General features: G+C 71.8%; 417 protein-coding genes, 2 tRNA genes and 2 riboswitches (2 of these 421 cut by a window edge). Of the genes, 164 read left to right on the forward strand and 255 right to left on the reverse strand.

Annotation, left to right across the window (positions count from 1 at the left end):
- The 13 genes from ACH35V_RS09295 to ACH35V_RS09355 all read right to left on the reverse strand — a co-directional run.
- Positions 1–33, reverse strand: the start of a protein-coding gene (locus tag ACH35V_RS09295) for an SDR family oxidoreductase (RefSeq protein ID WP_395971264.1). Its footprint begins 645 nt before the window's first position; the window shows 33 of its 678 coding nt (coding positions 1–33); the start codon lies at positions 31–33; its stop codon lies off the left edge, out of view.
- Positions 34–182: 149 nt separating this feature from the next.
- On the reverse strand, positions 183–1,385 hold the full coding sequence (locus ACH35V_RS09300) for a DUF1996 domain-containing protein (protein ID WP_395971266.1): 1,203 nt from the start codon (positions 1,383–1,385) through the stop codon (positions 183–185).
- 34 nt (positions 1,386–1,419) lie between these two features.
- Positions 1,420–2,052, reverse strand: a complete 633-nt coding sequence (locus ACH35V_RS09305; protein ID WP_395971268.1) for a DUF4142 domain-containing protein — start codon at positions 2,050–2,052, stop codon at positions 1,420–1,422.
- Between the two features lie 145 nt (positions 2,053–2,197).
- Positions 2,198–3,712, reverse strand: a complete 1,515-nt coding sequence (locus ACH35V_RS09310; RefSeq protein WP_395971270.1) for a ferredoxin — start codon at positions 3,710–3,712, stop codon at positions 2,198–2,200.
- Complete coding sequence (locus ACH35V_RS09315; protein WP_395971272.1) at positions 3,709–4,497, reverse strand: hypothetical protein; 789 nt, start codon at positions 4,495–4,497, stop codon at positions 3,709–3,711. Before ACH35V_RS09315 ends, ACH35V_RS09310 begins: the two co-directional genes overlap by 4 nt.
- 10 nt (positions 4,498–4,507) lie before the next feature.
- Positions 4,508–6,424, reverse strand: coding sequence for a hypothetical protein (locus tag ACH35V_RS09320; RefSeq protein ID WP_395971274.1), 1,917 nt, complete (start codon positions 6,422–6,424; stop codon positions 4,508–4,510).
- Positions 6,425–6,994: 570 nt separating this feature from the next.
- A complete protein-coding gene (locus ACH35V_RS09325; protein ID WP_395971276.1) occupies positions 6,995–8,536 on the reverse strand; it encodes a penicillin-binding transpeptidase domain-containing protein in 1,542 nt (513 codons plus the stop codon).
- 445 nt (positions 8,537–8,981) lie between these two features.
- The gene (locus ACH35V_RS09330; protein WP_395971278.1) at positions 8,982–9,782 is read right to left on the reverse strand and encodes a hypothetical protein; all 801 of its coding nucleotides are present in this window, start codon (positions 9,780–9,782) and stop codon (positions 8,982–8,984) included.
- A gap of 17 nt (positions 9,783–9,799) precedes the next feature.
- Complete coding sequence (locus ACH35V_RS09335) at positions 9,800–10,924, reverse strand: glycosyltransferase family 4 protein (protein ID WP_395971280.1); 1,125 nt, start codon at positions 10,922–10,924, stop codon at positions 9,800–9,802.
- 68 nt (positions 10,925–10,992) lie between these two features.
- On the reverse strand, positions 10,993–12,633 hold the full coding sequence (locus ACH35V_RS09340; RefSeq protein ID WP_395971282.1) for a cytochrome bc complex cytochrome b subunit: 1,641 nt from the start codon (positions 12,631–12,633) through the stop codon (positions 10,993–10,995).
- Positions 12,630–13,772, reverse strand: a complete 1,143-nt coding sequence (locus ACH35V_RS09345) for a Rieske 2Fe-2S domain-containing protein (protein ID WP_395971283.1) — start codon at positions 13,770–13,772, stop codon at positions 12,630–12,632. The genes ACH35V_RS09340 and ACH35V_RS09345 overlap by 4 nt, the downstream gene beginning before the upstream one ends.
- The gene (locus ACH35V_RS09350; RefSeq protein ID WP_395971285.1) at positions 13,769–14,680 is read right to left on the reverse strand and encodes a c-type cytochrome; all 912 of its coding nucleotides are present in this window, start codon (positions 14,678–14,680) and stop codon (positions 13,769–13,771) included. The genes ACH35V_RS09345 and ACH35V_RS09350 overlap by 4 nt, the downstream gene beginning before the upstream one ends.
- Positions 14,681–14,735: 55 nt before the next feature.
- Positions 14,736–15,392, reverse strand: coding sequence for a heme-copper oxidase subunit III (locus tag ACH35V_RS09355; RefSeq protein ID WP_205717891.1), 657 nt, complete (start codon positions 15,390–15,392; stop codon positions 14,736–14,738).
- 94 nt (positions 15,393–15,486) lie between these two features.
- On the opposite strand from ACH35V_RS09355, the gene ACH35V_RS09360 reads away from it, so the two are divergent.
- Together ACH35V_RS09360 and trpD are read left to right on the forward strand one after the other, a co-directional pair.
- Positions 15,487–15,909: a hypothetical protein gene (locus ACH35V_RS09360; protein ID WP_131967967.1), complete on the forward strand. Its 423-nt coding sequence runs from the start codon at positions 15,487–15,489 to the stop codon at positions 15,907–15,909.
- Between the two features lie 44 nt (positions 15,910–15,953).
- Complete coding sequence (gene trpD / locus ACH35V_RS09365; protein ID WP_395971287.1) at positions 15,954–17,012, forward strand: anthranilate phosphoribosyltransferase; 1,059 nt, start codon at positions 15,954–15,956, stop codon at positions 17,010–17,012.
- Positions 17,013–17,056: 44 nt separating this feature from the next.
- Here trpD and ACH35V_RS09370 read toward each other — a convergent pair whose 3' ends face one another.
- From ACH35V_RS09370 to ACH35V_RS09380, 3 genes are read right to left on the reverse strand one after another with little or no spacing between them, the layout of a single operon-like run.
- Positions 17,057–17,344, reverse strand: a complete 288-nt coding sequence (locus ACH35V_RS09370; protein ID WP_131967969.1) for an Lrp/AsnC family transcriptional regulator — start codon at positions 17,342–17,344, stop codon at positions 17,057–17,059.
- A 54-nt stretch (positions 17,345–17,398) separates the two neighbouring features.
- On the reverse strand, positions 17,399–18,148 hold the full coding sequence (locus ACH35V_RS09375) for a rhomboid family intramembrane serine protease (protein ID WP_395971290.1): 750 nt from the start codon (positions 18,146–18,148) through the stop codon (positions 17,399–17,401).
- Positions 18,149–18,157: 9 nt separating this feature from the next.
- The gene (locus ACH35V_RS09380; RefSeq protein ID WP_395971291.1) at positions 18,158–19,975 is read right to left on the reverse strand and encodes a DEDD exonuclease domain-containing protein; all 1,818 of its coding nucleotides are present in this window, start codon (positions 19,973–19,975) and stop codon (positions 18,158–18,160) included.
- A 146-nt stretch (positions 19,976–20,121) separates the two neighbouring features.
- On the opposite strand from ACH35V_RS09380, the gene ACH35V_RS09385 reads away from it, so the two are divergent.
- The 5 genes from ACH35V_RS09385 (at position 20,122) to ACH35V_RS09405 (ending at position 27,374) form a co-directional block, all read left to right on the forward strand.
- A complete protein-coding gene (locus ACH35V_RS09385; protein ID WP_395971293.1) occupies positions 20,122–21,606 on the forward strand; it encodes an NYN domain-containing protein in 1,485 nt (494 codons plus the stop codon).
- 319 nt (positions 21,607–21,925) lie between these two features.
- On the forward strand, positions 21,926–22,834 hold the full coding sequence (locus tag ACH35V_RS09390) for an NlpC/P60 family protein (RefSeq protein WP_395971294.1): 909 nt from the start codon (positions 21,926–21,928) through the stop codon (positions 22,832–22,834).
- A 497-nt stretch (positions 22,835–23,331) separates the two neighbouring features.
- Positions 23,332–23,533, forward strand: a riboswitch (cyclic di-AMP (ydaO/yuaA leader).
- A gap of 157 nt (positions 23,534–23,690) precedes the next feature.
- Positions 23,691–23,829, forward strand: a riboswitch (cyclic di-AMP (ydaO/yuaA leader).
- Positions 23,830–23,838: 9 nt separating this feature from the next.
- Positions 23,839–24,669 (forward strand): CHAP domain-containing protein, encoded by an 831-nt coding sequence (locus ACH35V_RS09395; protein ID WP_395971296.1) that lies wholly within the window; start codon positions 23,839–23,841, stop codon positions 24,667–24,669.
- Positions 24,670–24,711: 42 nt separating this feature from the next.
- Positions 24,712–25,998, forward strand: coding sequence for a hypothetical protein (locus ACH35V_RS09400; RefSeq protein WP_395971298.1), 1,287 nt, complete (start codon positions 24,712–24,714; stop codon positions 25,996–25,998).
- Positions 25,995–27,374, forward strand: coding sequence for a M48 family metallopeptidase (locus ACH35V_RS09405; protein WP_395971299.1), 1,380 nt, complete (start codon positions 25,995–25,997; stop codon positions 27,372–27,374). Before ACH35V_RS09400 ends, ACH35V_RS09405 begins: the two co-directional genes overlap by 4 nt.
- Before the next feature lie 14 nt (positions 27,375–27,388).
- Here ACH35V_RS09405 and ACH35V_RS09410 read toward each other — a convergent pair whose 3' ends face one another.
- The 4 genes from ACH35V_RS09410 to coxB all read right to left on the reverse strand — a co-directional run bounded on the left by ACH35V_RS09410 (position 27,389) and on the right by coxB (position 31,741).
- Entirely contained in the window at positions 27,389–28,618 is a 1,230-nt protein-coding gene (locus ACH35V_RS09410) for an Ig-like domain-containing protein (protein ID WP_395971301.1), read from the reverse strand.
- Positions 28,619–28,871: 253 nt separating this feature from the next.
- Positions 28,872–29,282: a cytochrome c oxidase subunit 4 gene (locus ACH35V_RS09415; protein ID WP_395971302.1), complete on the reverse strand. Its 411-nt coding sequence runs from the start codon at positions 29,280–29,282 to the stop codon at positions 28,872–28,874.
- 3 nt (positions 29,283–29,285) lie between these two features.
- Complete coding sequence (gene ctaD, locus ACH35V_RS09420) at positions 29,286–30,953, reverse strand: cytochrome c oxidase subunit I (RefSeq protein ID WP_395971303.1); 1,668 nt, start codon at positions 30,951–30,953, stop codon at positions 29,286–29,288.
- A complete protein-coding gene (coxB, locus tag ACH35V_RS09425) occupies positions 30,950–31,741 on the reverse strand; it encodes a cytochrome c oxidase subunit II (RefSeq protein ID WP_395971304.1) in 792 nt (263 codons plus the stop codon). Before coxB ends, ctaD begins: the two co-directional genes overlap by 4 nt.
- Before the next feature lie 163 nt (positions 31,742–31,904).
- Between coxB and ACH35V_RS09430 the strand changes: the two genes are divergently transcribed.
- Both ACH35V_RS09430 and ACH35V_RS09435 read left to right on the forward strand, forming a co-directional pair.
- Positions 31,905–33,104 carry a cysteine desulfurase family protein gene (locus tag ACH35V_RS09430; RefSeq protein WP_395971305.1) on the forward strand — a complete coding sequence of 400 codons (1,200 nt, stop codon included), beginning with the start codon at positions 31,905–31,907 and terminating at the stop codon, positions 33,102–33,104.
- Entirely contained in the window at positions 33,101–33,412 is a 312-nt protein-coding gene (locus ACH35V_RS09435; protein WP_395971306.1) for a sulfurtransferase TusA family protein, read from the forward strand. The genes ACH35V_RS09430 and ACH35V_RS09435 overlap by 4 nt, the downstream gene beginning before the upstream one ends.
- Before the next feature lie 57 nt (positions 33,413–33,469).
- Here ACH35V_RS09435 and ACH35V_RS09440 read toward each other — a convergent pair whose 3' ends face one another.
- On the reverse strand, positions 33,470–34,456 hold the full coding sequence (locus ACH35V_RS09440; RefSeq protein ID WP_395971308.1) for a carbohydrate kinase family protein: 987 nt from the start codon (positions 34,454–34,456) through the stop codon (positions 33,470–33,472).
- Positions 34,457–34,686: 230 nt separating this feature from the next.
- Positions 34,687–35,049 carry a HesB/IscA family protein gene (locus ACH35V_RS09445; RefSeq protein WP_395971310.1) on the reverse strand — a complete coding sequence of 121 codons (363 nt, stop codon included), beginning with the start codon at positions 35,047–35,049 and terminating at the stop codon, positions 34,687–34,689.
- 237 nt (positions 35,050–35,286) lie between these two features.
- On the opposite strand from ACH35V_RS09445, the gene nadA reads away from it, so the two are divergent.
- Positions 35,287–36,441, forward strand: a complete 1,155-nt coding sequence (gene nadA / locus ACH35V_RS09450; RefSeq protein WP_395971311.1) for a quinolinate synthase NadA — start codon at positions 35,287–35,289, stop codon at positions 36,439–36,441.
- Positions 36,442–36,448: 7 nt separating this feature from the next.
- Here the strand turns inward: nadA and ACH35V_RS09455 are convergent, their stop codons facing one another.
- The 6 genes from ACH35V_RS09455 to ACH35V_RS09480 all read right to left on the reverse strand — a co-directional run bounded on the left by ACH35V_RS09455 (position 36,449) and on the right by ACH35V_RS09480 (position 40,742).
- On the reverse strand, positions 36,449–37,054 hold the full coding sequence (locus ACH35V_RS09455; protein ID WP_395971312.1) for a hypothetical protein: 606 nt from the start codon (positions 37,052–37,054) through the stop codon (positions 36,449–36,451).
- Position 37,055: 1 nt separating this feature from the next.
- Positions 37,056–37,973, reverse strand: a complete 918-nt coding sequence (locus ACH35V_RS09460) for a M48 family metalloprotease (RefSeq protein ID WP_395971313.1) — start codon at positions 37,971–37,973, stop codon at positions 37,056–37,058.
- 68 nt (positions 37,974–38,041) lie between these two features.
- The gene (locus tag ACH35V_RS09465) at positions 38,042–38,611 is read right to left on the reverse strand and encodes a hypothetical protein (protein WP_395971314.1); all 570 of its coding nucleotides are present in this window, start codon (positions 38,609–38,611) and stop codon (positions 38,042–38,044) included.
- Positions 38,612–38,614: 3 nt separating this feature from the next.
- Entirely contained in the window at positions 38,615–39,532 is a 918-nt protein-coding gene (gene htpX / locus ACH35V_RS09470) for a zinc metalloprotease HtpX (RefSeq protein WP_395971316.1), read from the reverse strand.
- 122 nt (positions 39,533–39,654) lie between these two features.
- Positions 39,655–39,933 (reverse strand): hypothetical protein, encoded by a 279-nt coding sequence (locus ACH35V_RS09475; protein WP_395971318.1) that lies wholly within the window; start codon positions 39,931–39,933, stop codon positions 39,655–39,657.
- The gene (locus ACH35V_RS09480; protein ID WP_395971320.1) at positions 39,930–40,742 is read right to left on the reverse strand and encodes a PspA/IM30 family protein; all 813 of its coding nucleotides are present in this window, start codon (positions 40,740–40,742) and stop codon (positions 39,930–39,932) included. The genes ACH35V_RS09475 and ACH35V_RS09480 overlap by 4 nt, the downstream gene beginning before the upstream one ends.
- A 132-nt stretch (positions 40,743–40,874) precedes the next feature.
- On the opposite strand from ACH35V_RS09480, the gene ACH35V_RS09485 reads away from it, so the two are divergent.
- The gene (locus tag ACH35V_RS09485) at positions 40,875–41,450 is read left to right on the forward strand and encodes a DUF3043 domain-containing protein (RefSeq protein WP_395971322.1); all 576 of its coding nucleotides are present in this window, start codon (positions 40,875–40,877) and stop codon (positions 41,448–41,450) included.
- 30 nt (positions 41,451–41,480) lie between these two features.
- Positions 41,481–42,482 carry an aldo/keto reductase family protein gene (locus ACH35V_RS09490; RefSeq protein ID WP_395971324.1) on the forward strand — a complete coding sequence of 334 codons (1,002 nt, stop codon included), beginning with the start codon at positions 41,481–41,483 and terminating at the stop codon, positions 42,480–42,482.
- Between the two features lie 77 nt (positions 42,483–42,559).
- On the opposite strand, the gene ACH35V_RS09495 is transcribed toward ACH35V_RS09490, so the two are convergent.
- Complete coding sequence (locus ACH35V_RS09495; RefSeq protein ID WP_131970834.1) at positions 42,560–42,757, reverse strand: hypothetical protein; 198 nt, start codon at positions 42,755–42,757, stop codon at positions 42,560–42,562.
- A gap of 54 nt (positions 42,758–42,811) precedes the next feature.
- The gene (locus tag ACH35V_RS09500; protein WP_395971326.1) at positions 42,812–43,726 is read right to left on the reverse strand and encodes a DsbA family protein; all 915 of its coding nucleotides are present in this window, start codon (positions 43,724–43,726) and stop codon (positions 42,812–42,814) included.
- Between the two features lie 65 nt (positions 43,727–43,791).
- Between ACH35V_RS09500 and ACH35V_RS09505 the strand changes: the two genes are divergently transcribed.
- On the forward strand, positions 43,792–44,736 hold the full coding sequence (locus ACH35V_RS09505; RefSeq protein WP_395971328.1) for a bifunctional adenosylcobinamide kinase/adenosylcobinamide-phosphate guanylyltransferase: 945 nt from the start codon (positions 43,792–43,794) through the stop codon (positions 44,734–44,736).
- Positions 44,733–45,491 carry an adenosylcobinamide-GDP ribazoletransferase gene (locus ACH35V_RS09510; protein WP_395971330.1) on the forward strand — a complete coding sequence of 253 codons (759 nt, stop codon included), beginning with the start codon at positions 44,733–44,735 and terminating at the stop codon, positions 45,489–45,491. Before ACH35V_RS09505 ends, ACH35V_RS09510 begins: the two co-directional genes overlap by 4 nt.
- Here ACH35V_RS09510 and ACH35V_RS09515 read toward each other — a convergent pair.
- From ACH35V_RS09515 to ACH35V_RS09540, 6 genes are read right to left on the reverse strand one after another with little or no spacing between them, the layout of a single operon-like run.
- Positions 45,475–48,174: a fumarate reductase/succinate dehydrogenase flavoprotein subunit gene (locus ACH35V_RS09515; protein WP_395971332.1), complete on the reverse strand. Its 2,700-nt coding sequence runs from the start codon at positions 48,172–48,174 to the stop codon at positions 45,475–45,477. The two genes, ACH35V_RS09510 and ACH35V_RS09515, sit on opposite strands and share 17 nt — an antisense overlap.
- Complete coding sequence (locus tag ACH35V_RS09520; RefSeq protein ID WP_395971334.1) at positions 48,174–48,890, reverse strand: ABC transporter ATP-binding protein; 717 nt, start codon at positions 48,888–48,890, stop codon at positions 48,174–48,176. Before ACH35V_RS09520 ends, ACH35V_RS09515 begins: the two co-directional genes overlap by 1 nt.
- On the reverse strand, positions 48,887–49,663 hold the full coding sequence (locus tag ACH35V_RS09525; protein WP_395971336.1) for an ABC transporter permease: 777 nt from the start codon (positions 49,661–49,663) through the stop codon (positions 48,887–48,889). The genes ACH35V_RS09520 and ACH35V_RS09525 overlap by 4 nt, the downstream gene beginning before the upstream one ends.
- Entirely contained in the window at positions 49,660–51,084 is a 1,425-nt protein-coding gene (locus ACH35V_RS09530) for an ABC transporter substrate-binding protein (protein WP_395971337.1), read from the reverse strand. The genes ACH35V_RS09525 and ACH35V_RS09530 overlap by 4 nt, the downstream gene beginning before the upstream one ends.
- Before the next feature lie 10 nt (positions 51,085–51,094).
- Positions 51,095–51,322: a ferredoxin family protein gene (locus ACH35V_RS09535; protein ID WP_067884863.1), complete on the reverse strand. Its 228-nt coding sequence runs from the start codon at positions 51,320–51,322 to the stop codon at positions 51,095–51,097.
- Positions 51,323–51,373: 51 nt separating this feature from the next.
- On the reverse strand, positions 51,374–52,156 hold the full coding sequence (locus ACH35V_RS09540; protein WP_395971339.1) for a GntR family transcriptional regulator: 783 nt from the start codon (positions 52,154–52,156) through the stop codon (positions 51,374–51,376).
- 245 nt (positions 52,157–52,401) lie between these two features.
- On the opposite strand from ACH35V_RS09540, the gene ACH35V_RS09545 reads away from it, so the two are divergent.
- The 6 genes from ACH35V_RS09545 to lipB all read left to right on the forward strand — a co-directional run bounded on the left by ACH35V_RS09545 (position 52,402) and on the right by lipB (position 59,710).
- Positions 52,402–53,886, forward strand: a complete 1,485-nt coding sequence (locus tag ACH35V_RS09545; RefSeq protein ID WP_395971341.1) for a leucyl aminopeptidase — start codon at positions 52,402–52,404, stop codon at positions 53,884–53,886.
- Between the two features lie 180 nt (positions 53,887–54,066).
- Entirely contained in the window at positions 54,067–55,458 is a 1,392-nt protein-coding gene (lpdA, locus tag ACH35V_RS09550) for a dihydrolipoyl dehydrogenase (RefSeq protein WP_395971343.1), read from the forward strand.
- A 37-nt stretch (positions 55,459–55,495) separates the two neighbouring features.
- Positions 55,496–57,031, forward strand: coding sequence for a 2-oxoglutarate dehydrogenase, E2 component, dihydrolipoamide succinyltransferase (sucB, locus tag ACH35V_RS09555; protein WP_395971345.1), 1,536 nt, complete (start codon positions 55,496–55,498; stop codon positions 57,029–57,031).
- Between the two features lie 171 nt (positions 57,032–57,202).
- Positions 57,203–58,090, forward strand: a complete 888-nt coding sequence (locus ACH35V_RS09560) for a TIGR01777 family oxidoreductase (RefSeq protein WP_395971347.1) — start codon at positions 57,203–57,205, stop codon at positions 58,088–58,090.
- Positions 58,091–58,208: 118 nt separating this feature from the next.
- Entirely contained in the window at positions 58,209–58,946 is a 738-nt protein-coding gene (locus ACH35V_RS09565; protein ID WP_395971349.1) for a Type 1 glutamine amidotransferase-like domain-containing protein, read from the forward strand.
- A gap of 35 nt (positions 58,947–58,981) precedes the next feature.
- The gene (gene lipB, locus ACH35V_RS09570; RefSeq protein WP_395971351.1) at positions 58,982–59,710 is read left to right on the forward strand and encodes a lipoyl(octanoyl) transferase LipB; all 729 of its coding nucleotides are present in this window, start codon (positions 58,982–58,984) and stop codon (positions 59,708–59,710) included.
- Here the strand turns inward: lipB and ACH35V_RS09575 are convergent.
- Complete coding sequence (locus tag ACH35V_RS09575; RefSeq protein WP_395971353.1) at positions 59,683–60,192, reverse strand: DUF1877 family protein; 510 nt, start codon at positions 60,190–60,192, stop codon at positions 59,683–59,685. The two genes, lipB and ACH35V_RS09575, sit on opposite strands and share 28 nt — an antisense overlap.
- A 261-nt stretch (positions 60,193–60,453) precedes the next feature.
- On the opposite strand from ACH35V_RS09575, the gene lipA reads away from it, so the two are divergent.
- Positions 60,454–61,380: a lipoyl synthase gene (gene lipA, locus ACH35V_RS09580; RefSeq protein WP_395971355.1), complete on the forward strand. Its 927-nt coding sequence runs from the start codon at positions 60,454–60,456 to the stop codon at positions 61,378–61,380.
- Positions 61,381–61,448: 68 nt separating this feature from the next.
- Positions 61,449–62,144, forward strand: a complete 696-nt coding sequence (locus ACH35V_RS09585) for a DUF4191 domain-containing protein (RefSeq protein WP_395971357.1) — start codon at positions 61,449–61,451, stop codon at positions 62,142–62,144.
- Between the two features lie 53 nt (positions 62,145–62,197).
- On the opposite strand, the gene ACH35V_RS09590 is transcribed toward ACH35V_RS09585, so the two are convergent.
- On the reverse strand, positions 62,198–62,671 hold the full coding sequence (locus ACH35V_RS09590) for an RDD family protein (protein WP_395971359.1): 474 nt from the start codon (positions 62,669–62,671) through the stop codon (positions 62,198–62,200).
- A gap of 163 nt (positions 62,672–62,834) precedes the next feature.
- Here ACH35V_RS09590 and glnA (ACH35V_RS09595) point away from each other — a divergent pair, with 163 nt between their 5' ends.
- Together glnA (ACH35V_RS09595) and ACH35V_RS09600 are read left to right on the forward strand one after the other, a co-directional pair.
- Positions 62,835–64,259: a type I glutamate--ammonia ligase gene (gene glnA, locus ACH35V_RS09595; RefSeq protein ID WP_395971361.1), complete on the forward strand. Its 1,425-nt coding sequence runs from the start codon at positions 62,835–62,837 to the stop codon at positions 64,257–64,259.
- A 104-nt stretch (positions 64,260–64,363) separates the two neighbouring features.
- Complete coding sequence (locus ACH35V_RS09600; RefSeq protein WP_395971363.1) at positions 64,364–64,855, forward strand: GNAT family N-acetyltransferase; 492 nt, start codon at positions 64,364–64,366, stop codon at positions 64,853–64,855.
- Here the strand turns inward: ACH35V_RS09600 and ACH35V_RS09605 are convergent.
- Together ACH35V_RS09605 and ACH35V_RS09610 are read right to left on the reverse strand one after the other, a co-directional pair.
- On the reverse strand, positions 64,845–65,705 hold the full coding sequence (locus ACH35V_RS09605; protein ID WP_395971365.1) for an NmrA family NAD(P)-binding protein: 861 nt from the start codon (positions 65,703–65,705) through the stop codon (positions 64,845–64,847). The two genes, ACH35V_RS09600 and ACH35V_RS09605, sit on opposite strands and share 11 nt — an antisense overlap.
- On the reverse strand, positions 65,702–66,124 hold the full coding sequence (locus ACH35V_RS09610; protein WP_395971367.1) for a nuclear transport factor 2 family protein: 423 nt from the start codon (positions 66,122–66,124) through the stop codon (positions 65,702–65,704). The genes ACH35V_RS09605 and ACH35V_RS09610 overlap by 4 nt, the downstream gene beginning before the upstream one ends.
- 87 nt (positions 66,125–66,211) lie before the next feature.
- Between ACH35V_RS09610 and ACH35V_RS09615 the strand changes: the two genes are divergently transcribed.
- Positions 66,212–66,796, forward strand: a complete 585-nt coding sequence (locus tag ACH35V_RS09615; RefSeq protein ID WP_395971369.1) for a TetR/AcrR family transcriptional regulator — start codon at positions 66,212–66,214, stop codon at positions 66,794–66,796.
- A 28-nt stretch (positions 66,797–66,824) separates the two neighbouring features.
- Here the strand turns inward: ACH35V_RS09615 and ACH35V_RS09620 are convergent, their stop codons facing one another.
- The 5 genes from ACH35V_RS09620 to ACH35V_RS09640 all read right to left on the reverse strand — a co-directional run bounded on the left by ACH35V_RS09620 (position 66,825) and on the right by ACH35V_RS09640 (position 70,176).
- Complete coding sequence (locus tag ACH35V_RS09620; RefSeq protein ID WP_395971371.1) at positions 66,825–67,175, reverse strand: hypothetical protein; 351 nt, start codon at positions 67,173–67,175, stop codon at positions 66,825–66,827.
- Entirely contained in the window at positions 67,172–67,318 is a 147-nt protein-coding gene (locus tag ACH35V_RS09625) for a hypothetical protein (RefSeq protein ID WP_395971373.1), read from the reverse strand. The genes ACH35V_RS09620 and ACH35V_RS09625 overlap by 4 nt, the downstream gene beginning before the upstream one ends.
- A 195-nt stretch (positions 67,319–67,513) precedes the next feature.
- Positions 67,514–68,749: a helix-turn-helix domain-containing protein gene (locus tag ACH35V_RS09630; protein WP_395971375.1), complete on the reverse strand. Its 1,236-nt coding sequence runs from the start codon at positions 68,747–68,749 to the stop codon at positions 67,514–67,516.
- A gap of 91 nt (positions 68,750–68,840) precedes the next feature.
- Entirely contained in the window at positions 68,841–69,824 is a 984-nt protein-coding gene (locus ACH35V_RS09635; protein WP_395971377.1) for a DUF1648 domain-containing protein, read from the reverse strand.
- A 22-nt stretch (positions 69,825–69,846) separates the two neighbouring features.
- Positions 69,847–70,176: a GntR family transcriptional regulator gene (locus tag ACH35V_RS09640; protein WP_395971379.1), complete on the reverse strand. Its 330-nt coding sequence runs from the start codon at positions 70,174–70,176 to the stop codon at positions 69,847–69,849.
- A gap of 122 nt (positions 70,177–70,298) precedes the next feature.
- On the opposite strand from ACH35V_RS09640, the gene ACH35V_RS09645 reads away from it, so the two are divergent.
- Complete coding sequence (locus ACH35V_RS09645; protein WP_395971381.1) at positions 70,299–72,434, forward strand: DEAD/DEAH box helicase; 2,136 nt, start codon at positions 70,299–70,301, stop codon at positions 72,432–72,434.
- 90 nt (positions 72,435–72,524) lie between these two features.
- Entirely contained in the window at positions 72,525–72,917 is a 393-nt protein-coding gene (locus ACH35V_RS09650) for an OsmC family protein (RefSeq protein ID WP_395971383.1), read from the forward strand.
- A gap of 82 nt (positions 72,918–72,999) precedes the next feature.
- Here ACH35V_RS09650 and ACH35V_RS09655 read toward each other — a convergent pair whose 3' ends face one another.
- Positions 73,000–74,745: a glycoside hydrolase family 3 protein gene (locus ACH35V_RS09655; protein WP_395971385.1), complete on the reverse strand. Its 1,746-nt coding sequence runs from the start codon at positions 74,743–74,745 to the stop codon at positions 73,000–73,002.
- Positions 74,746–74,834: 89 nt separating this feature from the next.
- Entirely contained in the window at positions 74,835–76,277 is a 1,443-nt protein-coding gene (locus ACH35V_RS09660; protein ID WP_395971387.1) for an alpha/beta hydrolase, read from the reverse strand.
- 363 nt (positions 76,278–76,640) lie between these two features.
- Here ACH35V_RS09660 and ACH35V_RS09665 point away from each other — a divergent pair, with 363 nt between their 5' ends.
- Entirely contained in the window at positions 76,641–77,564 is a 924-nt protein-coding gene (locus ACH35V_RS09665; RefSeq protein ID WP_395971389.1) for a phosphatase PAP2 family protein, read from the forward strand.
- A gap of 25 nt (positions 77,565–77,589) precedes the next feature.
- Here ACH35V_RS09665 and ACH35V_RS09670 read toward each other — a convergent pair whose 3' ends face one another.
- The 5 genes from ACH35V_RS09670 to ACH35V_RS09690 form a co-directional block, all read right to left on the reverse strand.
- Positions 77,590–80,685, reverse strand: coding sequence for a bifunctional [glutamine synthetase] adenylyltransferase/[glutamine synthetase]-adenylyl-L-tyrosine phosphorylase (locus ACH35V_RS09670; RefSeq protein ID WP_395971391.1), 3,096 nt, complete (start codon positions 80,683–80,685; stop codon positions 77,590–77,592).
- A gap of 28 nt (positions 80,686–80,713) precedes the next feature.
- Positions 80,714–82,075, reverse strand: coding sequence for a type I glutamate--ammonia ligase (gene glnA / locus ACH35V_RS09675; protein WP_131965620.1), 1,362 nt, complete (start codon positions 82,073–82,075; stop codon positions 80,714–80,716).
- Positions 82,076–82,199: 124 nt separating this feature from the next.
- The gene (locus ACH35V_RS09680; RefSeq protein ID WP_395971394.1) at positions 82,200–83,003 is read right to left on the reverse strand and encodes an amino acid ABC transporter ATP-binding protein; all 804 of its coding nucleotides are present in this window, start codon (positions 83,001–83,003) and stop codon (positions 82,200–82,202) included.
- Positions 83,000–83,869, reverse strand: a complete 870-nt coding sequence (locus ACH35V_RS09685) for an amino acid ABC transporter permease (protein WP_395971396.1) — start codon at positions 83,867–83,869, stop codon at positions 83,000–83,002. Before ACH35V_RS09685 ends, ACH35V_RS09680 begins: the two co-directional genes overlap by 4 nt.
- Positions 83,824–84,651, reverse strand: coding sequence for a substrate-binding periplasmic protein (locus ACH35V_RS09690; RefSeq protein ID WP_395971398.1), 828 nt, complete (start codon positions 84,649–84,651; stop codon positions 83,824–83,826). Before ACH35V_RS09690 ends, ACH35V_RS09685 begins: the two co-directional genes overlap by 46 nt.
- Before the next feature lie 177 nt (positions 84,652–84,828).
- On the opposite strand from ACH35V_RS09690, the gene ACH35V_RS09695 reads away from it, so the two are divergent.
- Positions 84,829–85,866: a terpene synthase family protein gene (locus ACH35V_RS09695; RefSeq protein ID WP_395971400.1), complete on the forward strand. Its 1,038-nt coding sequence runs from the start codon at positions 84,829–84,831 to the stop codon at positions 85,864–85,866.
- Between the two features lie 39 nt (positions 85,867–85,905).
- Here ACH35V_RS09695 and ACH35V_RS09700 read toward each other — a convergent pair whose 3' ends face one another.
- Positions 85,906–86,874, reverse strand: a complete 969-nt coding sequence (locus ACH35V_RS09700; protein WP_395971402.1) for a DUF5937 family protein — start codon at positions 86,872–86,874, stop codon at positions 85,906–85,908.
- A gap of 55 nt (positions 86,875–86,929) precedes the next feature.
- Here ACH35V_RS09700 and ACH35V_RS09705 point away from each other — a divergent pair, with 55 nt between their 5' ends.
- Entirely contained in the window at positions 86,930–88,192 is a 1,263-nt protein-coding gene (locus tag ACH35V_RS09705; protein ID WP_395971404.1) for an MDR family MFS transporter, read from the forward strand.
- A 32-nt stretch (positions 88,193–88,224) separates the two neighbouring features.
- Positions 88,225–90,012, forward strand: a complete 1,788-nt coding sequence (locus ACH35V_RS09710; protein WP_395971406.1) for an NAD+ synthase — start codon at positions 88,225–88,227, stop codon at positions 90,010–90,012.
- A 10-nt stretch (positions 90,013–90,022) separates the two neighbouring features.
- Here the strand turns inward: ACH35V_RS09710 and ACH35V_RS09715 are convergent, their stop codons facing one another.
- Positions 90,023–92,152, reverse strand: coding sequence for a SpoIIE family protein phosphatase (locus tag ACH35V_RS09715; RefSeq protein ID WP_395971408.1), 2,130 nt, complete (start codon positions 92,150–92,152; stop codon positions 90,023–90,025).
- 318 nt (positions 92,153–92,470) lie between these two features.
- On the opposite strand from ACH35V_RS09715, the gene panB reads away from it, so the two are divergent.
- Positions 92,471–93,322: a 3-methyl-2-oxobutanoate hydroxymethyltransferase gene (gene panB, locus ACH35V_RS09720; protein WP_395971410.1), complete on the forward strand. Its 852-nt coding sequence runs from the start codon at positions 92,471–92,473 to the stop codon at positions 93,320–93,322.
- A gap of 30 nt (positions 93,323–93,352) precedes the next feature.
- On the opposite strand, the gene ACH35V_RS09725 is transcribed toward panB, so the two are convergent.
- The 4 genes from ACH35V_RS09725 to npdG form a co-directional block, all read right to left on the reverse strand.
- Complete coding sequence (locus ACH35V_RS09725; RefSeq protein ID WP_395971412.1) at positions 93,353–94,099, reverse strand: hypothetical protein; 747 nt, start codon at positions 94,097–94,099, stop codon at positions 93,353–93,355.
- Between the two features lie 21 nt (positions 94,100–94,120).
- On the reverse strand, positions 94,121–94,468 hold the full coding sequence (locus ACH35V_RS09730) for a hypothetical protein (protein WP_395971414.1): 348 nt from the start codon (positions 94,466–94,468) through the stop codon (positions 94,121–94,123).
- Between the two features lie 77 nt (positions 94,469–94,545).
- Positions 94,546–95,619: a potassium channel family protein gene (locus ACH35V_RS09735; protein WP_395971416.1), complete on the reverse strand. Its 1,074-nt coding sequence runs from the start codon at positions 95,617–95,619 to the stop codon at positions 94,546–94,548.
- Between the two features lie 10 nt (positions 95,620–95,629).
- Positions 95,630–96,337 carry an NADPH-dependent F420 reductase gene (gene npdG, locus ACH35V_RS09740; protein WP_395971418.1) on the reverse strand — a complete coding sequence of 236 codons (708 nt, stop codon included), beginning with the start codon at positions 96,335–96,337 and terminating at the stop codon, positions 95,630–95,632.
- Positions 96,338–96,430: 93 nt separating this feature from the next.
- Between npdG and ACH35V_RS09745 the strand changes: the two genes are divergently transcribed.
- Positions 96,431–97,027 carry a hypothetical protein gene (locus ACH35V_RS09745; protein ID WP_395971420.1) on the forward strand — a complete coding sequence of 199 codons (597 nt, stop codon included), beginning with the start codon at positions 96,431–96,433 and terminating at the stop codon, positions 97,025–97,027.
- 20 nt (positions 97,028–97,047) lie between these two features.
- Here ACH35V_RS09745 and ACH35V_RS09750 read toward each other — a convergent pair whose 3' ends face one another.
- From ACH35V_RS09750 to ACH35V_RS09765, 4 genes are all read right to left on the reverse strand, one after another.
- A complete protein-coding gene (locus tag ACH35V_RS09750; protein ID WP_395971422.1) occupies positions 97,048–99,210 on the reverse strand; it encodes a hypothetical protein in 2,163 nt (720 codons plus the stop codon).
- On the reverse strand, positions 99,207–99,938 hold the full coding sequence (locus ACH35V_RS09755) for an ABC transporter ATP-binding protein (protein ID WP_395971424.1): 732 nt from the start codon (positions 99,936–99,938) through the stop codon (positions 99,207–99,209). The genes ACH35V_RS09750 and ACH35V_RS09755 overlap by 4 nt, the downstream gene beginning before the upstream one ends.
- 95 nt (positions 99,939–100,033) lie before the next feature.
- A complete protein-coding gene (locus ACH35V_RS09760) occupies positions 100,034–100,384 on the reverse strand; it encodes a hypothetical protein (RefSeq protein ID WP_395971426.1) in 351 nt (116 codons plus the stop codon).
- 263 nt (positions 100,385–100,647) lie between these two features.
- Positions 100,648–100,827 (reverse strand): hypothetical protein, encoded by a 180-nt coding sequence (locus ACH35V_RS09765; protein ID WP_395971428.1) that lies wholly within the window; start codon positions 100,825–100,827, stop codon positions 100,648–100,650.
- A gap of 69 nt (positions 100,828–100,896) precedes the next feature.
- Between ACH35V_RS09765 and map the strand changes: the two genes are divergently transcribed.
- The 4 genes from map (at position 100,897) to ACH35V_RS09785 (ending at position 104,454) form a co-directional block, all read left to right on the forward strand.
- Positions 100,897–101,748 (forward strand): type I methionyl aminopeptidase, encoded by an 852-nt coding sequence (gene map / locus ACH35V_RS09770; protein ID WP_395971430.1) that lies wholly within the window; start codon positions 100,897–100,899, stop codon positions 101,746–101,748.
- A gap of 59 nt (positions 101,749–101,807) precedes the next feature.
- Positions 101,808–102,497, forward strand: coding sequence for a ComEA family DNA-binding protein (locus ACH35V_RS09775; protein WP_395971432.1), 690 nt, complete (start codon positions 101,808–101,810; stop codon positions 102,495–102,497).
- Positions 102,498–102,533: 36 nt separating this feature from the next.
- Positions 102,534–103,574, forward strand: coding sequence for a DNA polymerase ligase N-terminal domain-containing protein (locus ACH35V_RS09780; RefSeq protein WP_395971433.1), 1,041 nt, complete (start codon positions 102,534–102,536; stop codon positions 103,572–103,574).
- 163 nt (positions 103,575–103,737) lie between these two features.
- Positions 103,738–104,454, forward strand: a complete 717-nt coding sequence (locus ACH35V_RS09785) for a metal-dependent hydrolase (protein WP_395971435.1) — start codon at positions 103,738–103,740, stop codon at positions 104,452–104,454.
- Positions 104,455–104,497: 43 nt separating this feature from the next.
- On the opposite strand, the gene ACH35V_RS09790 is transcribed toward ACH35V_RS09785, so the two are convergent.
- The 3 genes from ACH35V_RS09790 to ACH35V_RS09800 are packed head-to-tail and all read right to left on the reverse strand — an operon-like array spanning position 104,498 to position 107,198.
- Positions 104,498–105,061, reverse strand: coding sequence for a hypothetical protein (locus ACH35V_RS09790; protein ID WP_395971437.1), 564 nt, complete (start codon positions 105,059–105,061; stop codon positions 104,498–104,500).
- Entirely contained in the window at positions 105,058–106,527 is a 1,470-nt protein-coding gene (locus ACH35V_RS09795) for an ATP-binding protein (protein ID WP_395971439.1), read from the reverse strand. The genes ACH35V_RS09790 and ACH35V_RS09795 overlap by 4 nt, the downstream gene beginning before the upstream one ends.
- On the reverse strand, positions 106,524–107,198 hold the full coding sequence (locus ACH35V_RS09800; protein ID WP_395971441.1) for a response regulator: 675 nt from the start codon (positions 107,196–107,198) through the stop codon (positions 106,524–106,526). The genes ACH35V_RS09795 and ACH35V_RS09800 overlap by 4 nt, the downstream gene beginning before the upstream one ends.
- Before the next feature lie 101 nt (positions 107,199–107,299).
- Here ACH35V_RS09800 and ACH35V_RS09805 point away from each other — a divergent pair, with 101 nt between their 5' ends.
- A complete protein-coding gene (locus ACH35V_RS09805) occupies positions 107,300–109,066 on the forward strand; it encodes a hypothetical protein (protein WP_395971443.1) in 1,767 nt (588 codons plus the stop codon).
- Positions 109,067–109,073: 7 nt separating this feature from the next.
- On the opposite strand, the gene ACH35V_RS09810 is transcribed toward ACH35V_RS09805, so the two are convergent.
- From ACH35V_RS09810 to ACH35V_RS09835, 6 genes are all read right to left on the reverse strand, one after another.
- Positions 109,074–110,171, reverse strand: a complete 1,098-nt coding sequence (locus ACH35V_RS09810; RefSeq protein WP_395971445.1) for a hypothetical protein — start codon at positions 110,169–110,171, stop codon at positions 109,074–109,076.
- 84 nt (positions 110,172–110,255) lie between these two features.
- Positions 110,256–110,927, reverse strand: a complete 672-nt coding sequence (locus ACH35V_RS09815) for a response regulator (protein WP_395971447.1) — start codon at positions 110,925–110,927, stop codon at positions 110,256–110,258.
- Positions 110,924–112,156, reverse strand: a complete 1,233-nt coding sequence (locus ACH35V_RS09820; protein WP_395971449.1) for a sensor histidine kinase — start codon at positions 112,154–112,156, stop codon at positions 110,924–110,926. Before ACH35V_RS09820 ends, ACH35V_RS09815 begins: the two co-directional genes overlap by 4 nt.
- Before the next feature lie 64 nt (positions 112,157–112,220).
- Entirely contained in the window at positions 112,221–114,302 is a 2,082-nt protein-coding gene (locus tag ACH35V_RS09825) for a cytochrome c oxidase assembly protein (protein WP_395971451.1), read from the reverse strand.
- 90 nt (positions 114,303–114,392) lie between these two features.
- Positions 114,393–115,691 carry a helix-turn-helix domain-containing protein gene (locus ACH35V_RS09830; RefSeq protein WP_395971453.1) on the reverse strand — a complete coding sequence of 433 codons (1,299 nt, stop codon included), beginning with the start codon at positions 115,689–115,691 and terminating at the stop codon, positions 114,393–114,395.
- Positions 115,692–115,705: 14 nt separating this feature from the next.
- The gene (locus ACH35V_RS09835) at positions 115,706–115,834 is read right to left on the reverse strand and encodes a hypothetical protein (RefSeq protein ID WP_395971454.1); all 129 of its coding nucleotides are present in this window, start codon (positions 115,832–115,834) and stop codon (positions 115,706–115,708) included.
- A 70-nt stretch (positions 115,835–115,904) separates the two neighbouring features.
- Between ACH35V_RS09835 and ACH35V_RS09840 the strand changes: the two genes are divergently transcribed.
- The 7 genes from ACH35V_RS09840 to ACH35V_RS09870 all read left to right on the forward strand — a co-directional run bounded on the left by ACH35V_RS09840 (position 115,905) and on the right by ACH35V_RS09870 (position 123,479).
- Positions 115,905–117,350: an NCS2 family permease gene (locus ACH35V_RS09840; RefSeq protein ID WP_395971456.1), complete on the forward strand. Its 1,446-nt coding sequence runs from the start codon at positions 115,905–115,907 to the stop codon at positions 117,348–117,350.
- A gap of 149 nt (positions 117,351–117,499) precedes the next feature.
- Positions 117,500–118,663, forward strand: coding sequence for a glycerate kinase (locus ACH35V_RS09845; RefSeq protein ID WP_395971458.1), 1,164 nt, complete (start codon positions 117,500–117,502; stop codon positions 118,661–118,663).
- A gap of 214 nt (positions 118,664–118,877) precedes the next feature.
- Positions 118,878–119,396 (forward strand): hypothetical protein, encoded by a 519-nt coding sequence (locus tag ACH35V_RS09850; RefSeq protein ID WP_395971460.1) that lies wholly within the window; start codon positions 118,878–118,880, stop codon positions 119,394–119,396.
- Positions 119,397–119,564: 168 nt separating this feature from the next.
- Positions 119,565–119,768: a hypothetical protein gene (locus tag ACH35V_RS09855; protein ID WP_395971462.1), complete on the forward strand. Its 204-nt coding sequence runs from the start codon at positions 119,565–119,567 to the stop codon at positions 119,766–119,768.
- A 1,541-nt stretch (positions 119,769–121,309) separates the two neighbouring features.
- The gene (gene ald / locus ACH35V_RS09860; RefSeq protein WP_395971464.1) at positions 121,310–122,425 is read left to right on the forward strand and encodes an alanine dehydrogenase; all 1,116 of its coding nucleotides are present in this window, start codon (positions 121,310–121,312) and stop codon (positions 122,423–122,425) included.
- A gap of 37 nt (positions 122,426–122,462) precedes the next feature.
- On the forward strand, positions 122,463–123,092 hold the full coding sequence (locus ACH35V_RS09865; protein ID WP_395971466.1) for a histidine phosphatase family protein: 630 nt from the start codon (positions 122,463–122,465) through the stop codon (positions 123,090–123,092).
- Positions 123,093–123,179: 87 nt separating this feature from the next.
- Entirely contained in the window at positions 123,180–123,479 is a 300-nt protein-coding gene (locus ACH35V_RS09870) for a metal-sensitive transcriptional regulator (RefSeq protein WP_089312530.1), read from the forward strand.
- A gap of 3 nt (positions 123,480–123,482) precedes the next feature.
- Here ACH35V_RS09870 and ACH35V_RS09875 read toward each other — a convergent pair whose 3' ends face one another.
- Complete coding sequence (locus tag ACH35V_RS09875; RefSeq protein ID WP_395971468.1) at positions 123,483–124,073, reverse strand: MarR family winged helix-turn-helix transcriptional regulator; 591 nt, start codon at positions 124,071–124,073, stop codon at positions 123,483–123,485.
- A gap of 94 nt (positions 124,074–124,167) precedes the next feature.
- Between ACH35V_RS09875 and ACH35V_RS09880 the strand changes: the two genes are divergently transcribed.
- On the forward strand, positions 124,168–125,712 hold the full coding sequence (locus ACH35V_RS09880; protein WP_395971470.1) for a DHA2 family efflux MFS transporter permease subunit: 1,545 nt from the start codon (positions 124,168–124,170) through the stop codon (positions 125,710–125,712).
- Positions 125,713–125,755: 43 nt separating this feature from the next.
- Here ACH35V_RS09880 and ACH35V_RS09885 read toward each other — a convergent pair whose 3' ends face one another.
- From ACH35V_RS09885 to ggt, 3 genes are all read right to left on the reverse strand, one after another.
- Positions 125,756–126,652 carry an oxygenase MpaB family protein gene (locus ACH35V_RS09885; protein ID WP_395971472.1) on the reverse strand — a complete coding sequence of 299 codons (897 nt, stop codon included), beginning with the start codon at positions 126,650–126,652 and terminating at the stop codon, positions 125,756–125,758.
- A gap of 139 nt (positions 126,653–126,791) precedes the next feature.
- The gene (gene cutA / locus ACH35V_RS09890) at positions 126,792–127,151 is read right to left on the reverse strand and encodes a divalent-cation tolerance protein CutA (RefSeq protein ID WP_395971474.1); all 360 of its coding nucleotides are present in this window, start codon (positions 127,149–127,151) and stop codon (positions 126,792–126,794) included.
- Positions 127,152–127,221: 70 nt separating this feature from the next.
- Complete coding sequence (gene ggt, locus ACH35V_RS09895) at positions 127,222–129,039, reverse strand: gamma-glutamyltransferase (RefSeq protein ID WP_395971476.1); 1,818 nt, start codon at positions 129,037–129,039, stop codon at positions 127,222–127,224.
- A gap of 504 nt (positions 129,040–129,543) precedes the next feature.
- Between ggt and ACH35V_RS09900 the strand changes: the two genes are divergently transcribed.
- From ACH35V_RS09900 to ACH35V_RS09930, 7 genes are all read left to right on the forward strand, one after another.
- Positions 129,544–131,715: an amino acid permease gene (locus tag ACH35V_RS09900; protein ID WP_395971478.1), complete on the forward strand. Its 2,172-nt coding sequence runs from the start codon at positions 129,544–129,546 to the stop codon at positions 131,713–131,715.
- Positions 131,716–131,930: 215 nt separating this feature from the next.
- Complete coding sequence (locus tag ACH35V_RS09905) at positions 131,931–132,764, forward strand: NUDIX domain-containing protein (protein ID WP_395971480.1); 834 nt, start codon at positions 131,931–131,933, stop codon at positions 132,762–132,764.
- Complete coding sequence (locus ACH35V_RS09910) at positions 132,761–133,816, forward strand: molecular chaperone DnaJ (protein ID WP_395971482.1); 1,056 nt, start codon at positions 132,761–132,763, stop codon at positions 133,814–133,816. The genes ACH35V_RS09905 and ACH35V_RS09910 overlap by 4 nt, the downstream gene beginning before the upstream one ends.
- A gap of 11 nt (positions 133,817–133,827) precedes the next feature.
- A complete protein-coding gene (locus ACH35V_RS09915) occupies positions 133,828–134,799 on the forward strand; it encodes a hypothetical protein (RefSeq protein WP_395971484.1) in 972 nt (323 codons plus the stop codon).
- A gap of 3 nt (positions 134,800–134,802) precedes the next feature.
- Positions 134,803–136,080 carry an adenylosuccinate synthetase gene (locus ACH35V_RS09920; RefSeq protein ID WP_395971486.1) on the forward strand — a complete coding sequence of 426 codons (1,278 nt, stop codon included), beginning with the start codon at positions 134,803–134,805 and terminating at the stop codon, positions 136,078–136,080.
- 45 nt (positions 136,081–136,125) lie between these two features.
- Positions 136,126–138,108 (forward strand): hypothetical protein, encoded by a 1,983-nt coding sequence (locus ACH35V_RS09925; protein ID WP_395971488.1) that lies wholly within the window; start codon positions 136,126–136,128, stop codon positions 138,106–138,108.
- Between the two features lie 24 nt (positions 138,109–138,132).
- Positions 138,133–138,837, forward strand: a complete 705-nt coding sequence (locus ACH35V_RS09930) for a 3-keto-5-aminohexanoate cleavage protein (RefSeq protein ID WP_395971490.1) — start codon at positions 138,133–138,135, stop codon at positions 138,835–138,837.
- Positions 138,838–138,850: 13 nt separating this feature from the next.
- Here ACH35V_RS09930 and ACH35V_RS09935 read toward each other — a convergent pair whose 3' ends face one another.
- Genes ACH35V_RS09935 through ACH35V_RS09945 form a run of 3 tightly spaced genes read right to left on the reverse strand, consistent with a single transcriptional unit; the run spans position 138,851 to position 141,876 of the window.
- Positions 138,851–139,465 carry a hypothetical protein gene (locus ACH35V_RS09935; protein ID WP_395971492.1) on the reverse strand — a complete coding sequence of 205 codons (615 nt, stop codon included), beginning with the start codon at positions 139,463–139,465 and terminating at the stop codon, positions 138,851–138,853.
- A 52-nt stretch (positions 139,466–139,517) separates the two neighbouring features.
- Positions 139,518–141,149 (reverse strand): MFS transporter, encoded by a 1,632-nt coding sequence (locus ACH35V_RS09940; protein ID WP_395971494.1) that lies wholly within the window; start codon positions 141,147–141,149, stop codon positions 139,518–139,520.
- Between the two features lie 40 nt (positions 141,150–141,189).
- Positions 141,190–141,876: an LppX_LprAFG lipoprotein gene (locus ACH35V_RS09945; RefSeq protein WP_395971496.1), complete on the reverse strand. Its 687-nt coding sequence runs from the start codon at positions 141,874–141,876 to the stop codon at positions 141,190–141,192.
- A gap of 161 nt (positions 141,877–142,037) precedes the next feature.
- On the opposite strand from ACH35V_RS09945, the gene ACH35V_RS09950 reads away from it, so the two are divergent.
- Positions 142,038–142,111, forward strand: a tRNA-Ile gene (locus tag ACH35V_RS09950).
- Positions 142,112–142,365: 254 nt separating this feature from the next.
- Here the strand turns inward: ACH35V_RS09950 and ACH35V_RS09955 are convergent.
- Positions 142,366–143,139: an enoyl-CoA hydratase-related protein gene (locus ACH35V_RS09955; RefSeq protein ID WP_395971498.1), complete on the reverse strand. Its 774-nt coding sequence runs from the start codon at positions 143,137–143,139 to the stop codon at positions 142,366–142,368.
- A gap of 64 nt (positions 143,140–143,203) precedes the next feature.
- On the opposite strand from ACH35V_RS09955, the gene ACH35V_RS09960 reads away from it, so the two are divergent.
- Positions 143,204–143,596, forward strand: coding sequence for a hypothetical protein (locus tag ACH35V_RS09960; RefSeq protein ID WP_395971500.1), 393 nt, complete (start codon positions 143,204–143,206; stop codon positions 143,594–143,596).
- A gap of 12 nt (positions 143,597–143,608) precedes the next feature.
- Positions 143,609–143,914 (forward strand): MTH1187 family thiamine-binding protein, encoded by a 306-nt coding sequence (locus ACH35V_RS09965; RefSeq protein ID WP_395971502.1) that lies wholly within the window; start codon positions 143,609–143,611, stop codon positions 143,912–143,914.
- Here ACH35V_RS09965 and ACH35V_RS09970 read toward each other — a convergent pair.
- The 6 genes from ACH35V_RS09970 to ACH35V_RS09995 form a co-directional block, all read right to left on the reverse strand.
- Positions 143,892–144,266: an STAS domain-containing protein gene (locus tag ACH35V_RS09970; protein WP_395971504.1), complete on the reverse strand. Its 375-nt coding sequence runs from the start codon at positions 144,264–144,266 to the stop codon at positions 143,892–143,894. The two genes, ACH35V_RS09965 and ACH35V_RS09970, sit on opposite strands and share 23 nt — an antisense overlap.
- 107 nt (positions 144,267–144,373) lie before the next feature.
- Complete coding sequence (locus ACH35V_RS09975) at positions 144,374–144,829, reverse strand: MarR family winged helix-turn-helix transcriptional regulator (protein WP_395971506.1); 456 nt, start codon at positions 144,827–144,829, stop codon at positions 144,374–144,376.
- On the reverse strand, positions 144,826–146,280 hold the full coding sequence (locus ACH35V_RS09980) for an MFS transporter (RefSeq protein ID WP_395971508.1): 1,455 nt from the start codon (positions 146,278–146,280) through the stop codon (positions 144,826–144,828). Before ACH35V_RS09980 ends, ACH35V_RS09975 begins: the two co-directional genes overlap by 4 nt.
- 33 nt (positions 146,281–146,313) lie before the next feature.
- Positions 146,314–147,183 carry an ABC transporter ATP-binding protein gene (locus tag ACH35V_RS09985; protein ID WP_395971510.1) on the reverse strand — a complete coding sequence of 290 codons (870 nt, stop codon included), beginning with the start codon at positions 147,181–147,183 and terminating at the stop codon, positions 146,314–146,316.
- A complete protein-coding gene (locus ACH35V_RS09990) occupies positions 147,183–148,214 on the reverse strand; it encodes a FecCD family ABC transporter permease (protein WP_395971512.1) in 1,032 nt (343 codons plus the stop codon). The genes ACH35V_RS09985 and ACH35V_RS09990 overlap by 1 nt, the downstream gene beginning before the upstream one ends.
- The gene (locus ACH35V_RS09995) at positions 148,211–149,260 is read right to left on the reverse strand and encodes a FecCD family ABC transporter permease (RefSeq protein WP_395971514.1); all 1,050 of its coding nucleotides are present in this window, start codon (positions 149,258–149,260) and stop codon (positions 148,211–148,213) included. The genes ACH35V_RS09990 and ACH35V_RS09995 overlap by 4 nt, the downstream gene beginning before the upstream one ends.
- 152 nt (positions 149,261–149,412) lie before the next feature.
- On the opposite strand from ACH35V_RS09995, the gene ACH35V_RS10000 reads away from it, so the two are divergent.
- Together ACH35V_RS10000 and ACH35V_RS10005 are read left to right on the forward strand one after the other, a co-directional pair.
- Positions 149,413–150,516: an ABC transporter substrate-binding protein gene (locus ACH35V_RS10000; protein WP_395971516.1), complete on the forward strand. Its 1,104-nt coding sequence runs from the start codon at positions 149,413–149,415 to the stop codon at positions 150,514–150,516.
- Positions 150,517–150,527: 11 nt separating this feature from the next.
- Positions 150,528–151,427: a siderophore-interacting protein gene (locus ACH35V_RS10005; protein ID WP_395971518.1), complete on the forward strand. Its 900-nt coding sequence runs from the start codon at positions 150,528–150,530 to the stop codon at positions 151,425–151,427.
- Between the two features lies 1 nt (position 151,428).
- Here the strand turns inward: ACH35V_RS10005 and mnhG are convergent, their stop codons facing one another.
- The 6 genes from mnhG to ACH35V_RS10035 are packed head-to-tail and all read right to left on the reverse strand — an operon-like array spanning position 151,429 to position 157,540.
- Positions 151,429–151,767, reverse strand: coding sequence for a monovalent cation/H(+) antiporter subunit G (gene mnhG / locus ACH35V_RS10010; protein ID WP_395971520.1), 339 nt, complete (start codon positions 151,765–151,767; stop codon positions 151,429–151,431).
- A complete protein-coding gene (locus ACH35V_RS10015) occupies positions 151,764–152,045 on the reverse strand; it encodes a monovalent cation/H+ antiporter complex subunit F (protein ID WP_395971522.1) in 282 nt (93 codons plus the stop codon). The genes mnhG and ACH35V_RS10015 overlap by 4 nt, the downstream gene beginning before the upstream one ends.
- Entirely contained in the window at positions 152,042–152,584 is a 543-nt protein-coding gene (locus ACH35V_RS10020; protein WP_395971524.1) for a Na+/H+ antiporter subunit E, read from the reverse strand. The genes ACH35V_RS10015 and ACH35V_RS10020 overlap by 4 nt, the downstream gene beginning before the upstream one ends.
- Positions 152,581–154,101, reverse strand: a complete 1,521-nt coding sequence (locus ACH35V_RS10025) for a Na+/H+ antiporter subunit D (RefSeq protein ID WP_395971526.1) — start codon at positions 154,099–154,101, stop codon at positions 152,581–152,583. Before ACH35V_RS10025 ends, ACH35V_RS10020 begins: the two co-directional genes overlap by 4 nt.
- The gene (locus ACH35V_RS10030; RefSeq protein ID WP_395971528.1) at positions 154,098–154,643 is read right to left on the reverse strand and encodes a Na(+)/H(+) antiporter subunit C; all 546 of its coding nucleotides are present in this window, start codon (positions 154,641–154,643) and stop codon (positions 154,098–154,100) included. The genes ACH35V_RS10025 and ACH35V_RS10030 overlap by 4 nt, the downstream gene beginning before the upstream one ends.
- Positions 154,640–157,540 carry a Na+/H+ antiporter subunit A gene (locus tag ACH35V_RS10035; RefSeq protein ID WP_395971530.1) on the reverse strand — a complete coding sequence of 967 codons (2,901 nt, stop codon included), beginning with the start codon at positions 157,538–157,540 and terminating at the stop codon, positions 154,640–154,642. The genes ACH35V_RS10030 and ACH35V_RS10035 overlap by 4 nt, the downstream gene beginning before the upstream one ends.
- A 213-nt stretch (positions 157,541–157,753) precedes the next feature.
- Between ACH35V_RS10035 and ACH35V_RS10040 the strand changes: the two genes are divergently transcribed.
- Positions 157,754–158,152, forward strand: coding sequence for a peptidase inhibitor family I36 protein (locus ACH35V_RS10040; protein WP_395971532.1), 399 nt, complete (start codon positions 157,754–157,756; stop codon positions 158,150–158,152).
- An 8-nt stretch (positions 158,153–158,160) separates the two neighbouring features.
- Positions 158,161–158,562: a peptidase inhibitor family I36 protein gene (locus tag ACH35V_RS10045; RefSeq protein WP_395971534.1), complete on the forward strand. Its 402-nt coding sequence runs from the start codon at positions 158,161–158,163 to the stop codon at positions 158,560–158,562.
- Between the two features lie 74 nt (positions 158,563–158,636).
- Here ACH35V_RS10045 and ACH35V_RS10050 read toward each other — a convergent pair whose 3' ends face one another.
- The 4 genes from ACH35V_RS10050 to ACH35V_RS10065 all read right to left on the reverse strand — a co-directional run bounded on the left by ACH35V_RS10050 (position 158,637) and on the right by ACH35V_RS10065 (position 163,117).
- A complete protein-coding gene (locus tag ACH35V_RS10050) occupies positions 158,637–159,527 on the reverse strand; it encodes a BTAD domain-containing putative transcriptional regulator (protein WP_395971536.1) in 891 nt (296 codons plus the stop codon).
- Positions 159,528–159,696: 169 nt separating this feature from the next.
- A complete protein-coding gene (locus tag ACH35V_RS10055) occupies positions 159,697–160,527 on the reverse strand; it encodes a hypothetical protein (RefSeq protein WP_395971538.1) in 831 nt (276 codons plus the stop codon).
- Between the two features lie 83 nt (positions 160,528–160,610).
- Positions 160,611–162,575, reverse strand: a complete 1,965-nt coding sequence (locus ACH35V_RS10060; protein WP_395971540.1) for a WD40 repeat domain-containing serine/threonine protein kinase — start codon at positions 162,573–162,575, stop codon at positions 160,611–160,613.
- A 469-nt stretch (positions 162,576–163,044) separates the two neighbouring features.
- Positions 163,045–163,117 (reverse strand) — tRNA-Asn (locus tag ACH35V_RS10065).
- Positions 163,118–163,272: 155 nt separating this feature from the next.
- Between ACH35V_RS10065 and ACH35V_RS10070 the strand changes: the two genes are divergently transcribed.
- Positions 163,273–163,548 carry a YtxH domain-containing protein gene (locus ACH35V_RS10070; protein ID WP_138646831.1) on the forward strand — a complete coding sequence of 92 codons (276 nt, stop codon included), beginning with the start codon at positions 163,273–163,275 and terminating at the stop codon, positions 163,546–163,548.
- Here the strand turns inward: ACH35V_RS10070 and ACH35V_RS10075 are convergent.
- The 10 genes from ACH35V_RS10075 to ACH35V_RS10120 all read right to left on the reverse strand — a co-directional run bounded on the left by ACH35V_RS10075 (position 163,545) and on the right by ACH35V_RS10120 (position 173,156).
- Positions 163,545–164,033, reverse strand: coding sequence for a hypothetical protein (locus ACH35V_RS10075; protein WP_395971542.1), 489 nt, complete (start codon positions 164,031–164,033; stop codon positions 163,545–163,547). The two genes, ACH35V_RS10070 and ACH35V_RS10075, sit on opposite strands and share 4 nt — an antisense overlap.
- A gap of 17 nt (positions 164,034–164,050) precedes the next feature.
- On the reverse strand, positions 164,051–165,370 hold the full coding sequence (locus tag ACH35V_RS10080) for an MGH1-like glycoside hydrolase domain-containing protein (protein ID WP_395971544.1): 1,320 nt from the start codon (positions 165,368–165,370) through the stop codon (positions 164,051–164,053).
- A 140-nt stretch (positions 165,371–165,510) separates the two neighbouring features.
- Positions 165,511–166,317: an HAD family hydrolase gene (locus tag ACH35V_RS10085; protein WP_395971546.1), complete on the reverse strand. Its 807-nt coding sequence runs from the start codon at positions 166,315–166,317 to the stop codon at positions 165,511–165,513.
- Positions 166,314–167,426, reverse strand: a complete 1,113-nt coding sequence (locus ACH35V_RS10090) for a cysteine protease StiP family protein (protein WP_395971548.1) — start codon at positions 167,424–167,426, stop codon at positions 166,314–166,316. Before ACH35V_RS10090 ends, ACH35V_RS10085 begins: the two co-directional genes overlap by 4 nt.
- Entirely contained in the window at positions 167,423–168,823 is a 1,401-nt protein-coding gene (locus tag ACH35V_RS10095) for a phosphoribosyltransferase family protein (protein WP_395971550.1), read from the reverse strand. The genes ACH35V_RS10090 and ACH35V_RS10095 overlap by 4 nt, the downstream gene beginning before the upstream one ends.
- Entirely contained in the window at positions 168,820–169,989 is a 1,170-nt protein-coding gene (locus ACH35V_RS10100) for an HpcH/HpaI aldolase/citrate lyase family protein (protein ID WP_395971551.1), read from the reverse strand. The genes ACH35V_RS10095 and ACH35V_RS10100 overlap by 4 nt, the downstream gene beginning before the upstream one ends.
- A 21-nt stretch (positions 169,990–170,010) precedes the next feature.
- Positions 170,011–170,589 (reverse strand): TerD family protein, encoded by a 579-nt coding sequence (locus ACH35V_RS10105; RefSeq protein ID WP_395971552.1) that lies wholly within the window; start codon positions 170,587–170,589, stop codon positions 170,011–170,013.
- Positions 170,590–170,704: 115 nt separating this feature from the next.
- Complete coding sequence (locus tag ACH35V_RS10110) at positions 170,705–171,829, reverse strand: DUF475 domain-containing protein (RefSeq protein ID WP_395971554.1); 1,125 nt, start codon at positions 171,827–171,829, stop codon at positions 170,705–170,707.
- 116 nt (positions 171,830–171,945) lie between these two features.
- Entirely contained in the window at positions 171,946–172,524 is a 579-nt protein-coding gene (locus ACH35V_RS10115; protein ID WP_138649109.1) for a TerD family protein, read from the reverse strand.
- A 56-nt stretch (positions 172,525–172,580) separates the two neighbouring features.
- Complete coding sequence (locus ACH35V_RS10120; RefSeq protein ID WP_131968926.1) at positions 172,581–173,156, reverse strand: TerD family protein; 576 nt, start codon at positions 173,154–173,156, stop codon at positions 172,581–172,583.
- Between the two features lie 293 nt (positions 173,157–173,449).
- Between ACH35V_RS10120 and ACH35V_RS10125 the strand changes: the two genes are divergently transcribed.
- The gene (locus ACH35V_RS10125; protein ID WP_395971557.1) at positions 173,450–174,697 is read left to right on the forward strand and encodes a molecular chaperone DnaJ; all 1,248 of its coding nucleotides are present in this window, start codon (positions 173,450–173,452) and stop codon (positions 174,695–174,697) included.
- Between the two features lie 84 nt (positions 174,698–174,781).
- On the opposite strand, the gene ACH35V_RS10130 is transcribed toward ACH35V_RS10125, so the two are convergent.
- The 3 genes from ACH35V_RS10130 to dnaG form a co-directional block, all read right to left on the reverse strand.
- On the reverse strand, positions 174,782–175,249 hold the full coding sequence (locus tag ACH35V_RS10130) for a YbjQ family protein (protein WP_395971559.1): 468 nt from the start codon (positions 175,247–175,249) through the stop codon (positions 174,782–174,784).
- A 272-nt stretch (positions 175,250–175,521) separates the two neighbouring features.
- The gene (gene rpoD, locus ACH35V_RS10135; RefSeq protein ID WP_395972034.1) at positions 175,522–176,667 is read right to left on the reverse strand and encodes an RNA polymerase sigma factor RpoD; all 1,146 of its coding nucleotides are present in this window, start codon (positions 176,665–176,667) and stop codon (positions 175,522–175,524) included.
- Between the two features lie 71 nt (positions 176,668–176,738).
- Entirely contained in the window at positions 176,739–178,775 is a 2,037-nt protein-coding gene (gene dnaG / locus ACH35V_RS10140; protein WP_395971561.1) for a DNA primase, read from the reverse strand.
- 446 nt (positions 178,776–179,221) lie between these two features.
- Here dnaG and ACH35V_RS10145 point away from each other — a divergent pair, with 446 nt between their 5' ends.
- A complete protein-coding gene (locus ACH35V_RS10145) occupies positions 179,222–180,562 on the forward strand; it encodes an ABC transporter ATP-binding protein (protein WP_395971563.1) in 1,341 nt (446 codons plus the stop codon).
- On the opposite strand, the gene ACH35V_RS10150 is transcribed toward ACH35V_RS10145, so the two are convergent.
- Positions 180,549–181,982, reverse strand: a complete 1,434-nt coding sequence (locus tag ACH35V_RS10150; protein WP_395971564.1) for a PLP-dependent aminotransferase family protein — start codon at positions 181,980–181,982, stop codon at positions 180,549–180,551. The genes ACH35V_RS10145 and ACH35V_RS10150 overlap by 14 nt on opposite strands.
- A gap of 86 nt (positions 181,983–182,068) precedes the next feature.
- Between ACH35V_RS10150 and ACH35V_RS10155 the strand changes: the two genes are divergently transcribed.
- Together ACH35V_RS10155 and ACH35V_RS10160 are read left to right on the forward strand one after the other, a co-directional pair.
- Positions 182,069–182,674, forward strand: coding sequence for a TIGR03086 family metal-binding protein (locus ACH35V_RS10155; RefSeq protein ID WP_395971565.1), 606 nt, complete (start codon positions 182,069–182,071; stop codon positions 182,672–182,674).
- Positions 182,665–183,075, forward strand: a complete 411-nt coding sequence (locus ACH35V_RS10160) for a hypothetical protein (protein WP_395971567.1) — start codon at positions 182,665–182,667, stop codon at positions 183,073–183,075. The genes ACH35V_RS10155 and ACH35V_RS10160 overlap by 10 nt, the downstream gene beginning before the upstream one ends.
- Here ACH35V_RS10160 and ACH35V_RS10165 read toward each other — a convergent pair.
- Positions 183,039–183,416 carry a MerR family transcriptional regulator gene (locus ACH35V_RS10165; protein WP_395971569.1) on the reverse strand — a complete coding sequence of 126 codons (378 nt, stop codon included), beginning with the start codon at positions 183,414–183,416 and terminating at the stop codon, positions 183,039–183,041. The genes ACH35V_RS10160 and ACH35V_RS10165 overlap by 37 nt on opposite strands.
- A gap of 1,694 nt (positions 183,417–185,110) precedes the next feature.
- On the reverse strand, positions 185,111–186,565 hold the full coding sequence (locus tag ACH35V_RS10170) for a DUF222 domain-containing protein (RefSeq protein ID WP_395971571.1): 1,455 nt from the start codon (positions 186,563–186,565) through the stop codon (positions 185,111–185,113).
- 704 nt (positions 186,566–187,269) lie between these two features.
- On the opposite strand from ACH35V_RS10170, the gene ACH35V_RS10175 reads away from it, so the two are divergent.
- On the forward strand, positions 187,270–188,139 hold the full coding sequence (locus ACH35V_RS10175) for an LLM class F420-dependent oxidoreductase (protein ID WP_395971573.1): 870 nt from the start codon (positions 187,270–187,272) through the stop codon (positions 188,137–188,139).
- A 666-nt stretch (positions 188,140–188,805) separates the two neighbouring features.
- Here ACH35V_RS10175 and ACH35V_RS10180 read toward each other — a convergent pair.
- From ACH35V_RS10180 to ppdK, 8 genes are all read right to left on the reverse strand, one after another.
- The gene (locus ACH35V_RS10180) at positions 188,806–189,204 is read right to left on the reverse strand and encodes a hypothetical protein (protein ID WP_395971575.1); all 399 of its coding nucleotides are present in this window, start codon (positions 189,202–189,204) and stop codon (positions 188,806–188,808) included.
- Between the two features lie 266 nt (positions 189,205–189,470).
- Positions 189,471–190,373, reverse strand: coding sequence for a sigma-70 family RNA polymerase sigma factor (locus tag ACH35V_RS10185; RefSeq protein WP_395971577.1), 903 nt, complete (start codon positions 190,371–190,373; stop codon positions 189,471–189,473).
- A gap of 108 nt (positions 190,374–190,481) precedes the next feature.
- Entirely contained in the window at positions 190,482–190,967 is a 486-nt protein-coding gene (locus tag ACH35V_RS10190; protein WP_395972035.1) for a GtrA family protein, read from the reverse strand.
- Positions 190,968–191,047: 80 nt separating this feature from the next.
- A complete protein-coding gene (locus tag ACH35V_RS10195; RefSeq protein ID WP_395971579.1) occupies positions 191,048–192,367 on the reverse strand; it encodes an MFS transporter in 1,320 nt (439 codons plus the stop codon).
- 107 nt (positions 192,368–192,474) lie between these two features.
- A complete protein-coding gene (locus ACH35V_RS10200) occupies positions 192,475–193,701 on the reverse strand; it encodes an NAD(P)/FAD-dependent oxidoreductase (RefSeq protein ID WP_395971580.1) in 1,227 nt (408 codons plus the stop codon).
- A 186-nt stretch (positions 193,702–193,887) separates the two neighbouring features.
- Positions 193,888–195,186 (reverse strand): deoxyguanosinetriphosphate triphosphohydrolase, encoded by a 1,299-nt coding sequence (locus ACH35V_RS10205; protein ID WP_395971582.1) that lies wholly within the window; start codon positions 195,184–195,186, stop codon positions 193,888–193,890.
- 162 nt (positions 195,187–195,348) lie between these two features.
- Positions 195,349–196,209, reverse strand: a complete 861-nt coding sequence (locus ACH35V_RS10210; protein WP_395971584.1) for a YdcF family protein — start codon at positions 196,207–196,209, stop codon at positions 195,349–195,351.
- A 141-nt stretch (positions 196,210–196,350) separates the two neighbouring features.
- The gene (ppdK, locus tag ACH35V_RS10215; RefSeq protein ID WP_395971586.1) at positions 196,351–199,062 is read right to left on the reverse strand and encodes a pyruvate, phosphate dikinase; all 2,712 of its coding nucleotides are present in this window, start codon (positions 199,060–199,062) and stop codon (positions 196,351–196,353) included.
- Positions 199,063–199,419: 357 nt separating this feature from the next.
- On the opposite strand from ppdK, the gene ACH35V_RS10220 reads away from it, so the two are divergent.
- From ACH35V_RS10220 to ACH35V_RS10230, 3 genes are all read left to right on the forward strand, one after another.
- Positions 199,420–201,306: a glycoside hydrolase family 15 protein gene (locus ACH35V_RS10220; protein ID WP_395971588.1), complete on the forward strand. Its 1,887-nt coding sequence runs from the start codon at positions 199,420–199,422 to the stop codon at positions 201,304–201,306.
- Positions 201,307–201,513: 207 nt separating this feature from the next.
- Entirely contained in the window at positions 201,514–202,638 is a 1,125-nt protein-coding gene (locus ACH35V_RS10225; RefSeq protein WP_395971590.1) for a septum formation family protein, read from the forward strand.
- A 313-nt stretch (positions 202,639–202,951) separates the two neighbouring features.
- Positions 202,952–203,983: a septum formation family protein gene (locus ACH35V_RS10230; RefSeq protein WP_395971592.1), complete on the forward strand. Its 1,032-nt coding sequence runs from the start codon at positions 202,952–202,954 to the stop codon at positions 203,981–203,983.
- A gap of 40 nt (positions 203,984–204,023) precedes the next feature.
- On the opposite strand, the gene secD is transcribed toward ACH35V_RS10230, so the two are convergent.
- The 5 genes from secD to ACH35V_RS10255 all read right to left on the reverse strand — a co-directional run bounded on the left by secD (position 204,024) and on the right by ACH35V_RS10255 (position 210,677).
- Positions 204,024–206,294: a protein translocase subunit SecD gene (gene secD / locus ACH35V_RS10235; RefSeq protein WP_395971594.1), complete on the reverse strand. Its 2,271-nt coding sequence runs from the start codon at positions 206,292–206,294 to the stop codon at positions 204,024–204,026.
- 59 nt (positions 206,295–206,353) lie between these two features.
- Complete coding sequence (locus tag ACH35V_RS10240; RefSeq protein ID WP_395971596.1) at positions 206,354–206,770, reverse strand: hypothetical protein; 417 nt, start codon at positions 206,768–206,770, stop codon at positions 206,354–206,356.
- Between the two features lie 267 nt (positions 206,771–207,037).
- A complete protein-coding gene (locus ACH35V_RS10245) occupies positions 207,038–208,426 on the reverse strand; it encodes a glycine--tRNA ligase (RefSeq protein ID WP_395971597.1) in 1,389 nt (462 codons plus the stop codon).
- A 219-nt stretch (positions 208,427–208,645) separates the two neighbouring features.
- Positions 208,646–210,223, reverse strand: coding sequence for a glycoside hydrolase domain-containing protein (locus ACH35V_RS10250; RefSeq protein ID WP_395971598.1), 1,578 nt, complete (start codon positions 210,221–210,223; stop codon positions 208,646–208,648).
- Positions 210,224–210,392: 169 nt separating this feature from the next.
- A complete protein-coding gene (locus ACH35V_RS10255; RefSeq protein ID WP_395971599.1) occupies positions 210,393–210,677 on the reverse strand; it encodes an antibiotic biosynthesis monooxygenase family protein in 285 nt (94 codons plus the stop codon).
- Between the two features lie 28 nt (positions 210,678–210,705).
- On the opposite strand from ACH35V_RS10255, the gene ACH35V_RS10260 reads away from it, so the two are divergent.
- The 7 genes from ACH35V_RS10260 to ACH35V_RS10290 all read left to right on the forward strand — a co-directional run bounded on the left by ACH35V_RS10260 (position 210,706) and on the right by ACH35V_RS10290 (position 216,528).
- Positions 210,706–211,014, forward strand: coding sequence for a DUF6703 family protein (locus ACH35V_RS10260; RefSeq protein WP_395971600.1), 309 nt, complete (start codon positions 210,706–210,708; stop codon positions 211,012–211,014).
- Between the two features lie 72 nt (positions 211,015–211,086).
- The gene (locus tag ACH35V_RS10265) at positions 211,087–212,040 is read left to right on the forward strand and encodes a metal ABC transporter substrate-binding protein (protein ID WP_395971601.1); all 954 of its coding nucleotides are present in this window, start codon (positions 211,087–211,089) and stop codon (positions 212,038–212,040) included.
- 113 nt (positions 212,041–212,153) lie between these two features.
- Complete coding sequence (locus ACH35V_RS10270; RefSeq protein ID WP_395972036.1) at positions 212,154–212,861, forward strand: metal ABC transporter ATP-binding protein; 708 nt, start codon at positions 212,154–212,156, stop codon at positions 212,859–212,861.
- The gene (locus tag ACH35V_RS10275; protein ID WP_395971602.1) at positions 212,858–213,757 is read left to right on the forward strand and encodes a metal ABC transporter permease; all 900 of its coding nucleotides are present in this window, start codon (positions 212,858–212,860) and stop codon (positions 213,755–213,757) included. The genes ACH35V_RS10270 and ACH35V_RS10275 overlap by 4 nt, the downstream gene beginning before the upstream one ends.
- Before the next feature lie 18 nt (positions 213,758–213,775).
- Positions 213,776–214,162, forward strand: a complete 387-nt coding sequence (locus ACH35V_RS10280) for a Fur family transcriptional regulator (RefSeq protein ID WP_395955832.1) — start codon at positions 213,776–213,778, stop codon at positions 214,160–214,162.
- A gap of 216 nt (positions 214,163–214,378) precedes the next feature.
- On the forward strand, positions 214,379–216,016 hold the full coding sequence (locus tag ACH35V_RS10285) for a M4 family metallopeptidase (RefSeq protein ID WP_395971603.1): 1,638 nt from the start codon (positions 214,379–214,381) through the stop codon (positions 216,014–216,016).
- Positions 216,017–216,102: 86 nt separating this feature from the next.
- Entirely contained in the window at positions 216,103–216,528 is a 426-nt protein-coding gene (locus tag ACH35V_RS10290) for an OsmC family protein (RefSeq protein ID WP_395971604.1), read from the forward strand.
- A gap of 10 nt (positions 216,529–216,538) precedes the next feature.
- On the opposite strand, the gene ACH35V_RS10295 is transcribed toward ACH35V_RS10290, so the two are convergent.
- Positions 216,539–217,339 carry an isoprenyl transferase gene (locus tag ACH35V_RS10295; protein ID WP_395971605.1) on the reverse strand — a complete coding sequence of 267 codons (801 nt, stop codon included), beginning with the start codon at positions 217,337–217,339 and terminating at the stop codon, positions 216,539–216,541.
- Positions 217,336–218,100: a DNA repair protein RecO gene (gene recO, locus ACH35V_RS10300; RefSeq protein ID WP_395971606.1), complete on the reverse strand. Its 765-nt coding sequence runs from the start codon at positions 218,098–218,100 to the stop codon at positions 217,336–217,338. Before recO ends, ACH35V_RS10295 begins: the two co-directional genes overlap by 4 nt.
- 186 nt (positions 218,101–218,286) lie before the next feature.
- Between recO and ACH35V_RS10305 the strand changes: the two genes are divergently transcribed.
- Both ACH35V_RS10305 and ACH35V_RS10310 read left to right on the forward strand, forming a co-directional pair.
- Positions 218,287–219,327 (forward strand): M4 family metallopeptidase, encoded by a 1,041-nt coding sequence (locus tag ACH35V_RS10305; protein ID WP_395971607.1) that lies wholly within the window; start codon positions 218,287–218,289, stop codon positions 219,325–219,327.
- A gap of 4 nt (positions 219,328–219,331) precedes the next feature.
- The gene (locus ACH35V_RS10310; RefSeq protein WP_395971608.1) at positions 219,332–219,583 is read left to right on the forward strand and encodes a protealysin inhibitor emfourin; all 252 of its coding nucleotides are present in this window, start codon (positions 219,332–219,334) and stop codon (positions 219,581–219,583) included.
- Between the two features lie 127 nt (positions 219,584–219,710).
- Here ACH35V_RS10310 and leuA read toward each other — a convergent pair whose 3' ends face one another.
- The 3 genes from leuA to ACH35V_RS10325 form a co-directional block, all read right to left on the reverse strand.
- A complete protein-coding gene (gene leuA / locus ACH35V_RS10315; protein WP_395971609.1) occupies positions 219,711–221,438 on the reverse strand; it encodes a 2-isopropylmalate synthase in 1,728 nt (575 codons plus the stop codon).
- 189 nt (positions 221,439–221,627) lie between these two features.
- On the reverse strand, positions 221,628–222,386 hold the full coding sequence (ddaH, locus tag ACH35V_RS10320; protein WP_395972037.1) for a dimethylargininase: 759 nt from the start codon (positions 222,384–222,386) through the stop codon (positions 221,628–221,630).
- A 55-nt stretch (positions 222,387–222,441) separates the two neighbouring features.
- Positions 222,442–223,053 carry a hypothetical protein gene (locus ACH35V_RS10325; protein ID WP_395971610.1) on the reverse strand — a complete coding sequence of 204 codons (612 nt, stop codon included), beginning with the start codon at positions 223,051–223,053 and terminating at the stop codon, positions 222,442–222,444.
- Between the two features lie 102 nt (positions 223,054–223,155).
- Here ACH35V_RS10325 and ACH35V_RS10330 point away from each other — a divergent pair, with 102 nt between their 5' ends.
- Positions 223,156–224,043 carry a hypothetical protein gene (locus tag ACH35V_RS10330; RefSeq protein WP_395971611.1) on the forward strand — a complete coding sequence of 296 codons (888 nt, stop codon included), beginning with the start codon at positions 223,156–223,158 and terminating at the stop codon, positions 224,041–224,043.
- On the opposite strand, the gene era is transcribed toward ACH35V_RS10330, so the two are convergent.
- The 3 genes from era to ACH35V_RS10345 all read right to left on the reverse strand — a co-directional run bounded on the left by era (position 224,034) and on the right by ACH35V_RS10345 (position 230,653).
- On the reverse strand, positions 224,034–224,957 hold the full coding sequence (gene era, locus ACH35V_RS10335; protein ID WP_395971612.1) for a GTPase Era: 924 nt from the start codon (positions 224,955–224,957) through the stop codon (positions 224,034–224,036). The two genes, ACH35V_RS10330 and era, sit on opposite strands and share 10 nt — an antisense overlap.
- Before the next feature lie 64 nt (positions 224,958–225,021).
- Positions 225,022–228,417: a BTAD domain-containing putative transcriptional regulator gene (locus tag ACH35V_RS10340; RefSeq protein WP_395971613.1), complete on the reverse strand. Its 3,396-nt coding sequence runs from the start codon at positions 228,415–228,417 to the stop codon at positions 225,022–225,024.
- A 103-nt stretch (positions 228,418–228,520) separates the two neighbouring features.
- Positions 228,521–230,653, reverse strand: coding sequence for an MMPL family transporter (locus tag ACH35V_RS10345; protein WP_395971614.1), 2,133 nt, complete (start codon positions 230,651–230,653; stop codon positions 228,521–228,523).
- Between the two features lie 127 nt (positions 230,654–230,780).
- Between ACH35V_RS10345 and ACH35V_RS10350 the strand changes: the two genes are divergently transcribed.
- Entirely contained in the window at positions 230,781–231,116 is a 336-nt protein-coding gene (locus ACH35V_RS10350; RefSeq protein ID WP_395971615.1) for a cytidine deaminase, read from the forward strand.
- Between the two features lie 9 nt (positions 231,117–231,125).
- Here ACH35V_RS10350 and ACH35V_RS10355 read toward each other — a convergent pair whose 3' ends face one another.
- From ACH35V_RS10355 to ACH35V_RS10370, 4 genes are all read right to left on the reverse strand, one after another.
- Positions 231,126–232,427 (reverse strand): hemolysin family protein, encoded by a 1,302-nt coding sequence (locus tag ACH35V_RS10355; protein ID WP_395971616.1) that lies wholly within the window; start codon positions 232,425–232,427, stop codon positions 231,126–231,128.
- Complete coding sequence (gene ybeY, locus ACH35V_RS10360) at positions 232,427–232,912, reverse strand: rRNA maturation RNase YbeY (protein WP_395971617.1); 486 nt, start codon at positions 232,910–232,912, stop codon at positions 232,427–232,429. The genes ACH35V_RS10355 and ybeY overlap by 1 nt, the downstream gene beginning before the upstream one ends.
- The gene (locus tag ACH35V_RS10365) at positions 232,912–234,000 is read right to left on the reverse strand and encodes a PhoH family protein (RefSeq protein ID WP_395971618.1); all 1,089 of its coding nucleotides are present in this window, start codon (positions 233,998–234,000) and stop codon (positions 232,912–232,914) included. The genes ybeY and ACH35V_RS10365 overlap by 1 nt, the downstream gene beginning before the upstream one ends.
- 204 nt (positions 234,001–234,204) lie before the next feature.
- A complete protein-coding gene (locus tag ACH35V_RS10370; protein ID WP_395971619.1) occupies positions 234,205–234,549 on the reverse strand; it encodes a histidine triad nucleotide-binding protein in 345 nt (114 codons plus the stop codon).
- A gap of 389 nt (positions 234,550–234,938) precedes the next feature.
- Here ACH35V_RS10370 and ACH35V_RS10375 point away from each other — a divergent pair, with 389 nt between their 5' ends.
- A complete protein-coding gene (locus tag ACH35V_RS10375) occupies positions 234,939–235,526 on the forward strand; it encodes a SigE family RNA polymerase sigma factor (protein WP_131966996.1) in 588 nt (195 codons plus the stop codon).
- Positions 235,523–236,212, forward strand: a complete 690-nt coding sequence (locus ACH35V_RS10380) for a hypothetical protein (RefSeq protein WP_395971620.1) — start codon at positions 235,523–235,525, stop codon at positions 236,210–236,212. Before ACH35V_RS10375 ends, ACH35V_RS10380 begins: the two co-directional genes overlap by 4 nt.
- Positions 236,213–236,221: 9 nt before the next feature.
- On the opposite strand, the gene ACH35V_RS10385 is transcribed toward ACH35V_RS10380, so the two are convergent.
- From ACH35V_RS10385 to hrcA, 3 genes are all read right to left on the reverse strand, one after another.
- Positions 236,222–236,953 carry a 16S rRNA (uracil(1498)-N(3))-methyltransferase gene (locus ACH35V_RS10385; protein WP_395971621.1) on the reverse strand — a complete coding sequence of 244 codons (732 nt, stop codon included), beginning with the start codon at positions 236,951–236,953 and terminating at the stop codon, positions 236,222–236,224.
- Between the two features lie 148 nt (positions 236,954–237,101).
- Positions 237,102–238,238: a molecular chaperone DnaJ gene (gene dnaJ / locus ACH35V_RS10390; protein WP_395971622.1), complete on the reverse strand. Its 1,137-nt coding sequence runs from the start codon at positions 238,236–238,238 to the stop codon at positions 237,102–237,104.
- Positions 238,239–239,252 (reverse strand): heat-inducible transcriptional repressor HrcA, encoded by a 1,014-nt coding sequence (gene hrcA / locus ACH35V_RS10395; protein ID WP_395971623.1) that lies wholly within the window; start codon positions 239,250–239,252, stop codon positions 238,239–238,241.
- Between the two features lie 336 nt (positions 239,253–239,588).
- On the opposite strand from hrcA, the gene ACH35V_RS10400 reads away from it, so the two are divergent.
- Positions 239,589–240,419 carry a DUF3097 domain-containing protein gene (locus ACH35V_RS10400; protein WP_395971624.1) on the forward strand — a complete coding sequence of 277 codons (831 nt, stop codon included), beginning with the start codon at positions 239,589–239,591 and terminating at the stop codon, positions 240,417–240,419.
- Between the two features lie 42 nt (positions 240,420–240,461).
- On the opposite strand, the gene hemW is transcribed toward ACH35V_RS10400, so the two are convergent.
- Both hemW and ACH35V_RS10410 read right to left on the reverse strand, forming a co-directional pair.
- Positions 240,462–241,670 (reverse strand): radical SAM family heme chaperone HemW, encoded by a 1,209-nt coding sequence (hemW, locus tag ACH35V_RS10405; protein ID WP_395971625.1) that lies wholly within the window; start codon positions 241,668–241,670, stop codon positions 240,462–240,464.
- 83 nt (positions 241,671–241,753) lie between these two features.
- Positions 241,754–242,194 (reverse strand): hypothetical protein, encoded by a 441-nt coding sequence (locus ACH35V_RS10410; RefSeq protein WP_395971626.1) that lies wholly within the window; start codon positions 242,192–242,194, stop codon positions 241,754–241,756.
- Positions 242,195–242,541: 347 nt separating this feature from the next.
- Between ACH35V_RS10410 and ACH35V_RS10415 the strand changes: the two genes are divergently transcribed.
- Positions 242,542–243,945 (forward strand): hypothetical protein, encoded by a 1,404-nt coding sequence (locus ACH35V_RS10415; RefSeq protein WP_395971627.1) that lies wholly within the window; start codon positions 242,542–242,544, stop codon positions 243,943–243,945.
- A 153-nt stretch (positions 243,946–244,098) separates the two neighbouring features.
- Positions 244,099–244,665, forward strand: a complete 567-nt coding sequence (locus ACH35V_RS10420) for a DUF4870 domain-containing protein (RefSeq protein WP_395971628.1) — start codon at positions 244,099–244,101, stop codon at positions 244,663–244,665.
- Positions 244,666–244,671: 6 nt separating this feature from the next.
- On the opposite strand, the gene lepA is transcribed toward ACH35V_RS10420, so the two are convergent.
- A complete protein-coding gene (gene lepA / locus ACH35V_RS10425; protein WP_395971629.1) occupies positions 244,672–246,516 on the reverse strand; it encodes a translation elongation factor 4 in 1,845 nt (614 codons plus the stop codon).
- 234 nt (positions 246,517–246,750) lie between these two features.
- On the opposite strand from lepA, the gene rpsT reads away from it, so the two are divergent.
- Both rpsT and ACH35V_RS10435 read left to right on the forward strand, forming a co-directional pair.
- Positions 246,751–247,020: a 30S ribosomal protein S20 gene (rpsT, locus tag ACH35V_RS10430; RefSeq protein ID WP_395971630.1), complete on the forward strand. Its 270-nt coding sequence runs from the start codon at positions 246,751–246,753 to the stop codon at positions 247,018–247,020.
- A gap of 190 nt (positions 247,021–247,210) precedes the next feature.
- Entirely contained in the window at positions 247,211–247,747 is a 537-nt protein-coding gene (locus ACH35V_RS10435) for an RNA 2'-phosphotransferase (protein WP_395971631.1), read from the forward strand.
- On the opposite strand, the gene ACH35V_RS10440 is transcribed toward ACH35V_RS10435, so the two are convergent.
- Positions 247,689–248,216: a hypothetical protein gene (locus tag ACH35V_RS10440; protein WP_395971632.1), complete on the reverse strand. Its 528-nt coding sequence runs from the start codon at positions 248,214–248,216 to the stop codon at positions 247,689–247,691. The two genes, ACH35V_RS10435 and ACH35V_RS10440, sit on opposite strands and share 59 nt — an antisense overlap.
- 69 nt (positions 248,217–248,285) lie before the next feature.
- Between ACH35V_RS10440 and ACH35V_RS10445 the strand changes: the two genes are divergently transcribed.
- Positions 248,286–249,206, forward strand: coding sequence for a LysR family transcriptional regulator (locus ACH35V_RS10445; RefSeq protein WP_395971633.1), 921 nt, complete (start codon positions 248,286–248,288; stop codon positions 249,204–249,206).
- Complete coding sequence (locus tag ACH35V_RS10450; RefSeq protein ID WP_395971634.1) at positions 249,146–249,565, forward strand: SRPBCC family protein; 420 nt, start codon at positions 249,146–249,148, stop codon at positions 249,563–249,565. The genes ACH35V_RS10445 and ACH35V_RS10450 overlap by 61 nt, the downstream gene beginning before the upstream one ends.
- 183 nt (positions 249,566–249,748) lie before the next feature.
- On the opposite strand, the gene holA is transcribed toward ACH35V_RS10450, so the two are convergent.
- From holA to hflX, 6 genes are all read right to left on the reverse strand, one after another.
- A complete protein-coding gene (holA, locus tag ACH35V_RS10455; RefSeq protein WP_395971635.1) occupies positions 249,749–250,717 on the reverse strand; it encodes a DNA polymerase III subunit delta in 969 nt (322 codons plus the stop codon).
- 329 nt (positions 250,718–251,046) lie between these two features.
- Positions 251,047–252,984, reverse strand: coding sequence for a ComEC/Rec2 family competence protein (locus tag ACH35V_RS10460; protein WP_395971636.1), 1,938 nt, complete (start codon positions 252,982–252,984; stop codon positions 251,047–251,049).
- Positions 252,985–253,397: 413 nt separating this feature from the next.
- Positions 253,398–254,093 (reverse strand): helix-hairpin-helix domain-containing protein, encoded by a 696-nt coding sequence (locus ACH35V_RS10465; protein WP_395971637.1) that lies wholly within the window; start codon positions 254,091–254,093, stop codon positions 253,398–253,400.
- Positions 254,094–254,181: 88 nt separating this feature from the next.
- Entirely contained in the window at positions 254,182–255,006 is an 825-nt protein-coding gene (locus ACH35V_RS10470; protein WP_395971638.1) for a DegV family protein, read from the reverse strand.
- Positions 255,007–255,034: 28 nt separating this feature from the next.
- Positions 255,035–256,249 (reverse strand): imidazolonepropionase, encoded by a 1,215-nt coding sequence (gene hutI, locus ACH35V_RS10475; RefSeq protein WP_131967882.1) that lies wholly within the window; start codon positions 256,247–256,249, stop codon positions 255,035–255,037.
- Between the two features lie 544 nt (positions 256,250–256,793).
- Complete coding sequence (hflX, locus tag ACH35V_RS10480) at positions 256,794–258,251, reverse strand: GTPase HflX (protein WP_395971639.1); 1,458 nt, start codon at positions 258,249–258,251, stop codon at positions 256,794–256,796.
- Between the two features lie 193 nt (positions 258,252–258,444).
- Here hflX and aceB point away from each other — a divergent pair, with 193 nt between their 5' ends.
- The 5 genes from aceB to ACH35V_RS10505 all read left to right on the forward strand — a co-directional run bounded on the left by aceB (position 258,445) and on the right by ACH35V_RS10505 (position 264,868).
- Positions 258,445–260,052 (forward strand): malate synthase A, encoded by a 1,608-nt coding sequence (gene aceB, locus ACH35V_RS10485; RefSeq protein WP_395971640.1) that lies wholly within the window; start codon positions 258,445–258,447, stop codon positions 260,050–260,052.
- Positions 260,053–260,105: 53 nt separating this feature from the next.
- On the forward strand, positions 260,106–261,554 hold the full coding sequence (locus ACH35V_RS10490) for an FAD-linked oxidase C-terminal domain-containing protein (protein ID WP_395971641.1): 1,449 nt from the start codon (positions 260,106–260,108) through the stop codon (positions 261,552–261,554).
- On the forward strand, positions 261,554–262,750 hold the full coding sequence (locus tag ACH35V_RS10495) for an FAD-binding oxidoreductase (RefSeq protein WP_395971642.1): 1,197 nt from the start codon (positions 261,554–261,556) through the stop codon (positions 262,748–262,750). The genes ACH35V_RS10490 and ACH35V_RS10495 overlap by 1 nt, the downstream gene beginning before the upstream one ends.
- Positions 262,750–264,036 carry a (Fe-S)-binding protein gene (locus ACH35V_RS10500; protein ID WP_395971643.1) on the forward strand — a complete coding sequence of 429 codons (1,287 nt, stop codon included), beginning with the start codon at positions 262,750–262,752 and terminating at the stop codon, positions 264,034–264,036. Before ACH35V_RS10495 ends, ACH35V_RS10500 begins: the two co-directional genes overlap by 1 nt.
- Positions 264,037–264,145: 109 nt before the next feature.
- Positions 264,146–264,868 (forward strand): hypothetical protein, encoded by a 723-nt coding sequence (locus ACH35V_RS10505; RefSeq protein ID WP_395971644.1) that lies wholly within the window; start codon positions 264,146–264,148, stop codon positions 264,866–264,868.
- Positions 264,869–264,877: 9 nt separating this feature from the next.
- On the opposite strand, the gene ACH35V_RS10510 is transcribed toward ACH35V_RS10505, so the two are convergent.
- From ACH35V_RS10510 to ACH35V_RS10530, 5 genes are all read right to left on the reverse strand, one after another.
- Positions 264,878–266,545, reverse strand: coding sequence for an ABC transporter family substrate-binding protein (locus tag ACH35V_RS10510; protein ID WP_395971645.1), 1,668 nt, complete (start codon positions 266,543–266,545; stop codon positions 264,878–264,880).
- Positions 266,542–268,374 carry a dipeptide ABC transporter ATP-binding protein gene (locus tag ACH35V_RS10515; protein ID WP_395971646.1) on the reverse strand — a complete coding sequence of 611 codons (1,833 nt, stop codon included), beginning with the start codon at positions 268,372–268,374 and terminating at the stop codon, positions 266,542–266,544. The genes ACH35V_RS10510 and ACH35V_RS10515 overlap by 4 nt, the downstream gene beginning before the upstream one ends.
- Positions 268,371–269,192, reverse strand: coding sequence for an ABC transporter permease (locus ACH35V_RS10520; RefSeq protein WP_395971647.1), 822 nt, complete (start codon positions 269,190–269,192; stop codon positions 268,371–268,373). Before ACH35V_RS10520 ends, ACH35V_RS10515 begins: the two co-directional genes overlap by 4 nt.
- Entirely contained in the window at positions 269,189–270,175 is a 987-nt protein-coding gene (locus ACH35V_RS10525) for an ABC transporter permease (RefSeq protein ID WP_395971648.1), read from the reverse strand. Before ACH35V_RS10525 ends, ACH35V_RS10520 begins: the two co-directional genes overlap by 4 nt.
- A 76-nt stretch (positions 270,176–270,251) precedes the next feature.
- On the reverse strand, positions 270,252–271,265 hold the full coding sequence (locus ACH35V_RS10530; RefSeq protein ID WP_395971649.1) for a hypothetical protein: 1,014 nt from the start codon (positions 271,263–271,265) through the stop codon (positions 270,252–270,254).
- 101 nt (positions 271,266–271,366) lie between these two features.
- On the opposite strand from ACH35V_RS10530, the gene ACH35V_RS10535 reads away from it, so the two are divergent.
- Together ACH35V_RS10535 and ACH35V_RS10540 are read left to right on the forward strand one after the other, a co-directional pair.
- Positions 271,367–271,978 carry a TetR/AcrR family transcriptional regulator gene (locus ACH35V_RS10535; RefSeq protein ID WP_395971650.1) on the forward strand — a complete coding sequence of 204 codons (612 nt, stop codon included), beginning with the start codon at positions 271,367–271,369 and terminating at the stop codon, positions 271,976–271,978.
- A gap of 387 nt (positions 271,979–272,365) precedes the next feature.
- Entirely contained in the window at positions 272,366–274,330 is a 1,965-nt protein-coding gene (locus ACH35V_RS10540) for a histidine kinase (RefSeq protein WP_395971651.1), read from the forward strand.
- Positions 274,331–274,627: 297 nt separating this feature from the next.
- Here ACH35V_RS10540 and dapF read toward each other — a convergent pair whose 3' ends face one another.
- Both dapF and miaA read right to left on the reverse strand, forming a co-directional pair.
- Positions 274,628–275,491 carry a diaminopimelate epimerase gene (dapF, locus tag ACH35V_RS10545; RefSeq protein ID WP_395971652.1) on the reverse strand — a complete coding sequence of 288 codons (864 nt, stop codon included), beginning with the start codon at positions 275,489–275,491 and terminating at the stop codon, positions 274,628–274,630.
- 53 nt (positions 275,492–275,544) lie between these two features.
- Positions 275,545–276,435 carry a tRNA (adenosine(37)-N6)-dimethylallyltransferase MiaA gene (miaA, locus tag ACH35V_RS10550; protein WP_395972039.1) on the reverse strand — a complete coding sequence of 297 codons (891 nt, stop codon included), beginning with the start codon at positions 276,433–276,435 and terminating at the stop codon, positions 275,545–275,547.
- Positions 276,436–276,553: 118 nt separating this feature from the next.
- On the opposite strand from miaA, the gene ACH35V_RS10555 reads away from it, so the two are divergent.
- Positions 276,554–276,772, forward strand: coding sequence for an antitoxin (locus tag ACH35V_RS10555; RefSeq protein WP_395971653.1), 219 nt, complete (start codon positions 276,554–276,556; stop codon positions 276,770–276,772).
- 11 nt (positions 276,773–276,783) lie between these two features.
- On the opposite strand, the gene ACH35V_RS10560 is transcribed toward ACH35V_RS10555, so the two are convergent.
- On the reverse strand, positions 276,784–277,587 hold the full coding sequence (locus ACH35V_RS10560) for a hypothetical protein (RefSeq protein ID WP_395971654.1): 804 nt from the start codon (positions 277,585–277,587) through the stop codon (positions 276,784–276,786).
- Between the two features lie 53 nt (positions 277,588–277,640).
- Positions 277,641–279,182, reverse strand: coding sequence for a tRNA (N6-isopentenyl adenosine(37)-C2)-methylthiotransferase MiaB (miaB, locus tag ACH35V_RS10565; RefSeq protein ID WP_395971655.1), 1,542 nt, complete (start codon positions 279,180–279,182; stop codon positions 277,641–277,643).
- A gap of 293 nt (positions 279,183–279,475) precedes the next feature.
- On the opposite strand from miaB, the gene ACH35V_RS10570 reads away from it, so the two are divergent.
- The 5 genes from ACH35V_RS10570 to ACH35V_RS10590 all read left to right on the forward strand — a co-directional run bounded on the left by ACH35V_RS10570 (position 279,476) and on the right by ACH35V_RS10590 (position 285,327).
- The gene (locus ACH35V_RS10570) at positions 279,476–280,198 is read left to right on the forward strand and encodes an amino acid ABC transporter ATP-binding protein (RefSeq protein WP_243719467.1); all 723 of its coding nucleotides are present in this window, start codon (positions 279,476–279,478) and stop codon (positions 280,196–280,198) included.
- Positions 280,199–280,304: 106 nt separating this feature from the next.
- A complete protein-coding gene (locus ACH35V_RS10575) occupies positions 280,305–281,174 on the forward strand; it encodes a glutamate ABC transporter substrate-binding protein (protein ID WP_395971656.1) in 870 nt (289 codons plus the stop codon).
- Positions 281,175–281,311: 137 nt separating this feature from the next.
- Positions 281,312–281,995 carry an amino acid ABC transporter permease gene (locus ACH35V_RS10580; RefSeq protein WP_395971657.1) on the forward strand — a complete coding sequence of 228 codons (684 nt, stop codon included), beginning with the start codon at positions 281,312–281,314 and terminating at the stop codon, positions 281,993–281,995.
- A complete protein-coding gene (locus ACH35V_RS10585; protein ID WP_395971658.1) occupies positions 281,992–282,993 on the forward strand; it encodes an amino acid ABC transporter permease in 1,002 nt (333 codons plus the stop codon). Before ACH35V_RS10580 ends, ACH35V_RS10585 begins: the two co-directional genes overlap by 4 nt.
- A gap of 222 nt (positions 282,994–283,215) precedes the next feature.
- Positions 283,216–285,327, forward strand: a complete 2,112-nt coding sequence (locus ACH35V_RS10590; protein ID WP_395971659.1) for a prolyl oligopeptidase family serine peptidase — start codon at positions 283,216–283,218, stop codon at positions 285,325–285,327.
- 7 nt (positions 285,328–285,334) lie between these two features.
- On the opposite strand, the gene ACH35V_RS10595 is transcribed toward ACH35V_RS10590, so the two are convergent.
- The 4 genes from ACH35V_RS10595 to recA all read right to left on the reverse strand — a co-directional run bounded on the left by ACH35V_RS10595 (position 285,335) and on the right by recA (position 291,057).
- Positions 285,335–286,570, reverse strand: coding sequence for a glycerophosphodiester phosphodiesterase family protein (locus ACH35V_RS10595; RefSeq protein ID WP_395971660.1), 1,236 nt, complete (start codon positions 286,568–286,570; stop codon positions 285,335–285,337).
- 204 nt (positions 286,571–286,774) lie between these two features.
- Entirely contained in the window at positions 286,775–288,346 is a 1,572-nt protein-coding gene (gene rny / locus ACH35V_RS10600; protein WP_395971661.1) for a ribonuclease Y, read from the reverse strand.
- Between the two features lie 352 nt (positions 288,347–288,698).
- On the reverse strand, positions 288,699–289,295 hold the full coding sequence (locus ACH35V_RS10605) for a regulatory protein RecX (protein ID WP_395971662.1): 597 nt from the start codon (positions 289,293–289,295) through the stop codon (positions 288,699–288,701).
- 637 nt (positions 289,296–289,932) lie between these two features.
- Entirely contained in the window at positions 289,933–291,057 is a 1,125-nt protein-coding gene (gene recA / locus ACH35V_RS10610) for a recombinase RecA (RefSeq protein WP_395971663.1), read from the reverse strand.
- A gap of 243 nt (positions 291,058–291,300) precedes the next feature.
- Here recA and ACH35V_RS10615 point away from each other — a divergent pair, with 243 nt between their 5' ends.
- Positions 291,301–292,170, forward strand: coding sequence for an ATP-grasp domain-containing protein (locus tag ACH35V_RS10615; protein ID WP_395971664.1), 870 nt, complete (start codon positions 291,301–291,303; stop codon positions 292,168–292,170).
- Between the two features lie 18 nt (positions 292,171–292,188).
- Here the strand turns inward: ACH35V_RS10615 and ACH35V_RS10620 are convergent, their stop codons facing one another.
- A complete protein-coding gene (locus ACH35V_RS10620; protein ID WP_395971665.1) occupies positions 292,189–292,383 on the reverse strand; it encodes a DUF3046 domain-containing protein in 195 nt (64 codons plus the stop codon).
- A gap of 9 nt (positions 292,384–292,392) precedes the next feature.
- Complete coding sequence (locus tag ACH35V_RS10625) at positions 292,393–293,664, reverse strand: alpha/beta hydrolase fold domain-containing protein (protein ID WP_395971666.1); 1,272 nt, start codon at positions 293,662–293,664, stop codon at positions 292,393–292,395.
- 120 nt (positions 293,665–293,784) lie between these two features.
- Between ACH35V_RS10625 and ACH35V_RS10630 the strand changes: the two genes are divergently transcribed.
- Positions 293,785–298,374, forward strand: coding sequence for an ATP-dependent helicase (locus ACH35V_RS10630; protein ID WP_395971667.1), 4,590 nt, complete (start codon positions 293,785–293,787; stop codon positions 298,372–298,374).
- A gap of 38 nt (positions 298,375–298,412) precedes the next feature.
- On the opposite strand, the gene ACH35V_RS10635 is transcribed toward ACH35V_RS10630, so the two are convergent.
- Positions 298,413–299,363 (reverse strand): DMT family transporter, encoded by a 951-nt coding sequence (locus tag ACH35V_RS10635; protein WP_395971668.1) that lies wholly within the window; start codon positions 299,361–299,363, stop codon positions 298,413–298,415.
- A gap of 57 nt (positions 299,364–299,420) precedes the next feature.
- On the opposite strand from ACH35V_RS10635, the gene ACH35V_RS10640 reads away from it, so the two are divergent.
- Positions 299,421–300,017, forward strand: a complete 597-nt coding sequence (locus ACH35V_RS10640; protein ID WP_395971669.1) for a TetR/AcrR family transcriptional regulator — start codon at positions 299,421–299,423, stop codon at positions 300,015–300,017.
- Positions 300,018–300,130: 113 nt separating this feature from the next.
- Here ACH35V_RS10640 and secA2 read toward each other — a convergent pair whose 3' ends face one another.
- Positions 300,131–302,458: an accessory Sec system translocase SecA2 gene (gene secA2, locus ACH35V_RS10645; protein WP_395971670.1), complete on the reverse strand. Its 2,328-nt coding sequence runs from the start codon at positions 302,456–302,458 to the stop codon at positions 300,131–300,133.
- 230 nt (positions 302,459–302,688) lie between these two features.
- Between secA2 and ACH35V_RS10650 the strand changes: the two genes are divergently transcribed.
- Positions 302,689–302,820, forward strand: coding sequence for a hypothetical protein (locus ACH35V_RS10650; RefSeq protein ID WP_395971671.1), 132 nt, complete (start codon positions 302,689–302,691; stop codon positions 302,818–302,820).
- A 101-nt stretch (positions 302,821–302,921) separates the two neighbouring features.
- Here the strand turns inward: ACH35V_RS10650 and ACH35V_RS10655 are convergent, their stop codons facing one another.
- On the reverse strand, positions 302,922–304,148 hold the full coding sequence (locus ACH35V_RS10655) for an ROK family protein (RefSeq protein WP_395971672.1): 1,227 nt from the start codon (positions 304,146–304,148) through the stop codon (positions 302,922–302,924).
- A 269-nt stretch (positions 304,149–304,417) separates the two neighbouring features.
- Between ACH35V_RS10655 and ACH35V_RS10660 the strand changes: the two genes are divergently transcribed.
- From ACH35V_RS10660 to ACH35V_RS10685, 6 genes are all read left to right on the forward strand, one after another.
- Positions 304,418–305,686 (forward strand): extracellular solute-binding protein, encoded by a 1,269-nt coding sequence (locus ACH35V_RS10660; RefSeq protein ID WP_395972040.1) that lies wholly within the window; start codon positions 304,418–304,420, stop codon positions 305,684–305,686.
- Between the two features lie 22 nt (positions 305,687–305,708).
- On the forward strand, positions 305,709–306,680 hold the full coding sequence (locus tag ACH35V_RS10665; RefSeq protein WP_131963708.1) for a carbohydrate ABC transporter permease: 972 nt from the start codon (positions 305,709–305,711) through the stop codon (positions 306,678–306,680).
- On the forward strand, positions 306,677–307,567 hold the full coding sequence (locus ACH35V_RS10670; RefSeq protein ID WP_395971673.1) for a carbohydrate ABC transporter permease: 891 nt from the start codon (positions 306,677–306,679) through the stop codon (positions 307,565–307,567). The genes ACH35V_RS10665 and ACH35V_RS10670 overlap by 4 nt, the downstream gene beginning before the upstream one ends.
- Complete coding sequence (locus ACH35V_RS10675; RefSeq protein ID WP_395971674.1) at positions 307,564–309,030, forward strand: glycoside hydrolase family 3 protein; 1,467 nt, start codon at positions 307,564–307,566, stop codon at positions 309,028–309,030. Before ACH35V_RS10670 ends, ACH35V_RS10675 begins: the two co-directional genes overlap by 4 nt.
- A 319-nt stretch (positions 309,031–309,349) precedes the next feature.
- On the forward strand, positions 309,350–309,814 hold the full coding sequence (locus ACH35V_RS10680) for an RrF2 family transcriptional regulator (RefSeq protein ID WP_395971675.1): 465 nt from the start codon (positions 309,350–309,352) through the stop codon (positions 309,812–309,814).
- A 9-nt stretch (positions 309,815–309,823) separates the two neighbouring features.
- Positions 309,824–310,615: a DNA-formamidopyrimidine glycosylase family protein gene (locus ACH35V_RS10685; protein ID WP_395971676.1), complete on the forward strand. Its 792-nt coding sequence runs from the start codon at positions 309,824–309,826 to the stop codon at positions 310,613–310,615.
- Positions 310,616–311,021: 406 nt separating this feature from the next.
- Here the strand turns inward: ACH35V_RS10685 and ACH35V_RS10690 are convergent, their stop codons facing one another.
- The 4 genes from ACH35V_RS10690 to ACH35V_RS10705 all read right to left on the reverse strand — a co-directional run bounded on the left by ACH35V_RS10690 (position 311,022) and on the right by ACH35V_RS10705 (position 314,402).
- Positions 311,022–311,489, reverse strand: coding sequence for a DNA starvation/stationary phase protection protein (locus ACH35V_RS10690; protein ID WP_395971677.1), 468 nt, complete (start codon positions 311,487–311,489; stop codon positions 311,022–311,024).
- Between the two features lie 157 nt (positions 311,490–311,646).
- Positions 311,647–312,003, reverse strand: a complete 357-nt coding sequence (locus tag ACH35V_RS10695; RefSeq protein ID WP_132172850.1) for a helix-turn-helix domain-containing protein — start codon at positions 312,001–312,003, stop codon at positions 311,647–311,649.
- A gap of 111 nt (positions 312,004–312,114) precedes the next feature.
- The gene (locus ACH35V_RS10700; RefSeq protein ID WP_395971678.1) at positions 312,115–313,410 is read right to left on the reverse strand and encodes a CinA family nicotinamide mononucleotide deamidase-related protein; all 1,296 of its coding nucleotides are present in this window, start codon (positions 313,408–313,410) and stop codon (positions 312,115–312,117) included.
- Between the two features lie 479 nt (positions 313,411–313,889).
- The gene (locus tag ACH35V_RS10705) at positions 313,890–314,402 is read right to left on the reverse strand and encodes a DUF1990 family protein (protein WP_395971679.1); all 513 of its coding nucleotides are present in this window, start codon (positions 314,400–314,402) and stop codon (positions 313,890–313,892) included.
- A gap of 90 nt (positions 314,403–314,492) precedes the next feature.
- Between ACH35V_RS10705 and ACH35V_RS10710 the strand changes: the two genes are divergently transcribed.
- The gene (locus ACH35V_RS10710; RefSeq protein ID WP_395971680.1) at positions 314,493–315,278 is read left to right on the forward strand and encodes an MOSC domain-containing protein; all 786 of its coding nucleotides are present in this window, start codon (positions 314,493–314,495) and stop codon (positions 315,276–315,278) included.
- Positions 315,279–315,297: 19 nt separating this feature from the next.
- Here the strand turns inward: ACH35V_RS10710 and pgsA are convergent, their stop codons facing one another.
- The 9 genes from pgsA to ACH35V_RS10755 all read right to left on the reverse strand — a co-directional run bounded on the left by pgsA (position 315,298) and on the right by ACH35V_RS10755 (position 327,509).
- Entirely contained in the window at positions 315,298–315,897 is a 600-nt protein-coding gene (gene pgsA, locus ACH35V_RS10715) for a CDP-diacylglycerol--glycerol-3-phosphate 3-phosphatidyltransferase (RefSeq protein WP_395971681.1), read from the reverse strand.
- Positions 315,894–317,339 carry a 30S ribosomal protein S12 methylthiotransferase RimO gene (gene rimO / locus ACH35V_RS10720; RefSeq protein WP_395971683.1) on the reverse strand — a complete coding sequence of 482 codons (1,446 nt, stop codon included), beginning with the start codon at positions 317,337–317,339 and terminating at the stop codon, positions 315,894–315,896. The genes pgsA and rimO overlap by 4 nt, the downstream gene beginning before the upstream one ends.
- A 71-nt stretch (positions 317,340–317,410) precedes the next feature.
- Complete coding sequence (locus tag ACH35V_RS10725) at positions 317,411–318,163, reverse strand: helix-turn-helix domain-containing protein (RefSeq protein WP_395971684.1); 753 nt, start codon at positions 318,161–318,163, stop codon at positions 317,411–317,413.
- A gap of 184 nt (positions 318,164–318,347) precedes the next feature.
- Positions 318,348–320,972, reverse strand: coding sequence for a DNA translocase FtsK (locus ACH35V_RS10730; protein ID WP_395971685.1), 2,625 nt, complete (start codon positions 320,970–320,972; stop codon positions 318,348–318,350).
- Between the two features lie 93 nt (positions 320,973–321,065).
- Positions 321,066–322,751: a ribonuclease J gene (locus tag ACH35V_RS10735; RefSeq protein ID WP_395971687.1), complete on the reverse strand. Its 1,686-nt coding sequence runs from the start codon at positions 322,749–322,751 to the stop codon at positions 321,066–321,068.
- Positions 322,748–323,686: a 4-hydroxy-tetrahydrodipicolinate synthase gene (gene dapA / locus ACH35V_RS10740; protein WP_395971688.1), complete on the reverse strand. Its 939-nt coding sequence runs from the start codon at positions 323,684–323,686 to the stop codon at positions 322,748–322,750. The genes ACH35V_RS10735 and dapA overlap by 4 nt, the downstream gene beginning before the upstream one ends.
- A gap of 315 nt (positions 323,687–324,001) precedes the next feature.
- Positions 324,002–325,057 (reverse strand): hypothetical protein, encoded by a 1,056-nt coding sequence (locus tag ACH35V_RS10745; RefSeq protein WP_395971690.1) that lies wholly within the window; start codon positions 325,055–325,057, stop codon positions 324,002–324,004.
- Positions 325,058–325,474: 417 nt separating this feature from the next.
- A complete protein-coding gene (locus ACH35V_RS10750) occupies positions 325,475–326,500 on the reverse strand; it encodes a hypothetical protein (protein ID WP_395971692.1) in 1,026 nt (341 codons plus the stop codon).
- Between the two features lie 16 nt (positions 326,501–326,516).
- Positions 326,517–327,509, reverse strand: coding sequence for a DMT family transporter (locus ACH35V_RS10755; protein WP_395971693.1), 993 nt, complete (start codon positions 327,507–327,509; stop codon positions 326,517–326,519).
- Between ACH35V_RS10755 and ACH35V_RS10760 the strand changes: the two genes are divergently transcribed.
- A complete protein-coding gene (locus tag ACH35V_RS10760) occupies positions 327,508–328,899 on the forward strand; it encodes a PLP-dependent aminotransferase family protein (protein ID WP_395971694.1) in 1,392 nt (463 codons plus the stop codon). The genes ACH35V_RS10755 and ACH35V_RS10760 overlap by 2 nt on opposite strands.
- On the opposite strand, the gene ACH35V_RS10765 is transcribed toward ACH35V_RS10760, so the two are convergent.
- Both ACH35V_RS10765 and ACH35V_RS10770 read right to left on the reverse strand, forming a co-directional pair.
- On the reverse strand, positions 328,888–329,256 hold the full coding sequence (locus tag ACH35V_RS10765) for a VOC family protein (protein WP_395971695.1): 369 nt from the start codon (positions 329,254–329,256) through the stop codon (positions 328,888–328,890). The genes ACH35V_RS10760 and ACH35V_RS10765 overlap by 12 nt on opposite strands.
- Positions 329,253–329,564: a hypothetical protein gene (locus tag ACH35V_RS10770; RefSeq protein ID WP_395971697.1), complete on the reverse strand. Its 312-nt coding sequence runs from the start codon at positions 329,562–329,564 to the stop codon at positions 329,253–329,255. Before ACH35V_RS10770 ends, ACH35V_RS10765 begins: the two co-directional genes overlap by 4 nt.
- Positions 329,565–329,664: 100 nt before the next feature.
- On the opposite strand from ACH35V_RS10770, the gene ACH35V_RS10775 reads away from it, so the two are divergent.
- From ACH35V_RS10775 to ACH35V_RS10790, 4 genes are read left to right on the forward strand one after another with little or no spacing between them, the layout of a single operon-like run.
- Positions 329,665–330,207: a CGNR zinc finger domain-containing protein gene (locus tag ACH35V_RS10775; protein WP_395971699.1), complete on the forward strand. Its 543-nt coding sequence runs from the start codon at positions 329,665–329,667 to the stop codon at positions 330,205–330,207.
- Positions 330,208–330,266: 59 nt separating this feature from the next.
- Complete coding sequence (locus tag ACH35V_RS10780; protein WP_395971701.1) at positions 330,267–330,806, forward strand: GNAT family N-acetyltransferase; 540 nt, start codon at positions 330,267–330,269, stop codon at positions 330,804–330,806.
- A 56-nt stretch (positions 330,807–330,862) separates the two neighbouring features.
- Positions 330,863–332,536: an MFS transporter gene (locus tag ACH35V_RS10785; RefSeq protein WP_395971703.1), complete on the forward strand. Its 1,674-nt coding sequence runs from the start codon at positions 330,863–330,865 to the stop codon at positions 332,534–332,536.
- A gap of 34 nt (positions 332,537–332,570) precedes the next feature.
- Positions 332,571–333,452 carry a 1,4-dihydroxy-2-naphthoate polyprenyltransferase gene (locus ACH35V_RS10790; RefSeq protein ID WP_395971705.1) on the forward strand — a complete coding sequence of 294 codons (882 nt, stop codon included), beginning with the start codon at positions 332,571–332,573 and terminating at the stop codon, positions 333,450–333,452.
- On the opposite strand, the gene ACH35V_RS10795 is transcribed toward ACH35V_RS10790, so the two are convergent.
- Together ACH35V_RS10795 and ACH35V_RS10800 are read right to left on the reverse strand one after the other, a co-directional pair.
- Positions 333,416–334,459: a hypothetical protein gene (locus ACH35V_RS10795; RefSeq protein ID WP_395971706.1), complete on the reverse strand. Its 1,044-nt coding sequence runs from the start codon at positions 334,457–334,459 to the stop codon at positions 333,416–333,418. The two genes, ACH35V_RS10790 and ACH35V_RS10795, sit on opposite strands and share 37 nt — an antisense overlap.
- An 89-nt stretch (positions 334,460–334,548) precedes the next feature.
- Entirely contained in the window at positions 334,549–335,241 is a 693-nt protein-coding gene (locus ACH35V_RS10800) for a uracil-DNA glycosylase (protein ID WP_395971708.1), read from the reverse strand.
- Between the two features lie 112 nt (positions 335,242–335,353).
- Between ACH35V_RS10800 and modA the strand changes: the two genes are divergently transcribed.
- Entirely contained in the window at positions 335,354–336,133 is a 780-nt protein-coding gene (gene modA / locus ACH35V_RS10805) for a molybdate ABC transporter substrate-binding protein (protein WP_395971709.1), read from the forward strand.
- Positions 336,134–336,140: 7 nt separating this feature from the next.
- On the opposite strand, the gene ACH35V_RS10810 is transcribed toward modA, so the two are convergent.
- The gene (locus ACH35V_RS10810) at positions 336,141–336,650 is read right to left on the reverse strand and encodes an SRPBCC family protein (protein ID WP_395971710.1); all 510 of its coding nucleotides are present in this window, start codon (positions 336,648–336,650) and stop codon (positions 336,141–336,143) included.
- Positions 336,651–336,784: 134 nt separating this feature from the next.
- On the opposite strand from ACH35V_RS10810, the gene sigJ reads away from it, so the two are divergent.
- Positions 336,785–337,660 carry an RNA polymerase sigma factor SigJ gene (gene sigJ / locus ACH35V_RS10815; RefSeq protein WP_395971711.1) on the forward strand — a complete coding sequence of 292 codons (876 nt, stop codon included), beginning with the start codon at positions 336,785–336,787 and terminating at the stop codon, positions 337,658–337,660.
- 17 nt (positions 337,661–337,677) lie between these two features.
- Here sigJ and ACH35V_RS10820 read toward each other — a convergent pair whose 3' ends face one another.
- The 17 genes from ACH35V_RS10820 to rimP all read right to left on the reverse strand — a co-directional run bounded on the left by ACH35V_RS10820 (position 337,678) and on the right by rimP (position 355,341).
- Positions 337,678–338,130: a GNAT family N-acetyltransferase gene (locus ACH35V_RS10820; RefSeq protein WP_395971712.1), complete on the reverse strand. Its 453-nt coding sequence runs from the start codon at positions 338,128–338,130 to the stop codon at positions 337,678–337,680.
- Entirely contained in the window at positions 338,127–338,876 is a 750-nt protein-coding gene (gene dapB / locus ACH35V_RS10825) for a 4-hydroxy-tetrahydrodipicolinate reductase (protein ID WP_395971713.1), read from the reverse strand. Before dapB ends, ACH35V_RS10820 begins: the two co-directional genes overlap by 4 nt.
- A gap of 35 nt (positions 338,877–338,911) precedes the next feature.
- Positions 338,912–339,553: an FMN-dependent NADH-azoreductase gene (locus tag ACH35V_RS10830; RefSeq protein WP_395971714.1), complete on the reverse strand. Its 642-nt coding sequence runs from the start codon at positions 339,551–339,553 to the stop codon at positions 338,912–338,914.
- A gap of 80 nt (positions 339,554–339,633) precedes the next feature.
- Positions 339,634–340,005: a phage holin family protein gene (locus tag ACH35V_RS10835; protein WP_395971716.1), complete on the reverse strand. Its 372-nt coding sequence runs from the start codon at positions 340,003–340,005 to the stop codon at positions 339,634–339,636.
- An 81-nt stretch (positions 340,006–340,086) separates the two neighbouring features.
- Complete coding sequence (locus tag ACH35V_RS10840; protein WP_395971717.1) at positions 340,087–341,409, reverse strand: M16 family metallopeptidase; 1,323 nt, start codon at positions 341,407–341,409, stop codon at positions 340,087–340,089.
- Positions 341,410–341,488: 79 nt separating this feature from the next.
- Positions 341,489–343,828 carry a polyribonucleotide nucleotidyltransferase gene (locus ACH35V_RS10845; RefSeq protein ID WP_395972041.1) on the reverse strand — a complete coding sequence of 780 codons (2,340 nt, stop codon included), beginning with the start codon at positions 343,826–343,828 and terminating at the stop codon, positions 341,489–341,491.
- Positions 343,829–344,227: 399 nt separating this feature from the next.
- Positions 344,228–344,497 (reverse strand): 30S ribosomal protein S15, encoded by a 270-nt coding sequence (gene rpsO, locus ACH35V_RS10850; protein ID WP_117399522.1) that lies wholly within the window; start codon positions 344,495–344,497, stop codon positions 344,228–344,230.
- 213 nt (positions 344,498–344,710) lie between these two features.
- Positions 344,711–345,655, reverse strand: coding sequence for a bifunctional riboflavin kinase/FAD synthetase (locus ACH35V_RS10855; RefSeq protein ID WP_395971719.1), 945 nt, complete (start codon positions 345,653–345,655; stop codon positions 344,711–344,713).
- Positions 345,656–345,759: 104 nt separating this feature from the next.
- Positions 345,760–346,428 (reverse strand): hemolysin III family protein, encoded by a 669-nt coding sequence (locus ACH35V_RS10860; protein WP_395971721.1) that lies wholly within the window; start codon positions 346,426–346,428, stop codon positions 345,760–345,762.
- Between the two features lie 121 nt (positions 346,429–346,549).
- Positions 346,550–347,422, reverse strand: a complete 873-nt coding sequence (gene truB / locus ACH35V_RS10865) for a tRNA pseudouridine(55) synthase TruB (protein WP_395971723.1) — start codon at positions 347,420–347,422, stop codon at positions 346,550–346,552.
- A gap of 34 nt (positions 347,423–347,456) precedes the next feature.
- Positions 347,457–348,791 (reverse strand): bifunctional oligoribonuclease/PAP phosphatase NrnA, encoded by a 1,335-nt coding sequence (locus ACH35V_RS10870; RefSeq protein ID WP_395971725.1) that lies wholly within the window; start codon positions 348,789–348,791, stop codon positions 347,457–347,459.
- Complete coding sequence (gene rbfA / locus ACH35V_RS10875) at positions 348,788–349,321, reverse strand: 30S ribosome-binding factor RbfA (RefSeq protein WP_395971726.1); 534 nt, start codon at positions 349,319–349,321, stop codon at positions 348,788–348,790. The genes ACH35V_RS10870 and rbfA overlap by 4 nt, the downstream gene beginning before the upstream one ends.
- 79 nt (positions 349,322–349,400) lie before the next feature.
- The gene (locus tag ACH35V_RS10880; RefSeq protein WP_395971727.1) at positions 349,401–349,709 is read right to left on the reverse strand and encodes a DUF503 domain-containing protein; all 309 of its coding nucleotides are present in this window, start codon (positions 349,707–349,709) and stop codon (positions 349,401–349,403) included.
- A gap of 380 nt (positions 349,710–350,089) precedes the next feature.
- Positions 350,090–353,140, reverse strand: a complete 3,051-nt coding sequence (gene infB / locus ACH35V_RS10885; protein ID WP_395971728.1) for a translation initiation factor IF-2 — start codon at positions 353,138–353,140, stop codon at positions 350,090–350,092.
- A 150-nt stretch (positions 353,141–353,290) separates the two neighbouring features.
- Entirely contained in the window at positions 353,291–353,614 is a 324-nt protein-coding gene (locus tag ACH35V_RS10890) for a YlxR family protein (RefSeq protein ID WP_395971729.1), read from the reverse strand.
- A complete protein-coding gene (gene nusA, locus ACH35V_RS10895) occupies positions 353,580–354,665 on the reverse strand; it encodes a transcription termination factor NusA (protein WP_395972042.1) in 1,086 nt (361 codons plus the stop codon). The genes ACH35V_RS10890 and nusA overlap by 35 nt, the downstream gene beginning before the upstream one ends.
- A gap of 25 nt (positions 354,666–354,690) precedes the next feature.
- Positions 354,691–355,341 carry a ribosome maturation factor RimP gene (rimP, locus tag ACH35V_RS10900; protein WP_395972043.1) on the reverse strand — a complete coding sequence of 217 codons (651 nt, stop codon included), beginning with the start codon at positions 355,339–355,341 and terminating at the stop codon, positions 354,691–354,693.
- A gap of 317 nt (positions 355,342–355,658) precedes the next feature.
- Between rimP and ACH35V_RS10905 the strand changes: the two genes are divergently transcribed.
- The 3 genes from ACH35V_RS10905 (at position 355,659) to ACH35V_RS10915 (ending at position 358,267) form a co-directional block, all read left to right on the forward strand.
- Entirely contained in the window at positions 355,659–356,708 is a 1,050-nt protein-coding gene (locus ACH35V_RS10905; RefSeq protein ID WP_395971730.1) for a ferritin-like domain-containing protein, read from the forward strand.
- 86 nt (positions 356,709–356,794) lie between these two features.
- Positions 356,795–357,103 (forward strand): hypothetical protein, encoded by a 309-nt coding sequence (locus ACH35V_RS10910; protein ID WP_395971731.1) that lies wholly within the window; start codon positions 356,795–356,797, stop codon positions 357,101–357,103.
- A gap of 99 nt (positions 357,104–357,202) precedes the next feature.
- Complete coding sequence (locus ACH35V_RS10915; protein WP_395971733.1) at positions 357,203–358,267, forward strand: TRM11 family SAM-dependent methyltransferase; 1,065 nt, start codon at positions 357,203–357,205, stop codon at positions 358,265–358,267.
- A 36-nt stretch (positions 358,268–358,303) separates the two neighbouring features.
- Here ACH35V_RS10915 and ACH35V_RS10920 read toward each other — a convergent pair whose 3' ends face one another.
- Positions 358,304–359,005 carry an HAD family hydrolase gene (locus ACH35V_RS10920; RefSeq protein WP_395971735.1) on the reverse strand — a complete coding sequence of 234 codons (702 nt, stop codon included), beginning with the start codon at positions 359,003–359,005 and terminating at the stop codon, positions 358,304–358,306.
- Positions 359,006–359,099: 94 nt separating this feature from the next.
- On the opposite strand from ACH35V_RS10920, the gene ACH35V_RS10925 reads away from it, so the two are divergent.
- Positions 359,100–359,369, forward strand: coding sequence for a hypothetical protein (locus ACH35V_RS10925; protein WP_395971737.1), 270 nt, complete (start codon positions 359,100–359,102; stop codon positions 359,367–359,369).
- 51 nt (positions 359,370–359,420) lie between these two features.
- Here the strand turns inward: ACH35V_RS10925 and ACH35V_RS10930 are convergent, their stop codons facing one another.
- Positions 359,421–360,827, reverse strand: a complete 1,407-nt coding sequence (locus ACH35V_RS10930; protein WP_395971738.1) for a hypothetical protein — start codon at positions 360,825–360,827, stop codon at positions 359,421–359,423.
- A gap of 222 nt (positions 360,828–361,049) precedes the next feature.
- Between ACH35V_RS10930 and ACH35V_RS10935 the strand changes: the two genes are divergently transcribed.
- Entirely contained in the window at positions 361,050–362,141 is a 1,092-nt protein-coding gene (locus ACH35V_RS10935) for a YbhN family protein (RefSeq protein WP_395971739.1), read from the forward strand.
- A 134-nt stretch (positions 362,142–362,275) separates the two neighbouring features.
- On the forward strand, positions 362,276–362,794 hold the full coding sequence (locus tag ACH35V_RS10940; RefSeq protein WP_395971740.1) for a flavin reductase family protein: 519 nt from the start codon (positions 362,276–362,278) through the stop codon (positions 362,792–362,794).
- A gap of 9 nt (positions 362,795–362,803) precedes the next feature.
- On the opposite strand, the gene ACH35V_RS10945 is transcribed toward ACH35V_RS10940, so the two are convergent.
- The 6 genes from ACH35V_RS10945 to ACH35V_RS10970 form a co-directional block, all read right to left on the reverse strand.
- Positions 362,804–364,030, reverse strand: a complete 1,227-nt coding sequence (locus ACH35V_RS10945; RefSeq protein WP_395972044.1) for an ROK family protein — start codon at positions 364,028–364,030, stop codon at positions 362,804–362,806.
- Positions 364,030–364,803: an ATP-binding cassette domain-containing protein gene (locus ACH35V_RS10950; protein WP_395971741.1), complete on the reverse strand. Its 774-nt coding sequence runs from the start codon at positions 364,801–364,803 to the stop codon at positions 364,030–364,032. The genes ACH35V_RS10945 and ACH35V_RS10950 overlap by 1 nt, the downstream gene beginning before the upstream one ends.
- Positions 364,804–364,983: 180 nt before the next feature.
- Complete coding sequence (locus tag ACH35V_RS10955) at positions 364,984–366,303, reverse strand: sugar ABC transporter permease (protein ID WP_395971742.1); 1,320 nt, start codon at positions 366,301–366,303, stop codon at positions 364,984–364,986.
- A gap of 13 nt (positions 366,304–366,316) precedes the next feature.
- Entirely contained in the window at positions 366,317–367,102 is a 786-nt protein-coding gene (locus tag ACH35V_RS10960) for an ATP-binding cassette domain-containing protein (protein ID WP_395971743.1), read from the reverse strand.
- Positions 367,103–367,276: 174 nt separating this feature from the next.
- Complete coding sequence (locus ACH35V_RS10965) at positions 367,277–368,356, reverse strand: sugar ABC transporter substrate-binding protein (protein WP_395971744.1); 1,080 nt, start codon at positions 368,354–368,356, stop codon at positions 367,277–367,279.
- A gap of 394 nt (positions 368,357–368,750) precedes the next feature.
- Entirely contained in the window at positions 368,751–369,047 is a 297-nt protein-coding gene (locus ACH35V_RS10970) for a hypothetical protein (RefSeq protein WP_395971745.1), read from the reverse strand.
- A gap of 258 nt (positions 369,048–369,305) precedes the next feature.
- Between ACH35V_RS10970 and ACH35V_RS10975 the strand changes: the two genes are divergently transcribed.
- Entirely contained in the window at positions 369,306–370,055 is a 750-nt protein-coding gene (locus ACH35V_RS10975) for a hypothetical protein (RefSeq protein WP_395971747.1), read from the forward strand.
- A 128-nt stretch (positions 370,056–370,183) separates the two neighbouring features.
- Positions 370,184–372,703 carry a M14 family zinc carboxypeptidase gene (locus ACH35V_RS10980; RefSeq protein WP_395971748.1) on the forward strand — a complete coding sequence of 840 codons (2,520 nt, stop codon included), beginning with the start codon at positions 370,184–370,186 and terminating at the stop codon, positions 372,701–372,703.
- Positions 372,704–372,754: 51 nt separating this feature from the next.
- Here the strand turns inward: ACH35V_RS10980 and ACH35V_RS10985 are convergent, their stop codons facing one another.
- Complete coding sequence (locus tag ACH35V_RS10985) at positions 372,755–373,429, reverse strand: peptidyl-tRNA hydrolase (RefSeq protein ID WP_395971749.1); 675 nt, start codon at positions 373,427–373,429, stop codon at positions 372,755–372,757.
- 153 nt (positions 373,430–373,582) lie between these two features.
- On the opposite strand from ACH35V_RS10985, the gene ACH35V_RS10990 reads away from it, so the two are divergent.
- Positions 373,583–374,653, forward strand: a complete 1,071-nt coding sequence (locus tag ACH35V_RS10990) for a hypothetical protein (RefSeq protein WP_395971750.1) — start codon at positions 373,583–373,585, stop codon at positions 374,651–374,653.
- A 26-nt stretch (positions 374,654–374,679) separates the two neighbouring features.
- Here the strand turns inward: ACH35V_RS10990 and ACH35V_RS10995 are convergent, their stop codons facing one another.
- Entirely contained in the window at positions 374,680–375,264 is a 585-nt protein-coding gene (locus ACH35V_RS10995) for an HAD family hydrolase (RefSeq protein ID WP_395971751.1), read from the reverse strand.
- 115 nt (positions 375,265–375,379) lie between these two features.
- On the opposite strand from ACH35V_RS10995, the gene ACH35V_RS11000 reads away from it, so the two are divergent.
- Positions 375,380–376,048, forward strand: a complete 669-nt coding sequence (locus ACH35V_RS11000; RefSeq protein WP_395971753.1) for a TetR/AcrR family transcriptional regulator — start codon at positions 375,380–375,382, stop codon at positions 376,046–376,048.
- Here the strand turns inward: ACH35V_RS11000 and ACH35V_RS11005 are convergent.
- Positions 376,045–378,177, reverse strand: a complete 2,133-nt coding sequence (locus tag ACH35V_RS11005; protein WP_395971755.1) for an MMPL family transporter — start codon at positions 378,175–378,177, stop codon at positions 376,045–376,047. The two genes, ACH35V_RS11000 and ACH35V_RS11005, sit on opposite strands and share 4 nt — an antisense overlap.
- A 277-nt stretch (positions 378,178–378,454) precedes the next feature.
- Between ACH35V_RS11005 and ACH35V_RS11010 the strand changes: the two genes are divergently transcribed.
- Complete coding sequence (locus ACH35V_RS11010; protein ID WP_395971757.1) at positions 378,455–378,685, forward strand: hypothetical protein; 231 nt, start codon at positions 378,455–378,457, stop codon at positions 378,683–378,685.
- On the opposite strand, the gene ACH35V_RS11015 is transcribed toward ACH35V_RS11010, so the two are convergent.
- The 4 genes from ACH35V_RS11015 to ACH35V_RS11030 all read right to left on the reverse strand — a co-directional run bounded on the left by ACH35V_RS11015 (position 378,660) and on the right by ACH35V_RS11030 (position 380,465).
- A complete protein-coding gene (locus tag ACH35V_RS11015; RefSeq protein ID WP_395971759.1) occupies positions 378,660–379,331 on the reverse strand; it encodes a response regulator in 672 nt (223 codons plus the stop codon). The genes ACH35V_RS11010 and ACH35V_RS11015 overlap by 26 nt on opposite strands.
- On the reverse strand, positions 379,328–379,456 hold the full coding sequence (locus ACH35V_RS11020; protein WP_395971761.1) for a hypothetical protein: 129 nt from the start codon (positions 379,454–379,456) through the stop codon (positions 379,328–379,330). Before ACH35V_RS11020 ends, ACH35V_RS11015 begins: the two co-directional genes overlap by 4 nt.
- Before the next feature lie 195 nt (positions 379,457–379,651).
- A complete protein-coding gene (locus ACH35V_RS11025) occupies positions 379,652–379,951 on the reverse strand; it encodes a Dabb family protein (protein ID WP_395971762.1) in 300 nt (99 codons plus the stop codon).
- A gap of 58 nt (positions 379,952–380,009) precedes the next feature.
- Positions 380,010–380,465, reverse strand: a complete 456-nt coding sequence (locus tag ACH35V_RS11030) for a flavodoxin family protein (RefSeq protein WP_395971763.1) — start codon at positions 380,463–380,465, stop codon at positions 380,010–380,012.
- A 111-nt stretch (positions 380,466–380,576) separates the two neighbouring features.
- Here ACH35V_RS11030 and ACH35V_RS11035 point away from each other — a divergent pair, with 111 nt between their 5' ends.
- Both ACH35V_RS11035 and ACH35V_RS11040 read left to right on the forward strand, forming a co-directional pair.
- The gene (locus ACH35V_RS11035) at positions 380,577–382,262 is read left to right on the forward strand and encodes a bifunctional lysylphosphatidylglycerol flippase/synthetase MprF (RefSeq protein ID WP_395971764.1); all 1,686 of its coding nucleotides are present in this window, start codon (positions 380,577–380,579) and stop codon (positions 382,260–382,262) included.
- 53 nt (positions 382,263–382,315) lie between these two features.
- On the forward strand, positions 382,316–383,584 hold the full coding sequence (locus tag ACH35V_RS11040) for a serine hydrolase domain-containing protein (RefSeq protein WP_395971766.1): 1,269 nt from the start codon (positions 382,316–382,318) through the stop codon (positions 383,582–383,584).
- Between the two features lie 2 nt (positions 383,585–383,586).
- On the opposite strand, the gene ACH35V_RS11045 is transcribed toward ACH35V_RS11040, so the two are convergent.
- On the reverse strand, positions 383,587–384,333 hold the full coding sequence (locus ACH35V_RS11045; RefSeq protein ID WP_395971767.1) for an SDR family NAD(P)-dependent oxidoreductase: 747 nt from the start codon (positions 384,331–384,333) through the stop codon (positions 383,587–383,589).
- A 61-nt stretch (positions 384,334–384,394) separates the two neighbouring features.
- Between ACH35V_RS11045 and nfi the strand changes: the two genes are divergently transcribed.
- The 3 genes from nfi to ACH35V_RS11060 all read left to right on the forward strand — a co-directional run bounded on the left by nfi (position 384,395) and on the right by ACH35V_RS11060 (position 386,640).
- Entirely contained in the window at positions 384,395–385,099 is a 705-nt protein-coding gene (gene nfi / locus ACH35V_RS11050) for a deoxyribonuclease V (RefSeq protein WP_395971768.1), read from the forward strand.
- A gap of 82 nt (positions 385,100–385,181) precedes the next feature.
- A complete protein-coding gene (locus ACH35V_RS11055) occupies positions 385,182–385,778 on the forward strand; it encodes a TetR/AcrR family transcriptional regulator (protein WP_395971769.1) in 597 nt (198 codons plus the stop codon).
- A gap of 100 nt (positions 385,779–385,878) precedes the next feature.
- A complete protein-coding gene (locus tag ACH35V_RS11060) occupies positions 385,879–386,640 on the forward strand; it encodes a glucose 1-dehydrogenase (RefSeq protein WP_395971771.1) in 762 nt (253 codons plus the stop codon).
- Here the strand turns inward: ACH35V_RS11060 and ACH35V_RS11065 are convergent.
- Together ACH35V_RS11065 and ACH35V_RS11070 are read right to left on the reverse strand one after the other, a co-directional pair.
- Positions 386,637–386,777 carry a hypothetical protein gene (locus tag ACH35V_RS11065; protein WP_395971772.1) on the reverse strand — a complete coding sequence of 47 codons (141 nt, stop codon included), beginning with the start codon at positions 386,775–386,777 and terminating at the stop codon, positions 386,637–386,639. The genes ACH35V_RS11060 and ACH35V_RS11065 overlap by 4 nt on opposite strands.
- Complete coding sequence (locus ACH35V_RS11070) at positions 386,713–388,008, reverse strand: amidase (protein WP_395971773.1); 1,296 nt, start codon at positions 388,006–388,008, stop codon at positions 386,713–386,715. The genes ACH35V_RS11065 and ACH35V_RS11070 overlap by 65 nt, the downstream gene beginning before the upstream one ends.
- A 52-nt stretch (positions 388,009–388,060) precedes the next feature.
- On the opposite strand from ACH35V_RS11070, the gene ACH35V_RS11075 reads away from it, so the two are divergent.
- The 3 genes from ACH35V_RS11075 (at position 388,061) to ACH35V_RS11085 (ending at position 390,911) form a co-directional block, all read left to right on the forward strand.
- The gene (locus ACH35V_RS11075; RefSeq protein ID WP_395971774.1) at positions 388,061–388,612 is read left to right on the forward strand and encodes a TetR/AcrR family transcriptional regulator; all 552 of its coding nucleotides are present in this window, start codon (positions 388,061–388,063) and stop codon (positions 388,610–388,612) included.
- A gap of 334 nt (positions 388,613–388,946) precedes the next feature.
- Positions 388,947–389,426 (forward strand): SH3 domain-containing protein, encoded by a 480-nt coding sequence (locus ACH35V_RS11080; protein ID WP_395971775.1) that lies wholly within the window; start codon positions 388,947–388,949, stop codon positions 389,424–389,426.
- Positions 389,427–389,543: 117 nt separating this feature from the next.
- A complete protein-coding gene (locus ACH35V_RS11085; protein WP_395971776.1) occupies positions 389,544–390,911 on the forward strand; it encodes an MFS transporter in 1,368 nt (455 codons plus the stop codon).
- Positions 390,912–390,962: 51 nt separating this feature from the next.
- Here ACH35V_RS11085 and ACH35V_RS11090 read toward each other — a convergent pair whose 3' ends face one another.
- Both ACH35V_RS11090 and ACH35V_RS11095 read right to left on the reverse strand, forming a co-directional pair.
- A complete protein-coding gene (locus ACH35V_RS11090) occupies positions 390,963–392,306 on the reverse strand; it encodes a sensor histidine kinase (RefSeq protein ID WP_395971778.1) in 1,344 nt (447 codons plus the stop codon).
- Entirely contained in the window at positions 392,303–392,989 is a 687-nt protein-coding gene (locus ACH35V_RS11095; protein ID WP_207934518.1) for a response regulator transcription factor, read from the reverse strand. Before ACH35V_RS11095 ends, ACH35V_RS11090 begins: the two co-directional genes overlap by 4 nt.
- Positions 392,990–393,028: 39 nt before the next feature.
- Between ACH35V_RS11095 and ACH35V_RS11100 the strand changes: the two genes are divergently transcribed.
- Positions 393,029–393,535, forward strand: coding sequence for a hypothetical protein (locus ACH35V_RS11100; protein ID WP_395971779.1), 507 nt, complete (start codon positions 393,029–393,031; stop codon positions 393,533–393,535).
- Positions 393,536–393,573: 38 nt separating this feature from the next.
- On the opposite strand, the gene ACH35V_RS11105 is transcribed toward ACH35V_RS11100, so the two are convergent.
- Together ACH35V_RS11105 and ACH35V_RS11110 are read right to left on the reverse strand one after the other, a co-directional pair.
- Positions 393,574–394,227, reverse strand: coding sequence for a PaaI family thioesterase (locus ACH35V_RS11105; RefSeq protein WP_395971781.1), 654 nt, complete (start codon positions 394,225–394,227; stop codon positions 393,574–393,576).
- Positions 394,228–394,349: 122 nt separating this feature from the next.
- Positions 394,350–395,267, reverse strand: coding sequence for a hypothetical protein (locus tag ACH35V_RS11110; RefSeq protein ID WP_395971782.1), 918 nt, complete (start codon positions 395,265–395,267; stop codon positions 394,350–394,352).
- Positions 395,268–395,365: 98 nt separating this feature from the next.
- On the opposite strand from ACH35V_RS11110, the gene ACH35V_RS11115 reads away from it, so the two are divergent.
- Positions 395,366–395,932: a DUF4870 domain-containing protein gene (locus ACH35V_RS11115; protein WP_395971783.1), complete on the forward strand. Its 567-nt coding sequence runs from the start codon at positions 395,366–395,368 to the stop codon at positions 395,930–395,932.
- 31 nt (positions 395,933–395,963) lie between these two features.
- On the opposite strand, the gene ACH35V_RS11120 is transcribed toward ACH35V_RS11115, so the two are convergent.
- Both ACH35V_RS11120 and ACH35V_RS11125 read right to left on the reverse strand, forming a co-directional pair.
- Positions 395,964–396,788, reverse strand: a complete 825-nt coding sequence (locus ACH35V_RS11120) for a TIGR03619 family F420-dependent LLM class oxidoreductase (RefSeq protein WP_395971784.1) — start codon at positions 396,786–396,788, stop codon at positions 395,964–395,966.
- Between the two features lie 82 nt (positions 396,789–396,870).
- Positions 396,871–397,620, reverse strand: a complete 750-nt coding sequence (locus tag ACH35V_RS11125) for a hypothetical protein (RefSeq protein ID WP_395971786.1) — start codon at positions 397,618–397,620, stop codon at positions 396,871–396,873.
- 118 nt (positions 397,621–397,738) lie between these two features.
- Here ACH35V_RS11125 and ACH35V_RS11130 point away from each other — a divergent pair, with 118 nt between their 5' ends.
- Entirely contained in the window at positions 397,739–398,482 is a 744-nt protein-coding gene (locus ACH35V_RS11130) for a trimeric intracellular cation channel family protein (protein ID WP_395971787.1), read from the forward strand.
- A complete protein-coding gene (locus ACH35V_RS11135; protein WP_395971789.1) occupies positions 398,479–399,729 on the forward strand; it encodes an amidohydrolase in 1,251 nt (416 codons plus the stop codon). The genes ACH35V_RS11130 and ACH35V_RS11135 overlap by 4 nt, the downstream gene beginning before the upstream one ends.
- Before the next feature lie 55 nt (positions 399,730–399,784).
- On the opposite strand, the gene ACH35V_RS11140 is transcribed toward ACH35V_RS11135, so the two are convergent.
- On the reverse strand, positions 399,785–400,468 hold the full coding sequence (locus tag ACH35V_RS11140; RefSeq protein WP_395971791.1) for a cyclase family protein: 684 nt from the start codon (positions 400,466–400,468) through the stop codon (positions 399,785–399,787).
- Between the two features lie 46 nt (positions 400,469–400,514).
- Here ACH35V_RS11140 and ACH35V_RS11145 point away from each other — a divergent pair, with 46 nt between their 5' ends.
- On the forward strand, positions 400,515–401,294 hold the full coding sequence (locus ACH35V_RS11145) for a HipA family kinase (protein WP_395972045.1): 780 nt from the start codon (positions 400,515–400,517) through the stop codon (positions 401,292–401,294).
- Complete coding sequence (locus ACH35V_RS11150) at positions 401,291–401,692, forward strand: DUF3037 domain-containing protein (RefSeq protein WP_395971793.1); 402 nt, start codon at positions 401,291–401,293, stop codon at positions 401,690–401,692. The genes ACH35V_RS11145 and ACH35V_RS11150 overlap by 4 nt, the downstream gene beginning before the upstream one ends.
- Before the next feature lie 61 nt (positions 401,693–401,753).
- Here the strand turns inward: ACH35V_RS11150 and ACH35V_RS11155 are convergent, their stop codons facing one another.
- The 14 genes from ACH35V_RS11155 to ACH35V_RS11220 form a co-directional block, all read right to left on the reverse strand.
- Positions 401,754–402,662, reverse strand: a complete 909-nt coding sequence (locus ACH35V_RS11155; protein WP_395971794.1) for a hypothetical protein — start codon at positions 402,660–402,662, stop codon at positions 401,754–401,756.
- 249 nt (positions 402,663–402,911) lie between these two features.
- The gene (locus tag ACH35V_RS11160) at positions 402,912–404,015 is read right to left on the reverse strand and encodes a helix-turn-helix domain-containing protein (RefSeq protein ID WP_395971796.1); all 1,104 of its coding nucleotides are present in this window, start codon (positions 404,013–404,015) and stop codon (positions 402,912–402,914) included.
- 90 nt (positions 404,016–404,105) lie between these two features.
- The gene (locus ACH35V_RS11165) at positions 404,106–404,948 is read right to left on the reverse strand and encodes a GNAT family N-acetyltransferase (protein ID WP_395971797.1); all 843 of its coding nucleotides are present in this window, start codon (positions 404,946–404,948) and stop codon (positions 404,106–404,108) included.
- Between the two features lie 159 nt (positions 404,949–405,107).
- Positions 405,108–406,709: an alpha/beta hydrolase gene (locus ACH35V_RS11170; RefSeq protein WP_395971799.1), complete on the reverse strand. Its 1,602-nt coding sequence runs from the start codon at positions 406,707–406,709 to the stop codon at positions 405,108–405,110.
- A 156-nt stretch (positions 406,710–406,865) separates the two neighbouring features.
- Positions 406,866–408,467, reverse strand: a complete 1,602-nt coding sequence (locus tag ACH35V_RS11175; protein ID WP_395971801.1) for an alpha/beta hydrolase — start codon at positions 408,465–408,467, stop codon at positions 406,866–406,868.
- A 322-nt stretch (positions 408,468–408,789) separates the two neighbouring features.
- On the reverse strand, positions 408,790–410,451 hold the full coding sequence (locus ACH35V_RS11180; RefSeq protein WP_395971802.1) for an alpha/beta fold hydrolase: 1,662 nt from the start codon (positions 410,449–410,451) through the stop codon (positions 408,790–408,792).
- A gap of 312 nt (positions 410,452–410,763) precedes the next feature.
- Positions 410,764–411,954, reverse strand: coding sequence for a flavodoxin-dependent (E)-4-hydroxy-3-methylbut-2-enyl-diphosphate synthase (ispG, locus tag ACH35V_RS11185; RefSeq protein WP_395971804.1), 1,191 nt, complete (start codon positions 411,952–411,954; stop codon positions 410,764–410,766).
- A gap of 116 nt (positions 411,955–412,070) precedes the next feature.
- A complete protein-coding gene (locus ACH35V_RS11190; RefSeq protein ID WP_395971805.1) occupies positions 412,071–413,273 on the reverse strand; it encodes a M50 family metallopeptidase in 1,203 nt (400 codons plus the stop codon).
- A 50-nt stretch (positions 413,274–413,323) separates the two neighbouring features.
- On the reverse strand, positions 413,324–414,586 hold the full coding sequence (dxr, locus tag ACH35V_RS11195) for a 1-deoxy-D-xylulose-5-phosphate reductoisomerase (protein WP_395972047.1): 1,263 nt from the start codon (positions 414,584–414,586) through the stop codon (positions 413,324–413,326).
- Positions 414,587–414,667: 81 nt separating this feature from the next.
- Entirely contained in the window at positions 414,668–415,807 is a 1,140-nt protein-coding gene (locus tag ACH35V_RS11200; RefSeq protein ID WP_395971806.1) for a sensor histidine kinase, read from the reverse strand.
- A 556-nt stretch (positions 415,808–416,363) separates the two neighbouring features.
- The gene (locus tag ACH35V_RS11205; RefSeq protein WP_395971807.1) at positions 416,364–417,587 is read right to left on the reverse strand and encodes an ABC transporter substrate-binding protein; all 1,224 of its coding nucleotides are present in this window, start codon (positions 417,585–417,587) and stop codon (positions 416,364–416,366) included.
- Positions 417,588–418,105: 518 nt separating this feature from the next.
- Positions 418,106–418,459, reverse strand: a complete 354-nt coding sequence (locus ACH35V_RS11210) for a hypothetical protein (protein ID WP_395971808.1) — start codon at positions 418,457–418,459, stop codon at positions 418,106–418,108.
- 170 nt (positions 418,460–418,629) lie between these two features.
- The gene (locus tag ACH35V_RS11215) at positions 418,630–420,129 is read right to left on the reverse strand and encodes a CoA-acylating methylmalonate-semialdehyde dehydrogenase (RefSeq protein ID WP_395971809.1); all 1,500 of its coding nucleotides are present in this window, start codon (positions 420,127–420,129) and stop codon (positions 418,630–418,632) included.
- Positions 420,126–421,433 (reverse strand): aspartate aminotransferase family protein, encoded by a 1,308-nt coding sequence (locus tag ACH35V_RS11220; protein WP_395971810.1) that lies wholly within the window; start codon positions 421,431–421,433, stop codon positions 420,126–420,128. The genes ACH35V_RS11215 and ACH35V_RS11220 overlap by 4 nt, the downstream gene beginning before the upstream one ends.
- 146 nt (positions 421,434–421,579) lie before the next feature.
- Between ACH35V_RS11220 and ACH35V_RS11225 the strand changes: the two genes are divergently transcribed.
- A complete protein-coding gene (locus ACH35V_RS11225; RefSeq protein WP_395971812.1) occupies positions 421,580–423,196 on the forward strand; it encodes a PucR family transcriptional regulator in 1,617 nt (538 codons plus the stop codon).
- Between the two features lie 61 nt (positions 423,197–423,257).
- Positions 423,258–424,052: an alpha/beta fold hydrolase gene (locus tag ACH35V_RS11230; RefSeq protein WP_395971814.1), complete on the forward strand. Its 795-nt coding sequence runs from the start codon at positions 423,258–423,260 to the stop codon at positions 424,050–424,052.
- Here the strand turns inward: ACH35V_RS11230 and ACH35V_RS11235 are convergent.
- Positions 424,015–425,058 (reverse strand): hypothetical protein, encoded by a 1,044-nt coding sequence (locus ACH35V_RS11235; protein ID WP_395971816.1) that lies wholly within the window; start codon positions 425,056–425,058, stop codon positions 424,015–424,017. The two genes, ACH35V_RS11230 and ACH35V_RS11235, sit on opposite strands and share 38 nt — an antisense overlap.
- Before the next feature lie 117 nt (positions 425,059–425,175).
- Between ACH35V_RS11235 and ACH35V_RS11240 the strand changes: the two genes are divergently transcribed.
- Together ACH35V_RS11240 and ACH35V_RS11245 are read left to right on the forward strand one after the other, a co-directional pair.
- Positions 425,176–426,306 (forward strand): glutamate--cysteine ligase, encoded by a 1,131-nt coding sequence (locus ACH35V_RS11240; RefSeq protein ID WP_395971817.1) that lies wholly within the window; start codon positions 425,176–425,178, stop codon positions 426,304–426,306.
- 21 nt (positions 426,307–426,327) lie between these two features.
- Positions 426,328–426,960, forward strand: coding sequence for a class I SAM-dependent methyltransferase (locus ACH35V_RS11245; RefSeq protein WP_395971818.1), 633 nt, complete (start codon positions 426,328–426,330; stop codon positions 426,958–426,960).
- A 223-nt stretch (positions 426,961–427,183) separates the two neighbouring features.
- Here ACH35V_RS11245 and ACH35V_RS11250 read toward each other — a convergent pair whose 3' ends face one another.
- On the reverse strand, positions 427,184–427,684 hold the full coding sequence (locus ACH35V_RS11250; protein ID WP_395971819.1) for a helix-turn-helix transcriptional regulator: 501 nt from the start codon (positions 427,682–427,684) through the stop codon (positions 427,184–427,186).
- 230 nt (positions 427,685–427,914) lie between these two features.
- Between ACH35V_RS11250 and ACH35V_RS11255 the strand changes: the two genes are divergently transcribed.
- The 8 genes from ACH35V_RS11255 (at position 427,915) to ACH35V_RS11290 (ending at position 438,893) form a co-directional block, all read left to right on the forward strand.
- The gene (locus tag ACH35V_RS11255; RefSeq protein WP_395971820.1) at positions 427,915–429,120 is read left to right on the forward strand and encodes a hypothetical protein; all 1,206 of its coding nucleotides are present in this window, start codon (positions 427,915–427,917) and stop codon (positions 429,118–429,120) included.
- Entirely contained in the window at positions 429,117–431,630 is a 2,514-nt protein-coding gene (locus ACH35V_RS11260; protein WP_395971822.1) for a tetratricopeptide repeat protein, read from the forward strand. The genes ACH35V_RS11255 and ACH35V_RS11260 overlap by 4 nt, the downstream gene beginning before the upstream one ends.
- A complete protein-coding gene (locus tag ACH35V_RS11265; protein WP_395971824.1) occupies positions 431,627–432,895 on the forward strand; it encodes a protein phosphatase 2C domain-containing protein in 1,269 nt (422 codons plus the stop codon). Before ACH35V_RS11260 ends, ACH35V_RS11265 begins: the two co-directional genes overlap by 4 nt.
- A complete protein-coding gene (locus tag ACH35V_RS11270) occupies positions 432,892–434,229 on the forward strand; it encodes a VWA domain-containing protein (RefSeq protein ID WP_395971825.1) in 1,338 nt (445 codons plus the stop codon). Before ACH35V_RS11265 ends, ACH35V_RS11270 begins: the two co-directional genes overlap by 4 nt.
- A 2-nt stretch (positions 434,230–434,231) precedes the next feature.
- Positions 434,232–435,155, forward strand: a complete 924-nt coding sequence (locus tag ACH35V_RS11275; RefSeq protein WP_395971826.1) for an FHA domain-containing protein — start codon at positions 434,232–434,234, stop codon at positions 435,153–435,155.
- Entirely contained in the window at positions 435,152–436,675 is a 1,524-nt protein-coding gene (locus ACH35V_RS11280; RefSeq protein WP_395971827.1) for a hypothetical protein, read from the forward strand. Before ACH35V_RS11275 ends, ACH35V_RS11280 begins: the two co-directional genes overlap by 4 nt.
- Positions 436,663–437,520 carry a glutamate ABC transporter substrate-binding protein gene (locus tag ACH35V_RS11285; protein WP_395971828.1) on the forward strand — a complete coding sequence of 286 codons (858 nt, stop codon included), beginning with the start codon at positions 436,663–436,665 and terminating at the stop codon, positions 437,518–437,520. Before ACH35V_RS11280 ends, ACH35V_RS11285 begins: the two co-directional genes overlap by 13 nt.
- A 173-nt stretch (positions 437,521–437,693) precedes the next feature.
- Positions 437,694–438,893: a hypothetical protein gene (locus ACH35V_RS11290; protein WP_395971829.1), complete on the forward strand. Its 1,200-nt coding sequence runs from the start codon at positions 437,694–437,696 to the stop codon at positions 438,891–438,893.
- Positions 438,894–439,139: 246 nt separating this feature from the next.
- Here the strand turns inward: ACH35V_RS11290 and ACH35V_RS11295 are convergent, their stop codons facing one another.
- Positions 439,140–439,757 (reverse strand): hypothetical protein, encoded by a 618-nt coding sequence (locus tag ACH35V_RS11295; protein ID WP_395971830.1) that lies wholly within the window; start codon positions 439,755–439,757, stop codon positions 439,140–439,142.
- Positions 439,758–439,998: 241 nt separating this feature from the next.
- On the opposite strand from ACH35V_RS11295, the gene ACH35V_RS11300 reads away from it, so the two are divergent.
- The 3 genes from ACH35V_RS11300 (at position 439,999) to ACH35V_RS11310 (ending at position 442,055) form a co-directional block, all read left to right on the forward strand.
- Positions 439,999–440,517: a PH domain-containing protein gene (locus ACH35V_RS11300; RefSeq protein WP_395971831.1), complete on the forward strand. Its 519-nt coding sequence runs from the start codon at positions 439,999–440,001 to the stop codon at positions 440,515–440,517.
- A 793-nt stretch (positions 440,518–441,310) separates the two neighbouring features.
- Positions 441,311–441,565, forward strand: coding sequence for a DUF1778 domain-containing protein (locus ACH35V_RS11305; protein ID WP_395971832.1), 255 nt, complete (start codon positions 441,311–441,313; stop codon positions 441,563–441,565).
- A gap of 34 nt (positions 441,566–441,599) precedes the next feature.
- Positions 441,600–442,055 (forward strand): NUDIX domain-containing protein, encoded by a 456-nt coding sequence (locus ACH35V_RS11310; protein WP_395971834.1) that lies wholly within the window; start codon positions 441,600–441,602, stop codon positions 442,053–442,055.
- Here the strand turns inward: ACH35V_RS11310 and ACH35V_RS11315 are convergent.
- Entirely contained in the window at positions 442,022–442,441 is a 420-nt protein-coding gene (locus tag ACH35V_RS11315) for an HIT family protein (RefSeq protein ID WP_395971835.1), read from the reverse strand. The two genes, ACH35V_RS11310 and ACH35V_RS11315, sit on opposite strands and share 34 nt — an antisense overlap.
- Positions 442,442–443,110: 669 nt before the next feature.
- On the opposite strand from ACH35V_RS11315, the gene ACH35V_RS11320 reads away from it, so the two are divergent.
- Positions 443,111–443,824 (forward strand): ATP-binding cassette domain-containing protein, encoded by a 714-nt coding sequence (locus ACH35V_RS11320; protein ID WP_395971837.1) that lies wholly within the window; start codon positions 443,111–443,113, stop codon positions 443,822–443,824.
- Positions 443,821–444,510 (forward strand): hypothetical protein, encoded by a 690-nt coding sequence (locus ACH35V_RS11325; RefSeq protein WP_395971838.1) that lies wholly within the window; start codon positions 443,821–443,823, stop codon positions 444,508–444,510. Before ACH35V_RS11320 ends, ACH35V_RS11325 begins: the two co-directional genes overlap by 4 nt.
- A gap of 210 nt (positions 444,511–444,720) precedes the next feature.
- Here the strand turns inward: ACH35V_RS11325 and ACH35V_RS11330 are convergent, their stop codons facing one another.
- From ACH35V_RS11330 to rlmN, 3 genes are all read right to left on the reverse strand, one after another.
- Positions 444,721–445,548, reverse strand: coding sequence for a YwqG family protein (locus ACH35V_RS11330; protein ID WP_395971840.1), 828 nt, complete (start codon positions 445,546–445,548; stop codon positions 444,721–444,723).
- 63 nt (positions 445,549–445,611) lie between these two features.
- Positions 445,612–446,118, reverse strand: coding sequence for a DivIVA domain-containing protein (locus ACH35V_RS11335; protein ID WP_395971842.1), 507 nt, complete (start codon positions 446,116–446,118; stop codon positions 445,612–445,614).
- 66 nt (positions 446,119–446,184) lie between these two features.
- Positions 446,185–447,324, reverse strand: a complete 1,140-nt coding sequence (gene rlmN, locus ACH35V_RS11340) for a 23S rRNA (adenine(2503)-C(2))-methyltransferase RlmN (protein ID WP_395972049.1) — start codon at positions 447,322–447,324, stop codon at positions 446,185–446,187.
- A gap of 112 nt (positions 447,325–447,436) precedes the next feature.
- Here rlmN and ACH35V_RS11345 point away from each other — a divergent pair, with 112 nt between their 5' ends.
- On the forward strand, positions 447,437–448,582 hold the full coding sequence (locus tag ACH35V_RS11345; RefSeq protein ID WP_395971844.1) for a suppressor of fused domain protein: 1,146 nt from the start codon (positions 447,437–447,439) through the stop codon (positions 448,580–448,582).
- Between the two features lie 41 nt (positions 448,583–448,623).
- Here the strand turns inward: ACH35V_RS11345 and ACH35V_RS11350 are convergent, their stop codons facing one another.
- From ACH35V_RS11350 to rpsB, 5 genes are all read right to left on the reverse strand, one after another.
- Complete coding sequence (locus tag ACH35V_RS11350; RefSeq protein WP_395972051.1) at positions 448,624–449,403, reverse strand: phosphatidate cytidylyltransferase; 780 nt, start codon at positions 449,401–449,403, stop codon at positions 448,624–448,626.
- Positions 449,404–449,798: 395 nt separating this feature from the next.
- The gene (gene frr / locus ACH35V_RS11355; RefSeq protein WP_395971846.1) at positions 449,799–450,356 is read right to left on the reverse strand and encodes a ribosome recycling factor; all 558 of its coding nucleotides are present in this window, start codon (positions 450,354–450,356) and stop codon (positions 449,799–449,801) included.
- Between the two features lie 90 nt (positions 450,357–450,446).
- Positions 450,447–451,187 (reverse strand): UMP kinase, encoded by a 741-nt coding sequence (gene pyrH / locus ACH35V_RS11360; RefSeq protein WP_131970185.1) that lies wholly within the window; start codon positions 451,185–451,187, stop codon positions 450,447–450,449.
- 326 nt (positions 451,188–451,513) lie between these two features.
- Positions 451,514–452,350, reverse strand: coding sequence for a translation elongation factor Ts (tsf, locus tag ACH35V_RS11365; RefSeq protein ID WP_395971848.1), 837 nt, complete (start codon positions 452,348–452,350; stop codon positions 451,514–451,516).
- Positions 452,351–452,434: 84 nt separating this feature from the next.
- Complete coding sequence (gene rpsB, locus ACH35V_RS11370; protein ID WP_395971850.1) at positions 452,435–453,511, reverse strand: 30S ribosomal protein S2; 1,077 nt, start codon at positions 453,509–453,511, stop codon at positions 452,435–452,437.
- A 385-nt stretch (positions 453,512–453,896) separates the two neighbouring features.
- Between rpsB and ACH35V_RS11375 the strand changes: the two genes are divergently transcribed.
- Positions 453,897–454,610 (forward strand): murein hydrolase activator EnvC family protein, encoded by a 714-nt coding sequence (locus ACH35V_RS11375; RefSeq protein ID WP_395971852.1) that lies wholly within the window; start codon positions 453,897–453,899, stop codon positions 454,608–454,610.
- A 452-nt stretch (positions 454,611–455,062) separates the two neighbouring features.
- Here the strand turns inward: ACH35V_RS11375 and ACH35V_RS11380 are convergent, their stop codons facing one another.
- Positions 455,063–456,139 carry an LLM class flavin-dependent oxidoreductase gene (locus tag ACH35V_RS11380; protein ID WP_395971853.1) on the reverse strand — a complete coding sequence of 359 codons (1,077 nt, stop codon included), beginning with the start codon at positions 456,137–456,139 and terminating at the stop codon, positions 455,063–455,065.
- A gap of 572 nt (positions 456,140–456,711) precedes the next feature.
- Positions 456,712–457,541, reverse strand: partial view of a tyrosine recombinase XerC gene (locus ACH35V_RS11385; protein ID WP_395971855.1) — the 3' portion only. Its footprint extends 82 nt past the window's final position; the window shows 830 of its 912 coding nt (coding positions 83–912); the start codon falls outside the window, past its right edge; it ends in the stop codon at positions 456,712–456,714.

Raw genomic sequence — 457,541 nt, forward strand, 5'->3', positions numbered from 1 at the left:
CTTCCCGTGCCCGCCCGCGATCACGATGTTCATAGCGAGATCGTACGGTCGAGCGCCCGGATGGGCGCGGAGGCGGCCGGTGAGGCGCGCCGCCTGTGGTGGCGGGCGGGCGCGTCGTCCTCACCGGCCGCGCGTCCGGGGTCACCCCAGGGCGGTCCGGTTCTCCCGGACGCGGGCTCCGGTCAGCGGCGCCGGCCGGAGTTGATGGCGGTGACCGCCTGCCGCATCAGCCGGTCTCCCATCACGTTGATGAAGTCGCCGTGGTCGGTCACCGGGTCGTGCCCCTGCTCGGGGAACGAGTCGAGCGCGAACGCCAGCGCCCTGGCGGGCACCCGGTAGGACAGCGTCATCCGCAGCTGCGGGATGGCCCTCGTGCCCTGCGGGCACTGGCCCGTCCGCTTGTCGGCGAAGGAGACGTGGGACCGGTGGTTGGCGCTGTCGGTGTTCTGCCCGTCCCAGCAGCCCGCGAAGTTCAGGATGCGCAGCACCTGGCTGCCCCGCGGGCAGAGCGGGTACTTGTTCGTGAAGCCGCGCTCCTGGAACCCGCTGCACGACCAGAGCGCGTTCGCGTTGGCCAGGCCGTTCGTCGAGGACTTGGCGTCGCCGGTGGCCATCCGCAGGAACGCGGGCATCGCCGTCACCCGGCTGCGCGCGTTGCCGAGGAACTGCAGGCGCACCGAGGAGGGCTCGACGATGCTGCCGACGTTGCCGTCCAGGCGGCTCTGCTCGGCGCGCTCCGAGCCGTCCTCGCCGTTGCGCAGCCGCAGCACCGGCCAGAAGTAGGTGGACTTGTCGCCGTTGGTGCAGGTCGTCCCGGCCGCGGCGAGGGTCTCGTCGGTCGAGAACGCGTCGGTGTCGAGGTTGCCGACGTAGTCGTGGATGTGGTGCGCGCCGTTCTGGACGCCGGGCGCCGCGACGACGTTGTCGGGGTTGCTGTGCGCCTGGCCCTCGTTCGTGCCGCAGTTGACGGAGAACACGCCGCGCGAGCCGCCGCGGGACGTGCGCGGCACCTGGACGCGCGGGGCCCGGCGGATGTCGACGAACTGGTCCCGGCGCGGCCCCGGCTTCACCGCGCTCGGCGGCGGGGGCGCGGGCGCGGACGGCTCGGCGGACGGGTCCGCCGGCGGCTCCCCTGGCGGTTCCGCCGACGGGTCGGCGGACGGATCTGCGGGCGGCTCGGCCGACGGCTCCGCGGACGGGTCGGCGGGGGGCTCCGCGGGCGGCTCCGCCGACGGGTCGGCGGGCGGCTCGGCGGTCGGGTCGCCGGGGGCCTGGAGGCTCAGGCCCGGCTGCGCGGACGCGGTCCCGGCGACCGCCTGGCTCACCGACGTGGCAAGGGCGAGCGCCGGGATCATCACGGCGAATGCTTTCTTCTTGCGTCCCATGGAAAGGTGCTCCCTTTTGCGGGTGGGATGTACGTCAATGCAGGGCGCGCCTGGGGACCAGGCCCGTGCTCTCCAGCAGCGACATATGCGTGTTGACGAATTTCATCGACCGTTCGGCGAACGCGCGGATCTCGGTGTTCTCGCTCTGCGCGCGCACCTTGGCGATGACGGTGAAGACACTTCCGTGCGCGGCGCGCAGCCGCAGCACGAACGTCTTGTCATAGTCGATCCCGTACTTGCCCGACATCTCTCTCAGCCAGCTTTTCTGGCTCCCGTTGGGCTCGTTGGGAAGGAGCACGCCGAGCCGCTGCGCCGTGGCGCGGGCGTCGGCGTCCAGCTGCATGTGCTGCTGCATGATGATCTCGCCGACCTCCCGCACCCGAGGCCGGGACGCGCGCTGCTGTGCCTGCTGGCCTGCGGGAATCTCCCACAGGCCGGCCTGCCTGACCGCGACGAGCAGCTTCCTGTCGTCGGTGCTCAGCCGTCCCCAGCGGGTGTTGACCGTGCCGCCGAGATTCGCCGCGCCGCTGGCGGGGACGCCGACCGGGTTCATGACGACCGCGAAGGCGCCCGCCACGGCGGCCAGGGCCGCCAGGACCAGCAGCACGCGGCCCCGGCGGAAGCGCGGCCGCCGTCGCGTCTCGGCGATTCCGTAGGATTTCCTCAAGGAACTTCTTCCTCCTTTCGAGGATCTCTCGACGGACCCGGGGCGGGTTCGGTGTGAGATACGCACCAGACCGGGTCCGGGGTTCAACGTTGTCCATGTTTTTTTGGTTTTCTCAATGTCCGGAATGATCTCCGGCGGACGGCACTCAGCCTCGTCTGGACGGGATGTCGGGGACGCCCGCGACGACCCGCAGCGCTAACGCCGGGCACATCGCGACCGCCTTCTGTGCGTCCTTCTCCATCCACGGCGGGATCTCGGTGCCGAGCACGACCGGGAAGCCGTACCGGTCGAGCTGGATCAGTTCGGGGACGAGGTACGCGCACAGCCCGTGCCCGTCGCAGCGGCTCCAGTCGATCGCGACCCGTCCCTCCGTGCCGTCCGGTACCGGCAGCGGCAGCACCCCGTAGGTCGAGAGGCCGCAGCCGCCGCCCCACCGGTGCGCGTCGATGTCGGGGCCGAACGCCTCCATCGCCGACAGGACGAAGCGGGCCGTCCCGTCCGGGTGGGTGCAGGCGCCGCGGCCCCGGCCGACGCCGGCGGCGCGGCGGACGTCCTCCACCGTCCCGCCCCCCTCGGTGAGGGAGTTCAGCGACCGGACGACGTCCGGCAGCCCCAGCCGGCACGGCCCGCACTGCCCGGCCGACTGCGCCGCCAGGTAGGACGCGATCCGCATGACCTCGCCGAGCGGGCAGGTGCCCTGCGTGAGCGGCAGGATGATCCCGGCGCCGACCGTCCCGCCGACCCGGCGCATCCCGGCGCGCGACAGCACGGCCCGGGACACGCCTGCCGGGTCGAGCCACATCCCGTGGTAGCCGCCGACGAGCACGCCCGGCGACGGCGGCACCTGGCAGTGGTCGAGGACGGCCTGCAGCGGCGTGCCGAGCGGCGCCTCCACGACCTGGGTGCCGCCGACGGTGAGCAGCGTGGTGCCCGGCTCCTCCTCCGTCCCGGTGGACGCGTACAGATCGGGGCCGAGCGAGACCAGAACGGCGAGCTGCGCGAACGTCTCGGCGTTGGACAGCAGCGTCGGGTACCCGTCCACGCCGGACTCCGACGCGCGGACCTTGACGCCCGGCGGGATCGGCGCCTCCCCGTTGATCGCGCGGACCACCGCGCCGCTCTCCCCGGAGATGAACCGCTCCGTCAGCCGGACGATCCGCGCGGGCATCCGCCGCTCGACGATCGCGGCGCGGACGGAGCGGGCGGCCGCGTCGTCCTCGACGGCGACCACGATCCGCTGCGTGCCGAGCGCGGACGCGGCGATCTGCGCCCCGTCCAGGACGAGGTGCGGCGCCCGGCCGAGCAGGACCTTGTCCTTCGCGCTGCCGGGCTCGCCCTCGGCGCCGTTCACCACGATGACGACGTCCTCGCTTGAGCCGCGCGCGTCGCGCTTCTCGCCGGGCAGCAGCGGCGGCGGGTCGGTGGTCGGGTACTTCACCCGCGCCGCCACCGCCATCAGCTTGCGGGCCAGCGGGAAGCCAGCGCCGCCGCGTCCCCGCAGGTCGACCTGCTCGGCCGCGCGGACCAGCTCGTCCAGCGACGGCGCGCGGAGCTTGCCGTGCACGGCGAGGTGCCGGTCGAGGTCCAGCCGGTCGAACCGGTCGAACCCGAGCGTCAGCCTGGGCCCGCCGATGCCGGAGACGGTGACGGTCGAGGTCATCGCAGGGCCTCGGTGTCACGTCCGTAGCCGTCGTGTTCGCCGTAGTCGCCGTAGCCGTCGCGGGCCGCGGCGGCGGCGCGGGCCTCCTCGTGCTCCCGCTCCGCCATGGCGCGCCGGTCGCGGCGGCGTCCGGCGCCGTCCGGCCGGGCGAACGCGTCGATCTCGTCTCCGGCGCGGGCGAGCTCCCGCGGCTTGATCACGACGATGATGCGGGTGATCAGCGCGAGGACGACGAACACCACGCTCATCACGTACGCGAGCACGATCCACGGCGCCGCGGACCGCCCGGTGATCAGGCCGTGCACGATCGCCATCGGCCACGACACGTACGCCAGGACGTGCATCGTCCGCCACAGCCACGCCTTGCCGGCGAACGCGAACCGCGCCCGCAGCATCCCGGTGACCACGATGATGATCATCAAGTCGGCCGCGATCGTGCCGATCCCGACCGGCCCGGCGGACGGAACGACGATCTGCGCGGGCAGCGCCAGCCCCGCCATCACCTTCACCGCCACGTGCGCGACCAGCATCGCCGTCGCCACGACGGCGGACGCGCGGTGCAGGGCCTGCGCCAGCACCCGGTGCCGGATCTGCAGGATCAGCCGCTCGGTCGCCAGCAGGCCGCTCATCACCGCCGTGGTGTAGGCGACGAGCGCGAACGTGCCGGCGTAGAAGTTGAGGAAGTACTGCACGTTCGCGACCGCGACGGCGCCCTGCGGGGTCGCCGCGCCGACGAGCACGAGCACCGCGCCGACGAGCACCACGCGCAGCACCCAGCTGGGCACCGCGGGATCATCACTGTTGCGAGTTCGCACCGATCGGACTCCTCTTCTGGATTGCGGCCGGCGCCGGAGCGGCGACCGGCCCTGAGCCGTCCAGCGGCGGGACGTCGGGGAGCGGCGCGCCCGGCGGCGCGTCGTCCGCCGGGGGGACCGGGCCGAGGTTGGCCAGCAAGCCCCCGGGAAGCACTTGCAGGACGCCGCGTTCGGCGAAGCCGACCAGGGGCTCGGCGCGCTCCCGGAACGTCCAGCCGCCGATCCGCGCGCCTTCGAGCGGGACCGTTCCGCCGCCGCGGCGCACGCCGAACGCGACCTCGGCGCGGGGCGCCGCGGCCCCGCCGCAGGGCCGGTCGGCGCCGGTGCGGCCGAGCGGGTCGCCCTGCTCGACGACGGCGCCGTCGCGCACCTTCGCCGGGACGCCCCGCACCCGGTAGTAGGTGGTGGCGACGCCGCTCGGATGGATCACCATGATCATCGCGCGGCCGGCCGAGTCGGCGCAGAAGCGGTAGAGCCGCCCGTCGCCGGACGCGAGGACCCGGCCGTCGCCGCCCGAGAACGCCAGCGACGCCAGCGGGCGCGCGGAACCGTCCGCGGTCGCCATCGCCCAGGCCTCTCCGACCTTCCACGGCAGCATCAGCTTGTCGCCCGCGCGCGTGCCGTTGACGAGCGAGGCGGCCCGCTCCTCGGTGACGGCCGCGTATCTGCGCAGCGCCGTCGCCTCCGCCGCGGGCATCACGTCCGTGGGGACGGCGCCGAGCAGGTCGTTGAACAGCCGTCCGCCGGAGAGCCCGACCTGCCATTCCCGTCCCGTCCAGCGGGCGGCGTAGAAGGCGACCTCGGGGTTGGCGGCGCTGGACTCCGGGACGGGGATCGCGGTGGTGCCGAACACCCAGGTCTTGTCGGGGCTCGTCCGGGTGGCGCCGACGACCGGCGCCCGCGACGGCGCCGCGCCGTAGACCCGCCGGGCGGCGGCGCCGCGCTGCGCCAGGGTCAGCCTCCGCACCTGCGCGGCGAGGGTCCGCAGGTCCGGGCCGTCCGGCGACGCGGGCCCGCCGCTCTGGCCTGGCTGCGGCGACTGCTGCGGCGACTGCCCGGGGACGCCGCCGCGGTCCGGCGGCGTGATCGCGCGCTGCGACCCGATGGGACCGGACGACCCGCCGATGGGCCCGCCCTCGAGCAGCGCCCGCTCGGCGATGCCCAGGAGGGACAGGCCGACCGCGGTCGACAGCACGATCGCGCCGATGCCGAGCCGGTCGCTGGGCCCCCGCCCGCCGCGCGGCTTCGCCCTCGGCCCCGGCCGCGACGGAATGCCGTGCCGCGCCTGGGCGCCCGGCTGCCGCATCCGGGACGTCCGCCGCTCCGGACGCCGCGGCTCCGACCGCGACCGCTCGGGGCGCCGCGCCCTCGTCCGGCGCGGCTGGAAGTCCCGCGACCGGTCACGCCGCGGCCCGGGCCCTCCGACCCGCGCGTCGAACTGCTCGGGCATACCGCCGAACGCCTCGCCGCCAGAGTTGAACGGCTTGGACGCGCCGCCGCCCTGCTCACCCCGCGCCTCCGCTCCCCCGGCACCCGACGCGGGACGCCCAGCACCCGGCCCGGAAGGCTCATTGCGCGCGACGAACGGAGTGTGGGGATCGAACTGCTGAGTGCGGGGGTCGGGACGCTGGTTGCGGGCGTCGAACTGCCCAGCACCCGGGGCGGCCCCTCCGGTGCGTGCGTCGAACTGCTGAGTGCGCGCGTCCGGCTGCTGGGGGCCCGGGGCGGGACGTTCGGGTTGCGTGTCGAACTGCCTCGTCCCGGGGGCGGGACGGGCGTCGCGGGGGTTGGGCGGCCTGTTCCGCGCGCCGAACTGGTCGGGAGGCGGTTGCGCCGAGGATTGCGGCTGCTCGCGCTCGGGGGACCGCTCCTCCGCGTCCCGCTCGCGCCGTTTCATCTCGCGGCGGCTCGGGCCGCGGCGGGACGATCGCCGTCCGCGCTCGGACCGGTCCGGCTGCTGCGACCACCAGGACCCTTCGGGCCACTGCGGCTCCTCGGACCTCGGCCCCGACCGGGGCTCAGGTCTCGATGAGGGGCGCGCGGGCGTGTCCGCCCACGGTGCAGCATGCGTAGTGCTCCGGGACGCATGCCCGTTATCGCGTCGCGCCATGCCCTCTCCTGTGGAGGAGACGGAGGGCTCGGCGAACGCCGGTGGCTCCGGACCGTCGGGCTCGTCGCCCGGCGGCCTTCCCGCTGAGACATCGGGGACCGCGGTTCAGGAGCCCGCTCGCTCCAACCGCGTTCCCAGAGCGGATTCTCGACGAATCCGCTCGATCACTCCGGGAGCATACGCCCCATGAGCCACTCAGATGCGGGTTGGTGCCAAAAACGTGCTGAGCCTTACTCCGCGGTCGTTCTGTTCTCCAGGGCAGTACGTACGAAATCCGTGACACGTTCATGCGTTCGCGTGCCGATTCCAGCGAATCCGGCGGATCCGCGGAAGCGCCGGGTGATCAGCGCCCGGTGATCAGCGCATGGCCTTCAGGAAGCGGGCGGCCAGGGGCGCGGCGACCTTCGGGCCCGAGCCACCCGCCTCGACGAAGACCGAGAACGCGACGTCGTCCCGGTAGCCGATGAACCAGGCGTGGGACTGGCCGCCGCCGATCTCGGCGGTCCCCGTCTTGCCCGCCGTCGCGCCCGGGAGCCCGGCGCCCGCCGCCGTCCCGCCGGTGACCACCGCCCGCATCATCGTGCGGAGCGCGGACGTCCCGGGCACCGGCCGGGGGTCGGGCGTCGCTCCCCCGCCCTCGCGAATCAGCTTCGGCGCGAGCAGCCGGGGCGAGCGCCACGAGCCGTCCGCCGCGGCCGCGGCGACCGACGCCATCAGCAGCGGGCTCGCCTGGACGCGGCCCTGCCCGATCGCCGCCTCCGCCAGTTCCGCGCCGCTCTCCGGGCCGGGGAAGCTCCCGTCCGCGGCGTCCACGCCAGGGGTGAGCCGCGCGCCGAAGCCGAACCGGCGGGCGCTCGCCGCCAGCTTCTCCGCGCCGAGCCGCTCGACCGCCAGCCGCGCGAACGTGGTGTTGCAGGACGCGGCGAACGCGCCGCGCAGCGTCGTCCGGCCGAGCGCGTGGTCGTCGTCGTTGCGGATCGTGCGCTGCGCGGTGACCACGGACGCCGGGCAGTCCGCCCCGGTCCCGGCGCCGGACCCGGCCGCGAGGAGCGCGCCCGCCGTCACCACCTTGAACGTCGAGCCGGGCGGGTAGCGGCCGACGAACGCGCCGAGCCCGCCGAGGCCGTCCGCCACCGCGAGGACCTCGCCGCCGCCCGGCCGGACGGCCACGATCGCCGCGCGGCCCGGCGCGGACGCCATCGCCTTCTCCGCCGCCGCCTGCACGCGCCGGTCCAGCGTCGTCCGGATCTCACGGCCCTTCTCGGCGCCGAACAGCTTCACGCGCTGCGGCGGCCCGCCGCCGTCGCGCAGCTCGATCGCCCACACGGACTGGTCCTCCTCCTCGTCCAGCCGGCTGGTGATCGAGGCGAGGTACGGCTCCAGCGGGCCGCCGTCCGGGAGCGCCCGGCCGTCCCGCGCGACCAGCGTCGCGGCGGGGACGGTCACCTGCCGCATCGCCCACGCTCCCCCGCCCTTCAGCCCGGGGTACAGCGTCGCGGGCGACCACCGGACGCGCCACCGTCCGTCCACCCGGCCGAGGCGCAGCTCCGACGCGAACGACCAGGACCCGTGCGCGGCCAGCGACCGGGTCACGGTGAACGCGGCGCGGGCGGCGTCCGGACCGGACCGGACGACGGGACGCGGCTCCAGCGCGATCGTGTTCACCGCGAGCCCGCGCGTCAGCGCCTGGTGCTGCGCGGCGAAGTCCGCGGGCGGGCCCGCGACCAGCTCGCCCATCCCTTCCAGGTCGCCCTTGCTCCAGGCGGCGAAGTAGCGGGCCGCGACCTGTTCGGGCGTGCCGCCGTCCCGGTCGCGGCGCAGCGCCCAGCCCGCCGCGAGCCCCGCCACCAGCACCACCGCCAGGACCGCCGCCAGCACCAGCACACCCCGAGATCGCACCGGATCCTCCTCCGCCCGCCCGGAAGTTGATCATCTCAGCGTCCGATCGCCCCGTACATGCGGTGGAGCGCGCCATTCGTGGCCGCATCTGGAAGGCGGCTTAGCGACGGGTGATCCGCCCCTTAAGCGGCCGTTAACGGCGACGCCGGGCACCGCGGGCGGCTCTACCTTCGGAAACGTCAGCGACCGCGGACGCGGAACGGCAGGAGGTGCCCCGGATGACGCGATCATCGCGACAGGGATCATTCCCGGGGCGCGCCCACCCCCTCCTGCGCCGTCCGCGGCCGGGCACCGTCGCGGGGCCGGGCCCCACGGTGCCGGACGCCGGGACCGTGCCCCGCACTCCCGTCCACGCGGACCCGATCACCCGCCCCACCTCGGCAGGGGCGTCCGCGCGGAACTGGTCTCCGGGCGCGGGGCACGGTCCTGTGTTCGTCGCGAGCGGTCAGCGGGTCCAGGGGAGGCGGAGAGACTCCAGGTCCGGGTCGTCCAGGACGGCCTCGATGAGCGTCGTGGGGCCGACCACCTTCGTGCCCCACAGGTCCCAGTCGCAGTAGACGACCCAGGAGCGGTCTTCGGCCCAGAGGTCGGACGGGCAGCTCGTCATGGCCGGATGGTCGTACAGGCCGGCCGCGTCGCCCAGCCGTCCCGCGAGGACGGTCTCGTCGTCCCAGTCGGCGGTGACGAGCGGGCAGTAGTAGGCCAAGCAGCGGGTGCTCGCGCCGGACGGGCTGTGCCGCAGCAGCACCCCGATCAGCCGGTACCAGCTCTCCCGGTCGAGGCAGCCCTCGGCGGGCGGCTGGATGGCCGCCGACCAGCTTCCGGCGGGATGCGCCTGGCGCAGGCAGCGGCTGCCGGGCAGCTCCCCGTCCGGGACGACCGGCTCGCCGAACCCGCGCGCCAGCTCCCGCCACCGCATCCGCCGCCAGCCCGCGCCCGGGTCGCCGCTGCGGCCGAGGCCGGTGCCGGTCACGATGGCGCCTTCGAGGAGGTCGCCGACGTCGCCGGGCGTCTCAGCGCCCGGGTCCGCCGGCTCGCCCAGGCCGGCCGCCGTCACCGACTGGTGAACATCGTCGTGGGTCGTGGTGACCAGCCCTTCCTCCCACGAGTACATCGCGTGCAGGAGCCAGGCGGAGTCGGGGCGGCGCGGCGGCTCGAACCCCGAGTAGCAGTGGTCGGGATCCAGCTCGTGCAGCCACCGGGCGGCCTCCCCGGGAACGCGGGCCCATGCGTCCTCGATGTCCATGGACGCATACTGTCATCTCAGGACGTCAGCAGGCGTCCCAGCCGGGTCGCCTGGATCTCCCAGCGCCATTCCCGTTCGACCCAGGCGCGGCCCTTCTCGCCCATCCGGCGGGCCCCGTCCGGGTCGGAGAGCAGGGTCGCGAGGGCCTCGGCGACGGCCGCCACGGAGCGGCCGGGCACGACCGCGCCGGTCTCGCCGTCCAGGACGGCGTCGGGCGCGCCGCCGGAGTCGCCCGCCACGACCGGCAGGCCGGTGGCCGACGCCTCCAGGTAGACGATCCCGAGGCCCTCCACGTCCAGGCCGCGGCGGCGGGTGCGGCACGGCATCGCGAAGACGTTGCCCGCGTCGTAGTGGGCGGGCAGCTCGTCCCACGGGACGCTGCCGGTGAACACGACCGATCCGTCCACGCCGCGGGAGACGGCCAGGCGTTGCAGGTCGGCGCGGTAGGGGCCGTCCCCGACGAGCAGGAGCGCCGCGTCCGGGACTATGCGCAGGACGCGCGGCCAGGCGTGGATCAGGGCGTCCTGTCCTTTGCGCGGTACAAGGCGAGAGACGCATACCGCCACCGGACGGTCTGCCAGGCCGTGGCGTGTCCGGATCTCATCGCCGCCCGCGCCGGGGTGGAACGCCTTCTCGTCAACGCCGGGGGCCAGGTGGGCCATGCGGGCTGCGGCTGCCGGGGAGAGGGCGCGTTCCATGCGGGATCGCGTGTATTCGCCGAGGTAGGTGAGGGCGTCCACGTCGTCTCCGATGCGGCGGAGCAAGGTCCGGGCCACCGGCAGGGACGCCCAGCCTGCCTCGTGGCCGTGCGTGATCCCGACCAGGCGATCGGCGCCGCGCCGCCGCAGCGCCGGGGCCAGCAGGCCGAGCGGGGCCGCGGCCCCGAACACCACCGAGTCGCAGCCTTCCGCGCGCAGCACGTCCCCAGCCCGGCGCAGCACGCCCGGTTCCGGCAGCATCAGCGAGCCCGGATGCCGGACGACCGGGAACGGCTGCTCCGCGTCGAACTCGGCGGCGCCCTTCCAGGAAGGCGCGTACACGACCACCGAGCCGGGCGGACGCCGCAACGCGAGGCCGTGCACGAACGCCTGGATGCCGCCCGGACGGGGCGGGAAGTCGTTGGTGACGAACAAGGTCTTCATCGTCGGCCCAGCATATGAAGGGGCCCGGCACCGGATGGCGGTGCCGGGCCCCTTGCGGAGATCTCGGATCAGTGCTTGAGCTGCTCGGAGTCCGAGCCGCTCTCGATCGCCTCGTGCTCGCCGTGCCCGTGCCCGTGCCCGTGCTCCTCGACGGGGACGTCGTCGAACGTCCACGCGCGGTTCAGCCGCGAGCGCAGGTGCCCGATCGGGCCCTTGGCGCCGGGCGCGGGGATGCCCCTGGCGTCCCGCGCGGGCGCCTCCGGCCTGGCGTTCTCCTTGGACAGCAGGACGATCTTCTCCTCCTCGCGCGGCGCCTCGTGCCGCTCGGAGAACTTGCCGTCCGGCGACATCATGATGACGCCGCTCTCCACGCCGTGCCCGATGACGTCGGCGTCCTTGCGCTGCAGCCCCAGGCAGATCCGCTTGGTGACGATGAACGCCACGATCGGCCCGAGGATGACCGTCACGCGGAAGAACCAGGTCGTGGCGAACAGCGACACGTGGAACCGCTCGGCGAGGACGTCGTTCGCGCCGGCGAGCCACAGCAGCCCGTAGAACGTCACCGCCGCCATGCCGGTCGCGGTGCGGACCGGGGCGTTGCGCGGACGCGTGTTGACGTGGTGCTGGCGTTTGTCGCCCGTCACCCACGCCTCGATGAACGGCCACGCCATCGCGCCGCCGAAGATGATGCCGAGCGGCACCGCCGCCGGGATCAGCACGTTGAAGCTGACCGTGTGGCCCCAGGCGGAGATCTCCCAGTTCGGCATGATCCGCAGCGCCCCTTCGAGCGCCCCCATGTACCAGTCCGGCTGGGACCCGGACGAGATCGCGCCCGGATCGTAAGGGCCGAACAGCCAGATCGGGTTGATCTGCGCGAACGCCCCCAGCAGCGCCACGACGCCGAACACGAACAGGAAGTACGCGCCCGTCTTGGCCATGAACACCGGGTAGAAGGGGTAGCCGTACACCTTCTTCTCGGTCTGGTTCTTGACCGGCATCGCGGTGTGCTTCTGATGCCACATGATCATCATGTGCGCGGTGACCAGGCCGAGGATCAGGCCCGGTATCAGCAGGATGTGCAGCATGTAGAGCCGCGGGATGATGTCCTGCCCGGGGAACTCGCCGCCGAACAGGAACATGTAGCCGTAGGTGCCGACCAGCGGGATCGACTCCAGCACGCCCTGGGTGATGCGCAGGCCGGTGCCGGACAGCAGGTCGTCCGGCAGCGAGTAGCCGAACAGGCCCTCCAGCATGCCGAGCATGAACATGTTGATGCCGATGATCCAGTTCAGCTCGCGCGGCTTGCGGTACGCGCCGGTGAAGAACACGCGCAGCATGTGCGCCAGGATCGACGCCATGAACAGGATCGCGGCCCAGTGGTGGATCTGCCGCATCAGCAGGCCGCCGCGCACGTCGAAGCTGATCTTCAGCGTGGAGGCGTAGGCCTCCGACATCTTCACGCCCTGCAGCTTCGTGTACGAGCCCTCGTACACGACCTCCTTCATGCTCGGGTTGAACCAGAGCGTCAGGAACGTCCCGGTCAGCAGCAGGATGATGAAGGAGTACAGGGCGATCTCGCCCAGCATGAACGACCAGTGGTCCGGGAAGACCTTCTTGACGTTGCGCCGGAAGAAGCTCGTGGAGCCGAGGCGCTCGTCGATGAACCCGAGCGTGCCCTGGATCGCCTTCGGTGCGGTCGTGTCGCTCATCCGCGCTCCCAGAAGCTCGGTCCGACCGGCTCGTGATAGTCGCTGGTCGCGATGATGTAGCCGTCCTCGACGGACAGCGGCAGCTGCGGCAGCGCCCGCGCCGCCGGGCCGAAGATGACCTTCGCGGCGTCGGTGGCGTCGAACGTGGACTGGTGGCACGGGCACAGGATGTGGTGCGTCGTCTGCTCGTACAGCGCCGCCGGGCAGCCGACGTGCGTGCAGACCTTGGAGTACGCCACGATCCCGTTGATGTGCCAGTTCTCGCGTCCCTTGGCGGGCTTGAACTGGTCCTCGGGGACGTTGATGAGGATCGTGACGGCCTTGGCGTTCTGGGTGAGCACCTCGTCCTCGGGGACGTGCTCCTCGACCCCCTCCGGCAGGACGGTGATCATGCTGCCGGGGCTGGCGAAGTCGCTGACCCGCAGCGGGCGGTGGGTGCCGTCCACGACGAGCCGGACGCCCTTCTTGCCCTCGCTCTTCGCCCGCTTGACGGCCTCGCCCCAGTAGGTGTGGCGGAGCCGCTTCTCCGGCAGCGGGCCGAGGTCGCGCAGCAGCACCAGCGGCGCCAGGCCGAGCGGCGCGGCGGCCAGCAGCAGCGTGCGGCGCAGCAGCGGCCGCTTGGTGATGCCGCTGTCCTCGGCGCCCTCCATGAAGTCCCGCGCGAACGCGGCCTGCGACTCCTCGTCGGCGCCGAGCTCGTGCCGCTCCTGGACGATCGGCTTGCTGGTCATCAGCCGCCGCACCCAGATCGTCACGCCGGCGGCCATCGCGAGGAACGACAGCGCCATCGTCCCGCCGAGCCAGAAGTTGGACTCGCGGGCGCGCACCACGCCGTGCATGCCGCCGTCGCGGCCGCTCCAGCCGATGAAGTAGGCGATGAACGCCACGCTGGCCGCGAACGCGACCATGAAGAGCGTCGCGACGATCCGCTCGGCCCGCTTCATGGACGCCTCGTCGAGCTGCTCGCCCACGCCGGCGGGCGCCGAGATGTCGTCCTCGGCGAGCAGCGCCTTCTCCCTCGCCGGGGACGGCGTGCCGACGACGCGCTCGCGCCGCGGCGGGGCGCCCTCGCCCTCGCGTGGTTCGCCGCTCTCGCCCGAGCCCTCCGGGCCCGGGGTCTCCTTGTTGTCGTCGCTCATGACTTCTTCAGCTTCTTCGGCTTCTTCGCGGTGATCCACATGGCCGCCAGCACCAGCAGGCCGATGCCGATCAGCCAGCCTGCCAGGCCCTCGCTCACCGGGCCGATGCGGCCGAGGCCGTTGCCGCCCGGGTTCGGTTCCTCACGCGTCTGCACCAGGTAGGCGATGATCGCCTGCTTCTCCTTGGGCGTGAGCGTGGTGTCGTTGAACACCGGCATCGCCTGCGGGCCGGTCAGCATCGCCTCGTACATCTGGGTGGGCGTGACGTCGTCGCCCGACAGCGGCGGCGCGTACTTGCCGCCGGTCAGCGCGCCGCCCTGGCCGGTGAAGTTGTGGCACTGGGCGCAGTTGGTGCGGAACAGCTTGCCGCCGAGCGCGACGTCGCCGTCCTTCGGGTCGACGGCGGACGCGGGTGGGACCTCGGGGCCGCCGCCCAGCGACTGGACGTAGGCCCGCAGATCGCGCAGGTTCTTCTCGGCCTGCGCCTTCTGCTTCTCGGCGTGCTCGCGCTCCTTCGGGTCCTCGTAGTCGGTCTTGATCGAGGTGTCGAAGGCGGGGATCGGCCTCTTGCGCGGCACCTGGGCGCCGGGGTTCATCGCGGGCATGCGGCCCGTGCTGACCTGGAAGTCGACCGACGCGGCGCCCACGCCGATGAGGCTGGGGGCGAGCGGCTTGCCGTTGGCGTCCTTGGTGCCCTCGGCGTTCAGGCCGTGGCAGCTCGCGCAGTTCTTGTTGAACAGCTCCTGGCCGTTCTTGAGGTCCTGAGCGAGCTGGGCGCTGCTCTTCGCCTCGGCGCGCTCGGTCTGCGGCGAGAATCCGGCGTAGACGACGCCGATCGCCGCCAGGGCCGCCAGCACGACGGCGTAGCCCGCCCACGGGCGCCGTCGCCATGCGGTGATCCTTTTCACGGAAATCCCCGTTCGGGTCATGTCTTCTGGTGGGTCGGGTTCGTCTCGGCGGCGGTCACATGTCGAGCAGGTAGACGGCCGCGAACAGGCCGATCCACACCACGTCGACGAAGTGCCAGTAATAGGACACGACGATCGCGCTCGTCGCCTGCTCGTGCGTCCAGCGTTTCGCGGCGTAGGTGCGCCCGAGGATGAAGAGGAAGGCGATGAGGCCGCCGGTGACGTGCAGGCCGTGGAAGCCGGTCGCCAGGTAGAAGATCGAGCCGTAGGCCGAGGACGAGAAGGTCAGCCCGTCGTGGGTGACCAGGTTGTAGTACTCGTACCCCTGGCCCGCGATGAAGTAGGCGCCCATGAGGAACGACAGGACGTACCACTCGCGCAGGCCCCAGCTCCGGAAGTTCAGCAGGCTCCCGTCACGCCCGACCTTGCCCGCCTCGGCCTTGAACACGCCCATCTGGCAGGTCACGGATGACAGCACCAGGACGGTCGTGTTGACCGACGACAGCGGCAGGTCCAGCGGGGCGCCAGGCCACGCGTCTTCCCCGGACTGGCCGATCGTCACGGAGCGGATCGTGAAGAACATCGCGAACAGGGCCGCGAAGAACATCAGCTCGGACGACAGCCAGACGATCGTCCCCACGCTGACCAGATTGGGACGGTTCGCCCGTGCGTGAGGTGTTGTTTCAATCGCGGATGCTGTCACGGGCAGCATTATTGCGCCCCTGTCGCGTGGGTGACGCATGACCCCCCTTCTACGGTTCCCCGCGCGTGTCCCCGCCGGCCCGGACCGGGTACCCTTCACGTCCATGAGCACCGCCCCTGAGGGCCCGATGAAGGTCCTCGTCTACAGCGACGACGCGAACACCCGCGCGCAGATCCGGATGGCGATCGGGCGCCGCCCCGCCGCCGATCTCCCGAAGGTCGAGTTCGTCGAGATCGCCACCCAGCCCGCCGTGGTGGCGCGGCTCGACCAGGGCGACGTCGACGTCCTGGTGGTGGACGGCGAGGCGCAGCCCGCGGGCGGCCTCGGCGTGTGCCGGCAGGCCAAGGACGAGGTGTACGACTGCCCGCCCGTCCTCGCGATCATCGGCCGCCGCGACGACGGCTGGCTGGCGACCTGGTCCCGCGCCGACGCCGTGGTGAGCCTGCCGCTCGACCCGATGGCCGTCGCGAACGCGCTCGCCGGGCTGATGCGCAAGCGCCTCGGCGACCGCCTGCCCGCCCTGTAGACCGTCCCCCAAGGCCCTGTGAGACCTGAGACCCGGTAGGCGACATGGACGCGCGCACCACCTGGCCCGCACTGCTGAACGCCCTGCTCTCGGGCGACTCGCTGACCAGCGAGGAGACCGAGTGGGCCATGAACAGCATCATGGCGGGGGACGCCACCGACGTGCAGATCGCGGGCTTCGCGGTCGCGCTGCGCGCCAAGGGCGAGACGGTCGAGGAGGTCACCGGCCTCGCCGAGGGCATGATGGACAACGCCAGGCCCATCCACGTGCCCGGCCCCATCGCCGACCTCGTCGGGACGGGCGGCGACCGGGCCCACACCGTCAACGTGTCCACGATGGCCGCCGTGGTCGCGGCCGCGGCGGGCGTCCGGGTGGTCAAGCACGGCAACCGGGCCGCGTCGTCGTCCTGCGGCGCCGCCGACCTGCTGGAGCACCTCGGCGTCGCGATCGACCTGCCGCCCGAGGCCACCGCCCGGGTCGCCGAGGAGATCGGCATCACGTTCTGCTTCGCGCCGCTCTACCACCCGGCGCTGAAGCACGCGGCGCGGACGCGCAGCGAGCTCGGCACCCCGACGGTGTTCAACTTCCTCGGGCCGCTGACGAACCCGGCGCGTCCGGGCGCGCAGGCGGTCGGCGTGTTCCATCCGCGGATGGCGGGCGTCGTCGCGGGCGTGTTCGCCGCGCGCGGCTGCTCGTCGCTGGTGTTCCGCGGCGACGACGGCCTGGACGAGCTGACGACGACCGGCACCTCGACGGTGTGGGTCGTCCGCGACGGGGCGGCGACGGAGACCACGTTCGACCCGTCCGACCTGGGCATCCCGCCCGCCAAGCCGGAAGACCTGCGGGGCGCCGACGCCGCGTTCAACGGTCGGGTGGCGCGCGAGACGTTCGCCGGACGCCAGGGCCCGGTCCGTGACATGGTCCTGCTGAACGCCGCCGCGCTCATCACCGCCTACGACGGCACGCCCGCCCCCGCGGCCCTGACCGGGACGCTCCGCGGCGCCTACGAGCGCGCCGCGGCGGCCGTCGACTCCGGCGACGCGAACACGCTCCTCGACCGCTGGATCGAGACCTCAAGGGGCCTCCGCCAGTCGGTGGACTAGCCGGCCGCCGACCGCTGGACCCGGCCGCTGGACCAAGTCGGCGACTAGTCGGCGTCGGGGAGGCCGAGGGCGAAGGCCTGCTCCAGGTCGTGCTGGGAGTAGGTCCGGAACGCGATGTGCGTCTCGGTGCCGACGATGCCGGGGACCTTGTTGATGCGGCCCGGGATGACGTCGTTCAGCTCCTCGTGGCGGCGCACCCGGACCATCGCCATGAGGTCGTGGTCGCCGGTGATGGAGAAGACCTCGCTGACGCCGTCGAAGGCCGCGATCGTCTCGGCCACCTCGTGGATGCGCGCGACGTCGGCCTTGACGAACACGATCGCAGTGACCACTTCATCCTCCCCTGAGTCCGGACGGTCCGACCCTATCGGGACGGCTCCGGGCGCTCAGCCGCGGCTCAGGGCGGCGAGGCGGCGGGCCGGGCCCGCACGGCGCGCCAGGAGCGCGAACCCCACCCCGGCGACGAAGCCGTAGATGTGCGCGGCGTAGGCGACGTTGCTCTTGTCGTCGCCCAGCGACAGCCACTGCAGGACGAACCAGTACCCGAGCACCACCCACACCGGCAGCCGCATCACGATGACCGGCGGCACCCAGCTGACGACCCGGCCCCGCGGGTTGAGGATCACGTAGGCGCCCATCACGCCCGCGATGGCGCCGGAAGCCCCGACGAGCGGGACGGTGGAGTCGGGCGACGTCCACGCGTACCCGTAGACGGCCACGAGCCCGAAGAACAGGTAGCTGAGCAGGTAGCGCCATCGGCCGAGCCGGTCTTCGACGCCCATCCCGACGACGAACAGCGCGACCAGGTTGCTGAGCAGGTGCAGCGCGCCGGAGTGCAGGAACATCGAGGTGAACGCCGACGTCCAGGGGGCCTTGCCGAAGGTGGAGGGGCCGCATTCGTCGACGACGTCCGGCGGCAGCGGCTTCTGGTCGCCGGTGGTCAGCTCCTTGGGGACGGCGCCGTACTCGAAGGTGAAGTGCGCCGTCCTGCACTCGCGGACGTGGCCCTCGCCGTACCAGGTGGCGAAGTTCGACATCGGGGTGATCAGGAACACCACCACGTTGGCCGCGACGAGCAGGTACGTCACCCACGGGACGCGCCGCGCCGGCTGGCTGTCATAGAGGGGCAGGGCCACCCCGACACCTTAGTGGCGGCCGCGCCTGGGACGGGACGCCTCGGTCGCCCCCTCGTAGGACCTGTCGTAGGCGCGGTCGATCCACTCGCGCAGGCCCTCGGCGCCGTGCGCGGGGCACGTCCAGGCGCCGGCGACCTCGACGAGGCGGACGCCGGGCAGGTCGAGCCAGCGCAGGACGCACTCCATCTCCTCCGCCGTGGCGCCCGCGGACGGCGGCGCGCCGAGCGCGACTCCGCCGGGCGCCTCGCCGGAGGGCGGGAACACCGTCTCGGCGGTGGCGATGAGCGCGTCGACGTAGGGGCGCGGGGCGGCGCGCGGGGGAACGTTCCCTGCGGCGGCGAGCCGCCCGTAGCGGACCACCGACAGCTCCCAGCCGCCGTCGAACGCGGGACGGGCCGCGACCAGCTCGGGAAGGCGCGCGAACGCGGCGAGGCGCTGCCCGCGCGCGGCGGCGCGGACGAACGCGGCGATCCGGTCGCGCTGCGCGCCCGCCTCCTCGTAGCGCAGCTCGGACGCGAGCCGGTCGATGCGTACCTGCGCGGCGGCGACCACCGGACGCACGTCGCCCTCCATGACCGAGCGGGCCGTCCCGACGTGGACGGCGTAGGCGTCGGCGGACTCGCGGCCGTCGCAGGGCGCGCCGCAGCGTCCGATCTCGGCGAGCGCGCACGCGCGCGCCTTGCCGTGCTCGATGATCCGGAGCGTCAGCCGCTGGGTGCACTGGCGCAGCGGGACGGCCTCGTGCAGCGCCGCGCGTGCTTCTTCGGCCTGCCTGCGGGACGAGATCGGCCCGAGGTAGCGGGCCCCGTCGGCGCGGCACTCGCGGACGATCGACAGCCGCGGGAACGGCTCAACGGTCAGCTTCAGCCAGATCGCCCGCTCGGGGAACTTGGAGCGCCGGTTGTAGCGGGGCTTGTGCTCGGCGATCAGCCGCAGCTCGCGGACCTCGGCCTCCAGCCCGGTGGCGCACTCGATCGTCCGGACGCTCTCGGCGATGCCGACCATCTCCCGGACGCGCCACCGCGTCTCGGAGCCGGTGAAGTAGCTGCGCACGCGGGACCGCAGGTCGCCGCTCTTGCCGACGTACAGGACCTCGCCGGCGGCGTCCTCGAACAGGTAGACGCCGGGCGCGCTCGGGACGTCGTCGGCGAGGTGCCGCTTGCGGCGCTGCTCCGGCGTCGGCGCCTTGGCGAAGCTCCGCATCTCCTCCAGCGAGGTGACGTTGAACGACCCGAGCCGCTCGATCAGGCCGTGCAGGACCTCGACGGTGGCGCGGGCGTCGGCGAGGGCGCGGTGCGTCGGCTCGTTCGCCGTGCGGAAGAAGCGGGACAGGGTGCTGAGCTTGCAGTTGGGCACCTCGTCCTTCGACAGGACGCGGCGCGCGAGGTCGACGGTGTCGACGACGGGGAACGCGGGCCAGGCGTAGCCGTTCTCGGCGCACGCGGCCTTGAGGAAGCCGATGTCGAACCCGGCGTTGTGCGCGACGAGGACGCAGCCGCGTGCGAACTCCAGGAACGCGGGCAGCACCGACTCGATCTTCGGCGCGGCCGTCACCATCGCGGTGGTGATCCCGGTCAGGGCGGTGATGAACGGCGGGACGGGCCCGCCGGGGTCGACGAGCGTGCCGAGCTCGCCGAGCTCCTCTCCCCCGCGCACCTTCACCGCGCCGATCTCGGTGATGGCCGAGTCGGCGGCCGAGCCGCCCGTCGTCTCCAGGTCGACCACCACGAAGGTCACCCCGGACAGCGGTGTGCCGAGGTCGTCCAGGGTTCCCTGGACGCCGGCCGTCTGGACACTGCCCGTCTGAACACCGTGCGCAGCCGTCATGTGCGCGACCGTAGAGGACCCCACCGACAGAAGCCGGGCCCGCTAGGGTTGAGGGGCGCCGGCACGTCCCGCCGGTCGGGGACGGCGGGGACGGTTCGGGGAGCCGGGCGCGATCCGTCCGAGCCTGCGTTCGCCCTGGTTAAGGCGTGGACTGCTCGGGAAGACACAGCCCACCGGCGGCGCAGCCCGGAAGGAGCGGGATCATCGACAGCGGCCCCGAAGCGACCCCCGGCGGCGAGCAGTCCGCGGCGAAGGCGCGCCCCGCCGAGGCCGGCTGCGCCGGCGCCCGCACCGGGCCGCACCGGGAGGGCGAGGCGCACGGGGAGAAGCTGGGCAGGCCGCTGCCGGAGGCCGTGCGGCAGGCGGTCGTGGAGGCCGCCGCCGAGGTGATCGGGGGCCTGCCGCTGGACGACGTCCCACCGCCGCTGCGCCGGTTCGCGCGGTTCGAGCGCCGCAAGCGCGCCAAGCTCGCCGGGCAGCACATCGCCGCGGCCCTGGAGAAGGACGACGCCTTCCGGCGGCGCGTCGCCGAGCCGCTGCGGGACGGGCAGGCCGACCTCGTCGAGGCGGTCGAGGGCCGGGACGTCCCGCCCGCCGCCGACCCGGTCCGCGTCGCAGTGCTGGCCTACCTGCTGCGCCCCGAGGGCTGGACGGAGCTGGTCGAATCCGCCCGCGCGGAGCTGGAACGCTCCGCCACCGCCTCGGAGGAGGAGGCGGCCGAGCGGCGCGTCGCGGCGCTGAAGGCGGAGCTGGCCGCCGCCCGCACCGCCCGCGCCGCGGAGGTGGACCGGCTGCGCGCCGAGCTGCGCGACAGCAAGGCCGAGGTCGCGGATCTGCGCCGCAAGCTGCACGAGGCGCGCACCCGGTTCCGGGCGGCGGAGGAACGCGCGGGCGCGGCCGCGCGCGAGGCGGAGCGGGCGCTCGCCGAGGCGCGGGAGTCGACCGCCGCGTCCGAGAAGGAGCTGCGCAAGCTGCGCGCCCGCGCCGCCCAGGCCGAGGCCGCCGCGGAGGCCGCCAAGCGGGCCGCGCGCGAGGGCCGCAACGTCGAGGACGTCCGGCTGCGGATGCTGCTCGACACGCTCGTGGACGCGGCGCAGGGCGTCCGGCGGGAGCTGGCGCTGCCGTCCACGATCGAGCGTCCCGCGGACGCGGTCGGCGGGCTGGAGCCCGACCGGCAGGCGCACCGCGCGCTCCCGGGACGGGCGCTGTCCGACAGCGACCCGCAGCTGCTCGACAGGCTGCTGACGCTGCCGCGCGTGCACCTCGTCGTGGACGGCTACAACGTGACCAAGACCGGGTACGGGGAGCTGCCGCTGTCGGACCAGCGCACCCGGCTGCTGTCGGGGCTCGGCGGGCTCGCCGCGCAGACCCGCGCCGAGGTGACGTGCGTGTTCGACGGCGCGGAGCTGGACGCGCCGGTCGCCATCGCGGCGCCGCGCGGCGTCCGGGTGCTGTTCAGCCGCCCGGGGCAGACCGCGGACGAGCTGATCGGCGAGCTGGTGCGGGCGGAGCCGCAGGGCCGCGCGGTCGTGGTGGTGTCGTCGGACCGCGAGGTGGCCGACGCGGCGCGGCGCGCGAACGCCCGGCCGTGCCCGTCGACGCTCCTGCTCCGGCGACTCGGCAGGTCATGAGGCGGCCAGGCCATAAGGCGGCCATAAGGTCCCGATAAGGGAAGTTTCGCACTCAGTGAGGTCGAAGTAACAGAAGGTGGACAATGTCCAACGATGTCGATCAAAGAGTGACGTATCGGTTGTGACGGTTGTTGACCCTCGCTAATGTCGTCCGCTGACGTCGTGGACGAGAGGGGCGAAACCGACCGTGGCCAAAGAACTCATCGGGGCACCGGAGCAGCGGCGTGACCGTAGAGGCGGCTCGGCGAACAGCGGCATCTCCCGTCGCCTGGCGGCTTTGACCTGCCTGACCGTGACCGCCTCCCTCGCGTCTCCCCTGGTGGCGCCCGCAAGCGCCGATCCCAGACCGACCAGGGCGCAGGCGCAGAAGAAGCTGACCCAGCTCAACGAGGAGATGGACAAGAAGGTCGAGCAGTACAACCAGCTCAACGAGAAGCTCAAGATCGCCAAGAAGAAGCTCGACGCCGCGTCGAAGGCGAGCAAGCAGGAGGAGGCGACCTTCGAGCAGCAGCGCTCCAAGATCGCCCAGATGGCCGCGGACGCGTACAAGAACGGCGAGTCGACCGACGTCACCGGCTTCGTCGGCAGCGGCGACCCGCAGGCCGTCCTCGACCAGGCGGCGGTCTTCTCGCACCTGTCGCAGGAGCGCAGCTCCCAGCTCACCCAGTTCCTGGCCACCGCGCAGCGGCTGCGCCGCGAGCAGGCCGTGTCCAAGGCCGCCTACGACGAGGTGAAGGCCAAGACCGACGAGCTGAAGAAGCAGAAGAAGGAGCTGGACGCGAAGGTCGGGAAGCAGGAGGCGCTGGTCCGGCGGCTCGGCGGCGGCACGTCGTCCGGCGGGGGTGTCGGCGGCACCTACAACGGCCCCGCCAGCGGCCCGGCCCGCGAGGCGCTCAACTTCGCCTACGCGCAGAAGGGCAAGCCGTACTCGTACGGCGCCGAGGGCCCCGGCTCCTACGACTGCTCGGGCCTGACCATGAAGGCGTGGGCGGCGGCGGGCGTCAACATCACCCGCACCACCAACTCCCAGTACGCCGCCACGAAGCGGGTGGCCAAGAGCAACCTGCAGCCCGGCGACCTGGTGTTCTTCAGCGGGCTCGGCCACGTCGGCCTGTACGTGGGCGGCGGCCAGATGATCCACGCCCCCAGCACGGGCAAGACCGTCCAGGTCGTGAACATCACCTCGGGCTACTACCTGAGCAACTACTACGGCGCCGGGCGTCCCTGACGCCCCGCCCGTCCGGCGCCCGCACGCGGCCGGACGGACCGCCTTCGGCAACGGACCAGGCTTTGACCTGGTCCGTTGTTGATTTTGTGGGGGTTTGCCTTCTGTTGGGGCTTTGGTACCTTGTACCACTCACGGCGCCGTCCAGACGCCGTGTCCCCGCGGCGCTCACCAAGCGCCACGGCCCACGCGGCACGTTCATCGGCCGCGTGCCGGCGGCGCGAGCCACGCGCCGTCTCCCCCCGGCGGCGCGCTCCACGCGTCGTCCCGCGGTGCCGCGACGGCGCCGCGACGGTCTCACGCAGACCTCGCCCGACCCCGCCCACCGTGCGCACGCCCGCAGCGTGCATGGCGCTGAGAGCGCTGCCACGGCGATCCCGGAGGTCAGGCCGCCGGACGGTCCCCGGTGACGGGCCGCCGTCCGCACACAACATCACGCGCCGCTCTTTCGCACGCGGGAGACAGGTCCCGCGCACGGGCCCCATATCGCCCCCAGGATCGCAGCGGCAGCGCCGAATCCGCCGACGCGCGGAACCGGGGACCCATAACGCCGGAGTCCAGGGACCGTCCCTGGACGGGCAATGTCCGGCGCCCGGGGTGAATCGGCGCGCCTCTCCCGGACGACCCGGTGAGAGTCCGCCGTAGGGCCACTTCCTCGCCCGAACCCGTCAGCTAACCCGGTAGGCGTCTGGAAGAACGAAGGAGTGAAACCGCAGCGTTACCTGGGCGTGGTCGCCCCAGTGCGGCCACGCCCGCATAACCTCTGCGCTCCGCGCCGGCGTTTCCGCTCGCCGGAGTATCCCCCCAACCGACCGGCGCGCCCGCCCCCGGGCCGCCACCGCCGAGTCCGCGGACCGCCCTGCAAAGCGCGGCGGGACGCGAAGCCGGGGACCCACCTGTCCTCTCGGGGTGAATCGGCCTGCCCGCGTGCGGGCCGTAGGGCGGCTTCCACGCCCGAACCCGTCAGCTAACCCGGTAGGCGGCATGGAAGTCGAGGAGATCCCCCCGTGCCAGGCATCCACCGCAAGAAGACCCCGGGCAGGCACCGCAAGCCGAGCGCCCGGACCATCACATGGCGGACGACCGGCGGCGTCGTCGTCGGCGCCGCCGTCCTCGGCACCGCCGCGGCCACCGCGCAGGCGTCGGTCCTGCCGTTCGGCTCGCCGCCCGCCACGAACGCGTCCTCCGAGCTGGCGACCGCCGGGAAGGACGCGCGCGGAACCGCGTCCAAGGACCGCAAGAAGGACGAGCTCAAACGCAAGAGCCCCAACGCCGCCAAGGGCAAGGGCGACGCCGTGAAGCGCGGCGGCGCGCCCGCGAAACCGTCCGGTGCGCCATCCGAGGAGTCGCGGCCCACCGCCGCTGAGGCCATCAAGCTCGCCAGGTCGCAGGTGGGGATCGAGGAGGACGGCGGCGGCGAGACCAAGTTCCAGAAGTGGTACATGGGCACGTCCCGCGCCCAGGAGACGCTCGCCCGCGACGGCGGCTCCCTCGGCGGCTACAGCGACGCGAACTGGTGCGACATGTTCATCTCCTGGATCGGCGAGCAGATCGGCTTCACCGACCAGATCGGCAGCGACGCCTGGACCGTCGCCCACGCCCGCTGGTTCCAGGCCAACGGCCGCTGGGGCACCGAGCCGAGGCCGGGCGCGATCGTCTTCTACGCGTGGGACGGCGGCAAGTCCAGCGGCGACATCCGGCACGTCGGCATGGTGATCAAGAAGGTGGACGACGGCACGATCGAGGCCGTCGAGGGCAACACCGGCAACGCCGTCCAGGTCAAGGAGCGCTCGACCAGCGACATCGTCGGCTACGGATACCCCGACTACAAGTCGTGACGTCCGTCTCCCCACTCCTGTGGGCTGCATAGGATCGCGCGCATGAAAGACGGCTCCGGCGAAGGCGACGCGCACGGACGCGCCCTCACGCGGCGCGGGGCGCTCGCTCTCGGCGCGGGCGGGGCCGGGGCGCTGCTCGCCGGAGTCACGGGGCTGCTCGCCGCGCGTTCCGGCGACGACGCGGCGCCGCGCCCCCGCGAGACCAGGGCGGCTGGCCGGTTCGACGCCGGCGACGCAGAGACCGTCCTCGGCAACCGCGCGCGGGCCGTCCGGTCCGGCGACCGGACGGCCTTCCTCGCGACGGTCGGCTCCGCGCCCGCCGCGTTCCAGGACGCCCAGTCCCGCCTCTACGCCAACCTCCGCAGGCTCCCGCTGGCCGGATGGCGCGAACAGGTCGTCACCACCCAGGCCGTGGACGGCGAGGACGGCGTCACCGTCGTCCGCGTCAAAGTGCGCTACAAGCTGCGCGGTTTCGACCGCGGCGACGTGGTCCGCACCCAGTACCTGGCCCTGGCGCAGCGCTCCGGCGCCTGGACGATCGTCGGCGACGGCTCGTCCCACGGCTTCCATGACGACGCCGAGATCTGGGACGGTGGCCCCCTGTCGGTGGTGAAGGGCCACGCGAGCCTGGTCATCGGGGACGCCCCCGGCCTCGGCGAGATCGCGCGACGCCTGGACGAAGCCGTGCCGGTCGTCAGCGACGTCGTCGGCGCGGGATGGGCGCGGCGGGCCGTCGCGCTGGTGCCCGCCGACGCGGGCCTGGCGTCCACGCTCGCCGGCTCGGGCACGGGGCCGGGCCTCGGTGAGATCGCCGCGGTCGCGACCGCCGTCCCGTCCGCGGGCCCGGCCCGGGGCGCCGACCGCGTCGTCATCTCCCCCGGCACCTTCGGCCGCCTCAACGAGATCGGGCGCGACGTCGTCCTCGCCCACGAGCTGACGCACGTCGCCACCGGCGCCGCCCACGACCGCACCACGCCGGAGTGGCTCATCGAGGGCTTCGCCGACTACGTCGGCTACCGCGGGTCGGCGATCGGCGTCCGGGCGGCGGCGGGCGAGCTGCGCCGGGAGGTCGCGGCGGGACGGGTCCCGTCCGCGCTGCCCGCCGCCTCCGCGTTCGCCGGCGGCTCGCCGCGCCTCTCGCAGTCCTACCAGGAGGCCTGGCTGGCCTGCCGGATGATCGCCGACCGGTACGGTGAGGCGACGCTCGTGCGGCTCTACCGGACCGCCGGGCGCGTCCCTGAGGCGGCCGCGCTGCGCGACGTGCTGCGCCTCACCCGGGACGGCTTCACCGCCCAATGGCGCGACTACGTGAAGAGGGAGCTGAGATGAGCGCGGAGGCGGACGAGGGACGGGCCGAGCCCGCGACCGCCCGGATCGAGGAGGCCGGCGGCATGCGGACGCCGCGGATCGCCGCCGCCGTGGCCGCCGCGGTTCTCTTCGCCGCCGTCGCGGTCGTCCTCGCCCTGACGACGCCCTGGAACCCGCTGCCCGGCGCCGTCCCCGGCGGACGCGTGGAGCCCGATCCGGCGCTCGACTACTCCCCGTCCGAGATCGCCCGGTCCAAGGCGTTCGACTCGGCCCTCAACCCGCCCGCCTACGCGGGCCTCGTCGTCGGACTCGTCCTGGTCTTCGCGCTGGGCTTCACGCCGCTCGGCGCGCGGTTCATCGGCTGGGTCACCGCCCGCGCCCGCCGCCGTTTCCTCCGGATCATCGTCGCGATCGTCGCGCTGACGACGCTGCTGCGCGTCGCCGGGCTCCCGTTCGACATCTGGAGCGAGTCGGTGCTCCGCCGGTACGGTCTGTCGACGCAGACCTGGCCGGCGTGGCTCGTGGACCAGCTCAAGTCCCTCGCCGTCACCTGGGTCATCTACACGATCGCCCTGCTGCTCCTCTATGCGGTCGTGCGCCGCTTCCCGCGCTACTGGTGGACGGGCGCCGCCGCCGGAGGCTTCCTGCTCGTCGTGCTGGTGTCGTTCATCTACCCGATCGCCGTCGAGCCGGTGTTCAACAAGTTCCATTCGCTTCAGCAGGGGCCGCTGCGCACCGACCTGCTCGCGATGGCCGAGCGGGACGGCGTGCCCGTCGAGGACGTGCTCGTCGCGGACGCGTCCCGCCGGACGACGTCGCTGAACGCCTACGTGTCCGGGTTCGGGTCCACGCGCCGCATCGTCCTTTACGACACGCTGCTGAAGTCGCCGCCCGCCCGGGTGAAGTCGATCGTCGCGCACGAGCTGGGCCACGCCAAGCGCGACGACGTCCTGTACGGGACGCTCGTGGGCGCGCTCGGCATCGCCGGGGCCATGTGCCTGCTGTACCTCCTGACGACCTCCCCGCGCCTCCTGCGCCGCGCGGGAGTCGCCTCCACCGGCCCCCCACGGCGGGAGACCGGGGCGGCGGACCCGCGGTCCGTCGCGCTCGTCCTCGCGCTGGTGGCGGCCGGGACGCAGCTCGGCGCCCCGGTCCAGAACCTCGTCAGCCGCCGCATCGAGGCCCGCGCGGACGCGCACGCGCTGAACCTCACCCGCGACCCGTCGACGTTCGTGTCGATGCAGCACGAGCTGTCGGTGCGCAACATCTCCGACCTGGACCCCGACGGCATGGAGTACCTGCTCTGGCTGACGCACCCGTCAGGCCCCGACCGGATCGCCATGGCGCGCACCTGGGCGCGCATGCACCACGTCCCAGAGCCGCCGCCGCTGCGCTAGCCCCCCAGCGAGGGTCAGTCCCCGCCGGCGCGCGGCTTTTCGGGCGGCTGCGCGCCCTGCTGCTGCGCGGAGAGCGTCGCGGCGTCCGCGCGCGGCGCCGTCGTCACCGACCTTTGCAGCGCGCTGCCCTTCACCCAGTCGTTCCAGTTCATCTGCCAGTAGCCCCAGCCGTTGTCCGGTTCGAGTTCCCGGTCCGACCCGGTCACCGTCACGACGTCGCCGCGCTGCGCCAGTCCGTAGAACCACTTCGCGTTGGACGGGCTGATGTTGATGCAGCCGTGGCTGACGTTCGCGCTGCCCTGGCTGCCCACCGACCACGGCGCGCTGTGGACGTACTCGCCGCTCTCGGAGATGCGCACGGACTTGTAGACGGTGAGGCTGTAGCCGCCGGGGCTTCCGGGGCTGACCCCCATCCAGTCGGACGTCATGACGGTGGGGTCTTCCTTGGCCATCGTCAGGTGGACGCCGTTGGTGGTGGTGTACTTCTCCGACCCGCCCTTGCCCATGCTGGTCGGAATGGTGCGGGCCTTCTTCCCGTTGACCTTCACCACCATCTTGTGGCTGTCCTCGCCGGCCGTGGAGATGTGCGAGTCGCCCACCTTGAAGTCGACGGCGTAGTTCTTGCCGCCGTACACGTCCCCGCCGGTGCGCACACCGCTGAGGTGGGCCTGGAACGTCACCTTGGTCTGGGCGGGCCAGTACTGCTTCGTCCGGAAGACGACCTCCTTGTCACTGAACCAGTGCCAGGCGCCTTCCACGGTCTTGTCGGCCCGCACCTCCAGCGCCTGCTCGACCGCCTTCCTGTCCTGCACCGCGCGGTCGAACTGCATGATGATGGGGATGCCGACGCCGACGGTCTCCTTGTCGTACGGCGCCTCGATCGTCATCTTGTTCGTCTTCGTGACCTTGGCGGTGGTGAAGCGGCTGCCGACCGTCTCGGTCCTGCCGTCCTCGCCGACCGCCGTCGCGCCGACCGTGTACGTCGCGCCCGGCTCGAGCGTCCAGCGCGACCTCCACCGCGTCCGGTCGGCGTTCAGGTCGCCCTCGACCCGGCCGCCGCCCGACGACACGGTCACGTTCGCCACGGTGCCCCTGTACGCCTGGACGGTGATGGGGCTGTCCGGCCTGAGCTGCCCCCCGCCGCCCGCCGGCGACACCGTGAGCTCCACCGCGTCCTTGCCGTCCGCCTCGCCGCCGCCCGTGCACGCCGCGGCGCCCGCGACCATGCCGGCGCCGATGAGCACGGCCGCCGTCCGCCGTCCCCGGTCTCCCGGTCCTGAGCCACCCACCCGCATGTGGTCCCCCCGGTCGTCCTACTGGGCGATCGGTCCGCCTCCCCAGCCACGTCGCTGGAACGGCGCCCAGTATGTGAAAGGGCCGGTACCCGAAAAAATCGGACACCGGCCCCACATGGGGTTCTTTTACTGATCAGTGAATATCTTTCATCCGGCCCCTCACGAAACCGGACACACGCGGGCCAACCGCAGATGAAAGTGATCAGTGGGCGAAATGGCCCCGGTAGTACTCGAAGACCAGGCCGATCGTGGAGAGCAGCGTGGCGGCGGCGCCGAGGATGACCAGCCACCAGCCGAACACGACGCCGAGCGCGACGGCCGCGGCCGACAGCCCGAGGAACAGCGGCCACCAGCTGTGCGGGCTGAAGAAGCCCAGCTCGCCGGCCGCGTCCGCGATGTCGCCCTCGGGGTCGTCCTCGTACAGCGGGCCGCCGTTGGCGGCCTCAAGCCGCCGGACGGTGAAGTGGATGTAGAACCCGATGAGCCCGGCGAGCCCGACCGAGATCCCCAGCGCCGTCGTGCCCGTCCAGTCACCGGACCAGAGCCAGTACACGATGTCCGTCGCCAGGAAGAACAGCGCGGAGCCGTAGAACATGAACGCCTGGACGCGCATCGGCTACTCCCCCTTCGTCCCGGCCAGCTCGCCCTTGGCGCCCACATGCGGGTGGTGCAGGTCGAACGCCGGCCGCTCGGAACGGATCTTCGGAATCGAGTTGAAGTTGTGCCGCGGCGGCGGGCACGACGTCGCCCACTCCAGCGACGCGCCGTAGCCCCACGGGTCGTCGACCTCGACGCGCTTGCCCCGCTTCCACGTGATGTACACGTTGTAGAAGAACGGCAGCATGGACGCGCCGAGGACGAGCGAGAAGATGCTGGAGATCTCGTTCAGCCCGTGGAACTCGTCCGGGTAGTCGGCGTACCGGCGGGGCATGCCCGCGGCGCCCAGCCAGTGCTGGACGAGGAACGTGCCGTGGAAGCCGATGAACAGCAGCCAGAAGTGGACCTTGCCGAGGAAGTCGTTCAGCATCTTGCCGGTCCACTTCGGCCACCAGAAGTAGAAGCCCGCGAACATCGCGAACACCACGGTGCCGAACACGACGTAGTGGAAGTGCGCCACCACGAAGTAGGAGTCGGACAGCTGGAAGTCCATCGGCGGCGACGCCAGGATGACGCCGGTGAGGCCGCCGAACAGGAACGTCACGAGGAAGCCGAGCGACCATAGCATCGGCGACTCGAACGTCAGTTGTCCTCGCCAGATCGTCCCGACCCAGTTGAAGAACTTCACCCCCGTGGGCACGGCGATGAGGAACGACATGAACGAGAAGAACGGCAGCAGCACCTGGCCGGTGACGAACATGTGGTGCGCCCACACGGTGATGGACAGGCCGGTGATGCTGATGGTCGCGAACACCAGTCCGATGTAGCCGAAGACCGGCTTCCGGCTGAACACCGGGAGGATCTCCGTCACGATGCCGAAGAAGGGCAACGCGATGATATAGACCTCCGGATGCCCGAAGAACCAGAACAGGTGTTGCCATAGCAGCGCGCCGCCGTGCGACGCGTCGAAGATGTGTGCGCCGAGCTTGCGGTCGGCCTCCAGCGCCAGCAGCGCCGCGGCGAGGACCGGGAACGCGATCAGCACCAGGATGGACGTCAGCAGGACGTTCCACGTGAAGATCGGCATCCGGAACATCGTCATGCCGGGCGCGCGCATGCACAGGATCGTGGTGACGAAGTTGACGGCGCCCATGATGGTGCCGAACCCGGACATCGCCAGGCCCATCACCCACATGTCGCCGCCGATGCCCGGCGAGCGGACCGCGTCCGACAGCGGGGCGTAGGCGAACCAGCCGAAGCTGGCCGCGCCGCCCGGGGTCAGGAAGCCCGCGATGACGATGAGGCTGCCGAACAGGAACAGCCAGTACGCCAGCATGTTCATGCGCGGGAACGCCACGTCGGGCGCGCCGATCTGCAGCGGCATGATGACGTTGGTGAAGCCCGCGAACAGCGGCGTCGCGAACATCAGCAGCATGATCGTGCCGTGCATGGTGAACAGCTGGTTGAACTGCTCGTTGCTGACGACCTGCATGCCCGGCTCGAACAGCTCCGCGCGCATCACCAGCGCGAGGACGCCACCGAACAGGAACATGAAGAACGACGTGATCAGGTAGAGGTAGCCGATCACCTTGTGGTCGGTGGACGACAGCCACGAGGCGAGGATGCGGCCCTTGCTCGTCCGCGGGCCGATGGGCGTCGCGGTGGGCGCGTGACTGGTCGCGGTCACTGAGCACCCCCGGCGGCGAGCGCGGCCTTCGAGTCGGCGATGTACTTGGTGTACTCCTGGGGCGTCACGACCTTGAGCTGGAACAGCATCCGGCTGTGGTCGACACCGCAGAGCTCGGCGCAGCGGCCCTCGTACACGCCGGTCTTGTTCGCCGTGAACTCGAACTCGTTGTCGTAGCCGGGCATGACGTCCTTCTTGTAGATCAGCGCCGGGACCCAGAACGAGTGGATGACGTCGTTGGAGTGCAGGCGGACACGAATCTTCTGGCCCGTGGGGATCGTCATCACCGGCTTGGCGGGCGCGGGCCCGTTCGGCGCGACGGGCTGGCCGACGACGCGCGCGACGAGCTGCTCCTTGCCCGTGGCGTCCTTCTGCTTGTAGTCGAACTGCCAGCTCCACTGGAACCCGGTCACGTCGACGACGACCGCGGGGTTGGCGGTGGTCTTCTCGACGTAGTTCTCGTCCCGGGCCGTGAAGTAGAACAGGACCGCGATGATGACGAACGGGACCGCCGTGTAGAGGATCTCGATCGGCATGTTGTAGCGGACCTGCGGCGGCAGGTCGTCGGAGCGCTTGCGGTGGAACAGGATCGCCCAGATGATCAGGCCCCAGACGACGGCCCCGACCGCGAACGCCGCGATCCAGGAGCCCTGCCACAGGTGCAGCATGCGCTCGCCCTGCTCGCTGATCGGCTCGGGCATGCCCAGGCGGCTGCCGCTGCACGCGGTGGCTGACAGCGCCAGCAGACCCAGCGCGCCGGCGCTTTTCAATGCGCGGCGACTGCGCACAGGCGTACGCCGCTCCCTAGAGCGGGTCGGACTCACGGAATGCCTTCCCCACGGATGAAAGCCCGGTCGGCCGGGCGGAGAGATCAGTTGTCACATGTGCGATGGACACACTAGCGCGAGGGTCGCGCGAACCCCCGATCGGGTGCCCGGTTAGTGTTTCCGCGTGGCCGATCCAAGCGCGCCGGGCGTCTATCTCGATGCCGCGTCCACCGAGCCGCCGCATCCCGCGGCCCGGTCGGCCCTCCTTGAGGCCCTCGACGCCGGATGGGCCGACCCCGCCCGGCTGTACGGGACGGCCCGCGGCACCCGGGTGCTCCTCGACCGGGCCCGCGCCCGGGTGGCCGAGGTCCTGGGCGCCCGTGCGGACGAGGTGTCGTTCACGTCGTCGGGCACGCAGGCGGTGCACCTGGCCGTGCTCGGCGGGCTCCGGGCGCGCCGGCGGGTCGGGCGGCACCTGGTGGTGAGCGCGGTGGAGCACTCCAGCGTCCTGCACGCCGCCGAGGCGCACGAGCGCGACGGCGGCGAGGTGACCGTCGTCGGCGTCGACCGGGCGGGCCGCGTCGACCCCGGCGAGTTCGCGGCGGCGCTGCGTCCGGACACCGCGCTCGCGTGCCTGCAATCGGCCAACCATGAGGTCGGGACGGTCCAGCCCGTCGCGGAGGTCGCCGAGGCGTGTCGCGCCGCGCGCGTGCCTCTCTTCGTCGACGCCGCGCAGTCCCTGGGACGGACGGACGTCCCCGGCGGTTGGTCCTTCCTCGCCGGCAGCGCCCACAAGTGGGGCGGGCCCGCGGGTGTCGGGGTGTTCGCCGTCCGCAAGGGCACTCGGTGGCGTTCTCCGCTGCCGGACGACGAGCGGGAGCAGCGCCGCGTGCCCGGGTTCGAGAACGTCCCGGGAATCGTGGCGGCCGCCGCCGCGCTGGAGGCGTTCCGCGCGGACATGGCTGCGGACGCGGCGCGCCTCTCGTCCCTCGTGGACCGCATCCGCGCGGAGGTGCCGCGTGCCGTCGCCGACGTGGAGGTCGTCGGCGACCCCGTCCGGCGGCTGCCGCACCTGGTGACGTTCTCGTGCCTGTACGTGGAGGGCGAGGCGCTGCTGACCGAACTGGACAGGCTGGGTTTCGCCGTTTCCTCCGGAAGTTCATGCACGGCGGATACGCTGCGTCCCAGTCATGTGCTGGAGGCGATGGGCGTGATTACCCACGGGAACGTGCGGGTATCGCTGCCGCGTGGCGTCCGTTCGGCGGACGTCGACCGGTTCCTGACCGTGCTGCCCGGCGCCGTCGGCCGCCTCCGCCGGACAGCGCTGGACGACTTCGAGACGGGGTCGGGCAACGTCGACACAGGGAGGCGGTCGCGCCCATGAGGTTCCGAGGCCGCGCCAAGAGCGGGGCGTCCGCGGGCGGCGCCGCGCCGCCCGCCGCCGCCGAGCCGGCCGCGCCGCCGCCCGTCCTGGTCATCGACGCGCTCGGCCGCAAATGCCCGATCCCGATCATCATGCTGGCCGAGCGGATCCGCGAGGTCCCGGTCGGCCAGATCGTCGCCGTCCTCGCCGACGACGCCGCCGCCCGCACCGACGTCCCCGCCTGGTGCCGCATGAAGTCGCAGGACTTCGTCTGGGAGGAGACCCTCCAGCAGGGCGGCTGGGGATTCCACATCCGCCGGACGTACTGAGCCGCAACGTAGAAGGGCCGCGCCGTGAAGGCGCGGCCCTTCTACGTTGGCTTCCCCTTACGGGTTCGGGCAGGTGAGGTGGGGAGCGACGTCGGCGGCGGCGTCGGAGCCGTACGCGGCGGCGAAGCGGTCGAGGAACGACTGGCGGGCCAGGGAGTACTCCTGCGGGCCCGCGGCCTCCAGGGCGTGCGCGGCGATGGTGTGGCCGACCTGCGCGGCGCGTTCGAGCGGAAGCTCCCAGGCGAGCGCGGACAGGAAACCGCCGCGGAACGCGTCGCCGACGCCGGTCGGGTCTACGACCTTCTCGACGGGGACGCCGGGCACGTGCAGGCCCTCCACGCCCTTGCGGTCGATGACGGCGCCCTTGGCGCCGAGGGTGGTTATCCGGATGCCGACGCGGTCCAGGATCTCCTCGCCGGACCAGCCGGTCTTCTCCTCCGCGAGCGCCTTCTCGTACTCGTTGCTGAACAGGTACGCGGCGCCGTCGATGAGGCGGCGGACGTCGGCGCCGTCCATGCGGGCGAGCTGCTGGGACGGGTCGGCGGCGAACGGGATGCCGCGGCTGCGGCACTCGTCGGTGTGCCGCAGCATCGCCTCGGGGTCGTTCGGGCTGACGATCACGAGGTCGAGGCCGCCGACGCGGTCGGCGACGGGCCGCAGCTCGATGGAGCGGGCCTCGCTCATCGCGCCGGCGTAGAACGTCGCGATCTGGTTCTGGTCCTGGTCCGTGGTGCACAGGAACCGGGCCGTGTGGTGCAGCTCGGACACGTGCACGGACGCGGTGTCGACCGCGTGCCGTTCGAGCCAGGAGCGGTAGTCGGCGAAGTCGTCGCCGACGGAGCCGACGAGGATCGACTCCTTGCCGAGGTTGCCCATGCCGAAGCAGATGTTGGCGCCGATGCCGCCGCGGCGGATGTCCAGCTCGTCCACCAGGAACGACAGCGACACGCGGTCCATCTGGTCGGGCAGGAACTGGTCGGTGAATCTTCCTGGGAAGGTCATCAGATGGTCGGTCGCGATGGAGCCAGTCACGGCGATGCGCACTGCGTCGCTCTCCTCGTGGTGGTCGTCCGGCTGTTCACCGGCTGTTACGGACCCGGAAAGAGTACTTTCCCATCGCACCATAGATTGACGCTGGAGCGCAGCCCGAGAGATTGCGGACCGGGCCCGGAGCCAGGGCAGCGAAAGGGGCGGGCCGGGCGTCAGCCCAGCCCGCCCCTCGACGCTCGGTGGCGCGGACCCGTCCGGCGGGCCCGCGCGTCAGGCGGATCGGCTCAGTTGAAGGAGTCGCCGCACGCGCAGGAGCCGGACGCGTTCGGGTTGTCGATCGTGAAGCCCTGCTTCTCGATCGAGTCGACGAAGTCGATGGTGGCGCCGGTGAGGTAGGGGGCGCTCATCCGGTCGACGCGGACGGCCAGGCCGTCGAAGTCCTGGATCTGGTCGCCGTCCATTTCCCGCTCGTCGAAGAAGAGCTGGTAGATCAGGCCGGAGCAGCCGCCCGGCTGCACGGCGACACGCAGCGCAAGGTCGTCGCGGCCTTCCTGCTCGAGCAGGCCCCTGGCCTTCTCGGCGGCGGCGTCGGTGAGGACGACGCCCTGCTGCGTGGTCTCCTGCGTGGTCTCGCCTGAAACCGTCATATGTTCAGCTCCCGGGTCTCGCTGCGCCGCGCGCGGCGGCGGCCTGTCGCTTGTCCTCCAGGACGCGTACGCCCCTTCCCGTAGAACAACGTACCTCGCCATAGGCCCATTCCGCTTCCCGGCCATGTCTAACGCCCGTGGACGGTGCGGTCTACGTCACATCATGGGCAGGCCTCGGATGTGCCATCATTAGTCGTCAAAGCGACGATAAGCCCCGTCGCCGAAGGGAGACACGCCGTGACCACCCCAGTGCGCGACCTTCCGCTGCTGCTCCTCGGCAGCGCCGCCGACCCCGCCACCGAGCGCGGCGTGGACTGTCCGGGCGAGCTGCCGCCGGCCTCCGACCCCGCGCTCGTCGAGCGCGCCCGCGCCGCCAAGGCCGCCCTGGGCGAGCGGGTGTTCGTGCTCGGCCACCACTACCAGCGGGACGAGGTCATCCAGTTCGCGGACGTCACCGGCGACTCGTTCAAGCTGGCCCAGCAGGCGGCGGCCCGTCCGGAGGCGCCGTACATCGTGTTCTGCGGCGTCCATTTCATGGCGGAATCGGCCGACATCCTGACCGCCGGGCACCAGCGGGTGATCCTGCCCGACCTCGGCGCGGGCTGCTCGATGGCCGACATGGCGACGTTCGACCAGGTCGAGGAATGCTGGGAAAGCCTTGAGGACGCGGGCGTCGCCGACGACGTGATCCCGGTCACGTACATGAACTCGTCCGCCGACATCAAGGGCTTCGTCGGACGGCACGGCGGCGTGGTGTGCACCTCGTCCAACGCCAAGCGCGCCCTGGACTGGGCCTACGGGAAGGGCAAGAAGGTTCTGTTCCTGCCCGACCAGCACCTCGGGCGCAACACGGCCGTCCTGGAGATGGGCTTCTCGCTGGACGACTGCGTCGTCTACAGCCCGCACCGCCGCGAGGGCGGCCTCACGCAGCAGCAGGTGCGGGACGCCAAGATGATCCTCTGGCGCGGCCACTGCTCCGTGCACGGGCGGTTCACCACGGAGGCGGTGGACGACGTCCGGGCGCGCGTTCCCGGCGTGAACGTCCTCGTCCACCCCGAGTGCAAGCACGAGGTCGTCACGGCCGCCGACCAGATCGGCTCGACCGAGTACATCATCAAGACCATCGAGGCCGCGGAGCCCGGCTCGTCCTGGGCGGTGGGCACCGAGCTGAACCTCGTCCGGCGGCTCGCGAACGCCCACCCGGACAAGAACGTCATGTTCCTCGACAAGGCCGTCTGCTACTGCTCGACGATGAACCGGATCGACCTGCCGCACCTGGTGCTGGCGCTGGAGTCGCTGGCGGCCGGACGGGTCGAGAACATCATCGAGGTGGACGAGGAGACCGCGCACTACGCCCGCGCCGCCCTCGACCAGATGCTCGCCCTCCCCTGAGCAGGATCTAGGACAGGCCGGGGGCGTCCCAGACCGGGAACCACCGGCCGGTGTCGGGCTCGATGTCCAGTTCGCCCGCGAGCGCGTCGCGGGCGCTCGTCTCGACCGTGTTGTTGCGGCGGTGCTCCGCCGACGCCACGTCGGGCGGGCGCGGCGCGAACGGGTAGAACGTCCCGCGGCCGGGCGAATGGACCAGGAAGAGCCGCTGGGGGCCGTCGTCCCGGCGGAAGGAGACGACCGAGCACAGCAGGTAGGGCCCGTATCCGGCGGCGGTCAGCGTGGAGTTGACCATGTGCAGGTCGGCGACGAGCCGGTCGAACGCGTCCGGCGGCCGTGTGACCTGCGCCCAGCCCCAGCCGTGGGGCCCCGCGCTCAGGCCCGACTCACGGCCGCCGTCGGCTCCCAGGAGGCGGGCGACGTCCCGCTGCGCGCGGCCGAACGCGCCGAACGTGCCGCCCTCGACGAGGCGGTGGCAGACGGCGCCCGCGCCGGTCGGGGCGAACCCGGTCGCGGCCTCCAGCGCCGTCGCGGCGGCGGGCAGCGCGAACAGCCGGTCGAGATCGGGCAGGCCGGGCGGCACGGGACGGCCGAGCAGCCCGTCCAGGACGCCCACGTCAGCCGCCGCTCTCGAGCCGCCAGGAGATGGCCGACAGCCGCTCCGTGCGCCGCTCCAGCGGCGGATGGCTGGACAGCAGCGTCTCCACGCCGCCGCCGCGCACCGCGACCACGCACAGGCCGCTCACCGGGCGCAGCGCCCGCAGGTCCTCGCGGGACGCGTCCCGGATCACCTCGGTGACCTTGCCGAGCGCGGACGCGAGATCGCCGGGACGGCCCGTCAGCACCGCGCCGGTGGAGTCGGCGCACAGCTCCCGGTGCCGGGACAGGGCGAGCCCGACGAGGGTCCCCGCCGCGAACAGGACCGCCGCCGCCACCCCGAGCGGCAGCAGCACGACCCCGGCCAGCAGGGCGGCGGCGCGTCCGGCGCCGTACCGGCCGCGGCCGGTGATCAGGCCCGTCCACCAGCCGAGGAACAGCCCGGCGCACATGCCGGGGAACGACGCGATCGCGGTGACGAGCACGTCCCGGTTGGCGACGTGCGCGATCTCGTGGGCGAGGACGGCGGCGAGCTCGGCCGGTTCGAGGCGGGCGCGGAGCCCGTCGGTGACGCACACCACCGCCGAGCCCGGTCCCGACCCGGCGGCGAAGGCGTTCGGCATGTCCAGCGCGGACACGGCGAGGCGCGGCTTCGGCAGGCCGGACGACATGCACAGCCGGTCGACGACGGCGTGCAGCTCGGGCTCCTCGTCGGAGGCGACGAGGCGGGCGTCCATCGCGTAGAGGGCCAGCCGGTCGGCGGCGCGGGCGGAGAGCACCGCGACGGCGACCGCGACGACCGCGGCGACCGCGCCCCACACCGGACCGGCGAGGAACGCGGGCAGCACGGCCGCCGCGTACACGAGCGCGACCAGGACCGCCGTGGCGAGCATCCGCCAGGTCAGTCCGGAGTCGGGTGCGTCACGGGAGGGCGCCATGTCCCGACATTACGCCGATCTTGGACGCCGTTCAGCGTCTGAAGACACACAGCCTGGTCACGGGCCCGTCACAGGCCGGGGGCGCCCCAGACGGGGAACCAGCGGCCGAGGTCGTCCTCGAACGGGAGGTCGGCCCCCACCGCGCTGCGCACCTGCAGTTCGAGCGCGTTGTCGCGCTTGTCGCCGGGCAGCGGCGCGAAGGGGTAGAACGTGCCGCTCTTGTAGCGGTAGACGAGCGCCAGGCGCTGCCCGTCCGGGCCACGGAAGCCCGCCAGCGAGCAGAGCAGGTGCGGGCCGAACCCGCCGGACTCCAGCGTCGCGTTCACGGCGTGCAGGTCGGTGACGAGGTCGGGCAGCTCGTCCGGACGGTGCGTCGTGAGCAGCCAGGTGTAGCCGAAGGTGTCGGTGCTGATCTCGACCTTGGGGCCCTCGTCGGCGTCCAGCAGCTCCTGGACGTCGCGCTGCAGCCGCGCGAACGCGCCGCCCTCCGCCGCGCGGAAGCACACCGAGCCGAGCCCGGTCGGGACGAACCCCGTCGCGGCCTCCAGCGTGATGGCGGCCGACGACAGCGCGAACAGCCGGTCGAGGTCGGGTTTGGCGGGCTTGGAGCGGCCGAGCAGCGTGTCCAGGAAGCCCACGGATCAGACTCCCCTGCTGAGCTGCTCGGAGATCTTCGAGAGCTGGGCGAGCCGCTTGTCGAGCGAGGGGTGGGTGGAGAACAGCGACGAGACGCTGAAGCCCTTGCCGAGCGCCGGGGTGAAGAAGAACGCGTTGAACGCCTGCGCGGACCGCAGGTCGTTCGTCGGGATCCGCGCGATCTCCCCGTTGACCTTCGTCAGCGCGCTGGCCAGCGCGGACGGGCGGCCCGTCAGGAGCGCGGCGGCGCGGTCGGCGGACAGCTCCCGGTAGCGCGACAGGGCCCGGGTGAGCATGAAGCTGACGGCGTAGGCGAGCGCGCTCGCGGCGACCACGGCGAGCAGGATGAGCCCGGTGTTCTGGTCGTTGCTGCGGCGGCCGAACCCGCCGAACAGGCCGATCTGCAGGCCGATCCGGGTGATCAGGCCCGCGCAGATGCCGAGGAACGACGCGATCGTCATGACCGCGACGTCCTTGTGCGCGACGTGCGCCATCTCGTGGGCGAGGACGCCCTCGAGCTCGACCGGGTCGAGCCGGCGCAGCAGCCCGGTGGTGACGCAGACGACGGCCTTCTTCTGGTTCCGTCCGGTGGCGAACGCGTTGGGCACGTCGGTGTCGGCGATCGCGACCCTCGGCTTCGGGGCGTCCGACATCGCGCAGATGCGGTCGACGACGCCGTGCAGCTCGGGCGCCTCCTCCGGGGTGACGACGCGCCCGTGCATGGCGAACAGCGTCATCTTGTCCGAGAAGAAGTACTGGGCGAGCAGGAAGACCGCCGCGGCGGCGAGCGCGATGAACGCCCACTGCGGCAGGAACACGAAGAACGCCCCCACGGCGACGACATAGACCAGCCCCAGCAGGAACATCGTCACGAGCATCCGCGAGGTCAGCCCCCGATCGGAGGCGTATCGCGTTCTGGCCATGCGGCCACCCCCTGTGCTTCCCCGATGGTGTTCAGTTGTTCAACGCGCGGGACCCCGATTTTGTGCCTGACTGTCCGGTTCGGCCGGCGCCGGGGGGCGTCCGTGTCAGTCGGGAATCCGTGTCAGTCGGGAATCAGCCCTTCGTCCCCCAGCATCGCGCGGACCTCGTCGATGTGCGCGTCGGCCGGCGGGAGGATCAGCTCGGACGGCGCCAGGCTGTCGGCCGCAAGCGGCTTGCCCACCTTGCGGACGTTCTCCAGCAGCGCGTGCAGCGCGGCGCGGAAGGCCGTCTCGTCGCCCGACTCGATCGCCGACTCCAGTTCGTCGTCGAGCGCGTTGAGAGCGGACAGGTCTTCTGCGGCCACGTCCAGCTGGCCCTCGCCCATCAGGCGGACGATCACTGGGCACCCCCGGGCTTCTCCTGCCAGTTCACCTGGGGAGCCTGCTGGGGGGTGTCCTGCTGCTGCGGCTGCGCGGTCGCGTTGCCCTGGTTCAGCTCCTTCGGCGCGGGGGCCTGGCCGAGCTCGGCCTTCAGCTGCTCCAGTTCGAGGTCGACGCCGGGGCCGGAGCCCATCCGGTCGAGCTCGGCCTGGATGTCGTCCTTCGGACCGGAGAAGTCCTCCAGGGCGCCGGACGCCAGCAGCTCGTCGATCGCGCCGGCGCGGGCCTTCATGGTGTCGGTCTTCTCCTCGGCGCGCTGGATCGCGAGGCCGACGTCGCCCATCTCCTCGGAGATGCCGGAGAACGCCTCGTTGATCTTGGTCTGCGCCTCGGCGGCGGTGTAGGTCGCCTTGATCGTCTCCTTGCGGGTGCGGAAGGAGTCGACCTTGGCCTGCAGCCGCTGGGAGGCGAGCGTCAGCTTCTCCTCCTCGCCCTGCAGCTGCTGGTACTGGCCGCGCAGGTCGTTCAGCTGGCTCTCCAGCCCGGCCCGGCGGGTCAGCGCCTCGCGGGCCAGGTCTTCCCGGCCGACCTGCAACGCCTTCTTGCCCTGGTCGGTCAGCTTGGTCTGCTGCCCTTCGAGCTGATTGATCTGCAGTTCGAGACGCTTGCGCGAAGTGGCGACGTCGGCGACCCCCCGACGGACCTTCTGCAGCATCTCCAGCTGTCGCTGGTAGGAGTAATCGAGGGTCTCGCGGGGATCCTCCATGCGGTCCAGGGCCCTGTTCGCCTTGGACTTGAAGATCATCGACATTCGCTTCATCACGCTCATCGCGCGGCGCCGGTCCCTTCGTGCTGTCGCCTCAGTCGTGAACTGGGCTCAATGACCACTGCTGGGGTTCTTATCACCCTACGCGTTAACGCGCGAGGCAGCCACGATGTTCGCAGCCGGTAGTCTGATCCCGTGTTCAAGCGTCGTACCCCGGAGGCCCCGGCGAATCCTCCTGAGGTAGTAAAGCCGGAAGGCAAGGGCCGTCCCACGCCCAAGCGCAAGGAAGCCGAAAAGCGCAACCGCCAGCCGATCACCGCGCCGTCCTCCCGCAAGGAGGCGTACCGCAAGGTCAGGGAGCGGCAGGCGGCCGATCGCGCCAAGGCGCGCCAGGGCATGGCGAAGGGTGACGAGAAGCACCTGCTCAAGCGGGACAAGGGTCCCGTCCGCCGGCTCGCCCGCAACTACGTCGACTCGCGACGCACGGTCGGCTCGTACCTGATGTACGCCATGTTCGCGATCGTGCTGCTGAGCATGCTCCCGATCCCGGTGGCGCGGCTGCTGGTGCTGTTCGCGCCGCCGCTGCTGCTCGTCGCCGTGTTCGCCGAGGGCCTGCTGCTGAGCCGCGGCATCAAGCGGCTCGCCGCCGAGCGGTACCCCGACGAGGACGTGAAGGGCGTCGGCCTGTACGCGGCGATGCGCGCCATGCAGATCCGCCGGCTCCGCGTGCCGAACCCGCAGGTCCGGGTAGGCGAGAAGGACAAGATCTGATCGCGCGACCGGCGGACTAGGGTCGGGGGCATGGAGTTCCGATACCTGGGCCGGAGCGGTCTGAAGGTCAGCGAGATCGCGTACGGCAACTGGCTCACCCACGGCTCCCAGGTCGAGGAGGACGCGGCACGCGCGTGCGTGCGCGCCGCCCTCGACGAGGGGATCACCACCTTCGACACCGCGGACGTCTACGCGGGCACGCGCGCCGAGGCGGTCCTCGGACGCGCGCTCAAGGGGCAGCGCCGCGAGGGGCTGGAGATCTTCACCAAGGTCTTCTGGCCCACCGGGCCCGGCGTGAACGACCGCGGGCTGTCGCGCAAGCACATCGTCGAGTCGGTCAACGGTTCCCTCCGCCGCCTGGAGACCGACTACATCGACCTGTACCAGGCCCACCGGTTCGACCACGAGACGCCGCTCGAGGAGACGATGCGGGCGTTCGACGACCTCGTCCGGCAGGGCAAGGTCCTGTACGTCGGCGTGTCGGAGTGGCGGGCGGACGAGATCGAGCGGGCCCTCAAGATCGCCGACGAGATGGGCTTCGACCGGATCATCTCCAACCAGCCGCAGTACTCGATGCTGTGGCGGGTGATCGAGGGCGAGATCGTCCCGCTGTGCGAGCGCGAGGGCGTCGGCCAGATCGTCTGGTCGCCGATCGGGCAGGGCGTCCTGACCGGCAAGTACAAGCCGGGGCAGCCGCTGCCGGCCGGGTCGCGCGCCACCGACGACAAGGGCGGCGCCGACATGATCAAGCGCTTCCTCACCGACGACCTGCTGGCCCGCGTGCAGGAGCTGAAGCCGATCGCGGACGACCTCGGGCTGTCGATGGCGCAGCTCGCGATCGCCTGGACGCTGCAGAACCCGAACGTCGCGTCGGCGATCGTGGGGGCCTCCCGTCCGGAGCAGGTCGCCGACAACGCGCGGGCGGCGGGCGTGAAGCTGGACGCCGGCGTGCTGAAGCGGATCGACGAGGTCCTCGACCCGGTCGTCATCCGCGATCCGGCGAACACGGTCAGCCCGCCCCGGCGCCCCTGAACTCGTCGCTGAACCGTTACGCGGAAGGGCCGCGGAGCACCTGCTCCGCGGCCCTTGCCCGTCTTCCCGTCATCCCGTCATTCGGGTTCGAGCAGGCTCATCTCGTACACGACCGACTCGCCGTCCAGCAGGGTCACCGTGTCGACGTCGTCGGCGCGCAGCCCCCGCCAGTTCTCGCCCAGCCAGCTCTCCGCGTCCGCCTGGGTGGAGAAGGTCTCCTCCGACATGCCGACCATGCGCCCGTCGGCCTTCTCCAGACGCCAGCTCCACGCCATCGCGTTCGACCTCCCTCGTCGCGGTGAGACTAGCCCCTCCGCGCCGCGGTTCCGTCAGGACGCGGCCTCGATGGCGCGGCGCAGCGCGTCCGCGGTGTCGGTGTCGGACTTGTCGAGCGTGCGGCCGTTCACCCGCACGCTGGGCGTGCCCTGAACCCCGGACGCGATGAGGCCCTTGCTGACGGTCTTCACGCTCTCGGCGTAACGCTGGTTCCGGACGCAGGACGTGAACCCGTCGCCGGTGAGCCCGAGGCCCGCGGCGTAGGAGATCAGCTCCGACGTCGCGTAGCCCTGTGTGGAGAGGGTCGCGGGCTGGCGGGAGTAGAGGGCGTCCTGGTAGGAGAGCCAGCGTGCGCCGTCGCCGACGCAGCGCAGCGCCGCCGCGGCCCGGACCGCGTTGCCGTGCGCGGGCTGGACGCTCTCACCGAAGATGACCATCGGGTGGAAGACGACCTTGGCGCGTCCGGAGACGGCCAGCTGCTTGAGCATCGGGTCGTGCATGCGGTCGAACGTGCCGCAGTGCGGGCAGGCGAAGTCCTCGTAGACGTCGACGACGGGGGTCGTGACGCCGGGACGCGCCATCGCCAGGCTGCCGTCGGCGAGCGGCGTGGCCTCCGCGCCTCCGGCGATCTGCCCGACCTTTAGCTGAACGTCGCCGCCGCCACCGCCGCCGCCCCCTTCCTCGCCGCCCTGGACGTACAGGAAGACGGCCGCGACCAGGACCAGGACCACGACGAGACCGCCGCCTATCAGGGCGATCGCCAGTGCGGCGCCGCCCTTGCGTCCGGGAGGCGGCGGCCCGAACGGGCCAGGAGGGCCGGGCGCGCCTGGCTGCCAGCCGGGGCCGCCGGGCGGCGGGGGGCCGCTCGGCGGGACGGGAGGCGGGCCGTAGGGCGGCTGCGCACCATGGGGCGGCTGCGCGCCCTGACCTTGGCCGCCCGGCCACGGCGCGTTCGGGGGGTAGCCCACCTGGACCTCCTGATGGGGCCGTCGTGATCCTTCCAGGTGAGCGTAACCGTAGAGTTCCGATCGAGATGGACATCGAGCTTCGCGGCATCGCCGCTCCGGGCGGCTGGCCCGTGCCCGGATGCCGGTGCGCGTCCTGCAACCGGCTGCGCGCTACCGGGGTCCGGCACGAGCCGGTGAGCGCCGTCGTCGACGGCGTGCCGCTGGAGGACTGCTCCCGGACGGACGTCCCCGGCGGTTTCGAGGTGCACGGCCCTCGCGGAGGACGGGCGCTGGTCGCGGCCGGACCGGGGACGAGGCCGGAACCGGTGCACGGGGTGGAGTACGACGCCGTCCTGCTGGACTTGGCCGGGTCCCCGGACCACTTGGGTTATCTGCGCCACGTCGGGGCGGTGTCGGCCAAGACGGACGTCGCGGCGATCCACGTCGACCACCGTGTGCCGTCACCGGCCGAGCTTGAGCGCCGCATGGCGTTCTGGAGCCGCCCGCATCACGGCCCGCATCGAACGTTGCTCCTTGGTGGCGCGCGGTCGGGCAAGTCGGCCGAGGCAGAACTCCGTCTAGCCGCGTGCCCGGACGTTCTCTACGTCGCGACCGGGCCGGTGCGTGACGACGACCCGAAATGGGCGGAGCGCGTCACCGCCCATCGGCTCCGCCGTCCGGCTTGGTGGCGGACCGTCGAGACGACCGATCTCGTAGGCGTCCTGAAGCACGAGACAGGCGCGGTCCTCGTGGACGGCATCGGCACGTGGCTCGCCGCGGCGATGGACGAAACCGCCGCATGGGACGACCCCTCCCTCGTACACCCGCTCCTGGACGACCTCGTCTCGGCGTGGCGCGGCGCGGAGGCGCGGGTGGTGGCTGTGAGCGACGAGGTCGGTCTGGCAATCGTGCCCACGACGGCGTCCGGGCGGGCGTTCCGCGACGTGCTGGGCAATCTCAACCAGCGGCTCGCGGCCGAGTCGGAGGAGGCGGCGCTGGTGGTCGCGGGCCGCGTCCTGGAGCTCGGATGATCGCGGGGCTGCGGCTGGCGGTGACGTTGCTCACCGTCGTCCCGGTGGGGTCGGAGCGGGTCGACCGGGGCACGGCGCGGGCGGCGATGCTGCTGGCGCCGTCCGCCGGGCTGATCGTGGGCGGCGCCGCGGCGCTCGTCCTGCTGGCGGGCGACCTGCTCGGCCTGGACGGCCTGGTCGCGGCGGCGCTCGCGGTGGCCGCGACGGCGGCGATCACCCGGGCGCTGCACCTGGACGGCCTCGCGGACCTCGCGGACGGCCTGGGCAGCGGACGTCCCGCCGCCGAGGCCCTGGCGATCATGAAGCGGTCGGACATCGGGCCGTTCGGCGTCGTCGCCCTGCTGCTGACCCTGCTGATCCAGGTCTCCGCCCTGGCCACGGTCCCGCACCCGGCCGTCGCGGTGATCGTCGCGGCCGTCGCGGGACGCCTCGCCCTCCCCTGGGCCTGCCGCACCGGCGTCCCGTCCGCCCGCCCGGACGGGCTCGGCGCGCTGGTCGCGAGCTCTGTGCCGACCCGGGCGGCGTTCGTCGTCACGGCCCTCGTTCTGGTGGCCGCGGCGGCGGCCGGGACGGGCGCCGGAGGGCTCGGCGGCGCTCTGCACGCGGCGGCGGCCGTGATCGTCGCGCTGGGCGCCGCGCTCCTGCTGCTCCGCCACGCCGTGCGGCGGCTGGGCGGCGTGACCGGGGACGTCCTCGGCGCGCTCGTCGAGACCGCCACGACCGCCGCGCTGATCGCCCTCACGGCGCTTCGGTGAGGGCGCGGCGGGCATAAGCGCGGACGTCGGCGTCCGAGTCGTCCTGGGCCCTGCTCAGCGCGTCGCGCACCGCCGTGACGTCCCGGAAAGCGGCCAGCGAGATCACCGCGGCCTTGCGGACGTCCAGGTGCGGGTCGTCCAGGGCCTTGACGAGCGGGTCGGGCGCGACGTCCGCGGACGCGGCGGCCAGGCCCCGCGCGGCGCCCGTCCGGACCTGCCAGGCCGGGTCGTGCAGGGCGCCGACGGCGGCGAGGTCCAGCGGATGCGGGCAGCCGATGCCCGCCAGCGCCTCGAAGGCCGCCGCCCTGACCAGGTCGTCCGCGTCGCCGACGAGGCCGCCGAGCGCCCCGGACGCCGCCGGGTCGCCGATCGTGCCGAGGCCGTGCGCCACCGCCACCCTGACCTCGCGGGATGCGTCGGACGCGGCGCGCGCGACCTCGTCCGCGGCGTCGTGGGCCACCAGTCCCCGGACGGCCTGGAGCCGGACGCGGTGGTCGGCGTCGCCGAGCGCGTCCCCGAACACGGCCGGGGAGCCCAGCCGGAGAGCGCGCAGCACGTCCAGGACGGCGGCGCGGACGATCGCGTCCTCGCCGCGCAGCGCGGGCGCGAGGTCGTCCCGGACGGCGGGCGTCGCGGGCAGCACCTCGACCAGTTCGCGGAGCGCGGTGGCGGCGGCGCGCCGGACGGAGCCGTGCGCGTCGGCGAGCGCGGTCGCCAGGGCGCCGGCGACGCCGTCCGGCGCGACCTCGGTGAGCGTCGCGACGGCCGCGCGCCGCACCTTCGGGTCGGGGTCGTCGAGGTACGGGGCGATGGCGCCGACGCCCGGTCCCGTCTCGGCCAGGTCCTGGAGTTCGAGCAGCCGCGGCGAACGCCCGATCGCCACGGCCGGACGCGCCGCCTTGGCCGGGGATGCGGGCGCGGCCACGACCGACGCCGCGGGGGCCGGGGTGAGCACGACCGGCTCGCCGCCCGGCTCCGGGACGGTGAACTCCTCGACCGGCACCAGATACGGCGCCACCGGCCGTTTGACGAATTCCATCGCGCCGTCGTCCCGGCGCCGGAGGTTGAGGTGGTACATCCACGCCTCGTCGTCGCGTTCGGGCAGGTCGGCGCGGTCGTGGTAGAGGCCCCAGCGGCTCTCGGTGCGGGTCAGCGACGAGCGCGCCGCCATTTCCGCGCAGTCGCGGATGAACGTGACCTCGGCGCAGCGCATCAACTCGTGCGGCGTCCGCGCGCCCATGCCGGCGATCTCCGCCTCCATGCGGGTGAACGTCTCGACGGCGAGGTCGAGCTTCGCCCGCGTCTTGGGCGGCGCGACGTAGTCGTTGACGAACCGGCGGAGCTTGTACTCGACCTGCGGCTGCGGCGGCCCGTCCGGGTTGCGCAGCGGGCGGTAGATCAGCTCGTGCGCCGCCCGGATCTGCTCCTCGGGCAGCACGGCGCCGCGACCGAGGTGGGCGGACGCGTGCGCGCCCGCCAGGTCCCCGAAGACGAACGCGCCGATCATGTAGTTGTGCGGGACGCAGGCCAGGTCGCCCGCCGCGTACAGGCCGGGCACGGTCGTGCGGGCGTTCTCGTCCACCCACACGCCGGACGCGGAATGCCCGCCGCACAGCCCGATCTCGGAGATGTGCATCTCCACGTCATGGGTGCGGTAGTCGTGGCCGCGTCCCGCGTGGAACGTGCCCCGCGTCGGCCGCTCGGTGGTGTGCAGGATGCCTTCGAGCGCCGTCAGCTTCTCGTCCGGCAGGTGGGTGAGCTTCAGGTAGATGGGGCCGCGCGCGGAGTCGATCTCCCGTTTGACCTCCGCCATCATCTGGCCCGACCAGTAGTCGCAGTCGACGAACCGCGTCCCCTCGGCGTTGACCTGGTAGGCGCCGAACGGGTTGGCGACGTAGGCGCACGCGGGCCCGTTGTAGTCCTTGATGAGCGGGTTGATCTGGAAGCATTCGATGCCGCTCAGCTCGGCGCCCGCGTGGTAGGCCATCGCGTGGCCGTCGCCTGCGTTGGTGGGGTTCTCGTACGTCCCGTACAGGTAGCCGGACGCGGGCAGCCCGAGACGGCCGGACGCGCCCGTCGCCAGGATCACCGCACCGGCCGAGACGGTGACGAACTCACCGCTGCGGGTGTCGAATCCCACGGCCCCTACGGCGCGTCCGTCCTCCTCCGACGTCAGGACGCGCACGGGCATCACGCGGTTCTCGATCTGCACCTTCTCCCGGATGGAACGCTGCCTCAGCACCCGGTAGAGCACCTTCTTGACGTCCTTGCCCTCCGGCATTGGCAGGACGTACGAACCCGACCGATGAACCCTGCGGACCGCGTATTCGCCGTGCTCGTCCTTCTCGAACTTCACGCCGTACCGTTCGAGCCGCTTCACCATGTCGAAACCGCGCGTGGCCGTCTGGTGGACGGTCCGCTGATTGACGATGCCGTCGTTGGCGCGGGTGATTTCGGCGACGTAGTCCTCTGGCGTTGCCTTGCCTGGGATGACCGCGTTGTTGACGCCGTCCATGCCCATGGCGAGCGCGCCCGAGTGCCGGACGTGCGCCTTCTCCAGCAGCAGCACGGACGCGCCGTGCTCGGCGGCGGTGATGGCGGCCATCGTCCCGGCGGTGCCGCCCCCGATGACGAGGACGTCGCAGCTCAGCTCGCGGCGCTCCGCCGCGGGCGGGATCTCCATCAGACGGCCTCCTTCAACTGGTCGCCGGCCCCGAGCGCGCCGAGCACCTCGTCGCGGGACGCGGGCACGGCGAACTCGGCGGCGACACCGACCGGACCGAGGACGACGACGCGATGGCCGAGCAGCAGCGCCTCGTCCACGTCGTGGGTGACGAACACGACCGTGGCGGGGGCGTCGGCCAGGACGTCCAGGAGGAGCCGCTGCATGGACGCGCGCGTCTGCGCGTCCAGGGCGCCGAACGGCTCGTCCATGAGGATCGCGCGGGGTCCGGCGGCGAGCGTCCGGGCGAGTTGAACGCGCTGCCGCATCCCGCCGGACAGCTCGCGCGGCAGCCGCCCGGCGTCGTCGCCGAGCCCCACCCGGCCCAGCCACCGCTCCGCCGCCGCGCGGCGCTCCCGGCGCGGGACGCCCCGCAGCGCCAGGGCCAGCTCGACGTTGCGGCGGGCGGTCCGCCATGGCAGGAGCGCGTCGTCCTGGAACATCAGCGCCCGGTCGGCGGACGCGCCGGTGACGGGCACGCCGTCCGCGAGGACACGCCCCGACACGGCCGGGAGCAGCCCGGCGAACGCGCGCAGCAGCGTCGACTTCCCGCATCCGGACGGCCCGACGACGACGAGGATCTCCCCCGCCGCCGCGTCCAGGTCGAGTCCGCGGACGACGGCCCGTCCGCCGTACCCGAGCGCCACCCGCTCGGCCCGCAGCGAGAGCCCGCTCATGACTGCTCCTCCCTTGGCAACCACCGGGTCAGGCGGCGTCCGGCCAGTTCCACCGACGCGGACGTGAGCCAGCCGAGCAGCCCGATGGTGGCCATCCCGACGAGCACGCCGGGGTAGTCGACGATCGTGTACGCCTGCCAGGTCCGGTAGCCGACGCCGAAGTCGCCGGAGATCATCTCGGCGGAGATGACGCAGATCCACGCCACGCCCATGCCGATGGACAGCCCGCCGAACACGCCCGGCAGCACCCCCGGCAGGACGACGCGGACCAGCACCCGCCACCGTCCGCCGCCGAGCGTCCGGACCGCGTCCTCCCAGACGACCGGGAGCGCCTTCACCGCGTGCCGGGTGCTGACCAGGACGGGGAAGAACGCCGCCGCGAACGTGATGAACACGATCCCCTGCTCGTTCGCCGGGAACAGCAGGATCGCGACCGGCACCAGCGCGATCGCGGGGATCGGGCGGGCCACCTCGAACAGCGGCTGCAGCACGTCCCCCGCCCACCGGGAGCGGGCGGTGGCGACGCCGAGCGCGACGCCGAGGACGGCGGCGAGCGCGAACCCGGTGAGGATCCGGACGAGGCTCTGCGTGACGTCCTGCCAGAACTGCCCCTGCTCGACCTGGCGGCCGAACTCGCGGACGACCTCGGCCGGGCCGGGGAACCGGTCGAACCGGACCCAGAGCCGCAGATCGGCGGCCGTCACCAGATGCCAGACCGCGACGGCGGCCAGCAGCGACGCCGCCCTGACTGGCCAGCGGTACAGGCCGTTCACGCGCGCCGCACCGCCTCGCCGTATGGGACGACCTTCGCGCCGGAGTGGGCGGAGACGTACTTCTGCGCGCCCTCCGGGGTGGCGAACGGCTTGAACCTTTCCGCGGCGTTGGCGGACGGGTCCTCGACCCAGACGTCCTTGTCGGCGAACCAGCGCGTTCCGGCCGCGGTATCCGGGATGTACACGGCCCTGATCTGCTTGCCCTCACCCTGAAGCGTCCGCACGTTCTTCAGCAGGCAGACGGGATCGGCGACCGGCCTCGTCTTGGGCTCCCCCTTGACCCACACCTCGCCCGCCGTCTTCGGATCGTCCACCTTCTTGTTGCAGACAGCGTCGGTGCCGGTGATGGCCGCTGGGTTCGCCGTGGAGGCCGCCTGCTGGTCGTAGGGCGCGCCGACCGCCTTCCTTATGTAGGCGTCGTTGACGAACGGGTCGACCTTCAGCGGGGCCTGGATGACGCCGATGGACTTGAGGAACGGCACGTCCTGGACGAACGCGTCCCGCAGTTCCTTCTTGATGGTGGGGTCGAACGTGGCGACACCGCCCGCGCCGTTGTAGAGGTAGACGGTCTCCACCGGCAGCCCCGTCGTCGCCGCCACCGATTCCGCAGCCTCCAGCGGATGCGCGTGCAGGTAGTCGGTCGCGTCGATCTGCGCGCGAAGGAACGCCTGGAGGATCTCGGTCTTCTCCTTGGCGTACTGCTTGCGGACGACCACGCCGTGGAACGTCGGCACGTTCAGGTCGCCGCCGTCGTAGAGCAGCTTCGCCTGGCCCTTGTTCACCAGCAGGCCGGGCCAGGCGACGAACTGCGCGAAAGCAGACGCGGCGCCCGACTGGAGGGCGGACGCGCCGATGGTCGGCTGCTGGTTCTCGACCTTCACGTCCTTCGCCGGGTCGAGCCCGTACTTGCGCGCCGCCTGGACGAACGTCCCGTGCCCGGCGGACCCGACGCTCGTCGAGACGGTCTCGCCCTTCAGGTCGCGCAGCGTCTTCGCCTTCGCGCCGGGGGCGACGACCACGCTGTTCAGGGCTCCGCGCAGGTTGTAGCCGGTCACCGACACCCACTGGGTCTCGGCGTCGCCGCCCTGCGCCTGCGCCCGCGAGCCGTTGATCAGCAGCGGGTAGTCGCCCATCGAGCCGATGTCGATCTTCCCGGCGAGCATCTGCGCGGTGATCGGCGCGCCCGTGTCGTAGTCGCGCCAGACGACGGAGTGCTCGCCGTCCAGTTCCTTCAGGCGCTTCTCGAAGAAGCCGAGCGAGCGCAGGAGCGTCCCGGCGGTGACGGTGTTGATGGTCTTCGACTGGTAGCCCACGACGATCTGGCCGGACCCGCCGCCCGCCGAGGCGTTGCCGGCGACGGTGCACCCGGCGAGCAAGGGCACGAGACCGAACGCGAGGGTTCTGAGTAGGGGGAGTCTCATCGGGCGTCCTTCAGCGCAGGAGGTACGGCATGTTGACGGTCACGGCTCCGGTGGGACAGCGGTCCGCGCAGGGGCCGCAGTACCAGCACTCGTCGACGTGCATGTACGCCTTGCCGGTCTCGGGGTGGACGGCGAGCGCGTCCAGCGGGCAGACGTCGATGCACAGCGTGCAGCCGTCGATGCAGAGGGCCTCGTCCACCGTCACAGGGACGTCGGCGCGGTGCTCCACGAGGGACATGAGTTCTCCTGTAAGGGGCTGGGCGCGGCGGTCAGGGGATGCGTGCGGTGGTCAGGGGCGGGTGCGGTGGAGCGTGCCGCTCATCGCGATGCGGTCGCCGCGGAACCGGATGAACTCCAGGTCGACCGGGCGGCCGTCGGCGAGGTGGGTGAGGCGTTCGAGCATCAGCAGGGCGGCGTCGCGCGGGGCGTCCAGGGTGGCGGCCGAGTGCGGGTCGGCGTTGACGGCCTCCAGCGTGACCTCGGCGAGCCCGAGCGGCTGGCCCGCGATCCGTTCGAGCAGGACGAAGATGTCGTTGCGGGCGAGGTCCTCGGCGAGCAGCGGCTCCCCCAGGTCGCGGGCGATGTAGGTGAGGTCGAGGGAGAGCGGCAGCCCGTTCAGCCGCCGGATCCGCTCGATGTAGACGACGGGCTCCCCCGGCGGCCGGCGCAGCCGGGCCGAGATCTCGCGGGACGGCGTGATCAGCCCGGTGGTGCGGACCTCGTTGGCGACCTCGCCGTGCTCGCGCAGCGTCTCGGCGAGCCCGAGGAGCCGCTCCAGGCCGTGCGGGTACTTCTCGGCGACGGCGTGGGTGCCGACGCCGGGGCAGCGCTCGACGAGGCCCTCGGCGCGCAGCAGGTCGAGCGCCTCCCGGACGGTGTTGCGGGACGTGCCGAACTCCCGGACGAGCTCGGCCTCGGCGGGCAGCGCGCCGCTGCCCTGCCTGCCGACGCGGAACTCGCCGTACAGCACCTGGCGGCGCAGCACGTCCGCCACCTGCCGGGCGCGGTCGGCCCGCAGCCGCCGGGCGTCGGCGAGCGTCAGGGCCTCGGCGGTGATGTCGCTCCTGGTCACGCCCATAACCTACTAAATCAATCGGAATAGGTGAATAGGCGCGCCGCTCCGCCACCCCGAACATGGTCCGCACCCCGTCCCACCTGGGCCGCCGCGCCCGCCGGACGGTGTTCCGCCACCCCGCCCCGCGCCGGGCGGGCGCGGCCCGGACGTTTCGGCACGCCTTGCCGGTACCGCAGCCCAGGACCGGCAATGCTTGATCCAAAGGGCGAAACCGGTCACCGGTGGGACTAACATCTGGCTACGTGACGAGCATCAGCCTTGACGGCACAGCCCTGGCAAGCATCGACGTCGACGCGATCGTGATCGGCGTCGCACCGGCCGGGACGGGTGTCGCCCCGGCCGCCGGCTCCGAGGACCTCGACCGCGCGCTGGACGGAAGGCTCGCCGAAGCGCTCGCCGCCCTCGGCGCCACCGGCAAGGCCGGCGAGGTCACCAAGCTGCCCGCGCTCGGCGCGGTCGCCGCCAAGCTGATCGTCGCCGCCGGGCTGGGCGAGACGCCGTCCGCCGAGGACGTCCGCCGCGCCGCGGGCGCCGCCGTCCGCTCCCTCGCCGGACACGCGAAGGCCGCCGTCGCGCTCCCGGCCGCGTCCGCCGAGGACGTCGGGGCCGTGGCGCTGGGCGCGCTGCTCGGCGCCTACTCCTTCGACTCCTACCGCACCGGCGACGAGCACAAGAGCCCCGTCGAGGAGATCCGCCTGCTCGCCCCCGCCTCCCCGGACGCGGAAGCGGCCGTCGAGCGGGCCCGGACCCTCGCCGCCTCCGTCACGCTCGTCCGCGACCTGGTCAACACCCCGCCGTCCCACCTGTGCCCCGAGGACCTCGCGGGCGAGGCCGAGCGGATCGCCGGGGAGACGGGCCTCGCCATCGAGGTGCTGGACGAGAAGGCGCTCGTCGAGGGCGGCTACGGCGGCATCGCGGGCGTCGGGCAGGGCTCGGTCAACCCGCCGCGCCTCGTCCGCCTCGCCTACGGCCACCCCGAGGCGTCCAAGACGCTCGTCCTGGTCGGCAAGGGCATCACGTTCGACTCCGGCGGCCTGTCCCTCAAGCCGTCCGAGGCCATGGACTGGATGAAGTCCGACATGGGCGGCGCGGCCGCCGTGCTCGGCGCGCTCGCCGCCATCGGCAAGCTCAAGCCCAAGGTCAACGTGGTCGGCTACTTGGCCATCGCGGAGAACATGCCGAGCGGCACCGCGCAGCGCCCGTCCGACGTGCTGCGCATCTACGGCGGCAAGACCGTCGAGGTCCTCAACACCGACGCGGAGGGACGCCTCGTCCTGGCCGACGCCATCGTCCGCGCCGGCGAGGACTCCCCCGACCTCCTCGTGGACGTGGCGACGCTGACCGGCGCGCAGCTCGTCGCGCTCGGCACCCGGACCACCGGAGTCATGGCCAACGACGACGACGTCCGCGAGAAGGTGGTCGCGGCCGCCGGGCGCGCCGGGGAGCCGACCTGGGGCATGCCGCTGCCGGCGGAGCTGCGCAAGGGCCTCGACTCGACGGTCGCCGACATCGCCAACATCAGCGGCGACCGGTGGGGCGGCATGCTCGTCGCCGGGACGTTCCTCAAGGAGTTCGTGCCGGACGGCGTCAAATGGGCCCACCTCGACATCGCGGGCCCTGCCTTCAACAAGGCCGAGCCGTACGGCTACACCCCGAAGGGCGGCACCGGCGCCGCCGCCCGCACGCTGGTCCAGATAGCCGAGGACCTGGCCGCCGGAGTTCTGTAGGGTCCCGGAACCAGGGAGCAGGAATTCTGCAGGGGACCCGCCCGCCGCCCCGGGTGGAGAACAGAATAGATTCCTTGTGGCGGCGGGGGCCCGCGACCGGCGCGCCCGCCCCGGACTACGACCACCTGAAGTGGCGCCCGGTCCACGCGGCGCCACGACCCCGGGGAAAGGGAGCGTCCAGTGGCTGACAACGGCCCCTTCGACATCGTCGTCCTAGGTGCCGGCAGCGGCGGTTACGCGTGCGCGCTGCGCGCCGCCGAGCTCGGCAAGTCCGTCGCGCTGATCGAGCGGGACGAGTCCCTCGGCGGGACGTGCCTCAACCGAGGGTGCATCCCCACCAAAGCGCTGCTGCACGCGGCCGAGGTGGCGGACCAGTCCCGCGAAGCCGCCAAGTTCGGCGTGCGGGCGACGTTCGAGGGCATCGACGTCGAAGGCGTGAACGCCTACAAGGACAAGGTCGTCACGACGACCGTGAAGGGCCTCACCGGGCTGATCAAGGCCAAGGGCATCGAGGTCGTGCACGGCACCGGGCGGCTCACCGGCCCGACCACGGTCGAGGTCGCGGGCGCGGACGGCGCCCGCACCGTCGAGGGACGGCACATCGTGCTCGGCACCGGCTCCGAGCCGAAGTCGCTGCCCGGCCTCGACATCGACGGCGAGCGCGTCATCTCCAGCGACCACGCGCTGCGGCTCGACCGCGTCCCCGGCTCCGTCGTCGTCCTCGGCGGCGGCGTGATCGGCGTCGAGTTCGCCAGCGTCTGGCGCTCGTTCGGCGCGGACGTCACGATCGTCGAGGCCCTCCCGCACCTGCTGCCGCTGGAGGAGGAGTCCAGCTCCAAGCGGCTGGAGCGTGCCTTCCGCAAGCGCGGCATCAAGTACGAGCTCGGCACCCGCTTCGAGAGCGCCAAGCCGACGCAGGGCGGCATCTCCGTCACCCTCGAAGGCGGCAAGACGATCGACGCGGAGCTGCTGCTCGTCGCGGTCGGACGCGGCCCGGTCTCCGACGGCATCGGGCTGGCCGAGGCCGGCGTCGAGACCGAGCGCGGGTTCGTCAAGGTCGACGAGTACTGCCGGACGAACGTCCCCACGATCTCGGCGGTCGGCGACCTGATCCCGACGCCGCAGCTCGCCCATGTCGGCTTCGCCGAGGGGATCCTCGTCGCCGAGCGGCTGGCCGGGCTCAACCCGGCGTCGATCGACTACGACGGCGTTCCCCGCATCACCTACTCCGACCCGGAGGTGGCCTCGGTCGGCATCACGACCGCCGTGGCCCGAGAGCGCGGGTACGAGATCAAGGAGGTCACCTACGACCTGGCCGGCAACCCCAAGAGCAAGATCCTGGGGACGCAGGGCGAGGTCAAGGTGATCGCGGCCGTGGACGGTCCCGTCCTCGGCCTGCACATGGTCGGGGCGCGCGTGGGCGAGCTCATCGCGGAGGGGCAGCTCATCTACAACTGGGAGGCCCTCCCGGGCGAGGTGGCCCAGCTGATCCATCCGCACCCGACCCAGTCCGAGGCGGTCGGCGAGGCGCATCTCGCCCTCGCCGGCAAACCATTGCACGTACACGGCTGACACGCCGCAACGAGTATTCCGAAGGAGCAGCTGAGACATGCCGGTCTCCGTCACCATGCCCCAGCTCGGCGAGAGCGTCACCGAGGGCACCGTCACCCGCTGGCTCAAGAAGGAGGGCGAGCGCGTCGAGACCGACGAGCCGCTCCTGGAGGTGTCGACCGACAAGGTCGACACGGAGATCCCCTCCCCCGCCTCGGGCATCCTGACCAGCATCACCGTCGCCGAGGACGAGACCGTCGAGGTCGGCGCGGAACTGGCCGTCATCGGCGACGAGGGCGAGTCGTCGTCCGGCGGCGGCGCGCCCGCCGCCGCGGCGCAGGAGGCGCCCGCGGCCGAGGCCCCGGCCGAGCAGGCCCCGGCCCATGCCCCGGCTCCGCAGGCCGAGGCGCCGCAGGCCCCGCCGCCGCCCGCCGCGTGGCCGCCGCCCGCTCAGGACCAGCCGCCGGCTCCGCCGTCCCCGGCCCCCGCCCCGCAGCAGGCGCCGCAGGAGGCGCCGCGTCCGTCCGCGCCCGAGCCGGCCCCCGCGGCGCAGCAGCAGGCGCCCGCGCAGCCCGAGGCGCCGTCCGGCGAGGGCCCGTACGTCACGCCGCTGGTGCGCAAGCTCGCCGCCGAGCACAGCGTGGACCTGTCCACGGTCAAGGGCACCGGCGTCGGCGGGCGCATCCGCAAGCAGGACGTCCTGGAGGCCGCGCGCGCCGCCCAGCAGGCCGCGCAGCAGCAGGCCGCCCAGGCCCCGGCCGCCCCCGCGGCCCCCGCTCCGGCCACGGCTCCGGCCGCCGCGCCGCAGGCGCCCGCCGGCAAGCACGCCGCCCCGGCGCCCGCGGGCGCCCCGGCCGAGCAGCTCGCGCTGCGCGGGCGGACCGAGAAGATGTCGCGGATGCGGCAGACGATCGCCCGCCGCATGGTGGAGTCGCTGCAGGTGTCCGCGCAGCTCACCACCGTGGTCGAGGTGGACATCACCAAGATCGCGCGGCTGCGGGAGCAGGCCAAGGCCGACTTCCAGTCCCGCGAGGGCGTCAAGCTGTCGTTCCTGCCGTTCTTCGCGCTGGCGACGGTCGAGGCCCTCAAGGCGCACCCGAAGCTGAACGCGGTCATCAACGGCGAGACCAACGAGGTCACCTACCACGAGGTGGAGAACCTCTCCATCGCGGTGGACGTCCCCGAGCGCGGCCTGATGGTCCCGGTGGTGCACAACGCGGGCCAGCTCAACCTGGGCGGGCTCGCGCAGCGGATCGCCGACCTCGCCGAGCGCACCCGGACCAACAAGGTGAGCCCGGACGAGCTGGCCGGCGGCACGTTCACGCTGACCAACACCGGCAGCCGCGGCGCGCTGTTCGACACCCCGATCCTGAACCAGCCGCAGGTCGGCATGCTCGGCACCGGCGCGGTCGTGAAGCGTCCCGCCGTCATCGACGACCCGGACCTCGGCGAGGTCATCGCGGTGCGGTCGATGGTGTACCTGGCGCTGACCTACGACCACCGCCTGATCGACGGCGCGGACGCCGCCCGCTTCCTCGCCACGATCAAGCACCGCCTGGAGGAGGGCAACTTCGAGTCCGAGCTCGGGCTCTGACCCCGTCCGGACCGCTCAGGGACCCCGCCGCCGGCCATGCCGCGGCGGGGTCCCGCTTTTTTCGCCGGACGGCGAGGGCTGGCCCAGGGACGAAGGCCGCTGACCGGAAAACGCACCCCAGAGGCTGAGAATCTCAGCATATGGTGGCGTACTTCCGCCTAGGGTGGTGCCATGAGGGTCACCATCACGGGCTCGTCGGGCCTGATCGGCTCGGCGCTGGTGCGGTCGCTTCGGGGGGACGGCCACGAGGTCATCAGGCTGATCAGGAGAGAACCGTCCAGGTCAGACGAGGCGCGCTGGTCCCCGGCGGACGGCTGCGTCGACGCGGCGTCGCTGGACGGCGCGGACGCCGTCGTCCACCTGGCCGGGGCCGGCATCGGCGACCGGCCCTGGACGAAGGCGTACAAACGCAAGGTCAGGGACAGCCGCCTGGACGGCACCCGGACGATCGCGGAGGCCATCGCCGCCGCCGGCCGGAAGCCGCCCGTGCTGGTCTGCGGGTCCGCCATCGGCTACTACGGCGACACCGGCGGGCAGGAGGTCGACGAGAAGAGCCCCGAGGGGCGCGGGTTCCTCGCCGCGCTGGTCCGCGACTGGGAGGCCGCCGCCGCGCCCGCCAGGGAGGCCGGCGTCCGCGTCGTCCACCCGCGGAGCGGCATCGTCCTCGCCCGCGAGGGCGGCATGCTCGGCACCACGCTCCCCCTGTTCAGGCTCGGGCTCGGCGGCAGGCTCGGCGACGGCGGCCAGTGGACGAGCTGGATCTCCATCCGCGACCAGGTCGCCGCGCTGCGCTTCCTCATCGACAACGAGATCGCCGGACCGGTCAACCTGACCGCGCCGAACCCGGTGACCAACGACGCCTACACGAAGGCGCTCGGCCGCGTCCTGCACCGGCCGACGCGGCTGACCGTCCCGAAGGTCGCACTGCGGGCGGCGCTGCGCGGCTTCGCCGACGAGGGTCCGCTGATCAGCCAGCGGGTCCTGCCGCGGCGGCTGCGGGAGGCGGGGTTCCGGTTCGCGCACGAGGACGTGGAGGCGGCCCTCCGGGACGTCCTGTGATCCCCAAGAAACGTCAAAGTCGAAGCCGATCCCGTCCAGCGGTCATACGGTGACCTAGTCATACCGTGACGTAGTCATAGCGTGACATTGGGCAAGCATGGTCTACGAGGAGGACGAATTGAGCACCGATGGACAGCCGCACATCCTCGCGATCGGCGGGGGCAGCTTCGTCCCGGACGGGCGGAACGGCCTCGCGCCGAGCCCGCTGCTGCGCTACGCGTTCGACCTGACGGGCCAGGACCGCCCGAGGATCTGCTTCGTGACCACGGCGCTCGGCGACGGCGCCGAGTACACCTCCCGCTTCTACACCGCGTTCTCCGCGATGGACGCCGAGGTCAGCCATCTGGCGCTGTTCCCGATGCCGAACGTCCCCGACGTCCGGTCGCATCTGCTCAACCAGGACTTGGTGTACGTGTCCGGCGGCAGCGTCGCGAACCTGCTGGCCCTGTGGCGGCTGCACGGGCTGGACGACATCCTGCGCGAGGCGTGGCACGAGGGCGTGGTGCTGTCCGGGCAGAGCGCGGGCGCCCTGTGCTGGCACGCCGGCGGCACCACCGACTCGTTCGGGCCGCAGCTTCGGCCGCTGACCGACGGCCTCGGGTTCCTGCCGTACTCGTGCGGGGTGCACTACGACAGCGAGCCGCAGCGGCGCCCATTGCTGCAGCAGCTCGTCGGCGAGGGGACCCTGCCCGGCGGGTACGCGGCCGACGAGGGCGTGGCCCTGCACTACGTCGGCACCGAGTTCGTCCAGGCCGTCTCCTACCGGAAGGACGCGGCCGCCTACCGCGTCGAGCCGGACGGCCCGAGGACGGCGAAGGAGTTCCGCCTGGAGCCCCGGCTACTCGCCTCCCTGTAGAACCGGACGATTTCCAGGGCTTTAAGCTGGTTCGTGTGAGCGATGTGGACGTACGCGAGCTGGTGGTGGTGCACGCGGGGTTCGGTGCGGCGGCCGTCCCGTACGTGGAGGGTTGGGAGCTGCAGAGACGCACCCACGCCCTGCGCGTGGACGACGCGATCCCCGACACCGTCCTGCTGCTGGAGCACGAGCCGGTCTACACGGCGGGCAAGCGCACCGGGAAGCTCGACCGGCCGCTCGGCGATCCGGGCGCGCCGGTCGTGGACGTCGACCGCGGCGGCAAGATCACCTGGCATGGCCCGGGGCAGCTCACCGGCTACCCGATCGTCAAGCTGCCCGACCCGGTCGACGTCGTCGGCTACGTGCGGTTGCTGGAGCAGATGATGATGGACGTCTGCGCCGACCTCGGCCTGGAGACCATCACGGTCGAGGGGCGCAGCGGGCTGTGGGTCGCGGGCACTCCCGACCGCAAGGTCGGCTCGATCGGGGCCCGGGTGATGCGCGGGGTCGCGATGCACGGGTTCATGCTGAACTGCGACAACGACATGAGCTGGTTCGACAGGATCGTCCCGTGCGGGATCCGGGACGCGGGCTCCACGAACCTCAGCCGGGAGCTCGGCCGGGACGTCACGGTCGCCGAGATCGTCCCGCTGGTGGAACGCCGCCTGGCCGCCGTCCTTGGCGCGGAGGGGACGCTGCACCGCACGACGGCGCAGCTCGAAGCCCTGGCCGGGCTTCAGGATTCGGCGGCCATCACCTTGTAGACGGCCTGCCCCTCGGTGGCGGCGGCCGCGAAGAACTCCCCGAGCCCCTTGTAGGCGGGCTTGAGGAGCTTGTCGCGGGCGGCGGCGTCGAGCCTGCCCGCGTCCTGGACGCCGGCCTTGCCCATCGCCGCCGGGTCGAACCGTCCGGCGAGCTTGCCGAACGGCGTCCCGGTGAGGTGGTCGGCGGCGGGCTTCACCCGGTCGGGCGCCAGGTAGATGACGTCCATGCCCAGCTCGTCGGCGCCGTCCTCGGTGAGCAGCCGCCCGCCGCACACGACGTCGGCCTCGGGCTGCCGCCCGTCCCACGCGTCGCCGGTGCAGAGGTAGTGCATCGCCTGCCACGCCCAGCCCAGATCGAACAGGACGGACGCGCCGCGCCGGCGCCATTCGGCGTCGCCGAAGACATGGCGGGCGATCCGTCCGGGATCCTGCTCACCCTCCAGCACCGGCGGCACCCTGAGGTACGACATTGCCAGACCCACGGCGGTCCTCCTGCTGACGCTGTTGCGTGACGACAGGGAGTCACCCTAGAGAGATCCACTGTTGGGCATGGCCGAAACACACTGAATCGGAGGATCGGACGGGCCACTGTCATACGTTCGATATCGCTCCGAGACGCCTTTGAGCCCCACCGGGTCGGAAACCGCCCGGACGGCGGCCCTGAGGGGCAGGGGCGGCGGGCCGTGCGCGTAGGGCGGCGGGCGGTGTGCCGACATCGTAGATCGCGACGTACGCTGGTTCCCGTGACGACGGTGACCCCAGAGGGGCGCAAGCTGCTGCGCGTCGAGGCGCGCAACAGCCAGACCCCCATCGAGCGCAAGCCCGACTGGATCAAGACGCGGCTGAAGATGGGCCCGCAGTACCGCGAGCTCAGCGGCCTGGTGAAGTCGGAGGGCCTGCACACGGTGTGCCAGGAGGCCGGCTGCCCCAACATCTACGAATGCTGGGAGGACCGCGAGGCCACGTTCCTGATCGGCGGCGACCAGTGCACCCGGCGCTGCGACTTCTGCCAGATCGACACCGGCAAACCCGCCGAACTCGACCGGGACGAGCCGCGCCGCGTCGCCGAGTCCGTCGCGACGATGGGCCTGAAGTACGCCACCATCACCGGCGTCGCCCGCGACGACCTGGACGACGGCGGCGCCTGGCTGTACGCCGAGACCGTCCGGCAGATCCACGCCGCGATCCCCGGCTGCGGCGTCGAGTTGCTGATCCCCGACTTCAACGCCGTCCCGGAGCAGCTCGCCGAGGTGTTCTCGTCCCGGCCCGAGGTGCTGGCGCACAACGTGGAGACCGTGCCGCGGATCTTCAAGCGGATCCGTCCCGGCTTCCGGTACGAGCGCTCCCTGGAGGTCATCACCCGCGCCCGCGAGGACGGCCTCGTCACCAAGTCGAACCTGATCCTCGGCATGGGCGAGACCCGCGAGGAGATCTCCCAGGCCCTGCGCGACCTGCACGCCGCCGGTTGCGAACTGATCACGATCACCCAGTACCTGCGGCCGAGCGCCCGCCACCACCCGGTGGAGCGGTGGGTGAAGCCGGAGGAGTTCGTGGAGCTGTCCGCCGAGGCCGAGGAGATCGGCTTCGCGGGCGTCATGTCCGGCCCGCTCGTGCGCTCCAGCTACCGCGCCGGCCGCCTCTACAAGCAGGCCGTCGAAGCGCGGGCCTGAATACCCCTGCTGTCGGGACGGCCCGGGGGCTGGCGGGACGGGCGTCCGACCCGACTATCCTTGTATCCATGTCGAAAACGCCCACGGACGGGGCCCAGGAGCGTCCGGGCCGCCTCAAGCAGATCCGCATGGTCGCCCAGGTGCTCCGGCAGGCCGACCCGAAGGCCCTGCCGATCGTGTTCGCGTCGGCGATCGGGACGCTCGTCGTCGTCATCCTGATCGGGCTGCTCTTCGGCCAGCTGTGGTTCTTCATCCCGCTGGGCGTCCTCGCCGCCGTCGCCGTCGGCATGATCGTGTTCGGTCAGCTGGCGCAGCGCGCGCAGTACAAGGTGATCGCCGGGCAGCCGGGCGCGGCCGCCGCGATCCTGAAGAACATGCGCGGGAACTGGACGGTCACCGAGGCGGTCGCCGGCAACCGCAACCTCGACATGGTGCACCGCGCGGTGGGCCGCGCCGGGGTGGTACTGGTGTCGGAGGGCCCGCGCAACCGGGTCGGGCAGCTCCTCGGCGCCGAGAAGAAGCGCCTCTCCCGCGCCGCGCAGCAGGTGCCGATCTATGACGTCCAGGTCGGGGACGACGACGGCCAGATCCCGGTCGACAAGCTGCAGCGGCACCTGATGAAGCTGCCCCGCAACCTCACCAAGGGGCAGGTGGCCGAGCTGAACGACCGCCTCCAGGCGCTCCCCCGCTCGATGCAGATGCCGAAGGGCCCGATCCCGAAGGGCGCGAAGATGCCCAAGGGCCCGAAGCCCAAGATGCGCTGACGCCCCTGACGCTTGAGGCGCCCTCCGGCAGGAGGGCGCTTTGCCGTGCCTTCTCAGATGTTGACGACGGCGGTATTACTGGCGCGATCGTGCAGGCCCCGGTAGTCCCGGTCCCAGATCAGCGCGGGGACGACGAGGACCAGCAGCAGCGTCCTGGCGAGCGCCCAGACGAGCCCCACCGGACGCCCGTCCAGCCGGGCGACGCGGATGCCGCACAGCCGCTTGCCGATCGTCACGCCGATGAACGCGGTCAGCAGCCACGCCTGGATCGCGAAGATCACGAGCGTCCACATGCTGCGCTCCGCCGGGTTCCAGCCGAGCGACCGCGCGAGCAGGCTCGCCACCAGCATCGACAGCCCCCAGTCGACGAACAGCGCGACCAGCCGCCGGGGGTAGGACGCGACCGCGCCGCTGCCGCTCTCCGGGAACCCGATCCGCTCCCCCGGCTTCCCCAGATCGACCCCGTCCGAGGGCGCCCCGCCGAGCCACGTCTGCGTCCAGCGCGGCCCGCCTTTACCACTGCTCATGCCGCCTACGCTATCCCGTCCCCCCGCAGGCCCCGACCCGGCCCCGGCCCCGCACTCGGCACGGTTTCGGGTGACGCGTAACACATCGGAAACATATGAGACACGGCCGGGAAACGGCGCCGTCCTAGCCTGCCAGGAGCCGAGAAGCGCTCAAGGAGGCCGGATGTTCAGCAGCGCCGAAGAGGTCCTGAGCTACATCAGGAACGAGGGTGTGCGATTCGTCGACTGCCGGTTCGTGGACCTGCCGGGCAAGATGCAGCACTTCACGTTCCCCGTCGAGAGCTTCGGCGAGAGCGTCTTCACCGAGGGGCTGATGTTCGACGGCTCGTCCGTCCGCGGGTTCCAGGAGATCCACGAGTCGGACATGCTCCTGCTGCCGGACCCGTCCACCGCCGTCGTCGACCCGTTCCGCCAGCACAAGACCCTGAACCTGAACTTCTTCGTCCACGACCCGCTGACCGGCGAGCCGTACAGCCGCGACCCGCGCAACGTGGCGAAGAAGGCGCAGGACTACCTGCGCGGCACCGGCGTCGCCGACACCTGCTATTTCGGCCCCGAGGCCGAGTTCTACATCTTCGACGACGTCCGCTTCGAGACCAAGGCGAACGCCGGCTACTACTACCTCGACTCGGTCGAGGGCGCGTGGAACACCGGCCGCGAGGAGCCCGGCGGCAACCTCGGCGCGAAGCCCCCGTACAAGGGCGGCTACTTCCCCGTCCCGCCGATGGACCACTACACCGACCTGCGTTCGGAGATGGTCTCGCAGCTCCTGGCCTGCGGCATCCACGTCGAGATGCAGCACCACGAGGTCGGCACGGCAGGGCAGGCCGAGATCGACTTCCGGTTCGACACCCTCCTGAAGACCGCCGACCAGCTCCTCCTCTACAAGTACATCGTCAAGAACGTCGCGCGCGCCGCGGGCAAGACCGTCACGTTCATGCCGAAGCCCATCTTCGGCGACAACGGCTCCGGCATGCACTGCCACCAGTCCCTGTGGAAGGACGGCGCGCCCCTCTTCTACGACGAGGTCGGCTACGCGGGCCTGTCCGACAACGCCCGCTACTACATCGGCGGCCTGCTCAAGCACGCCCCGTCCCTGCTGGCGTTCACGAACCCGACGGTGAACAGCTACCACCGGCTCGTCCCCGGCTACGAGGCCCCGGTCAACCTGGTCTACTCCCAGCGCAACCGCTCCGCCTGCATCCGCATCCCGATCACCGGCTCGAACCCGAAGGCCAAGCGCGTCGAGTTCCGCGTGCCGGACCCGTCCTGCAACCCGTACCTGGCCTTCTCCGCCATGCTGATGGCCGGCCTGGACGGCATCAAGAACAAGATCGAGCCCGCCGAGCCGGTCGACAAGGACCTCTACGAACTCCCGCCGGAGGAGGCCCGCGCCATCCCGCAGGTCCCGGGTTCGCTGCCCGAGGTCCTCGAGGCCCTGGAGTCAGACCACGACTACCTCCTCGAAGGCGGCGTCTTCACGCCCGACCTCATCGAGACGTGGATCACGATGAAGAACGAGTTCGAGATCGACCCCATCCGCCTCCGCCCCCACCCGCACGAATTCGAGCTCTATTACGACATCTGAGCACTCGTCCGGGCCTTGGTAAGATCCCGCTAGCGGCAAGAGCCTCCTGAGACCGTTCTCGGGAGGCTCTTTCGCGTTGTGCCCCGCACTTACCGAGGACCTTCATGCCCGACCTGTCAGTACGCCTCGTCGACTCCGCGGACCGCTCCGTCCTGGAGCGCTTGTGGCTGATGTTCCAGCACGACGTCTCGCAGTTCCGCGGCCTGCTCCCCCGTCCGGACGGAACGTTCCGCAGCGAGCGCCTGCATGCCGCCTTCCACGACCCCGACTGGGCCGCATACCTGCTGACCAGCGACGCCAGCCCTGTCGGGTTCGCGACCGTCCGGGGCCTCAAGGGCGAGAAGCGGGTGCTGAGCGCTTTCTTCATCGTCCGCGGCGCCCGCCGGACCGGGCTCGGGCTACGAAGCGTCCAAGAAGTGATCACCAGGCACCCGGGTCCGTGGGAGGTCGCCTTTCAGGACGAGAACGTCCCCGCCGTGAGTTTCTGGCGCCGCGTAGCCACCGAACTCGCCCCGGGTGCCTGGACCGAAGAACACCGCCCGGTACCGACTGACCCCCACCTCCCACCCGACACCTGGATCTCCTTCACCGCATAGGCACGCCTAGGAAAGTTCGCCGCGTCTCCTGTGCGAGGTGGGCGCGGAAGGAGCGTGGCGGTCGACCGGTGACGCGCTGGACGGTGCCGGTGACGCGGTCCTCGGCCCCTTCGGCGATGGCGCGGTCCATGCCGGCCAGCATGGCGGCGTACTCCAGCGGCATCTGCGCCGCGAGACGATCGTGCATCTGCTCGTAGGACAGCCGGTGGTGGACGACCGTCCGGCCGGTGACCTCGGTGATGATCGCGGCGATGTCGTCGTGGCTCAGCGCCTCCGGTCCGGTGAGGACGAGGTCGGTGTCGGGGGCGTGTTCGCCGGTCAGGGCGTGGACGGCGACGGCCGCGATGTCGTCGGCGTCGACGAAGCCGACACGGCCGTCGCCGGTGGCGGTCAGGATCACGCCGTCCTCCCGGATGGTCCCGGCGTGGACGTGGGCGCCGGTGAAGTTCTGCATGAACCAGGACGGCCGCAGCACCGCCCACTGCTCGAACAGGCCGGGAAGGGCGTCGTGCACGACTCCGCATGCCTGGCCGCCCTGGGGTATGGCCGACGAGCTGAGGAGCACCGCGCGATGCGCGCCGGCCGCGCGGGCAAGCTCAAGGAAGGGCAGCATGACCGCCGCCGGAGCCATGTCGCCCGGCGGCGGTATGAGATAGACGCGGCCGACTCCGTCAAGGACGTCGAGGTGGGCACCGGGCTTGTACCAGTCGAAGGAGATCGATTCTGCGCCGGAGACCGGGGCGCCGTGGCGACTGGCCGCCCTGACCGGGTGCCCGGCCGCCGTCAGCCGCGCGGCGACGCGGCTGCCCGTGGTGCCCGTCGCGCCGATGACCAGGGTGGTGTCGTTCACCGGGCGCTCCCTGCGAAGTCGGCACCGGGTTCCAGGACCGCCAGCGGGTTCCAGTAGTCGCGGTAGGAGGCGAAGCGCCCGTCCTTGACGGTCACAACGGCGATGTAGGTCATGTCGAAGGGCGCATGGGTCTTCACCAGGCGGCCGATGCCGCGCATCTCGACCACGATGGTCTCCGGAGCGGCCGTCTCGTGGATCCGCGGGATCAATTCATGCAGGTCGATGTGGTCGGGGTACGGGTGCATATAGGCGGCAATGGCGGCTGCGCCCTCCAGGCGTTCGGGCCAGCCCGGCGGGGCGAAGGGGAACTCCATGACGCCGTCCTCGGCCCACAGGCCGACCCAGCCGGGAATGTCCCCGTCCAGGAGCAGTCGCAGGCTGTGGCGGAACAGATCCGCTGGTGAGGTGTGCGCGGACATCGGCGTCCTCCATCTCGTAGAATCCGGACCCTGGGTCCGGAACTTGACGATACGGACCAAGGGTCCGGATCGCAACTGGAGAAGCGCATGCCCGATCGCAAGCCCCGGAAGGACGCCGTACGCAACCGGACGGCCGTCCTCACGGCCGCCGACGCCCTTTTCGCCGACAGCGCGAGCCCGGACGAGGTCACCATGGCCGACGTCGCGGCGGCGGCCGGCGTCGGCAAGGGGACGCTCTTCCGCGCCTTCGGCGACCGCACCGGACTGATCCGCGCGCTGTACCAGGCACGACTGGAACCGGTCAGGAGCGCCGTCGAGGCGGGGCCACCGCCGCTCGGACCCGACGCCCCGCCGCTGGAACGCATACCCGCGCTGCTCGACGCCGTTCTGTGCTTCAAACTCGACAACCGCGGCCTCGCGCTGGCCCTGGAGGAATCCGGCGGCACCAGCCCCTACCAGGCCGAGCACTACGAGACCTGGCACAGCCTGCTTCAGAACCTGCTGGGACAGGCGCCGGGACTGACCGACACCGAGTTCACCGCCCACGCACTCCTCGCCGCCACCAGAGCCGACCTCGTCGAACACCTGGCGGGCCAGGAAGGTGTACCACGCGAAAAACTACGGGGATACCTCGCGGCCTTCACCGCCACCGTCCTGCGCGCTCACCCATAGCAGCGTTGACCGTCCCGCCGCGGCAAGGTCATCTTCGTGCCCTGGCTCCTCCCCCGCGCCGGACGAGAAGGGCCAAGCGACTCCTCCGGCGGCGCGTCTCCGGGAAGCGAGCGGCCGTGACGAGCGGCGAGAGCCGGACGGAAATCTCCACGCACGCCGCGTTGAGGTCATGGCAGGGGGTCAGCGGGTCGCCGGTCGAGGAGATGAACCACGGGACGCCGCCCACCCCGGCCTTGACGCTGATGCTCTCGCCGATCCTCGGTGAGGACGGGGAGACCACGCGCAGCAGGGCCGGGGTCTCGTCGTAGCGGGGAAGGCACGACCATCCGGCGAAGGCGAGGGCGTCGGCGAGGTCGTCCAGGTGGCGGGTCGGGTTCATTCGCCCCGCCACACGACGGCGCCCGTGGCCGCGTCCCGCCACGCCTCCCCGACCGTCCGCAGGTCGACGTAGGCGGCGCTGCCGTCCGGCGCGAGCGCGACCCGCCGCACCTTCCCGGACGCCCCCTCCTCGAACCCCCGCAACGCCCGATGAACATGCCTGATCGCAACATCCCGATCGTCGGTGACGCCGCACCGCCCGGCGTCAGCGGTACGGACGTCCCATGCATAGAGCCTGGGCGGTTCGAGGAAGCTCCGCCCATGGCGAGTGTTTTCTGTCACGCAGCACAGACTCTCCGTGACCTCGACCGCGCTTGGACAGGATTCCTGTCCCCTGCCTCAGACCAGAAGACCGATGCGACCAGCCAATTCTCGGGCATCTCGCCGCATTGCGGGCGACCCCTCCTTGGCCAGCTCCACCGTCATGCGGCGCGCGTAGCCGTTGTAGCGGATCGTCTCCGGGGCGGCGACGTAGGCCTGTTCGAGGGTGCCGAGCGCCGCCGTGTCGTCACCGGCCAGCCGCCACGCCCGCGCCGCCTCGATCAGGTGACGGCCGCGGCGGGGCTGGGACGGGATGGCGGCCGTCTCCGCCTTCCGGGCGTGCTTGCGGGCCTCGCCGCCGTGGCGGAGCTCGACGGCGAGGGTCACGGCGTGGGCGTCCATGATGACGCGCGAGAACGAGGTCATCGGGTCGAAGTGCGACGCGGGGAGGCTCTGGGCGATCCGGTCGGCGCGGTCCCACCAGCGCCACGCCGTGCCGGTCTGCCCGGCTCGCGCGGCGGTGTAGGCGACCTCGTGGTGAAGCGCGCCCCACATCGCGCGCAGCTCGTCGTCGGCGCCGTTCACCCGGGGCTTGAGGAGGTCGAGGCCCTCACGGTTCACGGCCTCGGCGGCGTCGAAGTCCCCGACGTCCCGGTGCGCCTGCGCCGCCAGCCACACCGCGCCGCCGAACGCCTTGGGGTCCTCCGACTCCTCCGCCGCCATGATGCTGCGCTCCACGATGCGCCACAGCAGGTCGGCGGACGGCTGGTAGGCGACGAAAAACTGCGTGAGGTTGTAGACGCGCGCTAGCAGGGACAGGGCGCGACGCCGGTCGGCCCCCTCGTACTCGCGCGCCGCGTGCTTGGCATCGCGGATCAACTCGGGGAGCAGGCCGCCGAGGACGGTGCGGTGGTCGGGCGCGGCGTGCCGGGCGCGCCACGCTGCGTCCAACCGGGCCTTTAGGTGGTTCAGCGGGCTCGGCGGGCCGGTCATCGACACGGCCACCGCGTTGATCGCGTCGCGGACGTCGTGGAGCGCGGGATGCCCGGGGCCGCGGAACATGTTCATCGGCAGCGGCTCGCCGCCGGTCAGTTTGGCGACGTCGCGCAGCTTGAGCGCCTCCGCCAGGTTGAGCAGCGTCGGGAGCTTCGGCTGGCCGATCTCACCGCGCTCGACGGCCTTGACCCACCGCCTGTTCCTGCCGATCAGGCCACCGAGAACCTCGCGCGACATACCGCGCCGCTCCCGGTAGAACTGGATGCGCTGCCCGACGGTGAGATCCGGGTCCGCGGGGTCGATGCTCCGGTCGTTCAAGGCCCTGCACCTCCACTCTCGGTACCTCCAGGCTAGGCGCTGGTGTCCGGGGTGTGACGTGCTTCGTGCGTCTCCCGTACGGGCTCGGCGGTCAGCGGGGAGGGTGTTCGCGGAGGGTGTTGAGGAGGGCTGCGGCTCGGTCGGCGTCGTCGACGCTGACGACGAAATCCCGCTCGGTGCCGGTCTGTCTGACCACCAGGCAGGGGCCGCCGCGCAGCATCAGCACGGTGTGGTCCGGTGTGATCCGGTAGCCCCACCCGCCGAGCTGGGTCGGCCGGAACTCGGCGCCGTAGGCCGAGACCACGCGGTCCAGCGGGATGCGCTTGGCCGTGAGGCCCGGCAGCCCGAGCCGCACGTGCAGGCCGCGCTCGTTCACCAGCACGCGGACGGAGGTGAGGGCTGACAGCACCAGGGCCGTGAACAGCAACGAGAAGGTGATCATGAGCACGAAGCTCAGATCGGGGTCCTCCGCCGTCACCAGCGGGCCCATGCTCGACAGGGTGAGTATGCCGCCGACCCACGGAATCCAACGGTTATGGCAGTAGCCGATCCAGACCGTGCGCTCCCCCTTGTGCAGCGGGATCCGTGACGTCTTCGGCGGCTCGGACCTCTCGGGCCGGTGGTCCGGACCGCGCGAGCCCGTCCAGTAGCCGAGGGCTCCGCCTAGCAGGAGCGCGGTCAGCACCAGCACGACGTGCCACCAGGGAATGGACGTCTCACGCCAGTCGGTCGCTCCCGCGTTGACCGCGACGGTGGAGTACTGGATCGCGCCGAAGAAGCCCAGGCCGCCTCCCAGCACGGCACCCATCGAGCCGCGCAGCATCCGGCGCGGCCACCCGTACAGCCCGATCCCCAGTGCGATCGCGCAGGTCACGAGCCAGGGCACCGTCCCGGAACCGCGAAGGTCCGAGGACGGAACCCACCGGTCGGCCTTGCCGTTCGGGCCCCAGTGGACAGCGATCCTGTCCGGCAGCGCGTCCCCGAACATGTCCGGGAGCGTCCACAGCAGCGCGGTCCCGGCTCCGGCCGCCGCTCCGACGACCAGCACCGGCCACACGTATCGTCCTCTGCCCATCGCTCTCAACTCCCGGACGCTCTCAGGCGGTCTCGATCATCTCGACCAGCTCGTCCCGGGACAGGCCGAGCCGGGCGGCCTCCGCGACGATCTGCCGCACCTGCTCGGTGAACTCCCCGTACTCGGGACCGGCCACGACCCGGATGCCCCGGCCGCGGCGGAACTCCAGCAGGCCCTCGTCGCGCAGCTGACGCAGCGCGCGCAGCACGGTGTTGGGGTTCAGGTCGAGCATCGCGGCCAGGTCGCGCGCGGGGGGCAGGCCGCCGCCGACCGCGCACTCGCCCTCGGCGATGGCGCGCCGGATCGCCGAGGCCACCTGCTCGTGCAGCGGCCGCGGATCACTCTTCGGCAACCTCAACAACATGGTGCTAATGAAAGTAGCACCATGTCGTTCACGCGTCACCCCTCGGCAGAATCGGCGACAGTCGGAGGGCGCTGGCATCATGTGGGCGGAGTGCGTGGGTTAGGAGCGGGATGACGGACGAGCCCAAGGGCGTCCTGCGGGACGCTCACTCGCTGCTGGGTGCCGCGCGTGACCTGCTGGCCGATCATCGGCGGGCCGTGTCCGAGGTGCAGGGGGCGCTGAAGCCGTTGCGGGTGGAGGCGGCGCGGGAGCAGTTGCGGTCGATTCCGCTGGCGCGGCTGAAGGACGTCACGGACGGACGGCTTCGGCTCGGGCCCCTGGAGGAGGCCGGGTTCGGGAGTGTCGCCGATGTGCTGGAGGCGACTCGGTACCGGCTTCAGCTGCTGCCGGGGATCGGGCCGCAGACCGCGCAGCAGCTCCACGCGGCGGCGGGCGGGCTGGCGGAGGCGGCCGAGCAGTCGGTGGGCGTGCGGATCGACGTGGAGCGGCGGGACGAGGTGACGACGCCGCTGGTCATCGCGCTGCATCGGCTGGTGAACGCCGGGCCCGAGCTGCCGCGTGCGCGGGTCGCCGCCCAGGACGTCGAGCAGCGGTTCGGGCCGCTGGTGCGGGACGCGCGGCCGCTGGCCTCGTGGTGGCGGAAGATCTTCGCGCGGCCGTCGCGGCGGGAGCGGGCGCGGGAGGCGGTCGGGGAGCTGGCGGAGGCGTTGCGGGTCGAGGAGGAGCGCGACGCGCGGCTGCTGATGTCGCAGGGGTCCGTTGATCTGCTGCGGCCCGGTGTCTCGGGCGATGAGGCGTGGATCGACTTCGAGTTGCGGGCCTCGGATTATCAGACCCTGCTGGCCGATCTCGCGGCGCTGGTGCCTGAGCGGGAGGCGGCGGAGGGGTTCCTGCCGGGCGATCTGGCGGCGCGGGTGAAGAACCAGCCGCTGGACGACGGGTTCCGGCGGGTTTCGCTGCGCGGGTACCAGTCGTTCGGGGCGCGGTTCGCGCTCGTCCAGCGGCGGGTGATCCTCGGCGACGAGATGGGGCTGGGGAAGACCATTCAGGCGATCGCGGCGATGGCGCATTTGCGGGCTCAGGGGGCGACGCATTTCCTTGTCGCCTGTCCAGCGAGTGTGTTGATTAACTGGGTGCGGGAGATCGAGTCGCGTTGCACGCTGGCGGCGCATCCCCTGCACGGGTCGGGGCGGACGAGCGCGTTGGAGAAGTGGGCCGGGGACGGTGGGATCGCCGTCACGACGCTCGCCACACTCCATTCGCTGGATGTGCCAGAGCATGTGAATCTCGGCATGTTCGTGGTGGACGAGGCCCATTACGCGAAGAACCACGAGACCCGGCGTGCTCAGGCCGTCGCCTATTGGTGCAATCGGACGGAGAATGTTCTCTTTCTGACCGGCACGCCGATGGAGAACCGGGTCGAGGAGTTCCGCAGTCTGGTCGCGCATCTGCGGCCGGAGGTGGCGAAGCAGATCCGGCCGCATGACGCGGCGGTGGGCGCGCGTGCGTTCCGGTCGGCGGTCGCGCCCGTCTACCTGCGGCGCAACCAGCGGGACGTGCTCGTCGAGCTGCCCGAGGTCGTGTACGTGGACGAGCTGGAGGAATTCAGCAGGGCAGATGCACGGGCTTACCGGCGGGCCGTGGCGGAAGGCAATTTCATGGCGATGCGCAGGGCCGCGTATGCCGTCCCGAAGAAGTCGGCGAAACTCGACCGGCTGGTGGAGCTGGTCGAGGAGGCGGCGGCGAACGAGCTGAAGGTCGTGATCTTCTCCTATTTCCGGGACGTGCTGGCCGCCGTCCAGGCCGCGCTGCCGAACGCGCGGGGGCCGATTTCGGGTGATGTTCCGCCGGTGAGACGCCAGGAGCTGGTGGACGCGTTCACCGCCGCCTCTGGGCACGCCGTTCTTCTGGCGCAGATCCAGGCGGGCGGGGTCGGGCTGAATCTGCAGGCCGCGTCCGTCGTGATCATCTGCGAGCCGCAGGTGAAGCCGACGATGGAGACGCAGGCGATCGCCCGCGCCCACCGGATGGGGCAGGTGCGGACGGTCCAGGTCCACCGGCTGCTGACGCCCGGCAGCGTGGACGAGCGAATGCTGGAGATCCTGCAGCTCAAGACCAGGCTGTTCGACGAGTACGCGCGGCGGAGCGATCTCGCTGAGCGGACGCCGGACGCGGTCGACATCTCCGAGCAGGCCCTCGCGCGGCAGATCGTCCAGGAGGAGCAGGAGCGCCTCGCCGCGTCCTGAACCTCCCAAGAGAGCGCCTCGCGTCACGGGGAAGAACCCGCCCTAGGACGCTGTTCACGCGGACGAACCAGGCGATCAGAGGGGATGGGAATGACCGAGGTGAGGGTGGAGCGCACCGAGGACGGGTTCCAGGCGGTCAACGACCGGGGCGCGAGGGTCGCCGTCGGCGACTCGGACGCCGCGGGCGTCTTCACGCCGGTCGAGCTGCTGCTGGCGGCGCTCGGCGGCTGCGAGCTGGTCACCGTGGAGCCGCTGACCGCGCAGCGCGGGCACCGGATGGCGCGGCTCGCCGCGACCGTCCAGGCGGACAAGGTCGCGACGAGCACGCTGGGCACGATCACGGTCACCTATGACGTCGAGCTCCCCGAGGGCGACGCCGAGGCCGGGGACGTGCTGAAGGCCGTGGCCGGGCGGGTGCACGAGAAGTACTGCACCGTCGGCAACGCCCTCCGGGAGCCCATGAAGGTCGAGCAGGTCGTCTGAGGCGGGAAGGGGCCCGGGTGCGCCGATCGGGGGAGGCGGCGCACCCGGGCGGTCCGGGCCGTCTTGCGGGGCTGGAGGACGGTCAGTAACGCAGGCCGTGGCCGTACGGGTAGAGGCCCTTGATCGTGACCGGCAGGCGTCCGCCGGGCTGCTCGCCGAAGACGACGCGCGCGGCGGCCTTGTGCATGGTCAGGTCGATCCGCTGGGTGCGGGCGGTCGTGCCGTAGGTCGCGACGTACGCCTTGACGTCCGGGTAGGACGTGAGGTCGTACGGCAGCCCGATCGCGAGCGCCGCGACCGGCTTGCCCGTCGCCTGCAGCGCCTTGACGAGCTTGGCCTGGCCCGCGGGCAGCGGGCCGGACGAGAACGTCGCGACGAGGATCCGGTCGGCGGACGCGGCCCGCCGCACGGCGTCGGCGATCTCCGCGTCGGTCGGGTTGGTCGTCGCGGACTGCCAGGCCTCTACCGGGCCATCCGAGACGGCGGCGATCTGGTCCGCGAACACCTGGGTCTGGACGGCCCCCGCGACGAGCGTCCTGTCGTCAGATTCCGGGTCGAACGGGAGGACGTCGCCGTCGTTGCGGACCAGGGTCGTGGCGGCGAGTCCCATGTTCAGGGCGCGCCGTTGGAACTGCTTGTTGCCGGAGACCTTCTCGGCGGTCTTGGGGTCGGCGTAGCGGTGGTCGCCCACCTTGTACTTGCATTTGAGGCCGAGGATGCGCCGGACGGACTCGTCCACCCGCTCCCTGCTCAGCGAGCCGTCGCTGAGGGCGTCGGCGAGCGCGTCGACCGCCTCGGCGTGGGTCTCGAACTCGCCGGTGGACATGATGACGTCCGCGCCCGCCTCGACCGCCATCACCGTGGCCTGGCGGGTGCCCCAGTTCTTGTCGATGGCGTCCATGTCCATGGCGTCGGTGACGATGAGCCCGTCGAAGCCCATCTCGTCGCGGAGCAGGCCGGTCAGGACCTTGGGCGACAGCGTGGCGGGCAGGTCGGGGTCGATGGCCTTGACCACGACGTGCGCCGTCATGATCGAGTCGGCGCCGGCCTCGATGGCGGCGCGGAACGGGGGCAGGTGCACCTTCTCGAGCGTCGCGCGGTCGTAGGTGACGGCCGGGAGCTCCAGGTGGCTGTCGAACTCGGTGTCGCCGTGCCCGGGGAAGTGCTTGGGCGTCGCGATCAGGCCGGCCTTGTTGTAGGTGCGCACCTGCGCCTCGACGAGGTCGGTCACCAGGTCGGTGCGCTCGCCGAACGACCGGACCCCGATGATCGGGTTGGCGGGGTTGGTGTTGACGTCGGCGACCGGCGCGTAGCCCCAGTGGAAGCCCATCGCGCGGGCCTCCGCCGCGGTGATCACGGCGGCCTCGCGGGCGAGGCGGGGGTCGCGGGCGGCGCCGAGGCCCATCGCGTTGGGCAGCGGCGTCGTGCCCTCGCGGACGTTGTGGGTCGTACCGAACTCGAAGTCGCCCGAGACGAGCAGCGGCAGGCCGAGGCGGGTGTCCTGCGCCCATCGCTGCATCTGGTTGGCGTAGCGGGCGGCGATGCCGGGGTTCTCCGGCTCGTGGGTCAGGGTCGAGCCGATCTTCAGTTCCTGGATCGCGCGGCGGGTCTCGTCGGCGGGCATGCCGTCCGGTTTGACCCCGGTGGACACCATGACCATCTGGCCGACCTTCTCGGCATCGGTCATCCTGGACAACTGGGCATCGACGTCACAGGCCCGGCCGCCGCCGGGCGGCGGCGCCTGCGCATGGGCGGGCGGGGTCAGCGCCAGCCCCAGTGCCGCTACCGCGGCGATCGACACGAGTGCTCGGCCACCGTTATTCATCATGATCCTCCTCCGGCATATTGGTCTAGACCAGTCCATACCGGTGGCGGGATCAATGGTTAAAGTTGCCAAAAAGCACGAGCGGGCGTCGGCTAGGCGCAGGTCGTTCCGGCGGGCGGGACGGCGCCGTCGAGGAGGTATGCGTTCACCCTCGCGCGGACGCACAGGTCGCCGGTGTCGTAGGCGCCGTGGCCCTCCCCCTTGAGGGTGAGGAGCGTCGCCCGTCCGCCCAGGGACCTGGTCAGCGCGGGCGCCCACGCGTACGGGGTGGCGGGGTCGCCGGTGTTGCCGACGACGAGGATCGGCGCGGCGGACGGGGCGGACACCTCGCGGGCCGCGTCGTCGCCCCGCACCGGCCAGCCGGTGCACTGCAGCAGGCCCCACGCCATAGACGTCCCGAAGATCGGCGAGGCCTTCCGGAACGCGGGAAGGAGGCGCCTGACGTCGGCCGGGGTGTGGCGCTCCGTGCCGTCCGCGCAGGTGATCGCGGTGTTGGCGGCGGTCAGGTTGTTGTACGTCCCGTCCTGCTTGCGGCCGTTCAGGACGTCGGCGAGCGCGAGCAGCAGCGAGCCGTCGCGGCGTTTGGCGGCGTCGACGAGGCCCTGCGCGAGGTACGGCCAGGCGTCGCGGGAGTACAGGGCCGCGGCGACGCCGGTCGTGCCGAGGCTCTGGGTGAGCTTGCGGCCGCCGGAGGTCTGCAGCGGCTTGCGGTCGAGCCCGGCGAGGAGCCGTGCCGTGGACCTCACGACGGACGGGCCGTCCTTGCCCAGCGGGCACGCCTTCTGGCCCAGCCGGGCGCAGGCGGCGCCGAAGCCGCCGAGGGCGCGCTGGAACCCCGCGACCTGCTGCATCGCGAGGTCCTTGCTGCCGATCTTGGTGTCGACGGCGGCGTCGAGGACGGCCCGTCCGACCCGGCCGGGGAACCGGTGCGCGTACGCGCCGCCTAGCCAGGTGCCGTAGGAGATCCCGAAGTAGTGCAGTTTCTCGTCGCCGAGCGCGGCGCGGATCAGGTCGAGGTCGCGGGCGGCGTTCAGCGTGCCGACGTGCGGCAGCAGCCTGCCCGACCGCGCCTGGCACTGCTTGACGTAGGCGGCGCGGCCCCCGATGTACGCCTTCTCTTCGGCGGGGGTGTCGGGGGTGTCGTCCCGGGCGGTGATCTCGTCCATCTGCCGGGCTCCGGCGCACGTCACGGGGGCGCTCCGCCCGACGCCGCGCGGGTCGAACCCGACCAGGTCGTAGCGGGCGCCGAGGTCGGAGTACTGGCCCGCGGCCTGCGCGAGCGCGCCGACGCCCTCGCCGCCGGGGCCGCCGAAGTTGAACACGAGGGAGCCGATGCGGCGCCCCGGGTCGGTGGCCGGAACCTTGATCAGCGCGATGCCGATCTTCTCGCCGGACGGCCTGGCATGGTCGAGCGGCACCCTGACCGTCGCGCAGCGGAACCCGGTGGGAGGCGGCGCCGTGCCCGGGGGCGGCGACGGGAGGCCCGTGCATCGCTTCCATTCGGGCGGACGGGCGCCCGCAGCCGATATGCTCATCACCGTCGCATGGCCCTCACGTGTACTTCCGGCGGCATGTGTACTTCCTGAGGCGTACGCCAGACCAGAAGCGGCCAACGCGGTGGCACTGGCTACCGCAATGCCAGGTATCGCCCTAAAGCGGGCCATTCGTCCCCCCGTTCGTGTCGCGGGGGGCGACCCTGATCTACCCAGGGCCTCCTATGCTGACTCCTGATCAACTCCACAGGCTCCACACGGGGGGAGCCGGGAGGGGGAGGCGTCCCCGGGGCCCATCCCCCGAAAGTCCGGATACCGCATCAGGGTCGTACTACTCAAGTCTGAGATGAAGACCATTCGTCGCGGTGATCTCAATTAGGGGGCCGTGCGGCAAAGATGGATACCATGGCTCAACCGCCCCCCAAAGCAGCGGCCGCGACGATGCGGCGACGGGTGCTCACCGCTCCTCCGGTGTGGCGTGAGCTTCTTCTGGTCGTCCTCTTCTATACCGGCTATACGCTGACGCGCATCGTCCTGGTTCAGGACGGCACGGGGCCCGCCTTCGCGCACGCCGACCAGATTCTCGGCGTCGAACGCTACCTGGGGCTGGACGTTGAGCTTCATCTGAACCAGACGTTGCTGTCGGTGCCCTGGCTGGCGCGCGGCGCGAACATCTTCTACGCCACGATGCATTTCATCGTGACGCTCGGCGTCGTCATCTGGCTGTACCGCTACCGGCCGGAACACTACCGGTGGCTCCGCACCTCGATCATGATCGCCACCGGCGTGGCGCTGCTCGGCTTCTGGCTGTACCCGCTGGCCCCGCCGCGGTTCCTGCACAGCGAGGGCTTCGTCGACCCGGTGACCGCGCTGCACTCGCTCGGCCTGTACGCCAGCGACGCGTCCGGGACGCTCACCAACCAGTACGCGGCGATGCCGTCCATGCACGCGGGATGGTCGCTGTGGTGCGGGATCGTCGTGGTCAAGCTCGCCTCGCAGAAATGGGCCAAGGCGCTCGGCGCGCTGTACCCCGTCACGACCGTGTACGTGATCCTCTCCACCGCCAACCACTACGTGCTGGACGCGGTGGCCGGGTTCGCGCTGATCGGCGGCGCGGCGTGGCTGTCCTGGGTCCTGTACGTCAGGTATCCCGAACCGATCATCATGGTGCGGGCCCGCATCGCGCACGGCATCGCCAGCCGCGTCCGCCGCGGCGCGGGCGAGCCGGCCCCCGGCCACGTCCCCACCGCGGCCGCCAACGTCACCGCCACCACCAGCGGAGCCACGCGCTCTTCGTACAACTCCGGTCGTACATCGCAGCCCGCTTAGCCCGCAGCCTTCACTAGTCCGCTAGCTAGTCCGCGCCGTAGAAGACTCGGTCGACGACGGCGCGGGCACGGCGGGCGTGGCGGCGGTAGTCCTCCAGGAGATCGCCCGTCCCCGGATAGCCGAGGACGCGGGCGACGGCCGTGCGCTCCCGGTGATGATCGTTGGGCAGCAGGTCGGACGCGCGGCCCCGCACCAGCATGATCGAGCCGCGGATGCGGGTGGCGAGGCACCACGCCTCGCTCAGGACGGCGGCGTCGTCGGCGTCCAGCAGCCGGGCCTCGACCGCCGCGTCGAGCGCGTCCAGGGTCCGGGTCGTGCGCAGGCCGGGGACCTCGTGCGCGTGCTGGAGTTGGAGGAGCTGCGCGACCCATTCCACGTCCGCGAGCCCGCCGGGGCCGAGCTTGGTGTGCAGCCGCCGGTCGACGCCGCGCGGAAGCCGTTCGGACTCCATCCGCGCCTTCAGCCGCCGGATCTGCCGGACGGCGTCGTCGTCGATGCCGCCGTCCGGCCAGCGGACCGGGTCGATCAGGGCGCGGAACCGGTCGCGCAGCCCCGGGTCGCCGATCAGCGGGTCGGCGCGCAGCAGCGCCTGCGCCTCCCACGGCTCCGACCAGCGGGCGTAGTAGGCGGCGTAGGACGCCAGCGTCCGGACGAGCGGCCCCTGCCGCCCCTCGGGACGCAGGTTCGGGTCGATCTCCAGCGGCGGGTCGGGCGCGGGCAGGGCGAGCAGGCGGCGCAGCTCCTCGGCGACGGCGTGCGCGGCGCGTCCGGCGGCCCGCTCGTCCGCGCCGGGCTCAGGGTCGTGGACGAACATGACGTCGGCGTCGCTGCCGTAGCCGAGCTCGTGCCCGCCGAACCGGCCCATCGCCACGACCGCCAGCCGCGTCGGCAGCGGCCCCCGCGACCCGGCCTCGATCTTGTTCACGGCGGCCTGGAGCGCGGCCTCGACGGTGACGGCGGCGATGTCGGTGAGGGCCTCCCCGACCGTCCGGACGTCCACGAGGCCGAGCAGGTCGGCGACCGACACCCGGAACAGCTCCCGGCGGCGCTGTGCCCGCACCGCCGCGACCGCCTCCTCCGCCGCGGACCCGCCAGAGCCCGCAGACCCCCCAGTTCCGCCAGTCCCGCCGGTTCCGCCGGTTCCGCCGGTTCCGCCGCGGGAGTCCCAGTGGCGGCGGACGGCGGCGAGGGCCTCCGCGCGCACCGTCCCGAACGGGCGCGGGGACAGCCCGGCGTCGGTGCCGAGCAGCGCGACCGCCTCGGGGGCGCGCAGCAGCAGGTCGGTGGCGTAGCGGCTGGAGCCGAGGATCCACGCCATCCGCTCGGCGATGGTCACCTCGTCCCGCAGCAGCCGCAGGTACCAGGGCGTGGTGCCGAGCGCGTCGCTGACCTGCCGGAACCCGAGCAGGCCCGCGTCCGGGTCGGGGGCGTCGGCGAACCAGCCGAGCATGACCGGCAGCAGCGTCCGCTGGATCGCGGCGCGCCGCGACACGCCGGAGGTGAGCGCCTCGATGTGACGGAGCGCGCCCGCCGGGTCGGCGAAGCCGAGCGCCTCCAGCCGGGCGCCCGCCGCGGCCGGGGTGAGCCGCGCCTCCTCGCCGGGCAGCCGCGCCACGGCCAGCAGCAGCGGCCGGTAGAACAGCTTCTCGTGGATGCGGCGGACCTCGCGGGCGTGCCGCCGCCAGAGCGCGGTGAACTCCTTGACCGGGTCGGGGCGCAGGCCGAGGGCGCGGCCGATGCGGCGCAGGCCGTCCGCGTCGTCGGGGACGAGATGCGTCCGCCGCAGCCGATGAAGCTGGACGAGGTGCTCCACCCGCCGCAGGAACCGGTACGCCGACGACAGCGCCGACGCGTCGTCGCGTCCGACGTAGCCGCCCCGCGACAGGTCGTCGAGCGCGTCGAGGGTGGCGCGGGCGCGGAGCGTCTCGTCGGACCGGCCGTGGACGAGCTGCAGCAGCTGCACCGCGAACTCCACGTCCCGGAGCCCGCCGGGGCCGAGCTTGAGCTGCCGCTCCGAGTCGGCGGTGCGCTGGTTCAGGTCGGCCTCGACGCGGCGGCGCATCGCCTGGACGTCCTCGACGAAGCTCTCCCCCTCCGCCGCGTCCCACACGATCGGGGTGATCATGTCGAGGTAGCGGGCGCCGAGGGCCGCGTCGCCCGCGACGGGACGGGCCTTCAGCAGCGCCTGGAACTCCCACGTCTTGGCCCAGCGCTCGTAGTAGGCGCGGTGGCTGGCGAGGGTCCGCACCAGCGGTCCCGCCTTGCCCTCCGGGCGGAGCGCCGCGTCCACCTCCCAGAGCGCGCCTTCCTCGGTGCTGGACGAGCAGGCCCGCATCATCGCCGACGCCAGCCGCGTCGCGGTCCGCAGCGCCGCCTCCTCGGGCTCTCCCTCGCGCGCTTCCGCCACGAAGATCACGTCGACGTCGCTGACGTAGTTCAGCTCGCGTCCGCCGCACTTGCCCATGCCGATCACGGCGAGGCGGCACGTCGCGTGCTCGGGGACGTCGGCGCGCGCGATCGCGAGACCGGCCTCCAGCGCGGCGGCGGCGAGATCGGCCAGCTCGGCGGCCACGACGGCGACGTCCGCGACGCCGGTCAGGTCGCGTCCCGCCAGCGCGAGGAGCCGTCTCCGGTACGCCACGCGCAGCGCGACGAGGGTCTCGGCGCACGACCCGGACGCCACCGGCTCCCCGGCGCCCGGATCGGCGCCGACGGCGGCCAGCAGATCGTCGCGCGGACGCCCGGCCGGGGCCTCCTGATCGTCGCGCAGCACCCGCCAGTGCTCCGGATGCCGGACGAGATGATCGCCCAGCGCGGCGCTCACCCCGAGGACGGCCGCGATCCGCTTCCGCGTCCCGGGCTCCCCGGCGAGGGCCTCCCGCAGCTCGCCGCCTGCGCCCTTCTCGTCGGCGGACGGCAGCAGCCGGAGCAGCCCGTCCAGCGCGAGATCGGGGTCGGCGGTCGCGCCGACGGCGTCGAGAAGATCGTCGCCTGGCCGGATGCCGGCGGCCTGCTCCGCGTCCAGGAGGAGCCGCTCTGCGCGGGCGGCGTCGGTGAAGCCGAGCCGCGCCAGGCGTCCGGCGAGGGACGAGCGGCGCTCGGGAGTGCGGGACTCGGTCACGGAGTCCACCGTAATCCGGCGTCCGGGATCAGAGGACGGCGAGCAGGCGCTTCCGCTCGAACTCGGTCACCTGGCGCCGGTAGTCCTCCCATTCCTGCCGTTTGTTCCGCAGGAAGAAGTCGAAGACGTGCTCGCCGAGAATGTCGGCGACCAGCTCGCTGCGCTCCATCGCGTGGATCGCCTCGTCCAGGTCCTGCGGGAGCGGCTCGATGCCGAGGGCGCGCCGCTCGGCGACGGTGAGCGCCCACACGTCGTCCTCCGCGCCCGGCGGCAGCTCGTAGCCCTCCTCGATGCCCTTCAGCCCGGCGCCGAGGATCGCCGCGAACGACAGGTACGGGTTCGCCGCCGTGTCCAGCGACCGGAACTCGATGCGCGTCGAGTGGCCCTTGTGCGGCTTGTACATCGGGACGCGGACGAGCGCCGACCGGTTGTTGTGCCCCCAGCAGATGTAGGACGGCGCCTCTCCCCCGGCCCCGGCCGCCGACCCGACGTTGCCCCACAGCCGCTTGTAGGAGTTGACGAACTGGTTGCACACCGCCGTGATCTCCGACGAGTGGCGCAGCAGCCCGGCGATGAACGCCCGCCCGACCTTGGACAGCTTGTACTCCGCGCCCGGCTCGTAGAACGCGTTGCGGTCGCCCTCGAACAGCGACATGTGCGTGTGCATGCCGGACCCGGGATGCTCGGTGAACGGCTTGGGCATGAAGGACGCGTGCACGCCCTGCTCCAGCGCGACCTCCTTCATCACCAGCCGGAACGTCATGATGTTGTCGGCGGTGGTGAGCGCGTCGGCGTACCGCAGGTCGATCTCCTGCTGGCCGGGGGCGCCCTCGTGGTGGCTGAACTCCACCGAGATGCCCATCGCCTCCAGCATCGTGATCGCGTTGCGGCGGAAGTCGTGCGCGGCGCTGTGCGGGGTGTGGTCGAAGTAGCCGCCCGCGTCCGCCGGCTCGGGCTCGCGGCCGTCCTCCGGCTTGTCGTTGAGCAGGAAGAACTCGATCTCGGGGTGGGTGTAGAAGGTGAAGCCGAGGTCGGCGGCCCTGGCCAGCGCCCGCTTGAGGACGTAGCGGGGGTCGGCGAAGCTCGGCGTCCCGTCCGGCATGAGGATGTCGCAGAACATGCGGCCCACGCCCGGCGACTCCGACCGCCAGGGCAGCACCTGGAACGTGGACGGGTCAGGCTTGGCGATCATGTCGGCCTCGTACACGCGGGCGAAGCCCTCGATCGCCGACCCGTCGAAGCCGATGCCCTCGCCGAAGGCGCCCTCCAGCTCCGCGGGGGCGACGGCCACGGACTTCAGGAACCCGAGCACGTCGGTGAACCACAACCGGATGAAGCGGATGTCGCGCTCCTCCAGCGTGCGCAGCACGAACTCCTGCTGACGGTCCAAGTCCCACTCCCCTCGGTACTGCCTGCCGCTACGTCCTACGTGGAAGTATGCCCGGCCGCTGTTACCGCGACGTTACGCGCGAGCGTTCCATCAGAACGTTCCCGCTGACCGGAAGATATCCGACTTATTCGCCCTCTCCGACCCGTGCCGCCGCCGGATCGAGGACGCGGGACAGGAACGTCCGCGTCCGCTCGTGGGACGGGTCGTCGATCACCCGCGCGGGCGGGCCCTCCTCGACGACCGCGCCGGCGTCCATGAACACGACCCGGTCGGCGACCTCGCGGGCGAAGCTCATCTCGTGGGTGACGACGAGCATGGTCATCCCCTGCTCCGCCAGCCCGCGCATGACGCCGAGGACGTCGCCGACCAGCTCCGGGTCCAGCGCGGACGTCGGCTCGTCGAACAGCATCACCTCGGGCCCCATCGCCAGCGCCCGCGCGATCGCGACGCGCTGCTGCTGCCCGCCCGACAGCTGCGCCGGATAGGAGCCGATCTTGTCGGCGAGCCCGACGCGCTCCAGGTTCTCCCGCGCGATCCGCTCGGCCTCCGCCTTGTCCCGCCTCAGCACCTTCCGCTGCGCGATCATGACGTTGCCGAGCGCCGTGAGGTGCGGGAACAGGTTGAACGACTGGAACACCATGCCGATGCGGCGGCGGACGGCGTCGATGTCGACGTCGGGGTCGGTGACGTCCGCGCCGACGACCCTGACCGTCCCGGCCGTCGGCTCCTCCAGCAGGTTGACGCAGCGCAGCAGCGTCGACTTGCCCGACCCGGACGGGCCGATCACGCAGACGACCTCGCCCGGCTCGACGCGGAAGTCGATGCCGCGCAGCACCTCGTTCGTCCCGAACGACTTGCGCAGCCCGCTGATCTCGATCGCGCCCCGCCCGTCCGACTCCGGGCCCGCCTTCTTGTCCAAACTGGTCATCGCGCCTCCCGCTGCCGCGCCTCCAGCCGCCGGGCCAGCAGGCTCAGCGGGATCGTGATGAGCAGATAGCAGATGCCGGCCACGATGATCGGGGTGGTGTTGCCGACCTGCCCCGCCAGGTCGCGGCCGAACTTGGTGAGCTCCCGCTCCTCCAGCGTGATGCCGAGGAACAGCACGAGCGAGGAGTCCTTGCAGAGCAGCACCAGCTGGTTGGTGAGCGGCGGGATGATGATCCGGAACGCCTGCGGGATGACGATCGACCACATCGCCCGGGGATAGGACATGCCGAGCGACCGCGCCGCCTCCAGCTGCCCCTTCGGCACGGCGACGATCCCGGCCCGGATCGTCTCGGCCATGTACGCGGCGGCGGCGAGGCCGAGGGAGAGGCCCGCCTGGCCGACCGCGCCGCCGGGGATGTTCGTGCCGGGGAACGCCAGCGGCACGCCCACGCCCACGAAGATGAAGATCAGCAGCAGCGGCAGGCCGCGGAAGATCTCGATGTAGGCGGTCGCGAACGCCCGGTACGGCGGCACGGACGACAGCCGCATCAGCGCGATGAGGAGCCCGCCGCCGAGGCCGAGCCCGAACCCGACCGCGGTGTAGACGGCGGTGTTGCGCAGCCCGACCGTGATGACCTCGGGGAACAGGCCCTTGGCGACGTCCCAGTTGGCGAAGTTGTGCTGCAGCGTGCCCCAGTCGGCCAGGACGATCACCAGCACGACGACGGCGACGAACAGCCCGTACTGCCCGCCGAGCGAGAGCTGCCGGCGGCGGCGCCGGGACATCCCGCCCGGCGCCGCCGTCTTCACGTGCTCGGCCGTCACGACCCGCTGCCGCCCGCCGCCGGGGGCATCGGGCCGATCCACTTCTCATAGATCCGCTTGTAGGCGCCGTCCGACTTCGCCTGCGCGATCACCGCGTTGGTCATCTTGACCAGCTCGGGATTGTGGCCCTTGCGCATCCACATGCCGTACTGCTCGCCCGTGTTCAGGTTCGCGACGACCTCGTACGCGGAGTTCGCCGGGTCCTTCAGCCAGCCCCGCACGACCGGGTCGTCCTGGACGATCACGTCCACCTGGCCGGTGCGCAGCCCGTCCAGCTCGGCGGTGGAGTTGTCGAACGAGCGCGGGTCGAGGCCCTTGCCGCGGACGAAGTCCTCGCCGGTGGTCCCCGCCTGGGAGCCGATCTTGAGCTTCTTGGACTTGACGTCGTCCAGCGAGGTGATCCCGCTGCCCTTCTTCGCCATCAGCGATTGGGTCGCGTCGAAATAGGGGGCGGAGACGTCCATGAACTTCACGCGGTCCGGCTTGATGGTCATCCCGCCCATCTGGATGTCGCATTTGCCGGCGTTCAGGGCGGAGCCCGTCTTCATCGTCTCGAACGGGGTGTCGACGATCTTCTGGGTGACGCCGAGCTTCTTGGCGACGAGGTCGATGATGTCCACGTCGAAGCCGACGACCTTGCCCGTGTTCTTGTCCTCGAACTGGAACGGCGGGTAGGGCAGGTGCGTGCAGGACGTCAGCGCGCCCTCCTCGATGATCTTCACGCCCTGCACGGTGGCGCCCTCGTCGCCGCCGCACGCCGTCGCCGTCAGCGCCAGGGCCGCCAGCCCGGCGCCCAGTGCCCAACGCGTGGTTCGTCTGGACACGTTTGCCTCCTGTGGGAGCGTTTTACGTGATCGTCGAACTATGCCACGCCGCGCGCCGGGTCCGCCTGTGACCATCGCCGCATATCCGTTTCCCGAAAATTGACGTGGCGATCATGCCCGTCCGGCGAAGTGATCATTAGCGTGGGCGGGGTCGTGGACATCTCTCTTCTTCTCTCGATGACCGACCGGGTGACCGCGCTGGCGGCCCCGTCGGCGATGCATCCTGAGTCGTGGCGGCTGGGCGCGCAGGTGGAGACCTGGGCGCGCGGCCGCGGGCTGGTGCTCGGAGATCCGGACACCTCGCCGCTCGGCCGGGCCCGCTGCGAGCGGCTCGCCGCCCGCGTGTTCCCGTCCGCCGACCTCGCCGCGGTCGAGCTGTTCGCCCGCTGGCTGACCTGGACCCTCGCGCTGGACGACACGCTGGACCAGCCGCCGCTCGCCGACAGCGGCAGCGCCGTCCACGCGATGTACGACGACCTGCTGCGCGCGATGCGGCGGGGGCACGCCCGGCCGGGCGCCCGGCCGCTGGAGGCGGCGCTGGTGGAGCTGTGGCAGGCCACGGGCGCCGGCATGAGCCGCGAATGGCGCCGCCGGTTCATGCTGCAGCTGGAGGCGCACCGGGACGGCTGCGCGGAGGAGTCCGTCAACCGCCGGATCAGGCACGTCCCGACCGAGGCGCAGTACGCGCCGCTGCGCCGCCGCGCGTGTGGACCGTTCCTTTACGACCTGGTCGAGCCCGTCCTCGGCGTCGAGCTGCCGGCGCGGCTGCTGCGGACGCCGCGGTGGAAGACGCTCGCGCACAGCGTCGCCGACGTCGTCGCCTGGTCGAACGACGTGGCGTCGCACGAGCTGGAGTCGGCGCGCGGCGACGTCCACGGCCTGCCCGCCGTGCTCGCCCGCGCGCACGGCCTGGACCCGGCGCTGTCCCCCGGCCGGATCGCCGGCATGGTCGCCGAGAAGATCGCCGACCGGATCGAGGACGCCTGGCGGGCGGCCCGCAGCCTCCCCGAGATGCTCGACCGGCTGGAGCTCACCGTGGCGCAGCGCGCCGCCGCCGCGCGGGTCGTCAAGGTCCTGCTGGACACCCCGCGCGCCCACGTCGACTGGCTGGCCGAATCCGGTCGCTACATCGAGTTCCGCTCTTCCCTGGGCCCCGGAGCGCCTCCGGTGCCGGGACACGCGATGCGATCGCTGCATCGCTCCCTCTCGCCCTGACGGCTCGCCCTGACGCCTCGCCGCGGGCGGGGCCGGGGCTCAGCCTTGGGCGAGGGCGTCGCCGGCCGGGGTGCGGACGTACAGGACGCGGCGGCCCAGGCGGTGCCCGGTGACGAGGCCGCAGGCACGCAGGACGCCGAGGTGCTGGCTGACCGCCCCGGCCGTCACGCCCATCCGCCGCGCCAGCTCCGTCGTCGACGCGGGCGTCGCGAGGGCGGTGAGCAGCTCGGCGCGGCGGCGGCCGATGAGCGCGGCGAGCGCGTCCCTCCGGTCCCCGGCCGGGGGCCCCGTCTCCCAGAGGGTCGCGACGCCGTTCGGCGGGTAGCTGAGCATGGCCTGGTAGGGCGGCACCATGACGGAGACGTTCGGCCACACGAAGGCGCTCGGGATGAGCATGAGCCCGCGTCCGGCCAGCTCGCCGCTGAACGTCCAGTGCCGGTCGACGCGGAGGGTGCCGGACCGCCAGGAGACCGCCTCGTGCAGGTCGCCGAACACGCCGGCGGCGCCCTCGACGGCGAGCGCGGCGGTGCGGCGCAGCACGTCGCCCTCAAGGAGGTCGCGGACGCGCGGCCAGAACGGTTCCATGGCGGCGGCCCAGTACCGTCCGAGCAGGTCGGCGAGCGTTTCCAGGGTGCGTTCAGGGTCGGCGGCCAGCGCGTGGCGGGCGGGGGTCGGACGGCTGCCGCGCGCCGTCCAGCGCAGTTCGGCGGCGACGACCTCGGGCGGCGTGGCCCGGACGGTCTCCAGCTCGGCGGCCAGGTCGGGCAGCGGGGTGGCCGGCGGCGGGGTGAGGAAGTCGGGAATGTACCCCGCGGCGGCCACGACCTCGCGGAGCGGGCCGATGTCGAGCCCGCGCAGCCTGGGCCGGACGGCGTGCACCCACGGCAGGTGCAGCGCGTGGCCGGACGGGTCGGCGAGCACCCGCAGGCTGCGCACCATCTCCCACAGCGGGGAGAACGCGAACCTGACCCGCGCCACGTCGTCCGGCGTGAACACGAACTCGATCATTTAGTCCAGGCTAAAGGATTACCGGCCGGGGCGCGGAGCCGTCACCATCGTGAAAGTGACGACTCTGGAAGACACTCCTGTCGACCCCTCGTCGGGCAGGTTCGCGGCCTTCTTCCGCCCCCGGGTCGGCGGCCTCCCCCGCGCGTTCTGGGCGCTCTGGACTGGAACGCTCCTCAACCGGCTCGGGACCATGGTCCAGCCCTTCCTCGGCCTCTACCTGACGACCGTTCGCGGCCTGTCGCTCGGGGAGGCCGGCCTGGTGATGGCGACCCTCGGTGCGGGCTCGCTCGGCGGGACGCTCGCGGGCGGCGCCCTCGCCGACCGGATCGGACGCCGCGCCACGCTGACCCTCGCGACCGTCGGCAGCGGCGTCAGCCTGCTGGCGCTCGGCTACGCCCACGGGATCGTCGCGATCGTCGCGGCGGCGCTGCTGGTCGGCATGCTGCTGGACATGCACCGGCCCGCGGCGCAGGCGATGATCGCCGACATCATCTCCCCGCAGGACCGGCCGCGCGCGTTCGGGCTGCTGTTCTGGGCGATCAACCTGGGCTGGGCGGTCGCGATGGTGGTCGGCGGAGTGCTCGCCCAGCAGGGCTTCCTGTGGCTGTTCTGGATCGACGCGCTCACCTGCGCCGGATTCGGGCTGCTGGTGTGGCGGGCGATCCCGGAGACCCGCGCCCGCGGCCAGGGCGGCACCGGCGTGTTCAAGGGGTTCGGCGAGGTGCTGCGCGACCGGGTGATGGTCGGTTACGCGCTGATCAGCCTCATGTACATCTTCGTCCTCATGCAGGCCATGACGACGATGCCGCTGGCGATGAAGGAGGACGGCCTCGGCCCGCGCGACTACGGGATCGCGATCGCCGCCAACGGGGTGCTGATCATCATCGTCCAGCCGCTGGTCAACGCGTGGCTCGCGCGGCGGGACCACAGCCTGGTGATGGCGGCGGGCCTCGTCCTGGTCGGGATCGGGTTCGGGCTCACCGCGCCCGCGTCGTCGCTCCTCGCCTACACCGCGACGATCCTGGTCTGGACGCTCGGGGAGATCACCGCGGCGACCGTCCTGCAGGCCGTCGTCGCCGACCTCGCCCCCGCCCACCTGCGCGGGCGCTACAACGGCCTGTACGGGATGGCGTGGTCCGGGGGCTTCCTCCTGGCGCCACTCGGCGGGACGCAGTTGCTCGCCCTCGGCGGGGGCCCGGCACTGTGGCTGACCTGCATGGGCCTCGCGTTCGCCGCCGCCGCCGCGCTGCTCGCGCTCGCCCCCGCGATCCGCCGCCGCCACGACGGTGTGCTGAAGGCCACCTTTTCGTCAGAGTGACGAAACTGATCCGGGCGACTTATCCTTGGTGGGTGGCACAGCTCAGGATCGCGCTCGCGCAGGTGAACTCGACCGTCGGCGACCTCGACGGCAACGCCGGCACAGTCGTGGAATGGGCCAGGCGCGCCGCCGACGCGGGCGCGCACCTGGTCGCCTTCCCCGAGATGATGCTGACCGGCTACCCGGTGGAGGACCTCGCGCTCCGCGCGTCCTTCGTCGGGGCGTCCCAGACGGCCCTCGAACGCCTCGCCCGGCGGCTCGCCGACGAGGGCCTCGGCGACCTGCCCGTCATCGTCGGCTACCTCGACCGGCGGACGGTCGGGCTCGTCCGTCCCGGGCAGCCCGCCGGCGCGCCGCTGGACGCCGCCGCCTGGCTGCACGGCGGCGAGGTGCTCGTCCGCTCGGCCAAGCACCACCTCCCGAACTACGGCGTGTTCGACGAGTACCGGATCTTCGTGCGCGGCGACCGGCTGCCGGTCGTCCGCGTCCACGGCGTCGACGTCGCCACCGCCATCTGCGAGGACCTCTGGCAGGACGGCGGCCCCGTCAGCGTCGCGGGCGCCGCGGGCGCCGGGCTGCTCCTGTCCATCAACGCCTCCCCGTACGAGCGCGACAAGGACGACACCCGCCTCGACCTGTGCGCCCGCCGCGCCCGCGAGGCCGGCTGCGCCCTCGCCTACGTCAACCTGGTCGGCGGCCAGGACGAGCTGGTCTTCGACGGCGACTCCGTCATCGTCGGCGCGGACGGGGCGCCGCTCGCCCGCGCGCCGCAGTTCGCCGAGCACCTCCTCGTCGCCGACCTCGCGGTGCCCGCGGCGGCCCCCTCCCCTGAACCGGCCCACGGCACCCCCGTCGACGCGCTGGACGGCACCACGATCACCATCGACCGGCACGTCCTGGCCGCCGACCCGCTGCCCGCGTACCCGGTCGAGCCGCAGACCGTCGCCGAGCCGCTGGACGACCTCGCCGAGGTGTACGCGGCGCTCGTCCTCGGGACCCGCGACTACGTCCGCAAGAACGGGTTCCGCTCAGTGGTCCTCGGCCTGTCGGGCGGCATCGACTCTGCGCTCGTCGCGACGATCGCGTCCGACGCGATCGGCCCGGAGAACGTCCACGCCATCCTCCTCCCGAGCCGCTATTCCTCCGAAGGCTCAGTGGTGGACGCGGAGGAACTGGTCAAACGGCAGGGCGTCAACTCCCGCACGGTCCCCATCGCCCCCATGGTGGAGGCGTTCGAGACGCAGCTCGACCTGCACGGTCTCGCCGCCGAGAACCTCCAGGCCCGCATCCGCGCGAACGTCTGGATGGGCCTGTCGAACGAGCACGGCCACCTCGTCCTGACCGGCGGCAACAAGAGCGAGCTGGCCACCGGGTACTCCACCCTCTACGGCGACTCGGCGGGCGGTTTCGGCCCCATCAAGGACGTCTTCAAGCTCACCGTCTGGGAACTGGCCCGCTGGCGCAACACGCAGGCCGGCAAGAGCACGCCGTTCCTGCACGCCTTCGCGGAGGAACCCATTCCCGAGGCGATCCTCGTCAAGGAGCCGTCGGCCGAACTCCGCCCCGGCCAGCGCGACGTCGACAGCCTGCCCGAGTACACCGTCCTCGACCCCGTCCTCACCGACTACGTCGAACGCGACATGGGCCGCGACGCCCTGATCGCCGCCGGCCACGACGCCGCCCTGGTCGACCGCGTCATCCGCCTGGTCGACCTGGCCGAATACAAGCGCCGCCAATACCCGCCCGGCCCCAAGATCACCCCAAAGAACTTCGGCCGCGACCGCCGCCTCCCCATCACCAACCGCTGGCGCGAACGCTAACCGCCCCCAATTACTCGCGGTGGTGGTTCTCGCCGGGCCAGGATTCGCCGGGCCAGCCGGGGACCTGTTCGGACGCGTCCGGGTCGACGCCGGGGACGATCTGCTCGCACCAGACGACCTTGCCCGCGGCGGTGCGGCGGGTGCCCCAGCGGTGGGCGAGCTGGCTGACGACGAGGAGGCCGCGGCCGTTCTCGTCGTCGTCCTCGGCGCGGCGGAGGCGGGGCAGCGCGGCGGACCGGTCCAGGACCTCGCAGACGAGGGTGCGTTCCAGGAGGAGGCGCAGCTCGATCGGGCCGGGCGCGTAGCGGAGCGCGTTGGTGATCAGTTCCGATGCCAGGAGTTCGGTGGTGTAGCCGAGCTCCTCCAGGCCCCAGTCCTCCAGGCGGCTGCTGACGAGGCCGCGGGCGCGGCGGACGGCGGCCGGGTCGGCGGGCAGCGTCCAGGAGGCGTAGTTGTCCTCGGGGAGGCGGCGCAGCCGGGCGATGAGGACGGCGATGTCGTCGCGGTGCTGGTCGGCGTACACGCCGGCGAGGGTGGCCTTCGCGAGGTCTTCCATCGAGTGGCCGACGGAGTCGGGCCCGAACACGGTCTGGAGGCGGGCGAGGCCGTCGTCGATGTCGCGGCCCCGGTTCTCGACCAGGCCGTCGGTGTAGATGACGAAGAGGCTGCCGTCCTCGACGGTGAACTCGCGGCTCTCGATCGCGGAGCCGCCCGCGACGCCGAGCGGCGGCGCGGGCGGGACCTGCAGGTACTCGTTGTCGCCGTTCGGGCCGGCGAGCAGCGGCGGCAGGTGCCCGGCGGACGCGATCTCGATCGTGCCGGTGGTCGCGTCGTACACCGCGTACACGCAGGTGGCGAAGTGCGGCTCCTGCTCGCCGAGTTCGATCATCAGCTCGTGCATGACGTGCAGGGCGTCGGCGGGCGGGAGCTCCAGGTTCGCGAGCGTGTGCAGCGCGGTGCGGAGGCGTCCCATGGTGACGGCGGCGCGGACGCCGTGGCCGGCGACATCGCCGACGATCAGCGCGACGCGGGCGCCGGGCAGCGCGATCGACTCGTACCAGTCGCCGCCGACCTCGACGAGCTTGCTGCCGGGCAGGTAGCGGTGCCTGACCTCGACCGACGACGGCGCGGACAGCCGGTTCGGCAGCAGGCTGCGCTGCAGCGCGAGGGCGGTGGCGCGCTCGCGGCTGAACAGCCGCGCGTTGTCGATCACGATCGCGGCGCGGGTCGCGAACTCCATGCCGATCTCGACGTCGTAGGCGTCGAAGTTGCGGAAGCCGGGGACGCGGGTGCAGGCGATGAACCCGAGCAGCGTGTCCCGGGCGATCATCGGCAGCAGCACCATCGAGACGCCTGACAGCAGCTCCCCCGCCGGGCCGCGCTTCCACAGCCGGCCGATCTCGGACGCGGCGTCCAGGTCGATGTGCGGCAGGTGGACGGGCCGGGCCGTGTCCATGACCTGCCGGTACGGGGTCCCCTCGGGGAACACCAGCACCTCGCCGACGGGGAACGTCGACGTCCAGGCCGCGTTCCCGTCGTCGGAGGTGACGGCGATGCGGCGCAGCACGGCCGACCCGGACTCGGCGTGCACCTCGTCGGCGGCGACCAGGCTCTCCAGCACCAGCACCGACGCGGCGTTGCAGTAGTGCGGGACGACGACGTCGACGAGCCCGCGGGCGGACTGGTCGAGGTCGAGGGACGCGCCGAACCGGGTGAGCTGGTCGTCCATCAGCGCCCGCCGCATCAGCGCCGGGTCCTGGTAGCGCTCGCTCGGCGGCAGCGCGACCCGGACGAACAGCAGCGTCGCGGGCGCGACGTCGGGATCGCCGCCGACCAGGGGCTGCGCGGTCATGACGGCCTCGGTGGACGTGCCGTCGCCGCGCAGCACGGTGATCACGCCGTTGCGCTCCTGCCCGGCGTCGTTGGCCTCAAGCAGCGCCTCGAGTTCGGCCTTGCCGTCGTCCCCCACCAACTCGGTGGCGGGATGGCCGATCAGCTCCTCGGGGGCACGGCCGAGGACGGCCCTTGCGTTCGGGCCGCATTGCACGATCCGCCGGGAACCGTCGATGCCCAGGACCAGCGTCCGGGACGCGGAATCGGCAGCGGGCGCATCGCCTCGCGGCGCCATGACGGATCTCACCTGACGCGCTCCCAGACAGCCGGTCGTATCAGCACTATCCAGCGACAGTATGGGGCATGACACCGTTTCAAGGGGAGAAGATCACGCTTACCACGTGGAAATCCCTTCGGTATATGCCCCCCTCGGCCACATTCCGGGCGCCCCGGTGTCTGTTGGACGCATCACACACCCTCCGCCAGGCCGTCACGCGCGGTGCCGCAGGGCCTTCCGGCGGGGGTCTCCGGGAATGGCGGGGGCTACCCGAATCGTTTTCGAAGTGGCACGATCGGTTCCGTCTGGGTACGCCACCGTGGCGCCTCAAGACCGGAGGTTTCTCGCATGTCTTCTTCTGTCGCACCCCCAGCACAGCCGACCGCACTCTACGGCGGTACGAGCGGGCGAAGGGTGACCGTACGCGACATCGCCGCCGCCAAGGAGCGGCACGAGAAGTGGCCGATGCTCACCGCCTACGACGCGATGACCGCGCGGATCTTCGACGAGGCCGGCATCCCCGTGCTGCTCGTCGGCGACTCCGCCGCGATGGTCGTGTACGGCTACGACTCGACGATCCCCGTCACCGTGGACGACCTGATCCCCCTCACCGCGGCCGTCGTCCGCGGCTCCAAGCGCGCCATGGTCGTCGCCGACCTGCCGTTCGGCTCGTACCAGACGGGCGTGCCGGAGGCGCTCGCCGCCGCGACGCGGTTCCTCAAGGAGACCGGCGCGCACGCGGTGAAGCTGGAGGGCGGCCGCCGGATCCTCCCGCAGGTCGAGGCGATGGTCGCCGCGGGCATCCCGGTGATGGGCCATCTCGGCCTCACCCCCCAGTCGGTGAACGTGTTCGGCGGCTACCGGGTGCAGGGCCGCGGGCAGGACGGCGACGAGCTCATGGCGGACGCGAAGGCCCTTGAGGCCGCGGGCGTGTTCTCCGTCGTCCTCGAATGCGTGCCCGAAGACCTCGCGGCGCGGGTCACCTCGTCGCTGTCCGTGCCGACGATCGGGATCGGCGGCGGCAACCAGACGGACGCGCAGGTCCTCGTCTGGCAGGACATGGCCGGGCTCACCCCGCACACGGCGAAGTTCGTCAAGAAGTTCGCGGACATGAACGCGCTGCTCGGCGAGGCCGCCCGCACCTACGCCGACGAGGTCGTGAGCGGCGTCTACCCGGCGCCGGAGCACACCTACCGCTGACCGGCCGCTGACCGTCCGCCGCCCCGGCCCTCAGCGGTCGGGGTTGGCGCGGGCCAGATCCGCGAGAGCGGCATCGCCGTTCCCGCCCTCGCGGGTCTGGCCGTCCCTCGGCGGCGGGACGCGGTGCGCGTCCGGGTCGTCCGACATGATCTCGGCGCGGAGCGTCTCGACGGCCGACCGCAGCACGTCGGGGCCGGCGACGTTCATGAGCAGCAGTCCGAGGTTGAGCGCCATCTGGCCGTCGGTCATCTCGCTGCCGGCGAGGGCGTCCACGGCCGTCCGCAGGTCGGCCTGGTCCTCGGCGGAGACGTTCTGCAGCAGCCCGAGGCAGTAGGTCGGCAGCGCGAGCCTCGACTTGGCGAACGACACGCCCCGCATGATCTCGCCCGCCTCGTGCGCGCGGGTCTTGGCCTGCATCCGGTCGACGCCGCGGTCGGCGGCGGCGAGCAGCGCGGTCAGCAGCGTGCTCGGCCCGACCGCGACGTCCTCGTCCCCGACCCGGACGGTGAAGATCGCGCTGCGGAACACCATCATCGAGCCGAAACTCGCGACCAGCACTTGCGTGGCGGCGACGACGTCCGGGGCATGCACGCCGAACCGCCAGTTGAACGTGTGCAGGGCCAGCAGCGAGCCCGCGCCCGCGGCACCGTTGATCAGCACGTACGCCCAGGTGCTCGGCACCCGGACCAGCGTGGTCGGCCGGTCCCGGTACCGGCTGACGAGCTCGGCGACGCCGACGAGGCAGCTCAGCGAAACGGCGACGACGTATCCGATCATCGGGGGCCGGTCACTCCTCGGTCAGCCGTCGGACTCGGTCAGTCTGACGATCTCGTCGATCTCGCGTTCCACGGAGACCAGGCCGCGGGCGCGCAGCGCGTCGACGGCCTTCGCGACCTCCAGCAGCCCGAGCCTCGTCGCGTGGTGGATCTGCTCCAGCGACATCGGGCCCTGCGCCGCCCTCAGCTGGGCCAGCACGCGCCTGCGCACGTCCTCCGCGTCCGGACGCTCACCGGACGTGCCGGGCGCGCCGGGCTGATCGCCGTGCGGGCGGCCGTACTCGCCCGTGACGGGCCGGGCCGCCGCCGCGCTCCGCCCGGACGGGGCCAGGAACGCGCTCCACGGGTCCGCCGACCGGATCTCTCTCATCTCCACCCCGCCTGTCGCCAGCCCGATCATATGCCAGTAATCGGACGCGCCAGGGCCGCGCACCGCTCCCTGAAATGTCAGGAATCCGACCCTTCGCGGCCATCGCCGCCCGGCCGCAGGCGGGGCAGGGACCGGGCCACGATCAGCCGGTCGCCCGGCCTGATCGGCGAGCAGTCCGGGTCGTCGAACGTGAGCGCGCGGCCGTCGCGGACCACCGCCAGCACCGGCTCGTCGACGTGGCCGATCGGGCGGCCCGCCTCGTCCGGGCGCGCGTCCCGCTCGGCCAGGTCGAGGCCGCTGCCGTGCTCGATCAGGTCCGCGAGGACGTCGCCGACGTGCGGGCGGCTGGTGGACACCCCGAGCAGCCGCCCCGCCGCCTCCGACGACGTCACGACCCGGTCGGCGCCGCTCTGCCGCAGCAGCGACGCGTTCTCCGACTCGCGGACCGCCGCCTGGATCCGGGCGGACGGGTTCAGCTCCCGCGCGGTCAGCGTGATCAGCACCGCGGCGTCGTCCCGGTCGGCCGCCACCACGATCTCCTTGGCCAGCGGCACCGCCGCCCGCCGCTGCACCACGTTGCGGGACGCGTCGCCGACGATCCCGGCGATCCCGGCGGCGGCCGCCTCCTCGACGGCCTTCGGGTCGGGGTCCACCACGACGATCGACTCGCGGTCGACGCCGGTGCGGAGCAGCGTCTCGATGGCGCTGCGGCCCTTGGTGCCGTAGCCGGCCACCACGATGTGGTCGCGCACGCGATTCCTCCAGCGGGCCTGGCGCCACTCCTCGCGGGTGCGCTGGGCGAGCACCTCGAGGGTCGTGCCCACGAGGACGATGATGAACAGCACCCGGACGGGCGTGACGAAGACGATGTTGACCAGCCGGGCGGTGGCGCTGACCGGCGTGATGTCCCCGTACCCGGTGGTGGTGATGGTGACGGTGGCGTAGTAGAACGCGTCCAGCAGGGAGAGCGGCCCGCCCGCGCTGTCGCGGTAGCCGTCGCGGTCGGCGTAGACGACCGCCACCACGGCGAGGAGCAGCGCGATCGCGAAGACGACCCGTTGCGTGACCGCGCGCAGCGGGCTGCGGCTGACCGAGGGCAGCAGCAGGCGCGGCGGCCGCACCGCCGCCACCGCCCGCGGGTCGCTCTTCATCGGGCGGCGATCAGACGTCGGTGATCCGCAGGCCGGCGTGGGCCTTGTAGCGGCGGTTGATCGAGATGAGGTTCGCGGTGAGCGCCTCGATCTGGTGGGCGTTGTGCAGCCTGCCGCCGTAGACGCCGCGCATGCCGGGGATGCGCCCGGCGAGGGCCTGGACGAGGTCGGTCGCCTCCCGGTCGTCGCCGAGGACGAGGACGTCCAGTTCCATCTCGTCCACGCCGGGGTCGAGCAGCAGCTTGGCGGAGACGTGGTGGAACGCGGCGACGACCCTGCTGTCCGGCAGGACGGCCGCGGCCTGCTCGGCGGCGCTGCCCTCCTCGACCGCCAGCGCGAACGCGCCCTTGCCCTTCTCGAAGCCGAGCGGGTTCACGCAGTCGACGACGATCTTCCCGGCGAGCTCGGCGCGCAGCGACTCCAGCGTGGCCTTGTGCCCCTCCCAGGGCACCGCGACGATCACGACGTCGGCCCCTCCGGCGGCCACCGGGTTCTCCGCCCCGGACACCGGCAGGCCCGCGTCCCGCCCGCCGGCGAGGTCGTCGGCGGCGGCCTGGGCGCGCTCCGCCTTCCGCGACCCGATCGTCACCCGGTGCCCGGCGAGCGCGAACCGCCGCGCGAGCCCCTTGCCCTGGTCCCCGGTTCCGCCGAGGATCCCGATCGACAGGCCGCTCGCGTCCGGGAGGTCATAAGGAGTCTTGCGCTGCTGCTCAGTCATGCCGCCGAGTCTGCCAGGCGGGCGTCCGGGCGGCGCGCCCCGGGCTCCCCCGCATCGCGGAAACCGCCTGCCAGGCGCGTGGCGTGGGGCACCATGGTTCCCGTGGACGCCGAGCAGATCGTCATGTTGCGCGAGGTCCTGTCGGCGACGGGCTGGCTGGAGCGGACCGAGGAGTTCGGCCGCGCGCTGCGGGTCACGTCCCGGACGCCGGGCGGGCTCCTGCTCGTCGGCACCCCCGGCGACGATCCGTGGCATCTGGCCGCGCACCTGGACGACGAGAGCCGCCTCGCGGCCGTTCCCGGCCTCGCGCCGACGCTGGTGCGCTGGAAGCCGCCCGCGGACGCGCCCGCGCACCTGCGGATCGGGCTGGAGCGGCTGGAGGCGGCGCGGCGCGGCGAGACGCTGTTCGTCGTCGCCGAGGAGGACGCGCCCGTCCCGCTGCTGGAGCGGGTGGACGACGCCCGCCGCGTCGGGGCGACCGTCCTCGCGCTGGACGGCGGCGACAAGGACCTGCGCGGCCTCGCCCACGAGGCGCTGACCGTCCCGCCGGACGAGTCGATCATCTCGTTCGACGGCGCGCAGCATCTGGTCAGCGCCGCCGCCGGCCAGGAACCGGCCCGAAACCCCCGCGGCCTCCGCCGCCGCCTCGCCAAGCTCCTGGACGCGGTCTCAGGCCCTGTCGTCGAGTAGCGGGACAGGCGCGCGGCCCCTCAGTCGGCGGCCGGGCGCCAGCGCCTGGCCTGCCGGGCGGCGCTGATCCCACCGGCCACGCCGATGAGCAGCGCGATGGCCGCGGCCCCTGTGAGAGCCGCCGCCTGGACGCTCCAGGACAGGGTGCCCGCGTGCTCCGCGGCGATGAAGAAGAGGCCGTGCCAGATGCTGACGACGGCGGCGATTCCCGCGGAGATCATCAGCGGAATGGCGAGATTCCATAATGCGACGCCGAGGAAGACCCGCGCGGAGCCCGTGTGGACCACGAGCGGGCCGAGTGCGGGGCCGAAGCGAAGGAATTCCGCGGCGGCGCTAAAGGCGGCGGTCACCAGGAGGACGACGATGCCCAAGGAACTCAGAAATGCGAGCCAGCCGGCCAGGGCGTCATGATTGGCGGCGCCGATGAGCCAGTTCTCCCCGAGCCGCTGGATATCCGGGGTGGAAAAGGTTGCGTTCGCAGTCTGCTTGACGCGCCAGTTCTGCCGGTGCCGGTCGGCGAGCACCGCGAGCGCGCCGTCCCCGTCCTTCGGCGGGGTGATCCGCGGCACGGCCTGGACCATGGGCGGACGGTCGGAGGCGTGCCATCTGATCAGCTCCAGCACCCGCCGGTCCGTGACGGTGGTGGACGGGACGCCGGGTGCGGAGGGGCAGCCCAGCGCGAACCGGCTCAGGACCGGACAGGGGGCGCGCAGCAAGGCGCCTTGTGCCGTCTGGCGGAGTTCGAGCACGTGGAAGCCGTCGCCCAGCCGGGCGACGAAGTCATCGACCTGCGGTCCGGTCGCGCGGGGCGCGGTGACGAGTTGCAGCCTGTCCCCGATGCGCTGCTGCGTGGCTCTGGCCTCCTCGGCCGGGTCGCCGAGCCTGGAGGTCCAGATCTGCGCCTGCGTGATCAGGCCCAGCCCGATGATCAGGGCCACGGCGAGTCGCACCACGACGCCCGGGTGGGCGGCCGTCCATCGTCCGGCGACCAGCGGCGCCACCCGGCCGCGGCTCCGGGCGAGATCGCCCAGGCGGGCGCCGAAGCGCCTGACCGCCACCGCGGCGGCCGACGGGAGCGTGGCCCACATGCCGGCAGTCGCGCCCACGTAGAGGAAGAGGCTGGTGCTTCCGTGGACATAGGGGCTGATCACCACGCCGGCGATCGCGACCCCGAACAGCACCAGCCGCCATCGGGGCACGACGGCGGAGAAGGACCTGGGGCGGGTACCGCGGCCATCGCGGCCGACCCTGTTCAAGGCGACGACGATGGCCAGCACCGCGACGACGACCGCGACCGTGATCATCGGCAGGGCCCAGGCCCATCCGCGCAGGTCCGTCCCGCTGATGATGTACCGGGTGACCGGAAGCCGCGGATTCCCGGCCATGACCGCCAGGTAGGGGAACGTGCCCAGGACGGCGCCGAGCGCGGCCGGGATCGCCGCCTCGCCGATGTTGACCAGCGCGCGGTGCCTCCAGCCGCCGCCGATCGCCTGGAGGAGCGCCGTGCGCCGATCCCGCGCGGCCGACCCGGTCCTGGCCGCCACGACGGCCAGCGCCGCGGCCGGCAGGCCGGTCAGCGCGGCCAGCGTGAGCAGGAACGCCGACAGGGGCTGGACGTCCTCCCCCTCGCCGTAGACCAACCAGCCACCGCCGAACCCCCGGATCCGATCCCATCCCCGGGTGTCGGCGACCAGCGGCCGCACGTAGGCGAAACGCTCCGCCGGTGAGGCGAGTCCGTCGGCGGCGATCCTGCCGGCGAACCTGCCGTAGCGCGCCTTGACGTGCTCAGTGGCCTCGCTGCGTGCCAGTTCGGGCGACAGGAACGCCTCCCCGGGCGCGGGCCAGCGAGCGAGCCCGGGAGGAGGCGGCGCGGCTGGCCCGAGCGGGACGAGGTCCACCACGGTGACCTGGCGGTCGCCGACCGTGTCGTAGCGCTGCCGGAGGGACGCCACGGCGCCGCGGGCCCGCTCGGTCACCTGGGGCGCGCGGGCCTGCTCGCGATGATCCCGGCCCTCGTACATCGCCATCGTGGCCAGCGCCCCGGTCATGGCGAGCGCCAGCAGCGCCGACGCGGTCAGCAGCGCCCAGAACCGGACACGGTCGCCGGGCGTCCCCCGGCCGGCGGCCCGGCCGATGCGCAGGAGCTGCCAGACCGGGCCGCGCCGCGCCCGGCGGCCGGTCACAGCGCGGCCTCGGCGAGTTCGCCGGCGTCCAGCCGGAGTCCGCGGGTGGCCCGCCCCGCCACGGCGAGGTCATGCGTGACGACCACCAGCGCGCACCCGTGCACGGGCGGCACCTCGAACAGCAGGTCCGCCACCCGTTCGCGGGCGTGGTGGTCCAGTGCCCCGGTCGGCTCGTCCGCCAGCAGCAGCGCGGGTTCGGTGATCAGGGCGCGAGCGACCGCGGTCCGCTGCCGCTCGCCGCCCGAGAGCAGCCCGGTCGGCGTCTCCGCCGCCGGCACCCCGAGCTCGCCCAGCAGCTCCTGCGCACGGGTGTACGCCTGCCGCCGGTGCGTTCCGGCCAGGAGGGCGGGCAGCGCCACGTTCTCCACGGGGGACAGCTCGGGCAGCAGCTCGCCGAACTGGAACACCACTCCCATCCGCGTCCGGCGAACATCGGCCAGCCTCCTCGACGTCATGCGCGTGATGTCGTCCCCCGCGACCCGGATCGTGCCCGTGTCGGCCTTGACCAGCCCCAGCACGCACATCAGCAAGGTGGACTTGCCGCTTCCGCTCGGCCCGGTGACCGCCACCGACTCGCCGGCCGACACGCTCAAGTCGATCCCGCCGGCGCCGGTCCCGTCGTCGGTGCCGGTGCTGGTGCTGGTGCTGGTGCCCAGGATCTGGCGGTCCCCGACCGCGTACCGGAGGTTCTCGATCTCCAGCACCGGGCCGCCTGAAACCGTCGGCATTCCGTCCCCCTCGCGTCGTCGGGCCAGCGAACAGTTCGCGGCCGCTGGGCCGGGCCGGTGGCCCGGCCCAGCGGCGTGCGGTCACCTTGAGCCGGCTATCCGCCCGTGGCCCAGCCCGAGCAGGGGTCGGGCTTGTTGTTGAGCGACTCGCAGACCCTGATGTTGCGGACGTTCTTGCCCTTGCCGCCGCTCACGGAGGTCCCCTTGCCGGACTTGTTCCAGAGGGTGCGGGTCTTCGACGACCCGGCCCGCTTGTACTGGGCCTTCACCCAGTTCTTGCCGCCCCAGTCCCGGACCGTGACCCAGTCGCCGTTCCGGCCCTGGCGGTGGTCGTAGGCGTCCACTTTGCCGGTCATGCTCGCGTAGACCGCCGTTGCGTCAGCAGTGGGCAGCAGCATGGTCGCCGCGATTACGCCACCCGTGAGGATCTTGATTCGTCGTGACATCGGTTGTCCCTCGTATCCTCACGGCGACGGGGTTCGGTGATGATCACCGCGCCGTTCGAGAGAGAACTATGCCAATCCTCGGGAGGACGGTCAACCTCGATTTGCCCGCCTTGACAGATCTGGCGAATAAGGCTCTTGTGATCAACTCCATTTGACAACGTTCCAAACGCGGCGCGGGAGCGGTCGCCTAAGCCGCCCCAGCGCAATTGGAGGCTTTTATCGCTACCGGAGTTCGATCGAGTAAAGGGTGATCCGGCGGCGGTCTAGTCGTCGGCGTTGTCGCGGCGCCATGCCTCGTTGCGTTCGCGGGCGAGGGTGAGGGCGGCCGCCGCGGCGCTCTCGGACTCGTAGGGGCCCATGCGGTCCTTGTCGGGGCAGCCCGGCCCGTGCTCGACCTTCATGTGCTTCAGGCAGAACCACCAGTCACCGTCGTCGCCGGCCATCGGCGCTCCTCTCGATCATGCGGTCGCACGAGATTCGTTGCCCGATCCCGGCTGACTACACTCGCCACTATGACGACCCAGCTTCTCCGGCCCGGACACGTTTCCCCCATGCGCAAGGTCCCGTCCAGCATTCCGCGGCCGGAGTACGTGGGGAAGAAGCGGCCGAAGACCGGCGAGCCCGACGTCAAGACGCCTGAGATCATCGAGCGGATGCGGGTGGCGGGGAGGATCGCCGCGCAGGCGCTGGAGGAGGTCGGCAAGCACGTCCGGCCCGGCGTCACGACCGACGAGCTGGACGTGATCGGGCACGAGTTCCTCCTCGACCACGGCGCCTACCCGTCCACGCTCGGGTACCGGGGCTTCCCGAAGTCGCTGTGCACCTCGATCAACGAGGTGATCTGCCACGGCATCCCCGACGACACGGTCCTGCGCGACGGCGACATCATCAACGTCGACATCACCGCGTTCATCGGCGGCGTGCACGGCGACACCGACGCGACGTTCCTGTGCGGCGACGTGGACGAGGAGTCGCGGCTGCTCGTGGAGCGCACGCACGAGGCGGCCATGCGCGGCATCCGCGCGGTGCGGCCGGGGCGGGCGCTGAACGTCGTCGGACGGGTCATCGAGTCGTACGCGAAGCGGTTCGGGTACGGGGTCGTCCGCGACTTCACCGGCCACGGGATCGGCACCACGTTCCATTCGGGGCTGGTCGTCCCGCACTACGACGACCCGGGCGCCACGACGATCATCGAGCCGGGGATGACGTTCACGATCGAGCCGATGCTGACGCTCGGCACCCACGACTACGACATCTGGAAGGACGGCTGGACCGTCGTCACCAAGGACCGCAGGCGGACGGCCCAGTTCGAGCACACGCTGCTGGTGACCGAGGACGGCCACGAAATCCTCACCCTGCCGTGACAGACCTCTTGATCTAGAGTCCGATTCGCCCCCACATCCGGCCGGGAGACCCTCTAGAGATGAACGCCCCAGCGCCGTACGAGCCGAGGGTTCCGTCCGACAGCATGCCGCCGGGGCGCGCGGCGCTCAGCGTGACGTGGGCGGCGCTGCCCTTCCTGACCCTCGGCTACGCCACGCCGTTCACGTTCGCGGCGGCGGCGCTGTGGCGGCGCAGCGCGCATCTGCTCGTGTCCACGGCCGCCTACATCGGCGTGTTCACGCTGATGCTGTTCATGCTTCCCGACATCGGCAAGGACGACGGCGCCGAACGCACGGTCGGGGTGCTGCTGTTCGTCCTCGCGGTGATCGGCTGCGCGCACGCGTTCATCATCCGCCGCCGCGTGTTCGACCCGCACGGGCTGTCGGCGGTCGACAACGAGGCGGTCGTCGAGCGCGTCAAGCGGCGGCGGCTGCTGCGCGACAAGGCGCGGGAGCTGGCCGCGTCCGACCCCGGCCTGGCCAAGGAGCTGCGGATCGGACGTCCCGACCTGCCGCGCCAGTACAACGACGGCGGACTCGTCGACGTCAACCACGCGCCGCCGGAGGCGCTCACGCTGCTGCCCGGCATCACGCCCGAGCTGGCGGGGAAGATCGAGCGGGTGCGGGCCGAGACGGGCGGGTTCGTGTCCGCCGAGGAGCTGTCCGCGGTGGCGGGGCTGCCGCCGTCCCTCACCGGCGACCTCGCCGACTACGCCGTGTTCATCCGCTGACCGTGCTCGTCCGCTGATCGCGGGTACGAATCGGGCGTGACCCCGAAGAAGCAGAAGAAGGACGGCGAGGCCGACCGGCTCGCCGAGTACCGGGGCAAGCGCGACCCCGGACGGACGCCCGAGCCCGTCCCGGACGAGAAGGCCCTCGAAAAGAAAGCACTGCCGCACGGCGACGACGACACGTTCGTCGTCCAGGAGCACCACGCGAGCAGCCTGCACTGGGACCTGCGCCTCGAACGCGACGGCGTGCTCGTCTCGTGGGCCGTCCCGAAGGGGCTGCCGTGGAGCCCGGACACGAACCACCTCGCCGTCCACACCGAGGACCATCCGCTGGAGTACGCGACGTTCGAGGGCGAGATCCCGCGCGGCGAGTACGGCGCCGGGCAGATGTTCATCTGGGATCGCGGGACGTACGAGACGGAGAAGTGGTCCGAGCGCGAGGTGAAGATCGTGATCCACGGGTCGCGGGTCTCCGGCCGGTACGTGCTGTTCCGGACCCGCGGCAAGAACTGGATGATCCACCGGATGGACCCGCCCGCCGACCCCGACGCCGAGCCGCTGCCCGAGTCGCTGCGGCCGATGCGCCCGGTCGAGAAGGCCAGGCTCCCGCGTGACCAGAAGGCGTGGGGCTTCGAGTTCGCGTGGGGCGGCAAGCGGATGCCCGCGTACGTCGAGGGCGGGCGGACGCGGTTCACCGACGACCGGGGCCGCGCCGTCGACGGACCGGGCGGGCTGGGCGCCCGGCTCGGCGCCTCGCTGGGCGCCCGGCCCGCGCTGCTGGACGGGGAACTGGCCGTCCTGGAGGGCCGCGAGATCTACATGATCTACGACCTGCTGCATCTCGACGGGCGCCCGCTGCTGGACGTCCCGTACCGGGAGCGCCGGGAGCGGCTGGACGAGCTGGACCTCTCCGGCCCCCGGTGGCAGACGGCCCCCTGGTTCCCCGGCGACGGCGACGCCGTCCGCGACGCCGCCGCCGATCAGGGCCTGCCGGGCGTCGTCGCCAAGCGCCTCGACTCGTCCTACGAGGCCGGGGAGGACTCCGGCGCCTGGCGCTTCATCCCCGTCCCGGCATAGCCCGCCCGACACGGCCCGCACGGCGGAACCCGCACGGCGCGTCCCGCATCAAACGGGCGTAGCGCCAGCTTCGGCGCGTCGCCGCTGAAAACGATCAGTAGCGGGCTAGAGTCCCGCTCTGAACCGGGCGGCGGGACGTGCTGAGAGGCGGGGGAACGGGCACATGATGGGCAAGACGCACGCCCTGAGCGGCGCGCTGGCGTGGCTCGGCGCCGTGCCGGTGATCGCTCAGGAGCGGCTCCTCGGCGACTACGCGGTGTCGCTGTCGGCGGAGCAGGTCGCGGCGGGCGCCGTGGTGTGCGCGGGCGCGGCGATCCTGCCCGACATAGACCATCACAACGGGCGCATCGCCAACACGTTCGGGCCCATCACCGAGCACATGTGCAAGTGGATCGGGAAGCTCTCAGGCGGGCACCGGAACGCCACCCACTCGCTGCTGTTCGCGGTCGGGATGGGCCTGGCGATGGACGCCCTCGCGACCCACTACGTCTACGCCTGGTGGGCCTGCCTGTTCATGATCGTCGGCCTGGGGCTGCGGGGCGTCGGGCTGGACTTCGAGGGCAAGGAGCCCCAGTCGGCGCTCGCCGACTGCGCGCTCGCGCTCGCCGCGGTCTGGCTGATGCACAACATCGACATGAGCTTCGTCGGGTTCGCGGTGGGGCTCGGCTGCTTCGCGCACGTCGTCGGCGACTGCCTGACGCCGCGCGGCTGCCCGGTGTTCTGGCCGCTGCCGTACCGGATCGACGTGCCCGTCATCCCGGTGACGGACGGGAAGGTGGAGCGCTGGGTCGTCATGCCCGTCCTGAGCCTCGGCATCGCCGTCCTCGCCGTCCGATCCGTCCTCGGCGACACCACGACCCAGTGGCTCACCCGAGGCTGAGCGGCCCTCCGCGGGCGCGGCGGCCCTCCGCGGGCGCGGCGGGTCAGCCGCGGAGGTCCTTGAACTCGGCGCAGGTCAGCGCCCGCCCGAAGGACGCCTCCTGCTCGTCGACATCCCCCACGAGCATCACCCGTTTCACCCCCGGCACGGCCTGCGCCGTGCACACGAGCTGCCCGAGCGCGGCCCGCGACCAGCGGGCGATGTCGACGATGTATCCGTCCTCGTCCACCGGCTCCCCGATGATCTCGATGTTGAGCTGGCCCGGTATGCCGTCCTGCCGGACCCGCATCGCCGCCTCGCCCGGTACCTCGGTGCGCATCCCGCCGCGCCGCTCCTCGGCGGTGACCGGGACGCCGAGCTGGGTGATGCCCAGGTACGGGTGTCCCGGCAGGCCGGGGCGCACGACCGGCGCCAGCCGGCCGCCCCGCACCAGGTAGACCGTGACGTCGGCGGCCTTCCCCGCCGCGATCGGCAGGTCGCCCGCGCTGATGATCCCGGTCGGCCGGACGCCGAGCCCGGACGCCACCGGCGCGGCGAGCGCCGCCAGCGCGACGGTCGCCGCGAACAGGACCCGCACCGGGGCGGACGCGCGCGGCCTCCCCCTCACGGGGTCTCCCCCTCCCCGTCCCCGGGCGGCCGGGCGGGCAGCCAGAGCGTGAACACCGCCCCGCCCTCCGCGCCGTTGGCGGCCGTGAGCGTCCCGCCGTGCAGCACGGCGTTCTCCTTCGCGATGGACAGCCCGAGCCCGCTGCCGTCGCTGCGCGAGCGCGCCGCGTCGGACTTGACGAACCGGTCGAAGACCACGTCCACCAGGTCGGCGGGCAGTCCGGGGCCCTGGTCGGTGACGATGACGGTCACGCCGGCGACGCCGTCCCGGTCCGCGGGTCCGAACCGCACCGCGACCGGGGGGCTGCCGTGCCGGAGCGCGTTCCCGACCAGGTTGGCGATGACGACGTCGAACCGTCTCGGGTCCAGCCGTGCGAACAGGTCCGGCGGGCCGTGCACGGCGACGTCGTCCCGCCAGCCGCGCGCGTCGAGGGTTCCGGCGACCGCGTCCGCGAGGTTCGCCTCGTCCAGGACGAGCGCGGCGGCGCCCGCGTCGAAGCGGCTGATCTCGATGAGGTGCTCGACGAGCCGTCCGAGCCGCCGGGTCTCGCCCGCGACGAGCCGCGCCGCGTCGCCGTTCTCGTCGGCGGCGTGCTCCGCCAGCACGTCGATCACGGCGATCATCGAGGTCAGCGGGGTGCGCAGCTCGTGGGACACGTCGGCGACGAACCGGCGGGACGCGGCCTCCATCGCGCGCAGTTCCGTCACGGTCCGCTCCAGGGCCTCGGCGGTGCGGTTGAAGGTGCGGGCCAGGTCGGCGAGCTCGTCGCCGCCGCGCACGTCCACCCGCGTCTCCAGCTCGCCCTCCCCGAGGGCCCTGGCCGCGGCGCCGAGGCGGCGCACCGGGCGCAGCACGCCGCGGGTCGCCAGCAGCGCGAACCCGACCGCCGACACCAGCGCCAGCGCATCCGCGATCAGCAGCGCGCGGGTGAACAGGCGCAGGTCGGCGGCCTCCCGGCTGAGGCTCGCGGAGACGAACACCATCGGCGGCGTCGTCCGCCACGGCTCGTCCGCCGTGATCTCGTAGCCGGTGGCGCGCGCGCCGACGAGCAGGTAGGGCGTGCCGTTCCGGACGACGCGCTGGAAGACGACGCCCCTGGCCGCGCGCCGGGCGAAGTCCCGGCTGACGGGCACGTCGAGCGCGTCCGGAGGCGGCGGGTGGACGGTGCCGTCCGGCGTGATCGGCATCGCGAAGGCCCTGCGTCCGGGGCCGGCGGCGAGGACCTCCACCAGCTGGGCGCGGATCAGGTCCGCCGAGTCCGGCGGCAGCCGGGGCGGGATCTGCCGGGCGAGGGTGTCGCGCACCTCGCTCAGCACCGCGTCCTGGGCGCGCTGCAGCATCACGCGCCTGAGCAGGACGTAGGAGATCCCGGACGCCATCAGCGCGGCCAGCAGCGCGACCGCCGTGAACGCCGCCGCGAGCCGGACCCGCAGGCCGGTGAGCGGGCTGCCCGCGTCCCCCGTCACGGCGCGTTGAACCGGTAGCCGAAGCCCCGGACGGTCTCGATGAGGCGCGGCTCGGCGGGCTCGTCCTCGATCTTCGCGCGGACGCGCTGGACGCAGGCGTCCACCAGGCGCGAGTCGCCGGGATAGGTGTGCTCCCAGACCTCCGACAGCAGGTGCTGGCGGGTGAGCGCCTGGCCGGGGCGGCGGGTCAGCTCCAGCAGGAGCCGCAGCTCGGTCGGGGTGAGGCGCAGGTCGGTCCCGGCCTTGGTGACCTTCAGCGAGGCCCGGTCGATGACGAGGTCGCCGTACACGGACCGGTCGACGCGGGTGTGGTCGGCGCGGCGCAGGACGGCGCGGATGCGGGCGTCCAGCACGCGCGGCTCGACGGGCTTGACCACGTAGTCGTCGGCGCCCGCCTCCAGGCCGAGGACGACGTCGAGGTCGTCGCCGCGCGCGGTCAGCAGGATGACCGGCAGCGCGTCCTCGCGGCGGATCCGGCGGCACACCTCGATGCCGTCGATGCCGGGCAGCATGACGTCCAGGATCGCGATCTCGGGGCGCCGGGCGCGCAGCGCGTCCAGCCCGTCCTCGCCGGTGGCCCGGGACGTCACGCCGTGCCCCTGGCGGGTGAGCGCCAGCTCCAGGGCGGCCCGGGCGGCGGGATCGTCCTCGACGAAGAGAATGCTCGCCACCCCGCCAGTATCGGGCACGAATGATCAGCGATCCGGCTATGTCACGAGATCCGGACATCGTCCGCACAAGATCATGACAGTCGGCCCGGACCGTGGGCGTCATGACGCTCGCGACCGCGCCGCCCCGCCGTGACGATCCGCCCGCCCCGCCGGACCCGCGTCCCGCCCGCCGTCCCGCCGTCCTGCCGTGGCTGCTGGCGGCGGGCACGGCGGCGCAGGTGGCCGTGCGCCTGTGGTTCGCGCGGGCGCGGACGGCCCCGGCGGCGAACCCGGACGAGACCGGCTACCTGGTGGCGGCCAGGTGGCTGGCCGGGGGCGCGGGCGGCGACCTGTCCGGGAACACCCTCTACCAGGGCGGATATCCGCTGCTGCTCGCCCCGGCGTACTGGGCGTCGCACGACCCGGCGACCGTCTACACGATCGTCATGGTGATCAACGCGGTGGTCGGCGCGGCGCTGTTCCCGCTGGGGTACGCGGCGGTGCGGCGGCTGGGGCTCGCCCCGTCCCGCGCGCTGCCCGTGGCGTTCGCGGCGGCGCTGCTGCCCGCCACGGCGTTCTTCGGCGCGTTCGCGCTGGCGGACGCCGTCCTGCCTGCGCTGGCCCTGGCCTGGCTGCTGGCGCTCGACCGGTTCGTCCGGGAGGGGCGGGCCTTCGACGCGGTCGGGGCGAGCGTGGTCGCGTCCTATGCGGCGATGGTCCACACGCGCGGGATGGTGTTCCTGGTCGTCCACGTCCTCGTTCTCGTCGGCGGGGCTGTCACGCATCGCCCGAGGGATCGGGCCGCGCTCGTCAGAGGCACGGCCGCGCTCGCCGGGGGGACGGTCGCGCTCGCCGGATACGCGGCGGGGGCTCTGCTGAACGCGCGCGTCCAGGGCGAGCTGTATCCGGGCGGGGCGCGGGATCTCGCCGCGTCCCTCAAGCTGAGGATCACCACGGTCGCCGGGCAGGAATGGGCTCTGTCGGGCGCTGCCGGGCAGCTCTGGTACCTGGTCGTGTCCACGTGTGGCCTGGCCGGGGTGGGGCTCGCCGGCGTCGCGGCGGTCCTGGTCCGCCGCCGGGCGCCGGGCCCGGACCGGATCATGGCGGCGACGCTGCTCGCCGCGACCCTCGCGATCGCCTACGCCTCCTCGGCCGCGCTCCCGGACGAGCACCGCGTCGGGAACTTCGTCTACGGCCGCTACCTGTCGTGCCTGGCCCTCGTCTACACGCTGATCGGCGTGGCGGCGCTGGTGCGCTCCGCGCCGCGGGCGGCGATCCGGCTGGCGGCGGCGTCCCTGCTCGTGCTGGGGTCGGCCGCGCTCTGGGTGTCCGCCTACGCGGGCGGACGGCTCCGCACGCACACCTTCATCGCGTTCGACTTCCCCGAGACCACGTTCCTGACCGGCGACCGGAGCGCGCTGCATCTGCCCGCGGTGACCCTCCTCGTGAGCGCCTTGCTGTGCGGGTTCCTGGCGCTGTCACGGCTGGACGGACCCCCTGGCGCGCTCGTGACGGCCGCCGCCCTGGCGGGGATCAACCTCGCGGCGCTGACGTTCGCGATGGGGCCGTCCCCGCAGCGGGTCCGCCCGCCGTCGCCGTTTCCGGGGCCGGCGGCGGGCGGGGTCGTCGCGGACGCGTCCCTCCACTGGACGGTCAAGACCAGCCTCATGCACCCCGTGTGGTGGACGCGCATCGGCCGCATCGACATCCGGGACGGCCGCCGTCCCGCGCACGGCGTGTGCACGGTCGTCGTGCCCCTGCCGGACGGGACGGCCCCGGAGGCGTCCTGGCCCGCCCACCCGGCAGGATGGCGGCCCCACGCGGGACGGACCTGGTCGATCGGCTGGGTCAGCTGGCACGCCCCGTCCTGCGGCGCGGCTCCTCGGTAGCGCGTCCTCAGTAGCGTGTGACGAGCGCGATGCGGTCGTGGTCGACCAGGAAGCCGTCCGAGACGAAGGTGACCTCGCCGCCGTACTCCAGCGTCGTCTCGATCGCGTCGTCCACGGCGTCGTCGACGACGTCCGCGCCCTTGAGGACGCCGGGCATGCCGTCCACCGGGACGAGTTCGCCCTCGGTCTTCACCGCGGGCGCGTAGTAGCCGCGTTCGACGACGAGGTGCTCGCCGCGTCCCTCCTCGACCAGCCGCGTGACCTCGCACAGGCCGCCCGCGTAGCGCTGGATGCTGCGCGCCGCCTCCAACTCGGACAGGACGCCGACCTCGCGGAGGTCCTCGTAGGCGGCCAGCGCCGGACGGGCGGCCTCGGTGAGCGCGCTGGGCGAGGCGCCGTCGAAGCTGCCGTCGACGCGTCCCGCCACGGTGATGTGCGGGCCCGCGACCTCGTCGAAGAACGCCTGGTGGCGGGTGACGCCCGCGACGATCAGCGGGCGGCGGTCGCGGGCCAGGACCCGGTCCAGGGCGCCGACGACGTCGCGCATGATCTGCTTGTGCCGTTCACCGTCGCCGCCCTGCGCGGGGCGGCGCGAGTGGCGGCCCGAGCCCGCCTCGTCGATCGGCTCCGGCTCGACGGGGAAGCCGTCGCCGGTGCGCTCGGTGAGGTCCTCGCCGTGGCCGTCCCAGAGGCGCGTCCGGTGGTCGGACAGCGACAGCAGCCAGTAGCGCGGGGTGCGGGTGAAGTCGGCGACGAGGTCGCGGGTGGCGAAGCCGCTGTCGACGACGACGCGCTCGTCCACGTTCTGCGCGATCGTGAACGCGTGGTGCTCGCCGCCGGGCGCGGCGAACAGCACCAGCCCGTCGGAGGCGTGCCGCAGGTCGACCTCCCCGGCGGCGCGTTCCAGGCCGCGGAGCACGTGGTCGGCGGCGTCCGGCGCCACCCGCGCGTCGTCGTGCAGCCGCCGCCGCACCTCGGCCAGCAGGTTGCGCAGCCGGATGGGGTCCTGCCGGTTGGCCGGGACGGACCGGTGCGTCGGCATCAGCACCGACACCGCCGGATAGGCCCTCGGCTTGCGGAGTTCGGCCAGCTTCACGGCGTCCATGATCCCCCGATCTGTCGGACTTCTTCCCTTTTGCTCATTTCTAGCTACCGGCAGGTAAATCAGGCGTAAGGGGCGGGCCGAAAGTCAGCCGGGCGTGATGAAGGACGTCTCATAGGCGAGGATCACCGCCTGCGTGCGGTCGCGGGCCTGCAGCTTCGCGAGGATGTTCCCGACGTGCGTCTTCACCGTCTGCGGGCTCACGAACAGGTCCTCGGCGATCTCCGCGTTCGAGCGCCCCTTGGCCATGAGCCGCAGGACGTCGGCCTCCCGCTCGGTGAGCTGCCCGTGCCAGCGCGCCCCGTCCGCCCCGCCGGACGGCGCGTGCCGCGCCGCCAGCTCCCGGATCGCGGCCGGGAACAGCAGGCTCTCGCCGTGCGTCACCATCCGGACGGCCTGCAGGATCTCCTCCGGACGCGTCCGCTTGAGCAGGAAGCCGTTCGCACCGGCCTTCAGCGCGTCGTACACGTACTCGTCGTTCTCGAACGTCGTGACGACGATGATCCGCGGCGGCTCCGGGACCGTCTCCAGGATGCGGCGGGTCGCCTGGATGCCGTCGAGGCGCGGCATCCGCACGTCCATGAGGATCACGTCGGGACGCAGCCGCTTCACCGCGTCCGGCACCTCCGCGCCGTCCGCGGCCTCCCCCACCACGGTCAGGTCGTCCTCGGCCTCGATGATGGCCGCGAGCCCCGCCCTGATCAGCCGCTCGTCGTCGACCAGCAGAACCTTGATCGTCATGTTCCCGTCCCCCGTCATGATCCGGACCTTAGCGGGAGGGACACGTGGAAGCGCCAGCGGTCTCCGTCCGGCCCGGCGGTCATCTCGCCGCGCAGGACCGTGACGCGCTCGCGGACGCCGCCGAGGCCGCGTCCGCCGCCGTGGTCGGCGCCCGCGCCGGCCGCCATGTCGAGCGGGTTGGTCATCTCCATCTCCAGCCGTTCGCGCTCCACCCCGAGCCGCAGCCGCACCGGCACCTTCCCGGCGTGCCGCAGCGCGTTCGTGAGCCCCTCCTGGACGATCCGGTACGCCTCCCGCGACACCGCCGCCGGGACGTGCTCCACCTCGTCCCCGATCTCCGCGTCGAGCTTCACCCCGGCGATCCGCGTCTGCTCCAGCAGGCGCCCGAGGTCCTTCAGCGTGGCCTGCGGGGCGGCCGTCCTGGACGCGTCCTCCCGCAGCAGCCCGAGCACGTGGTCGAGGTCCTCCAGCGCGGCGCGGGCCGAGTCCTCGATCGCGCCGAGCGCCTCCCGGGCGAACGCCGGGTCGGCGTCCAGCACCCGTCCCGCCGCGGCGGCCTGCAGCGTCACCACGCTGAGCGCGTGGCCGACCGAGTCGTGCAGCTCCCTGGCCAGCCGGTTCCGCTCGGCGAGCTTGACGGCCCTGGCCTCCATGTCGGCGAGCCTCTCCACCGCGGACGGCCCGAGGAACCACGGCGCCAGCCGCGACAGCAGCTCCCCCACGCCGACGATCAGCGCGAGCAGCGCGGCCAGCGACGCGAACCCCGCGAGCGGCGTGAGCCACTGGTTCCAGCCGTCCTGCCACCCCCAGGAGTCGAGGAACTCGACGTCCCAGCTCACCAGCGGCGCGAGGACCAGCACGACCGCGAACGGCGGCACCGACAGGCTCAGCCCGCTGACGACCACCCCCGCGCCCAGATGGACGGCGAACCACGCCCCGGCCCGCGCCCGGCTCTCCCACGAGCGCGCCGACCCGGGCACGATCGACGTCGCCGGGCCCTTGAGCAGCTCCTTGGCGAGCGAGCCCTCCAGCAGCCGCACCGTCGGGACGAGCCCCGTGACGAACGTCGCCGCCGCCGGCATGACCAGCAGCATCCCCACGAACTTGACGGCCTCGTCGCCGATCGGCAGCAGCGGGATGAGGCTGATCGCGAGGAACCAGTACGGCATCAGCAGCGCGCCGCCCACGACGAGATGGGACCAGCGCAGCCAGGTCGTCCGCTCGATCAGCGGCCGCAGGACGCGCATCACACCAACGATCCTGGCAGATCAGCTCCCCTTCCCCACTCCCCCGCGAGAGGGAAAGGGGAGGTCACTCGGGCTTGTCGCGCTCGGCGAGCTTGGCGAGGCGGGCGTTGTAGGAGGCGAGCTCGTCGTCCTCGGCCCGGCCGCCGGGGGCCGCCGCGCGGTCGGCCTTGCGGTCCATCCGCCGGGCCTGGCGCTGGTCGTGCACGTACCACTGGAACGCCAGGACGATCAGGACGATGAACGTCGGCACCTCGCCGAAGCCCCACGCGATCCCGCCGCCGGTGTGCTGGTCCTTCAGGATCGTCGTCCCCCACGTCGGGTCGACGGACGCGTACCAGCCGCGCGCCAGCGCCTGGCTCAGGTTCATCAGCGCGATGCCGAAGAACGCGTGGAACGGCATCGTGACGAACAGCAGCAGGAGCCGTCCCGGGTAGGGCAGCTTCTTCGGCGCCGGGTCGACGCCGAGGAGCACCCAGAAGAACAGGCTCCCGGCGGCCAGGAAGTGCAGCGTCATCGCGATGTGGCCGAGATGGTTGCGCATCGCGGCCTCGAACAGCGGCGTGAAGTACAGCGCGAACGTGCTCACGACGAAGATGAACGTCGCCACCGCCGGATGCGCGATGACGGCGAGGTAGCGGCTGTGCAGCATCGCGGTCAGCCACTCGCGCGGGCCCCGGTCGCCGCGGACGCGCGCGGGCTTGAGGGCGCGCAGCGCGAGCGTCGCCGGCGCGCCGAGGACCAGGAAGATCGGCGTCAGCATGTTCAGCACCATGTGCTGCGCCATGTGCACGCTGAAGAGGATCGGCGCGTACTTGGCGACGCCGGTCTGGGTGACGGCGACGATCGTCGCCAGCCCGATGAGCCAGGAGACGGTGCGTCCCAGCGGCCAGGCGTCGCCGCGCCGCCGCAGCCGGACGACCGCGGCGAGGTAGAGCCCGCCGAGGGCGATGACCAGCACGGCGAAGAACAGGTCGAACTGCCACAGGGTCGCCAGCCGCGCCGGGGTGATCTCCGGCGGCATGTCGTAGCCGAGCAGCGCCTTGACCGCCGACTCCGGCTCAGTCGGCGCGGGCGGCGCGGTACGGGCCAGCGCGACGGCGAGGCCCACCGCGGCGCCCATCACGACGGCCTCGGCGGACGCGAGCCGCGCGAACGACCACGGCCTGCCCGCCTCCAGGGCCGGAAGGGTGCGGTTGCGGTGCCACCAGCCGAACCAGCCCAGCACGCCGAGCAGGGCGATCTTGCCGAGGGCGAGCCGCCCGTAGTTCGTCTCGACCATCTCGACCGGGTCGGGCAGCCGGGCGATCACGTTCACCAGGCCGCTGGCGCCGACGACGATGTAGCACCACAGGGCCATGCGGCTGAACCGGTCGGCCATGACGGGCAGCCGGTCGCGGCGGAGCAGGGCGTGGACGCCGACGACGGCGAGGCCGCCGACCCACGGCGCGACCGCGGCGACGTGCAGCGCGACGCCGGTCGTCGCGACGGTGTGGTTGGCGGCGGACGCCGAATGCCCGGTCAGCGGCGCGGGCAGCAGCGCGATCCCGGCGAGCGCGAGCAGCCCGAACGCGGCGGCGGGCGTGGTGGTGGTGCGGGCCAGCAGCGCCACGACGACGGCCAGCAGCACCACGATCATCAGCGCGGTGCCCTGCGGCAGGGAGCCGACGTAGCTGCTCAGCTCGCTGCCGGTGACGACCTGCCCGACCGGCTGGCCGAGGACGTCCGCGACCGTGAACACGAGGGTGGCCGCCGCGGCCGCGGCCCAGACGGCGGCGAGCCAGGACGCGGCGCGCAGGTAGCCGACCGCGTCCTTGGACAGCCGTCCCGGGCCGCGTCCGCCTTCCTTGGAGCCTTCGCCGGGGCGTCCGGCCTCGATGGGCAGGAGCGCGGCGGCGGCGATCAGCGCGCCGACGGTCAGCGCGGACAGCAGGTCCATCGCCGCGCGGGACGCGGGCAGCCCCCAGCGGGTGAGGACGCCGGCGTCCCCCAGGCCGGGGATGACCTTCTCGGTGACGGAACCGCCGAGGACGAGCCCGCCCACCAGGACGGCGCCGCACGCGGCCACCGCGATCACGGCGGCGCGCACGACGCCCAGGGCGGCCCTGCTCACGTCCGGCTTGGCGTCCGGTGATCCTTGGGTGCTCATGGGAGGCCGGGTTCTGTGCGGGGTCGACGGGGCGCCTCTACCCTACTGAGCCCCCGGCACCGGCACGTCCCGGGTATCGGGGCGTTGCGGCTACACCCCGACGCATGTGAGGGCGCGGCGGTAGGCGGCCATGCGCGGCTCCTCCGCCGTCCCCGTCTCGGCGAGGACCTCGGCCAGGTCGAACCACGCCTGCGCGGCCTCCCGCGAGGACTCCATCTCCTCCAGGCAGGTCGCGGCGCGGGTCAGCACCTCGACCGCGCGGTCGCGGCGGCCGAGCCGGACCGACGCCTCGCCGAGCACCGTGAGCGCCCCGGCGGTGGCGCGGCGCGGCGCGTCCCCGAGCAGGTCCAGGGCCTCCTCGGCCAGCCGCACCGCCTCGGCGGGACGGCCGAGCGCCGTCTCCGCGCGGGCCAGCTCGGTCAGGCACCAGGCGACGTCGATCTCCCCGGACGAGCTGGCGTTGATCTCGCCGCGGACGCGGGCGAGCAGCTCGCGGGCGCGGGCGGCCTGGTCGGGCCGGGCGCGCAGCAGGAGCCCGGCGTAGATGACGCGGAGCCGGTTGAGGTTGCGCGGGTCCTCGCCGTCGCCGGCGAGCATCAGCGCCCGCTCGGCGAGGGTGACGCCGTCCTCGTACTCGCCGCGGATCTCGGCGACGTACGCGGCCTCCCAGTAGGCGACCATCCGGGCGCGGGGGCTGGCGATGCGCTCGGCCCGCTCGACGAGCTGCGTGGCGAGCTGCCGGGCCCGGACGAGGTCGCCGCGCTCGATGAACGCGGCGAGCAGCGCGGCCCCGAGGTGGACGGCGGCGTCCGTGGAGTCGGCGCCGGTCGCGATGAGGTGCCGCAGCGCGTTCTCGGCGGCCTGGACGCCCGCGCTGGTGTCGCCGCGCTCGCGCAGGCAGCGGCTCAGCGCGACGTGGACCTTCGCCCAGTGGTCGAGGTCGGCCTCGGCGGACGCCTCCTCGGTCAGCTCCGTGAGCTGCGCGATGGCCTCCTCCAGCTCGCCCGCGGCCTCCAGCGCGAGGGCGTGCCCCCAGCGCGCCTGGTGCAGCATCTCGGGCAGCGCCACGGCGTCGGCGCTGGCGAGCACCTCGGCGAACCTGGCCCGCGCCTCCACCGCCGCGCCGTTGCTCAGCGCGATCTCGGCGTAGTCGAGCGTGACGCGCAGCTCGTCGACGACGTCCTCGCTGACACCGCTGACCAGGTAGGTCGCCGAGCAGTTCAGCTTCGCCGCGAGCAGCTCCACCACGCTCGGCGCCGGCACCCGCTTGTCGCTCTCGATCAGCGAGATGTAGCTGTCGGACAGCTCGGGGAAGGCGAGCTGCGCCTGGCTCACGCCCTGCCTGATCCGCAGGGCGCGGATGCGCTGCCCCAGTGTCTCCCGATCCATCGTGTGACCACCGCCTACGGGAAGCTCGCCGGCTGCGCCGCGCGCAGGACGAGGATGAAGTCGACTCGCTCCTCAAGTGTGCCCAGATCACGGCCGGTCGGGGCTGCGATTCCGCTGATTCGGTACCGGAGCGTGTTCCGCACCAGCGCAGGCTATACCGGCTACCCTGTGCACGCCATTTCGAGATCACGCTGTGGAAAGCGGAGCCCGCGCATGCCCGACACCAACGCCGCCAGGACCGACGAATCACCGCCGGCGCGCGGGGGCGGACCGCTGGAACGGCTCTTCGATCTCTCCGGGCGCCGGACGACCGTGGCGCGCGAGCTGCGCGGCGGCGTCACCACGTTCTTCGCGATGGCGTACATCATCCTGCTGAACCCGATCATCCTCGGCGGGGCGAAGGACGTCACCGGGGCGACGCTGTCGATCCCGCAGCTGACGACGATGACGGCGCTGTCCGCGGCGATCGCCACGGTGATCATGGGCCTGGTCGGGAACGCTCCGCTGGCGCTCGCCGCCGGGCTCGGCATCAACGCGGTCGTGGCGTTCCAGGCCGCGCCGGTGATGACGTGGCCGCAGGCGATGGGCCTGGTGGTGATCGAGGGCGCGGTCATCGTGGTGCTGGCGCTCACCGGAATCCGCGAGCGGATCATGAACTCGATCCCGCTGGCGCTCAAGCACGCGATCGCGGTCGGCATCGGCGCGTTCATCGCGCTGGTCGGGTTCTACGACGCGGGGTTCGTCTCGTCCAGCGACATGAGCCCGCCGCTGGCGCTCGGCACCGGCGGCCACCTGTCGACGTGGCCCGCGCTGGTGTTCGCCGCCACCCTGCTGCTGATGATCGCCCTGTACGTGCGGCGGCTGCCGGGCGCCATCCTGATCAGCATCGTCGCCGGGACGGTGCTGGCCGTGCTCGTCCAGGAGAACGCGTCGATCAAGGAGGGCGGCTGGGGCGTGGTGACCCCGAACATGCCCGACAAGCTGTTCGCCACCCCCGACTTCGGGCTGTTCGGGGAGATCGACCTGTTCGGCGGGTTCGCGGAGGCGGGCGTGATCACCGCGCTGGTCGTGCTGTTCACGCTGGTGCTGTCGGGGTTCTTCGACGCGATGGGCACGATCCTCGGCATCAGCGACGAGGCCGGTCTGGTGAGCCCGAAGGGCGAGGTGCCGCGGCTCGGCCGGATCCTGTCGGTGGACGGCCTGTCCGCCGCGTTCGGCGGCGTGACCAGCTCGTCCGCCAACACCGTGTTCGTCGAGTCGGCGGCCGGCGTCGGGGAGGGCGCCCGGACGGGCCTCGCCAACATGGCCACCGGCGCGCTGTTCGCGGTGACGCTGTTCCTCACCCCGCTCGCCGCGACCGTCCCGGCGCAGGCCGCGGCGCCCGCGCTGGTCGTCGTCGGCGCGCTGATGATGACCCAGGTCGCCAAGGTCGCCTGGGACGACCTCGACATCGCGATCCCGGCGTTCCTCACCATCGTGCTGATGCCGTTCACCTACTCGATCACGATCGGGATCGGCGGCGGGATGGTGAGCTTCGCGCTGATCAAGCTGGCCAGGGGCCGGTGGCGCGAGGTCTCGGTGTGGCTGTGGCCCGTGGTGCTGCTGTTCCTGCTCTTCTTCGCGATCGAGCCGATCGAGCAGTGGCTGGACGTGCGGTAGCCGCCGTCCGCCACGCCTTCCCGAGGTCCTTTCTGGGCAACTCTCCGTTCATTTGGAAGTCCCAGGCGCGCTTGCGGGTGTCAAATAGTGCCGTCATGGCGTAAGCAGAAGGTAGGGCCTTACCCCCCGGCGTGAAAGGCGTGCCTGTGGTGTCCGCGGACTCTCCCCCGCACCTGTCTCCGCCAGGTCATGTGCTGCTGGCGCCCGGCAGGTTCGCGGGAGCGCTCACCGCGGCGCAGGCGGCCCGGCATCTCGCGGCCGGGCTGCGCCGCGCCCGGCCCGGCGTCCCGCTGGTCGAGCTGCCGGTCGCCGACGGCGGGGAGGGCACCGTCGAGGCGGCGGTCGCGGCCGGGTGGCGGCGGGTCGACGTCGAGGTGTGCGGGCCGACGTGCCGTCCCGTGACCGCGCGGCTGGCGGTGCACGGCCGCAGCGCCGTGGTGGAGCTCGCCGAGGCGTCCGGGCTGCGGCGGCTGCCGGGCGGGAAGCCGCGCCCGCTCGTCGCGTCCAGCCTCGGGACGGGGCAGCTGCTCGGGCACGCGGTGCGGCTCGGGGCGCGCCGGATCGTCCTCGGGCTCGGCGGCGGCGCCTGCACCGACGGCGGCGCGGGCCTCGTGCAGGGGCTCGGCGGGCGGCTGCTCGACGCGCTCGGCAAGGACCTGCCGCCCGGCGGCGCGGCGCTGCGGTCCCTGCACGCCCTCGACCTGCGCGGCCTGCCCGACATGTCGGGCATCGAGGTGGTGGTGGCCGGGGACGCGGCGGGGCCGCTGCTCGGCCGCACCGGGGCCGCCGCCGTGGACGGCCCGCGGCGCGGCGCGACCCGCGACGAGGTCCGGCTGCTGGACGCCGGCCTGCGCCGCTGGGCCGACCTGGCCGAGGCGGCGTCCCGGAAGGCGGCCCGCGACCTGCCAGGCGCCGGGACGGCCGGCGGCGTCGCGTTCGCCGCACTGACGTTCCTCGGCGCCACGATCGAGCCGGGCGCGTCCCTCATGCTCGACCTGATCGGCTTCGCCGAGAAGGCGCGCGGCGCGCGGCTGGTCGTCACCGGGGAGGGCTCGCTCGACACCCGGTCGCTGCGCGGCGCCGCGCCCATCGGGGTGGCCCGCGCCGCCGCCCGCGCGGGCGCGCCCGTCGTCGCCGTGGCCGGCAGGCGCGGCCTCACCGGCGAGCAGCTGCGCAAGGCGCGGATCCAGGGCGCGTACGCGCTGGCCGACATCGAGCCGGACCCGGAGCGCCGCGTCCGCCGGGCCGGGCCGCTGCTGGAGCAGTTGACGGTCGCGATCGCCGACGAGTGGCTCCCGCCGGCCGGCCCATAGGTCGGATCGCTCCAATGGCCCGCTGAAATTCCCATTCTCGGCACCGCCCTTACGGTCCGCCACGCCCGGGTTAGCCCTCGCTACAAGATCACCTTTAGCGCGCTGACCCGCGCGATGTCACGGTCGGTAATCATTTACTGGCGCGCGAGGTGGTCTTCGGCATCCGCTCCCTCTATGCTTGGCAGCCGGGGAGTGAGTAACGGAGAGACTGAACATGGGCCTTATTCGCGATGAGGATTTTTTGAGCCTCTGGCGCGAGCATGGAAAGGAACTGCCTTGGCGGGGCTACGCTCACCGGCTGAGCGTTCTGGCAGACGAAGAGGTGACCGAAAGCTACGTCCGCGTGTGGGTGCAGCGTAATCGCGAGCGCCTTCAGGAGCAGTACGGGGTCACGGTCGGAGCGCGGCGCGTCCGCGCCGACCGCGAGTTCGAGGCATGGCCTGACCTGCCACGCCGCGAACGCAACCAGAGCCTTTACCGCCTCCTCGAATACCACGCCCGGGTGCGCGCGCTGGGTCTCGACAATCTCGCCGCATCGGTGCGGGAAATGTACGTGACCGCCGTGCGCAACATTCGGAACGACAATCAGATCATCAGATACGATCCCCATCACGGGCTGTACCGCGATACCCGCACACCGGACGAGGCGGCGGCCGATCCGCTGTACGAGCGGATCTCCGAACCGAAATCCTCCTACGCGGCGCGGCAGCAGCAGAAGGTTGTCAGCGACTAGGCGGCCGAGACACCTCTACCGGATGCCTGACGGCCCTCGCGGTCCCGGTTCGGCCTCAACTCCTGGGTGGGGAGGAACTGTAAGGGAGTAACGGGGTTTGAGAGGCTCGGCTACGTGAGTGATATCAGGTCATTGGTCAGTACTGAGGTAATTGCCGACACAAACCTGGTGGCGCCCGATGGAGGTGCGCTCGTCTTCGTCGCGGACCGGACTCTCATCGCCTATGACCGGCCGGGCGAGACCACCGAGCATGACGACGTCTGGCTGGACGCGACGTTCGACTCCTTCGGAGTGACACACCTGCCCCCGCCCTCCTACGTCGTGGACGGTGAGCTCGCCGGCTGGCGCTGCTGGACGGTCCCGCTCAGTTGACGGGCCCGCGCGGGGCGCCCGAGGCCGGGGTCCGGCCGGGCCGGGACGCCCCCGTAGACGTCCCGGCTCGGTCACGGTCGCCCGGCGGCCGGCTCAGGAACCGGCGCCCGCCGTGGTGAGGGCGGCACTCTCGGCGTACGGACCGCGGGCTGGTGCAGCAGCCGGATCCGCACCACCCGGTAGGGGCTCGGCGCCCCTTCCGGCCACGCCCCGTGGACGGTCAGGATGCAGGCTCCACACTGTGAGCACACCCTCAGGGGCGGTAGCGGCTGCCGGTCGGACAGCCGGCCGAGCATCACCTCCAGGGTGGGGATCTGCGAGCACCGCTGCTGCGGTCCCTGGCACCTGTCGGTCTCCTCCACGACGGCCTCCTCCACGACGGCCTCCCCGGTGACGCCCGCGGCTCCCGCGGGCGATGACGCCACCGCCGGCAAGGCGGTGCACCGCCGCGCGGCGAGCGGCCGCGCGGCGAGCGGTGAACTTGGTTTCGCAGCGGCGGAGCGGACTGCCGCATCCGCACCCGCAGGTCCGGCGGCGGACGAGCCGCCATTGCTCCCGCAACAGCACGATCACGCACATCAGCAGACCGGCGACCAGCACGGACACCACCGACCCGAGCGCGCCGTGCACTCGCTCGAAGACCGGGAACATGAAATGATCTTCCATGGCTCCTCTCCTCACAGAGGACGGACAAGGACCCCGCCGTGGCAGCGGCGGGGTCCCAGTGTTACATGGGCTAAAAGTTTCGTCCATCACGGGATGATTACGACCTGACGTACGGAATAGTCAAGCAAGCGCTGGAACGCTCCATGTTCCATGGCGCACACGTCCACATAAAAACGCCCCCGGGTGAACGGCCTCCGATGCGTCCGGTAGGGCGCGATCACCGGACGGTCGAAGCGGTTCACCCGGAGGCGAGCGGGGTGACAGCGGGCTTAGCCCATGCTGCGTTTCCTGCGGGCCACGACGGGGGAGCCCGACCCCCCGGACTCCCCCGCTACCCGTGACCCCCCGTCCCCGCCCACAACCCCCCAGTTACATGAGCGGGGACGAGTAGCACCGTTTCCCCGAGTGGTGCTTAGCCCATGAAACACCATTGCCCTCAGACTGTCCAGTCAATCCGCTGACCGTGTTCCTGACGCCGCGTCCAAAATGGGTGGACTCGGACAAAACAGGAGGTCGGCGACAGGGTGCCCCACAAGGCTGCGGCATTGGCTTGCAAAAGCCTCTTAGCCCTTGTAACTTGACAGTTGTCCAGCTCGACCAGAGGCCGCCAGATGGCCACGCTGAAATGCCGAGGCCGGGCTGGACTCCTTCACCGGCACTCACTCCCCAGTGGCCGCCGGTGGACGGCCGAGAGGCCCTCACCGCCCAGGTGGGGGCCTCTTACTTTCCGGGCGGCTCCCGCCCCTCACCAGGCGCGATTTACACCCTGTCAGGGAAAAGACCGATGCCTTTCCATGCTGTGCATGGCCGGAGGGTGGCTCCGGACACCAGGCTGGAAGGCGTACAGCCTGGTCAGCGTTGACGGAGGAGCTCCCGTGAAGATCGGCGTCCCGCGCGAGGTCAAGAACCATGAGTACCGCGTGGCCATCACCCCGGCGGGGGTCCACGAGCTGACCCGCCACGGCCACGAGGTGTTCGTCGAGCGGAGCGCGGGGCTCGGCTCCGCCATCCCCGACGACGACTACGTCGGCGCGGGCGCCAAGGTCCTGGACGGCCCGGACGAGGTGTGGGCCGAGGGCGACCTGATCCTCAAGGTCAAGGAGCCGATCGAGCCCGAGTACCACCGGATGCGCGACGGCCAGGTCCTGTTCACCTACCTGCACCTGGCGGCGTCCCGCTCGTGCACGGACGCGCTGCTGTCCGCGGGCGTGACCGCGATCGCGTACGAGACCGTCCAGCTGCCCGACCGCTCCCTGCCGCTGCTGGCCCCCATGTCTGAGGTCGCCGGGCGGCTCGCCCCGCAGGTCGGCGCCTACCACCTGATGGCGTCCAACGGGGGACGCGGCGTCCTGCCCGGCGGGGTGCCCGGCGTGGCGGCGGCCAGGGTCGTCGTCATCGGCGGCGGCGTGTCCGGCCTCAACGCGGCGCAGATCGCCGTCGGGATGGGCGCGGACGTGACCGTCCTGGACGTCAACGTCGACCGCCTCCGCCACATCGACGCGATCTACCAGGGCCGCCTGCGCACCCTGGTGTCCAGCGTGTACACCGTCGAGCAGGAGGCCCGCGCCGCCGACCTCGTCATCGGCGCCGTGCTGATCCCGGGCGCCAAGGCCCCCAAGCTGATCTCCAACGACCTGGTCGCGAGCATGAAGCCCGGTTCGGTCCTCGTCGACATCGCCATCGACCAGGGCGGCTGCTTCGAGGACTCCCGTCCCACCACCCACGCCGACCCGACCTACCGGGTGCACGACTCGACGTTCTACTGCGTCGCCAACATGCCCGGAGCGGTGCCGAACACGTCCACGTACGCGCTCACCGGCGTCACGCTCCCCTACGCGCTCCAGATCGCCGAGAAGGGCTGGCGGCGCGCCCTGGAGTCCAACGCCGCCCTCGCCCGCGGCCTGAACACCCACGCCGGCGCCCTCGTCTACGACCACGTGGCCGAGGCGCACAACCTCCCCTACACCCCGCTCACCTCGGTCCTGGACTGAGCCGTGGACGCCGCCCCGGGCGGGTAGACCCTCCCCCATGGGTGAGCTGATCTTGCTGCGGCACGGGGAGACCGAGTGGAGCCGCACGCGCCGCCATACCGGGCGGACGGACGTCCCGCTGACCGCGCGGGGCGAGGACCAGGCGCGGGCGCTGCGCGGGGCGCTCGGCGGGCGCCGCGTCCTGCGGACGGTCGCCAGCCCGGCGGAGCGGGCGCGGCGGACGGCGGCGCTGGCCGGCCTGCCGGTGGACGACGTGGACCCCGACCTGTGGGAGTGGGACTACGGCGGCTACGAGGGGATCACCTCGGCGGCGATCCGGGAGGACAGGCCCGGCTGGTACCTGTGGGACGACGGCGTCGTCCCCGGCGACGCCGATCACCCGGGCGAGACCGTCGAGCAGGTCGGGAGGCGGGCCGACGCCGTGCTGGCGCGGGTGCGTCCGCTTCTGGCCGGTGACGACGGCGGCGAAGGCAGTGACGGCGGTGGCGACGGCGGGGATGTGGTGCTCGTGGCGCACGGGCACGTCCTGCGGGTGCTGACGGCGCGCTGGCTCGGCCTGGAGCCGGCGCGCGGACGGTCGTTCGCGCTGGAGACCGGGACGGTGTCGACGCTGGGCGCCGAGCACGGCCGTCCGGTGATCACCGCGTGGAACGTCCCGGCTCCGTAGCCCGCGCCAGCGCATAAAGTACCCATAGGGGGACGTCCCCCCGAGGGGTATCCGGGCGTGCGCCCCCGACGGATTGCGAGGACGGAGATGGCGACCAGCGAGACCCCAACCCGCGGGTACACGGCCACCAAGGACCAGCTGCAGACCCGGCTGGCGAGGATCGAGGGCCAGGTGCGCGGCATCGACCGGATGGTCGAGGAGGACCGCTACTGCATCGACATCCTCACCCAGATCAGCGCCGTCCAGGCCGCGCTGGACAAGGTGGCGCTCGGCCTGCTGGACGGGCACGTGCGGCACTGCGTGGCCGAGGGCGCCGAGGAGGGCAAGGGCGAGGCGATGTCGACCGAGCTGATGGCGGCCGTGGGCCGCCTCATGCGCCGCGGCTGACGCTCACCCGCCCCCGTCGCCGGGGCCGTGACAGCACGGGCCGCGGCTCTCGCCACGGCCGGCCCCGGGGGCGGGGCCGGGGCCGGGTTCGTGCAGGCCGGTGCTCTCCATGCTCTCGACGAGGATTCGCCAGCCGTGCAGGAAGTGCCGCCGCTCGACCGGGGTGAGCGCCTCCAGGGTCATCCGCAGCGGGCGGAGCCGGCGCCACGCGAACCGCTCGATCATGTCCCGGCGCGCCTCCGCGAGGCTGACGATCACACGCCGCCGGTCGTGCTCGTCCGGGCGCCGCTCGACGAAGCCGCCGCGCTGGAGCTCCCCGACGAGCTGGCTGACCGTCGCGGGGCTGAGCGCCATGTGCCGGGCCAGGACGCCCACCGGGGCGGGGCCGTTCAGGACGAGCGACATCAGCACGGGCACGTGCCGCGGGCCGAGCCCCGCCTCCCGCACCTGCGCGATGAGCTCGTGCGCGTCCTCGTGCCCGCCCGGCCCCTTCATGCCGCGGACGACCCGCCCCATGAGCTGGACCATCGCCTCCATGTCGGCGTGAACCTCGGCCTGAATCGACGTGTCTGCGGGCCCTGAGTCGTCCGACATACCTTGAAGTTCAACATATTTCGTGATCCACTGCCAACTCGTCGACCATCGGGGACCCGGGGCGTCCCGGGGCATTCAGGCAAGGGGGCCGATCATGGCCGAAAGCCCGTTCACGAAGACGGCGCCGCCCGGCGGCGCCGCCCGCGACGAGGGACTCGACCGGCAGATCATCGTGCTCGGCCTGGTCATCGTGTGCGGCACCGTGATGGCGATCCTGGACACCACGATCGTCAACGTCGCGCTGGAGACGCTCGGCCGCGACTTCGACACCGGGCTGTCCACCATCCAGTGGGTCGTCACCGGCTACCTGCTGGCGATGGGCACCGTCATCCCGCTCACCGGCTGGGCCATCGACCGGTTCGGCGGGCGCCGCGTGTGGATGACGTCGATCACGCTGTTCGTCCTCGGGTCCGCGCTGTCCGGCGCGGCCTGGAACATCGAGTCGCTGATCTTCTTCCGGGTGCTGCAGGGGCTCGGCGGCGGCATGCTGATGCCGACCGGCATGGCGATCCTGACGATGGCGGCCGGGGCGCACCGGATGGGCCGGATCATGAGCATCATCGGCGTCCCGATGCTGCTCGGGCCCGTCCTCGGGCCGGTGCTCGGCGGCTGGCTGGTCGAGGACGTCGACTGGCGCTGGATCTTCTTCGTGAACCTGCCGGTCGGCGCGGCCGCCCTGGCGCTGGCGTGGTGGCGGGTGCCGTCCGGCCCGGCGGAGCGCACCCCCTCGGCGCTCGACTGGCGCGGGCTGCTCCTGCTGCCGCCCGGGTTCGTGCTGCTGATCTACGGCCTGTCGACGGCGTCCAGCCATGGCGGGTTCGGCGACCCGGCCACGATCGCCTGGCTGGCCGGCGGCGTCGCCCTGGCGGGCCTGTTCGTGCTGCACAGCCTCCGGAGCCGGGAGCGCTCGCTGATCGACGTGCGGCTGTTCGCCGACCGGACGTTCGCGACCGCGGCCGGCGCGGTGTTCTTCGTCGGCGTCGCGCTGATGGCCTCGATGCTGCTGATCCCGCTGTACTACCAGACGGCGCGCGGCGAGGGCGCGCTCGCGGCCGGCCTACTGCTGGCCCCGCAGGGCCTCGGCGCCGCGACCGCGATGCCGATCGGCGGGGTGATCACCGACAAGTTCGGCGCGGGACGGATCGTGCCGATCGGCATCGTGCTGCTGGTCGCCGGCACGATCCCGTTCGCGCTGGTGGAGGCGGACACGTCCTACTGGCTGCTCGGCGCCGCGCTCTACGTGCGGGGCCTCGGGTTCGGCTGCACCATGATGCCGACGATGTCGTCGGCGCTGACGACGCTGCGCCGGGCGGCGGTCTCGCGGGCCAGCAGCACGCTGAACATCATCCTCCAGCTCGGCGGCGCGGTCGGCACGGCGCTGCTGGCGGTCATCCTGTCCCGGCAGATCAGCGACCGGATCCCGCAGGCGCCCGACGGCGGCGGCGCGGGCGGCATGGGCCAGGTCCCCGACCGGGTCCGCGAGCAGATCGCACCGAAGCTGGCGGACGCGTTCGGGCACACGTTCTGGGTCGCGATCGCCCTCACCGCGGTGCTGATCGTCCCGGCGCTGATGCTCCCCCGGCAGGGCGCCCGCGACAACGCCGACCCGGACGCCGTGGACGCGCCGCCGATCGCCTGAGCCGAGACAGGCGGGCCGGGCGGCGGGCGGGCCGGCCGGGCGCTCAGGACGCGATGGACAGGCCGGCCGGGCCCGCCTCGTGCTCGCGCGTGAGGCGCCTGGCCCGCTGGGCGTCCGGGGTGTAGCGGTACCGCTCCGGGACGACGCGGGTGGTCCGGTACAGGCCCTTGAGCGTCAGCGTGGCGGCCAGGTCGGACGTCGGCAGGCCCGGCAGCCCGTACATGCGGCGGGCCCAGCGCGGCAGCGTCGCGACGACCAGCATCCCGATGCCGGGCGCGGCGAGCTTCAGCGGCAGCAGCTGCCGCGGGACGGCCGGGCTGAACATCCGGCGCAGCCCGTCGCGGGCCTCCCGGCACGCCCAGATCCGGCCCCGCATGTCCGCGTAGTAGTCCTCCATCTCCGCGACGGAGGCGGGCACGTCCGCGGGGTCGAGGCCGACGACGGCGGCGGCGCGGCGCTGCTCGTCCACGAACGCGTCGGCGTCCGCGCGGGTCAGCGGCACCCCGGCGCGGCGCGCCACGTCCAGGTAGGAGTCGACCTCGCCCAGGTGGACCCAGAGGAGGTTCTCGGGGTCGTCCACCCGGAACGTCTCGCCGGTGCCGTGGTCGAGCCCGGTCAGCTTGGAGTGCAGCTTGCGGACGCGGCGGCCCACCCGCTCGACCTCCTCCTCCGTCCCGTAGGTGCGGACGCGGACGAACTCGACCGTCCGGCCGAGCCGCGCCCAGGCGGCGGACGGGTTCATGAGCTCGGAGTTCTGCGCGGTCCCCCACATCGTCCTCGGGTGCAGGGCCTGGAGGAGCAGCGCCCTGATCCCGCCGACCATCAGGACGGGCTCGCCCATGACGCGCCAGGTCACCGAGCCGGGCCCGAACAGCCCGTGGTCCTCGCCCGCTCCGCCCGCCTCGCCCGCGCCCTCGCGCGGGCCCGGTTCCTCGTGCACGTCGACCGCCTTCCGCCGCCGCGGCCGGCCGGCGACGTCCGCGCCGACCGGAGTAACTGAGGACTTACCCAATCACGGCGGGCGCCACACGATCAATCCCGTCATGGTGGGGGACGACCCCACACCCCCGGCACAAGCGTCAGTCGGTCTCGTCCTCCACGGCCTCGTCGCGCTCGCCGGGCTCGGTCTGCTCGGTGATCCAGGCGAGGTAGTCCATGCTGCCCGCCACGACCGGCGTCGCGATGATCTCGGGGGAGTCGTAGGAGTGCACCTCGGCGATCAGCGAGGCCAGCTCGTCGAACCGGTCGGCGGACGTCTTGAACAGCACCATCCACTCCTCCGCCGACTCGATCTCGTCCTCCCACCAGTAGGTGCTGGCGATCGGGCCGACGAGCTGCGCGCACGCCGCGAGCCGCTCCGCGACCGCGGACTTGGCCAGCTCGGCCGCCTCGGAGCGGGAGTCGGTCGTGGTCGTCACCTGGACGTAAGCGTGGGCCATGGCACGACTCCTTCCCCGTCGCCCGCCGGACACGCCCGACACGCCCGTCCGGACACGACGGCCGGCGCCGCTACCGCGCCGGCTGGACGACCATGGCGCTGCCGCCGCCCCGCCGGGCCGGCTCCGCGACCGCCTGGACGAGCCCCGGCCGCAGGATCTCCAGCCCCGTCGCGGCGCCGATCACGCCCGCCGGCGGGCCGGGGAACACCTCCAGCCGGTGCCCGCGCGCGGCCAGGTCCCGGCCGTACCAGTCGATGAAGGGCTGCTCGGCGAACACCTGCGGGGTGTTGCGCTGCGTCGCGCGCGGGAAGCTCAGCGCCGTGGGCAGGTCCATGCCGAGGTCGACGCGGTTCATCAGGGTCTGCAGGACGGTCGTGATGATCGTCGATCCGCCGGGCGTGCCGAGGGCCAGCATCGGCTGCCCGTCCTTGAGGACGAGCGTCGGCGCCATGCTGCTGCGCGGGCGCTTGTGCGGGCCCGGCGCGTTCGGGTCGGGCGGGCCGCCGGGCGGGGGCGGCTGGAGCGAGAAGTCGGTCAGCTCGTTGTTGAGCAGGAACCCGCGTCCGGGGACGGTGAGCGCGCTGCCGCCGAACTGCTCGATCGAGATCGTGTAGGCGACGACGTTGCCCCACTTGTCGGCGACGTTCAGGTGCGTGGTCTGCGGGCCCTCGAACGCCAGCGCCCGGGTCTGCGTGCCGGGCGGGACGCACGGCTCGTAGGAACCGTCCGGCGATCCGGGCGGGACGGGCGCGGCGGCGGCCTCGTCCGGCTTGATCAGGCAGGCGCGCTCGCGGGCGAACCCGGACGACAGGATCTCGTCCAGCGGCACGTCCACCTTGTCGGCGTCGCCCAGGTAGCGGCCGCGGTCGGCGTAGGCGAGCTTGGACGCCTCCAGGTAGTAGTGCAGGGCCGTCACCGGGTCGCGCCGGTCGAGCCGGAAGTTGCTCAGGATGCTGAGCGCCTCCCCGACCGTCGAGCCGCCGGACGACGACGGAGGCATCCCGTACACGTCCGTCCCCCGGTAGGGGACGTGCGTGGCCTTGCGCATCAGCGCCCGGTAGGCGGCCATGTCGCGGGCCTCCATCAGCCCCGGGCGGACGATGCGGGTCGCGGCGTGGTCCACCGGCGGCTTGGCGACCGTCCGCGCGACCTCCTCGCCGAGCCGTCCCTCGTAGAACCACTTCGTGCCGCGTTTCGCCAGCTCGCGGTAGGTGTCGGCGAGGTCGGGGTTGCGGAACGTCGCGCCGACCTCGGGCGGCTTCCCGTCCGGCAGGAACAGCTTGCGGGTCGGGACGATGTCGCGGAAGCGGGCCTCGTTCACCACGGTCTGGTCGCGGAACTCCTGGTCGACGACGAACCCGCGGTCGGCCAGCCTGATGGAGGGGCGCAGCAGGGTCTTCAGGTCGCGGGAGCCGAAGCGGCGCAGCGCGAGGTCCCACTGCGCGAGGGTGCCGGGGACGCCGACGCCGAGCCCGCTGGTCACGGCCTGGTCGAACGGGATCGCCTTGCCGGTGGCGGGGTCGACGAAGCCGTCCGCCCTCATCAGCCAGGGGGCGAACTCGCGGCCGTCGACGGCGTGGACGCGGCGGGTCTTGGCGTCGTAGTAGGTCATGTATCCGCCGCCGCCGATCGCCGCGACGAACGGCTCGGTGACGCCGAGCGCCGCCCCGGCCGCGACGGCCGCGTCCATCGCGTTGCCGCCGTCCTTCAGGACGTCGAGGGCGATCCGGCTGGCGTACGGGTCGACCGTCGACACCGCGCCGCCGTGGCCGGTCGCGACCGGCTGCTTGGCCGGGGGCGGTCCGGGCGCCGGGACGGACGCGAGCGTCCGGGCGATGGCGGGTACGCCGGGGACCGTCAGGGACGCGGCGGCGGCGACCGCGGCCACGAGGGCGGCCGTGCGGCGCGGCCGCCGTGAGCGCGGCCTCCGCGAGGCGGCGGGAGCGGTCGATCCGGTCGGTGCCGTCGGCGCCTTCGAGGACGATGGGGAGCGGAACATCGGGCCTCCAGATGAACGCGGCGACCCTACGGTGTCACCGATCTTCGTCCGATGCCACCGTCCGCACCGGCCGACCCCGGACGCCCCGCCCGCACCGTCCCGGCGGCGGGTCCGCAAGCTCGCGAACAAAGATCATAAAGCGCTTTCCCCGGAGCGATTCGGCGAATTTCCGCCTGGCCGGTCCGCCGGAACTCGTGCGAGTGTTAGCCCAGCGTGAGGGAGAGGCTGCGCCACGTCGCCGACCTGCCGCTTTGGCAGGATCCGACAACGCCCGGATGACACCAATCCCAAGGAAAACGTTGCGATTATGCTCATACCTGGTGAATTCTTAGGGACTTCGACAAGCCGTCACCTCGCGAACAGCGGCGCGGGTTCAGGCCTGGGGGGACACCTATGACCTGGGACATGCGCATGCGCAACAACATGTTCCGGCGCCTGCCGGTCGAGCAGGCGACCGGACGGCTCTATGGAGGCCGGCACCGGCTCCGCGTGGTCTACCGGACCCGCGACCTCGTCGTGCTCGGCCTCGGCGTGATGATCGGCTCCGGCATCTTCAAGATCGCCGGCGAGCAGGCCACCGCGACCGCCGGACCCGGCGTGCTCGTGTCGTTCCTCATCGCCGGCGGCGTCTGCCTGCTGGTCGCGCTCGCCCTCGCCGAGCTGTCGTCGATCATCCCCGTGGCGGGCAGCGCGTACTCGTTCAGCTACGTCGCGTTCGGCGAGATCTGGGCGTGGATCGTCGGCTGGGCGCTGGTGATGGAGCTGATGCTGGCGACCGCGGTGCTGGCGCGGGTCTGGTCGCTGTACGCGACGCAGGCGCTCGCCGACTTCGACGTGCCCGTCCCGGCGTGGCTCGGCGACCTGATCGGCCAGGAGAAGGGCCCGGACCTGTTCGCGCTCGGCATCCTGCTGCTGGTCATCGGGATGCTGGCGACCGGCAGCCGGCTGAGCCTGAAGACGCTCTGGTTCATGGTGATGGCCAAGGTCATCGTGATCGGGCTGGTCATCGCGACCGGCCTGAAGTTCTTCAGCCCCGGCAACCTCACCCCGTTCGTGCCGCCCTCCCAGCCCGCGCCCGAGGGCGACCAGACGATGCTGGACGCCATGCTCGGCGCCCTGGGCGGCGGGACGCCCGAGGTCTTCGGCGTCTGGGGCCTGTTCGCCGCCGCGCCCGCCATCGCGTTCGCCTACATCGGCTTCGACCTGATCGCGACGTCCGCCGAGGAGACCGACGACGCGCCCCGCAAGGTGCCGCGCGGCATCCTCACCGCCCTGATCACCGCCGTGGTGCTGTACGCGGCCGTCGCGGTCGCGCTCGTCGGCATGGTCGGCATGGACGGCTTCGCCAAGCTGAACCCCGACAAGCTGCTCATCGCCGCGGCGTTCGACTCGGTCGGCGCGGGCGCGATGGGCAAGCTCGTCGACGTCGGCGTGGTGCTCGCCCTGACCACCGTCATCCTGGTGCTGGTGATCAGCCTCACCCGGGTGGTGTTCTCGATGTCGCGGGACGGGCTGCTCCCCCGCCCGCTCGCGCACATGAGCCGCCGCTACAAGGTGCCGTCCCGGGCGACCCTGCTGTCCGGCGGCGTCGCGCTGGTGATCTCCCAGACGCTCGACGTGCTCACGCTCGAGCAGCTCGTGGTGATGGGGACGCTGTTCGCGTTCCTGTTCGTCCCGTCGGCGGTGGTGGCGCTGCGCCACACCCGGCCCGACCTGCACCGCCCGTTCCGCGTGCCGCTCGCCCCGGTCACCGCCGTGGTGACGGTCGTCGCGGTCGGCTGGCTGATGCTGAACCTGAAGGTCCAGACCTGGGGTTACTTCGGGATCTGGATGGTCGTCGGCATCCTGCTGTACCTGGTGTACGGGCGCCGGAAGAGCCAGATGAAGCTGCTGCTGGACGAGCCGCCGCCCGAGCGTCCGGCCGCCGGCCGGCTGACCGCGCCGCCTCCGGGGATCCCCGCGCTCCCCGCCCCGCCGCCTCCGGGGTACGGGCAGACCTCCCCGTACTCGCCGGGCGGCGGCCGGGCCGGGTCGCCGACGGGCGAGTACCCGGGACAGCACTCGTCCGGGGCGTGGCCGGGCGAGCAGCGTCCGGGCGCGCCGGAGAGCCCCTACCCGACCGGGCGGTACTCGGGACGGCACACGACCGGCGAGTTCTCTCGGGACGCCGATCCCCGCGAGTCGCCCCCTCCGTACACTCCGGGGTCGGGCGCGTCCGGGGGGTACGAGTCGCGCGACACGCGCGACACGTCCACGGACCTGTTCGGTGGCACGGACCCGTTCGCCTCCGGCGCCTACCCGTCCGGGCCGTACGACTCCGGCCCGCACCAGTCGGGTCCGCCGAGTTCGTCAGGACCGTACGACTCGGGGCCCTACGACTCCGGGAGGTCCGACTCCGGGCCTTACCCGTCCGGGCCGTACAGTTCCGGGTCCTACGGGTCCGACCCTTACGGCGCTGATCCGTACGGCTCCGGCTCCTACCAGCAAGATCGCCGCGAGAGCGGACGGCCGCGCGACGGGGAGCCCGAGGAGCCGCCGCCCCCCGGCGGGCGCCACCGCCGCTGAACCGGCGACCGCTGAGGCTGGTTCCCGAAATATCGGTTTTGTAAGGTTTCGCCGAACATAGCGGGCGCCGCTCCCACCGGGAGCGGTGCCCGCGCCTCGTCTCTGGCCGCATGCGGACTGGACACCGGCCCCCCGTCCGGGTTAGGTTGCACTCAACTTGAGATGAACTCATAATGAGACTTACTCAGTTCGAGATCGACAGGGAGGGGCGCGGGATGACTCCGGATCCGAGGCACGACGAGAGCGAGTTCCTCGCGAACTACGACCCGCGCGACTACGACCCGGTCTCCGTGACGGTGGACGTGGTCGCCCTCACCATCCGCGACGGCGCGCTGCACGTGCTCCTGGTGCGGCGCGGGAACGCCCCGTACGCCGGGATGTGGGCGCTGCCGGGCGGGTTCGTCCAGGCGGGCGGCCCGCTGCAGGGCACCGACGCCGAGGACCTGCCGGACGCGGCCGTCCGCGAGCTCGCCGAGGAGACCGGCCTCAGCGCCAAGGGCGGCGTCCTCGGGCGCATGCACCTGGAGCAGCTCGGCACCTACGGCTCCCCCGGCCGCGACCCGCGCATGCGCGTCATCTCCGTCGCCTACCTGGCGTTCGCGCCTGAACTGCCCGACCCGGAGGCGGGCGGCGACGCGGCCGACGCGGCCTGGGTGCCGGTGGACGCGCTCGGCCTCACCGAGTCCGGCGACCAGCGCCCGGGGACGACCCGCCGGCTGGCGTTCGACCACGCGCGGATCCTGTCGGACGGCCTGGAGCGGGCGCGCGGAAAGCTGGAGTACACGCCGCTCGCGACGGCGTTCTGCGGCGGCGAGTTCACGATCCCGGAGCTGCGCTCGGTGTACGAGGCGGTGTGGGGCGAGGAGCTGCACGCCGGCAACTTCCACCGGAAGGTCCTGTCGGTGCCCGGGTTCGTGGAGAGCACCGGCGAGACGTCCGACCGGGGCGGCCGGCGCGGGGGCCCGAAACCGCGGCTCTACCGCCCCGGAGACGCGCGCCTGCTGCACCCGGCCCTGTTGAGGCCGTCGCGAGAGGAGGAGATCAGATGAGCGAGCGAGAGCTGGACGACGCGCTGGCGCGGCTCGACCGGGTCCGCGTCCCGGCGGACCTGTTCGGGGACGACGAGGCCGAGGCGGCGCGGCGGTACCGGCGGCTGGTCCGGCTCGTCCACCCGGACGCGACCGGCGGCCGCACCCGCGACGCCTTCGTCCGGCTGAACGCGCTGTGGCGCACCTACACCCGCGGCGACGCGACCCTGATCACGACGCGCCGCCACGCGTACCGCCTCGCCGACACCGGTCCCGGCGCCGGAGCCGGGGACCCGATCGGCGGGGACCTGGCCGAGCTGTACGCGGCGCGCCGGGAGGCGGGCGGCCACGGCGTGCTGCTGAAGATGCCGCGCGATCCCCGCGACAGCGACCTGCTCGAACGCGAGGCCGTGGCGCTCCGGCAGCTCCCCAAGGACGGCGACGGGAAGTTCCTGCCGTACGTCCCGCGCCTCATCGAGTCGTTCCGGCACAGGGACGCCTCGACGGGCAGGCAGCGGCAGGTCAACGCGGTCGCCGCGCTGGACGGCTTCCACACCCTGGCCGAGGTCAAGCGGGCCTGCCCGGACGGCGTCGACCCGCGCGACGCGGCCTGGATGTGGCGGCGGCTGCTCGTCGGCCTCGGGTTCGCGCACCGCGCCGCCGTCCTGCACGGTGCCGTCCTCCCCGACCACGTGATGATCCACCCCGAGAAGCACGGGCTAGTCCTGGTCGACTGGTGCTACTCGGTGCCCGGCTGCTACGCGCACGTCGACTCGTCCGGGCGCGTGCCCGCGATGGTCGACCGGTACGCCGGCTGGTACCCGCCCGAGGTGCCGGGACGGCAGGCGGCGAACCCCGCCACCGACCTCTACATGGCCACCCGCTGCATGACCGACCTGATGGGCGACAAGGCCCCGAAGGCGATGCGCTCGTTCGCCCGCGGCTGCCTGCTGCCGGCGCAGAACCGGCGCCCCTCCGACGCCTGGCGCCTGCTGGCCGAGTTCGACGAGCTGCTGGAACGGCTCTACGGCCCGCGGCGCTTCCGCCCCTTCCACCTGCCCTCCGTCCACTGAAGGAGACGACCATGGGAAGCGGAAACTGGTCCACCGACGTCTACTCCGCCCGCGCGAGCTACCGCGCGTCCACCGGCGCCAGCGCGTTCGCCTACTCCGACGGCGGCGCCACCACCGTCCACCCCGACCTCGACCCGCGCGGCGTGACCGTCCGGGAGAGCCGGGATTCCGACGACCACCCCGAGTCGCTCGCGATCGGCGTCCTGTTCGACGTGACCGGCTCGATGGGGACCGTGCCGCGGACGCTGCAGACCAAGCTCCCCGACCTGCTCGGGCTGCTGCTGCGCAAGGGGTACGCCGAGCACCCGCACATCCTGTTCGGCGCGGTCGGCGACGCGACCTGCGACCGGGCGCCGCTCCAGATCGGCCAGTTCGAGGCCGACAACCGGATGGACGACGACCTCGGCAAGATCCTCCTCGAGGGCGGGGGCGGCGGCCAGATGCGCGAGTCGTACGAGCTGGCCATGTACTTCATGGCCCGGCACACCGCGATCGACTGCTTCGAGAAGCGCGGCCGGCGCGGCTACCTGTTCATGATCGGGGACGAGCTGGCGTACCCGAAGGTGAAGAAGCGCGAGATCGCGGGCGTCATCGGCGGCGAGCCGGACGAGGACGTCCCGGTCGCGGAACTCGTCCGCGAGCTGCAGCGGATGTACGACGTGTACTTCATCATCCCGGAGGGCGCCTACCACGCCGGCAGCCGGGAGCTGAAGGACTTCTGGCGGGACCTGCTCGGCCAGAACGTCCTCTACCTGGACGATCTCGACGCGGTCTGCGAGACGATCGCGCTGACCGTCGGGCTCGGCGAGGACGCCATCGACCTGGACGAGGGCCTGGAGCACCTGGAGGAGGCCGGTTCGGGCGCGGGCGCCTCGGTGTCGCGCGCCCTCGCGCGGCTGGACGCGTCCCGCGCGCCCGTCGCCGTGTCGTCCGCGCCGCCCGGGCTCGGCGCGTCGGGGCCGTCCAGGACGACCCGGCTCTAGCCCATGGGACACGTGATCGTCGTCGACCTCGGCTTCGGGGACGCGGGCAAGGGCACGGTCGTCGACCACCTCTGCTCCAAAGGCCCAGTGGCCGCGGTCGTCCGATTCAATGGCGGCGCGCAGGCGGCCCACAACGTCGTGCTGAACGACGGGCGCCATCACACGTTCGCCCAGTTCGGGTCGGGGACGTTCACGCCCGGCGTCCGGACGCACCTGTCCCGCTTCATGCTGGTCGACCCGCTGGCCCTCGCCGCCGAGGCCGGCCACCTGCGGGCGCTCGGCGTCGCGGACGCGCTCGACCGGCTCACCGCCGACCGGGACGCGCTGCTGACGACGCCGTACCACCGGGCCGCGAACCGCGCGCGGGAGTCCGCGCGCGGCGGGGCCCGCCACGGGTCGTGCGGCATGGGCATCGGCGAGACCGTCTCGTACGCCCTCGCGCACGCCGACGCGCCCCGCGTCGGCGACTGCCAGTCGCCGATACGCCTGCGGCGCCGGCTGTCGGCGCTGCGCGACTGGTATCTCGGCACGTTCCCGTCCGGAGAGGACGTCCCCGACGTCGACGCCTGCGCAGAGGCCTTCGCGGCGTTCGCCGAACGGGTCGAGATCGTCGGCGCCGGCCATCTCCGCCGCCTGCTCGGCGCCGGGAACGTGGTGTTCGAGGGCGCCCAGGGCGTCCTGCTGGACGAGTGGCACGGCTTCCACCCGTACACGACCTGGTCGACCACCACGTTCGCCAACGCGGAGACGCTGCTGGCGGAGGCGGGCGCGGCGGACGGGTCCGCGGCGCGGCTGGGGGTGCTGCGCGCGTACGCGACCCGCCACGGCCCCGGCCCGTTCGTCACCGAGGACCCGGCGCTGACCGCGGACCTGCCCGACCCGCACAACGCCGCGGGCCGCTGGCAGGGCGCGTTCCGCGTCGGCCACCTCGACGCCGTCGCGCTCCGCTACGCCCTGGACGTGACGGGCGGCGTGGACGGCCTGGCGGTCACGCATCTGGACGTCGCAGGGGCACGTCCAGACCTGCGGGTCTGCCTGGATTACGAGATCGGCGGGGAACGGGTCGGGCGCCTGGAGACAGGGCCGCCCGACCTCGGCCGCCAGGCCGCCCTCACCCGCCGGCTGTCCGCGGCCCGTCCCGTCTACGCGCCGCTCGGCCGCGCCGAGGAGACGATCGAGGACGTCCTGCAGACCCCGGTCGTCCTGCGCTCCTACGGCCCGACCGCCGCCCACAAGCGGGCTGGCCACCTTCGGACGCCCATTGACGTGAGCCTCCGCTGAGACCAAGATCGCGCAGAACGGCGCAGATCATCACGGAGGTGGGCGTTGCGACTCCCCCAGCGCACCCTGTCGGCCCTCACGGCGGCGGTCGCGGGCGTCGTCGCGTCCGTCGCCCTCCTGACCGTCCCGCCCGCCATGACGTCCGCGGCGGCCGATGCCGGCGGCGACGGCTGCGACCCGATCGACCCGGCCGCGTGCCTGCTGCCGTTCCCGAGCGACTGGTACACGGTCCGCGACGCCCGCACTCCGACAGGCCGCCGCGTCCACATGGGCAAGACGGTCGAGAACGCGCTCGGCGTGCCGATCGCGCCGGACGAGTGGAACCGCGCGGACGGCTTCTCCCCCGGTTCGGCGCTGCTCAGCCGCGTCCCGGGCGTCGACCTGACGCGCAGCGGCGCGGCGCCGATCACCGACATCGGCGCGTCGCTGCGCCGCGACGCCCCGATCGTCATCGTGGACACCGCGACCGGGGAGCGCTGGCCGTACTGGGCGGAGCTGGACGCGAACGCGCCCGATGACCGGAAGGCGCTGATCGTCCGTCCGGCGCGGAACTTCCGCGAGGGGCACCGGTACGCGGTCGCGTTCCGCGACCTGCGCGACGCGTCCGGGAACCGGATCGAGCCGAACGACGCGTTCGCGAAGATCCTCGGGCCGCGGCTGCCGGACGGCGACCCGCTCGCCGAGCGGCAGCGGCAGGAGCGCACGGTCCTCGCCGCGCTCGAACGGCACGGCGTGAGCCGCGACGGCCTGTACCTGGCCTGGGACTTCACCGTCGCGAGCCGCCAGAGCCTGACCGGCCCCGTGCTCCACATGCGCGACGAGGCGCTCCGCGACCTCGGCCGCCGCTCGCCGTCGTTCGCCGTGACGCAGGTGACCGACGACGTGGACGACAAGATCGCCCGTGAGGTGAAGGGGGTCGTCCAGGCGCCGAGCTACCTCGACCTGCCCGGCGGCCCGCCCGGATCGTCCCTCCACCGCGGCCGGGACGGCATGCCGGCGCGGCTGCCCGGCAACACGCAGGCGGTCCCGTTCCAGTGCGAGATCCCGAGGTCGGCGTTCACGCGACCGGCGCGCCCCGCCCTCTACGGGCACGGCCTGCTCGGCAGCGAGGGCGAGGTCGGCGCGGGCAACGTCAAGGCGATGGCCGCCGAGCACGGCTTCATGTTCTGCGCGACCAAGTGGATCGGGATGGCGGACGAGGACGTCCCGAACGTCGCCGGCGTGCTCACCGACCTCACCCGCTTCCGGACGGTCGCCGACCGCACCCAGCAGAGCCTCCTCAACTTCACCTTCCTCGGACGCGCGATGACCCGCGGGTTCGCCGGCCACAAGGCGTTCCAGACCGACGCGGGCAGGTCCCTGATCGACCGCCGCGCCGACCTGACCTTCGACGGGAACAGCCAGGGCGGCATCATGGGCGGCGCGCTCACCGCCGTGTCGCCCGACATCCGCCGCGCGGTCCTCGGCGTCCCGGCGATGAACTACAGCACGCTCCTCAACCGCAGCTCCGCGTTCGGCCAGTTCGCGCAGATCCTCGACGCCTTCTACCCCGACAAGCTCGACCAGCAGCTCGCCCTCTCGCTGATCCAGATGCTGTGGGACCGCGGCGAGAACAACGGATACGCCTGGCACATGACGGACGATCCGCTGCCCGGCACGCCGAAGCACCGCGTCCTGATGCACGTCGCGTTCGGCGACCACCAGGTCGCGCCCGTGGCCGCCGAAGTCCAGGCCAGGACGATCGGCGCCCGCGTCCACGCCCCGGTCGTCACGCCAGGACGCAGCCCTGACAAGGCTCCCTACTGGGGCATCCCGACGTTCGGCCCGTCCCACGCCGGCTCCGCCATGGTCGTCTGGGACAGCGGGTCCCCCGCCCCGCCGCTGACCAACACGCCCCCGACGCAGGGCCGCGACCCGCACTCCGACCCGCGGAGCAACGCCGACGCCCGCCGCCAGAAGGCGGTGTTCCTCGCCACCGGCAGGGTCGTGGACGTCTGCGGCGGAGGACCCTGCGTCATCACGCCCTGACCCCCACCTGAGATGATCGGAACCATGCTCCAGGTCTGCCCGAACGGAAGACGGACCGAAGGCGTCCCGGTCTCGCCGGAGGAGATCGCCGCCGCGGTCCGCGCCGCCGTCGACGTCGGCGCGCAGGACGCGCACGTGCACCCGAGGGACGACTCGGGCGCCGAGACCGTCGACCCGGCGCACGTCGCGGCGGCGGTCGCCGCCGTCCGCGAGTCCACCCCGTCGATCCAGGTCGGCGTGACCACCGGCGAGTGGACCGACCCCGACCCGGTGCGGCGCGCCGCGAAGATCCGCTCCTGGCCGGTGCCGCCCGACCACGCCTCGGTGAACTTCCACGAGGACGGCGCCGACCTGGTCGCCGAGGCGCTCTTCGAGCGCGGCGTCGCCATCGAGGCCGGCATCTTCTCCGGCACGGACGGCGCCGAGCGGTTCCTGCGCTGGCCGCACGCCCACCACGTGCTCCGGATCCTCGCCGAGGTCACCGACCCCGACCCGGAGACCGCGACGGGCACGGCGAAGGCGCTCCTGCACGATCTCGGCACCAATCACGGCCGTCCGGTGCTGCTGCACGGGGAGGAGGGCGGCGCGTGGCCCGTCCTGCGGCTCGCCGTCCGGCTGAACCTGGACGTCCGCATCGGGTTGGAGGACACGCTCGTCCTGCCCGACGGCGCTCCCGCCGCCGACAACGCGGCCCTGATCCAGACGGCCCGAGCCATGCTGGTCGCCTAGCCGCCGACCCTGGTCAGGAACGGGGGTTGTGACCGGCGTCGGCGTCCATCCGCTCCCAGTCGGCCTCCCACAGCTCGTCGCGGTGGCGGTCGCAGCGCCGCCGGACGAGGGCGTAGGCGAGCAGCACCGGCGCCGCGCACGCGAGGACGGTCGCGGCGCCCGCGTAGCCGGCGTCGGTCACCGTGCGGCTGTGCGGGCGGGGGCGCACGGTCGGGTCGCCCTCGCGGTCGACCCAGATCGTCCGCTGCGCGCCGGCCTTGGCGTTCTTCCAGCTCGGCAGCGTCCCGCCGCGCGGCTTGCCGTCCGCGCCCGGCCACGTCGCCTGGACGGTCTCGTGGATGTACCGGTCGCCGGACGTGCCGATGCCGCCCGTCGAGGTGACCGTCGCGACGACCTGGCGGCGGTTCTCCCGCTCGGCGTTCTCGGCGCGGGCGCCCGCGTCGTAGGACCAGGACACGGTCCAGGCGGTCAGCGGCGGCGCGACCGCGAGAAGCAGCACGAACAGTCCGAGGGCGACCGCCCGCTGCACGCGGTCGACCCGGCGGCGCAGCTCGTTGCGCTCCAGGCCGAGCCGCCGGCGGACCCTGGCCAGCGGCGTGCCTCCGCGGCCGATGCCGGACCTGCGCATCTGCGTCACCTCCCCGGGGAGTGCCCTCCCGGCAAGAGGCCCTCAGCCATCTTTAGCCGTCTTTTCCCAGGATATTCCCGAGTCCGTCGCTCGGCACCTGACCTGTGGCCGAATCCTTTCCCGGATCGCGCCCGGTATGCCGGATTGATGGCCGAATTCGGCCATGATTCCGATTCTGGCGACGGTCCCGGCCCGCGCGCCCGTCCCGTCCAGGGCCGCCGGCGGCGAGCGCGAGGACCGCGCCGAGGACGCACAGCCCGGCCGTGATCCAGAAGATCTCCTGGTACTCGGTGCGCAGCGCGTCGTCCACCGCCGCGTTGTAGACCTTGAGCTGGCGGGCGAACTCGTCCTTCGACATCAGGAACGGCAGCGGCGGCTTCAGCTCGGCCGTCAGCGCGTGGAAGCGGTGGAAGCCCCACGCCGACAGCGCGGAGATCCCGAGGAGCATCCCCATCATCCGCGCCACCACCACGGCCGCCGACGCGACGCCGTGCCGCGCCGCCGGGACGAACGCCAGCACCGCCGACGACACCGGCGCGATCACCAGGCCGAGCCCGAGCCCGGTCACGACGAGATCGACGTCCATCCGCGGCAGCGGCCCGTACGAGGCGTCCGCCAGGTCCGCGGGCCACGCCGCGATCAGCAGGTAGCCCACCGCGGACACCGCCATGCCCGCCGCCATCGGCCACCGCTCCCCCACCCGCCGCGCGATCAGCCCGCCGGCCACCGCCGCGATCGGCAGCGCCACCAGGAACCGGGTCAGCAGCAGCGCGCCCTCGGTGGCGTCCTTGTCCAGGACGGTCTGCGCCACCAGGACGACGTCCACCAGCGTCACCATCAGCGCGGCGCCCGACAGCAGGCTCACACCCAGCGTCGCCAGCAGCGGACCGCGCCGGACGCCCGCCAGATCCAGCAGCCTCGTCCGCGCCCTGACCTCCCAGAGCACGAACACCACGAGCACGACCACACCCGCGACGAGCACGGGCAGCCCCCAGGACGGAAGCGCCGACTCCTGCGGCTCAGGGTTGTAGACGCCCGCGACCAGCAGCCCCAACCCCAGCGCCAGCAACAGCCCGCCCAACACATCGACGCCCGGCCGCGGCCCCTCCCCCTTCCCCCGCCCGCCCGGCACCGCATACTGGACGGCCGCCATCGCCACCGCCACCAGCGGCACGTTGATCCAGAAGATCGCCCGCCAGTCCGCCACCGCCGCGATGCCCGCCCCGTACAGCGGGCCGAGCACGCTCCCCAACTCCTGCGCCGCGCCGACCGCGCCGAGCACCACGGGACGCTGCCGCTCGTCCCACAGGTCACCGGCCAGAGCCATCGTCACCGGCAGCAGCGCGCCGCCCGCGACGCCCTGCACGACCCGTCCCGCCGTCAGCACCGGCACGCCCTCCGCCAGCGCCGTCACCACCGAGCCGACCGCGAAGAACACCAGGCACGCCTGCAGCAGCGGCCGCCGCCCGAACCGGTCCGACAGCTGCCCGAGCAGCGGCATCGCCGCCACATACCCCAGCAGGAACCCGGTCAGGACGGGCGTCACCCGCTCCAGCCGGTTGATCGGGACGTCGAGATCCCTCACCACCGGCACCAGGATCGTCGTGACCACGTACGCGTCCAGCGCCGCCAGCAGCACCACCGCGCCGCCCGCCCCGATCGCGACCCGGCGCCGCTCGCTCACCCGCGCTCCCCCGCCGCCCCGCTCATCCCGGCCGCACGGCTCACTGCGGCGCGCTGATCTTGTACGGGGCGTCGAACTCGGTGAACGAGATCACCACAGCGCCCTGCCCCTGCGGGAACGCGCCCCGCACCTTCACCAGGCGATGATCGGCCCGGTTCACCCACAGCTGCCCGTCCAGATCCGCGTCGATCCCCGGAATCAGGGCCGCGACCTGCTCCTTCGGCAGCTTCGCGGCCACCCGGTTCGTCTCCTTGCCGTCCACGGTCTCCACCGCCTGCGCCTGCGGCGACGCCGCCGACGCCAGCAGCTTGGAGATGCCCCGCTCCGGATCCAGCACCGCCGACGGGTCGTACATGGTCGCCGCCAGGGCCTTCGGCAGCTTCCGCCACCCGCCCGTCCCCGCGTCCAGGTAGATGCTGTCGCCCACCGCGACGACCTTCATCTCGACGTTCTGGCCCTGCTGCTCGACCGTCAGCGTCCCCTCTGCGTCCCCGCTGCGGAGCAACTTCAGGTCCCCGCCCTTCACCATGACCGGAGTCTTGCCCTCCGACCTCACGGTGAACGCCACGCTCTTCACCGCCCCCATCGCCTGAGCGGCCTGCCGCAACGTCTGCGCGGCGTCGAAATCCGCCTTCTTCGCGGGCTCTTCGGACCCGCCCCCGTCACAGGCCCCCGCGAACAGCAGGCCCGGCAGCAGAAGGACGAGCACGAGAATGCGTCTGGACATACGCGGACCCTACCGACGGGTACCCGCACCCGTCACTCGGTACGAGGTATGACATCCCCCAGCCAGAAGTAGGACATCGCGCCTTTCGCGGTGGTCCCCCCGAACCGGCCGCCGCTAAGATGACAGACGGCCACGCCCCCACCGTCACCGGGGGACGCCTCGGGGCGGTAGCTCAGCTGGTCAGAGCAGGAGACTCATAATCTCCCGGTCGCGGGTTCGAGTCCCGCCCGCCCTACGGAGTCGGGTACCCATGTCCGCGGAGAGCGCGGACCTTGACTCCTTCGGAGTGCCCATCTGGGGGACGACCCCCAGACCCCCGATGCAGGGGCTCCGCCCCCACACCCCCTCCCGGCTCAGGCCCGCGCTCACCTGCACCATTCACGGGGCTTGTGTGGGGCTTCGCCCCACGGCTCCTCTCGGGTTTAGCTCCGCGTTCACCCTCGGGATTGCGCGGGGCTCATGCGTGGGGCTCGGCCCTGGAAACCCTGGTTAGGCGGGCCAGTTGGGGTGGCGTTTTTCTAGGAAGGCGGTCATGCCCTCTTGGGCTTCGGGGGTCAGGGCGGAGGCGGCCATTACTTCGATCGCGTAGGTGTAGGAGTCCTGTTCTGGGCGGTCGAACTGGGCGTACATGGCCTGTTTGCCCAGGGCCTTGCTGCGCGGGCTGCCCTGGGTGGCGCGTTGGAGCAGGTCGTGGGTGGCCTTGTTCAGGTCGTCGTCCGGGACGGCGTAGTTGATCAGGCCCCAGTCGGCGGCGGTGGCGGCGTCGAAGACCTCGCCGGTGAGGGCCATCTCGGCGGCGCGCTTGCGGCCGACGTTGTGGGAGATCGCGACGAGCGGCGTGTGGCAGAACCAGCCGCCCTTGCCGCCCGGGGCGGCGAAACCGGCGCTCTCGGCGGCGACGGCCAGGTCGCAGCTCGCGACGAGCTGGCAGCCGGCCGCGGTCGCCAGGCCGTGGACGCGGGCCACCACCGGCTGCGGGATCGACTGGATCGTCCGCATCAGGTCGGTGCAGATCCGGAGGAGGTCGCGGACGTCGTCGTGCGACGCCCCCGCCATGTCGGCGAAATCGTGCCCGGCGGAGAAGACCGGGCCGTTCGCTGCGAGGATGACGCCGCGGGCGTCGGTGCCGCCCGCCTCCTCGAACGCGCTGGTCAGCGCGAGGAGGAAGCCGCGCGAGAGGGCGTTGCGGCGGCGCGGACGGTTCATGGTGATCGTGGTGAACGTCCCGTCTCGCTGAACCAGGACGTCGTCGTCTTCGCTCATGCTCTCGACGTTACGTCAGACCCTCGTCGTACCGTGGGCTGGTCATCGGACGCGCCGAGGGGGTATGGCCTTGAAGCTGCTCACCGCCACCAACTCCACCCAGGGATTCCGCGACAACGACTTCGACTGGTGCGTCGAGGGCGAGCTCGTCCATATCGGGCTGGTCTGCGCGCGGGACCGGGACGACCCGGACGGCGGCTGCGGCTGCGGCCGGTCGTTCGCCGGGCTCAACTCGCATCGCGCGACGACGACCGCGATGGTCAGGGACATCCCCGGGTTCACGGGCGACGACTACGTCCTGGCGATCAGGTCCAGTCTTGAGCAGCAGGGCTGCGACCCGTCGTTCGCCGAGCACGAGGCGGCGCTGCTGCGTTGCCTGGTGCGCGACTGGCCGGTGGGGGTGATCGTCGAGCGGCGGCTGGATGAGATCGTGGTACGGCAGGTCCTTCAGCCCTAGGGGGTGCGTTCCATGCTCGTCGCGTTCTCGGTGACTCCGCTCGGCGCGGGCGAGGAGGTCGGCGAGCTCGTCGCGGAGGCGGTGCGGGTGGTCCGCGAGAGCGGCCTGCCCAACCGGACCGACGCGATGTTCACCACCGTCGAGGGCGAGTGGGACGAGGTCATGGCCGTGGTGAAGGCCGCCGCCGACGCGGTCGCGGCGCGGGCGCCGAGGGTGAGCCTGGTCATCAAGGCCGACATGCGGCCGGGTGTGACGGGGGCGCTCGACGCGAAGGTCGAGTCGGTCGAGCGGCATCTCAGCCGGAGAGCCAGTCCCTGATCTCGTCGTCGGTGCGCGGCAGCAGGCACCACAGCGCCTCCTCGGTCGACTCGCACATCGGGATGTGCTTGTCGAGGCCGAGGATCCGGCAGAGCTTCGCCGGGAAGGGACGCATGCCCACCAGCGCCAGCGCGGTGCCCTTGGCCTGGCAGCTGCACGCGCACTGGTGGAGGGTGCGGAGCCCGTCGGCGTCGAAGAAGTCGACCCCTGAGACGTCCAGGACGAGCGGGCGGTGGACCAGTTCCCGCAGCCGCGACCGGACCTCGGGGCACGACTCCCTGTCCATCTCCCCCGACAGCAGGACGGTCGTGTGGCGGTCGCCCTCGAAGACGACCATGTCGACGGCGGTCATGGACTCCCCAGCGTCCGGCGGGATCGGGTGCACCGGACGCCATGATGCTCGCCCGCGCCCTGCCGTGTCAGGTGAACGGCGGGCGGCGGAGCGTTCCGCGAACCGGGTCAGTCCTCGGCGATGAGGCGGGCGGCGACGCGGTCGAGGACGGCCAGGTCGCCGGCCGGGAGGTCGTAGAGGGACGGCGGCGGCGTGTCGAGGATGCGTTCGGCCTCCGCCGCGGCGGCGCGTCCGGCCCCGGTCACCGTGACGATCTTGGAGCGGCGGTCGGCCGGGTTCGGGGACCGCTCCACCAGGCCGCGGCCGACCAGGTCGTCCACCACGAGGGTGGTGTAGGGGCGGTCGGTGAGCAGGACGTCGGCGAGGTCGCGCAGCGTCATCGGCTCGGCCGCGGCGGCGATGTGCCGCAGCGCCTTGATCCGGAAGAAGCTCATGCCGAGCGCCTCGACCGCCTCGCGCCGCCGGTCGCCGCGCTCGTGGAGCAGGACCCGCAGGTTGTGCCACGTCCGCTCCGCCATCTCGGCGCGGGCACGGTCCCGGGGCCGCACGGCCGGCTCGGTCATCGGGTGCTCGCCTCCGTCGCGTGCTGCCGGTCCGCGTCGTCCTCCGACTGGACGAGACCGGACGTTCTCCGGGCGGCGCGGCTGCCGGTGGTGACGGTCCCGAGGACGAGGACGGCGGCGGCGCAGCCGACCATCGCCCAGTATGCCGGGCGGGCCGCCGAGACGAAGCCGGGCCCGGCGAGCGGGCCGGAGAGCCCGGCGGCGAGGACGGCGCCGAGCGCGGCGACGCCGAGCGCGCTGCCGACCTGCCGGCTGGTGGACGCGACGGCCGCGGCGACCCCGGCCTGGGCGCGCGGCATCCCCGACACGGCCGTGAAGGTGATCGGCGAGTTCAGCATGCCGAACCCGATGCCGAACAGCACGTACCCGGCGAACAGGGTGGCGTCGCGGGTCTCGGCGTCGAACGCGGCGAACAGCAGCGCGCTGGCGAGCATCGCCGTCCCGGCGAGCTGCAGCGGCAGGCGCGGGCCGCGGCCGCCGACGAGCCGTCCCGACAGCGGGGAGCACACGGCGGTCGCGGCGGCCATCGGCAGCAGGTACAGCCCGGCGTCCAGCGCGGACAGCCCGCGGACGTTCTGCAGGTAGAGCGTGTTGAGGAAGAGGAACCCGCCGAACGCCGCGAAGCCGGTGACCGCGATGACGACGGCGCCGGAGAACGTGGCGCTGCGGAAGAACCGCAGGTCGATCATCGGTTCGGGGGTGCGGAGCGCATGCCGGGCGAACCCGGCGAGCGACGCGGCGGCGACGATCGCGGCGCCGTAGACGAGGGGGTCGGCGAAGCCGCGGCCTGGCGCCTCGATGATCGCGTACGTCAGCGTCCCGAGGAAGGTGATCAGGAGGAGCTGGCCGAGCGGGTCGGGGCGGCGCGGGCGCGGCGCGCGGGACTCGGGGACGAACAGCGCGGTCAGCGTGAACGCGGCCAGCCCGATCGGCACGTTCAGCCAGAAGATCGCGCGCCAGCCGACGGAGTCGACCAGCAGCCCGCCGAGCAGCGGCCCGAGGGCCATGCTCAGCCCGACGGTGCCGGCCCAGACGCCGATGGCGCGGGCCCGCTCGCGCGGCTCGGTGAACACGTTCGTGATGATCGACATCGCGACGGGGTTGAGCATCGACCCGCCGACCGCCTGGACGACGCGGGCGGCGACGAGCCAGCCGAGGGACGGCGCGAGGCTGCACAGCACGGACCCGGTGACGAACAGCGCGAGCCCGGTCTGGAACACGCGGCGGCGGCCGAGCCGGTCGGCGGTCGAGCCGGCGAGGATGAGCAGCGACGCGATGACGATCAGGTAGGCGTCGATCGTCCACTGGAGGCCGGACAGCGAGCTGCCGAAGTCGTGCTGCAGCGTCGGGAGCGCGACGTTCAGGATCGTGTTGTCGAGGTTGATGATGAACAGGCTCATGCAGCAGATGGCGAGGACCGCGAGCCGGCGCCGGGGGCTGAGCTCGGGCATGCGGCGCCTCCAATCGTTGTACCTCTACAACGATTAGGATCCTACAACCATTTCCGGCTGCCCGGTGCGGGCCAGGGTCGGGCCGCGGGCGGCGCTCGATCGCGCGCCGCTCGATCGCGCGCCGCGCGGGACGACCAGCGGCGTCCCGGTCTCCGGGCAGTCGATCACCCGGCACGGGAGCTTGAACACCTCCTCGACCAGGTCGGACGTCACCACGGCGCACGGGTCGCCCTCGGCGACGATCCGGCCGTCGCGCATCGCGATCAGGTGTGTGGCGTAGCGGGCGGCGTGATTGAGGTCATGCAGGACGGCCACGACCGTCCGGCCCTCCTCGTGCAGCGCCGCGCACAGGTCGAGGACCTCGATCTGGTGCGCGATGTCGAGATAGGTCGTCGGCTCGTCCAGCAGGAGCAGCGGCGTCTGCTGGGCCAGCGCCATCGCGATCCACACGCGCTGCCGCTGGCCGCCGGACAGCTCGTCCACCGGGCGTCCGGCGAGGTCCTGGACGCCGGTCGCGGCCATCGACTCGGCGACGACCCGCTCGTCCTCCTTCGACCACTGGCGCAGCAGGCTCTGGTGCGGGTACCGGCCGCGCGACACCAGGTCGGCGACAGTGATCCCCTCGGGCGCGATCGACGACTGCGGCAGCAGGCCGAGCGTCCGGGCGAGCTTCTTGGCGGGCCAGTCGGCGATGGGCCGTCCGTCCAGGACGACCGTTCCGGCGGACGGCTTGAGGATCCGCGCCAGCGCCCGCAGCAGCGTCGACTTGCCGCACGCGTTCGGGCCCACGATCACGGTGAACGACCCGTCCGGGACGGCCACGTCGAGGTCCTCGGCAATGGTCCGCTTGTCGTAGCCGAGGGTGAGCCCGGCGCCGGTGAGCCGCGCGTTCGCCTTGTCCATCAGATCCGTCCCGTCTTGCGTTCGGTCACGAGGAGCCAGACCAGGTATCCGCCGCCGAGGAGCCCGGTCACCACGCCGACCGGGAGCTGGTGCCCGGGGAAGGCGCGCTGCGCGACCCAGTCGGCGGCCACCAGCAGCGCCGCGCCCATGCACGTCGCGGGGAGCAGGTTGGGTCCCGGCGTGCGGGTGAGGCGCCGGGCGAGCTGCGGCGCGGTCAGCGCGACGAACGCGACCGGCCCGGCCGCCGCCGCGGCGAGCGAGGTGAGCAGCACCGCCGCGGCCAGCATGATCAGCCGGACCCGCTCGATGGGGACGCCGAGCCCGTGCGCCGCGTCGTCGCCCATCTCCAGCATCCGCAGCGCCCGCCCGCACCCGGCGAGGACGAGGGGCCCGAGGACGGCGAGCGCGATGAGCACGGGCGCCGTGTCGGACCAGTCGCGTCCGTCCAGGCTGCCGGTGAGCCACAGGACGGCGCGGGCCGCGTCGGTGATCTGCGCCTGCGTGAGCAGGTAGCCGTTCACCCCGGTGAGGATCGCGGCGACGCCGATGCCGACGAGGATGAGCCGCTGCCCGTGCGCGCCGTGCCGTCCGGCCACCGCGTACACGACCAGGCCGGTCGCGAGGCCGCCGCCCGCCGCTCCGGCCGCGACCGCGGCGCTGCCCGCGCCCGTCAGCACGATCACGGCGAGGACGCCGGATGCGGCGCCCTGGGTGAAGCCGAGGATGTCGGGGCTGCCGAGCGGGTTCCGGACGAGCGACTGGAAGATCGCCCCCGCCAGCCCGAGCGCCGCGCCGACCGCGAGGGCCGCCGCCACGCGCGGCAGCCTGATCTGGTTCACGATGAGGGAGTCGGCGGGCGTGCCCTGCCCGAGCAGCGTCCGGACGACGCCGGCCGGGCTCATCGGGAAGTCGCCGCTGCCGATGAGCAGCACGCCCGTGCCGAGCGCCACGGCCAGGCAGGCGGCCGCGACGGCGAGCGCCCGCGCGCGGAACCGGAACGACAGCCCGCCCGGAGTCCTGACGACGGTCATGAGGCCACCGCCTTGCTGCGCGGGCGGCGGACGAAGTACAGGAACACCGGGCCGCCCGCCACGACCATCACGATCCCGACCTGGAGCTCGGACGGGCGCACGACGACGCGGCCGAGGACGTCCGCCGCCAGCATCAGCGCGGGCGCGAGCAGCGCGCAGAACGGCAGCAGCCAGCGCAGGTCGGGCCCGGTCAGCGCGCGGACGAGATGCGGCACCATCAGCCCGACGAAGATGATCGGCCCGCACGCCGCCGTCGCCGCCCCGCACAGCAGCGTCACCGTGACGATCGCGACGATCCGGGCCCGGCGGGGGTCGGCGCCGAGCGAACGGGCGGCGTCGTCGCCCATCGCCATCGCGTTCAGCGGACGCGCCAGCAGCAGCGCCGCCGCCAGCCCCACGGCGACGAACGGCGCGACGCGCACGATCGTGTAATTCTGGGCGGCGGCGAGGGAGCCGACCGTCCAGAAGCGCATCCGGTCGAGGGACGCGGTGTCGAGGAGCTGCACCGCGTTCACGTAGGAGAACAGCGCGGCGTTCAGCGCGGACCCGGCCAGCGCGAGCCGCGCCGGGGTGGCGCCGCGCCCGCCGCCGACCGCGTAGAGCAGCACGGCGACCGCCCCGGCGCCCGCGAACGCGAACCACACGAAGCCGGTGAACGACGTCACGCCGAGGAACGAGATCGCCGACACCACGGCGGCGGAGGCGCCCGCGTTGATGCCGAGGAGGCCCGGGTCGGCGAGCGGATTGCGGGTCAGGGCCTGCATCACGGCTCCGGCGAGGCCGAGCGCGACGCCCGCGAGCAACCCGAGCACGGTCCGCGGGAGCCGCATCTCGTGGACGATCGTGTACGCGGGCGAGTCGCGGTGGAACAGCCCGTCCCACGCCTCGCCGGGCGACAGCGGCTTCGCGCCGACCGCGAGGCTGAGCGCGATCACGGCGAGCAGGAACGCCACCGCTCCGATGAGCCCGGCCGCCCGCCGGCCGCCCGGCGATCGCTTGACGGCCGGCGGGGTCGGCGCGGTCGGCGGGGGTTCGGTCAGCAACACCTGGCGGGCTCCGGGGGACGTGCCGGGGGGCCTCCGCCGCGGACGGCGACTGGACGGGCCCCCACTCTGGGACGAAGACTTAGGTTAGGTTAACCTAAGCTCGCATCGGCCGAAATGTGACCCTCGTAGTTGATTCATGGAGAACGTCCTTAATGTCTTTCATCGGGTCCCGGCAGCGTTCACGCAGCGTCGTCCCAGGCGCCGGCCCCGCCGGCGGGGCCTTCACCAGCGGGAGCCTCACCCGGCGAGGGCTGCTGAGCGCGGGCGGCGCCCTCGCCGTCGGCGCCCTCATCAGCGCATGCGGCGGCGACGGCGAGAGCGGGAACGGCTCGGGTTCGGGCGACGGCGGCAGCGGCGACGGCGCGTGGACGTTCACCGACGACCGCGGCACGAAGGTCGACGTCAAGGCGCGTCCCAAGCGTGTCGTCGGGTACGTCGGCACCGCCGCCGCCCTGTACGACTTCGGCGTCGACCGGCAGCTCGTCGGCGTGTTCGGCCCCACGAAGCTGAAGGACGGCAGGCCCGACCCCCAGGCCGGGAGCCTCCCCGTCGACCGGCTGGAGGTCATCGGCAACGCGTTCGGCGAGTTCAACATCGAGAAGTACGCCGCGCTCCGCCCCGACCTCCTCGTCGACAACATGTTCCTCGCGAACGAGCTGTTCTACGTCCCGGCAGAGAGCAAGGACAAGATCTTCGCGCTGGCGCCGAGCGCCGCCATCGCCGCCGGGGCCGTCCTGCTGCCCAAGCCCATCGAGCGGACCGCCGCGCTCGCCGCCGCGCTCGGCGCCGACCTGAAATCCGCGAAGGTCACCGCCGCCAAGGCGCGGTTCGACAAGGCGGTGGCGGCGGTGCGCGCGGCGGCCAAGGCCAACGCGGGGCTGAAGGTGCTGGCCGCGTCCGCGAGCCCCGACCTGTTCTACGCGTCCAGTCCGGGCAAGAACACCGACCTCATCTACTTCAAGGAGCTGGGCGTCGACCTGATCGTCCCGGACAAGCCGGGCCGGGACGGCTACTTCGAGGAGCTGAGCTGGGAGAACGCCGGCAAGTACAAGGCCGACGTCATCATGCTCGACTCCCGGACGCAGGCGCTGCAGCCGAAGGACCTCGGCGCCAAGCCGTCCTGGACCGACCTGCCCGCGGTGAAGGCCGGCCAGGTCATCCCGTGGCAGCCCGAGCCCCGGTTCTCCTACGAGGGATGCGCGCCGATCTTCGAGGCGCTCGCCACGTCCATCGAATCCGCCAAGAAGACCGGCTGAAAGGTTGCGCTATGACGAGTCCGGCCCACCCCTACGCCTTCTTCGACCTGCACGTTCTGCGCTCAGAGCGGCTCAGCCCGTCCATGGTGCGCGTCACCTACGGCGGCCCGTGCCTCGCCACCGCCAATGGTTCGGCCGTTAGCGGGTCGGCCGTTAGCGGGTCGGCTGGGAATGGTTCGGACGTACCGCGGTTCGTCACCGGCGGCCGCGACCAGCGCATCAAGTTGTTCTTCCCGCACCCGCACCAGGACGCGCCCGTGATGCCGGAGAGCCTCGGCGGCGAGACCTGGTTCGCGGACTGGCGGGCGCTGGACCCGGCCGAGCGCGGCATCATGCGGTCCTATACCGTCCGCGACCAGCGCCCCGGTGAGCTGGACGTCGACTTCGCGCTGCACTCCGACGGCGGCTCGGGCCCGGCCGCCTCCTGGGCGGAGGCCGCGCGTCCGGGCGACCGCGTCGCCGCCCTCGGCCCGACCGGCGCCGACAACGGCGGCTACGACTTCCGCCCGCCGTCCGGCAGCCCGGTGCTCATGGCCGGCGACCTGACCGCGCTGCCCGCCATCGCGGGCAACCTCGCCTGGCTGCCCGCCGGGACCCCCGCCCGCGTCTGGATCGACGTCCCGCACCCGGAGGACCGCCAGGACCTGCCGACCGCCGCCGACGCGGAGATCACCTGGGTCTCCCCCGGCGGCCTCCCGGACGCCGTCCGCGCGGCCGCCGTCCCGGACGGCGCCTACGCGTGGATCGCCGGCGAGTCCGCCGTCGTCAAGGCGCTGCGCCGGCACCTGGTGAAAGAGCGCGGCCTGGACCGCCGCGCCGTCACCTTCACCGGCTACTGGCGCCGCGGCGCCACCGAGGAGGACCTGCTCGCCGAGGTCGTCGCCGGCGACGGCCCCGCCACCCAGGAGTGACTCAGACCCGGTCGCCGGGATCCGAGGATTCGTCGAGGGTGAGGGCGGCTGGGTCGACGGCGCCGGCGCGGTAGGCGGCGGCGCCGATGGTCTGGGCGGCGACCGGGGCGGTGATCAGCTGGAAGACGGCGACGAGCAGCAGCGGGGTCGCGTCCGCGACGGAGCCGGTCTGCGGCGCGACGCCCGCGAGGATGAGCAGGAGCCCGATCGTCTGCGGCTTCGTCGCCGCGTGCAGCCGGGTCAGCAGGTCGGGGAACCGCAGGACGCCGAGCGCGCCCACCGCCGAGAACGCCGCGCCCGCGGGCAGCAGCACGGCCGTGACGACGTCGCCCACGATCATGCGCGGTCCTCCGCGCCGGTCGCCGCCCGTTCCGCCGCCAGCCGCGCCGCCGTCACCGAGCCGACGAAGCCCAGCAGCGCGATCACCACGAGGATGGTGGCGTTGGCGGGCTCGTCGCTGGCGGCGGCGTGGACGGCGATGCCGCTGACCAGCAGCACGGACAGGACGTCCATCGCCATGATGCGGTCGAACGGCGTCCGGCCGCGGATCAGCCGGACGGCGGTCATCAGGACGGCGGCGCCCAGCAGCGCCATGGTCACGGTGTAGACGGCGTTCATCGCTCCTCCTCCGTTGGCTGAATGTCGTCCGCCGGGGTCACGAGGGCCCGCATCAGGCGCCGCTCCGTGCGGAGCACGCCGTCCCGCGCGGCGTCCGCCTCCTCGGGGCCGCGGACGGGCATGCCGTGGATGCGCAGCAGCGAGCGCTGCCAGTCGAGCCCGACCAGCAGCGTGCCGGGACGGAGGGACACGCTGGTGGTGACCGCCAGAAGGACGAGCTCGGAGCGCGACTGGGCGCCGACCTCGATGATCGCCCCCTGGATCCGGCCGGGCGCGCGCAGCGCGTGCCAGGCGATGACCAGGCTCGACACGAGCAGGTCCCAAACGAACTCCAGGGCGGCCTTGGCGAAGGGCACCGGCCGCACCCGCGTGACCAGCGGCACCGTGGGGAGCCTGCTCACCGCGTAGGCGATGAGGACGACGACCAGGCCGCCGATCACGGTCGCGGCGTCGATCCGTCCCCAGAGCAGCACCCACACCGCGAGCAGCCACACCCCCATGCCCAGCCGGGCCCCGGCGCTTCGGAGGAGGCGGCTCACCGGGCCTCCCCGGTCAGCACGGCCCGCCGGTAGTCGGACGGGTCGAGGAGGTCGATCGCGGCGCGGCGGCTCCACGACGACAACGGCCCCGCGAACACCGCGATGAGGAGACCGGCCACGACCATCACGGCCGTCACGGACTGCATCATCCGCACGCCGCCCTCCGTGTAGGCCTCCTCGGCCGGCGGCACGGCGGCGCCCTCGGGACGGGGACGCCAGAACCCGAGCGTCCAGATCCGCGACATCGCGATCAGGGTCAGGAGGCTCGCCAGCACTGCCACGCCGGTCACGGCATAGGCGAGGGGACGTCCGGCGCCGAGCCCCGCCTGGAACAGCGCCAGCTTGGCGACGAACCCGGACGACGGCGGCACCCCGCTCACGCTCATCGCCGGGACGAAGAAGAGCACGGCGATGAAGGACGACAGCCGCGCCAGCCCGCCGAGCCGGTGCAGCGACGTCTCCCCGGCACGGCCCTGCATCAGATCGCTGACCAGGAACAACGTCGCCTGCACCACGATGTGGTGGACGAGATACAGGATCGCCCCGGTGAGCCCGGCCACGCTGAACAGCCCGAGCCCGAACAGCATGTACCCGATGTGCCCGACGAGCGTGAACGAGAACACCCGGTGGACGTCGTCGTGCGTCAGCGCGCCGAGCGTGCCGATCAGCATCGTCCCGGCCGCCAGCGCCAGCATGATCCACGACCCGTTCTCGCGGGGGAACAGCAGCGTCTGGACGCGGATCAGCGCGTAGATCGCGGCCTTCGTCAGCAGCGCCGCGAACACGGCCGTGACCTTGGTGAGCGCGGCCGGGTAACTGTCGGGCAGCCACAGGTGCATCGGCACGATCGCGCCCTTGATGCCGAACACGACGAGGAACAGCATCCCGAGCGCCGAGCGGGTCCCGGCGGGCAGGTCGGCCACGCGCGCCGACAGGTCGGCGAGGTTCACCGTCCCGGCGGCGGCGTAGGTCAGGCCGAGCGCGGTGAGGAACAGGATCGAGGACGTGAGGCTGACCACCGTGTACGTCATCCCGGCCCGCATCCGCTCCGCCGTCGGGGTGAGCGTCATCAGGACGTAGCTGGACGCGAGCATGACCTCGAACGCGACGAACAGGTTGAACAGGTCCCCGGCGAGGAAAAGCAGGCAGACGCCGGCGGTCAGCGCGAGGTAGGCGGGGTAGAACACGCCGGGTTCGTGCCGTCCGAGCCCGCCGGCGCCCTCCCCCACCGCGTGCAGCATGATCGCCAGCAGGACGGCGGCGGACACGACCAGCAGCAGCGCCGACAGCCGGTCCGCGACCAGCGTGATGCCGAGCGGCGCGGCCCACCCGCCCATCTGGACGGCGATCACCCCGTCCCGCGCGACGGCCGCCACCAGCCCGCCGGCGGCCGCCACCACGCCCGCGCCGACCAGCGGCGCGAGCACCCGCAGCCACGCCTCCCGCCGCCGGCTGATCATCGCCAGCGCGGCCCCCAGCAGCGGCAGCGCGAACGGCAGCGGGACGAGCACGTTCATGCCTCGCCCCCGCCCTGACCCCGCAAGCCGTCGTCCGGCGGGTCCTCCCCTTCCCGCAGGTCCTCCCTTTCCGGCGGGTCCTCCCTTTCCGGCGGGTCCTCCCGTTCCCGCGGATCCTCCCTCTCCCGCGGGTCCTCCTCCAGCGGGTCGGACTCCTCCGCTCGCAGGTCGTCCTCGCGCCGGCGGCGGCGTTCGGCGCAGATCCGGCGGTCCTCGACGTCGTCCATGACCTCGTCCTCGCCGAGGAGCAGCCGGCTCCGGTAGGCGAGCGCCAGCAGGAACGCGGTGACCCCGAACGTGATCACGATCGCGGTCAGCGCCATCGCCTGCGGCAGCGGGTCCGCGGACGGTCCCACGCCCTCCCCGAGGATCGGCGGCGTGCCCGCGGCGCCGCCCGCCAGCAGCAGGACGAGGTTGGCGCCGTGCCCGAGCAGCATGAAGCCGACCACGACCCGGATGAGCGACCGCTGCATCAGCAGGTCGAAACCGGCCGCGAACAGCACCGCGACGAGCACGACGAGGACGAGCGCGGGCCCGGTCACGTCCGCCCCCCGGCGCCTTCTCCCAGGCTCCCGGCTTCGTCCGAGTGCCGGGCCTCGTCCGAGTGCCGGGCTTCGTCCAGGTCCCCGGCGTTCTCCTCGTCTTCGTCCTCCAGGCTCGCGCCGAGGGTGGTGAGGATCGTCAGCACCAGGCCGAGCACCAGCAGGTAAACGCCGGCGTCGAAGAACAGGCTGGTCGGCACGTCGATGTCCCCGATCACGGGCGCGGACGCGTGCAGGATCTCGCCGCGCAGGAACTCCCCGCCGGACGTCCAGCCCGCCGCGCCCGTGGCGACCGCCAGCCCGAGCCCGCCGCCGAGCAGCACGCTGGGACGCAGGGGCAGCGCGGTCGCCAGCTCCCGCCGTCCACCCGGCAGGTACCGCAGGACGAACGCCATGCCCGCCACGAGCCCGCCCACGAACCCGCCGCCGGGATGCCCGTGCCCCGCGATCAGCAGGTAGATCGAGAACACCAGGATCGTCGGGCCGAGCAGCCGCGCCGCCGCCTCCAGCACGACCGAGGAGCCGCCCAGCGGGGGACGTCCGGGCGTGGCGAGCCAGCGCGTCCGCGACACTCCGCCGGTCTCCGCGCCCTCCGCGCTCTCCGCGCCGTCCTCGGCGGGCGGACGGAACCGCCGCCATCCCCCGGGACGCCCCATCACCAGCCCCGCCACGCCCATCGCCGTGACGGCCAGCACCACGATCTCGCCGAGCGTGTCGAGGGCCCGCAGCTCGACCAGGATCAGGTTCACGATGTTCTTCGCACCCTCCTCCTCGGCGGGCCCGGCGTACCGCGGGCCGACCGGATCGGAGCCGCGGCTCAGCGACGCCACCACGAGGAACACCGCGACGAACCCGCCGAGCCCGAGGCTGATCGCGCCGGTGGCGACCCGGCCGGGCGCCGTGCGGCGGCGCGGCGGGAACCGCTCCGGCAGCCGCCGCAGCACCAGCACCAGCATGATCAGCGACAGGGTCTCCACGACCAGCAGGGTGAGGGCGAGGTCCGGGGCGCCCTGCATGACGAAGAGCCCGCCGGTCCCGTAGCCGACGCCGGCGAGCAGCAGCGCCGCCGACAGCCTCCTGCGCGCCCGCACCGCCGCGAGCGCGCACCCGGCCACCACCACGGACAGGACGGGCTGCACGGGATCGTCCCAGGCCCGCAGCGTGTCCAGCGGCTCGGACGGCCCGCGCCCGCCGATCAGCCCGGCCGCCAGCGCCGTCCCCGGCAGGACCAGCACCATCACCGCGATCACCCCGAGATACACCGGCAGCGACCCGATCTGCACGCGCCGCGTCACCGCGTGCGCGCCATTGAGCACGGTCTCGACCACGGCGTCGTACGCCCGCTGCGCATCCGGCACCCGCCACCGGACGGGCCGAGCCGGGAACGACCGCCCGAACGCGAAGTACACCCCGACGCCCGCCCCGATCGCGAGCACGGACAATCCGAGCGGCACCCCCAACCCATGCCACAACGCCAGCTCATAATCCGACCCCGGCCCCAGCGTGGCCGCATAAGGCTCGACCAGCTCCTGCACCGGCCCCGGAACCACACCCACGGCAAACCCCGCCGCCGCCAGCACCACGACCGGCCCGACGAGCCCCCACGACTCCTTGTGCCGCCCCTCGTCCGACGCACCACCGAAAGCACCATGCAGGAAGCGCACGCCATACGCCACGGTCAGCGCCGACCCCGCCACCACACCCGCGAGGACGGCGGCGTCCAGCCCCCCATGCGCGAACGCCTTGAGCGCCGCCTCCTTCGCCACGAACCCCAGGAACGGCGGCAGCCCGATCATGGACGCGATGGCCCCCGCCCCCGCGACCGCGAGCACCGGCAGTCGCCGCCCCGCGCCGGAGAGGCAGTCGGCCCGGCGCGTCCCCGTCTCGTGCTCCAGCGCGCCGACCGCCAGGAACAGCGGCGCCTTGAACACGCCGTGGGCGAGCAGCAGGGCCGTGCCGGCCAGCGCCGCCGTCGGCGTCCCGTCCCCGAGAAGGACCATGAGCAGGCCGAGCTGGCTCACCGTCCCGTAGGCGAGGAGCCGTTTCAGGTCGTCCTGCCGCAGCGCGACCAGCCCGCCGACGATCATGCTCACCAGCCCGGCCACGACGACCATGGGCCGCCACGCGCCCGTCTCCGCGAACGCGGGCGCCAGCCGCGCCACCAGGTAGACGCCCGCCTTCACCATCGCGGCGGCGTGCAGGTAGGCGCTCACCGGCGTCGGCGCGACCATCGCCGCCGGCAACCACGCGTGCAGCGGCACCTGCGCCGACTTCGCGAACGCGCCCAGCAGGACGAGCACCACGCCCGCCTCCGCCCCGGCCCCGCCCGGCGGATCGGCGAGCAGCGCCGAGATCCGGTACGTCCCCGCGGCCTGGCCGATCAGCACGAACCCGGCCAGCATCACCAGCCCGAACGCCGTGGTCATGAGCAGCGCCTCGGTGGCGGCCCGCCTGTCCTCCGCCCGGTCGGGCCGGGCGGCGCCGATGAGGATGAACGAGCTGACGGTGGTCAGCTCCCAGAACACGTACAGGACGAGCAGGTTGTCGGCCAGCACGAGCCCCGTCATCGCTCCCGCGAACGCCACGAGCGTCCCGGTCAGCAGCCGCTCGGCCCGCCCGAAGTACCAGCCCGAGTAGCAGAGCACCACGGCCCCGACCCCGCCGACCAGCACCAGCATGACGGCGGACAGCGCGTCCAGCCGCAGGTCGATCGCCAGCCCCAGATCGGACGCCCACCCGATGCTCGCGGTGACGTCGTCGCCCGCCCGCGCCACCGCCCACCCGGCCGTCACCGCCGGAAGCACCGCCGCCGCGCACGCCATCACCCGCCCGTGCCGCCCGAGCGCCCACGGAACGGCGACCGCCGCGACGGCATACGCCACAACCAGCACCACCACGCCGCCGCAGCCCCCCTCCGCCAGGCACGTCGCAGACGATCTACCCGGCCAGCGCCCCCGAAACGGCGCCCCGCCCCGGCCCGAGCGGACGACCCGCCCGCCCGCGCGCGGACGTCCCCGCGCGGACGATAAGCGTTCGATAACGGACGCCCGTAGCGTCAGCGGCGTCCATCCCCGTCAGACCTGACGGCGGGGACACGAAACGGGGAGAACATGAGCAGGATCCGAATCGGGCTGCTGGCCGGTGCAGTGGCGGCGGGGGCCGTCATCGCCGCCGCGCCGTCCGCCGCCCTGGCCGCCACGACCACCGCCACCGCGGGCACCTGCCCCAAGGGCGACGTGTGCGTGTGGAGCGGCAAGAACGCCACCGGCACCCGCTGCAACTGGGACGGCGACGACCCCGACTGGCAGGGCGGCACCGTCCGCTGCAGGCCGTACGGCTTCAAGGTCAACAGCGTCTGGAACAACGGCTACACCAGCACCCCCTACAACAAGGTCAGCTTCTACCGGTACGCGAACTACGGCAGCCAGATCTCCGACCCGCTGCCCGTCACGTCCAAGCCGGTCAACGCGGGCAACCTGTCCATCCGCTCGCACCACTGGTCGAAGTAGGAGGGGACATGAAGAAGATCCGGATCGCCGTGACGGGCCTGGCCGCAGCCGGCCTCGCCACCGTCCTGGCACCCGCCGCCGCGCAGGCCGAGACCGCCGGGGCGGGGGCCGCCGCCGCGTGGCAGGGCTCCTGCGCCAAGGGCGACTTCTGCGTCTGGAGCGGCAAGAACGGCACGGGCATCAAGTGCGCCTGGGACGGCGACGACCCCGACTGGCAGGGCGGCAGCGTCCGGTGCAGCCCGAGGTTCCTCGTCGGCTCGATGTGGAACAACGGCTACACCGGCTCCTACAGCAGGGTCAAGGTCTACTCGTTCGCCAACTACGAGAGCCACTGGGGCACGGTCCCCGCCGGTAAGAAGGAGAACTTCTGGGAGGGCCAGCTCATGCGCTCCCACCGCTGGGTGAACTGACGCCCTCCCCACCCCCGGAAGGCCGCCGAGCGCCACGCCCTCGGCGGCCTTCCCTTGTCAGCGGCAGCCCCTTGTCAGCAGCAGCGCAAGGGGCGTTCCGGCCCCGCCGTCCGACGCCAACGCAGCGCACGATCGCGCGCCACGGCGCAAGGCTGCGGGCCGGGCATCCCCGGATGGACGGACGTGACGGCCGGCGCCCCCGGATGCGTGGACGGATCGTCCCGCAGGATGGCGGCGTGGAGGTCCCGCAGTTCGCGCCCAGGCTCCAGGCCCAGTTCCTCGTCCAGCCTGCGGCGCCCCTCGTGGTAGACGTCGAGCGCCTCGCTCTGCCGTCCCGCCCGCGCCAGCGCCAGCATCAGCAGCGCCCGCAGCCGTTCACGGTACGGATGCTCGCCCACCGGGCCCAGCAACTGGCCCACCACCTCCCGGTGCCGGCCGAGCGCCAGCTCCACCTGCACGGCCTCCTCGATCGCCGCCAGCCGCAGCTCCCCCCACCGAACCGCGCCCGCCTCGACGAGCGGACCGCCGAGCCCGGCGAGCACGGGCCCGTCCCAGAGCGCCAGCGCGGCACGGAACCGTCCGGCGGCCGAGGTCAGACGCCCCGCCGCCGCGTCCCGCCGCGCCGCGGCGATATGCCTCTCGGCGTCGAGCGCGTCGATCGTGACGGCTTCGCCGGACACGCGGTACCCGGGCCGGACGGTCTCGATCACCTGCCGGTCGCCGCCCGCGCGGCAGAACGCGCGCCGTAACCCCGACACGACGATGGCGACCTGGGTTCGCGCGGACCCCGGCGGGCCGTCCGGCCACACGCCGTCCACCAGCCGCTCCACCGGCACCGGCCGGTCCGGTTCGAGGAGCAGCGCGGCCAGCACCAGCCGCGCCCGGTCGCCGCCGAGGTCGATCTGCTGCCCGCGCACCCCGGCGCGCAGCGGCCCCAGGAGCCGAAAATTCACGCGGTCGTTCACCCGTCGCGTCACCCTCTCCAAGACGGCATTGCGTGGACGATCGCGGGGTGTACGCCGTGAACCCGGCGTGCGGGGTTACCCCCAGTAGGGTAGACAACGAGCCGCCCCATGAGGTTCATGGCGGCGGCGAAGAACCGTCCTGAATTGTTCAGAACGGCGAACCCGCAGGTCAGCGACACCGCCGGGTGACGGCCGGATCGGGCGCGCGGTCGCCCGTCAGATCGGACGCGGGCACATAGCCCCAGCCGTACAGCCCCGGCATCGCCGTCACCCGATCACCCTGCGTGTAGTACCAGACGTCGTTGCCGCCGGAATGGGGCTCACCGCGCGTCCAGCAGATGAACCAGCTCGGATCCGTCTCCAGCACCGCCACCTTGACCCCGAACCCAGGCTCCACGTACACGCCCACCCCCGGACGGTTCGGACACTGGAACATGTGCGGCCACGTCTGCTTGCGCCGCAGATCCTCAATCGTCCCCCGCAGGAAATGACACTGCCCTCCGTCCGCGCCGCCCCCATCACCACGCCCGACCACGAACGCCGCCACCCCTGCCGCCGCGCCGGCCAGCACGATCGCCGCGACAACCCCACGCCACCGTCCACCCCGCCCGGCTCCCTCACGGCCCGTCCCATCGACGGCCGTCACGCTGGAAGCTTCGGCGCGTGTAACCACGGCACCCCCGTCACCGGTGGCGAGAAGAGCCCGGTGAGCAGTCCAGCGAACGACCTCGGTCTCGATCCGGTCGTCAGGCCAGTCGCGATAGCGGAGACAGGCCTCGACGAAGCGGGCCGTCGCCGTCTCCGGAGGCGTGGTGAGCGGATTCTTGCCGATGAGAGTGGAGACCGTGGCGGGTGACAGGCCGGGACAGCGCATGCACAACGCCCGGTATTTCGGACGTCCACACCATTCGTGCAGCGCGCGGAGCCTGCCGGTGAAGTCCGTCCAGGTGGCGGCTTCTTCGGGAGCAGGCGGCGGCGAGGGGACGGGCACAGCGGGCAACGCACACTCCTGGGATCAAACTCGGGCGCACCCGGCTACCACACCGGTTCACGGCGCCGCACCAGCGCGGCCTGCCCGCTAGATCAGGAAACCTGCCACAGACGGATCTTGTTGTCGACATGACCGGTGGCCAGCGTCCTGCCGTCCGGGCTGAACGCGACCGCCTCGACGCCCATCACCCGGACCTTGAACTCGGTGGCCTCGTTGGTGGCCAGGTCCCACACCCAGGTCGACCCGTCGGCGTCGCCCGCCGCGAGGTGCTTCCCGTCGGCGCTGTAGGCGACCGCCTTGACCCAGTTGGCGGACTTCTTGTACTCGCTGGTCATCCGCCTGGCGGCCACGCTCCACAACCGCACCTTGTGGTCGCCGCCGCCGGTGGCGAGGGTCTTGCCGTCCGAGCTGAAAGCGACCGCGAAGTTGCCGTCGTCGTGACCCTCCAGCTCGGTGATGCGGCGCCGGGACGTGACGTCGAACAGCACCAGAGGGGCCCCGCTCCCGGCGGTCGCGAGGATCCTGCCGTCCGGACTGAACGCGATCGATTCGGCGCCGTAGGACGCGTTCCCCACGCTGCCGATCACACGCCGGGTGGCCATGTTCCACAGTTCCACGGTGGCGTTGACCTCGCCCCCGGCGGCGAGGATCCGGCCGTCCGGGCTGAACGCCAGCGACAGGATCTGAAAGGCGTCGCGCTTGAGCGCACCGGCGCCGCGCCTGGTCGCGGTGTCCCAGAGTTGCACCGTGCTCCCCATGCCTGCGGCGGCGAGGAGCTTGCCGTCCGGGCTGTACGCCACCGCCTCGACCTGGTCGGGATGGTCGTCGAGGACGGCGACAGGACGTTCGGCGGCCACGTCCCACAGCCGCACGGTCCCGTCCTTGCCGCCGGACGCCAGCGTCTTGCCGTCCGGACTGAACGCGACCGAGTTCACCTGATCGGTATGACCGGACAGCGTCCTGTCGGGCGACCGGCGGAAGACGTCCGTCGTCAGATGGACGCCGCCCGCGGCAGCGGCCCCGCCGATGAGGACGAGCCCTCCGATGAGGAACGCCCGACGTCCCGTCCCGCGCGGCGCCTGCTGCGGCGGAGGTGGCTGCCCGGCGCTCATGCCCGGCGCATAACCGGAGGCGGGAGGGCCGCTCATCGGCGGCGGCGCTCCATGCGCGACCGGGACAGGCTGACCGTACTGCGGCCCCGGAACCTGCGGCGGAGGCGGAGCGTACTGGGGCACCGCCACGGCCAGAGCGCGAAGCCGCCGCCCCACTTCCTCCGCGGACGACAGCCGCTCAGCGGGATTCTTGGCCAGCAGCCCGAGAACAATCCACTCCAACTCCGCAGGCACCCCACCCCTACGCTGCGACGGCGGCACCGGATTGACGGTCAGATGCTGGTGCATCAGCGCGGGCATCGTGTCCCCGCTGAACGGCGGCTCGCCGACCAGCAGCGCATAGAGCGTGCACCCGAACGCGTACAGATCGGTCCGCGCGTCGGCGGGCCGCCCCTCGTACTGCTCGGGCGCCGTGAAGGCCGGAGTGGCCATCATCCCGCCCATCGCGGTGAGGTGACCGGTGGCGTCCGCGGACCGCGAAATCCCGAAGTCGCAGATCTTCACTCCGCCCTCAGCCGACTCCATCAGATTGGCGGGCTTGATATCCCGGTGCACCACTCCCCTGCGGTGCGCGTACCCCAGCGCCTCCGCGACCGCGGCCCCGGTCTCCAGCACCCGCTCAATGGGCAGCCCCTGCCGATTCTGGGCAAGGATCGCAGCGAAGTCGGTCCCGTTCAGCAGCTCCATCACAAAGAACGGCTGCCCTTCATGCACCCCGATGTCGTGCACCACCGTGATCCCGGGATGCTGCAATTGCGCCGCGTTCTCCGCCTCCCGCCGCAACCGGTCGGTCAGCAGGGACGACCCCTGCCCCGCCACCACGATCTTCACCGCGACCGCCCGTCGCAGCTCCATGTCGTCGGCGGCCCAGACCTCCCCCATGCCGCCCTGGCCGACCCGCCTGGTGAGCCGGTACCTCCCACCGAGCACCGCTCCGGATTCCATCCCGACCTCCGTCCCAGCCCACCGAACGGAAGAATCACACCACCACCCAAACCCATCCGCAAACCCACCCACCCCACCATTCCCAAAGCCACCACCCACCCCAATTACGGCCACCCGAAACCGATACCAATTCCGCAACAACACACCAACCCCACCCCACAAGCACCAAGACCCGACTCCACAAGCTTTCAAAGCCGCAAACGCTTTCAGCACCGCACCAATGCCACGAACCCGGCACGCCCACGACCAGGACGCGCCGACCTACGCAGCGGAGCGCTTCCAGGAGGTCGACCCCAGAAAAAAGAGGACTCTAGCCACAAGAGCGCCCGATGACGACCCCGAGCCGCAACCGGGAGGGGGCGTGGGGGCGGAGCCCCCACATCGGGGGTCCGGGGGTCGCCCCCCGGAAAGACACTGCGGGCCACGGCGAAAGCGAGCCAAGCTCGCTGAGCACACCACCCCGCCTCGGCTCCCGCGATTGGACTCGAACCAATAACCTGCCGGTTAACAGCCGGCTGCTCTGCCGATTGAGCTACGCGGGATCGTTCGTGTGGCCGGGGCGTCGGCCCCTGGCGGCGGGTCTAGGTTAGCGCATGTCCGGGGCTGTTCGCGCACCCGTTATTCGCGGCCCGGCACGGGTGGAGGCCGTGTTGGCGGGTATGGGGTTGGGACGAATCCGCCGTCAGTGGGAGTAAACATGAAAGCTCGCATGATGTTCATGGCAGGCGCCGCGATCGGCTACGTCATGGGGACGAAGGCCGGGCGCGAGCGGTATGAGCAGATCAAGCGGCTGTCGCAGCAGATGCAGGAGAACCCGAACGTCCAGGAGGCCGCGGGCAAGTTGCGGGCCAAGGGCGAGGAGTTCGCCGGGGCGGCGCGCGGCAAGGCGGGGCAGATGAAGGAGCGGGTGCCCCAGCAGGTGCCGGGGCGGCACAAGGCCGAGGAGGATCAGCCGCCGGTCTATCCCGGCTAGAGGCCGGTCTGGCGGCGCAGATCTTCGAGGACCTGTTCGGCCTCGGCGCGCAGGCCCGGGTCGGACGGGTCGAGGCCCGCGTCGAACACGAACGTCCAGCGTACGTCGCCGCCCGTGGTCGGGCGCCGGCCGGCGATGCGCACCTTGCCGCCGCCGGGCAGCACGGCCTGGTGGCTGACGGCGATGGTCGCGGTGACCCGCTCCCGGACGATCTCCGGCACCGAACCGGGGTCGGTGAGGCGGACGTGGTGCTCGGCGCGGGACGTTTCCTGGACGTGCAGCCATCCGTCCTTCCACGTCGCGTGGTCGACGCGTTCCCACGGGACGCGCGTGAACCCGCCCTCCGGGGTCGGGAGGTGCAGGGCGGTGGTGGTGGCGGCGACGTGGGAGCCGCCGCGGGTGGGGGCGGTGGACAGGACGCGTTCGCCGCGTTCGAGGGTGAGGGCGTCGCGGAGCTCGGCGGGCAGCCCCCGGAGTAGGCGCATGCCGCCACCGTATGCGATCAGGCGGCCTGTGGGGCGCGGCGGGCGCCGAGCAGGTCGAGGACGAGCGCGGCGGACCAGGCGTAGTCGTGGCTGCCGCGTCCGGTGCCGTCGAAGGGGTCGAAGAACTCGCGGAAGCCGGACTGGCGGACGAGCCGCATCGTGGAGCCGTAGAGGAGATCGGCGACGACGGGCAGGTCGTGGCCGAGGGCGCCGTACCAGACCAGCCAGTTCGTGCTGATCCAGGTGGGGCCGCGCCAGTAGCCGCCGCGGTCGAACGCGGGGGCCTGGATGTCGCAGGTGGGCACGGGGTATCCGGCGGCGCCGGCGAAGCGGGCCGACAGCAGCAGGTCGACGAGGTTGCGGACGATCGGGGCGGGCAGGTCCGGGTCGAGGAGGGGGCCGAACGCGCCGACGGTGATGACGGGCAGCAGCCGGTCGTCGCGCAGGTCGCGGGCGCGGAAGCAGCCGGTCTCGGGGTCCCACAGCCGGTCGAGGACCGCGTCGTGGACGCGCCGCGCGCATTCGCGGTGCGGGACGGGGTCCGCGCCGACGATCTCGGCGATCTCGGCGAGGGCGTGGGCCGACGCCAGGTAGACGGCGTTGACCAGCGGGTCCTCGACGGCGAACGGGTGCTCGTCGCGGAGGTAGCCGGGACGGTATCCCGCTTCGCGCATGAGCGCGGCGAGCCACACGTACCGGTCGTAGTCCTCGCCGGTCGGCAGGGTGTGCGGGCGCTGCGCGGGCGCGTACGCGGTCGGGGGGAGGTGGAGGGCGCCGAGGGGGCGGTCCCAGGCGGGGCTGTTGTCCAGGCCCGACTCCCACGGGTGGCAGATCGTGATGAGGCCGGTCCCGCCCAGGTCGCGGGCGCAGGCGAGGTAGCGGTGCTGGGCGGTGAGCAGCGGGTAGAGGCGGGCGAGGAAGGCCCGGCTGCTCTCCCCGTCGGTGGCGCACTCGTGCAGGCGGAGCGCGGCGAGGGCGTGCAGCGGCGGTTGGGTGAGGCCGGACGTGTGGACGCCGCGCGGCGCGGACGGCTGCCGTTCGCTGCGCCACAGCTCGGGGCCCGGGAAGAACGCGTGGCGGGCCAGGCTGGTGTTGAACACGATGTGCGGGAGCATCCCGTCGGCCCATTGGCCGCGGAACAGGGAGAGCAGTTCGGCTTCGGCGCGGTCGCGGCGGTGGCGGGCGAGACCCATGCTGATGAACGCCGAGTCCCAGCTCCATTGGTGCGGGTAGAGGCCTGGGGACGCGGCGGTGGCCGTCCCGGTCCAGTTCGCGTCGAGCACCCTGGCCGCGGCCTTCCACAGCGCGGTCTCGTCGCCGGTCAGACGGGTGCTCATCTGATCAGGGTGACCTCCTCCTGGCGAAAGGTGAGGGCTCACCGTGATTGTCACCTCAGAACGCCGCCGCTGCGACCCTTTGGGGGACGTCGCTTGTCAACGGTCCGGGTGCCTTGACCGTGAATATTTACAGCCCGCCGTCATGGGGCGGTCGCGCGCTCCAGCAGCCAGTCCGCGATCTCCTGACCTGCCAGGACGCCGCGAGCGGTGGTGACGTCGGTGGTCGGGGAAGTCCAGCCGGTGTCGTGCAGTTCGCCGTGCGCCGGGCGAATGGAGACGTCGGCGGTTTCCAGCAGTTCGATGTCGAGGAGCGAGTCGCCGGCGGCGAGGGTCGTGGACGCGCCCGTCCGGCGGGCGATCTCCTCTGCGGCTGCGGCTTTCGTCAGGCCGTTGGGCAGGCAGTAGACCTTGCGGCCTTGCAGGGACGTCCGCCAGCCGCGTTCGGCGCACCAGCCTGTGAGATCGTCCACCCAGTTCGGCGGGAGTGCGGCTCGGTCTACGACTGTGTAGGCGAACAGGTCGGAGGCGACGCGCCGCTTCAGGACGAAGTCGCCGCTCACCTGGACGAGGTGTTCCTGGACGGCCGCGAGCGGTGCGCACCCATCGGCGACCTGTGTCCGGACGGACGCCGCCCACTCCGAGTCGTCCTCGCCGTCCACGAGCAGGTGGCCGCCGTTCGCGCAGATGGCGTACGAGGCGGGTTTCTCTAGAAGATGCACGCGCCGGTACTGCTCCGGTGTGCGTGTCGTGGCCGGGACGAACGTCGCCGCCTTCGCCAGTGCCTCCAGTGTCCGCGCGGACGCCTCCGTCATGTAGGAGAGGGGCGCGCCCTGGTAGAACTCCACGCACAGTAGGCGCGGCATCGTCTCGTCAGGCCCGTCCAAGGCGAACGCAGCGGCGGAGTAGATGAGCGTGCGGTCGAGGTCGGAGCACACCAGGACGGTCACTGGACGGCTCCCTTGCCGAACCGCGGATGGATGAATCCCATGCAGGCGTAGGGGAAGCGGTCTCGGTCGACCTCGATGACGGGTACTCCGCGTTCTTCCGCCAGAAGCCTGATGTGCGTGACTTCCGGGCCCGCGTCCTCCCGGACGAGCACCTTCCAGGGCACGCGGCGCAGAAGGACGCGCGTGGTCTCGCCTATGCCCGGCTTAACGAGATTCAGGTCGTCGATGCCGTCGGCGCTGGCGCAGCGGCGGACGGCCTCCCAGCCCGACCAGTCGGGCGTACGGTCGGCGGCTCGCAGGTCGGGCAGGTCTTTCGCTACGCGTTCGGCGACGTCTGCGAAGCGCGCGCAGACGGTGTCGAGGAAGAGGGCTGAGACGTCGTCGTCCGCGAGGTCGGCGTAGAACTTCGCGCCGTGGAAGTCGTCGGGGCCGATCAGGTCGGCGTTCAGGACCGTCCGGCTCACCAAGCCGGAAACGGTGGAGTTGAGGCAGGCGGACGGGATGAGGTAGTCGTCGCGCGTCCCGTAGTAGGACGTGCAGCGCCCTGGGTCGGCCAGCACCGCCAGATCGGGATGGAACGGGTGTGAGGCGAGCGCGGCTGTCAGCTCCCGCGTGATGGCGCCCTTGCCCGTCCAGCCGTCCACGAACATCACGGACGCCGGGTCGTGGTGTTCGGCGAGGTAGCGCAGCGCCATCGTGTCGATGCCGCGCCCCCGGACGATGCTGAGCGTGTAGTGCGGGACGTCCAAGCCGTGCGCGAACCGCGCCCAGCGCCGCATCAGGATCCCGACCGGCGTGCCCGCCCGGGCCAGCGACGCCAGGACCGTGTCCGGGCCGCGTTCGGCCAGGATCATCTCCATGACCAGGCCCGTCGCGTACGCGATCCGCTCCGCCGACGCGTCGAGCGCCTTGTGGAAGAGCCGGAGGTACTCGGGGCCCGGCTGGTACTCCACGGGCAAGGATTCCGCGTAATGGGCACGGCCCGCCTGGACCGCCGCCTCACGCTCTTCTGTGGGCGCTTCGAGCCGGACGTGCGAGAGGTCCTTGAGGAGCCATGTGACGTCCTCGGCCGGATAGCTGCCAAAGGAAGGCCCGTACAGAGGCTTCACGCGCGCCTCCTCGTCCTTGCGGGGACGGTCGCGACCAGCGTGGGCGCCAGCGCGCGCAACCGCCGCAGGAGGCCACTGGTGAGCGCCGGGGTGTCGCCGACGTCGTCCACGACGAACACGATGCGATCGAATCCGTCGAGGTCGGACGCCGGGGAGACGTTGTAGGCGTAGCGCTCCCCCGGGCCGTCGGCCGAGTCGTCATGCGACGGGAAGGCCAGGCGCGTCCTGATGGCGTAGCCCGGGTCGTCGACGGCGAGGACGGGCGACCGGGTGGTCGTCGAGTACCGGACGTCCACGCCGGGCAGCGCGTCGGCGAGCGCTTCGGCCAGGCGCAGCGGCGCGTACATCAGCTCCTCGAACCCCAGCACGAGCACGCGGGAGGCCCCGTCCCCCATACCGGACGCGATGGCGTCGGACATCCGCGCCAGGTCCTTCTCCAGGAGATCCCGGTGTTCGGGCAGGAATCCGTGCCGTCCACCGTCCGGCAGCCCGGCGGGCCATTCGAGTTCGACTCGCGACACCTCGAACGCCCTAGTGGGCGGCGCGTCCAGCGGGGTGGCCCGCGCGGTGATTTCACCGACGAGCGTCTGCCCGGCCTCCAGGATGCCTTCCGGAAGTTCGACCTGCCCTTGGGCCAATGCCACCGCGTCTATGCGGGCACCAAGCCGGTCGGCGAGATCGTCCATCCGTGCCCTGTCGGCAGGCCCGCGCAGGTCGACCAGAGCCGCCACGACGTACCGACTCCTGGGACGGACGGCATGCAAAGCCTCGATGGTGTTCAGGACCGTCCGTCCAGTGGAGAGCTCGTCGTCCACCAGCACGATGGGCACATCACGGTCGAGGGACGCGGAATCGGCTGGCAAGAGCAGGTGGCTCGTGGCGTGGCTGTGCTCCTCCTCGAACCCTCCGTACGTGGCAAAGCCCCTGACCGGACGGCGAGTCGAGTGCAGGTAGTAGGCACCGCCCAGGGCGTCCGCCACCGAGTGTCCAAGGGCAGTGGCAGTTTCCGCATAGCCCAGCACGACCGCGTCCACGGGAAGTTGCGGTGCCCGCAGATGGTCACGCAGCCCCGCCGCCGTCCCTGGAACGCCTCGCAGGGCGTCGGCGAGAAGAGTCCCGGGACGCGACGGCTCGTCACCGTGCAGGCGCGCGCGCACAAGCTCCCCAAGCAGAAGCCCAGATCCGTACACGAGCCGAGGATCGGTCGGGACGTGCTTGCCCAGCACCGCCGAAACCAGCAGATGCGCACGCCGCGGATTGCGCCGCACGGCAAGCCCGACCAGATCCGCGAGCCCCACACCGGCGGGACGCTCCCCGTCCAGGAGCCGCACACCGAGCCGCGACGCCACCCACGAACCAGCCCAATCAGCTGAAACAGCGCGCGAAGTGGCTGTCATCGGCTGCCCGCCGCTTCCAGGAGCTCGACGAACGTGACGCCCTCCGCCGCCACGCCGAACACGCGGGCGCGCAGCATCAGCCGCTGCGCCCAGGCGCGGTGCGGTTTCGCCTCGTTCATCTTGTTGGCGTAGGAGCTGGCCATCGCGCCTCCCCCGCTGACTCCCAGGATATCGGCGGCGTCGCAGTACTCCTCGTGCGTCACCACCGACAGCGCGTGGACGGCCGCGACATGGCTCGGATGGATCACGGTCTTGCCGATGAGGCCGTTCGCCTTGTCCAGATGCACCTCGCGGATCAGCCCGTCCAGATCGGACGTGATCAGCCGCTGCCGCAGCGGAGCCGCCCGCTGCGCGTCGAACGGCGACTGCCGGAGCTGCGGCTTGAACATCCGCTCCCCCGCCGCGAAGTACTCCCAGACCGGGCCGGTCACGACATATCCGGTGCCGTCCGCCCTGCCCAGGATGTTCACCACGTCGCAGATCACTCCCGCGACCGGCCGGATGTCGTAGATCGTCAGGTCGGGCGGGCGGCGCAGCCCGTACGCCGCCGACATGTCGGTCGCGCCGATCCGGACGGCCAGGATCCGCCGCCGGTGCTTCGCGAGCAGCCGCGCCACGTCGTTCAGCATCTCGGTGCGGGTCTCCGCGTACACCGCCTCCGGGCTCTCGATCACCGGCATCGCGAGGAGCCGCTGGCCCGTCCGGGCGGCGGCGTCCTCCAGCGCGTCGAGGAACGCTCCACCGGCCGTCGCGGTGAACTTCGGCAGCACGAAACCGCTGACCAGCGCGGCCGCGTCGCCCAGCCGCCCGATCAGGTCGCCGATCTGGCGGGGGTCGCGGACCCGGACGAACAGCAGCGGCACGTCCCGCGTCGCCGTGCCGCCGCGGCCGTGCAGCGCCCGCAGCTGCACCACCAGGTTCGCCTCGCCGGCCGCGACCTCGTCGTCGGCGATCGCGTCCTCCAGGCACACCACCATGCTCATCACGCCGCGCCCCGCCGCCCGCTCGATGTCGTCGGCGAGGACGGGCCTGGTGGCGGGGCTGTAGAGCGTCGCCCCCAGCGCCACCCCCAGCACCGCCGGGTCGTCGTGCCGGTCGAACGGGCGCGGATGACGGTAGAACAGATGCTTACGACGCGCGGCGTCGATGTGGTCGAAATGCCGCATGGACGCCCCGTCAGACGCTGGTCACAGGTGCGTCGACACGGCCGGCAGCAGATGCTGGAAGGTCCGGCCGGTCGCCGTCGCGCCGATCGCCGTCATCGACCAGCCGTCGCCGTCCCGCGACACCTTCGCCATGATCTGCGCGTTGTGCTGCCCGGCGCCGGTCAGGTCGTAGCGCGCGATCTCCTGCCCCGTGGTCTCGTCCACCATCCGGCAGAACGCGTTGGCGATCTGCGTGAAGTCCTGGCCGGTGAAGGAGTTCACCGTGAACACCAGCTGGGTGACGTTGGCCGGGACGTTCTGCAGGTCGACGTTGATGACCTCGTCGTCGCCCTCCCCCGCGCCGGTCAGGTTGTCGCCGGTGTGCTGGACGGACCCGTCCTTGCTGCGCAGCTGCCGGAACCACACCTGGTCGGCGAGGTTGCCGCTGCCGTCGAACAGCAGGCACGACGCGTCCAGGTCGATGTTGCGGGCCTTGCCCTTCCCGAACAGGCCCTTCTTGGCGACGGCGTCCCACCCGAGTCCCATCCTGACCCGGGTGAGCGTGCCTCCGCCGGGCTTGGTCAGCGAGACCTTCTGCCCCTTCTGCAGCGAGATGGACATCGTTCGGCTCCCTTGGTGATCGATGTGTGTCGCGGGCTGGGGATCTGCCGATGAGCGGTGTCCGCCGGTGAACGGTGTCCGCCGGCGGACGGTCTCCGCATCCGGGCGGCGGCGACTACTGGATCTTGGTGCTGGGCTCCAGGGGCTTCCCGGCGCCGTCCCCGCCGGACGGTCCGCCGGAGGCGCCGTCCTCCACGCCCCGGTTCCGGACGACCGAGCTGACGAACGCGGCGATGATCAGCCCGGCGCCGAGCCCGCCGGTGATCCACTCGGGCACGTGGTGGCCGATGCTGACCAGCATGCACACCGCGAGGGCGCCGATCGCCCAGTGCGCGCCGTGCTCCAGGTACACGTACTCGTGCAGGGTGCCCTTGCGGACGAGGAACACCGTCAGCGACCGGATGTACATGGCGCCGATGCCGAGGCCCAGCGCGATGACGATCGGGTCGGTGCTGATCGCGAACGCGCCGATGACGCCGTCGAAGCTGAACGAGGCGTCCAGCACCTCCAGGTACAGGAACAGGAAGAACCCTGCCTTGCCGGTGGCCAGGGCCAGCGAACTCGGCCCGGACCGTCCGGCGGACGCCTCGGAGCCCTCGCCCTCCTCGTCGTCCTCGCCCGCTCCGGAGAACAGCTCGCCGAGCCCGTTGACCAGGATGTAGGTCACCATGCCGAGCACGCCCGAGATCATGACCTCGCCCGGGTCGTCCGCGGCCAGCCACGAGACGAACGCCAGCGAGCCGCCCGCGACGACCACGGCGAGCTGGTCGAGCTTGCCGATGCGCGCGAGCGGCCGCTCCAGCCAGGGCAGCCACTTGTCGGCGCGCTCCTCGAACACGAAGTCCAGGAACAACATCATCAGGAACATGCCGCCGAACGCCGCGATCATCGGGTAGGCGTCTTCCATCAGGTGGTGATACCGGTCCGAGTCGTTCAACGCCAGGTCGAACGCCTCGTACGGGTTCAGCTTGGCCGTGATCCCCACGATCAGCAGCGGGAAGACCAGCCGCATCCCGAACACCGCGATCGCGATGCCGATGGTCAGGAAGATCTTCTGCCAGAAGGGGCTCATGCGGTCGAGCACCTTGGCGTTGACCACGGCGTTGTCGAACGACAGCGAGATCTCGAGGACGGCCAGCACGGCGACCAGGGCCAGCCCGGACGGCCCGCCATAGAGAAGGGCGATGAGCAGGCCCACGGCCGTGACGCCGAAGGACCAGCCGAAGGTGCGAAGAATCATGCGCGTATTTCTGCTAGGAAGGTCGGCCGGGCGTGGCGGCCTGGGATGCGGGGGCGCCGGCGGTCAGCCGACGTCGACGCCTCAGCCTACGTTGAGCCTCACCCCACGTTTGACCCTCAGCCTACGTTGACGCCGAAATCGACGGCGATTCCGGCGAGACCGGAGGCGTACCCCTGGCCGACCGCGCGGAACTTCCACTCTCCGCTGTGCCGGTACAGCTCGCCGAAGACCATCGCGGTCTCGGTGGACGCGTCCTCGGTGAGGTCGAAGCGCGCGAGCTCGTTGCCGTCGGTCCGGTTGACGATCCGGATGAAGGCGTTGCGGACCTGGCCGAAGCTCTGGTGCCGGTTGTCGGCGTCGTAGATCGACACGGGGAACACGATGCGCTCGCACTCGACGGGCACGGTGTTGAGGTCGACGTTGATGGACTCGTCGTCGCCCTCGCCCTCACCGGTCAGGTTGTCGCCGGTGTGCTCGACGGACCCGTCCGGGCTCTTCAGGTTGTTGAAGAACACGAAGTGCTGGTCGGACATGACCTTGCCGGTGGAGGCGAGCATCAGCGCGGACGCGTCGAGGTCGAAGTCCGCGCCGGTGGTGGCGCGGACGTCCCAGCCGAGGCCGACGGTGACCGCGGTGAGGTTGGGGGCGGCCTTCGTCAGCGAGACGTTGCCGCCCTTGGCGAGTGAAACCCCCATGTTCGGGCCACTCCCTTCCTGGAGAGTCTGTGTCTTTTAGAGGTCGACGCCGGCTTCTAGAGGTTGACGCCGAAGTCCATCGCGATGCCGGCCAGCCCCGACGCGTATCCCTGGCCGACCGCGCGGAACTTCCATTCCGTCCCGGAACGGTACAGCTCGCCGAAGACCATCGCGGTCTCCATCGAGGCGTCCTCGGACAGGTCGTACCGGGCCATCTCGGCGCCGTCGCTCTGGTTCAGCACACGGATGTAGGCGTTGCGGACCTGCCCGAAGTTCTGGCTCCGGCCGTCGGCCTCGTAGATCGACACGGCGAACGCCACCCGCTCGGCCGTCGCCGGCATCGCGCCGAAGTTGATCTTGAGCTGCTCGTCGTCGCCCTCGCCGGCGCCGGTGGTGTTGTCGCCGGTGTGCTCGACCGCGCCGTCCGGGGTCCGGAGGTTGTTGAAGAACACGAAGTGCTGGTCGGTGATGATCTTGCCGGAGCCGTCCAGCACCATCGCGGAGGCGTCCAGGTCGAAGTCGGTGCCGGTCGTGGTGCGCAGGTCCCAGCCAAGACCGACGGTTACCGCGGACAGGCCGGGGGCCTGTTTGGTGAGCGATACGTTGCCGCCCTTGCTGAGACTGACACCCACGATGGGCCTCCAAGATCGCATGCCGTTGTTTCGGACGCCGCCCCGGCGCCCAGCCTTTCCGACGTAGGAGCGATGCTATCCGTTCCAGTCGCGGCGGAGCATTAACCCGGAGACCCGCCCAATTCCCCATACATGAGACGGGTCGGGCGCACGAAATCCCGGCCGTCTGCGTCAGACTGGGCAGGGACGGCCAGACTGAGCATTCTTCGTCCGGCCTGCCCGCCGCGGCGCCGCCCGCGCGGGCAGACCGAGCAGGAAGAGTGTTCACTGGGCAGGGACGAGGGGAGGCAGCGTTGCGAGGAGCGGGCGACCAGCGCCGCCGGAACCGGGGGGCGCAGGCGGCTTCCGGGGCGATCGAGGCCAGGGAGGCGGCGTCGACCGCCTTCTACGACATGGACCAGGCGCAGAAGTACATCGACGGCCGCGTCACCGTGTTCGAGGACCTGGACGCCAAGGCCGCCGAGCCCGTCCGGCGGGAGTTCACGGGGCTGGCCGAGTCCGCCGACGCCGCCGCGGTCGCCTACATCTCCGTCCTCGACGCGCACGACATCGATGACCAGGACCGGACACCCGCCGAGTACGACGCCGCCCGCCGCGCGTTCGTCGCGTCCACCGAGCGGCTCCAGCACATCACCCGGAACCTCAACGGCTTCGCCGAGCGCCTCGCCCCGAAGATGGCGCAGCTGGAGAGCGCCCTCGACCAGCTCCCGCCCCGCCTGACCGCAGCCCGCGACGCCGTCGCCGCCGCCGACGCCGCCGTGTCCGCCGCCGACGCCGCGGGGATGGACGCCTCCGACCCGCAGGCCGAACTGGCGAAGGCGAAGCAGATCCTCGCGCAGCTCGGCTCGCAGGGGCTCGGCGGGCTCGGCCTGGACGGGGCGATCCGCAAGGCCGAGGAGGTCCGCGAGATCGCCGACCGGGCGCACGAGGCCGCCGCGGAGCTGCCGCAGATGGCGCAGAAGGTCCGCAACTCGCTCGCGTCGGCCCGCACCCGCGTGGACGTCGTCGCGAACCGCGTAGGGCCCGTGAAGGACGCGATGAAGGTCCTGCTGCGCGGCTACTCGCAGGCGTGCTGGCAGGACCTCAAGGGCGCGCCGGAGTCGATCGAGTCGGCCGTGACGCGGGCGCGGGAACGGCTGAACGAGGCGTCCGCGCACACGTCCCGCGCCGAATGGAAGCAGGCGCAGCAGGCGCTCACCGCCGCCCGCACGGAGCTGAACGCCGCCGACCGCCGCGCCGGCCAGGTCACCGGACGGGTCGACGAGCTGCGGGCCGTCGCCGCGGACCCGTCCAAGCCGGTGGAGAGCGTCCAGTTCGCCGTCCGGGACGCGCAGCGGCTGGCCATGGCCCAGCCAGGCGGCCCCGCGCCGCAGCACGTCCGGATGCTCGACTCGCTCGTCGAACGCATCGAGAGAGCGCCGAGCCGCCTAACCGGCACCCACCCGGACTACTGGGCCTACCTGCAAGAACTGGAATCCATCAAAACCGCGGCCGGCGACGTCGTAGCCCGAATCCGCGCAGAACGCGCCGCCCAGACCTGACCGCGAGCAGCCCTGACCGCGAGCAGCCCTGACCGCGAGCAGCCCTGACCGCGGACAGCCCTGATCGCGGGGCGGGTGGGCGGATCAGCGGGGGCGGTCGTGGAGGCCCATGGTGAGGTTGCGGGCGGCCATCGGGGGGCCGCCGGACTGCGGGTCGCCGTACGGCGGGGGCTGGGTCTGCTGGGGGTGCGGGTGCTGCTGCTGCTGCGCCTGGTCGCGCGGCTGCGCCTGCGCGGGCTCCGCCCAGACCGCCGTCCCGTACGCGCAGACCTCGAGGCCGCCGCCGACCGCGGCCGTGTCGAACCGCATGCCGACCACGGTGTTCGCGCCCTTGCGGCGCGCCTCCTCGCCGAGCCGGTCCACCGCCTCGCGGCGGGCGGCGCCGAGCCCGGCCGCCGGCTGCTCCCCCGTCACCCGGAACGTGGCGCTGCTCCCGCCGTGCCCGGGCTGCGGCGCGGCGCCCTGGTCGGCCTGCACCGCCGACCCGAGGACCTCTCCGAGCACGCTTCTGATCTCGTACCCCGCCACGCCATCAGTCGTCACGATCAGCATGTCCACCAAGGTAAATCACCGTCCGGACGAAATGCGACGCATTGCCCTCAACAGCCACCCGCAACTCCGCTGTCAGACCCGCCGCCGGCAGACGTCCAGAGCGCGCGCGGCGAGGGTGCGCAGGCGACCGCCGTCCGGGCGGCAGACAACCGCCCTCCCGGTGGTTGGGCGGGAGGGCGGTCGTCGTGTCGCTCTCTCGGTTCGTCACTGTCCGGCTGTATCGGCTCTGCCTGGCCCGTTCCGGCTTCGCGGGCGGCTTCGCCGGGTCGGCGTCAGTCCAGGTACTCGCGCAGCATTTGCGCGCGGGACGGGTGGCGCAGTTTCGCCAGGGTCTTCGACTCGATCTGGCGGATCCGCTCCCTCGTCACGCCGAACTCCCTGCCGACCTCCTCCAATGTGCGCGGATGCCCGTCGGTCAGGCCGAAGCGCAGCTGGATGATGCGCTGCTCCCGTTCCGACAGCGTGCCCAGGATGTCCTCCAACTGGTCCTGGAGAAGGATGAACGCCGCGGCCTCGATCGGCACCACGGCGTCCGCGTCCTCGATGAAGTCGCCGAGATCGGAGTCTTCCTCACCGATCGGCGACTGCAGCGAGACCGGTTCCTGCGCTATCCGCTGGATCTCCACGACCCGGATGGGCGACAGGCCCATCTCCAGGCCGATCTCCTCGGGGGCGGGTTCGCGGCCGAGGTCCTGGTGGAGCTGACGCTGCACCCGGACCAGCTTGTTGATCGTCTCGACCATGTGCACGGGGATCCGGATCGTTCTGGCCTGGTCGGCGATCGCGCGGGTGATCGCCTGCCGGATCCACCAGGTGGCGTAGGTCGAGAACTTGAACCCCTTGGTGTAGTCGAATTTCTCGACCGCACGGATCAGTCCGAGATTTCCCTCCTGAATCAGGTCGAGGAACAGCATTCCCCGGCCCACATAGCGTTTCGCGATCGAGACCACCAGCCGGAGGTTGGCCTCGATCAGGCGTTGCTTCGCCCGCGTGCCCTCGCGGGAGAGCTGTTCGAGGTCGAGCCGTTCACCGCGGGCGAGGACGGCGGTCTGCGCCATCTTCTCCTCGGCGAACAATCCCGCCTCGATCGATTTCGCGAGTTCTACTTCATCTTCTGCCGTGAGAAGCGGTACGCGACCGATCTCTCTCAGGTAGATCCGAACCAGGTCGCTCGTCGGCGCCCGCTTGCCGAGGTCACCCTCGTCCGCTCGCGCGACGTCCTCGGTCTCCTGCTGAGACTCGAGAACCTCCACCCCCTGCTCTGCGAGCATCCGGACGACCCGTTCCAAGGAGTCGTCCGGCAAGTCCGAGCGATCGAGCGCGGCAGCAACGTCCTCGACGGTCACGCCGCCGCGTTCTCTACCACGTGCGACGAGGTCCGCCACCTGATCAACCGATGGCGCCTCGCTTGGCAGCACCGAAGGGCCCACCCAGACAGTTTGCGTCACATGGGGCCAAGATCACAGGACCTATTTTGCGGTCCCTTGACTTACTGTGACCCGAGCCCTCGCTCCCGCAACACCCGTCTCTGCTGCTCAAGCGCGACAAGATCGCCGAAGAGCCGGTGGTACTCCTCGGGGGCCTCGACCGGATTCAGCCGCCCGAGTTTAGATTTCGCGCTGGCGATCATGCGGGTGAGCTGGCGTTCCTGTATTCGGGCGAGCAGTTCTACGGCATAACGGTCGCCCGAATCCTGCGCGGAACGCGAAGGCTCGACTCCGAGCTTGGTGATCAGGTCTCTGACCTGGTCATCCGGGGCCCGCTCCAGGAGATGGGCGACCCATTCCGCGACGTTGCCCGCCGCGGACACTCCCCCCGCGTCCGCGATGACCATGCGGACCGCGGCGTGCGGCGGCGCGATGAACGCGTCCGCCGGGACGTCGTCGAACGCCGGACCCAGCACCGCCGGGCGCTGGACGGCCAGTTTCAGCAGCTCGCGCTCCCGCTGCACCTCCGGATCGCTCGGATCGAACGCCGGACGCCCGGCCCCCGCCCCGTCGGCCCCGTAACGCCCGTTCTCGTTGCCGCCATTCTCGGCCGGGCCGCCGGAATCACGCCCGTTGCCCGCGCGGCCGTTTCCGGCCGGGCCATTTCCGGCCCGGCCGCGGTCGTCGCCCGCGCCGTGGTTTCCGCCCCTGTTGTTGCCGCTGTTGTTCCCGCTCCTGTTGTTGCCGTTCTGGGGGCGGCCGTGGCGCCGGTTGGCCAGCTCGCGGACGCGCCGCAGCACGAACTGCTCGTCCATGATCCCGAGCCAGCGGTCCAGGTTGACGGCGTACATGTGCCGCCGCGACCGGTCCTTGATGGCGGCGACGACCGGGGCCGCGGCGTCCAGCGCGCTCAGCCGCCCCTCCACGGTGTCCAGGTCGTGCTGCTCGATCGCGCTGCGCACCGCGAACTCGAACAGCGGCAGCCGCGAGGCCACCAGATCGCGGACGGCCGCGTCGCCGTGGCGGATCCGCAGGTCGCACGGGTCGAGCCCGTCCGGCTGGATCGCGACGAACGTCTGCGACACGAACTTCTGCTCGTCGTCGAACGCGCGCAGCGCCGCCTTCCGCCCGGCCGCGTCACCGTCGAAGGTGAAGATCACCTCGCCGCGGAACTCGTCCTGGTCCATGAGCAGCCGGCGCAGCACCTTGATGTGCTCGTCGCCGAACGCCGTCCCGGACGTCGCGATCGCCGTCGGGACGCCCGCCAGATGGCAGGCCATCACGTCGGTGTAGCCCTCGACGACCACGGCCTGCCGCCGCCTCGCGATCTCCTTCTTCGCCAGGTCGGCCCCGTAGAGCACCGATCCCTTGTGGAAGAGCGGCGACTCGGGGGTGTTCAGGTACTTGGGGCCGTCGTCGTCCTCGTACAGGCGCCGCGCGCCGAACCCGATGACGTCGCCGGACAGGTCGCGGATCGGCCACATCAGCCGGCCGCGGAACCGGTCCATCGGCCCGCGCCGCCCCTCCTTGGCGAGGCCGCCGGCGACGATGTCGCGGTCGGCGAAGCCGCGTCCGCGCAGATGCCGGACCAGGCCCTCCCACTCGCGGGGGGCGAACCCCACCCCGAAGCGCTCGGCGTCCGCCGGCTCGAAGCCGCGCTCGGAGAGGAACGTCCGGCCGATCGCGCCGTCCGCCGAGTTCAGCTGCTCGATGTAGTACTCGGCCGCCGCCCTGTGCGCCTCGATCAGCCGGGCGCGCTGGCCGCCGTCCTGCCGGGGGCCGCGTCCGCCGCCGTCCTCGTAGCGGAGCTGGACGCCGGCCTGCACGGCGAGCCGCTCCACCGCGTCGCTGAACGACAGGTGCTCGATCTCCTGGACGAACTTGATGACGTCGCCGCCCGCCTCGCAGCCGAAGCAGAAGTACAGCCCGCGGGACGGCGTCACGTTGAACGACGGCGACTTCTCGTCGTGGAACGGGCAGAGGCCCTTGAGGTTCCCGCCGCCCGCGTTGCGAAGCTGCAGGTACTCACCGATCACATCGGCGATGGACGAGCGCTCGCGGACGAGCGCGATGTCCTCATTGCGAATACGGCCTGCCACGACGAGGAGTCTACGGCGGCGCCCCGACATCCGGCGCCGCAAGCCAGAACCGGCGCCGTCCGCCGCGAGCCACCGCGAACCCACCGTGACCCACCCCGAACCCGCCGCGCCCGGCCCCCGCATCCGGGCCCCGCATCCGGGCCCCGCGTCCGGCTCGCGGCGTTCACTTCGCGCTCACGCTCACGGTCGCGTCCCGGGCGCTTACTCCCCGGCTCGGACTCGCCCTTCAGGTGCCCGGAGGCATACCAGTCAAGCACCCGATACGTACCAGCTACGCTATTGACGACCGGAGGGTCAAGTTCCTCCTTCGGTGACCGGTATCTCATGTTTCATGGCCGGACTCGGCCGATCAGGCCACCGGCCATACCGGATTTACTCTGGACAACGCGGACCGTCGCACGATGTGATGACGGACCGGAATTTTGGCTTACCCCCAGGCGGACCCGATGACGGATGTAGTGCTCGACGGCGTCGACAAGGTGTACCCAGGCGGAGTGGTCGCTGTCCGGAATGTCCGTTTGAAGATCAACGATGGTGAGCTGTTCGTCCTGCTCGGCCCGTCCGGCTGCGGCAAGTCCACGATCCTGCGGATGATCGCCGGGCTGGAGGACATCACCGGCGGCGACCTGTGGCTGAACGGGACGGTGGCCAACGACCTGCAGCCGCGCGACCGGAACGTGGCAATGGTGTTCCAGGAGGGCGCGCTCTACCCGCACCGCACGGTCAAGGGCAACATGATGTTCCCCCTAGAGGTCTCCGGGGACGACCGTGCCGAGGCGCACGCGAAGGTCCACGAACTGGCGCGCGCCCTCGGCATCAACTCGATGATCGACCGGCTGCCGCGCACGCTCTCCGGCGGCCAGCGGCAGCGCGCCGCGATCGGGCGGGCGCTGATCCGCGAGCCGTCGCTGTTCCTGATGGACGAGCCGCTGTCCAGCCTCGACGCCGGCCTGCGCACCGAGCTGCGCGTAGAGATCGCCGCGCTCGTGCGCTCCACCGGCACCACCACCGTCTACGTCACCCACGACCAGGTCGAGGCCATGACGATGGCCGACCGGATGGCGGTGCTGCGGGACGGCGTCCTGGAGGACGTCGGCACCCCCGAGCAGATCTACGAGGACCCGGCGACGGTGTTCGTGGCCGCCTTCCTCAGCTCGCCGCCGATCAACCTGCTGCAGGCCACCCTCTGGGCCGTCGAGGGCGAGGGCCTGCTGCTCGACTTCGGTCAGCAGCGGCTGACCATCCCTTGGAACGACCCAAGGGCGTCCTCGCTGATCAGCCATCACGGCCAGTCCGTGACCGTCGGGATCCGGCCGGACACGCTCATGCCCATCGCCCCGGGCTCGCCGGCGGCGCCAGGGTCCGTCCTGTCCGGCCAGGTCCGCGCGCTGGAGTTCCACGGCCACGAATGGCTCGCCTACGCCGAGACCGGCATCACCACGGTCGACGCGAACGAGGTGGGACGCCCCGCGGCGCCCGCGGCGTACGAGCCCGAGAGTCCCGGGCTGCTGGACCGGGTCCGGACCATGCTCGGCAGGCCGTCCCAGACCGAGGAGCCGGTCGAGGAGCACGCCCCCGGCCACCACCGCCGCCGGGCCGACATGGTCTTCCGCATCGCGCCCGGCGACCGCCCGAACCGCGGCGACCGCGTCGCGCTGACCGTCGACTTCGAGCGCGTCCTCTTCTTCGGCGCCGACGGAAAGCGCGTCACGCCCATCCACCGGACGCCGCACGCGAACGCGAAGCCCAGGGAAGTCCGCTCCCATGAGGCCCCTAGGCACCAATGACCTGGCGCATGACATGGCGCAGCCTGCCGATCCCCGCCTCGATCTCCGGAAGCGTAACCGCGCCATAACCGAAGACGAGCCCCTGAACCGGCGGTCCGGCAACGGTGAACTCCGACAGCGCGAACAGCCCGATACCCGCGTCGAGCGCCTGCCGGGCGATCACGGCATCGTCGCGCCGCTCAGGCCCTTCCCGGAGGACGGCGCTCAGGTGCAGCCCCGCCTCTGACGGGACCACGGTCAGCCGATCGCCGAGCAGCCCGCCCACCAGTTCGGCGACGTGCTCGTGCCGTGCCCGGTACTCGCGCCGCGACCTGCGAATATGCCGGACGAGCAGCCCCTCGTCGATGAACCTGGCGAGCGCCGCCTGCGCCGGCAGCTCGGCATGCCAGGACGAGACGTACCGCGCCATGCGGAACGCACGGTGCAGCGAAGGCGGCGCCACGAGGAACCCCAGCCGCAGCACCGGGCGCATGATCTTGGAGAAGGTGCCGGTGTAGAGGACGCGGCCGTCCTCGTCCAGGCTCTGCAGCGGCTCGATCGGACGTCCCCCGTACCGGTACTCGGTGTCGTAGTCGTCCTCGACGATCACCACGTCCCGCCGCCGCGCCCAGTCGAGCAGCGCCCTGCGGCGCGGCAGCGACATCGGCATGCCCAGCGGGAACTGATGGGACGGCGTGACGTACACGGCCCGCGCCTCGTCGGGCAGCCGGTCGACCCGAAGCCCCTCCGCGTCGACCGGCACGCCGCGCACCCGCATCCCCGCCGCCGCGAGCAGGATCCGGACGGGCGGGTAACCCGGGTCCTCCACGGCCACCACGTCCCCCGGCTCCAGCAGCACCCGGACGATCAGATCCATGGCCTGCTGCGTCCCCGACGTGACGACGACGTCGCCGGCGCTCGCCCGCACGGACCGCGAAACCCCCACATGCCTCGCGATCGCCTCGCGCAGCCCGGCCAACCCCGCCGGATCGCCCGCGGACGCGGGCTCGTCCAGCGCCGACGACCGCAGCACGCCCGACATGATCCGCCGCCATGCCTCGTAGGGGAACAGCCCCACGTCCGGCAGTCCCGCACGGAAATCCCAGGTGATTCCGGGCATCGGCCGAGGCCAGGCGGACAATCCGTCCCACACGTCCCGCGCCCGCAGCGGCGACGCCGACGGCGCACCCCGCGCGGCGGACCCGCCCTCCAGGACGAACGTCCCGGCGCCGACCCGGCTCGTCAGGAACCCCTCGGCGGCGAGCCGGTCATAGGCGACGCCGACCGTGTTCCGGGAGATCTCCAGCCGCCGGGCGAGTTCCCTGGTCGGCGGCAGCGCATCGCCCGGCCTCAGGCGACCGTCCAGGATCGCGGCGCGCAGTTGCCGGTAGATCTGCCCTGCGAGGTCGCGCCGCCCCACCAGGCTCACGTGCAGGTCCAACGCTCCCCCACCCCTGAATCGGCTCAGTCATTCTCCACAATTTTGGACCTGTACCTGGGCCTCTGCGCCTACCTAGCGTGAACCACATGGACCTCTTGACCGAATTGCTGACCACCGACTTCCGCCCCCTGGACCGCAGGGCGTCCGAGCTCTACCTCTCGACCGTCGCGCAAGTGAAGCCGGACGCGCTCACCCTGCCCACCCCGTGCCCCGACTGGACCCTGCACGGCCTCCTCCGCCACCAGGTCAGCCAGGACGAGGGCTTCGCCGCCGCGTCCCGCGGCGACGGCGCCCGCCTGTCCGCCTGGCGCGGCGGCGACCTGGGCGACGACCCGCACGCCGCGTCCCGGACCTCCGCCGACCTCGTCACCCGGGCCTTCGCGGACCTCGCCCTCGACGCCGAACTCGTCCTGCCCGAGATCCGCGACGGCGGCGCCTTCCCGGCCGCCTTGGCGATCAGCTTCCACTTCGTGGACCTGGTCGTGCACGCGTGGGACGTCGCCGCCACCGTCAACGTCCCGTGGGAGCCCGCAGAGGACCTCGTCACCGCGTCCCTCAAGGTCGCCGCGATCGTCCCCGACGACGGCCGAGCCCCCGGCGAGGCATTCGCGCCCAAGCTGGACTCCCCACCGGACGCACCCCCCAAGGACCGCCTGCTCACCCTCCTAGGCCGCTCCCCGTCATGGCGCTGAGGACCCGTTGGCGGGACGGCTCGTCCAGCGCAAAAGGCTCGGTCGTCGTCAGCGTCACCGACTTCACATGCGCGAACCCGCTCGACATGCCGGCGATCTTCCGCGCGGGCATGACCCTGCGCCGATCCTGGCCAGACCTATCAGGCGCCATCGGCCTCTGGCTGTGGACCATCCCGCTGCGCCGCAGATGCGGCTCCATCTCGATCTGGCAGGACGAAACGGCCTTGAACCACTTCGTCGCGTGGCCACCGCACGTCGCGATCATGCGCCGCTTCCGCCACCGCGGGACGATACGCGCCCACACCTGGGAATCAGACCGCTTCGACCCCGCCGAAACCTGGCTCCGCGCCCACCAAATCCTGAATCAAGCGGGAAGGCCCTCACAGAGCGTGCCGCTGTAGAGGCGGATCTTCCACTGGATCTGCTCCTGCCGCACGCGCAGCTCCGCGATCTGCTCCTCCACCCGGCGATCGTGCTCCTGCAGCAGCTCAAGCCGCTCCTGCACCGTCTCGTCCCCGCCACGGGCCAGCTCGGAGTAGCGAAGCATCTCGGCGATCGGCATCCCGGTCCCGCGCAGACACCGCAGCATCTCCAGCCACTGCAGATCGTCATCGCTGAACACCCGCCGCCCCGACGCGTTCCGCGCAATGCCCGAAAGCAGCCCGATCTTCTCGTAGTAACGCAGCGTGTCAATACTGAAGCCGCTCTTCTCAGCGGTCTCACCCGGAGAGTAGGAACTCACGTCCCCACAATCCCACCTGGAGCCCACTCCAGGTCAACACCCGAAACCACCGAACAGACACCCCGTTGCTAGCAGCCCCAAACCCGCAAGCCGTCCGCACGCACTGCCCAAGCCCAACCGCGCCGGACAGTGGTGACGTGGCGCGAGTTGCCGGGCTGAAGAAGGTGATACGGACGGGCACGAACTTGATGCTGAAGCCAGCCGAGCGAGCTCGCCGAGGGCACGCGCGAGTCTGGCGGAGCGCACCGTGCGTGAACTGGTGAAGGCCGGGCTTGCCGACATGAATCGCCGGCTCATGGGACTCGCGAAGTCGAGCCCGGCGTGGGTTCGTCGCGGGGGGGCGGGCCTGCGGCGTGGGACGGTCAACTGCTGGGCGGATCTGACCGACTGCGATGCGCTCGTGGGTCGGCCAGACACGGTCGACCAGGCATGCTCGGCAAGCGCGAGGCCCGTCCGGCCACACCTGAGCTCACAGCGAGGGGCGCGGATGTCGTCGTGTGCGCGATCCCGTTGGGGCCTGGTGAGGGCCAGGTTGGCCATGAGTGAGTCCGCCGAACGTGAGCTGATCGGGAAGAGGGTCGACCGGGTGGTTCGGCTGGCGAGATCGGGGACCAGATGTCGACGAACGCCGACACCACCCCGTCCAACCGCGAAGCCGTGTCGGTGAGTTCGGGCACCACCTTGCCGAGCGACGATCGCGACGCGCGTGCGCATCTCTCCTCGCTGCCGCTTGAACTCGGCCGACACAGTGGAGCCCAAACTCAGAGACATAGATCTAGCTCCGCCACCTTGCACTGGTTCCCGAAGCGAACGACAAACGGTGCCCGTACTTGCGTGCAGAGCCAGCCAGGCGTAGGGCACGCCTAGTCACACCTGAGCTAGGCGAGGCGAGCGTGGAATCCTGCGCGCGGGCCCGACTGGACCTGTTGGGGCGGCATCCCGTCTGCCGTTGCAGCTAGGCCAACCGAACACGACGACTGCGTGGACCAACTGCCTGGTCGGAGCGCACAGCGCGCCCCGAGCGAGCATCAACCCATCCACATCCAGCGCCCACCCGAACCACAGCAGGCGGACGCGCGGCGGCAAGCGGTCGGCTCCTCTATCGGAGGCTGGTTTGGCAGCGGCTGGTATAGCGGGGGTGTGGGCGGGCCGGGCTGCCGAGTGCCGGGCTGCCGAGTGCTGCCCGGCTGGAGGTGGGGTCCCCTGTCGGGCAGCGTTGCGGGCTGGAGGTTGTATTCGGCGGGAGTGCGTGGGTGCGGCTCGTCGGGGCGGCGGGTGGCTATGCGACCCGGCGGCAGGGTGGTGGTCGCCCGATCGCAGCCCTGGTGCTGGGAGAAGTGGCGGATGCGGAGGCAGGTCCGGCAGCGGCTCCGGAGGCGGGTCCGGCGACGGATGCGGCGGCTGGTTTGGCAGCCGGCGAGCGTCGATAGCGGCGGTGACGCAATTTAGTTCGGCCGTGGTCCGCGGGTGCAGCAGCAGCCACCCTGGCAAGTCCGCCCGGAGCGCCTCATAGGCCGAGGGGGCCCATGCCGGGGGTTGTGGGCGGCTGCTTATGAGTGCGGGGCTGCTGAGTGCGGGCAGGGGTGTGCTGCCCGCACTCAGCTGGGGATGGGTCCCCTGCCGGGCAGCTTTGCGGGGCTGGAAGTTGTAGTCGGCGGGAGTGCGTGGGTGCGGCTCGTCGGGGCGGCGGGTGGCTATGCGACCCGGCGGCAGGGTGGTGGTCGCCCGGTCGCGGCCCTGGTGAAGGGAGCGGTGCCGGGTCCGGCGGCCGATGCGGTGCCGGATGCGATGCCGGATCCGGCGGCCGGTGCGGCGGTGGGTCCGGCGGCCGATGCGGTGCCGGGTCCGGTGGCGGATGCGGCGGGCCCGCCGTCGGTGGCGGATGCGGCGGGCCCGCCTCCGGCGGAGGGTCGGGTGGCGGAGTGGAGGGCTTTGGGTCGGTTGGCGGGTGTGTGGCCGGGTGGGTGGAGGCGGTAGGTGTAGCGAGCGCTGTTGGGGTGGTGGGTGATGTGAAGACGGTCGGGGTGGGTGTGTTTGTAGCGGTTGTGCCAGCCGCAGCACAGGGCGAGTTGGTCGATGTCGGTGGGGCTGTGGCCTAGTGCCCAGCCGTGTACGTGGTCGACCTCGCAGAGCTGGCCGGGGACTTCGCAGCCTTGTACCGCGCACGTCGGATACAGCGCCTCCAGGACGCGGCGTTGAGCGGGTGTGGCGATCCGGACGGTGCGCCCGAGGTAGATGGGGTGATGTCCGCTGCTGAGCAGCAGCGCCGAGACCCCGGCGTTGAGGGCGATGCGGCGGGCCTGTTCGGCGGGAATCGGGGTGCCGTCGGGCAGGCGGGCGGGAGTGGTGCCGCCGGTGAGGGTGTCCAGGTCGCACAGGACGGTGACCCGGGTGGCGCGGTGCCCGCCCGCCAGCACCGCAGTCATCGCCGCCGCTGTGCGCTCCGACAGGTCCCGGTGGTCGTCGGGCCCGGCGGGCTTGGCCAGCGGGGCCAGGGTGCCGTCCCAGACGGCGGCGTCCTCGGCGTTGAGCCAGCCTTTGATGTAGCGGCCACCGTCCAGAGAGCGGGTGGAGTCCACCCAGGACCGCGCATATCCGCGGCGGGTGTCGGGGTCGGGGGTTTCGCTATCGTCGCGGTCGGCGATCACCTCGCGGATGCGGGTGCCGAAGGAGGCGACCTTCCCGGCGGAGCAGTCCTGGTCGGCCAAGGCCAGCAGGATCTCCTCGGCCGCGGCGCAATCCTGGTCGTCGAGGCGGGCGACAGCGGTAGCGATGGTGGCGGCGTACCCGAATGACAGGGTTCCGGCCGCCCACCGGGCCGTCACGCGGGGCAGGCGGTCCCGGTTGCGGGCCAGGGTGATGCGTTCCTTGGCGCGAGCGTCGCGCATCCCCAGCCGCGACCGCAGCCAGGCTTGAGTGGAGGGGTAGCCCCAGCGTTGCGCCTCCCCGGCCCGGTCGACCACGCCGATGAGGGCGGCCAGCGCGCTTTCGGTCTGGTCGATGGCGGTCGCGAGGGTTTCGGTGAGGTCCAGGCACGCTGCTGGGGAATCGGGCGGGGGACGGTGCGCGAGTTCGGCGGCGATCGCGGCGAGTGTCGTCACCAGCTGGCCGGTGGACGCCTCGCCGAGATCCGCTATCGTCGAACACATGTTCTAATAATAGCCGATCGGCTGCCGCTGCATATGTCGGTGAAGGCGGTGTGCGGGTTGGATTATTATCACTTGGCGGATAGGCGGAAAACCGACAATAGGGAAATCACGAGTCGTGTGTCGCGCTCTTGGGCGGGGTGGGGGTGGCGCGTCGGGCGGGGGCAGGCGGAGCCTGCCCGACGAAAGCTGCACCAGGGGCCGCAGAGGCTCCAAAGTCAAGGGTGGGACGAAGTCCCATCGCGAAGCGACGCGAAGCGCCCTTGACTTTGGAGGGGCGGCCCCGTACGCAGCGCCACCCCCACCACGAACAACGAACCTGCTATTTGGCATTTCTGAATCAGCGGCAGCAGCATTGCTGCTCATTCTTGAGACTCGTCGCGCCTGGAGTCTGGGCGATGTCCGGCCTGGAACGAAATTTGTGTGACCGGGCTAGCAAGGGCAGCCCGCAGCAAGCGCGCTAGCGCCTAATCGTCACCCGACGACGAGGTACGAGCAGCCCTAGGCAGGCGGTCACCAACGGGAGTCAGGTCACGGCAGTCGTGCGCCCGTTCCAGGGCATGCGCTTGGCCAGCTCCAGACGGCTCTGACGTGAGGCCAGTGCGACAGTTTGCGAGCGGCGCTTGACCTGGAGCGCACTCCAGGTCGCAGAGTGAGAGACGACAGTGACCAGCCCGCAGAGTCACGATGGACGAGAAAGGTCTGCCATGCGCATTGGTCTCCAGATTCCGAGCTTCACCTTTCCCGGCGGACCGGACCAGATCGCTCCGACGTTCGGCGGCATGGCGAAGGAAGCCGACCAGGCGGGACTGCATTCGCTGTGGGTGATGGACCACTTTTTCCAGATCGACATGGTGGGTCCGCCGGAGGATCCTATGCTGGAGAGTTACTCCGCACTCGCATACGCCGCCGCGCTGACCGAGCAAATCACGCTGGGCACGATGGTAACCGCCGTGACCTATCGGCACCCCGGCATTCTCATCAAGACGGTGACGACGCTGGACGTGCTGTCCGGCGGACGTGCTTGGCTGGGCATCGGGGCGGCTTGGAACGAGGACGAGTCGCGAGGGCTCGGCGTTCAGTTCCCACCGGTTGCGGAGAGATTTGAGAAGCTGGAGGAGACGCTGAAGATCGCTCACCAGATGTGGAAAGGCGACGAATCAGCGTTCGAGGGCAAACATTTCACGCTGGAGCGGCCGCTGAATTCGCCGCCCGCGCTGAGGAACCCGCGTCCGCCGATCCTGATCGGCGGCAGCGGAGAGAAGAAGACGCTGCGGTACGTCGCCAAATACGCCGACGCTTGCAACATTTTCGACGGCGAAGAACTGCCTCGCAAGCTGGATGTGCTGCGTGAACACTGCGAGCGCGAGGGACGCGACTACGCCGAGGTCGAGAAGACCTCGTTGAGCTACTTCAGCAGCCCGCCATCAGTGGACGCGGCCGTGGACCGGATCGGGCGTCTCGCGGAGCGTGGCATCGACCACGCAATCTTCACACAGGGCACTGGACAGGACCTGGCGGGCATTCTGGGCGAGGCCCTCGCGCAGACGGAGAAGATCGTCCCTGCAGGACGCTGATCCTCGCCGGGCGCATGACGACACGAACGGAAACGTCCGTCAAGAAACGAATTTGAGCGCGAAGGGAGCAGGCTCCCGCGCCGAGCAAATGGCGGGCGGGAGCCGAGCGCTGAAAGTCTCCGTACCGCCAGCCCGAGATGCACGGGGACGTTAAGGGGTTCAACACGCTGATCAGCGAGACGAGAGCGACAAGGTCACCCAGCGTCTCCCACAGTTCGTCGCTACGAGCTCGCGCCGTCGAGGCAACATTCAAGCATTGAAATATCGACCTCACTGTCAACGGCCTATCGCCCTTCGAGCTGGTCACTGCGATGACCCGTCCCCCACACGCGCCACCGCACCCCGCACTCATCCTCGCTCACGCAGGATCACGCTACGTTGTGATCTGCCCATCGCCATGGTCTACGCCAGTGCCAATGTCCGCGCTGGGCCATCCGCGGCGCGAACGAAATCTGCACAACGCGTGGCCAGCGCAGCGCCGTGCTCTGGGCGGTGCCGTGGCGAACGCAGCGCTGTTTTGCCCGCGGTCGCGTCCGTCCGGCGGGCCACTCCCATCCTTGACGACGCGCAATCCACCCTGCGCCGTGATCAGCACGGCTACTCGTTGCCATGGTCTGGGCGGTGCCATGACCAGCACGGTCGCATAGCCCAGCGCAGTGCCGCGGTCTATGCGGGCAGGCAGTGACCTCGAACCTTGTGCTTCGGGTGGATCGTGGTCAGGGGACCGTGGCCGGGACGGTGCCGTGGCGCGGAGACCTCCGCCGCGAGCCGGTCGCGGGTAGCGCCCGGCCCTTCGGCGCGCAGCGTCTCCACGACGCGGATCCACAGCCCGGCGGCGGTGCCGTGCGCGAAGCGGGCCTCGGCGGCCTCGGCGGCGCGCCGCGCATACCGCACGGCCTTCGCGGGGTCCGCGCCCGACTCCAGGTAGTGGTGCGCGATCGCGGCGACCTCGCCGGGCGCGTGCCGTTCAAGCGCGGCGGCGACGCGGCCGTGCAGCCGGGTCCGGCGGGCCCGGGAGATCGCCTCGTAGAGGGTGTCGCGGACGAGCGCGTGCGCGAACCGCATCCGACGTCCTCGCCGAACTCGCCGGGGACGAGGATAACGTGATCGACGCCGTCGAGGCGGGCCTTGCCGGGGGTCTCGTCACCGAGCCGGGGCCGGGACGGGACGGAGCCGTGGCCGGGGCGGGCAGGGCTTCGGGCGGTGCCGTGCGCAGGGAGAGGCCGTGGTCAGGGAGAGGCCGTGGTCAGGAATTAATCGTGGTCTGGGTGGGGCCGCGGTCTGGTGGGGCCGTGGTGGGCTCGGGCCGGGCTTCGGGCGGGGTGAGGGTGTCAGGGGAGGGTTTTGGTTAGTGGGTTTAGTTTGATCGGGTTTAGGAGGCGGCGGTAGGCGGTGATGCGGCCGTTTGCGACTTCTACTGTGTCTACGGCGGCCAGGTGGTCGTCTCGGTAGACGAGGAATTCGAGGCGGCCGTTGATTTGTGCCGGGACGATGCGCATTTCTGTGCGGGCGCTGACTCTGAGCAGTGCGGTGACGACTCGTCCGGCGCCTGCGATGATCTTGCGGGCGGCGAAGACGCGGCCGCCGCCGTCGGTGGTGTAGGCGGCGTCTGGGTCCAGCAGTTCCAGGAGTGCGGCCTCGTCGCGCCGCTCGTAGGCGGAGCGGAACGCCGCCAGGACCTTCTCCCGCTCCGCCGCCGGGACGGGACGGTGCGGCAGCGCGGCGGCGATCTTGCGCCGGGCGCGGGAGGCGAGTTGACGGCACGCGGCGGGCGTCTTGCCGAGGACGTCCGCGATCTGTTCGTACGGGACGTCGAACGCCTGGTGCAGGACGAAGGCGACGCGTTCCGGCGGCGAGAGCTCCTCCATGACCAGGAGCATCGCGGTGCCGGCCGTCTCGTCCATCAGGACGGGCTCGGCGGCGTCCGGGCCGGTCAGGATGGGTTCGGGCAGCCACGGGCCGACGTAGTCGACACGGCGGGCGCGGGCGGAGCCGAGCACGTCGTAGGCGCGGCGGGCCGCCACGGTGATCAGCCAGGCCCGCAGGTCGCGGACGTCGTCGAGTGAGTCGGCGTCCTGCGGGGCCTCGCCGTCGCGCCGGGAGTCGCGGGAGTGGGCGCGTATCCACACGTCCTGGACGATGTCCTCGGCGTCGGCGACGCTTCCGGTGATGCGGTACGCGGCGCCGAACACGGCGGGACGGTGCGCGGGCCATTCGTCGTCGAGGCGGCTCATCCGGATTCGGTGGCGACCACGCCCCGGCCGACGATGTCGGCGGTGGCCATGCCAGGCATGTTGGGGCTGGGTATGGCGTCCGTGATGAGGGCGTTGGTGGTCATGGCGTTACGCGGTCGCTGGGGTGAATACCCATTTCTTGTACGACCAGTAGCGGAACGCGGCGCCGAGGGCGACGCCTGCCAGCAGCCCGCCGTTGTAGGCGACTCCGCCGTGGAGTCCGAGGGTGTAGTAGGTGAAGCCGGTGCAGAGGACCTGGATGAGCAGTCCGACGCCGTTCAGCGCGAAGAAGATCGCGACCTCGCGGCCGGAGCCGTCGCTGTCGCGGTGGCGGAACACCCAGTACCTGTTGAGCAGGTAGGACGCCAGCGTGGACACCACGGTCGGCACGACGACGCTCGTGACGGGGCTGCCGCCGAGCAGGGCCCGCATCAGGTTGGCGCCGAAGATCATGATCAGGGTGCCGACGACTCCGACGAAGCCGAAACTGAGCAGTTCGCTCAGGAACTTGCCGCGGATGAGAAGCCTGCCGCGAAGGAATGCCCGGTGACCCGGGGCGGACTCGACCGTTTTGACCGGTCTTGACCGCTGCATGGTGCTCACTCGCCCAGACCTTACCTGACTAGGACATATCCCAAAGTCGCAACCCACCCAAAAGATCAGCGTCGTGTCGTTCAACACTCGGTCGTGGGGGTCCTGGCGCCCGGCTCGGCGGGGACGGCGGACGGGACCGCCGCCGTGGCGGTCGCCGGGGCCAGCAGGACGATCAGGCCGACCAGCCCGACCGGGACGGCCAGCGCCCACGTGAGCCCTACGCCCTGCGCGATGAACCCGATGACGGGCGGGCCGCCGAGCAGGCCCAGGTAGCCGACGCCGGTGACCCGGGAGATCCCGGCCGCGGCGGGCACGCCGGGGACGTTGCCGGCCGCGCTGAACGTGACGGGCGCGACGACCGCGACGCCGAGGCCGAAGAGCGTGAAGCCGCACACGGCCGCGACCGGGTGACCGGCGAGGAGGCCGAGTCCGAGGCCGAGCGCGGCGATCAGGGAACCCGTCCGCAGCACCGGGACGGGACCGAACCGCGCGACGACCCGGTCTCCGGCGAGGCGTCCGATGGTCATCGCCACCGCGCATCCGACATAGCCGAGGCCGGCGGCGCCCGGTCCGGTGCCGAGGTCTTCGCGCAGGTAGATGGCGCTCCAGTCGGCCATCGCGCCCTCGCCGACGAACGAGCACAGGCCGATGACGCCGAGCGTGATCAGCAGCCAGCGGGACGAGGACTTGGCCGTGGGAGGCGATCCGGGGCGAGTGGCCGGGGCGGTGGCGGGCGGCGCGCCTGGGGCGGCAGCGTCAGAGGCAGAGGCAGCGGCATCCCCGGGCGCGGCGGCTGCAGCGGGGGGTGTGTGGTCCGGGACGGTGTCGGCTGAGCGGTCCAGGAGGTCGCGGCAGCCGATCAGCAGCAGCGCCACCAGCACGGCGGTCGCGGCAGTCAGGTGCAGCGGGACGGGGACGTCCGCGTGTGCCGCGCCTGAGCCGATGAGCGCGGCCACGAGCGTCCCGATGCTGTAGGCGCCGTGCAGGCCGGACATCAGCGGGCGTCCGTAGCCGCGTTCGACGGCGACTCCCTGGGCGTTCATGGCCACGTCCATCAGGCCGAGCGAGGCGCCCATCAGCAGGAGGGAGCAGATCAGCGCGCCGATGTTCCAGGCGAGGCCCAGCGGGACCAGCGACGCGGCGCAGACGATCCCGGCGGCGATGGTCGTGGCGCGGCTGCCCCAGCGGGCGACGATCCGTCCGGCGAAGCGCACGGCGATCACGACGCCGATGGGCGCGCCCAGCAGGGCGACGCCCATCGAGCCTTCGCTCAGACCGAGATGCTCCTTGATCTGCGGGATGCGGGCGACCCAGGCGGCCGTGAGCAGGCCGTGCGCGACGAAGGCCAGCGTCACGGCGACCCGGGCCCGGCCAAGTGTCGCGATCTTGTCCGTAACCACCTAGCAGACTGTACGTGCCTTACGGGCCCGCCGCTTCAGGTGAGCGCCCGACCAGCACCCCAGCGGCGCCTAGGGTGCTGAGGGCGTTAGGGCGCGGGCGCTGTGGGTCAGGGTAGAGCGGTCAGGGGGACGTCGGGGTCGGTCAGGCGGGCGGCGTCCACGGGGCGGCCGGAGCGGATCAGGGCCTGGACGTCGCCGGTGACGTCCCACACGTTGACGTTCATCCCGGCGACGACCCGGCCGCCGGACAGCCAGAACGCGATGAACTCACGTCCTGGGACGTCCCCGCGGTACACGACCTCGTCGTACTCCCCCGGCGACGCGACGCCCGACATCTCCATGCCGAGGTCGTACTGGTCGCTGAAGAAGTACGGGACGCGGTCGTAGGAGACGTCCTGGCCGAGCATGGCGCGGGCGGCTGCCGGCCCGCCGTTCAGGGCGTTCGCCCAGTGCTCGACGCGGATCCGGCGGCCGAGCAGCGGGTTGTAGGCGTTGGCGACGTCCCCGGCCGCGTAGATGTCGGGGTCGGACGTGCGCAGCGAGGCGTCCACCAGGATGCCGTCGGAGACGTCGAGGCCGGCCTCCTCGGCGAGCCGGGTGTTGGGCCGCACGCCGATGCCGACGATCACGACGTCGGCGGGCACCTCGGCGCCGCCCGAGGTGACGACGGCCGACACCTGCCCGGCGCCCCAGAACCCGGCGACGCCCTGGTCGAGGCGCAGGTCGACGCCGTGCTCGCGGTGCAGGTCGGCGAAGACGCCGCCGAGCTCGGGACCCAGGGACGCGTGCAGCGGCGTCGGCTCCGGCTCGATGATCGTCACGTCGTTGCCGTGGGTGCGGGCGGCGGCGGCCGTCTCCAGCCCGATCCAGCCCGCCCCGGCGACGACGACGCGCCGTCCGCCGTGCGTGAGGGCCTGCTTCAGCGCCGCCGAGTCGGCCATCGTCCGCAGGTAGTGGATGCCCTGCAGTTTGGATCCGGGCACTTCCAGCCGCCTCGGGGACGCGCCCGTCGCCAGCAGCAGCTTGTCGTAGCCGATCGGCTCCTTGGTGGACAGGCGGACCTGGTGCGCGTCCCGGTCGACGGCGGCGACGGAGACGCCGACCCGCAACTCCACGTCGTGCTTCTCGTACCAGTCGGCCTCGTGGACGTGGGCCTTCTCGCGCGGCTCCTTGTCCAGGAGGAAGCCCTTGGACAGCGGCGGCCGCTCGTACGGCCGCTCGATCTCGTCCCCGATCAGGAGCAGTCTGCCCGCGAAGCCCTCCTCTCGGAGCGTTTCCGCCGCCTTGGCACCGGCCAGGCTGGCGCCGGCGATGACGAACGTCTCCTCGGGCATGGCGACCGACCTCCTGTAGTTGACCTGTAGCTATCCCTACAGCGGCCTATGTAACGAGACAAGGGTCATCGTCGGGCGCGTCGGGGCATATTCGACACATCGCCCGCGCCGCAATGCGCTTTTCCCGGCCGCGTCCCGGAAAGGGCGCGGCGGAAGCGGCGGAAGCAGGGGAAATGGCGCAGGTGATCAGTGCGGGCGGCCGTTCAGCACGCGGTGGCGGGCCATCGCGGTGAGGTCGGTCATCGACGCGATCTGGTCGATGACGGCGCGGAGCCGGCCCGCGTCGTCGCCGGCGGCCTCGAAGGCGGCGCGGAAGCCGGGTTCGAGCGTGCCGGGCGCGCCGGCGAGCATCAGCCCGGCCAGCTCGGTGATCAGCCTCCGCTGCCGGGCCCTGATCTCCTCGTGGCTGATCCACACGTAGTGCGCCGTGATGCCCTTGAGCAGCGCGTTCTCCAGCCGCTGCGCCCGCGGGACGATCAGCTCCGCCGCGTACCGGGTCAGCGGACGGTCGCCGTAGGCGTCCCGGGTGGCCGTCTCCGCGGCCATGCAGAACCGTCCGATCAGGGTGCTGGTGAGGTTCTTCAGCGCGGCGAGGCTGCGCGGGGTGCCGTCGTAGCGGTCGGGCCAGTACGGCTCGGCGAGCAGCGCGTCGAAGCGCTCCTCCAGCTCGGCGAGGTCGGCGTCGGGGCAGTACAGCTTGGTCGCGGTGGCGGCGACGAGGCGGCGCTCGGCCGGGTCGGCGAGGCGGACGAAATCGATGTGCCCGGCGACCAGCGCGTCCTCAAGGTCGTGGACGGAGTAGGCGACGTCGTCGCTCCAGTCCATGACCTGGGCCTCGAAGCACGTCCGGCCGGGTTCGACGCCCTCGCGGACCCAGCGGGCGACGTCCATGTCGTCCGAGTACACGCCGAATTTGCCGTTGACGGCCTCGGTCTGCGACCACGGGTACTTCATCGCGGCGTCCAGCGCGGCGCGCGTCAGGTTGAGGCCGACGCTGCGTCCGTGCAGGGGCGGGCCGTCCGGCGCGAACGACTTGGGCTCCAGCCTGGTCAGGACGCGGAGGCTCTGCGCGTTGCCCTCGAAGCCGCCGCAGTCGCGGGCGACGATGTCGAGGGCGGCCTCGCCGTTGTGCCCGAACGGCGGGTGCCCGATGTCGTGGGACAGGCACGCCGCCTCCACCAGGTCGGGATCGCAGCCGAGGGATTTGCCGAGCTCCCGGCCGACCTGCGCGCATTCGAGCGAGTGGGTCAGCCGGGTGCGCAGGCTCTGCACGGTGTCGGCGGTGGCGTCCGCGCCGGGCGAGGCGACCTGCGTCTTCGCGGCGAGCCGCCGCAGGGCGGCGCTGTGCAGGACGCGGGCGCGGTCGCGCTCGAACGCCGTCCGGTCGCGCCGCTTGGCGGGCTCGGGCGCCCAGCGTTCCCGGTCCCGAGCCGTGTAGGCGGAGTTTCCGTGGCCGGATTCCCCGTGAATCGAATTGGTCGTCATGGCCCTATCCAGGGTAAGCGGGCGCGCTCAGGCCCGGTCCAGGAACCGGCGGGTCAGCGCCGGTCCGGTCCCTGTATCCGGCGGGTCAGCGTATCCGGTGGTGCGGTGATCCGGCGGTCCCGTGGTCGGGCGGGGTCCGGCGGGGCCGGCGGGGGCGGGGGGTCAGCCGTTGGACGGGTCGGCGGACGGGTCGATGTGGATGCGCTTGGCGGTCTCGCTCGGCGTCTTCACGCTCTTGCCCAGCAGGACGTACGACAGGTATCCGCCGGTCTCCCGGACGATGTAGTGGAACTGGGTGTCGCGGGTCTGGACGCTGGGGCCGCTGCGCGTCGGGGACGCGGCGGCCTTGATCCCGTTGTCCTCGGCCATCTTCTTGGAGCGCAGCCCGTGCCACGGGTCGGTGACGATCACGCCGGACGTCCACTGGTGCCGCTTGAACTCCTTGCCGGCGGCCTTCATGCTCTCCAGCGTGTCGCGTCCGACCGGCACCGCGAAGACCTTGGACGCGGGCACCCCGCCCTTCTCGATCAGCCAGGCGCGGCCGGCGCCGGCCTCGGTGAAGTTGTCGCCGGGCGCCTTGCCGCCGACCGTCACGATCGCGGGCGCGACGCCGTCGCGGTAGAGCTTGAGGGCGTGCTGGAGCCGCCATTTCAGCGTCGGGGACGGCACGCCGTTGTACTGCGCCGCGCCGAGGACGATGATCGCGTCGGAGCGGGGCCGCTCGTCCTGGCGGGCCTGGTACCAGACCCGCGCCCCGACGGCGAGCGGCGTCAGGACGGCGACGGCGATCAGCCCGGCGAGGACGCTCGCCGGGATCGTGAACCAGGGCGACCGCTTGCGCCGCCCCTCCCGGCGGCCACGGCGGCCGCGGCGACCCCGCCGTCCGCCGTTCTCCGGTTCCCCGCCGTCGCCGGGCCTGCCGGTGTCGCCGCCGCCGTCTCCGGGCGCACGGGTTTCGGGGCCGTCGTCTTCGGGCCGGACGGTCGCGTGCTCGGTCCCCGGCACATCCACTTCCAACGTCATCGCATCGGACACGTTAGGTTAGATGGTCCGGCGCGTGCGCCCGGTTCGCCGGTTTGGTGTGTCATCCCGCCCACAGATCATCCGGCACACGGCGCTTCCGGCACACGGCTCTTCCGGGCTCACTGGCCGGCGGCGACGGGATCAGCGGCTGTCGCTGCCTCCCGAGGAGCCGGACGCGCCGTCCGCAGCCTCGATCGCGGCGCGGCCGGCCTCCAGGCGCGCGACGGGGACGCGGAACGGCGAGCAGGACACGTAGTCGAGGCCGACGTCGTGGCAGAAGTGCACCGAGTCGGGGTCGCCGCCGTGCTCGCCGCAGATGCCGAGGTGCAGGTCCGGACGGACGCGGCGGCCCTCCTCCACGGCGATGCTGACGAGCCGTCCGACGCCGTCCCGGTCGAGGGTCTCGAACGGCGACACCCCGAAGATCCCGAGGTCCAGGTACTGGGAGAAGAACGCCGCCTCGACGTCGTCGCGGGAGAAGCCCCAGGTCGTCTGGGTGAGGTCGTTGGTGCCGAAGGAGAAGAACTCGGCGGCCTCGGCGATCTGCCCGGCGGTCAGCGCGGCCCGCGGCAGCTCGATCATGGTGCCGATCAGCGCGGGCACGTCGACGCCGGTGGCGGTCCTGACCTCGGCCAGGATGGCGCGGGCCTCGTCGCGGACGGCCTCCAGCTCCTGGACGGCCCCGACGAGCGGGATCATGATCTCGGGGCGCGGGTCGCCGCCCGCGCTCCGGCGGGCCGCCGCGGCCTCGGCGATCGCGCGGACCTGCATTCCGAAAAGTCCCGGAATCACCAAACCGAGCCGCACGCCGCGCAGGCCCAGCATAGGGTTCTGCTCGTGCAGTCGGTTGACTGCTTCGAGCAGTCTCCGGTCTTTGGCATCCGCTTTGTCGCCTGCGAGCGCGACCCTGACCGACAGCTCGGTGATGTCGGGGAGGAATTCGTGCAGGGGCGGGTCGATCAGCCGGATGGTGACCGGCAGCCCGTCCATCGCCTCGAAGATCCCCTCGAAGTCCTGCCGCTGCAGGGGCTCCAGGGCGTCCAGGGCGTCCTTCCGCCCGGCCTCGTCCTCGGCGAGGATGAGCTGCTCGACGAGCTGCCGCCGGTCGCCGAGGAACATGTGCTCGGTGCGGCACAGCCCGATCCCGGCGGCGCCGAACCGGCGGGCGCGGGCGGAGTCGTCGGGGGTGTCGGAGTTCGCGCGGACCTTCAGCGCCGCGCGCGAGTCGGCGTGCTCCATGACGCGGTGGACGGCCTTCACGAGGTCGCCGCCGTCCTCGACGGACAGCTCGCCCTCGAAGTACCGGACGACGGGCGAGTCCTCGACGGGCACCTCGCCGAGGTAGACGTCCCCGGACGTCCCGTCGATGGAGATGACGTCGCCCTCGCCGACGGTGACGCCGCCGGGCGCGGTGAACCGCCCGCCCTTGACGTCGACGTCCAGCTCCTCGGCGCCGCACACGCAGGTCTTGCCCATGCCGCGGGCGACGACGGCGGCGTGCGAGGTCTTGCCGCCGCGGGAGGTCAGGACGCCCCTCGCGGCGACCATCCCGGCGAGGTCGTCGGGGTTGGTCTCGCGGCGGACGAGGATCACGTCCTCGCCCCGTCCGGCGAGCTCCACGGCCCGCTGGGTGGTGAACACGGCCTTGCCGACGGCCGCGCCCGGCGAGGCGTTCATCCCCTTCGTCAGCTTGCGCACGTTGTCGAGCTTGGCGGCGAAGCGGGGGAACATCAGCTGGGCGAGCTGGTCGCCGGTGACACGGCGGGCGGTCTCGTCCGCGTCGATGAGCCCCTGGTCGAGGAGCTGGCAGGCGATGCGGAACGCCGCGGCGGCGGTGCGCTTGCCGACCCGGGTCTGGAGCATCCACAGCTTCCCGCGCTCGATCGTGAACTCGATGTCGCACATGTCGCGGTAGTGGTTCTCCAGCGTCTCCATGATCTCGAGAAGCCGGTCGTAGGACGCCTTGTCGATGCGCTCCAGCTCGATCAGCGGGACGGTGTTGCGGATGCCGGCGACGACGTCCTCGCCCTGCGCGTTCTGCAGGTAGTCGCCGTAGATGCCCTGCTGCCCGGACGCGGGGTCGCGGGTGAACGCGACGCCCGTCCCGGAGTCCATGCCCATGTTGCCGAAGACCATCGCGCAGATGTTGACGGCGGTGCCGAGGTCGACGGGGATGCGCTCCTGCCTGCGGTACAGGACGGCGCGGGGCGCGTTCCAGGAGTCGAACACCGCCTCGACGGCGAGGTCCATCTGCTCGCGCGGGTCGGTCGGGAAGTCCCGGCCCGCCTTGTCCCGGACGATGGCCTTGAACCGGTCGACGAGCGCCTTGAAGTCCTCGGCGGTGAGGTCGGCGTCGTCGTCGCTGCCGCGGGCCCGCTTGACGTCCTCGACGGCGTCCTCGAACAGGTCGCCGTCGATGTCCAGGACGGTCTTGCCGAACATCTGGATCAGCCGCCGGTAGGAGTCCCAGGCGAACCGGTCGTCCCCCGCCTGCGCCGCCAGCCCGAGGACGGACTCGTCGTTCAGCCCGACGTTCAGGACGGTCTCCATCATGCCCGGCATGCTGAACTTGGCCCCGGAACGTACGCTGACCAGGAGCGGGTCGTCGCTCTGGCCGAGCTTCTTGCCCATCGCGGACTCCAGCGCGGCGAGGTGCCGGTTCACCTCGTCCGCCAGGCCCTCGGGCGGGTTCCCGTGCTCCAGGTAGTGCCGGCAGGCCTCCGCGGTGATCGTGAACCCGGGGGGCACGGGCAGTCCGAGGTTGGTCATCTCGGCCAGGTTGGCGCCCTTGCCGCCCAGCAGATCCTTGAGGTCCTTGTTGCCCTCGGTGAAGTCGTACACGAACTTCGGCACGGGGAGCTCCTTCTCGCTCCGGTTCCTCCCAGCGGCAGTGCCGGTCCAGCCGGGCCGGGGGCGCGCGGGGTCGCGATCCCCCGGGCGGCGGGTCCGCTGCCCTGTTTGCCGGGACTGTACCCGCGAATCCCGGGCTCGCTCGGCGCCCTCCGTCCGGGAGGACGTTCGCGCAGGTCAGGCCCCGGATAGTGGTCTATTCCAATTCGGACCAACGGGGATGATCAGGACAGAAACACCGCCGCGCACGGACGCCGCACGGACATCGCACGGACACCGCACGGAGGTCGCACGGACACCGCGCGGACGTGACGCACCCACTCCACGGAAGAGGGAATGATGGATCAAGGAGGTGAGGCTGTGAGGCCGAAGGTCGCGGGCGGCCGGGCTGGAGACCCGTTCGCCCCTATCGCCGACTACGGGTTCCTGTCGGACTGCGAGACGACCGCGCTGGTCGCGCCGAGCGGCAACATCGAGTGGATGTGCCTGCCCCGGATGGACTCCCCCAGCGTGTTCGGGTCGATCCTGGACCGCGACGCCGGGTACTTCCGGGTCGGCCCGGCCGGCGTGGAGGTGCCCGCCGCGCAGCGGTACATCCCCGGCACCATGGTGATGGAGACCACCTGGTGGGTGCACGGCGGCTGGCTCGTGGTGACGGACGCGCTGCTCATGGGCCCGTGGCACCACGAGACGGAACGGTCCCACACGCACCGCCGCGCCCCCACCGACTACGACGCCGACCACGTCCTGCTGCGGATGGTCCGGTGCGTGAACGGCCAGGTCCAGGTGCGGCTCGACTGCATGCCGGTGTTCGACTACGGCCGGACGCCCGCCCGCTGGGAGCACACCGGCGCCGGGTACCACGAGGCCCTCGCGCGCGGGAACGACGTCGGGCTGCGGCTCACCACCGACATGAACGTCGGGTTCGAGGGGTCGCTGGCCACGTCCAGGACGCTGCTGAAGCAGGGCGAGTCGCGGTTCGTCGCGCTGTCGTGGAGCGAGCACGCGGCGCCGTCGTCCTGGACGGAGGCGCAGGAGCGGCTGATCTGGACCGTCCACCACTGGCAGCACTGGCTGGACCGCGGCCGTTTCCCCGACCACCCCTGGCGGAGCCACCTGCAGCGCAGCGCGCTCACGCTGAAGGGCCTGACGTTCGCGCCGTCCGGCGCGGTGGCGGCCGCGGCGACGACGTCGCTGCCCGAGTCGCCCGGCGGCGACCGGAACTGGGACTACCGCTACACCTGGATCCGCGACTCCACGATGGCGCTGTGGGCGTTCTACACCCTCGGCTACGACTGGGAGGCCAACGACTTCTTCTACTTCATCACCGACGTCGCCGAGGCCGCCGAGGGCAAGCTGCAGATCATGTACGGGCTGGACGGCCGGGAGGAGCTGCCCGAGTCCACGCTCGACCACCTGTCCGGGTACGGCGACGCGCGTCCCGTCCGGATCGGCAACGAGGCCTACATGCAGGCGCAGCACGACGTGTGGGGCGCGATCATCGGCTCCATCTACCTGTTCGTGCGCAAGCGGGACCGGCTGGACGACCGGCTCTGGAAGATCATCATCAAGCAGGTGGAGGACGCGCTCGCCAACTGGCGCGTCCCGGACTGCGGCATGTGGGAGGTGCGCGGCGAGCCGCAGCACTTCACCTCGTCCAAGGTCTTCTGCTGGGTGGCGGCCGAGCGCGGCGCCCGCCTCGCCCGCATCCGCGGCGACCAGGACCGGGCCCTGCGCTGGCAGGCCGCCGCCGACGAGATCCACGCCGACGTCCTCGCCAACGCGCTGGACGAGCGCGGCGTCTTCACCGCCCACTACGGCGCGACGACCCTGGACGCGTCCGCGCTGCTGATCCCGCTGCTCGGCTTCCTGCCCGCCGACGACAAGCGCGTCCGCGAGACCGTCCTCGCCATCGCCGACGAGCTGTCGGAGGACGACCTCGTCCTGCGCTACCGGGCGGCGGAGACCGACGACGGCTTCGAGTCGGACGAGGGCACCTTCACCATCTGCTCGTTCTGGCTGGTCAGCACGCTGGTGATGATCGGCGAGCTGGAGCGGGCGCGGGCGCTGTGCGAGAAGCTGCTGTCGTACGCGAGCCCGCTGCAGCTGTACTCGGAGGAGATCGACCCGCACACCGGCCGCCACCTGGGCAATTTCCCGCAGGCATTCACCCACCTGGCCCTGATCAACGCCGTCATGCAGGTAATCAACGCCGAAACCAACGAACCCCAGTCGCCCTTGGCGTAACACCGACGGCTCTTGACAGGGGAACTTGACCACTCCTCCCCCTTCGGAGCGCGCAGTGCGGCCGCGTCGCGAAGCGACCACACTGCAGCACAGCGCGACGACGCTCCGTGGCCGGGGCTTCCACGGCCGCCCCGGCCCTTAATCACGACTTGACACCGAGTTGTCGGAATTGCGCCTTTTGTCGGCGACCCCGGCTACGGTTCCGCCGTGACCACACCACCTCCTACTGGCACCACCCCGGACACCCTCGGCTGGGCCGCACCCGACGCGTCCGACGCACAGGCGGCGGACGGTGCCGCGGCGAGTCCGCCGGGCCCTCCCCTCGGGCCGCCCTTCGACGCCCGGCCGCCGTCCACGCCCGTTCCGGCGCGGACGAACCGGCTCGCGATCGCCGCGCTGGTCACGGGACTCTGCGGGCTGGTCCTGCTCGCGATCGGCCTCGCCGTCGCCGCGCTCGTCCGGACCGGTCGCCGCGCGGAGGGACGTCCGGCCGAGAAGGGCAGAGGCCTCGCAATCGGCGGACTCGCCGCATCGGCCGTGTGGATCGCCGCCACGGTGGTCGCGGTGGCGGCCTTCGGAGGCGGGCCGTTCGCCACGGAGAAGGGAAGATCCGCCCTTTCCCCTCCTGACGGCTACGTCCTGGCCTCCACGCTGAAGGCCGGCGACTGCTTCACCGGGGAGCTCAACGCCGACGCCGATCCGTTCGTGTCACGCAGCCCCTGCAATCACCCGCACAACGGCGAAGTGGTCGGCAAGGCCACGCTTCCGGGCGCCCCGTTTCCGGGACACCAGAAGCTGACCGAGCAGGCCGCGAAAACGTGCAAGGAACGGATCCCGAACAAGGTGCGGGACGTCACCGAACTCGAACTCCGGACCGGCGTTCCCGGCGAGAAGGAGTGGAAGGACGGGGACCGCGGGGTCACCTGCATGATGGTGGTCGTCTCCAACCGGTCGCTCACCACGCCGCTCGCCGCCCTGGACACCGGCCCGCCGCCCGTCCAAGAGCTGAAGCGGGGCGACTGCATCGAGAAGTGGACAGAATCGGCGACGCTGCCCATCGTCGCCTGCACCCAGAAGCACGAGTTTCAAGTGTTCGCGGTCTACGAAATGCGGGACGGGAAGTACCCCGGCGAGAAGGCGCTCCTGGACAAGTCCGAGATGCGGTGCGCCGAACGCGCGGTGAAGATCTGGGGCGCCCGTATGCCGCTCCACCTCGTCATTCCCACCAGCGCGGTGCCCACGAAGGAGAGCTGGAATGCGGGATACCGGCAAGCGACCTGCATGGTCACCGGCAAGAAGGGATCGCTGACGCGCTCGGTGGTACCGCACTGACCCCCACATGGACGCGGCGGCCCCCGCATTGGCGAAAGGCATTGAAATGACTTCTTCTACACCACCGCACCCTGACGACGAGCCGAGGGACTCCACGCCCGCGGGAGCTGAGCGGTTCCCTGGAGCCGGGCAACCGGTTGGAGGCGAGCAACCGGTTGGGGCTGAGCACCCGGTTGGGGCCGCACAGCCTGCTTGGGCACCGCCTGGGGTTTCGGGTGTGCCCGGTCCCGGTGCGCCCGGTCCTGGTGCGCCCGGTCCTGGTGCGCCCGGTCCTGGTGCGCCCGGTCCTGGTGCGCCCGGCGCCGAGCCAGGCATGCCCGGCACCGGGCAGTGGCCGGTGCAGGACATGCCGTACTACGGCGGCGGCCCGCCGCCGACGGGGGTCGCGCCCCGGACGAACCGGCTGGCGATCGTCGCGCTCGTCACCGGGCTGTGCGGCCTGATCCTGCTGGCGATCGGCTTCGCGATCGCCGCGCTGGTGCAGGCCGGACGGCGCGGCGAGCGGGGCAAGGGCCTGGCCGTCGGCGCGCTGGTGGTGTCCGGCGCCTGGGTCGTGGCGGCGGCGGTCGCCCTCGCCGTGGTGGCGGGCTCGCTGGTCACCGCCGACCGGGACGAGACGGGGCGGGTCACCGGCAAGGACAAGATGCTGCCGGCGGCGCTGCGGGTCGGCGACTGCTTCACCGGTTTCAAGGTCGACTCGATGACGTCGCCCGTCACGGCGCTGCCCTGCGCGGAGCCGCACCAGGGCGAGGTCGTGGGCCAAGTACGGCTGGCGGCCGGCGAATTTCCGGGTAACAGGAAGGTTCACGAACAGGCGACCGATTCCTGCTTCATCAAGACGATCCGCTTCCTGAAGAGTCGGCACGCCCAATACCTGGAGCCTTACCTCATCCTGCCGACAAAGACGAACTGGGACGCCGGCGACCGCAAAGTGCTCTGCCTGCTCACCTATACCGGGCCCGACACCATCACCACTCCGATCGCGAATACCCTGGACCCGAAACTGAAGTACTGGACCGAACTCTCCTACGGCGACTGCTTCGGGAAATGGGACGCGGACGTCCCGGCGCAGCGCGTCCTCTCCTGCACCGAGTCGCACTGGAGCCAGGTGTTCGCGGTCTTCAAGCTGAAGGCAGGCCCGTATCCGGGAGAGAAGGGTCTGGAGCGGAAGGCGGAGGCGGGCTGCAAGAAGCAGGTGAAGAAGGTTTTCGGCCGGCACCCGTACCCCGAGTACTACTCGTTCTTCTCCGCGCAGAAATTCGAGTGGGAGGGCGGGATCCGCACCATCGTCTGCTTCGGCATGAGCGAGGACCGTCCGCTGAAGAAGACGATGCTGCCGCGCTGACCCGCGGCGGGCCCCGGATTCCGCCGGGGCCCGCGGTGGGTCAGACGACCGCGCCCGAGTCGTGCGTGGTGCGGCGCGGCGGGCGGGACTTGGTCTTGCGCTGGGGCGGCGGGGCCTTCGCGAACCGTTCCAGGACGACCGCGATCGGCGTCGCCGTGAACACGCTGGAGTACGTGCCGACGATGATCCCGATCAGGAGCGCGATGGCGAAGTCGGTCAGCGAGTCGCCGCCGAGGACCGCCAGGGCGGACAGGATGAACAGCGCGCCCATCCCGGTGTTGATCGTCCGCGGGACGGTCTGCAGGACGCCCCGGTTCGCGATCGCCGCGAACCGCCCCTTCGGGTTCTCGCCCCACATCTCCCGGACGCGGTCGAACACGACGACGGAGTCGTTGACCGAGTAGCCGATGATGGTGAGCAGCGCGGCGAGGAAGACCCCGTCGATCGGTTTCCCGAGCCAGGCGAAGATGCCGGTGACGATCGTGATGTCGTGGAACATGGCGATGACGGAGCCGGCCGCGAACGTCCAGCGGAACCTGATCGTCAGGTAGGCGAGCTGCACCAGCAGCGCCACGGCGAGGGCGATGAGGGCCTTGGTCCGCAGCTCGTCGCCCAGGCTGGGGCCGATCAGCTCGTCGCGCTGCTTGGTGGCGCCGCCGCCCTTCTCCGCCAGCGCGTCGTGGACGCGTTTCTCCTGCTCGTTGGTGAGGTCGACCGTCCGGACGGAGATGTCGTCCTCCCCGGACGTCTGGACGACGGCGCGCGGGAACCCGGCGTCGGCGACGGCGGAGCGCGCGACGTCGATGTCCACGGGACGGCTCGTGGAGTATTCGACGAGCCGCCCGCCGGTGAACTCCACGCCGAAGTTGAGGCCGCGGACGAAGATCCCGGTCACGGCGACGACGACGGCGAGCGCGGAGATCCCGAGCCAGAGGCGGCTGCGTTTCATCAGGTCGGGGCCGCTCTCCTCCAGCCACTTCCGGATCCGTCCGGCGCCGCTGAGGCCGCCCGCTCTGCCCCTGCTGAGCCGGGGGAACCGCGCCGCCGCGGCATCGGTGAGGACGCGGCTCAGCAGCATCGCCGAGACGAGGGACGCGAGGACGCCGATGGTCAGCGTGACGCCGAACCCCTTCACCGGGCCGGAGGCGAGGAAGAACAGCAGGGCCCCGGCGAGCAGCGTGGTGACGGCGGAGTCCGCGATCGCCGACCACGCCTTGTTGAACCCGGTGGCCAGGGCCGTCCGCGCGCTCCGTCCGGGAGCGGCGGACATTTCTTCTCTGGCGCGTTCGAAGGCCAGCACGTTGGCGTCGATGGCCATGCCGATGGCGAGGACGAAACCGGCGAGGCCGGGCAGGGTGAGCGTCGCGCCGACGGCGACGAGCGCGGCGTAGGAGATCAGCGCGTATCCGGTCAGCGCGACGGTGGCGAGGAAGCCGACGAGCCGGTAGACGGCCACGATGAACAGGCCGGTCAGGATGATGCCGATGACCGCGGCGCGGGCGCTCGCGTCGATCGCCTCGTCGCCTAGCGTCGGCCCGACCACCCGCTGCTCGATGATCTTCACGGGGACGGGCAGCGAGCCGCCCTCGATCAGCGCGGCGAGGTCCTTGGCCTCCCCGGCGCTGAAGTCCCCGGTGATCTGCGTCGATCCGCCGGTGATGCCGACGCCGCAGGACACGCTCTCGGTGACGCCCGGGGAGGAGATCACCTTGCCGTCCAGGACGATCGCGATCCGCCGCTCGTCGCCCGCCGCGCACGCGGCCTTGGCGGTCAGCCGCTCCCACGTCTTCCCGCCGCCGCCCTTGAAGTCGACGTTGACGGCCCAGCCGCCGAGGTTCTGCGGATCGTAGTTCGCGCTCGCCGAGCCGATGCCGTCGCCGGTGAGCGCGGCGGGGCCGATGAGGATCTGCTGCCCGCTCTCGTCCGGGATCAGCTGCTGCCCCTGGCCCGCCTTGCCGGTGTTGGGCAGCACCGGATGGGCGGTGAGCTGCGCGGTCTTGCCGAGAGCCGCGGTCGCCCTGGACGGGTCCTGCACGTCGGGCAGCTCCACGATCAGCCGCCGCTCGCCGGACCGGGTGAGCGAGGACTCCGCGACGCCGAGCGCGTTGACGCGGCGCTGCAGCACCTCCCGGGCGCGGTCGGTGGACTCGCGGTCGGCCTGCACCGTCGGCGAGTCCTGGGTCTCGAGGACGATCTGGGTGCCGCCGCGCAGGTCGAGGCCGAGGCGGGCGGGTTTGGACCAGGCGAAGTAGAACGATGTGGCGAGCACGGCGAACGCCAGTACCGCCCGCACCATGTTGGCGCGAGTCAAAGGGAACCTCCACACGGGCTTCGGCGCCGGGCGGCTGCACGGCACCGCGGACGACTAGCTCAGATCCGTGGGGAGGTGGGGGGTGCGCGCCCGCGCGGGACGCCGCTCGGCGCGACGTCCGGCGCGGTGTGGACGGCGAAGGCCCGGACGGCGCGTCCGGACGGCGGCTGGACCTCGACGCCGGACGCGGGCGGCACCGCGAACGCCGGATGCACGACGAGCGGCGACTGCCCGGCGTGTGCGAGATGCGCGTGCACCGCCTGCGTGTGGGGGCTTTGACGGTGCTTGCCGGCGGAGGATCGGGGGCGGGCGGGCGCGTGCTGCACCGTCCCGCTCCGGACGCCGGTGATCGTCCCGGTGGGGGACGTCCCGCCGTGCGCCCCGGCCCCGGCGGGCCCGACCACGATCCCGAGCAGCCCGAGCGCGACGACCAGGAGCCGGGCGACGGGACGGGCGGGCCGGTACAGGTCGCGCATCCTGCCCCTCCCCTCGGGCTCCTCGATCGGACGGCGTCGTCGCCGGGATCCGTGGTGCGTCTGCCTCCGCCCACGATGCCGGGGACGGCGGCGGGCGGTCCAGCCAACCTAGCCCAGGTTCACCGCCCTGGAGACACCGTTCGCCGGGCGTTGACGAAACACAGAGGGTGGACCTGCACAGATGCCCGCAGACCGTCCGCGCAGCGAAGCGGGCCGCCCCATCGCGTGGGACGGCCCGCTTTGCTTGTGCCTTTGTCGTGGACGCTCTCAGCAGCCCAACAGCTGGGCGGCGAGGAACGCTTCGACCTGGCCGATCGCGATGCGTTCCTGGCTCATCGAGTCGCGTTCGCGGACGGTGACCGCGTCGTCCTCCAGCGTGTCGAAGTCGACGGTGACGCAGAACGGCGTGCCGATCTCGTCCTGCCGGCGGTAGCGGCGGCCGATGGCCCCGGCGTCGTCGAACTCGACGTTCCAGTTCTTGCGGAGCCGCGCGGCGAGGTCGCGGGCCTTCGGGGACAGGTCGGCGTTGCGCGACAGCGGCAGCACCGCGGCCTTGACCGGGGCGAGCCGCCGGTCGAGCCGCATGACGGTGCGCTTCTCCAGCTTGCCCTTGGCGTTGGGCGCCTCGTCCTCGGCGTAGGCGTCCATCATGAACGTGAGCGTGCACCGGTCGACGCCCGCCGCCGGCTCGATCACGTACGGGACGAACCGCTCGCCCGACTCCTGGTCGAAGAACGACAGGTCGGCGCCGGACGCCTTGGAGTGCGTCGTCAGGTCGTAGTCGGTGCGGTTGGCGACGCCCTCAAGCTCGCCCCATTCGCCGCCGATGAAGTCGAAGCGGTACTCGACGTCCACGGTCCGCTTGGAGTAGTGGGAAAGCTTCTCCGCCGGGTGCTCGTACAGCCGCAGGTTCTCCTTGCGGATGCCGAGGTCGACGTACCACTGCATGCGCTCGTCGATCCAGTACTGGTGCCATTCCTCGTCGCTGCCCGGCTTGACGAAGAATTCCATCTCCATTTGCTCGAACTCGCGGGTCCGGAAGATGAAGTTGCCGGGCGTGATCTCGTTGCGGAACGACTTGCCGATCTGCCCGATGCCGAACGGGACCTTGCGCCGCGAGGACTGCTGGACGTTCAGGTAGTTGATGAAGATGCCCTGCGCGGTCTCGGGACGCAGGTAGGCGAGGCCCGACTCGTCCTCGACGGGGCCGAGGTAGGTCTTGAGGAGGCCGTTGAACATCCGCGGCTCGGTGAACGAGCCCTTGACGCCGCAGTTCGGGCAGCCGATGTCGGCGAGGCCGTTCGCGGGCGGGCGGCCGTGCTTCTCCTCGTAGCCCTCTTCGAGGTGGTCGGCGCGGAAGCGCTTGTGGCAGGACTGGCACTCGGTGAGCGGGTCGACGAACGCCTGGACGTGGCCGCTGGCCTCCCAGACCTCGCGCGCGAGGATGACGCACGAGTCCAGGCCGACGATGTCGTCGCGGCCCTGCACCATGGACTTCCACCATTGGCGCTTGACGTTGTTCTTCAGCTCGACGCCGAGCGGCCCGTAGTCCCAGGAGGCGCGGAGCCCGCCGTAGATCTCGCTCGACGGGTAGACCAGGCCCCGCCGCTTGGCGAGGTTGACGATCGTTTCCAGCACATCGGAACGGCGTGCCATGAAATATTCTCCATCCGGCTGGCGGTCGGCGGGACAGTGAGTGCGCCCCGGTCCCGCCGTGGAAACGGCGGGTGGCGGCGATTGCGATCCCCGGTGATGGCGCTCGGGCGTCCGGCCGCCGAAATGTGCGGTCTTCTCCGGCGCCTGCGAGCAATCCCAGCTTAGGGCACAGGTGAGTCTAGTTGACGCAGCGTGGTATTCGCGGGCCTAGTAGCGGGCCTAGTAGACGCGTCCGTCGACGATGTTGCTGTCGATGTTGATGGTGACGCCGCCGTGCTTCTCCTTGTGGCCGCCGCGGTACTGCTTGATCCGGCGGTGCGGGCGCCACCAGTGGTCCGGCATGAACGGGTCGCCGTACACCTTGGCCCTGCCGTCCCAGTTGGCGAACCAGACGGCGACGGGCCTGCTGATGCCGTCGGCGCGTCCCACGTCCCGGATGCCGGACTTGACGCTGCTGTAGAGGCAGGGCGTGTATCCGGTCTTCTTCAGCCTCCGGACCCAGTTGTCCACGAATCGCAGGACCGCGGCCTTGCAGCCGGGGTTCCTGCTCTTGTACGCCTCCATGTCGTAGTAGATGGGGGCGCCTTTCGCGATGCCGAGCCTCCGGGCCTTGCGTGCGGCGTCCACGGCGGACTTGGCGCCCTGTGACGCGGCGTTCTTCGCGGTGAACTTTTGCGGACGGCTGCTGCAGGGCGCCTGGAGCCCGACGTAGGTGGGCGTGATGCGGTAGCCCATATCGCGGACTTTCCTCACCCACCGCTTGGTGAGGTTGGGTTGCGCGCACCCGCGCGCCGCGCCGCCGATGTAGATGTTGGTGACCTTGAACGAGGGCCGCCACGCCTTCATGGCCGCGAGGGACGGGGCCGTGCAGGTGTCGAACCCCTTGCCCCGCACCCACGGACGGCGGTCGAGCAGCGGCTGAGCGGCGGCGTCCGGCTGTTCCGGCCTTCCGTCGGGCATGTCCTGCTCAGCCAGCTCAGACGGCACAGAAGGCACAGACGGCGGTGGCGGCACCGAGGGCACGGGCGGCGGCGCCAATCCCGCGGGAGCCACTGATGGCGCTGACGGCACGGACGGCAGCTCCGGCACAGACGGCAGGTCCGGCACGGACGGCGCTGACGGCGCTGACGGCGCTGACGGCGCTGACGGCACGGACGGCGCTGACGGCACCGGCGGTGTTGACGGCATTGGCGGCGCCGACGGCGGGGAGGTGCGCGAGCCGACGTTCGATGCGGCGGCCAGACGGGTGTTGCGGAGCACCTGCTGGAGCGCGGCCGGGTCCGTCCCGTAGACGCCGGTGATGGTGACGTCGGCCTCGGGGACGGTGAACCGCGCCTCGTGGTCGACGGTCTGCGGGAGCTCGAACGTGGCGAGCTGGGCACCGTGCACGACCGTCCGGGACGCGCGTCCGTGCCCGGCGGGCCGCGCACGGTCCGCCGGCTGGAGGTGGACCGCCTCGGTGCGTCCGACGAGGCGGGCCGGGCAGTCGGGCTGCGGTCCGGGACGGCCGAGGTAGACGGCGTGCCGGTCGTAGCGGACGCAGCGCGACGGATCCCGGTCGAGGTCGTGGACCTCCCACCCCGCCGGGACGGTGAAGCGCAGCCCGCGGTACTCGACCACGCGCGGCGCGTCCGCCCCCGGCCTGCCGTCGCTCAGCGCGGCGGCCTGGTGGGACGCGGGCCGCGCGGAGGACGTCCTGACGGCGGCGACGACGGGAGGGACGGCCGCCAGCACGGCCAGACCGCCGAACAGGGCGGCACGGGACCAGACGGCGCTGGACTGGACGGCATGGCGCATCACATCTCCCCCGGGCGGGCACGGCATGATCGTGATGCGGCAAAGATGACCTTGACCGGACGCCCCGAAACCGGGCCGGGACGCTTCTTGCCCCGCCGTTTCCCCTATGCAGACGCGCCTTGATCAAGACGTGCCGTCGAGACGCGTCGTCGACCGTACGCGACGCCGCTCAGGCCGAGGTGATGATCTCGTAGGCGCCCGGTTCGTCCACGGCCATGACGGCGAGCGGCATGAACTGGAGCCGCACCTCGTACTGGCCGAGCGCGCGGCGGTAGTGGCCGGCGCCGTCCCATTCGGTGACGAGGGCCCAGAGGCCGGGGTCGTCGACCGTCCTGCCGAGGCGCCCGGAGCGGAATCCGGGGCTCGCGGACAGCGCCGTCAGCACCGCGCTCATGCGTTCGGCGAAGCCGTCGGCGTCCTCGCCTGGCACGCGGTACCGGGTTATCGCGATCATCGGTACATCCTGGCAGTACGTTGGGCGGGTGGAGACGAGAGGTGAGCAGGGCGCCGGCCTGCGGGCGGCGGTCGAGCGGTGGAGTGCGGCGCCGGTGGTGTTCCTGCACCGGCTGCCGCGGTGGGTGCTGCTCGTCGCGGTGTTCGTCCTGCTGGTGATCGGGATGGTCGGGACGGGCTGGGTGGCGGCCGCGGCCGTGCTGGTCCTGGCGCTGGCGCTGGCCTGGTTCGCCTTCCTGAACTGGCCCGCGCTGGACGGCTCGGGCAGAGCGCTGCGCGTCGCGGCGCTGGCGGTCCTGGTGGCGTTCGCGCTGGGGCGCGGCATCGGGCAGTTCTGACCAGGCCCCCCACCGGCCCTGACCAGCCCTCTCGATTTTGACAACCATTTTCATCGTCGCCATAATCGGCGGGTGCCTCGCTACCGTGACCCCCGGCGTGCCCTCCCCGCAGCGGCGCTGGCCCTGGCCGGGCTCGCGGCCGGACTGACGGGCTGCGCGGACGCGGGCGCCGACGTCCCGCCCGGCAAGACCGTGGTGGTCGCGTCGTTCTACCCGGTGGCGTGGCTGGCCGAGCAGGTCGGCGGCGGCGACGTCTTCGTCCGGACGCTGACCGAGCCCGGAGCCGAGCCGCACGACCTGGAGCTGACGGCCCGGCAGGTCGCGAACGTGGCGGACGCCGACTACGCCGTCCACGTCAGGGGCGTCCAGCCGGCCGTGGACGACGCCGTCCGGCTGCACGCGAAGGGCAGGTCGCTGGACGCGGCGAGCGTGGTCCGGAGGCTGCCGCCGCCGGAGGAGACCGAGAGCGAGGAAGAGGCCCACGACGGCGTCCGCCACGAGGAGGCGGACTACGACCCGCACATCTGGCTCGACCCGAGCCGCATGGCGGCGATCGCGACCGCGCTCGGCGACCGGCTGGCCGCCGCCGATCCCGCCCGCGCGCCCGGCTACCGGCACCGCGCCGGGGCCGTCGCCGCCCGGCTGACCGCGCTCGACCGGGAGTTCCGCGACGGCCTGGCGTCCTGCAAGCGCCGGGAGATCGTGACCGCGCACGGCGCGTTCGGCTACCTCGCGGACCGATACGGCCTGCGCCAGATCCCGGTCGCCGGCGTCGATCCGGCGAGCGAGCCGTCCCCGAAGCGGATGGCCGGGCTGACGCGCCGGGTCGCGTCCATCGGCGCCACGACGATCTTCACCGAGACGCTGGTCAGCCCGAAGGTCGCGCGGTCCCTGGCGCGGGAGGCGGGGGTGCGGACGGCCGTGCTCGACCCGGTCGAGGGCATCGAGGACGGCTCGGACGGCGACTACATGACGATCATGGCCGAGAACCTGCGGACGCTGCGTCCCGCGCTGGAGTGCTCATGAAAGACGACCCGGACCCCCCGTCCCGCCAGAAGACGCCCGATCATGCGCCGCCGTTCGACCAGACGCCGCCGTTCGACCAGACGCCGCCGTTCGATCATGCGCCGCCGTTTGCGATGACGGGCGGTCTCGTCCGGCGGGACGGCCGCGAGGTCCTCGCCGGGGTCGACCTGCGGGTCGCGACCGGCGACGTGCTCGCGGTCCTCGGGCCGAACGGCGCGGGCAAGTCCACGCTGGTCAAAGCGCTGCTCGGGCTGGTCCCGCTGGCCGCGGGACGGACGGAGATCTACGGCACGCCGCCGGCACGGTTCCGCGGCTGGCGGCGGATCGGGTACGTCCCGCAGCGACTGCCGATGGGCGGCGGGGTGCCCGCGACCGTCCGCGAGGTCGTCTCGTCGGGGCGGGTGGGGCGGCGGTCCCGCTGGCTGCCCGCGGTGTTCAACGACCGGGCGGCCGACCGCGCCGCCGTCGACCGCGCGCTCGCGACGGTCGGGCTCACCGATCTCGCCCGCGACTCGGCGCATCTGCTGTCGGGCGGCCAGCAGCAGCGCGTCCTGATCGCGCGGGCGCTCGCGGGCGAGCCCGACGTTTTCGTGATGGACGAGCCGACGGCCGGCGTGGACGCGCACAGCCAGGCGGCCCTCGCGTCCGCGCTGCGCGAGCTGGCCGGGGCCGGGCGGACGGTCGTCCTGGTCACCCACGAGCTCGGCCCGATGGAACCGCTGATCACGCGCACGGTCGAGCTGGGGCACGGGCGCGTCGTCCGCGAATCCACCGTCCGGGAGTACCCAACGCAGGACACGGCTACGGGAAGGCCCGTGTGAGCGACATGCTGCAGTACGACTTCATGCGCATCGCCCTGGTGATGGCGGTGCTGATCGGGCTGACCGCACCGGCCGTGGGGACGTTCATCGTCCAGCGGAAGCTTTCGCTGCTCGGCGACGGCATCGGCCACATCGCGCTGACCGGCATCGGGCTGGGCCTGCTCACGAGCACCTCGCCCGTCCTCGGGGCGCTGATCGTGTCGGTGTTGGGCGCGGTGGCGATCGAGATCGTGCGGGCGCGGAGCCGCAGCGGCGCGGACGTCGCGCTGGCTCTGCTGTTCTACGGCGGGCTGGCGGGCGGCGTGATCCTCACCAACGCCAACGGCGGCAGCGGGACGAGCCTCCAGTCGTACCTGTTCGGCTCGATCACCAGCGTGACCGTCACCGACCTGTACGTCGTCGCGGGCCTCGCCGCCGCGGTGCTCGGGATCGTCGCGCTGTTCGGCCGCGAGCTGTTCCTGCTGTGCCAGGACGAGGAAGTGGCAAGGGCGTCGGGGCTGCCCGTCCGGTTCCTCAGCGTGCTGATCGCCGCGACCGCCGCGGTCACCGTCGTGATCTCGATGCGGGCGATCGGGCTGCTGCTGGTCAGCGCGCTGATGATCGTCCCGGTGGCGGCGGCGCAGCAGCTCACGCGGGGATTCCGTGGGACGATGCTGGTCGCGATGGCGACCGGTGTACTGTCGGCCGTATCGGGCCTGGCGGGTTCCTTCCAGTACGATCTGCCTCCGGGCCCCTCGATCGTGCTGCTGGCGCTCGCGCTGTTCGTCGCCGCGGTCGCCGGGGGCACGCTGGTGCGCCGAAGACGTGCGCGGACCGGCCCGTCCGGGGAGACCGTCCCGGCTGCGGCCGGTTCCGGAGTCGAGGCGCGCGTGGACGCCGAGGTGATGGGGGGATGACGCGGAGGTGCTTGGGGGATGACGACGGCCCGCCGGGACGCGGTGCGGCAGGTGCTGACCGGATCCGAGGGTTTCCGCAGCGCGCAGGACATCTACGCCGACCTGCGCGCCGACGGATCCAAGATCGGCCTCACCACGGTCTACCGGGCGCTGCAGGCGCTCAGCGACGCGGGCGAGGTCGACGTGCTGCGCACGGACGAGGGTGAGGCCGTGTACCGGGCCTGCCGCACCGAGCAGCACCACCACCATCTCGTCTGCCGCGAGTGCGGCCGGACGATCGAGGTCGAGGGCCCGGCCGTGGAGCGCTGGGCCGAGGCGATCGCCGCGGAGCACGGCTTCAGCGACATCACGCACACCGTCGAGGTCTTCGGCACCTGCGCCGACTGCATCGCGAAGTCCGGCTGACGCGCCGATCCGCGGGCCGCCCGGCGACACGCGGCGCACCCGATATGTGACGCACCGCCACCGAACAAGGTTCGGAGTTCACACCCTCCGTAGGCGATCCTTGGCACATTGCTACATCTACTTATGAGTACGCCTATGTCATAAATGTCCCCATCGCCACGGCACGGCCCGACGGCGGGCCTTCGGGGGGCGTGGCGCCCGCACGAGAGGGCGTTCATGACAAGACGGGCGTTCACCAGCCGACGGACCCTGCTCCTGGCCGCGGCGACCCTGCTGACGACCGCCGGTACCGTCGTTCCCGCCTCCGCCGGCACCACCGCGAAAGCGCCGTCCCCGCCCGAGCCGCGCTCGTCCGCCGCCAGGCAGGCCGCGGAACGGGCGCTGGACGCGCTGACCGGCCACGCCGGTGAGATCCGCGCCGGGGACGGCCAAGCGTTCAAGGTCGTCCGGGTCCTCCTGGATCGCGACGGCGACTCGCACACCCGGATGACGCGCACGTACGACGGACTCCCGGTCCTGGGCGGGGACGTGGTCGTCCACCAGTCGGGGTCCGGCGCGTGGCGCGGCAGCAGCGGCTCACTCGCCGGGAAACCGGCCGACTCCCGTCCCGAGATCGGCGCCTCGACCGCCGAGAAGCGCGCGGTCACCGGGCAGCGCAAGGCCGAGGGCTCGCCCGCGCTCGTCGTCGAGGCCCGGACCGCCGACCACAAGCCGCGCCTGGCCTGGCGCGTCCAGACGGTCGGCAGGCAGGCCGACGGCACGCCCAGCCGCGTCCTGACGTCCGTGGACGCCGCGACCGGCAGGGTCCTGCTGCGCGAGGAGATGATCCGCACCGAGGCGGGCGACGGCAAGTCGCTCTACACCGGGACCGTTCCGCTGGAGACGACGAAGTCCGGCGGGACGTACCAGCTGAAGGACCCGTCCCGCGGCGGCACCTACACCGGCGACGCCGAGAACGAGACCGACCTCTGCGTCCTCGTCTGGTGCCTGCGGCGCGCCCCGGCGACCGTCTTCACCGACGCCGACAACCACTGGGGCAGCGGCACCACCGCGAACCGCGCCACCGTCGCCGTCGACGCCCAGTTCGGCACCAGCATGACCTGGGACTTCTACAAAAAGGTCTTCGGGCGCAGCGGCATCAATGGCGACGGGAAGGGGTCGTTCAACCGCGTCCACTACGGCGACGGCTACGCCAACGCGTTCTGGGACGACTCGTGCTTCTGCATGACCTACGGCGACGGCGACGGCGCCAACCTCGGGCCGCTCACGTCCCTCGACGTCGCCGCGCACGAGATGAGCCACGGCGTCACCAGCGCGACCGCGAACCTCACCTACAGCGGCGAGTCCGGCGGGCTGAACGAGGCGACGTCCGACATCATGGCCGCCGCCGTCGAGTTCTACGCGAACAACCCGGCCGACGTCGGCGACTACCTGGTCGGCGAGGAGGTCGTCCTGCCCGGGTTCGGCAGGCGCGCGCTGCGCTTCATGGACAAGCCCAGCAAGGACGGCAGCTCCCATGACGCGTGGTCGACCGAGACCAAGAACGTCGACGTGCACTACTCCTCGGGCGTCGCGAACCACTTCTTCTACCTGCTGGCCGAGGGCAGCGGCGCGAAGACGATCAACGGCGTCGCCTACAGCAGCCCCACGTCCAACGGGTCGACGGTCAAGGGCATCGGCCGGGACGCCGCCACGAAGATCTGGTACCGGGCGCTGACCACGTACATGACGTCCTCGACCGACTACAAGGGCGCGCGCACCGCGACCCTGAACGCGGCCAAAGACCTGTACGGCGCGGGCAGCACGCAGTACAGCACCGTGGCCGCCGCCTGGTCGGCGGTGAACGTCGGCTAGCCGCCGGCAGGGGCCCGGGAACCCCCCGGGCCCCTATCGGGTGGTTCATGATCTGCGTGCCGTGGCCATGCGACAGAATCGGGGGCATGGCTACGACACGTACCGCAAACGCGCACTGGGAAGGGCCGCTGCTCAGCGGCCAGGGGACCGTCTCGCTGGACTCCTCGAAGCTCGGCACCTACGACGTGACCTGGGCATCGCGGTCCGAGGAGCCGGCCGGCCGGACGAGCCCCGAGGAACTCATCGCCGCCGCGCACTCCACCTGCTACTCGATGGCGCTGTCGCACGGCCTCGCCGGCGCCGGGACGCCGCCGGACAAGGTGGACACCAAGGCCGAGGTCACGTTCCAGCCGGGCGAGGGCATCACCGGCATCCACCTGACCGTCCGGGCGAGCGTGCCCGGCCTGTCCGCGGCCGACTTCGAGAAGGCCGCCCAGGACGCCAAGGCCGGCTGCCCGGTCAGCAAGGCCCTCACGGGCACCACCATCACCCTCGACGCCGCCCTGGTCTGAGCAGGGGGCGTCAGCCGCGGGCGGCGGCCGGTTCCACCAGGTTCGGGACCGCGCCGCCGTACCTGCGGTCTCGGGACGCGTACAGCTCGCAGGCGTGCCAGAAGTGGCGGCGGTCGAAGTCCGGCCAGAGGGTGTCGAGGAAGACCATCTCGGCGTACGCCGACTGCCACAGCAGGAAGTTGGACGTGCGCTGCTCCCCCGACGAGCGCAGGAACAGGTCCACGTCCGGGATGCCGGGCTCGTCCAGGTAGCGGGCGAAGACCTTCTCGGTGATCTTGTCGGGGTTGAGGCGGCCGTCCCGGACGTCCCGGGCGATCGCCGCGGCGGCGTCCGCGATCTCGGCGCGGCCGCCGTAGTTCACGCAGAACTGCAGGGTGAGGACGTCGTTGCCGCGCGTCATCTCCTCCGCCGTCTCCAGCTCCTTGATCACGCTGCGCCACAGCCTGGGCCGCCGGCCCGCCCAGCGGACCCGGACGCCCATCGAGTGGAGCTGGTCGCGGCGGCGGCGGATCACGTCCCGGTTGAAGCCCATGAGGAAGCGCACCTCGTCCGGCGAGCGCTTCCAGTTCTCGGTGGAGAACGCGTACGCCGACAGGTACGGGACGCCGAGCTCGATCGCGCCCATGATCACGTCGAAGAGCGAGTCCTCGCCGCGCTTGTGCCCCTCGGTGCGCGGCAGCCCGCGCTCCTTGGCCCAGCGGCCGTTGCCGTCCATGACGATGGCGACGTGCCGCGGCACCAGATCCGAGGGGATCGGGGGCGGGACGGCGCCGTCCCGATGCGGCTCCGGAGGCGAAACGGCCCTTCTCAAACTCTCTCCCTGGTGGTGTCGGTGGTCCCGTCGTCACGTTCGACGTGGCGCAGGGAGCGGATGCCGTGCTCCAGATGCCACTGGAGGTAGGCGGCGACGAGGCCGCTGGTCTCCGTCCGGTGGCGCTGCTCGCTGCCGTCGGCGTACTCCCAGTCGCCGCGCAGCAGCGCCAGCATCAGCGCGAACGTCGGCGGCGCCGGGGTCGCGGCGCCCGGCTGCCGGCAGGTCGCGCAGACCGCGCCGCCCGACGCGATGGCGAACCCGCGCAGCCCGCCGCGGTCGCCGCAGCGGCAGCACTCGTCGAGCGCGGGCGCCCATCCGGCGACCGACAGTGAGCGCAGCAGGAACGCGTCCAGGACGAGCCGCGGGTCGTGGGCGCGCTCGGCGAGCGTCCGCAGCCCGCCGACGAGGAGCAGGAACTGCCGCAGCGCGGGCTCGCCCTCCTCGCCCGCGAGCTTGTCCGCGGTCTCCAGCATCGCCGTCCCCGCCGTGTAGCGGGGATAGTCGGCGACGAGCGCCTCCCCGTACGGGCGCAGCGTCTCCGCCTGCGTGATCAGGTCGAGCGAGCGCCGCTCGTACAGCTGCAGGTCGACGTGGGTGAACGGCTCCAGCCGCGCCCCGAACCGGGACCTGGTCTTGCGGACCCCCTTCGCCGCGGCGCGGATCCGGCCGGTGCGCCGGGTCAGCAGCGTCACGATGCGGTCGGCCTCGCCCAGCTTCTGGGTGCGCAGGACGATGCCTTCGTCGCGGTAGAGGGTCACCCGTTCATTCTGACGCACGTCAGCGCGTGCCCGGCCGCCAAGCCGGGGCATCTCCCCAGCATCTCCACAAGTCCCCCGGCCCGTGCCCGCAGCGCCGTATAACAATTACGTACCGTGACCGGATTCGGCCGTAGCGTCATGTGGAAAGTTGTGGCTCGAATCACAGGGAGCTGGCAGCGTTGTGGCATGAGATGCCACATCGTGCCGCCGCACATGCTGGAACGCATCGCCCATGACGCCGATGATCCGGCCATCCGCGCCCGTGCCCGCCGAACCCTGGCCCTCAGCTCCCTGCAGGCCACCGAACGCCGGACGCTCCCGGCCACGGCCCCGTCCCCCTCCGAGGACTTCGTCCCCAACCGGACGATCTGCGACGCGCAGAACCGCGAGGAGCTGCCCGGCCGGACCGTCCGGGCCGAGGGGGCGGCCGCGACCGGCGACAAGGTCGTCGACCAGGCCTACGACTGGCTCGGCGCGACCTTCGACTACTTCGAGGCCGCGCACCGGCGCAACTCCATCGACGGCGCGGGCCTCCGGATGATCTCGACCGTCCACTACGGCGACAAGTACGACAACGCCTTCTGGAACGGCCAGCAGATGGTGTACGGGGACGGCGACGGCGTCGTCTTCACCTCGTTCACCGGCCCGCTCGACATCACCGGCCACGAACTCACCCACGGCGTCACCCAGTACACCGCCAACCTGGAGTACTACGGGCAGTCCGGGGCGCTCAACGAGTCCCTCTCGGACGTGTTCGGCTCCCTCATCAAGCAGTGGCACCACAAGCACACCGCCGACCAGGCCGACTGGCTCATCGGGCAGGGCCTGCTCGCCCGGGGCATCAACGGGAAGGCGCTCCGCTCGATGAAGGAGCCGGGCACCGCCTACGACGACCCGCAGCTCGGCAAGGACCCGCAGCCCGGCCACATGGACGACTACGTCGAGACCTACCGCGACAACGGCGGCGTCCACATCAATTCGGGCATCCCGAACCGGGCCTTCTACCTCGCCGCAACCGAGATCGGCGGGAATGCCTGGGAGAAAGCGGGTCGCATCTGGTACGACACTCTCACCGGTGGCACGCTGGCCACCGACGTCGACTTCGCCAAGTTCGCCGCCGCGACCGTCCAGTCCGCGACCCGCCTCTACGGGGCCGCCGCGGCCGAGACGAAGGCGGTGAACAAGGCCTGGACGGGGGTAGGCGTCCAAATGGTGGCGAACGGATAGCGCAGTGAGAGTGACAGTCGTCCGCAGCGGGGGGTTCGCGGGGATCGAGCGCCGCGCCGAGTCCGACAGCGCGAGCGATCCCATGCTGACGAGGCTCGTCGGCCGCGTGGATCTGAAGGCGATCCCGCCGCCGGGCCGAATTCCCGACCAGTTCCTGTACGAAATCGACATCGACGGCGATCGCGCCACCGTCGGCGAAGCACAACTCAACGGCCCCCTGCGCGAATTGGTCCACCACGTCCTCGGACGCAGTTGACCAGGGTCGGACGGCGCTCGGTCCAGGGCCGCGGGTGCACACCGCACCCGCGGCCCCTGCCGTTCAGCTTTTCCTGTGCGCGCCCGTTCGACTTTCCTGCGCGCCGTTCGGCTTTCCTGCGAACCGTTCAGTTCTCTTGGGCGCGGGCTATGCGGTTGACGGCCGAAAGGATCGCCTTGAGGGACGCGGTGACGATGTTGCCGTCGATGCCCACGCCCCAGACCGTGGTGGCGGGGGCGTCGCCGAACCGGACCTCGCATTCGACGTAGGCGGCGGCGCGGGCGTCGCCGCCGGCGCTCATCGCGTGCTCGGCGTAGTCCAGGACCCGGACGCCGATCCCGACCGAGGCGAGGGCGTCCTCGAACGCCGACACGGGGCCGTTGCCGACGCCCTCGATCTCGCGGATCTCGCCGTCCACCCGGATGTCGCAGCCGATCGCGTCCTTCTCGTCCACCCGCGAGGTCGTGCGGTGCGCCAGCAGGCCGACGCGGGGGCCGCCGGTGAGGAACTCGCGCTGGAAGATGTCCCACATCAGCTCGGCGGTGACCTCGCCGCCCTCGTCGTCGGTGTGCTGCTGGACGACGCGCGAGAACTCGATCTGCAGCCGCCGCGGCAGCTCCAGGGAGTGCTCGCTCTTCATGATGTAGGCGACGCCGCCCTTGCCGGACTGGCTGTTGACGCGGATCACGGCCTCGTACGTCCGGCCGACGTCGTGCGGGTCGATCGGCAGGTACGGGACCTCCCAGCGGTACTCGTCCACCGGCGTCCCGGCCGCCTCGGCGTCGCGCCGCAGGTGGTCCAGGCCCTTGTTGATGGCGTCCTGGTGTGAGCCGGAGAACGCGGTGTAGACCAGGTCGCCGCCGTACGGGTGCCGCTCGTGGACGGGCAGCTGGTTGCAGTACTCGACGGTGCGGCGGATCTCGTCGATGTCGGAGAAGTCGATCTGGGGGTCGACGCCCTGGGTGAACAGGTTCAGGCCCAGGGTGACCAGGCACACGTTCCCGGTGCGCTCCCCGTTGCCGAACAGGCAGCCCTCGATGCGGTCGGCGCCCGCCATGTAGCCCAGCTCGGCGGCGGCGACGGCGGTGCCGCGGTCGTTGTGCGGGTGCAGCGAGAGGATCACCGAGTCGCGGTGGGCCAGGTGGCGGCTCATCCACTCGATCTGGTCGGCGTAGACGTTCGGCGTGGCCATCTCGACCGTGGCGGGCAGGTTGACGATGACCTTGCGGTCCGGGGTCGGCTTCCACACGTCGTTGACGGCGTTGCAGACCTCGACCGCGTACTCCAGCTCGGTGCCCGTGAACGACTCCGGCGAGTACTGGAAGTAGATCTCGGTGTCGCCCATGTCCTCGGCGAGCTTGGCGCACAGCTTGGCGCCCTCCACCGCGATCGCGGTGATGCCGTCGCGGTCCTGGCCGAAAACGACGCGGCGCTGCAGCGTGCTCGTCGAGTTGTACAGGTGGACGATCGCCTGCTTCGCGCCGCGGACCGACTCGAAGGTCCGCTCGATCAGTTCCGGGCGGGCCTGCGTCAGCACCTGGATCACCACGTCGTCGGGGACGCGGCCCTCCTCGATGATCTGCCGGACGAAGTCGAAGTCGGTTTGGCTGGCCGCCGGGAACCCGACCTCGATCTCCTTGTAGCCCATCCGCACCAGCAGCTCGAACATGCGGAGCTTGCGGTCGGCGTCCATCGGGTCGATCAGGGCCTGGTTGCCGTCCCGCAGGTCGACCGCGCACCAGCGCGGCGCCTCGGTGATGACGGCGTCCGGCCAGGTGCGGTCGGCGAGCCGGACCGGGGCGAACGGGCGGTAGCGCTGGACGGGCATGCCGGAAGACTGCTGTTGCGGATACATCCGTTGGGATCCTTCTGCTCGAACCTCGCGGCCGACGTGCACGTCGCAGTCCCGCAGCGAGGGAGCCGGCCTGTCAGGGGCCCCCGCTGCGGCCGCTAAGGAGGAGCAGCTCGCGCAACACGATCGTCAAGCTAACAGATGACATCCGTGTACCGGTAACCGGCGTCCAGATGCTGAGACGAGCCGGTTTCACGGGACGAGGACGGAGAGGCAGGTCACACAGCCGTCGAGGGCCTCGAACTCGCTGATGTCCACACTGGTGACACGCAGACCGTCCGCCGCGAGCCGCGCCGCGGTGCGCGGCGCGGACGCCGCCATCAGCACGTGGTCGGGCCCGAGCAGCACCACGTGCGCCCCCGCCGGCTCCCGGACGACCCGCAGGCCCGGCAGCACCGACGTGTCCACGAGATCCGGCAGGCCGATCAGGCCGCCGTCCGGGAGCGCCGTCATCGCCGACTTCAGGTGCAGGCAGCCGCGGGTGGCGACCGGGACGACCTTCCGGCCGCCGACCAGCCGGGCGAACTGGCAGATGCCCTCCTCGTTCGTCCGGGCGCCGCGTCCCACGTAGACGGTGTCGCCGGCCTGGAGGACGTCCCCGCCGTCCAGGGTGCCGGGCTCCTCGATCCGCTCGACGCGCAGGCCGAGCTCCCGCGCGGCCCGCTCCGCGCCCGGCGCCTCGCCCCGGCGGCGCGCGTCGCCCGACCGGCCGATGATCGCGACGTCGCCGCAGACGACCAGGGGGTCCTCGATGAACACGGCGTCGGGCTGGTCGTCGGCCGCCGCGACGGCGCCGACCCGCCAGCCCGCCGACCGCAGCGCCGCGACGTACGCCTCGTGCTGGCGCGCCGCGAGCGCGACGTCCACGGGACGGCGGGCGGCGTGGGTGACGATGGCGTCCGCAAGCCGGGGGCCGGGCGGGCGGACCAGCGCCCTCCCCGCGGAGATCATCGTCTCCGCCGGGCCGGAGCCGGGCCTGGCCGCGGGCGTGCCGTCGGGCCCCATGTCAGCGCGACGCCCCTTCGGTGGTCACGATCACGCCCAGCGCGTACGCGGGCGACATGCCGAGCAGGTCCGCGACGCCGTGCAGCTCGCGCCGCTCCGCCTCGCCGAGCGGCCCGTCCGCCAGCCCGATCCGGACGGCCTGCGCGAGGAACCACTCCTTGGCCTCCACGGCGAGCTGGGCCCCGGCGCTGGCGACCTCCCGCTCCAGGAACGTCCGGCGGAGGGCGAGGTCGGCGTCGATGGCGTCCCCGTCGTACTCGGGCTCGCCGTAGCCGGTGACCGTCTCGGCGGCGCGGGCGCGGGCGGCCGCGTCGGCGGGGTCGCCGGCGCGCAGGACGAGGGCCGCCGCGGCGCGCATGCCCGCGGCGAGGGTCTCCGCCATCTGCTGGGACGTCGGCGTCCGCAGCGCGGAGACCGGGAAGCGGCCCCGGCACGTCCGGCACGTCACGGACTCCCCGAGCCGCCACAGCGGCACCATCGGGACGAAGAACACCGAGAGCCAGCGCCGTCCGGCACGCCTCCGGTAGGCACGGTCACCGCCGCACTGCGGGCAGTGGAACGTCCCCTCGCTGACCGTACGGAACACCGCCGTCAGGCCGAAAACGAGCAACACCGGGGCTCTCCCTCCCATAACGGACTTCGTTCCAAAGTACCGACCGCCGGGCCCCGACGTGGCCGTCCCGGGCAATGCCGTCCGTGCATTTACGCTGGGTCCATGACCGGTGACCTGGGTTCCGACGCGGGCCGCGCGCGGGCGCGCCCGTCCTTCCTGCCGCCCGTCGACGGCTATCCGCCGGCCGGCGAGGCCCCGGCGGAGGCCGTCCCCGCCCCGCTCCCGGCGGCGCCGGCGCGCGGCCTCGCCTGGATCATCGCCATGATCGTCGCGGCGGCGGCGCTGCTGGTGTCGGCGTTCATGCCGTGGGCGCGCGCGCAGGTCGTCGTCGAGCTGTTCGGGCAGCCGATCGGCCGCGACCTCGGCAGCGTGGCCGGCATCGACGCCGACGACATGGTCCTCGCCGTCCCGGTCCTTGCGGTGGTCGCGATCGCGCTCGCGTTCGGGGACCTGGCCGGACGGGACGCGCGGATCGGCGGCCTCGCCGCGATCCCCGGCACGCTCACCCTGCTGGTCTGCGGGCTGTTCGTGCTGCGGCTCGGCGACGTCCGCGACAACCTCCCCCGGACGGGCCTGGACGTCGGCTACCAGATCACCGTCCGTTACGGCTGGTACCTCGCGGTCATCGCGTCGCTGCTCGTGGTCGGGTTCAGCCTGGCCCGTCCGATCGGCGATCGCGTGTCGAAGCCGCGCAGCCGTCCGGACCAGAACTACCCGCAGTACGCCGACCAGCAGTACTACGCGGGCCAGCAGTACTACGAAGGTCAGCAGTACTACACCTACACAGACCAGCCGTATCAGGCCGACTCGTACGCCGCCTGGCCCCAGGAAGACCATGCCTGGGGACGCCACGAACCTGACCAGCAGGAACCTGAACAGCAGGAACCCGGAGCGAACGACCCGAGCGACCCGGGCGACCCAGAAGCGGGCGCCCCGAACGCCGGCGGTCCGAAAGCGGAAACGGGCGAGTCCAAGACGGATCAGTCGTAGAAGCCGAGCCGGCGGAGCTGCTTGGGGTCGCGCTGCCAGTCCTTGAGGACGCTGACGCGCAGGTCGAGGAAGACCTTGGCGCCGAGCAGCGCCTCGATCTGCCGCCGCGCCGCCGCGCCGACCTCGCGGAGTCGCGAGCCCTTGTGCCCGATGATGATCCCCTTCTGGCTGGACCGCTCGACGTACAGGTGGGCGTAGACGTCGATGAGGTCGTCGCGTCCCTCGCGGGGGTTCATCTCGTCGACGACGACGGCGATGGAGTGGGGCAGCTCGTCCCGGACGCCCTCCAGGGCCGCCTCCCGGATCAGCTCGGCGATCATGATCTGCTCGGGCTCGTCGGTGAGGTCGCCCTCCGGGTAGAGCGGCATGCCCTCCGGCAGGTGGGAGATCAGCAGGTCGCCGACCAGGTCGACCTGGAAGCCCTGCTCGGCGGAGCACGGCACGATGTCGGCGAACTCGCCCAGCCGTCCGACCGCGAGGAGCTGCTCGGCGACCTGCTCGGGCGAGGCGAGGTCGGTCTTGGTCACGATCGCGACGACCGGCGTCTTCTTCACGGCGGCCAGCTCTCGCGCGATGTACTTGTCGCCTGGGCCGACGGGCTGGTCGGCCGGGACGCAGAAGCCGATCGCGTCCACCTCCGTGAGCGTGGACCGGACGAGGCTGTCGAGCCGCTCACCGAGGAGCGTCCGGGGCTTGTGCAGGCCGGGGGTGTCGACGACGACGAGCTGCGCGTCGGGGCGGTGCACGATCCCCCGGATCGCCCGCCGCGTCGTCTGGGGACGGCTGCTGGTGATCGCGACCTTGGTCCCGACCAGGGCGTTCATCAGGGTGGACTTGCCGACATTCGGCCGTCCGATGAAGCACGCGAACCCCGCTCGGTGCCCCTCGGGCGCCCCGTCTCCCCATGTCGTCACCCCCCAATTGTCGCGCACGGGACGGCCGGCTCCCGCCATCCGGTGAATGGGGGCGGGAGGACGGTCAGGCGGCGGGGGTGCCGAGGCGGCCGAGGGACGCGTTCGCCTCCTCGACCCAGTGGGCGATCGCGGCGCGTCCGGCGACCTCGGCGGCCTGGCGGTAGTGCCCGGCGGCGACCTCGGCGGGACGTTCGAGGAACAGGGCGAGGTCGCCGAGGAGCTGCGCGATGGGGCCGACCGTGGCGACGGACGTGGCCCCGCCCGAGAACTGCCCCGCGTACGGGAGCAGCGCCGCGTAGACGTCCTCGGCCAGGTCGCGGTCGCCGAGGGCGATGGCGCGCAGGCCCCGCACCGGCATGGTGAGGTCGAAGAAGTAGTCGGGCCGGACGGGCCCGGCCCCGGCGACGACGCGGCGGGCCTCGGCGGTGCGTCCCGCCCCGACCAGCGCGAGCGCGTGCAGGTCGGCGGTGGCCCCGACGTGGCTCCACTGCCGGTGCAGCCACGCGGCCTCGTCGATCATCTCCCCGGCGCGGCCCTGCACGAGCCGCACGCAGAACGGCCCGAGGACGCCCATGCCGCGCTCGCTGGACCAGATCCTGATCCGGCCGATGGTGCCGTTCAGCCGCTCGTAGGTGCGTTCCGCCTCGTCGAGGGGGGCGCGGAACGCGTGGATGAGCTCCGCCTCCCAGAACCCGATCTCCGCCAGCAGCGGCAGGCCGTACTGGTCGGCGAGCTGCCGTCCCTCCTCCAGGTGCCGGTGCGCGGCGGTCTGGTCGAGTTCCGCGACGGCGGCCTGCTGGACCTGCAGATGCGCGAGGACGCGGTAGGCGCCGAGGTCGTGCCGGGTGGCGAGGTCGAGGAGCTCGGCGGCGATCCGGCGCCGCTCGGCGAGGCCGTCCGCGGTGCGGTAGGAGTTGAAGTAGGCGCCGTTCAGCGCGACGGCGATCAGCTCGGGGACGCCCAGGTCGCGGGCCGTGCGGACGGCCTCCGCGGACGCGGTGACGCCGCGGTCGTGCGGCTCCCCCTCCAGCTCCATCGCCAGCGTGGTCAGCAGCCGGACGCGCAGCTCGGGCTCGTCCGCGGGGAGCCGGGCGAGCGCCTCGCCGGTGGCGTCGACGATGTCGTGGTCGAGGGTGCCGTACTCGCGGCTCGTCCACAGCGTGGGGACGTCGAAGCTCGCGATGATCCGGGCGAGCAGCCGGACGTCGCCGAGCGCGCGGGCGTCGGCGATGGCGGCGTGGCGGCGTTCGCGGGCGCCCACGACGTTCCCGGCGAGGGCGGAGGCGCGGATCGCGGAGACCTCCGCCGCGAGCCGGTCGCGGGTCGCGCCCGGCCCTTCGGCGCGCAGCGTCTCCACGACGCGGATCCACAGCCCGGCGGCGGTGCCGTGCGCGAAGCGGGCCTCGGCGGCCTCGGCGGCGCGCCGCGCGTACCGGACGGCCTTCGCCGGGTCCGCGCCCGACTCCAGGTAGTGGTGCGCGATCGCGGCTACCTCGCCGGGCGCGTGCCGTTCGAGCGCGGCGGCGACGCGGCCGTGCAGCCGGGTGCGGCGGGCCCGGGAGATCGCCTCGTAGAGGGTGTCGCGGACGAGGGCGTGCGCGAACCGCATCCGGCCCGGACCCGGCTCGGTGACGAGGCCCCCGGCGAGTCCCGCCTCGACGGCGTCGATCACGGTGTCCTCGTTCCCGGCGAGTTCGGCGAGGACGCGCAGGTCGGCGTCGCGGCCGACGACGGCGGCGTCCCGCAGGACGTCCTGGACGGGGCTCGGCAGGCGGGCGATGCGGCGGCGCAGCACGTCCCCGACGCCGGTGGGCACGCGGCGGGTCGCGGCGGGCAGGCCCTCGGCGTCGAGGAGCCTGGCGGTCTCGCGGGTGAAGAACGGGTTGCCGCCGGTCCGCTCGGCGATGACCTCCAGCTCGGCGTCGCCGACGCTGGTGGCGCACGTGCCGCGGACCAGCGCGGCGACCTCGGGCGACGACAGCCCGCGCAGGTCGATGCGCGCCGGTTCGTGCCGGGCGAGCGCGGCGAGCGCGGTCGCGAGCCGTTCGGGGACCTCGGTGCTCCGGAACGTGGTCAGCAGCAGGACGGGACGCTCCCTGAGCCGCCCGGCGAGCCGGACGAGCAGCGCGAGGGTCTCCTCGTCCGCCCAGTGCAGGTCGTCCAGGACGAGGAGCAGCGGCGCGGTGGCGGCGAGCCCGGTGAGGTAGTCCTCGACCGCGAGGTGGAGGCGGAACCGTCCCGTGCTGACGTCCGCTCCGGCGCCTCCGATGACGCCGTCGTCCAGGAGTGGGGCGAGGCGGGCGGCGAGCAGGTCGTCGGGCGGCGCGGCGGCCGTCAGCTCGCGGAGCAGCTCGGCCCACGGCCAGGCCGCCGGGGCTCCCCCGGTCTCCGGCGCGCGGCCCCACGCGCACGTCCAGCCCTGGTCGGCGAGGCCGCGCGCGAACCGTTCGGTGAGCGCGGTCTTGCCCATGCCCGCGTCGCCGCCGATCAGGACGACGCCGCTCCAGCCCGCGACGGCGTCCCGCGCCGCGTCCTCCAGCCGAGCCAGCTCCGGGACCCGCCCGACGAACGCGCTCTCAGGCGTGTCCCCGGGCTCGGGCGCCAGCCGCAGGACCGACCGTCCTCCAGCCCCCACCCGCCACCATTCAATTGACGAGCTCCGCTCGACTGGACGCTCCTCGTCCGGCCCGGGCTCCCCCAAGGCGGGCGACTGGGCCAGGATGTCGGCCTCCAGGCGCCGCAGCGCGGGACCCGGGTCGACGCCGAGTTCCTCGGTGAGGGTCGCGCGGGCGCGGCGGAGGGCGGCGAGCGCGTCGCCCTGCCGTCCGGCGCGGTAGAGGGCCAGGGCCAGCAGCCGCCACGCCTCCTCACGCAGCGGGTTCGCGGCGGCGTGGGTCTCCAGGTCGGGGACGGCCTCGGCGGCGGACGCGAGCCTCAACATCGCGTCGGCGCGGCGTTCGACGGCGAGGCGGCGGCGCTCGTCCAGCCGGGCGGCCTCGGCGGCGGCCCACGGCAGGTCGGCGAACTCGGCGTAGGCGGGGCCGCGCCACTCGGCGAGCGCCCGCTCCGCGCGGCGGCGGGCGTCCTGCGGGTCCGCGTCCAGGAGTTCGGCGGCCTCGTCGATCAGCGCGTCGAACCGCCACGCGTCGACGTTCCCGTCCGGCAGCCGGAGCGCGTACCCGGGCGGCTCGGTGACGAGGATCCGGGCGGGCGTGCGGGGCGGACGATCGGGCTCCAGCGCTCGCCGCAGATGCGACACGAACGACTGCAGCCCGGCGGCGGCGCGGGACGGCGCCGTGCCCGCCCACAGGTCCTCGACGAGCGTGTCGGCGGGCACCATCCGGCCCCGCGCGGCGACGAGCCGGGCCAGGACCGAGCGCTGCCGGGGACCGCCGAGGTCGGCGGGCGCGCCCGCCACCTCGGCGCCGAAGGCCCCGAGAACGCGTACCACGGTCGACATGTCCCGATCAGCCTAACCGGGACATACCGTCCTCCAGCCCCCACCCACCGCCATTCAACGGACGAGCTCCGCTCGACGGCCGCTGCGATCAACTCCCCTCAGATCAGGCGGGGCTGGGCTCCCGTTCCCGTTCGGCTTCCGCCGTGGGCGCGGCGCCGCCGTGCAGGTCGATGTCGGGCAGGACGCGGGCGAGCGGCCGCGGCAGCCACCAGTTCGCCCGGCCGAGCAGCGACATCGTGGCCGGGACGAGCACCAGCCGGACGATCGTCGCGTCCAGCGCCACCGCGACCGCGAGGCCCACCCCCATCTGCTTGATCACCAGCCCGGGGTCGGCGGCGAAGCCGAGGAACACCGCCACCATGATCAGCGCCGCGCTGGTGATCACCCGTCCGGTCGCGGCGAGGCCGGTGGACACCGAGGCGCGCGCGTCGCCGTGCAGCTGCCACTCCTCCCTGATCCGCGACAGCAGGAAGACCTCGTAGTCCATCGACACGCCGAACAGGACCGCGAACATCAGCAGCACGATGAAGCTCGACACCGGGACGCTGTGCGGGAGGCCGAGCAGGCTCGCGCCCCACCCCCACTGGAACACGGCCGTGAGCACCCCGTACGCGGCGCTGATCGACAGCAGGTTCATCACGGCCGCCTTCAGCGGCGCCAGCAGCGACCTGAACATGATCATCAGCATGATGAACGAGGTCGCGACGACCGCGCCGATCACCGGCCAGAGCCGGTCGGACAGCACCCGGGACAGGTCCGTGTAGACGGCGGTGAGCCCGGTGACCTCGGCGCCCGGCGGCAGCGCGTCCGCGCGGACCCGGTCGACGAGGCCGGTCACCCGCTCGTCCTGCGGCCCGTACTCCGGCGTGACCATGATCACGGCCGCGTCGCCCTTCGGGGACAGCTGCGGCGGCGCGACCGACGTGACGCCGTCCGTCCCGGCGAGCCGCTCGCTCACGCCCGGCAGCGCGCTCCGGTCCACCTTCGTGAGGTCGACGGCGACGAGCAGCGGGCCGTTGGCGCCCGCGCCGTAACCGTCCTCGACCAGGTCGTACGCCTGCCGGACGGTGTTGGACGTCGGCTCGCTGCTGGCGTCGCTCGGCCACGTGCGCATGCCGAGCGCGGGCGCGGCGAGCGCGAGCATCAGCGCGAACGCGGCGAGCAGCCAGGGCCACGGGTGCCGTCCGACGTGCTCGGCCCACCGCCTGACCCGCGGCGACTCGACGGTGATCGTCGCGCCGGCGGCCCGGTCGCGGCGGCGCAGCACCCGGCGCCCGGCGAGGCCCAGCACCGCGGGCAGCAGCGTGACCGCGCTCAGCACCGTCGTCGCGACGACCAGCCCGGTCGTGAAGCCCATCGTCATGAAGACCGGGACGCGGGACAGCACCAGCCCGCACAGCGCCAGCAGCACCGTCGACCCCGCGAAGATCACCGACAGGCCGGCCGTGGCGTTGGCGCGGGCCACCGCCTCGGGGACGTCCAGCCCGGCCGCGAGCCCCTCCCGGTGCCGGGTCAGGATGAACAGGGCGTAGTCGATGCCGACGCCCAGCCCCACCATGATCGCGAGCGTCGGCGCCGTCGTCGCGACGTCGGTGAACGCCGCCAGCAGCGTCACCCCCGACACGCCCGCGCCCAGCCCCGCCAGCGCCACCACGAGCGGCAGCCCCGCCGCCACCACCGACCCGAACGCCAGCAGCAGGATCACCAGGGCGGCCACGACCCCGATCGCCTCGGCGACGCCGCCCGGCGCGGTCACGTTCTCCGGCACCTGGCCGCCGAACTCCACCTGGTAGCCGGCGTCGTCAAGGTTGTCCGTGGCCCCCCGCAGGAGATCGAGCGTCGGCTTCGGCTCGAGTTCCGTGACGGGCACCGAATACCGGACGGTCATGAGCGCGGTCGCCCCGTCCGCGCTGGGCCGCGGGGGGTCGACCGCGCTGACGTGCGGCAGCTTCCGCAGCTCTCCGGACGCCGCCGCCAGCGCCGCCTGGTCCACCTTCCCGGACTCGGCGTGCACCACCACTCTGGCATCCGCTCCCGACAGTGCGGGGAACCGCTCCTCCAGCAGGTCCGTGGCCCGCTGCGACCCCGTCCCGGACAGCGTGTAGTTGTCGTGCAGCGCGCCTCCCGCGGTGCCCGCGAGACCGGCCACGACGCCGATGAGCACCAGCCAGACGGCGATGAACCGCCACGGGCGCAAGGCCGCGGCCTTGCCCAGGCGGTAAAGCAGACGGGACATCTCTTCTCCCCCATGCGGCATGTTCCGGACAGCACTGTCCGACATTTCCGAGCATTGCGCGCCGCTCTTGCCGTCCACTTGGCACTCACTTGCGAGGCACGCTTTCCTTCGCCCGTACGCTTGGGGCGTGAGCGAGCTGAACCCCGAGGACGCGAAGATCATCACCCTGGCCAGGTCCGCGCGGGCCCGGACGAACGCCGCCGAGGGCGCCGCCGTCCGCGACGAGACGGGCCGCACCTACTCCGCGACGAGCGTCGACCTGCCGTCCCTCAAGCTCTCGGCCCTCAAGGTGGCCGTGGCGATGGCCGTCTCCAGCGGCGCCGAGGACCTGGAGGCCGCCGCCGTCGTCACCAAGGCCGGCACCCCGGACCCCTCCGACGTCACCGCCGTCCGCGACCTGGGCCCCAAGGCCCCCATCCTCGTCGCCGCCCCGAACGGCACCCTCACCAAGACCCTCGGCTGAGGAGCCCGATCAGAGAAGGTTCTCGGAGTCACTCGATCGGCGAACCAACACCGTGCCGACGCGGTTGCGGCGGCCGGCGATGGTCTCGGCCTTCAAGGACAGGACGGGGCCGCCGTCGTCGGTGCGGACCTCGGCGGTGGAGCCTTCGATCGGGACGCGGCCCAGCGCGTGCGCCAGGAGGCCGCCGACGGTCTCGACCTCCTCGACGTCCATCTCGACGTCGAACAGTTCGGCGAGGTCCTCGACGGGGAGGCGGGCGGTGACGCGGACGGCGCCGTCCGGCAGCCACGTGACGGCCGGGGTCTCCCGGTCGTACTCGTCGGTGATCTCGCCGACGATCTCCTCCAGGATGTCCTCGATGGTGACGAGGCCCGCGGTGCCGCCGTACTCGTCGATCACGATCGCCTGGTGGATGCGGCGGGCCTGCATCTCGCGGAGCAGCTCGTCGATCGGCTTGCTGTCGGGGACGTAGGTGGCGGGCCGCATGACCGAGTCGACCGTCTCCGTCGACTCGCCCTCGCGGTGCTCCTGGCTGCGGCGGACGACGTCCTTCAGGTAGGCGATCCCGACGACGTCGTCCTCGTTCTCGCCGACGACGGGGATGCGGGAGAAGCCGCTGCGCAGCGCGAGCGACATCGCCTGCCGGAGCGTCTTGCCGCGCTCGATGAACACGATGTCGGTGCGCGGCACCATCACCTCGCGGACGAGCGTGTCGCCCAGCTCGAACACCGAGTGGATCATCTCCCGCTCGACCGGCTCGATCAGGCTGCGCTGCTCGGCGAGGTCGACCAGGTCGCGCAGCTCCGCCTCGGACGCGAACGGCCCCTCCCGGAACCCCTTGCCGGGGGTGAGGGCGTTGCCGAGCAGGATCAGCAGGCGGGGCAGCGGCCCGAACACCCGCGTCACCGGGTGGATCACGGCGGCACCGGCGAGCGCGACGCGGTCGGCGTGCTGGATGCCGAGCGTCCGGGGTCCGACCCCGATCACCACATAGCTGACCACGATCATGATCGCGGCGGCGGTGACGTAGGCGCGCCACGTCTCGTCCAGCCAGGAGATGCACAGGTCGGCGACGATCACGGTGGCGACCAGCTCGCAGCCGATGCGCAGCAGCAGCACCATGTTGACGTAGCGGGCCGGGTCGGCGACGACCTCGGCGAGCTTCTTCGCGCCGCGCCGCCCGTCGCGGACGACCTCCTCGACGGTGACGCGGGACACGCGCGCGAGCGCCGCCTCCGCGCCGGCCAGCAGGCCCGCCATGAGGACAAGGCCCACCGCAAGGGCCGACAGCCACGCCTGCGCGGTGCTCATCAGCCTTCGCGTTTCTCCCGCCAGGAGGTCAGGAGCTCGGCCTGCAGGCCGAACATCTCCCGGTGCTCCTCCGGCTCGGCGTGGTCGAAGCCGAGCAGGTGCAGGATGCCGTGCGCGCACAGCAGCTCCAGCTCGTCCCCGGTGCTGTGCCCGGCCTTGCGCGCCTGCTTCGCGGCGACCGCCGGGCACAGGACGACGTCGCCGAGCAGCCCGGGGTCGGTCTCGCCCTCCTCGTCGGCGCCGCCGGAGCCGCCGGACATGTGGCCGGGGCGCAGCTCGTCCATGGGGAACGACAGCACGTCGGTCGGGCCCGGCTCGTCCATCCACTTCTCGTGCAGCTCGGTCATCGCGGCCTCGTCGACCAGCAGAACCGACAGCTCCGCCAGCGGGTGCACGCGCATCCCGTCCAGGACGTGCCGCGACAGCCCGGCGATGGCCTTCTCGTCGACGGGCACGCCGGACTCGTTCAGCACCTCGATGCTCACTACCGCCTCCGCTTGCGCGACCCGTCCCGGCCCGCCGCGCCCTGCTTGATCTGCGGGACGCGCGACTCGTCGTAGCGGTTGTAGGCGTCGACGATGTCGGTGACCAGCCTGTGCCGGACGACGTCGCGGCTGTCGAGGCGGCAGAAGTGGATGTCCTCGACGCCGTCGAGGATGTCCTGGACGACGCGCAGCCCGCTGAGGTGCCCGCTGGGCAGGTCGACCTGGGTGACGTCGCCGGTCACCACGACCTTCGAGCCGAACCCGAGCCGGGTGAGGAACATCTTCATCTGCTCGGGCGAGGTGTTCTGCGCCTCGTCCAGGATGATGAACGAGTCGTTGAGCGTCCGCCCGCGCATGTAGGCGAGCGGGGCGACCTCGATGGTGCCGGCGGCCATCAGGCGCGGGATCGAGTCGGGGTCGACCATGTCGTGCAGCGCGTCGTACAGCGGCCGCAGGTACGGGTCGATCTTCTCGTAGAGCGTTCCCGGCAGGAATCCGAGCCGCTCCCCCGCCTCCACGGCCGGGCGCGTCAGGATGATCCGGTTGACCTGCTTGTCCTGGAGGGCGCGGACGGCCTTGGCCATCGCCAGGTACGTCTTGCCGGTGCCCGCGGGGCCGATCCCGAACACGATCGTGTGCTTGTCGATCGCGTCGACGTAGCGGCGCTGGTTCAGCGTCTTCGGGCGGATCGTCCGGCCGCGGCTGGACAGCACGTCCAGCGTGAGGACCTCGGCGGGACGCGCGCCGGTCTCGCCGCGCAGCATCGCCAGGCTGCGCTCGACGGCGTCGGGGGTGAGCTGCGTGCCGCCCTTCAGCAGTTCGAGCATCTCGGTGAAGAGCCGGGAGACCAGGTCGGTCTCGGCCTCCGGGCCGGTCACGGTGATCTCGTTGCCGCGGACGTGGATGTCGAGGTCGTCGCCGACCGCGCCCTCGATCGCGTGGAGGAGCTCATCCCGGGAGCCGAGCAGGCTCACCATCGAATGGTCGTCCGGCACCACGATCTTGATCTGGGAACGCGAGCCGTCCTGGTCGTCGCGTCCCGTCCGGGGCGAGGCGGGGGTGGACCTCGTGTGAGTTGATTCGACCATCAGCCGGGCCTTGCGGCCTCTCCGACCTGCCTTCTGTCTGCTCCGGGTGTCCAGGTGTGTCGCTTCCATCGTACTGGCCGCCCCCGACAGGACGCCGTTGGATTTTCCGCGTGGCGCAGGCGGCGCGCAGGCGCAGGTCGAGCGGGCCGGGCCGGGTCGGGCGGCCGGGCCGGACGGGCCGGGTGGACGGGTCGGCCGGACGGGTCAGCCGGGCGGCCAGTTGAGGCCACGGCCGCCGAGGACGTGCGCGTGCACGTGGAACACGGTCTGGCCGGCCTGCGCGCCGGTGTTGAACACGACGCGGTACCCGGTCTCGGCGACGCCCTCGTCGACGGCGACCTGGTGGGCCTCGCGGACCAGCTCGGCGAGCAGCTCGGCGTCGGACGCGGCGATCTCCGCGACGGTCGGATGGTGGTCCCGCGGGATGACCAGCACGTGCGTGGGCGCCTGCGGGTTGATGTCGCGGAACGCCACCGTCCCCGCCGACTCGCGGACGATCTTGGCGGGCACGTCCCCGGAAACGATCTTGCAGAACAGGCAGTCGGTCATCTGTCTCCCCTCGCCGGCGGCGGCCCGCCGTCCCTCGCGGGGCGCGCTCTCCCCTCGCGGACGCGCCGCGGACGCGCCGTGACCGCCCCGGAATCCTATCGATGCACGCGCGAACGTCCCTCGCGGCCTCCCGCAGTCGATAGAATCGATCCCTGATCGACCTTCCGATGCCGGCGGCATTCCGACCGTCAAATGGTTAAGGTTGTCAGCTCAAGGCGTACCCCCCGGTCCGCAGCGCACGGCGACAGGCACACCGCCTGGCGCCACGCATCGCGGCGCGCTCGGACCCGGGCCGGGAGCGCCCGATCCACGCCGCTCCGCAGGACCATCCGAATGGACGGCCGGGGGACGGCAAAGGCGGCGGATAGGTGACCGAGGCAAACCAGGACATGCCCTTTCGTAAACCGAGCGACGAGGGTACGCGTCCCACTGACGTGACCGAGACCCTCGTGGCCAGGGGCACGGCGGGCGCGGTGGCCGTCGCCTGGGACGCCGACCAGGCGGTGACGGCGCTGTACAGCGCCAACTACCGCTCGCTGGTGCGGCTCGCCGCCATGCTCGTCCGGGACGCGGGGACGGCCGAAGAGGTCGTCCAGGACGCGTTCGTCGCGATGCACGGCGGCTGGCGGCGCCTGCGCGACCCGGACAAGGCACTGTCCTACCTGCGCCAGTCGGTGGTGAACCGGTCGCGATCGGTGCTCCGGCACCGCGCCGTCGTCGAGAAGTACGCCCCGAAGGGCCTGCCGGACGCGCCGAGCGCGGAGGCCGGGGCGATCGGGGAGCTGGAACGCTCGGCGGTCATCGACGCGCTGTCCCGGCTGCCCGCACGCCAGCGGGAGGCGCTCGTCCTGCGTTACTACGCCGACCTGTCCGAAGCGGAGATCGCCAACGCGATGGGCATCTCCCGCGGCGCCGTGAAAAGCCACACGGCCCGCGGCATGACCTCGCTACGTAACGTCCTGGAGCAATTCTCATGACCACCGACCCCCACGACGAGCACGGCGAGGTCCTCCGCCGCGCCCTGAACGCGGAGGCGGAGACGGTCAACCCCGCAGGCGACGGCCTGGAGCGCATCCGGGCCCGCGTCACCGACGGCCCCGGCCGCCGGTTCGGTCTCGACCGTTTCGGCCTCGCCCGCTACGGGCTCGGGTTCGACCGGTTCACCGTCAACTGGGCGCGTCCCGTCCTCGCCGTGGCGGCGGCCGTGGCGATCGCCGGGCTGGGCGTGACCGCACCGCAGACCATCGACCTCATCCAGCAGTCGGTCGGCAGCAACGGGACGGCCGACGGCGACCGGGACCCCAACGGCGGCGAGCGCACCGGCGCGGGCGGCGACCCGCAGTTCCCCGACCCGTCCTCGCCCGGCGCCGGCGCGAGCGGCGACCCGAGCGGCCCGGTGTCGCCGAGCGCCAGCACCTCGCAGGGGATCTCGGCCTGCCGCATCCCGCCGGCGGCGAGCCCGCCGACCGCGGCCACGTCGCCCGCCCCGGACGCGACGCCCACGCCGTCGACCACCCCCTGCCCGGGCCACACGCCGTCGCAGACGCCGACCACGTCGCCGACGCCGACGACGTCCACGCCCGACCCCGGCAACCCCACCGACGAGCCGACCCCGTCCGTCACCAGCGAACCCGCCCAGGCGCCCGGCCCGGCGGGCTCCTGACGGGGCGCGTCACCAGCGGCCGGTCGCCGCGAGCAGGACCGCCGCGGCCGCCACCCCGGCCGTCGACGTGCGCAGGACGGTCGGGCCGAGCCGCGTGGGGCGCCCGCCCGCTTCGGCGAGGCGCTCCAGTTCGTCCTCGGTGATCCCGCCCTCGGGGCCCACCACGACCACGATGTCGCCCTCCGCGGGCGGCTCGACGGCGCTGAGCGGCGCGTCGGCCCCCTCGTGCAGGACGAGCGCCAGGGACGCGGCGGCGACCCGTCCGGCCACGTCGCCGGTGGACGCCAGGCCGGCGATCTCGGGGAAGCGGCTGCGGCGCGCCTGCTTGCCCGCCTCCCGCGCGGCGCCGCGCCAGCGGGCGAGGGCCTTCTCACGGCGTTCGGGACGCCACTGCGTGACGCACCGCGCCGCCGCCCACGGGACGATCTCGTCCACCCCGGCCTCGGTCATCGTCTCGACGGCCAGCTCGCCCCTGTCCCCCTTCGGGAGCGCCTGGACGACCACGATGCGGGGCGAGGGCGGCGGCTGCCGGTGCCGGGCCAGCACGTCCAGCGTGAGGGACGCGCGGCCCGCGTCGGCGACGACGCATTCGGCGAGGAGGCCCGCGCCGTCGGTCAGGTCGACGCGCTCACCGGGCCGCAGCCGCCGCACGGTCGCCGCGTGCCGCCCCTCGGGCCCGTCGAGGACGACGCTGCCGCGTTCCAGCGCGTCCGTCGCGGCGAGGAACACCGGCGGGCTCATGCGCGTCCCCCTGCGGATTTCGGTGGCCGTCCAGGCTCACGGGTCGTCCAGGCTCGCTGGCCGTCCAGGTCACTGGCCGTCCAGGTCACTGGTCCCCGTGCTCTGAGGTGCCGCGGCGGCCTTCCTCGTAGGCCGCCGCCGCTGCTCTTCAGTGCTGGTTGAAGACGTCCTTGAGGCGGGAGAACATGCCGCGCTGCCCCGGCGCGAACTTGCCGGGCGGACGTTCCTCGCCGCGCAGGGTCGCGAGCTGCCGCAGCAGCTCCTCCTGCTCCTCGTCGAGCCGGTTCGGAGTCTCCACGTTCACATGGATCATCAGGTCGCCGCGGCCGCTCTCGTTGAGGTGCCGGACGCCCCGGTTGTACAGCGTGATGACCTGCCCGGACTGCGTGCCGGGCTTGATGTCGACGCTCTCGGCGGCGTCCAGCGTCTCGATGGTGACGCTGGTGCCGAGCGCCGCCGCCGTCATCGGGATCTCGACCGTGCAATGCAGGTCGTCGCCCTCCCGCTCGAAGATCGCGTGCGGCTTCTCCACGATCTGCAGGAACAGGTCGCCGGGCGGGCCGCCGCCCGGGCCGACCTCGCCCTCCCCGGCGAGCTGGATGTGGATGCCGTTCTCCACGCCCGCCGGGATCTTGACCTTGACGGTCCGGCGGGTGCGGACGCGGCCGTCCCCCGAGCACTCGGTGCACGGGTTGCGGATCACCGAGCCGAACCCGCCGCACGCCGGGCAGGGCCTGGCCGTCATGACCTGGCCGAGGAACGACCGCTGGACCTGCTGCACCTCGCCGCGCCCGTGGCACGTCTCGCACGTGTCCGGGTGGGTGCCGGGCGCGCAGCCCGACCCCTCGCAGCCGGTGCAGACCACGGCGGTGTCGATGGACAGCTCGCGGGTCGTGCCGAACGCGGTCTCGCTGAGGTCGAGCTCGACCGGCAGCGTCGCGTTCCGGCCGCGCCGCGCCCGGGTCCGCGGGCCCCGCGACGTCGCGGTGCCGAAGAAGGCGTCCATGATGTCGCTGAACGGGAACCCGGCGCCGCCGAAGCCGCCGGCGCCGCCCGCGCCGCCGCCCGGCGCGAACGGGTCCGCGCCCAGGTCGTACATCTCGCGCTTCTTCGGGTCGGAGAGCACCTCGTACGCCTGGGTGATCTCCTTGAACCTGTCCTGGGTCTCCGGATCCGGGTTGACGTCCGGGTGGAGCTCCCGCGCGAGCCGGCGATAGGCCCTCTTGACCTCGTCGGCGCTGGCGTCCCGCCGGACGCCCAGGGTCGCGTAGTAGTCGTTGGCCACTTACGACCCCGCCAGGATCTGTCCCACGTAGCGTGCCACTGCCCGTACCGCTCCCATCGTGCTGGGGTAATCCATGCGTGTAGGCCCGAGCACTCCCAGCCGGGCCAGTGTGAGGTCGCCCACGCCGTAGTCGGCGGCGACGACCGAGGTCGACCGGAGCCCCAGATCGGGGTTCTCGGTGCCGATCCGCACCGTAACTTTAGAGGAATCGCCGGTCTCGCCGAGCAGCCGCATCAGCACCACCTGCTCTTCGAGCGCCACGAGAACCTCCCTCAGGCTCTGCGAGAAGTCCACCGCGGCGAGGTTGGCCGCACCCGCGAAGACGATCTTCTCCTCGTGCTTCTCGACGAGGGTCTCCAGCAGCACCGACAGCACCGACGCGGCGAGCGGACGCTCGTCCGCCCCCACCTTGTCGGGCAGGTCCGCCACCGCGGTCGGCACGTCGCCGAGGCCGAGCCCGTCGAGGCACGTGTTGAGCAACGCCCGCAGGTGCCCGATCGATTCCTCCGACACCGTGCCGCCGGATTCGATCACCCGCTGCTCGACGCGCCCCGTGTTGGTGATCAGGACGAGCAGCAGCCGCCCCTCGGCGACCGGGACCAGCTCGACGTGCCGCACCGACGAGCGCGTCAGCGACGGGTACTGCACGACGGCGACCTGCCGGGTGAGCTGCGCGAGCAGCCGCACCGTCCGGCCGACGACGTCGTCGAGGTCGTAGGCGCCGGACAGGAACGTCTCGATCGCGCGGCGCTCGGCGACCGACAGCGGCTTGATCGTGGACAGCCGGTCGACGAACAGCCGGTAGCCCTTGTCGGTGGGGACGCGCCCGGCGCTGGTGTGCGGCTGGGTGATGTACCCCTGCTCCTCCAGCACCGCCATGTCGTTGCGGATGGTGGCCGGGGACACGCCGAGGTTGTGCCGGTCCGCCAGCGCCTTCGAGCCCACCGGCTCGTTGGTGGAGACGAAGTCCTCCACGATGGCGCGCAGGACGGCGAGCTTCCGGTCGTCCAGCACCTGGTCACCTCCTTCGTCCCGCCGGGCCCGTGCCGCCGGCGCCCCCGCGCCGCTGGCACTCCATACTCCCGAGTGCCAATTGTACGGCCCGGAGACCCGGACCGGAGTGCCCGCGCGGACTCGCCGCACGGCTGCGCGATCCTATCCGTTCCGGACACAGGCTCCCATTCCGTAGGACGCGCCCGCCCCGCCCCCGGAGGACCCGCCCGCGCCCGAGGGTGGGCCGCGCGCCACCCCGAGGGTGGGCCACGCGCCAAGCCGAGGTAGGCCGCGCGCCACGCCGAGGGACGAGGGGCGACGCCGGACGGGCGTCCCGCCGGGTTAATGTGCGGACCCGTGCGGAGTAAGAAATACGGCAACGATGTGCTGGCCGGCGACTGGCGCAGGCCCCGCAAGGGCCAGATCCCGGAGGTCCCGGCCGAGCCCGGCCTGGTCGCCGAGGACCCCGGCAGCGGTTTCTGCGGCGCCGTCGTCGGCTGCGACAAGTTCGGCGTCACCCTGGAGGACCGGTTCGGCAAGCGGCGCGTGTTCCCGCTGACCAAGTCCGGATTCCTCATCGACGGCAAGCCCGTCACGCTCGTCCGGCCCAGCGCGGCGCCCGGCGCGGCGCCCGGCGGACGGCCTGCGCGTTCCGCGTCGGGCTCCATCGCCGTCCAGGGGCTGCGGGCGAAGGTGGCCAAGGAGAGCCGGATCTACGTGGAGGGCGTCCACGACGCCGAGCTGGTCGAGAAGATCTGGGGCCACGATCTGCGGGTCGAGGGCGTCGTCGTGGAGTACCTCGAAGGCGTGGACGACCTGCCCGCCATCGTCGAGGAGTTCGGCCCGGACGGCGACCGCCGCCTCGGCGTGCTCGTCGACCATCTGGTGGACGGCTCCAAGGAATCCCGGATCGCCGCGCGGATCTCGTCGCCGCACGTCCTCGTCACCGGGCATCCGTTCATCGACATCTGGGAGGCGGTCAAGCCCGCGTCCGTGGGCATCCGCGCCTGGCCGCGCATCCCTCGCGGCATTCCGTGGAAGGAGGGCGTCGTCGCAGAGCTGGGTTGGGGCGACGACACGGGCGCGGCCTGGAAGCGCATCCTGGGTTCGGTGAACAGCTACACGGACCTGGAGCCCGCCCTCCTAGGCCGCGTGGAAGAACTCATCGATTTCGTCACCGTCCCCTAGGCGTCTCCTGGGCCTCCCCTGGGGCCCTCTCCTGGGCGTCCGCTAGACGAGGTCGCGGACGACGGCGTCGGCCAGGAGGCGTCCGCGCAGGGTGAGCACCGCGCGGCCCTGCTCGTAGGGGGCGGGCTCTAGGAGGCCGTCGTCGATCGCCTCGCGGACGGCCTTGTCGTCCAGCAAATCGGTGGAGCAGCCCTTGGCGAGCCGTAGTTCGAGCATGATCCGCTCTACGCGACGATCGTCGTCGTCCAGGATCTCTCTGGCGTGTGCCGGGGTCGTGCCTTCCGCGAGGCGGGCCGCGTAGGCGGCCGGGTGTTTGACGTTCCACCAGCGGGTTCCGCCGACGTGGCTGTGCGCCCCCGGGCCGACGCCCCACCAGTCGGCGCCCGCCCAATACAGCATGTTGTGGCGGCAGACGGCGTCTGGGGCGGCGGCCCAGTTGGAGATCTCGTACCAGTGCAGGCCGCGGGCGGACAGCATCTCGTCCGCGATCAGGTAGCGGTCGGCCATGGCGTCGTCGTCGGGCGCCGTCAGTTCGCCTCTCCGGACCTGCGCCGCCAGGCGTGTGCCGTCCTCGACGATGAGCGCGTACGCCGACACGTGGTCGGGGTCGGCGTTCAAGGCGGCTTCCAGAGAGGCCCGCCAGTCGTCGTCGGTTTCGCCTGGCGTCCCGTAGATGAGGTCGAGGTTGATGTGCTCGAACCCTGCCTGTCGCGTCCAGTCCACTACCTGCGGGACGCGTCCCGGCGTATGAGCGCGCTCCAGGACGGCCAGGACGTGCTCGCGCGCGCTCTGCATTCCGTACGAGACGCGCGTGAACCCGACTTCCCGCAGCCTGCCCACATATCTTTCGTCCACCGACTCGGGATTGGCTTCCGTCGTGACCTCAGCGCCCGGTGCGAGCCCGAACTCGGCGTCGATCGCGTCCAGGACGCGCCCCAGATCCTCGGCCGGCAGAAGGGTCGGAGTGCCCCCGCCCACGAAAACCGTCTCGACGGGCAGGTCCACGTCGCCCAGCACCCGCCGGGCCATCCGCACCTCTTGCACGGCGGTGTCGGCGTAGGAGTCGCGGCTAGCCCCCGGACCAAGCTCCGTCGCCGTGTAGGTGTTGAAATCGCAGTATCCGCAACGCGTCACACAGAACGGCACATGCACGTAGAACGCGAACGGTCGCGTTCCAAGGCCGTCCAGGGAGCGGCCGGGCAACGCACCGTCCGCGGGGACGGGGTCGCCATCAGGAAGGGTCGAGGGCACGCTTCAAGTCTGCCCTGCCCAACCCCCTGCCCCGTCCGGTCACGCTGGTCTTCTGTTCAAGTCTGGCTAGGTGTCAAGTCTGGCTAGGCGTCGCTGAGTCTTTCGCGGAGCCAGTCCGGGATGTGCTCGTCCGTGCGGGGGAAGCGGTCGAGGTCCATGGCGTACGCGGACGACGTGAGAGGCGGCGTGAAGTCCGGTTCGCCGTCGTAGTCGAACTCGGCGCTGAAGCGGCCCGAGCGCTCGACCTGGAGGCGGGCGGTGAACCAGGCGCCCTTGCCCTGCCGGTACATGACGCGGCGCAGCTCGTCCATCTTCCCGACCGCCTGGCCGGGCGGCATGGCCGTGCGGCGCTCTCCGTCCGGGCCCTCGACCTCCAGGGACGCGCTGTCGATGCCGACCGTCGCGCGGAACTCGAAGTCGAGCCGCTCCCATCCGGACGGGGCGGCGGTCCGGAGCGCGCGGACGGCGCCGTTCACCGTCTCCCGCTCCTTCGCAGAGCGCAGTACCTGCTCGGGGTCGGTCACGGTGCCTCCGGAGATCGGCGATGTCTGTGATCGGCACTAGCGGTCGACCCCGCGTTGGCAGTCGATCGGCCCAGTGGTGGATCGGCGCAGTCAGATGATCGGCATTGGTGGTTGATCGGCACGGTACCCGTCCGACCGTACCGACATATACCTCCAGACCAAGCAGCCCCTGCCGTGTCGCGCTTTCACAAACGGATCCTCACGCGCACCGGCACGCGCCGCCACGCTACGGAGCCGTCACCGCGGTGCGGCCGTAACCACCATGAACCCGGCACCCATGAACCCGACACCCACGGGGGACCGGGACTTCACCGGAACGCAACACGCGCGGCCTAGCTTCGCTGATCATGAGAAACCGTGCGCGTCATGCCGTGCTCGCGTTGACCGGCGCCGCCCTCGCCGGCGCTCCCCTCCTCCTCTGCGCCTCCCCCGCGTCCGCCGGCGCGCCCGGCGTGATCAGCGTCCATCGCGACGGGCCCGCGAAGTCGCTGCCGTTCACCGCCCGGCGGGACGGCGAGGCCGTGATCTCCTTCGCCGCCTCCGCCCCCGGCGTCTCCTGGGCCCGGAAGGGCGCCGAGTCCGCCGTCGTGGCGATCTCCGTGGACGGACGGCACGTGACCGACCTCGTCGTCCCGTCGTCCGAGCCGGTGTCCCGGAGCCTCGGCCTGGGCCACGTCGGTCCCGGAAAGCACGAGGTCACGCTGCAGTTCGCGAAGGGCAGCGCGCCCGCCGCCCGCCGCGTCACCCTCCGGCGGCCCGCCGTCGAGGTGCCGGACGCCGAAGCGGTCGCCCTGCGCCACGCCCCGATCGTCGTCGGACGGACGGGATGGCCGCTAGGCGACCCGTACCAGAACGCCACCACCGACACCCCGCTCGTCGCGTGGCACGAGACGCGGCCCGCCGCCGCGCCCGGCCACAAGATCATCGAGTACTCGGTGGTGTGGAGCAACGAGGACGGCGGCACCGACTCGCCCGCGCTGATGGCCCGCTGGGGCCGCACGACCGACATCGAATGGGTCTACCGGGTCGAGGTGGACGAATCCGGCGACCGCGTCGACGGCACCGCCGTGTACCAGGCGCCGATGCACATGACGCTCAAGTTCCGGGGACGCTACGAGGGCGACCATCCGGTGCTGCAGACCTGCACGTCCAACAACAACATGTGCGACGTGATCTCCCCTGAGCCGCCGCTGCGCTTCCTCCTCGACGCGTCCAGGACGCGCCCGGACGGCCGCGCCCGCGAGGTCGTCATGGACCGCGAGCCGTGGACGTACCGGATCGCGGCGCAGGAGATGGTCCGCGAAGGGAAGATCGAGATGCCGTCCGACCCGGCGACACGCGAGGTCGGCGACCAGCGCACGTACCTTTTCGTCGAGTTCGCCAAGAAGACGGGCACCCCGACGGGGACGGGTTCGGTGCCGGGTGTGGCGCTCGGCGTCCGGCTCAAGGGCGACCCGTCCGCGCTCTACCGGTCCGACCACGACCAGCCGACCTGGTCGATCGACCGTGACGGCGCGGTCGCCACCACCGTCGAGCTGCCGGAAGGGACTGCGGTCTCCGATATCGCGTCGATCGAGGCCATTCGCCGTCCGACCGGGTCCGGGGACAATGGCGCACCGGCCACGGTCACGTCCATCAACCGGGGATTCTTCCTGGACGACGCGTATCTGCCGCAGCCTTCGTCCATCGACTGGAAGGGTTCGGTGACGGTCACGCAGGAGAAGCCGTCCGCCGTGGTGTGGCGTCCCTGATTCCGACCCGCCCCCGCCCGGCCGTGGCGCGAAACGGCCACGGGCCGGGCGGACGCGGGAACCCTAGCGAACTACGGGCGCGTCCAAGGAGTCATACACTTTCGCCATAGGTCGCACAGCGAACGCGTAGCGAACTAGGAGAGGACACCCGCCATGGCCTACGGGCCTCCCCCGTCGCCCGGCCACGGGCAGCAGCCCGAACGGCAACAGCAGGCCCCCTGGCAGCAGCCCGGAAACATGTGGCAGCAACCACAGCAGCCACAGCAACAGCCCCCGCCGCCGCAGCAGCAGCAACCGCAGCAACCCGGCGGTGGCCAGGCCCCCTGGCAGCAGCAGCCTCAGCAGCCGCAGGGCGGCGGCACCGTCCAGATACCCGGCCACTTCGGCCCCGTCAGCGACGACGAAAGAACCTGGTCGCTCATGGCGTACGTGGGCCAGTTCCTCGTCAGCGCCATCGCACCGGCCGTCGTCTACGTCGGCAAGGCGCGCTCGCCGTTCGCGCGCAAGCACGCGGTGCAGGGCCTCAACATGAGCCTGGCGGCCATCGCCGTCTGGTTCGTCTTCGGGCTGCTGTCGCTGGCCGTCGAGCTGTTCATCTGGGTGCCGCTGGCGTTCACGGCCGTCGTGATGTTCTTCCTCGTCTACGCGGGACAGGCCGCCAACCGCGGCGAGTTCCGCCGCGTCCCGGCCGCGGTGGCCTGGCCCCTGCTGAAGAAGTAGGCGGGGCTACTTCCTGCCCTTGTCGGTGGGCTCGCCACCGCCCGTGGACAGCGCCGCGACGAAGGCCTCCTGCGGGACGTCCACCCGCCCGATGGTCTTCATCCGCTTCTTGCCCTCCTTCTGCTTCTCCAGCAGCTTGCGCTTGCGGGAGATGTCGCCGCCGTAGCATTTGGCGAGGACGTCCTTGCGGATGGCGCGGATGTTCTCCCGCGCGATGATGCGCGCGCCGATCGCCGCCTGGATCGGCACCTCGTACTGCTGGCGCGGGATCAGCTCCTTGAGCTTGGACGTCATCATCAGCCCGTACTCGCGCGCCTTGTCCCGGTGGACGATCTGGCTGAACGCGTCCACCGACTCGCCCTGCAGCAGGATGTCGACCTTCACCAGGTCGGACTCCAGCTCCCCGCTCGGCTCGTAGTCCAGCGACGCGTACCCGCGGGTCCGCGACTTCAGCTGGTCGAAGAAGTCGAAGATGATCTCGGCGAGCGGGAGCGTGTAGCGGATCTCGACGCGGTCCTCCGACAGGTAGTCCATCCCGAGCAGCATCCCGCGCCGCCCCTGGCACAGCTCCATGATCGCGCCGATGTGCTCGGACGGGCTCAGCAGCGTCGCCTTCACCACCGGCTCGTACACGCCCCCGATCTTGCCCTCGGGGAACTCGCTGGGGTTGGTGACGGTGTGCTCCGACCCGTCCTCCATCGTCACGCGGTACACCACGTTCGGCGCGGTCGAGATCAGCGACAGGCCCGACTCGCGTTCCAGCCGCTCCCGGACGATCTCCATGTGCAGCAGCCCGAGGAACCCGCAGCGGAACCCGAACCCGAGCGCCGCCGACGTCTCCGGCTCGTACACGAGCGCGGCGTCGTTCAGCTGCAGCTTGTCGAGCGCGTCCCGCAGCTCGGGGTACTGGTCGCCGTCCACCGGGTACAGGCCGGAGAACACCATCGGCTTCGGGTCGCGGTAGCCGCCGAGCGCCTGGGGCGCCCGCCGGGACGCGCCGGTCACGGTGTCGCCGACCCTGGCCTGCCGTACGTCCTTCACCCCGGTGATCAGGTATCCGACCTCGCCGACGCCGAGGCCCTGCACGGACACCGGCTCCGGGGAGATCACGCCGACCTCCAGGGTCTCGTGCGCCGACCCGGTCGACATCATCAGGCTCTTCTCGCGCCGCGACAGGTGCCCGTCGATGATCCGGACATAGGTGACGACGCCGCGGTAGGTGTCGTACACCGAGTCGAAGATCAGCGCGCGGGCGGGCCCGTCGGGGTCGCCGACCGGCGCCGGCACCTCCTCGACGATCTTGTCGAGCAGCTCCCGGACGCCCTCGCCCGTCTTGCCCGACACGCGCAGCACGTCCGACGGCTCGCAGCCGATGATCCCGGCCAGCTCCTCCGCGTACTTGTCCGGCTGCGCCGCCGGGAGGTCGATCTTGTTGAGGACGGGGATCAGGTGCAGGTCGGCCTCAAGGGCCAGGTACAGGTTGGCCAGGGTCTGCGCCTCGATGCCCTGCGCCGCGTCCACCAGCAGGACGGCGCCCTCGCACGCGGCCAGCGACCGCGACACCTCGTAGGAGAAGTCGACGTGCCCCGGCGTGTCGATCAGGTTGAGGACGTGGTCGACGCCGCCGGACGTCCACGGCAGCCGGACCGCCTGGCTCTTGATCGTGATGCCGCGCTCGCGCTCGATGTCCATGCGGTCGAGGTACTGAGCGCGCATCTGGCGCTCCTCGACCACGCCGGTCAGCTGCAGCATCCGGTCCGCGAGGGTCGACTTGCCATGGTCGATGTGCGCGATGATGCAGAAGTTGCGGATGATCGCGGGATCGGTCTTGTCAGGATCAGGCGCTCGCACCGGGGTCCGTTCGCATACTCACTGGTGGACATGAATGTGTACCCCCATGGTCCCATGCCGGACTCGATGCTCCGTGCAAGGCCTGGTTTGGGGCGGGGCCCGGTGATTGGTAGGCTGTGCGCTTGCGTGTGGCGTAGCGTCGTGCCCCGGGGCACCGTCCCGCCCCCGTTCAGACATTCGTCAGGGCCTGCGGATGAGCAGGCGACTATCGCGACCAAGCTGAGGCACTACGACGTGGCTAACATCAAGTCCCAGATCAAGCGCAACAAGCAGAACGAGAAGGCGCGCCTGCGCAACAAGGCCGTCAAGTCGGAACTGAAGACGGCGATCCGCAAGTTCCGCGAGGCCGCCGAGGGCGGCAACGTCGAGGACGCCGTCGCCGCCCAGCGCCACGCCGCGCGCAAGCTGGACAAGGCCGTCAGCAAGGGCGTCATCCACAAGAACCAGGCCGCCAACCGCAAGTCGGCGATCGCCAAGCGCGCCGCCGCCCTGCAGGCCAAGTAAGAGCCGACCCGACGCCGGGCCAGCGCTGAGCGGGCGCCAGGTCAGCACCCGCAAATGCCGGGCCAGGGCCGGGCAGGCACCGGGCCAGGGCCCACGACGCCCGGCGCCAGGCTCGCAACGCCCGCACGCATGCAAGCACGGGGCCGGCCACCGAAGCCGGCCCCGACGCATATCCGGACGCATATATCCCATGGACGAGCGGCGCGCGACGAGGATCTCCAAATACCTCGCCCTGCATCTGCGGCACCACCCCGAGCGGATCGGCCTCGCCCTCGACGCCGAAGGCTGGGCCGACGTCACCGAACTGCTCGCGGCCGCCGACCGCCACTCATTCCCGTTGACGCGCGCCGAACTCGAACACGTCGTCGCCGCCAACGACAAGAAACGCTACGAGCTGGACGGGAACCGGATCAGAGCCGCCCAGGGGCATTCCGTCCCGGTGGATCTGAACCTCCCGCCGGCGCCCCCGCCTGAATTCCTGTACCACGGCACCGTCCGCCGTTCCGTGGAATCGATCCTGCGCGAAGGGCTCCGGCCCATGGGACGGAACGACGTGCACCTGTCCCCCGACCGCGAAACGGCTCGGAGCGTCGGCGCCCGCCGGGGCCGGCCCGTCATCCTGACCGTTCTCGCCGGACGGATGGCCGCCGACGGGCACGAATTCCGCGTCAGCGCGAACGGCGTGTGGCTGACCGGCTCCGTCCCGCCGGAATATCTTCGAGAATGACCTCGGCGGCGCCCCAGTCGGGGACGTGCCGCACCCATTCGGGCGCTTCCGCCGTCCCGAACAGGTACCGGTAGGGGACGACGTCGCGAATGGCGCGATGCACGTCCAGGCGGTCGTCGATCATGTGTGTGATCCCGAGTTCCTCGCAGTGCTGCGCCTTTTCCGGCCGCTTCCTGCAGAACCGGACGTTCTGTCTGGGCAGGCCCGTCCGCCGGTAGAAGTCATGGTGGTCGAGCCATGCCAGCGTCCGCTTCCGCACGCGGTCGCCGCACTTGGAGATGATCCAGGCCCGTCCGCCGAACGCCTCGATCAGTCCTGGCAGCACCTCGTACACCCCCGCCGTCGCGGGCGAGGCGAGCGCCTCCTCGAAACTCCCGCCGAGGAACGCGGTGTCGTCGTCACCGGGGGCCAGCAGCCCGCCGTGAATGACCCGGCCGAAATCGACGCCGAGCCTGGGTTCGCCATTCATGCCCCAACTCTCCGACACCGCGCCCTAAAGCAGAACTATTAACTAAGCCACCATCTATAATCACTGCCTATGGACCTGAGTCGCCTCTCCACGGACGCGCTCGCCTCGTTCGCCGTCTTCGCCGACCACCTCAACTTCACCCGCGCCGCCGAGGAACTCCACATCTCCCAGCCCGCCCTCCACGTCAAGGTGCGGAAACTCGCCGACGCCCTCGGCCGCCCCCTCTACACCCGGCACGGCCGCCGCCTCGCCCTGACCCCCGCCGGCGAGCAGGTCGCCCGCTTCGCCCGCGACCTCGACGCCCGCATGACCGCGTTCCTCGCGGACGTCCACGGCACCGCCCCTGGCCGCGTCGCGACCCTCGCCGCCGGTGAGGGCGCCTACCTGTACCTGCTCGGCGACGTCGTCCACCCCGGCATCCGCCTCATCAACGGCGACCGCGGCCGGACGCTCACCGCCGTCCGCACCGGCCGCGCCGACCTCGGCGTCGCCGTCCTGGACGTGGTGCCCGCCGACGTCGAGACCGTCCTGCTCGCCTCCTACCCGCAGGTCCTGGTCATGCCGGACGACCATCCCCTCGCCGCGCGGCCCCACCTCACCCTCTCCGACCTCGCGGGGACGTCCCTCGTCGTCCCCCCGCCCACCGGCCCGCACCGCGCCACCCTCGAACGCGCCCTCCGCGCCGCCGACGTCCCCTGGTCACTCGCGGTCGAGGCCGAGGGCTGGCCGCTCATGCTGCATTTCGTGTCCCTGCACATCGGCCTCGCGGTCGTCAACGGATGCGTCACCGCCCCACCCGGCCTGGTCGAACGCGAGATCATCGACCTGCCGGCCGTCCCCTACTACGCCCTCCACCTCCCGGACCGCGCCGACGACCCTCTGGTCACCGGCCTGCTGTCCGCGATCCGAACCGCACTGAGGAGAACACCGTGCATTTCGAGACCACCGTCGACATCGACGCGACCCCCGAAACAGTCTGGAACATCCTGAAGGACGTCGAACGCTGGCCCGAAATGACGGCGTCCATAAACCGCGTCGAACTCCTGGACAAGCCGGTCGCCCTCTCCAGCCGCGCCCGCGTCTTCCAGCCAAAACTCCCCGCCGCCATCTGGACGATCACCGCATTCACCGAGAACAAGACCTTCACCTGGGAGTCCCGCTCCCCCGGCGTCACCACAACCGCCGCCCACGAAATCGTCACCAAACCTGACGGCACCGTTTCCGTCCACCTGATTCTGGACCAGAAAGGCCCCTTGGCCCCCATCATGTCGCTCCTAGCGGGCCGCCTAGTCCGCCGCTACGTCACCATGGAAGCCAACGGCCTGAAATCCAAAGCCGAAACCCCCTGACGCATCCACCACTGCCAGCCTCCGTGTCCTCCCCGGTATCCACGCCGACTCTTCAACGCCCTCAAATACCCAAGCCCGCCAGAACAGCCAACAACGAATCGACGAAATCCCTGCTACCCGAAGAGACCAAACACCAATGTTTCCACCGCGCCGGTCACTGCCGGCACAGCTTTCAATGACCGACTATGAAGCACGCCTCTGGGAACGAGCGGCGACGATCTCGGCAACGGTCTTCTCAAGCGCGTAGGCAGGATCGGCAGCACCGCCCTTAACCTGCTCATCGGCCTCGGCGACCGCCGCGAGCGCCCGCGCGACCCCGTCCCCCGACCACCCTCGCAGCTGCCTCTGCACCCGCTCGATCTTCCACGGAGGCATCCCGAGCTCTTTCGCCAATGCCGCGCCCCGCGCACCACGCGGCGCGCCCCCGACCTTAGCCAGCCCCCGCACACCCTGGGCAAGCGCGCTGACGATCAACACCGGCGCGACACCGGTCGCAAGCGCCCACCGGAGCTGCTCCAGCGCATCGGCGAGCTGCCCCTCGATGGCCTTGTCCGCCACCGCGAACCCGCTGACCTCGGCACGTCCCCGGTAGTACTGCGCCACCGCGGCATCGTCGATCTTCCCACCGGTGTCGGCCACCAGTTGGCTGCAGGCCGCCGCCAGCTCCCGCAGGTCGTTCCCGACCGCGTCGATCAGCCCTCGCGCCGCGTCCGGCGAGATCTTCCCGCCGGCCCTGCGGATCTCGTTCCGGACGAAGTCGACCCGCTCCCCCACCTTCGTGACCTTCGGACACGAGATCTTGCGCGCTTTGAGCTTGGTCAGCCCGTCCACCAGCGCCTTCCCCTTGGCCCCGCCATGATGGACGACCACAAGAACGACCTCGTCCGCGGGCGTCTTGGCGTAACCCAACACCTCGGCGGCCAGGTCTTTGCCCAGATCCTGCGCCGACCGCACCACGAGAACCTTCCCGGCCCCGAACAACGACGGCGACGTCAGCTCCGAGATCCGCCCCGGCTCCAGCCCACCCGGCGCCAGATCGATGACCTCGACCTCCGGATCATCCGCCCGCACCGAAGCGACAATGTCCCCGATAGCCCGATCAACGAGCAGCTCTTCCTCACCAACGACCAGCACGACAGACTCAACCGACACCCCTGCAGCATCCCACGCCCACCCCACCGCCCACACACAACCGCCAGCACCGAACACCCCGAGCCGCGATCGGCCACCCGCCGCCACCCGAAGGGCCTGATCCGAGTCGCAACTCGATCAAGCTCGGTTCAGCGACCACCGCCGCCCAAGCCGCCCACCCGGGACCGGACCGCACGGATCGGGCGCCGCCAGGCGGTTGGACCGTGCCGGTGGTCGCCAGGGTCTGTTGGACCAGAGTGCGGGACGCACTCGTTCGCCTCTGGGCGGTTGGGGCAGGCAGCGGGGCGGGGTGGGTGATGGGGCGGGGCGGTGGGTGCTTGTGGTGCGGGTTAGGGAGTGTGACTGGGGACGGTTGCTATGCCGGTTCTGGTGCGGATTATGGCTATGTCTCCTTCCTTGTCGGTGCGGTGGACTTGGGTTTGGAGGTTGTGCAGGAGTCTGAGGGTTGTTGGGGACGGGTGGCCGTAGTCGTTGTGTTCGCCGACCGAGATCAGGGAGACGGCGGCGTGGGTGGCGGCGAGGAAGCGGTGGTCCTGGCTGCGGGAACCGTGGTGGGGGACCTTCAGGACGTGGACGGGCGGGACGGCGGGTTCCAGGGCGCGTTGGGCTTCGGCTTCGATGTCGCCGGCGAGGAGGGCGCTGAAGCCGGGCCTGCGTGCGACCAGGACCACGCTCGCGTTGTTGATCGTGGCGCCGTCGTCCTCGGGTGAGAGGGCCGGGCCGGTGGCCGTCGGGGCGAGGACTGAGAGGGTCAGATCTCCTATGCGCCATTGCTGGCCGGCTTGGGCGGGCCGGGTCGGCAGGCCGGGGGTGAGGCGTGCTTCGCGGCCGGACGTGCGGGAGGTCGTCAGGATTGTTCGGACGTCGCGGTGGTGGCGGACGCCGGACGTGCCGTTGATGTGGTCGGCATGCGGGTGGGTCAGGATGAGGAGCGGGACGTTCGTTATGCGGAGGCGTCTCAGGCAGCGGTCGACCGACGCCGGGTCTGGGCCGGCGTCCACGACGACGGCCTGGCCGCGGCCCGTCGACAGGGCGAGGGCGTCGCCTTGGCCGACGTCGCAGGCGACCATCTGCCAGCCTGGCGGGGGCCAGCCGGGGGCCGTCGCGCGCTGGACGAGGACGGCGATCAGGACGCCGGTCATGGCGGCGGCCGTGATCAGGCGTAGGCGGCGGCTGCGGAGGATCAGGACGGCGACTCCGGCGGATATGAGGAGGGTTGCTGCGCCCAGGCCGCCGGTTGTCCAGGGAATCGTGGCGTAGGGCAGGGCGGCGGCGGTGCGGGCGACGCGGATGATCCAGCCGACGGCCAGGCCGGCGGGCCACACGATCAGCTGGGCGAGGGGCAGCGAGAGCGGCGCGGTGACGGCCGCGAGCGCGCCCAGGAGGGTGGCGGGGGCGACGGCGGGGGCTGCCAACAGGTTCGCGAAGACTGAGACGACACCTACTTCGCCGGAGAGCATGACCAGGACGGGGGCCACGGCGAGTTGCGCGGCGGCCGCGACGGCTACGGCGTCGGCGAGGGGGCCGGGCAGGCGGCGCGCCAGCCGTTGGCGCCACGGTGGCGCCAGGACGAGCAGGCCCGCGGTCGCCAGGACCGACAGCGCGAACCCGTACGAGCGGGCAAGCCCGGGATCGATCAGGACGAGGAGGAGGACGGCGGCGGCCAGGGCCGGCACGCCCTGACGCTGCCGTCCGGTGAACAGCGCCAGCATGCCGATGAGGCCCATGACCGCCGCTCTGAGGACGCTCGGTTCCGGGCGGGCGACCACGATGAAGGCGAGCACCGCGAAGACGGCGACGGGAGGCGCGCGCCGCCTGCCGAGGCCGCAGAGCCGGCACAGTCCGAGGACGGCGCCGATGACGATCGCCAGATTCGCGCCCGAGACGACCAGGAGATGACTCAGCCCTGCGGCCCGGAAGTCTTCGGCCAATGCGGGGTCGAGGAGTGAGGTGTCGCCGACGACCATGCCGGGCAGGACGCCGCGCTGGTCGGGCGGGAGACGTGCCGACGCGGCCCGCAACCTCGCGCGTACGTGCTCGGCGGCGCGCTGGATCGTCGATGGCGGGCCGAGGACGGTGGGCGGTCCCCGGACGATCACCACTGCGGCGAGCAGATCGGCGCCCCGGGGAGTCATGAACCGGCCGTGGAGGCGTACCCGCTGGCTGGGGATGAGGCGAAGCCACCGGTCGTCACTTGCGATCAGAAGGGCCGGGACGCGGACCTTGGCCCTCGGGACCGCCTCGACCCGGGCCCGGATGATGATCATTTGGTGACCGTCGCCCGGTTTCGGCTGGGGGTCGCTCGTCACTACGGCCTCTGCGGTGGCGGTACGGCCGTGGCGGGCCAGGTCCCGGACCGGGCCTGTGTCGACTGCCGTGGCGCGTAGTGCCACTCCTGTCGCCGATGCCGCGACGCATATGAGGACGACTCCGACCGGGCCCCGTCGTGATGGCCATCTCCGTGGCCCGTTGGTCGCGGAGGAGGGGTGAGCGGTGCTCGCTGAACGGTTGTGTGGAGCGGCGGGGTGTGTGCGGGCTGGGCGGCGGGTTGCCAGGAGGTAGAGGGCGGTCAGGGCCGTTGCCCCGGCGAGGATGTAGGTGAGGTACGCGGGCAGGCCGATGGTCGCGGCGGCCGTGATCCACGTGGCGAGTGCGGGCGCTAGTAGGCGGAGGTCATGGGTCATACGCGGACCATCGGCTTCAGGTCGGCGAAGCGGCGGGCGCCTATGCCGCTGACGTCCTGGAGCTGTTCGACCGAGCGGAATCCGCCGTGCTGGGTGCGGTGGTCGACGATCCGCTGGGCGAGGACGGGGCCGACGCCGGGGAGATCGTCCAGCTGCTCGGCGGTGGCGGTGTTCAGATCGAGCGGGGCGGCGGGCGCCGCGGAACCGCCAGGCGCCGGGGGCGGGGCGGCGGCGATGGGCGCGAGGCCGCGGACGCCTACCGGGATCTGTTCGCCGTCCACCAGTTTCCGGGCGAGGTTTAGGGCGCCGGTCTTCGCGCCGGGACGCACCCCGCCGGCCGCCTTGATCGCCTCGGCGACCCGGGACCCGGACGGCAGGGTGATCACTCCGGGGCGCCTGACCTTGCCGAGGACGTGCACGACCACCGGCGGGCCGGACGCCGGGCTCGCGGACGCGGCGGGCCGGACCTCGGCGAGGGTGGCGCTCGGGAGCGGGCCGGCGGAGGGCTGCGGGCGCGGGCGGGCCAGCCACAGGTAGCCGGCGGCCACGACGGCGGCGAGCACGCCGATCAGGACGAGGATGCGGACGTTCGACCGGTCGGGCCCCGCCCGTAAGCGGGCCGACGGCGGTGTCTGGGGAGGACGCAGCCGCCCCATCAGGGCGTCCAGCCGGTCCCGCGTGTCGGTTCTCATATCGAGAGACGTTAAGCGGGCTCACAGCCCGGCGCTCACGCCCCGGAAATTGTGGATAACTCTGGGATCGCCGCGCAGCCTCAGCGGTTCAGAGGTGGGGGGCCACTACCGCGGCGATCATGCCGGGGCCGACGTGGGCGCCTATGACCGGGCCGACCTCGCCGACGTAGACGTCCTGGACGTGCGGGATGCGTTCGCGGAGCCGGGCGGCCAGGGATTCGGCGCGGGACGGGGCGCCGAGGTGCTGAACGCCGAGGTCGACCCGCCGGTCGCCCGCCTCGATGACCGCGAGTTCCTCCAGGCGGGCGAGGGCGCGCGTGGAGGTCCGGACCTTCTCCAGCGGTTCGATGCGGCCGTCCGCGATGTCGAGGAGGGGTTTCACCATGAGCGCCGAACCGAACAGGGTGGCCGCGGCGCCGATCCGTCCGCCGCGCCGTAGGTGCTCCAGGGTGTCGACGTACAGGAGCGACCGGGTGAGTTTGGCCCGGCGTAGAGCGGCGTCCGCTGCCTGCTCACCCGTCCCGCCGGACAGGGTGGTGGCGGCAGCGGAGAGCACGGCGAAACCGAGACCCATCCCAATGGTTCCGCTGTCGACGACCCTTACGGGAACGGGTGCGTCATCGGCGGCGAGCCGTGCCGCCTCTACTGTCCCGGACATGCGCGCGGATAGGTGAACCGAGACGACCTCGTCGGCGCCCGCGTCCGCGACGGCTTTGTAAGCGTCGGCGAAGCGGGCTGGAGAGGGACGGGACGTAGTGATGTCCGGTGCTTCGGCAGCGATGAGGTCGCCTTCGTCCCAAACGGTGCCGGCGACGGCGATCTGCAGGGGGACGACGGTCAGCGCGTGCCGTTCGGCGAGGCCCGGCGGAAGGTAGGCGGTCGAGTCCGTGACGACGGCGACGACGCTGACCATGGGGGGACGCTACCCCGCGAGATGCGCGTCAGGGCTGGACGGGCACGCCGCCGCGCCAGATCCGCAGGGCGCGGAGGCCGAACGCCCACGCGAACGCGCCCTCGTGGTCGGCGTCCCACAGGACGATGTCGGCGAGCATGCCAGGCGCGAGGGATCCGCGGTCGCCGACGCGGAGGGCCGCGGCGCCGCCGAGGGTGGCTGCGCGGAGCGCCTCGGTGACGCTGAGGCCGAACATGGCGACGGAGAGCCCGATGACGAGGGGCATGGACGTGATGCCGCACTGGCCCGGGTTGTGGTCGGTGCCGAGCGCGACGGTGACGCCGCGGTCGAGCATCTGCCGGACGGGCGCGGGCGCGCGGCTGCTGTTGAGGGCGCTGCCGGGGCAGACGGTGGCGGTGACGCCGGCGTGGGCGAGTGCCTTGATGTCGTCGTCGTTGGCCTGGGTGAGCAGGTCGGCGGACGCGCAGCCGACCTCGGCGGCGACCTGGGCCGCGCCGACGCGCTCGTTGGCGCAGGCGTGCATGCGGGCCTTCAGCCCGGCGCGCTTGCCGGTCAGCAGGAGGGCGCGGGCCTCTTCGGCGGTGAAGTGGCCTTCGTCACAGTAGACGTCGATCGAGTCGGCTCCGGCGACGGCGGCGTCGCCCGCCCACAGGCGGACGGCCTCGATGTAGTCGCGGCGGCGGCCGAAGAACTCGGGCGGCAGGATGTGCGCGGCGAGGAACGTCGCGTGGATGCGCGGCATGGCCGGTTCGCCTTCGAGCGACCGCAGCATCCGGATGTCGGCGAGTTCGCCGTCGCGGGTGAGGTGGTAGCCGGTCTTTGCCTCGACGGTGGTCGTCCCAGCGAGGATCCACTGGCGGAGCCGTTCGCGGACGCCGTTGCAGAGCGTCCACGGGTCGGTTCCCCGGGTGACGGTCACGGTGGAGTTGACGCCGCCGCCCGCCGCGGTGATGGCGGAGTGGGACGACCCGCTGGTGCGCATGGCGAGTTCGGCCCAGCGGTTGCCCGCGTAGACCGGGTGGGAGTGCGCGTCGATGAGCCCTGGCGTGACCAGGCCGCCGCCGAGGTTCTCCACGTGGTCGACGTCGACGATGTCGTCGATGATGCCGGGGACGCGCTGCGGCAGGTCGGACGCGGGCCCGGCCCAGACGATGCGGTCGTCGTGGATGAGCACGGCCGCGTTGCTGCAGACGTCGGTGCCCGTCCAGAGCCTGCCGATGTTCGTCAACAGCCGTACGGTCATAGGGTCACCGACCCGGGTGGGGCATGGCGCGCATCAGCGCGGAACCGGGCGCCGTGTGGCGAGGATGCGGGCCGCCTGCCCTCTTTCCCATGGTCGGACCTGCCGTGCGTGTGGGGCGGGCCACTTGCTCTCGATCTCGCGCTGGACCTGTCATGCGTGGGCCACCTGCTCTCGATCCGAAACGCCGACTGGGTGCCGGCGACTCACCGTCGGTGGGTCGGGTGGCCGGACGACCACCACTGGCAACGAGACCGGAGATATCGGTTTCGTCACGGTAGTGCACTGAAGGCCCGCCCGACAACCTTTGATCGCAGCGCATCGACAGCCATCACCCCGCCCCTTAGCTCTACGACCGTACGGATTTCAACCTGACCGTCAAGCCGATTGGGAAAGCTGTCACCGTTCAGCGACCAGGATGAACCTGGGGACGGCTTCCAGACGCGTCAGAACGCCGCCATGGATGGGACCGAAACCCGTTGCCGCGCCCGGAACCCTCCCGGCCTGGGCCGTCAGGATCCCGGGCGGCTGCCCCGAAGCCTCATCGTCAGGCGGTCGGCGCCACGGTTTCGTAGCGGGACAGCTCTCCGGCGAGATCCGCCGGCATCCTGGCGTGGAGCATCGTACCCTCGGCCAGGTGCTCCTGCTTGAGCACCTCGCCGCGCTCGTGCACCTGCGCGACGAGGTCGCCGCGCTCGTAGGGCACCACGACGTGCAGCTCGCTCTCCAGCCCGGGCAGGTCGGCCTCGATGGCCGCGCGCAGCTCCTCGATGCCGAACCCGGTGCGGGCGGACACGACGACGCTGTGCGGCTCCCGGCGCTGGAGCCTGGCGATCGCGAGGTCGTCGGCCGCGTCGGCCTTGTTGATCACGACGATCTCGGGGATCCCGTCGGCGTCGATCTCCCGCAGCACCTCGCGGACGGCGTCGAGCTGCGCCTCGGGGGCCGAGTCGGAGCCGTCCACCACATGGAGGATCAGCCCGGCGTCCGTGACCTCCTCCAGCGTCGAGCGGAACGCCTCGACGAGCTGGTGCGGCAGGTGCCGGACGAACCCGACGGTGTCGGCGAGGGTGTAGGCGCGCCCGCCGGGCGTCTCGGCGCGCCGGACGGTCGGGTCGAGGGTGGCGAACAGCGCGTTCTCCACCAGCACCCCGGCGCCGGTGAGCCGGTTGAGCAGGGACGACTTGCCCGCGTTGGTGTAGCCGGCGATGGCGACGGCGGGCACCGCGTGGCGGCGCCGCTCGCCGCGCTTGGTGTCGCGCGACTTGGACATCTCGGCGATCTGCCGGCGCAGCTTGGCCATCCGGGTGCGGATCCGCCGCCGGTCCAGCTCGATCTTGGTCTCGCCGGGGCCGCGGCCGCCGATCCCGACGCCGCCGGCGGCGCGCCCGCCGACCTGCCGGGACAGGTTGCCGCCCCAGCCGCGCAGCCGCGGCAGCAGGTAGTCGAGCTGCGCGAGCTCGACCTGCGCCTTGCCCTCGCGGCTCTTGGCGTGCTGGGCGAAGATGTCGAGGATCAGCGCGGTCCGGTCGATCACCTTGACCTGGACGGTCTCCTCCAGGTGCCGCAGCTGGCTCGGGGCCAGCTCGCCGTCGCAGATGACGGTGTCGGCGCCGGTGGCGATGACGATGTCGCGCAGCTCCGCGGCCTTGCCGGAGCCGATGTAGGTGGCCGGGTCGGGGCGGTGCCGCCGCTGGACGAGGCCCTCCAGCACCTCGGAGCCCGCGGTCTCGGCGAGGAGCGCCAGCTCGCGCATCGAGTGCTCGGCGGCCTCGGCGGTGCCGTCCGTCCATACGCCGACGAGGACGACCCGCTCCAGGCGGAGTGCGCGGTACTCGACTTCGGTGACGTCGGTCAGTTCGGTGGACAGGCCCGCGATGCGGCGTAGTGCCCGCCGGTCCTCTAGGTCGAGTTCGCCCGTCATGGGCTCGTACTCGGCTTCGTCCCGGGTGGTCTCGTCCCGAGTGTCGAACTCGGTCTGATCTGCAGAGAAAGGCTGAGTCATATGTCCTCTGTGCAACGCCGCGATGCGGCTATGTCTTCCCGACGATCGTCTCACGCACCGTCCCCCGTGGTCACGCGGTTATCCGCGCCATCTGGGGCAACCCCCGCTTTGACCCTGCTCGGCGCCGCCGAGTAGCGTTCTCCACATAACAGAAGTCGAATTTCGCTATACGAAATCGGAGAAGGGAAGGCAGATGGCTGGACTTGACGGCGTCGAGATCACCGGACCCCTCGGCGATCGGTACGAGGAGATCCTGACCCCCGAGGCGATCGGCCTGCTCGCCTCCCTGCAGCGCGCGCTCGGCGCACGGCGCGTGGAGCTGCTGGCGGCCCGCGCCGAGCGCCAGCGCGCCCTCTCCGCGGGCGGCACGCTCGACTTCCTGCCCGAGACCGCGAGCGTCCGGGAGGACGACTCCTGGCGGGTCGCCGCCCCCGCCCCCGGCCTGGCGGACCGCCGCGTCGAGATCACCGGCCCGACGGACCGGAAGATGACGATCAACGCGCTGAACTCCGGCGCCAAGGTGTGGCTGGCCGACTTCGAGGACGCCAACACCCCCCTCTGGGACAACATGATCGAAGGGCAGCTCAACCTGCGGGACGCCCTCGACCGCGCCATCGACTTCACCGACGAGAAGAGCGGCAAGTCCTACGCGCTCAAAGACGACGCGGAACTCGCGACCATCGTCGTCCGGCCGCGCGGCTGGCACATGGAGGAGAAGCACCTGCTCGTCGACGGCGAGCCCATGTCCGGGTCGCTGTTCGACTTCGGCCTGTACTTCTTCCACTCCGCGCGCCGGCAAATCGCCAAGGGCAAGGGGCCGTACTTCTACCTGCCGAAGATGGAGAGCCACCTTGAGGCGCGGCTCTGGAACGACGCGTTCAACCTCGCCCAGGACGCGCTGGACGTCCCGCGCGGCACGATCCGGGCGACCGTCCTGATCGAGACGATCCCGGCCGCGTTCGAGATGGAGGAGATCCTCTACGAGCTGCGCGACCACTCAGCGGGCCTGAACGCCGGCCGCTGGGACTACCTGTTCTCCGTGATCAAGAAGTTCCGGGACCGGGGCGCCGACTTCATCCTCCCCGAGCGGAACGCGATCACGATGACCGCGCCGTTCATGCGGGCCTACACCGAGCTGCTCGTCCGGACCTGCCACAAGCGCGGCGCGCACGCGATCGGCGGGATGGCGGCGTTCATCCCGTCCCGCCGCGACGAGGAGGTCAACAAGGTCGCGCTGGAGAAGGTCCGGGCCGACAAGACCCGCGAGTCCGGCGACGGCTTCGACGGCTCCTGGGTCGCGCACCCCGACCTCGTGCCCGTCTGCCGGGAGGTCTTCGACGGTGTCCTCGGCGACCGGCCGAACCAGCGCGACCGGCTGCGCGAGGACGTGCGGGTGTCCGCCGCCGACCTGCTCAACATCAAGGCGACCCCGGGCGAGATCACCGAGGCGGGCCTGCGCAACAACATCGACGTGGCGCTGCGCTACCTCGCCACCTGGCTGGACGGCGCGGGCGCGGTCGCGATCCACAACCTGATGGAGGACGCGGCGACCGCGGAGATCTCCCGCTCCCAGGTGTGGCAGTGGATCTACAACGGCGTCGAGACCGCCGAGGGCAGGAAGATCACGAAGGAGTGGGTCGGGGAGCTCCTGGACGAGGAGCTCGCGAAGATCAGGGAGGATCTCGGACAGGCGTACAACGAGCCCCGCTACGTCCAGGCCGTGGCCCTCTTCAAGGACGTGACCCTCGCCGACGAGTACTCCGAGTTCCTCACCACCCCCGCCTACCAGCGCTTCCCCTGATCGGCGTCCCCGCCGATCTTGCGGCGGGAAGCGGGGCGGAGGAAGGTGGAGTGATGGAAGCGGGACTCGCGGTGCTCGGCACGCGGCTGGAGGGGCTGCTCGGGGCCGGGCGGGTGATCACCGACCCGGTGCGGCTGCGCACGTACGAGTGCGACGGCCTGACCAACCACCGGTCGACGCCCGCGATCGTCGTGCTGCCGGACACCGCCGAGCAGATCGCCGCGATCGTCCGGGAGTGCGTGGCGGCCGGGGTGCCGTACGTGGCGCGCGGGTCCGGGACGGGCCTGTCCGGCGGGGCGCTCCCCCGGGCGGACGGCGTGCTGATCGTCACGTCGCGGATGCGCCGGATCCTGGAGATCGACATTCCGGGGCAGCGGGCCGTCGTGGAGCCCGGCGTGATCAACCTGGACGTGACGCGGGCCGTCCGGTCGCAGGGGTACTACTTCGCGCCTGACCCGTCCAGCCAGCAGATCTGCTCGGTCGGCGGGAACGTGGCGGAGAACTCCGGCGGGGCGCACTGCCTGAAGTACGGGTTCACCGCGCATCACGTGCTGTCCTGCGAGGTCGTCACGCCGGACGGCGAGATCGTCGAGCTGCCGGCGGACGGCCCGGGCTACGACCTGCTCGGCGTGTTCGTCGGCGCGGAGGGCACGCTCGGCATCACCACCAAGATCACCGTGCGGCTGACGCGGGTGCCGGAGACGGTGCAGACGCTGCTGGCCGCGTTCGGGTCGATCGAGGCGGGCGGCGGCGCGGTGTCGGCGATCATCGGCGCGGGCGTCGTCCCGGCGGCGATCGAGATGATGGACGCGCTGTCGATCGAGGCGGCGGAGGCGGCGGTGCGCTGCGAGTACCCGCCGGGCGCGGGCGCGGTGCTGATCGTGGAGCTGGACGGCCCGGAGCCGGAGGTGGCGGCGCAGTTCGCCGAGGTGGAGCGGCTGTGCCGGGACGCGGGCGCGTTCGAGATCCGCATCGCCGCGGACGACGAGGAGCGGGCCCTGATCTGGAAGGGGCGCAAGTCGGCGTTCGCCGCGGTCGGCCGGATCAGCCCGGCCTACATCGTCCAGGACGGCGTGATCCCTAGGACGGCGCTTCCGGAGGTGCTGGCGAGCATCGACGCGTTGTCGGCCGAGTCGGGCGTGCGGGTCGCGAACGTGTTCCATGCGGGCGACGGAAACCTGCATCCGCTGGTCCTGTTCGACGACGCTGAGCCGGGCGCGGAGGAGCGTGCGGAGGCGGTTTCGGGCGCGATCCTCGATCTTTGCATCGAGCACGGCGGCTCCATCACGGGCGAGCACGGCGTAGGGGTGGACAAGTCCCGCTACATGCCGCGCATGTTCACTGACACTGACCTGGACACGATGCAGATGGTCCGCTGCGGTTTCGACCCTGCCGGGCTGTGCAATCCGGGGAAGGTGTTCCCGACGCCGCGGCTATGCGGCGAGGTGCCCGGCGTGCGCAGGGGCGCCCACCCGTACGAGGGAAAGGCGGACCTTTTCTGATGCGGCCCCTGGACGCTCTGGCGAAGGTCTGCGGCGATGTAAGGCCCGGTGAGCCTGCGGAAGGCGTGCTCGGTGTGGAGCCCGCCCTGGTCGCCGCGCCGGAGAACGTGACCGAGGCCGCCGACGTCATGCGCGTCGCCGCCGAAAATGGGCTGGCTGTCGTCCCGCGCGGTGCCGAAACCCGTCTCGACTGGGGCGCGCCCCCGGAACGGTGCGACTTGCTAGTCGACACTCACCGGCTGGACGGTCTCATCGAGCACGCCGCAGGGGACCTCGTGGCGAAGGTGGGGGCGGGACTGCCGATGGACCGGCTCGCCGAGAAGCTCGCAGAACGTGGTCAGCGGCTCGCGCTAGACGTTCCCCTGCCCGGTTCTACAGTCGGCGGCACTATCGCTACGGGCGCGGCGGGGCCGCTGCGTTCGCTCTACGGGACGCCCCGCAACCTGGTCATCGGGCTGACGATCGTCCGGGCGGACGGTCAGATAGCGCGTTCCGGCGGGAAGGTCGTCAAGAACGTCGCCGGATACGACCTTGGCCGCCTCTTCGCCGGCTCGTTCGGAACTCTCGGGCTCATCGTGGACGCGACGTTCCGTTTGCACCCCGTTCCTGCGGCCACGGCCTATGTGGTCTGCGCTGTGAGCGGTCCGGAGGACGCGTATGACGCCGTCCAGACCGTCCTTCACTGTGCGGTGGCGCCGAGTGCGGTGGAGTACATCGGCCCGGGAACTGTCGCGGTGCTTTTGGAGGGCGTCCCGGACGGTGTCGCCGCGCGCGCTCGTCAGACCGCAGACCTCCTAGGCGAGAACGCCGAAATCACGGAGACCGCACCGGACGGCTGGGGACGGTACCCGGACGGCACCACGCTCATCGACATCAGCGCCCCGCCGCCCGCCCTCCGCGACCTCCTCACCCTGCTCGGCCCGGATATCGCCGTAAGCTGGAGTGGTAGCGGGCACGGCCATGTGGGCCTCCCCGCCGAGTCGACGCCAGACGAAGTAGCCGACGTCCTAGGACGCCTACGGGACGCGCTGGGGCGGCACCGTGGCGGCGCCGTCGTCCGCTACACGCCGGAAGAGGTGCGCGGCGAAATCGACCTGTGGGGCCCGATTCCGGCGCTCGCGCTGATGCGGCGCGTGAAGGACCAGTTCGACCCGGACCACCGGCTGTCCCCGGGCCGTTTCGCGGGAGGTATTTGATGAGCGCCGAGGACGACCTCCCAAATCTTCTGAGCGACTGCGTGCACTGCGGTTTCTGCCTGCCCACATGCCCGACGTACGTCCTGTGGGGCGAGGAGATGGACTCGCCTAGGGGCCGCATCCACCTCATGCAGCAGCACGCTGACGGAACACCGCTCAGCGACCCGATGGTGGAGCATTTCGACCGCTGCCTGGGCTGCATGGCATGTGTGACGTCCTGCCCGTCCGGTGTGCAATACGACCGGCTGATCGAGATGACCCGCGCAGACGTCGAACGTGAGCACGATCGTCCGCTGAAGGAACGTGCCATAAGGGAAATGGTCTTCCAGCTGTTCCCCTATAGGCGGCGGCTTCGTGCTCTACGCGGCCCCCTGCGCGCCTACCAGAAATCGGGTCTGGAACGGCTCGTCCGACGTAGCGGCCTCTTGGAGCGTATTTCGCCGTCGATTGCTGCGATGGAACGGCTAGCACCGCCCCTGGGCAAGGCACCGAGACTGCCTGAACGGGTAGCGGCGCGAGGGGAACGCCGCGCCACGGTCGGAATGCTGACCGGCTGCGTGCAGGCCGAATTCTTCCCCGGCGTCAACGCGGCCACCGCCCGCGTCCTGGCGATGGAGGGCTGCGACGTCGTCATCCCCAGGGACCAGGGGTGCTGCGGCGCACTGTCCATGCACTCCGGCCGCGAGGACGAGGCCCGCGCCTTCGCCCGCCGGACGATCCAGATGTTCGAGGCCGTCGACGTCATCGTGGTGAACTCCGCGGGCTGCGGGTCGGCGATGAAGGAGTACCGGGCGCTGCTCGCCGACGATCCGGCCTGGTCGGGACGCGCGGACGCGCTGTCGTCCAAGACCCGTGACTTCGCGGAGTTCCTCGCCGATCTCGGGCCGCGCGCCGAACGCAAGCCCGTTCCCGTCACCGTCGCCTACCACGACGCGTGCCACCTGGCGCACGCGCAGGGGATCCGCAGCCAGCCGCGGGCGCTGCTCGCCGCGATCCCCGAGCTGGACGTCCGCGAGATCGCCGAACCGGACATCTGCTGCGGCTCCGCCGGGACCTACAACCTGTTCCAGCCGGAGGCAGCCGGAGAACTCGGCGACCGCAAGGCGGTGAACGTCGACGCCACCAGAGCCGAACTACTGGTCGCCGCCAACCCCGGCTGCTCGATGCAGATCGCCACCGCGCTCCGGCGGCGCGGCGCGGACATCGCCGTCGCGCACACCGCGCAGGTCCTGGACGCCTCCCTGCGGGGACTCGGTCGCGACGCGCTCGTCGCGCGCGATTCGTAAGCCCCTGACCAGGAACATCGCCGATCCGGGCGTCCGGTATTCTGTCCGACTGCTTGAGACAGGACGCGCTTACTGAGCCGGAGGCAGGCCCGAGGGAGCACGCAGAACCATGGCCACCAGCTATCGACCGCACCGGTCGCACCGCCGAAAAAAGAAGAGCAACGCGGGGAGGCTCGGGCTCGCCGGGGCCCTCGCGGGAGCCGTGGGCATCGCCGCCGTGGCCGCCGGGATCGTCGTCCTCCGGCCGGACGCGGACCCCGGCGAGGGCCCCGCCAAGCCGGCGTCCGCCGGTCAGGGCGGCGGCACGGGGGCGCAGGGCCCGTCCGTGCCCGCCCCGAAGGCCGGTCCCCCGGTCGGCTTCATGACGCCGGAGGGCTACGGCTACAGCCTCGCCGCCGTCAAGGCCGGGACGGATAAACAGCCGCTCGGCGCCACCGCCGCCCCGCCGTCCGGGACGACGTACGCCTACGCCGACTACGTCCTCACCAACAGCCAGCGGCGGCCCGTGCTGCTGGACTATCCGGCCGACCTGTTCCTGCCGAAGGCGCGGGTCCCGTCGTCCATGCGGGAGCGGTGCATGCCGCAGCCCGGCATCCCGGACGACATGTGCACGCTCCCGAACCACAGCAAGATCACCGCCAGGGTCGGCGGGGCGAAGGCGCCCGTGGACGAGAACGGCAGCACGATGATCCCGGCGGGCGCGTCGTACGTGGTGCGGATCGCCACCGAGCTCCCGGTCAACGACGACGTCTCCGCGGACGACCTGCGGCTGTACGTGTGGAACGCGCGGTTCACCAACGACCGCAAGGGCATCCGGCTCGCGTTCCCCTAGACGTCTGGGCTATTTGGGGGTAGTGAAGCCGATGTCCTGGTAGGCGGGCTCGAAGAAGCCGCAAGCGCCCAGGTTGGCCAAGCCCGCGCGGGTGGCGACGAGCTGAGGACGCTGGTACAGCGGCAAAACTGACGCTTGCTGCCAGATAAGCCGGTCGGTTCTGTTCACCAGGACGTGAATTCTCGCCGGGTCGACCTCTGCGATGGCACGATCCATGGCCGTGTCTATGGCCGCTGTACCGATACGGGAGTAATTCTGCTGGACGCGACCTCCGTGGGGTCGCGCGAAGACCGACTGCATGGGCGACACAGGGAAGGACGTGCCCAGCCAGGAGAACGGGACGATATCGAAGTTCCCTGGCGCGACGTACCGGTCGAACGCGTCGTCGGCAGGTACGGGAACGATGTCCACGCGGATGCCGATGCGTTCGAGCAGGGCGCGGGTCAGTTCGCCTTCCCGTTTGCTGATCGGAACCCCGGACGGGACAACGAAGCGTAGGGCCAGCGTCCGTCCTCCCTTGGTTCGGTACCTGCCGTGGAGTGTCCAGCCTGCCTCGTCCAGGAGTGTCTGGGCGCGGGACGGGGCGTACACACCGAGGTCTCCGGAGTTGTCTCGGTAGCCGTCCTGGGTGTTGACGTAGAAATGGTTGCCGAGCGTTTGGACGGGCACTCCGAGGCCGGACAGGTCGGCTCTGGCGATGACGCGCCGGTCGATGCCGAGCATGACGGCCCGCCGCACACGCACATCGGACAGGACGGGGGTTGTCGCGTTGAGCGTGAAATGCCGCCAATCCGGGCCGCCCGCTCGGCGTACTGCGGCCTCTGGAACGTCCTGGGCGCGCTTCAGGGCGCCCGCGTCGAGACCGATGTCCATCAGGTCGATCTCGTTGTTGGCGAACGCGCCGGGCATCGCGCTGGTGTCCATGGCGCGGTAGACGATTCGGTCGAGTTTTGCCCGTGCGCCCCACCAGGCGGGGTCACGGACGATGGTGACGGTCTTGGCGGTGCGGTCGATCCTCTGGAATTTGAAGGGCCCGGACGTGACGGGCAGGCGATTCATCCATCCCGTGTTGAACGCGCGTGGCGTCGCGTAGATGGTGGCTGGGTAGAGCGGGCTGAACAGACTGCGCCAGTCTGCGTACGTCCCGTCGAAAGTCACTTCTACGCTGTTGTCGTCTGCGCCCTGTTCGATGCGCTTGATTCGGCTGTAGCCGGTGACGGTGGAGACCTCGAATCGGGGGTTACGTCCAGAGAGCGCGTGTGCGTGGGCTACGAAATCGGCGCGTCCGATGGAGCGGCCGTCCGACCACTTAGCCTGCGGGTTGAGCCGGTAGGTGACGATCTGACCGTGCTTGGTGCGCTTCAACGTCGCCGACCGTAGATATTCAGGGACGGGACGCGGCACGGCCTTCTCGTCGGGCCGCATCAGATACGGCAGGACGCCCTGGATGACGTGCTCGACCGCTCCTTTAGTGCCGTTGACGTGGTTGAAATTCCATTGCGACGGGAACTCGGGCAACGACCAGCGCAGCGTCCCACCGTTCACGACACGGTCACGCGGGGTCGGATTGACGTCGGACGCTGGGAGCCGTCCAGACGCTGTGTGGCTGATCGGCTCCTGCGGCTTACTGCAACTACCCACGGCAATCAACAGGACGCCCACGAGTACGCGCTTCATAGTCTGGCCTTAGCTTCGACAAGGGGATGGTGGCAGGCGACCGTCTGATCGGCGTTGTCCCCAGACCGCAGTGGGCGGGACGCCGGGTCGTGTTCCTCGCAGAGACGTCCGTCGACGGCGGCGAGCGTGGCATAGCGCGGACAGCGCCCACGGAATCGGCATCCTGTAGGTGAGGACGCCGGGTCGGGAGGCTCTCCACGCAAAAGGACGCGTGTGCGACGCCGCTCCAGGGTCGGATCTGGGATTGGGACGGCATCAAGCAGCGCGCGCGTGTACGGATGGGCTGGGGCGGCATACACATCGGCCACCGAACCGATCTCCATGATGCGGCCCATGTACATGACGGCGACGCGATCCGCGATGCGGTGGACGACAGCCAAGTCATGGGCAACGAACAGATAAGCCATGCCGAGTCGCTCCCGCAGTTTCTCCAGCAGGGCTAAGACATCGGCCTGAACTGACATGTCCAGGGCCGCTACGGGCTCGTCCAGGAGTAAGAGACGCGGTTCCAAGGCCAACGCTCTGGCAATGCCCACGCGCTGCGCCTCTCCGCCGGAGAGGCCATGCGGAAAGCGCTGAGCGTGCTCTGGCGCCAACCCAACCAACTCCATCAACTCGTCGACACGGCCGCCGATCTGGGACGACGGCACACCATGCGTGGTGAGCGGTTCGGCGAGAATGGCGGCCACGCGCATGCGCGGATCGAGGGACGAATACGGGTCCTGGAATACGACCTGGACGTCGCGTCGCAGAGCCTTACGGCGGGACGTTCCCAGCGCCGCCGTGTCGTGTCCGAGGACGGCGATACGTCCACTCTGCGGGCGCGACAGTCGCAGGATCTCCATCAGGGTCGTGGTCTTGCCGCATCCCGACTCCCCCACCAGCGCTAGGGTCTCGCCCTCTCTGATGTCGAAGCTGATGCCGTCCACAGCCCGAACCGTTCCGATCCGGCGGCGCAGCAACGGCCCCTTGTAGAGCGGATGGTGACGAACGAGGCCCTCGACCTCCAGCACCACGGGACGCCCAGAACGCTCAACCACCGCCCCACGAACGGACGGCTCTCCAATACGCGGAACCGACCGCAGCAACGCCGCCGCATATGGCGTGACCGGCCGCCTATAGATCTGTTCCACCGGCCCTTGCTCCACGGCACGTCCCGCATGCATCACCATCACCCGATCGGCGAATCCGGCGACGACGCCCATGTCATGGCTGATCAGGACGATCGCCGCGCCGGTGGCCTCCTTGGCGGCCCGCAGCACGTCCAGGACCTGCGCCTGGACGGTTACGTCCAATGCGGTCGTCGGCTCGTCCGCGATCAGCACGGCGGGTTCGTTGGCGATGGCCATGGCGATCATCACGCGCTGCCGCATCCCGCCCGACAGCTCGTGCGGATACGCGCGGGCCACCCGGGCCGCCGGAACGCCGACCAGACCGAGCAGGTCGACGGCCCGCGCCCGTGCCGCCGATCGCGTGGCCCCGGAGTGGACCAAGACGGTCTCGGCGATCTGGTCCCCGACCGTGCGGACGGGTGTGAGCGCCGACAACGGATCCTGGAAGATCATCGACAGGTCGTCGCCGCGTATCCGGGAGAGTTCGGCGTCCGATCGTCCGAGCAACTCCTCGCCGCGCAGCCGCACGGACCCCGCCACGCGAGCGCTCTCCGGCAGAAGCCCTATCAGCGCAAGCGCGAGGGCCGTCTTCCCAGAGCCCGATTCGCCGACGATTCCGAGCACTTCGCCCGCCCCGACCGTGAAACTCACGTCCCGCACGGCGTGCACGTCCGGCGCGTAGCGAACCGTCAGATCCGCGACCCGCAGGACGTTCAACGAGCACCGCCCGAGGTGGGATCGAGAACGTCGCGCAGACCGTCGCCCAGCAGATTCACTGCCAGGACGATGACGACCAGCAATCCGGCGGCGAATCCGAACGGCCACGGATACGCCGCCGCGGCGCCGTGCCCATCGGCGAGCAGCGTGCCAAGCGACACGTCCGGCGGACGGACGCCGAGCCCCAGGTACGACAGCCCGCTCTCCGCGACGATCGCGACGCTGACGTTGAGGCTCGCGTCCACGACCAGCAGCGACGCGAGCTGCGGCAGGACGTGCCGGACGATCACACGCGGCCCGCCCGCGCCGAGGAACCGGGCGGCCAGCACGTACTCGCGGTCGCGCAGCGAGGCGGTCACGGTGCGCACCATCCGCGCCGTGATCATCCACATGAACGCGGCGAGCAGCGGCACGAGCACGGGTGCGCCACCGTCCAGGCGAGGGGCCAGCAGGACGACGATCAGGAAGGGCGGCAGGACGAGCAGCAGGTCGACGCTCCACATGAGGGTCCGGTCGAGGCGTCCGCCCGCGTAACCAGCCACAGTCCCGACGACGGCGGCGACCCCGGTCGAGATCACGGCGACGGCGAGGCCGATGAGCAGGGACGTCCGCGCTCCGCGCAGGGTGACGGCGAAGACGTCGCGTCCGCTCTCCGTCGTGCCGAGCCAATGCTGCGCGGACGGCCCCGTGCGGAAGGCCGCGAAGTCCGTGGCGTCCCAGTTCCACGGCGACACGAGCGGCCCGCCGAACACCAGCGCAAACATCAACGCCAGCAGGACGAGCCCGGCCGTGGCCCGCCGGTTCCGAATCACGCTCACACCGCCGCCCGTACGCGCGGGTCGAGGACACCTTGCAGGACGTCCGAGGTCAGCCCGGCGAGGACGACCCCGCACACCGCGACGCAGACGATCGCCGCGACCGCGTTGACGTCGCCGCGCGCGATGGAGTCGACGAGCCACTCCCCTACCCCGTGCCAGCCGAAGATCTTCTCGGTGTAGATGCCGCCGAGGAGCAACAGGCCGAACGCGTAGACGAAGTACGTCGTCACTGGCGTCAAGGCAGTGCGCAGCCCGTGTCGCAAGAGGGCGCTACGGCGTCGTAAGCCCCTAGCCCGTGCGGTCCGTACGAAATCGGCGTGTAGAACGTCCAGCATCACGGCGCGCTGGTAGCGGCAGTAGAGACCCAGTTGTGCAAGCGCGATAGTCGCCGTCGGCAGCAGCACATGCCTAGCGCGATCAGCAAACCCGCCAAGCACTCCATAGGACGCCCCAGGCGTGGACTCCCCGACCCACACGAAGACCTGCATCCCCACAGCGCCGTTCACTGCGCTCGCAGCGACCTGTAGCAACACCGCCAGGACGAACACCGGCACAGCCAGCAGCAGATACGAACCGAGGCTGATGAGCCTGTCGGCCGTCCGTCCGCGCCGCACCGCCGCGTAAGCGCCGAGCAGAACGCCCAACACGCTCCCTAGGACAGCCCCCAGGAACATCAGCCGAATACTCACTCCGAGCCGCCGCCACAGCTCGGCGTTGACCGCTTCGCCGTCCCACGTACGGCCGAAGTCGCCGTGGACGATGCTCTCCGCCCAGATCAGGTACCGGCTGCCCAGAGGCGTCCTGTCGTTCAGGTTGAGGGCGGTGAGCCGGGCGTCGACCACGGCCTCGGGTGGACGGGGCGTCCGTCCCTCAAGGTTGGCGCGCGGGTCGAGTGCGGCGGCGGCGAGCGCATAGGCGAGGCTCGCCGCCAGCATGGCGAGGACCACCCGGCTCGCCAGCCGCCGCAGCAGAAACGCCGCCATCTCTTCCCTTCGACCACCCAGAAGAATCACAGAATGCTACTGAGTGATCACACACTGCGCGGGAAAACGGCAGATGTCAGGCGAGGGCGGGTTCGCGATCCGGCACGGTCTCGTCGCGGGCGCGTCCGCGCAGCCCGCCGATCGCCAGGAGGACGAACCCTGCGGCGGCCCACGCCGCCAGGATGCCCGCCGCCCCGGCGGCTCCCGCGCCGTCGAAGAACGCCGTCGACCGCAGCAGCGTCACCGCGGCCCCCGGCGGAAGGAACTGGCCGATCTCGCCCCACGGCTGCGGCAGCATCTCCGGCGCCGAACTGGCGGCCGACAGCGGGTTGCCGATCAGCAGGAGCGTCAACGCACCGAGACCGAGCCCGGCCCGTCCGACCGTGGCGGCCAGGCCGACGACCGTGCCGGTCACGGCCAGGATGGTCAGCGACATCACCCCGGCGACCGCGAGATAGGAACCGGGCAGCAAGGACAGCCAGCCCTGCGCGATCCCCGCCACACCGAACCCGCCCAGGGCAGCGAACAGAACCACACCGGCGGCGCGCCATGCGGCCGCGGGAATCGCGAAGGTCAGCAGGACCGCGGCGGCCAGCCCGGACATGATCAGCGGCAGCGCGAGTGCCCCGAACCCGGCACCGCGCGGGTCATCAGAGTCGGCCCCGACAACGTCCTCCACGAGTGGCGCGGACGAGTTCCCAGCTTGGGCGGGCGCGCTGCCGGGCGATGCGGGTGGGTTGAGGTGTTGAGCCAAAGCGCTGAGTTGCTGGGCTATGACCGGGGAGGCGGCGGAGGCGGTGAGGATCTTCGGGCCGGACGGGGTCGTGACGACGGCGCCGTACGCCTTCCGGTCGGTGAGGGCCGTGCGTGCGGCGGCCTCGTCGCGTTCCGTCCGGACGTCGAACGCGCCGGGCCGTTCGCGGTCCAGCCGTTCCGCGACGGCGGCGGCCTGCGGGCCGGTCACGACGATCGGGACGTCGCGCGGCGCCACCCGCGCGGCCGGCCAGGAGAACGCGATGATCATGATGAGCTGGAGCAGCGCGGCGGCGACGGCGACGCCGACGGCGCGCGAAGCGAGGGACGACCGCATGGACGGCTCCTAAAACGAATGTCCGTTCTCTTTACCGCCGCCAGCGTCGCATCGAGATTCCGGAGTTGTCAAGAAACGAACGTTCGTTTTATATTAGCCGCATGCCGCGAGTCAGCGAAGAGCACCTGGAGCGCCGCCGCCGCCAGATCCTGGACGCCGCCCGCGTCTGCTTCATCCGCAAGGGCATCCACGCGACGTCCATGCAGGACATCTTCGCCGAGTCCGGGCTCTCGGCCGGTGCCGTCTACCGCTACTACAAGAGCAAGAACGAGATCATCGAGGCCAACATCTCGACGGTCGTCGGCGACCTCCACGCGTTCTTCCGCCGACTGGTCGACAGCGATCCACTACTTCCCGTGGACGAGTTGATCGAGCGGTTCGCGTCCAAGGTCGTCAGCCTGTCCGGCCCGGACGGCCCGCTCCGGCTCGCGCCCGCCGCCTGGTCGCTCGCTATGCACGAGCCGGAGATCGCCGCGTACATGGCCGACAACATCACCGGCATCCGCGAGACGTGGACGCGCTACATGCGCCGCCTGGTCGACGCGGGGCTGCTCCCGCCCGAGACCGACGTCGTGGCCGCGGGCAAGACCCTGTTCGCGATCCTGCCCGGCTTCGTCCTGCAGCGCCTCCTCACCAAGGACGTCTCGCCCGAGGAACTGCGGCGCGGCATGCGGGCGCTGTGCCGCGAAAGCATGTTGACTCTGACGGCCTGACCCGCCGCGATCGCGACCCAAGGCTACGCTTGGGCATCCGAATCATGCTATTTCGGTCGCCCGGATATGCCCGACCTGGAACAGTGTCGGCGGCGATCCGGAACCGACCCCGGTGCGGGCTCAGAGCCGCCGCCTGCGGCGCACCCCGCCGGACGCCCGCGAACGGGGCGGCGAGCGACGACCGTCGCCTCCGGCCGGACGACTCTGACCTGCGCCTTCCGTTCTCACCGCCGGATTCCGCGGTTACCATCACGGCACGCGACAGTGCACCGCGACGACCACGGCCTCGGCCGCCCCCGATCCCGGTGTCCTGAGGCGGACGCCAAGACGACTGCAGGACAGGGAACAGGACGTTTTAACATTCCATTACTTTTCCCCGAGGAGCGCATGGTGGAGACGGCAGAACACGACCGCGGAGCGGGCCGCGTCGCGTTCCCGCTCGCGTTCGGGGCCGTCCTCCTCGTCGCCGCGTCCCTCTACATCGGCACCCGGCTGCCCGAAGACCGGCGGATGGTCTGGTGGCACCCGGAGATCCTCGTCGCACTTGCGTGGACGCCGGTCGGCGCGGTCCTGGTGCGGCACAGACGCGGGCTGACGGTCGCGTGGCTCATGCTGGGCTCCGGTTTCTCCGCCGCCCTGTACGTCCTGTCACTCAATTCGGCCCCATGGTTCGAGCTCCACGACTGGACCGGAACCGGGTTCGTCAAGTGGCTCTCCACCTGGCTCTGGGCCGTTGACACCTACGCCCTTACGCTCGTCCTGCCGCTGATCTTCCCGGACGGCCGGCTGGTCTCGCGCTGGTTCCGGCCCGTCCTCCTCCTCGCGTGCCTCGTCCCGGTCCTCGTGTGCGTCCACCTGACGATCGACCCGGACGTGCGGCGCTGGCACAACGGCGTCTCGGTCTACCCGTTCGACGAGATCCCCGTGGCCATCACCGCGATCATCGTCGGCACCCTCGCCGCGGCGCTGTTCTCGCTGGCCGTGCGGTTCGTCCAGGCGCCGCCGGACGTGCGGCGGCAGATCGGCTGGGTCGTGTACCCGGGCGTGCTCGCCGAGGGGATCATCTACGCCGGCGAGAACGGCCCCATCGGGGACCCGCTGCGCAACATCACGATCGTCGCCGTCCCGATCTGCATCGCCATCGCGATCACCCGCTACCGGCTCTACGATATCGATCTCGTGGTCAGCCGGACGCTGGTGTACGCGGGGCTCGTCGTCGTGATCACCGGCGTCTACTTCGCGCTCGTCGGCGCGGCGAGCCTGCTCGCGCACGGCGAGGGCACCATCGCCGGGCTCGCCGGCGCGATCGTCGCGGGCGCATTCTTCGAGCCCGTCCGGCGGCGCCTGCAGCGCACCGTGGACGGGTTCATCCACGGCGAGCGCGACCCGTACCGCATCGCCGACCGGCTCAACCGGCGGCTGCAGACCGCCGCCGACGCGGCCGCCGCGCTCGCCGTGGCCGCCGAGGTGGCGCGCTCGGCCCTGCACGCCACCGGCGCCAGGATCGAGGTCCTGGACCGCGACGGCCGGACGATCTCCGCGGAGGACGGCGTGCTCGGCACCCGTCCGCAGCTCATCCCGCTCGTCTGGCACGGGGAGCCGGTGGGCCGGCTGCTGTTCGGCGTCACCCGCACGCCGGACGCCCGCCTGTCCGGCATCCTGGCCCGCAACCTCGCCGAGCTGGCGAACGCGGCGCGGCTGTCCGCGGACGTCCAGCGGTCCCGGGAGCGCATCCTGCGCACGCGCGAGGAGGAGCGGCGGCGGCTGCGCCGCGACCTGCACGACGGGCTCGGCCCGACGCTGGCGAGCCTCGCGATGACGGTCGACGCGGCGCGCATCACGCTGAAGACCGACCCGGCGGCGGTCGACGCGCTGCTGGAGAACCTGCGCGCGACGATGGGCCGCACCATCGGCGACATCCGCGACCTCGTCTACGGGCTGCGCCCGCCCGCACTGGACGACCTGGGCCTCGAAGGCGCGATCCAGGCGCTGGGCGGCGTCGTCGCGACCGGCGACGGCCCGAAGGTGGACGTCCACGTGGACGGCGACCTGAAGGGTCTGCCGGCCGCCGCCGAGGTCGCCGCGTACCGGATCGTGCAGGAGGCGCTCACCAACGTGCACCGGCACGCGAGGGCGGACTCCGCGGTGGTGCGGCTGCATCTCAACGGCGATCTGCACGTCACCGTCGACGACGACGGAGTGGGGTTGCCCTCGCAGGTGCGTTCCGGGATCGGGATGTCGTCCATGCGGGAACGTGCGGCGGAACTCGGTGGATCGTGCACCGTCGGGCCCGGCCCCCAGGGCGGGACGCTCGTCCGCGCCAGGCTTCCCGTCAACGGCGTCCATCCGTAGGCGGAACCGCCACCACTGCCGCTACTGCTACCGCTGCCGCATAGATAGCCCACCCGGTGGGCTGAAAAGTGCCACCCGGTGGGAGGGCCGGTGACCGCCCCCCGCCAAGAAGGTCGCCACCGGCCCTCGGGCTCCGTACGGCACCGGGGCTCCCATCCCAGTCCATACGGGCCATTCACCAGAGGGTGTGCAAAGAAGAAGTTATGCGGCGGAAGGTCCCGTTGGTGAGGGACACTTGTCCCGTTCGAGCCGGGACGGTGCCGGATCGTGTTCACCCCTGGTGAGAAGGGGATTCCATTAGATCCAACCGGGCCATGCCTCACCCTCGGCGACCAGGACCGCCGGACCCGTCAGGCGGGCGGCCTGTCCGTCGAGGGAGACGCTGACCCGACCACCGGGAACGTCCACCGTCCAGTCAGACGTCCCGGACGCTCCGATCGTTCCCTGGGACGCCGCAGCGGCAGCGGCGACCGCGACCGTCCCGGTCCCGCAGGAGCGGGTCTCGCCGGAGCCGCGCTCGTACACCCGCATCTCCACGTGCCGCTCCCCGACGAAGCGGAAGAACTCGACGTTCACCCCGTCCGGGAAGACGGCGGGGTCGAAGCCGGGGGCGCGGCACAGGTCCAGCGCCGTGACCGGGCCGTCGACGCGACACGCCAGATGCGGATTCCCCACGGACACACGCTCGCCCTGGTACACCGTCCCGCCCAAGGACGCCTCGCTGGGGCCGAGGAGTTGGGCCTGGCCCATCTCGACGCATACGTCCCCGGACGCACCGAGCGTCACGCGCCGCAGCCCCGCCCGGGTCGCCACGTCCCACTCGCCGGGCGCGGCCAGGCCCGCGTCGACCAGATAGCGGGCGAAGACGCGCAGGCCGTTGCCGCACATCTCGGCCAGGCTCCCGTCGGCGTTGCGGTAATCCATGAACCACTCGGCGTCCGCGAAGGACTCCGCGAAGGACTCCCCGGCGGACTCCGCGACGGATTCCACGCCGGGGCCTGCCGCTTTCGTCCGGACGACCCGCAGGACGCCGTCCGCACCGATCCCGGCGCGGCGGTCGCACAGCCGCGCCACGGCGTCCGGTGCGAGGTCCAGGACGCCGTCAGGATCGGGCAGGATCACGAAGTCGTTCTCGGTGCCGTGCCCCTTGATGAACCGCATTCTTCGAGCATATTGCCCGTCCCGAAGCAGGACGACTCCGTTCGGGACTCGCCTCAGCCGACCAGGGCCAGCGCGCGATCCACCAGGTCAGAGGCGTCGTAGGGAAGCCACTGGACGCGCGGATCACGCCGGAACCACGACTCCTGCCGCCGGGCGAACCGCCGCGTCGCCCGGACGGTCTCCTCCCGGGCCCGCTCCTCCGTCCACTCCCCCGCCAGGAAGTTGAGCACCTGCGCGTAGCCGAGCGCGCGTCCTGCGGTGAGACCGTCCCGGAGGCCGCGCTTCTCCAGGTCCCGCACCTCGTCGACCAGCCCCGCGTCCCACATCCTCCCGACCCGCAGGGCGATGCGCTCGTCCAGCTCGTCCCGGGGGACGCGCAGCCCGATCTGGACGACCGAGTCGTAGCGGTACCGGTGCTCGGGCAGGGTCGCGCTGAACGGGCGCCCGGAGATCTCGATCACCTCCAGCGCTCGGACGATGCGGCGCCCGTTGCTCGGCAGGATCGCCTCCGCCGCCGCCGGGTCGAGCCCGCGCAGCCGGACGTGCAGCGCGCCCGGCCCGACCTCCGCCAGCTCCCCGTCCAGGCGCGCCCGGACGGCGGGGTCCGTCCCCGGGAACTCGAGCTGGTCGAGCGCGGCCCGCACGTACAGGCCGGACCCTCCGACGAGCACCGGCCGCCGCCCCCGCCCCCGGATTCCCGCGATCGCGTCGGCGCCGAGCCGCTGGTACTCGGCGACGCTCGCCGTCACGGTCACGTCCCAGACGTCCAGGAGGTGGTGCGGGACGCCGCGCATCTCGTCCGGGGAAAGTTTGGCCGTGCCGATGTCCATGCCGCGGTAGAGCTGCATCGAGTCGGCGTTGACCGCCTCCCCGCCCAGCCTCAGGGCCAGCTCCACGGCGAGGTCGGACTTGCCGGCGGCGGTCGCGCCGACGACGGCGATCACATCTGGTGAGGTCACAGGCTTAATTGTGGCAACAGAACGGGTATAGCCGGGTTGTACGGGTGTCGCGCTGATTCGCGCGCCGCCGCCGACGAGACGAGGGATCCGGGGGGATTTTCCAATGTCCATCGTCGACAAGGTCAAGCAGATGCTCGGGCAGCACCCCGACAAGGCCCGCGAGGGCGTGGAGAAGGCCGGGGACAAGATCGACGAGCGCACGGGCGGCAAGTACTCCGACAAGATCGACAAGGCCCAGGACAAGGCCGGCGAGCACATCGACCGCGGCGCCGAAGGCGGCGAGCAGGGCAGGCAGCAGGGCGGCCACCACGAGGGCGGCTAGCCAGGCGACGGTCAGCCCTCCTGACGCGCACGTGACCATCCCGCCACGAAGTAGCCCACTCCGTACGGTGCTTCGTCGGCGAGGAGACGCCCCGTGAACCGGCCCGCGCCGCCTTCATCGGCGCGGGCCGCACCCGCGCGGGCGACATCCGGGCGGGCCGCATCCGCGCGGGCCGCATCCGCGCCGGGGCCGTGCGCGCCTGCGAGCACCTGCCATGCCGCGCGCCCTGCCGCCTGGACCTGCCGGGAGAGCTCGGGGTCCAGCGCGGCGAGGGCGCCGGCGTCGGCGTCCTTGAGCGCCCGCGCCACCGCCTCGTCGTAGGGACCGGCACGCTCGTCGAGGTAACCGGGCGCCTTCTCAGAACGGCATGCCGACCCGTCGCCCATCACCAGCAGCGCGACCCGTCCGGCCGATTCGGCGAGGTCGCGTCCGAGGGCCAGGCATTCCGCCGGCGAAGCGTCGAACGCGACCGCCTGATAGCGAACGTCCTGATAGCGGACGTCGCCGCCGGCGCCCTGCCGGTCGAGAAGCCAGCGCCCCATGCTGAGGGAGAGCGGGAGGGCCTCGGTTCCGTCCTTGGGGTCGTCGGGGCTCGTCCAGGCGAGGCCGTACGGCTGGAACGTCGCGTAGGCGTCCGGCCCGTACCGGCGCGTCTCCGGCGCCCCGCCCACCACGATCAGCGCGTCCCCGCCCAGCAGCGGCCGGACGGCCTCGTCGCACGCGGCGCGCAGCGCGTCGAGCTCCGGCGCCGCCTCCCCCGCCATCGCGGGCACGAGGATGGGCGGATGCGGGCACACCGCGGCCGATACGAGCACGCTGCCTCCTGGAACGGGGCCTCAACGGGGAACACCCCCGATCATGCCCGAGGTCAGAGGCGGGTCGAGCAGCCCGTCGCGGGCGAGTCGGCCACGCCCAGAACGTCGGCCGGACGTCCGATAGACGGCATTCCGAGCGAAACACCCTTCGGGCCCTCACCCTGCCCCTGGCGTGCCTCCCAGGCGTCGCCGGCGCGCGTCCGGCGGACGTCCAGCACCGGCTTGTCCGCGACCAGATGGTGCGGCGCGGCGTAGGTGACCTCGACGGCGACCATGTCGCCGGGACGGACCGGCTCGTCCGGTGCGCTGAAATGCACCAGCCGGTTGTCGGCCGCGCGGCCCGACAACCGCCGCGTCGCCCGGTCCTTGCGGCCCTCGCCCTCGGCGACCAGGACCTCCAGCGTCCGGCCGAGCTGCTTCTTGTTCTCCGCCCAGGAGATCTCCTCCTGGACTGCGACGAGCCGCTCGTACCGCTCCTGGACGATCTCCTTCGGCAGCTGCCCGTCCATGGTCGCGGCCGGGGTGCCGGGACGCTTGGAGTACTGGAACGTGAACGCCGACGCGAACCGCGCCTCCCGCACCACGTGCAGCGTCTCCTCGAAGTCGGCGTCGGTCTCGCCGGGGAAGCCCACGATGATGTCGGTCGTGATCGCCGCGTCCGGGATCGCGGCCCGGACCTTCTCGATGATGCCGAGGTAGCGCTCCTGCCGGTACGAGCGGCGCATCGCGCGCAGCACCGCGTCCGACCCGGACTGCAGCGGCATGTGCAGCGACGGGGTCACGTTCGGCGTCTCGGCCATGGCGGCGATGACGTCGTCGGTGAAGTCCTTGGGGTGCGGCGAGGTGAACCGGACGCGCTCCAGCCCCGCCACGCCGCCGCACGCCCGCAGCAGCCCCGCGAACGCGGACTGCCCACCGGACGTCATCGAACGAACCTCGTCCGGCGCGTCCGCCAGGGCCCCGAACCCCGAGCCGTAGGCGTTGACGTTCTGGCCGAGCAGCGTGATCTCCAGGACGCCGTCGGCGACCAGCGCCTCGACCTCGGCGAGGACCTCACCGGGACGGCGGTCCTTCTCCTTGCCGCGCAGCGCCGGGACGATGCAGAACGTGCACGTGTTGTTGCACCCGACGGAGATCGACACCCAGGCCGCGTACGGGGACTCCCGGCGCGTCGGCAGCGTCGACGGGAACGTCACCAGCGACTCTTCGATCTCGACCTGCGCCTCGTCCTGGACCCGGGCCCGCTCCAGCAGCGCGGGCAGCGACCCGATGTTGTGGGTGCCGAACACCACGTCCACCCAGGGGGCGCGCTTGACGATGGTGTCGCGGTCCTTCTGCGCGAGGCAGCCGCCGACGGCGATCTGCATGCCGGGATGACCGTCCTTGACGGGACGCAGATGCCCCAGGTTGCCGTAGAGCCGGTTGTCGGCGTTCTCGCGCACCGCGCACGTGTTGAAAACGACGACGTCGGGTTCGGCTTCCCCGGCGCGCACGTAACCGGCCGACTCCAGGAGCCCGGACAGGCGCTCCGAGTCGTGGACGTTCATCTGGCACCCGTAGGTACGGATCTCGTACGTGCGGGCAGCCGTCTCCATTGGCGCACTCATGACGGTTACCAAGGGTACGGGCCTGACGCGACATCACGGAATCGGTAATCGCCCCGGTCACCCCGCACGTCCGACCAGCACCGATGATCACGCTGTGCCACCGAGAACCCCGTCCGACATGGGTATTCGTGATCGTATCGGTACCGCGCGGCGACTTTCGCGCCGCTGCCGATGACGTAAAGTCCGAGCGCATGACGGACAGCGAAGGCGGGCCCGACCTCACCAAGGACGGGCCGGAGGACCCCATCGAGCCGGCCGCCGCGGGTGACCGGCCTCTCGTCGTGGTCGAGAACGTCAACAAGCACTTCGGCGAGCTGCACGTCCTCAAGGACATCAACCTCACCGTCGACCCCGGGGAGGTCGTCGTCGTCATCGGCCCGTCCGGCGGCGGGAAGTCCACCCTGTGCAGGGCGATCAACCGGCTGGAGCCCATCGACGACGGGACGATCCTCCTGGACGGCAAGGAGCTGCCGAAGGAGGGCAAGGAGCTGGCGAAGCTCCGCGCCGACGTGGGCATGGTGTTCCAGTCGTTCAACCTGTTCGCCCACAAGACGATCCTCGACAACGTCACGCTCGGGCCGATCAAGGTCCGCAAGCAGGGGAAGCAGGAGTCCGAGAAGCACGCGATGGAGCTGCTGGACCGGGTCGGCATCGCCAACCAGGCCCACAAGTACCCCGCCCAGCTGTCGGGCGGCCAGCAGCAGCGGGCCGCGATCGCGCGCTCCCTGGCGATGCGGCCCAAGGTGATGCTCTTCGACGAGCCCACCTCGGCACTGGACCCGGAGATGGTCAACGAGGTCCTCGACGTCATGACCGGCCTGGCCCGCGAGGGCATGACGATGATCGTCGTCACGCACGAGATGGGCTTCGCGCGGAGGGCGGCGCAGAAGGTCGTGTTCATGGCGGACGGACAGATCGTGGAGGAGAACACTCCCGACGAGTTCTTCACCAACGCGCGCACCGAGCGCGCCAAAGACTTCCTTTCCAAGATCCTCACGCACTGAATCGGTTTCGTTCCGGCGTGTCCGCACGGGTCTGGATCATCCGGCCGCAGGACGGCGATGATGCACCGGCCGCGGTCACCGGCAGAGAGCAGAGGTAGGACGAGAAATGCGAGTACGTCGTTTCGGCGCCCTGATCGGGGCGGGGTTGGCGCTGTCACTGGCGCTCGGTGCGTGTGGCAGCGACACGGAGAAGACCGAGGCCAAGACCGTCGTCCAGAAGGCCAAGGACGACAAGAAACTCACCATCGGCATCAAGTTCGACCAGCCGGCCCTCGGGCTGAAGAAGCCGGACGGCACCTACGACGGCTTCGACGTGGACGTCGCCAAGTACGTCGCGAAGCAGCTCGGCGTCCCGGAGAGCGGGATCACGTTCAAGGAGACGACGTCCGCGAACCGCGAGTCGTTCCTCGGCGGCGGGCAGGTCGACCTGATCTTCGCCACGTACTCCATCACGGAGGCCCGCAAGGCCCAGGTGACCTTCGGCGGCCCGTACTACGTGGCGCACCAGGACACGATGGTCGACGCCGGCAACACCGACGTCAAGACGGCCAAGGACCTCAAGGGCAAGAAGCTCTGCAAGGCGGCCGGGTCCAACTCGTTCCGCCGCATCACCGAGCCGCCGCCGGACGGCAAGCTCGACATCAAGGGCGTCGAGCTCGTGGACGCCCAGAGCTACTCCGACTGCGTCGCCAAGCTCCAGTCGGGCGCGCTGGACGCGGTCAGCACCGACGACCTGATCCTCGCGGGCTTCGCCAACCAGCAGAAGGGCAAGTTCAAGGTCATCAACGACCCCTTCACCGACGAGAAGTACGGCATCGGCATCAAGAAGGGCGACAAGGAGACCTGCGAGGCCGTGAACAAGGCGGTCACCCAGATGTACTCCGACGGCACCGCCAAGACCATGCTGGAGAAGCACTTCGCCGGCACCGGGCTGAAGCTCGTCACGACCGTCCCGCAGATGGAAGGCTGCGCCTGATCGTAGGCCGCGCCTGATCCGCCGCCCGATCCGAGGCTAGCCGTCACGCCAGTGCACTCGCCGGGAACCGCACGCTATTCCCGGCGAGTGGCATTGGTGTGGCCTGACCCGCTGGAACGCCATGGAACAGCTAAGCAATGTTTGACTTCGGCCCGTTCTTCGACAACTTCGACGAGATCCTCAACGGGTTCTGGGGCACCGTGCGGCTGGCCGCCGTCTCCGCGGTCCTCTCCCTCCTGATCGGCACGATCCTGGTCAGCTTCCGGGTCGCCCCGGTCCCCCTGCTGCGCGTCCTCGGCACCGCCTACGTCAACGTCGTGCGCAACACCCCCCTGACGCTGGTGCTGCTGATGTGCAGCCTCGGTCTCAACGACGTGCTGGCGCTGACCTTCTCCGACGACGCGGGCACCACCTACTACTGGTGGGCGGTCCTCGGCCTCTCCGGGTACACCGGGGCGTTCGTCGGCGAGTCGCTGCGCGCGGGGATCAACACGGTCCCGCTGGGACAGGCCGAGGCGGCCCGCTCGATCGGGCTGACCTTCACCCAGTCCCTGCGGATCATCATCCTGCCGCAGGCGTTCCGCTCGGTCATCGCGCCGCTCGGCAGCGTCCTCATCGCCATGATCAAGAACACGACCGTCGCCTCCGCCGCCAGCTACGGCGAGGCCGCGGCGGTCACGAAGAACCTGCTTGACCTGCCCTCGTTCACCAGCGGGGCGCTTCCGCTGTTCATCGGGGTGGCCATCGGCTTCATGATCCTCACGTTGCCGACCGGGTTCTTCTTCGGGTGGCTGCACAAGCGGATGGCGGTGGCACGATGAGCAACGAAGCGACCGTCCTGTTCGACGTCCCGGGGCCGCGTGCCCGCGCGCGCAACAGGATCGTGGCCGTCGTGACGTCCATCGTCCTGCTGGCGATCCTCGCCGCGTTCATCTGGCGTTTCGACCAGAAGGGCCAGTTCGCGGGCGAGCTCTGGAGCCCGTTCACCGAATGGCAGGTGTGGGACAAGCTGATCCTGCCCGGCCTGTGGAACACGCTGAAGGCCGCGGCCGTGGCCTCGGTGCTGGCGATGCTGTTCGGCGTGGTGTTCGGCCTCGCCCGGCTGTCGGACCACTGGTGGATCCGGATCCCCGCGGGCGCCGTCGTGGAGTTCTTCCGCGCGATCCCGCTGCTGATCCTGATCTTCCTGGCGTTCTTCATCCCGAACAAGATCAGCCCGAGCATCGCCGAGTCGCAGTTCGGCACCTTCCAGCGCGTGCTGGTGGACAACTTCTTCTCGATCTTCGGCGTGGAGATCAACGCCGGGACCATCACCGTGCCGGCGTTCGCCGCCGTGGTCTTCGGCCTGACGATGTACAACGGCTCGGTGCTGGCCGAGGTCGTGCGCGCGGGCGTCCAGTCGATCCCGAAGGGCCAGTCGGAGGCCGCGTACTCCGTCGGCCTCCGCAAGAACGGCGTGATGCGGCTCGTCCTGCTGCCGCAGGCGGTCACGGTGATGATGCCGGCGATCGTGAGCCAGCTCGTCGTCCTGCTCAAGGACACCGCGCTCGGCTTCATCATCGCCTACTCCGAGCTGCTCTCCGCCGGCTTCCGGGAGGTGCCCGCCAACTTCCACAACAACAAGATCCAGGCGGGCATCGTGGTCGCGGTGATCTACATCGCGCTCAACATGGCCGTGAGCCGGGTCGCCACCTGGCTGGAGGCCCGCAGCCGCCGCAGCCGCAAGACGTCCGCCAAGACGATGGGCGGCGAAGTCGGGGTTCCACCCGCCCCCGGCATGTCGGCGTCCGCCGGCGGCGCGGCCCCGCCCGCTGCCTGACCCGCGTTTCCGCCGTGAGGGGCGCCGCCGATGCCGGCGGCGCCCCTCGCCGTTTCGGCGGGGTTGCTCCGCGGTATACGGGGCTCCGATGGACGTTCAGGACGAGCAGGCCGCGGACATCGGTGTTTCCCGTGGGTCCCCTGGTGGCCTGCAGGTATCTTTCCGAGTTCAAACGGCCCGTCATGGCCCCAACCCGTCCCCGTATGCGGGACGATTCCTGGTATGACCGCTCGTGCGACCCTCCCTTACGGCTCCTGGCCTTCTCCCATCTCCGCGGCCGATGTCGCCCGCGCCCGGCTGCGCCTCAGCTTTCCCACCGTCGCGGGCAACGACGTCTGGTGGCAGGAGACGCGGCCCGAGGAGGGCGGGCGGACAACGGTCATCCACCTCAAGGGCGGTCACCGCACCGAACTGCTGCAGGCCCCGTGGGACGCGCGTACGCGCGTCCACGAGTACGGCGGGCAGTCGTACCTGACGGTGCGCGGCGAGGCCGGCGGGCTGTCGATCGTGTTCGCCAACTACGAGGACCAGCGGCTCCACCGGCTCGACGAGGGCGACCCGAAGCCGTATCCGCTGACTCCCGAGCCGGCCGTCCCGGCGGGGCTGAGGTACGCCGACTTCGTGCTGTCCCCTGACGGGACGGAGATCTGGTGCGTCTGCGAGGGCCACATCGCCGCCCCCCAGGAAACGCCGGAGACCGCGAGCGCCGGCACGGATGCGGGCACGGATGCGGGCGCAGACACGAGCGCGGGCGCGGGCGACGCCGGGACGGTTGAGGGCGCGGGGGCGCAGAGCGGCGCGGACGACAAGCCCGCCACCCTGGGCATCAGGCGAGCGATCGTCGCCGTCCCCCTCGACGGCAGCGCCGCCGAGGACGCGGGCGCCATCCGCGAGCTGGTCACCGGCGCCGACTTCTACGCCTCCCCCTCGCCGTCCCCGAGCGGCGGTCACCTGGCCTGGGTGCAGTGGAACCACCCGCGCATGCCGTGGGACGGCACCGAAGTGCGCGTGGCGGCGATCGAGAACGGCGCGACGGTCGCGCCCCGCACCGTCAAGGGCGGGCTCACCGAGTCGGCGCTCGCGCCGGTGTGGCGCGACGACCAGTCCCTGTACGTCATCTCCGACTGGCCGGGCTGGTGGAACATCTACCAGGTCGGCCTGCACGGCGAGTCGCCGCAGGCGCTGTATCCGGCGGAGGAGGAGTTCGCCGGGCCGCTGTGGCAGCTCGGCGGCATGCCCTACGCGCTGCTCGGCGACGGCCGTCTCGCCGTCCTGCACGGCGAGGGGAACCTGCGTCTCGGCGTCTACGACCCCGAAACGCTGGAGCTCGTCGACCTGGAGGTCCCCTACGAGCACTGGCAGACGCAGCTGTCCACGGACGGGACGACGATCGTCGGCATTGCGGGCGGTCCCGACCTGCCGACGTCCGTCGTCCGGGTCGACACCACCACCGGACGCGTCGAGGGGCTGCGCAGGGAGCTGGCCGAGCTGCCCGACGTCGCGTACCTGTCCAGGCCGCGCGCCGAGCGCCTGGACGGGCCGTTCGGACGTCCCGTCCACGCCTACATCTACCCGCCGACCAACCCGGAGGCGGCCGCGCCGGAGGGCGAGCTGCCGCCGTACGTCGTGTTCGTGCACGGCGGGCCGACCGGACGCGTCTCCACGGTGCTCGACCTGGAGCGGGCGTTCTTCACCAGCCGCGGCATCGGCGTCATCGACGTCAACTACGGCGGGTCCACCGGCTACGGCCGCGCCTACCGCGAGCGGCTGCGCCGCCAGTGGGGCATCGTGGACGTGGAGGACGCCGTCGCCGCCGCGCGGGCCCTCGTGGACGGCGGCATCGCCGACCCGGCCCGCCTCGCCATCCGCGGCGGCTCCGCGGGCGGCTGGACGACGCTCTCCACCATCACCCAGACGGACGTGTTCAAGGCCGCCACGTCCTACTACGGGATCAGCGACCTGCAGAGCTTCGTCAAGGCCACGCACGACTTCGAGTCGCGGTACCTGTTCGGGCTGATCGGCCCGCTGCCCGGCTTCGAGCGCGCCTACGAGGAGCGGTCGCCGCTGAACCACGCCGACAGGACGGCGTGCCCCGTCCTGCTGCTGCAGGGCGTGAACGACCCGGTGGTGCCGCCGGACCAGTCCGAACGCTTCGCGGTGGCGCTCGCGGCGAAGAAGATGCCGTACGCGTACCTGACGTTCGAGGGCGAGTCGCACGGGTTCCGGCGCGCCGACACCGTCATCCGCTGCCTGGAGTCGGAGCTGGCCTTCTACGGGCAGACCCTCGGCTTCGAGCCCCGCGGCGTCCTGCCGATCGACCTGACCGTCGGCTAGCCGGCCGTCACGGGACGATGTAGGAGCCGATGTCGAGCAGGGAGTGGTCGGCCGCGAAGAACGACACCGTGTCGCCGGAGGTGTTGTTCAGGAAGCCCGTCGTGAGGCCGTTGTGGTAGGCGTCGGGACGGTTCGTCCCAGGCCCGACGTGCACGCGCAGCAGGCTGCCCGGCCCGACCACGTACCCGCTGCCGATCCTCATCAGGTTGCCCGCCTGGTCGCGCAGGTAGCCGCCGCTCACGTTGACCGGCCGGGACGTGGTGTTGCGCAGCACCACATGCTCGCTGTTCTCCGGCTGGACGTCGTCGCCGCTCGGGTTGGGGAAGACGCTGTCCACGACGACGCCGTTCGCCGCCGGGAACGGCGTCCTGTGCTGGAGGACCCGCTCCACCGTGGCGGGAAAGTTCGACGTGACCCAGTCATAGCCCTGATGCACCGCCATCGCGATCTCCGCGGGACTGTCCACCGGATCGCTGATCACCTTCAGGCCCTTGGCCCGCGCCCGTCCGATGTCGGCCGCGCTGGTCACCCGGGGGTGGGCGTAGACCGCGATCGTCCAGCCCGCCAGTCCGGCGAGTTCGTCGTCGCCGAGCATCTTCCCGCCCGTCAGGTAGGAGAGCTGCACCTTCGGCGCGGACGCGTGGAACTCCTTGAGCGCCGCCTGGTCGCGGGAGTGGACCTGCACCCGGTACGCGCCCGACGGCAGCGTTGCCCCGTCCGTGAGCCGGGCCGCGTTCAGCTCCTCGGCGAGCAGGGTCGCCACGCCGGGGCTGTTCGCGGGCGCCTTCATTTCCAGGCTGAGGCCCGTCCGGCGCCCGGCGGCCGCCAGGAGTTCCTTCAGCGCCGGGACGCGCTGACCCGCATACCGCGAGTCGAACCATGACCCGGCGTCCAGCCGCTTGATCTCGGCCAGCGTGAACTGCCCGACCGTCCACGGCGCCCGGTCGGGATAGACCTCCTCCGCGTTCGTCGTCCTGGCGAGCGTGTCGTCGTGCAGCAAGACGATCTGCTTGTCCGAGGTGAGCTGGACGTCGCCCTCCAGCACGTCCGCACCGTCCCGGAGCGCGTTGCGGTAGGAGGCGAGCGTCTCCTCCGGCGCCTGACCGGGCGAACCCCGGTGACCGACGACCACGGCATCGCCCCGCTTCCCGCCGGCGCGGTCCGGTGCGGCCTGAGCGCTACCGGTGAAAGCGAGGGCGGCGGCCACGACGGTGCCGCCCGCAAGCATGGGGACCCTGTTCACAAATCATCCTTCCGCAGGTGGACGACCTGATCATCACGGTCCCGGCTGTCAGGAACCCGACCTGGCGCTGAACATCCCCCCAACTGTCCGTCCGCCCGCGCCGTCCGCGCGCACCGGTTCCGACCAGCGGCCATCGCCCGGGCCGGGCTCGGTTCCGGCTCGATGAGACGGGACGGATCAGCGGGGAGATGGGACGGGACGGGGTCAGCGGGCGAATTCGATGGCGCGGGACTCGCGGACGACGGTGACGCGGATCTGGCCCGGGTACGTCAGCTCGTCCTCGACCTGCTTGGCGATGTCGCGGGCGATGACCTGCGCCTGGATGTCGTCGACGGAGTCGGGCTTGACCATCACGCGGATCTCTCGTCCGGCCTGCATGGCGAAGACCTTCTCGACGCCCTCGTGCTTGTCGCGCGCGATCTGCTCCAGCCGTTCGAGGCGCTTGACGTACGCCTCCAGCGACTCCCGGCGCGCTCCGGGGCGGCTGCCGCTGATCGCGTCGGCGGCCTGGGTGAGGACCGCCTCGACCGTCCGGACCTCGACCTCGTTGTGGTGCGCCTCGATGGCGTGCACGACGTCCTCGTGCTCGCCGTACCGGCGCGCGATCTCGGCGCCGATCAGCGCGTGGCTGCCCTCGACCTCGTGGGTCAGCGCCTTGCCGATGTCGTGCAGCAGCGTGCACCGCTTCGCGATCTCCACCGGCAGCCGCAGCTCGCTCGCCATGATGCCCGCGATGTGCGCGGACTCGATCAGGTGCTTCAGCACGTTCTGCCCGTAGGACGTCCGGTACCGCAGCTGGCCGAGGAGGGCGATGAGCTCGGGGTGCATGTCGGCGATGCCGACGTCGACGAGCGCGTCCTCGCCGGCGCGCACGCACAGCTGCTCCACGTCGCTCTTGCTGCGCTCGTAGATCTCCTCGATGCGCTGCGGGTGGATCCGGCCGTCCAGGACGAGCTTCTCCAGCGTCAGCCGCCCGACCTCGCGGCGCACCGGGTCGAAGCAGCTCAGCAGCACCGCCTCCGGCGTGTCGTCGATGATCAGGTTCACGCCCGTCGTGGTCTCGAACGCGCGGATGTTGCGGCCCTCGCGCCCGATGATGCGGCCCTTCATCTCGTCGCTTGGCAGGTGCAGCACCGAGACCACCGACTCGGCGGTCTGCTCGCTCGCGACCCGCTGGATCGCAAGCGTCACGATCTTGCGGGCGCGCTTCTCGCCCTCCGCCCGCGCCGTGTTCTCGATCTCCCGGACGATCGGGATGGACTCCCGCTTCGCCTGGTTCTCGACCGCCGTGACCAGTTCGGCCTTGGCCTGCTCGGCGGTGAGCCCGGCGGCCTGTTCCAGGATCCTGCGCCGCTCGTCCTCGACGCCGGCGAGCTCCTCCTTGCGGGCCTCCAGCGCCTTCTTCGTCTCGGCGAGGCGTCCGGACCACTCCTCAAGCCGCCGCACCTCACCGTCCAGGCGCTGCTCCCGCTCCGCGAGCCGCGCCTCCCGGCGTTCGAGATCTTCCCGGACGGTCCGCAGGTCGTCCCGGAGGGACCGGCCCTCCTCCTCGACCTCCGCGCGGGCCTCCGACGCGATCCGCTGCGCCTCCCGCTCGGCCTGCTCCAGGACGGCGTTGGCGTTCTGCTCGGCCTGCGCCCTGATCTCGTCGCCCTCGCTCCGCGCCCGGGCGATATCCGCCGCGGCCTTGCCGGGCATGCCCGGCCGCCGCAGCACGACGATCACGAGAGCGACCAGGGCCACCAGCAGCGCTGCACCCAGCAGGACGCTCTCCATGAGGCAGATCCTTCCTCGCCGCGGGTCCGTCCGGAGTCGGGACCCTGCCTAGCGAGGATTTACTCGCGTCCAGCGGACGGCCGGATACGCGCCATCGCCGGGCCGCGCACGGCGCGCCGCCGATGACCAGGCCGAATCCGGTCGACGAACGTGTCCTTTATGCCTCTCAGCTGCTGGAACGTGCTCGGTCGTATGACAATCCGCGAGACGCGGAGTAACTCCTCACTGCCGTAACGGTAAGCGGCATGGAGGTAATGAGCAAGCAAACGCGGGGCATTCCGGACTAACCGAACGTCAACGTGAGTCCTCCCTTACCACGTTCCTGACTGTGCCAATTGCCGTCCTCTCCTCGTCAGTCGAGGGGCAGGTCGTCGGGGAGCGCTTCCGGGTCGGTGCCCTCCTCGGCCAGTGCCTCTCTCACGATCCGGTAGGAGAGGCCGGGCGAGTAGCCCTTGCGGGCGAGCATGCCCACGAGGCGGCGCATGCGCTTGGCGGGCTCGACCCCTGCCGTGGACGGGAGCTTCCGGACGACGAGCGCACGGGCGGTCTGTTCTTCTTGAGCGGGGTCCAGCGTTTCGACGGCGTCCTTGACGGTCTCGTCGGCGACGCCGCGCCGGCGGAGCTCGGCCGCCAGGGCGCGTTTGGCGAGGCCGCGGCCGGTGTGCCTGGACTGGACCCACGCCTGCGCGAACGCCTCGTCGTCGATGAGGCCCACGTCGCCGAAACGCCCGAGCACCCGTTCGGCGACGTCGTCGGGGATGTTCTTGCGCCGCAGCGCGTACGCGAGCTGCGCCCGAGTACGCGGGGACCCCGACAGCATGCGGAGGCATATCTCCCGCGCCGCGCCTTCAGGGTCCGAGCCGCGTCCCCCACCGCCCTTACCAGCACCGCCCTCCCCGGCACCGCCCCTACCAGCACCGCCCTTCCCTGCACCTGACGCTTCGCCCACCCTGCCCGCTTCGCCCGCTCCACCTGCTTCGCCCCACGATGCCCCGGTCACACGGCCCCTGCTCATCGGCCCCCACTCCTACGGTCGTGCCGTACAGCTACGGTCGTGCCGTACAGCCCGCTCGTGCGGCCCCGCTCCTACGGTCTGAGGTCTGCGCATCCCACGATGACCCGCTCACACGTCCCGGCCCATTGGGTCTGAGGTCATTGCTCCGCGCGGACCCCACCGGACGGGTGGTTGCCGCCGAGCGCACGGCAACGGCCGGACGCACGGTAGCGACCGGACGCACCGCAGCGACCACGCGCCGTGACGGTCGGGGAGGGCAGGCTGGCGGGCCGGCGCGCGTCGGCGGGCGTGGGTGGCCGGACCGGGGTCGGTGGACGTGAGTCACCGGCCGGGGTCGGCGTGTGAGTGCCCGCATGGGAGGTGTCGTGCGGGGTACGGGCGGGGTGCCCGGCCGGATGGGCGCCCGGGACGCCGAGCCGGGCGGGCTCGACGCCCGGGCCCGTGGGAGCGGCGGCGCCATCGGGGAAGGTCCGTGCACCGGTCGTGCGGTGCAGGGTAAGGCGCCGCCGCCCTGCATACGAGATCATCGCTCACTCTTCGTCAAGAGTCACCCTTATCGAGGGATTCCTGGTCAGGAATCACCTGCTTTGGTCTTCGGGGTCTTCCGTCCGGCGGGCTTGGCGGCGGCGGTCACCGGAGGGGCGGGGTCGGCGGCGTCCGGGGCGGGCGCGGCGGCGGCGGGCGTGGCCTCCTTGTCGACCTTCGGGCCGATGCCGAGCTTCTCCTTGATCTTCTTCTCGATGCCGTCGGCCAGGTCGGGGTTGGTCTTGAGGAAGTTGCGGGCGTTCTCCTTGCCCTGGCCGAGCTGGTCGCCGTCGTAGGTGTACCAGGCGCCGGACTTGCGGACGAAGCCGTGCTCCACGCCGAGGTCGATCAGGCCGCCCTCGCGGCTGATGCCCTGGCCGTAGAGCAGGTCGAAGTCGGCGAGGCGGAACGGCGGGGCCATCTTGTTCTTGACGACCTTGACGCGGACGCGGTTGCCGACGGCCTCGGTGCCGTCCTTGAGGGTCTCGATGCGGCGGACGTCCAGCCGGACGGAGGCGTAGAACTTCAGCGCCCGCCCGCCGGTGGTGGTCTCCGGCGAGCCGAACATGACGCCGACCTTCTCGCGGAGCTGGTTGATGAAGATGACGGTGGTCTTGGTCTGGTTGATCGCGCCGGTGAGCTTGCGCAGGGCCTGCGACATGAGGCGGGCCTGGAGGCCGACGTGGCTGTCGCCCATCTCGCCCTCGATCTCGGCGCGGGGGACGAGCGCGGCGACGGAGTCGATGACGACGATGTCGATCGCGCCGGAGCGGATCAGCATGTCGGTGATCTCCAGGGCCTGCTCGCCGGTGTCGGGCTGGGAGACGAGCAGGGCGTCGATGTCGACGCCGAGCTTGGTGGCGTACTCGGGGTCGAGCGCGTGCTCGGCGTCGACGAACGCGGCGATGCCGCCCAGCTTCTGGACGCTGGCGACGGAGTGCAGCGCGATGGAGGTCTTGCCGGAGCCTTCGGGGCCGTACACCTCGACGACGCGACCGCGGGGCAGACCTCCGATCCCGAGCGCGATGTCGAGGGCGATCGCGCCGGTGGGGATCACTTCGACGGGCGCCCGGGCCTCCTCGCCCATCCGCATGACGGAGCCCTTGCCGAACTGCCGCTCGATCTGGGCGAGTGCGGTCTCGAGAGCCTTCTCCCGGTCGTTCGCTGCCATGTGAGATGTCCTTCTCGTCGTGACTGTCGGCTCTCGGCCGCTGCTTGCGATGTCGACGGCGACGTTACGGCGGGCCTCCGACACTTTCGAGACTCCGGTGGAATTGTGGATGACGCCGTATCCCCGCACTACCATACCGAACATCAGTTCGACCGTCGTCCGATACGCCGATTCGGGCGGAATCTCCGTGCGCTCCACGGTTCTGACCCCGTACGCTGGCGCCGTCCACGGAGGGTTCCCATCATGACGCTGACCGTTCTCTTCTGCGTCGATCCGCTCCACCCTCGGCGCGTTGACCCCCATTTCTCCCGCGAGGCGGCGGCCGTCCGCGACCACTACGGCGAGATCGCCCTGATCGACCATGACGCTCTGCGGCGCGGCGACGTGGACGACGCGGTGCGCGCGGTGCCGTCCGATCTGGGTCCCGTCTGGTATCGCGGCTGGATGCTCACAGGCGACGAGTACGCCGCGGTGTCCGCGTTGCTGAAGCAGCGGGGGACGATGCTGCTCACGCATCCGGACGACTACCGGCGGGCGCATGAACTGCCTGGGTGGCACGACACGTTCGCAGGGCTGACGCCGCAGAGTGTGTGGCGGCCCCTCGGCGTCGGTCAGGACCCTGGCGATCTCAGCGAACTGGGTGAGCTCGTCAAGCCGTTGAGGGGCGGGCCCGGCGTCGTCAAGGACTACGTGAAGTCGTGCAAGCACGAGTGGGAGGAAGCGTGCTTCGTCCCCGATGTGAAGAATCTCGCCCAGCTTCATAACGTCGCGTCCAAGATGGTGGCGTTGCGGGACGACCATTTGGCGGGCGGTCTCGTCGTACGCGAGTTCGAGGAGTACGACGGCGAGGGTGAGGCGCGCGTGTGGTGGGTGGACGGCGAGCCCGCCCTGGTGGGGCCGCACCCAGACAGCCCCGGCATGGAACCCGATCCTGTGTTGGACGCGGTCGCTCCGGCCGTGCGCGCCCTGGGCTGCCGGTTCATCACGACAGATCTCGCTCGTCGGACGGACGGCGCGTGGCGTGTCGTGGAGGTCGGCGACGGCCAGGTCAGCGATCTGCCGTCGTCCGTGGACGCGATGGACCTCTACGCGCACCTGCCCGTCCCCGACTGACCACCCCCGGGGGCGCGGCTACTGCAGTCTCGAGGGGACGTTGAACGTCGCGACGACGGCGTGCCAGACCCTCTTGGCGGGTTCGCCGTCGGCGAGGGCCTGTTCGATGGTGCGGCCGTCCAGTTCGGCCATCACGTAGTCCTTGGCGACGCTTTCGGCGTAGGCCTCGCCGAACTGCTGCCGCATCCGATCCCAGAACACTGTGAGCCGCACCTGTCCACGCTATCCGACTGAACCGTCCTGCAAGGACTGCCTGACCTCGCCGGGGACCGCAGGCTGAGCACCCTGGCGGTACTGGCGGTGAAGCCCTGTCAGGTAGCGCTCGACTGCTTCGATGACGCGGGCCGTCCGGTAGGAGGGGAAGACGTCGAACGCGTGCTGCGCGCCCTTCATCTCGGCGTAGATGACGGGTGCCTCGGAGACGTCCCGTAGCCGTTCGACGAATCGGCGTGCCTCGACCACAGGGATGAGCGAGTCACGGCTTCCGTGGATGACGAAGAAGGGCGGCGCGTCCTCGCGCAGGTACGTGACCGGGGACGCCTTGGCGTACACGTCATGGTTCTCTGCGAACGGCAGTTTGACCACAATTCGCTCCAGGAGTGGCGTCGCGCCCATGGGGCGACCCCAGGGACCGGCGTCGACGAGGTTGTACACCCCGTAGAAGGGCACTGCGCCCTGCACGGTGGTGTCGGCGTCTTCAAAGCCGGGCTGGAATTCGGGCTCGTTCGCGCTCAACGCGACCATGGCGGTGAGGTGTCCGCCTGCCGAGCCACCTGTCACGCAAAGGAAATCAGGGTCGGCGCCGTACTCCTCGGCGTGCTCCTTGTACCAGGCGACGAAGTGTTTCAGGTCGATGAGGTGTTCCGGCCAGGTGGCGCGCGGGCTGAGCCGGTAGTTGACGTTGAAGCCGACCCATCCCTGGACGGCCATGTGGTTGAGCAGCGGCAGTCCCTGCTCGCGTTTGTCGCCGATGATCCATGCGCCGCCGTGGATCTGCATGAGCCCCGGGCGCAGTTCGCCGCCGGAGCGTTCGGTTGCGTAGACGTCCAGCCTCAGGCGCAGCCGTCCCTCCTGCCGGTAGACGACGTTGCGTTCGACGTGCACGCCCCTGCGCGGGATCAGGCAGAGCGGCGGGACGACCAAGTGGGGAAGCGGGTAGCGGGGTGCGCCTTCCGGATCCAGGTCGAGCGGCGCTCCGCACTCGCGAAGGGTGACGACCGTACGGCGGGATGCGACGAGTGTGGCGGCGATGCCCGCCATGCCGAGGATCGTCAGGACGAGGCCCGTCCAGCCGGCCCAGCCGTCCAGTCCGCCTAGGCCCACCGTGAGCGCGGTCGCGGCGGCCCAGGTGACGAGCACTTGCGGGGCCAGTTCGATGGTCAGCCAGCCGTAGAAGAAGCTCGGCGCGACCAGGACGGCGCTGCGCCTGGGGAGGTGGGCGTTCACGGCCAGAAGCGCGATCAGGAGGCCGAGGGCGAGGAGGACGTAGGGCATCGAGACTCCCTGCGGGGCTAGTGTCCTACCCGTAGACCTTGCCCGGACAAGCGCTTGCTTACAACGTGACGCACGCCACTCCGTGTCGTTCTGTCGGACCCGCGAGGCAGTATGGGCCGCATGGGCGGTGACGTGCTCGAACGATTCTCTCCGGCGACCCGGGCCTGGTTCGCCGGGGCCTTCGCCGCGCCCACCCCCGCCCAGGCCGGCGCGTGGGAGTCGATTTCGAGCGGCGACAGCACGCTGGTCGTGGCGCCGACCGGGTCCGGCAAGACCCTGGCGGCGTTCCTGTGGTCCCTCGACCGGCTCGCCACGGCGCCCGCCGACGAGGATCCGCTGCGCCGCTGCCGCGTCCTGTACGTGTCGCCGCTGAAGGCGCTCGCCGTCGACGTGGAGCGCAACCTGCGGGCCCCGCTGACGGGCATCCGCCACGCGGCGCGCAGGCTCGGGCTGCCCGAACCCGGCATCCGCGTCGGGATGCGGTCCGGCGACACCCCGGCCGACGAGCGCCGCCGCCTGGCCGTCAAGCCGCCCGACATCCTGATCACGACGCCGGAGTCGCTGTTCCTGATCCTCACCTCGCGGGCGCGCGAGTCGCTGCGCGGCGTCGAGACCGTCATCGTGGACGAGGTGCACGCCGTGGCGGGCACCAAGCGCGGCGCGCACCTGGCGCTGTCCCTCGAACGTCTCGACGCGCTTCTCGAACGTCCCGCGCAGCGGATCGGCCTGTCCGCGACCGTCCGTCCTACCGACGAGGTAGCGGCGTTCCTCGGTGGGGCGAGGCCCGCGACGGTCGTCCAGCCTCCCTCCGACAAGGTCTTCGACCTCGACATCGTCGTCCCCGTCGAGGACATGGGCGAGGTCAGCCAGTTCGTCGACGACTCCGGCGCGGCCGACCCGCGCCAGCGCAGCATCTGGCCGCATGTCGAGGACCGCCTGCTCGACCTCATCGAGGCACACCGTTCGACGCTGGTTTTCGCGAATTCGCGGCGGCTGGCGGAAAGGCTCTGCGGACGGCTGAACGAACTCGCCTACGAGCGAGCCACAGGGGCCCCTCTGCCCGAGAACCATTCTCCGGCGGAAATGATGGCGGAGGCGGGGTCGTCCAGAGGCGCGCCACAGGAAATCGCCCGCGCGCACCACGGTTCCGTCTCCAAGGAGGAGCGGGCCGGTATCGAGAACGCTCTGAAGGAGGGGCGCCTTCCTGCGGTCGTGGCGACGTCCAGCCTGGAACTGGGCATCGACATGGGCGCCGTCGATCTGGTCGTCCAGGTGGAGTCGCCGCCGTCGGTGGCCAACGGCCTCCAGCGGGTCGGACGCGCGGGCCACCAGGTCGGCGCCGTGTCCAAGGGCGTCATCTTCCCCAAGTACAGGGGCGACCTCGTGCAGACGGCGGTCGTGGCCGAACGCATGCGCGGCGGCGAGATCGAGGAGTTGCGCTACCCGCGCAACCCTCTGGACGTTCTCGCCCAGCAGATCGTCGCGATGGTCTCCATGGACGAATGGACCGTCGACGACCTGGATTCGTTGGTCAAACGCGCCGCCCCCTACGCCACACTCCCCCGTTCGGCACTTGAGGCGACCCTCGACATGCTCGCCGGGCGTTATCCCAGTGACGAGTTCGGCGAACTGCGTCCACGCCTGGTCTGGGACCGTGTGACCGGTGTCCTGCGCGAACGTCCAGGGGCGCAGCGCCTCGCGGTGACCAGCGGCGGGACGATCCCAGACCGCGGCCTGTTCGGCGTCTTCCTCGTCGGGGAAAAGGCGTCCCGGGTGGGGGAACTCGACGAGGAGATGGTGTACGAGTCGCGCGTCGGCGACGTGTTCGTGCTCGGCGCCAGCTCGTGGCGCATCGAGGACATCACGCCCGACCGTGTGCTCGTCTCGCCCGCGCCGGGCCAGCCGGGCAAGCTGCCGTTCTGGCACGGCGACACCCTCGGGCGTCCCGCCGAGCTGGGCCGGGCACTCGGATCGTTCACCCGCGAGCTGGCCGGACTGCCCGCCGAGGACGCCCGCGAACGCGTCTCCGCCGCCGGGCTGGACGACTGGGCGTCCGCCAACCTCGTCTCGTACGTGAACGAGCAGCGGGAGGCCACCGGTCACATTCCCGATGACCGCACGATGGTCGTCGAACGGTTCCGCGACGAACTCGGTGACTGGCGCATGGTCGTCCACTCGCCGCTGGGCGCACGCGTGCACGCGCCGTGGGCGCTCGCCATGGCGGGCCGTCTGCGCGAACGGTACGGCGTCGACGCGCAGGCCATGCACGCCGACGACGGCATCGTCATCCGCATCCCCGACATGGACGAACCCCCCGGTCTCGACCTGGCCGTCTTCGACGCCGACGACATAGAACGCATCGTCGTCGACGAGCTGGGCGGCTCCGCGCTGTTCGCCGCGCGGTTCCGCGAATGCGCGGCGCGTTCACTGCTCCTCCCCCGCCGCCGTCCTGACAAGCGGATGCCGCTCTGGCAACAGCGCCAGCGCGCAGCGCAACTCCTGGCCGTCGCCAGCAAATACCCGTCGTTCCCCATCGTGCTGGAGACGATGCGGGAGTGCCTGCAGGACGTGTTCGACGTCCCCGGCCTGGTGCAGCTCATGCGCGACATGTCAGGACGCAAGGTCCGCATGGTCGAGGTGGAGACACCCGAGCCGTCGCCCTACGCGCGTTCTCTGCTGTTCCACTACATCGGCGCGTTCATGTACGAGGGCGATTCACCCCTCGCCGAACGCCGCGCCCAGGCGCTCGCGCTCGATTCCGCGCTTCTCGCCGAGTTGCTCGGCCAGGCCGATCTCCGTGAGCTGCTCGATCCCGACGCGGTCGCCGAAATCGAACGCGAACTCCAGCGTCTCGCCGCCGATCGCCGCGCCCGCGACCTCGAAGGCGTGGCCGACCTCCTCCGCACCCTCGGCCCGCTCACCACTGCCGAGGCCGCCGAACGAACCCTCCCCACGGGCGTCCCCGATGCCGACGCTGTGCTCGTGCAGGTGTCGCGGTGGCTGGCGGAGCTTGAGGCGACACGGCGCGCGATCCGCGTGAGGATCGCCGGCGAGGAGCGATGGGCCGCCATCGAGGACGCCGGACGGCTCCGCGACGCACTCGGCGCGCCGCTGCCTGTGGGCGTCCCAGAGGCGTTCCTCGAACCGGTCGACGACCCGCTCGGCGACCTGATCTCCCGGTACGCGCGCACGCACGGCCCGTTCCGACCAGGCGATCCCGCCACACGCTTCGGGCTCGGCACCGCCGTGGTCGTGGAGACGCTACGGCGGCTGGCGGGCGCGGGGCGGGTCGTCGAGGGCGAGTTCCTGCCCGTCCAGTCCGTGACGGGCCCTCTCACCAGCGAATGGTGCGACACCGGTGTGCTGCGGACGCTGCGGCGCCGCTCCCTGGCCCGGTTGCGCGCCGAGGTCGAGCCGTCGCCGCCGGAGTCGCTCGGCCGTTTCCTCCCGGTCTGGCATGGGATCTCCGGCGGTTCCCGGCTGCGCGGGATTGACGCGCTCGTCCAGGCGATCGAGCAGCTGCAGGGCGCGGCGGTGCCCGCGTCCGCGCTGGAGTCGCTGATCCTGCCGTCCCGGGTGCCCGGCTACAGCCCGGCGATGCTGGACGAGCTGACGTCTGCGGGCGAAGTCGTGTGGGCGGGCCAGGGCGGGCTGCCGGGCGGCGACGGCTGGGTGGCGCTCTACCTGGCCGACACGGCGCCGCTCCTCATGCCGCAGCCCGCGGAGATCACGCTCACGCCCGCGCACCAGACCGTCCTGGACACGCTCGGCGACGGCGGCGCGCTGTTCTTCCGGACTCTGTCCGACCGGGTGAACCAGCAGCTCAGCGCCAATGACGCCGACCTCGTCACGGCCGTATGGGACTTGGTCTGGGCCGGTCATCTCACCAACGACACCCTGGCGCCGCTACGCGCGGCGCTCGGCAGTGGCCGTCCAACGCACCGTTCTAGGACGACCCGTCGCGGACGTCCCGTCATGCCGTCCAGGACGGGTCCGCCCACGGTCGCCGGACGCTGGTGGCCGCTCCCCGAACGCGAGTCCGGCGCGACGCTGCGTTCGCATGCTCTGGCCGAGGCGCTGCTGGAGCGGTACGGCATCGTCATCCGCGGCGCGGTCGCGGCGGAACGCACTCCTGGCGGGTTCTCCGCCGTCTACCCGGTGCTGCGCGCGTTCGAGGAAACCGGCCGCTGCCGTCGCGGATACTTCGTGGAGGGCCTGGGCGCGGCCCAGTTCGCGCTTCCGGGTGCCGTCGACCGGCTCCGCGCGCTCCGTCCGGCGGGGGCCGCTCCCCCGGACGACATCTCGGCACTCTGGGAAAGCCCCCGCAAACCCGACAACCGGGCGCTCGTCCTGGCAGCCGCCGACCCCGCCAACCCGTACGGCGCGGCGCTGCCCTGGCCGGACCGCGACGACGAGGTCGCGAGCGGCCACAAGCCGGGCCGCAAGGCCGGAGCTCTCGTCGCGCTGGTCGAGGGACGGCTCGTCCTCTACGTCGAGCGCGGCGGCCGGACGCTCCTCACCTGGGACGACGACCCCGACGTGCTACAACCCGCCGTCGACGCGCTCGCCCTGGCCGTCCGGGAGGGCGTGCTAGGCAAACTCACCGTCGAACGCGCCGACGGCACCGCGATCACCGACTCCCCACTCGCCGCCGCACTGGAATCCGCCGGCTTCCACCCAACCCCCCGCGGCCTCCGCCTCCGCGCCTAGCCCCACCCACCCAGCGGGATCCGGCCGCAGGTCGTGGATCAGGCGTGGGTGGATTCGGGCGGGGCGGTGGTTTGCGCCTGGCGGACCTCGGACGGACGGGGCGCGGTTGGGCGGGGCGTGGGGTTGTGGAGGGCTGTGGTGACGGCGGCGGCGCAGACGAGGACGCCTAGGAGGGAGAGCGGTGTCAGTGTGCTGCCGAACATGATCCAGCCCCACAGCATCGTCGTGGGTGGGGTGAGGTACAGCAGTGCGGAGACGCGTGCGACGCCCGTCCGGCGGACGTTCACCCAGTACAGCCCGTATCCGCCGAACATCGCCAGGACGACCAGGATGGCGACGGCCGTCCAGAACACCGGATCGGCGGGCGGGACCAGCGCCCCGTCCGCACCGGCGACGCCCGCGAAGAGCACCGCGCTGACCAGGGCCTGGACGGCGAGCGCTTCGGGTAGGGCGGCGGCGGGCCTGGCGCGCCGTTCGAGGAAGGTCGCGCCGACGAGGGAGAGCATCGCCGCGAACGGGAGCAGGTACGCCCACGCCGGGGCGCCGCCGCGCACGTCGCCGCCGACGACGAGCGCGACCCCGGCGAGCCCGGCGGCGAATCCGGCGAACTGCCGCCGGGTGAGCCGCTCGCCGAGGATCGGGACGGCGAGCGTGACGGCGACGAGCGGCTGCAGCGCGGTGATCAGGTTGTTGATCCCGGCGACGACGCCGTGCTCGGCGGCCAGGAAGACGCCGTAGAGGTATCCGCCCTGCGCCAGCGTCCCGATGACGACGTGCAACACCAGGTCGCGGCGCGGGATGCGGCGTCGGCGCCACGCCAGCCACCCGCCGAGGACGGCAGCGGCGATGATGAACCGCCAGGCCAGCAGGCCGCTCGCGGGCGCGCCGCGGGTGCCGAGTTCCGCGCCGATGAATCCCGAGCTCCAGGTGACGACGAACGCGGCGCCCAGCAGGGCGTCCAGCCGGCGAGCGACCACGGTCTCCCCCATCAGGTATACATACCGGTATAGCAACAGGGTACCTATACCGGTGTGTATACTTTCGGTATGGGGATCGAGGAGGGAGGCGCCATGTCCGTTGTCGCCGGTCGGCCTCTCACGCCTGCGGGCCGGCGGGTGCTCCAGGTCGCCAGCGAGTTGTTCTACGAGCGCGGCATCGGTTCGGTCGGCATGGAGCTGATCGCCGCGGAGGCCGGGGTCACGAAGAAGACCGTGTACGACCGGTTCGGTTCCAAGGACGCGCTGATCCTCGCCTACCTGCGCACCCGCGACGAACGCTGGCGCGACTTCGTGACCGCGCGCATGGCCGACGTCCCGGACGCCCGTGAACGCATTCTCGCCACGTTCGACGCCCTCGCGGCATGGCAGGCCGTCGAACCCGAGCGCGGCTGCTCGATGGTGAACGCGTGCGCGGAGCTGCCCGACGCGTCCCACCCGGTGCACGGCGCGGCTGCCGAGCAGAAGGCATGGCTGAGAGATCTCTATGCGCACCTGATCGAGGACGCCGGGATCGCCGACCGGGCGGACCTGGCGGATCAGCTGCTCATCATCCACGAGGGCGCGGTCGTCGCGTTCAGTGTCGGCGGCGTCCGGAACGCGGCCGCCGTCGCCCGTGCCACCGCTGACGCCATCCTGCCCCGCTGAACCAGACCGCCCAGCCGCACCCGACAGGTCAACCACCCAGACCGGACGGACAACACCGGCCGGTCAGGCAGACGGGCCGGGCTAGCGGGGCCGGGCGGATCGGCCGGGGTGGGTCAGCGGCGGCGTTTGAACATGTTGATCATGCCGCGGAGGGCGCGTTCGTCCAGGGAGCCGAACGGGTTGTCGTGGACGAGGTAGGTCCACGTCGCCGACGGGCGCTTGAGTTCGGCGGCGTCCATGTCGATGCCGTCCTCCGACGCGGTGAGGGCCTCGAAGGCCGCGACCGACCGCTTCCGCGCGTCCGCGAGGAGGCGCTTGCCCGCCGGGACGGCCTCGCGGTTGAACTCGATCAGCGGGTCGAGCCCGCGGCCCAGCGACCGCAGATGGATGCCTTCGCGCAGGTCGGCGAGGTAGGCGAGGTGCTCGGACCAGCAGCGGTCCAGCTGGTACAGGACGATCTGCCGCGCGGCCGCCGCCACCGCGTCCGCGCCCGCGATCTTGGTGAGTTCGGCGTGCTTGCCGGGGGCGTCCGCGGCCATGGTCCGGTCGGCGGCGTCGCCGCGCAGCACGGCGTCGCGTTCGGCGAGGACCTCCCGCCGCTGGAGGCCGATCAGCTGGTTGTAGCGCCAGGTGTTGCGGTGCAGTTCGAGGTCGACGCCCTCGGCGACGCGCTGGGCGTGGCCGACGATCCAGTGCGCGCCCTTGTCGGTGATGAGGCCGTCGTCGCCGGCGGACGCCTTCGTTTTCTCGTCGGGTGCGAAGCGGGTGACGAGGTCGTCTTGGAGGCTGGTGAAGAACACCGATCCGCCGGGGTCGCCCTGCCGTCCCGCGCGGCCGCGGAGCTGGTCGTCCAGGCGGCTGCTGTGGTAGCGGCCGGTGCCGATGACGAGGAGGCCGCCCGCCTCGGCGACCCGGTCGTGGTCGGAGCCCTCGACGTCGGCGGGGGCCGTGCCGGGCGGCGCGGACGGGTTGCCGCCGAGCCGGATGTCGGTGCCGCGCCCCGCCATCTGCGTGGACACGGTGATCGCGCCGTACGCTCCGGCCTCCGCGATGATCGCGGCCTCCTCGGCGTCGTTCTTGGCGTTGAGGACGACCCGGTCCAGCCCGGCCCGGGTGAGGCGGCGCGCGAGCCGCTCGGACTCGGCGACGTCGCCGGTCCCGACCAGGACCGGGCGGCCGGCGGCGTGCGCCGCACCGATCGCCTCGACGATCGCGACCTCCTTGTCGGCGCCGGTCGCGTAGAGGCGGTCGGGCTCGTCGTCGCGGACGCAGGCCCGGTTCGGCGGGACGACGGCGATCTGCAGCGAGTAGAACTCGGTGAGCTGCCCCGCCACGGCCAGCGCCGTCCCGGTCATGCCGCAGCGCACCGGGTAGCGTCCGACCAGCTCCTGGACGGTGATCGAGTCGAGGATCTCGCCGCTCGGGGACGCCGCCAGCGCCTCCTTCGCCTCCACCGCGGCCTGGAGGCCGTCCGGCCAGCGCTGCAGCAGCGCGACCCGTCCGCGCGACTCGCTGATCAGCTTCACCTCGCCGTCGCGGACGAGGTAGTCGACGTCGCGGTGCAGCAGCACCTCGGCGTGCAGGGCGACGTTCACGGCGGTCAGGGTGTCGAGGTGCTCGGACGCGTACAGGTCCAGGCCGAGGACGCGTTCCACCTCGTGCGCCCCCGCCGGGGTGAGCTGCACGTTCCGCGCCTCGTCGTCGGCGGCGTAGTGCAGGCCGGGTCGCAGCCGGCGGACGAGGTCGGCGTAGCGGGGGTCGGCGGAGTCGAGGTCGGCGGCGCCCGCGAGGACGAGGGGGACCATCGCCTCGTCCACCAGCACCGAGTCGGCCTCGTCGATCAGCGCGACGGCCGGCTCCGGCTGGACGAGGTCGCCGGCGTCGGTGGCGAGCCGGTCCCGCAGCAGGTCGAAGCCGATCTCGCTGACCGGCGCGTACGTCACGTCGGCCCGGTAGGCGGCCCGGCGCTCGTCCGGCGTGGACGACTGCCCGACCCAGCCGACCGACACGCCGAGCATCGCGTACAGCGGGCCCATCCATTCGGCGTCGCGGCGCGCGAGGTAGTCGTTGACCGACATGACGTGGACCTGTCGGCCGCGGAGCGCGTACCCGGCGGCGGCCAGGGCGCCCGACAGGGTCTTGCCCTCGCCGGTGGCCATCTCCGCGACGTGCCCGGACAGCAGCGCGAGCGTCCCGACGAGCTGCACGTCGAACGGCCGCTCGCCGAGCGTCCGGCGGGCGGCCTCGCGGCCGAGGGCGCACAGCTCCGCCAGGTCCTCCTTCCGGCGGAGGGCGGAGGCGGCCGCGGTCAGCTCGCCGTCGGACAGCTCCCGGACGCGCGATTCCCGCTCGCCCGCCTCGTCGGCCAGGGCGCGGAACGGCGCGAGGTCGACGCTGCCGGGCTTCTGGACGAGCCGCCGCAGCCGCTCACGCAGCGCCATGGCCACCCCTCGGTTCAACGATCACGGTTCCCCCAACGGGCCGGTACGGGAGTGCGTTCCCCACCATGATCCCAGGGGAACCCCCGCTCGTCCCAGGGGTCTTCTCCGCACTTGGTCTGACCTCGAATTCATTCCTCGGACGGATCCCCTGAGCCGCTCCGCTCTGGGAAGATGAGGACATCACGGGGTAGCGGGGGCGGGGGGATCGCCGCCGCGGAACAGGGTTCGCCATGACACCTACGGCACGCAAGGCGGCGGCGCTCCGGCGCAAGCGGCAGATCATCAGTCAGACCGTCATCGACCGGGCACTGAACGACCCGCGGCGCCATCGAGAGCAGGCCGCCGCGGCCACCGCCAAGTAAGAACGCTCACGAGCGCCTCCGCCACCCGGCGGGGGCGCTCAGTTCTTCCAGGCCCGCTCAGTTCTTCCAGGCCCGCGCCGCACTTTCAGACCCACGCGGCGCTAGGACGCTCCGGCCGCGGAGAAGACGTCGTCGCGGGCCTTCACCAGGGCCGCGTGCAGGGCGCCGCGCAACACCGGGTTGCCCTCCACCATCGTCATGGCCACGGCCGGACGGGTCGGGCTGATGCGGCCGACGATCTCCTCGATGCGGGTGGCGAGGGGCCGTCCGCCGGCGCGGCCGAGGTTGCCCGACAGCACCACGAGCCCCGGGTCCAGGACGATGTTGACCGAGGTCACGCCATAGGAGATGCGGCGGGCGAGATCGTCCAGGAAGGGGCCGCCGCGGGCCTCGTCGGCGGCGGCCGCGCGGACGCAGTCCACCGCCGTGGCCTCCTTGACGCCGTACTCGTGCGCGAGGGCGCGGACGGCGTCCGCGCCGACGAGCGCGCCGTAGCCGCCGGCGAGGGTCGGGATGCCCCAGGTCGTCGACTCGGTGACGCCCTCGTCCGCCGGGACGCGGCGGGCGGTGCCGAGCGGCAGCGGCGCGCCGGGGACGGGCAGGTAGCCGATCTCGCCGGCGCCGCCCGACCGGCCGCGGTGCAGCCGTCCGCCCAGCATCACCGAAAGGCCCATGCCGCGGTCGAGCCACATGAGGGCGAAGTCGTCGGCGCCGCGCGCGGCGCCGTAGGCCCGTTCGGCGATGGCGGCGAGGTTGACGTCGTTCTCGATCGTCACCGGACGGCGCAGATCGGTCCGCAGCGCGGCGAGGACGCCCTCGTGCCAAGAGGGAAGGTCGAAAGAGAACTGCACGTCGCCGGACTGCGGGTCGACGACGCCTGGCGTGCCGATCACGAACGCGCTCAGCTTCGACAGCGCGACCTTGGCCGAGCGGCACGCCTTCACCACGGCGGCGTGCACCATCCGGACGGGCTCGTCCGCGCCGTTCGGGTCCACGGTGACCTGGGCGACGATGTGCCCGGTGATGTCGGCCACGCCGGCGGTGACGCCGTCCGGCCCGACCTCGAGGCCGGCCACATAGGCGCTGGACGGGACGACCGCGTACAGCGCGGCGTTCGGCCCCCTCCCCCCGGCCTGCGACCCGACGACCGCGACCAGCCCGCGGTCCTCCAGTCTCGACAACAGCTGGGACGCGGTTACCTTGGACAGCCCGGTGTGCTCACCGATCTGTGCACGGGTCAGCGGGCCCTGCTGGACGAGCAGGTCCAGCGCCGCGCGATCGTTGAGTTCACGCAGGAGCCTCGGCGTCCCCGGGCGGTTGGCGACCATGCTGGTACCCCTCGATGTCTCAAGTGTCTCAATCCGCTAACGGCAGTTTTGTTTAGGAAAGTTTCTTGTTAGTTTACGCCCAAGCGCCGACCGGTCCGGTACCCCGGATCGGGGGCGCGCGCAGAGCGCGGACTGGCGAGCAGGGCGCCCGCGAGCGTTGCGAACGCGAGAGGGGCATGGCTGGGACCCTAAAGGGTCCCCATCTCCCCTCGCACCGCAGGCCACAAGGCCGCGCGAGGCGATGCCGGAAAGGATCCCCAGTGAAGTACATGAAGATTGCGGCCGTCGCTGCCGCTATCGCCCTGGCCGCCACGGCCTGCGGCGGCGACGACGGCGGCGAGGAAAAGGGCGCGACCAAGGACCCCGCCCAGCTCAAAGTCTGGATGATGGGCGAAGGAACGACGGAGCAGACGAAGTTCCTTGACCAGGTCGAGGCCGAGTTCAAGACCAAGCACCCGAACACGGACGTCCAGATCAAGTACGTCCCGTGGCCGCAGGTGGCTACAACGTTCCAGAAGGCGGCGGCCGGCGGCGAGGGCCCGGACGTCACCGAGCTGGGCAACACCGACGTCCAGTCCCACATCGAGCAGGGCAACCTCGCCGACATCAGCGAGGAGTACGGCGACTGGGCCGACGGCAAGACGCTGAACAAGACCGCGCTCACCAACGACCAGGCCGACGGCAAGACCTACGCCGTGCCGTGGTACGGCGGCGTCCGGGCCGTCTGGTACCGCACGGACCTGTTCCAGGAGCTCGGCATCCAGCAGCCGAAGAACTGGGCCGAGCTGACCGCCGCGGCGAAGAAGATCCAGGACTCGGGCAAGGTGGACGGCGGCGGCATCGCCGTGCCGAGCGACCAGACCAACGCCCTGCTCAGCTTCATCTGGGGCAACGGCGGCGAGGTCGCCACCAACGAGGGCGGCAAGTGGGTCGGCAAGCTCGACCAGCCGCAGGCCGTCGAGGCCGCCAAGTACTGGTCCGGCCTCGTCACCACCGAGAAGGTGGCGTCCAAGAGCTACATCGGCAAGCACGAGCTGCAGGGCCCCCAGCGCGACTTCGCGCTCGGCAAGGTCGGCATGTACTTCGACGGCAGCTGGGCGCTCAAGGAGATGAAGAAGCTCGCCCCCAAGAACGTCGACAAGTGGGGCGTCTTCCCGATCCCGACCAAGACCGGTGGGAACGCTCCCGTCATGGCGGGCGGCTCCGACCTGGCCGTCTGGGCCGACAGCAAGGCGAAGGCCGCGTCCTTCGACTACATCACCGTGCTGAACAACGCCAAGAACGCCAAGGCGTGGGCCGACTACAGCGGTTTCTCGTCCATGCGCTCGGACGTGAAGTTCTCCGACCCCAAGCTCGAGATCTTCACCTCCATCGCCACGACCACCAAGTTCCCGCCCATCAGCGCCGGCTGGGGCGAGTTCGAGCAGGCCAAGAAGGTCCTCCCGAACGCGATCAAGGCGATCATGCAGGGCAAGTCCGCCGAAGAGGAGATGAAGAAGGCGAACGAGCAAGCCAACACCCTGCTGAACGCGTCTTAGAACCCGGCTGATCGGAACGTCCATGCTCGACACCGCACCGGCGGTGCGGAAAGCGCCCGGCCGGAGATCCTCCGGCCGGGCGCGCGCCCGCCGCGGGCCCCGCCTCGGGCCCTACCTGCTGATCGCGCCGACCGTGGTCGTGATCGCCATCCTGATGTTCTGGCCGATGATCCAGATCGGCATCATGTCGTTCCAGAAGGTCGGCAACCGCCAGCTGCGCGGCGAGCCGGCCGAGTCGGTCGGCACCGAGAACTTCGACACGATCCTCAACGACCCCTTCTTCTGGCAGACCTTCCGGCACACCGTGCTGTTCGCCGTCGTCGCCGTGTCGCTGACGATGCTCGTCGGGACGCTGGTCGGGCTGCTGCTGAGCAAGCTCGGCAAGAGGATGTCGTCCTTCGTCGCGGGCGGCGTCATGGTCGCCTGGGCCACCCCTCCGGTCACCGCGGCGATCATCTTCACCTGGCTGTTCGGCTCCACCGGCGGCGTCGTCAACTGGACCCTCGACCTGCTGCCGAACTTCCTCGTCGGCGGTGGCTGGTCCGACTACAACTGGTTCGCCACGCCGCTGTCCACGTACACCGTCCTCACCGTGTGCGTCGTCTGGCAGGCGTGCCCGTTCGTCGCCGTGTCCGTCCTGGCCGGCCTGAAGAGCATCCCCGGCGAGCTGTACGAGGCCGCCCGGGTGGACGGATCGGGCCCGTGGCGGACGTTCTGGAGCCTCACCTACCCGATGCTGAAGCCGATCTTCCTGGTGCTGATCGTCATGTCGATCATCTGGGACTTCAAGGTCTTCACACAGCTGTTCATCATGTCCGGGATGGCGAACCGCGACGCGTTCAACCTGTCGCTCTACGGCTACTCCGAGGCGTTCGGGTCGCTCAATCCGAAGCTCGGCATGGGCTCGGCGATCGCGCTGGTGCTCACGGTCATCCTGCTCATCGTCACCGCCCTCTACGTGCGGGTCATGGTGCGCCAGGGGGAGACGAAATGACGACCATGTCAACGAGGCGCCCGGCCGGCACGCGGCGCCGTCCGCCCTCCAAGCGGCTGCGCCGGAAGATCATTCTGAACACGACGGGGGTGGTGGTCTTCCTCCTCGCCGTCTTCCCGGTCTTCTGGATGGCGTCCACCGCCTTCAAGCCCAACGACGAGATCTTCAGCACCACGCCGAAGCCGCTGCCCGCGAAACCGACGCTGGAGCACTTCGACGTCGTGCTGAACGGCGGCATCGCCGAGGTCAGCTTCTGGCAGTACTTCAGCAACAGCGCGATCCTCGCGCTGATCACCGTCGTGGCGTCGAGCCTGCTCGCGCTGCTGGCGGCGGTGGCGGTGGCGAGGTTCCGCTTCCGGTTCCGCACCACCTTCCTGATCATGCTGCTGATCGTGCAGATGGTGCCGCTGGAGGCGCTGGTCATCCCGCTGTTCCTGGACCTGAAGCAGCTCGACCTGCTGAACAGCCTGTCGGGCCTCGTCATCGTCTACATCGGCTTCGCCGTGCCGTTCGCGATCTGGATGCTGCGGAGCTTCGTCGCCGCGGTGCCGCGCGAACTGGAGGAGGCGGCCGCCATCGACGGCGCCGGGCCGATCCGGACGTTCTTCCGGGTCATGCTCCCGCTCGTCGCGCCAGGACTGGTCGCCACCAGCATCTTCTCGTTCATCACCGCCTGGAACGAGTTCATCTTCGCCTTCACGTTCCTCGACGACCAGAACAAGTACACCCTCCCGATCATGCTGCAGTTCTTCTTCGGCCGCAGCGGCAACGCCTGGGGGCCCATCATGGCAGCGTCGACGCTGCTCACCATTCCCGTCATCGTGTTCTTCCTGCTCGTCCAGCGCCGCATGGTGTCCGGCCTCACCGCCGGGGCGGTGAAGGGGTGACCACCGACGACATCGCCACCACCGCGGACATCGCCCGGCTGGCACGCGGCACCCTGCTCCCCTCCTTCCCCGGACCGGTCGCGCCCCGCTGGCTGCTGGACGAGCTGGAGGCCGGCCTCGCCGGCGTCACCCTGTTCGCCCTCACCGGCAACGTGCAGAGCCCGGAGTCCCTCGCCGCGCTCACCGCGCAGATGCGCAAGGCCGGCGACCCGTTCGTCACGATCGACGAGGAGGGCGGCGACGTCACCCGCCTCGGCGGCCACCAGACGGGCAGCCCCTACCCGGGCAACGCGGCGCTCGGCGCCGTCGACGACCCGGAGCTGACCCGGCGGATCTACCGGTCCCTGGGCGCCGAGCTGGCCGACGTCGGCGTCAACTTCAACTTCGCGCCGTCCGTGGACGTCAACACCGCCGACGACAACCCGGTGATCGGCACCCGCTCGTTCGGGTCCGACCCGGAGCTCGTCGCCCGGCACGCCGCCGCGTCCGTCGCCGGCACGCAGGAGGCGGGCGTCGCGGCCTGCGCGAAGCACTTCCCCGGCCACGGCGCCACCGTGGACGACTCGCACCTGTCGATCCCGCTCGTCGACGCCGACCTGGAGCTGCTGGACCGGCGCGAGCTGGTCCCGTTCCGGGCGGCGATCGAGGCCGGCACCCGCGCGGTGATGACCGGGCACCTCAACCTGCCCACCATCACCCGCGGGGTGCCGGCGACCCTCTCCCCCGAGGCGATCACCGGGCTGCTCCGCGAGCATCTCGGCTACCAGGGGGTGATCGTCACCGACGCGCTCGACATGGAGGGCGCGAGCGGCGCGATCGGCATCCCGGAGGCGTCCGTCCGGGCGCTCATCGCGGGCGCCGACCTGCTGTGCCTCGGCCCGAAGGAGCACGCCGAGACCCTGGAGGCGACCCTCGCCGCCATCGGCGAGGCCGTCCGCACCGGGCGGCTGTCGCCGGGCCGGCTGCAGGACGCCGCGGACCGCACGCGCCGGCTCAAGGAATGGCTCGCCGGCCACTCCTCCGCCGTCGTCGACCGCGCCGCCGGCCTGGAGGCGGCCCGCCGCGCCATCCGCGTGTCGGGCTCGCTGCCCGGCTGGGACGGCGCGCCGCTCGTCGTCGAGACGGAGTCCACCGGCAACATCGCCATGGGCCCGACCCCCTGGGGCCTGAGCCCGTGGGCGCCCGACGCCTTGCAAGTGGACGGGGCGAACGGGGCGGCGGACCGGGTCCTGAACCGTGCCAAGGGACGCGGCCTCATCGTCGTGCTCCGCGACGCGCACCGGCACGCCGCCCAGCGCGCCCTCACCACCGCCCTGCTGACGGCCCGTCCGGACACCGTCGTGGTGGAGATGGGACTGCCCGTGTGGCGCCCCGGCTCCGCCGTGTACCTCGCGTCCTACGGCGCGGCCGCCGCCAACGCCCAAGCCGTCGCCGAACTCTTGGGCCTGACCCCCGCCGCCTGACCCGCCACCGAGAGACCCGCGACGCGCCCCGCCGGACAACAGCCCGGTTCCGGTCGGGCGCGTCGCGTCGTGCTTATTGCATTTCTCTCCTCCTTCGGGCGCTGGGCGCCCTCCATCGTCGAGAAACGCGCGCGATCGCTGCATCGCTTCGTCTCGCCTTGACGGCTCGCTGCGCGATCAGGTTTCTCGCAAGCTCGAAACCTGCCTTCGGACGCGATCGCAGGCGTTGAGGTTGTCGCATGGTTGCGGCAGTGGCTTGGGTAGGTGGTCCTGGGGGCGCGGTGCCGGAGCGGTGCGGCGGACAAGCGATAATGGTCGTATGCGATTGTCCGCCCGGGTCGACTATGCGTTGCGCGCCGCCGCCGAGCTGGCGGTCGCCGGGAGCCACCCGGTGACCGCGGTACAGCTCGCGGAGGCGCAGCAGATCCCGCCCAAATTCCTGGAGAACATCCTCGGCCAGCTGCGCCGGTCCGGTCTCATCCGGAGCCAGCGGGGACCCGAGGGCGGCTACTGGCTGGCGCGGCCGGCCGACAAGATCTCCCTCGCCGACATCATCCGCGCCATCGACGGGCCGCTGCTCGGCGTCCGGGGCGAGCGCCCCGAGCACGTCGGGTACCAGGGGCCCGCGCGTTCGCTGCAGGACGTGTGGATCGCGCTGCGCGCCAGCGAGCGGTCCATCCTGGAGCAGGTCATGCTCGCGCACATCGCCGAAGGGAAACTGCCCGAGGCCGTCCAGAAGCTGACCGAGGACCCGTCCGCCTGGGAAAGCCCTTCGTTCATCTGAGGGTCTTCTGTGCCGGAGGGTGACGTCGTCTGGCTGACCGCCCGGCGCCTGCGCGAGGCGCTCGCCGGGCGGCCGCTGGTGCGCTCCGACTTCCGCGTCCCCCGGTTCGCGACCGCCGACCTGCGGGGACGCACCGTCCTGGACGCCGTGTCCCGCGGCAAGCACCTCCTCGTCAGGGTCGAGGGCGGGCTGACCGTCCACACCCATCTGCTGATGGAGGGGCGCTGGCAGATCCGCCGGGCCGGGCCCGTGCCCCGCGACCACCGCGTCCGGCTCGTGCTGGCGAACGCGGAGTGGCAGGCGGTCGGCCACTCCCTGGGCCTGGTCGAGCTGCTGCGCACCGCGGAGGAGCATAAGGCGGTCGGCCATCTGGGGCCTGACCTGCTCGATCCCGGCTGGGGCCCGGAGTCGGCCGCGGCGGCGGCCGCGCGGCTGGAGGAGGACCCCGCCCGGACGATCGGGGAGGCGGTGCTGGACCAGACCCGGCTGGCCGGGATCGGCAACGTCTACAAGGCCGAGATCCTGTTTCTGCGGGGCGTCCACCCGTGGACCCTGGTCGGGAACGTTCCCGACGTCCTCGGCCTTGTGGAGCTCTCTCACAGGCTGCTGGACCTCAACAAGGAGCGGCACGGCCACATCACCACCGGTGACCTGGCCCGCGGCCGCGAGCACTGGGTCTACGCCCGCGCCGGACGCCCCTGCCGCCGCTGCGGCACGCGCATAGAACGCGCCGATCAGACGTCCCAGGCCAGCAAGCGAACTACGTACTGGTGCCCCCACTGCCAACCCGCCCCCAACTAGCCCAAGCCGAGGCCGGCCACCGCCACGACGACGCGACAACCTGAACTGCTGGCAGCCGCAACCGAACAACCCGCCCCAGCCACCTGAAGCACCGACCTCAGCCACCGCCGCAACCCCGCAACAACCAAAACCGTCGCGATCGCGTCCGAAGGCAGGTTTCGAGCTTGCGAGAAACCTGATCGCGCAGCGAGCCGCCAGGCGAGACGAAGCGATGCCAGCGATCGCACCGTGTTTCTCGACGATGGAGGCCCGCCAGGGCCGAAGGAGGAGAGAAATACAAAAAATACGACCCCGAACCTCGCAGGAACGGTCTGCGAGGGCCGGGGCCTCGTCGGCTCCGGGGCGGCGCGCCGGGGATCGCGGCGGCGCGCCTTGCCAGGCCGGCGTCTTGGGGTTCCTGGACGCGTCAGGTCTGCGCCTGGAACATCCAGTGCTGCTTCTCCAGTTCGCGGGCGATGCCGATGAGCAGGTCCTGCGTCACCGGGTCGGGCTCGTCGGTGACCGTGATGCGCTCGCGGAACCGCGCGATGATCTGCGCCAGCACGTCGGTGACCGCGGCGACGACCTTGTCGTCGTCGAGGTAGCCGGCCTCCAGCTGCGGAAGCCTCGTGCGGTCGGCGACGGTGCGGGCACGGCCGTCGGGGTTCACGCCGATCGCCACGGCGCGTTCGGCCACGTCGTCCTGGCCGCCGCGGGCGAGGGCGACGATCTCGTCAAGGTGCTCGTGGACGACTTTGAAGTTGCGTCCGGTGAGGTTCCAATGGGCCTGCTTGGCGAGCAGGGAAAGGTCGATGAGGTCGATGAGGGAGCCCTGCAGGGCGTCCCCTGCGACCTTCTTGGCCTCGTCGTCGATCGGGCTCTTGACCGCCGCCATGGTGGGGCTCCTTCCGCGTCGTTACGGGTAACCGTTACAACACGGGAACCTCCCCGCAAATGCCGCATTCATGCGTGAGGCCGCGCACACCCGCGGCCCCGATCGGACGCATGAACACGCCCGGGAAAGCGCCCGAGAACGGGCCGTCGAGAACCGGTCAGGCCGCGACCATGTCGGCGCGGAACTCCCCGGTGATCTCTTCCGGCGTCTCCGGGATGCTCTCGGCGGTAATGCGCTCGTGCTCCGGCGGCGCGCCCGCCATGACGGGCTCGTGCTGCAGCTCGGCCAGGGCCAACTGGTCCGCCACGTCCCTGAGGACGTGCGACAGCGGAACGCCGAGCGCCTTGCAGATCGAGGACAGCAGTTCCGACGATGCCTCTTTCTGCCCCCGTTCCACCTCGGACAGGTAGCCGAGTGACACCCGCGCGGCCGCGGACACCTCACGGAGGGTGCGTCCCTGGCGCAGCCGCAGCTGCCGCAGTACGTCACCGAGCAGCTGGCGAAGCAGGACCATCGTCTCGCTCCCTCCCTCAGTTCGGACCATCTGCCGGTTCCACCGTACCCGGCTTGACGGCGGCCATGGCAGACCGTTGAATTCGTGTTCGCTCGGAACGTAACGCTGTAATCAGCCCCGATCTTCCCGATCCGCCTGAGCCTTCCCGCTCCGCTCCGTGACGTCAAGCCCGAGCAGGACGCGTCTCAGCAGCTCAAGGGCGTGCACGACGGTCATCCGCCGGATCACCGCGCGGGATTCCGGCCCGGCGCCGGGCACAGGGAGTTTCGGGCTGACCACAGTGAGCGACTCCCCCGGGCCGGCCACGCCGACATAGATCGTGCCGACCGGGCGGTCGTCCTGCGGGTCGGGGCCCGCCACACCCGTCACGGCGAGCCCGTACGTCGCATTGAGCACGTCCCGCACACCCGCCGCCATCGCGGCCGCCACGTCCGGGTGGACGGCGCCCTCCTCGGCGAGCAGGTCCGCCGGGACGCCCAGCAGCCGGTGCTTGGCCTCGGTCGCGTACGTCACCATGCCGCCCGCGAACGTCGCGGACGAACCCGGCATCGCGGTCAGCTCCGCGCCGATCAGCCCGCCGGTCAGCGACTCGGCCGCGGCGACGGTCGCCGAGCGCTCCGCGAGCAGCCGGTGGACGACCCGGTCGAGCGACTCGTCCTCCGCCCCGTACACGGCGTCGCCGAGCAGGTCCCGGACACGCGCCTCGACGTCCGCGAGGCGGCCGGCGGCGCCGGGCCCCGCGACGGTGATCCGGACCTTCACCTCGGCCGGATCGGGCAGGTAGGCGAGCCGCACCCGGTCCATCGCCTCGACCTCGGCGAGCCGCGTCGCGACGACCGACTCCCACATCCGGGCGGTGCGGAGCGTGCGGCGCGCGACGGCGGGCAGCCCGGCGGTCTCCGCCAGCTCCGGCAGGACGGTCTCGTCCATGATCGTGCGCATCTCGAACGGGACGCCCGGCAGCGCGTAGACGATCCCGCCGGGCAGCTCGACGCGCAGGCCGGGCGCCGAGCCCGCGGAGTTGGCGAGGACCCGCGCGCCGTCGGGGACGTCCGCCATGCGCAGCGCCATCGGCTGCAGCTCCCGCCCGGCGCGCGCGACCCGCTCGCGCAGCCGCCGCTCCAGCGCCGGGTCCCGGACGAGCCCGACGCCCGCGGCCTTGGCGAGCGCGTCGCGGGTCAGGTCGTCGTAGGTCGGCCCGAGGCCGCCGGTGGTGATGACGGCGTCGGCGCGGCCGAGCGCGGCGGCCACGGCCTCGACGATCACGTCCAGTTCGTCGCCGACGACGACGCTGCGGGTCACGTCGACGCCGTGGTCGGCGAGCCTGCGGCCGAGCCACGCGGCGTTCCCGTTGATCGTGTCGCCGAGGAGCAGCTCGTCCCCGACGGTGAGCAGTTCGACCCGCATCGCGTCCCCATTCCCGCTGTTCACCGGCACGGCGCCACGAATCTACCGGCGGGCGCCCGCGCGGACGGGCCGGGACGGCCGCCGGTTGACCGCGGAAATCGACCGAATGAGGACGGGCGCGGCCGCGTCCGATCGAACCGGTCCAAGCGGATTTCCCTCTTCGCTCGCCTTTGAATTGCGACGGCCGCGCTTTGTGTCCCGTCATGGAGCCGTCCCCGCCACCGCGTGCGACGGGCACGGCGACCGAGGCGCATATCGTCGGCGGCCGCTACTGACATCGCGTCCACCAATTCTCTGAAGTGCAGGTCACAATGTGAGTCAAAACTCATCCGTCCGATTCGTGCGCTCGGGGATTCGTAGGGATAATTGCGAACCACGGGGCCTCGAACGGGGCTGCGGGGCCACGACCGGGGTGGGCGTGGCCCCGCAGCCCACTTCGTTTCCGGAGCCCCGTGCCGACCGTCGGGCGCGCACAGCCGTCAGGCGCGCGCGAGGCGCCGCAGGACGGCGCCGCACCGCCCCGCATAGGCGCGCTGGAACATCCCGCCGAACGGTTCCGCCAGCTTCGACACCGCCGTCGCCGGACGGCTGAACGCGGTGACGGTCAGCCACACGTCGCCGTCGTCGTCCATATGCACGACGAACGACTCCTCGCCCGACTGCGGATGCCCGGGGAGCGTCCCGTACGCCCATCCGGCGTAGCGCTCCTCCTCGCGCGTCCACACGATCCGGCACGGCGCCTTCAGCCGCAGCGGGCCGGCCCCCAGCGCGATCACGACGCCGACGCCCGGCGCCGCGCGCGAGGCCGACGCGTCAACCCGCACCGGGATCGCCCGGTGCATCCAGAACTCCATGACCGCGTCGGCCGCGTTCCGGAACACCGCCGGGCCGTGGCCCACGAGCATTCGGCGCCGCAGATGCCGGTAGCCGCCGGGGCGCTCGGCCTCTCGCGTGGCTCCCACCTCGGGATACGTGAAGTCCTGTGCGGTCATGCCCGTCCCTGCCTCAAAGCTGACGAATCAGCGTCAAGTATCGCCGGTTCCTCTGGCCCGGCCGCGCGGCGGGCCCGTACCGTCCGGATCATGAGAGCCGTCGTCGCCGGGCTGAACGTCTTCCCGATCAAGAGCGGGGGCGCCGTCGCGCTCGCCGAGGCCGCCCTGACGCCGGACGGGCTGCGCCACGACCGCGCGTTCATGGTCGTCCGCCCGGACGGGCGGCACCTGTCGCAGCGCGAGGTCCCCGAGCTGGCGCTGCTGCGCCCCGAGTACGACGGCGTCAAGCTCACCGTCCACACGCCGCTCGCGGGCACGCCGCTGGTCTGCGAGGCGGCGGACGGCCCGGCCCGGGACGTGACCGTCCACCGGCGTCCCTGCCTGGGCGTCGACCAGGGCGAGGACGCCGCCGCGTGGTTCTCGTCCGTCCTCGGGCTGCCCTGCCGCCTCGTCCGCTTCACCGGGACGCGCGACACCAGGCTCGGCGGCGGGACACTCGCGTACGCTGACGGCTACCCCGTCTCCGTGCTGTCCGCCGAATCGCTGGACGACCTGAACCACCGGATGGACGCCCGGCTACCGATGAGCCGTTTCCGGCCCAACATCGTCCTGCGCGGCCTCGGCCCGTACGGCGAGGACGCCGTCACCCGGCTGCGCGGCGGCGGCGCGGACATCGAGCTGATCAAGCCGTGTGGCCGCTGCGTCATCATCAACACCGACCAGGAGACCGCCCGGCGCGCCCCGCACCCGCTCCGCGCGCTCGCCGGGTACCGCACGCAGCGCTTCGACGGCTCTCGCGCGGTCATGTTCGGCCGTCTCGGAATACCCCGGGCACTGGGCGTCCTGCGCGTCGGGGACGAGCTGACGGCGTCCTGAGACGCCTCCAGCGCGGCCGTCAGGGCGTGCCGGGCGCCTCTGGTGCGCGGCGCATGCGCCATGCCTGGACGACGTAGTCCACGCCCGTGACGACCGTGACGACGAGCGCGGCGCCCATCGTGATCCAGCGCAGGTAGTCCAGCGGGCCGGGCAGGATGTACAGGCCGATGGCGATGACCTGCAGCATCGTCTTCAGCTTGCCGCCCTTGCTCGCCGGGATCACGCCGCGGCGGAGCACGACGAACCGCAGCACCGTGATCCCGATCTCGCGGACCATGACGACGATCGTCACCCACCACCACAGCTCCCCCATGATGGACAGGCTGACCAGGGCCGCGCCGGTGAGCGCCTTGTCGGCGATCGGGTCGGCGATCTTGCCGAAGTCGGTGACGATGCCCCGGGCCCGCGCGATGTCGCCGTCGATCTTGTCGGTGATCGAGGCGACCGCGAAGACGCCGAACGCGGCGAGGCGCCAGCCGGTGCCGTCCAGGAAGAACATCCAGACGAAGACCGGGACCAGCGCGATCCGGACGATAGTCAGCGCGTTGGCGATGTTCCAGACACCGGCGGGCGGCGGGTCGTGCGGGCCCGCCACCGGATCCGGGGCGCCGGCGATCATGACACGCCCGTGCCGGCACTCGCGCTGAGGTCCACGCCTTCGCTGTCGGTGACGCGGGCCGCGACGATCTCGCCGAGGGCGAGCCCGGCGCCGCGGACGCGGACCGTCCCGTCCACCTCCGGGGCCTGATGCGCGGCGCGGCCCTCGAACTCGCCGTCCTCCGCCTTCTCCTCCAAGAGGACGTGGACGTCCGAGCCGACGCGGTCTTCGGCGCGCTGCGCGGTCAGCTCGTCGGCGAGGCTCGTCAGCTCCTCGACGCGGGCCGCGACCTCGGCGGGGTCGAGCTTGCCGTCGAGGTTCGCGGCCTCGGTCCCGTCCTCGTCGGAGTAGCCGAACACGCCGACCGCGTCGAGCCGGGCGGCGGAGAGGAACTCCGCCAGCTCCTCGAAGTCGTCCTCGGACTCGCCGGGGAACCCGACGATGAAGTTGGAGCGCACGCCCGCGTCCGGCGCCAGCGCGCGGATCTGGTCGAGCAGGCCCAGGAAGCGCTCCCGGTCGCCGAACCGCCGCATCGACCGCAGCACCGGGCCGCTCGCGTGCTGGAACGACATGTCGAAGTACGGGGCGACGCCGGGCGTGCCGCAGATCGCCTCGATCAGCCCCGGACGCGTCTCCGCGGGCTGCAGGTAGCTGACGCGGACGCGTTCGACGCCGTCCACTGCGGCGAGGCCGGGCAGCAGCTTCTCCAGCGCCCGCAGGTCGCCCAGGTCCTTGCCGTAGGACGTGGAGTTCTCGCTGACCAGTACCAGTTCGCGGACGCCGTGCCCGGCGAGCCAGCGGGCCTCCTCCAGCACCTCAGCCGGAGGACGCGACACGTACGCGCCGCGGAATGCCGGGATGGCGCAGAACGTGCAGCGCCGGTCGCAGCCGGACGCCAGCTTCAGCGGCGCCACCGGACCGCCGCCGCCGAGCCGCCGCCGCAGCACCCGCGGCCCGGACGCCGGCGCCACCCCGTCCGGGAGGTCGTCCTGGTCAGGGACGGCGGCGTGGCCCGGGATCGCCATTCCCGCGGACGAGCGCTCGACCGGGGAGATCGGCAGCAGCGTCCGGCGGTCGCGCGGGGTGTGGGCGGCGCGGCGGCGTCCCGCCATGACGTCGTCGAGCCGGTCGCCGATCGCGGTGTAGTCGTCGAAGCCGAGCACCGCGTCGGCCTCCGGCAGCGCCTCGGCCAGCTCGCTGCCGTACCGCTCCGCCATGCAGCCGGCCGCCACGACCTTCGCCCCGGAGTCGTGCGCGGCGAGCAGCGTGTCGATGGAGTCCTTCTTGGCCGCCTCGATGAAGCCGCAGGTGTTGACGACCACCACGTCCGCGCCGTCGGCGCCGTCGGCGCCGTCGGCCAGGTCCCAGCCCGCGTCCTCGATGCGCGCGGCGAGCTCCTCGGAATCGACCTCGTTGCGGGCGCAGCCGAGCGTGATGAGAGAGACCTTGCGGCGAGTGGACATCCCCCTAAGGTAATGGGCCTCGACGGCCGAGGGGACCAGCGGCCTCGCCTCTTCAGGACGGGCCAGACGGGTCAGGCGGGTTCGGGGTCGTCGCGGTCGAAGCTCATCCGCTGCACGCCCCGGCCCTTGCCGGGCGAGCCGATGTCCTTGCCGTTGACGGTCAGGTTGACGCTGCCGCCCACGCCGACCACGAGCCGGACCTTCTTCTTGTCGGTGAAGTCCTTCTCGTCGCCCTCGCGGAGCATGCCGCTGAACAGCGTCCTGCCGTCGGCGCCGCGGACGTTCAGCCAGGTCGTGCGCTCGGCCACGACCCGGACCTCGACCTTGGTGCGCGGCGCCGCCGCGACCGGGTCGCGCTTCTCCGGCAGCGTGGGCGCCGGAGCGGAGGTCGTCGGCGCGGGCGTCCCGGCGACCTGCTGCGCGGTGCGCCGCTCGCTCCCGCCGCCCTGCCCGATCACCTGGACCACCCCGTAGATGATCACGAGGGCGAGCGCGAGGGCCATCGCCGCGCTCCAGTTCGCCGACCTGCGCTCGCGGAACGCGACGGGCTGCTCCGGCTCGAACGCCGACACGGCCGAGACCGGCTGCGGCGCGCCGCCGTGCGTCGCGTCGAACTCGGCGACGAGCGGTTCCGGATCGATGCCGATGACCCGCCCGATGCTCCGGATGTGCCCGCGGGCGTAGAAGTTGCCGCCGCAGGCGGAGAAGTCGTCGGCCTCCATGCCGCGGATCACGGTCTCGCGTATCCGCGTTTGGAGACTCACCTGTGTCACCGAGAGACCGGCCCGCTGACGCTCCTCCGCCAAGGTCTCACCGATGCTCACGCCGGGCCTCCTTCGAAGGTGCTCGTCGCCGATCTCCCGCGACACAAGTCTAGGAACGGCCATGCCCGCTTAGCGACAGCCAACACGTTGGAAACAGGGCAAGATTTCGCATCATTCCGCAACGCGCCGGAGGCAGACGCCTCAGTGCCGCTTCGGTGACGTTCCCTGTCACCCAGGCGTCGTCTCAGGCCCCGCCGCGCAGCTCCGCGAGCACCCCGGGAAGGTCGTCCGGTTTCGCCAGGACGTCCCGCGCCTTGGAGCCCTCGCTCGGGCCGACGATGTCGCGGCTCTCCATCAGGTCCATGAGGCGCCCGGCCTTGGCGAACCCGACGCGGAGCTTGCGCTGCAGCATCGACGTCGACCCGAACTGCGTCGACACGACCAGCTCGATGGCCTGGACGAGCAGGTCCATGTCGTCGCCGACCTCCTCGTCGATCTCCTTCTTCGGCCCGGCGGCCGCGGCGACGTCGTCCCGGTAGTTCGCCTCCATCTGCCCCTTGCAGTGGTCGACGATCCCGTGGATCTCCTTCTCCGCGACGTAGGCGTTCTGGATGCGCATCGGCTTGCTCGCGCCCATCGGCAGGAACAGCGCGTCGCCCTGCCCGACCAGCTTCTCCGCGCCCGGCTGGTCGAGGATGACGCGGCTGTCCGACAGCGACGACGTCGCGAACGCCAGCCGGGACGGCACGTTGGCCTTGATGAGCCCGGTGACGACGTCCACCGACGGGCGCTGCGTCGCGAGCACGAGGTGGATGCCCGCGGCGCGGGCGAGCTGGGTGATGCGGACGACCGAGTCCTCCACGTCGCGCGGCGCGACCATCATCAAGTCGGCCAGCTCGTCCACGATGACGAGCATGTACGGGTAGGGCGTGTAGACGCGCTCGCTGCCCGGCGGCGGGACCAGCTTCCCGGCCTTCACCGCCTTGTTGAAGTCGTCGATGTGCCGGTACCCGGACGCGGCCAGGTCGTCGTAGCGGCGGTCCATCTCGCCCACGACCCAGTCCAGGGCCTCGGCGGCCTTCTTCGGATTGGTGATGATCGGCGTGATCAGGTGCGGGATGCCCTGGTACATCGTCAGCTCGACCCGCTTGGGGTCGACGAGGATCATCCGGACCTCGTCGGGGGTGGCGCGCATCAGCACCGACGTGATGAGCCCGTTGATGCAGGTCGACTTGCCCGCGCCGGTCGCGCCCGCGATGAGGATGTGCGGCATCTTCGCCAGGTTCGCCACGACGGTGCGTCCCTCGACGTCCTTGCCGAGCCCGACGATCATCGGGTGGTGCTCGTTGGTCGCGGCGGGCGAGCGGAGCACGTCGCCGAGGCTGACGATGTCCTTGTCGGTGTTCGGGATCTCCACGCCGATCGCCGACTTGCCGGGGATCGGGGAGATGATGCGCACGTCGGCGCTCTTCACCGCGTAGGCGATGTTCTTGGTCAGCGCGATGACCTTCTCGACCTTCACCGCCGGACCGAGCTCGATCTCGTACCGGGTGATGGTCGGGCCGCGGGTGAACCCGGTGACCTGCGCGTCGATGTCGAACTGCTCCAGCACGCCGGTCAGCGCGTTCACGACCGTGTCGTTGGCCTTGGTGCGCGGCTTGGTGACGCTGCCCGGACGCAGCGACGACGGGTCGGGCAGGACGTAGATCTCGCCGGACGACGACAGCGGCAGCTGCTCCGAGCGGCGGGGCGCGGGCGTCGGGTCGGGCACGTCGGCGGAGCGCGCGGCGTCGCCGCCCGCGACGTGCTCGTCCATCGGCGGCGCGCCGTCGTCGGCGGGCGGCGCGGGCGGCGGGACGTCCGGCTGGAACGGGTCGGGCTCGAACAGGTCGTCGGCGAGGTCGCGCTGCGGGCGGTCGCCCTTCTTCGGCTGGTCCTCCAGCAGGGGCGTGTCGTAGGGCCGCGAGTGCTCGCCGACCTCCAGCTCGCCGCTCTCGTCCTTGTCGGACTTCTTCTTGCGGCGGCGCTTCTTCGGCGCCTCGCCGTCGCTCTCGCCCTCGTCCTTGGCGGGGCGCTGCGGGCGGCCCTGCAGCGTCGCCACCGCCCACAGGTCGGAGACCCGCTCGGGCACGCGGTTGATGGGCGTCGCGGTGACGACCAGCAGGCCGAACCCTGACAGGAGGAGCAGCAGCGGGACGGCCACCCACCCGCTCAGCGCCGCGTCCAGGGGGGCCGACACGACCCAGCCGACGACGCCGCCCGACTCGCGGACGCCGTCCATGTCCTTCGCGGGCGACGGGACGCCCGCCGCGATGTGCAGGATGCCGAGGACGCCGACGCCGAGCGCGGTCACGCCGATGACGATGCGCCCGGTGTCCTCGTGGTGCTCGGGGTGGCGCAGCGTCCGCCACGCCAGCAGCGCAAGCAGGACCGGCAGGATCATCGCCATGATGCCGATGCCGCCGCGCACGACCTTCTCCAGCGCGATGGTGACGACGCCGTCCGGGCGGAACCAGGTGACCGAGGCCAGCACGATGGACGAGCCGAGCAGCGCGAGCCCGAGCCCGTCGCGCCGGTGCTCGGGGTCGAGGCTGCGGGCGCCGTGCCCGTAGGCGCGGAAGATCGACCCGACCGCGACGGCGGCGAGCAGGTACAGCTTGAACAGGAGCTTGAAGAACCCGAGCACCGCCTGGGAGATCGGGTCGGGCTTCTGCGGGGAACGCCCGCGGCCCGAACCGCGGCCCGAGCCGCGGTTCCCCTTCGAGCTGCCGCTCGAGCGCTTCCGGGGGGACGACCCGGCGGACTTGCGAGCCGAACTGCCCCCCGCACGCGAAGAGGTTTTCGTTCCCCCAGACGCACGTGTGGCCATGGTTATGAGAGTAACCAAGGACCCAAGAGGTTCCCGGGATGGCGGACGGGCGTGTTGACGAGCGCCCGTCCGCCCTGTAGCCGGGCCGCCGGGCTACACCTCCACGACCACCGGGACGATCATCGGCCGGCGGCGGTAGTTGTCGCTGACCCATTTCCCGACGGTGCGGCGGATGAGCTGGCCGATCTGGTGCAGGTCGTTGACGCCGTCGCCGGCCGCGTCCCGCAGCACGCCCTCGATCCGCGCGATGATCTCCTCGAAGTCCTCGTTCATGATGCCGGCGCCGCGGGCGTGCACCTCGGGCCCGGCGACGAGCTTGCCGGACGTGGAGTCGATCCCGACGACGATGGACACGAAGCCCTCCTCGCCGAGGATGCGCCGGTCCTTCAGCGACGTCTCGGTGACCTCGCCGACCGACAGGCCGTCCACGTACACGTAGCCGGCGGGCACGGCGCCGACGATCTTGGCGCGGCCGTCGACGAGGTCGACGACGACGCCGTCCTCCGCGATGACGATGTTCTCGTCCGGGACGCCGGTGAGCGCCGCGAGCTTGGCGTGCGCGCGCAGGTGCCGCCACTCGCCGTGGATCGGGACGAAGTTCGCCGGCTTGGTCACGTTCAGCACGTACAACAGCTCGCCCGCGGACGCGTGCCCGGACACGTGCACCAGCGCGTTGCCCTTGTGGATGACGCGCGCCCCCCACCGGGTGAGCCCGTTGATGACGCGGTTGACGGCGTTCTCGTTCCCCGGGATCAGCGACGACGCGAGCATCACCGTGTCGCGCTCGGTGATGCGGATCGAGTGGTCCCGGTTCGCCATCCGCGACAGCGCCGACATCGGCTCGCCCTGCGACCCGGTGCACACCAGCACGAGGCGGTCGCCGGGGATGTCGTCCAGCTCCTTCTGGTCGACCATGATGTCGTCCGGGACGGTGAGGTAGCCGAGCTCGCGCGCGACGCCCATGTTGCGGACCATCGACCGCCCGACGAAGCAGACCTTGCGTCCGTTGGCGACGGCGGCGTCCAGGACCTGCTGGACGCGGTGGATGTGCGAGGCGAAGCAGGCGACGATGAGCCGCTCCTGCGCGGTGCGGAACACCTCGTCCACGACCGGGCCGATGTTGCGCTCGCTGGTGACGAAGCCCGCGACCTCGGCGTTGGTCGAGTCGGACATCAGCAGGTCGATGCCCTCGGCGCCGAGCCGCGCGAACCCGGGCAGGTCGGTGAGCCGGCCGTCCAGCGGCAGCTGGTCCATCTTGAAGTCGCCGGTGTGCAGGACGAGCCCCGCGGGCGTGCGGATGGCGAGTGCGAGCGCGTCCGGGATCGAGTGGTTGACGGCGAGGAACTCGATGTCGAACGGCCCGAACGTCCGCCGCTCGCCCTCCACCACCACGTCGGTGACGGGTTTGATGCGGTGCTCGGTCAGCTTGGCCTCGATGAGCGCGAGCGTCAGCCGCGAGCCGACCAGCGGGACGTCGCGGCGCTCGCGCAGCAGGTACGGCACGGCGCCGATGTGGTCCTCGTGGCCGTGCGTGAGGACGACGGCCTCGATGTCGTCCAGGCGCTCCCTGATGTACTCGAAGTCGGGCAGGATCAGATCGACTCCGGGCTGCTCGGTCTCGGGGAACAGGACGCCGCAGTCGACGACGAGCAGGCGTCCGCCGTACTCGAACACCGTCATGTTGCGGCCGATCTCCCCCAGCCCGCCGAGCGCGACGATGCGCAGCCCGCCCTCGGGCGGCGCGGGCGGGTCCGAGAGCTCCGGGTGAGGATGACTCACCGGGCGACCTCCGGGATGACGACCTCCGGCACTTTGACTCCCCCTATCGTGAGGTCTTCACGCAGGCGCGCCGCGAACTCCGGCGAGGCCGCCACGAGCGGCGCGCGAAGCGGGCCGCCGCCGGGCAGGCCGAGCAGGTTCAGCGCTGCCTTGACGGCGATGGCGCCCTGCGTACGGGTCATGATGGCGGCGACCACGGGCAGCAGCCGCCGATGGATCTGCAGCGCACGCGCGTGCTCGCCGGCGCGGTAGGACTCGATCATCTCATGCAGCTCGGCGCCGACGACGTGCCCCACCACGCTGACGAACCCGGCCGCGCCGACCGACAGCCACGGCAGGTTCAGGTTGTCGTCGCCGGAGTACCAGACCAGGTCGGTCTCCGCCATCACCCTGGACGCGCCGAACAGGTCGCCCTTGGCGTCCTTGACGGCGACGATCCGCGGGTGCTCGGCGAGCCGCACCAGCGTGTCGTTCTCGATCGGCACCCCGGCGCGGCTCGGGATGTCGTACAGCATGGCCGGCAGGCCCGTCGCGTCGGCCACCGCCGTGAAGTGGTGGACGAGGCCCTCCTGCGGGGGCTTGTTGTAGTACGGCGTCACCACGAGCAGAGCATGCGCGCCGGCGGCCTCGGCCTCCCGCGCGAGTTTCAGGGTGTGCTCCGTGTGGTTGGTTCCGGCACCGGCGACGATCACGGCGCGGTCGCCGACCGCGTCGAGGACCACCCGCAGAAGCTGCTGTTTCTCGTCGTCGCTCGTCGTGGGCGACTCGCCCGTCGTCCCGTTGACGACCAGGCCGTCGTGGCGCCGCTCGTCGACCAGGTGGGTCGCGAGGCGCGCGGCGCCGTCGTAGTCGACGCCGCCGTCCGGCAGGAACGGGGTGACCATCGCGGTCAGCATCCGCCCGAACGGAGCGTCAGGTGTTGTGCTGGGTGCCATGCACCGAACGGTACCGTTCCGGCCGTACCAGGTGGACCCGCAGGTCCGGCTGAGATCCGAGGCGGTGCGAAGGTGTTACCGGACGCGCCGTGGAGGAAGCCGCCGCCACACGCTCGGGGGTACGCGTGGCGGCGGCTCCACATCCACATCGTGGCACGCAAATGCGTCGTTACGGGGTCAGTCCGGCCACTTCCCGGACTCGGTTGCGTAACGTGACCGCTCGGTCATCCTGTGCGGTCCGACGTGCGGGTATCCCGCCGCCGGGGCGGATGGGACCGTTCCCTGATCGCCGCGGGTCCGCGTGCTCCGAGGGGCTCAGCCGCGGGCGGTTTCGGCCGTCCGGGGCAGCCACGCGGAGCGGTAATGGGCCCATTCGTCCGGCCCGGTCGTCCAGTCCGCGTACACGCCGACGCCGAACGGGCGCTTGGGCGGCCGTTCCAGGTCGTCGATCCCGCGCCGGACGCCCCGCAGCGCGACCTCCAGATCCTCCGCCCAGCCCATGAGGGGCCGGTAGGTGGGGACGCCCATGAACACCGTGGCGCGGTCGCCGATGAGCTCCAGCGTGGTGCGGGTGTGCCGGGCGAAGTGCCATCCGGCCAGGGCCTCGGTCGGCAGCGACACGTCGTAGGTCATGATCGCGACCTGGTCGGCGAGGCCGGCGACGTCGCGCAGGAAGTCCTCGGTCGGGCGGGGCGGCTGGTGGTACCTGCCGCCGCGCGGGAGCAGCGCCTTGTAGACGGGCTCGGCCTCGTCCACGAGCGTCTGCTGCTCCAGCGCCACCGACAGCAGCCTGCCGCGCGAGCGGGTCAGCTCGCTGGTCGCCTTCATGAGCGTCATGAACGCGGCGTCGTCGGGGTAGATCGGCTCGAAGTCGTAGTGGATGCCGTCGAACCCCAGGTCGAGGAAGACCGCGTCGGTCCTGAGCACGTTCGCGCGCACGGCGGGGTCGTCCAGCTCGATGACGCCGTCGCCGTCCACGATCCGGATCTGGCCGAGGTACGCCTGCGCGCGGACGCCAGGCGCGTACTCGCGGACGGCCTCGATCAGCTGCCGGGCGTAGCGGTACTTGTGGGCGGGGACCGTCCCGTCCGCCTCGAAGGGGCCGGTGTGGAAGAACACGTCGGTGATGCGGTTCTGCCGCAGCAGTTCTCCGAGCGCGCGGTACTCGGCGTCGCTGTGCGGTTCGCCGACCCACTGGTGCCGCGCCCACAGTGCGTTCGCCTCGGTGCCGCGCGCCTGCGGCTCCTGCTGCCACCACACCCACGCCCCGGCGAGCACGAGCGCCGCCAGGCCGAGCACGTAGGCCGCGGCCCAGCCCGTCCAGCGCAGCGCCCCGCCCACTCCCCCACGAACCCGTCCGCTCTTCGCCACCCCGCAATGATCCCGGATCTAACGGGCAGATCGGACGCGGCATCTCCCGGTTCGCCCTCGCGCCGCCCAGCCGCCGCCCATGAAACGACCAGGCTTTGGACGTGATCGCGCGCCGCGCGCGGCGGCCGTTGACACCGGGGGAACCCTGTGATGACCAGGCGGCTCGGCGACGCGGGCCCACCGGTTCTCGACGGGAGCCGCCCGGATCTCACCCGTTCCACCGGGATGGAGGTCGAGCCGACATGCGAGTGCGACCGGATCAGGCCGAACCCAGACCTCTGATCAGTACACGCGCCCTAGTGATCATCCTCATGGCGATCGGCGCCGCCGCGCTGACCGCCGCCGCTCCGCAGTTCGCGATCCCGATCGGGGTGGGGGTGGGTGTCGTCACCCTCCTCGCCCAGATCGTCGACTGAGTCAGAAAACGGGGATTATGTCTTCGGCGTTGATGTCGGTGACGTCGACGCCGGAGATGTCCAGTTCGGGGATGGCGGGGAACTCGATGCCCCAGCGTTCGACGATGGCGCGGACGCGGGCGATGGCGATCTTCCAGTTCTCCGCCTGCTCCTCGAACGACAGGACGCCGAGCCCGGCGTCGCGGGCGTGGTCCATCAGGACGCGGTGGTTGGTGAGGAAGTAGGGCGGCAGGTCCCAGAAGCCGTCCGGCGGCTCCCAGAGGATCATCGACAGGAACACGAACCCGGCGCGCAGCTGCTTGGTGATCTGGCCCTTGACGTCCTCGGTGAGGCCGGGCCACTCGTTCTCCAGGATGGTCATGCAGATCTGCAGGTGCCGCGACTCGTCCCGGCCGATCTTCTTGAACATCTCGTCGAAGACCGGGTGCTCCGTCCCGGTGGCCATGCCGCGGAACAGGGTGGACGCCGCCATCTCGCCCATCATGAAGCTGGTGAACAGGACGGCCAGCGAATACTTGCGGACGGCCGTGTTGTAGCCGTGCCAGTACCGGCCGCCGTTGTGGTAGAGCCAGCCGATGTTGTTGTGCGCGGCCTTCTCCAGGTCGGTCTCGGGGCTCCAGTCCAGCGGCCCGCCCGGCCAGAGTTTGGCGATCGTCCGCTGGCAGCACTCCTCGTGGTTCATCTCGTCGCGCGTGATCGAGAAGAAGCACTTCCGGACGGGGTCCTCCTCGTGCTGCTCGAACGCGTGGATGGTGGCGCGGGCGAACACTGCGGGCCCGGACGCGTCGAAGTTGGCGAGGACCGCGAACCAGTACATGATCCCGAGCCGCTGCTCGTGCGTGAAGTCGCCGGGGCGCAGGTCGTCCCAGGGCAGGTCGGCGGGGTTCCAGACCACGCGCTTCGACTTCTCGTAGATGGCGGCGAGCTTGTCGGTCTCGACCCGCCATTCCATCGGGTAGATGTTCGGCTGCGGGATCTCGGGGGCGGGCCAGAACCCGCCCTCGGGAACGGTCAGCTTGTCGGCCATGGACGCCCCCCGGAAGTCATCGACGCGTGACGCTCCCTTCCTCCATCGTGCGCGACGGGCGAGCGTCCCGCAAACCGTCCCGCAGACCGTCGGGCGACCGGTCGACGCGGGTGCGCTGGGTGAGGGCCACGCAGACCAGCACGCCGACAGCGGCGAGCGCGGTCGTGGCGTCGATCCGCTCGCCGAGGAGGATGCCCGACCAGAGCAGGGTCATGACCGGCTGGGCGAGCTGGACCTGACTGGCGCGCGCGATCCCGGCCCGTGCCAGGCCCTCGTACCAGGCGAAGAAGCCGATGTAGGCGGAGAAAGCGGCGACGTAGGCGAAACCGAGGGTGGCGCGTCCCGTCCAGTCGGGGGAAGTGGTCGCGAGCAGCCAGACCGTCACCGGGACGGTGATCGGCGCGGAGAGCACGAGCGCCCAGGAGATGACGCGCCAGCCCGGCATGTCGCGGGCGAGGCGCGCGCCCTCGGTGTAGCCCGCCGCGCAGGTGACCAGCGCGCCGAACAGCAGCAGGTCGGCGGCGGTGACGTGGCCCGCGCCGCGGACGAGCGCGAACCCGGTGACGCAGACCGCGCCGGCCGCGCCGGCGAGCCAGAACGCGCGGGACGGCCGCTCCCCCGCGCGCAGCACGCCGAACACGGCGGTGACGGCGGGCAGCAGCCCGACCACGACGGCCGAGTGGGCGGACGAGGCGCCGTGGTCGAGCGCGAGCGTGGAGAGCACCGGGAACCCGAAGACGACTCCGGCGACGACGACCGCGAACCCGGCCAGCTGGTCGCGGCGCGGAAAGCGGGCCCGCACCGATAGCAGTACGACGGCGGCGAGGACGCTCGCGGCGGCGGCGCGGCCGACGCCGATGAGGTACGGGTCGAGCCCCTCCAGCCCGAAGACCGTGCTCGGGATCGTGAAGGAGTAGATCAGGACGCCGATGCCGGCGAGCCAGAGGCCCGCTCCCGGGCCGGTGTCCGCTATCGGCGCGGAGGCAGTAGCGCTATCCTTAGTCCTCATGAAACACGATAGCAGTGTGGCGGCGCTCGCCGACTCGCTGCGTGCCGACGTCCACCGGATGGGCGCCGGGGAGCGGCTTCCGTCCAGCCGGAGCCTGGTCGAGCGGCACCGGGTCAGCCCGGTGACGGTGTCGCGGGCGCTGGCCCTGCTGGCGGCCGAGGGGCTGGTGGTGACGCGTCCGGGCAGCGGCGCGTTCGCCGCCGGGCGCCGCGAGGCCGCCGCGGAGCCGGCCGACCTCGGCTGGCAGGCGGTGGCGCTCGGCGATCGGTCCGTCGACGCGGCCGGGGTGTCGTGGCTGCTCACCCCGCCGCCGGAGGGCGTGATCCCGCTCAGCGGCGGCTACCTGCATCCGACGCTGCAGCCCGCGCGGGCGCTCGCGGCGGCGATGGCGCGGGCGGCCCGGCGCCCGGACGCCTGGGAGATGCCGCGGCTCGGCGGGATGCCCGAGCTGCGCGCCTGGTTCGCCCGGACGGTCGGCGGCGCCGTCTCCCCCGCCGACGTGGTGATCACCAGCGGCGGGCAGCAGTCGCTGACGACCGTCCTGCGGGCGCTGCTCCCGCCGGGCGCGCCCGTGCTGGTCGAGTCGCCGACGTACCTGGGCGTCCTCGCGGTCGCGCGGGCGAGCGGGCTGCATCCGGTGCCCGTGCCGGTGGACGCGGACGGCGTCCGTCCCGATCTGCTCGCCGAGGCGTTCGCGATGACCGGGGCGCGCGCCTTCTACAGCCAGCCGACCTTCCACAACCCGACCGGCACGGTGCTGAGCGACGAGCGGCGCGCGCAGGTGCTGGAGGTGGCGCGGGCGGCGGGCGCGTTCGTGATCGAGGACGACTTCGCCCGGCACCTCGGCATCGTCCCGCCCCCGCCCCCGCTGATCGCGCAGGACGGCGACGGCCGGGTGGTGCACATCGCGTCGCTGACCAAGGCGACCGCGCCGAGCCTGCGGGTCGCAGCAGTCATCGCGCGCGGCCCGGTCGCCGAGCGGATCCGCGCGACGCAGCTCGTGGAGGAGTTCTTCCCGGCCAGGCCGCTCCAGGAGGCGCTGCTCGAACTGGTCAGCTCGCCGGGCTGGCCGCGGCATCTGAGCGCCGTCCGCGCGGCGCTGCGGTCGCGCCGCGACGCCATCCTGACCGCGTTCGCCCGCGACCTGCCGGAGCTGCGCGTGAACCGTCCCGGCGGCAGCCTGCACCTGTGGGCGCGGCTGCCGGAGGGCGTGGACGACACCGCGCTGGCGGAGGCCGCCCTGCGCGCCGGTGTGCTGGTCAGCGCAGGGCGGCCGTTCTTCCCCGCCGAAGCCCCCGCCCCGTACCTGCGGATCAGTTACGGGACGGCGGCCTCGGAGCCGGAACTGGCGGAGGGTGTCCGGCGCCTCAGCACAGTCCTACGTTCCTGAAGCGGTGCAGAAGCAGAATTCGTTACCCTCCGGGTCGCGCCAGACCTGGAAGGGGGTCCGCGGGTTCCCCATCGGCTCGCCCGCGGGCGTCGCGCCGAGCCGCCGGGCCCGCTCCCCCGCCGCGTGGATGTCGGGCACGTCCAGGTCGAGGTGGACGCGGTTCTTGATCTTCTTGGTCTCCGGGACGAGCTGGAACGCCAGCACCGGGCCGTCGCCCGCGAGCGGCTCCAGGTCGAGCCACTCGTCCTCGCGCGAGGTCGTCTTCATGCCGAGCAGCCCGCCCCAGAAGGCCGCCATCGCGTCCAGGTCGGCGCAGTCGAACACGACGGTGGTCACCGTCGGATTGATCTCGCTCATCGCACTCCCCCGGACGTCCGCAGGACGTGCGCCGAGCGGGCCGAGCGGGCGGCGGCCCGCCTGCATCCGGCCGCGGGCGGCGCCGGGTGACGCCGGTGGCGCTGGGCGCCGATCCGGTCGGGCACCCCGTCAAGGAGCCACCGGCGGATCCGTCCGGCGCGCTCGATGGACCGCGCGCGGGCGACGAGGTTCGCCTCGACGATGTCGGCCTGCAGCCGGGCGTATGCACGCTCGGCCCATGCGTGCCGCGTGGCCGGCCCCGCGAGGTACGGCAGCGCCTTCATGATCGTCCTCCCGTTCGTTGACACCAGCTAAACACTAACGCTGGTGTCGCCGAGATGCAACCGGTAAAATGAGTATGCCGGTGTCGCAGGTTGGTAGACTGCGCGCGAACAGGCAGGAGAGGTGATGGCCGAGGCTCAGGACGACCCCGCGCCGCTGCTCAGGGACTTCGTCAACACGCTCAACATCGACGCCGCCGAGGACGAGCTGACGACGCCCGAGCTGCTCGCCGCGTGGCTGGCCGGGCGCCGGCTCGTCCCGGACGACGCGCGGGCGTCCGGCGCCGACCTGGCCACCGCGATCGCGCTCCGGGAGGGCCTCCGCGAAGCCATGTCCGCGCACCACGGGCCGCGCCCGGCCGACTTCCCCGACGACCTGGAGGACGCCCTCACCGCCGTGCCCCTGCGGGTCACGTTCGCCGGGGCGCGTCCGGACCTCGTCCCGCTCGACCCGCCCGGCACGGCCGCCGCCGGCCTGGCCCGCCTCGCCGCCGCGATCATGGACGCGGTCGCCGCCGGGACCTGGCCCCGGCTGAAGGTCTGCCAGGAGGACACCTGCCGCTGGGCGTTCCTGGACACGTCCAAGAACCGGTCGCGCGCCTGGTGCTCGATGAGCACCTGCGGGAACCGCACCAAGACCCGCGCCTACCGGGCCCGCCGCCGGACCTGACCGCGTCCCGGGGGCCTAGTGTGGGCGGTGATCCCGGACGGAGAGGACGTGCCAGCGCCATGGCCGATGTCGGAGTGCGGCCCGCAGGGCGGGCGGACGCCGCCGCCGTCGCCGACATCCAGGTGCGGGCCTGGCGGCAGGGCTACCGCGACCTGCTGCCCGAAGGCGTCCTCGCCGAGGTGACCGGGCCCGCCGCGCTCGAGGTGTGGCGCGAGAAGTGGATGGAGGCGGCCACGGCGCCGCCGAGCCCCCGGCACCGGCTGCTCGTCGCCGTGGCGTCCGACCTCGTCGTCGGCTTCGCCGCGCACGCCCCGGCCGAGGACCCCGATCTCGACCCGGCCGGCACCGCCGAGCTGATCACGCTGCTCGTCGACCCGCTGCACGCCCGCGCCGGGCACGGCAGCCGGCTGCTCGCCGCGTCCGCCGACCTGCTCCGCGAGGACGGCTTCGCCACCCTGACCACGTGGGCGTTCGAGGACGACGAGGTGACGCGGACGTTCCTCGGCTCCGCCGGCTGGGCCCCCGACGGGACGGCCAGGACGCTCGACATGGGCGACCCCGTCCGGCAGATCCGCCTGCACACCGACATCAGCGGCTGACCTGTTGAACAGGGGGCGGTGCGGACCTCCGCCGCCCCGCCCATATCTTTGAAGCCGTGCCCGAGTCCACCTTCCTGACGCCGCCGCGCGCGCCCGTGCCCGCGGAGCCCGCCGCCGGACGCCGCCGCCGCTGGCTCGGCATGGCCGTCATGAGCCTGGGCGTCTCGCTGATCGTGGTGGACGCCACCATCGTCGGCGTCCTGCTGCCGCGGATCGTCACCGACCTGGGCCTCACGACCACCGACGCCGAATGGGTCACGTCGATCTACGCGCTGGTGTTCGCCGCGCTGCTGATCCCGTTCGGCCGCGCGGGCGACCTGTTCGGGCGGCGCCGGATGTTCGTGCTCGGCGTGGCGGTGTTCGCGGCGGCGAGCGTCGGCGCCGCGCTCGCGGGCGACGGCTCGGCGCTCATCGGCGCACGCGCGCTCCAGGGCGTCGGCGCCGCGATGGTCCTGCCCGCGACGCTGTCGACGGTGAACGCGGTGTTCACCGGGCGGGAGCGCGCCGTCGCGTTCGGGATCTGGGGCTCGATGATCAGCGGCATGGCGGCGCTCGGGCCCCTCGCGGGCGGCGCGCTCGCCACCGGCGGCGGATGGCGCTGGGCGTTCGGGGTCAACCTGCCGCTCGGCGCCGCGCTGATCGCCGGCGCGCTGTGGCTGATGCCGGAGACCCGGCAGCCGCGTCCTGCAACGGCGCGCCCCGGAAAGGCGCGGCGTGACATCGACTGGCCGGGCGGGCTGCTGTCCACGCTCGGGCTCGGCGCGCTGGTGTGCGGGATCATCGAGGGCCAGACGTACGGCTGGTGGGTCGCGACGCGCCCCTTCTCGACGGCCGGGCTCGACTGGCCAGAGTCGGGGCCGTCGCCCGTCCCGGTCGTCCTGGCCCTGGGCGCGGTGCTGCTCGCGGCGCTGGTCGCGGTCGAACGGTCCCGGGCGGCGGCAGGACGCTCCGTCCTGCTCGACCTGGACCTGTTCCGCATCCCGAACTTCCGGCGCGGGAACCTCGCGTCGGCCCTGATCAACGTCGGCGAGCTGGGGCTGCTGTTCGTCCTGCCGCTGTTCCTGCTCGGCGTGCACGGCACGAACCCGCTGCAGATCAGCGTCGCGATCCTGCCGCTCGCCGCCGGAGCGTTCCTGTCCGGCGGGTACGCGGGCAGGCTCGCCAACCGGCGCGGCGCGCACCGCGTCGTGCAGATCGGCATGGTGCTGGAGGTCGCGGCGGTCGTCGCGCTGGGCGTCACGGTGTCGGCGTCCACCGGCGGGCTCGGGCTCGCGCCGTGGATGCTGCTGTACGGGCTCGGCCTCGGCCTGACGTCGGCGCAGCTGACGAACGTGTCGCTGGCGGACGTCCCGCAGGCGCAGGCGGGACAGGCGTCCGGCACCCAGTCCACGGCCCGGCAGGTCGGCGCGGCGCTCGGCATCGCCGCCATCGGGACGGTGTTCGCGACGAGCCTCGGGCACGCCATGACCGACCGGCTCGCCGGCTCCGCGCTCCCGCCCGAGGAACGCGCCGCCGTCGCCCACCACCTCCGCGAGAGCGCCGGGACCTACGGACGCGAGCTGCATGACACGCCCGCCCGCGCCGTCGAGGCCCGCGCCGCCGATGAGAGCCTCGCCGTCGCGACCAGGCACGCGGCCCTCACCACCGCCGCGATCCTGGCGCTCGGGCTCGCCGTGTCCATGCGCTTGCGCCCAAGCATTGATCACCATCGGGAAGAATCGAAGGGATAGTCCCCCTGTCGCCCCACGAGAACGAGCGGTAACTGTGGCCACGCTCTCCCAATGGGTCGCCGGATCCCGGCCCCGCACCCTGCCCGCGTCCCTCGTCCCCGTCGTCGTCGGCACCGGCGTCGCGGCCGGCGAGGGCGGCGCCGGCGAAGGCGGCGCCGTCTGGTGGCGCGCGGTGCTCGCCGCGGTCGTCGCGCTCGTCCTGCAGATCGGCGTGAACTACTCCAACGACTACAGCGACGGCGTCCGCGGCACCGACGAGGACCGCGTCGGCCCGCTCCGCCTCGTCGGGTCGAAGGTCGCGCCGCCGAGGCAGGTCCTCGCCGCCGCGCTCGGCTGCCTCCTCGCCGCCGCCGTCGCCGGGCTCGTCCTCGCCGCCGTGACGACCTGGTGGCTGCTGCTCGTCGGCGCGTTCGCGATCCTCGCGGCCTGGTTCTACACGGGCGGCAAGACCCCGTACGGATACCGGGCGCTGGGCGAGGTGTCGGTGTTCGTCTTCTTCGGCCTCGTCGCCGTCGTCGGGACGGTGTACGTCCAGGTCGAGGGCCTGCCGTGGGAGGCGTGGGCGGCGGCGGTGCCGATCGGGCTGCTGGCCTGCGGGCTGCTCGTCGCGAACAACCTGCGCGACATCCCCACCGACCGCGAGGCCGGGAAGCGGACCCTCGCCGTCCTGCTCGGCGACCGCTGGACGCGCCTGCTGTACGCGGCGTGCACCGCGCTGCCGTTCATGATCGTCCTGGTGCTGGCGGCCCCGCACCCGTGGGCGCTGATCGCGCTTCTGGCCGCGCCGCTGTCGCTGCCGCCGACGCAGAAGGTGCTGGGCGGTGCGGCCGGCCCCGCCCTGATCCCCGTGCTGGGCGAGACCGGCCGGCTCCAGATCGCCTACGGCGTCCTGCTGGCCGTCGGCCTCGCGCTCTGACCGTCCCGCCCGGCCGTGGGGCCAGGGCGCTGAGCGTCCCGCTCGGCGAGCAGGACGGCGCCGGTGACGCCCATGAGGAGCCCGGCGAGCAGCCCGCAGAGCGTCGTCAGGTTGAGCGCGCTGGACGAGCCCGAGTCCAGGAACTCCGGCCGGCTGAGCACCGTGATGAGCCGGTAGAACGACCACGCGAACGTGGCGCCCGCGCCGATCCACACGCCCGCCAGCGGCACCGCGAACCGCTCCGGACGCCCAGCCCGCTGGACGATCGCCAGCAACGCCACCGCGCCCGCGAGCGCCATCAGGCCCATCACACCGTCCGCCAGCTGCTGGACCGCGCCCCGATAGTCGAGTTCTTCGGCGCGGACCCCGGCCGTCCCGCCGAACGCCCAGTAGAACTGCACGGCCGCGAAGACGACGGCGAACACGCCCGCCGTGCGCGCCAGAAGCACCTGCAGAGCATGCGTCGCGCCCTTGGCGACGTCCTTGGTGCGGACTGCGAAAACGTCCGGCCACCTTTCCCGCGCATGCAGCACGAAGGCCGTGAGCAGCCCGAGCCCCTGCAACGTGAAGCCCGCATAGACGACCCCGTAGACCCAGCCCTGGATCGCGTTGTCGGACGCGGTAAGCGGATCGGACGAGAACAGCGTCTGCACAAGCGCGCCCAGCGGAACCGCGAGGGCGATCGGCGCGAGCAGCCCGGCGCCGATCCACATCGGCGTCAGCACCAGCCACGCCGGGATCCGCAGCCCCCAGCGGAACGTGAACGCCAGGACGACCAGCACGGCCACCGCGTCCATGGCCAGGGTGATCGCGTTGCCGACGTAGAGGGCGGAGCCCTTGGCCGCCTCCGCGTCGGTCCACCCGACCGTGCTGCCGGACAACCACGCGATCTTGAGGCTGAGGTAGGGGACGCACGCCGCGACGGTCGCCGCGCACACGCCCAGCCGCAGCCGCCCCGGCCCGGCGCCCGCGCCGGGCGCCCTCCCGATGAGAACTGAAACGGTCATGCCCCGACGATGGCGCGGACGGCCTCCGCGCCACTTCCCGCCACCGGGTGAAACCGCCTGCGCCCTTCCCCCGCAGGGGTGAGGGCGTCTCAGCCGGACCGCGCGGCGGCACCCCAGTCGATCTCGGGGAGGCCGGCGTCCACCAGGGCCTTGTTCACGGCGCTGAACGGCCGCGTCCCGAAGAACTTCTTGGCGCTGAGCGGGCTCGGGTGGGCCGACTCGATCACGGTGTGCTGCGCGCCGGTGATGAGCCGGGCCTTCTTGCGGGCGTAGGCGCCCCAGAGCACGAACACCACGCGCTCGGACTTGTCGTTCAGCGCGCGGATCGCGGCGTCGGTGAAGTCCTCCCAGCCCTTGCCGGCGTGCGACCCGGCGTCGCCGCCGCGGACGGTCAGCACCGCGTTGAGCAGCAGCACCCCCTGGTCGGCCCAGCGGGTGAGGTCGCCGGACTTCGCGACCGGCACCTCCAGGTCGGTGGCCAGCTCCTTGTAGATGTTGCGCAGGGACGGCGGCAGCCGCACGCCGTCGCGCACGCTGAAGCTGAGCCCGTGCGCCTGGCCGGGCCCGTGGTAGGGGTCCTGGCCGAGGATCAGGACGCGGGCGCCGCCGAACGGGCAGTGCCGGAACGCGCTGAACAGGTCCTCGCGCGGCGGGTAGACGGTCTGGGCGGCGTACTCCCCCGCGACGAACGCTCCCAGCGCGGCGGTGGCGATCGGGTCGAGCAGCGGGTCGAGCCGCTCCCGCCAGTCGCCGGGCAGCATTTCCATCAGGTCGAGGGACATCGTCGGGCCTCCGGGACGTGATCTCCAGTCGCGGCTCACCCTAGTGCGCGGCACTGACACGCCAGGGCCGAATCCCGGGAGCGCACCCCCCGCAACCGTAGGATGAAGCCATATGCCCGATTCCCCCCGTCGGCGGCGGCTCCGCGCGTCCGCGCTGCTCGCCGCACTCGCCGTCCCCGGCCTCGGCGCGGGCTGCGGCGGCTCGTCCGGGCCGACGACGCTCACCGTCCTGGCCGCCACGTCGCTGACGGAGGTGTCCGAGGAGATCGCGACGGCGTACGCGCAGGAGAACCCCGGCATCAGGCTCCGGTTCGAGTTCGCCGCCGCGCCCGACATGGCCGACCGGCTGTCCGGCCACGATCCGGCGGACGTGCTGGTGACATCGGACAAGACCGACATCGACGAGTCCGGCGAGTACCTGGCGAAACCGCACCGGGTCGTCGCGCAGACGTCGCTGACCATCGCCGTCGGTCCCGGGAACCCCCGGCGCATCCGCGGCCTCGACGACCTGACGCGCCGCGGCCTGCGGGTGGCCGTCGGCGCCGGGACGGTCCCGGTGGGCCGCTACACCCGCCAGGTGTTCGCGAAGGCGGGGCTGACCGTCCGGTGGAGCTCGGAGGAGATCAGCGCGCGGGCCGTCCTCGACCGGGTGCGCTCCGGCGAGGCGGACGCGGGCATCGTCTACGTCACCGACCTGCGCTCGGCGGGCGTCGCAGCGAGCAGCGTCCCCATCCCGGCGGACGTGAACGTCACCGCGGCCTTCCCCGCTGCGGCCGTCCAGGACAGCGACCACGGCGAGGACGCGAACTCGTTCATAGCGTGGCTGACCGCCCCGTCCGCGCAGAAGCTGTTCAACAAGTACGGCTTCGCCACCCCACGCGCCCCCCACTGAGCCGCGCTCAGGCCGCTTCGGCGCGGGCCTTGACGGCGGCGTTCATCGCGGCGAACTCGTCCGCCATGTCGAGCTGCCCGCCCGCGACCGGGACGAGGGCCCCGGAGAAGCGCTCGCCCTGGGTGAGCCGGACGCGCCCGTTCCCGGCCGGCTCGATCCGGAAGTAGTGCTCGCCGTCCACGATCCCGGGCATCCACATGCGCCCGATCCAGCGGAGCTCGCGGCCGGGCTCGGCCTTGAGGACCTTCGGGGAGAACGCCATGGTGCCGCCGTCCGAGTCACGCAGGACGTTGTGCAGCCGCGCGCCCTTCCTCGGCTCGCCCTCGGCCTTGACGATGAACGGGTTCCACTGCGGGTAGCGGCGGAAGTCCGCGACGATCCCGTAGACCTCGTCCGCGGACGCGGAGATCTCGACGGTGGCGCTGACCTCGTGCGGGTCGAGCTCGCCCCAGGCGAGCAGCCCGCCGGCGGCGGCGATCGGAACGGCGACGGCGGTGACGACGACACGACGGATCATGGCGGCCTCCTTGGCTAATGTCATTAGCCAATAAGCTAGCTAATCCCCTTAGCTTTGGCAAGCCCCGGCCCGTGTCACATCTCGTTCGCTCGCTTCGTCAGTGCTATGACATGGGGCCTGACGAGGGGGATGTGATGGACGAGCGCGAGTTCCTCGCGGACGAGTTCGAGAAGCACCGCGTGCATCTCAGGGCGGTCGCCTACCGGATGCTCGGGTCGCTCGCGGAGGCGGACGACGCCGTCCAGGAGTCGTGGTTCCGGCTCAGCCGCTCCGACGCCGACGCCATCGCGAACCTGGGCGGCTGGCTGACCACCGTCGTCGGACGCGTCTGCCTCGACATGCTGCGCTCCCGCACCGCACGCCGCGAAGACCCCCTCGAAGAACGCCTCCCGGACCCGGTCATCGGCCCGGCGTCCGGCGCCGACCCCGAGCACGAGGCGCTGATGGCCGACTCGGTCGGGCTCGCGCTGCTGGTGGTGCTCCAGTCGCTGACGCCCGCCGAGCGGCTCGCGTTCGTCCTGCACGACACGTTCGCCGTCCCGTTCGAGGACATCGCCCCGATCGTCGGACGCTCCCCCGCCGCGGCACGCCAGCTCGCCAGCCGCGCCCGCCGCCGGGTGCAGGGCTCCTCGCCCATGCCGGAGCGCGACCCGGCCCGCCAGCGCGAGGTCGTGGCGGCGTTCCAGGCCGCGGCGCAGGGCGGGGACTTCGAGGCCCTCGTCGCCGTCCTGGCCCCCGACGTCGTCCTGCGCGCCGACACCGGCGCGCAGGCCGGGCTGACCGAGGTGCACGGCGCGGAGGCGGTGGCCGGTCAGGCGCTCATGTTCCGCGGGGTCGGAGGCGACGCCCGGCCCGCGCTGGTCAACGGCACCGCCGGCATGGTCGGCGTCGTGGACGGACGCGCGAGGTCCGTCCTGTCCTTCACGATCGTGGACGGCAGGGTCGCCGCCATCGACATCCTCGCCGACCCCGAGCGCCTCGCCGAGCTCGACCTCACCGTCCTCGACTGACCGTCCTCCAGCCGGGCTCAGCGACCAGGTGTGAGCGAGCGGCGGAAAAGGACGCGGTCGCTGCCCGGGCCGTCATGGGACGGGCCGTGGACGACGGTGAAGCCCATCGCCTCGTGGAACGCGATCGAGCCGGTGTTCCGCGGGGACGTGAGCGCATGGACGACCGTCCGGCCGTCGGCGGCGGCCAAGGCGAAGAAGGTCTCGTAGAGGCGGCGTGCCAGGCCCGTACCGCGGAAGTCCGGGTTCACGCCGACGAAGTGGACGTAGGCGGCGTCGGGCTGGGACGGCGACAGGAAGCCGACGAGGCAGCCCGCCAGGTCGTCGCCCGACTCGGCGACGAGGCTGGTCCGATGGAAGTGGTCGAGGAAGAGGCGGGGCAGGATGCCGTGGATCGGGCGGCCCCACCAGTCGTCCACGACGGCGATGATGCGGTCGTAGTCGGCCGGCGTGGCCGCGCGGACGCCGGTCACAGGCCGAGGAGGGACTCGATGCCCAGGGTGAGGCGGTCGAGGCCGGGGATGCGGCGGACGGCGAGGAGGACGCCCGGCATGAAGGACGCGCGGTCCATCGAGTCGTGCCGGATGGTGAACAGCTCGCCGTGGCCGCCGAGGACGACCTGCTGGTGGGCGACGGCCCCGGAGAGGCGGACTGCGTGCACGCGGACGCCGTCCACGTCGGCGCCGCGGGCCCCGTCCACCTCGGACGTGGTGGCGTCCGGGGACGCGGACACGCCGGCCTCGGCGCGGGCCGCCGCGACCAGTTCGGCGGTGCGGTAGGCGGTGCCGGACGGGGCGTCCGCCTTGTTCGGGTGATGCGTCTCGACGATCTCGACGGACTCGAAGAACGGGGCCGCCTTCTGCGCGAAGTGCATCATCAGCACCGCGCCGATGCCGAAGTTCGGCGCGATGACGACGTTGCCGGGCGCCTTGCCGGACGACTCGCCGGCCAGCCACGACCGGACCGTGTCGAGCCGGGACGGGTCGAACCCGGTGGTGCCGACGACCACGTGCAGGCCGTGCTCGACGCACCACCGGAGGTTGTCCATGACGACGCCGGGATGGGTGAAGTCGACGACGACCTCGGCGGCCGTCAGCGCGTCGCGCGGGTCGTCCTGGTCGACGGCGGCGACCAGGTCCATGTCGTCGGCCCCCTGCACGGCACGGCACACCTCGGACCCCATGCGCCCCCGCGCGCCCAGCACCCCGACCTTGATCACGTGTTCCTCCCGGTAGGCGTGGGGCGAGCCTATCGTCAGAAGCGCTTGCCGAGTTCGCGTGCCTCGGCGTGCGCGGTGCGGCGTCCGGTCTCGGCGTCGGCGGTGGCGAGGTTCGGGCGGAACGCGACGGTGCTGACGTCGGTGATCCCGGCCCAGCGCAGCCAGCCGTCCAGGAACGCCATCTGGTGGTCGGCGCCGAACGCGGGCGGACGGCCCTCCCCGTACACGGCGCTGGTGTACAGGACGGCGGCCTTCTTGCCGCTGAGAAGGCCGGTGTAGCCCTTCTCGGGGTCGAAGGAGAAGACCCAGCCGGGCTGGGACACGACGTCGATGAACTGCTTGAGGATGTACGGGACGTTCGTGTTCCACATGGGGACGCTGAACAGGTAGCGGTCGTAGGAGTCGAAGCGCTCGAAGACGCGGCGCGCGGCGCGCCAGGCCTCGGCCTGCTCCCCGGTCGGCTCGTTCCCCGCGAAGACGGCCATCTTGGCGGCGGTCGCGGCGGGGCCGAATTCGGGGAGCGTGCCGTCCCACAGGTCGTGGTGGTCGACCAGGTCTTGATCGCCGGCAGGGCCGCCGTGGGTCTCGCGGTAGGCGTCCAGGAACGCGCCGGCGAGCGCCAGGGACTCGGACTCGGCGCCGCGGGGGGACGCGGAGATGTGCAGCAGGCGGGACATGGGGGATCCTCTCCGAAGACATGCGGACTAAAGTCCGGTTACTTGTCTCGGAGATTAGCGGACCTCGGTCCGGTTGGCAACTAGTCGTCGGCGACGAACAGGTTGAGGGCCCAGCTGACGACGCCGATGATGATCGCGCCCCAGAACGCGGGCCAGAACCACTCGACGTGGAACGGCAGGTCCAGCTCGCCCGCGACCCAGCTCGTCAGCATGAGCAGCCCCGCGTTCACCAGCAGGGCGATCAGGCCGAGGGTCAGGATGTAGAACGCGCAGCCCAGGACCTTGATGACCGGCTTCAGGACGGCGTTCACCACACCGAAGATCGCGGCGACCGCGAGCAGCGTCAGGGCCCGTTCCGCCGTGTCGCCGGCGGTGAGCTCGACGCCGTCCAGCACGGCCTCGGCGACCCACAGCGCGATCGCGGAGATGACGAGCCTGATGAGGATCTTCACCCGCCGGGACTTACCCGATCATGCCCGGGCTAACGTCGGGCACGGCGCGAGGGTCGGGCGGGCGCGAGGGGGCGCGGCGCGTCAGGCGGCGAACTCGCGGTCTCCCACCGGGCCGATGACGGTGAGGGCCTGCGGGCCGGCGAGGACCTCGCTCGCGATGGCGCGGACGTCGTCCAGGGTGACGGCCTCGATGCGGGCCAGGACCTCGTCCACGGGCAGCAGCGACTCGTACACGAGCTCGCTCTTGCCGATGCGGCTCATGCGGGAGCCGGTGTCCTCCAGGCCGAGGACCATCGCGCCGCGCAGCTGCCCCTTGCCCCGTTCCAGCTCCTCGGCGGTGAGGCCGACGCCGGTGGCCTTGTGCAGCTCGTCGCGGCAGATCGACAGGACCTCCTCGGCCTTGGCGGGCTGGCAGCCCGCGTAGACGCCGAAGATGCCAGAGTCGGCGTACTGGGCGGTGTAGCTGTACACCGAGTACGCCAGGCCGCGCTTCTCCCGGATCTCCTGGAACAGCCGGGACGACATCCCGCCGCCGAGCGCCGCGTTCAGCACGCCGAGCGCGAACCGGCGGTCGTCGGTGCGGGACACGCCCGCGCCGCCGAGGATGATGTGGGCCTGCTCGGTGTCCTTGTCGATCACGACGTTGCGCGGGTCGATCGGCGCGGGCGTCCCGTCCAGGCGCGGCGGGGCGGGCTCGGCGTCGCCGGCGGGCAGGTGCCCCTCGAACGCCCGCGACACCAGCCCGACGACCTCGTCGTGGTCGATGTTGCCCGCCACCGACACCACCAGCTGGGACGGGACGTAATGCTGCCGGTAGTAGCCGTGGATGCGGTCGCGGGACAGCGCGTTGATGGAGTCCTCGGTGCCGAGGATGGGACGTCCGAGCGGGGTGTCGCCGTACAGCGCGGTGGCGAACTCGTCGTGGATCAGGTCGCCGGGGTCGTCGTCGCGCATGTGGATCTCTTCGAGGATCACGCCGCGTTCGGCCTCGACGTCCTCGGGACGGTTCACCGACGCCGCGACCATGTCGGACACGACGTCCACGGCGAGGGGGAGGTCGGCGTCCAGGACCCGCGCGTAGTAGCAGGTGTACTCCTTGGCGGTGAACGCGTTGAGGTCGCCGCCGACCGCGTCGACCGCCGCGGAGATCTCCAGCGCGGACCGCCGCTTCGTGCCCTTGAACAGCACGTGCTCCAGGTAGTGGCTGGCGCCGGCGTCGGCGGGGGCCTCGTCGCGGGAGCCGACCGCCGACCAGATGCCGAACGCGGCGGACCGCACGGTCGGCATCGTCTCGGTGATGATCCGGAGCCCGCCGGGCAGGACGGTGCGGCGCACCGCGCCGGCCCCGTCGGTGTGGATCGTGGTGGTGGTGCCGGGCTCCTGCGCCCTCGCCGGCAGGGTCACGTGTCGCTCACATTCCGTCGTCAAAACATCCGGCCGGCCGTCCCACGGCGGGACGGCCGGCCGGTCATGGGCCTGGAGATCAGGAGTTGCGCTGGCCGGAGTCGTCGCCGCGGCGGGTGCGGCGGCGGCGCGGGCGGCGCTCGCCGTCGTCGTCGTCGCGGCGCTCCCGCCGGTCGCCGTCGTCCTCGCCCTCACCGGCGGCGGACGCGGGGGCGCCCCCGTCACCGGAGTCGGACCGCTCGGCGGCCTCGCGCTCGATCACGTCGACCGGCACCAGCGACAGCTTGCCGCGCTGGTCGATCTCGGTGACCTCCACCTGGATCTTCTCGCCGACGCCCATCACGTCCTCGACGTTCTCGATCCGCGCGCCGCCGTGCAGCTTGCGGATCTGCGACACGTGCAGCAGGCCGTCCTTGCCGGGCAGCAGCGACACGAACGCGCCGAACGTCGTGGTCTTGACGACGGTGCCGAGGTACCGTTCGCCGATCTCCGGCATGTGCGGGTTCGCGATCGAGTTGATCGCCTGCCGCGCGGCCTCGGCGGACGGGCCGTCGGTGGCGCCGACGTAGATCGTGCCGTCGTCCTCGATCGTGATGTCGGCGCCGGTGTCGTCCTGGATCGAGTTGATCATCTTGCCCTTGGGGCCGATGACCTCGCCGATCTTGTCGACCGGGACCTTGATCGTGATGATCCGCGGCGCGTACGGGCTCATCTCGGCGGGCGCCTCGATGGCCTCCTGCATCACGTCCAGGATCGCCAGGCGGGCGCCCTTGGCCTGCTTCAGCGCGGCGGCAAGCACGGAGGCGGGGATGCCGTCGAGCTTGGTGTCGAGCTGCAGCGCGGTGATCAGGTCGCGGGTGCCGGCGACCTTGAAGTCCATGTCGCCGAAGGCGTCCTCGGCGCCGAGGATGTCGGTCAGCGTGACGTACTCGTCGCCCTCGTTGATCAGGCCCATCGCGATGCCCGCCACCATCTGCTTCAGCGGGACGCCCGCGTCCAGCAGCGACATGGTGGACGCGCACACCGAGCCCATCGAGGTGGACCCGTTCGACCCGAGCGCCTCCGACACCTGCCGGATCGCGTACGGGAACTCCTCGCGGCTCGGCAGCACCGGGAGGATGGCGCGCTCGGCGAGGGCGCCGTGCCCGATCTCGCGGCGCTTCGGCGACCCGACGCGGCCCGTCTCGCCGGTGGAGTACGGCGGGAAGTTGTAGTTGTGCATGTAGCGCTTGGTGCGCTCGGGGTTGAGCGTGTCGATCATCTGCTCCATGCGGAGCATGTTCAGCGTCGTCACGCCCAGGATCTGGGTCTCGCCGCGCTCGAACAGCGCCGAGCCGTGCACCCGCGGGATGACGTGCGCCTCGGCCGTCAGCTGGCGGATGTCCTTCAGGCCGCGGCCGTCCATGCGCTGGCCGTCGCGGATGACCCGCTCGCGGACCAGCTTCTTCGTGACGGCGCGGTAGGCGGCGGAGATCTCCTTCTCGCGCCCCTCGAACGTCTCGGCGAGCTTCTCCGCGACGCCCGCCTTCAACTCGTCCAGGCGGGTCTCGCGGTCCTGCTTGCCGGCGATCGTGAGCGCCTGCGCGAGGTCCGCGCTGACGGCGTCGGTGACGGCGGCGAGCACGTCGTCCTGGTAGTCCAGGAAGATCGGGTACTCGGCGGTCTCCTTCGCGGCGACGGCCGCGAGGTCGCTCTGCGCCTTGCACAGCGCCTTGATGAACGGCTTGGCCGCCTCCAGGCCCTCCGCGACGGTCTCCTCGGTCGGGGCGGTGGCGCCCTCGCCGACGAGCCTGATGGTGTCGCGGGTGGACTCGGCCTCGACCATCATGATCGCGACGTCGCCGTCCGCCAGGACGCGTCCCGCGACGACCATGTCGAACGTCGCGTTCTCAAGCTCGGGGTGGGTCGGGAAGCCGACCCACTGGCCCTCGATCAGCGCGACGCGGACGCCGCCGATCGGGCCGGAGAACGGCAGCCCGGCCAGCTGCGTCGACATCGAGGCCGCGTTGATCGCGACGACGTCGTACAGGTGGTCGGGGTTGAGCGCCATGATCGTCTCGACGACCTGGATCTCGTTGCGCAGGCCCTTGGTGAACGACGGGCGCAGCGGCCGGTCGATCAGCCGGCAGGTCAGGATCGCGTCCTCGGACGGACGGCCCTCCCGGCGGAAGAACGAGCCGGGGATGCGCCCGGCCGCGTACATCCGCTCCTCGACGTCCACGGTCAGCGGGAAGAAGTCGAGGTTGTCCTTCGGCTTCTTCGACGCGGTGGTCGCCGACAGCACCATCGTCTCGTCGTCGAGATAGGCGACGGCGGAGCCGGCCGCCTGGCGGGCCACCCGGCCCGTCTCGAAGCGGATGGTGCGGGTGCCGAACGTGCCGTTGTCGATCACGGCCTCGGTGCTCTGCGCGCCGTCGATGCGCACGGCTTCTGTCACGGGAAACCTCCTTAAGGTTCCATATCGGTCCTCGCGGCCGTTTCCCGTGGTCTTGCACGCTGCCGGTCTTCGATCGAAGCGCCCGGATCGAGATGCCCGCATATGCGGCGGGACGGATCCGGAAGCCACTACCGAGGACCGGCCCGCACCAGCGGTGTCCGCGAGGCTTGTCTGCAGTTTTACGGCCCGCCCCGCGCCCCTGTGCGGGGTGAGCGGGCGGCCGGTGCGCACTGGGTGCCCTACCCATCCGGCAGGGTCCTGCTCGTGTGCGAGCGGACCCCTGGGCGGAACCCGGGCGCGTCCGGACGAGGCGTCGCGCCCCGTCCGGCCGTCGGGCCCAAAAAGGAAGGGAGCGGCCCGGCGGGCCACTCCCTGACCGTCCTAGCGGCGCAGGCCGAGTCGCTCGATCAGCTGCCGATAGCGGTTGATGTCCTTGTTGGCGAGGTACTTCAGGAGCCGGCGACGACGGCCGACCAGCAGCAGGAGGCCGCGGCGGCTGTGGTGGTCGTGCTTGTGCTCCTTGAGGTGCTCGGTCAGATCGTTGATCCGACGCGTGAGCAGCGCGACCTGGACCTCCGGGGATCCGGTGTCACCCTCAGTGGTCGCGTACTCCGAGATGATCTTGTTCTTGGTGGCGGTGTCGAGCGACACGTGGCTCCTTCGATGCGATCGTCACCCGCAGATCCGGGCCCGGAGGGCGCGCGGGTCCGCATGGTGCGTTTAAGAGAGTGGCGGGCCGCATGAGGGTGCAGCCAGCCGCGCCGGGGCCCTTCCCGGCGACTATTCACCGTACCATGCCGGAAAGCCCCCCGGTTACGAAGCGGAAAGCCCCGTTATCGCAGGGTACGCGCGTTTCCTGGCGTTCTACTCCGATGTGATCTCGCGGGCGCGGGCCACGTCCCGGTGCATCTCCTCGATCAGCGCCTCGACCGAGTCGAACTTCAGCGTGTCGCGGATGCGGGCGGCGAAGTCGGCGGCCATGTGCTCGCCGTACAGGTCCAGGTCGTCACGGTCCAGCGCGTACGCCTCGACGGTCCGCTCCCCCGCGCCCTCGAACGTCGGGTTCGTCCCGATGGAGATCGCCGCGGGCCAGCGGAAGGCGGGATAGCGCTCGGAGTCGCAGACCAGCCAGCCCGCGTACACGCCGTCGGCCGGGATCGCGGTGTGCGGCAGCGTCTCCAGGTTGGCAGTCGGGAAGCCGAGCGCGCGGCCCCGCATGTGGCCGCGCACGACGACGCCCTCGACGCGGTGCGGACGGCCGAGCGCCCGCGCCGCCGTCCCGACGTCGCCCGCGTCGAGCCGCCCGCGGATGTAGGTGGACGAGATCGTGTCGCCGTTCGCCACCAGCGGCATGCCCTCGGTGGTGAAGTCGTACTTCTCGCCCAGCTCCCGCAGCAGCGCCACGTCGCCCTTGGCCTTGTGCCCGAACCGGAAGTCCTCGCCGACGATGACGTGGGACGCGTGCAGCCGGTCGACCAGGACCGACTGGACGAACTCGTCCGGCGGCACCTTCGACAGCTCCAGCGTGAACGGCACGACGACGACCGCGTCGGTGCCGAGCCCCTCCAGCAGCTCGATCCGGCGCCTGGTGCTCGCGAGCAGCGGCGGATGGGTGCCGGGGCGGACGACCTCGTCCGGGTGCGGGTCGAAGGTGATCACCACGGACCGCAGGCCGCGGCGGCGGGCCTCCTCGGCCGCCGAGCCGACGATCCGCTGGTGGCCGCGGTGAACGCCGTCGAACACCCCGATGGTGACCACCGAGCGGCCCCAGTCCGCGGGAACCTCGTCGAGGCCATTCCAGCGCCGCACCATGCTCTCCCTGCGTAGGACGTGCCTGCCCGGTCGTGTGGCCGCCCGGTTATTGCTGCCGTCCTAAGAGTGCCATGCGCGGGCCGCCCAGGTGGCACCCGGGTTCACGCGGACTGGTAGACGACCAGGGAGACGGCGATGTACTGCAGGACGTAGGCGGCGAGCGTGCAGGCGTGGAACACCTCGTGGAACCCGAACCAGCGCGGCGACGGGTTGGGGCGGCGCAGCCCGTACACCACCCCGCCGACGCTGTAGCAGACGCCCCCGAACGCGACCATGAGGCAGGCCGCGAGGCCCGCGCCGGACAGGAACTGCGGCATGAAGAACACCGCCACCCAGCCGAGGACGATGTAGAGCGTCACGTAGAGGGCGCGCGGCGCCCCGATCCAGGCCGTCCGGAAGACGACGCCGGCGATGGCGCCCGTCCAGACGATGGCGAGGACGGCGACGCGGACGCCGCCGTCCAGCGCGAGGACGGCGAACGGCGTGTACGTCCCGGCGATGATCAGGTAGATGTTGGCGTGGTCGAAGCGGCGCAGGACCTCCAGCAGCCGGTGCGAGGTCTGCCGGTGGTAGGTCCCCGAGATCCCGAACAGCATCCCGGAGGTCGCCACGTAGATCGCCGACGCGAGCCGCGCCTCCACGCTCGGGCCGAGCGCGACCAGCACCAGCCCGGCGACGAGCACCGCGGGGAACGCCCCGATGTGCAGCCAGCCGCGCAGCCGCGGGCGGGTCGGGGACGCCGCCGCCGCGCTGTCGTCCAGGGTGGTCATCGACACCTCCTCACCAACAACCTACGGAAACGTAGGTTACGCGACCGTAGGTTGAAATGCACCGCCTCCTACCGGTGATGATCGCCACGGGCGGTGCGTCCCGTCCAGGCCGGGCGGTTGATCAGGAGATGAACACGGCGAGCGGCTTGGCGACGTTCCCGTGCTCCTCGACGAGCGCCAGCAGCGTCCCGTCGGGCGCGAACACGCCGACCGGGCCCGGACCCAGCCCGGCCGCCGGGAGGCGCCCGCCGTGCGCGACCTTGCGGGCGTCGTCGTCCGACACGTCCCGGCGCGGGAACACCGCGGCGACCGCCTCGCCCATCGGCAGGATCTCCAGTTTCCCGGCGAGCTGGTCGAGCGTCCGGGCCATGCCGAGGTCGTAGGGGCCGACGCGGGTGCGGCGCAGCGCCGTCAGATGCCCGCCGCAGCCGAGGGACCCGCCCAGATCGCGGGCCAGCGCGCGGATGTACGTGCCGGACGAGCACGCGATGGACGCGTCCAGGTCGATCACGTCGTCGTGCCGCCGTACGTCCAGGACCGCGAAGTCGTGCACCGTCACCGGACGGGCCGCGAGCTCGACCTCCTCGCCCTTGCGGGCCATCTTGTAGGCCCGCTCCCCGTTCACCTTGATGGCGCTGACCTGCGGCGGAACCTGCAAGATCGGCCCGGTCAGCGCCGCGACGCCCGCGCGCAGCGTCTCGTCCGGCACCGACGCGGCGGACGCGGTCGCGGTGACCTCGCCCTCGGCGTCGTCGGTGTTGGTCGTCACGCCGAGCCGGATCGTGGCGTCGTAGCCCTTCTCGGTCAGCGCCAGGTGCCCGAGGAGGCGGGTGGCCTTGCCGACGCCGAGGACCAGCACGCCCGTCGCCATCGGGTCGAGCGTGCCCGCGTGCCCGACGCGCCGGGTCTTCGCGAGCCGCCGCATCTTGCCGACGACGTCGTGCGACGTCCAGCCGGACGGCTTGTCCACGATGACGAGTCCCGAGTTCTCCACGCCCGCTCCGAAAGTCAGTCCCGGTCGGCCCGGGTCAGTCCAGCTCGCCGGGGACGCGCAGCGCGGCCCGCAGCCGGTCGATGATCCAGGCGGGCTCCCCGCCCATGGTGAACGCGGCCGCGGTGCGGTGCCCGCCGCCGCCGAGCTCGACGCAGGCGCGGCCGACGTCGACCGAGCCCTTCGAGCGGGTCGACACGTACCACTCGCCCCGGTCGTTCTCCTTGCACACGACCGCGACCTCGGCCTCGTCGGTGCGCCTGAGCTGGTCGATGACGCCTTCGAGCTGGTCGTAGTCGACGTCGCGGGCGTCCCGGTCGGAGCGCGCGATCGTCGTCCAGACCAGGCCGCGGCCGTCCGCCGCGTCGCGCTCCAGCCGGGCCCGCGCCAGCGCGCCCGCGAGGACCTGGAGGTAGCCGAACGGCGCCCGGTCCCACAGCTCGCGGCTGACCGCCTCCGGCCGGACGCCCGCCGTCAGCAGCCGTCCCGCCAGGTCGTGGACCTCGGGCGTCGTGCACGGGTACTTGAACGAGCCGGTGTCGCTCGCCAGCCCCGCGTACAGGCCCTGCGCGATGTCGCGGTCGAGCGGGACGCCGAGCCTGCGGATCAGCTCCTCGACCAGCACCGCCGTGGCGGCGGCGTCCGGGTCGACGAGGCGCACCCCGCCGAACCCGGTGTTGGACGCGTGGTGATCGACCACGATCAGCGCCCCGGCCCGTCCGGCGGCGCCGGCGAGCGCGCCGAGCCGGGCCTGCCCGGCCGCGTCCAGCGAGATCATCAGCTCCGGCGCCGCGGGCATCCGCGCGGGCTCGACCAGCATCTCCTGCCCGGGCAGGAACCGCAGGATCGCGGGCACGGCGAACGGCTCCCCGAACGACGCCAGGCACCGCTTGCCCATCGCCCGCAGCGCCTGCGCGAGCGCCAGCATCGAGCCGAGCGCGTCCCCGTCCGGCGCCACGTGGCAGGCGAGGCAGACCTCGTCCGCGGCATCGATCAGCTCGACGGCCCGTTCCCACTCCAGTTCCCCGAGCGCATCGACCGCTTCGACGGCCTCGACCGCTTCGACCGGCGGGAGCGGTTCGGTGACGGCCTTCGGCTCGCCGGTGACCGGCGATCCTGCGGCCGCGTGCGACTCGGCGGACGCCGGCGGTTCGACGAGCCCCGGTTGTGCGGCGGCCGTGGGTGACTCAGTGAGCGTGGGCGGTTCTGCGGGCGTGGGCGGCTCGGCGGGGGTGGTGGGCCTGGCGCGGAGGGCGCCGCCGCGCGGAATGACGTCGTGGCCGTTCGCGGAATGCCCGTCCGCGTCGTGCAGCAGGCATTCCTCGCTCCAGCCGGCGCCCGGCGCGTCCGCGCGCCCCTCCGGTCCGCTCACGACGGCGGGCGTCCCGAACGGCCGTCCTCACCGTCCCCCGCGGCGTCGTGCCCGTCGAACTCCGCGTCGTCTTCGTCGTCCTCGTCCTCGTCGAGGTCCTCGTCCTCGTCGGGGCCGTTCTCGCGGTACGGGTTCGCCTCACCGGCCGGGGACGCGCCCTGCGCGGCCTTCGCCACCTCCGCGTCCTTGGCGCGGGCCTGCGCGAGGAGGTCGTCGATGTGCGCCACGTTCTCCATCAGGGAGTCCATGACGAAGGTGAGGCTGGGCGTGTGCCGGACCCCGGTCTTCCTGCCCACCTCCGACCGGATGACGCCCTTGGCGCTCTCCAGCGCGGCGGCGGTCTCGGCGCGTTCGCCGTCCGACCCGTAGACCGTGTAGTACACGGTCGCGTCGCGCAGGTCGTTGGTGATGCGGGTGTCCGTCACGGTCACGAAGCCGAGCCGCGGATCCTTGATCCGCCTCTCCAGCATCTCGGCCACGATCTGCTGGATGCGGTCGGCGAGCTTGCGCGCCCGAGCTGCGTCCACCATGATCGCACTCCCTTTCTATGGTCTGACGACCCTTCCATGGTCTATCGATGACCCGTCCCGCGCTCCGTTTCGGCGCAGGTCAGTCCTCATCGTTGAAGAGCCGTTGCCGCGCGGACAGCAGCTCGATCTCCGGCCGTCCGGCCACGAACCGTTCGCACTGCTCGAGCACCTGGGTGCAGTTGGCGGCGCTGCCGGACACCACCGCCACCCCGATCTCCGCCCTGCGGTACAGGTCGTTGCCGCCGGTCTCGGCGACCGCCACTCCCGGGAAGTGCTTGTGCACCTCGGCGAGGATCGGCCGCATGACGGACCGCTTCTGCTTCAGCGAGCGGACGTCCCCCAGCAGCAGGTCGAGTGTCAGGGCACCCACGTACACCTGGTCGATCACCTCGGGATCTTCAGAAGTTGGAACGACGGTGGTCACCCGCCGTGTTCCCGGCGACACCCCGAAGCGGGACGAGCCGGACATGCCAGACGCCAGGCTAGAAGATCCGCCCGCCGCCGTGTCACCGATTGCACGATCACATCGCTGATGGCCCGAGATACCGGGCGGCGGACATCTCAGCGTGTCCCGATCACCCTGGATCACCAAGGCCGTCAGTCGCACGGCCTCAACCGTCGCGCGAGCGCGTTACCTGGCCGTGGGAGGCGATGCCGAAAGCGAGCCTCCCACGGCCAGATCGCGAAGCGATGTCGCGCTCGCACAATTCAGGTCAGGATGCGAGCCGCCAGGCGAGCATCCTGGGCCGGAATTGCATGAGTACGGCCTCAGTCGCGGGGCTTCTCCCGCATCTCGAAGCACTCGATGACATCTCCGAGCTTGATGTCGTTGTAGCCCACGCCGATACCGCACTCGAAGCCCTCGCGGACCTCGGTGGCGTCGTCCTTGAAGCGGCGCAGCGACGACACCGTGAGGTTGTCGGAGACGACGACGCCGTCGCGGACAAGGCGCGCCTTGGCGTTGCGCTGGATGACCCCCGAGGTGACCATCGAGCCGGCGACGCTGCCGATCCGCGGCACCTTGAAGATCTCGCGGATCTCCGCGGTGCCGAGCTGGGCCTCCTCGAACTCCGGCTTGAGCATGCCCTTGAGGGCCGCCTCGATCTCCTCGATCGCCTGGTAGATGATCGAGTAGTACCGGATGTCGACGCCCTCGCGGTCGGCCAGATCCTGCGCGTTGCGCTCCGGCCGGACGTTGAAGCCGATGATGACCGCGCCCTCGGACGCCAGCGACAGGTTGACGTCGTCCTGGGTGATCGCGCCGACGCCGCGGCGGATGATCCGCAGGTTGACCTCCTCGCCCACGTCGATCTTGAGGAGGGAGTCCTCCAGCGCCTCGACGGAACCGGACACGTCGCCCTTGAGGATGAGCAGCAGCTCCTGCCGCTCGCCCCGCTCCAGGTCCTTGAACAGCTCTTCGAGGGAGCTGCTCTTGCGGCTCTTGAGCAGTTCGGCGTTGCGCTTGCGCGCGACGCGCCGGTCGGCGATCTGCCGCGCGACCCGGTCGTCCTCGACGACGAGGAAGTTGTCCCCCGCGCCGGGCACGGCCGCGAGGCCGAGCACCTGCACCGGACGGGACGGCCCCGCCTCCTGGACGGGCTCGAAGTTCTCGTCGAGCATCGCCCGGACGCGGCCGTGCGCCACGCCGCAGACGATCGAGTCGCCGACCTGGAGGGTGCCGCGCTGCACCAGCACGGTCGCCACGGCGCCCCGGCCCTTGTCCAGGTGGGCCTCGATGGCCGAGCCCTGGGCGGGCATGTCGGGGTTGGCCTTCAGGTCGAGCTCGGCGTCGGCGGTCAGGACGATCGCCTCCAGCAGCCCGTCGATGTTGAGCCGCTGCTTGGCGGACACGTCGACGAACTGGGTGGAGCCACCGAACTCCTCGGCGACCAGGCCGTACTCGGTGAGCTGCGCGCGCACCTTGTTCGGGTCCGCGCCCTCGACGTCGATCTTGTTGACCGCGACGACGATCGGGACCCCGGCCGCGGTGGCGTGGTCGATCGCCTCGGTGGTCTGCGGCTTGACGCCGTCGTCCGCGGCGACCACCAGCACCACCAGGTCGGTGGTGTCGGCGCCGCGGGCCCGCATGGCGGTGAACGCCTCGTGGCCCGGGGTGTCGATAAAGGTGATCTTGCGCTCTTCGCCGTCGACCTCGGTCTCGACCTGGTAGGCGCCGATGTGCTGGGTGATGCCGCCGGCCTCGCCCGCCTGCACGTTGGCGCTGCGGACGGCGTCCAGCAGCTTGGTCTTGCCGTGGTCGACGTGACCCATGACGGTGACCACCGGCGGACGGGACTGGAGGTTCTCCTCGCCGCCCTCGTCCTCGCCGTACTCGATGTCGAACGACTCGAGCAGCGCGCGGTCCTCGTCCTCGGGGCTGACGACCTGGACGTCGAAGTCCAGCTCGAGCCCGAGCGCCATCAGGTCGTCGGGGTCGACGGACTGGGTCGCGGTGACCATCTTGCCGAGATGCATCATGATCGCGACGAGCGACGCCGGGTTGGCGCCGATCTTCTCGGCGAAGTCGGTCAGGGTCGCGCCCTGCGGCAACCGGACGGTCTTGCCGTTGCCGCGCGGAGCCGAGACGCCGCCGGCGGCGGGCGCCTGCATGTTCTCGAATTCCTGACGGCGCGCCCGCTTCGACTTGCGTCCGCGTGCGGGGCGTCCGCCGGGACGGCCGAACGCGCCCTGCGTGCCGCCGCGACCGCGGCCGCCGCCGCCCGGACGGGGACCGCCGAAGCCGGGACGTCCACCGCCGCCGCCTCCGGCGCCCGTGCGGGCACCGCCGAAGCCGCCGCCGCCACCGGGACGGCCACCGCCGCCGGGACCGCGGCCACCGCCGCCCGGACCGCGGCCACCGCCGCCGGGACCACGGCCGCCGCCGGGGCCGCCGCGCCCTGGGGCGCCGCCGCCACCGCCGCCGGAAGGCCGCGAGGACGGCATGTTCATCGGGCTCGGCCGCGGGCCGCCCGGACGAGGCGGCATGTTGCCGCCCCCCGGACTCGGCCGCGGGCCGCCGGGACCGGCGGCTCCACCCGGCCTCGGACCGGGACGCTGCCCGCCCGGAGCGCCGCCGCCGCCTGGGCGGTCACCGCTCTGGCGCGGACCCGGACGCGGGCCCGGCTTGGGCGCCTGGCCCATGCCGCTGGCGTTCGAGCTGAACGGGTTGTTGCCCGGACGCGGACGTCCGCCACCGCGGCCGCCGCCTTCGGAGCGGGGGGCGGGACGCGGGCCCGGCTTGGGCGCGCGGGGACCCGGCTTCGGGCCGCCCGGCGCGCGGGTGCCGGAACCACCGGGACCGCCGGAACCGGACGCGGGCGGCGCGCTCGGCGCCTGCGCCGCGGGCGCGTCCACCGGCGTGCTCGGCACGGGCGGGACCGCCGGACGCGGCGGGGCCGGCTTCGCGCCGCCGCCGGGACCGCCCTGGCCGCCCTGGCCGCCTTGACCACCCTGACCGCCGCCCGGGGCGGCCGGAGCGCCTGGGGCGCTCGGGGCCGGCTTGGGGGGCGCGGGCGGGCGCGGCCCGGCGGGCCTAGGGGCCTGCTGCCGCGTGCTCTGAGAATCGGAGGGGCCGCCGGACGGTCCCGGACGCGGCGCGCCCGGACGCGGACCCGAAGGACGCTTCGGGGCGCCCCGCTTGTCCCCCTGCTGGGAGGACGACGAATTGGAGAAGGCTTCTTTCAGCCTGCGTTCGACCGGCGCCTCGATCGTGGAGGACGCCGACCTTACGAACTCGCCCATTTCCTTGAGCTTGGCCATGACGACCTTGCTCTCTACACCGAACTCTTTGGCGAGTTCGTACACCCGGACCTTGGCCACTGCACTCCCTACTCGGTCCGGGGGTGCGGCCTCCGGACCGTCGCTAACTTGCCGTACTCATAGCGGCGTGCTCATCGAGCGCTCATAGCAATCTCGACCTGCTTCCGACTAGACGTCGCTTACCTTCGGCCATTGAGCTACCTTCGGCCATTAGCCATCCTGCTGCTGCGCGGCGCGTGCCGCAAGCCGGGCCTGCAGCGCACCGGTGTCGAGCGGCCCCGGAAGGCGAAACGCCCTCGGGAACGCCCGACGTCGCTCTGCGAGCTCGAGACATCCCGGATCGGGGTGCAGATGCGCACCCCGTCCCGGCAGCCGCCCACGCGGATCGGGGACGATGACGCCCTCGACCACCACCAGGCGCAGCAAGTCGGACTTGACCGAACGAACCCGACAGCCCACACACGTGCGGACAGGGGCCGATCGGCCATGTGTCATGAGTCTACCGCGCCGACGCGTCGGCGGGACCGGTCGCATGCGCTCCTGGCGTAGAAGATCCAGATTCGCCGGGCTCGGCGGCCTTGGTGGCCGTTTCCCCGGACGTGGCCGACCGCTCCGGCGCGGGCGTCTGCTCGGGCTCGGTGTCGGACCTGATGTCGATCCGCCAGCCGGTGAGCCGGGCTGCCAGCCGGGCGTTCTGGCCCTCCTTGCCGATCGCGAGGGACAGCTGGTAGTCGGGCACGATCACCCGGGCGACCCGGGCGTCGGCGTCGACCACCTCCACATGGGAAACCCGCGCGGGCGACAGCGCATTCCCGACGAACTCCGCCGGATCCTCCGACCAGTCCACGATGTCGATCTTCTCGCCGTGCAGCTCGGCCATCACGTTGCGGACGCGGCTGCCGAGCGGGCCGATGCAGGCGCCCTTGGCGTTCACGCCCGCCTTCCGGGAGCGCACCGCGATCTTGGTGCGGTGGCCGGCCTCGCGGGCGATCGCCGCGATCTCCACGGTGCCGTCCGCGATCTCCGGGACCTCCAGCGCGAACAGCTTGCGCACGAGGTTCGGGTGCGTCCGGGACAGCTGGATGGACGGGCCGCGATGGCCCTTGCGGACCTGCACGACGTAGGCGCGCAGCCGCTCGCCGTGCTCGTACTGCTCGCCGGGCACCTGCTCCTGCGGCGGCAGGACGGCCTCGATCTTGCCGAGGTCGACCAGCACGTTCCGCGGGTCCTTGCCCTGCTGGATGATGCCGCTGACGATGTCGCCCTCGCGTCCGGCGTACTCGCCGAACGTCAGCTCGTCCTCGGCGTCGCGGAGGCGCTGCAGGATGACCTGCTTGGCGGTGGTGGCCGCGATGCGCCCGAACCCGGTCGGGGTGTCGTCGTACTCTCCGACGGGCTCGCCTTCCTCATCGGTCTCGGTCGCCCACACGGTGACGTGGCCGCTCTGGCGGTCCAGTTCGACGCGGGCCTTGGGGGCCGCGCCCTCCGTCCGGTGGTAGGCGATCAGCAGCGCGTCTTCGATGGCCTTGACGGCCACGTCGAGCGAGATGTCCTTCTCGCTCTCCAGGCCGCGCAGGGCGGTCATGTCGATGTCCACGAGGTTCCCCCCTCTAGTCCGGCTCAGCCGGAGAACGCGTTCCCTCGGCCGTGCCCGCAGGGTGTTTGAACTCCACCTGCACTCGGCCGCGCCCCAGCTCGCCCAGGCCGAACCGGCGCCGGACGGTCTCCGTCGCGGCGGCCCTGCCCGGCCCGGCCTTTCCCGGCCCGGCGCCCTTCGGCCCGGCGCCCTTCGGCACGGCGCCCTTCGGCTCGGCGGACTTGCCGCCCTTGGCCCCGGCTCCCTTGTTCCGGCGCCGCTGGACGACGTCGATCTCCACGGCCTCGTCGTCGGCCGCGACCACGCGGCCCTCGATCTGGCCTCCCTCGGTCAGCGGGGCGACGACCAGCCGGCCGACGGCACGGCGCCAGTGCCGCGGCTCGGTGAGGGGGCGGTCGACGCCCGGGGAGGTCACCTCCAGCACGTACGGCGAGGTCCCCATGACATCGGCGGCGTCGAGCAGCTCGGAGGCCATCTCGCTGATCGCGGCGATGTCGTCGAGGCCGACGCCGTGGTCGCCGTCCACGACGACCCGCACGAGGCGGCGCCGTCCGGCGGGCCGCACGTCGACCTCCTCCAGGTCGAAGCCGGCCTCGCCCACCGCGGGCGCGAGCAACTCGGTCAGCTCGGCGGCGTCGGCGCGCGCCGGGCGGCCCTCGCGCATCGGGGCGCCGTCGCGCCCGCCCTGGTTGCGCCCCCCTTGAGCGCGGCCGCCGCGGGACTCGACGCTCATGGGACCCTCCTCCTGTTGTGCCGCCTGCGATCTGTCGTGCCGCGTGCGGACCGTGCCGCCTGCGATCGCGGACGTCGCCGCTCGTACCTTGACACCTCAAGACTATCGACAGCCGGGGACCGCAGCGGTTTTTCGATCGGCTCACCGGCGCGGCGGATATGGAATGCTTGAGCAGGCCCGATGGACGAGTCCCGGGACCCAGGCCGCAGAGGGCCGCCGCCACCACTCCACCGGGTGAGGAGACTCCCTTGCCAGAGGCCGTGTCGCGCCCGCCCGAATCCATGTCGCGCCAGTCGGAATCCGTGTCGCGCCTGCCGGAATTCGTGTCGCGTCCGCCGGGATCGGTGTCGCGGCGGGTGCTGCTGGGGCGGGGGGCGGCGCTGGGCGGGGGCGCGCTCGTCCTGCCGTGGCTGGCGGGCTGCGCGGCGGAGGCCGCGGCGCCGCGCGCGGACGTGCCGACGCTGGTCGGCGCGATCGCGTCCGAGCAGAACCTGATCGCCACCTATGAGGCGGCGCGGTCGGCGAACACGTCGCTGGCCGGACGGCTGGAGCCCGTCCTGGCCCGGCACCGGGAGCATCTCGCCGTCCTGAAGCGCCATTACGTGCCGGGGTCGGGCGACCGGGCCGACGAGGGCGGCGCGATTCCGGCCCCCAGCGCCTCCCCTGTGCCCCGGGGCGGCGGGGTCTTCGTGGTGTTGCGGGAGGCGGAGGAGCGCGCCGCCGAGGAGCGCGGGGCCGAGGCCGCCAAGGCGGCTCCGGGGCTGGCCCAGCTGCTGGCGAGCATCGGCGCGTGCGAGGCGGGCCATGCGATGAGGGTGAAGGGGCAGGCCCCGCGGGTCCGGTCGAAGTCCGGGGCCGAGGCCGTCCAGACGGCGCTGGCCGCCGAGCACGCGGCGGTGTACGGGTACGGGGTGCTCGGCGCCCGGCTGCAGGGGCCGCTCCGGCAGACCGCGAAGGCCGTCTGGAACGCCCACCGGGCCCAGCGCGACACGCTGATCTCGCTTCTGTCCGGCACGCCGGTCGCCGCGGCGGCCGTCTACGAGCTGCCGGTCGAGGTCACCTCGGCGCGCAGCGCCGCTCAGCTCGCGGCGGCCCTGGAGGACGAGCTGGTCCCCGCCTACGTCGGTCTCGTCGGCGTCCCCTCCCCCGACCTGCGGGCCTTCGCCGCCGACGGCGCGCAGCGGGCCGCGGCGCGGGCGGCGGCCTGGCGCGGCAAGGCGGGCGCGCCGGCGCCGCGGGACGCGTTCCCCGGGCTGCCGTCCACGGCGCTTTCCCCGCGCTCCGAATCGGGTGAGTGATCTTCCGCACGCTGGGAACGAAGTGCCCGATTCATCGCGTTCATCCCTTTACATGGGGATGACTCGGGGGAGGAGTCCAGATCGGCATGACCACGATTCCGCAGGGGAGCGCCCTCGATGAACTCCGGGCCGCCTACCACGAACAGCTGACGCAGCTCGCCACCGAGCGCGACGCCGCCCGGCGCCAGGCGCGCAGGGCCCAGGCCCAGGCCGACGTGGCGCGGGCCGACCTCGCAAGTTTGCAGAGCCGCGTCCACGAGCTGCTGAACGCCGCCGCGCGGCACCTGCCGGACCTTCCGGCCGTGGAGGGTCCAGTGGCGCAGCGGGCCCTTCCCGCCGCGTCCGGCTCCGCCGATCCCGACCAGCCTGGAGAACGTCCGGCCCGAGCCGCCTGACCCGGGAGGAACGGCCCCCGCAAGGGCCGTCGGAGACCGCCGGGAACGCCTGTTCCCGGCGGTCTCCGCTGTGCGGGAACAGGCTGTAAGGTCGGGCGAATGACCGCGTACGGCCTCCTCGTCTCCCCCTCGCACAACCGGGTTTATGCCCAGGCCGCCGCCGGGCTGGTGAAGGCGGAGCTGACGGTGTTCAGCGAGCGGGCACTGGGCGGACGCGTCCGCGACGTCCAGGAGACCATGATCGGCGGCGTCCCGTACGTGACGTTCTCCGCCGACGAGCTGACGGACCAGGACGTCCGCCTCCTGTCGAACCTGTCGTCGCTGTACGCGCTCTTCCAGATCGAGGACGAGCTTCTCCGTCCCGTCACGCTCCAGCCGCTCGACCTGTTCGGCAGCGACCTCCTCACCATCCAGAAGTACTCGGGCAAGACGAACGAGTACTTCACCAAGCTGCTGCTGAACGTCACCGCGATGGCGAGCGACTCCCCCATGGACCTGGTCACCGGGCGTCCACGCGTCCTCGACCCCATGTGCGGGCGCGGCACGACCCTCAACCAGGCCATGATGTACGGCCTGGACGCCGCCGGGATCGACATCGACGGCAAGGACTTCGACGCCTACGCGGCCTTCATCAAGACCTGGCTGAAGAACAACCGGGTCAAGCACCAGGCCGAGATCGCCAACATCCGCCGCGAGAAGGCCGTCCTCGGACGCCGCCTGCACGTGACGCTGGGGGCGTCCAAGGAGCGCTACAAGAGCGGCGAGACGATGGAGATCACCGTCGTGAACGCCGACTCCCTCGATGCCGGGAAGTTCTTCCGGCCCGGGTCGTTCGACCTGATCGTGACGGACGCGCCGTACGGGGTGCAGCACGGGAGCCGTCCCAAGGGCGGGCAGGGGCAGCGGGGGCGGACGGGCAAGCCGCAGCTGTCGCGCAGCCCGGTCGAGCTCCTCACGGCCGCCGTTCCCGAATGGGCCCGGCTCCTGCGCTCCGGCGGCGCCATCGGCATCTCGTGGAACACGTTCGTGGGGCGCCGTGAGGAACTCGCGGACGTCCTCGCGTCCAACGGGCTGGACGTCCAGGACTCCGACGCCTACCGCGGCTTCCGCCACCGCGTCGACCAGGCCATCACGCGCGACCTCATCACCGCCCGCAAGCCCTGATCAGCACCGCCCGCAAGCCCATGACCGGCCTCACGGTCATGGAGCGTGCCAGCGTTCGATGTGCGGGAGCAGCTCGTCCAGGGCGTGGATGAGGGCGTCGGGCGGCGTGAGGCCGGGACGCTCGAAGGCGTGCGTGGTCTGGTGCCGGATCTGGACGGCGCGCAGCCCGGCGGACTTGGCGCCGTGGATGTCGTCGTACGGGCGGTCGCCGACGTAGACGCAGGACGCGGGATCGGTGGCGCCGACGGCGTCCATGGCGGCGCGGAACGCCTTGGCGTGCGGTTTCGTCCAGGGGATCTCGCTGGAGTAGACGGCGCCGTCGAGCAGGTGCAGGACGTCGTCGCGGGCGAAGATCCGCTCGTGCAGCTCGCGCGACCAGATGGTGTTGGACAGGACGCCGACGCTGATCCCGCGCTCGCGGAGCGCGGTGAACAGGCCGGGGACGGCGGGGTCGGTGTGGGTGTGCGGCGTCCAGGTCTCGAAGTGGGTGGCGAGGAGCGCCTCGGTGGGCTCGACGCCGGCGATCTCGAAGACCTCGGGGAGGGTGGCGCTGCGCTGCTCCTCGTCGCAGCGGCGGCCGAGCGCCAGCTCCGCGTCGGCGAGCGCCGCCGCGGCCTTCTCGACGTCGTCCGGGGGGAGGTGGGCGGTGCAGATCGCGCGCCACAGGTCGGCCAGTTCGATGTCGTGCCAGGGGGTCAGCGTGCCGCCCCAGTCGAAGATCACAGCTTGTACGCCCATGCTCCGGATCGTAACCAGGCGGGAGCGGGAGTAGGGCGGCCGTCAGCGGGGATACCGGTCCGATCAGCGGAAACCGACGCGAACTGGAGGAGCCATGAGGGCGCGCGAGCCCGGTGAGGCCAGGGACTTCCGCGACGACGTCGACGACATGGGCGACAACACCCAGGACGAGCAGATCAGCCTGACGGAGGAGTACGTCACCGATCCGCCCGAGGAGTTCGAGATCGAGGAGCCCCGGCAGAGCAGGGATGGGCTGGGCATCACCGAGTACGAGCGGCAGACGGCCGGGGAGGACGACGACGAGCGGCCCCGTCCGGACACGCCCGCCGAGTCCGACGCCGTCAACCCCACCCGGAGACCTTGAGCACGCTGCTGCGGGGCGCGGAACGGAGCGGGGCCGCGCGGAGCGGAGCGGTTACGGCATGCCCGGCTTCTGCATCTCCTTGCGGTAGATCCAGTACAGCATCCGCTGGCCGGGACGCTCGGTGACGCCCCAGACGCGGTCGCCTCCCGAGTAGGGGTCGAAGGCGAGGGACTCCCCGCCGATCGGCCCGACCTGGTGGAACGGCGAATTGCCGTCCCCGTCGCGGTCGCTGTAGATGGAGCCGGGCGAGGCGCCGTTGGACGTGTTGTAGTAGATCGTGTCGCCCGTCCCGCTGTGGTAGCCGGAGACGCCCTGCACCTTGGTGAGGTTCGTGCCGTACACGACCGATGACTTCACCCGTCCGGACGCGTCGGTCTTGAGCGACCCGTCCGCGTTGAGGGGCCACCGCACCACGCGCATGGGCCGCGCGGACGTCACCCCGCCCGCGGTCTTGAACTCGGCGGTGAGGAGGCTCTTCGGCGAGGTGGTCGGGTCGTAGGAGACCGTGCTGAAGCAAAGGTCCTGGTTCTGGGCGTCCGGCGCCTTGTCCCAGGCGGGGCAGGAGCCGGCGTTCTCGGGGCTGAAAGCGGCCGTCTGGAACAGCGCGTACTTCTCGTTGTGGGCGTAGAACTTGCCGTCGTCGCCCACGCCGAGGATGTTCTGGCCGGTGGCCACCCGGTATGTGCGGCGGATGTCGTACACCCGCAGCCCGGACGTGCTGGCCGTGTAGAGGAAGTCGCCCGCCAAGGCGGTTCCGCCCTGGTGCTGCTTGGCTTCCGCGACGCCCTTGGTGGTGACCGATCCGGTCGGCGGCGCGGCGGGCGAGACGTCCTTGAACGCGAGCTTCCCGTCTGCGGTGGCGGTGGGGATCACCAGCGTGACGGGCTGGTAGGCGCCCTTGGCCTGGACGCGCGGCCGGGTGCCCACGGTGATGCGCGACCCGTCCGTCACCCAGTCGTCGCCCTCCTTGTGCCGGTGGTACCAGCTGAGGACGACGCCGTCGAGCTGCTCGGTGCGGCTGATGGCGACGCCCTGCGGGATCCAGTACTGGGAGCTCTTGTCGCCGTTGTCGAAGCACCACGCGCCGAGCGTCACCTTGGCGTCGACGGCGGTGACGGCGTCGTTGGAGCCGCATTCGCTCTTCCAGCTCAGCCCGTTGCCGGCGCCGGCCGCCGCGGCGGCGAGGTTCGGCTGGCGCGTCATGCCGCGGTCGGGATTCGCGGCCATCGCGTCGAGCTGGCGGAGGGCTTCCGCCGACACGGGCTCGGACTTCATCGTGAACGAGACTCCGGGGAGCGGCGCGGTGTCTCCGGCGGCGGCCGCCACCTCGGCGGGCACTGCGGCGGGCGAGATCGCCACCGTCCGCGGGGTCCCGGACGGCAGCGCCACGGCGGCGGCGATGGCGAGCACGGCGCCGCCCCCGAGGCCGAGCATCGTCGTCGTTCGGGGGGTGTACATGGTGACCTTTCCGGGAGACGGGCAGAAATGGGACAGACCGGTGATCCTAGGCACTCATTGATCATCTGTCAGAGCGACGCGCGAGGTTCCTGACCAATACGCCGACCGCGCCGTGACGGGCGAGACAAGGGTTGCCCAGCGATTCGCGGGCGTACCACGGGGAATGTCAGGGTTCGGGCTTAGGCTCCTTAAAAATGGGCTGATCTGCGAGGTAACGGGGACATGCGGCGGGCGGGCGTGATCGTCCAGTGGGGGCTGGTCCTCGCCGCGCTCGCGACCCTCCCGCTCTACCGCGACGAACTGCCCGACCTCGGCGCCGTCTGGACGGCCGCGACGCGCGCCGACCTGGGCTGGCTCGCCATGGTCGTGCTGGCGGTGGCGGGCTCGATGGGCGCGTTCGCGCGGCTCCAGCGCCGGCTGCTGCGCATCGGCGGCCTGCGGATGTCGCTGCGCCGCGCGTTCGCGATCACCTACGCGGGGAACGCGCTGTCCACCACGCTGCCGGCCGGTCCGGCGGTGAGCGTCGTCTACACGTTCCGGCAGTTCCGCCGCGGCGGGGCGTCGGCGCAGCTCGCCACGGCCGTGATCGTGGCCGGCGGCGTGATCACGACGACCGCCTACTCGCTGATCGGCCTGCTCGCGCTGCTGGCCGCACCGCACGCCCGCGGCCCCGCAGTGGCCGTCCTGGCCATACTCACGGCACTGCTCATCCCGGCCCTGCTCTGGCAGCGGACGCGCGCCCTCGTGACCGCCCCGATCCGGCGCGCCTACCGCGCCGCGATCGCCCACCCCAAGATCGCACCCCATGTGGAGCGGCTGGCGGACGTCCCGCACAGCCTGCGCCCGACCCGCCGCGACTGGGCCGCGCTGATCGCGCTCTCCCTGCTGAACTGGGTGTTCGACATCCTGGCGCTGCTGTCGGCGGCGCACGCGGTCGGCATCGACGCCGCCCTGGACGGCGTCGCCCTCGCCTACTTCGCGGCACAGGCGGCGGGCAGCCTCTTCCCGCTGCTGCCCGGCGGTCTCGGCGCGATCGAGGGCAGCATGGCCGCCTCGCTGGTCGCCCTGGGCGCGGCCCTGTCGCCCGCCGCCGCTGCCGTCGGCCTCTACCGGCTCGTGTCCTACTGGGCCGTCGTCGCGGTCGGCTGGATCGCGTGGATCACCCTCCACGAGGGCCTGCGCCTGCCGGCCCGCGCCAAGACTCTTTTGGCCGGTTCCGGACGCTTTCTCCTGGACGGTCTGGCGGCCGACGCCTACGTCGCGCCGTACGCGGCCGTCCACCTGAACGCCCAGGCCGACGCCCGCCGCCCCTGACCCGCCCCTTCATCAGCCCAGCGACCGACCCCTGCCTGGGACCTTCGACGGAGATCACACTCTCCGGGAATCAACGTCCCGAAAATGGGGCTTTAGTGGTCATCGACCGACCCGATGCCACGAAACGGACTCCCATGTACGGATCGCCCAACGGCCCGTCCGCGACACCGGTGCTCGACGTCGAAGGACGGGCCTTCCGCTCGGTGCTGAGCCGATTCGCGACCGGCGTGGTGGCCGTCGCCGCCGTCGAGCCCGGTTCGGGACGTCCCACCGGCCTGGCCGCGAACTCGTTCACGTCCGTCTCACTCGACCCGCCCCTCGTGGCGTTCTGCGTCGCGCACACCAGCACCACCTGGCCGCGCCTGCGGGCCGCCGGCCGCCTGTGCGTCAACATCCTCGGCGAGCCGCAGCTCCCCGTCGCCGAGCGGCTGGCGCTCAGCGGCGGCGACAAGTTCAGCGGCATCGACTGGACGAAGTCCCCCGGCGGCGCCCCGATCATCGACGGCGCCCTCGCCTGGATCGAATGCTCGGTGACCCAGGAGCACCCCGCCGGCGACCACACGATCGTCGTAGCCCACGTCCACGCCCTGGCCGCCCACAGCGAAGACCCACCCCTGATCTTCTACAAGAGCACCTACACGACCCTCCCCTGACCGGTCTGGTCAGACAGGGCTGTCTTCGGGGGCTTTGAGGCGGGCCAGGACCTGGAGGGGGTCGGCCAGGACTTCGGCGAAGGCGAATTCGGCGGCGCCTACGAGGGTGGTGTCGTCGCCGAGGGCGGCGGTGCGGAGTTTCACCTTTTCGCGGGGGGCGGCCAGGGCGCCGGTGGCGAGGACGCTGCGGATCTGGGCGGCGGCGCCCAGGTAGATGTCGCGGAGCGTCCCGCCGAAGACGATGAGGCCGGGGTTGAAGATGTTGACGAGGTTGGCGACGCCGAAGCCGAGCCAGGTGCCGACGCGCTGCAGCGCCTCGCGCGCGACGATGTCGCCGGCGTCGGCGGACGCGACGATGTCGCGGACGGCGTCGCGCCCCGGCTGGCCCGGGATCTCCTCGCGGCCCGCGTGGGCGAGCAGGGTCCGCTCCCCCACCTCCGCCTCCAGGCAGCCCTTCGAGCCGCAGGCGCAGGGGCGTCCGCCGGGGTTGACGATCATGTGGCCGATCTCGCCGCCGTAGCCCTCGTCGCCGGCGAGCAGGCGGCCGTGCGCGATGATGCCGCCGCCGACGCCGACGTCGCCGTGCAGGTAGATCAGGTTGTCGGAGTTGACGCCCGCGCCGCGCTCGTGTTCGGCGAGCGCGCCGAGGTTGGCGTCGTTGCAGACGGAGACGGGGATGCCGAGGCCGAGCCGGCGCGACAGCAGGTCGCCGAGCCGCAGGTCGCCGACGTCGAGGTTGGGGCCGAACATGATGGTGTCGTCGGAGCGGCGGACCGTCCCGGGGAACCCGACGGCGGCGCCGACGCAGACGGCGTCCCGCTCGGCCTTGCGGACGAGCGAGCGGGCCCCCGCGACCAGCACGCCGATCAGGTCGGCGGGGTCGGAGTCGCGGGCCCGGACGCCCTCGCGGCGGTCCAGGACGACGCCGCCGAGCCCGACCCGCGCGACGACGAGCCGGTCGACGCCGACCTCGAACGCGAGCACGTAGACGCGGGTGGACTCGGGCCGGACGACCAGGGACGGCCGTCCGGCGCGCCGTCCGGGGCCGCGCGGCAGTTCCTCGCGGACGAGCCCGGCGGCGGTGAGGTCGGCCGTCAGCGCCATGATCGTGCTGCGGTTCAGGCCGAGGGACTCGGCGAGCGTCGCCCGGGACGCGGGCCCGCGCAGGTGGACGAAGCGCAGCAGCGTCCCGAGGTTGTGCCGCCGGATGTCCTCCTGTGACGGGCCGCCCTTCATCATCGGCCCAGTTCCGATCGGCGCAGCCCCAGCTCGCCGCTGGTCCCCGCGGTGATCAGCTCGACGACCTGCCGGTGCGTGACGTCGGCGGTGCTGACCTGGGCGACCATCCGGCCGAGGTACAGGGCGGCGATCCGGTCGGAGACCGCGAAGACGTCGTTCATGTTGTGCGAGATCAGCACGACGGCGAGGCCCCGGTCGGCGAGCCGCCGGACGATCTCCAGCACCTGCTGGGTCTGCGCGACGCCGAGCGCGGCGGCGGGCTCGTCCAGCACGACGACCTTGCTGTCCCACAGGACGGCGCGGGCGATCGCGACGGTCTGCCGCTGCCCGCCGGAGAGTGTGGAGATCCGCCGCCGGACGGAGCCCATCGTCCGGACGGACAGGCCGGAGAGCGTTCGGCGGGCCATCTCCTCCATCGTGTCCTCGTCGAGCGCGAGGCCGCGGCGCTGCTCCCGGCCGAGGAAGAGGTTCTCGACGATGTCGAGGTTCTCGCAGAGCGCGAGGTCCTGGTGGACGATCTCGATGCCGAGCCGGGTGGCGTCGCGGGGGCTGGAGACCCGCACCGGACGGCCCTCGAAGCGGAACTCGCCCGCGTCGAACGGGTGGATGCCGCCGATGCACTTGACCAGGGTCGTCTTCCCCGCGCCGTTGTCGCCGACGAGCGCGGTGACCTCGCCCGGATACGCCGTGAACTCGACATCGTGCAGGACCTTGACGGAACCGAAGCTCTTGTCGATGCCGCGCAGATCCAGTGCTGGCGTCACTGACATGCCGAGGGGCTCCCACCGTGCCGCACCGCCGCCGCGCGCCAGGCGGTCGTGGTCCGTGAGCGTATCAGCAGCGTTCCACGGCCCGGAACCGTCGTCCGGACGGCCCGGGGCGGCGGGCGCTGCCGGGGAGCCGATGGGGCGGGCCGGCGGCTCCCGCCCGTTCGCGGCCGGGTGCACGGGTCATCTCCCCGTGCTCGACCGCCGGCGCCTGGCCAGCGCGTCGATGCTCGCGGCCAGCAGCAGCACCAGCCCGGTGATCAGGTAGCTGAGGTAGGCGCTGGTGCCGAGCAGCCCGAGCCCGTTGTCGATGAGCGCGATGACGAGCCCGCCGAGGACGGCGTCGCGCGCCTTGCCGCGTCCGCCGAACAGGCTCGTCCCGCCGATGACGGCGGCGCCGACCGCGTACAGCAGCGTGTTCCCGCCGCCGGCGCTGGTGGCGACGGAGTTGAGCCGGGACGCGGCGACGATGCCGCTGACCGCCGCCAGCCCGGACGCGATCATGAAGACGGAGATCCGGATGCGGGTGACGTTGATGCCGGCCCGGCGGGCGGCCTCGGAGTTGCCGCCGACCGCGTAGATGTGCCGCCCGTAGGCGGTGCGGCCGAGGACGAACGTGCAGACGATCAGCAGCGCGCCGACCAGCGGCACGCCCCACGGGATGCCGCCGAGCATGATCAGGGGGCTGGGGGCGCGGTCGAGGCTGAGCACGTAGGTGCTGATCAGCAGGGCCGCCGCGACGACGGCGCACTGCGCGACGACGAACTCGATCGGCTTGGCGTGCAGGCGCCGGACGTGCTGCCGCCGCCACCGCAGGAGCTGCGTGGCCGTGTAGCCGGCGACGCACAGGCCGGCGAGCGACCAGCCGAGCCAGATCGGCATGTTCTTGTTCGACAGCGCGACGATGACGTCGTCGCGGACGGGCACCGTCCCGCCCTCGCCGATCAGCCGCAGCGTGACGCCCTGCAGCCCGAGGAAGAACGCGAGCGTGACGACGAACGACGGTATGCGCAGCACGGACACGAGCCAGCCGATGGCCGTGCCGATGACGATGCCGATCGCCACACCGGTCAGCACGGCGGAGTACCAGGGCTGCCCGGCGTCGGTGATGAGCTTGGCGAGGACGGCCGCGCACAGCCCGCTGGCGACGCCGGCGGCGAGGTCGATCTCGCCGAGGAGCAGCACGAAGACGAGGCCCATCGCGAGGATCGTGATGGGCAGCGCCTGCACGGACAGGTTCGCCATGTTCCCCTTGCTGAGGAACGTGTCGGGCTTCAGCGCGGTGAACAGCGCGACCAGCGAGATCAGGCCGAGGACGGCGGGCAGGGCGCCGAGCTCGCCCGCCTTGATCCGGTGCCAGTAGTCCAGCAGCGCGGACCTCATGTCGTGCTCGCGGCGGTCGGTCGCGAAGTCCGAGTCCGCGAGGGTCATGGCTTTGCCGCCGCCGCTCTTGGTGAGGTCGGGGCCCTTGGCGACGTCGTCGCCCGGGATGTCGGTGGACACCTGCGTCCTCCCTTCAGATGCTCTCGGCGGCGGTCTGCGGCGCGAGGCCGAGATCGCCGGAACGGCCGGCGGTGATGAGCTCCACGACCTGGCCGCGGGTGACCTGGGCGCGGGCGACGTCCGCCGCGACCCGGCCGAGGTACAGCGCGGTGATGCGGTCGGCCACCTCGAACACGTCGTTCATGTTGTGCGAGATGAGCACGACGGCGTGCCCGGTGTCGGCGAGCCGCCGGACGAGGTCGAGGACCTGCCGGGTCTGCGCGACGCCGAGCGCGGCGGTGGGCTCGTCCAGGATGACGACCTTCGACTCCCACAGCGCGGCCTTCGCGATCGCGACGGTCTGCCGCTGCCCGCCGGACAGGCTCGCCACCTGCTGCCGGACGGACTTGACGGTGCGGATCGACAGTCGCGCGAGCGTCTCCCTGGCCGCTTCCTCCATGGACGGCTCGTCCAGCACGAGGCCCTTGCGGCGCTCCCGTCCGAGGAACATGTTCTGCACGATGTCCAGATTGTCGGCAAGCGCGAGATCCTGGTAGACGACCTCGATGCCGAGTTCGGACGCGGCGCGCGGGCCGTCGACGGTCACCGGGCGGCCGTCGAACTCGATCCGCCCGGAGTCGAAGGGGTGGATCCCGGCGATGCACTTGATCAGTGTGGACTTGCCCGCGCCGTTGTCGCCGACGAGGGCCATCACCTCGCCGAGCCGCACCGTGAAGTCCACGTCGTGCAGCACATGGACGGCGCCGAAGCTCTTGTTGAGCCCGGTCAGTCGGAGGACGGGGTCTCCGTTTTCTGCCACGTGTTTCCTTCCGTGTCTCCCTGACGGGGTGTGGTCCCGTGGCGGGTGTGGTCCCGTGGCGGGGTGGTGCTCGTGGCGGGTGGTGCTCGTGGCGGGCCCCTTCGCCCCGGGTTTCCGGGTAATCCGGGACGTCCCCAGCGGATCGGGGCCCGCCACGAGGTCGGGAGGGGCGCGCTACTGGATGCCCGCGTCCGCGCACTTGGCGGCGTAGGCGCCCTTGCAGAGGTCCGCCTTCTTGATGAAGCCGTCGTCGACGACCTTCTTGACGTTGTCCTTGAAGACGGGGATCGGGGCCAGCAGCATCGACGGGACGTCGCGCTTGCCGGTCGGGTCGTTGACCGTCCCGTTCGTCTCGCCCTTCTGGCCGTTGATCAGGGAGACGGCAAGCTTGGCGGCGGCGTCGGCCTCCTGCTTGACGGGCTTGTAGACCGTCATGCACTGGTTGCCGTCCAGGATGTTCTGCAGGCCCTCAAGGGTCGCGTCCTGTCCGGTGACGGCGACCTTGCCGGCCTGCTCATTCTTCTTGAGGATCGACACGACCGCGCCGCCGAGCGCGTCGTTGGCGGCGACGACGCCGTCGATCTTGCCCTGCTGCTCGGTCCACATCTGCTCGAAGATCGTCGCGGCGCGCTCCGCCTTCCACTCCGGGACGGCCTGCTCGCCGACCTTCGTGTAGTTCGTCGCCTTGTCGAGGACGCTGTGCGCGCCCTGCGAGAACAGGGTCGCGTTGTTGTCGGTGGGCGCGCCGTTCAGGTAGACGATGTTCGACTTCTTGTCGGCGAGGCATTTCTGCAGGCCCTTGCCGAGTTCCTCGCCGACCTTCACGTTGTCGAACGACACGTAGTAGTCGGCGACGCCGCCGAGCGTGAGCCGGTCGTAGTCGATGGTCTTGACGCCCTGCGCCTGCGCCTTGCGCTGGACGGCGGCGGCGGAGTTGGAGTCGAGGCCGTCCACGATCAGGACGGTGACGCCGCTGGTCAGCATCTGGTCGGCGATCGTCTGGAAGCGCTGGGCCGAGCCCTCGGCGTTCTGGATGTCGTAGCCGACGCCCGCCGCCTTGAACGCCTGCTCCAGGTAGGGCCGGTCGAAGCTCTCGTACCGGACGGACGAGGTCGTGTCGGGCAGGATCACGCCGACCTTGCCCTTGGCCGCTCCGGAGCCGCCGCCGGACTCGCCGGAGTCGTCCCCGCACGCGGTGAGGGTGAGCGCCGCGGCCGCGGTGAGGGCCGTCAGGCTGAGGATCCCCTTGCGCATAGCCCGGGTCCTTTCTGGGGGTGGCCGCGCCGTGCCGCGGCCGGGGGGTAAGGCCGAGATGTCGGTGTACGAGCCCACCGACTTGAATGTTGTGCCCCGCAACTTATGTCGGCCTTGTCCGTCACGCCAGACCCGATGCCGGGTTGATTTGTTGTTGGCGGTAACAATCATGTAACGCGAGATCAAGCCTGGCCTGCCCTCGCGCCACAGCCCCCGCGCACGCTGGCGCGCCCGCACGCGTGGCGAGCGCAGCGCGTCCGGAATGTTCGGCGCGTCAACATTCACCCTCGACCGGTGGTCTGCCGCGCAGGGAGCAGCGGGATGCCGAAGTCAGCGCATGGCGAGATCAGCGCATGGCGAGATCGGCGGGTGACGAGAGCGGCGGGGTGGCGGGTCAGCGGGTGGCGAGGACCTGCGCGATCCGGGCGGCCGCGGTGGGCGCGTCGTCGGCGGGCGCGATGCGCTCCGCCCAGGACCACCAGTACCACCAGCCGTCCGCGGCCTGCTCCGCCAGGACGTTCTCGGTCAGGGCGGACGCGTCCGGGTTCAGCACGTGCAGGACGGGCGACTGCCCGCGGGGCAGGACGATCCGCACCCGGAAGCCGCGCTCGACCAGCGCGTCCCCGAGCTCTTCCAGATATTCGATCCGCGTCCTCGACGGCGCGGTGGTTCCCGTATCGTCAGGCGTCATCCTCGGTTCCTCACGGCAGTTCCTCACGGACTCCGCGCGGCCCGACGAGATCCCAGCCTCCCCCTTCGTCCGCTCGTGTGCAAGCACCGCCGGGTCGTTCGGCCCGGCGGTGCTCGCACACGGGCGCGTCCACCAGCCCGTCCATGCCCGCCCGCGGGCCTGTCACGGGCCCGGCGAGCGGCGGGCGTTTCGGACGTCGACGGGCGGTTATCCGGGATATCTTGCGCATAGCAGATGAACAGGACTTGGGGGCGAAGTATGACGCTGGGCCCGGATCCAGCAGCCGACCCGGACGCCACTCCGATCCTCGGCGTCCCGGCGGGCGGCGCGCAAGGAGCCCCTCCGGGAGCCGCTCCGGGAGCGGCCCAAGGCGGCGTGCCGGGGGCCGCCCCGGGTCCCGGCCAGGCACCCCCGCCAGCCGGGCTCCGCGCGGGCGCGCGGACGTGGCACCGGTTCCACTACGCGATCGGCGTCTTCCTCATCGCGTACGGCCTGACGGGGCTGCTGAGCGGATTCCTGCTGTGGAGCGACCGGCAGGACGAGATCGACGGCTACTTCGACTCCGGCCCGGCGACAGGCATCCTCGTCCTGGTCAAGCTGGTCGAGGCGGTGCTCGTCCTGTGCGCGCTGGCGGGAGTGGCGCTGCGCCGCGACGTCCTGTTCGTGCCGGCGACGGCCGGGTGGATGGCGGGGTTCGCGATGTTCGCCGTCCTGGACGTGTTCACCGGCAGGTGGGGCGGGCTGTTCGAGCACCTGCTCTACCTGGCGGGGTTCGTCGTCCTGCTGTTCCTGTCGTACGGGCTGAGCGCGAAGGCCCAGCTCGCGAGCGCACCGCTGCCGGACGCCGACGCCCCGGACGGCGAATCGCCCGACGATGAGTCCGGCGACTCGGGCGGCTCGTCCAGCGGCCCGCACCGGCTCACCCGGACGCAGGAGTTCGCCCTCCAGGCGATCAACCGGGCCGCCGCGCTGACCGGCCCGCGGCCCCGCCCCGGCAGACACGACTGATCTTGGCAGAAGTTGCCCTTGGTGGTACTTCCGGACGGTGACACGTTGTGGCTCATGAGAGCCCGAAAACTGGTGTCGTCCGTGAATGGTTTTCATCCGGCCTTCGCCGCCAACCCGCAGGTGTGGCCATGCCGAGGATGAAAATTATTCAGGTGCTGGTGGCGGTGTCCCTGGCGGTGCCCACGGCGCTCGCGGCGCCCGCCGCAGCACAATCCCCGACGGCCCCGGCGGGCTGCGATCCGACGCAGACCGAACCGGTCTACCGGGGCAAGGTCCCCTCCCCCAAGCAAGTCCTCGGTTTCGAGCTCGGCGAGCGGCAGGCCACCGCCGCCGAGTCCGACAGGTATCTGGAGACGGTCGCCGCGAAGAGCGAGCGGGTGATCTCCGGGACGCTGGCCAGGACAGCGCAGGGCCGTCCGCTGAAGTACGCCATCGCGGGACGTCCCGAGCTCATGTCCAAGGCCGGGCTCGCCAAGGTGCGGGCGGAGGCCGCGCTGCTGCGCGACCCGCGCACGCCGGACGCGCTGGCCAAGCGGATCACCGAGCGCGGCGTCCCGATCCTGTGGGTCAGCGGGAACGTGCACGGGAACGAGCCGAGCGGCACGGACGCGGCGCTGAAGGTGCTGCGCGACCTCGGCGACCGCAGCGACTGCGCCGCCACCTCGATCCTGGACAACGCGCTGGTCATCGTCCTGCCGACGCAGAACCCGGACGGCCGGGAGGCGAACACGCGCCAGAACGCGTACGGCTTCGACATGAACCGCGACTGGTTCGCGCGGACGCAGCCGGAGACCGACGGCAAGCTGGCGATGCTGAACGAGTACCCGCCCGCGCTCTACATCGACGCGCACGAGATGGGCGGGACGTCGTACTTCTTCCCGCCGAACGCCGACCCGATCTACCACGAGACGCCGGAGCAGGCGATCGGCTGGATCAACGACCTGTACGGCGCGGCGATGGCGGCCGAGTTCACGCGGCAGGGCATCGACTACTTCAACAGGGACGTCTACGACCTCTTCTACCAGGGCTACGGCGACACGGTGCCGACGAGCGCGTTCCACGCAGCCGGGATGACGTTCGAGAAGGGCGGCGAGAGCCCGTACCCGGACCGGGTGAAGGAGCAGTACCTCACCCAGTGGGTGACGCTGTCGGCAGCTACCCGCAACCGGCATCAGATCCTGAGCCAGTGGCGGCAGATGACCGTGGACGCCTACGCGCAGGGCAAGGCGGGGAAGCTGGAGCCCAACCAGATCTACAACCCGCCGAACCAGGTCGACCGCCCGGTGCCCGACCGTCCGGTGCGGAACTACTTCCTGCGGGACGACGACCCGGCCAAGCGCGACGAGGTGCGCACGGTCGTCCGGCGCCTCCAGCGGATGGGCGTGGACGTGAAGAAACTCGTCCGGCCCTTGCAGGTCCCCGACTTCAAGACGTACGGGCATCCCGAAGCGAAGACGACCCTTCCCTCCGGCACGTACTGGATTTCCATGGCGCAAGGCCAGAAGCACTGGATCCAGGCGATGCTGAACGAGGATTCCTACACGCCGTTCCCGTATTTCTACGACGTGACGGCATGGAGCCTGCCGCTGCTGGGGAACGTGTCGGGCGGGTCGTCGGGGGCCGTCCTGAAGCCGCAGGCCGCCCCGGTGGGGACGCTGCCCGCGCCGCGTCCCGGCCATGACGGCACGGCGCCGAAGATCGGCATCCTGCAGCTGTCGGCGACGTCGTCGGCGACGCGCCAGTCGGCCGGTTGGCTGCGGCATCGTCTCGACCGCGACTGGAAGCTGCCGTTCACGCTGCTGACCCCGGCGGACGTGGCCGCGGGCAAGCTGAAGGGCGTCGAGGTCCTGCTGACACCGGACGGCCCGTCCAAGCCCGCCTACGACGCGCTCGGCGACACCGGACGGGCCGCGCTCCAGCAGTGGACGCGGGACGGCGGCCGCTACGTCGGCTGGCAAGGCGGCACGGAGCTGGCGGCGCTGCTCGGCCTGACGACCGCGACGCTGACGGAGCCGACGTCCGACATCCCCGGCACGCTGTTCCGCGTCAAGGTGGACAAGACGAGCCCGCTCGCCGATGACGTCGGCGCCACGGCGTGGAACTTCACGTCCTACGACCCGGTGATGAAGGCGTCCAGCGGCGTCGTCGTGTCGTATCCGAAGACGGACTCGCCGGACTGGTTCGTGTCCGGGTTCGAGGAGGGCGCGTCCGAGCTGGGCGGCACCGCGGCGGTCGTGGACCAGCCCGTCGGCGCGGGACGTTCCGTGCTGTTCGCGGCGGAGCCCAACTTCCGCGCGTTCACCGACGGGACGGCCACGCTGCTCTACAACGCGATCCTCGGACCGGACCCGGCCGGCGCGCAGGCCCCGCAGGCGGGCGCCACCGCGAAGGCGGCGGAGCAGGCGGCGGCGCTGCCGTCGTACGAGTCGCCGATCCGCGTGTCGGTGAAGGCGGCCGACGCGGTGAGGGCCTCGTCGGTCCTGCGGTCGGTCGGCGCACAGTGGGCGGAGCGCCGCAGCGGCGGCGTCGTCCACTACGTGATCGACAACCCGCGCGGGCTGCCGACCGATCACCACCCGTTCGCGGGACGGCTCCCGTCCCTCATCAAGAAGGCGGGGATCGTCCCGGTCGCCGTCACCCTTCCCTGAGCGGAGCGGCGGGGGGGGGGGGGGGGGGGCCCCGCCCCCCGCCGCCCACTCCTACTTACGTACGATCCAGGCAACGGCGGTCATCGTTCCTGGGGGAATCTCAGTGAACCCGCCGTCACGGACCACCACCGTCGCCTTCTTCACACACTGCCGCCACGGAACGTCACTATTCAGGTGGACGAGGGCACCGCCGTCCACCCAGGCGGCCACGTCCTTCCGCCGGCCCTGACGCAGCAGAAGCTGAGCCGCATGCCCGCACTGGGCGGCGGCCTTGCCGGTCGTGATCGTCACCTCCGGATTGACCGCGATCACCGCGTACGGCGGTTCAGGCACCGGGCCCGGCTCCTCCGCCACCTCCAGTTCAAGGCCGGCGACCTGCAGTTTCGCCAGTTCGGGCGGGACGTCCGACACCGGACAAGGCGGGAACGCCCGCACCTGCGCGCCCGCGTGCTCGACGGTCACGCCGGGCAGCGCCTCCGCCTCCGGCCAGCGCACGCCCCGCGCCCGCCGCGTCACCTTCCGGATCCGGCGCGCCTCCCATTCGCGGACGGCGTCGCGCCATTCCCCGTCCGGCTCCGTCGCCCTCGGGTCGGTGAGCAGCCGGACGACCGCGGTCGCGGCCGCCTCGCAGACCGCGGCGTGATCGGGCGGTTCGGCCTTCTCGGCGCGGACCACCAGCTGCATCGCCCAGGGCGGATCGTCGTGGGGATCGTAATCGGGTCGCACGCGCTGGAGTATTCCAAACCCGATGCGGCTTCCCGGAGACGGATGTGGGTACGGCAACTTGTGCCGTCCCTCAGACGTCTTTCCTGTTACGGGCCGAACGGCCCTCGCCGGAGACGGCGGGGGGTGGCGGAGCAGTCGGGTCGGAGGTCGCCGGTGACCAGTGGCACGTGGAGCGACTCCATACCGGGAGTCGGAACGTTCTTCGTGGGGATCGACGTCGCCCCGGGACGCTACCGGTGCGACGACGGCAAGGGCGGCTGGTGGGTCCGCTTCACCGGCCCCGGCGGGGGCGACCCCGTCGGCTCGTGGCCGCTGCCCGCCGGCCCCACCGAGATCGAGATCGCGCGGACCGACTTCGCGTTCGAGACCCATGTCTCCACGTACTGGCACCGGATCGCGCCGCCGCGCGGCCCCGAGGACGGCGCCCCCGCCGAGCCCCGCCCGGTCGCCGACCCGTCCCTGCGCGCCGACCTCGACACGCTCGTCGCGCGCCGCAGGCCGCTGCTGTGGCTGGCGCCGATGACCGTCCTCGGCTTCGGCCTGCTCGGCTCGCCGCTGCTCGGCTCGCTCTGGCTGATCGCCCTCGGCATGCTCGCCGTCCTGATCGCGCTCGGCACCCCGTCGGTGTCCCTCGACCTGCGCCGCGCCCGCGAGCTCGAACGGCGCCGCGACCGCTACCTCACCCCGGAGGACTTCGACGACGAGGGCCGCGCGATGCTGGCCCGCGTCCAGGCGGCGGTCGACGCCGTGCACGACTCCGCCGTCAACCGCGAGGGCCTGCTGGACGCGGTCGACAACGCCGTCACGCTGCCGCGCCAGGAATGGGAGATCGCGCAGGTGCTGGCGCGGCAGTCGAAGCTGCGCGCCGACCAGGCGCAGATGGAGGGCGCCGCGACGCTCCCCGAGGTGACGGCGGCGCTGCGCCCGCTGCGCGACAAGCTCGACATCTCCGTCGAGGCCGTGACCCGCCGCATAGAGGCCCTGGAACGCTACGCCGAAAGCGCCAGGGCCGCGGACGAGGTCCTGCGCGCCCAGCGCCATCTGGAGACGATCGCGGAGAAGGCGCACGAGTACGACGAACTCCTCGCCGACACCGTCCGCGACGACCTGGCCCTCCCCGCGATAGAACGCCTGACCGAACAGGGCGACGAACTCGTCCACACCCTCCGCGAACGCTTGTCCAGGGCCGCCGAAGCCGCCGAAGAACTCCCCCCGCCTTCCTAGCTTGTCCGGCGCACTGGGACGGCGGTTTAGAGAATGGCGCGGATTTGGGTGGGGGACGTGAAGAGTTCGGCGCGCATTCCGGTTTTGCGGGCGGCGAGGACGTTGCGTTCGGTGTCGTCGAAGAAAAGGACGTCGGCGGGGCGGACGCCGAGGCGGTCGGCGCAGATCTCGTAGGCGCGCGGGTCGGGTTTGGCGACGCCGATGTGGCAGGAGTAGGTGAGCGCGTCGAAGCGGGAGAGCCAGTCGCCGTGGCGGGCCTCGAAGCGGGGCACGAGGTCGCCGATGATGTTCGACAGGAGGCCGAGGGTGCGGCCCCGGTCGGCGAGTTCGTGGACGAGGGCGACCATGGTGTCGTCCACGTCCGTCCAGCTGTCGAGGTCGGCCTCGATCAGCGCGGGGACGTCGGGGAACGCGACGCCGAGGACGCCGGCGACGTCCGCCCAGTAGTCGGCGCTCGCCCGGCCGGCGTCGTAGGCGGGGCGGCAGGACCAGTAGGCGTCCCAGAACGGCGTCCCCCGGACGCCGGCGACGTCCTCGATCCGCCGCACGGCCGCGGGGGTCTGGGTGCGGGCGATCACTCCGTACAGGTCGAAAACGATCACATCGGGCATGCCCCCGAGCCTATGCGGGATCCGCGGCGCCCGAACGTAGCAAGCGCTTGATGCATGCGCGTACCCTGGTGCTCACGAACGAACAGGCGGTTGGGCGAGACGGCATAATGAGGGGGTGACGACCACGAGCGCCGAATCCGGACGATCCAGGCCCCGCGCGGCCGGCGAGGGCGGTGCCCGCCGCCGCGGAAAGGGCTCGGCTCCCCTGCCGTCGGAACGGCGCGAGCACCTGGTGCGGCTGGCCGCGGAACTGTTCGCCGAGAAGGGATTCCAGGCGACCACGGTCCGCAACATCGCCGACGAGGCGGGCATCCAGTCGGGCAGCCTTTACCACCACTTCGACTCCAAGGAGTCGATCGCCGACGAGATCCTGTCGAGTTTCTTCAGCGAGATCATGTCGGCCTACAAGGCGGTGCTCGACGAGAGCGAGAATCCGCGCGACACCATCGCCGGGCTCGTCCGGGTCGCGTTCGGCACCCTGGAGCCGCACCGGGCCGCCGTCACGGTCATGCAGAACGACTGGAACTACCTCAAGGGAATGGACCGCTTCGCCTATCTCACCAAGTCCGAGGACGAGGTCGAGAAAATGTGGGTGGACACCCTAAGGACGGGTCAGGAGGAGGGCCTTTTCCGCGCCGACCTCGACCCGAAGCTCACCTACCGGATGATCCGCGACACCATCTGGGTGGCGGTCCGCTGGTTCCGTCCGGGCGGCCGGCTCAACGCCGAGGGCCTCGCCGAGCACTACCTCAAGGTGATGTTCGACGGCATCAACCTCCATTAGACGCGGACGCCGTCCGCAGGCGATTCCGCGGGCGTCCGGCGGGTCGGCAGGAGGCGCGCCAGCGGGCGGGGGATCCACCAGTTCGCCTCGCCGAACAGCTCCATCAGCGCCGGGACGAGCAGCAGCCGCACGATCGTCGCGTCGATCAGGATCGCGACGCCGAGGCCGAGGCCCATCTGCTTGACGGCGACGTCCGCGCCGAGCAGCACCGACAGGAACACCATCACCATGATCGCCGCTGCGGCGGTGATGACCCGGGCCGTGCGGGACAGGCCGAGTGCGACGGCCTCCCGGGTGCGGACGCCCGACTCGTAGGTCTCGCGGATGCGGGACACGAGGAACACCTCGTAGTCCATGGAGAGCCCGAACAGGATCGGGAACATCATCAGCGGCACCCAGGTCGTCACCGGCATGTCGGTGGGGAACCCGAGCAGGCTCCCGGCCCACCCCCACTGGACGACGGCCGTCAGCACCCCGTACGCCGCCGCGATCGACAGCAGGTTCATCAGCGCGGCCTGCAGCGCCACCGTCACCGACCGGACGAGCCCGACGAGCAGGAGCAGCGACAGGCCGACGACGACGGCGATCAGCCACGGCAGCCGGGTGCTCACGTCGTCGGCGAAGTCGATCGCGCCCGCGTTCGGGCCGCCGACGTAGGTCTGCGCGCCGGTCCCGTCCATCACGCGGGGGATGACGTCGTCGCGCAGCTCGTGGACGAGTTTCGGCGTCGCCTCGTCCTGCGCCCCGGTGGTCGGGAACGCCATGACGATGGACGCGGCGCCGTCCTGGCTGGCGCGCGGCGGCTGGACGGCGGCGATGCCGGGGGTCTCGCGGACGGCGGCGGCGAGCCGTCCGGCGTCCCCGGGGTTCCCGCCCTCGGTGACGAGGACGAGCGGCGCGGACGTGCCAGGCCCGAAGCCCGCCGCCATGATCTGGCTCGCCTTGTACCCGCTGTGGTCGTGCGGCTGGGTGCTGGAGTCGGGCAGGCTCAGCCGCATCGACAGCGCGGGCACGGCCAGCACCAGCAGGACGGCGGCCGCGCACAGCCCCGCGACGACCGGGTGCGCCTGGACGACCCGCGCCCACCGCTCCGCCAGCGGGCGGCGGCGCGTCCTGCCGAATCCCGGGACGCGGAGCCGGTCGATGGAGCGTCCGGCGAAGCCGAGGAGGGCGGGCAGCAGCGTCACCGCGCCGAGCATGGTCATCAGCACGGCCGTGGCGGCGGCGACCGCGACGGCGTTGAGCAGGCTCTGCTGCATGACGAACAGGCCCATCAGCGCGATCACCACGGTGGTGCCGGCGAACAGCACGGCGCGTCCGGCGGTGGTGATGGCGGTGACGGTCGCCTCCTCCGGCTCCTTCCCGGCGTGCAGTTCCTCCCGGTACCGGGTGACGATGAACAGCGCGTAGTCGATGCCGACGCCGAGCCCGATGAGCGCGGCGACGATGGGGGCGAACGACGGCGCGGGCAGCGCGTGCCCGAGCAGCATGATCAGCGCGAGGCCGGAGCCGATGCCGAACAGCGCCGTCACGATCGGCAGCCCCATCGCCAGCACCGACCCGAACGCGACGAGCAGGATGACGATGGCGGCGAGCACGCCGATGGCCTCCGAAGGCCCGCCTCCGGGCGTCTCGGCGAGGTCGACGGCGGCGCCTTCGAGCTGGACCTGGACGGGCCCGGCGTCGCTGCGCACGTCGTCGAGCAGCGCGTTCACGTCCGCCTTGGACATGTCGTCGGACGGGACGTCCAGGCTGCCGGTCGCGAACGCCGTCTTCCCGTCCTGCGAGATCTGCCCGGGCGTCTCGAACGGCGACGACACCGACGCCACGTGCGGCGTCTTGGCGAGCCTGGCGACGGCCTCCTGCACCTTCGGCTTGACCTCCGGGTTCTGGACGCCCGCGTCGGCCCGCACCGCCAGCGTGATCGAATCACCGCTCTGGTCGGGGAAGTGCTCGTCCAGCAGGTCGGACGCCTTCGCCGAGCCGGAGTCGCCGCCGGAGAAGTCGTTCAGCGGTTCCGCCGCGAAACCGAACCCGAGCACCATCACCACGATCGTGCCGACGATCCAGCCCGCCACCGTGAGGCGCCGCCTCCGGAAGCAGAACCGGGCGAGTCTGGCCAACCTCATGGGAACCACCTCGTGTGCGTGTCGCGCCGAACGAGTGACGTCCGGGCGCTCGGGAATGTGACGGCAGGTCCAGCGTTTCCCGCCGACCAGGGTCGACACATCGGGCGGACGGTGTCATTCGCCCCTGCCGTGTACATCCGTTGGAGTACATCCGGCGCGGTATCCCACGGTGCGAGTGCCCTAACCCCCATAGTGTGCTTAGTCACTAATTGCCGAGTAGGGGTGACGCCTTGGCCCGTGGGGACGCTGTTACTGGAGAGAACACCCGGGGGGTGGGATGACGGCTGAGCGAGGCGCCGCCGGTCGCGACGAGCCCACGCCCGCCGCCCTGCGCGCCGCCACGGCGCGCGGCCTGATGGAGCAGTTCCCCGGGGTGCGCGTCTGGTACGGCGAGGCGACCGGATCGTGGTGGGCGATGGTGCCGCTGCGCATCGGCCCGCGGCTGCTGGAGGCGCCGTCCCCGCAGGAGCTGCGCGAGGAGATCATGAGCCTGCGGCGCCGGGGGTGACCAGCCCCGACTCGTAGGCCAGCACGACGAGCTGCGCCCTGTCCCGCGCGGCGAGCTTGCCCATTGACCGGCTGACGTGCGTTTTCACGGTCAGCGGGCTGAGCAGCAGCCGCGCCGCGATCTCGTCGTTGGACAGGCCGCGCCCGACCAGCCGGACGACCTCGCGCTCCCGCTCGGTGAGCCCGTCGAGCGCGACCGCCGGACGGGCCGGGTCGGGACGCCGCGCGACGAACCCCTCGATGACGGCGCGGGTCACGGCGGGCGCGAGCAGCGACTCGCCGCCCGCGACGACCCGGACGGCGCGCAGCAGCTCGTCCGGCTCGATGTCCTTCACCAGGAAGCCAGACGCGCCCGCGCGCAGCGCCAGGTACACGTAGTCGTCGTCGGTGTAGGTGGTGAGGACCACGACCCGGACGTCCTTCAGCGCGGGGTCGGCCACGATCCGGCGGGTGGCGGCGAGCCCGTCGACCTCGGGCATCCGCATGTCCATGAGGACGACGTCCGGGCGCAGCTCACGGGCCAGCTCGACCGCCTCGCCGCCGTGCTCGGCCTCCCCGACCACCTCGATGCCGCCGCCCCCGGCCAGCAGCGAGCGGAACCCGGCGCGGACCAGCGACTGATCGTCGGCGAGCACCACGCGGATCACGGCCGCCCCGCAAGCGGAGCGCGGGCGAGGCCGGCGTGCGACACGCGGGCGAGACCGGCGGGCGGCGCGGGGGCCGAGGCGATGTGCGGAGCGCGGGCCGGGGCGGCGTCGGTGCTGGCGGTCACGCCGCAACCGTACGACGGTTCGGGCGCCTTCGCGCGGACGGCGTCGCCTCGCGGGACGTGCGGGCTCGCCTCCTGTGGCGCCCTCCGGGGACGGGGCGCGATCCGTCCCCGGAGGGCGTCTTCGGTGACGGTAACCCGAAAATCGTTCGGACACAAGCGCTTGTTAGGTTCCGTCGCCCGCGCGTCCGCCCGCGCTCACGTCGTGTACTGGATGGACGCGCGCTCGGCCGCGATCGGCGTGATGTACCGGTCGACCACCGCCCGGTGGGACGGGTGGTCGCGATAGGCCAGGTAGGCGTCGCGGTCGGCGAAGTCCGCGACCAGCACGAAGTCGTAGGCCGCGGGGTTCACGCCCGCGTCGGCGCCCAGGCTGTACTCCCGGATCTCCGGGATCACGGCGGGCAGCTCGCCGAGCCGCGCCGCGACCTCGTCCTGCTGGCCGGTGGTCGTCCCCTCGGCCCACCTGAACATCACCACATGCCGGAAACCGTTCATGGCGGCACGCTACCGGGCACGGCCCGGGAGATCGCAGACCCAGACCTCGGCGAGCGGCCTAGACCTCGCCGAGTTCGGCCGCCGTGACCGCGCCGAGCTCCCAGCACGCGTCGAGATCGGCCTTGGACGGCTCCCCCACGACGATCACGGGCGGCTGGACGGCCTTCCACGCCAGCCCGGTGGTGATCGACTCCAGCGCCCGCAGGCCGCCGGTCGCGTCGTTGTTGCCGTGCAGGAACGCCCCGAACGGACGCCGGACGGTCTCCTCCAGGCACGGGTAGTAGATCTGGTCGAAGAAGTGCTTGAGCGCCCCGGCGAGGTATCCGAGGTTGACCGGCGATCCGAGGAGGTAGCCGTCGGCCTCCATGACGTCCACGGCGGTGGCCGCCAGCGCCGCGCGGGACACCACGTCCACGCCCTCGACCTCGTCGGTGGACGCCCCCGCGCGCACCGCCTCGTACATCGCCTGGACGGACGGCGACGGCGTGTGGTGCACGATCAGCAGCCTCTTCATCCTCACGAGCCTAACGCCGGCGGGCGGAAGGGGCCTGACGTGGTAAAAGATCCGGTTCGGGGAATGACGTCCAAAAGGATCTTGGTGCTGGGCGCAGCGGAGGTGTCCTTCGTGCAAGCAGGCGATTCATCGTGGCAGGGCGTCCCCGCACGGGCGCGGCGGGGCGGGACGCGGCGGGGCAGGGCGCGGCCGGTCTGGCCGCTCGCCGCCGCGACGCTGGCCGTCGCCGTGCTGGTCGCGGCGCCCGCGCCGGCGGCGTCCCCGGCGTGGCTTGGCGAGCTGTCCGGGTTCGTCACCGGCGGTCCGCTCGCCCCCGCCCACGCCGTGGTGCTCGGCCTGGCGCTCGCGCTCGTCGCCCGCGGCGTCCTGCTGCGCCGCCGCGCCGCCTGGCACGGCCTGGTCATCTTGGTCGTCCTCGGGATCCTGGCCGTCCTGACCGGCGACGACGCGGCGTGGCGGCTGCCGCTGCTCGCCGCCGCCCTCGGCGGGCTGTGGCTGGAACGCGACCGGTTCACGGTCCGCCCGCATCCCGACCGCGTCCGCGCGGCCGTGCGGACCGGGGCGCTCCTCGTCGTCGCCGCGGTCGCCGGCTCGCTGGTCTTCGGCGGCGTGTCGGTCCGGTCGGTCGGCCAGATCGCGGCCGGTCTCGGCGCGACCGGCGCGCCCATCGACGGCGCACCGTGGCTCCCGGACGTCCTCGGCCTCGCCGGGGCGGCCGGGCTCCTCGTCCTGATCGTCACGCTCCTGTCCCCCGACCCGCCGCCCCCGCCCGGCGACGAGCTGGAACGCGGCCGCGTCGCCGGCCTCGTCGCGCACCCCGGCTCCGACACCCTCGCCCCATTCGCGCTGCGCCGCGACAAGGCGTACGTGTTCAGCGCGGACGGGCGGGCCGTGATCGGGTACCGGGTGCAGTTCGGCGTCGCCGTCGCGGGCGGCGACCCGGTCGGCGACCCCGCCTCGCACGCCGACGCGGTCAGGTCGTTCCTGGCCCTGTGCCGGGCGTCCGGCTGGCGTCCGGCCGTCCTCGGCGCGAGCGACGGCCTCCTGCCGGCGTGGGGAGCGCTCCGCTCGATCGGCTACGGCGACGAGGTCGTGATCGATCCGCGCGAGTTCACGCTGTCGGGACGGCAGATGCGCAACGTCCGCCAGGCGGTCAAGCGCACGGTCAACGCGGGCGTCACGTCCGAGCTCGTCCCGGAACGCGATCTCGCGCCTGACCTGCGCGAACGGCTGCTGGACGTCGCGTCCCGCTCCCTCGGCGGCGCGGCCGAGCGAGGCTTCGCCATGAACCTGGACGAGCTGCTCACCGGCCGCCACCCGGGAGCGGTCGTCGCGATCGCCTACGACGCGGACAAGCGGCCCATCGCGTTCCAGCGCTACGTCACCGCGGGCGGAGGCATCAGCCTGGACGCGATGCGCCGCAGCCCCGGCGGCCCGAACGGCGTCAACGAGCGCCTCATCGTCGAGATGGTCGAGTACGCGTCCGGGCACGGCCACGAGGTCGTCTCGCTGAACTTCGCCGCGTTCCGCGAGCTGCTGGACGCCGAGGAGCGCACCGTCCTGGAGCAGGCCGGCTACCGCGCCCTGCGCCTCCTCGACCCGTGGATCGCGGTCGAGTCGCTCTACCTCTTCGACAAGAAGTTCAGGCCGTCCTACAAGCCGCGCAACGTCGCCTTCCGCTCCTGGTCCGACATCGCGTGGCTGGCCGCCGCGCTCCTCACGCTGGAGTTCGCCCGGACGCGCCCGGCCCGCCGAGCGGAGGACCCCGTCACCGAACCCGCCCACCACCTCGGGTGACCGGCCATCCTAGAACGTGATTCTATAGGGGTCTCCGACGAGAGGACCCGCGCATGAGCAGCATCGTGGAGGGCCACTGCGATCCGGCGTTCGCCGCCGTCCGGGACGCGTTCGAGGAGAACTTCGCCGCCGGACGCGAGCTGGGCGCGGCCGTCGCCGTCTACGCGGGCGAACGCAAGGTCGTGGACCTGTGGGGCGGCACCGCCGACCGCCGTACCGGACGCGCCTGGCTGCCCGACACGCCGTGCTTCGGGTTCTCCTGCACGAAGGCGGTCACGGCGGCCGCGGCGCTGCTCCTCGCCGAGCGCGGCGCATACGAGATGGACGGCCCGGTGACCAACTGGTGGCCGGAGTTCGGCGCCGCCGGCAAGGACGGCACGACGGCCGCGCATCTGCTGTCGCACCAGGCCGGGCTGCCCGCGTTCGCCCGTCCCGTCCAGGCGGACGAGGCGGCGGACCCGGCGTCCCTCGCCGCCGAGCTGGCCGCGCAGAAGCCGGAGTGGACGCCCGGCGAGGCCCACGGCTACCACGCGCTGACCTACGGCTGGCTGGCCGGTGAGATCGTCCGGCGCCACTCCGGCAGTACGGTCGGCGCGTTCGTCAGGGACGAGTTCGCCCGCGACCTCGACCTGTGGATCGGAGCACCCGACGGCGTAATCGAGCGCTCCGCGAAAATGTCCGCCGGCCGCCGCATCGGAGCCACACCAGCCGCCCGCGGATCCAACCCGGAGCCACACGAAGCCGCCTCGCCGCCAAGCGAAGCCGACGCGCCGCCGCACGAAGCCGACGCGCCGCCACACGAAGCCGCCTCGCCAAGGTCGCTCCCCAACGACCTCCTGGAGCGCTTGGCCACCGCCTTCTTCGACCCGGAGAGCGCGATGAACCGGGCGCTCAACAACCCGCACCCGGGCAAGGGCGGCTACAACAACCCGGTCGTGCTGCGCGCGGGCTGGCCGTCCGCCGGGATGCTCGCCACCGCGCCCGCGCTGGCCGCCTTCTACCGCGACCTCCTGGCCGGACGGATCCTGCGCCCCGACACCCTGCGGGACGCGATCCGCCCACGCGTCAGCGGCCCCGACCGCACGATGCTCGTCGACAGCACGTTCGGCCTGGGCTTCATGCGTCCCGCCCAGACGTTCTTCACGCCGGAGGCAGCGCGGGAGTCGGCGTTCGGGCACACCGGCGCCGGCGGTGCCATCGGCCTAGCCGACCCCGACGCCGGTCTAGCGCTCGCCTACCTCCCGAACCTGATGAGCCACATGGCGTCCGGCGACCTGCGCGCCTACCGCCTCACCGAGGCCGCATACGCCTCGCTGACCTGAACTCACTGCATGGTGATGCCGCCGCTGACCGAGATGGTCTGGCCGGTGATGTATTCGGCGCGATCCGTGCAGAGGAACGCGACGAGCCCGGCAATGTCGTCCGGACGGCCTATGCGACGAAGTGGGATCTGCCTCACCAGCTTGTCGAGCATCCCGGACTTCTCTTCGGACGCGCGGTCGGCGTCGCCGCGGAGCATGGGCGTGTCCGTGGGCCCGGGGCAGACGATGTTGGACGTGACGCCGCCGCGCGCCGCCTCCCGGGCGAGCGTCTTGGCGAGTCCGAAGAGTCCGGACTTGGTGGCCGCGTAGGCCGCCTCCCCGCCCCCGCCGGCCCGGGCGCCGTCCGACGAGATGAAGACCAGACGGCCCCAGCCGCGCTCGGTCATGCCGGGCAGCAGCGCGCGGGTGAGCTGCATGGGGGCGCGCAGGTTGACGCGCCACATCAGGTCCCAGTGGGCGGGGTCGCTGGCGGTGAACGGCTCGATGATGGCGACGCCCGCGTTGTGGACGAGCACGTCCACGGGCCCGGCGCCGGCGGCGAACGCGTCGATGGAGTCGGGGTCGGCGAGATCGACGCGGGCCGCGACGCCGCCGACCGCGTCCGCGACCTCGCGGGCGCCGGCCTCGTCCAGGTCGGCGACGACGACCCGCGCTCCCAGGGCGGCGAGGTCGGCGCAGATCGCGCGCCCCATGCCGCCCGCGCCGCCGGTCACCACCGCCGTGCGGCCGTCCAGTCGGATCCCGTCCATATGCACCTCCGGGGGGTTTGTCACGTTCCATAGATAACATTCGCCGGTACTGTGCCGGATCATGGAGGTACGCGATTCCGTGGAGGTGCGCGATCTGCACGCCTGGCCGTCCACGCCCGCCGAGGCCGAGGCGATCCAGGACCGGCTGCGTCCGATGCTGGAGCTGGACGCCCCCGGCCCTGCCAAGCCGAGCACCGTCGCGGGCCTGGACGTCTCGTACGCGGGCGACGGCGGCGGCACTGGCACGCGCCTGGCCGCCGCAGTGGTCGTCCTGGACGGCACAACACTTCAGGTAGTCGAAGAGTCGGTCGCGGTAGGCACAGCCACGTTCCCCTACGTCCCCGGCCTGTTCGCGTTCCGGGAGCTGCCCACGCTCCTGGAGGCGCTGCGCGGTCTGAAGACGACACCCGACCTGCTCGTCTGCGACGGGTTCGGCGTCGCGCACCCTCGCCGGTTCGGACTGGCGTGCCATGTGGGCGTCCTGACCGGTGTACCGACGATCGGCGTAGGCAAGACCGCGTTCATCGGCACCTACGAGCAGCCGGGCCAGCACCGCGGTAACACGACCCCCCTTCTGGACGGCGGCGAGGTAGTCGGCCGCGTCGTGCGCACGCGAGACGACGTGAAACCGGTCTTCGTGTCCGTCGGCCATCGCACCGACCTCGAAACCGCATGCCGGAACGTCCTCGACCTGACGCCCCAGTACCGGCTTCCGGAGACCACGCGGAGGGCGGACCGGCTTTCCCGCGATGCGCTCACCGGGTAGCGCGTCTTTGTGGAAGATGGCACTCTCGTCCGAAAGCAGACGGAGACACCCAGGTCATCCGCGACGCCGCTGGACGGTGCCCATGGACACCCGGCCGATGCGGGCCGACGCCCGCCGCAACTACGAACGACTGATCACGACGGCCCGCACCGCCTTCATGGAGCACGGCACGGGCGCGTCCCTCGACGACATCGCCAAACGCGCGGGCGTCGGCTCCGGGACGCTGTACCGGCACTTCCCCACCCGGGACGCCCTGCTGCACGCCGTCCTGCGCGACCGGATCGACGGCCTCCTCGCGCACGCCGACGAGCTGCTCGCCGAGCCCGCGGCGGACCCGGAGACCGAGGCGCTCAACGCCGAGGCCGCGCTGGGCCGCTGGCTGCGCACCTACCTGACCGGCGCCGGCACCCCGCGCGGCACCTCCACCGTGATCATCGAGGCGATGTCGGCGAAGTGGGCCGACACCGGGCTCGGCACCGCGGCCACGGCGATCTGCGACGCCCTCGGCCGGCTGCTGGACCGCGCGCAGCACGCGGGCGCCGTCCGCGCCGAGATCGACCCGCGCGACCTGCTGCGGCTCACCAACGCGATCGGCGTCGCCGCGGAGCGCACCGCGGACCCCGGCGCGTACGCCGACCGGATGCTGGCGCTGCTCTTCGACGGCCTGCGCACGGGATAGCCCGCTGCGCCGGGGCACGCACCGCGCGGAGCCCTCTTGTTCCGTTGACCAAGCGTTCGCTAGGTTGACTTGGGTCACGGCGATGGGACGAGGAGCGTTGATGGGGCAGCTTGACGGCAAGGTGGCGCTGATCACCGGCGGTGCGCGCGGCATGGGCAAGTCCCACGTCCGCCGGTTCCTGGACGAAGGCGCCAAAGTGGTGTTCGGCGACGTCCTGGCGGAGGAAGGCGCGAAACTGGCCGCCGACCTGGGGGACGACGCCGTTTTCGTCCGCATGGACGTGACGCGGGAGGACGACTGGAAGAACGCCGTCGACACCGCGACGACGACGTTCGGCGCCCTGCACGTTCTCGTCAACAACGCCGGAATCATCCGGCACAAGACCATTGCGGAAATGTCCGTCGACGAGTTCCGCCGCATTCTGGACGTGAACCTGCTCGGCCAATGGCTCGGCGTGAAATCTGTCACCGCCGCGATGCGCGAGGCCGGCGGCGGCTCCATCGTCAACGTCTCCTCGACGGAAGGCTTCATCGGCGCGTCCGGCCTCGCCGCCTACAGCGCCAGCAAGTTCGGCGTCCGGGGCCTCACCAAGGCCGCCGCCCGCGAGCTCGGCGAATACGGAATCCGGGTGAACTCCATTCACCCCGGCGGCGTCCTGACGCCCCTTTCCCTCCAGGACGACGTCGTCGCCGCCACCGGCGACAGCGCCGACGCCTTCATGAAGGCGCTCCCCCTCGGCCGCATGGGCAAGTCCAAGGAAGTGTCGGGCCTGGTCGTCTACCTCGCGTCGGACGACTCGTCCTACTGCACCGGCAGCGAGGTCCTCGTCGACGGCGGAATGCTCACCGGCGCCGGGTATTAGGGACGCCGGCCGACCCACCCCTCAACGGCCTCCAACTGCGCGGCCAGCGAAATCAGCGTCGCCTCATCAGAATCATGCCCGAGAAGCTGTGCACCCACAGGCAGCCCTGCTTTCGTAAACCCTGCGGGCACATTCACCCCCGGCCACCCCAGCACATTCCACGTCCAGGCATAAGGACAAACAGCCGCAACCCCTGACTGCGTCTTCCTGTACCCCACCCCCATCAAAGGCCCCCACCCTCAACGGCGGCTGGGCCGTAGTAGGCGTCAGCACCACATCCGCGACCTGGAAGATACGCCCGATCTTCCGCCTCAGATAAGGATCCATCCTCTTAGCCAGGGGAAGCAGCCGCCTTCCGACCACCCGCCCGATCGCCGCCTCGACCTCGGTCCGCCGCTCCGGCCGCGCATTCGGAATCGAATCGAGCCAGTCAGCGGCCCCGGCCGTCCCCCGCGGAACGAGCCCCAACCCCACCAGCCCATAATCGGGATCGGCCGGGAAAACCTTGTGCCCCAAATCGGTCAGCCGCCGCGCCAGCCGCTCAACGGCCCCGCGAATCTCCGCATCGAGCCTCCCGCTGACCCCGAACGCCGTCCGGAAGGACACGGCAACTCGCAACCGCCCGGGTACCCTCTTCGCAGCCTCAACAAAAGGCACCGTCGGCGCGTCCACCTGATAAACATCGTCTGGATGACTGCCGCTCAACACATCGAGCAGCAACGCCGCGTCCTCCACACTCCGCGCAAGCGGCCCCCACACGGTGATCCCATGAAAGGGATCCGTCTGCGGAAACCCTGAAACCCGCCCTCTCTGGGGCTTGATGCCAACAAGCCCCGTCCAAGCCGCCGGAATCCGAATCGACCCGGCCCCATCCGACCCCACCGCTCCGGCGACCATCCCCGCCGCCACTGCCACCGCCGCCCCACCCGACGACCCGCCCGGCGAATAATCCGGATTCCATGGATTCCTGGCAACCCCGAATCGCGACTCACTGAATGGCCACAACCCCAGCTCACAAGTATTGGTCTTCCCCACAACCACAGCACCCGCGGCTCGCAACTTGCGCACGACCTCCCCGTCCCGCGCCGCCGGACGATGATCCCCCGGCACCGCGAACGGCGTCGTCTCCCCCGCCAGATCCGTGTCGTCCTTGATCGCCACGGGCACCCCGAGGAGGGGCAGCCGCTCCCCGTCCGCCAGCCGCGCGTCGGCCTCCCGCGCCTCCCGCCCCGCCGCCTCCCACCGCACGACCCGGAACGCCCCAAGCGATTCCTGCCGCCGGACGCTCTCCAGACACTCCCCTACGAGCTCACACGACGACACGTCCCCCCGCGCCAACGCCTCTGCCTGCCCGGCCAGCCCCAGCACCCCGCCACCTCCACGGCTCTCGTTCGTTCGAACGAACGATACACTGATCCGAATGAGCGCCCGCGACCAGATCCTCCAGGCCACCCTCCGCCTCATCGGCGAGCAGGGCATCGGCGCCGTGACCAACCGCGCCGTGGCCCGCGCCGCCGGCGTCTCCCTGGGCTCCCTCACCTACCACTTCCCGAACCAGGACGCCCTGCTCCGCGAGGCCCTCCACACCTTCGTGGAGGACGAGATAGCCCGCATCACCAACCACATCACGACCCTCACCGCAACACCCATCGACGCGGCCGACGAGGTCGAGAAAGCCGTCCTCGCCATCGCGCAAGGCCCCGAACAGATAGCCAACCTGGAACTCCACCTCCACGCCGCCCGCTCCCCCGCCCTCCGCGAAACCTCCATCCGCTCCGTCGAGGCCTACGACCGCCTGGCCACCGCCGTCCTCGGCTCCCTGGGCATCCCCGACGCGGAACGCCACGCCCCCGCCGTAGTCGCCATGCTCTACGGCCTGGCCCTCCGTCGCCTCGCCACCGGCGACACCACCGCGACCGGCACCGCCGACGCCTTCCGCCTGCTCCTCCAAGGCGCCCTCCCCCGCCCCTGAAAAAGGCTTCTGGCCCGCACGGCCCCAGAGCGGGGTTACAAAGCCGTGCGGGCCAGAAACCTGTCTCAATCAGGAACCTCAGTCGGAACCTCAGCCGACGTTCGCTCTGCTCTCCGCCTGTGCACCTCCGCCGTGTCTCCGATGTGACACCCACACGCTAAGCCGCCCCACCCCCCACCAGAACGCCCTTAACCCTCACTTAGGGAAGGGCTGAGGTCGGCTTATTCGCGGGGGTTTGGGGGTTTGTCAAGAAGAGTCTTCGTTACTGTGTGTCTGTCTTGTGTGACTCTGGGTAGTGTCGGCGATGTACGTCGGACCAGCCTGGAGGAAACAGATGCAGGTAGGGATAAAGCTCGGTGTGGGAGCGGCGGCCGCGGTGCTGGCGGGGGGCGCGCTGGGGCTCGGCGCGGTCGCCGGGGCCTCGGAGCCGCCGCCGAATCCGGGGCAGGAAGAGTCGGTGCCGGCCCAGCCGCAGCCCGTGCAGGAAGAGGAAGGGCAGGGCCCCGGCGCCATCGTCGTGGGGGCGGAAGGCGCCGCCAAGGCGCTGGAGCGGCTGGAGAACCGCGATCCTCGGCGGGCGCAGTGGTGCCACGGGACGGTGGCGGTACAGAAGCTGAACGTCCGGTCGGGGCCGGGGACGAACTACCCCGTGAAGTACACGATCGGGCACGGTAAGCACGTCAACACGGACTGGAGCCGCATCATCCGTAGGCACGGGTACCTGTGGGTGCCGCTCAGCAACAACTACTGGCTCGCCGACTACAAGCTCGGCAATGGAAACGGCAAGTGGTACATCAAGTACACCAACTGCTGACGCCAGAGGTCGGGGCCGGCGTCACCCGCCGGCCCCGATTTCCGTTGTAGCCGTCCACGGTCGTTGGATGTCGCCGCCGCTCGGTAACGTCTCGTCGGTCGACGGGGTGGTGAGGCGGTGGGCAGGCGGTCGCTGGGACGGCGGTTCGGGTGGCTTTGGACGTCGTACGCGTTCAGCACGTTCGGTACGAGGCTCGCGTTCGACGCGTTCCCGTTGATCGCGGTTCTGGTGTTGCATGCCGGGCCCGCGCAGGTGTCGGTGCTGGCGGCTGCGGGTCTGGCGGTGGGGGCGGCGGTCGCGGTGCCGCTCGGTCCGTGGGTGGAGTTCCGCCGCAAGCGGCCGGTGATGGTCGCGATGGATCTGGTGCGGTTCGGGGCGCTGATGAGCGTGCCCGTCGCGTATGTGTTGGGGTGGCTCAGTTTCGTCCAGTTGGTTGTTGTGTCGGTCGTGGTCGGGGCGGCGGGGATCGCGTTCCGGGCGGCGAGCGGGGCCTATTTGAAGGCGCTCGTGCGGCCCGAGGATCTCGTCGCCGCGAACGGGCGGTTCGAGGCGACCACGTGGACGGCGACCGTGCTCGGGCCGCCGCTCGGCGGGGCCGCGATCGGGATTCTGGGGCCGGTGGCGACCGTGGTGGCCGACGCGGTCAGCTACCTGCTGTCGGCGTTGGGGATCCGCGCGATCGGGGGGACGGAGTCCAAGCCGGAGCGGGCCTCGGGTGCAGTGCGGTGTGGTGGCGTCCTCGAAGGGTGGCGGTACGTTCTGGCGCATCCGACGCTGCGGCCGCTGTTCTTCAACACCGTCCTGGTGAACGCACTGATCATGGCGCCGGCGCCGCTGCTCCTGGTGCTGATGGTCGGGCATCTCGGGTTCGCGCCGTGGCAGTACGGTCTGGCGTTCGCGGTGCCCTGTATCGGGGGGCTCATCGGGTCGCGTCTGGCGGGGCCGGTCGTCGCGCGGTTCGGGGAACGCGGGGTCATGCTGGTCACCGGGACGCTGCGTGCGTGCTGGCCGATCGGGTTGGCCTTCATCGGGCCCGGCGCCGGTGGGCTCGTGCTGGTCATGGTCGTGGAGGTCGGGCTGATCACGAGTGTCGGTGTGTTCAATCCGGTGTTCGCCGCCTACAGGCTGATGCGGTCTTCGACGGATCGGGTCGCCCGGGTTCTGTCCGCTTGGACGGTCACCGGCAACGCCACTACCGCGGCCGTGACCGCGCTATGGGGGCTGCTGGCCAGTCTTACGAATGCCCGTGTCGCGATCGCCGTCGCGGGCGTCCTGCTGCTGGCGACCCCGCTCCTGCTCCCCTGGCGCGATCGCGGACCGCAGGCCGATGCCGTACGAGGTGGGCGCGGTGGGGACGTATCCGCTCGCCAGGAACCCGAGGACCGCGATCAAGACGGCGACCGCGAGGCCCAGGACACCGACGAGACCGGCGGCGACGTAGCGGCGACGCTTCATGCCGGTCAAGGTAAGGCCGAGCCGGAATAGGGGCGCCTTTGTTAAGCGGGATTTAAGGACCAGATATCCCACCCCGGCGTCCTACGTGCGGGAATGGCGGCGGCGGACGAGGCGGCGGGAGCGGCGGACGGGCGGCAGCCACTTCGTGCGGAACCACATCTGCACCTGCGCGCCGCCGAGGACGCTGCGGTGGATGCGCAGGTAACCGCCGGTGGACTCGGCGGCGCGGCGGGCGATGTCCAGGCCGAGGCCGGTGGACCCGCCGCTGCTGCTGCCCCGCTTCAGCGCCGCGTCCGGGTCGGTGATGCCGGGGCCTCCGTCCGCGACGAGGATGCCGGTGACGCCCTGCCCCTGGTGGAGCGTGACGACGAAGCCGGTGCCCTCGGACGTGTGCCGGAAGATGTTGCCGAGCAGCGCGTCCACGGCGGCGGCCAGCTCGGTGCCGGGGAGCGGGAGCGGCGCCGGGCCCTCCGCGCCGATCAGCTCGCAGGAGCGTCCCTCGTCCTCGGCGAGGACGGACCAGAACGCGACCCTGTCCTGCAGCACCTTGGACGCGTCGCAGCTGCCGCGTCCGGTGGGCCGGCGGACGGTCCGGATGATCTGGTCGACCTCGCGCTCGATGCGGTCGACGGCCTCGCGGGTCTGCTCGACGACCGGGCCGTCGCCGAGCGCCTCGACGTTGAGGCGGAGCGCGGCGAGCGGCGTCCGGAGGCGGTGCGACAGGTCGGCGGCCATCTCCCGCTCCGCCGACAGGAGCTGGACGACGTGGTCGGCCATCGCGTTGAACGCCAGCCCGGCCTCGACCAGCTCGGGCGGCCCGTCCGGCTCGATGCGGACGGACATCTCGCCGTCCCCGAACGCGCCGGCGGCCTCGGCGAGCCGGCGGGTGGAGCGGATCATGCGGTTGCCGAGCCGGTCGGCGACGGCGACGGACCCGGCGACGAGCGCGGCGGCGACCGTCGTCATGACGAGCCACGCCTTCCACACGCCGCGGGACAGGTCGTCGTCGGGCAGGTAGACCTCGACGACGGCGGTGCGGCCCGCGTCCAGCGACACCGGCTGGAGGAGCGCGTACCCGCCGTCCACGCTGGCGGTGTAGGAGCGTCCGCGGCGTCCCGCCTCGGCGAGCTGTTCGGAACGGGCGCCGCCGTCCGGGGAGGCGTTCCTGGGGACGATCCCGCCGTCCGGCATGTGCACGGTCATCCGCCCGGCGGCGCCCGCCTGGGTGCTGGCGACGGCGCGTTCGAGCGCGGCGGGGTCCTCGGTGACGACGAGGACGGGGCCGAGCGCGCTGGCCTGCCGCTCGGCGGTGGTGAGGGCGCGGTCCCGGGCGATCTCCCGGACGGTCAGCGCGAGCGGGATCAGGAACGCCAGCGCCACCATCGAGGTGACCGCCAGCGACACCAGGACGAGGGTGCGCCTCATGATCTCGGATCGGGCTCGGCCAGGCGGACCCCGACCCCCCGCACGGTGTGCAGGTAGCGCGGGGCGGCGGCGGTCTCGCCCAGCTTGCGGCGCAGCCACGACAGGTGGACGTCGATGGTCTGGTCGTCGCCGTACGCCTGCCGCCACACCTCGGCGAGCAGCTCGCGGCGCGCGACGACGCGTCCGGGACGGGCGGCCAGGTAGGCGAGCAGGTCGAACTCGCGGCGGGTCAGTTCGAGCGGCGCGCCGTCCAGCGTCGCCTCCCGCCGGTCCAGGTCGATGTGCAGCCCGCCGACGCTCAGCTCGGCGGTCGGCCCGGACCGGACCGACCTGCGCAGGACGGCGGCGAGCCGGGCGCTGAGATGCTCGATGGAGAACGGCTTGATGAGGTAGTCGTCGGCGCCGGCGTTCAGCAGCCGGACGATCTCGGGCTCGTCGTCGCGGGCGGTCGCGATGATGACGGGCACGTCGGAGATGCCGCGGAGCATCTTCAGCACCTCGGCGCCGTCGAGGTCGGGGAGCCCGAGATCCAGGACGACGACGTCGGGCGGCGACTGCGTCACCTCGCGCAGCGCGTCCATCGCGGTGCCGACGCTGCGCACGACGTGCGAACGCACGCTCAGCTCCCTGATCAAGGCGGTCCGGACGTTCGCGTCATCCTCGACCACCAGAACACTCGCCATGGCGGAACCGTATGCCACCATGTGCCCATGCGTCGCGCAATGTCGTATGTTGCCCCGTGGGCCGGGGTGACCGCGCTCGCGGTGGCGCTCTCCTGGCTCGGGGTCCGCGACGTGGTGCGCAGCGCGGTGTCGGAACGGTCGGCCCCGCCGCCGATCGCCGGACCGATCATCCACTCCAGCCCGTCCGACCTTCCCGGGCCGACCTCGATCGGCCTGCCGACGTCCAGGCCGGCCAGCCCGCCCGCCGGCAAGGACGAAGGGCCGTCGCCGTCACCGTCCCCGGAGCCGTCCGGCCGGGACGACGACGCGACCCCGAAGCCGCCGGACAACGTGCGCAGCTACGCCACCCGCGGCGGGCGCGCCGCCATGTCGATCGAGAAGGACCGGGTGCGGCTCGTGTCGGCGACGCCCAACCCCGGCTACGAGACGCGCGTGACCCAGGCGGACGGATGGCTCCGCGTCGACTTCCTCAACGACGACCGCACGTCGTCGGTCATCGCGTCGTGGTACGGGCAGGACCCGGCGGTCAAGGTGTACGAGTACTGAGCAGGTGTACGAGTACTGAACCCGTCCCCCGGTCGCGGTCAGTAGTGCGACGGGACGAACTTCTGCGGCATGACGAACATCGCGGTGGCCTCGACGGTGACGCGGCCGTCCGGCGCGGCGATCGTCCCGGCCGCGTAGACCTTCCGTCCCTCGACGCGGCTCGCCTTCGCCTCCACGAGGAGCGGGACGCCGAGCGGCGTGGGACGCCGGTAGCGCAGCTCCAGCGTCGCGGTCATCCCGGGCGTCCCGGTGGCGGCCGCGGCCATGCCGAGGACCTGGTCGAGCACCATCGCGGAGACGCCGCCGTGCACGTACGACGGCGGGCCCTCGTAGACGTGGCCGAGGGTGAACTCGCCGCGGACGATGCCGTCCGAGGTGACCTCCAGGTCGACGGGCGGCGCGACCGGGTTGAGCCGTCCGGTGACGGGGTTGGCGACCTGCCGGTCCATCCGGCGCCCCTCGCCGAGGCCGCCGTACGCGGCGGCCCTGATGTCGCCGGACGCGGCGAACGGGGGCGCCTTCCTGCGCTCGGCGCCGAGGCGCTCGGTCAGGGTCTTGACCTGATCCGCGACGGCGGCGGCCTCGGCGGCTCCCGCGTCCGTCAGGACGGCGGCCTCCGCCAGCTCGCGCACCCGGTCGGCGAGCCCGGCCAGCGCCGTGACCTCGTCCTCCCCCAGCAGATCCCGTTCCACCCGCGCACTCCTCCTTGCGGGGACGTCCCCCACGTCTCCCGATCAGCCGACCGCGAGTCTAGGAGGTGGGCCGGGATGCCCCGGACACCGGGGTCGATTCCACCGCATTTCAGGAGCCGCTCTCAGACGCCGGGTTTCGCCGCCTGGCTGGGGCGCAGGCTGCCGAGGACCTTCGTCAGCTCCGCCTTCGGCATGGCGTCCGGCACGCCCTGATCGGACATCAGGACGAACACCGTCGTCTTGCCCGGGGCGACGCCCGGCATCGCCACCGCGTGGACGATCGCGGTCGGAGCGTCGCATCTCCCCTGGGCCTTGATGACGACGTCGGCCCGCACAAGGACGCCCTTGTCGCGTCCGACCTTCACAGCCTTCGGCGCGCGCAGCGTGACCACCGGCGCGGGATCGCCCTTGACGGTGTAGGCGTGCGTCGCCCACTTGTTCGCCGCGTCCCGCGCGACCCCCGCCACGTCTCCCTCGATGTACTGGTTGAATCCGGCGCTGCCGCGGTTGTAGCTGCTGTCGCCGTCCTTGCAGGCGTCCTTGCGGTAGGTGGCCGCGGAGCTCATCATGACCGGGTCCTTGCCGTCGAGGCCGTCGAAGCCGCTGAGGGTCTCGGTGGGCAGGATCCGCCAGGCCTTGGAGACGTCGTAGGCCATCCCGTACTTGGCGCTGCTGACGGCCCTCCAGCCCTTCACCTTCGGCGGGACGGTGCTGACCGGTTCCGGCTCCGGCGAGGACGGCGGCGACGGCGGAGCCGCGGACGTGCCGGAGTCGTCGTCGTCCTGGCCGAGGCCGGAGATCTGGAACACGGCCAAGGACACGATGAGCACGAAGATGGCGACCATGCCGAGGTAGGCCGGCCAGAGCCGATGCCGTCCCGACTGCCCCTGGCGGCCTCCGGCGACGGGTAATGCCGGCTGGTCCCAGTCCTGGCCTGGCAGCGGGTACGGATTCCGCTGACCCTCGTCGCCGCCGATGCCGCCCATGCCGCTGATGTCGCCGATGCCGTCGATGTCGCCGGAGCCCTTGTCGCCCTTCATGTCCGGTGACCGTAGTGCACCGGCGGCCGCGAGACGGGTTTAGATAGATTCCTGCAGTACTTCCCACGGGAGCCTGTCAAGGAACGAAGGAACCACCAGTGACGGACAAAGCCCCGCCGCCTCCCGATGACGTCCCACCCGAGCAGCCTCCGCCGTATCAGGGGGCTTATGGGCAGGCTCCGGGAGCACCCCCCTACGACCAGCCACCGCCCGGCGGGCCGCCTCCCGGTGAGCCGCCGCCCGGGGGCCAGTACGACCCGCGCTGGGGGTACGGGCCGCCCGGCGTGCCGTACGGCATGCCGCAGCAGCCCCCGCAGGAGACGACCTGGGCGATCTTCTCCTATGTCGGGATGGTCCTGATCGGCTTCATCGCGCCGCTGATCATCTACTGCGTGAAGAAGAACACCGAGCCGTTCACCCGCTACCACGCGGCGCAAGCGCTGAACTACCAGATCACGCTGCTGATCCACGTCCTCGCGGTCGCGGCCGTCTGCGTGCCGCCCGCCATCGCGCTCGACAACCCGGCGTTCCTGGCCGCGCTGATCCTCCCGTACCTGGAACTTGCCATCGGGCAGTGGGTGTTCATCATCGTGGGCGCGGTGAAGGCGGGTAAGGGCAAGTACTTCAAGTTCCCGACCTTCTTCTGCTTCCGGATGATCCGGTGACCCATCCAGCGAACCCGGCGGCTCTCCGGTCTCACAGGTAGGCGCGGGCGTACTCGTCCAGTAGCGGCAGGACGGCGTCGCGCCCGGCGGACGGGACGCGCAGCACGACCTCCTCGATCCCGAGCGTGGCGTAGTAGTCGAGCTTCTGCGGGGTGGGCGCCGTCCCGAACGGGATCACGGGCACCGTCGCCCGCCCCGCCCGCTCGCAGGCCAGGCGGAGGTCGGGCAGCGCGGCGCGGATGCCGGCGCCGCCGACCGGCAGCCATCCGTCGCCGTACTCGGCGATGTGCGCGAACAGGGTGGGGCCGGGCGCGCCGCCGAGCAGCACGGGCACTCGCCCGGACGGCTTCGGCCACGACCAGCTCGCCTCGAAGTCGACGAACTCGCCCTTGAAGGACGCCTCGTCGTCCGTCCAGAGGGCGCGCATGGCCAGGACGTGCTCGCGCACCATCGCGCGCCGCCGTTTCCAGGGCACGCCGTGGTCGGCGCCCTCCTCGGCGTTCCAGCCGTAGCCGATGCCGAGCGCGACCCGTCCGCCGGCGAGCCGGTCGAGCGTGGCGACGGCCTTGGCGGTGACGATCGGGTCGCGCTGCGCGGGCAGCAGGATGCCGGTGCCGAGCGTGATCCGGTCGGTGACGGCGGCCGCCGCGGCGAGGGCGACGAGCGGGTCGAGCGTCCGCGCGTACTCCTCGGGGAGGCTCTCGTCCCCGGTCGGGGGCGGCGTGTCGCGGGACACGGGTATGTGGGTGTGCTCGGGGATGTAGAGGGACGCGAACCCGCGTTCCTCCGCCTCCCTGGCCAGCTCGTGCGGCTCCATGGTCAGGTCGGTCGCGAACATCGTGATCCCCAGCCGCATCGCGGCCTCCTCCCATCGCCCTGCCCGGCCCACCCTAGCGATGAACCAAGCAGATGCTAGGTAGGGGGTCGGGGGATGGAGCTCAGTGCGGGAAGGCGCAGACGGCCACGGTCGCGTCGTCGTGCACTTTTCCTCGCGGCCACTTGAGGGCCGCGGGGTCGGTGCGCTCGATCTCCCGGGTTCGCTCGATCAGCCCGGCGGGGCCGGGGTCGGCGGCGAGCGCGGCGAGCCCGGCCCAGTCGGTGACGCCGAACACGTCGGCCAGCCGGGTCGCGCCGTCCGTCATCAGGACCGCGCGGCGCAGATCGTCCACCGGCACGGTTCCCGTGATCGCGGCCTCGGCCGCGGACGGGTCGGCGGCGGCGAAGTGATGGCCGCCCGTGATCTCCCGCACGCCGTGGCGGCCGTCCAGCAGGACGGTCGAGTCCGCCAGCACCAGGTAGTCGACCAGATCGCCCCGCACGCGCAGGGCCAGGACGGTCGCGGCCGGCGTCGTCGGCGTCCGCAGGTCGCAGGTCGCGCGGTGGGACGCGGCCACGTCCGCGATCGCGCCGGCGAGCCGCGCGACCAGCGGCCGCTCCCCCGGCGTGTGCGCGCCCTCCGGCGGGCCGACCGGCGGACCCGCGGGCGGGCCGATCCCGTCCAGCATCCGGACGAGCAGCCGGGTGCCGAGCGACCGCGCGTACCAGGCGGTCCCGTGCACGCACCCGAGGTCGGTGCCGAGCGGCAGGCCGCACCCGTCCAGCACCACCACGGCCCCGGCCGCCGCGGCGACGAAGTCCTCGTTCCCCCGCTCGGCGCTGCCTTGATCCGTCGCCCACGACACCCGCACCGCGCCCGTCCCTCCTGCCGACCGGCCACCAGTATGGGGGCGGACGGGGGCGGGGAGGAACACCCGGTGAGACGCTTGATCCGCACAGACCACCAGAGCGCGGGATCGGAGGGCCGGGGTGAGCGGATGGCTGTCGCCGGAGACCATCGACACGGTCACGCGCTACCTGGACCTCGCCGGGGTGTTCACGTGCGGGCTGCTCGGCGGCGTGGTCGCGCGGGCGGACGGGCTCGACCTGTTCGGGTACCTCGTCGTCGGCACCGTCTCCGGGCTCGGCGGCGGCATCATCCGCGACACGCTGCTGCAGCACGGCACGCCGGTCGCGCTGACGGACCCGGCCTACCTGCCGACCGCGTTCGCCGGCGCCCTCCTCGCGTTCCTGATCAAGCTGCACGAGGAGCAGTGGGAGCGGCTCTTCACCCCGCTGGACGCGGCCGTCATCGGGTTCTGGGCCGTGACCGGCGCGCAGAAGACCCTCGCGGCCGGGCTCGGCTGGCTGCCCGCGGTGCTGCTGGGCACGATCACCGCGGTCGGCGGCAGCGCCGTCCGCGACCTGCTGCGCGGACGCGTCCCCGCCGTCCTGGGAGGCAACGCGCTGTACGCGACGGTGGCCGTCGCCGTCGCCGGCGTGTTCGTCCTGTGCTCGTATCTTGACGCGCCGTCGGTGGGGATCGTGGCCGGCGTCCTGCTGGGCCTGGTGCTGCGGACGCTCGCCCACCGCCGCGGCTGGCAGCTCCCCGGCGGGCTCGGGCTGGAGCCGAGCACCGCGTTGCGAAGCGTCCGGGTCAAGCCACGCCGTGACCCGCAAGCCCGTCCAGAAGGCCCAGAAGGCCCAGAGGGGCCAGGAGAGGAAAAGCCATGAGCGCCGCCGACACCGTTCTCGCCGGGCTGGACGACGTCCGTCCGAGCCTGGAGGAGTTCTACAAGGACCTTCACGCGCATCCGGAACTCGGCCTCGCCGAGCACCGCACGGCCTCCCGGGTCGCGGAGCGGCTGCGCGAGTCGGGCTACGGCGTCATCGACGGCATCGGCGGGACGGGCGTCGTGGGCGTCCTCTCCAACGGGGACGGCCCCACCGTGCTGCTCCGCGCCGACATGGACGCGCTGCCCGTCAAGGAGGACACCGGCCTCCCCTACGCCTCGACGGCGACGGTCGCCGACGCGGACGGGCGCCCGCAGCCGGTGATGCACGCGTGCGGACATGACGTCCACATGACCTGCATGCTCGGATTCGCCCACCTGATGGCGCAGGCCAAGGACGCCTGGCAGGGCACGCTCGTCCCGCTGTTCCAGCCCTCGGAGGAGAACTCGGCGGGGGCCGACGCCATGGTCCGCGACGACCTGGCCGGCAGGATCCCGCGTCCGGACGTGGCGTTCGCGCAGCACGTCCTGCCCTATCCGGCCGGGTACGTCGGCGTCCGGCCCGGCCCCTTCTTCGCCGCGGCCGACAGCCTGCGCGTCACGCTGTTCGGGCGCGGCGGGCACGGGTCCATGCCGCAGGCGACCGTCGACCCCGTCGTGATGGCCGCCATGTGCGTGCTGCGGCTCCAGACCATCGTGTCCCGCGAGCTGCCCGCGACGACCCCCGCCGTGGTGACGGTGGGCAGCGTCCAGGCCGGCGCCAGCTCCAACGTCATCCCCGACACCGCCGTCATGCTCGTGAACATCCGCACCTACGACGAGGACACGCGGCGGCACGTCCTCGACGCCGTCAGGCGCTGCGTCAACGCGGAGGCGGCGGCCTCCGGCGCGCCCAGGGAGCCGGAGATCGAGCGTTTCAACGTGTTCCCGCCGACCTTGAACGACGACGACGTCGCCGGACGTCTCGCGCACGCCTTCAAGGCGCGTTTCGGCGACGACTTCCACACCATCGAAATGCTGGCGGCCAGCGAGGACTTCAGCCTGATCCCGGACGCCTTCGACGCCCCCTTCGCCTACTGGGGCATCGGCTGCGTCGACCCCGGCCTGTACGCGAAGGCCGCCGAAGGGGGGACCGTGCTCCGGGACGTCCCCGTCAACCACTCCCCCAGGTTCGCGCCCGTCGTCCAGCCGACGATCGACACCGGGATCGCCGCGCTCACCGTCGCCGCGCTCGAATGGCTCGGCTGACGGCCCAGACGCGTCCCAGACGCCCCCGGACGCCGTCGGACGCCGTCAGCCGTGGTCAGACGAGGACGGCGCGGTCGTCGACGCGCGCCACGGCCCGGACCGGCGCGCCGTCCGCGCCCGCGAGGGCGATCGGGAAGAGCGACACGTCGATCGCGCAGCCCGCGTCCTGGGCGTCGAGGACGCGGTCGAGCCCGGTGAGGTTCTCGCCGATCACCGCACCGGCCCCGCACAGGACGCGATGGGCCGCCAGCGAGAAGTCCTCGGCGCCTGGCGGCGGCGTTCGATCGACGCTCAAGGCGTCGATCGCGACCGTCCGGACACCGGCCGCGACGATCGCCTCCGCGGTCTCGGCGGACGGATACGGATGGGCCGGATAGCCGTCGCCGCCCCAGTGCGCCGACCAGCCCGTCGCGATGAGCAGGACGACCCCCGGGCCGAGGCCGCCGGGCAGCAGTTCCGGGCCGATGGGCGTCCGCGGGGGCAGGCCGCGGGCGTCCATCGCCACGGCGGGGCCGGTGAAGCGGGTGAGGGGAAGCTCGTCCAGGCGCGGCAGGGAGTCGTCGATGTGGAAGGGGGCGTCGACATGCGTCCCGGACTGCGACCCCAGGTGCAGGCGCAGGACGTTCACACCTGACCCGGCGACCGTCAGCGCCGGGACGGCCTCCACCTCCGGATCGCCCGGATACACCGGCATCCCGGTGACGATCGGCACCGACAGATCGAGCAGTTCAACGCCCATGGTTTCGATTATCCCGGGTGCGTTCACCCGATAGCGTTGCGATGTGTTGCCACATGTGACAGCCATCCGCTACGTGACGCCGCTGCGCGAGGGCGGGTCGCTGCCTGGCGTCGTCGAGGCCGACGACCTCGGGACCTACGTCATGAAGTTCCACGGCGCCGGGCAGGGCCGCAAGGCGCTGATCGCCGAGGTGATCACCGGTGAGCTGGCGCGCCGGCTCGGCTTCCGGGTCCCCGACCAGGTCCTCATCGACCTCGACCCGGCGATCGGACGCCACGAGCCCGACCCCGACGTGCAGGACCTGCTGAAGGCGAGCCCGGGCTGGAACCTCGGCGTCGACTTCCTGCCCGGTTCGCTCGGGTTCGACCCGCTCGGCTGGCGGCCCGACCCCGACTTCGCGTCCCGCGTGCTGTGGTTCGACGCGTTCACCGGGAATGTGGACCGGAGCTGGCGGAACCCGAACATGCTGGTCTGGCACGGTGACGTGTGGCTGATCGACCACGGCGCGACCCTCATCTTCCACCACGCGTGGAAGAACGCGACCCGGCTGTTCGCCGGCCCGTACGACGTGGACGACCACGTCCTCACCCCGTACGCGACCCGGCTGGAGGCCGCCGAGGCCGACCTCGCCCCGAAGATCACCGAGGGCCTGCTGCGCGAGGTGACCGGCCTGGTGCCCGACCGCTGGCTGGACGGCGAGCCCGGTTTCACCGGCCCGCAGGCCCTGCGGGACGCCTACGTCGACATCCTGCTGCCCCGCGCCGCCAAGCCGCGCGACTGGCTGCCCGACCTGGAGACCGCCGGCCGGCAGGGCGGCGCCCGATGAGCAACCTCAGGACGGCGGCCGAGCCCGCGATCTTCGAGTACGCGACGCTGCGGATCGTCCCGCGCGTCGAACGCGGCGAGGCGATGAACGTGGGCGTGGTGGTGTACTGCCGCGCCCGCGACTATCTCGGCTGCCGCACCCACCTGGACGAGCAGCGCCTGCTCGCCCTGGACCCGCTGCTGAACGTCGAGGGCGTCCGCGCCGCGCTCCGGGGCGTGGACGCGCTCTGCTGCGGCGGCGAACGCGCGGGCCAGGCAGCGAAGGAGCCGCCCGGCACCCGCTTCCGCTGGCTGACCGCCCCGCGGAGCACGATCGTTCAGCCAGGCCCGGTGCATGCGGGCCTGACTGAAAACCCGGCCGCGGAACTCGATCGGCTGTTGAATCTTCTTGTTAAATGACGCTGAACGGAATCCGCACTCGGCTGGCCGGTAAACGCGCCGGCCGAGAAGCGGAGAACGGTCAATCCCACTCCCAGCGGATGCCGTGATAACCGGCGGCCATGCCGAACTCGATGAAATGGACGCTGTGGTAACTGGACAACCGCAGGTCAGCCGAATCCTTGAGCGCGGTGTGGCCGTCCGGCCGCCACGTCCGGTAACAGCGGGCGGGAAGGGCGGACGGGTGGAACCTGATCTCGATCAGGTATTCGTGCTGCGGGGCGCGGAATCCGCGCCCCTCCTCGTTCGCCGGCGGGCTGGCCTCGTCGAACCCGAAGCCGTACTCCAGCAGGTACGTCTCACCGCGGCCGAGGGCCCGGTCGAACAGCAGCTCGGCGGCGATGAGGCCGCTCGCCTCGTCCATCCGGACGCGGCCGAACCGGCAGCCGCGGACCGTTCTCGACGACGGCAGGATGCCCTGCGGATGGTGGTAGACGGCGATCCAGCGGTCGACGCCGCGCTGCTGCGCCTGGAACACTGCGCGGACGCGGACCTCGTGGAGCTCGCGGCGCCGGCCGATGAGGTACTGGTCGTGCATGCTCAGCCCGGTGAGCTGCCGCTCGCCGCGGTCGCCGATCTCGTCCAGCAGGTCGCGGACGCCCGGCTCGGGGCACAGCTCCTCCACCGGGAGCCACGGCCCGGTGGCGCGTTCTGCGGTCGGCTTGAGCAGGGTGAGGAGCGAATGGCGCGGCAGTTCGAGGATGACTTCGAGACCGCGGACGGCGCGCATCGAGTCGGCGCGCTCGGGCCGGGTCCGGCCGCGCTGCCAGTAGCTCAGCGTGGACAGGCTGACCGCGATGCCCTGCTCGTCCAGGCGGCGGCGCAGCGAGTCGAGGCTGAGCCCGCGGGCCTGGATCGCCGCGTGCAGGGCGACATTGAACGGCCCGTACTGCAAGACCTGTAGTAGATCGTCTTCCGCGACACTCTGCACTGTTCGGCCTCCGGATCTTCTCCGGCCGGCCCCCGCACAACGGCCTTGACAACTGCAATTGCAACTTCAGCGCTCACTGTAAGCCCCCCGTGGCCCTATGCCAACAGGCAACTTTTGACGTCTCTCCCCGGGCCAGAGCCCGGGAAGTACATCCGGTGGAAACGCGGGGTTCATGGAGTGTAGCTCCGTATGGCCCGCCGGTCATGTATTTCGCGGACACGTTCACAGCGTCGAACTCGGCACCGTGCGTCAATGCCACTCCCATTCAATGCCGACGATGCCGCGTCGAACGGCGCCGACCGCGATGTTCGCGCTTCCCGACGTGCCGATCCACAGTTCGCCGAGCCGCTGCCGCGGCGACTGCGAGCTCTCGGCGGTGAAGCCGTAGCAGCGCGCCGGGAGCCGCTCCCCGTCGAACTGGATGATCGCGACGTAGTCGTGGACGGGGTGGGAGAACCGCCGGTCGTAGCTGTCGTAGGCGGGCTCCTCGATGGGCCCGAGCTCGTACTCGACGACGGCGGTGTCGCCCGCGGACAGCACGCGGTCGAAGACGAGCTCGAACGCCACCAGCCCGCCTTCGGCCCGGATGCGTCCGGGACGGCAGTACCGCACCTCCGCGAGCCCGGCGGTCCCGCCGGCGGCGGGGGCCGAGTCGACCCCCGCGGCGCCGTCCGGCTCGTGGTCGGCGACGTTGCCGCCGTTTCCGGGGTTGCCGGCGCTCCCGGGGCCCCCCGCGAGCTCGGTCAGCCCGACGATCCCGGGGGCCTCGGAGTTTCCGGCGTTGCCCGCGGCGAAACCGGTGGTCCCCGCGGCGACGCCGGCGGTGCCCGCGTTGCCGGGCTGCTGGACGGCGCTCGTCTGGTGGACGCACACCACCCGGTCGATGTCGTCGCCCGCCGCCCGCAGGACGGTGCGCACCGACAGCGTCCAGGTCCGGTGGACCTCGTCCAGCCGGAAGACGTCGTGGATGCTCAGCCGTTCGAGCCGGTGGTCGCCCGACCGGTCGAGCTGCCCGATGAGGCTCGCGTACTGCTCGGGGTCGGGCCACAGGTCCCGCACCGGTCTGCCACGCTCGCCGGGGCCGGGCGAACCGGCCGTCAGACCGCCGCGGACGGGGGTCGCGGTGGGCGCGGGATCGTCCAGCAATTCGGTCAGCGTCCCCGGCGGGACCTGCAGGATCTCTTCGAGCGCGACGACGACGGTCCGGGACCGCGGACGGCTCCGGCCGCGCTGCCAGTAGCTCAGCGTGGCGACGCTGACCGTGAGGCCGCGCCGGCCCAGCCGGTGCCGTATTCGTTCCAGGGTGAGACCGCTGGCCTGGATGGCCTGCCGTAACGCCCCGGCGAATTCCACGGCCGGATGGTACCCGTCCCGGAAGCCCGATTCATAGATCAGGACATACCAGGCAGGCAATGACAAGTCGGTTGGCGGTACCGGACGGGCTCAAAACAGGATCGACATGAACGACCCGATCTCGGTGAACCCGACCCTCCGGTAGACGGCCCGCGCCCGCGTGTTGTAATCGTTCACGTACAGCGACACGGTCGGCGCGACGCCCTTAAGCGCCTCGCCCACGACGGCGGCCATCCCGGCGGCGGCGCGGCCCTGTCCGCGCAGGTCGGGCGGCACCCAGACGCCCTGCACCTGGCAGGCCCGCGGGGTGACGGCGCCGATCTCGGCCTTGAACACGACGCGCCCGTCCTCGATGCGGGCGAACGCGCGGCCGTCGCGGATCAGCTCGGCGACGCGGGCGCGGTAGAGCACCCCGCCGTCGCCGGAGTCGGGCGAGATGCCGACCTCTTCGGTGAACATTGCCACGCAGGCGGGGTAGACGACGTCGAACTCCTCCATCCGAACTCGCCGGACCCGGGGGTCGGCCGGAACGGACGGGACGACCGAGGTCGCCATCACCGGCTGCTCGGAGCGGACGGCACGCGGCGGCCCCCAGTACGGCGCGAGGATCTCCCACAGCTCCCCGACCGGGCCGACGGGCCCGACGATCGACGAGCAGCGGCGGCCCTGCGCCTGGGCCCGCTCGGCGAACGCGCGGACGGCCTCCGGGCCCGCCGCGACCGGGATCAGGTTGGCGCCGGAGTAGCACAGCGAGACGAGCCGGCCGTCCCGCAGGTAGCCCCACATCTGGGCGCCGAGCCGGCGCGGGTCGAGGCCCGCGGCGTGCACGCGGGAGCTGACGAACACGTTGGACACCGGGTCGGCGTCCAGGATCGCGAGGGCCTCCGCCCGGTGCCGGTCGTCCAGCACGCGCACCGGGATCGAGCCCAGCATGCGCACGGCTACCGGCCCCCGGGCCTCACCACTGAAAGCACCACGTGCACAAGCCTATGCCGTCCGACGTCCGCGCACCTCCGCAGGCTCGGAGAACGCCGATTTCCGAGCGTGCGGAGGCGGGCGGCCCAGCGGGGCGAGGCGGTTCGGCGGGACGGTTCAGCGGGGCGAGGCGGTGTGCTCGGCGCGGCCCCGCTTCTTGCCCTTGGCGGGCTCGGGCGGAGGTCCGGCCGTGCACTCGGCGTCCGGGCCGATCCGGCTCGCGGGCACCCGGCCGTCGCCGAGGTAGGCCACGACGGCCCGGTCGACGCACCGGTCGCCGGACATCGCCACGCCGTGGTTGTGCCCTCCGGCCTGCACGATCAGCCTGGACGTCGGGAACCTGCGGTGCGTCTCCAGCGCGCCCTCGTACGGGGTGGCGGCGTCCTCGCTCGCCTGGACGAGCAGGATCGGCGGCAGCGACGCCGTGCCCTGCACGCGCGGAGGCAGGCCGCCGGTCACCGGCCAGAAGGCGCACGGCGCGTTGTACCAGGTGTTGCTCCAGGTCTCGAAGCGGTAGCCCTGCCGGTAGAGGCGCTCGCTGTCGTCGTGCCAGCGGCTCCAGTCGCGCGGCCAGGACGCGTCGCGGCACTGGACGGCGTTGTAGACGGCGTAGTTGTTCTGGTCGAGCCGTCCCGGCGGCTGCCACGCCTTGCGCAGCGGACGCGCGTCGCGCTTGACGACGTACGCGGACAGCGCCTTCGCGTGCGCGGCCCAGCTGTAGTCGGCGTAGCCGTCGGCGAGGAAGACGTCGTCCAGTTCGGACGGCCCGATCTTCCCGTCGAGGGGCTCGGCCTTCAATTTGGCCCGCGCCTTGGCATAGGCGGCGGAGACCTGCTGCTCAGATTTCCCGAGTTCGTAGTTCTTGTGGTGGCGGGCGATCCAGGCGAAGTACGCGCGGATCCGCCTTTCGAACGCGACGTTCTGGTCGAGGTTGTTCTGGTACCAGACACCGCTCGGACGGACGACGCTGTCGAGGACCATCCGGCGGACCCGTCCGGGGAACATCGTCGCGTACACCGCGCCCAGGTAGGTGCCGTAGGAGTAGCCGACGTAGTTGAGCTTCTCCTGCCCGAGGGCCTTGCGGATCTCGTCCATGTCGCGGGCCCAGTTGGCCGTGCCCATGTGCGGGAGGACCGTCCGGTACTTCTTGGCGCAGTCGTCGGCGTAGGCCTTGGCTCGCGCCGTCCACGCCCGCTCCTCCCGCGCGTTCGCGGGGATGGCGTCCGGACGCGCGCGGCCCGGGTTCTGGTAGCTCGTGTCGCAGATCAGCGACGGCTTGCTGGCGCCGACGCCGCGCGCGTCGAAGCCGATCCAGTCGTAGGACGCGGCGACCTTCTCGGGCACGGCGCTCTTGAAGACGCCCGGCAGGTCGCGCCCGTGCGCGCCCGGCCCGCCCCTGTTCAGCAGCACGACGCCCTGGGACCGGGACGCCTTGTGCCGCGCGCGGGTGAGTTCGAGCGTGATCTGCTCGCCGCTCGGACGGGAGTAGTCGAGCGGGACCCGGAGGGACGCGCACTGCAGGCCCTTGAGGCGGGCGCCCTCGACCGGGTCGTCGGCGGGGCAGGACTTCCAGGCGAGCCCGGCGGGCCTCGGCGCGGGCCCGGGACTCGCCTCGGCGGGTGTTCCCAGCGCGGCGGGCGTTCCCAGCGCCGCGACCCCGAGCGTGACTGCGGCGGCGGCCGTCCCGGCCGCGGCCCTCATTCCTGCGTCGTTCAGCACTCCGGATTTCTATCGGAGGGACGCCGTGACCAGCGCGAACCTGATATCGCGCGATTCCTGACCGAATGGGGACGCGTCCCGTCAAACGGCGTCACGAAACGAATCGTGGCGTGCCCGCCGGTCCGGGACCGGGGGCCACGCCACGAGTTCACCGTGCTACGGGCGTCCGACCGGGAGGTCCTTGCCCGAGGTGGCTCCGGCGACCTTGGTCCGCACGGCCGTCGGGTCCGGGTCGTTCAGTTCCGGAAGGGCCTTGCAGTAGGCGTCGGGGCCGCGGCGGCTTCCCGGCAGCGCACCCGTGTCGAGGTACGCGGCGACCTTGTCGTCCAGGCACGCGTTGCCGTTGAGGGTGTTGGAGTGCGTCTTGCCGCCGAGCTCGAACACCAGGCGCGAGGACGGGAAGACCTTGTGCATCTCCAGCCCGCCCTCGACCGGCGTCGCCCCGTCCTGCGTGGACTGGACGAGCAGCATGCCCGGCAGGCGCCGGTCGCCCTTCAGCCTGAACTCCGGCCCGCCGCTGAACGGCCAGAACGCGACCGGGGCGTTGTACCAGACGTTGCTCCACGTGTTGAACCGGTAGCCCTGCTCGTAGAGCTTCACCGCGTCGTCGTGCCACTTGTTCCAGTTGCGCGGCCACTTGGCGTCCGCGGCCTGGACGGCGTTGTAGACGGCGAAGCCGTTGTCGTCGCCGCCCGGGTTGAGCCAGTCGAGCAGGCCCGCCGGGTCCTCGTCGTTGACCCACTGGGAGAGGATCTGCGCGAACGGGATGTAGAAGCCCGTGTTGTAGCCGGCGGACAGGACGATGTCGTCCAGCTCGTCCGGGCCGATCTTCCCGGCGATCGGGGACTTCTTCGCCGCGGCGCGGGCCTCGTAGTACTTGGCCTCGACGGCCTTCCCGGTGGTGCCGAGGTGGAAGACCGAGTCCCACTTGGCGGTCCAGGCCCACCAGGACTTCATGTTGCGCTCGAACGCCTTGTCCTGTTCGAGCTGGGAGTCGTACCAGATGTTCTTCGGGTTGACGTTGCCGTCCATCACCATCCGCTTCACGCGGCTGGGGTAGAGCGTGGCGTAGGTGGCGCCGAAGTAGGTGCCGTAGGAGAAGCCGTACCAGCTGATCTGCTTCTGGCCGAGGGCGGCGCGGATCGCGTCGACGTCGCGCGCGGCGTCGGTGGTGCGCATGTGCGGCAGCAGCCAGCCGAACTTCTTCGTGCAGTCCTCCGCGTACTTCTTGGACTTGGCGATCCAGGCCCGCTCCTCCTTCCACGAACCGGGGACGTAGTCCGGACGGATCGGGTCGGAGTAGTGCGGGTCGCAGCTCAGCTGGGGCGTGCTGGACCCGACGCCGCGGGGGTCGAAGCCGATGATGTCGTACTTGGCGGCGACCTCGGGGTGGCCGGCGCCGCCGATCCAGCGGGCGAGCGCGGGCGCGTACGCCAGCCCGGAGCCGCCGGGGCCGCCCGGGTTCACGAACAGGACGCCCTGGTAGTTCTTCTCGTCGGTGTGCTTGAACCGCGACACCGCGATGGAGATCTTGCGGCCGTTCGGCCGGGCGTGGTCGAGGGGGACCTCGACCTTGGCGCACTGCGCGTTGTTCATCGGGTCGTCCGGGCCGCTGACCTCGCACTTCCCCCAGTCGATGCCCGTGGCCGCGACCGTGGCGGCGCTCGGCCGCCCGCCGTCCGCGCTCACGGAGACGGCGGCGACGGTGCCGCCTGCCGCCACGACCGCCGCGGCCGTGACGAGAAGAATCCTTTTCACCTGACCCCCTCAGATCGGCGGCTCCGGGTGCCCGGACGCGGGTGCCCAGGGGGGCCGGACGCGGGTGGGGGGAGCCACGCCGATGCATAACGGATGCGAACTGCGTGGGAGATTCTGGCGGCTATGTCGGTTATGGCGGCAGAGCCCGGTCTGAGTGGATGCGGAATCGTGACAAGATCAGCGGAACTTCGTGATGTTGCGGAGCGTTCGCACCCGTCACAGCTCAGCGCGGGCGTCCGGCACGGCTCAGCGCAAGGGCCCCGGGGATCGCTCCCCGGGGCCCGCACTGACGAACGGCCTACCGGCCGTTGGCGTCCGTGTGTCAGCGGATGATGTCCGCCTTCAGGCGCGCGGCGGTCAGCGATCCGGTGCCGACGAGCGTCCTGGCGGACGCCTGCGCCGGCGGGGTCGGGTCGCCCAGCTGCGGGACGTGGACCGTCCGCTCCTCCGGACGCTCTCCCCGCAGGAAGTACGCGTCGAAGTAGGCGTCCACCTCAGCGGAGCCGCGGTGCACGATGCAGTGCGTGCGGTCGCCGTCCTGGACGACCAGGCGCGAACCCTTGAGCCTGCGCTGCATGTCCAGCGAGCCCGCGTACGGCGTGGCCGCGTCGTGGGTCGACTGGAACATCAGGATGTTCTTCGGCAGGTCGCGGGTGCGGCCGATGTCGACCGGCTCGCCGGCCTTGGCGCCCCAGAACAGGCAAGGCGCGTTGAACCAGGCGTTGGCCCACGTCTCGAACGGGTGCTTGCGGTTGATCCGGTCGTTGTCGCGCTGCCACTTCTTCCAGCTCAGCGGCCACTGGACGTCGGTGCACTGCACGGCGAGGTAGACGGCGTTGCCGTTGTCCGGGACGCCTCCGCTCGTCGGCCCGCCGAAGGTGAGCGCGAACGTCGCGGTGTCGCCGGCCTTGTACGCCGCCAACCCGGCCGCGTAGCCGTGCCAGACGGCCTGGCTGCGCCGGTACCCGGCGTTGAGGATGGCGTCGGTCAGCTCGTCCGGCCCGACGGCGAGGGTCTGGCCGCTGTCGGGGTCGGTGTAGCGGACCGGGCTCTTCTTCAGCTTGGCGCGCAGGTCGTAGAAGAAGTCGCGCACCTCGCGCTGCTTCTTGCCCAGCTTGTACGTCGCGTCGTACTTGGCGATCCAGCCGAGGTAGTACTCGAAGTTCTTGTCGAACTCGACGTCCTGGTTGAGGTTGGCGTCGTACCAGACGTCGGACGGGCCGACGTTGCCGTCCAGCACCATCTTGTCGACGTTCTTCGGGTAAACGGTGGCGTACGCCGAGCCGAGGTAGGTGCCGTAGGACGCGCCGTACCAGTCGAGCTTGTCGTTGCCCAGCGCGCGCCGGATCGACTCCACGTCGTGGACCGAGTCGATGGTCTTGATGTGGTCCAGCAGCCCGATCTTGTCGTTCTTCGCGCAGCTCTCGGCGTAGGCCTTGGTCAGCTTCAGCCACGTCTGGACGGACTCGCGGTCGCCGGTGCCGTAGTCGGGGCGCGGCGCGTGGCCGTAGTTCGGGTCGCAGGTGAGGGCGGGGACGCTCATGCCGACGCCGCGCGGGTCGAACCCGATCACGTTGTAGGCCTCGCGCATCGGGGCCGAGTTCTGGGCGAAAACGCGCGGGCCGAACAGCGCGCCGCCGCCGCCGGGACCGCCCGGGTTGACGACGATGTCGCCCTTGGCCGGGCCCTTGCCCGTGTGCGGCGTCTTGGTGAGCTGCAACGTGATCTTCGTGCCGCCGGGCTTGGCGTAGTCGAGCGGGACCGACAGCTCGGCGCACTGCACGATCTTGGAGACCGGGTAGATGACGTCATAGAGGTCGTGCACCGTCTTGACGAAGTCCGCCGGGCAGGCGTGCCACTTGAGCGAGGCGGGGTTGAAGCCTCCGGCCGTTCCGGCGGAGGGGCTCTCGGCCTGTGCGCTTGTGGCGCCCAGACCGGTGAGACCGAGGCAGGCCACCGCGGCCACGACAACGATCCTCTTCACAAATCCCCCTAACGTGCCGACTCCGGTTGAGTCAGACATACGGGTAAACGAGTGAAGATTCTGGCGTTCCGGACGTGGCCCGGACAGGGCCCATCACCAGTGGATGCGGAATCGTGACAAGATCAGCGGAACTTCGTGATCAGTCAGGACGTTCCGGATCCGGGCCGTCACGCAGACCGTCCGCAGACGGAGAAGGGCCCCGGGTTCGCACCCGAGGCCCTCGCGTCAGTTCTGTTCGCTACATCCCGGCAGGACGCGTCATCCCGATAGGAGGCGTCGTCTCGACAGGACGGGTCATTTCGACTGGCCGCGTCAGCTGACGACGACGTCCGCGCCGGGGCCGGACACCGTTCCGTCCTCGCCGATCTCGACGCCCATCTCGTCGGCGATGCGCATCGCCTCCTCGATCAGCGTCTCGACGATCTGCGACTCCGGGACGGTCTTGACGACCTCGCCCTTGACGAAGATCTGCCCCTTGCCGTTGCCGGACGCGACGCCGAGATCGGCCTCGCGCGCCTCGCCTGGACCGTTCACCACGCAGCCCATCACCGCGACCCGCAGCGGGACGGGGAAGCCCTTCAACCCGGCGGTGACCTGCTCGGCGAGCGTGTACACGTCCACCTGCGCCCGGCCGCACGACGGGCACGACACGATCTCCAGCCCGCGCTTGCGGAGCCCGAGCGACTCCAGGATCGCCTGGCCGACCTTGACCTCCTCGACCGGAGGCGCCGACAGCGACACCCGGATCGTGTCGCCGATCCCCTCGGCCAGCAGCGCCCCGAACGCCACCGCCGACTTGATCGTGCCCTGGAACGCCGGGCCCGCCTCGGTCACGCCGAGGTGCAGCGGGTAGTCGCAGGCCGCCGCCAGCCGCCGGTAGGCGTCGATCATCACGACCGGGTCGTTGTGCTTCACCGAGATCTTGATGTCGCGGAACCCGTGCTCCTCGAACAGCGAGCACTCCCACAGCGCCGACTCCACCAGCGCCTCCGGGGTGGCCTTGCCGTGCTTCTCCAGCAGCCGCTTGTCGAGCGAGCCGGCGTTCACCCCGATCCGGATCGGGGTGCCCGCGTCCGCGGCCGCGCGGGCGATCTCGCCGACCTTGTCGTCGAACTTCTTGATGTTGCCCGGGTTGACCCGGACGGCGGCGCAGCCCGCGTCGATCGCGGCGAACACGTACTTGGGCTGGAAGTGGATGTCGGCGATCACGGGGATCGGCGACTTGCGCGCGATCGCCGGGAGCGCGTCGGCGTCGTCCTGCGACGGCACCGCGACCCGGACGATCTGGCACCCGGACGCGGTCAGCTCCGCGATCTGCTGCAGCGTCGAGTTCACGTCGGCGGTGAGGGTGGTGGTCATCGACTGCACCGAAACCGGGGCGTCGCCCCCGACCGGAACGCTCCCGACCATGATCTTCCGGGACGTGCGGCGCGGCGTGCTCAGACCCGGCGCCCGCCCGTCGCCATCGCCCCGGACGCCCGGCATTCCCAGTGAAACGCTCATCCCTCTCCTCTGACTCGCGGCCCCGATACAAAGCCTAAGCGGCGTGGACCGCTGAACGGTCGCCGCCCGCCCATCAAGGATGTGACCATTCAACTACCCTAAGTAAACATTTTCTGTCATTCCGGTAGCTGGAGCGGATTGAACACGTCCGCGAGGATCAGCAGCACCCCGAGGCCCACGAGCACCAGGACGGCCAGGTAGGTCAGGGGCAGCAGCCGGGTCATGTCGACCGTGCCCGGATCCGGACGCCCCCTGATCCGGTTGACGGCCGCGCGGGCCCGCTCGTACCCGACCACCGCGAGGTGCCCGCCGTCCAGCGGGAGCAGCGGCAGGACGTTCAGCGCCCCCAGGAATATGTTCACCGACACGACCAGCGACAGGAACAGCGCGATCTTGTCGCGGGCGGAGCTGGTGTCCGAGGCGAAGATCTGGCCGGACACGTCCGTCGCGCCGACCACGCTGCCGACCTGGCCGCCGGGCGTGCTCTCCCGCTCGGGCGAGAACAGCCTCGGGACGGCGGACGGCAGGTCCACCGCGACCTCGCCGATGCCCGCGACGGTCCGGCCGGTCGCGCGCGCGGCGAACGCCGTCGCGCCGAGCGGGCCCGCGCGCTCGTAGCCGCCGCCGACGACCTTCGCGGACATGCCGACGAACGGCCGGCCGTCCACGTCCGCGAGCCTGATCGGCAGCGTCATGGGCTGCGCGGTCCCAGGTCGCCGCACCACCATCTGCACGGTCTGGCCGGGCTTCGCCTTGTCGATGGCCCTGGTGAGCTCGTCCCAGTCCGAGACGGGCGTGCCGCCGAACGAGACGACCCGGTCACCCGCGCGCAGCCCCGCCGCGGCGGCGGGCGAGCGCGGACGGCCCTCCTCGCACGCCGACCGCGGCCCGGCGGGCACGCACGGCGTCACCTCGTCGACCGTGCTGGTCACGGTGCCGGACTGCGGCACGCCGACCGTCATCGCCATCACCATGAGCAGCAGGAACGCGAACACGAAGTTCACGACGACGCCGGACGCGATCACGATCGCGCGGCGCCCGGCGGGCTGCCGGTAGAACGCGCGCGGACGGTCCGCCGGGTCGATCTCCTCCAGGGGCGTGTACCCGACGATCTTGACGAAGCCGCCGAGCGGGATCGCCTTGACGCCGTACTCCGTCTCGCCCCGCCGCGTCGACCACAGCGTCGGCCCGAAGCCGACGAAGTACTGCGTGGCCTTCATCCCGAACCGCTTGGCGGGGACCAGGTGCCCGCCCTCGTGGAGCATCACCGACAGCAGCAGCGCGACGACGAACGCCACCGCGCCGAGCAGGAACGCCATCGGGTCTCCTCGGGCTCGTCCGGAGGCGGGCGAGGCGGGCCTCCGGTGTCTCAGTCGGTTCCGGTCAGCTCACGGGTCCTGGTCCGCGCCCATCCGTCCGCCGCGAGGACGTCGTCCAGCGTCAGCTCCCCGGCCTGGCCCGGCCCCTGCTCGTCCGTCCGTACCTCCGTCGCGTGCTCGACCTCCGCCGCGTGCTCGTCCACGACCCGCGCGATCGTGTCGACGATCCCGAGGAACGGGAGGCGTCCCGCGCGGAACGCGTCCACACATTCCTCGTTCGCGGCGTTGTAAACGGCCGGGAACGTTCCGCCCAGCTCACCGGCGCGCCGCGCCAGCGCCACCGCGGGGAACGCGTCCTCGTCGAGCGGGAACAGCTCCCAGGTGTGCGCCTTCGTCCAGTCGACGCCGGGCGCGGCGTCCGGGACGCGGTCCGGCCAGTCGATGCCGAGCGCGATCGGCAGCCGCATGTCGGGCGGGCTGGCCTGCGCCAGCGTGGAGCCGTCGGTGAACTCGACCATCGAGTGGATCACGGACTGCGGGTGCACCATGACCCCGATCCGGTCCATCGGGACGTCGAACAGCAGGTGCGCCTCGATGACCTCCAGGCCCTTGTTGACGAGGGTCGCGGAGTTGATGGTGATGACGGGGCCCATGTCCCAGGTCGGGTGGTTCATGGCCTGCTCGGGCGTGACGTCGGCCAGCTCGGCGCGGCTCCGTCCGCGGAACGGCCCGCCGCTCGCGGTCAGCACGAGCCGCCGCACCTCGTCCGCGCGGCCGCCGCGCAGGCACTGGGCGAGCGCGGAGTGCTCGGAGTCGACGGGGACGATCTGCCCGGGCCGCGCCCGCTCCTTGACGAGCGGGCCGCCGACGATGAGCGACTCCTTGTTGGCCAGCGCGAGCGTCCGGCCGGCGTCCAGCGCGGCGAGCGTCGAGGCGAGGCCGAGCGCGCCGGTCACCCCGTTCAGCACCACGTCGCACGGCCACGCCGCGGTCTCCGCGACGGCGTCAGGACCGGCGACGATCTTGGGGATGGGGTAGTCGCCGGACGCGTAGCCGCGCCGCTTGGCCTCGGCGTAGAAGGCGAGCTGCAGCTCCTGCGCGGCGGACGCCTTGGCCACCGCGACGATCTCGGGCCGGAACTCCAGCGCCTGCTCGGCCAGCAGCCCGACCCGCCCGCCGCCGGCGGCGAGCCCGGTCACCCGGAACCTGCCGGGGTTGCGGCGGACGACGTCCAGCGCCTGGGTGCCGATCGAACCGGTGGAGCCGAGCACGACCAGCTCGCGGGCGGGCGCGTGGGGATTTGACGGAGGCATCACGCGTCCATTGTCGGCCATCGCCGCCCGCGGGTCCCGCCGCGGCCGCCGGCGGGTCCAAGTCATCGCGAGCCGGCAGGGTCAGCGCGGGTCGGCGAGCGGGAGGCGCAGGACGAGGCGGGCGCCGTACGCGCCGTCGCCGACGTAGAGGCGCCCGCCGTGCGCGACGGCGATCTGCCGGGCGATGGCCAGGCCGAGGCCGCTGCCGCCGTCGGCGCGGCTGCGCGCGGAGTCGAGCCGGGTGAACCGCTCGAAGACCCGGTCGCGGTCGGCGCGCGGGATGCCGGGTCCGTCGTCGCGGACCTCGACGACCGCCTCCCCCGGCTCGGTGTGCACCGTGACCTCGATCATCGAGAAGGCGTGCCGCTCGGCGTTGGCGAGCAGGTTCAGCAGGACGCGGCCGAGCCGCGGCCGGTTCGCCGCGACCAGCACGCCCGACTCGGCCTTGACCGTCATCGGGACGGGCGGCGTGCGGCGGCCCGCCTCCTCCTCCACCAGCGCGCCGAGGTCCAGGGGTTCAAGCTCGGGCCGGTCGCCGGAGTCGAGGCGGGCCAGGACGAGAAGGTCGTCGACGATGTGGTGCAGGCGGTCCACGTCGTCCAGCGACTGCCGGAGCGTGTCGACGGGGTCGCCGTCGTCCGGGGCGTCGAGGGCGAGCTCGATGCGGGTGCGCAGGCCGGTGATGGGGGTGCGCAGCTCGTGCGAGGCGTCCGCGATGAACGCGCGCCGCTGGAGCGCCGCGCCCTCCAGCCTGCCGAGGAGCGCGTTGACGCGGCGGGCGAGCCGCTCGACGTCGTCGCCGGTGGACGGCACCGGGACGCGGCGGCTCAGGTCGGCGTCCTCGATCCCGGCCAGCTCCGCGTGGAGCCGCGCCGCGGGCCGCAGCGTCCGGCCGACGGCGCGCCGGACGCCCCGCCGCACGCCCCAGGCGACGAGCCCGAGGCCGGCGAGGCCGAGCAGGATCATGACCGCCGCGAGGACGCCGGTGTTCCCGACGTCCGCGTACAGGGACAGCGCGGCGGCCGCCAGGGCCACCGCGGCCGCCAGCGGGACGCCTGCGGCGACGATGGCGGCCGGCGTCTCGCGCGCCCGCGCGGGACGGGGCCGGTGCGGCCGGACGTGCGTTTCCGCGTTCCGGTCCGACATGCCTCCTTTGTACGCAATATCCATCAAAGAAACAGCAAAGCAACTGGCCGGGGACCGTACCGTGCTGGTCGGCATATGCCCTGGCCAGAGCGCATGCCCGGCGACACGGGAGGCTTTGCCGCCCTTTTCACCTGCGCCAAGGGTGACAACACCCTTCCCCGCCTATAAAGGGGGTACGTGACGTCGACTCCCGCCAGGGGGATGGGTACATGGGCCGAACGGACGAGCCGACCGTGGACCCGGGCGGGCTGAGCACAGCCCAGCGCCTGGGCGACGCCTGCGTCGTCTGCCGCAAGAAGTGGCCCCGGCCGCGCGTCCGCGTCGGCCGCCTGCCGGATTCGACCGGGGTGTTCGCGTGCGACGACTGCGCACCCGCCCCGCCGGTACCCCGCGCACGGCGGGGCTCTCGGGAGTCGCGCACGCACGCCGGACGGCCGGTCGGGGAGCGGCCGCCGGCGATGACGACGGCCCCTTCCGCATGACGGCGCCGTCGTCGAGGAGGTCTCTCCAGGGAGAAGGGTGACCCGGACATTCGGGGGGAAGTCCGGGACCACCCGCAGGCGCGCCCGGCTGGGGGCGGTCGGGCGCGCCGGAGAGACCTCAGCCGCCCCGCCTGTTTCGAACTAGCCGGCTATAGCTTCGTGGACTCGATCCACGTCTTCGTCCACTCGGCGTAGTCGGTGCAGTCGTTCTTCTCCGACTCCTCCGACTTCCCGGACCTGCCGCACGCCTTCGACGGCGCGTGCGCGAACGTGATGTCGTCGAGGTAGTCGCGGTCGCCGACGTGGTAGGCGGCGCAGAACCCCGGCTTGAGGCGGTCGCCCGAGCAGGCCTGCGGGTTGGCGGGCGCGACCCCGGTCCACTCGGCCACCTGCTGCTGGACGTCCGGCGACGCGGTCCACTGCAGCCACTGGTACATGCAGTTCGGGTGCTGCACCCGCGCGCCGATCATCCAGGCGTCCATCCAGCCGGTCACGCCCTCGGACGGCATGACGCCCTGCACGGGCCGGGACGCGCGGTTCAGGACGTCCACCTGGTAGGGCCACGCCTGGCCCAGCACGGCCCGCCCGCCCGCGAACGCGCTGACGGCCTCGGCGGGCCGCTCCCAGTACCGCTCGACGTGCGGGCGCTGCGCGGCGAGGACGCGCCCGGCGGCGGCGAGCTGCTTCGGCGTCAGCGAGTACGGGTCGCGGATCTTGAGCTTGCGCTCCTTGCCCTTCAGGTAGAGCGCGGCCTCGGCGATGGCCAGCGGGCTGTCGCGCATGACCAGCTTCCCAGAGTACCGGCGGGCCTGGCCGGGGTCGAACAGCGCGGCCCAGCTCCCCGGCGGCGGGACGGCCCTGGTGTCGTACATGAGGAGGTTGGCGCCCCACACGTACGGGATGCCGTAGTACTTGCCGTTGTGCTTGAGCTGCCCGCGCAGCTTCGGCTCCAGCTTCTTGTAGCCGTCCACGAGGTCGGTGTTGACGGGCGCGACCTGGTTCTCGGCGATGAGCCGTCCGGCGACCTCGGGGGGCGCGGCGACGCCGTCGTAGCGGCGGTCCTTGTTCCGCATGAGGCCGGCCATCTCCTCCGGCGTCTGCACGACCTTCAGGCCGACCTTGCAGCCGGTGCGCTCCTGGAACGGGGTGACCCAGTTGACGCGCGGGTCGGTGCTGCCGCTCTCGGTGGCGCCGGGCAGCGTGAGGAGGTTCAGCATCCCCTCGCCGGGCCCGAGGGTGCTCGCCACCTGGGCGACGCCGACCGGCTCCTTGTCGTCGCCGCCGGCGGACGCGCCGAGGCCGGCGGCGGCCAGCGCGAGGGCGGCCGCGACGGCCGCACCCACCTTGACCCGCCTGGTGGCCCTCACCCGCATGTCGCTCCCCGATCGGTGCCCAGACCCCCGCCTCCCGGCCTCGCGCGCAAGGGTCCTCCGTCGGCGCAGCGTAGCGTCTTCGCAACGGCCGGGCCGCCCGACCCCGCCAAGAACGGTGTTCCGGACTCCGTTCCGGCTCCGGTGCGGCTGCCATTCCCGTCTGCGCCGGCGACCGCGCACGAGTTCATCGCCGGTCTGCGGCGACTTCTCCTCCGAATTGCGGCGGAACGGTCGATGACCGCCGAAGTCCGCCCACTCGCGCCTTTTCCGTTCCGTCGCCGGAAGGTAAGACCGGGCTGTCCTATTGCGCCGCGATTGGAACGCGATACCGCCGCCGATTGCGGCCCGCAAGTTTCGGACGGGTTATTAATGGAGAAACCGCCGCGACCCCGGGGGACGGCGGGTGCTGGCGTCCGCGCCATACACGGAGGTTGCTGGAGAGGGATATGGCGCGGACTGCCGCCCTTCCCGGGGCCGCGGCGGCACCGGCGGACGTGGCGAGGTTGGGGAACAGCGGATCACCTTGCAGTGCTGCCTGGCCACGCGATCGCCGGAACCCGGCCGGACGGCGACGGTGTGACGCCTTCGAGACGGAGGAGATTCGAAGGACGCCGCACGTCGGGCCGGGGGTCGCGGCGGAACGGCCGGGACCGGCCGTGCCGGGTCGCAGGTCGTTTCGGTGCGGTGCGCTCGACCACCTCGATCCGTGCGATGAGCCGTTGCGGGGTCTCGGCCTCCAGGAAGTCGCCGACGTCACGGTCCTTCGGCGGCAGCGCCCACCAGTTGCCGGTGAAGGGGCCGAACCAAATGGTCCAGCCCGGAAATCGCCTGCCGAGCGCGTCCACCTCTGCTGCGTGGTCGACTGCGTTCATCGCGCGGCTCTCCTGCACACTGACTTTTTATTTCGTCTCCATTATTTGAGACAGTCAGATTGTGTCCCCCGGCAAACCGGCCGTCAATGGATGTTGGCATTATTCGTCGGCCGCGGCGCGACGAAAACAACCGACGAGAACGACCGGCGGAACGGCCCGGGCGAGCCGGTTTAACCGCTGGTCGGGAAGCCCAAGTTCACCCCTCCGTGACTGGGGTCCAACCAGCGCGAGGTGACCGCCTTCGTGCGCGTATAGAAGTGGACCCCCTCCATCCCGTGCGCGTGACTGTCACCGAACAGTGAGTCCTTCCAACCGCCGAAGGAGTAGTAAGCCATCGGCACGGGGATCGGCACATTGACGCCGACCATGCCGACCTCGACCTCGTTCTGGAACCGGCGCGCCGCGCCGCCGTCGTTGGTGAAGATCGCGGTGCCGTTGCCGTACGGGTTGGCCGAGATCAGCTCCATCGCCTCCTCGTACGAGCCGGACCGCACCACCGACAGCACCGGGCCGAAGATCTCGTCCCTGTAGGCGTCCATCTCCGGGGTGACGTGGTCGAGGACGGCCGGGCCGAGCCAGAACCCGTCCCCGGCGCCGCCGAGCACCTCCGGGGCGCGCCCGTCGACGGCGAGCGTGGCGCCCTGCGCGACGCCGCTGTCGAGATAGGACGCCACCTTGTCGCGGTGCGCCCGCGTCACCAGCGGGCCCATCTCCGACTCCGGGTCGTCGCCCGGACCGACCTTGAGCTTGGCGACCCGCTCCTTGATCTTGGCCATCAGCTCGTCCCCGACCGGGTCGACGGCGACGACCACCGAGATCGCCATGCACCGCTCCCCCGCCGAGCCGAACCCGGCGGACACGGCCGCGTCCGCGGCGAGGTCGAGGTCGGCGTCCGGCAGCACCAGCATGTGGTTCTTCGCGCCGCCGAGCGCCTGCACCCGCTTGCCGTTCGCCGCCGCCGTCGAATAGATGTAGCGCGCGATCGGGGTGGAGCCGACGAAGCTGACCGCCTTGACGTCCGGGTGGTGCAGCAGCCCGTCCACCGCGGCCTTGTCGCCGTGGAGGACGTTGAACACGCCGTCCGGCAGGCCCGCCTCGGCCCACAGCTCGGCGAGCCGCACCGACGCCGACGGGTCCTTCTCCGACGGCTTGAGGACGAACGTGTTCCCGCACGCGATCGCGACCGGGAACATCCACATCGGCACCATCGCCGGGAAGTTGAACGGCGTGATCCCGGCCGCCACGCCGACCGGCTGCAGGATCGAGTACGCGTCGATCCGGGTCGACACGTTCTCCGAGAACCCGCCCTTGAGCAGGTGCGGGATGCTGCAGGCGAACTCCACGACGTCCAGGCCGCGGGCCACCTCGCCGGCAGCGTCCGACACGACCTTGCCGTGCTCTGAGGAGATCAGCCGCGCCAGCTCATCGCGGTGCTCGTTCACCAGCTCGCGGAACTTGAACAGGACGCCGGCGCGCTTCGACAGCGAGGCGTCCCGCCAGCCGGGGAACGCGGCCTTCGCGGCGGCCACGGCCGCGTCGACCTCGGACTGCGCGGCGAAGTCGACCGTCCCGGCGAGGCGTCCCGACGCGGGCTCGTAGATGTCGCCGCGCCGCGCCGCCTCCCCGGCGAACGGCTTCCCGCCGATCCAGTGCGTGACGTGCTTGCTCATCGGGTGGCTTCCTCATTCACTGCTTCGAGCGAAGCGGTCAGGATGCCGAGGCCCTCGGCCGCCTCGGCGTCGGTCAGGGTCATCGGCGGGGCCATGCGCACCACGTTGCCGTACAGGCCGCCCTTGCCGATCAGCAGCCCCCGCTCACGGGCCGCCTCCATCACCGCCGCGGCCAGCGGCGGGCTCGGCTCGCCGGTGCCGGGATCGGCCAGCTCGACCGCGAACATCAGGCCCTTGCCCCGGACGTCCTTGACGATCGGCAGCCGGTCGGCGGCCGACGCCAGCCCGCCGATGATCGTCGCGCCCTGCTTGGCGGCGTTGGCCTGCAGGTCGTTGTCCAGGACGTAGTCCAGGGTCGCGTTCGCCGCGGCCGTCGAGATCGGGTTGCCGCCGAACGTGGAGATCCCGACGGCGTGCAGGCCGTCCATCAGGTCGCCGCGCGCGACGACCCCGCCGATCGCGAACCCGTTCCCGAGGCCCTTGGCGAAGGTCATCATGTCCGGGGTCACGCCGTGGTTGCCGATGCCCCAGAAGCTCTGGCCCGTCCGTCCCCAGCCGGTCTGGACCTCGTCGGAGATGAGCAGGATGCCGAACTCGTCCAGGACGCTCTTGTACGCGGCGAACAGACCGTCCGGCGGCATCGTGAACCCGCCGACGCCCTGGATCGGCTCGGCGATCAGCGCCGCGACGTTCCCGCTGGTCGCGGTGGCGAGCACGTGCCGCAGGTCCTGGACGCAGGCGTCGGTGTACTGCTCGTCCGTCATGCCCTTGAACTGCGGGAGTTGGCGGTCGGCGCCGTGCAGGAAGTGGACGTCCAGCGGCGAGAACGACACGTTCGTCCAGGCGCGGTTGCCCGTGACGCCCGTCGCGGCGAACGACCGGCCGTGGTAGCTCTGCCGCATCGCGAGGACCTGCTGGCTGCGCCGCGCGTACGCGGCCAGCAGCAGCGCCGTCTCGTTCGCCTCGGTCCCGGAGTTGGTGAAGAACACCTTCGCGTCCGGGATGCCCGACAGCCGGGCGATCTTCTCGGCCAGCTCGACCTGCCCCCGCAGGAGGTATGAGGTCGACGTGTGCACGACGCCCGTGGCGAGCTGCCGCTCCACCGCGTCCCTCACCTCGGGCACGTCGTACCCGAGCATGTTCGTGAGGATGCCCGTGAAGAAGTCGAGGTAGCCCTTCCCCTCGCCGTCGGTCACGCGGTTGCCCTTGCCGCCGACGATCTCGATGGGGTCCTGGTAGTTGAGCGCGACCCAGGACGGCATGACCGCCCGGTGGCGCTTGAGCAGATTCGCGTGTTCCGACATGACACAAGTCTCGTTCGCCCAGCCCGCCGCGGAAACCCGCAGAGTGTCAGGACCCTCCGCCTCCGGTTAACGCTCTGATGGGCCCCGACAGGGTGTAACCACTTGATCATCAGGCTTGACAGGCTGTCCGGATAGGATCGCGGGTGATGCTGCCCACTCTCGACGACGTCCTCCAGCTCGACGCGGTACGCCGCGGCCAGCCGCACGTCGTCGCGGGCGCGGACCGGACCGGCAACCGGGTCCGCTGGGTGCACGTCGCCGAGGTCACCGACATCGCGCACCTGCTGCACGGCGGCGAGCTCGTCCTCACCACCGGGATCGCGCTGCCGGACGAGCCCGAGCGCCTCCGCACCTACATCAGCGAGCTCGCCGAGGTCGGGGTGAGCGGGCTGATGATCGAGCTGGGCCGCCGCTACCTCTCCGTCCTGCCGCCCGCGCTGATCAGCGCCGCCGAGGACCACGGGCTGCCCGTGATCGTCCTGGCGCACGAGCCGGCGTTCGTGGACATCACCGAGTCGGTGCACGCGCGCATCGTCCAGGACCAGTTCGCCGAGCTGCGGGCGTCCGAGCAGCTCCACGAGATCTTCACGCAGCTGTCGGTCGAGGGCGCGTCCACGGACGAGGTCGTCCGGCAGGTCGCGTCGCTGGGCGGGCATCCGGTCGTCCTGGAGAACCTCGCCCACCAGGTCCTCGCCGCCGACGCGGACGGGGCCGACCCGTCCGAGCTGCTGTCGGCGTGGGAGACGCGGTCGCGGGCGGTCCGCCCCGGCCGCCGGACGGGCTACGACGAGTCGTCCGGCTGGCTGGTCACGATGGTCGGCGCCCGCGGCGAGGACTGGGGCCGCCTCATCATCGACCTCGGCGCGCCGCCGTCCGCGCGCGACACCGTGCTGATCGAGCGGGCCGCCACCACCCTCGCCCTCGGCCGCCTCCTCGACCGGCACGCCGAGAGCGTCGAGCGCCAGGCGCACGGGACGATCATCGCCCGCATCCTCGCGCACGCCTACTCCGACCCGCAGGAGGCCGCCGCCCGGGCCCGCGCCCTCGGCGTCCCGCTGTCGGGCCGCCGGCTGCTCGGCGTCGTGCTCCGCCACCGCGGCCCCGCGACCTCCGCCCCGCCCGTCGGGGAGCTGAACGCGCTCGCCGAGACGGCCGCCGCCGCTTGCAAGGACGCCCGGCTCGCCGCGCTCGTCGGCGTCCTGGACGAGGGCGGCCCGCACGCCCGCGTCGGCGTCCTGGCGTCCCTGCCCGCCCGCGCCGAGGTGGAGACGGCCCTCACCGAGGTCGCCACCCGCATCGGCAAGCAGTCCGGCGACACCGTCATGGCGGCCGGGTCCGTGGTCGAGACGATCCGCGACGTCCGCCGCTCGTTCCTTGAAGCCGAGCAGGTCGCCGACGTCGCCGCCCGCGGGGCCGGCGCCCGCCTCTTCTACCGCCTCCCCGACCTGCGGCTCCGCGGCCTCCTCCACCTCCTGCGCGACGACGCCCGCGTCCAGACCTTCGTCGAACGGGAGCTTGGACCGCTCCTGGAGTACGACGCCCAGCGCGGCAGCGACCTCACCCGCATCCTGGAGCTCTACCTCGAATCGGGGCGTAACAAGGCCGTCGCCGCCCAGCAGGCCCATCTGTCCCGTCCTGCCTTCTACGAGCGGCTCCGCCGCATCGAACGCGTCCTGGACGCCGACCTCGATGACGTGGAGTCCTGCGTCTCCTTCCACGTCGCCCTTCTCGCGCTGAGTTCCGTCCGCTGGGAACGTTCCTGACCAGGCGCCACCTGGCCGAAGACGGCCCGCGACGAGGGTCCCCGCGTTTACGCTTCGGTGCATGACGGACGCGGCTGTGCATGTGCATCGGTATGGGGATACAGCGGGCGATCCGGTCGTCATGCTGCACGGGATCGCGGGCCACGGGGCGCGCTGGCGCCGGACCGCCGAGCGGTACCTGGCCGACCGGCCGGTCATCGCGCCCGACCTGCGCGGGCACGGGCGTTCGCCGCACGAGCCGCCGTGGACGGTCGAGCAGCACGTGGCCGACCTCCTGGCCATGCTCGACCTGGAGGGCGTCGACCAGGCCGACCTCGTCGGGCACTCCTACGGCGGGATGATCGCGGTGCATCTGGCGCGGGCCGCGCCGCGGCGGGTGCGGCGGCTCGTCCTGCTCGACCCGGCGATCGGGCTCGACCCCGCCAAGGCGGCCGGGGAGGCGCGCGCGAACATGGCGCCGGTGTCGTTCGGCGACGTCGCGGAGGCGCGGGCGGCGCGCAGGGCACGGTGGCCGGAGGCGTCGGACGAGACGCTGGACGACGAGATCACCGAGCATCTCCAGCACGGCGCGGACGGACGGCTGCGCTGGCGGTACGAGCCGGCCGCGATCGTCGCCGCCTACTCGGAGATGGCGCGGCCGCACGTCCCGCCGCCCGCGGGCGTCCCCACCCATCTGGTGATCGCGACGCAAGCCGACCTGGTGCGGCCCGAGTTCGTGGTGGACTGCCGCACGGCGCTCGGGCCGGACCTGGCCATCAGCGAGATCGAGGCCGGGCACATGCTCTACATCGACCGCCTGGACGAGACGGGCGCGCTGCTCAGCGCGTGGCTCGGCGGAGGCGCCGGCGGCCGGTGAACGGCGGCAGGGTCAGCGGGGTGTGCAGTCCCGGCCGGGCCTCGGCCACCGCGGGGATGGCGTTGACCAGGCGCAGCGCGGTCGCGAGCGTCCCGGGGACGGACGGGTCAGCGGCGCCGGGGCTGGCGACGTCCAGCCGCCACGGGGGCTCGCCGGCGATCTCGACGCGGTGCCCGCCGGGCTCGCCGAACGGCGGCGCGGGCCAGTGTGGGGCGAGGTCCTCGCGCAGGCGGGCCACGTGCTCGACGGTGATCACGGGACGTCCGCCGAGCATGCCGGACACCTGGAACCGCAGGCCCGCCGTGGTGCCCTTGGCGATCCGCCCGGCGGGGACGTCGAACGACTCGGGCGCCGGGCACAGCTCGTGGGTCTCGTCGAAGTCGTCCAGCGGGACGGCCAGCTGATCGGCGATGAGCCGGATCATCGGCCCCCACATCAGCGTCGGCACGCCCGGCCGCACGACCGGCGGCCGGTGCCCGATCGGCCCGCCGAAGCCGAACTCGCGGACCTCCTCGCGGCGGGCGTAGCACATGACTTCGGTGATCTTGATGCCGTCGAGATGCAGGCTCGCGCCGCTGAGCAGCAGCGGAAGCATGTCGGTCATGGGTCCGGGGCCGGTGGCCAGGCAGGCGGCGCCACCGGTGGCGCACGCCGCGCGCAGGCGCCGTGCCGCCGCCGGGTCGGCGGACGGCTTCGGCGGCAGCGCGTTGGTCACCACACCGGCGCCGGACTCCAGGATGCGGCACACGTCGTCGACGACCCGGCCCTGGCCGTAGGCCGTGTGGCTGATCACGTGCGGCCGGAGGGCGAGCAGCGGGGCCGGATCCTCGGTCGCGAGCACGCCGGTCGGACGGCCGGTCCCGGCCAACTCGGCGGCGTCCAGACCGGCCTCGCGATGATCGCCGACCACGACTCCGGCGAGTTCGAGATCCGGGTGCTCGATGATCGCCCGCAGTGACTGCCTGCCGAGATGCCCGGTGGCCCAATGGCCAACAAGGTACGACATACCACCTCATTTCTGACCAAGCGTTCGGTCAAGTGCGCGCATTCTAAGCAGGGCGTTCCGTCCAGGACGAGCCCCGCGGGGGACGTACATCGGTGCACGGAGGGGCACAACCATCTGGTGACACTTCGCACAGGTCCGCGCACGTTCGGGGTGGAGGAGGAGCTGCTCCTCGTCGATCCTTCGTCCGGCGTGCCGCAGGCGGTCTCCGGTTCGGTCATCCGGTACGCCCGGCGGCACGACGAGCTGTTCCTCACCGGCGGGCGGCGGTCGAAGCCGCTGGAGACCGAGCTGCAGCGCGAGCAGCTGGAGACGGCCACCCCCGTCTGCACGTCGCTCGCCGAGATCTCCGAGCACGTCAGATCGGCGCGGCTGGCGGCGGCGCAGTCGGCCGCCGGGGTCGGCGTCTCGGTCGCGGCGCTCGCGACGTCGCCGGTCGCCGTCCGCCCTTCGCTGACGCCGTCGCACCGCTACCAGCGGATGCTGGTCGCCTACGGGCCCGCGATGGACGACCAGCTCACCTGCGGCTGCCACGTCCACGTCGGCGTCGAGTCCCCGGACGAGGGCGTCGCCGTCCTCGACCGGATCCGGCCATGGCTGCCGCCGCTGCTGGCCCTCAGCGCGAACTCGCCGTTCTGGCAGGGCACGGACACCGGCTACGACAGCTGGCGGCACGAGGTCTGGGGCCGGTGGCCGTCCAGCGGCCCGACGGAGCTGTTCGGCTCCGCCAAGGCCTACCGGACGACGGTCGAGGCGCTGCTCGCCACCGGCGCGCTCCTCGACGAGGGCATGATCTACTTCGACGCGCGCCTGTCGCGGCACTACCCGACCGTGGAGATCAGGGTCCCGGACGTGTGCCTGGACGCCGACGACGCCGTGCTGCTGGCCGCGCTCGTCCGGGCGCTGGTCGACACCGCCGCCGACGCCTGGCGCGACGGCGACCCGCCCGACCCGGTGCGGGCCGACCTGATGCGGCTCGCGATGTGGCGGGCCGGGCGGTCGGGGCTGCGGGACGACCTCGTCCATCCGTCCACCCGCCGCGCCGCCCCCGCCCAGCAGGTCGTCGGCGCGCTCCTCGACCACCTGGCCCCGGCCCTGGACCGCTCGGGCGACCTCGACACGGTCGTCGGGATGCTCGACGGCCTCCGCGAACGCGGCAACGGCGCCCAGTTCCAGCGCGCCATCTACACCCGCACCCGCGACGTCCGAGCCGTCGTAGCAGGCGCCGTCCAACACACCGTCACCGTCTGAGACCCGTGCCAGAATCCCCCCATGCTGGACGACGCCGCGCTGGAAAACTCCCCGGTGGTCGCCAACAACCTCATGAACCGCGAGCGGACGCTCTCCGCCTACTCCCGCGAACTGGGCATGGACGTCCTCGCCGAGGTCGGCGCCGGCCGCTGGCTCGACCTGTGCTGCGGCACGGCCCGCGCCCTGACCGAGGCCACCGCCCATCTTCCGGAAGGCGCCGAGATCGTAGGCGTCGACCTGGTGGACCACTTCGTTCCCAACGCGTTCCAAGGCCCGTTGCGGCTGATCACCGACTCGGTCGCGACCTGGGAGCCGGACGGCCCGTCCGACCTGATCACCTGCGTGCACGGCCTCCACTACATCGGCGACAAACTCGGCCTCCTCACCCGCGCCGCCTCATGGCTGACAGAGAACGGCCTGCTGATCGCCAACTTCGACACGCGAAGCATCCGGCTCCCCGACGGCACCCCGTCCGGCCGCCGGCTGACGGCCGCCCTGCGCCGAGCAGGCTTCATTTACGACTCCCGGCGCCACCGCGTCTCCCTGCGCGGCCGCCGAAAGATCGAACTCCCCTACCGCTACATCGGCGCCGACGACGGAGCCGGCCCGAACTACACGGGCCAGCCCGCCGTCAACAGCTTCTACAGCACGTGATGCCAGTGCCTTAGACGAGCCACACCAACCCAACCCGAGGTGGGACCTCAGCCGGGTTCACGGGTCGTGCCGCCGCAGGCGCCCGGCGCCGGAGGTCGCACGGCCCGCCGAGCCGGGCGACCGCAGCGCCACGATCACAAACCCGCACGGTCACGGAGACCCGCACCGTGGCGTGAGGATCGCCCGGCTCGTGACGGGGGTTCCAGGGGGTCGCCCCCCTGGGTTAAGAAGCCTTGCGCTTCTGGAAGGGGAGGTAGCGGTCGGCGCGGCGGGGGCGGGCGAGGAGGCCGGTGGACTCTACGGCGAGGATGCGGTCGAAGCGGAAGGCGCGGACGCCGCGGCGCATGCGGCACCAGCCGACGAGGTACCAGTGGTCGCGGTGGACGAGGCAGGTGACGGGCTCGACCTCGCGGATCGTGACGTTGGCGCCGGCGTCGCCGTAGCAGAGCCGGACGACGCGGTGCTCGGTGATGGCGGCGGCGATCACGCGGGCGCGGTCGGACGTGGAGGCGTCGAGGGGCTTGGTGAGGGTGGCGAGCGTGGTGGTGACCACGTCGTCGTGGGGGGCGGCGTCGAGGAGGGTGTGCAGGGCGCGGCGCGCGGTGGTGGCCTGCGGGCCGGCGCCGAGGTGCGCGAGCGAGAGCGCGAGAGCGGCGATCTCCGCCGCGGTGAGCGGGGCGGTCGCGGTGGGCGCGGACTGAGGATGCGTCGCAACGTTCGCCATGGTTCGATCATACGTTCGAACACTGACATTTTGGAGGGCCGGGGACGCTCGGATCGAGTCACATGACTCACCTCGGCACCGCGGACGACGATGATCGGCATCGCGGTTGAGAAGGCGACCTTCGATGGTGAAAACTTGGGCACCAAAACGTGCTCTATGTGGGGGAATCGGGGCGAACATGGGCCGACCGTGGACCGGCGTTGAGTGACGCGCGGGTGGGCCGGCCCCCGATGGGCCGAGACGAGGCGGACCGCGCCTTGGCGCGGCTCCGCGACGAGCGGGAGCGCATAAGCGCCGCGCTGCTCGAACTGGAGGCCCACCAGGGCTACCAGTTGCTGGAAGGGGCGGCGCTGGACGGGGAGACGCGGCGCGTGCAGTCCGAGGTGCGTGCGGGCCTGGCTTCGCTGTGGGCCCTCTTCGACGTGTACGGACGGGTGCTCGGCGCGGCCGAGGAGCTGCGGGCCCGTCATGCCAAGCCGGGGCAGACGCAGCTGAAGGAGCTCACCTGGCTCCTCGCGGGCCCGTCGGTGGAGCTTCCGGTCGAGGAGGTGCCGCTGGAGCGGCGGACGCTGCTGTCCGTCCCGTCCGGCGAGAAGCTGACCCTGCGGGCGGCGGTCGAGCGGATGACGCCGCTGTACGAGGAGGCCGCGCGGGCGGTCGCGGCGCTGGACGCGGTCTGGTCGGCGCTGCTGTCGCGGCTCGCCGAGGTGGAGGCGGAGCGTCGGGCCGCGGAAGAGTTGCTGGAGTCCTTGGGTGGAGTCGAGCCGGAGCTCGACCGGCTCCGCGCGGATCTCGCCGCCGTCGCCGCCGTGGTGCGGAGCGACCCGATGGCGCTGGCGCGGGACGGCCACGCCGACACCGGGCGGCTGGACGCGATCCGGACGGGCCTCGCCGAAGTGCGCCGCGGCCTGGAGGAGGCGGAGCGGCTGCGGGACGGGTTCGCCGACCGGCTCCGCGCCGTCGCCGCCGTCCTGGACCGGCTGCGCGGGACGGAGGCGGAGGCCCGCCGGGTCCGCGACGAGGTCCTGGCCAAGATCGTCAAGCCGACGCTGCCGGACCTGCCCGAGGCGTCCGGCGCGCTGGCCGACCGGCTCGCCGCGGTCGCGCGGCCGGCGCAGGGCGCCGGCTGGAGCGATCTCGCGGCTCGGGTCGCGGACCTGGAGCGGGCGGCGAACGACGCGCTGGAACGGGCGCGGGAGGCCACGGGCGTCGTCCGCGGCCTGCTGGACCGGCGCGAGGAGCTGCGCGGGCGGCTGGAGGGGTACCGCGTGAAGGCTGCGAGACTCGGCCACGCCGAGGACACCGAGCTGGCACGGATCTACGAGCAGGCCCGCGAGCTGCTGTGGACGTCCCCCTGCGATCTGCGAAAGGCGACCGTGACTCTGTCGGGATACCAGCAGGCCATCAACGCGCGGGCGAAGGGAGTGGAACGATGAGCCAGTGCACGGAGCCGGGCTGTACCGGGACCATTGACGGCGGATACTGCGTACTGTGCGGCGTGGCAGCCCCGTCCGGCCCGTCCGTCCCGCCGCCCGGCGCGTCCGGTCCACCGGTCGGCGCGTCCGGTCCACCGGCCGGCTCGTCCGGGCCACCGCCCGCGCCGAACGCCTGCGCGCAGCCCGGCTGCACGGGGACGATCTCGGACGGCTACTGCGACGTCTGCGGCAACCCACCGGCAAGCCCGGCGAGCGCCCCTGGCGTGCCGGCTCCCCGGACGCCCGCCGCGCTGCCGCCCGACGCGTGCCGGATGCCGAGCTGCACCGGGACGATCATGGACGGCTACTGCGACGTGTGCGGCTCCCCGCCCGCCCACACCACGCTCACCGCGCGGGCGGGAACGTCCGGCGGCACGAGCACGGGCGGCACCGTCGGGAGCACGCGGACGGGCAGCACCCGCACCGGGTCGGCGCGCTCGTCCGCGCGCCGGGGCATGCTCGGCGCGGGGCTGGTCGAGGTGCCGCGCGTCCCGTACCGGGACCCGTCCACGGCGGTGATGAGCAACCCGGAGGTCGCGGAGGGCAAGCGCTTCTGCAGCAACTGCGACGAGCCGGTCGGCCGGGGACGGAGCGGGCGGCCGGGCCGCACCGAGGGGTTCTGCCCGAAGTGCGGGAGCAGGTTCTCGTTCACGCCGAAGCTCCGTCCGGGCGACCTGCTCGGCGGGCAGTACGACGTGCTCGGCTGCCTCGCGCACGGCGGCCTCGGCTGGATCTACCTGGCCAAGGACAGGAACGTCAGCGACCGCTGGGTGGTCCTCAAGGGCCTGCTGGACAGCGGCGACGCGGACGCGATGGCGGCCGCGGCGGCCGAGCGCGCGTTCCTCGCGGAGGTCGAGCACCCCAACATCGTCAAGATCTACAACTTCGTCCAGCACGACGGCGACGGCTACATCGTCATGGAGTACGTCGGCGGCCAGTCGCTCAAGGACATCCTCCTCCAGCAGCCGCAGCCGTCCGGCGAGAAGCACCTCCCGCTCGCGCAGGCCATCGCGTACGGGCTGGAGGTGCTGCGCGCGCTCGAGTACCTGCACGCGCAGGGCCTGATCTACTGCGACTTCAAGCCGGACAACGTGATCCAGTCCGAGGAGCAGCTCCGGCTGATCGACCTCGGCGGCGTCCGGCGGCTGGACGATCCCGGCGGCGCGATCTACGGCACGGTCGGCTACCAGGCGCCGGAGATCGCCGACGACGGGCCGTCCGTCTCGTCCGACCTGTACACGGTCGGGCGGGCGCTGGCCGTGCTGAGCTTCCCGTTCCGCGGCTTCACGAGGAATTTCACGAACTCGCTGCCGGAGCGTTCGCAGGTCCCCGTGCTGCAGCGGTTCGAGTCGTTCGACCGCTTCCTGCGCCGGGCGACGCACCACGACCCGGCGCAGCGGTTCCAGGACGCGGCGGAGATGGCGGAGCAGCTCACCGGCGTGCTGCGCGAGGTGCTGGCCGCCGAGGACGGCGTGCCGCGTCCGGCGCCGTCCGGGCTGTTCGGTCCTGAGCGGTTCGCGACCCGGATGGCGGGCGGCGAGTCGGAGGAGTCGGCGCTGCCGCCCGTCCCGCCGGAGGTGGCCGCGGCGGCGCTGCCGGTGCCGCTGGCGGACAGGTCCGACCCCGCCGCCGGGTTCGTCTCGGGACTCGGCGCGCTGGAGCCCGAGCAGGTCGTGGAGGCGGCGAAGAACGCGCCCGAGCGCACGCCCGAGGTCAGGCTGGCGCTGGCCCGCGTGCAGATCGAGCTGGGCGCGGCGGCGGAGGCGCAGGCGCTGCTGGACGAGCTGGACGCCGAACGTCCCGGCGACTGGCGGGTCAACTGGTACCGCGCCGTCAATCTCCTCGCGCAGGGCCGGGTGGCCGAGGCCGAGCCCTGGTTCGACCACCTGTACGGGCTGATACCGGGCGAGCCGGCGCCCAAGCTGGCGCTCGCCTACTGCCGTGAACGGACGGCGCCGCACGAGGCCGTCCGCCTGTACGACATGGTGTGGCGCACGGACCAGAGCTACATCAACGCCGCGTTCGGCCTGGCCCGCGTGCATCTGGCGGCGGGCGACCGGGCCGCCGCCGTCGCCGCGCTGGACTCGGTGCCGAAGATCTCGATCCGGTTCCTGCCCGCGCAGGTGGCCGCGGTGGCGACCGCGGTGCGCGGGCGGGCGCCCGTGGAGCTCACGGCGGCCGAGCTCGTCGCGGCCGGCGACCGCCTCACCGCCCTCGACCTGGACGGGGAGCGCCGCGACCGGCTCGCCGCCGAGGTGCTGGAGGCCGCGCTGGACTGGCTCCTGGACGGGCCGGGCGCGGCGGGCGGGGCGCGGGGCGGGTCCGTCCTCGGCACCCCGCTCGCGGAGCCGCAGCTGCGCCGCCTGCTGGAGGCGACGTACCGCGAGCTGGCCCGCCGCACCCGGGACCGGGACGAATGCCGGCGGCTCGTCGACTCCGCGAACGCCGTCCGCCCGAGGACGCTGCTGTGACCGGCGACCAGCACGCGGCGAAGGCCGCGGAGCCGTCCTGCCCGGCGTGCGGCGAGATCGTGTACGCGGGCGAGGTCTTCTGCGAGGAGTGCGGGCACCGCCTCGCCGACGCCCCGCCCGCCGAACCGCCCCCGCGCCCGGACGCGACGATCAAGCAGAGCTCGCAGCCGGCGCGCCGTCCGGCGTCCGCGGGCCCCTGCACGGGCTGTAGCGGGACGGCGATCGACGCGGACGGCTACTGCGAATCTTGTGGCCTCCGCCAGCCTGCCGAACGCGACCACATCGAGTTCGAGATCCCGGCGTCCGGAGCCGGAGCCGGAGCCGGGGCGGGGAACGGGACACGGCCGGTGGTCGCGGCGGGCGCGAGCGACCGCGGACGCCGGTACAGCCGCAACGAGGACGCGATCGCCATCGCCGTCCACTCCGCCGGGGTCGCGGCCGTCGTGTCGGACGGCGTCGGCTCGTCGCAGCGTCCAGACGACGCGTCGCGCGCGGCCGCCGAGACGGGCGCCGCCGAGCTGGTGGCGCGGCTCGACTCCGGTGAGGACCCCGAGGCCGCCACCCGCGCCGCGGCGGTGCAGGCGGCCGCGGCCGTCGCCGCGCTGGCCACGTCCCCGGCGGACGCGCCGTCGTGCACCTACGTGTCCGCGGTGACGCGCGGCACGGCGGTCACGGTCGGCTGGATCGGCGACAGCCGCGCCTACTGGCTGTCGGCGGACGGCGCCGTCGAGCCCGGCGAAGGCGAAGCCCCCGACCCCGGCGAGCAGGTCCCGGACGAGCAGGTCCCGGACGAGGAGGTCAGCACCGGCGACATGGCCGAGCTCGGCCCGTCCCGCCGCCTCACCGACGACGACTCCTGGGCCGCGTTCATGGTGGCCGAGGGCTCGCTGACCGAAGCTGAGGCGGAGGCGCATCCGAACGCGCACGTCATCACGGCCTGGCTCGGCGCGGACGCCGGGGAGGTCAGCCCGCACGTCGCGTCGTTCCGTCCGGCGGGCCCCGGCACGCTGCTGGTCTGCAGCGACGGCCTGTGGAACTACTTCCCGGCCGCAGGCGACCTCGCGGCGCTCCTCGCCGCCCCCGGCGGCGCGGGGCACGACCCGGCGGCCGATCCGCTGGGCGCCGCGCGGACGCTGGTCCGCCACGCCCTCGACGCGGGCGGCCGCGACAACATCACGGTCGCCGTCATCCCGCTTCCGTCCCCCGCCGCCCCGCAGAGCCGCATCCACGAGAGCACGACGCAGAGCACGGAGCAGCCCCGATGAGCGAGCAGCCGCAATTCACCGTCAAGATCGACCAGAACAAGTTCCTGCCCGAGGGCGGCCGCGAGGTGCACGCCATCGTGTCCGTGGAGGCGACGGCCGCGGAGGGGGCCGTCGCGGCCCCGCCGTCCACCAGAGCGTCCGAGGTCATCATCATCGACACCTCGGGATCGATGTCCTATCCCGACACGAAGCTGCGCGCGGCGGTCAAGGCCGCGAAGGTCGCGATCGACACGCTGCGCGACGGCGTCGAGTTCGCGGTGATCTCCGGCTCCAACACGGCCTCGATGGTCTTCCCGGCGCAGCCCGGCCTGGTCGCCGCGACGCCGCAGACCCGGGAGCAGGCCAAGGTGGCGCTGAACAAGCTGAAGGCGTCCGGCGGCACCGCGATCGGCTCGTGGCTGCGGCTCGCCGACGAGCTGTTCGACAAGGTGCAGGGCGGCCTCCGGCACGCGATCCTGCTGACCGACGGCAAGAACCAGCACGAGACGGCCGAGGAGCTCGACGCGGTCCTGTTCCGCTGCGACGGCCGGTTCGTGTGCGACTGCCGCGGCGTCGGCACCGACTGGGAGGTCGCCGAGCTGCGCAAGATCGCGTCCGCGCTGCTCGGCAGCGTCGACATCGTCGCCGACCCGGCCGGTCTTGAGGCCGACTTCCGGGCGATGACCGAGGCGGCGATGGGCAAGTCCGTCGCCGACGTCGCGCTGCGCGTGTGGACGCCGCAGACGGCGACGCTGCGGTTCGTCAAGCAGGTCCTCCCGTCGGTGGAGGACCTGACCGGCAAGCGCGTCGAGGCCGGGCCGCAGGCCGCCGACTATCCGCTCGGCGCGTGGGGCGCCGAGAGCCGCGACTACCACGTCTGCGTGGAGGTGCCGCCCGGCGACGTCGGGAAGGAGCTGCGCGCGGCGTGGGTGAAGCTCGTCGTCCCGGGCGCGCCCGGCGAGGAGGCGCAGGTCCTGGCGAGCGGGAACGTCCTGGCGCAGTGGACGGACGACGAGGCGCGGTCCACCAGGATCAACGCGCGGGTCGCGCACTACACCGGGCAGGCCGAGCTCGCCACCGCCATCCAGGAAGGTCTGCAGGCCCGCAAGGACGGCGACCTGGACACCGCGACCGCGCGCCTCGGCCGGGCCGTGGTGCTGGCGAACGAGGCCGGCAACGACGAGATCACCTCGATGCTGCGCCGGGTCGTGGACGTCGTCGACGAGGCGACCGGCACCGTCCGGCTGAGGCGCGATGTCGACAAGGCCCACGAGATGGAGCTCGACACCCGCTCCAGCAAGACCGTCCGGACGCGCAAGGACGAGACCGTCACCACCCGCCGGGGCGAGGGCTGAGCATGGCGAGCTGCCCCAACGGACACACCTCGCAGGCGTCCGACTACTGCGACGTCTGCGGCGAGCGCATCGGCGCGTCCTCCCCCGCCTCCCCGTCCGGCGGTGGCACGGGCGCGTCGTCGGGCGGCGGGACGGGCGCGCCGTCCGGTCCGCAGAGCACCGCGGCCCTGCAGTCCCCGCAGAGCGGACGCGGTCAGGGCGGCGGCCCGACGCCGTGCCCCGACTGCGGGACGCCCGGCAGCGACCGTTTCTGCGAGGCGTGCGGCTACGACTTCGCCACCGGCGGCGGCAAGCCCACGCCGCGGACCGCCCCGGCGACCTCGTCCCGCCCCACACCCCCTCCTCCGGCTCCGCCAACGCCAACTCCAACGCCGACTCCGACTCCGACTCCGACTCCGCCGACCACGGAGCAACCGACCACGGAGCCGCCGGCGCCACCAGGACCTCCGGCACCGGAGCAGCGGCCGTCCGGATCGCGGCCGTCCGGATCAGGGCCTGCGACGACCGAGTCCCCGGCCTGGACGGCGGTCGTGACGGCCGACCGCGACTACTACAACACGGTCCTCGCCGAAGAGGGCCCCGACTCGGCGACGCTCACGTTCCCGCCCTACGCGCCCGAACGGCGGATCGCGCTCGCCGGGCGGGAGATCCGCATCGGACGGCGCAGCTCGGCGCAGCCGTCCCCGCCCGAGATCGACCTGCGCGAGCCGCCCGAGGACCCCGGCATCTCGCACGTCCACGCGGTCCTGCTGGCCAAGCCGGACGGCACGTGGACGCTCGTCGACCCGGGTTCCACCAACGGGACCTGCATGAACGGGTCCCTGGACCCGATTCCGAACAACGTGGAGGTCCCGGTGGCCGAGGGCGACCGGATCCACGTGGGCGCGTGGACCACCATCACGCTCATCCGAGGCGAGGCGACATGACGGCCGTTCAGCAGGCTCCCGACGCGGGACAGACCGCGGCCCCCTCCCCGGCCGCGCGGCCGGGCCCGCCCGCGCGGCGGAGCCCGGCGGGAGGGCTGCGGCGCACGCCCGAAAGGCCCCCGACCGGCGTCGCGCGGCTGGTGCCCCGCACCGCCTCCGCCCGCATCCGGACGCTGACGGCGCTGGCCGCCGTCCTGCTCGTGGCGCTGCTGGGCGTGTCCTGGTGGGCGATCGCGAACGCCCGCGAGGGCGTCCGGGTGATCGGGCAGGACGCGGGCCCGCAGGTCGTCGCGACCGGCGACCTGTACTTCCAGCTCACCGACATGGACGCGCAGCTCGCGAACGCGCTGCTGATCGGCGGCGCGGCGGGCGGCGGCCGCGACCAGGCCCTCGCCCGCTACAACGACAACCGGCAGAAGGCGGGCAACGCCCTGCTCAAGGCCGCGAAGCTCGCCGACGAGCGGACCGAGGACAACACCGCCCGCGACGTCCTGGACGCGCTCGGCCGCTACGAGCGGCTCGCCGGGCAGGCGCTGCTGCTCGACCAGCAGTCCGGGCACGCGTCCGGGCCGCCGTCGCAGCAGGTCATCGAGCTGTACCGGCAGGCGACCGACCTGATGAAGCTGGACCTGCTGCCCAAGGCGTACAACCTGACGCTCGACAACGGCACCCTCGTCCGGCACACGTACGAGGAAAAGCGCTCGGCCGTCCTCACGGGCCGGACCTGGATCCTCGTCACGGGCCTGGCGCTGCTCGCCGTCCTCGTCGCGTTCCAGCTGTTCCTGGCCGCACGCTTCCGCCGCCTCCTGAACATTCCGCTGGCGGCGGCCACGCTCGGCACCTTCGTCCTGGTCGTGTCGGGCACCGCGATGCTGTCCGGGCAGGCGGACCATCTCCGCAAGGCCAAGGAGGAGGGCTTCGACTCGATGCTGGCCCTTTCCCGGACGCGCGCCATCAGCAACAGCGCCGCCGCCGACGAGACCCGCTTCCTCCTCGACCCAGGACGGGCGGACGCCTACGAGCAGGTCTACCTGAGCAAATCGCAGACCGTCCTCTATCTGAAGGCCGGGAATCTGACGGAGTACAACACGGCCGTCCAAAAGGATCTGTCGTTCGAGCCGGGACGCGCGCCGTTCCTCGGCTTCCTCGGCACGGAGGCCAACCGGCCCACCGAGTCGGACGAGCGGCAGGCCCAGATGGTCGCCGCGCTGAACAAGATCCTCAAGGACTACCAGCAGGTCCAGTCGAACGACCGGCAGATGCGGACCCTCGTCCACGGCGGCAAGCGGGACCAGGCCGTCGCCGCGCGCGGCGCCTCCGCCGCGGACTTCACCGAGTACGACCGGTCGCTGCAGGCGCTGGCCCGCATCCACCAGGAGTCGTTCGACGAGGCCGTGAAGGACGGCGACGGCGGGACGAGCGGCTGGTACGCCGTCCTGCCGATCGCGGGGATCGTCATCGCGCTGCTCGTGCTCATCGGCGTCCGCCCCCGCCTGGCGGAGTACCGGTGGTCGAAGTGAGGCCGCGGCCCCGCGGTCGCGCGGCGACGGCCCTGCTGGCCGCGGCGCTCCTGACGGCGGGCACGGCGTGCGGCATCGCGGACGCCGGCGAGAACTCCGTCGCCGTCAAGGACACGCTCGTCATCGGCGTCAACGCCGACCAGCCGGGCGTCGGCGAGCGCACCGGCGGCACGTTCCAGGGCTTCGACATCGACTTCGCGAAGGAGATCGCCGAACGGCTCGGCGTCCCCGCCGCGAACGTGACGTTCAAGCAGGTCGGCTACGCGACGCGCGAGAAGCTCGTGCAGGACGGCGACGTCGACCTCGTCGTCGCCAGCTACTCCGTCACCCCGGAACGCAAGGTGAAGGTGTCGTTCGCGGGCCCGTACTACGTCGCCCACCAGGACGTTCTCATCCGCGCGTCCGACGCCGGCAAGATCCGGGACATCCACGACCTGAAGGGGCGGCGGCTCTGCAGGGTGCCCGGCTCGGTGTCGTTCCCGCGCGTCCACGACGAGCAGGGCGTCCCGGCGCTGCCCGTCGAGGCGCAGGGCTACGCGCAGTGCCTCGCCGACCTGACGGCCGGCAGGCTGGACGCGGTGTCGACCGACGACCTGATCCTCGCCGGCCTCGCCGCGAAGGCGTCCGGCGGCGGCCACGCCCTCCGGATCGTGAACGCCCCGTTCACGGACGAGCCGTACGGCGTCGGCATCCGGAAGGCCGACGTGGCGGGCTGCGAGGCGGTCAACAAGGCGATCACCGAGATGTACCAGGACGGCGCCGCCGTCGAACTGCTGAAGAAATGGTTCGCCCCCGTCGGACTAAAGGTCACCACCACGGTGCCGCAATTCGAGGGCTGTGTCTGAATTCAGTGACCGAGAGCGAAACAGCGGTCACGGAATGGCGCGAAAAGGACAGGTGAGACCGGCCGGCCACTGAGATCAGTCGGTTACGTAAGTGCCGGTCGGCGCGCGTGATCGTAAGTTATGGTCGCGATCAAAACCCGGTCCGGTCATCACCGTCACGTCCGAGGAGTGCCATGACGACGGTCGTCCTGGTGGTGCTGTGCTTTGTTGTGGGGGCGCTCGAACTCTACGCGGGCAAGCAGAGCCGGGACCAGGCGAGCGCCTTCTCCCGCCGGATCGAGGAGCTGAACGACCAGGTCACGAAGCAGAACAACGTCCTGGTCACGGTGGGCGAGCAGCTCACCGCCGAGCTGTCGCGGGTCAAGCAGGACGTGCTGCCCGCGCTCGACTCCCGGCTCCGGCAGAACACCGGGCAGGTGGAGGAGCTGGCGGGCCTCGTCCACCAGGCCGACGACTTCCTCCGGACCCAGGCCGGACGCCTGCGCGACCTTGAGCAGCAGCGGATCACCCTCGCCGCGCTGCGCCGCAAGCTGACCGAGGTGGAGACGTCCGTGCGCGCCGTCACCCGCACGGGCGGCGGCCCGGCCGACGGCAGGGTCGAGGTCGCCCTCGACCGCCTCGCCGACCTGGAACGCGGCGGCGCGGAGATGCTGGACCTCCAGCGCACCCTCACCCGGACCCTCGAGGACGTCGAGGACGTCGTCGCCGAACTGCTCCAGTTCACCGAGGGCGAGCTGGACGACACCGTCACGGCCGCGCTCACCGGCCGTCCGCGCTCCCACGGCGAGGCCGTCACCGCCACCGGCCGCCTCTGGACCCGCGACGAGCAACTCGACGACATCCTCGTCGAGATGTACGAGCGGTGCGTGCGGTCGAGCCGCCTGAACGTCCGCTTCCGCACGGCCGAGGGCCCCAACGGCGACGTCCCCGGCGCCCCGGAGCGGCGCCGCTACTTCCTCGGCGGCCAGGCCCCCGAGGACCTCGCAGGCGCGTTCAGCGCACTCCTGATCTCGACCGGCGCCGACCTCCCGACGAACGGCGCGTCCGCCCCCGGCGCCGAGGCCAGACGCGGCCTCGCCCGCGTCGAACCCGGCGTCCCGCCCGGCGTCGAGCCCACACGCCCGCCCGAGGACGAGGCCGCCCTCAAATCCCTCCTCCGGACGCTCTCGGAAAGCTCGGGCGCCGTCGCCCAGATAGGCCCCCTCATGGCCGTCCGGACACGCGACGAACTCCTGTGCGCCGTCCTGACCGCCGCCCAGTCCCTGGAACTGGAAAGCGACGAGGTCTTCTGGGACCCAGTCGCCGCAACCCTCCGCCTACGCCGCCTCCCGTCCCACCAACTATGGGACCTAACCGACTGGTCCACCCCCTAAGCGGCGCTCCGCAAACCAATGCGCCCCAAGCCAACACCCCACAAGGCAACGCTCCCTGCCACGACGCTCGGTGGGCAGCCCTCCGTAAGCCAGCGCTCCATGAGAGACCGCTCCCTGACGCAGCACTCCCTGAAGCGAAGCGTCGCAAGGCGACACCCTTTAAGTCGACACGCCCTGACGCGGCACCCCGGGGCGGCGCTCCGTGACACGACGCTCCGTTAGGCGAGGTGTCGTAAGGCAGCGCCCTCAAATCGACGCGTCGTGATGCGGCGCTCCGTGGGGCGGTGTTCTGTGGGGCGGCGTAGCCCCGTTCGGCGTGGTGCTGGTCGGTAGGGTGCCGTAGGCGCGGACGGTTCGTTCCGACCGGTCGCCGATGCGTGCGTACAAGGGGCACGTCACGGCGCGCGTCACCGGGTCGACCTCCACGCACAGCCCGATCCCGGCGGCCCGGTCGAGGAACACCGCGTTCTCCACCGCCCGCGCGCCGCGCACCGCGTACGGGACGGAGTCGGCGTCGCCCGTGTCGAAGAGTTCCTCGAAGGTCAGTCTCCGCGCGAACCGGATGAGCGCGTCCGCGTCCACCACCCGGCTGCCGATCGCCGCCGCCGGACCGGCGACGACGATGCCGAAGCTCGGGTTCTCCCGTCCTCGCACATAGATCTCCCGGTCCGGCTCCAGCCCTTTGCGCCGGTCGGGGATCTGGACGCCGAACCCCGCGTCGCCGTTCACGTACGCCGGGGGCCCGAACCCGTCCGCCGCCCCGTCCCGGACGCGCAGCGCACCCGCCGGCATCTCCCAGCCCGGCAGGTACACGCCGAGGCCCCGCAACAGCAGCCGCCAGATCGGACGCCTCGTGACCTCCACCGCGAACTCACCCCGCCGTCCCGGCCCCGGCCTCGGCCCCGGCACCCGCCCGTCGGCGTCTGCCGCCCGCCCGTGCCGTCCGTCCCGACCCGCCCCAGGCTCCCGAACGCCCTCCATGACGACCATCATCAGCCGCCGTCCTCCCACCGGCAAGGGCCTCGTCTGTTACCGCCCGGACTCTGCGCCCGCGCCACCGCGTCGGCTACCGTTGAACCACCCGGATCATGACGAGGACGCCGCCGTGAATCTGCAGGACATGATGGTGCAACACGACAGCTCGTCGCGCACCGTCGACAAATACCTGATGTCCCACGAGGGACGGGTCATCGCGGTCCGGCGCCACCCCGCCGTCCTGCTCCTCCCCGTCGCGATCGTCGTCGCGGGGCTCGTCGCGTGCGGCGCGATCAGCGCGGTCATCGGCCTCACCTGGATCTGGTGGCTGTGGCTGGTCGCCATCGCCTACCTGGTCTGGAAGGTCATCGCCTGGTCGGTGGAGTTCTTCCTGGTCACCGAGCACCGGGTGATGGTGATCAACGGCGTGCTCAACCGGAACGTCGCGATGATGCCGCTGGCCAAGGTTACGGACATCGCACTGAACCGCTCCATGGCCGGACGGATCCTCGGGTACGGCGAGTTCGTGATGGAGTCCGCGGGCCAGAAGCAGGCGCTCCGCAATGTCGGCTTCATGCCGTACCCGGAGCAGCTCTACCTGGAGGTCTCGTCCGTCATCTTCGGCACCATCGACGAATCCCCCGACTAGAGCCGGTCGCGCGCCGTCCAACGCACTATGTGCCGTATCCGAAGCGGTCGGGGTGCGGAGCCAGAGTCCGCGACGTCCGGCATCGCGGCCGGGATGGGCGATCTCTCGCGGCGGGCCAGTGCGGTGACCCGTAGCGAAACGGCCCCGGCGGGAGCGGGACAACTTTGGAACGCGCCGCGCCGGCCGTGTCCGCTCGGTCTCCTCGCCAGGTGCCAAGCCCAGCGCGCAGGAGGTCGAGCATGACGTCAGCACCGAGTCGCGTGGCCACGACACCCGACGCCGGTATGGCCCACCGCGTAGGCGAGCAACTCCCCGCCACGCGGCAACGCACCCAAAGCTCCTAGATAGCGACGTCAGCACGCCACCGGCTTCGCCGACCCGCCCGTGCTCAGCCTCACCCACCCGCTCAAGCCGACCTGCCCCACCCGCCCAAGCTGGCCTAACCCCCGGTTCATGCTCGGGCTCACCCACCGGCTGATGATCGACATCAATTGCGAACGCGACCGGGAGCAGATCGCCGACCGCGACCAAATCGACTACGTCCGCCGACTCATTCGAAATCCTCCTTGAACTCGCATCAGGACGGCTCCCGGCACCTCGAACTCATCGGCCGTATCCGCGCCGTCCCGGGCATCGTCTCCACGGAAAGCTTTGTCCAACACAAACCGCGTGAACAGACCCACTCCCAGTGCGCCCCGCCTCCTCGACACCTAAACGATTCTCATTCTCAATGAGGATGGCCTCGCGACACCTCGCGGCGTACTTTTAGATGCCGCAAGGAAGGAGACCGGCCATGTCTGAGTCGGTTCGCCAGAACCTTCCCGCCCCCGACGACCCCATCACCGTCCACCCCTCCCCAGACCAGCTCCTCGTGATTCGCAAAGCGGCCGAACTGATCGGCTGGACGGTCACCGACTTCGTTCTGTCCGCCGCCCTGGACAGGGCCGAACGCGACCTCTACGAACACGCCGCCGCCTTAGAGGCGGCCACGCCCGCCGAAACAGACCCGACAGCGCCCTACACGGCTCTCCTCCTAGCCTTGACCTGAGAAACTCCGCCGCCGACCGTCCGTGGAGCGCCCAATGGACGTCCCTTCGGCGCGAGACCAGCGAGGCAACACCCTTACGGCCTTCCTCCCGTCCGCCGCCACCCCAGTGGACGCGCCCGGCACCTGCTCCTGGTCTTCGATCGCCACCGCCGCCAGTGGCAACTGCCGTCCGGGCGGCCGGATCGACCCTGGTGAAACACCTCGACAGGCAGCAGTCCGCGAACCGCACGAGGAAAAGCGGCCTCCACATCCCCACCCTCGCTCTCGCCGGATACGGACGCTTCAACCTGAGCGACACACCCCACGACGAATACGCAGCGCTCTGCACCGCCCGCGTGACCACCCGCCACACAACCTTCGTCCCCAACGAAGAGATCGAGGCAATCCGCTGGTGGGACTCAACCGCCCCCACCTCCCACGACGCCCAGATCCTCGACACGACCCTGGCCCTGCAAGTCAGATGAGCCCCTCGGACAACCGTGCGGCATAAGCCGCCGCCTCCTCCTCAGATGCGTATTTCTGCCGCGGCCAGAAGAAGCCGCGAAGCCCGTCCTTCCGATTACGCGGAACTATATGAACATGCAGATGCGGGACGCTCTGACTGACCCGGTTGTTCATCGCCACGAACGACCCGGCCGCGCCGAGCACCGACTCCATCACTCCCGCGAGACGCTGCGCATGCCCGAAGAACGGCCCGAGGAACTCACTCGGCAGATCGGTGAGCGTCTCATAATGAGCCCGAGGCACCAGCAACGTGTGCCCCTTGAACAACGGCCGCGCATCAAGAAACGCCAGCACATCCGGCATATCCATCACAACATGCGCACTCCGCTCCCCCTTAACGATCTCGCAGAACAAACAAGTCTGCCCAGCCATCCCGACCACTCTCCTCCGTCCAGCCCCCAGGGACCCCACACATATCACCCCAAGCCCACATGCCCCCCACACATGACACCCTCCCTCCCACCGCCGAGAGCCACCTTGCCGCTCCTCGCAACTGCACACGCTCCGCGTTTTATCAGGCCTCCCAGCCGCCCTACCCGTCCAGATTCCCGTCGCCGGCCCGTCCGGCATCCTCGCGGCGGGACGGCTGTCATGCGTCCTCGCCTCCGTTCCGCGCCTTCTCCCACCCGGCAACCTTGGGCATCGCGATACATGTTGCGCACCCACCCCACACCCCGAGGGACACTCACACTCCTCGAGCCTGGTCGCCCCACCCGCACGCTCCGAGCGTCCCGTCCCACCCCCATTCCTCAGGCACCCCGGTCCAGGTCTCCGGCGCATTCGGCGTCCTCGTACCTGCGCCTTTCGGCATCCGCCGGTCACAGCCCCCGGTCCGGGGCTCGTCTGGCCATCCCTGTGCACCCTCCGCCCCCTGGGCACCCCCTCACCTTCGCCGCTCATCGGGTATTGCCGCTCATCGGTATTGCCGCTCAGGTCCGGCGCTCGTCAAGCGCACCCCGTCTTCGTCCCGGTCTTGGGCATCGTCGGCCGTCTGCTGGGCTAACGCGGTTCTTACGGGCGGGGCGTTACTGTGCGGGTTTCATGCGGTTGGAAGGTGTGGCCTTTCGTTATCGCCGAAGGGATCCCTGGGTGCTCAGGGATGTCACCCTTTCGCTGCTCCCCGGCAGTGTGACCGAGGTGACGGGGCGCAACGGTGCGGGGAAGTCCACGCTTCTGCGCGTGATCGCCGGTTTGCGCGGCCCACACAAAGGCATCGTCAAGGATCGGCCCAGCCGTGTCGGGTACGCCCCCGAACGCTTCCCGGTGGATCAGCCGTTCACTGTCCGCGGCTACCTGGGCCATATGGCCGCGATACGCCGCGTTTCGGCGGAGTCCGTCGGGACGTGGGCGGAGCGGCTCGGTTTTGATCACCTCCTTGATGTGCGGCTGCCCGAATTGTCGAAAGGCAGTGCGCAGAAAGTCGGCCTCGCGCAGGCGCTCATGGACGACCCCGGCCTCCTCATCCTGGACGAGCCGTTCGCCGGCCTCGACGCGGCCATGCGTGCGGCCCTGCCCAGCCTGATCTCCGAGCGCACGGCCGAGGGGGCCATCGTGGTCGTCAGCGACCATCAGCGCTGCATCGAGGCCCTCTCCGGCATCGACCGGCTGCGCGTAGCCGACAGGACGGTGACCAGCCTCCCGTCCGAGAAGGCCGACTGGACCCTTCTTGAGGTCGAGGTCCCCGAGGACGACGCCGACACCGTGGAGACCAAGCTGCGAGCGGACGGCTACCGGGTGCGAAGGCCGAAGCCGTGATCGCCCTCATCAGGTTCCAGGTTGCGGGGTACGTCCGTTCGCTGCGCGTCCTTCACCCGCTGATCGTCGTGGCGCTGGTCGTGGTGCTGGTCCTCGTCCAGGGACCCAGCGGACCGGAAGCCACCGACCTCGCCGTCGCGACGTTCGGAGACGTGGCGGCGTTCATGTTCCCGGTATGGGCGTGGGCGGCGCGCGCCCTCCTCGACACACAGCCGGACGAGCAGCGCGCCCTGACAGCCACCGCAGCCCGCCGCCACTCCAGGCCCACCTACGCGGGACTCCTCTCGGCCTACGGCGTGAACGTCTGTCTGGGCGTTGTCGCATTGGCCGTTCCTCTCGTTCAGGCGTTTCAAGTCGGTGCACCCGGGCGGGCGATCTTGGCAGGCTGTGCTCTGAACCTCCTCGTCGCCGTGCCCGGAACGCTGCTCGGCGCATGGACGAGCCGAGCGCTGATCCCGGACCCGGGCGTTTCGCTGCTCGCCCTACTGAGTGCGGCCACCGCGCTTGCGCTCCTCGACATCGGACGGCTTTCCTGGCTATCCGTTCCGATGATCGAGTGGCTCCGTATCGCACACGATGGCGCGGACGAGTTCACCGCTCATTTTCCGTCCGTCGCCCTCCACCTCGCTCTCTGGTCCGCCGTCGTCGGAACCGCCTACATCGTCCTGGCGCGTCGCCGCCCGTGAGCCCAGAGGAGGCGTCCCCACAAGGAGGCGGCCCTGAAGCGGAGCGTCCAGACAGACCCGGACGTTGACCGTTCAGAACGGACGGCCCACGGCCAATCCGCCCCAACGCCCTTTCGACCCCGGTTGGGACGGACGGCTCGATACGCGAATCGATGGCCGTCCGCGCGACGACGGGGACATTCGGCTTCGCGCTGATGCGTGTGGTCGGGCCTAGGCGGCTTGGAGGGTCAGCCACGATCGCTCCAGAGGGTCGTTGGGACGAGCGCAGAAGTAGATGCGGCCGGGGTCGCCCCAGTACCAGCCGAGGCGCTCGTCGGAGTCGAGTTGGAGCAGGAGGCGCCACTCCTCCACGGCCCGTTGCTCGTCCGGGGACAGCGGAGGAGGGCGGAGGGAGTCCAAAGGACGGCCCGTTGAGGCGTACAGGACGTCTGGGCCGATCGGACGTTGGACGAGCGCCGGCCACCCGCCGAGCTGATGTGCAGGCGACTCGTCCGGCGATGCGTGCTGCGACCAGACGGCGTGCAGTTGCTCGTAGACCGTCAGGAAGCCGCTGTGCGTGGCCTCCAAGCGGCGCATGGAGATCTCCTGAGGTGAGGGCAGGGAGAGGAACGGGGCGGCGCTCAGCCGGGTCTGGGGATAGGCCGATGCGCCAGACGGCGGGACGGTCTCCTTGAGGTCACCGGTGTAGATCCGCCAGCCGTCCTGCTGCGCCGCCTCATCGCCCCACGGCCGGGGCGTCTCGCTGGCGTAGTAGAACGCGGCCCTCCCGGAGGAGGGCAGGCCGGGGATGTCGCCGAAGTGGGCAAGGTCGGCGAAGTCGATCGCGCCGAGGAAGTCGAGGGGGCGTCCGTTCCACTGCGGCCAGGTCTCGTCCGGCGGCAGCAGCGGAGCGCCGCCGAGGCGGACGGGTGCCTCGCCGTCGGCGCCCAGCCTCAGTGCGGGCCTGGCCAGGGGCATCAAGGCGGCCGTGATCTCGGGGGGCAGGAAGACGGCGAGGAGCGAGCGGAGCCGCCGGTACTGAGCCGCGAAATGATCCATGCACGTAGCGTTACGCAGCCCCGCCGCGGCGCGCACCGTCCGACGAAAATGTGGATAACTTCGTCAGCGGCGTTCGAGGGCGCCCGCGAGCTGCACCAGGAAGCGGTCGACCTCCTGCTCGTCGTAGCCGGGTCCCAGCCGGACGACGCGGAACGCGCTCTCCCGCACGTCCCGGGCGGACACCGGCGGGGCGACTCCGCGCAGGCCGGCGATCACGCGGTCGAGGAACGCGTCCACGTCGCGGACGTCGTATCCCGAGCGCAGGCCCGCGCCCGAGAAGCGGGCGCTCTGGATCCAGTTGACCAGCCAGGCGGGCTGCACGCGCGCACGGCCGGGCCTGTCGGCGATCGGTCCCCTTGCTTGGAGTTCCATGATGCATTCGCGTACCAGGCGGTCCACGGCATGGGGTTCGTAGCCGCGCAGGACGACGTCGAACCGGGTCTTGCGCACATCCTCCGCCGACATGGGCGGCCCGCCGTTCAGCGCCTGCGAGACCCGTTTCAGCAGGCCGTCCACCTGCTTCCTGTCATAGCCGCGCAAGACCACCGGCAGCCGCGCACCCGTTCCCACCGCGCACCTGCTCCTCAACCGTGTCCCGCGCCCGCGCGCGGCGCCAGGGACACGCCTGCGGAACGCTCAGTCCTTGGTCGACGCGGCCAGCTGGCCGCAAGCCCCGTCGATCTCCCTGCCCCGAGTGTCGCGCACCGTGACCGGGATCCCGTGGGCCTCCAGCCGCCGGACGAACTCGCGCTCGTCCTGGGGCCGCGACGCGGTCCACTTGGAACCCGGCGTTGGGTTCAACGGGATCAGATTGACGTGTACGAGATTCCCGCGCAAGAGCCTGCCGAGAAGATCGGCCCGCCAGGCCTGGTCGTTGACGTCCTTGATGAGGGCGTACTCGATCGAGACGCGCCGTCCGCTGCGGTCGGCGTAGGCCCAGGCCGCGTCCAGCACCTCGGCGACCTTCCACCGGTTGTTGACGGGCACGAGCTCGTCGCGGAGCTCGTCATCGGGTGCGTGCAAGGACACAGCGAGCCGCACGGACATGTCCTCGGCGGCAAGCTTCTCTATGGCCGGGACGAGGCCGACAGTCGAAACGGTGACCGCGCGCTGGGAGATGCCCAGGCCGGCGGGCGCCGGGTCTGTGATGCGCCGTACCGCGCCCAGCACCGCCTTGTAGTTGGCCAAGGGCTCGCCCATGCCCATGAAGACGATGTTGGAGACGCGGCCCGGTCCGCCTGGGATGCGCCCGCGAGCCAGTGCGCGCGCGCCGGCGGCGACCTGTTCGACTATCTCGGCGGTGGAAAGGTTGCGTGTGAGCCCCGCCTGGCCCGTCGCACAGAACGGGCAGTTCATCCCGCACCCTGCCTGGGACGAGACGCACATCGTGGCCCGGTCGGTGTACCGCATCAGCACCGACTCGAACAACACGCCGTCGAACGCCTTCCAGACGGTCTTCAGCGTCGTTCCGTCGTCACAGTCCATCTCGCGCAAAGGGGTGAGCAGCGTGGGCAGCAGTTCGGCCACAAGCCGCTCTCGGACGGCGGCGGGCAGATCCGTCATCTTCGCCGGGTCGTCCACCAGGCGGGCGAAGTAGTGCCGCGACAGCTGATCTGCCCGGAACGGCTTCTCACCCAGCTCGACGACCGCCTCGCGGCGTTCCGCAGAGGTGAGGTCGGCGAGATGCCTGGGCGGCTTACCGCGCCTAGGAGCGGCGAAGACGAGCTTCGCCGGGGTCTTCTTGGGCGCGGTACCGGCGACGGGCTGGGTAGACATGATGCTTCCAGTGTCGCAAACACCTGCCTGTGCCTCGTCCTTCTGCGGACAGCGTCTTACGTGCCTCGCGACATTCCTGCACATGACCTTGTGTGCGACTAAGGTCTCGATCATGTCGGTTTTGCGCAGGGGCACCGCCTCGTCCGGGGGATCCAAGGCCACGGTCGTCCACGCCGCGGTCAGCCCGTACGGCAGCCGGCGGCTCACCATCGAGACCGACGGCGACGTCACCGCGGCGTACCTCAAGGACGCGCGGGACTCGGTGGTCGGCGCGGTGTGGGTCGCGAACCATCGCAAGGCTCCCTCCGATCTCGACCGGTCCCGGTTGGAGGCCGGTCGCGCGCCCCTCCTGCCCGGGTCCCACGTACGGCATCCGGGGGGTCGCGCAGCCTTGGACGCCGGGGGCCTGGAGGTGGTGTGGTTCGAGGAGGGCGACGGCGTGGCCGTCCTCGAAGCGGGCGACCCGCTGTTCGTGGTCCCCGGCTGGTCCGACATGGGACGCGGCATCCCCGGATACGCGCGAGACGCCACGCGACAGAGCCCGTTCGCCTTCCCGCTGGACGACGAGATCGAGGACTTCGGGCCACGGATCGACCAGGCGCGCGAGCACTGGAAGATGTGCCGCGCCGACGGCTCCTGGGCGGAGTTCCAGCAGTCGGTGCTCGGGCACCTGCTGCAGCGGCTCGGGCCTGGGGGCCACTACTGGCACGACGTAGGACGGCAGCTTGGAAACGGGCGGACGGGCATGGCCCCTACAGTGGGCGTCTCAGAACGTCCTGCACGGGGCGACCGGGAGTTCACCGTCCTGAGCACGGTCGGAATGTGCCGCCAACGCATGCCCACGGTCGAACTGTACGAGGACGACGTCGCCCCCTACGGACGGATAGAACTGGCCGTAGGGAGCACCCTGCCAAGCCAGCGGGCAGGCAGCATCTTCCCCTGGCTGGCGCAATACCCGTGGCGGTCGGTGACGTGGTTCGCGCCCGGAGACGTCGTCAAGTGGTACCACGAGGCACACACGTTCCCACTGCGCAGTGGCGAGTCGGCCTGGGAGGGCGTGCTTCTCCTGGACGACCCCAGCCGCCTGGCCGGTCCCGAGTCCCCCGACCTGAGCGGACTGACGCTGAACGGCGATCCCGTGCGGTGGCTGTGGCTCGTGCCCCTGACCGGCGAGGAACACCGCTACGCCAAGAACGAGGGCTCAGACGCGCTCGTCCGGCGCCTGGCCCAACAGCGGCGCTCCTGGGTCGTCTCCTAGTCGCTCCTGGGCCGTCTCCCTAGCCGCTCCTGGAGCGGCTGCTAGCTCGGGACGAACAGTTCCAGGAGCAACCACACGACGGGGGCCGTCACCACCAGGGAGTCCAGGCGGTCCATCACACCGCCGTGCCCTGGAAGGATCGTTCCCAAATCCTTGATGCCGAGGTCACGCTTCATCATCGACTCGACGAGATCGCCCGCGGTCGCGGTGACCACGACGGCGAGGCCCACCAGGACGCCCTGCCAGATCCGGCCGCCGTCCAGCAGCCACCACACCAGCCAGCCGCCGACGAGCATGCACATGAGCGCGGAGCCGGTGAACCCCTCCCAGGTCTTCTTGGGGCTGATCGTGGGCGCCAGCTTGTGCTTGCCGAGGAACGATCCCGCGAAGAAGCCACCGGTATCGCTGGCGACTGTGGTGGCGATGAAGATGACGATTCGGTGGTCGCCGTCGTCCGGGCGCATGAGCAGCGCAACGATCCCGCCCACCAGCACCAGATATCCGGTCACGAGTGCCCCGGCGGACACGTCGCGTACGTAGCCGTCCGCGCCCTCGGTCATCCGCGTCATCAGCAGGGCGAGCATCGTGAGTGACACTGCCGCGACCGTGGCCGTGGGTCCCCACACGTAGGCCACGACCGGTGCGCCCACCATGCCCGTCGCGACCGGAATGAACGGGACGTTGATGTCCCGGCTGCTGAACGCCTCCGTCAGCTCCCGCATGCCGATGAAGAGGAACACGATCATCACGGCAAGGAAGATCTCCTTGACCGTGTAGAGAGAGAGCAGGACCAGGGAGCCGAGCGCTAGACCGACGCCGATCGCGAGGGGAAGATTGCGGCCCGTCCTGGGCTGACGCTTACCCTCGGACGTCCCAGAGGCCCCATCGGCAGAAGACTCATCGTTAGAAGACCCACCGTTAGAAGACCCGTCCGCAGGAGGCCCTTCTGCGGAAGACCCGCCCCCGGAAGCGCCATTCGCAGAGTTTCCGTCTGCGGAAGACGCGCCTCCGAAGGCCGTGGCCCCAGTAGACGAGTCCTCTGAAGACACTTCCTTGGACGTACCGTCAGACAGGGGCGCATGTGCGCGCGCGCCTGCGGCAGGTGTGGCGCCGGAAGACGGAGTGCCCTCGGTCGAGGTGTCCGGTGTCGGCCCGGCCATGTCGGCCTCCGGCTCGTCCGGGGAGCGCGAGGGCTCCCCGGCGTCGTCGAGTCGCATCAGACTTCGAGCAGTTCGGCCTTCTTGTGCTCGAGCAGCTCGTCGATCTGCGCCACGTAGCGGTGCGTGGTGTCGTCGAGTTCCTTCTCGGCACGCCGGACCTCGTCCTCCCCCGCCTCGCCGTCCTTGGCGAGCTTGTCGAGGGCGTCCTTGGCGCGGCGGCGGACGTTGCGGATGGAGACCCGGCTCTCCTCGGCCTTGTGGCCCGCGACCTTGATGAACTCCCTGCGCCGCTCCTCCGACAGGTCGGGGAAGACGACCCGGATGACGTTGCCGTCGTTGGTGGGGTTCACGCCGAGGTCGCTGTCGCGGATCGCCCTCTCCACCGCCTGCATGGACGACTTGTCGAAGACCTGGACGATGACCATCCGCGGCTCCGGGAGCGTGAACGACGCGAGCTGGTTGATCGGCGTCGGCGTCCCGTAGTACTCAGCGGTGATCTTGTTGAACATCGCGGGGGTGACCCGGCCGGTGCGGATGGCCTGGAAGTCCTCCTTGGCGACCGCGACCGCCTTCTCCATCTTCTCCTCTGCTTCGAGGAGGGTCTCGTCGATCACTGTGACTCCCATGTCATCTGGTCGGGCCCTGGTCGTGCGGTTCCGCGATACGTTCCGTACCGCGTCCCGCATGCGGGTTCCGGGCTGCGGTCAGCCTTCCGCCGGGCTGACCAGCGTGCCGATCTTCTCACCCCGGACGGCCCGGACGATGTTGCCCTGCCCCATGAGGTCGAAGACCACGATGGGCAGCGCGTTGTCCATGCAGAGGCTGATGGCCGTGGCGTCCATGACCTTCAGACCCCGCTGTAGAACTTCACCGTAATCCAAACGGTCGAACTTGACCGCGTCTGGATTCTTTCGTGGGTCGGCATCGTAGACGCCGTCCACCTGTGTGGCCTTCAGTACGGCCTCGGCACCGATCTCCAGCGCGCGCTGGGCGGCGGTGGTGTCGGTGGAGAAGAACGGCTGCCCGAGGCCTGCGCCGAAGATGACGACGCGGCCCTTTTCCAGGTGCCGGATGGCGCGGCGCGGGATGTACGGCTCGGCCACCTGGCTCATGGTGATGGCCGTCTGCACGCGGGTGTCCAGGCCGAGTTTCTCCAGGAAGTCCTGCAGGGCCAGGCAGTTGATGACGGTGCCGATCATCCCCATGTAGTCGGCGCGTCCGCGGTCCATTCCGCGCTCGGCCATGACCGCGCCGCGGAACATGTTGCCGCCGCCGCAGACGACCGCGACCTGAACGCCGTCCCGCACGGCCTCGGCGATGGCCTCCGCGACATGCTGGACGATCTCGGGATCGATGCCCAGTGGGTCGCGTCCTGCGAAAGCCTCACCGGAGAGCTTCAGCAGTACCCGTTTCCATCCGGCGCGTGGCGCGTGCTGGTCGGGCATATGCGGATCCGCCTCGTGCCGACCGGTCCCACCGTCGCCGGACGTGTTTCCATCGGACGGCTTCCGTCCCGAAGCGTTTCCCCTGGACGAGTTACCACCCGACGAGTGGCCGCTGGACGACGAGCCTCGACTCGACGGATTCCGGCCCGACGAAGCGTTCCGGCCGGACGCGCCTCGGTCGGTGCCACCCCGATCGGCGACGTCCCCATCTGCGACGTCCTGATCGGACGACGAGGCCGCCGTCGCGCTAGTGGTCGTCTTGTCCGGCACGTCGGCGGCCTCCTCGTAGGTACGTGTTCTCTCGGGTGTCTCTCTCCAGAGTGCCCCTAAGCCTGCCCGACCTTGAACCGGGCGAAGCGGACGACCTTCACGCCGGCCTCGTCGAGGACCTTCGCGATCGTCTTCTTGCCGTCCTTCACGAATGCCTGCTCGACCAGCACGAAGTCGCGGAAGTAGGCGTTCACGCGGCCCTCGACGATCTTCGGGATGGCCTGCTCGGGCTTGCCCTCGTCGCGGGTGAGCTGCTCGGCGAGCGCCCGCTCCTTCTCGACCGCCTCGGCGGGGATCTCCTCGCGGGTGAGGTACTTGGGGGCCATCGCCGCGATCTGCTGGGCGATGTCCTTGGCGACCTCGGGGTTCTCCGCGTCCAGCTCGACCAGCACGCCGTTGGTCGGCGGCAGGGACGGGTCGGACTTGTGCAGGTAGCTGGCCACATAGGCGCCCTGGAAGTGGGCGAAGCGGCGCAGCTCCAGCTTCTCGCCGATCTTGGCGCTGTTCTCCTCGATCAGGGCCTGGACGGTCTTGCCCGGCTCGATCTCGGCGGTCAGCAGGGCCGGCACGTCGGCGACGCCGCTGCTCGCGGCGAACTCGACCAGGCGGTTCGCCAGCTGGATGAACTGCTCGTTCTTGGCGACGAAGTCGGTCTCGCAGTTGAGCTCCAGGAGCGCCCCGTCGCCGGAGTTCGCGAAGTACTCGGCGACCAGGCCGTTGGCGGCGGTGCGCTCGGCGCGCTTGCCGACGTCCTTGGCGCCCTTGAGACGCAGCAGCTCCGTGGCCTTCTCGAAGTCGCCGTCCGCCTCGGTGAGGGCGTTCTTCACGGCCATCATGCCGGAGCCGGTCAGGTCGCGTAGCCGCTTGACGTCAGCGGCGGTGAAGTTAGCCATCGCTCTCTTCGTTTCTCTCGTCGTTGGTCGTAGGACCCGCGACGGTCCCGGCGGCGCCCGTGCGGGGCCGCCGGGACCGCGGGATCAAGCCTGCTCGGCCTCGGCGGGCTTCGGGGCGTCCTCGGCCTCGGCCTCGGTGCTCGCGGCGGGCTCCGCAGGAGCCTCGGCCTCTGCGGGAGCCTCTTCCGACGCCTCCGCCGGGGCCTCAGCCGGGGCCGGGGCCTCCTCTGCCGGGGCTGCGGCCTCCTCTGCCGGGGCTGCGGCCTCCGCGGGCGCCTCGGTCTCGGCGGGCGCCTCACTCTCGGCGGGCGTCTCGGTCTCGGCCGGGGCAGCGGCCTCGGCCGGGGCAGCGGCGGACGCCTCTGCGGCGCCCTCGTCCGGCTTCAGCAGGTCGCGTTCCCACTCGGCCAGCGGCTCGTCCGCCGCGGCCGCGCCCTCGGCGGGCTTCTCGTCCCCACCGGTGGCGCCCGCGCGCGCGATGAGGCCGTCGGCCACGGAGTCGGCGACGACGCGGGTCAGCAGGCTGACGCTGCGGATGGCGTCGTCGTTCCCTGGGACGGGGTAGTCGACCTCGTCGGGGTCGCAGTTCGTGTCCAGGATCGCCACTACCGGGATACCGAGCTTCTTGGCCTCGTTGACCGCGATGTGCTCCTTCTTGGTGTCCACGATCCAGATGGCGCTCGGGACCTTCGCCATGTCGCGGATACCGCCGAGGGTGCGCTCCAGCTTGTCCTTCTCACGGCGCAGACCCAAAAGCTCCTTCTTGGTCATGCCGGAGCCGGCCACGTCGTCGTAGTTGATCTCCTCCAGCTCCTTGAGCCGGGTGAGCCGCTTGTGGACGGTGGAGAAGTTGGTGAGCATGCCGCCCAGCCAACGCTGGTTGACGTAGGGCATGCCGACCCTGGTGGCCTGCTCGGCGATGGACTCCTGGGCCTGCTTCTTGGTGCCGACGAACAGGATCGTCCCGCCGTGGGCGACCGTTGCCTTGACGAACTCGAAGGCCCGGTCGATGTAGGACAGGGACTGCTGCAGGTCGATGATGTAGATGCCGTTGCGCTCGGTGAGGATGAAGCGCTTCATCTTCGGGTTCCACCGGCGGGTCTGGTGGCCGAAGTGGACGCCGCTCTCGAGGAGCTGCCGCATGGTGACGACGGGTGCCATTGCCCGTGTTCTCCTTCTCTGGCCCTGTCGGGCCGCATTTGGTTGTACGCCTGCGCCCGGGTGTCGTCCCACCGTCGCCGTTGCGACGGACCGAGGGACGGCGCCCCACCATGTCTGCGGTGGCATGCGGACGCGTGAAATCAGCCGCCGGGATACCCCAGGCGGCTGTGACCCGTTCCCGGGTCTGTGACCTCTCCGCTCAAGACGGCTTCTCGCTGTTCCGCCCTGAAGCGGATCAACGACGGCCCGGCCCTGGCCTGTGCCCCCTCGGACACGACTACAGATTATCAGGGCCCGGACGCGTCCGGGAATCAATGGCCCGCCGGTTATCCACAGTTCGCCGACTCTCTCGAACTCGGTGCGCCGGGGCGGCAGGCTTCGGTGCATGACCTTGCTGACGGTGCTCCTCACCTGCATGATCACTGCCGGGACGCCTGTCCTGGACGCCTGGAAGCCGGGCCTGGACGCCTGGCGGTGGCCCTTAGGGCCGCCGGCTCCGAAGGTCGTCCGGAGCTTCAGCCCGCCCCCGTCCCCGTGGGGCCCCGGCCACCGCGGCGTCGATCTCGCGGGACGGCCGGGGCAGCCCGTCTACGCCGCCGGTCCGGGACGCATCGCCTACGCCGACCGTCTGGCCGGACGCGGGGTGGTCGCCATCGATCACGGCGTCCTGCGGACCACGTACCTGCCCGTCCGTCCCAGCATCGGCGTTGGACGCCGAGTCACGTCGGGCACCCGGATCGGCACTCTGGAGGACGGCCGCCACTGCCCGGCACCGTGCCTGCACTGGGGACTGCTGCGCGGCCCCCTCTATCTGGATCCGCTCAGCCTGATCCAACGCCGGATACGGCTGCTCCCCCACTGGGAACGTCCCTCACCTAGCCAGAGCCAACACGTCCCTGTGCCAGCACCCGAGCCAAGGACCGTCCTGCGTGACGCCACCACGGCGACTGGTGGAGCGCTGACCGGCATGGTGCTGGCCTTCACTCTCGCCTTCGCCTGGCGCCGCACCCGCGTCCGCTTCCGCCTACACCGCCGCCGCCGTCCACCGCCGGGCGTCATCAACCTGTCCCAAGAACGCCGGCTACGCCGCACTCCCTAACCCCAAAGGCCTGCCGCCCCCGGGGCGGCAGGCCACCCGCCCCACCCCCACACGCCCAAAGCCCCCCACCGCACACCACCAACCGCCCGGCGCTAAGCCCCGCTGTCCATCCCGGTCCAAACGTCGCACGCGCCCATCACACCCCACGCAAACCCCACACCACGCCCGTCACGCCCCACACCACGCCCGTCACGTCCCGCGCAAACCTCACGCCACGCCCGTCACGTCCCACGCCCACCGACACGCCACACATCACCCAGCCCACGCCCATCCCGCGCGCCACGCGACGCCCGAGCACGCCGCCCACGCCCACTCGCGTCCAAACCCACCCACGGCCGACGCTTTCGGCGAACCGCTTCGTGTGCAGAGCCGTGTACGGCTAGACGTGCAGAGCTGATCAGCGAGATCCCATTACCGTTCTGTCTCATTCGTCAGAACGGTTTCGGGTCCCCTCAGGTGAGCAATTTGGCTAGCCGGGCCATCTCGTTGGGTGGGTCGATCACCGGCTGGATGAGCAGTTCGTCGATGCCGGCTTGTTGCAGGGTGGTGATGCGGGCGCGGAGGTCGTCGTGGGTGCCGACCAAGGCCAGTGTGTTCATCAGCGAGGGCAGAATCAGGTCACGGTCCTGTGGTGCGATGCGTCCGAGGTAGTTGGGGTAGAGCTTGGTGTGCCGGTCGGGTGCGGTGGCGGTGGTGCCGCGCCGGTCCAGCAGTCGCCGCACCGCCTCGCGTTCGGCTGGGCCGAGCTGGTCGACGAAGGCGGGTGTGTCGGCGGCGGTGTCGGCGGCGAAGGCCAGCAGCGACAGGACGAGGTGGCCGGTCGCGTCCCGGGCCGCGTCGCTGTCGGGGTCCTCGTCCTCATCGAGAATGTGCACCGCGGTGACCACATAGGAGTCCGCCCGAGGTTCGGAGCGGGAATCAGGGTCGTGGGATGTCCCGCCGGCGGCGTTACGGCGGGCGTCGTGTAGCGCGTGCCAGGCGGTGGGGTCCAGCAGGCCGAAGGAGATCAGACCGGTGCCGCAGCGGCCGGCGACAGCGGCGGCCTTCGGCCCCAGCGCCGCCACGACGAACTCGATCGGGTCGGACGTGTTCGCCTGCTCCCCGGCATGCAGGAAACGAACCTCGCGAACCCGGTCACCTTCCCGGTACTCGATGGTGCGTCCAGCGCATAGGCCCTGCAATGCGGCAGTGAACGTCTCCACCGTGGCCGCCGTGGTCGGCCGCATGCCCAGCGTGCGCCGAGCGGTGTTTCCAGTCCCGACCCCGCAAATGATCCGGCCCGGTGCCAGCGCGTTGAGACTGGCGATTCCACTCGCGGCGGCCGGCGCCGAGCGCAGCGCCGGTGAGGTCACGCCGATGCCAAGCCTGATGCGGCTGGTGGCCTTAGCGCACAGACTCAAGGCGACGAAGGCGTCGCCGTGGACCATCGGGGTGTCGTTGACCCAGAAACTGTGCAGGCCCAACCTCTCGGCCTGTACGGCGAGGTCCTCCACACCGGGCTGCGCGGCGACCACGACGCCTGCACGCATCGGAAACCTCCAAGCTACGAGGATCGCAACACGCTCAGCTTGACAGCTCACCGGCTCTGCACATGTACCCGTTCTCAGCTCTGCACTTCCAGGGGAGCTCCGCACTTCCAGGAGTACGCCGACACACGCCTACCATCCACGCTGCACACCACCCACCACGCCCACCGTGCCCGCCCGTGCCCGCCCGTGCCCGCCCGCACCCGCCGTGCCCGTCCGCGCACATCGTGCCGTCCGCGTCCCTCGCATATCCCACGTCACGCGCAAGACCCGCCTCGCTCTGCGCCCGCGGTCACATGGATACCTGCGGCGCCCAGCAACACCCGTAATTCCGGCCCGTCACCGGGCCTTTCATCAGCACGCCCCGGTGGCGTGCCCGCCACCGCGCCGCATGGGGCGGCAGCGTTCGGAGACGGGGCAGTCCCCGGCGACCACCGCCCACACTGGTGCAGTGGTGGCACCAATCAGGCCCCACCTCGCGGTGGGAGGCCTTGTATCTAATTCGCTGTGCGCTGTGAAGGCATAGTTCACAGCGCAGCATCAGCGGGGCTCGGCCGTTTGTCCTTGGTCTGGGCCTAGTCGGGTTGCGCTCCGCGTGGGTGGGCTTGGCGGTGGACCTGTTTGAGCCGTTCAGCCGACACATGGGTGTAGAGCTGAGTCGTCTGCAGGGAGGCATGGCCGAGGATCTCCTGGACGCTCCGCAGGTCCGCTCCGCCTTCGAGTAGGTGCGTGGCGGCGCTGTGGCGGAGGCCATGGGGGCTCATGTCGGTTACCTGGCCGACCTCGGAGATCCGGGCGTGGACGATGCGGCGTGCGCTCGTCGGGTGGAGGCGTCCCCCGCGGGCGCCTAGGAAAAGTGCGGGGCCGCTGACATCGGTCACTAGGGCAGGGCGTCCCGCGCGCAGCCAGTCCTGGACGGCCCGGGCCGCTGGTTCCCCTACGGGGACGGTTCGTTCGCGCCCGCCCTTGCCCATGACCCGGACCGTGCCGCGACCGGTTTCCAGGTCGTCGATGTCGAGACCGCACAATTCACTGACCCGGACGCCCGTCGCATAGAGCATTTCGAGCACGGCCAGGTCGCGAAGCCCCATTGGGCCTTGGGTGTCCATCGTGTCCAGGAGGCGCGCTGCCTCGTCCCGTGTGAGGACTTCGGGGAGATCGCGCTGACGCTTGGGCGTGCCGAGTAGCAGCCCTGGATCGTCCGAGAGTTGGCCACGCCGGTGCAGATGCCGGGTGAATGCGCGGACGGCGGCTGTGCGGCGGGCCAGGGTGGCGCGAGAGCGGCCCAGTGCGTGTTGACGGGCGAGCCATGCACGCAGAAGGGAGACGTCGAGCTCGGCCGGTTCTGTTACGCCGATGTCCGTGGCATAGCCGATCAGGTCGTTCAGGTCACCGAGGTATGCGC

The sequence above is a fragment of the Actinomadura sp. 1N219 genome, from assembly GCF_044326405.1.
Taxonomy (GTDB): domain Bacteria; phylum Actinomycetota; class Actinomycetes; order Streptosporangiales; family Streptosporangiaceae; genus Spirillospora.

Bases quoted from the DNA above. Each gene is read 5' to 3' on its own strand.
- ACH35V_RS09945 (WP_395971496.1), bottom strand. From the start codon at position 141,876: ATGTCCAGACGCATTCTCGTGCTCGTCCTTCTGCTGCCGGGCCTGCTG.
- ACH35V_RS09510 (WP_395971330.1), top strand. From the start codon at position 44,733: ATGATCGCGGGGCTGCGGCTGGCGGTGACGTTGCTCACCGTCGTCCCG.
- ACH35V_RS10305 (WP_395971607.1), top strand. From the start codon at position 218,287: ATGAGATGCCACATCGTGCCGCCGCACATGCTGGAACGCATCGCCCAT.
- ACH35V_RS09460 (WP_395971313.1), bottom strand. From the start codon at position 37,973: ATGGCGCCCTCCCGTGACGCACCCGACTCCGGACTGACCTGGCGGATG.
- ACH35V_RS09825 (WP_395971451.1), bottom strand. From the start codon at position 114,302: ATGAGCACCCAAGGATCACCGGACGCCAAGCCGGACGTGAGCAGGGCC.
- ACH35V_RS10460 (WP_395971636.1), bottom strand. From the start codon at position 252,984: ATGATCATCATCCGGGCCCGGGTCGAGGCGGTCCCGAGGGCCAAGGTC.
- modA (WP_395971709.1), top strand. From the start codon at position 335,354: ATGCCCGATTCCCCCCGTCGGCGGCGGCTCCGCGCGTCCGCGCTGCTC.
- ACH35V_RS09850 (WP_395971460.1), top strand. From the start codon at position 118,878: ATGGGCCTTATTCGCGATGAGGATTTTTTGAGCCTCTGGCGCGAGCAT.
- ACH35V_RS10445 (WP_395971633.1), top strand. From the start codon at position 248,286: ATGGACCTGAGTCGCCTCTCCACGGACGCGCTCGCCTCGTTCGCCGTC.
- ACH35V_RS09775 (WP_395971432.1), top strand. From the start codon at position 101,808: ATGAACGCCCCAGCGCCGTACGAGCCGAGGGTTCCGTCCGACAGCATG.
- rbfA (WP_395971726.1), bottom strand. From the start codon at position 349,321: ATGGTGGACGCAGCTCGGGCGCGCAAGCTCGCCGACCGCATCCAGCAG.
- ACH35V_RS09635 (WP_395971377.1), bottom strand. From the start codon at position 69,824: ATGGGCAGAGGACGATACGTGTGGCCGGTGCTGGTCGTCGGAGCGGCG.
- ACH35V_RS11060 (WP_395971771.1), top strand. From the start codon at position 385,879: ATGGGGCAGCTTGACGGCAAGGTGGCGCTGATCACCGGCGGTGCGCGC.
- ACH35V_RS09695 (WP_395971400.1), top strand. From the start codon at position 84,829: ATGACCGACCGGGTGACCGCGCTGGCGGCCCCGTCGGCGATGCATCCT.
- ACH35V_RS09415 (WP_395971302.1), bottom strand. From the start codon at position 29,282: ATGCGCGTCCAGGCGTTCATGTTCTACGGCTCCGCGCTGTTCTTCCTG.
- tsf (WP_395971848.1), bottom strand. From the start codon at position 452,350: ATGGCTAACTTCACCGCCGCTGACGTCAAGCGGCTACGCGACCTGACC.
- rlmN (WP_395972049.1), bottom strand. From the start codon at position 447,324: ATGTCTACCCAGCCCGTCGCCGGTACCGCGCCCAAGAAGACCCCGGCG.
- ACH35V_RS10365 (WP_395971618.1), bottom strand. From the start codon at position 234,000: ATGGTCGAATCAACTCACACGAGGTCCACCCCCGCCTCGCCCCGGACG.
- ACH35V_RS09985 (WP_395971510.1), bottom strand. From the start codon at position 147,183: ATGGACAAGGCGAACGCGCGGCTCACCGGCGCCGGGCTCACCCTCGGC.
- ACH35V_RS09480 (WP_395971320.1), bottom strand. From the start codon at position 40,742: ATGAGCGTGATGAAGCGAATGTCGATGATCTTCAAGTCCAAGGCGAAC.
- ACH35V_RS10920 (WP_395971735.1), bottom strand. From the start codon at position 359,005: ATGGGCGTACAAGCTGTGATCTTCGACTGGGGCGGCACGCTGACCCCC.
- ACH35V_RS10245 (WP_395971597.1), bottom strand. From the start codon at position 208,426: ATGGCACGCCGTTCCGATGTGCTGGAAACGATCGTCAACCTCGCCAAG.
- ACH35V_RS11345 (WP_395971844.1), top strand. From the start codon at position 447,437: ATGTCGGTTTTGCGCAGGGGCACCGCCTCGTCCGGGGGATCCAAGGCC.
- ACH35V_RS09980 (WP_395971508.1), bottom strand. From the start codon at position 146,280: ATGCCCGAGCTCAGCCCCCGGCGCCGGCTCGCGGTCCTCGCCATCTGC.
- ACH35V_RS11135 (WP_395971789.1), top strand. From the start codon at position 398,479: ATGAGCGCCGCCGACACCGTTCTCGCCGGGCTGGACGACGTCCGTCCG.
- pgsA (WP_395971681.1), bottom strand. From the start codon at position 315,897: ATGATCGCCGGCGCCCCGGATCCGGTGGCGGGCCCGCACGACCCGCCG.
- ACH35V_RS10170 (WP_395971571.1), bottom strand. From the start codon at position 186,565: ATGTGTTCGACGATAGCGGATCTCGGCGAGGCGTCCACCGGCCAGCTG.
- ACH35V_RS10200 (WP_395971580.1), bottom strand. From the start codon at position 193,701: ATGCCCGAGGAGACGTTCGTCATCGCCGGCGCCAGCCTGGCCGGTGCC.
- ACH35V_RS09975 (WP_395971506.1), bottom strand. From the start codon at position 144,829: ATGACCGAGCCGGCCGTGCGGCCCCGGGACCGTGCCCGCGCCGAGATG.
- ACH35V_RS09745 (WP_395971420.1), top strand. From the start codon at position 96,431: ATGGTTCCCGTGGACGCCGAGCAGATCGTCATGTTGCGCGAGGTCCTG.
- rpsB (WP_395971850.1), bottom strand. From the start codon at position 453,511: ATGGCACCCGTCGTCACCATGCGGCAGCTCCTCGAGAGCGGCGTCCAC.
- aceB (WP_395971640.1), top strand. From the start codon at position 258,445: ATGGCTGGACTTGACGGCGTCGAGATCACCGGACCCCTCGGCGATCGG.
- ACH35V_RS09380 (WP_395971291.1), bottom strand. From the start codon at position 19,975: ATGACGGCTGCGCACGGTGTTCAGACGGGCAGTGTCCAGACGGCCGGC.
- ACH35V_RS10230 (WP_395971592.1), top strand. From the start codon at position 202,952: ATGCCCGGCACCGGGCAGTGGCCGGTGCAGGACATGCCGTACTACGGC.
- ACH35V_RS10980 (WP_395971748.1), top strand. From the start codon at position 370,184: ATGCCGAGGATGAAAATTATTCAGGTGCTGGTGGCGGTGTCCCTGGCG.
- ACH35V_RS10160 (WP_395971567.1), top strand. From the start codon at position 182,665: ATGGCGCTGAGGACCCGTTGGCGGGACGGCTCGTCCAGCGCAAAAGGC.
- ACH35V_RS09520 (WP_395971334.1), bottom strand. From the start codon at position 48,890: ATGAGCGGGCTCTCGCTGCGGGCCGAGCGGGTGGCGCTCGGGTACGGC.
- ACH35V_RS10695 (WP_132172850.1), bottom strand. From the start codon at position 312,003: ATGGTCCTGCTTCGCCAGCTGCTCGGTGACGTACTGCGGCAGCTGCGG.
- ACH35V_RS10045 (WP_395971534.1), top strand. From the start codon at position 158,161: ATGAAGAAGATCCGGATCGCCGTGACGGGCCTGGCCGCAGCCGGCCTC.
- leuA (WP_395971609.1), bottom strand. From the start codon at position 221,438: ATGTATCCGCAACAGCAGTCTTCCGGCATGCCCGTCCAGCGCTACCGC.
- ACH35V_RS11330 (WP_395971840.1), bottom strand. From the start codon at position 445,548: ATGGATCATTTCGCGGCTCAGTACCGGCGGCTCCGCTCGCTCCTCGCC.
- ACH35V_RS10420 (WP_395971628.1), top strand. From the start codon at position 244,099: ATGGCCTACGGGCCTCCCCCGTCGCCCGGCCACGGGCAGCAGCCCGAA.
- ACH35V_RS10910 (WP_395971731.1), top strand. From the start codon at position 356,795: ATGACCACGATTCCGCAGGGGAGCGCCCTCGATGAACTCCGGGCCGCC.
- ACH35V_RS09960 (WP_395971500.1), top strand. From the start codon at position 143,204: ATGGCCTTGAAGCTGCTCACCGCCACCAACTCCACCCAGGGATTCCGC.
- ACH35V_RS11245 (WP_395971818.1), top strand. From the start codon at position 426,328: ATGCTGGACGACGCCGCGCTGGAAAACTCCCCGGTGGTCGCCAACAAC.
- ACH35V_RS10700 (WP_395971678.1), bottom strand. From the start codon at position 313,410: ATGCGGGTCGAACTGCTCACCGTCGGGGACGAGCTGCTCCTCGGCGAC.
- ACH35V_RS11075 (WP_395971774.1), top strand. From the start codon at position 388,061: ATGAGCGCCCGCGACCAGATCCTCCAGGCCACCCTCCGCCTCATCGGC.
- ACH35V_RS09535 (WP_067884863.1), bottom strand. From the start codon at position 51,322: ATGTCCCTCGTGGAGCACCGCGCCGACGTCCCTGTGACGGTGGACGAG.
- ACH35V_RS10635 (WP_395971668.1), bottom strand. From the start codon at position 299,363: ATGGGGGAGACCGTGGTCGCTCGCCGGCTGGACGCCCTGCTGGGCGCC.
- ACH35V_RS10270 (WP_395972036.1), top strand. From the start codon at position 212,154: ATGACGGGCGGTCTCGTCCGGCGGGACGGCCGCGAGGTCCTCGCCGGG.
- npdG (WP_395971418.1), bottom strand. From the start codon at position 96,337: ATGACTGAGCAGCAGCGCAAGACTCCTTATGACCTCCCGGACGCGAGC.
- ACH35V_RS09620 (WP_395971371.1), bottom strand. From the start codon at position 67,175: ATGAACCCGACCCGCCACCTGGACGACCTCGCCGACGCCCTCGCCTTC.
- ACH35V_RS09355 (WP_205717891.1), bottom strand. From the start codon at position 15,392: ATGCTGCCCGTGACAGCATCCGCGATTGAAACAACACCTCACGCACGG.
- ACH35V_RS11270 (WP_395971825.1), top strand. From the start codon at position 432,892: ATGAGCGAGCAGCCGCAATTCACCGTCAAGATCGACCAGAACAAGTTC.
- dxr (WP_395972047.1), bottom strand. From the start codon at position 414,586: ATGCCTCCGTCAAATCCCCACGCGCCCGCCCGCGAGCTGGTCGTGCTC.
- ACH35V_RS10690 (WP_395971677.1), bottom strand. From the start codon at position 311,489: ATGGCGGCGGTCAAGAGCCCGATCGACGACGAGGCCAAGAAGGTCGCA.
- ACH35V_RS09490 (WP_395971324.1), top strand. From the start codon at position 41,481: ATGGAGTTCCGATACCTGGGCCGGAGCGGTCTGAAGGTCAGCGAGATC.
- ACH35V_RS10995 (WP_395971751.1), bottom strand. From the start codon at position 375,264: ATGCCCGATGTGATCGTTTTCGACCTGTACGGAGTGATCGCCCGCACC.
- ACH35V_RS11165 (WP_395971797.1), bottom strand. From the start codon at position 404,948: ATGCTGGGCTCGATCCCGGTGCGCGTGCTGGACGACCGGCACCGGGCG.
- ACH35V_RS10115 (WP_138649109.1), bottom strand. From the start codon at position 172,524: ATGGGGGTTTCACTCGCCAAGGGCGGCAACGTCTCGCTGACGAAGGCC.
- ACH35V_RS09530 (WP_395971337.1), bottom strand. From the start codon at position 51,084: ATGAGACTCCCCCTACTCAGAACCCTCGCGTTCGGTCTCGTGCCCTTG.
- ACH35V_RS10490 (WP_395971641.1), top strand. From the start codon at position 260,106: ATGGAAGCGGGACTCGCGGTGCTCGGCACGCGGCTGGAGGGGCTGCTC.
- ACH35V_RS10495 (WP_395971642.1), top strand. From the start codon at position 261,554: ATGCGGCCCCTGGACGCTCTGGCGAAGGTCTGCGGCGATGTAAGGCCC.
- ACH35V_RS09655 (WP_395971385.1), bottom strand. From the start codon at position 74,745: ATGATGAATAACGGTGGCCGAGCACTCGTGTCGATCGCCGCGGTAGCG.
- ACH35V_RS11045 (WP_395971767.1), bottom strand. From the start codon at position 384,333: ATGGACGGGATCCGACTGGACGGCCGCACGGCGGTGGTGACCGGCGGC.
- ACH35V_RS10340 (WP_395971613.1), bottom strand. From the start codon at position 228,417: ATGTCGACCGTGGTACGCGTTCTCGGGGCCTTCGGCGCCGAGGTGGCG.
- ACH35V_RS10025 (WP_395971526.1), bottom strand. From the start codon at position 154,101: ATGAACGTGCTCGTCCCGCTGCCGTTCGCGCTGCCGCTGCTGGGGGCC.
- ACH35V_RS10355 (WP_395971616.1), bottom strand. From the start codon at position 232,427: ATGAGCACCGCGCAGGCGTGGCTGTCGGCCCTTGCGGTGGGCCTTGTC.
- ACH35V_RS10015 (WP_395971522.1), bottom strand. From the start codon at position 152,045: ATGAACGCCGTCTACACCGTGACCATGGCGCTGCTGGGCGCCGCCGTC.
- ACH35V_RS09320 (WP_395971274.1), bottom strand. From the start codon at position 6,424: ATGAAACGGCGCGAGCGGGACGCGGAGGAGCGGTCCCCCGAGCGCGAG.
- ACH35V_RS11210 (WP_395971808.1), bottom strand. From the start codon at position 418,459: ATGAACGCAGTCGACCACGCAGCAGAGGTGGACGCGCTCGGCAGGCGA.
- ACH35V_RS10095 (WP_395971550.1), bottom strand. From the start codon at position 168,823: ATGACAGCCACTTCGCGCGCTGTTTCAGCTGATTGGGCTGGTTCGTGG.
- ACH35V_RS10110 (WP_395971554.1), bottom strand. From the start codon at position 171,829: ATGATTCTTCGCACCTTCGGCTGGTCCTTCGGCGTCACGGCCGTGGGC.
- ACH35V_RS09730 (WP_395971414.1), bottom strand. From the start codon at position 94,468: ATGAGAGAGATCCGGTCGGCGGACCCGTGGAGCGCGTTCCTGGCCCCG.
- ACH35V_RS11260 (WP_395971822.1), top strand. From the start codon at position 429,117: ATGAGCCAGTGCACGGAGCCGGGCTGTACCGGGACCATTGACGGCGGA.
- ACH35V_RS10775 (WP_395971699.1), top strand. From the start codon at position 329,665: ATGGCCGAGGCTCAGGACGACCCCGCGCCGCTGCTCAGGGACTTCGTC.
- ACH35V_RS10345 (WP_395971614.1), bottom strand. From the start codon at position 230,653: ATGTCCCGTCTGCTTTACCGCCTGGGCAAGGCCGCGGCCTTGCGCCCG.
- ACH35V_RS10440 (WP_395971632.1), bottom strand. From the start codon at position 248,216: ATGAATGGCGAACCCAGGCTCGGCGTCGATTTCGGCCGGGTCATTCAC.
- ACH35V_RS10075 (WP_395971542.1), bottom strand. From the start codon at position 164,033: ATGCGCCTACTCCGGGGGCTGCCCGCCGAGCTCCGCGACGCCCTCACC.
- ACH35V_RS10415 (WP_395971627.1), top strand. From the start codon at position 242,542: ATGAGAAACCGTGCGCGTCATGCCGTGCTCGCGTTGACCGGCGCCGCC.
- ACH35V_RS09915 (WP_395971484.1), top strand. From the start codon at position 133,828: ATGGGAAGCGGAAACTGGTCCACCGACGTCTACTCCGCCCGCGCGAGC.
- hutI (WP_131967882.1), bottom strand. From the start codon at position 256,249: ATGACCGTACGGCTGTTGACGAACATCGGCAGGCTCTGGACGGGCACC.
- ACH35V_RS10945 (WP_395972044.1), bottom strand. From the start codon at position 364,030: ATGAAGGGCGGCCCGTCACAGGAGGACATCCGGCGGCACAACCTCGGG.
- ACH35V_RS10280 (WP_395955832.1), top strand. From the start codon at position 213,776: ATGACGACGGCCCGCCGGGACGCGGTGCGGCAGGTGCTGACCGGATCC.
- ACH35V_RS09435 (WP_395971306.1), top strand. From the start codon at position 33,101: ATGAGGTTCCGAGGCCGCGCCAAGAGCGGGGCGTCCGCGGGCGGCGCC.
- ACH35V_RS10640 (WP_395971669.1), top strand. From the start codon at position 299,421: ATGGGGATCGAGGAGGGAGGCGCCATGTCCGTTGTCGCCGGTCGGCCT.
- ACH35V_RS10190 (WP_395972035.1), bottom strand. From the start codon at position 190,967: ATGCAGCGGTCAAGACCGGTCAAAACGGTCGAGTCCGCCCCGGGTCAC.
- ACH35V_RS10760 (WP_395971694.1), top strand. From the start codon at position 327,508: ATGAAACACGATAGCAGTGTGGCGGCGCTCGCCGACTCGCTGCGTGCC.
- ACH35V_RS10100 (WP_395971551.1), bottom strand. From the start codon at position 169,989: ATGCGGCATTTCGACCACATCGACGCCGCGCGTCGTAAGCATCTGTTC.
- ACH35V_RS11230 (WP_395971814.1), top strand. From the start codon at position 423,258: ATGACGGACGCGGCTGTGCATGTGCATCGGTATGGGGATACAGCGGGC.
- ACH35V_RS10290 (WP_395971604.1), top strand. From the start codon at position 216,103: ATGGCTACGACACGTACCGCAAACGCGCACTGGGAAGGGCCGCTGCTC.
- dapA (WP_395971688.1), bottom strand. From the start codon at position 323,686: ATGGCACCCAGCACAACACCTGACGCTCCGTTCGGGCGGATGCTGACC.
- ACH35V_RS11275 (WP_395971826.1), top strand. From the start codon at position 434,232: ATGGCGAGCTGCCCCAACGGACACACCTCGCAGGCGTCCGACTACTGC.
- ACH35V_RS10080 (WP_395971544.1), bottom strand. From the start codon at position 165,370: ATGAGCACCCGTCTGACCGGCGACGAGACCGCGCTGTGGAAGGCCGCG.
- ACH35V_RS10590 (WP_395971659.1), top strand. From the start codon at position 283,216: ATGACCGCTCGTGCGACCCTCCCTTACGGCTCCTGGCCTTCTCCCATC.
- ACH35V_RS09840 (WP_395971456.1), top strand. From the start codon at position 115,905: ATGCCCGACACCAACGCCGCCAGGACCGACGAATCACCGCCGGCGCGC.
- ACH35V_RS10925 (WP_395971737.1), top strand. From the start codon at position 359,100: ATGAGGGCGCGCGAGCCCGGTGAGGCCAGGGACTTCCGCGACGACGTC.
- ddaH (WP_395972037.1), bottom strand. From the start codon at position 222,386: ATGATCTCCGCGGGGAGGGCGCTGGTCCGCCCGCCCGGCCCCCGGCTT.
- ACH35V_RS10530 (WP_395971649.1), bottom strand. From the start codon at position 271,265: ATGCGGTCGTCCCTCGCTTCGCGCGCCGTCGGCGTCGCCGTCGCCGCC.
- trpD (WP_395971287.1), top strand. From the start codon at position 15,954: ATGGACGCGCGCACCACCTGGCCCGCACTGCTGAACGCCCTGCTCTCG.
- ACH35V_RS10040 (WP_395971532.1), top strand. From the start codon at position 157,754: ATGAGCAGGATCCGAATCGGGCTGCTGGCCGGTGCAGTGGCGGCGGGG.
- htpX (WP_395971316.1), bottom strand. From the start codon at position 39,532: ATGGCCAGAACGCGATACGCCTCCGATCGGGGGCTGACCTCGCGGATG.
- ACH35V_RS10830 (WP_395971714.1), bottom strand. From the start codon at position 339,553: ATGTCCCGCCTGCTGCACATCTCCGCGTCCCCCCGCGGCGCCGAGTCC.
- rimO (WP_395971683.1), bottom strand. From the start codon at position 317,339: ATGTCCACTCGCCGCAAGGTCTCTCTCATCACGCTCGGCTGCGCCCGC.
- ACH35V_RS10250 (WP_395971598.1), bottom strand. From the start codon at position 210,223: ATGCGCCATGCCGTCCAGTCCAGCGCCGTCTGGTCCCGTGCCGCCCTG.
- ACH35V_RS11380 (WP_395971853.1), bottom strand. From the start codon at position 456,139: ATGCGTGCAGGCGTCGTGGTCGCCGCGCAGCCCGGTGTGGAGGACCTC.
- ACH35V_RS11055 (WP_395971769.1), top strand. From the start codon at position 385,182: ATGGACACCCGGCCGATGCGGGCCGACGCCCGCCGCAACTACGAACGA.
- ACH35V_RS10810 (WP_395971710.1), bottom strand. From the start codon at position 336,650: ATGATCCGTCGTGTCGTCGTCACCGCCGTCGCCGTTCCGATCGCCGCC.
- ACH35V_RS10615 (WP_395971664.1), top strand. From the start codon at position 291,301: ATGACGCTGACCGTTCTCTTCTGCGTCGATCCGCTCCACCCTCGGCGC.
- ACH35V_RS09680 (WP_395971394.1), bottom strand. From the start codon at position 83,003: ATGACCAGTTTGGACAAGAAGGCGGGCCCGGAGTCGGACGGGCGGGGC.
- ACH35V_RS10670 (WP_395971673.1), top strand. From the start codon at position 306,677: ATGACGACCATGTCAACGAGGCGCCCGGCCGGCACGCGGCGCCGTCCG.
- ACH35V_RS10210 (WP_395971584.1), bottom strand. From the start codon at position 196,209: ATGACGTTGGAAGTGGATGTGCCGGGGACCGAGCACGCGACCGTCCGG.
- ACH35V_RS10665 (WP_131963708.1), top strand. From the start codon at position 305,709: ATGCTCGACACCGCACCGGCGGTGCGGAAAGCGCCCGGCCGGAGATCC.
- ACH35V_RS11225 (WP_395971812.1), top strand. From the start codon at position 421,580: ATGCTGCCCACTCTCGACGACGTCCTCCAGCTCGACGCGGTACGCCGC.
- sucB (WP_395971345.1), top strand. From the start codon at position 55,496: ATGCCGGTCTCCGTCACCATGCCCCAGCTCGGCGAGAGCGTCACCGAG.
- ACH35V_RS11200 (WP_395971806.1), bottom strand. From the start codon at position 415,807: ATGCCGACCAGCACGGTACGGTCCCCGGCCAGTTGCTTTGCTGTTTCT.
- ACH35V_RS11190 (WP_395971805.1), bottom strand. From the start codon at position 413,273: ATGGCGTTCCTGCTCGGCGCGGTGGCGTTCGTCGTCGCGCTGCTGCTG.
- ACH35V_RS10950 (WP_395971741.1), bottom strand. From the start codon at position 364,803: ATGTCAGTGACGCCAGCACTGGATCTGCGCGGCATCGACAAGAGCTTC.
- ACH35V_RS09330 (WP_395971278.1), bottom strand. From the start codon at position 9,782: ATGGACATCGAGGACGCATGGGCCCGCGTTCCCGGGGAGGCCGCCCGG.
- cutA (WP_395971474.1), bottom strand. From the start codon at position 127,151: ATGGCCCACGCTTACGTCCAGGTGACGACCACGACCGACTCCCGCTCC.
- ACH35V_RS10730 (WP_395971685.1), bottom strand. From the start codon at position 320,972: ATGGCCACACGTGCGTCTGGGGGAACGAAAACCTCTTCGCGTGCGGGG.
- ACH35V_RS11090 (WP_395971778.1), bottom strand. From the start codon at position 392,306: ATGAGGCGCACCCTCGTCCTGGTGTCGCTGGCGGTCACCTCGATGGTG.
- ACH35V_RS09865 (WP_395971466.1), top strand. From the start codon at position 122,463: ATGGGTGAGCTGATCTTGCTGCGGCACGGGGAGACCGAGTGGAGCCGC.
- ACH35V_RS10860 (WP_395971721.1), bottom strand. From the start codon at position 346,428: ATGACCACCCTGGACGACAGCGCGGCGGCGGCGTCCCCGACCCGCCCG.
- ACH35V_RS10575 (WP_395971656.1), top strand. From the start codon at position 280,305: ATGCGAGTACGTCGTTTCGGCGCCCTGATCGGGGCGGGGTTGGCGCTG.
- nfi (WP_395971768.1), top strand. From the start codon at position 384,395: ATGGAGGTACGCGATTCCGTGGAGGTGCGCGATCTGCACGCCTGGCCG.
- ACH35V_RS11080 (WP_395971775.1), top strand. From the start codon at position 388,947: ATGCAGGTAGGGATAAAGCTCGGTGTGGGAGCGGCGGCCGCGGTGCTG.
- dapF (WP_395971652.1), bottom strand. From the start codon at position 275,491: ATGCGGTTCATCAAGGGGCACGGCACCGAGAACGACTTCGTGATCCTG.
- ACH35V_RS09400 (WP_395971298.1), top strand. From the start codon at position 24,712: ATGAAAGACGGCTCCGGCGAAGGCGACGCGCACGGACGCGCCCTCACG.
- ACH35V_RS11005 (WP_395971755.1), bottom strand. From the start codon at position 378,177: ATGAGGTTGGCCAGACTCGCCCGGTTCTGCTTCCGGAGGCGGCGCCTC.
- ACH35V_RS11305 (WP_395971832.1), top strand. From the start codon at position 441,311: ATGTCTGAGTCGGTTCGCCAGAACCTTCCCGCCCCCGACGACCCCATC.
- ACH35V_RS09615 (WP_395971369.1), top strand. From the start codon at position 66,212: ATGCCCGATCGCAAGCCCCGGAAGGACGCCGTACGCAACCGGACGGCC.
- ACH35V_RS10330 (WP_395971611.1), top strand. From the start codon at position 223,156: ATGACCGGTGACCTGGGTTCCGACGCGGGCCGCGCGCGGGCGCGCCCG.
- ACH35V_RS10710 (WP_395971680.1), top strand. From the start codon at position 314,493: ATGAGAGCCGTCGTCGCCGGGCTGAACGTCTTCCCGATCAAGAGCGGG.
- ACH35V_RS10890 (WP_395971729.1), bottom strand. From the start codon at position 353,614: ATGCGACCGGTCCCGCCGACGCGTCGGCGCGGTAGACTCATGACACAT.
- ACH35V_RS09360 (WP_131967967.1), top strand. From the start codon at position 15,487: ATGAGCACCGCCCCTGAGGGCCCGATGAAGGTCCTCGTCTACAGCGAC.
- ACH35V_RS10795 (WP_395971706.1), bottom strand. From the start codon at position 334,459: ATGACCGTTTCAGTTCTCATCGGGAGGGCGCCCGGCGCGGGCGCCGGG.
- rny (WP_395971661.1), bottom strand. From the start codon at position 288,346: ATGGAGAGCGTCCTGCTGGGTGCAGCGCTGCTGGTGGCCCTGGTCGCT.
- ACH35V_RS09900 (WP_395971478.1), top strand. From the start codon at position 129,544: ATGACCTGGGACATGCGCATGCGCAACAACATGTTCCGGCGCCTGCCG.
- ACH35V_RS10500 (WP_395971643.1), top strand. From the start codon at position 262,750: ATGAGCGCCGAGGACGACCTCCCAAATCTTCTGAGCGACTGCGTGCAC.
- ACH35V_RS09755 (WP_395971424.1), bottom strand. From the start codon at position 99,938: ATGCCGACGGTTTCAGGCGGCCCGGTGCTGGAGATCGAGAACCTCCGG.
- ACH35V_RS09445 (WP_395971310.1), bottom strand. From the start codon at position 35,049: ATGACGGTTTCAGGCGAGACCACGCAGGAGACCACGCAGCAGGGCGTC.
- ACH35V_RS10680 (WP_395971675.1), top strand. From the start codon at position 309,350: ATGCGATTGTCCGCCCGGGTCGACTATGCGTTGCGCGCCGCCGCCGAG.
- ACH35V_RS09905 (WP_395971480.1), top strand. From the start codon at position 131,931: ATGACTCCGGATCCGAGGCACGACGAGAGCGAGTTCCTCGCGAACTAC.
- ACH35V_RS10370 (WP_395971619.1), bottom strand. From the start codon at position 234,549: ATGACCGACTGCCTGTTCTGCAAGATCGTTTCCGGGGACGTGCCCGCC.
- ACH35V_RS10800 (WP_395971708.1), bottom strand. From the start codon at position 335,241: ATGTCCCTCGACCTGATGGAAATGCTGCCCGGCGACTGGCGGGAGCGG.
- ACH35V_RS09820 (WP_395971449.1), bottom strand. From the start codon at position 112,156: ATGCGCGTCCTGCGGCCGCTGATCGAGCGGACGACCTGGCTGCGCTGG.
- ACH35V_RS11110 (WP_395971782.1), bottom strand. From the start codon at position 395,267: ATGAAGGGCGACAAGGGCTCCGGCGACATCGACGGCATCGGCGACATC.
- ACH35V_RS10525 (WP_395971648.1), bottom strand. From the start codon at position 270,175: ATGGCGGCGTTTCTGCTGCGGCGGCTGGCGAGCCGGGTGGTCCTCGCC.
- secA2 (WP_395971670.1), bottom strand. From the start codon at position 302,458: ATGGCGCTGCGTGAGCGGCTGCGGCGGCTCGTCCAGAAGCCCGGCAGC.
- nusA (WP_395972042.1), bottom strand. From the start codon at position 354,665: ATGACCGCCCTGCGCGGCCTGGAGAGCGAGAAGGACATCTCGCTCGAC.
- ACH35V_RS10285 (WP_395971603.1), top strand. From the start codon at position 214,379: ATGACAAGACGGGCGTTCACCAGCCGACGGACCCTGCTCCTGGCCGCG.
- ACH35V_RS09495 (WP_131970834.1), bottom strand. From the start codon at position 42,757: ATGGCGTGGAGCTGGCGTCTGGAGAAGGCCGACGGGCGCATGGTCGGC.
- pyrH (WP_131970185.1), bottom strand. From the start codon at position 451,187: ATGCCCGACCAGCACGCGCCACGCGCCGGATGGAAACGGGTACTGCTG.
- rimP (WP_395972043.1), bottom strand. From the start codon at position 355,341: ATGCGCGAGGGCCGCCCGGCGCGCGCCGACGCCGCCGAGCTGACCGAG.
- ACH35V_RS10380 (WP_395971620.1), top strand. From the start codon at position 235,523: ATGACCACCGACCCCCACGACGAGCACGGCGAGGTCCTCCGCCGCGCC.
- ACH35V_RS11255 (WP_395971820.1), top strand. From the start codon at position 427,915: ATGGGCCGAGACGAGGCGGACCGCGCCTTGGCGCGGCTCCGCGACGAG.
- ACH35V_RS09725 (WP_395971412.1), bottom strand. From the start codon at position 94,099: ATGATCGGATACGTCGTCGCCGTTTCGCTGAGCTGCCTCGTCGGCGTC.
- ACH35V_RS11100 (WP_395971779.1), top strand. From the start codon at position 393,029: ATGTCGTATGTTGCCCCGTGGGCCGGGGTGACCGCGCTCGCGGTGGCG.
- ACH35V_RS10435 (WP_395971631.1), top strand. From the start codon at position 247,211: ATGGACGAGCGGCGCGCGACGAGGATCTCCAAATACCTCGCCCTGCAT.
- ACH35V_RS10070 (WP_138646831.1), top strand. From the start codon at position 163,273: ATGAAAGCTCGCATGATGTTCATGGCAGGCGCCGCGATCGGCTACGTC.
- ACH35V_RS10375 (WP_131966996.1), top strand. From the start codon at position 234,939: ATGCCCTTTCGTAAACCGAGCGACGAGGGTACGCGTCCCACTGACGTG.
- ACH35V_RS10780 (WP_395971701.1), top strand. From the start codon at position 330,267: ATGGCCGATGTCGGAGTGCGGCCCGCAGGGCGGGCGGACGCCGCCGCC.
- ACH35V_RS11250 (WP_395971819.1), bottom strand. From the start codon at position 427,684: ATGGCGAACGTTGCGACGCATCCTCAGTCCGCGCCCACCGCGACCGCC.
- ACH35V_RS09785 (WP_395971435.1), top strand. From the start codon at position 103,738: ATGATGGGCAAGACGCACGCCCTGAGCGGCGCGCTGGCGTGGCTCGGC.
- sigJ (WP_395971711.1), top strand. From the start codon at position 336,785: ATGGACGAGCGCGAGTTCCTCGCGGACGAGTTCGAGAAGCACCGCGTG.
- ACH35V_RS09880 (WP_395971470.1), top strand. From the start codon at position 124,168: ATGGCCGAAAGCCCGTTCACGAAGACGGCGCCGCCCGGCGGCGCCGCC.
- ACH35V_RS11140 (WP_395971791.1), bottom strand. From the start codon at position 400,468: ATGGGCGTTGAACTGCTCGATCTGTCGGTGCCGATCGTCACCGGGATG.
- ACH35V_RS11205 (WP_395971807.1), bottom strand. From the start codon at position 417,587: ATGCGGGTGAGGGCCACCAGGCGGGTCAAGGTGGGTGCGGCCGTCGCG.
- ACH35V_RS09340 (WP_395971282.1), bottom strand. From the start codon at position 12,633: ATGAGCGACACGACCGCACCGAAGGCGATCCAGGGCACGCTCGGGTTC.
- ACH35V_RS11120 (WP_395971784.1), bottom strand. From the start codon at position 396,788: ATGCGGCTGGGGATCACGATGTTCGCGACCGACCTGACCATGGAGCCG.
- ACH35V_RS10155 (WP_395971565.1), top strand. From the start codon at position 182,069: ATGGACCTCTTGACCGAATTGCTGACCACCGACTTCCGCCCCCTGGAC.
- ACH35V_RS11220 (WP_395971810.1), bottom strand. From the start codon at position 421,433: ATGTCGGAACACGCGAATCTGCTCAAGCGCCACCGGGCGGTCATGCCG.
- ACH35V_RS10205 (WP_395971582.1), bottom strand. From the start codon at position 195,186: ATGACGACCAATTCGATTCACGGGGAATCCGGCCACGGAAACTCCGCC.
- panB (WP_395971410.1), top strand. From the start codon at position 92,471: ATGTCTTCTTCTGTCGCACCCCCAGCACAGCCGACCGCACTCTACGGC.
- ACH35V_RS10585 (WP_395971658.1), top strand. From the start codon at position 281,992: ATGAGCAACGAAGCGACCGTCCTGTTCGACGTCCCGGGGCCGCGTGCC.
- ACH35V_RS09600 (WP_395971363.1), top strand. From the start codon at position 64,364: ATGCCCGACCTGTCAGTACGCCTCGTCGACTCCGCGGACCGCTCCGTC.
- recA (WP_395971663.1), bottom strand. From the start codon at position 291,057: ATGGCAGCGAACGACCGGGAGAAGGCTCTCGAGACCGCACTCGCCCAG.
- ACH35V_RS09930 (WP_395971490.1), top strand. From the start codon at position 138,133: ATGCTCCAGGTCTGCCCGAACGGAAGACGGACCGAAGGCGTCCCGGTC.
- ACH35V_RS09645 (WP_395971381.1), top strand. From the start codon at position 70,299: ATGACGGACGAGCCCAAGGGCGTCCTGCGGGACGCTCACTCGCTGCTG.
- ACH35V_RS09760 (WP_395971426.1), bottom strand. From the start codon at position 100,384: ATGTCACGACGAATCAAGATCCTCACGGGTGGCGTAATCGCGGCGACC.
- ACH35V_RS10000 (WP_395971516.1), top strand. From the start codon at position 149,413: ATGTCTTTCATCGGGTCCCGGCAGCGTTCACGCAGCGTCGTCCCAGGC.
- ACH35V_RS11040 (WP_395971766.1), top strand. From the start codon at position 382,316: ATGAGCAGCATCGTGGAGGGCCACTGCGATCCGGCGTTCGCCGCCGTC.
- miaB (WP_395971655.1), bottom strand. From the start codon at position 279,182: ATGGAGACGGCTGCCCGCACGTACGAGATCCGTACCTACGGGTGCCAG.
- ACH35V_RS10965 (WP_395971744.1), bottom strand. From the start codon at position 368,356: ATGCGCAAGGGGATCCTCAGCCTGACGGCCCTCACCGCGGCCGCGGCG.
- ACH35V_RS10630 (WP_395971667.1), top strand. From the start codon at position 293,785: ATGGGCGGTGACGTGCTCGAACGATTCTCTCCGGCGACCCGGGCCTGG.
- ACH35V_RS11010 (WP_395971757.1), top strand. From the start codon at position 378,455: ATGACGGCTGAGCGAGGCGCCGCCGGTCGCGACGAGCCCACGCCCGCC.
- ACH35V_RS09875 (WP_395971468.1), bottom strand. From the start codon at position 124,073: ATGTCGGACGACTCAGGGCCCGCAGACACGTCGATTCAGGCCGAGGTT.
- ACH35V_RS11310 (WP_395971834.1), top strand. From the start codon at position 441,600: ATGGACGTCCCTTCGGCGCGAGACCAGCGAGGCAACACCCTTACGGCC.
- ACH35V_RS09765 (WP_395971428.1), bottom strand. From the start codon at position 100,827: ATGGCCGGCGACGACGGTGACTGGTGGTTCTGCCTGAAGCACATGAAG.
- ACH35V_RS09910 (WP_395971482.1), top strand. From the start codon at position 132,761: ATGAGCGAGCGAGAGCTGGACGACGCGCTGGCGCGGCTCGACCGGGTC.
- ACH35V_RS09345 (WP_395971283.1), bottom strand. From the start codon at position 13,772: ATGAGCGACGACAACAAGGAGACCCCGGGCCCGGAGGGCTCGGGCGAG.
- ACH35V_RS09585 (WP_395971357.1), top strand. From the start codon at position 61,449: ATGTCGAAAACGCCCACGGACGGGGCCCAGGAGCGTCCGGGCCGCCTC.
- ACH35V_RS09700 (WP_395971402.1), bottom strand. From the start codon at position 86,874: ATGATCGAGTTCGTGTTCACGCCGGACGACGTGGCGCGGGTCAGGTTC.
- ACH35V_RS11375 (WP_395971852.1), top strand. From the start codon at position 453,897: ATGACCTTGCTGACGGTGCTCCTCACCTGCATGATCACTGCCGGGACG.
- ACH35V_RS10915 (WP_395971733.1), top strand. From the start codon at position 357,203: ATGACCGCGTACGGCCTCCTCGTCTCCCCCTCGCACAACCGGGTTTAT.
- ACH35V_RS09505 (WP_395971328.1), top strand. From the start codon at position 43,792: ATGGACATCGAGCTTCGCGGCATCGCCGCTCCGGGCGGCTGGCCCGTG.
- ACH35V_RS10465 (WP_395971637.1), bottom strand. From the start codon at position 254,093: ATGAGAACCGACACGCGGGACCGGCTGGACGCCCTGATGGGGCGGCTG.
- ACH35V_RS09805 (WP_395971443.1), top strand. From the start codon at position 107,300: ATGACGCTCGCGACCGCGCCGCCCCGCCGTGACGATCCGCCCGCCCCG.
- ACH35V_RS10650 (WP_395971671.1), top strand. From the start codon at position 302,689: ATGACACCTACGGCACGCAAGGCGGCGGCGCTCCGGCGCAAGCGGCAG.
- ACH35V_RS10625 (WP_395971666.1), bottom strand. From the start codon at position 293,664: ATGCCCTACGTCCTCCTCGCCCTCGGCCTCCTGATCGCGCTTCTGGCC.
- hflX (WP_395971639.1), bottom strand. From the start codon at position 258,251: ATGACTCAGCCTTTCTCTGCAGATCAGACCGAGTTCGACACTCGGGAC.
- ACH35V_RS10060 (WP_395971540.1), bottom strand. From the start codon at position 162,575: ATGGAATCCGGAGCGGTGCTCGGTGGGAGGTACCGGCTCACCAGGCGG.
- ACH35V_RS09560 (WP_395971347.1), top strand. From the start codon at position 57,203: ATGAGGGTCACCATCACGGGCTCGTCGGGCCTGATCGGCTCGGCGCTG.
- ACH35V_RS11315 (WP_395971835.1), bottom strand. From the start codon at position 442,441: ATGGCTGGGCAGACTTGTTTGTTCTGCGAGATCGTTAAGGGGGAGCGG.
- ACH35V_RS10970 (WP_395971745.1), bottom strand. From the start codon at position 369,047: ATGACGCCTGACGATACGGGAACCACCGCGCCGTCGAGGACGCGGATC.
- ACH35V_RS10105 (WP_395971552.1), bottom strand. From the start codon at position 170,589: ATGTCCATCTCGCTGCAGAAGGGGCAGAAGGTCTCGCTGACCAAGCCC.
- ACH35V_RS09955 (WP_395971498.1), bottom strand. From the start codon at position 143,139: ATGAGCGAAGACGACGACGTCCTGGTTCAGCGAGACGGGACGTTCACC.
- ACH35V_RS10185 (WP_395971577.1), bottom strand. From the start codon at position 190,373: ATGAGCCGCCTCGACGACGAATGGCCCGCGCACCGTCCCGCCGTGTTC.
- ACH35V_RS10535 (WP_395971650.1), top strand. From the start codon at position 271,367: ATGCCGCGAGTCAGCGAAGAGCACCTGGAGCGCCGCCGCCGCCAGATC.
- ispG (WP_395971804.1), bottom strand. From the start codon at position 411,954: ATGAGCGTTTCACTGGGAATGCCGGGCGTCCGGGGCGATGGCGACGGG.
- ACH35V_RS10385 (WP_395971621.1), bottom strand. From the start codon at position 236,953: ATGAGCCCGCCGGTGTTCCTCGCCGCGACGGACGCGCTGGAACGCGGC.
- ACH35V_RS10975 (WP_395971747.1), top strand. From the start codon at position 369,306: ATGACGCTGGGCCCGGATCCAGCAGCCGACCCGGACGCCACTCCGATC.
- ACH35V_RS09935 (WP_395971492.1), bottom strand. From the start codon at position 139,465: ATGCGCAGGTCCGGCATCGGCCGCGGAGGCACGCCGCTGGCCAGGGTC.
- ACH35V_RS11025 (WP_395971762.1), bottom strand. From the start codon at position 379,951: ATGAACGGTTTCCGGCATGTGGTGATGTTCAGGTGGGCCGAGGGGACG.
- ACH35V_RS10555 (WP_395971653.1), top strand. From the start codon at position 276,554: ATGTCCATCGTCGACAAGGTCAAGCAGATGCTCGGGCAGCACCCCGAC.
- glnA (WP_395971361.1), top strand. From the start codon at position 62,835: ATGTTCAGCAGCGCCGAAGAGGTCCTGAGCTACATCAGGAACGAGGGT.
- ACH35V_RS10255 (WP_395971599.1), bottom strand. From the start codon at position 210,677: ATGATCGCGATAACCCGGTACCGCGTGCCAGGCGAGGACGCCGACGGC.
- ACH35V_RS10510 (WP_395971645.1), bottom strand. From the start codon at position 266,545: ATGAAGCGCGTACTCGTGGGCGTCCTGTTGATTGCCGTGGGTAGTTGC.
- ACH35V_RS09660 (WP_395971387.1), bottom strand. From the start codon at position 76,277: ATGAGCATATCGGCTGCGGGCGCCCGTCCGCCCGAATGGAAGCGATGC.
- ACH35V_RS10175 (WP_395971573.1), top strand. From the start codon at position 187,270: ATGCGCATTGGTCTCCAGATTCCGAGCTTCACCTTTCCCGGCGGACCG.
- ACH35V_RS11215 (WP_395971809.1), bottom strand. From the start codon at position 420,129: ATGAGCAAGCACGTCACGCACTGGATCGGCGGGAAGCCGTTCGCCGGG.
- ACH35V_RS10655 (WP_395971672.1), bottom strand. From the start codon at position 304,148: ATGGTCGCCAACCGCCCGGGGACGCCGAGGCTCCTGCGTGAACTCAAC.
- ACH35V_RS09815 (WP_395971447.1), bottom strand. From the start codon at position 110,927: ATGACGGGGGACGGGAACATGACGATCAAGGTTCTGCTGGTCGACGAC.
- ACH35V_RS09515 (WP_395971332.1), bottom strand. From the start codon at position 48,174: ATGGAGATCCCGCCCGCGGCGGAGCGCCGCGAGCTGAGCTGCGACGTC.
- ACH35V_RS10240 (WP_395971596.1), bottom strand. From the start codon at position 206,770: ATGCGCGACCTGTACCGGCCCGCCCGTCCCGTCGCCCGGCTCCTGGTC.
- ACH35V_RS09590 (WP_395971359.1), bottom strand. From the start codon at position 62,671: ATGAGCAGTGGTAAAGGCGGGCCGCGCTGGACGCAGACGTGGCTCGGC.
- ACH35V_RS10470 (WP_395971638.1), bottom strand. From the start codon at position 255,006: ATGGTCAGCGTCGTCGCCGTCGTCACGGACTCGACCGCCTACCTTCCG.
- ACH35V_RS10505 (WP_395971644.1), top strand. From the start codon at position 264,146: ATGGCCACCAGCTATCGACCGCACCGGTCGCACCGCCGAAAAAAGAAG.
- ACH35V_RS10145 (WP_395971563.1), top strand. From the start codon at position 179,222: ATGACGGATGTAGTGCTCGACGGCGTCGACAAGGTGTACCCAGGCGGA.
- ACH35V_RS11290 (WP_395971829.1), top strand. From the start codon at position 437,694: ATGACGACGGTCGTCCTGGTGGTGCTGTGCTTTGTTGTGGGGGCGCTC.
- map (WP_395971430.1), top strand. From the start codon at position 100,897: ATGACGACCCAGCTTCTCCGGCCCGGACACGTTTCCCCCATGCGCAAG.
- ACH35V_RS10130 (WP_395971559.1), bottom strand. From the start codon at position 175,249: ATGCTGATCGTGACGACTGATGGCGTGGCGGGGTACGAGATCAGAAGC.
- ACH35V_RS10580 (WP_395971657.1), top strand. From the start codon at position 281,312: ATGTTTGACTTCGGCCCGTTCTTCGACAACTTCGACGAGATCCTCAAC.
- ACH35V_RS11235 (WP_395971816.1), bottom strand. From the start codon at position 425,058: ATGTCGTACCTTGTTGGCCATTGGGCCACCGGGCATCTCGGCAGGCAG.
- ACH35V_RS11280 (WP_395971827.1), top strand. From the start codon at position 435,152: ATGACGGCCGTTCAGCAGGCTCCCGACGCGGGACAGACCGCGGCCCCC.
- ACH35V_RS09870 (WP_089312530.1), top strand. From the start codon at position 123,180: ATGGCGACCAGCGAGACCCCAACCCGCGGGTACACGGCCACCAAGGAC.
- ACH35V_RS10180 (WP_395971575.1), bottom strand. From the start codon at position 189,204: ATGCGGTTCGCGCACGCGCTCGTCCGCGACACCCTCTACGAGGCGATC.
- ACH35V_RS09405 (WP_395971299.1), top strand. From the start codon at position 25,995: ATGAGCGCGGAGGCGGACGAGGGACGGGCCGAGCCCGCGACCGCCCGG.
- ACH35V_RS10750 (WP_395971692.1), bottom strand. From the start codon at position 326,500: ATGGCCGACAAGCTGACCGTTCCCGAGGGCGGGTTCTGGCCCGCCCCC.
- ACH35V_RS09650 (WP_395971383.1), top strand. From the start codon at position 72,525: ATGACCGAGGTGAGGGTGGAGCGCACCGAGGACGGGTTCCAGGCGGTC.
- ACH35V_RS09610 (WP_395971367.1), bottom strand. From the start codon at position 66,124: ATGTCCGCGCACACCTCACCAGCGGATCTGTTCCGCCACAGCCTGCGA.
- ACH35V_RS11030 (WP_395971763.1), bottom strand. From the start codon at position 380,465: ATGAAGAGGCTGCTGATCGTGCACCACACGCCGTCGCCGTCCGTCCAG.
- ACH35V_RS10540 (WP_395971651.1), top strand. From the start codon at position 272,366: ATGGTGGAGACGGCAGAACACGACCGCGGAGCGGGCCGCGTCGCGTTC.
- ACH35V_RS09810 (WP_395971445.1), bottom strand. From the start codon at position 110,171: ATGGACGCCGTGAAGCTGGCCGAACTCCGCAAGCCGAGGGCCTATCCG.
- ACH35V_RS10930 (WP_395971738.1), bottom strand. From the start codon at position 360,827: ATGTACACCCCCCGAACGACGACGATGCTCGGCCTCGGGGGCGGCGCC.
- ACH35V_RS10765 (WP_395971695.1), bottom strand. From the start codon at position 329,256: ATGAGCGAGATCAATCCGACGGTGACCACCGTCGTGTTCGACTGCGCC.
- ACH35V_RS09665 (WP_395971389.1), top strand. From the start codon at position 76,641: ATGGCTCAACCGCCCCCCAAAGCAGCGGCCGCGACGATGCGGCGACGG.
- ACH35V_RS09335 (WP_395971280.1), bottom strand. From the start codon at position 10,924: ATGAAGACCTTGTTCGTCACCAACGACTTCCCGCCCCGTCCGGGCGGC.
- ACH35V_RS10660 (WP_395972040.1), top strand. From the start codon at position 304,418: ATGAAGATTGCGGCCGTCGCTGCCGCTATCGCCCTGGCCGCCACGGCC.
- ACH35V_RS09830 (WP_395971453.1), bottom strand. From the start codon at position 115,691: ATGGATCGGGAGACACTGGGGCAGCGCATCCGCGCCCTGCGGATCAGG.
- ACH35V_RS09990 (WP_395971512.1), bottom strand. From the start codon at position 148,214: ATGACCGTCGTCAGGACTCCGGGCGGGCTGTCGTTCCGGTTCCGCGCG.
- ACH35V_RS09735 (WP_395971416.1), bottom strand. From the start codon at position 95,619: ATGAAGAGCGACCCGCGGGCGGTGGCGGCGGTGCGGCCGCCGCGCCTG.
- ACH35V_RS09300 (WP_395971266.1), bottom strand. From the start codon at position 1,385: ATGGGACGCAAGAAGAAAGCATTCGCCGTGATGATCCCGGCGCTCGCC.
- ACH35V_RS09970 (WP_395971504.1), bottom strand. From the start codon at position 144,266: ATGACCGCCGTCGACATGGTCGTCTTCGAGGGCGACCGCCACACGACC.
- ACH35V_RS09965 (WP_395971502.1), top strand. From the start codon at position 143,609: ATGCTCGTCGCGTTCTCGGTGACTCCGCTCGGCGCGGGCGAGGAGGTC.
- ACH35V_RS10005 (WP_395971518.1), top strand. From the start codon at position 150,528: ATGACGAGTCCGGCCCACCCCTACGCCTTCTTCGACCTGCACGTTCTG.
- ACH35V_RS09310 (WP_395971270.1), bottom strand. From the start codon at position 3,712: ATGACCTCGACCGTCACCGTCTCCGGCATCGGCGGGCCCAGGCTGACG.
- ACH35V_RS11320 (WP_395971837.1), top strand. From the start codon at position 443,111: ATGCGGTTGGAAGGTGTGGCCTTTCGTTATCGCCGAAGGGATCCCTGG.
- ACH35V_RS11095 (WP_207934518.1), bottom strand. From the start codon at position 392,989: ATGGCGAGTGTTCTGGTGGTCGAGGATGACGCGAACGTCCGGACCGCC.
- ACH35V_RS10705 (WP_395971679.1), bottom strand. From the start codon at position 314,402: ATGACCGCACAGGACTTCACGTATCCCGAGGTGGGAGCCACGCGAGAG.
- ACH35V_RS10755 (WP_395971693.1), bottom strand. From the start codon at position 327,509: ATGAGGACTAAGGATAGCGCTACTGCCTCCGCGCCGATAGCGGACACC.
- ACH35V_RS10940 (WP_395971740.1), top strand. From the start codon at position 362,276: ATGTACGGATCGCCCAACGGCCCGTCCGCGACACCGGTGCTCGACGTC.
- mnhG (WP_395971520.1), bottom strand. From the start codon at position 151,767: ATGATCGTGGGCGACGTCGTCACGGCCGTGCTGCTGCCCGCGGGCGCG.
- ACH35V_RS09920 (WP_395971486.1), top strand. From the start codon at position 134,803: ATGGGACACGTGATCGTCGTCGACCTCGGCTTCGGGGACGCGGGCAAG.
- ACH35V_RS11150 (WP_395971793.1), top strand. From the start codon at position 401,291: ATGAGCAACCTCAGGACGGCGGCCGAGCCCGCGATCTTCGAGTACGCG.
- ACH35V_RS10935 (WP_395971739.1), top strand. From the start codon at position 361,050: ATGCGGCGGGCGGGCGTGATCGTCCAGTGGGGGCTGGTCCTCGCCGCG.